429 protein-coding genes, 10 tRNA genes, 9 rRNA genes, 13 pseudogenes and 1 riboswitch (2 of these 462 running past the window's edge) are annotated in these 459,631 nt (G+C 55.4%); of the genes and pseudogenes, 219 read left to right on the top strand and 242 right to left on the bottom strand.

The features are described from left to right. A protein-coding gene (ggt, locus tag DVA43_RS19555) for a gamma-glutamyltransferase (protein WP_168194445.1) crosses the window boundary here: on the bottom strand, window positions 1-1,480 show its 5' portion. Its footprint begins 266 nt before the window's first position; only the first 1,480 of its 1,746 coding nucleotides appear in the window; it begins with the start codon at window positions 1,478-1,480; its stop codon lies beyond the left edge, outside the window. 122 nt (window positions 1,481-1,602) lie between these two features. Here ggt and DVA43_RS19550 point away from each other — a divergent pair, with 122 nt between their 5' ends. Beyond that, window positions 1,603-1,983: a DUF2756 family protein gene (locus DVA43_RS19550; RefSeq protein WP_114317172.1), complete on the top strand. Its 381-nt coding sequence runs from the start codon at window positions 1,603-1,605 to the stop codon at window positions 1,981-1,983. Here DVA43_RS19550 and ugpQ read toward each other — a convergent pair. From ugpQ to livK, 10 genes are all read right to left on the bottom strand, one after another. Continuing rightward, window positions 1,980-2,720, bottom strand: coding sequence for a glycerophosphodiester phosphodiesterase (gene ugpQ, locus DVA43_RS19545; protein WP_114316498.1), 741 nt, complete (start codon window positions 2,718-2,720; stop codon window positions 1,980-1,982). The genes DVA43_RS19550 and ugpQ overlap by 4 nt on opposite strands. Further along, on the bottom strand, window positions 2,717-3,787 hold the full coding sequence (locus DVA43_RS19540) for a sn-glycerol-3-phosphate import ATP-binding protein UgpC (protein WP_114316497.1): 1,071 nt from the start codon (window positions 3,785-3,787) through the stop codon (window positions 2,717-2,719). Before DVA43_RS19540 ends, ugpQ begins: the two co-directional genes overlap by 4 nt. Window position 3,788: 1 nt before the next feature. Next, window positions 3,789-4,634, bottom strand: coding sequence for a sn-glycerol-3-phosphate ABC transporter permease UgpE (ugpE, locus tag DVA43_RS19535; protein ID WP_114316496.1), 846 nt, complete (start codon window positions 4,632-4,634; stop codon window positions 3,789-3,791). Beyond that, window positions 4,631-5,518 (bottom strand): sn-glycerol-3-phosphate ABC transporter permease UgpA, encoded by an 888-nt coding sequence (ugpA, locus tag DVA43_RS19530; protein WP_103177350.1) that lies wholly within the window; start codon window positions 5,516-5,518, stop codon window positions 4,631-4,633. The genes ugpE and ugpA overlap by 4 nt, the downstream gene beginning before the upstream one ends. Before the next feature lie 98 nt (window positions 5,519-5,616). Then, window positions 5,617-6,933 (bottom strand): sn-glycerol-3-phosphate ABC transporter substrate-binding protein UgpB, encoded by a 1,317-nt coding sequence (ugpB, locus tag DVA43_RS19525; RefSeq protein ID WP_114316495.1) that lies wholly within the window; start codon window positions 6,931-6,933, stop codon window positions 5,617-5,619. Window positions 6,934-7,178: 245 nt separating this feature from the next. Further along, a complete protein-coding gene (livF, locus tag DVA43_RS19520; RefSeq protein ID WP_103177352.1) occupies window positions 7,179-7,892 on the bottom strand; it encodes a high-affinity branched-chain amino acid ABC transporter ATP-binding protein LivF in 714 nt (237 codons plus the stop codon). A 1-nt stretch (window position 7,893) separates the two neighbouring features. Next, window positions 7,894-8,661 carry a high-affinity branched-chain amino acid ABC transporter ATP-binding protein LivG gene (gene livG / locus DVA43_RS19515; RefSeq protein ID WP_039032512.1) on the bottom strand — a complete coding sequence of 256 codons (768 nt, stop codon included), beginning with the start codon at window positions 8,659-8,661 and terminating at the stop codon, window positions 7,894-7,896. Further along, window positions 8,658-9,935 (bottom strand): branched chain amino acid ABC transporter permease LivM, encoded by a 1,278-nt coding sequence (livM, locus tag DVA43_RS19510; protein WP_103177354.1) that lies wholly within the window; start codon window positions 9,933-9,935, stop codon window positions 8,658-8,660. The genes livG and livM overlap by 4 nt, the downstream gene beginning before the upstream one ends. Then, window positions 9,932-10,858, bottom strand: coding sequence for a high-affinity branched-chain amino acid ABC transporter permease LivH (gene livH / locus DVA43_RS19505; protein ID WP_013099131.1), 927 nt, complete (start codon window positions 10,856-10,858; stop codon window positions 9,932-9,934). The genes livM and livH overlap by 4 nt, the downstream gene beginning before the upstream one ends. Before the next feature lie 47 nt (window positions 10,859-10,905). After that, on the bottom strand, window positions 10,906-12,015 hold the full coding sequence (livK, locus tag DVA43_RS19500) for a high-affinity branched-chain amino acid ABC transporter substrate-binding protein LivK (protein WP_114316494.1): 1,110 nt from the start codon (window positions 12,013-12,015) through the stop codon (window positions 10,906-10,908). Window positions 12,016-12,438: 423 nt separating this feature from the next. Here livK and panM point away from each other — a divergent pair, with 423 nt between their 5' ends. After that, window positions 12,439-12,831 carry an aspartate 1-decarboxylase autocleavage activator PanM gene (gene panM, locus DVA43_RS19495; protein WP_103824769.1) on the top strand — a complete coding sequence of 131 codons (393 nt, stop codon included), beginning with the start codon at window positions 12,439-12,441 and terminating at the stop codon, window positions 12,829-12,831. A gap of 9 nt (window positions 12,832-12,840) precedes the next feature. On the opposite strand, the gene DVA43_RS19490 is transcribed toward panM, so the two are convergent. The 10 genes from DVA43_RS19490 to ftsY form a co-directional block, all read right to left on the bottom strand. Continuing rightward, window positions 12,841-13,551 (bottom strand): GntR family transcriptional regulator, encoded by a 711-nt coding sequence (locus tag DVA43_RS19490; protein ID WP_114316493.1) that lies wholly within the window; start codon window positions 13,549-13,551, stop codon window positions 12,841-12,843. 65 nt (window positions 13,552-13,616) lie between these two features. After that, complete coding sequence (locus tag DVA43_RS19485) at window positions 13,617-14,468, bottom strand: hypothetical protein (RefSeq protein WP_114316492.1); 852 nt, start codon at window positions 14,466-14,468, stop codon at window positions 13,617-13,619. A gap of 4 nt (window positions 14,469-14,472) precedes the next feature. Continuing rightward, the gene (locus tag DVA43_RS19480; protein WP_114316491.1) at window positions 14,473-15,507 is read right to left on the bottom strand and encodes an oxidoreductase; all 1,035 of its coding nucleotides are present in this window, start codon (window positions 15,505-15,507) and stop codon (window positions 14,473-14,475) included. Window positions 15,508-15,516: 9 nt separating this feature from the next. Continuing rightward, window positions 15,517-17,217 (bottom strand): PTS transporter subunit EIIC, encoded by a 1,701-nt coding sequence (locus DVA43_RS19475; protein WP_114316490.1) that lies wholly within the window; start codon window positions 17,215-17,217, stop codon window positions 15,517-15,519. After that, window positions 17,214-17,387, bottom strand: coding sequence for a PTS lactose/cellobiose transporter subunit IIA (locus DVA43_RS19470; protein WP_114316489.1), 174 nt, complete (start codon window positions 17,385-17,387; stop codon window positions 17,214-17,216). The genes DVA43_RS19475 and DVA43_RS19470 overlap by 4 nt, the downstream gene beginning before the upstream one ends. Window positions 17,388-17,886: 499 nt before the next feature. Continuing rightward, the gene (locus tag DVA43_RS19460) at window positions 17,887-18,984 is read right to left on the bottom strand and encodes a branched-chain amino acid ABC transporter substrate-binding protein (RefSeq protein WP_103791337.1); all 1,098 of its coding nucleotides are present in this window, start codon (window positions 18,982-18,984) and stop codon (window positions 17,887-17,889) included. Between the two features lie 297 nt (window positions 18,985-19,281). After that, window positions 19,282-20,139 (bottom strand): RNA polymerase sigma factor RpoH, encoded by an 858-nt coding sequence (rpoH, locus tag DVA43_RS19455; protein WP_032614938.1) that lies wholly within the window; start codon window positions 20,137-20,139, stop codon window positions 19,282-19,284. 253 nt (window positions 20,140-20,392) lie between these two features. After that, window positions 20,393-21,451: a permease-like cell division protein FtsX gene (ftsX, locus tag DVA43_RS19450; protein ID WP_103177362.1), complete on the bottom strand. Its 1,059-nt coding sequence runs from the start codon at window positions 21,449-21,451 to the stop codon at window positions 20,393-20,395. Beyond that, on the bottom strand, window positions 21,444-22,109 hold the full coding sequence (gene ftsE, locus DVA43_RS19445) for a cell division ATP-binding protein FtsE (RefSeq protein ID WP_103177363.1): 666 nt from the start codon (window positions 22,107-22,109) through the stop codon (window positions 21,444-21,446). The genes ftsX and ftsE overlap by 8 nt, the downstream gene beginning before the upstream one ends. A 2-nt stretch (window positions 22,110-22,111) precedes the next feature. Continuing rightward, window positions 22,112-23,608, bottom strand: a complete 1,497-nt coding sequence (gene ftsY / locus DVA43_RS19440) for a signal recognition particle-docking protein FtsY (protein ID WP_114316487.1) — start codon at window positions 23,606-23,608, stop codon at window positions 22,112-22,114. Between the two features lie 137 nt (window positions 23,609-23,745). Here ftsY and rsmD point away from each other — a divergent pair, with 137 nt between their 5' ends. Continuing rightward, entirely contained in the window at window positions 23,746-24,348 is a 603-nt protein-coding gene (gene rsmD, locus DVA43_RS19435) for a 16S rRNA (guanine(966)-N(2))-methyltransferase (RefSeq protein ID WP_114316486.1), read from the top strand. Beyond that, entirely contained in the window at window positions 24,332-24,613 is a 282-nt protein-coding gene (locus DVA43_RS19430; protein WP_103177366.1) for a DUF1145 family protein, read from the top strand. The genes rsmD and DVA43_RS19430 overlap by 17 nt, the downstream gene beginning before the upstream one ends. A gap of 63 nt (window positions 24,614-24,676) precedes the next feature. On the opposite strand, the gene DVA43_RS19425 is transcribed toward DVA43_RS19430, so the two are convergent. Then, the gene (locus tag DVA43_RS19425) at window positions 24,677-25,036 is read right to left on the bottom strand and encodes a DUF2500 domain-containing protein (protein WP_103177367.1); all 360 of its coding nucleotides are present in this window, start codon (window positions 25,034-25,036) and stop codon (window positions 24,677-24,679) included. 127 nt (window positions 25,037-25,163) lie between these two features. Here DVA43_RS19425 and DVA43_RS19420 point away from each other — a divergent pair, with 127 nt between their 5' ends. Continuing rightward, window positions 25,164-25,790, top strand: a complete 627-nt coding sequence (locus DVA43_RS19420; protein WP_114316485.1) for a lysoplasmalogenase — start codon at window positions 25,164-25,166, stop codon at window positions 25,788-25,790. Window positions 25,791-25,862: 72 nt separating this feature from the next. Further along, the gene (zntA, locus tag DVA43_RS19415) at window positions 25,863-28,049 is read left to right on the top strand and encodes a Zn(II)/Cd(II)/Pb(II) translocating P-type ATPase ZntA (protein ID WP_114316484.1); all 2,187 of its coding nucleotides are present in this window, start codon (window positions 25,863-25,865) and stop codon (window positions 28,047-28,049) included. 81 nt (window positions 28,050-28,130) lie between these two features. Here the strand turns inward: zntA and DVA43_RS19410 are convergent, their stop codons facing one another. The 4 genes from DVA43_RS19410 to tusA form a co-directional block, all read right to left on the bottom strand. Next, a complete protein-coding gene (locus DVA43_RS19410; protein WP_114316483.1) occupies window positions 28,131-29,417 on the bottom strand; it encodes a TRAP transporter large permease in 1,287 nt (428 codons plus the stop codon). A 10-nt stretch (window positions 29,418-29,427) separates the two neighbouring features. Then, window positions 29,428-29,937, bottom strand: a complete 510-nt coding sequence (locus DVA43_RS19405; RefSeq protein WP_103177371.1) for a TRAP transporter small permease — start codon at window positions 29,935-29,937, stop codon at window positions 29,428-29,430. Between the two features lie 12 nt (window positions 29,938-29,949). After that, entirely contained in the window at window positions 29,950-30,921 is a 972-nt protein-coding gene (locus DVA43_RS19400) for a TRAP transporter substrate-binding protein (RefSeq protein ID WP_114316482.1), read from the bottom strand. A 234-nt stretch (window positions 30,922-31,155) separates the two neighbouring features. Then, window positions 31,156-31,398: a sulfurtransferase TusA gene (tusA, locus tag DVA43_RS19395; RefSeq protein WP_114316481.1), complete on the bottom strand. Its 243-nt coding sequence runs from the start codon at window positions 31,396-31,398 to the stop codon at window positions 31,156-31,158. A 167-nt stretch (window positions 31,399-31,565) separates the two neighbouring features. On the opposite strand from tusA, the gene DVA43_RS19390 reads away from it, so the two are divergent. Together DVA43_RS19390 and DVA43_RS19385 are read left to right on the top strand one after the other, a co-directional pair. Further along, complete coding sequence (locus DVA43_RS19390; protein WP_103177374.1) at window positions 31,566-32,231, top strand: 7-cyano-7-deazaguanine/7-aminomethyl-7-deazaguanine transporter; 666 nt, start codon at window positions 31,566-31,568, stop codon at window positions 32,229-32,231. 72 nt (window positions 32,232-32,303) lie between these two features. Beyond that, the gene (locus tag DVA43_RS19385) at window positions 32,304-32,861 is read left to right on the top strand and encodes a DcrB family lipoprotein (protein ID WP_103824753.1); all 558 of its coding nucleotides are present in this window, start codon (window positions 32,304-32,306) and stop codon (window positions 32,859-32,861) included. 4 nt (window positions 32,862-32,865) lie between these two features. Here DVA43_RS19385 and DVA43_RS19380 read toward each other — a convergent pair. Further along, window positions 32,866-34,105 (bottom strand): annotated as a pseudogene (locus DVA43_RS19380) (MFS transporter). A gap of 108 nt (window positions 34,106-34,213) precedes the next feature. On the opposite strand from DVA43_RS19380, the gene DVA43_RS19375 reads away from it, so the two are divergent. From DVA43_RS19375 to acpT, 3 genes and pseudogenes are all read left to right on the top strand, one after another. Continuing rightward, complete coding sequence (locus tag DVA43_RS19375) at window positions 34,214-35,287, top strand: AI-2E family transporter (protein ID WP_114316479.1); 1,074 nt, start codon at window positions 34,214-34,216, stop codon at window positions 35,285-35,287. 7 nt (window positions 35,288-35,294) lie between these two features. Next, window positions 35,295-35,477, top strand: a pseudogene (locus DVA43_RS19370) (beta-ketoacyl-ACP synthase); the annotation flags it as partial. 2 nt (window positions 35,478-35,479) lie between these two features. Next, window positions 35,480-36,061: a 4'-phosphopantetheinyl transferase AcpT gene (acpT, locus tag DVA43_RS19365; protein ID WP_114316478.1), complete on the top strand. Its 582-nt coding sequence runs from the start codon at window positions 35,480-35,482 to the stop codon at window positions 36,059-36,061. A 5-nt stretch (window positions 36,062-36,066) separates the two neighbouring features. On the opposite strand, the gene DVA43_RS19360 is transcribed toward acpT, so the two are convergent. Continuing rightward, on the bottom strand, window positions 36,067-36,573 hold the full coding sequence (locus tag DVA43_RS19360; protein ID WP_103177379.1) for a phenolic acid decarboxylase: 507 nt from the start codon (window positions 36,571-36,573) through the stop codon (window positions 36,067-36,069). Window positions 36,574-36,672: 99 nt separating this feature from the next. Here DVA43_RS19360 and DVA43_RS19355 point away from each other — a divergent pair, with 99 nt between their 5' ends. The 3 genes from DVA43_RS19355 (at window position 36,673) to DVA43_RS19345 (ending at window position 39,139) form a co-directional block, all read left to right on the top strand. After that, on the top strand, window positions 36,673-37,533 hold the full coding sequence (locus tag DVA43_RS19355) for a LysR family transcriptional regulator (protein ID WP_114316477.1): 861 nt from the start codon (window positions 36,673-36,675) through the stop codon (window positions 37,531-37,533). A 54-nt stretch (window positions 37,534-37,587) separates the two neighbouring features. Further along, window positions 37,588-38,382, top strand: coding sequence for an SDR family NAD(P)-dependent oxidoreductase (locus DVA43_RS19350; RefSeq protein ID WP_114316476.1), 795 nt, complete (start codon window positions 37,588-37,590; stop codon window positions 38,380-38,382). Between the two features lie 94 nt (window positions 38,383-38,476). Next, the gene (locus DVA43_RS19345) at window positions 38,477-39,139 is read left to right on the top strand and encodes an HAD family hydrolase (RefSeq protein ID WP_103824746.1); all 663 of its coding nucleotides are present in this window, start codon (window positions 38,477-38,479) and stop codon (window positions 39,137-39,139) included. Between the two features lie 82 nt (window positions 39,140-39,221). Here DVA43_RS19345 and DVA43_RS19340 read toward each other — a convergent pair whose 3' ends face one another. From DVA43_RS19340 to DVA43_RS19330, 3 genes are all read right to left on the bottom strand, one after another. Next, window positions 39,222-40,247, bottom strand: a complete 1,026-nt coding sequence (locus DVA43_RS19340) for a TerC/Alx family metal homeostasis membrane protein (protein ID WP_103177383.1) — start codon at window positions 40,245-40,247, stop codon at window positions 39,222-39,224. A 156-nt stretch (window positions 40,248-40,403) separates the two neighbouring features. Further along, on the bottom strand, window positions 40,404-40,802 hold the full coding sequence (locus DVA43_RS19335; protein WP_114316475.1) for an ion channel: 399 nt from the start codon (window positions 40,800-40,802) through the stop codon (window positions 40,404-40,406). Between the two features lie 126 nt (window positions 40,803-40,928). Beyond that, window positions 40,929-42,122, bottom strand: coding sequence for an NAD(P)/FAD-dependent oxidoreductase (locus tag DVA43_RS19330; protein WP_114317171.1), 1,194 nt, complete (start codon window positions 42,120-42,122; stop codon window positions 40,929-40,931). Window positions 42,123-42,352: 230 nt separating this feature from the next. On the opposite strand from DVA43_RS19330, the gene pitA reads away from it, so the two are divergent. After that, entirely contained in the window at window positions 42,353-43,849 is a 1,497-nt protein-coding gene (gene pitA, locus DVA43_RS19325; protein ID WP_114316474.1) for an inorganic phosphate transporter PitA, read from the top strand. A 56-nt stretch (window positions 43,850-43,905) separates the two neighbouring features. On the opposite strand, the gene uspB is transcribed toward pitA, so the two are convergent. After that, the gene (gene uspB / locus DVA43_RS19320; RefSeq protein ID WP_032615027.1) at window positions 43,906-44,241 is read right to left on the bottom strand and encodes a universal stress protein UspB; all 336 of its coding nucleotides are present in this window, start codon (window positions 44,239-44,241) and stop codon (window positions 43,906-43,908) included. A 285-nt stretch (window positions 44,242-44,526) separates the two neighbouring features. Here uspB and uspA point away from each other — a divergent pair, with 285 nt between their 5' ends. Next, window positions 44,527-44,964, top strand: a complete 438-nt coding sequence (uspA, locus tag DVA43_RS19315; RefSeq protein ID WP_103177386.1) for a universal stress protein UspA — start codon at window positions 44,527-44,529, stop codon at window positions 44,962-44,964. Between the two features lie 54 nt (window positions 44,965-45,018). Here the strand turns inward: uspA and rsmJ are convergent, their stop codons facing one another. Both rsmJ and prlC read right to left on the bottom strand, forming a co-directional pair. Beyond that, the gene (gene rsmJ / locus DVA43_RS19310; protein ID WP_114316473.1) at window positions 45,019-45,771 is read right to left on the bottom strand and encodes a 16S rRNA (guanine(1516)-N(2))-methyltransferase RsmJ; all 753 of its coding nucleotides are present in this window, start codon (window positions 45,769-45,771) and stop codon (window positions 45,019-45,021) included. Window positions 45,772-45,778: 7 nt separating this feature from the next. Further along, window positions 45,779-47,821, bottom strand: a complete 2,043-nt coding sequence (gene prlC, locus DVA43_RS19305; RefSeq protein ID WP_114317170.1) for an oligopeptidase A — start codon at window positions 47,819-47,821, stop codon at window positions 45,779-45,781. Between the two features lie 205 nt (window positions 47,822-48,026). On the opposite strand from prlC, the gene DVA43_RS19300 reads away from it, so the two are divergent. Together DVA43_RS19300 and gorA are read left to right on the top strand one after the other, a co-directional pair. Next, window positions 48,027-48,869 (top strand): 23S rRNA (adenine(2030)-N(6))-methyltransferase RlmJ, encoded by an 843-nt coding sequence (locus DVA43_RS19300; RefSeq protein WP_103824741.1) that lies wholly within the window; start codon window positions 48,027-48,029, stop codon window positions 48,867-48,869. A 70-nt stretch (window positions 48,870-48,939) separates the two neighbouring features. After that, window positions 48,940-50,292: a glutathione-disulfide reductase gene (gorA, locus tag DVA43_RS19295; RefSeq protein ID WP_114316472.1), complete on the top strand. Its 1,353-nt coding sequence runs from the start codon at window positions 48,940-48,942 to the stop codon at window positions 50,290-50,292. A 99-nt stretch (window positions 50,293-50,391) separates the two neighbouring features. On the opposite strand, the gene DVA43_RS19290 is transcribed toward gorA, so the two are convergent. The 18 genes from DVA43_RS19290 to DVA43_RS19205 all read right to left on the bottom strand — a co-directional run bounded on the left by DVA43_RS19290 (window position 50,392) and on the right by DVA43_RS19205 (window position 70,402). After that, window positions 50,392-51,051 carry a LuxR C-terminal-related transcriptional regulator gene (locus tag DVA43_RS19290; protein ID WP_114316471.1) on the bottom strand — a complete coding sequence of 220 codons (660 nt, stop codon included), beginning with the start codon at window positions 51,049-51,051 and terminating at the stop codon, window positions 50,392-50,394. A gap of 73 nt (window positions 51,052-51,124) precedes the next feature. Next, on the bottom strand, window positions 51,125-51,832 hold the full coding sequence (locus tag DVA43_RS19285) for a response regulator transcription factor (RefSeq protein ID WP_246842247.1): 708 nt from the start codon (window positions 51,830-51,832) through the stop codon (window positions 51,125-51,127). A gap of 103 nt (window positions 51,833-51,935) precedes the next feature. Then, the gene (locus tag DVA43_RS19280; protein ID WP_114316470.1) at window positions 51,936-52,481 is read right to left on the bottom strand and encodes a fimbrial protein; all 546 of its coding nucleotides are present in this window, start codon (window positions 52,479-52,481) and stop codon (window positions 51,936-51,938) included. Between the two features lie 28 nt (window positions 52,482-52,509). After that, window positions 52,510-53,595 (bottom strand): fimbrial protein, encoded by a 1,086-nt coding sequence (locus DVA43_RS19275; RefSeq protein WP_168194670.1) that lies wholly within the window; start codon window positions 53,593-53,595, stop codon window positions 52,510-52,512. A gap of 14 nt (window positions 53,596-53,609) precedes the next feature. Beyond that, window positions 53,610-56,156, bottom strand: a complete 2,547-nt coding sequence (locus DVA43_RS19270) for a fimbria/pilus outer membrane usher protein (RefSeq protein ID WP_114316468.1) — start codon at window positions 56,154-56,156, stop codon at window positions 53,610-53,612. A gap of 103 nt (window positions 56,157-56,259) precedes the next feature. Continuing rightward, window positions 56,260-56,934, bottom strand: a complete 675-nt coding sequence (locus tag DVA43_RS19265) for a molecular chaperone (protein WP_114316467.1) — start codon at window positions 56,932-56,934, stop codon at window positions 56,260-56,262. Between the two features lie 77 nt (window positions 56,935-57,011). After that, window positions 57,012-57,533 (bottom strand): fimbrial protein, encoded by a 522-nt coding sequence (locus tag DVA43_RS19260; protein ID WP_103824734.1) that lies wholly within the window; start codon window positions 57,531-57,533, stop codon window positions 57,012-57,014. A gap of 1,066 nt (window positions 57,534-58,599) precedes the next feature. Continuing rightward, entirely contained in the window at window positions 58,600-59,334 is a 735-nt protein-coding gene (locus tag DVA43_RS19255) for an SDR family NAD(P)-dependent oxidoreductase (RefSeq protein ID WP_114316466.1), read from the bottom strand. A 2-nt stretch (window positions 59,335-59,336) separates the two neighbouring features. After that, window positions 59,337-59,585: an acyl carrier protein gene (locus DVA43_RS19250; protein WP_103824732.1), complete on the bottom strand. Its 249-nt coding sequence runs from the start codon at window positions 59,583-59,585 to the stop codon at window positions 59,337-59,339. Window positions 59,586-59,657: 72 nt separating this feature from the next. Further along, window positions 59,658-60,470 (bottom strand): MaoC/PaaZ C-terminal domain-containing protein, encoded by an 813-nt coding sequence (locus tag DVA43_RS19245; RefSeq protein ID WP_168194669.1) that lies wholly within the window; start codon window positions 60,468-60,470, stop codon window positions 59,658-59,660. Next, window positions 60,470-61,732 carry a beta-ketoacyl synthase gene (locus tag DVA43_RS19240; protein WP_168194692.1) on the bottom strand — a complete coding sequence of 421 codons (1,263 nt, stop codon included), beginning with the start codon at window positions 61,730-61,732 and terminating at the stop codon, window positions 60,470-60,472. Before DVA43_RS19240 ends, DVA43_RS19245 begins: the two co-directional genes overlap by 1 nt. 9 nt (window positions 61,733-61,741) lie before the next feature. Further along, window positions 61,742-63,133 (bottom strand): efflux transporter outer membrane subunit, encoded by a 1,392-nt coding sequence (locus tag DVA43_RS19235; protein ID WP_168194668.1) that lies wholly within the window; start codon window positions 63,131-63,133, stop codon window positions 61,742-61,744. Then, window positions 63,130-65,076 (bottom strand): MacB family efflux pump subunit, encoded by a 1,947-nt coding sequence (locus tag DVA43_RS19230; RefSeq protein ID WP_114316464.1) that lies wholly within the window; start codon window positions 65,074-65,076, stop codon window positions 63,130-63,132. The genes DVA43_RS19235 and DVA43_RS19230 overlap by 4 nt, the downstream gene beginning before the upstream one ends. Continuing rightward, window positions 65,069-66,229 (bottom strand): efflux RND transporter periplasmic adaptor subunit, encoded by a 1,161-nt coding sequence (locus DVA43_RS19225; protein WP_114316463.1) that lies wholly within the window; start codon window positions 66,227-66,229, stop codon window positions 65,069-65,071. Before DVA43_RS19225 ends, DVA43_RS19230 begins: the two co-directional genes overlap by 8 nt. A gap of 26 nt (window positions 66,230-66,255) precedes the next feature. Further along, window positions 66,256-68,394 carry a peptidase domain-containing ABC transporter gene (locus tag DVA43_RS19220; protein ID WP_114316462.1) on the bottom strand — a complete coding sequence of 713 codons (2,139 nt, stop codon included), beginning with the start codon at window positions 68,392-68,394 and terminating at the stop codon, window positions 66,256-66,258. Between the two features lie 70 nt (window positions 68,395-68,464). Next, window positions 68,465-69,412, bottom strand: coding sequence for an ABC transporter (locus DVA43_RS19215; protein WP_114316461.1), 948 nt, complete (start codon window positions 69,410-69,412; stop codon window positions 68,465-68,467). A gap of 2 nt (window positions 69,413-69,414) precedes the next feature. Next, a complete protein-coding gene (locus DVA43_RS19210) occupies window positions 69,415-70,086 on the bottom strand; it encodes a DsbA family protein (RefSeq protein ID WP_114316460.1) in 672 nt (223 codons plus the stop codon). A 121-nt stretch (window positions 70,087-70,207) separates the two neighbouring features. Next, on the bottom strand, window positions 70,208-70,402 hold the full coding sequence (locus DVA43_RS19205) for a DUF4762 family protein (protein WP_114316459.1): 195 nt from the start codon (window positions 70,400-70,402) through the stop codon (window positions 70,208-70,210). A gap of 885 nt (window positions 70,403-71,287) precedes the next feature. Between DVA43_RS19205 and DVA43_RS19200 the strand changes: the two genes are divergently transcribed. Beyond that, on the top strand, window positions 71,288-72,937 hold the full coding sequence (locus DVA43_RS19200; protein WP_114316458.1) for an alpha,alpha-trehalase: 1,650 nt from the start codon (window positions 71,288-71,290) through the stop codon (window positions 72,935-72,937). 13 nt (window positions 72,938-72,950) lie between these two features. Here the strand turns inward: DVA43_RS19200 and DVA43_RS19195 are convergent, their stop codons facing one another. Further along, a complete protein-coding gene (locus tag DVA43_RS19195) occupies window positions 72,951-74,549 on the bottom strand; it encodes an STY4199 family HEPN domain-containing protein (RefSeq protein ID WP_114316457.1) in 1,599 nt (532 codons plus the stop codon). Window positions 74,550-74,701: 152 nt separating this feature from the next. Here DVA43_RS19195 and DVA43_RS19190 point away from each other — a divergent pair, with 152 nt between their 5' ends. After that, entirely contained in the window at window positions 74,702-75,226 is a 525-nt protein-coding gene (locus DVA43_RS19190; RefSeq protein ID WP_103824722.1) for a GNAT family N-acetyltransferase, read from the top strand. Window positions 75,227-75,258: 32 nt separating this feature from the next. Here DVA43_RS19190 and DVA43_RS19185 read toward each other — a convergent pair whose 3' ends face one another. Continuing rightward, window positions 75,259-76,017, bottom strand: a complete 759-nt coding sequence (locus DVA43_RS19185) for an SDR family NAD(P)-dependent oxidoreductase (protein ID WP_114316456.1) — start codon at window positions 76,015-76,017, stop codon at window positions 75,259-75,261. Between the two features lie 119 nt (window positions 76,018-76,136). Here DVA43_RS19185 and DVA43_RS19180 point away from each other — a divergent pair, with 119 nt between their 5' ends. The 3 genes from DVA43_RS19180 to DVA43_RS19170 all read left to right on the top strand — a co-directional run bounded on the left by DVA43_RS19180 (window position 76,137) and on the right by DVA43_RS19170 (window position 79,726). After that, complete coding sequence (locus DVA43_RS19180; RefSeq protein WP_114316455.1) at window positions 76,137-77,036, top strand: LysR family transcriptional regulator; 900 nt, start codon at window positions 76,137-76,139, stop codon at window positions 77,034-77,036. A 54-nt stretch (window positions 77,037-77,090) separates the two neighbouring features. Next, window positions 77,091-78,131 (top strand): inner membrane protein YhjD, encoded by a 1,041-nt coding sequence (gene yhjD, locus DVA43_RS19175; protein WP_370463879.1) that lies wholly within the window; start codon window positions 77,091-77,093, stop codon window positions 78,129-78,131. A 272-nt stretch (window positions 78,132-78,403) separates the two neighbouring features. Continuing rightward, a complete protein-coding gene (locus DVA43_RS19170; protein ID WP_103824718.1) occupies window positions 78,404-79,726 on the top strand; it encodes an MFS transporter in 1,323 nt (440 codons plus the stop codon). Window positions 79,727-79,793: 67 nt separating this feature from the next. On the opposite strand, the gene DVA43_RS19165 is transcribed toward DVA43_RS19170, so the two are convergent. After that, a complete protein-coding gene (locus tag DVA43_RS19165) occupies window positions 79,794-81,833 on the bottom strand; it encodes an AsmA family protein (protein WP_114316454.1) in 2,040 nt (679 codons plus the stop codon). A 121-nt stretch (window positions 81,834-81,954) separates the two neighbouring features. Then, entirely contained in the window at window positions 81,955-82,725 is a 771-nt protein-coding gene (gene pdeH, locus DVA43_RS19160; protein WP_114316453.1) for a cyclic-guanylate-specific phosphodiesterase, read from the bottom strand. Between the two features lie 232 nt (window positions 82,726-82,957). Between pdeH and DVA43_RS19155 the strand changes: the two genes are divergently transcribed. Further along, window positions 82,958-83,887, top strand: a complete 930-nt coding sequence (locus DVA43_RS19155; protein WP_114316452.1) for a sugar kinase — start codon at window positions 82,958-82,960, stop codon at window positions 83,885-83,887. A 45-nt stretch (window positions 83,888-83,932) separates the two neighbouring features. Here DVA43_RS19155 and DVA43_RS19150 read toward each other — a convergent pair whose 3' ends face one another. The 13 genes from DVA43_RS19150 to pepQ all read right to left on the bottom strand — a co-directional run bounded on the left by DVA43_RS19150 (window position 83,933) and on the right by pepQ (window position 100,668). Then, a complete protein-coding gene (locus tag DVA43_RS19150) occupies window positions 83,933-85,360 on the bottom strand; it encodes a pitrilysin family protein (protein ID WP_114316451.1) in 1,428 nt (475 codons plus the stop codon). A gap of 225 nt (window positions 85,361-85,585) precedes the next feature. Then, window positions 85,586-86,872, bottom strand: coding sequence for a C4-dicarboxylate transporter DctC (gene dctA / locus DVA43_RS19145; protein WP_114316450.1), 1,287 nt, complete (start codon window positions 86,870-86,872; stop codon window positions 85,586-85,588). A 158-nt stretch (window positions 86,873-87,030) separates the two neighbouring features. Next, a complete protein-coding gene (gene hmsP, locus DVA43_RS19140) occupies window positions 87,031-89,031 on the bottom strand; it encodes a biofilm formation regulator HmsP (protein WP_210406686.1) in 2,001 nt (666 codons plus the stop codon). Window positions 89,032-89,217: 186 nt separating this feature from the next. Further along, a complete protein-coding gene (gene birA, locus DVA43_RS19135; protein ID WP_114316448.1) occupies window positions 89,218-90,180 on the bottom strand; it encodes a bifunctional biotin--[acetyl-CoA-carboxylase] ligase/biotin operon repressor BirA in 963 nt (320 codons plus the stop codon). Beyond that, the gene (gene murB, locus DVA43_RS19130) at window positions 90,177-91,205 is read right to left on the bottom strand and encodes a UDP-N-acetylmuramate dehydrogenase (protein WP_114316447.1); all 1,029 of its coding nucleotides are present in this window, start codon (window positions 91,203-91,205) and stop codon (window positions 90,177-90,179) included. Before murB ends, birA begins: the two co-directional genes overlap by 4 nt. 137 nt (window positions 91,206-91,342) lie before the next feature. Further along, window positions 91,343-91,458: ribosomal RNA gene (gene rrf, locus DVA43_RS19125) — 5S ribosomal RNA — on the bottom strand. A gap of 64 nt (window positions 91,459-91,522) precedes the next feature. Continuing rightward, window positions 91,523-94,418: ribosomal RNA gene (locus tag DVA43_RS19120) — 23S ribosomal RNA — on the bottom strand. A gap of 181 nt (window positions 94,419-94,599) precedes the next feature. After that, a tRNA-Glu gene (locus tag DVA43_RS19115) sits at window positions 94,600-94,674 on the bottom strand. 87 nt (window positions 94,675-94,761) lie between these two features. After that, window positions 94,762-96,299: ribosomal RNA gene (locus tag DVA43_RS19110) — 16S ribosomal RNA — on the bottom strand. Together the 16S, 23S and 5S rRNA genes with 1 tRNA gene alongside form the textbook arrangement of a ribosomal RNA operon. 377 nt (window positions 96,300-96,676) lie before the next feature. Beyond that, window positions 96,677-97,219 carry a menaquinone-dependent protoporphyrinogen IX dehydrogenase gene (hemG, locus tag DVA43_RS19105; protein WP_114316446.1) on the bottom strand — a complete coding sequence of 181 codons (543 nt, stop codon included), beginning with the start codon at window positions 97,217-97,219 and terminating at the stop codon, window positions 96,677-96,679. An 11-nt stretch (window positions 97,220-97,230) separates the two neighbouring features. Then, a complete protein-coding gene (gene trkH, locus DVA43_RS19100) occupies window positions 97,231-98,682 on the bottom strand; it encodes a Trk system potassium transporter TrkH (protein ID WP_114316445.1) in 1,452 nt (483 codons plus the stop codon). 40 nt (window positions 98,683-98,722) lie between these two features. Continuing rightward, window positions 98,723-99,337 (bottom strand): IMPACT family protein, encoded by a 615-nt coding sequence (locus tag DVA43_RS19095; RefSeq protein WP_114316444.1) that lies wholly within the window; start codon window positions 99,335-99,337, stop codon window positions 98,723-98,725. Beyond that, window positions 99,337-100,668: a Xaa-Pro dipeptidase gene (pepQ, locus tag DVA43_RS19090; protein ID WP_114316443.1), complete on the bottom strand. Its 1,332-nt coding sequence runs from the start codon at window positions 100,666-100,668 to the stop codon at window positions 99,337-99,339. Before pepQ ends, DVA43_RS19095 begins: the two co-directional genes overlap by 1 nt. 187 nt (window positions 100,669-100,855) lie before the next feature. Between pepQ and fadB the strand changes: the two genes are divergently transcribed. Both fadB and fadA read left to right on the top strand, forming a co-directional pair. After that, window positions 100,856-103,045 carry a fatty acid oxidation complex subunit alpha FadB gene (fadB, locus tag DVA43_RS19080; RefSeq protein WP_114316441.1) on the top strand — a complete coding sequence of 730 codons (2,190 nt, stop codon included), beginning with the start codon at window positions 100,856-100,858 and terminating at the stop codon, window positions 103,043-103,045. 9 nt (window positions 103,046-103,054) lie between these two features. Further along, window positions 103,055-104,218 carry an acetyl-CoA C-acyltransferase FadA gene (fadA, locus tag DVA43_RS19075; RefSeq protein ID WP_114316440.1) on the top strand — a complete coding sequence of 388 codons (1,164 nt, stop codon included), beginning with the start codon at window positions 103,055-103,057 and terminating at the stop codon, window positions 104,216-104,218. A 183-nt stretch (window positions 104,219-104,401) separates the two neighbouring features. Here the strand turns inward: fadA and fre are convergent, their stop codons facing one another. After that, window positions 104,402-105,103, bottom strand: a complete 702-nt coding sequence (gene fre, locus DVA43_RS19070) for an NAD(P)H-flavin reductase (RefSeq protein WP_103825360.1) — start codon at window positions 105,101-105,103, stop codon at window positions 104,402-104,404. 43 nt (window positions 105,104-105,146) lie between these two features. Further along, window positions 105,147-106,631 (bottom strand): 4-hydroxy-3-polyprenylbenzoate decarboxylase, encoded by a 1,485-nt coding sequence (ubiD, locus tag DVA43_RS19065; protein ID WP_114316439.1) that lies wholly within the window; start codon window positions 106,629-106,631, stop codon window positions 105,147-105,149. Between the two features lie 183 nt (window positions 106,632-106,814). On the opposite strand from ubiD, the gene rfaH reads away from it, so the two are divergent. Further along, window positions 106,815-107,306 carry a transcription/translation regulatory transformer protein RfaH gene (gene rfaH / locus DVA43_RS19060; RefSeq protein WP_114316438.1) on the top strand — a complete coding sequence of 164 codons (492 nt, stop codon included), beginning with the start codon at window positions 106,815-106,817 and terminating at the stop codon, window positions 107,304-107,306. On the opposite strand, the gene tatD is transcribed toward rfaH, so the two are convergent. The 9 genes from tatD to udp form a co-directional block, all read right to left on the bottom strand. Next, window positions 107,303-108,085 carry a 3'-5' ssDNA/RNA exonuclease TatD gene (gene tatD / locus DVA43_RS19055; protein WP_114316437.1) on the bottom strand — a complete coding sequence of 261 codons (783 nt, stop codon included), beginning with the start codon at window positions 108,083-108,085 and terminating at the stop codon, window positions 107,303-107,305. The two genes, rfaH and tatD, sit on opposite strands and share 4 nt — an antisense overlap. A 41-nt stretch (window positions 108,086-108,126) precedes the next feature. Beyond that, the gene (gene tatC, locus DVA43_RS19050) at window positions 108,127-108,879 is read right to left on the bottom strand and encodes a Sec-independent protein translocase subunit TatC (RefSeq protein ID WP_103825356.1); all 753 of its coding nucleotides are present in this window, start codon (window positions 108,877-108,879) and stop codon (window positions 108,127-108,129) included. A 2-nt stretch (window positions 108,880-108,881) separates the two neighbouring features. Continuing rightward, window positions 108,882-109,409: a Sec-independent protein translocase protein TatB gene (gene tatB, locus DVA43_RS19045; protein WP_103177420.1), complete on the bottom strand. Its 528-nt coding sequence runs from the start codon at window positions 109,407-109,409 to the stop codon at window positions 108,882-108,884. 3 nt (window positions 109,410-109,412) lie between these two features. Beyond that, complete coding sequence (gene tatA / locus DVA43_RS19040; RefSeq protein WP_103177421.1) at window positions 109,413-109,667, bottom strand: Sec-independent protein translocase subunit TatA; 255 nt, start codon at window positions 109,665-109,667, stop codon at window positions 109,413-109,415. Window positions 109,668-109,743: 76 nt separating this feature from the next. Continuing rightward, the gene (ubiB, locus tag DVA43_RS19035) at window positions 109,744-111,384 is read right to left on the bottom strand and encodes a ubiquinone biosynthesis regulatory protein kinase UbiB (RefSeq protein ID WP_114316436.1); all 1,641 of its coding nucleotides are present in this window, start codon (window positions 111,382-111,384) and stop codon (window positions 109,744-109,746) included. Beyond that, the gene (gene ubiJ / locus DVA43_RS19030) at window positions 111,381-111,986 is read right to left on the bottom strand and encodes a ubiquinone biosynthesis protein UbiJ (RefSeq protein ID WP_114316435.1); all 606 of its coding nucleotides are present in this window, start codon (window positions 111,984-111,986) and stop codon (window positions 111,381-111,383) included. Before ubiJ ends, ubiB begins: the two co-directional genes overlap by 4 nt. 13 nt (window positions 111,987-111,999) lie before the next feature. Then, entirely contained in the window at window positions 112,000-112,755 is a 756-nt protein-coding gene (gene ubiE / locus DVA43_RS19025; RefSeq protein ID WP_103177424.1) for a bifunctional demethylmenaquinone methyltransferase/2-methoxy-6-polyprenyl-1,4-benzoquinol methylase UbiE, read from the bottom strand. Between the two features lie 89 nt (window positions 112,756-112,844). Further along, window positions 112,845-114,269, bottom strand: coding sequence for a DNA recombination protein RmuC (gene rmuC / locus DVA43_RS19020; protein WP_114316434.1), 1,425 nt, complete (start codon window positions 114,267-114,269; stop codon window positions 112,845-112,847). A gap of 139 nt (window positions 114,270-114,408) precedes the next feature. Next, window positions 114,409-115,170, bottom strand: coding sequence for a uridine phosphorylase (gene udp, locus DVA43_RS19015; RefSeq protein ID WP_045417628.1), 762 nt, complete (start codon window positions 115,168-115,170; stop codon window positions 114,409-114,411). 251 nt (window positions 115,171-115,421) lie between these two features. On the opposite strand from udp, the gene DVA43_RS19010 reads away from it, so the two are divergent. The 4 genes from DVA43_RS19010 (at window position 115,422) to DVA43_RS18995 (ending at window position 117,772) form a co-directional block, all read left to right on the top strand. Further along, window positions 115,422-116,225, top strand: a complete 804-nt coding sequence (locus DVA43_RS19010; RefSeq protein WP_114316433.1) for a dienelactone hydrolase family protein — start codon at window positions 115,422-115,424, stop codon at window positions 116,223-116,225. Window positions 116,226-116,466: 241 nt separating this feature from the next. Beyond that, a complete protein-coding gene (locus DVA43_RS19005; RefSeq protein WP_114316432.1) occupies window positions 116,467-116,964 on the top strand; it encodes a type VI secretion system tube protein TssD in 498 nt (165 codons plus the stop codon). Then, window positions 116,961-117,329, top strand: coding sequence for a tlde1 domain-containing protein (locus DVA43_RS19000; RefSeq protein ID WP_114316431.1), 369 nt, complete (start codon window positions 116,961-116,963; stop codon window positions 117,327-117,329). The genes DVA43_RS19005 and DVA43_RS19000 overlap by 4 nt, the downstream gene beginning before the upstream one ends. A 32-nt stretch (window positions 117,330-117,361) precedes the next feature. After that, the gene (locus DVA43_RS18995) at window positions 117,362-117,772 is read left to right on the top strand and encodes a Shiga toxin A subunit (RefSeq protein WP_114317166.1); all 411 of its coding nucleotides are present in this window, start codon (window positions 117,362-117,364) and stop codon (window positions 117,770-117,772) included. Between the two features lie 63 nt (window positions 117,773-117,835). On the opposite strand, the gene metE is transcribed toward DVA43_RS18995, so the two are convergent. Further along, window positions 117,836-120,097 (bottom strand): 5-methyltetrahydropteroyltriglutamate--homocysteine S-methyltransferase, encoded by a 2,262-nt coding sequence (gene metE / locus DVA43_RS18990; RefSeq protein ID WP_114316430.1) that lies wholly within the window; start codon window positions 120,095-120,097, stop codon window positions 117,836-117,838. Window positions 120,098-120,214: 117 nt separating this feature from the next. On the opposite strand from metE, the gene metR reads away from it, so the two are divergent. Next, window positions 120,215-121,168, top strand: coding sequence for an HTH-type transcriptional regulator MetR (gene metR, locus DVA43_RS18985; RefSeq protein ID WP_114316429.1), 954 nt, complete (start codon window positions 120,215-120,217; stop codon window positions 121,166-121,168). On the opposite strand, the gene DVA43_RS18980 is transcribed toward metR, so the two are convergent. From DVA43_RS18980 to pldB, 3 genes are all read right to left on the bottom strand, one after another. Further along, window positions 121,056-121,955, bottom strand: a complete 900-nt coding sequence (locus DVA43_RS18980; protein ID WP_114316428.1) for a carboxylate/amino acid/amine transporter — start codon at window positions 121,953-121,955, stop codon at window positions 121,056-121,058. The genes metR and DVA43_RS18980 overlap by 113 nt on opposite strands. Window positions 121,956-122,037: 82 nt before the next feature. Next, window positions 122,038-122,838 carry a sugar/pyridoxal phosphate phosphatase YigL gene (gene yigL / locus DVA43_RS18975; protein ID WP_103177433.1) on the bottom strand — a complete coding sequence of 267 codons (801 nt, stop codon included), beginning with the start codon at window positions 122,836-122,838 and terminating at the stop codon, window positions 122,038-122,040. 25 nt (window positions 122,839-122,863) lie between these two features. Continuing rightward, window positions 122,864-123,856: a lysophospholipase L2 gene (pldB, locus tag DVA43_RS18970; protein WP_114316427.1), complete on the bottom strand. Its 993-nt coding sequence runs from the start codon at window positions 123,854-123,856 to the stop codon at window positions 122,864-122,866. A gap of 109 nt (window positions 123,857-123,965) precedes the next feature. Between pldB and rhtB the strand changes: the two genes are divergently transcribed. After that, entirely contained in the window at window positions 123,966-124,586 is a 621-nt protein-coding gene (rhtB, locus tag DVA43_RS18965) for a homoserine/homoserine lactone efflux protein (RefSeq protein ID WP_114316426.1), read from the top strand. Here rhtB and rhtC read toward each other — a convergent pair. From rhtC to pldA, 3 genes are all read right to left on the bottom strand, one after another. Then, the gene (rhtC, locus tag DVA43_RS18960) at window positions 124,583-125,203 is read right to left on the bottom strand and encodes a threonine export protein RhtC (RefSeq protein ID WP_114316425.1); all 621 of its coding nucleotides are present in this window, start codon (window positions 125,201-125,203) and stop codon (window positions 124,583-124,585) included. The genes rhtB and rhtC overlap by 4 nt on opposite strands. Before the next feature lie 61 nt (window positions 125,204-125,264). Next, a complete protein-coding gene (gene recQ / locus DVA43_RS18955; protein WP_103825341.1) occupies window positions 125,265-127,094 on the bottom strand; it encodes an ATP-dependent DNA helicase RecQ in 1,830 nt (609 codons plus the stop codon). 91 nt (window positions 127,095-127,185) lie between these two features. Further along, entirely contained in the window at window positions 127,186-128,046 is an 861-nt protein-coding gene (gene pldA, locus DVA43_RS18950; RefSeq protein WP_103825340.1) for a phospholipase A, read from the bottom strand. 156 nt (window positions 128,047-128,202) lie between these two features. On the opposite strand from pldA, the gene yigI reads away from it, so the two are divergent. Both yigI and rarD read left to right on the top strand, forming a co-directional pair. After that, a complete protein-coding gene (gene yigI, locus DVA43_RS18945; RefSeq protein WP_103177439.1) occupies window positions 128,203-128,670 on the top strand; it encodes an acyl-CoA thioesterase YigI in 468 nt (155 codons plus the stop codon). A gap of 51 nt (window positions 128,671-128,721) precedes the next feature. Beyond that, window positions 128,722-129,618, top strand: a complete 897-nt coding sequence (gene rarD / locus DVA43_RS18940; protein ID WP_114316424.1) for an EamA family transporter RarD — start codon at window positions 128,722-128,724, stop codon at window positions 129,616-129,618. An 89-nt stretch (window positions 129,619-129,707) separates the two neighbouring features. Here the strand turns inward: rarD and corA are convergent, their stop codons facing one another. The 8 genes from corA to DVA43_RS18905 all read right to left on the bottom strand — a co-directional run bounded on the left by corA (window position 129,708) and on the right by DVA43_RS18905 (window position 136,662). Beyond that, window positions 129,708-130,658 carry a magnesium/cobalt transporter CorA gene (corA, locus tag DVA43_RS18935; protein WP_039031208.1) on the bottom strand — a complete coding sequence of 317 codons (951 nt, stop codon included), beginning with the start codon at window positions 130,656-130,658 and terminating at the stop codon, window positions 129,708-129,710. Between the two features lie 148 nt (window positions 130,659-130,806). Then, window positions 130,807-130,863: a YsgD/CorL family protein gene (ysgD, locus tag DVA43_RS25175; RefSeq protein ID WP_212743980.1), complete on the bottom strand. Its 57-nt coding sequence runs from the start codon at window positions 130,861-130,863 to the stop codon at window positions 130,807-130,809. A 149-nt stretch (window positions 130,864-131,012) separates the two neighbouring features. Next, window positions 131,013-133,175: a DNA helicase II gene (gene uvrD / locus DVA43_RS18930; RefSeq protein WP_114316423.1), complete on the bottom strand. Its 2,163-nt coding sequence runs from the start codon at window positions 133,173-133,175 to the stop codon at window positions 131,013-131,015. A 107-nt stretch (window positions 133,176-133,282) separates the two neighbouring features. Beyond that, the gene (gene yigB / locus DVA43_RS18925) at window positions 133,283-133,999 is read right to left on the bottom strand and encodes a 5-amino-6-(5-phospho-D-ribitylamino)uracil phosphatase YigB (RefSeq protein ID WP_103177442.1); all 717 of its coding nucleotides are present in this window, start codon (window positions 133,997-133,999) and stop codon (window positions 133,283-133,285) included. Then, window positions 133,999-134,901, bottom strand: a complete 903-nt coding sequence (xerC, locus tag DVA43_RS18920) for a tyrosine recombinase XerC (RefSeq protein ID WP_114316422.1) — start codon at window positions 134,899-134,901, stop codon at window positions 133,999-134,001. The genes yigB and xerC overlap by 1 nt, the downstream gene beginning before the upstream one ends. Further along, complete coding sequence (locus DVA43_RS18915; RefSeq protein WP_114316421.1) at window positions 134,898-135,605, bottom strand: DUF484 domain-containing protein; 708 nt, start codon at window positions 135,603-135,605, stop codon at window positions 134,898-134,900. The genes xerC and DVA43_RS18915 overlap by 4 nt, the downstream gene beginning before the upstream one ends. Next, a complete protein-coding gene (gene dapF / locus DVA43_RS18910) occupies window positions 135,602-136,426 on the bottom strand; it encodes a diaminopimelate epimerase (RefSeq protein WP_114316420.1) in 825 nt (274 codons plus the stop codon). Before dapF ends, DVA43_RS18915 begins: the two co-directional genes overlap by 4 nt. A gap of 32 nt (window positions 136,427-136,458) precedes the next feature. Then, window positions 136,459-136,662, bottom strand: a complete 204-nt coding sequence (locus DVA43_RS18905) for a lipoprotein (RefSeq protein WP_103177446.1) — start codon at window positions 136,660-136,662, stop codon at window positions 136,459-136,461. 136 nt (window positions 136,663-136,798) lie between these two features. Between DVA43_RS18905 and cyaY the strand changes: the two genes are divergently transcribed. Continuing rightward, window positions 136,799-137,119, top strand: a complete 321-nt coding sequence (gene cyaY / locus DVA43_RS18900; protein WP_103177447.1) for an iron donor protein CyaY — start codon at window positions 136,799-136,801, stop codon at window positions 137,117-137,119. Between the two features lie 91 nt (window positions 137,120-137,210). Here the strand turns inward: cyaY and cyaA are convergent, their stop codons facing one another. Next, entirely contained in the window at window positions 137,211-139,757 is a 2,547-nt protein-coding gene (gene cyaA / locus DVA43_RS18895) for a class I adenylate cyclase (RefSeq protein WP_103177448.1), read from the bottom strand. A 345-nt stretch (window positions 139,758-140,102) separates the two neighbouring features. Here cyaA and hemC point away from each other — a divergent pair, with 345 nt between their 5' ends. The 5 genes from hemC (at window position 140,103) to DVA43_RS18865 (ending at window position 145,549) form a co-directional block, all read left to right on the top strand. Next, window positions 140,103-141,044: a hydroxymethylbilane synthase gene (gene hemC / locus DVA43_RS18885; RefSeq protein WP_114316419.1), complete on the top strand. Its 942-nt coding sequence runs from the start codon at window positions 140,103-140,105 to the stop codon at window positions 141,042-141,044. Continuing rightward, on the top strand, window positions 141,041-141,781 hold the full coding sequence (gene hemD / locus DVA43_RS18880; protein ID WP_114316418.1) for a uroporphyrinogen-III synthase: 741 nt from the start codon (window positions 141,041-141,043) through the stop codon (window positions 141,779-141,781). Before hemC ends, hemD begins: the two co-directional genes overlap by 4 nt. A gap of 21 nt (window positions 141,782-141,802) precedes the next feature. Further along, window positions 141,803-142,981, top strand: coding sequence for a uroporphyrinogen-III C-methyltransferase (hemX, locus tag DVA43_RS18875; RefSeq protein WP_114316417.1), 1,179 nt, complete (start codon window positions 141,803-141,805; stop codon window positions 142,979-142,981). Window positions 142,982-142,983: 2 nt separating this feature from the next. Then, entirely contained in the window at window positions 142,984-144,183 is a 1,200-nt protein-coding gene (gene hemY, locus DVA43_RS18870; protein WP_103825327.1) for a protoheme IX biogenesis protein HemY, read from the top strand. A gap of 160 nt (window positions 144,184-144,343) precedes the next feature. Next, on the top strand, window positions 144,344-145,549 hold the full coding sequence (locus tag DVA43_RS18865; protein WP_114316416.1) for an MFS transporter: 1,206 nt from the start codon (window positions 144,344-144,346) through the stop codon (window positions 145,547-145,549). A 501-nt stretch (window positions 145,550-146,050) separates the two neighbouring features. Here the strand turns inward: DVA43_RS18865 and DVA43_RS18860 are convergent. The 17 genes from DVA43_RS18860 to trxA all read right to left on the bottom strand — a co-directional run bounded on the left by DVA43_RS18860 (window position 146,051) and on the right by trxA (window position 161,276). Beyond that, window positions 146,051-146,127, bottom strand: a tRNA-Pro gene (locus DVA43_RS18860). Between the two features lie 43 nt (window positions 146,128-146,170). After that, a tRNA-Leu gene (locus DVA43_RS18855) sits at window positions 146,171-146,256 on the bottom strand. Between the two features lie 21 nt (window positions 146,257-146,277). After that, window positions 146,278-146,353, bottom strand: a tRNA-His gene (locus DVA43_RS18850). Between the two features lie 74 nt (window positions 146,354-146,427). Beyond that, a tRNA-Arg gene (locus DVA43_RS18845) sits at window positions 146,428-146,504 on the bottom strand. Window positions 146,505-146,609: 105 nt separating this feature from the next. After that, window positions 146,610-147,992, bottom strand: coding sequence for an amino acid permease (locus tag DVA43_RS18840; RefSeq protein ID WP_114316415.1), 1,383 nt, complete (start codon window positions 147,990-147,992; stop codon window positions 146,610-146,612). A gap of 268 nt (window positions 147,993-148,260) precedes the next feature. Next, window positions 148,261-149,001, bottom strand: coding sequence for a lipopolysaccharide N-acetylmannosaminouronosyltransferase (gene wecG, locus DVA43_RS18835; protein WP_114316414.1), 741 nt, complete (start codon window positions 148,999-149,001; stop codon window positions 148,261-148,263). Between the two features lie 12 nt (window positions 149,002-149,013). After that, the gene (gene wzyE, locus DVA43_RS18830; protein ID WP_114316413.1) at window positions 149,014-150,366 is read right to left on the bottom strand and encodes an ECA oligosaccharide polymerase; all 1,353 of its coding nucleotides are present in this window, start codon (window positions 150,364-150,366) and stop codon (window positions 149,014-149,016) included. Beyond that, complete coding sequence (locus DVA43_RS18825; protein ID WP_114316412.1) at window positions 150,363-151,442, bottom strand: TDP-N-acetylfucosamine:lipid II N-acetylfucosaminyltransferase; 1,080 nt, start codon at window positions 151,440-151,442, stop codon at window positions 150,363-150,365. Before DVA43_RS18825 ends, wzyE begins: the two co-directional genes overlap by 4 nt. Beyond that, window positions 151,439-152,689 carry a lipid III flippase WzxE gene (gene wzxE, locus DVA43_RS18820; protein ID WP_114316411.1) on the bottom strand — a complete coding sequence of 417 codons (1,251 nt, stop codon included), beginning with the start codon at window positions 152,687-152,689 and terminating at the stop codon, window positions 151,439-151,441. Before wzxE ends, DVA43_RS18825 begins: the two co-directional genes overlap by 4 nt. Before the next feature lies 1 nt (window position 152,690). Continuing rightward, a complete protein-coding gene (rffA, locus tag DVA43_RS18815) occupies window positions 152,691-153,821 on the bottom strand; it encodes a dTDP-4-amino-4,6-dideoxygalactose transaminase (RefSeq protein WP_114316410.1) in 1,131 nt (376 codons plus the stop codon). Between the two features lie 4 nt (window positions 153,822-153,825). Continuing rightward, window positions 153,826-154,503: a dTDP-4-amino-4,6-dideoxy-D-galactose acyltransferase gene (gene rffC, locus DVA43_RS18810; RefSeq protein ID WP_114316409.1), complete on the bottom strand. Its 678-nt coding sequence runs from the start codon at window positions 154,501-154,503 to the stop codon at window positions 153,826-153,828. Then, on the bottom strand, window positions 154,500-155,762 hold the full coding sequence (gene wecC, locus DVA43_RS18805) for a UDP-N-acetyl-D-mannosamine dehydrogenase (protein ID WP_114316408.1): 1,263 nt from the start codon (window positions 155,760-155,762) through the stop codon (window positions 154,500-154,502). The genes rffC and wecC overlap by 4 nt, the downstream gene beginning before the upstream one ends. Beyond that, window positions 155,759-156,889 carry a non-hydrolyzing UDP-N-acetylglucosamine 2-epimerase gene (wecB, locus tag DVA43_RS18800; protein WP_114316407.1) on the bottom strand — a complete coding sequence of 377 codons (1,131 nt, stop codon included), beginning with the start codon at window positions 156,887-156,889 and terminating at the stop codon, window positions 155,759-155,761. The genes wecC and wecB overlap by 4 nt, the downstream gene beginning before the upstream one ends. Before the next feature lie 57 nt (window positions 156,890-156,946). Beyond that, entirely contained in the window at window positions 156,947-157,993 is a 1,047-nt protein-coding gene (gene wzzE, locus DVA43_RS18795; RefSeq protein WP_114316406.1) for an ECA polysaccharide chain length modulation protein, read from the bottom strand. Between the two features lie 12 nt (window positions 157,994-158,005). Beyond that, window positions 158,006-159,109: a UDP-N-acetylglucosamine--undecaprenyl-phosphate N-acetylglucosaminephosphotransferase gene (gene wecA / locus DVA43_RS18790; RefSeq protein ID WP_114316405.1), complete on the bottom strand. Its 1,104-nt coding sequence runs from the start codon at window positions 159,107-159,109 to the stop codon at window positions 158,006-158,008. A 240-nt stretch (window positions 159,110-159,349) separates the two neighbouring features. Further along, on the bottom strand, window positions 159,350-160,609 hold the full coding sequence (gene rho, locus DVA43_RS18785) for a transcription termination factor Rho (protein ID WP_001054528.1): 1,260 nt from the start codon (window positions 160,607-160,609) through the stop codon (window positions 159,350-159,352). A gap of 337 nt (window positions 160,610-160,946) precedes the next feature. After that, window positions 160,947-161,276: a thioredoxin TrxA gene (gene trxA / locus DVA43_RS18780; protein WP_006179218.1), complete on the bottom strand. Its 330-nt coding sequence runs from the start codon at window positions 161,274-161,276 to the stop codon at window positions 160,947-160,949. Between the two features lie 144 nt (window positions 161,277-161,420). Here trxA and rhlB point away from each other — a divergent pair, with 144 nt between their 5' ends. Together rhlB and gppA are read left to right on the top strand one after the other, a co-directional pair. After that, window positions 161,421-162,686: an ATP-dependent RNA helicase RhlB gene (gene rhlB / locus DVA43_RS18775; RefSeq protein ID WP_103825314.1), complete on the top strand. Its 1,266-nt coding sequence runs from the start codon at window positions 161,421-161,423 to the stop codon at window positions 162,684-162,686. A 4-nt stretch (window positions 162,687-162,690) separates the two neighbouring features. Further along, window positions 162,691-164,175, top strand: coding sequence for a guanosine-5'-triphosphate,3'-diphosphate diphosphatase (gene gppA, locus DVA43_RS18770; protein WP_114316404.1), 1,485 nt, complete (start codon window positions 162,691-162,693; stop codon window positions 164,173-164,175). Window positions 164,176-164,220: 45 nt separating this feature from the next. Here gppA and rep read toward each other — a convergent pair whose 3' ends face one another. Next, complete coding sequence (gene rep, locus DVA43_RS18765; protein WP_114316403.1) at window positions 164,221-166,242, bottom strand: DNA helicase Rep; 2,022 nt, start codon at window positions 166,240-166,242, stop codon at window positions 164,221-164,223. A gap of 112 nt (window positions 166,243-166,354) precedes the next feature. Here rep and ppiC (DVA43_RS18760) point away from each other — a divergent pair, with 112 nt between their 5' ends. Both ppiC (DVA43_RS18760) and ppiC (DVA43_RS18755) read left to right on the top strand, forming a co-directional pair. Then, window positions 166,355-166,636, top strand: a complete 282-nt coding sequence (gene ppiC, locus DVA43_RS18760) for a peptidylprolyl isomerase PpiC (protein ID WP_103825311.1) — start codon at window positions 166,355-166,357, stop codon at window positions 166,634-166,636. Window positions 166,637-166,685: 49 nt separating this feature from the next. Continuing rightward, window positions 166,686-166,967, top strand: coding sequence for a peptidylprolyl isomerase PpiC (gene ppiC, locus DVA43_RS18755; RefSeq protein ID WP_001140251.1), 282 nt, complete (start codon window positions 166,686-166,688; stop codon window positions 166,965-166,967). Window positions 166,968-167,134: 167 nt separating this feature from the next. Here ppiC (DVA43_RS18755) and ilvC read toward each other — a convergent pair whose 3' ends face one another. Beyond that, on the bottom strand, window positions 167,135-168,610 hold the full coding sequence (gene ilvC / locus DVA43_RS18750) for a ketol-acid reductoisomerase (protein ID WP_114316402.1): 1,476 nt from the start codon (window positions 168,608-168,610) through the stop codon (window positions 167,135-167,137). Window positions 168,611-168,761: 151 nt separating this feature from the next. Here ilvC and ilvY point away from each other — a divergent pair, with 151 nt between their 5' ends. Further along, the gene (gene ilvY / locus DVA43_RS18745) at window positions 168,762-169,652 is read left to right on the top strand and encodes an HTH-type transcriptional activator IlvY (RefSeq protein WP_006179210.1); all 891 of its coding nucleotides are present in this window, start codon (window positions 168,762-168,764) and stop codon (window positions 169,650-169,652) included. Here the strand turns inward: ilvY and ilvA are convergent. From ilvA to ilvL, 6 genes are all read right to left on the bottom strand, one after another. After that, on the bottom strand, window positions 169,649-171,193 hold the full coding sequence (ilvA, locus tag DVA43_RS18740; RefSeq protein WP_114317165.1) for a threonine ammonia-lyase, biosynthetic: 1,545 nt from the start codon (window positions 171,191-171,193) through the stop codon (window positions 169,649-169,651). The genes ilvY and ilvA overlap by 4 nt on opposite strands. Before the next feature lie 2 nt (window positions 171,194-171,195). Further along, window positions 171,196-173,046, bottom strand: coding sequence for a dihydroxy-acid dehydratase (gene ilvD / locus DVA43_RS18735; RefSeq protein ID WP_103177471.1), 1,851 nt, complete (start codon window positions 173,044-173,046; stop codon window positions 171,196-171,198). Between the two features lie 60 nt (window positions 173,047-173,106). After that, a complete protein-coding gene (gene ilvE, locus DVA43_RS18730) occupies window positions 173,107-174,036 on the bottom strand; it encodes a branched-chain-amino-acid transaminase (protein WP_103825309.1) in 930 nt (309 codons plus the stop codon). Window positions 174,037-174,053: 17 nt separating this feature from the next. Continuing rightward, window positions 174,054-174,323, bottom strand: a complete 270-nt coding sequence (gene ilvM / locus DVA43_RS18725; RefSeq protein WP_103177473.1) for an acetolactate synthase 2 small subunit — start codon at window positions 174,321-174,323, stop codon at window positions 174,054-174,056. Further along, window positions 174,320-175,966, bottom strand: coding sequence for an acetolactate synthase 2 catalytic subunit (gene ilvG / locus DVA43_RS18720; protein WP_114316401.1), 1,647 nt, complete (start codon window positions 175,964-175,966; stop codon window positions 174,320-174,322). Before ilvG ends, ilvM begins: the two co-directional genes overlap by 4 nt. Before the next feature lie 139 nt (window positions 175,967-176,105). Then, window positions 176,106-176,204 carry an ilv operon leader peptide gene (gene ilvL, locus DVA43_RS18715; RefSeq protein ID WP_001311244.1) on the bottom strand — a complete coding sequence of 33 codons (99 nt, stop codon included), beginning with the start codon at window positions 176,202-176,204 and terminating at the stop codon, window positions 176,106-176,108. A gap of 342 nt (window positions 176,205-176,546) precedes the next feature. On the opposite strand from ilvL, the gene DVA43_RS18710 reads away from it, so the two are divergent. After that, entirely contained in the window at window positions 176,547-178,067 is a 1,521-nt protein-coding gene (locus DVA43_RS18710) for a YifB family Mg chelatase-like AAA ATPase (RefSeq protein ID WP_114316400.1), read from the top strand. Window positions 178,068-178,092: 25 nt separating this feature from the next. Here DVA43_RS18710 and DVA43_RS18705 read toward each other — a convergent pair whose 3' ends face one another. Continuing rightward, window positions 178,093-178,431, bottom strand: a complete 339-nt coding sequence (locus DVA43_RS18705; protein WP_039031246.1) for a DUF413 domain-containing protein — start codon at window positions 178,429-178,431, stop codon at window positions 178,093-178,095. Window positions 178,432-178,549: 118 nt separating this feature from the next. Between DVA43_RS18705 and hdfR the strand changes: the two genes are divergently transcribed. Then, entirely contained in the window at window positions 178,550-179,371 is an 822-nt protein-coding gene (gene hdfR / locus DVA43_RS18700; RefSeq protein ID WP_114316399.1) for an HTH-type transcriptional regulator HdfR, read from the top strand. Between the two features lie 101 nt (window positions 179,372-179,472). Here hdfR and DVA43_RS18695 read toward each other — a convergent pair. From DVA43_RS18695 to btuB, 8 genes are all read right to left on the bottom strand, one after another. Further along, window positions 179,473-179,548, bottom strand: a tRNA-Trp gene (locus DVA43_RS18695). A 50-nt stretch (window positions 179,549-179,598) separates the two neighbouring features. Further along, window positions 179,599-179,675, bottom strand: a tRNA-Asp gene (locus DVA43_RS18690). 55 nt (window positions 179,676-179,730) lie between these two features. Next, window positions 179,731-179,846, bottom strand: a 5S ribosomal RNA gene (gene rrf / locus DVA43_RS18685). Between the two features lie 64 nt (window positions 179,847-179,910). Continuing rightward, window positions 179,911-182,810, bottom strand: a 23S ribosomal RNA gene (locus DVA43_RS18680). 181 nt (window positions 182,811-182,991) lie between these two features. Further along, window positions 182,992-183,066, bottom strand: a tRNA-Glu gene (locus DVA43_RS18675). A gap of 87 nt (window positions 183,067-183,153) precedes the next feature. Beyond that, window positions 183,154-184,692, bottom strand: a 16S ribosomal RNA gene (locus tag DVA43_RS18670). 381 nt (window positions 184,693-185,073) lie between these two features. Then, window positions 185,074-185,925, bottom strand: a complete 852-nt coding sequence (gene murI, locus DVA43_RS18660) for a glutamate racemase (RefSeq protein ID WP_114316398.1) — start codon at window positions 185,923-185,925, stop codon at window positions 185,074-185,076. Then, window positions 185,870-187,723: a TonB-dependent vitamin B12 receptor BtuB gene (btuB, locus tag DVA43_RS18655; protein WP_114316397.1), complete on the bottom strand. Its 1,854-nt coding sequence runs from the start codon at window positions 187,721-187,723 to the stop codon at window positions 185,870-185,872. The genes murI and btuB overlap by 56 nt, the downstream gene beginning before the upstream one ends. 65 nt (window positions 187,724-187,788) lie before the next feature. After that, a riboswitch (cobalamin riboswitch) is annotated at window positions 187,789-187,964 on the bottom strand. Window positions 187,965-188,067: 103 nt separating this feature from the next. Between btuB and trmA the strand changes: the two genes are divergently transcribed. Next, window positions 188,068-189,174 carry a tRNA (uridine(54)-C5)-methyltransferase TrmA gene (trmA, locus tag DVA43_RS18650; protein WP_103825227.1) on the top strand — a complete coding sequence of 369 codons (1,107 nt, stop codon included), beginning with the start codon at window positions 188,068-188,070 and terminating at the stop codon, window positions 189,172-189,174. 78 nt (window positions 189,175-189,252) lie between these two features. On the opposite strand, the gene DVA43_RS18645 is transcribed toward trmA, so the two are convergent. Next, on the bottom strand, window positions 189,253-189,612 hold the full coding sequence (locus DVA43_RS18645; RefSeq protein WP_103177480.1) for a YijD family membrane protein: 360 nt from the start codon (window positions 189,610-189,612) through the stop codon (window positions 189,253-189,255). Window positions 189,613-189,622: 10 nt separating this feature from the next. Next, window positions 189,623-190,261 (bottom strand): HTH-type transcriptional repressor FabR, encoded by a 639-nt coding sequence (gene fabR / locus DVA43_RS18640; RefSeq protein ID WP_032615233.1) that lies wholly within the window; start codon window positions 190,259-190,261, stop codon window positions 189,623-189,625. A gap of 196 nt (window positions 190,262-190,457) precedes the next feature. Here fabR and sthA point away from each other — a divergent pair, with 196 nt between their 5' ends. Beyond that, entirely contained in the window at window positions 190,458-191,858 is a 1,401-nt protein-coding gene (gene sthA, locus DVA43_RS18635) for a Si-specific NAD(P)(+) transhydrogenase (RefSeq protein WP_103177481.1), read from the top strand. Here sthA and oxyR read toward each other — a convergent pair. The 4 genes from oxyR to argC form a co-directional block, all read right to left on the bottom strand. Next, window positions 191,841-192,758, bottom strand: a complete 918-nt coding sequence (gene oxyR, locus DVA43_RS18630) for a DNA-binding transcriptional regulator OxyR (protein ID WP_103825228.1) — start codon at window positions 192,756-192,758, stop codon at window positions 191,841-191,843. The genes sthA and oxyR overlap by 18 nt on opposite strands. Before the next feature lie 292 nt (window positions 192,759-193,050). Beyond that, a complete protein-coding gene (argH, locus tag DVA43_RS18620) occupies window positions 193,051-194,424 on the bottom strand; it encodes an argininosuccinate lyase (protein ID WP_114316396.1) in 1,374 nt (457 codons plus the stop codon). A gap of 74 nt (window positions 194,425-194,498) precedes the next feature. Next, window positions 194,499-195,275: an acetylglutamate kinase gene (argB, locus tag DVA43_RS18615; RefSeq protein ID WP_103177484.1), complete on the bottom strand. Its 777-nt coding sequence runs from the start codon at window positions 195,273-195,275 to the stop codon at window positions 194,499-194,501. 6 nt (window positions 195,276-195,281) lie between these two features. Continuing rightward, a complete protein-coding gene (gene argC / locus DVA43_RS18610; RefSeq protein WP_114316395.1) occupies window positions 195,282-196,286 on the bottom strand; it encodes an N-acetyl-gamma-glutamyl-phosphate reductase in 1,005 nt (334 codons plus the stop codon). 88 nt (window positions 196,287-196,374) lie between these two features. On the opposite strand from argC, the gene argE reads away from it, so the two are divergent. The 5 genes from argE (at window position 196,375) to DVA43_RS18585 (ending at window position 203,203) form a co-directional block, all read left to right on the top strand. Beyond that, the gene (gene argE / locus DVA43_RS18605; protein ID WP_114316394.1) at window positions 196,375-197,526 is read left to right on the top strand and encodes an acetylornithine deacetylase; all 1,152 of its coding nucleotides are present in this window, start codon (window positions 196,375-196,377) and stop codon (window positions 197,524-197,526) included. A gap of 247 nt (window positions 197,527-197,773) precedes the next feature. Next, window positions 197,774-200,425 carry a phosphoenolpyruvate carboxylase gene (gene ppc / locus DVA43_RS18600; RefSeq protein WP_114316393.1) on the top strand — a complete coding sequence of 884 codons (2,652 nt, stop codon included), beginning with the start codon at window positions 197,774-197,776 and terminating at the stop codon, window positions 200,423-200,425. A 100-nt stretch (window positions 200,426-200,525) separates the two neighbouring features. Then, a complete protein-coding gene (locus tag DVA43_RS18595) occupies window positions 200,526-201,296 on the top strand; it encodes an AraC family transcriptional regulator (RefSeq protein WP_114316392.1) in 771 nt (256 codons plus the stop codon). Window positions 201,297-201,424: 128 nt separating this feature from the next. Next, window positions 201,425-202,087, top strand: coding sequence for a fructose-6-phosphate aldolase (gene fsa / locus DVA43_RS18590; protein ID WP_114316391.1), 663 nt, complete (start codon window positions 201,425-201,427; stop codon window positions 202,085-202,087). Window positions 202,088-202,099: 12 nt separating this feature from the next. After that, window positions 202,100-203,203, top strand: a complete 1,104-nt coding sequence (locus DVA43_RS18585) for a glycerol dehydrogenase (RefSeq protein ID WP_114316390.1) — start codon at window positions 202,100-202,102, stop codon at window positions 203,201-203,203. Window positions 203,204-203,314: 111 nt separating this feature from the next. Here DVA43_RS18585 and katG read toward each other — a convergent pair whose 3' ends face one another. The 4 genes from katG to metB form a co-directional block, all read right to left on the bottom strand. After that, complete coding sequence (katG, locus tag DVA43_RS18580; RefSeq protein WP_114316389.1) at window positions 203,315-205,486, bottom strand: catalase/peroxidase HPI; 2,172 nt, start codon at window positions 205,484-205,486, stop codon at window positions 203,315-203,317. 144 nt (window positions 205,487-205,630) lie between these two features. After that, window positions 205,631-206,521 carry a methylenetetrahydrofolate reductase gene (gene metF / locus DVA43_RS18575; RefSeq protein ID WP_114316388.1) on the bottom strand — a complete coding sequence of 297 codons (891 nt, stop codon included), beginning with the start codon at window positions 206,519-206,521 and terminating at the stop codon, window positions 205,631-205,633. Window positions 206,522-206,728: 207 nt separating this feature from the next. After that, the gene (locus tag DVA43_RS18570) at window positions 206,729-209,161 is read right to left on the bottom strand and encodes a bifunctional aspartate kinase/homoserine dehydrogenase II (protein WP_103825238.1); all 2,433 of its coding nucleotides are present in this window, start codon (window positions 209,159-209,161) and stop codon (window positions 206,729-206,731) included. Between the two features lie 2 nt (window positions 209,162-209,163). Next, window positions 209,164-210,324: a cystathionine gamma-synthase gene (gene metB / locus DVA43_RS18565; protein WP_114316387.1), complete on the bottom strand. Its 1,161-nt coding sequence runs from the start codon at window positions 210,322-210,324 to the stop codon at window positions 209,164-209,166. 278 nt (window positions 210,325-210,602) lie between these two features. On the opposite strand from metB, the gene metJ reads away from it, so the two are divergent. Beyond that, window positions 210,603-210,920, top strand: coding sequence for a met regulon transcriptional regulator MetJ (gene metJ / locus DVA43_RS18560; protein ID WP_015966498.1), 318 nt, complete (start codon window positions 210,603-210,605; stop codon window positions 210,918-210,920). 48 nt (window positions 210,921-210,968) lie between these two features. On the opposite strand, the gene rpmE is transcribed toward metJ, so the two are convergent. Continuing rightward, window positions 210,969-211,181: a 50S ribosomal protein L31 gene (gene rpmE / locus DVA43_RS18555; protein ID WP_103177500.1), complete on the bottom strand. Its 213-nt coding sequence runs from the start codon at window positions 211,179-211,181 to the stop codon at window positions 210,969-210,971. A 201-nt stretch (window positions 211,182-211,382) separates the two neighbouring features. Between rpmE and priA the strand changes: the two genes are divergently transcribed. The 8 genes from priA to DVA43_RS18515 all read left to right on the top strand — a co-directional run bounded on the left by priA (window position 211,383) and on the right by DVA43_RS18515 (window position 220,455). After that, complete coding sequence (gene priA / locus DVA43_RS18550; protein WP_114316386.1) at window positions 211,383-213,578, top strand: primosomal protein N'; 2,196 nt, start codon at window positions 211,383-211,385, stop codon at window positions 213,576-213,578. 134 nt (window positions 213,579-213,712) lie between these two features. Then, window positions 213,713-214,738 (top strand): DNA-binding transcriptional regulator CytR, encoded by a 1,026-nt coding sequence (gene cytR / locus DVA43_RS18545; protein WP_103177502.1) that lies wholly within the window; start codon window positions 213,713-213,715, stop codon window positions 214,736-214,738. Between the two features lie 93 nt (window positions 214,739-214,831). After that, the gene (gene ftsN, locus DVA43_RS18540) at window positions 214,832-215,806 is read left to right on the top strand and encodes a cell division protein FtsN (protein WP_114316385.1); all 975 of its coding nucleotides are present in this window, start codon (window positions 214,832-214,834) and stop codon (window positions 215,804-215,806) included. Window positions 215,807-215,900: 94 nt separating this feature from the next. Next, on the top strand, window positions 215,901-216,431 hold the full coding sequence (gene hslV / locus DVA43_RS18535) for an ATP-dependent protease subunit HslV (protein ID WP_032615282.1): 531 nt from the start codon (window positions 215,901-215,903) through the stop codon (window positions 216,429-216,431). Window positions 216,432-216,440: 9 nt separating this feature from the next. Next, entirely contained in the window at window positions 216,441-217,772 is a 1,332-nt protein-coding gene (hslU, locus tag DVA43_RS18530) for an HslU--HslV peptidase ATPase subunit (protein WP_103177504.1), read from the top strand. 64 nt (window positions 217,773-217,836) lie between these two features. Continuing rightward, on the top strand, window positions 217,837-218,763 hold the full coding sequence (gene menA, locus DVA43_RS18525) for a 1,4-dihydroxy-2-naphthoate polyprenyltransferase (RefSeq protein ID WP_114316384.1): 927 nt from the start codon (window positions 217,837-217,839) through the stop codon (window positions 218,761-218,763). A gap of 91 nt (window positions 218,764-218,854) precedes the next feature. Then, window positions 218,855-219,340 carry a ribonuclease E activity regulator RraA gene (rraA, locus tag DVA43_RS18520; RefSeq protein WP_114316383.1) on the top strand — a complete coding sequence of 162 codons (486 nt, stop codon included), beginning with the start codon at window positions 218,855-218,857 and terminating at the stop codon, window positions 219,338-219,340. 92 nt (window positions 219,341-219,432) lie between these two features. Then, window positions 219,433-220,455, top strand: a complete 1,023-nt coding sequence (locus DVA43_RS18515; RefSeq protein ID WP_114316382.1) for a hypothetical protein — start codon at window positions 219,433-219,435, stop codon at window positions 220,453-220,455. A gap of 68 nt (window positions 220,456-220,523) precedes the next feature. Here the strand turns inward: DVA43_RS18515 and zapB are convergent, their stop codons facing one another. Then, window positions 220,524-220,763, bottom strand: coding sequence for a septal ring assembly protein ZapB (gene zapB, locus DVA43_RS18510; RefSeq protein ID WP_103177509.1), 240 nt, complete (start codon window positions 220,761-220,763; stop codon window positions 220,524-220,526). Between the two features lie 401 nt (window positions 220,764-221,164). Here zapB and DVA43_RS18505 point away from each other — a divergent pair, with 401 nt between their 5' ends. The 4 genes from DVA43_RS18505 (at window position 221,165) to fpr (ending at window position 225,502) form a co-directional block, all read left to right on the top strand. Further along, window positions 221,165-222,019, top strand: coding sequence for an MIP/aquaporin family protein (locus DVA43_RS18505; protein ID WP_103825246.1), 855 nt, complete (start codon window positions 221,165-221,167; stop codon window positions 222,017-222,019). Window positions 222,020-222,040: 21 nt separating this feature from the next. Continuing rightward, window positions 222,041-223,552 carry a glycerol kinase GlpK gene (gene glpK / locus DVA43_RS18500; RefSeq protein ID WP_103825247.1) on the top strand — a complete coding sequence of 504 codons (1,512 nt, stop codon included), beginning with the start codon at window positions 222,041-222,043 and terminating at the stop codon, window positions 223,550-223,552. A 96-nt stretch (window positions 223,553-223,648) separates the two neighbouring features. After that, window positions 223,649-224,659: a class II fructose-bisphosphatase gene (gene glpX, locus DVA43_RS18495; RefSeq protein WP_114316381.1), complete on the top strand. Its 1,011-nt coding sequence runs from the start codon at window positions 223,649-223,651 to the stop codon at window positions 224,657-224,659. Between the two features lie 96 nt (window positions 224,660-224,755). Continuing rightward, a complete protein-coding gene (gene fpr / locus DVA43_RS18490) occupies window positions 224,756-225,502 on the top strand; it encodes a ferredoxin--NADP(+) reductase (protein ID WP_114316380.1) in 747 nt (248 codons plus the stop codon). Here the strand turns inward: fpr and DVA43_RS18485 are convergent, their stop codons facing one another. After that, complete coding sequence (locus tag DVA43_RS18485) at window positions 225,503-225,922, bottom strand: DUF805 domain-containing protein (RefSeq protein WP_114316379.1); 420 nt, start codon at window positions 225,920-225,922, stop codon at window positions 225,503-225,505. Window positions 225,923-226,035: 113 nt separating this feature from the next. Between DVA43_RS18485 and DVA43_RS18480 the strand changes: the two genes are divergently transcribed. Together DVA43_RS18480 and tpiA are read left to right on the top strand one after the other, a co-directional pair. After that, window positions 226,036-226,632, top strand: a complete 597-nt coding sequence (locus DVA43_RS18480) for a DUF1454 family protein (RefSeq protein ID WP_103177515.1) — start codon at window positions 226,036-226,038, stop codon at window positions 226,630-226,632. A gap of 110 nt (window positions 226,633-226,742) precedes the next feature. Next, window positions 226,743-227,510 (top strand): triose-phosphate isomerase, encoded by a 768-nt coding sequence (gene tpiA / locus DVA43_RS18475; RefSeq protein WP_103825252.1) that lies wholly within the window; start codon window positions 226,743-226,745, stop codon window positions 227,508-227,510. Between the two features lie 81 nt (window positions 227,511-227,591). Here tpiA and DVA43_RS18470 read toward each other — a convergent pair whose 3' ends face one another. The 6 genes from DVA43_RS18470 to cpxP form a co-directional block, all read right to left on the bottom strand. After that, on the bottom strand, window positions 227,592-228,896 hold the full coding sequence (locus DVA43_RS18470; RefSeq protein ID WP_114316378.1) for an SLC13 family permease: 1,305 nt from the start codon (window positions 228,894-228,896) through the stop codon (window positions 227,592-227,594). Between the two features lie 58 nt (window positions 228,897-228,954). Continuing rightward, window positions 228,955-229,713 (bottom strand): CDP-diacylglycerol diphosphatase, encoded by a 759-nt coding sequence (locus DVA43_RS18465; protein ID WP_114316377.1) that lies wholly within the window; start codon window positions 229,711-229,713, stop codon window positions 228,955-228,957. A 110-nt stretch (window positions 229,714-229,823) separates the two neighbouring features. Continuing rightward, complete coding sequence (locus DVA43_RS18460; protein WP_114316376.1) at window positions 229,824-230,813, bottom strand: sulfate ABC transporter substrate-binding protein; 990 nt, start codon at window positions 230,811-230,813, stop codon at window positions 229,824-229,826. A gap of 213 nt (window positions 230,814-231,026) precedes the next feature. Then, on the bottom strand, window positions 231,027-231,989 hold the full coding sequence (gene pfkA / locus DVA43_RS18455) for a 6-phosphofructokinase (RefSeq protein WP_103825256.1): 963 nt from the start codon (window positions 231,987-231,989) through the stop codon (window positions 231,027-231,029). Between the two features lie 175 nt (window positions 231,990-232,164). Beyond that, window positions 232,165-233,070, bottom strand: a complete 906-nt coding sequence (gene fieF, locus DVA43_RS18450; protein WP_114316375.1) for a CDF family cation-efflux transporter FieF — start codon at window positions 233,068-233,070, stop codon at window positions 232,165-232,167. Window positions 233,071-233,223: 153 nt separating this feature from the next. After that, entirely contained in the window at window positions 233,224-233,724 is a 501-nt protein-coding gene (gene cpxP, locus DVA43_RS18440) for a cell-envelope stress modulator CpxP (RefSeq protein WP_114316374.1), read from the bottom strand. 150 nt (window positions 233,725-233,874) lie between these two features. On the opposite strand from cpxP, the gene cpxR reads away from it, so the two are divergent. Further along, a complete protein-coding gene (gene cpxR, locus DVA43_RS18435) occupies window positions 233,875-234,573 on the top strand; it encodes an envelope stress response regulator transcription factor CpxR (protein ID WP_039032144.1) in 699 nt (232 codons plus the stop codon). Then, window positions 234,570-235,943, top strand: a complete 1,374-nt coding sequence (gene cpxA / locus DVA43_RS18430; RefSeq protein WP_103177523.1) for an envelope stress sensor histidine kinase CpxA — start codon at window positions 234,570-234,572, stop codon at window positions 235,941-235,943. Before cpxR ends, cpxA begins: the two co-directional genes overlap by 4 nt. A gap of 26 nt (window positions 235,944-235,969) precedes the next feature. Here the strand turns inward: cpxA and yiiM are convergent, their stop codons facing one another. From yiiM to rhaS (DVA43_RS18410), 4 genes and pseudogenes are all read right to left on the bottom strand, one after another. Further along, window positions 235,970-236,653, bottom strand: a complete 684-nt coding sequence (gene yiiM / locus DVA43_RS18425; RefSeq protein ID WP_114316373.1) for a 6-hydroxyaminopurine reductase — start codon at window positions 236,651-236,653, stop codon at window positions 235,970-235,972. 66 nt (window positions 236,654-236,719) lie between these two features. Then, window positions 236,720-237,340 (bottom strand): superoxide dismutase [Mn], encoded by a 621-nt coding sequence (sodA, locus tag DVA43_RS18420; protein ID WP_103177525.1) that lies wholly within the window; start codon window positions 237,338-237,340, stop codon window positions 236,720-236,722. A 185-nt stretch (window positions 237,341-237,525) separates the two neighbouring features. Further along, window positions 237,526-238,374: an HTH-type transcriptional activator RhaR gene (rhaR, locus tag DVA43_RS18415; RefSeq protein WP_114316372.1), complete on the bottom strand. Its 849-nt coding sequence runs from the start codon at window positions 238,372-238,374 to the stop codon at window positions 237,526-237,528. A 73-nt stretch (window positions 238,375-238,447) separates the two neighbouring features. After that, window positions 238,448-239,284, bottom strand: a pseudogene (rhaS, locus tag DVA43_RS18410) (HTH-type transcriptional activator RhaS). A 300-nt stretch (window positions 239,285-239,584) separates the two neighbouring features. On the opposite strand from rhaS (DVA43_RS18410), the gene rhaB reads away from it, so the two are divergent. From rhaB to rhaM, 9 genes are all read left to right on the top strand, one after another. Then, window positions 239,585-241,054 (top strand): rhamnulokinase, encoded by a 1,470-nt coding sequence (gene rhaB, locus DVA43_RS18405; RefSeq protein WP_114316371.1) that lies wholly within the window; start codon window positions 239,585-239,587, stop codon window positions 241,052-241,054. Beyond that, on the top strand, window positions 241,051-242,310 hold the full coding sequence (gene rhaA, locus DVA43_RS18400; protein WP_114316370.1) for an L-rhamnose isomerase: 1,260 nt from the start codon (window positions 241,051-241,053) through the stop codon (window positions 242,308-242,310). Before rhaB ends, rhaA begins: the two co-directional genes overlap by 4 nt. 95 nt (window positions 242,311-242,405) lie before the next feature. Next, window positions 242,406-243,236, top strand: coding sequence for a rhamnulose-1-phosphate aldolase (gene rhaD, locus DVA43_RS18395; RefSeq protein ID WP_103177530.1), 831 nt, complete (start codon window positions 242,406-242,408; stop codon window positions 243,234-243,236). An 81-nt stretch (window positions 243,237-243,317) separates the two neighbouring features. After that, on the top strand, window positions 243,318-244,304 hold the full coding sequence (rhaS, locus tag DVA43_RS18390) for a rhamnose ABC transporter substrate-binding protein (RefSeq protein WP_114316369.1): 987 nt from the start codon (window positions 243,318-243,320) through the stop codon (window positions 244,302-244,304). Window positions 244,305-244,372: 68 nt separating this feature from the next. Continuing rightward, window positions 244,373-245,875 carry a sugar ABC transporter ATP-binding protein gene (locus DVA43_RS18385; RefSeq protein ID WP_114316368.1) on the top strand — a complete coding sequence of 501 codons (1,503 nt, stop codon included), beginning with the start codon at window positions 244,373-244,375 and terminating at the stop codon, window positions 245,873-245,875. After that, entirely contained in the window at window positions 245,876-246,880 is a 1,005-nt protein-coding gene (locus tag DVA43_RS18380) for an ABC transporter permease (protein ID WP_114316367.1), read from the top strand. After that, window positions 246,877-247,881 carry an ABC transporter permease gene (locus DVA43_RS18375; protein ID WP_114316366.1) on the top strand — a complete coding sequence of 335 codons (1,005 nt, stop codon included), beginning with the start codon at window positions 246,877-246,879 and terminating at the stop codon, window positions 247,879-247,881. Before DVA43_RS18380 ends, DVA43_RS18375 begins: the two co-directional genes overlap by 4 nt. 70 nt (window positions 247,882-247,951) lie before the next feature. Then, window positions 247,952-249,100, top strand: coding sequence for a lactaldehyde reductase (fucO, locus tag DVA43_RS18370; protein ID WP_114316365.1), 1,149 nt, complete (start codon window positions 247,952-247,954; stop codon window positions 249,098-249,100). Further along, a complete protein-coding gene (gene rhaM / locus DVA43_RS18365) occupies window positions 249,097-249,411 on the top strand; it encodes an L-rhamnose mutarotase (RefSeq protein WP_103177536.1) in 315 nt (104 codons plus the stop codon). The genes fucO and rhaM overlap by 4 nt, the downstream gene beginning before the upstream one ends. Here rhaM and DVA43_RS18360 read toward each other — a convergent pair. The 4 genes from DVA43_RS18360 to DVA43_RS18345 all read right to left on the bottom strand — a co-directional run bounded on the left by DVA43_RS18360 (window position 249,399) and on the right by DVA43_RS18345 (window position 254,509). Continuing rightward, window positions 249,399-250,673, bottom strand: a complete 1,275-nt coding sequence (locus DVA43_RS18360) for an MFS transporter (RefSeq protein WP_114316364.1) — start codon at window positions 250,671-250,673, stop codon at window positions 249,399-249,401. The two genes, rhaM and DVA43_RS18360, sit on opposite strands and share 13 nt — an antisense overlap. A 44-nt stretch (window positions 250,674-250,717) precedes the next feature. After that, window positions 250,718-252,841, bottom strand: coding sequence for an alpha-galactosidase (locus DVA43_RS18355; protein WP_114316363.1), 2,124 nt, complete (start codon window positions 252,839-252,841; stop codon window positions 250,718-250,720). 104 nt (window positions 252,842-252,945) lie between these two features. After that, window positions 252,946-253,941 carry a LacI family DNA-binding transcriptional regulator gene (locus tag DVA43_RS18350; RefSeq protein ID WP_103177539.1) on the bottom strand — a complete coding sequence of 332 codons (996 nt, stop codon included), beginning with the start codon at window positions 253,939-253,941 and terminating at the stop codon, window positions 252,946-252,948. A 19-nt stretch (window positions 253,942-253,960) separates the two neighbouring features. Next, window positions 253,961-254,509: a helix-turn-helix domain-containing protein gene (locus DVA43_RS18345; protein ID WP_114316362.1), complete on the bottom strand. Its 549-nt coding sequence runs from the start codon at window positions 254,507-254,509 to the stop codon at window positions 253,961-253,963. 103 nt (window positions 254,510-254,612) lie between these two features. On the opposite strand from DVA43_RS18345, the gene DVA43_RS18340 reads away from it, so the two are divergent. After that, window positions 254,613-255,272, top strand: coding sequence for an AzlC family ABC transporter permease (locus DVA43_RS18340; protein ID WP_114316361.1), 660 nt, complete (start codon window positions 254,613-254,615; stop codon window positions 255,270-255,272). Next, window positions 255,272-255,595: an AzlD domain-containing protein gene (locus DVA43_RS18335; RefSeq protein WP_114316360.1), complete on the top strand. Its 324-nt coding sequence runs from the start codon at window positions 255,272-255,274 to the stop codon at window positions 255,593-255,595. Before DVA43_RS18340 ends, DVA43_RS18335 begins: the two co-directional genes overlap by 1 nt. A 41-nt stretch (window positions 255,596-255,636) precedes the next feature. Here DVA43_RS18335 and DVA43_RS18330 read toward each other — a convergent pair whose 3' ends face one another. After that, window positions 255,637-255,849: a DUF1471 domain-containing protein gene (locus DVA43_RS18330; RefSeq protein ID WP_103177552.1), complete on the bottom strand. Its 213-nt coding sequence runs from the start codon at window positions 255,847-255,849 to the stop codon at window positions 255,637-255,639. 114 nt (window positions 255,850-255,963) lie between these two features. Continuing rightward, complete coding sequence (gene fdhD / locus DVA43_RS18325; protein WP_371414041.1) at window positions 255,964-256,764, bottom strand: formate dehydrogenase accessory sulfurtransferase FdhD; 801 nt, start codon at window positions 256,762-256,764, stop codon at window positions 255,964-255,966. A 438-nt stretch (window positions 256,765-257,202) separates the two neighbouring features. On the opposite strand from fdhD, the gene fdnG reads away from it, so the two are divergent. From fdnG to fdhE, 4 genes are read left to right on the top strand one after another with little or no spacing between them, the layout of a single operon-like run. Continuing rightward, on the top strand, window positions 257,203-260,253 hold the full coding sequence (gene fdnG, locus DVA43_RS18320; RefSeq protein WP_114316358.1) for a formate dehydrogenase-N subunit alpha: 3,051 nt from the start codon (window positions 257,203-257,205) through the stop codon (window positions 260,251-260,253). 12 nt (window positions 260,254-260,265) lie between these two features. Further along, on the top strand, window positions 260,266-261,168 hold the full coding sequence (gene fdxH, locus DVA43_RS18315; protein ID WP_103825279.1) for a formate dehydrogenase subunit beta: 903 nt from the start codon (window positions 260,266-260,268) through the stop codon (window positions 261,166-261,168). Then, the gene (fdoI, locus tag DVA43_RS18310) at window positions 261,165-261,800 is read left to right on the top strand and encodes a formate dehydrogenase cytochrome b556 subunit (protein ID WP_032615363.1); all 636 of its coding nucleotides are present in this window, start codon (window positions 261,165-261,167) and stop codon (window positions 261,798-261,800) included. Before fdxH ends, fdoI begins: the two co-directional genes overlap by 4 nt. Further along, on the top strand, window positions 261,797-262,726 hold the full coding sequence (gene fdhE, locus DVA43_RS18305) for a formate dehydrogenase accessory protein FdhE (protein WP_114316357.1): 930 nt from the start codon (window positions 261,797-261,799) through the stop codon (window positions 262,724-262,726). The genes fdoI and fdhE overlap by 4 nt, the downstream gene beginning before the upstream one ends. Before the next feature lie 39 nt (window positions 262,727-262,765). On the opposite strand, the gene DVA43_RS18300 is transcribed toward fdhE, so the two are convergent. The 8 genes from DVA43_RS18300 to DVA43_RS18265 form a co-directional block, all read right to left on the bottom strand. Next, a complete protein-coding gene (locus DVA43_RS18300; protein ID WP_114316356.1) occupies window positions 262,766-263,137 on the bottom strand; it encodes a type II toxin-antitoxin system VapC family toxin in 372 nt (123 codons plus the stop codon). Window positions 263,138-263,139: 2 nt separating this feature from the next. Beyond that, window positions 263,140-263,382: a ribbon-helix-helix protein, CopG family gene (locus tag DVA43_RS18295; protein WP_023618112.1), complete on the bottom strand. Its 243-nt coding sequence runs from the start codon at window positions 263,380-263,382 to the stop codon at window positions 263,140-263,142. 125 nt (window positions 263,383-263,507) lie between these two features. After that, window positions 263,508-264,446: a fatty acid biosynthesis protein FabY gene (fabY, locus tag DVA43_RS18290; protein ID WP_168194667.1), complete on the bottom strand. Its 939-nt coding sequence runs from the start codon at window positions 264,444-264,446 to the stop codon at window positions 263,508-263,510. A 44-nt stretch (window positions 264,447-264,490) separates the two neighbouring features. Further along, on the bottom strand, window positions 264,491-264,928 hold the full coding sequence (gene dtd, locus DVA43_RS18285; RefSeq protein WP_103177564.1) for a D-aminoacyl-tRNA deacylase: 438 nt from the start codon (window positions 264,926-264,928) through the stop codon (window positions 264,491-264,493). Next, window positions 264,925-265,806 carry a virulence factor BrkB family protein gene (locus DVA43_RS18280; RefSeq protein WP_114316354.1) on the bottom strand — a complete coding sequence of 294 codons (882 nt, stop codon included), beginning with the start codon at window positions 265,804-265,806 and terminating at the stop codon, window positions 264,925-264,927. Before DVA43_RS18280 ends, dtd begins: the two co-directional genes overlap by 4 nt. Beyond that, window positions 265,800-266,399, bottom strand: a complete 600-nt coding sequence (gene yihX / locus DVA43_RS18275; RefSeq protein WP_103825284.1) for a glucose-1-phosphatase — start codon at window positions 266,397-266,399, stop codon at window positions 265,800-265,802. Before yihX ends, DVA43_RS18280 begins: the two co-directional genes overlap by 7 nt. A 119-nt stretch (window positions 266,400-266,518) precedes the next feature. Continuing rightward, the gene (locus tag DVA43_RS18270) at window positions 266,519-267,319 is read right to left on the bottom strand and encodes a DeoR/GlpR family DNA-binding transcription regulator (RefSeq protein WP_103825285.1); all 801 of its coding nucleotides are present in this window, start codon (window positions 267,317-267,319) and stop codon (window positions 266,519-266,521) included. 34 nt (window positions 267,320-267,353) lie between these two features. After that, window positions 267,354-268,250: a sugar kinase gene (locus DVA43_RS18265; protein ID WP_114316353.1), complete on the bottom strand. Its 897-nt coding sequence runs from the start codon at window positions 268,248-268,250 to the stop codon at window positions 267,354-267,356. A gap of 155 nt (window positions 268,251-268,405) precedes the next feature. Between DVA43_RS18265 and yihU the strand changes: the two genes are divergently transcribed. The 7 genes from yihU to ompL all read left to right on the top strand — a co-directional run bounded on the left by yihU (window position 268,406) and on the right by ompL (window position 277,144). Continuing rightward, the gene (yihU, locus tag DVA43_RS18260) at window positions 268,406-269,296 is read left to right on the top strand and encodes a sulfolactaldehyde 3-reductase (protein WP_114316352.1); all 891 of its coding nucleotides are present in this window, start codon (window positions 268,406-268,408) and stop codon (window positions 269,294-269,296) included. 17 nt (window positions 269,297-269,313) lie between these two features. Further along, window positions 269,314-270,189, top strand: a complete 876-nt coding sequence (gene yihT, locus DVA43_RS18255) for a sulfofructosephosphate aldolase (RefSeq protein WP_114316351.1) — start codon at window positions 269,314-269,316, stop codon at window positions 270,187-270,189. 14 nt (window positions 270,190-270,203) lie between these two features. Next, entirely contained in the window at window positions 270,204-271,445 is a 1,242-nt protein-coding gene (gene yihS / locus DVA43_RS18250; RefSeq protein WP_114316350.1) for a sulfoquinovose isomerase, read from the top strand. A gap of 16 nt (window positions 271,446-271,461) precedes the next feature. Further along, window positions 271,462-273,486: an alpha-glucosidase gene (locus tag DVA43_RS18245; protein ID WP_114316349.1), complete on the top strand. Its 2,025-nt coding sequence runs from the start codon at window positions 271,462-271,464 to the stop codon at window positions 273,484-273,486. A gap of 45 nt (window positions 273,487-273,531) precedes the next feature. After that, window positions 273,532-274,914: an MFS transporter gene (locus tag DVA43_RS18240; RefSeq protein ID WP_114316348.1), complete on the top strand. Its 1,383-nt coding sequence runs from the start codon at window positions 273,532-273,534 to the stop codon at window positions 274,912-274,914. A 43-nt stretch (window positions 274,915-274,957) separates the two neighbouring features. Further along, complete coding sequence (locus tag DVA43_RS18235; protein WP_114316347.1) at window positions 274,958-276,382, top strand: MFS transporter; 1,425 nt, start codon at window positions 274,958-274,960, stop codon at window positions 276,380-276,382. Window positions 276,383-276,457: 75 nt separating this feature from the next. Next, window positions 276,458-277,144 carry a porin OmpL gene (gene ompL, locus DVA43_RS18230; protein ID WP_114316346.1) on the top strand — a complete coding sequence of 229 codons (687 nt, stop codon included), beginning with the start codon at window positions 276,458-276,460 and terminating at the stop codon, window positions 277,142-277,144. Between the two features lie 79 nt (window positions 277,145-277,223). On the opposite strand, the gene typA is transcribed toward ompL, so the two are convergent. After that, window positions 277,224-279,047 carry a ribosome-dependent GTPase TypA gene (typA, locus tag DVA43_RS18225; protein ID WP_103177576.1) on the bottom strand — a complete coding sequence of 608 codons (1,824 nt, stop codon included), beginning with the start codon at window positions 279,045-279,047 and terminating at the stop codon, window positions 277,224-277,226. Between the two features lie 388 nt (window positions 279,048-279,435). Here typA and glnA point away from each other — a divergent pair, with 388 nt between their 5' ends. From glnA to DVA43_RS24580, 4 genes are all read left to right on the top strand, one after another. Further along, window positions 279,436-280,845: a glutamate--ammonia ligase gene (glnA, locus tag DVA43_RS18215; RefSeq protein ID WP_103825293.1), complete on the top strand. Its 1,410-nt coding sequence runs from the start codon at window positions 279,436-279,438 to the stop codon at window positions 280,843-280,845. 187 nt (window positions 280,846-281,032) lie between these two features. Continuing rightward, window positions 281,033-282,082, top strand: coding sequence for a nitrogen regulation protein NR(II) (gene glnL, locus DVA43_RS18210; RefSeq protein ID WP_114316345.1), 1,050 nt, complete (start codon window positions 281,033-281,035; stop codon window positions 282,080-282,082). A gap of 11 nt (window positions 282,083-282,093) precedes the next feature. After that, on the top strand, window positions 282,094-283,506 hold the full coding sequence (gene glnG / locus DVA43_RS18205; protein WP_103177579.1) for a nitrogen regulation protein NR(I): 1,413 nt from the start codon (window positions 282,094-282,096) through the stop codon (window positions 283,504-283,506). 111 nt (window positions 283,507-283,617) lie between these two features. Then, entirely contained in the window at window positions 283,618-283,740 is a 123-nt protein-coding gene (locus tag DVA43_RS24580) for a YshB family small membrane protein (RefSeq protein ID WP_147271040.1), read from the top strand. A gap of 73 nt (window positions 283,741-283,813) precedes the next feature. Here DVA43_RS24580 and hemN read toward each other — a convergent pair whose 3' ends face one another. Beyond that, window positions 283,814-285,187, bottom strand: a complete 1,374-nt coding sequence (gene hemN / locus DVA43_RS18200) for an oxygen-independent coproporphyrinogen III oxidase (RefSeq protein ID WP_114316344.1) — start codon at window positions 285,185-285,187, stop codon at window positions 283,814-283,816. Between the two features lie 188 nt (window positions 285,188-285,375). Next, entirely contained in the window at window positions 285,376-285,888 is a 513-nt protein-coding gene (gene yihI / locus DVA43_RS18190) for a Der GTPase-activating protein YihI (protein ID WP_103177582.1), read from the bottom strand. 582 nt (window positions 285,889-286,470) lie between these two features. Between yihI and yihA the strand changes: the two genes are divergently transcribed. After that, window positions 286,471-287,097: a ribosome biogenesis GTP-binding protein YihA/YsxC gene (gene yihA / locus DVA43_RS18185; RefSeq protein ID WP_103177583.1), complete on the top strand. Its 627-nt coding sequence runs from the start codon at window positions 286,471-286,473 to the stop codon at window positions 287,095-287,097. Window positions 287,098-287,408: 311 nt separating this feature from the next. Here the strand turns inward: yihA and polA are convergent, their stop codons facing one another. Next, on the bottom strand, window positions 287,409-290,201 hold the full coding sequence (gene polA, locus DVA43_RS18180) for a DNA polymerase I (protein WP_114316343.1): 2,793 nt from the start codon (window positions 290,199-290,201) through the stop codon (window positions 287,409-287,411). Window positions 290,202-290,637: 436 nt separating this feature from the next. Between polA and DVA43_RS18175 the strand changes: the two genes are divergently transcribed. Continuing rightward, entirely contained in the window at window positions 290,638-291,546 is a 909-nt protein-coding gene (locus DVA43_RS18175; RefSeq protein WP_114316342.1) for an acyltransferase, read from the top strand. A 15-nt stretch (window positions 291,547-291,561) separates the two neighbouring features. Here the strand turns inward: DVA43_RS18175 and dsbA are convergent, their stop codons facing one another. The 3 genes from dsbA to DVA43_RS18160 all read right to left on the bottom strand — a co-directional run bounded on the left by dsbA (window position 291,562) and on the right by DVA43_RS18160 (window position 293,544). Continuing rightward, window positions 291,562-292,185 carry a thiol:disulfide interchange protein DsbA gene (dsbA, locus tag DVA43_RS18170; protein ID WP_103177586.1) on the bottom strand — a complete coding sequence of 208 codons (624 nt, stop codon included), beginning with the start codon at window positions 292,183-292,185 and terminating at the stop codon, window positions 291,562-291,564. 27 nt (window positions 292,186-292,212) lie between these two features. Continuing rightward, entirely contained in the window at window positions 292,213-293,199 is a 987-nt protein-coding gene (locus tag DVA43_RS18165) for a serine/threonine protein kinase (RefSeq protein ID WP_114316341.1), read from the bottom strand. A gap of 75 nt (window positions 293,200-293,274) precedes the next feature. Then, the gene (locus DVA43_RS18160) at window positions 293,275-293,544 is read right to left on the bottom strand and encodes a YihD family protein (RefSeq protein WP_039032193.1); all 270 of its coding nucleotides are present in this window, start codon (window positions 293,542-293,544) and stop codon (window positions 293,275-293,277) included. A gap of 68 nt (window positions 293,545-293,612) precedes the next feature. Here DVA43_RS18160 and mobA point away from each other — a divergent pair, with 68 nt between their 5' ends. Both mobA and mobB read left to right on the top strand, forming a co-directional pair. Further along, window positions 293,613-294,197: a molybdenum cofactor guanylyltransferase MobA gene (mobA, locus tag DVA43_RS18155; RefSeq protein ID WP_114316340.1), complete on the top strand. Its 585-nt coding sequence runs from the start codon at window positions 293,613-293,615 to the stop codon at window positions 294,195-294,197. Next, complete coding sequence (mobB, locus tag DVA43_RS18150; RefSeq protein ID WP_114316339.1) at window positions 294,194-294,697, top strand: molybdopterin-guanine dinucleotide biosynthesis protein MobB; 504 nt, start codon at window positions 294,194-294,196, stop codon at window positions 294,695-294,697. The genes mobA and mobB overlap by 4 nt, the downstream gene beginning before the upstream one ends. A 91-nt stretch (window positions 294,698-294,788) precedes the next feature. On the opposite strand, the gene rrf (DVA43_RS18145) is transcribed toward mobB, so the two are convergent. The 5 genes from rrf (DVA43_RS18145) to DVA43_RS18125 form a co-directional block, all read right to left on the bottom strand. Next, window positions 294,789-294,904: ribosomal RNA gene (gene rrf, locus DVA43_RS18145) — 5S ribosomal RNA — on the bottom strand. 63 nt (window positions 294,905-294,967) lie between these two features. Further along, window positions 294,968-297,867 (bottom strand): 23S ribosomal RNA (locus DVA43_RS18140). 166 nt (window positions 297,868-298,033) lie between these two features. After that, window positions 298,034-298,109, bottom strand: a tRNA-Ala gene (locus DVA43_RS18135). Between the two features lie 36 nt (window positions 298,110-298,145). Next, window positions 298,146-298,222: transfer RNA gene (locus DVA43_RS18130), tRNA-Ile, on the bottom strand. A gap of 70 nt (window positions 298,223-298,292) precedes the next feature. Beyond that, window positions 298,293-299,831, bottom strand: a 16S ribosomal RNA gene (locus DVA43_RS18125). A 479-nt stretch (window positions 299,832-300,310) separates the two neighbouring features. Here DVA43_RS18125 and DVA43_RS18115 point away from each other — a divergent pair. Both DVA43_RS18115 and mdtD read left to right on the top strand, forming a co-directional pair. Beyond that, window positions 300,311-301,003 (top strand): FadR/GntR family transcriptional regulator, encoded by a 693-nt coding sequence (locus DVA43_RS18115; protein ID WP_114316337.1) that lies wholly within the window; start codon window positions 300,311-300,313, stop codon window positions 301,001-301,003. A gap of 20 nt (window positions 301,004-301,023) precedes the next feature. Next, a complete protein-coding gene (mdtD, locus tag DVA43_RS18110) occupies window positions 301,024-302,451 on the top strand; it encodes a multidrug transporter subunit MdtD (RefSeq protein WP_114316336.1) in 1,428 nt (475 codons plus the stop codon). On the opposite strand, the gene rbsR is transcribed toward mdtD, so the two are convergent. The 7 genes from rbsR to kup form a co-directional block, all read right to left on the bottom strand. Next, the gene (gene rbsR / locus DVA43_RS18105; protein ID WP_103177593.1) at window positions 302,417-303,409 is read right to left on the bottom strand and encodes a ribose operon transcriptional repressor RbsR; all 993 of its coding nucleotides are present in this window, start codon (window positions 303,407-303,409) and stop codon (window positions 302,417-302,419) included. The genes mdtD and rbsR overlap by 35 nt on opposite strands. Window positions 303,410-303,412: 3 nt before the next feature. Beyond that, on the bottom strand, window positions 303,413-304,342 hold the full coding sequence (gene rbsK / locus DVA43_RS18100; RefSeq protein WP_114316335.1) for a ribokinase: 930 nt from the start codon (window positions 304,340-304,342) through the stop codon (window positions 303,413-303,415). Window positions 304,343-304,449: 107 nt separating this feature from the next. Further along, window positions 304,450-305,340 (bottom strand): ribose ABC transporter substrate-binding protein RbsB, encoded by an 891-nt coding sequence (gene rbsB / locus DVA43_RS18095; RefSeq protein ID WP_114316334.1) that lies wholly within the window; start codon window positions 305,338-305,340, stop codon window positions 304,450-304,452. 27 nt (window positions 305,341-305,367) lie between these two features. Next, the gene (gene rbsC / locus DVA43_RS18090; RefSeq protein WP_103177595.1) at window positions 305,368-306,333 is read right to left on the bottom strand and encodes a ribose ABC transporter permease; all 966 of its coding nucleotides are present in this window, start codon (window positions 306,331-306,333) and stop codon (window positions 305,368-305,370) included. Window positions 306,334-306,337: 4 nt separating this feature from the next. After that, window positions 306,338-307,843 (bottom strand): ribose ABC transporter ATP-binding protein RbsA, encoded by a 1,506-nt coding sequence (gene rbsA, locus DVA43_RS18085; RefSeq protein WP_114316333.1) that lies wholly within the window; start codon window positions 307,841-307,843, stop codon window positions 306,338-306,340. A 7-nt stretch (window positions 307,844-307,850) separates the two neighbouring features. Continuing rightward, window positions 307,851-308,270 (bottom strand): D-ribose pyranase, encoded by a 420-nt coding sequence (gene rbsD / locus DVA43_RS18080; protein ID WP_114316332.1) that lies wholly within the window; start codon window positions 308,268-308,270, stop codon window positions 307,851-307,853. Window positions 308,271-308,466: 196 nt separating this feature from the next. Then, on the bottom strand, window positions 308,467-310,335 hold the full coding sequence (gene kup / locus DVA43_RS18075) for a low affinity potassium transporter Kup (RefSeq protein WP_103177598.1): 1,869 nt from the start codon (window positions 310,333-310,335) through the stop codon (window positions 308,467-308,469). Between the two features lie 223 nt (window positions 310,336-310,558). Between kup and ravA the strand changes: the two genes are divergently transcribed. Continuing rightward, the gene (gene ravA, locus DVA43_RS18070) at window positions 310,559-312,055 is read left to right on the top strand and encodes an ATPase RavA (RefSeq protein WP_114316331.1); all 1,497 of its coding nucleotides are present in this window, start codon (window positions 310,559-310,561) and stop codon (window positions 312,053-312,055) included. Next, window positions 312,049-313,500, top strand: coding sequence for an ATPase RavA stimulator ViaA (viaA, locus tag DVA43_RS18065; protein ID WP_114316330.1), 1,452 nt, complete (start codon window positions 312,049-312,051; stop codon window positions 313,498-313,500). Before ravA ends, viaA begins: the two co-directional genes overlap by 7 nt. Here the strand turns inward: viaA and asnA are convergent, their stop codons facing one another. Then, the gene (asnA, locus tag DVA43_RS18060; protein ID WP_103824228.1) at window positions 313,501-314,493 is read right to left on the bottom strand and encodes an aspartate--ammonia ligase; all 993 of its coding nucleotides are present in this window, start codon (window positions 314,491-314,493) and stop codon (window positions 313,501-313,503) included. Window positions 314,494-314,643: 150 nt separating this feature from the next. Here asnA and asnC point away from each other — a divergent pair, with 150 nt between their 5' ends. The 13 genes from asnC to DVA43_RS17995 all read left to right on the top strand — a co-directional run bounded on the left by asnC (window position 314,644) and on the right by DVA43_RS17995 (window position 326,136). Continuing rightward, on the top strand, window positions 314,644-315,102 hold the full coding sequence (gene asnC, locus DVA43_RS18055) for a transcriptional regulator AsnC (protein WP_032615488.1): 459 nt from the start codon (window positions 314,644-314,646) through the stop codon (window positions 315,100-315,102). 90 nt (window positions 315,103-315,192) lie between these two features. Beyond that, window positions 315,193-315,642: an FMN-binding protein MioC gene (mioC, locus tag DVA43_RS18050; RefSeq protein ID WP_103177602.1), complete on the top strand. Its 450-nt coding sequence runs from the start codon at window positions 315,193-315,195 to the stop codon at window positions 315,640-315,642. Window positions 315,643-316,015: 373 nt separating this feature from the next. Continuing rightward, entirely contained in the window at window positions 316,016-317,905 is a 1,890-nt protein-coding gene (gene mnmG, locus DVA43_RS18045; RefSeq protein ID WP_114316329.1) for a tRNA uridine-5-carboxymethylaminomethyl(34) synthesis enzyme MnmG, read from the top strand. A gap of 105 nt (window positions 317,906-318,010) precedes the next feature. Further along, window positions 318,011-318,634, top strand: a complete 624-nt coding sequence (rsmG, locus tag DVA43_RS18040; protein WP_103824231.1) for a 16S rRNA (guanine(527)-N(7))-methyltransferase RsmG — start codon at window positions 318,011-318,013, stop codon at window positions 318,632-318,634. Window positions 318,635-319,249: 615 nt separating this feature from the next. Then, a complete protein-coding gene (gene atpI, locus DVA43_RS18035) occupies window positions 319,250-319,630 on the top strand; it encodes a F0F1 ATP synthase subunit I (protein ID WP_103824374.1) in 381 nt (126 codons plus the stop codon). Between the two features lie 8 nt (window positions 319,631-319,638). Then, the gene (gene atpB, locus DVA43_RS18030; protein WP_040077702.1) at window positions 319,639-320,454 is read left to right on the top strand and encodes a F0F1 ATP synthase subunit A; all 816 of its coding nucleotides are present in this window, start codon (window positions 319,639-319,641) and stop codon (window positions 320,452-320,454) included. 49 nt (window positions 320,455-320,503) lie between these two features. Next, entirely contained in the window at window positions 320,504-320,743 is a 240-nt protein-coding gene (gene atpE / locus DVA43_RS18025) for a F0F1 ATP synthase subunit C (protein WP_000429386.1), read from the top strand. Window positions 320,744-320,795: 52 nt separating this feature from the next. After that, window positions 320,796-321,266, top strand: a complete 471-nt coding sequence (atpF, locus tag DVA43_RS18020; RefSeq protein ID WP_032615498.1) for a F0F1 ATP synthase subunit B — start codon at window positions 320,796-320,798, stop codon at window positions 321,264-321,266. 14 nt (window positions 321,267-321,280) lie between these two features. Beyond that, window positions 321,281-321,814 (top strand): F0F1 ATP synthase subunit delta, encoded by a 534-nt coding sequence (atpH, locus tag DVA43_RS18015; RefSeq protein WP_103824232.1) that lies wholly within the window; start codon window positions 321,281-321,283, stop codon window positions 321,812-321,814. A gap of 12 nt (window positions 321,815-321,826) precedes the next feature. Next, window positions 321,827-323,368 (top strand): F0F1 ATP synthase subunit alpha, encoded by a 1,542-nt coding sequence (gene atpA / locus DVA43_RS18010; RefSeq protein WP_103177607.1) that lies wholly within the window; start codon window positions 321,827-321,829, stop codon window positions 323,366-323,368. 50 nt (window positions 323,369-323,418) lie between these two features. After that, on the top strand, window positions 323,419-324,282 hold the full coding sequence (gene atpG, locus DVA43_RS18005) for a F0F1 ATP synthase subunit gamma (RefSeq protein WP_103824234.1): 864 nt from the start codon (window positions 323,419-323,421) through the stop codon (window positions 324,280-324,282). A 31-nt stretch (window positions 324,283-324,313) separates the two neighbouring features. Beyond that, a complete protein-coding gene (atpD, locus tag DVA43_RS18000; RefSeq protein WP_103824235.1) occupies window positions 324,314-325,696 on the top strand; it encodes a F0F1 ATP synthase subunit beta in 1,383 nt (460 codons plus the stop codon). Between the two features lie 20 nt (window positions 325,697-325,716). Continuing rightward, window positions 325,717-326,136 carry a F0F1 ATP synthase subunit epsilon gene (locus tag DVA43_RS17995; protein WP_039032217.1) on the top strand — a complete coding sequence of 140 codons (420 nt, stop codon included), beginning with the start codon at window positions 325,717-325,719 and terminating at the stop codon, window positions 326,134-326,136. A 340-nt stretch (window positions 326,137-326,476) separates the two neighbouring features. Here DVA43_RS17995 and DVA43_RS17990 read toward each other — a convergent pair whose 3' ends face one another. Next, window positions 326,477-328,567: a right-handed parallel beta-helix repeat-containing protein gene (locus DVA43_RS17990; protein WP_114316328.1), complete on the bottom strand. Its 2,091-nt coding sequence runs from the start codon at window positions 328,565-328,567 to the stop codon at window positions 326,477-326,479. Between the two features lie 343 nt (window positions 328,568-328,910). Here DVA43_RS17990 and glmU point away from each other — a divergent pair, with 343 nt between their 5' ends. The 8 genes from glmU to DVA43_RS17950 all read left to right on the top strand — a co-directional run bounded on the left by glmU (window position 328,911) and on the right by DVA43_RS17950 (window position 338,497). Then, a complete protein-coding gene (gene glmU / locus DVA43_RS17985; protein WP_103824237.1) occupies window positions 328,911-330,281 on the top strand; it encodes a bifunctional UDP-N-acetylglucosamine diphosphorylase/glucosamine-1-phosphate N-acetyltransferase GlmU in 1,371 nt (456 codons plus the stop codon). Between the two features lie 179 nt (window positions 330,282-330,460). Beyond that, on the top strand, window positions 330,461-332,290 hold the full coding sequence (glmS, locus tag DVA43_RS17980) for a glutamine--fructose-6-phosphate transaminase (isomerizing) (protein ID WP_114316327.1): 1,830 nt from the start codon (window positions 330,461-330,463) through the stop codon (window positions 332,288-332,290). Between the two features lie 322 nt (window positions 332,291-332,612). Continuing rightward, entirely contained in the window at window positions 332,613-333,653 is a 1,041-nt protein-coding gene (gene pstS / locus DVA43_RS17975; RefSeq protein WP_114316326.1) for a phosphate ABC transporter substrate-binding protein PstS, read from the top strand. A 128-nt stretch (window positions 333,654-333,781) separates the two neighbouring features. Beyond that, the gene (gene pstC, locus DVA43_RS17970; RefSeq protein ID WP_114316325.1) at window positions 333,782-334,741 is read left to right on the top strand and encodes a phosphate ABC transporter permease PstC; all 960 of its coding nucleotides are present in this window, start codon (window positions 333,782-333,784) and stop codon (window positions 334,739-334,741) included. Further along, the gene (pstA, locus tag DVA43_RS17965) at window positions 334,741-335,631 is read left to right on the top strand and encodes a phosphate ABC transporter permease PstA (protein ID WP_103177615.1); all 891 of its coding nucleotides are present in this window, start codon (window positions 334,741-334,743) and stop codon (window positions 335,629-335,631) included. The genes pstC and pstA overlap by 1 nt, the downstream gene beginning before the upstream one ends. A 47-nt stretch (window positions 335,632-335,678) precedes the next feature. Then, window positions 335,679-336,452 carry a phosphate ABC transporter ATP-binding protein PstB gene (gene pstB / locus DVA43_RS17960; protein WP_103177616.1) on the top strand — a complete coding sequence of 258 codons (774 nt, stop codon included), beginning with the start codon at window positions 335,679-335,681 and terminating at the stop codon, window positions 336,450-336,452. A 14-nt stretch (window positions 336,453-336,466) separates the two neighbouring features. Further along, window positions 336,467-337,192 carry a phosphate signaling complex protein PhoU gene (gene phoU, locus DVA43_RS17955; RefSeq protein ID WP_103177617.1) on the top strand — a complete coding sequence of 242 codons (726 nt, stop codon included), beginning with the start codon at window positions 336,467-336,469 and terminating at the stop codon, window positions 337,190-337,192. A 156-nt stretch (window positions 337,193-337,348) separates the two neighbouring features. Then, window positions 337,349-338,497: an esterase gene (locus DVA43_RS17950; RefSeq protein ID WP_371414040.1), complete on the top strand. Its 1,149-nt coding sequence runs from the start codon at window positions 337,349-337,351 to the stop codon at window positions 338,495-338,497. 36 nt (window positions 338,498-338,533) lie between these two features. Here the strand turns inward: DVA43_RS17950 and yieH are convergent, their stop codons facing one another. After that, window positions 338,534-339,199: a 6-phosphogluconate phosphatase gene (gene yieH, locus DVA43_RS17945; protein ID WP_103177619.1), complete on the bottom strand. Its 666-nt coding sequence runs from the start codon at window positions 339,197-339,199 to the stop codon at window positions 338,534-338,536. A gap of 168 nt (window positions 339,200-339,367) precedes the next feature. Here yieH and adeP point away from each other — a divergent pair, with 168 nt between their 5' ends. Beyond that, on the top strand, window positions 339,368-340,702 hold the full coding sequence (gene adeP / locus DVA43_RS17940; RefSeq protein WP_139156311.1) for an adenine permease AdeP: 1,335 nt from the start codon (window positions 339,368-339,370) through the stop codon (window positions 340,700-340,702). Window positions 340,703-340,751: 49 nt separating this feature from the next. Here adeP and DVA43_RS17935 read toward each other — a convergent pair whose 3' ends face one another. The 12 genes from DVA43_RS17935 to rpmH form a co-directional block, all read right to left on the bottom strand. Continuing rightward, window positions 340,752-341,318 carry an NADPH-dependent FMN reductase gene (locus DVA43_RS17935; RefSeq protein ID WP_103824242.1) on the bottom strand — a complete coding sequence of 189 codons (567 nt, stop codon included), beginning with the start codon at window positions 341,316-341,318 and terminating at the stop codon, window positions 340,752-340,754. A gap of 38 nt (window positions 341,319-341,356) precedes the next feature. Then, complete coding sequence (locus tag DVA43_RS17930; RefSeq protein ID WP_114316323.1) at window positions 341,357-342,103, bottom strand: 4'-phosphopantetheinyl transferase superfamily protein; 747 nt, start codon at window positions 342,101-342,103, stop codon at window positions 341,357-341,359. 143 nt (window positions 342,104-342,246) lie between these two features. Next, the gene (gene yidZ / locus DVA43_RS17925) at window positions 342,247-343,209 is read right to left on the bottom strand and encodes an HTH-type transcriptional regulator YidZ (protein ID WP_114316322.1); all 963 of its coding nucleotides are present in this window, start codon (window positions 343,207-343,209) and stop codon (window positions 342,247-342,249) included. After that, the gene (locus DVA43_RS17920; RefSeq protein WP_114316321.1) at window positions 343,178-344,353 is read right to left on the bottom strand and encodes an MFS transporter; all 1,176 of its coding nucleotides are present in this window, start codon (window positions 344,351-344,353) and stop codon (window positions 343,178-343,180) included. Before DVA43_RS17920 ends, yidZ begins: the two co-directional genes overlap by 32 nt. 132 nt (window positions 344,354-344,485) lie before the next feature. Next, entirely contained in the window at window positions 344,486-345,742 is a 1,257-nt protein-coding gene (gene tnaB / locus DVA43_RS17915) for a low affinity tryptophan permease TnaB (protein ID WP_114316320.1), read from the bottom strand. Window positions 345,743-345,832: 90 nt separating this feature from the next. Next, entirely contained in the window at window positions 345,833-347,248 is a 1,416-nt protein-coding gene (gene tnaA / locus DVA43_RS17910; RefSeq protein ID WP_103177626.1) for a tryptophanase, read from the bottom strand. Between the two features lie 227 nt (window positions 347,249-347,475). After that, window positions 347,476-347,550 (bottom strand): tryptophanase leader peptide, encoded by a 75-nt coding sequence (tnaC, locus tag DVA43_RS25365; RefSeq protein WP_103181005.1) that lies wholly within the window; start codon window positions 347,548-347,550, stop codon window positions 347,476-347,478. A 197-nt stretch (window positions 347,551-347,747) separates the two neighbouring features. Next, on the bottom strand, window positions 347,748-349,112 hold the full coding sequence (mnmE, locus tag DVA43_RS17900) for a tRNA uridine-5-carboxymethylaminomethyl(34) synthesis GTPase MnmE (protein ID WP_114316319.1): 1,365 nt from the start codon (window positions 349,110-349,112) through the stop codon (window positions 347,748-347,750). Between the two features lie 74 nt (window positions 349,113-349,186). Further along, window positions 349,187-350,830: a membrane protein insertase YidC gene (yidC, locus tag DVA43_RS17895; RefSeq protein ID WP_103177628.1), complete on the bottom strand. Its 1,644-nt coding sequence runs from the start codon at window positions 350,828-350,830 to the stop codon at window positions 349,187-349,189. Between the two features lie 2 nt (window positions 350,831-350,832). Next, window positions 350,833-351,090, bottom strand: a complete 258-nt coding sequence (yidD, locus tag DVA43_RS17890; protein WP_072036746.1) for a membrane protein insertion efficiency factor YidD — start codon at window positions 351,088-351,090, stop codon at window positions 350,833-350,835. Then, on the bottom strand, window positions 351,054-351,413 hold the full coding sequence (rnpA, locus tag DVA43_RS17885) for a ribonuclease P protein component (RefSeq protein WP_014072458.1): 360 nt from the start codon (window positions 351,411-351,413) through the stop codon (window positions 351,054-351,056). The genes yidD and rnpA overlap by 37 nt, the downstream gene beginning before the upstream one ends. A gap of 16 nt (window positions 351,414-351,429) precedes the next feature. Beyond that, entirely contained in the window at window positions 351,430-351,570 is a 141-nt protein-coding gene (rpmH, locus tag DVA43_RS17880) for a 50S ribosomal protein L34 (protein ID WP_003849659.1), read from the bottom strand. Window positions 351,571-352,174: 604 nt separating this feature from the next. On the opposite strand from rpmH, the gene dnaA reads away from it, so the two are divergent. From dnaA to DVA43_RS17820, 11 genes are all read left to right on the top strand, one after another. After that, on the top strand, window positions 352,175-353,575 hold the full coding sequence (gene dnaA, locus DVA43_RS17870) for a chromosomal replication initiator protein DnaA (protein ID WP_103177629.1): 1,401 nt from the start codon (window positions 352,175-352,177) through the stop codon (window positions 353,573-353,575). 4 nt (window positions 353,576-353,579) lie between these two features. Next, on the top strand, window positions 353,580-354,683 hold the full coding sequence (dnaN, locus tag DVA43_RS17865; protein WP_103177630.1) for a DNA polymerase III subunit beta: 1,104 nt from the start codon (window positions 353,580-353,582) through the stop codon (window positions 354,681-354,683). Continuing rightward, window positions 354,683-355,756 carry a DNA replication/repair protein RecF gene (recF, locus tag DVA43_RS17860; protein WP_114316318.1) on the top strand — a complete coding sequence of 358 codons (1,074 nt, stop codon included), beginning with the start codon at window positions 354,683-354,685 and terminating at the stop codon, window positions 355,754-355,756. Before dnaN ends, recF begins: the two co-directional genes overlap by 1 nt. Window positions 355,757-355,784: 28 nt before the next feature. After that, window positions 355,785-358,196 carry a DNA topoisomerase (ATP-hydrolyzing) subunit B gene (gyrB, locus tag DVA43_RS17855; protein ID WP_103177632.1) on the top strand — a complete coding sequence of 804 codons (2,412 nt, stop codon included), beginning with the start codon at window positions 355,785-355,787 and terminating at the stop codon, window positions 358,194-358,196. Between the two features lie 193 nt (window positions 358,197-358,389). Next, on the top strand, window positions 358,390-359,202 hold the full coding sequence (gene yidA / locus DVA43_RS17850; RefSeq protein ID WP_103824251.1) for a sugar-phosphatase: 813 nt from the start codon (window positions 358,390-358,392) through the stop codon (window positions 359,200-359,202). Between the two features lie 250 nt (window positions 359,203-359,452). Then, complete coding sequence (gene dgoR / locus DVA43_RS17845; protein WP_103177634.1) at window positions 359,453-360,142, top strand: D-galactonate utilization transcriptional regulator DgoR; 690 nt, start codon at window positions 359,453-359,455, stop codon at window positions 360,140-360,142. Then, complete coding sequence (locus tag DVA43_RS17840; RefSeq protein WP_114316317.1) at window positions 360,139-361,017, top strand: 2-dehydro-3-deoxygalactonokinase; 879 nt, start codon at window positions 360,139-360,141, stop codon at window positions 361,015-361,017. Before dgoR ends, DVA43_RS17840 begins: the two co-directional genes overlap by 4 nt. Next, a complete protein-coding gene (locus tag DVA43_RS17835) occupies window positions 361,001-361,618 on the top strand; it encodes a 2-dehydro-3-deoxy-6-phosphogalactonate aldolase (RefSeq protein WP_114316316.1) in 618 nt (205 codons plus the stop codon). The genes DVA43_RS17840 and DVA43_RS17835 overlap by 17 nt, the downstream gene beginning before the upstream one ends. Further along, entirely contained in the window at window positions 361,615-362,763 is a 1,149-nt protein-coding gene (gene dgoD / locus DVA43_RS17830) for a galactonate dehydratase (RefSeq protein ID WP_103177637.1), read from the top strand. The genes DVA43_RS17835 and dgoD overlap by 4 nt, the downstream gene beginning before the upstream one ends. An 85-nt stretch (window positions 362,764-362,848) precedes the next feature. Beyond that, window positions 362,849-364,186 carry an MFS transporter gene (locus DVA43_RS17825; protein ID WP_114316315.1) on the top strand — a complete coding sequence of 446 codons (1,338 nt, stop codon included), beginning with the start codon at window positions 362,849-362,851 and terminating at the stop codon, window positions 364,184-364,186. Between the two features lie 51 nt (window positions 364,187-364,237). Further along, window positions 364,238-365,464 carry a DUF3748 domain-containing protein gene (locus DVA43_RS17820; RefSeq protein WP_210406685.1) on the top strand — a complete coding sequence of 409 codons (1,227 nt, stop codon included), beginning with the start codon at window positions 364,238-364,240 and terminating at the stop codon, window positions 365,462-365,464. On the opposite strand, the gene DVA43_RS17815 is transcribed toward DVA43_RS17820, so the two are convergent. Continuing rightward, the gene (locus tag DVA43_RS17815; RefSeq protein ID WP_114316313.1) at window positions 365,465-365,797 is read right to left on the bottom strand and encodes a YceK/YidQ family lipoprotein; all 333 of its coding nucleotides are present in this window, start codon (window positions 365,795-365,797) and stop codon (window positions 365,465-365,467) included. 311 nt (window positions 365,798-366,108) lie between these two features. Between DVA43_RS17815 and ibpA the strand changes: the two genes are divergently transcribed. The 3 genes from ibpA (at window position 366,109) to DVA43_RS17800 (ending at window position 368,935) form a co-directional block, all read left to right on the top strand. Then, window positions 366,109-366,519 (top strand): small heat shock chaperone IbpA, encoded by a 411-nt coding sequence (gene ibpA / locus DVA43_RS17810; protein ID WP_039032247.1) that lies wholly within the window; start codon window positions 366,109-366,111, stop codon window positions 366,517-366,519. A gap of 136 nt (window positions 366,520-366,655) precedes the next feature. Beyond that, entirely contained in the window at window positions 366,656-367,084 is a 429-nt protein-coding gene (gene ibpB, locus DVA43_RS17805; protein WP_114316312.1) for a small heat shock chaperone IbpB, read from the top strand. Between the two features lie 189 nt (window positions 367,085-367,273). Next, window positions 367,274-368,935, top strand: coding sequence for a putative transporter (locus DVA43_RS17800; protein ID WP_114316311.1), 1,662 nt, complete (start codon window positions 367,274-367,276; stop codon window positions 368,933-368,935). Here the strand turns inward: DVA43_RS17800 and DVA43_RS17795 are convergent. The 3 genes from DVA43_RS17795 to DVA43_RS17785 are packed head-to-tail and all read right to left on the bottom strand — an operon-like array spanning window position 368,932 to window position 372,103. Next, window positions 368,932-370,416 (bottom strand): sulfatase, encoded by a 1,485-nt coding sequence (locus DVA43_RS17795; RefSeq protein WP_114316310.1) that lies wholly within the window; start codon window positions 370,414-370,416, stop codon window positions 368,932-368,934. The genes DVA43_RS17800 and DVA43_RS17795 overlap by 4 nt on opposite strands. Window positions 370,417-370,425: 9 nt before the next feature. Further along, on the bottom strand, window positions 370,426-370,749 hold the full coding sequence (locus tag DVA43_RS17790; protein ID WP_103824257.1) for a PTS sugar transporter subunit IIB: 324 nt from the start codon (window positions 370,747-370,749) through the stop codon (window positions 370,426-370,428). A gap of 28 nt (window positions 370,750-370,777) precedes the next feature. Continuing rightward, window positions 370,778-372,103 carry a PTS sugar transporter subunit IIC gene (locus DVA43_RS17785; RefSeq protein WP_114317164.1) on the bottom strand — a complete coding sequence of 442 codons (1,326 nt, stop codon included), beginning with the start codon at window positions 372,101-372,103 and terminating at the stop codon, window positions 370,778-370,780. A 477-nt stretch (window positions 372,104-372,580) separates the two neighbouring features. Between DVA43_RS17785 and DVA43_RS17780 the strand changes: the two genes are divergently transcribed. From DVA43_RS17780 to DVA43_RS17765, 4 genes and pseudogenes are all read left to right on the top strand, one after another. Then, a complete protein-coding gene (locus DVA43_RS17780; RefSeq protein ID WP_114316309.1) occupies window positions 372,581-373,996 on the top strand; it encodes an aryl-sulfate sulfotransferase in 1,416 nt (471 codons plus the stop codon). A 181-nt stretch (window positions 373,997-374,177) separates the two neighbouring features. After that, window positions 374,178-374,525 (top strand): YidH family protein, encoded by a 348-nt coding sequence (locus DVA43_RS17775; protein ID WP_103177645.1) that lies wholly within the window; start codon window positions 374,178-374,180, stop codon window positions 374,523-374,525. Continuing rightward, on the top strand, window positions 374,515-374,877 hold the full coding sequence (locus DVA43_RS17770; RefSeq protein ID WP_114316308.1) for a DUF202 domain-containing protein: 363 nt from the start codon (window positions 374,515-374,517) through the stop codon (window positions 374,875-374,877). The genes DVA43_RS17775 and DVA43_RS17770 overlap by 11 nt, the downstream gene beginning before the upstream one ends. Further along, a pseudogene (locus tag DVA43_RS17765) lies at window positions 374,874-375,977 on the top strand (anaerobic sulfatase maturase). Before DVA43_RS17770 ends, DVA43_RS17765 begins: the two are co-directional and overlap by 4 nt. Window position 375,978: 1 nt before the next feature. Here DVA43_RS17765 and dsdA read toward each other — a convergent pair. From dsdA to tisB, 4 genes and pseudogenes are all read right to left on the bottom strand, one after another. Continuing rightward, window positions 375,979-377,276, bottom strand: a pseudogene (dsdA, locus tag DVA43_RS17760) (D-serine ammonia-lyase). 62 nt (window positions 377,277-377,338) lie between these two features. Continuing rightward, entirely contained in the window at window positions 377,339-378,523 is a 1,185-nt protein-coding gene (gene emrD, locus DVA43_RS17755) for a multidrug efflux MFS transporter EmrD (RefSeq protein WP_114317163.1), read from the bottom strand. A 186-nt stretch (window positions 378,524-378,709) separates the two neighbouring features. Beyond that, window positions 378,710-379,156: a GNAT family N-acetyltransferase gene (locus tag DVA43_RS17750; protein ID WP_114316307.1), complete on the bottom strand. Its 447-nt coding sequence runs from the start codon at window positions 379,154-379,156 to the stop codon at window positions 378,710-378,712. Between the two features lie 73 nt (window positions 379,157-379,229). Beyond that, entirely contained in the window at window positions 379,230-379,319 is a 90-nt protein-coding gene (gene tisB / locus DVA43_RS17745; protein WP_039032257.1) for a type I toxin-antitoxin system toxin TisB, read from the bottom strand. A 524-nt stretch (window positions 379,320-379,843) separates the two neighbouring features. On the opposite strand from tisB, the gene ivbL reads away from it, so the two are divergent. From ivbL to nepI, 10 genes are all read left to right on the top strand, one after another. Continuing rightward, complete coding sequence (gene ivbL, locus DVA43_RS17740) at window positions 379,844-379,942, top strand: ilvB operon leader peptide IvbL (RefSeq protein WP_103824263.1); 99 nt, start codon at window positions 379,844-379,846, stop codon at window positions 379,940-379,942. 102 nt (window positions 379,943-380,044) lie between these two features. Continuing rightward, complete coding sequence (gene ilvB, locus DVA43_RS17735) at window positions 380,045-381,733, top strand: acetolactate synthase large subunit (protein WP_114316306.1); 1,689 nt, start codon at window positions 380,045-380,047, stop codon at window positions 381,731-381,733. Window positions 381,734-381,736: 3 nt separating this feature from the next. After that, on the top strand, window positions 381,737-382,024 hold the full coding sequence (gene ilvN, locus DVA43_RS17730) for an acetolactate synthase small subunit (RefSeq protein WP_039032259.1): 288 nt from the start codon (window positions 381,737-381,739) through the stop codon (window positions 382,022-382,024). Window positions 382,025-382,101: 77 nt separating this feature from the next. Beyond that, window positions 382,102-382,692 (top strand): transcriptional regulator UhpA, encoded by a 591-nt coding sequence (gene uhpA / locus DVA43_RS17725; RefSeq protein ID WP_114316305.1) that lies wholly within the window; start codon window positions 382,102-382,104, stop codon window positions 382,690-382,692. Beyond that, a complete protein-coding gene (gene uhpB / locus DVA43_RS17720) occupies window positions 382,692-384,197 on the top strand; it encodes a signal transduction histidine-protein kinase/phosphatase UhpB (RefSeq protein ID WP_114316304.1) in 1,506 nt (501 codons plus the stop codon). The genes uhpA and uhpB overlap by 1 nt, the downstream gene beginning before the upstream one ends. Further along, window positions 384,190-385,509, top strand: a complete 1,320-nt coding sequence (locus tag DVA43_RS17715) for an MFS transporter (protein ID WP_114316303.1) — start codon at window positions 384,190-384,192, stop codon at window positions 385,507-385,509. Before uhpB ends, DVA43_RS17715 begins: the two co-directional genes overlap by 8 nt. Before the next feature lie 132 nt (window positions 385,510-385,641). Continuing rightward, the gene (gene uhpT / locus DVA43_RS17710) at window positions 385,642-387,033 is read left to right on the top strand and encodes a hexose-6-phosphate:phosphate antiporter (protein WP_103177659.1); all 1,392 of its coding nucleotides are present in this window, start codon (window positions 385,642-385,644) and stop codon (window positions 387,031-387,033) included. A gap of 162 nt (window positions 387,034-387,195) precedes the next feature. Further along, window positions 387,196-388,200: an alpha/beta fold hydrolase gene (locus DVA43_RS17705; protein WP_114316302.1), complete on the top strand. Its 1,005-nt coding sequence runs from the start codon at window positions 387,196-387,198 to the stop codon at window positions 388,198-388,200. Window positions 388,201-388,329: 129 nt separating this feature from the next. Beyond that, window positions 388,330-388,782: a DUF1198 domain-containing protein gene (locus tag DVA43_RS17700; RefSeq protein WP_114316301.1), complete on the top strand. Its 453-nt coding sequence runs from the start codon at window positions 388,330-388,332 to the stop codon at window positions 388,780-388,782. A gap of 150 nt (window positions 388,783-388,932) precedes the next feature. Next, window positions 388,933-390,123, top strand: coding sequence for a purine ribonucleoside efflux pump NepI (gene nepI, locus DVA43_RS17695; protein WP_103824271.1), 1,191 nt, complete (start codon window positions 388,933-388,935; stop codon window positions 390,121-390,123). Window positions 390,124-390,160: 37 nt separating this feature from the next. Here the strand turns inward: nepI and DVA43_RS17690 are convergent, their stop codons facing one another. The 6 genes from DVA43_RS17690 to DVA43_RS17665 form a co-directional block, all read right to left on the bottom strand. Then, entirely contained in the window at window positions 390,161-391,066 is a 906-nt protein-coding gene (locus tag DVA43_RS17690) for a DMT family transporter (RefSeq protein WP_114316300.1), read from the bottom strand. Window positions 391,067-391,198: 132 nt separating this feature from the next. Then, window positions 391,199-392,578 (bottom strand): carbohydrate porin, encoded by a 1,380-nt coding sequence (locus DVA43_RS17685; protein ID WP_114316299.1) that lies wholly within the window; start codon window positions 392,576-392,578, stop codon window positions 391,199-391,201. Window positions 392,579-392,740: 162 nt separating this feature from the next. Then, a complete protein-coding gene (locus DVA43_RS17680) occupies window positions 392,741-393,043 on the bottom strand; it encodes a PTS lactose/cellobiose transporter subunit IIA (protein WP_072250852.1) in 303 nt (100 codons plus the stop codon). A gap of 11 nt (window positions 393,044-393,054) precedes the next feature. Continuing rightward, complete coding sequence (locus DVA43_RS17675; protein WP_114316298.1) at window positions 393,055-394,440, bottom strand: glycoside hydrolase family 1 protein; 1,386 nt, start codon at window positions 394,438-394,440, stop codon at window positions 393,055-393,057. 17 nt (window positions 394,441-394,457) lie between these two features. Next, window positions 394,458-395,783 (bottom strand): PTS sugar transporter subunit IIC, encoded by a 1,326-nt coding sequence (locus tag DVA43_RS17670; RefSeq protein ID WP_103824275.1) that lies wholly within the window; start codon window positions 395,781-395,783, stop codon window positions 394,458-394,460. 12 nt (window positions 395,784-395,795) lie between these two features. Then, the gene (locus DVA43_RS17665) at window positions 395,796-396,110 is read right to left on the bottom strand and encodes a PTS sugar transporter subunit IIB (protein ID WP_103824276.1); all 315 of its coding nucleotides are present in this window, start codon (window positions 396,108-396,110) and stop codon (window positions 395,796-395,798) included. 294 nt (window positions 396,111-396,404) lie between these two features. Between DVA43_RS17665 and DVA43_RS17660 the strand changes: the two genes are divergently transcribed. After that, window positions 396,405-397,352, top strand: coding sequence for a LacI family DNA-binding transcriptional regulator (locus DVA43_RS17660; RefSeq protein ID WP_103824277.1), 948 nt, complete (start codon window positions 396,405-396,407; stop codon window positions 397,350-397,352). A gap of 36 nt (window positions 397,353-397,388) precedes the next feature. Here the strand turns inward: DVA43_RS17660 and DVA43_RS17655 are convergent, their stop codons facing one another. After that, complete coding sequence (locus DVA43_RS17655; protein WP_103177671.1) at window positions 397,389-397,685, bottom strand: YicS family protein; 297 nt, start codon at window positions 397,683-397,685, stop codon at window positions 397,389-397,391. Here DVA43_RS17655 and DVA43_RS24750 point away from each other — a divergent pair. Both DVA43_RS24750 and DVA43_RS17650 read left to right on the top strand, forming a co-directional pair. Beyond that, entirely contained in the window at window positions 397,684-397,860 is a 177-nt protein-coding gene (locus tag DVA43_RS24750; RefSeq protein ID WP_168194666.1) for a hypothetical protein, read from the top strand. The genes DVA43_RS17655 and DVA43_RS24750 overlap by 2 nt on opposite strands. Before the next feature lie 144 nt (window positions 397,861-398,004). Further along, on the top strand, window positions 398,005-398,424 hold the full coding sequence (locus tag DVA43_RS17650; protein ID WP_114316297.1) for a GNAT family N-acetyltransferase: 420 nt from the start codon (window positions 398,005-398,007) through the stop codon (window positions 398,422-398,424). On the opposite strand, the gene DVA43_RS17645 is transcribed toward DVA43_RS17650, so the two are convergent. Then, window positions 398,421-399,080 carry a TetR/AcrR family transcriptional regulator gene (locus DVA43_RS17645; protein ID WP_114316296.1) on the bottom strand — a complete coding sequence of 220 codons (660 nt, stop codon included), beginning with the start codon at window positions 399,078-399,080 and terminating at the stop codon, window positions 398,421-398,423. The genes DVA43_RS17650 and DVA43_RS17645 overlap by 4 nt on opposite strands. A 78-nt stretch (window positions 399,081-399,158) precedes the next feature. Here DVA43_RS17645 and DVA43_RS17640 point away from each other — a divergent pair, with 78 nt between their 5' ends. The 6 genes from DVA43_RS17640 (at window position 399,159) to DVA43_RS17615 (ending at window position 404,331) form a co-directional block, all read left to right on the top strand. Continuing rightward, a complete protein-coding gene (locus tag DVA43_RS17640; RefSeq protein ID WP_114316295.1) occupies window positions 399,159-400,658 on the top strand; it encodes an MDR family MFS transporter in 1,500 nt (499 codons plus the stop codon). A gap of 117 nt (window positions 400,659-400,775) precedes the next feature. Then, complete coding sequence (locus tag DVA43_RS17635; RefSeq protein WP_103824281.1) at window positions 400,776-401,042, top strand: antitoxin; 267 nt, start codon at window positions 400,776-400,778, stop codon at window positions 401,040-401,042. Then, a complete protein-coding gene (locus DVA43_RS17630; RefSeq protein WP_114316294.1) occupies window positions 401,039-401,437 on the top strand; it encodes a type II toxin-antitoxin system VapC family toxin in 399 nt (132 codons plus the stop codon). The genes DVA43_RS17635 and DVA43_RS17630 overlap by 4 nt, the downstream gene beginning before the upstream one ends. A gap of 195 nt (window positions 401,438-401,632) precedes the next feature. Then, window positions 401,633-402,436, top strand: a complete 804-nt coding sequence (nlpA, locus tag DVA43_RS17625) for a lipoprotein NlpA (RefSeq protein ID WP_114316293.1) — start codon at window positions 401,633-401,635, stop codon at window positions 402,434-402,436. A 127-nt stretch (window positions 402,437-402,563) separates the two neighbouring features. After that, entirely contained in the window at window positions 402,564-403,343 is a 780-nt protein-coding gene (locus tag DVA43_RS17620; protein WP_114316292.1) for an MBL fold metallo-hydrolase, read from the top strand. A gap of 25 nt (window positions 403,344-403,368) precedes the next feature. Next, entirely contained in the window at window positions 403,369-404,331 is a 963-nt protein-coding gene (locus DVA43_RS17615) for a GlxA family transcriptional regulator (protein ID WP_114316291.1), read from the top strand. Window positions 404,332-404,350: 19 nt separating this feature from the next. On the opposite strand, the gene DVA43_RS17610 is transcribed toward DVA43_RS17615, so the two are convergent. The 4 genes from DVA43_RS17610 to DVA43_RS17595 all read right to left on the bottom strand — a co-directional run bounded on the left by DVA43_RS17610 (window position 404,351) and on the right by DVA43_RS17595 (window position 407,879). Continuing rightward, window positions 404,351-405,439 (bottom strand): AAA family ATPase, encoded by a 1,089-nt coding sequence (locus tag DVA43_RS17610; protein WP_114316290.1) that lies wholly within the window; start codon window positions 405,437-405,439, stop codon window positions 404,351-404,353. Between the two features lie 143 nt (window positions 405,440-405,582). Beyond that, window positions 405,583-406,542 carry a DUF523 and DUF1722 domain-containing protein gene (locus DVA43_RS17605; protein ID WP_103177681.1) on the bottom strand — a complete coding sequence of 320 codons (960 nt, stop codon included), beginning with the start codon at window positions 406,540-406,542 and terminating at the stop codon, window positions 405,583-405,585. Window positions 406,543-406,634: 92 nt separating this feature from the next. After that, the gene (gene uraH, locus DVA43_RS17600) at window positions 406,635-407,054 is read right to left on the bottom strand and encodes a hydroxyisourate hydrolase (RefSeq protein ID WP_114316289.1); all 420 of its coding nucleotides are present in this window, start codon (window positions 407,052-407,054) and stop codon (window positions 406,635-406,637) included. Window positions 407,055-407,150: 96 nt separating this feature from the next. Continuing rightward, window positions 407,151-407,879, bottom strand: coding sequence for a MerR family transcriptional regulator (locus DVA43_RS17595; protein WP_114316288.1), 729 nt, complete (start codon window positions 407,877-407,879; stop codon window positions 407,151-407,153). 117 nt (window positions 407,880-407,996) lie between these two features. Between DVA43_RS17595 and DVA43_RS17590 the strand changes: the two genes are divergently transcribed. The 3 genes from DVA43_RS17590 to DVA43_RS17580 all read left to right on the top strand — a co-directional run bounded on the left by DVA43_RS17590 (window position 407,997) and on the right by DVA43_RS17580 (window position 410,282). Beyond that, complete coding sequence (locus DVA43_RS17590; protein WP_103177683.1) at window positions 407,997-408,521, top strand: lipocalin family protein; 525 nt, start codon at window positions 407,997-407,999, stop codon at window positions 408,519-408,521. A 76-nt stretch (window positions 408,522-408,597) separates the two neighbouring features. Further along, window positions 408,598-409,596, top strand: coding sequence for a cyclopropane-fatty-acyl-phospholipid synthase family protein (locus DVA43_RS17585; protein WP_114316287.1), 999 nt, complete (start codon window positions 408,598-408,600; stop codon window positions 409,594-409,596). Between the two features lie 143 nt (window positions 409,597-409,739). Next, entirely contained in the window at window positions 409,740-410,282 is a 543-nt protein-coding gene (locus DVA43_RS17580) for a hypothetical protein (protein ID WP_114316286.1), read from the top strand. 212 nt (window positions 410,283-410,494) lie between these two features. On the opposite strand, the pseudogene DVA43_RS17575 reads toward DVA43_RS17580, so the two are convergent. Beyond that, window positions 410,495-410,706, bottom strand: a pseudogene (locus tag DVA43_RS17575) (transcriptional regulator). 117 nt (window positions 410,707-410,823) lie between these two features. Here DVA43_RS17575 and DVA43_RS17570 point away from each other — a divergent pair. Beyond that, window positions 410,824-411,261 carry an acetyltransferase gene (locus tag DVA43_RS17570; RefSeq protein ID WP_114316285.1) on the top strand — a complete coding sequence of 146 codons (438 nt, stop codon included), beginning with the start codon at window positions 410,824-410,826 and terminating at the stop codon, window positions 411,259-411,261. Window positions 411,262-411,324: 63 nt separating this feature from the next. Here DVA43_RS17570 and DVA43_RS17565 read toward each other — a convergent pair whose 3' ends face one another. From DVA43_RS17565 to DVA43_RS17535, 7 genes and pseudogenes are all read right to left on the bottom strand, one after another. Next, the gene (locus DVA43_RS17565) at window positions 411,325-411,912 is read right to left on the bottom strand and encodes a hypothetical protein (RefSeq protein WP_246842245.1); all 588 of its coding nucleotides are present in this window, start codon (window positions 411,910-411,912) and stop codon (window positions 411,325-411,327) included. Further along, complete coding sequence (locus DVA43_RS17560; protein WP_114316284.1) at window positions 411,909-412,274, bottom strand: tlde1 domain-containing protein; 366 nt, start codon at window positions 412,272-412,274, stop codon at window positions 411,909-411,911. The genes DVA43_RS17565 and DVA43_RS17560 overlap by 4 nt, the downstream gene beginning before the upstream one ends. Before the next feature lie 9 nt (window positions 412,275-412,283). After that, window positions 412,284-412,769, bottom strand: coding sequence for a type VI secretion system tube protein TssD (tssD, locus tag DVA43_RS17555; protein WP_114316283.1), 486 nt, complete (start codon window positions 412,767-412,769; stop codon window positions 412,284-412,286). A 477-nt stretch (window positions 412,770-413,246) separates the two neighbouring features. After that, complete coding sequence (locus DVA43_RS17550) at window positions 413,247-413,534, bottom strand: SymE family type I addiction module toxin (RefSeq protein WP_114316282.1); 288 nt, start codon at window positions 413,532-413,534, stop codon at window positions 413,247-413,249. 418 nt (window positions 413,535-413,952) lie between these two features. Beyond that, a pseudogene (locus tag DVA43_RS17545) lies at window positions 413,953-414,962 on the bottom strand (site-specific integrase); the annotation flags it as partial. A 2-nt stretch (window positions 414,963-414,964) separates the two neighbouring features. Continuing rightward, on the bottom strand, window positions 414,965-415,348 hold the full coding sequence (locus tag DVA43_RS17540) for a hypothetical protein (RefSeq protein WP_114314187.1): 384 nt from the start codon (window positions 415,346-415,348) through the stop codon (window positions 414,965-414,967). Between the two features lie 14 nt (window positions 415,349-415,362). Next, window positions 415,363-416,229, bottom strand: a complete 867-nt coding sequence (locus DVA43_RS17535) for a phage repressor protein CI (protein WP_114314186.1) — start codon at window positions 416,227-416,229, stop codon at window positions 415,363-415,365. Between the two features lie 129 nt (window positions 416,230-416,358). Between DVA43_RS17535 and DVA43_RS17530 the strand changes: the two genes are divergently transcribed. The 14 genes and pseudogenes from DVA43_RS17530 (at window position 416,359) to DVA43_RS17470 (ending at window position 424,227) form a co-directional block, all read left to right on the top strand. Further along, window positions 416,359-416,583 (top strand): hypothetical protein, encoded by a 225-nt coding sequence (locus tag DVA43_RS17530; protein WP_114314185.1) that lies wholly within the window; start codon window positions 416,359-416,361, stop codon window positions 416,581-416,583. A 35-nt stretch (window positions 416,584-416,618) separates the two neighbouring features. Continuing rightward, complete coding sequence (locus DVA43_RS17525) at window positions 416,619-417,128, top strand: phage regulatory CII family protein (RefSeq protein WP_114314184.1); 510 nt, start codon at window positions 416,619-416,621, stop codon at window positions 417,126-417,128. A 7-nt stretch (window positions 417,129-417,135) separates the two neighbouring features. Next, complete coding sequence (locus tag DVA43_RS17520; protein ID WP_114314183.1) at window positions 417,136-417,357, top strand: phage filamentation protein Fil family protein; 222 nt, start codon at window positions 417,136-417,138, stop codon at window positions 417,355-417,357. Further along, window positions 417,344-417,544, top strand: coding sequence for a hypothetical protein (locus DVA43_RS17515; protein WP_114314182.1), 201 nt, complete (start codon window positions 417,344-417,346; stop codon window positions 417,542-417,544). Before DVA43_RS17520 ends, DVA43_RS17515 begins: the two co-directional genes overlap by 14 nt. 67 nt (window positions 417,545-417,611) lie before the next feature. Continuing rightward, entirely contained in the window at window positions 417,612-417,848 is a 237-nt protein-coding gene (locus tag DVA43_RS17510; RefSeq protein WP_114314181.1) for a DUF2732 family protein, read from the top strand. Next, window positions 417,848-418,075, top strand: a complete 228-nt coding sequence (locus tag DVA43_RS17505; protein ID WP_114314180.1) for a TraR/DksA family transcriptional regulator — start codon at window positions 417,848-417,850, stop codon at window positions 418,073-418,075. Before DVA43_RS17510 ends, DVA43_RS17505 begins: the two co-directional genes overlap by 1 nt. Beyond that, the gene (locus DVA43_RS17500) at window positions 418,072-418,926 is read left to right on the top strand and encodes a DNA adenine methylase (RefSeq protein WP_114314179.1); all 855 of its coding nucleotides are present in this window, start codon (window positions 418,072-418,074) and stop codon (window positions 418,924-418,926) included. Before DVA43_RS17505 ends, DVA43_RS17500 begins: the two co-directional genes overlap by 4 nt. Before the next feature lie 461 nt (window positions 418,927-419,387). Beyond that, window positions 419,388-421,649 (top strand): replication endonuclease, encoded by a 2,262-nt coding sequence (locus tag DVA43_RS17490; protein ID WP_114317161.1) that lies wholly within the window; start codon window positions 419,388-419,390, stop codon window positions 421,647-421,649. Between the two features lies 1 nt (window position 421,650). Continuing rightward, window positions 421,651-421,815, top strand: coding sequence for a hypothetical protein (locus DVA43_RS24745; RefSeq protein WP_168194629.1), 165 nt, complete (start codon window positions 421,651-421,653; stop codon window positions 421,813-421,815). After that, entirely contained in the window at window positions 421,812-422,108 is a 297-nt protein-coding gene (locus tag DVA43_RS17485; protein ID WP_114316281.1) for a DUF4406 domain-containing protein, read from the top strand. Before DVA43_RS24745 ends, DVA43_RS17485 begins: the two co-directional genes overlap by 4 nt. Before the next feature lie 371 nt (window positions 422,109-422,479). After that, a pseudogene (locus tag DVA43_RS25165) lies at window positions 422,480-422,782 on the top strand (DUF550 domain-containing protein); the annotation flags it as partial. Window positions 422,783-422,799: 17 nt separating this feature from the next. Beyond that, the gene (locus DVA43_RS17475) at window positions 422,800-423,138 is read left to right on the top strand and encodes a hypothetical protein (protein ID WP_114316280.1); all 339 of its coding nucleotides are present in this window, start codon (window positions 422,800-422,802) and stop codon (window positions 423,136-423,138) included. 570 nt (window positions 423,139-423,708) lie between these two features. Next, window positions 423,709-423,927: a hypothetical protein gene (locus tag DVA43_RS24575; RefSeq protein ID WP_147271002.1), complete on the top strand. Its 219-nt coding sequence runs from the start codon at window positions 423,709-423,711 to the stop codon at window positions 423,925-423,927. A gap of 42 nt (window positions 423,928-423,969) precedes the next feature. Continuing rightward, a complete protein-coding gene (locus tag DVA43_RS17470) occupies window positions 423,970-424,227 on the top strand; it encodes a hypothetical protein (protein ID WP_114316279.1) in 258 nt (85 codons plus the stop codon). A gap of 398 nt (window positions 424,228-424,625) precedes the next feature. Here the strand turns inward: DVA43_RS17470 and DVA43_RS17460 are convergent, their stop codons facing one another. Together DVA43_RS17460 and DVA43_RS17455 are read right to left on the bottom strand one after the other, a co-directional pair. After that, the gene (locus DVA43_RS17460; protein ID WP_114316277.1) at window positions 424,626-425,663 is read right to left on the bottom strand and encodes a phage portal protein; all 1,038 of its coding nucleotides are present in this window, start codon (window positions 425,661-425,663) and stop codon (window positions 424,626-424,628) included. After that, on the bottom strand, window positions 425,663-427,429 hold the full coding sequence (locus tag DVA43_RS17455; protein WP_114316276.1) for a terminase ATPase subunit family protein: 1,767 nt from the start codon (window positions 427,427-427,429) through the stop codon (window positions 425,663-425,665). Before DVA43_RS17455 ends, DVA43_RS17460 begins: the two co-directional genes overlap by 1 nt. Before the next feature lie 148 nt (window positions 427,430-427,577). On the opposite strand from DVA43_RS17455, the gene DVA43_RS17450 reads away from it, so the two are divergent. The 30 genes and pseudogenes from DVA43_RS17450 to DVA43_RS17320 all read left to right on the top strand — a co-directional run bounded on the left by DVA43_RS17450 (window position 427,578) and on the right by DVA43_RS17320 (window position 447,531). Beyond that, the gene (locus DVA43_RS17450) at window positions 427,578-428,420 is read left to right on the top strand and encodes a GPO family capsid scaffolding protein (protein ID WP_114316275.1); all 843 of its coding nucleotides are present in this window, start codon (window positions 427,578-427,580) and stop codon (window positions 428,418-428,420) included. Between the two features lie 12 nt (window positions 428,421-428,432). Beyond that, complete coding sequence (locus tag DVA43_RS17445; RefSeq protein WP_114316274.1) at window positions 428,433-429,494, top strand: phage major capsid protein, P2 family; 1,062 nt, start codon at window positions 428,433-428,435, stop codon at window positions 429,492-429,494. Beyond that, the gene (gene gpM / locus DVA43_RS17440) at window positions 429,494-430,150 is read left to right on the top strand and encodes a phage terminase small subunit (protein WP_246842244.1); all 657 of its coding nucleotides are present in this window, start codon (window positions 429,494-429,496) and stop codon (window positions 430,148-430,150) included. The genes DVA43_RS17445 and gpM overlap by 1 nt, the downstream gene beginning before the upstream one ends. Before the next feature lie 91 nt (window positions 430,151-430,241). After that, window positions 430,242-430,715, top strand: a complete 474-nt coding sequence (locus tag DVA43_RS17435) for a head completion/stabilization protein (RefSeq protein ID WP_371413992.1) — start codon at window positions 430,242-430,244, stop codon at window positions 430,713-430,715. Beyond that, window positions 430,715-430,918, top strand: a complete 204-nt coding sequence (locus DVA43_RS17430; protein ID WP_114316272.1) for a tail protein X — start codon at window positions 430,715-430,717, stop codon at window positions 430,916-430,918. The genes DVA43_RS17435 and DVA43_RS17430 overlap by 1 nt, the downstream gene beginning before the upstream one ends. 2 nt (window positions 430,919-430,920) lie before the next feature. After that, complete coding sequence (locus DVA43_RS17425; protein WP_168194665.1) at window positions 430,921-431,136, top strand: HP1 family phage holin; 216 nt, start codon at window positions 430,921-430,923, stop codon at window positions 431,134-431,136. Beyond that, complete coding sequence (locus DVA43_RS17420; protein ID WP_114316270.1) at window positions 431,117-431,632, top strand: lysozyme; 516 nt, start codon at window positions 431,117-431,119, stop codon at window positions 431,630-431,632. Before DVA43_RS17425 ends, DVA43_RS17420 begins: the two co-directional genes overlap by 20 nt. After that, window positions 431,629-432,045 (top strand): DNZ54_00345 family protein, encoded by a 417-nt coding sequence (locus tag DVA43_RS17415; protein ID WP_114316269.1) that lies wholly within the window; start codon window positions 431,629-431,631, stop codon window positions 432,043-432,045. Before DVA43_RS17420 ends, DVA43_RS17415 begins: the two co-directional genes overlap by 4 nt. Further along, a pseudogene (locus DVA43_RS17410) lies at window positions 432,024-432,368 on the top strand (LysB family phage lysis regulatory protein); the annotation flags it as partial. The gene DVA43_RS17415 and the pseudogene DVA43_RS17410, both read left to right, overlap by 22 nt. Further along, on the top strand, window positions 432,301-432,555 hold the full coding sequence (gene lysC / locus DVA43_RS25160) for an Rz1-like lysis system protein LysC (protein WP_246842243.1): 255 nt from the start codon (window positions 432,301-432,303) through the stop codon (window positions 432,553-432,555). The pseudogene DVA43_RS17410 and the gene lysC, both read left to right, overlap by 68 nt. After that, a complete protein-coding gene (locus DVA43_RS17405) occupies window positions 432,548-432,991 on the top strand; it encodes a phage tail protein (protein WP_114316267.1) in 444 nt (147 codons plus the stop codon). The genes lysC and DVA43_RS17405 overlap by 8 nt, the downstream gene beginning before the upstream one ends. Further along, window positions 432,978-433,424, top strand: coding sequence for a phage virion morphogenesis protein (locus DVA43_RS17400; protein ID WP_114316266.1), 447 nt, complete (start codon window positions 432,978-432,980; stop codon window positions 433,422-433,424). Before DVA43_RS17405 ends, DVA43_RS17400 begins: the two co-directional genes overlap by 14 nt. A 64-nt stretch (window positions 433,425-433,488) precedes the next feature. Then, the gene (locus DVA43_RS17395; protein ID WP_114316265.1) at window positions 433,489-434,052 is read left to right on the top strand and encodes a phage baseplate assembly protein V; all 564 of its coding nucleotides are present in this window, start codon (window positions 433,489-433,491) and stop codon (window positions 434,050-434,052) included. Beyond that, window positions 434,049-434,396 (top strand): GPW/gp25 family protein, encoded by a 348-nt coding sequence (locus tag DVA43_RS17390; protein ID WP_114316264.1) that lies wholly within the window; start codon window positions 434,049-434,051, stop codon window positions 434,394-434,396. Before DVA43_RS17395 ends, DVA43_RS17390 begins: the two co-directional genes overlap by 4 nt. Before the next feature lie 2 nt (window positions 434,397-434,398). After that, window positions 434,399-435,307, top strand: a complete 909-nt coding sequence (locus tag DVA43_RS17385; protein WP_114316263.1) for a baseplate assembly protein — start codon at window positions 434,399-434,401, stop codon at window positions 435,305-435,307. Then, the gene (locus tag DVA43_RS17380) at window positions 435,300-435,821 is read left to right on the top strand and encodes a phage tail protein I (RefSeq protein ID WP_114316262.1); all 522 of its coding nucleotides are present in this window, start codon (window positions 435,300-435,302) and stop codon (window positions 435,819-435,821) included. Before DVA43_RS17385 ends, DVA43_RS17380 begins: the two co-directional genes overlap by 8 nt. Window positions 435,822-435,826: 5 nt before the next feature. Then, window positions 435,827-437,443 (top strand): phage tail protein, encoded by a 1,617-nt coding sequence (locus DVA43_RS24910; RefSeq protein ID WP_210406684.1) that lies wholly within the window; start codon window positions 435,827-435,829, stop codon window positions 437,441-437,443. After that, window positions 437,428-438,633 carry a hypothetical protein gene (locus DVA43_RS24905; RefSeq protein ID WP_210406683.1) on the top strand — a complete coding sequence of 402 codons (1,206 nt, stop codon included), beginning with the start codon at window positions 437,428-437,430 and terminating at the stop codon, window positions 438,631-438,633. Before DVA43_RS24910 ends, DVA43_RS24905 begins: the two co-directional genes overlap by 16 nt. 1 nt (window position 438,634) lies before the next feature. Beyond that, complete coding sequence (locus DVA43_RS17365) at window positions 438,635-439,069, top strand: tail fiber assembly protein (protein WP_114316260.1); 435 nt, start codon at window positions 438,635-438,637, stop codon at window positions 439,067-439,069. A 117-nt stretch (window positions 439,070-439,186) separates the two neighbouring features. After that, window positions 439,187-439,540, top strand: a pseudogene (locus tag DVA43_RS25155) (phage tail protein); the annotation flags it as partial. Next, window positions 439,535-440,218 (top strand): annotated as a pseudogene (locus DVA43_RS25150) (DUF3383 family protein); the annotation flags it as partial. The pseudogenes DVA43_RS25155 and DVA43_RS25150, both read left to right, overlap by 6 nt. A gap of 75 nt (window positions 440,219-440,293) precedes the next feature. Then, window positions 440,294-441,136, top strand: a pseudogene (locus DVA43_RS25145) (phage tail sheath subtilisin-like domain-containing protein); the annotation flags it as partial. A gap of 9 nt (window positions 441,137-441,145) precedes the next feature. Next, complete coding sequence (locus DVA43_RS17355) at window positions 441,146-441,661, top strand: phage major tail tube protein (RefSeq protein WP_114316258.1); 516 nt, start codon at window positions 441,146-441,148, stop codon at window positions 441,659-441,661. Window positions 441,662-441,709: 48 nt separating this feature from the next. Next, window positions 441,710-442,036: a phage tail assembly protein gene (locus DVA43_RS17350; RefSeq protein ID WP_114316257.1), complete on the top strand. Its 327-nt coding sequence runs from the start codon at window positions 441,710-441,712 to the stop codon at window positions 442,034-442,036. A gap of 14 nt (window positions 442,037-442,050) precedes the next feature. Further along, window positions 442,051-442,173, top strand: a complete 123-nt coding sequence (locus DVA43_RS17345) for a GpE family phage tail protein (RefSeq protein WP_234600638.1) — start codon at window positions 442,051-442,053, stop codon at window positions 442,171-442,173. Next, window positions 442,166-445,257 (top strand): annotated as a pseudogene (locus DVA43_RS17340) (phage tail tape measure protein). The gene DVA43_RS17345 and the pseudogene DVA43_RS17340 overlap by 8 nt, the downstream one beginning before the upstream one ends. Further along, window positions 445,257-445,718 carry a phage tail protein gene (locus tag DVA43_RS17335; RefSeq protein WP_114316255.1) on the top strand — a complete coding sequence of 154 codons (462 nt, stop codon included), beginning with the start codon at window positions 445,257-445,259 and terminating at the stop codon, window positions 445,716-445,718. The pseudogene DVA43_RS17340 and the gene DVA43_RS17335 overlap by 1 nt, the downstream one beginning before the upstream one ends. Continuing rightward, window positions 445,718-446,818 (top strand): phage late control D family protein, encoded by a 1,101-nt coding sequence (locus DVA43_RS17330; RefSeq protein ID WP_114316254.1) that lies wholly within the window; start codon window positions 445,718-445,720, stop codon window positions 446,816-446,818. Before DVA43_RS17335 ends, DVA43_RS17330 begins: the two co-directional genes overlap by 1 nt. 59 nt (window positions 446,819-446,877) lie before the next feature. Then, window positions 446,878-447,096, top strand: a complete 219-nt coding sequence (locus DVA43_RS17325; protein WP_114316253.1) for an ogr/Delta-like zinc finger family protein — start codon at window positions 446,878-446,880, stop codon at window positions 447,094-447,096. Between the two features lie 261 nt (window positions 447,097-447,357). After that, window positions 447,358-447,531 carry a YlcI/YnfO family protein gene (locus DVA43_RS17320; RefSeq protein ID WP_114316252.1) on the top strand — a complete coding sequence of 58 codons (174 nt, stop codon included), beginning with the start codon at window positions 447,358-447,360 and terminating at the stop codon, window positions 447,529-447,531. Between the two features lie 84 nt (window positions 447,532-447,615). Here DVA43_RS17320 and DVA43_RS24570 read toward each other — a convergent pair whose 3' ends face one another. From DVA43_RS24570 to DVA43_RS17265, 10 genes are all read right to left on the bottom strand, one after another. Continuing rightward, a complete protein-coding gene (locus DVA43_RS24570; RefSeq protein ID WP_147271039.1) occupies window positions 447,616-448,590 on the bottom strand; it encodes a hypothetical protein in 975 nt (324 codons plus the stop codon). A 347-nt stretch (window positions 448,591-448,937) separates the two neighbouring features. After that, window positions 448,938-449,258, bottom strand: coding sequence for a TA system toxin CbtA family protein (locus DVA43_RS17310; RefSeq protein WP_023336519.1), 321 nt, complete (start codon window positions 449,256-449,258; stop codon window positions 448,938-448,940). 33 nt (window positions 449,259-449,291) lie between these two features. Further along, window positions 449,292-449,657 (bottom strand): type IV toxin-antitoxin system YeeU family antitoxin, encoded by a 366-nt coding sequence (locus DVA43_RS17305; RefSeq protein ID WP_023336520.1) that lies wholly within the window; start codon window positions 449,655-449,657, stop codon window positions 449,292-449,294. Window positions 449,658-449,688: 31 nt separating this feature from the next. Further along, entirely contained in the window at window positions 449,689-449,910 is a 222-nt protein-coding gene (locus DVA43_RS17300; protein ID WP_023336521.1) for a DUF987 domain-containing protein, read from the bottom strand. Between the two features lie 8 nt (window positions 449,911-449,918). Continuing rightward, window positions 449,919-450,389, bottom strand: coding sequence for a DNA repair protein RadC (gene radC / locus DVA43_RS17295; RefSeq protein ID WP_023336522.1), 471 nt, complete (start codon window positions 450,387-450,389; stop codon window positions 449,919-449,921). A 68-nt stretch (window positions 450,390-450,457) separates the two neighbouring features. Beyond that, window positions 450,458-451,279 (bottom strand): DUF932 domain-containing protein, encoded by an 822-nt coding sequence (locus tag DVA43_RS17290; RefSeq protein WP_038859440.1) that lies wholly within the window; start codon window positions 451,277-451,279, stop codon window positions 450,458-450,460. A gap of 71 nt (window positions 451,280-451,350) precedes the next feature. Continuing rightward, window positions 451,351-451,791, bottom strand: a complete 441-nt coding sequence (locus tag DVA43_RS17285) for a hypothetical protein (RefSeq protein WP_064540881.1) — start codon at window positions 451,789-451,791, stop codon at window positions 451,351-451,353. Window positions 451,792-452,035: 244 nt separating this feature from the next. Further along, window positions 452,036-452,905, bottom strand: a complete 870-nt coding sequence (locus DVA43_RS17275; protein WP_225385418.1) for a hypothetical protein — start codon at window positions 452,903-452,905, stop codon at window positions 452,036-452,038. After that, entirely contained in the window at window positions 452,859-453,293 is a 435-nt protein-coding gene (locus DVA43_RS17270; protein ID WP_023336527.1) for a hypothetical protein, read from the bottom strand. Before DVA43_RS17270 ends, DVA43_RS17275 begins: the two co-directional genes overlap by 47 nt. Before the next feature lie 308 nt (window positions 453,294-453,601). After that, on the bottom strand, window positions 453,602-454,903 hold the full coding sequence (locus DVA43_RS17265; RefSeq protein ID WP_038859443.1) for a hypothetical protein: 1,302 nt from the start codon (window positions 454,901-454,903) through the stop codon (window positions 453,602-453,604). A gap of 385 nt (window positions 454,904-455,288) precedes the next feature. Here DVA43_RS17265 and DVA43_RS17260 point away from each other — a divergent pair, with 385 nt between their 5' ends. The 6 genes from DVA43_RS17260 to DVA43_RS17235 all read left to right on the top strand — a co-directional run bounded on the left by DVA43_RS17260 (window position 455,289) and on the right by DVA43_RS17235 (window position 459,237). After that, the gene (locus tag DVA43_RS17260; RefSeq protein ID WP_023336529.1) at window positions 455,289-455,492 is read left to right on the top strand and encodes an AlpA family transcriptional regulator; all 204 of its coding nucleotides are present in this window, start codon (window positions 455,289-455,291) and stop codon (window positions 455,490-455,492) included. Window positions 455,493-455,766: 274 nt separating this feature from the next. Continuing rightward, the gene (locus DVA43_RS17255; RefSeq protein ID WP_064540887.1) at window positions 455,767-456,792 is read left to right on the top strand and encodes an inovirus-type Gp2 protein; all 1,026 of its coding nucleotides are present in this window, start codon (window positions 455,767-455,769) and stop codon (window positions 456,790-456,792) included. A gap of 83 nt (window positions 456,793-456,875) precedes the next feature. Continuing rightward, on the top strand, window positions 456,876-457,109 hold the full coding sequence (locus DVA43_RS17250) for a hypothetical protein (RefSeq protein WP_023336531.1): 234 nt from the start codon (window positions 456,876-456,878) through the stop codon (window positions 457,107-457,109). A 278-nt stretch (window positions 457,110-457,387) separates the two neighbouring features. Next, window positions 457,388-457,753 (top strand): hypothetical protein, encoded by a 366-nt coding sequence (locus tag DVA43_RS17245; RefSeq protein ID WP_074398708.1) that lies wholly within the window; start codon window positions 457,388-457,390, stop codon window positions 457,751-457,753. A gap of 43 nt (window positions 457,754-457,796) precedes the next feature. Then, window positions 457,797-458,534 (top strand): HupE/UreJ family protein, encoded by a 738-nt coding sequence (locus DVA43_RS17240; RefSeq protein WP_038859448.1) that lies wholly within the window; start codon window positions 457,797-457,799, stop codon window positions 458,532-458,534. Window positions 458,535-458,547: 13 nt separating this feature from the next. Beyond that, the gene (locus DVA43_RS17235) at window positions 458,548-459,237 is read left to right on the top strand and encodes a hypothetical protein (protein ID WP_023336533.1); all 690 of its coding nucleotides are present in this window, start codon (window positions 458,548-458,550) and stop codon (window positions 459,235-459,237) included. Between the two features lie 30 nt (window positions 459,238-459,267). On the opposite strand, the gene chrA is transcribed toward DVA43_RS17235, so the two are convergent. Then, on the bottom strand, window positions 459,268-459,631 hold the 3' portion of the coding sequence (gene chrA / locus DVA43_RS17230) for a chromate efflux transporter (protein ID WP_369798191.1). 1,013 nt of this gene lie beyond the right edge of the window; the window shows 364 of its 1,377 coding nt (coding positions 1,014-1,377); its start codon lies off the right edge, out of view; the stop codon is at window positions 459,268-459,270.

The raw sequence follows: 459,631 nt of genomic DNA, 5'->3' as shown, positions 1-459,631 counted from the left end.
GCAGTACGGTGGTGATAATCCGGCTGCCGCCCGGGCTGCCGGTCACCAGCCAGGTTTTGCCATCTTTCACCACAATCGTCGGCGACATTGACGACAGCGGACGCTTCTTCGGCCCTACGGCGTTGGCATCCCCGCCCACCAGCCCGTAGACGTTCGGCACGCCCGGTTTGGCGGAGAAGTCATCCATCTCGTTGTTGAGCAGAATGCCGCTGTTGCCCGCCACGATCCCGGTACCAAAGGTGGTGTTGAGGGTATAGGTCACCGCCACTGCGTTACCATCTTTATCCACCACCGAGAAGTGGGTGGTCTGGTTGCTTTCATACGGCGCCAGCTTACCGGGGCGGATCTCGCTCGACGGTCTGGCCTTGTTGATATCGATCTGATCGGCCAGGGATTTGGCGTAGGCTTTATTGGTCAGCGCCTGCCACGGCACCTTAACGAAATCCGGGTCGCCCAGATACTCCGAGCGGTCGGCGTAGGCATATTTTTCCGCCTCGGCCATCACCTGCAATGTGTCTGCACTGCCGAAACCAAACTTATGCAGATCGAAGTTTTCGAGGATGTTGAGGATCTGCACGATGTGGATCCCGCCGGAGGACGGAGGCGGCATGGAGTAGACCTGATACCCGCGGTAGTCGCCGCTAATCGGCGTGCGCTCCACCGCCTTGTACTCCGCGAGATCAGCTTTGGTGATCAGCCCGCCGTTCTTACTCATCTCTTCGGCAATCTGGTCGGCAATCGCCCCTTTATAGAAGGCGTCCGGGCCGTTCTCCGCGATCATCTCCAGGCTTTTGGCGAGGTTCGTCTGAACCAGCTTATCGCCCTTCTTCAGCGGCTCGCCCTCCTTCCAGAAGATCGCTTTGCTGTTCTCATGGTTGGGGATCACTTCGCTGCCGTAGGTTTTCAGGTCGTCGGCCAGCGCGTCGTTGACCTCAAAGCCGTCCCGCGCCAGTTTGATGGCGGGTTGCACCACCTTGTTCAGCGGCAGGGTGCCATATTTATCCAGCGCCAGCGAGAAGCCCGCAACGGTGCCCGGCGTACCGGTCGCCAGATGGGAGGTAAGCGATTTTTTACTGTCGGCATTGCCCTGGTCATCAAGGAACATATCCCGCGTGGCCTGGTTCGGCGCCATTTCGCGGAAGTCGATCGCCGTGGTGGTGCCATCTTTGGTACGCAGCATCATAAAGCCGCCACCGCCGAGGTTGCCCGCCTGCGGGTGGGTCACCGCCAGCGCATAGCCCACCGCCACCGCCGCATCCACCGCATTACCGCCCTGTTTGAGAATATCCACCCCCACCTGGGTCGCGAGGGCATCCACTGAGGAGACCATCCCTTTCTGCGCCCGCACGGGATGGAACACATCCTCTTCCACACCATAGGAGACCGGCGGTGCCGCCGGCGGATTCGCTGCCACGCAAAACGTACCGCCTGCCGTCAGGGCAGCAATCGCCACCCAGCGTAAAAACGTTGGTTTCATCATTCTTATTCTCCAGGTACAGGGACTCATGCTCCCGCTTAAGCCTGGTTCATAACTCTTAAAAAATCATCGTAATGGCGGATTCGAGATAAACTTACAGAAGGCTTCAGATGGAGGGAATGACCATGAAACGTCTCATTCTTGTGGCGGCGTTACTGCCGTTTACCGTATTCGCGCAGCCTATCAACACCCTGAATAACCCCAATCAGCCGGGCTATCAGAACCCCAGCCAGCAGCGAATGCAAAATCAGATGATGATGCAGCAGCAACAGCAAACAGGGATGCTAAACCAGCAACTGCAAACGCAAACCCGCGTTCAGCAGCAGCACCTGCAAACGCAGATGGATAACAACACCCAGCGGATTCAGCAGAGCCAGCCGGGGGTGCAGGTTCTGCCTAATACCAGCGGCGGGATGCTCAGCGGCGGCAGTGTCGACTCCGGCGGCGTGCAGCAGCAACATATGCTGCCGCAGCGGCAGAATGGCGACATGCTCAATAAGCCTTAGGGCTGAAAGTCCGGGCCGATAAGGGCAATCGCATCGGTACAGATACAATCCACGCCCCAGCGCAGCAGTTCCGCTGCTCGCTGGGGCTGATTGACGGTGTAAACCAGGATATGTAATCCGGCGTTTTTCAGTATGCTTACCCGCGCTTCATCCAGCAGGCGATGGTTCAGGTGGATGGATACGCACTCCAGTCGACTGGTCAGCTCGCGCCAGTCATCACGCCAGGCATCCAGCAATAACCCACGCGGCAATTCAGGCGCAGCAGCCTGCGCGGCTTCCAGCGCGTCAATCTCAAACGACGACAGCAGCGGTGGAGTCATTCCTGCCCACAACTCACGCGCCGCCAGCGCAATCACCTTGCCGGTGAGCGGCCCGGTGCCGGTGGTCGGTTTAATTTCGATATTGGCCATCATCCCGTGTTGACGGCAGCGGTCGGCCACCTCAGTCAGCAGCGGCAGCGGTTCGCCTTTAAACTCGCCGCTAAACCAGCTTCCGGCGTCCACCTTCAGCAGATCGCGCCACGGCAGATCACCCGCCACGCCCCAGCCGTTGCTGGTGCGCTCAAGGTTGTCGTCATGCAGGAGGAAAATCTCCCCGTCTTTCGACAGCTTGGCATCGAACTCAATCATGGTATGACCGTAACGCGCGCCAACGTCGATGGCCGCCAGCGTGTTTTCCGGTGCCAGTTTACCGCCGCCACGGTGGGCGACGATGCGGGGATAAGGCCAGTTACTCATATGCGTTGTCCTGTTTCGCCATCAAATAAGTGCAGATGATTTTCCGGCAGATGCAGCCATAGCGTGCTGCCCGCTTTCGGGCGCTCCTCGTGCGACATACGCACCACCAGCTTCTGCTCGCCCCAGCGTCCGTGCGCCAGGTTATCGGCCCCCAGCATCTCCAGGGTGTCCATCACCAGCGGTACGCCGCCTTCCGCCTGCGAGCTTAGCGCAATATGTTCCGGGCGGATACCCAAGGTCATCTTACGTCCGGCGTAACCGCGATAGTACCAGTTGATCGGCAGCGCCATGCCGCTCTCCAGTTCAAAATGGGTACCCGCAGTGCTGATGCGTCCTTCCAGCAGGTTCATCGCCGGGCTGCCGATAAAGCTCGCCACAAAGCGGCTGGCGGGCTTTTCATACACCTCCACCGGGGTGCCAATCTGCTCGGCCACACCTTTGTTCATCACCATCACCCGCTGGGCGAGGGTCATCGCCTCCACCTGATCGTGGGTAACGTACAGGGAGGTGGTTTTCAGGCGACGGTGCAGCTGCTGCAGCTCAAGGCGCATCTGCACGCGCAGCTTGGCATCAAGGTTGGAGAGCGGTTCATCGAACAGGAACACCGCCGGGTCACGCACGATAGCGCGACCCATCGCCACGCGCTGGCGCTGGCCGCCGGAGAGCTCGCGCGGGCGGCGCTTCAGCAGGCCGTCCAGCTCCAGAATGCGCGCCGCCTCTTTGACGCGCTCGTTGATGTGGCTTTTGCCCATCCCACGAATTTTTAGCCCCCAGGCCATGTTCTCTTCCACGCTCATGTGCGGATAGAGGGCGTAGTTCTGAAATACCATCGCGATGCCGCGATCTTTGGGCTCCATCTCGGTCACGCGCTGGCGGTCAATCCAGATATCGCCCGAGGTGACGCGCTCGAGCCCCGCCACCATGCGCAGCAGGGTGGATTTGCCGCAGCCCGACGGGCCAACCATCACGATAAATTCGCCGTCCGCCACGTCGAGGGTCAGCGGCTGAATCACCTGGGTTTTGCCGTCCCAGCTTTTGGTCACTGCCTGTAATTTTAAACCTGCCATCTTATTTCTCACTGTCCACTAAACCACGCACGAACGCGCGCTGCATGGCTAAAACGATAACGACCGGGGGGATAAGGGTAAGCAGCATCGCCGCCATCACCTGGTTCCAGAGAGTGGTGCCTTCGCCGGTGGCGATCATGCCTTTGATGCCCGCCACGGCGGTGCCGAGATTAACGTCCTGGATAATCAGCAGCGGCCACAGGTACTGGTTCCAGCCGTAGATAAAGGTGATGACAAAGAGCGCCGCGAGGTTGGTTCTCGACAGCGGCAGCACGATGTCGCGGAAAAAGCGCATCGGCGAGGCGCCGTCGATCCGCGCGGCCTCAATCAGCTCGTCCGGCAGGGTCATAAAGAACTGGCGGAACAGGAAGGTGGCGGTGGCCGAGGCCATCAGCGGCAGGGTTAAGCCCGCATAGCTGTCGAGCATCCCGAGGTTGGCGATCACCTCCACCGTCGGGAAGATACGCACCTCCACCGGCAGCATCAGGGTGATGAAGATCATCCAGAAGAAGAGGTTACGCAGCGGAAAGCGGAACCAGACGATGGCAAACGCCGAGAGCATCGACACCGTGATTTTGCCCACGGTAATGCCGAATGCCATGATGAAGCTGTTCAGCATCATCAGCCAGAACGGGGCGCTGTTGACCCCCACGCCCTGGGTCCAGATGGTCGCCATGTTCTCGAAGAGATGCGAACCTGGAACCAGGGTCATTGGGGTTTCAAATATGGCGTTTCTGTCCAGCGTGGCGGCGACAAAGGCGACATACAGCGGGAACAGGATAACGACGATCCCCAGGATCAGCATGGTATGGCTGAAAATCGTCAGCCCGCGACGGTTCTCAATCATTGGTAGCGCACCTTACTTTCAACATAGCGGAACTGCACCACCGTGAGGATGATGACGAGGAACATCAGCACCACCGACTGGGCGGCAGAGGCCGAGAGATCCAGACCGGCAAAGCCTTCGCGGTAGATTTTATAGATCAGCGTGGTGGTGGCCTGCACCGGGCCGCCTGCGGTGGCGGCGTCGATCACCGGGAAGGTGTCGAAGAAGGCGTAGACCAGGTTGACCACCAGCAGGAAAAAACTCACCGGGGCGATCAGCGGCAGCGATAGCCGGAAGAAGCGGCGGATCGGACCTGCGCCGTCAATCGCGGCGGCTTCTACCAGCGAACGCGGAATGGACTGCAGCGCGGCGAAGAAGAAGAGGAAGTTGTAGCTGATCTGCTTCCACACCGAGGCGAAGACCACCAGGAACATCGCCTGGCCGCTGTGCTGGGCGTGGTTCCAGTCATAGCCCAGCTCGGCCAGGAAGTGGGTAATCAACCCGCGACCCGGGTTAAACAGAAAGATCCACAGCACCGCGGCGACGGCGGGGGCGACGGCGTAAGGCAGCAGCATCAGCGTCTGATACAGGCGGCTGCCGCGCACCACGTAATCCACCAGTGCGGCAAAGAAGAGCGAGGCGAGAAGACCGCTCACCGTCACCAGAGTGCTAAATTTGATCGTCGTCCAGAAGGCGTCGATGTAGTAGCTGTCGTGCCACAGGGCAGCGAAGTTATCCAGGCCAACAAACTGGCTGGAGAGCCCGAACGGATCGACGCTCTGCACTGAGTACCACAGCGCTTCGCCCGCAGGCCAGATAAAGAAGATAACGGTGATGACCAGTTGCGGCGCGACCAGCAGGTACGGCAGCCAACGGGAGCGAAACACCGGACGGGATGAGGACATGAGGGTTGTATTCCTGAACAGCGCCGGGTGGCGGCTACGCCTTACCCGGCCTACGGTCTTCCAGGCCCGGATCGCTACGCGTCACCGGGCATTTCACATTACGATTTGGTCGACTGCTCAAAGCGGCGCAGCAGCTGGTTTCCGCGCTCGACTGCCGCATCCAGCGCCTGCTGAGGGGTTTTCTTGCCGGTCCAGACGCTTTCCAGCTCTTCATCCACGACGGTACGGATCTGCGGCATGTTGCCCAGACGCAGCCCTTTGGTGTACGGCAACGGTGGCTTGTTCAGCATCTGGCGCGTGGCGATGTCTGCCCCTGGGTTCTTGTCATAGAAGCCCTGCTCGCGGGTCAGGTCATAGGCGGCTTTGGTGATCGGCAGGTAGCCGGTCTTCTGGTGCCATTCGGCGGCGTTTTCCGGCTTCGCCAGGAAGTCGAGGAACTCCGCCACGCCCTTGTAGGTGTCCTTGTCTTTACCCTGCATTACCCACAGGCTGGCCCCGCCGATAATGGCGTTCTGCGGCGCGCCTTTTGAGTCGGCATCGTACGGCATCATCCCCACGCCATAGTTAAATTTGGCGTAGTGACGGATATCCGCCAGCGAGCCGGACGAGGCGGTGGTGATGGCGCAGTCGCCGCTGTAGAACTTCTCGGTTGATTCGTCTTTACGTCCGAAGTAGCTGAAATCGCCCTTCTTGTTCAGATCGGCAAGCAGGGCAATGTGCTTCACCTGCTCCGGCTTGTTGAATTCCAGGACCGCATTGGTGCCGTTGAAACCGTTGTTCTCGGTGGCTACCGGCTGGCCGTGCCAAGCGCTGAAGTTCTCGATCTGGATCCAGCCCTGCCAGCCGCTGGCGTAGCCGCACTTCATGCCGGCCGCTTTCAGTTTGGCGGTGTACTCCGCCAGATCCTGCCAGGTTTTCGGCGGCTGCTCTGGATCTAAACCGGCTTTCTTAAAGGCGTCTTTGTTGTAGTACAGCACCGGGGTAGAGCTGTTAAACGGCTGGGAGAGCAGATGGCCGGATTTAGAATCGGTGTAATAGCCCGCGACGGTTGGCACGAACTGCGATTCATCGAAGTTAATGCCCGCCTCTTTAAACACCTCATAGACCGGCTTGATGGCTTTGGAGGCCATCATGGTGGCCGTGCCCACCTCATAGACCTGCAGCAGCGCCGGGGCGTTACCGGTACGGAACGCGGCAATGCCCGCGCTCAGGCTCTGCTCGTAGTTGCCTTTGTACACCGGCACAATTTTATAATCCGGGTGGCTGTCGTTGAAACGCTGCGCCAGGGAGTCAACCTCTTTACCCAACTCCCCTTCCATGGAATGCCAGAACGGAATAGTGGTGACGGCCATTGCGTTAGTCGCAAAAGCCAGACCCATTGCCAGACCCAAAGCTGTGTGTCGTAACGATGTCATTGTCATCTCTCTTATTGTGCCGGATGCGCGATATCACGCGTTTTGTGCTCGCGAGGTAACATGACATGCTCGAATTACAGAAAAATAACCGTTTGTTTACAGCGATATGACAACAGGGCGTCAGGGGGATGATGATTGTGTGAAGGGGTATATGTAAAAAAAGCCGGGTGGCGGCTTCGCCTTACCCGGCCTACTCGATCCCGTAGGCCCGGTAAGCGTAAGCGCCACCGGGCAATACAGACGGCTCAGCCGCCTAAATACGCGCTCCGCACCGCCTCGTTCGCCAGCAGGGCATCGCCGGTATCCTCAAGCACTACCCGACCGTTCTCCAGCACGTAGCCGCGATCCGCGAGCTTCAGCGCCTGGTTGGCGTTCTGCTCCACGAGGAAGATGGTCATCCCTTCGCTGCGCAACTGCTCGATGGTGTCGAAGATCTGCTGAATGATGATTGGCGCCAGCCCGAGCGAGGGTTCGTCGAGCAGCAGCAGGCGCGGCTGGCTCATCAGCGCGCGACCAATCGCCAGCATCTGCTGTTCCCCGCCGGACATGGTGCCCGCCCGCTGAATACGGCGTTCAAACAGGCGCGGGAAGAGGTCATACACGCGCTTGATGCGGGTCTGGAACTGTTCGCGCTCGGCAAAGAAGCCACCCATCGCCAGGTTCTCTTCTACCGTCATGCGGGAGAAGACGCGCCGTCCTTCCGGAACAATCGCCACCGCTTCACGCATGATTTTTGCGGTCTGCCAGTCGGTGATGTCTTTACCGTCAAAGACGATACGCCCGCTGGTGGCGCGCGGGTCGCCGCACAGGGTGCCGAGCAGGGTGGTTTTCCCCGCGCCGTTGGCACCAATCAGGGTGACGATTTCGCCCTGATTGATGTGCAGACTGACGTCGTGCAGGGCCTGGATCTTGCCGTAGTGGGCATTAACCTTGTCAAAAGATAACATCGCTTTTTCCATCTTATGCCTCACCCAGGTAAGCGCGGATCACGTCCGGGTTGTTGCGGATCTCTTCCGGCGTGCCGTTCGCCAGCGGCGTCCCCTGGTTCACCACGTAAATACGATCCGAAATGCCCATCACCAGCTTCATATCATGCTCAATCAGCAGGATGGTGGTGTCGTGATGGTTACGCAGCTCGACAATCAACTCATCCAGCTCTTTGGTCTCTTTCGGATTAAGCCCTGCCGCCGGTTCATCGAGCATCAGGATCTCCGGCTGGGTTACCATGCAGCGGATAATCTCCAGACGACGCTGATCGCCGTAAGCGAGGTTGCTTGCCTGGCGGTTAGCATGCTGGAGCAGGCCGATACGATCGAGCCAGGTGGCGGCGCGATCTAATGCTTCGTCCTGGGCACGGCGAAACGCCGGGGTTTTCAGCAGGCCGGAGAAGAGCCCGGTTTTTAACTGCTGATGCTGGGCTACCAGCAGGTTTTCAATCACCGTCATCTCGCGGAACAGACGCACGTGCTGGAAGGTACGCACCACGCCCATGCGGGCAATCTGCTGGCCCGGCAGCCCTTCCAGGTGCTGGTCGCGCAGCATGATGGTGCCGCCCGTCGGCTTGTAGAAACCGGTCAGGCAGTTAAAGACTGTAGTCTTACCGGCACCGTTCGGGCCGATCAGCGACACAATCTCTTTTTGATGCAGATCCAAAGAGACATTGTTGACCGCCAGCAGGCCGCCAAAACGCATCATCAGGCCGTTAACGGATAATAATGGCTGACTCATGCCTGCTCTCCTTTTGTCTGCCCGTTCTTCAGCTTCAGCTGCGGACGGGTCATCGGCAGCAGACCCTGCGGACGCCAGATCATCATCAGCACCATCAAACCACCCAGCATCAGCATGCTGTATTCGTTAAAGTCGCGCATCAATTCACGGGAGACCACCAGCAGGATGGCCGCGAGAATTACCGCGAACTGCGAGCCCATCCCGCCCAGCACCACAATCGCCAGCACGAAGGCGGATTCCGCAAAGGTGAACGATTCCGGGCTGACGAAGCCCTGACGCGCGGCAAACAGCGTTCCGGCAAAACCGGCAAACGCGGCGCTGATGGTAAAGGCAGTCAGCTTGATGCGGGTCGGGTTCAGGCCCAGGGAGCGGCAGGCGATCTCATCTTCACGCAGCGCTTCCCATGCACGCCCCAGCGGCATACGCAGCAGACGGTTAATCACGAACAGGGTGAGCACCACCAGCAGCAGCGCCACCAGATAGAGCCAGATCACGCGGTCGGACGGGTCGTACTTCACGCCGAAGAAGTTGCTGAAGGTGTCCCAGCCGCCTTCACGGGCGGAACGGCTGAACTCCAGGCCGAAGAAGGTCGGTTTCGGGATCTGGCTGATGCCGTTCGGGCCGCCGGTCACTTCGGTATTGTTGAGCAGCAAGATACGGACGATTTCGCCGAAGCCCAGCGTCACAATCGCCAGATAGTCACCACGCAGGCGCAGCACCGGGAAGCCAAGCAGGAAACCGGCGGCAGCAGAGACCAGCCCCGCCAGCGGCAGACAGGTCCAGAAGCCGAGGCCGTAATAGTGGTTCAGCAGGGCGAAGGTGTAAGCGCCGATGGCGTAGAAACCACCGTAGCCCAATACCAGCAGGCCTGACAGCCCCACCACCACGTTCAGGCCGAGGCCGAGGATCACATAAATCATGGTCAGGGTGGCGATATCCACCGTCCCGCGCGAGACCACGAAGGGCCACGCCACGGCCGCCACCAGCAGCGCGACCAGGAACAGCTTCTGTTTAACGGTTGAGCCGTCGATAGCCGGCAGGACAAACTTCGGCCCGGAGACGCTTTTCAACGTCTTCTGGAAAACCGGACGCAGCAGCTGGAAGAAGAAGACCACCGCGGTGCCAACAAAGACCCACTGCCAGCGGATATCCGACGCGGAATCCACCACCAGCTTAGTGCCGCTCAGCTCCAGCTGAACGCCCATAAAGACCGCCGCCAGCACGAAGAACATCGCCGCAGAGAGCAGTGCCATAGCAAAATGCATCGGTTTCATACTTTCTCTACCTCCGGACGACCCAGAATACCGGTAGGCATGACCAGCAGAACCAGAATCAGCAGGGCAAACGACACCACATCTTTATATTCGGTACTCAGATAGGCCGAGGAGAGCGCTTCGGCCACGCCCAGAATCAGGCCGCCGATCATCGCGCCCGGAATACTGCCGATACCGCCCAGTACCGCCGCGGTGAAGGCTTTCATCCCGGCCATAAAGCCGATGTACGGGTTGATCACGCCGTAGAACTGGCCGAGCAGCACACCCGCTACCGCCGCCATCGCCGCACCAATCACGAAGGTCAGGGCAATCACGCGGTCGGTGTTGATACCGAGCAGGCTCGCCATTTTCAGGTCTTCGGCACAGGCGCGGCAGGCGCGGCCCATGCGGGAGTAACGGATAAACAGCGTCAGGGCCAGCATCGCAATAAAGGTTACAACCCAGATCACCAGCTGCATGGTGGTGATGGAGGCGGAGAAGTTCTCGCTGGCACCGACAATCCACTGACCGTTAAACAGGCTTGGCAGTGCCACGTCGCGCGACCCTTCGGTGAGGCTGACGTAGTTTTGCAGGAAGATGGACATACCAATCGCGGAGATCAGCGCAATCAGACGCTTGGAGCTACGCACCGGGCGATAGGCCACCCGTTCGATACTCCAGCCGTAGGCGCTGGCAATGACAATCGCCCCGACAAATCCGGCGGCCACCAGCAGCCAGCTGCTGTCGATGCCCATCATCATCAGCGCGGCGATAATCATAAAGGAGACATAGCTGCCGATCATATAGACCTCGCCGTGGGCGAAGTTGATCATGCCGATAATGCCGTACACCATCGTGTAGCCGATGGCGATCAGTGCATAGGTGCTTCCCAGCGTGACGCCGTTAAACATCTGCTGCAGAAAATAGAGAAACTGCTCGGACATAAGGTAACCTTTCTATTCCCGCCCGGTCCTGCCGGGCGGTGGGATAATTATTTGGCGGCCGAGGATGAACCGTCGGCGTGCCACTTAAAGACACCAAACTCAAATCCCTTCAGATCGCCTTTCTCATCCCAGTTCAGCGGCCCTATCACGGTGTTAGCCCCGTGTGCTTTTAAATCTTTAATCAGATCCTGCGGCGCTTTGCTGCCGGTACGATCCATGGCGGTAGCCAGAGACTGTACGGCGGCATAGGTGATCCAGACGTACGGACCACTCGCGTCTTTCTTCTCGGCTTTCAGCGCGTTAACGATAGCGCTGTTCGCCGGATCCTGGTCATAGCGTTTTGGCATCGTCACCAGCATGCCTTCGCCCGCATCGCCTGTAATGTTCGACAGGGAGGCGTTACCTACCCCTTCCGGCCCCATAAACTGGGTTTTCAGGCCGATTGCGCGCGCCTGGCGCAGCATCTGCCCCATTTCCGGGTAGTACCCGCCGTAGTAGACGAAATCGATGTTCTCTTTTTGCAGACGCGCCAGCAGTGCGGAGAAGTCTTTTTCGCCTGCGGTGATGCCGTCAAAGAAGACCACGTTGGCACCACCTTTTTTCAGGCCATCCTGTACAGAGCGGGCCAGCCCTTCGCCGTACTGCTGCTTATCATGGATGATGGCGATACGCTGCGGCTTCACGCTCTCAAGAATGTACTTCGCCGCGGTCGGCCCCTGTGAAGAGTCGAGCCCTGCGGTACGCATGATGTACTGATAGCCGCGCTGGGTCAGTTCAGGGTTAGTGGCGCCAGGCGTGATCATCAGAATGCCTTCATCCTCGTAGATATCGGACGCAGGCTGGGTGGAGGAGGAACAGAGATGGCCAATCACATACTGAATGCCATCGTTCACAATTTTGTTGGCAACGGCCACGGCCTGTTTCGGGTCGCAGGCATCGTCATATTCCACACCGACCAGTTTGTCGCCTTTTATGCCGCCTTTGGCGTTGATGTCTTTAATTGCCTGGCGCGCGCCGTTGAACTCCATATCACCCCACTGGGCAACCGGACCGGACAATGCACCTACCACCGCAACTTTAATATCCTCCGCCATGGCCGCCTGCGAAACTGCCAGTGCAACCATTCCCGCGATCAATGTTTTCGCGTTCCTTTTCATTGGTGAATCCCCATTCGTGACGTGATGTATATATTTTGTTTTATTATGGTTAAAAAGCATTCTGTACTTTTATTAAACAACGCAACTTTTGCTATTGCCTTTAATGGTTTAGCACAGTTTTTTCACAAAAATCAGAGTAAAATCTCTATATTTCAGGTGATTAAGCAAAGATAATATTCTGAAATCAGGCAGAGATAAACAACTAAAAGTAGAGTTTGCAGCATAAAATAACGGTACAAAGAGCGGAATAAAACGCTGCCTTTTAGGTTAATATTCTGCTTATTTTTCGATCCCTACGTTTTATGGCTGTACATTTGGCTGCCAAAAAAGTAATCACCTAAAGAATGGATTGAAAAAGGAGAAGCCGTCAGCAGGATAAATTGAGTACACTGCCTGTACTTTTTTTACGTGGATAAGCTGCTAATGAAACTGACTATCGTTCGTCTGGTGACCTTTAGCGACCAGGATCGTATCGATCTTGGCAAAATCTGGCCGGAATACTCCCCCGCCTCCCTCACCGTTGATGATACCCATCGAATTTATGCTGCGCGCTTTAACGAGCGTCTGTTAGGCGCGGTGCGCGTCACGCTGAGCGGGACGGAAGGCGCGCTGGACTCCCTGCGCGTGCGTGAAGTCACGCGTCGTCGCGGCGTAGGGCAATATCTGGTTGAAGAGGTGATGCGCGATAACCCGAGCGTGGCCTCGTGGTGGATGGCGGACGTGGGCGTCGAAGACCGCGGCGTGATGGCGGCCTTTATGCAGGCGCTGGGGTTTGTGGCGCAGCAGGACGGATGGGTCCACCACGGGCAGGAATAAGCCTGCGACTTAATTGTATTTAATAAACTCGGTGGCGAATTTAAACCGGTTATAGCGGTGAGTGGCGACCGAGTATTCAAACAGTTTGCCGTTATCTAAATAGGCGGTCTGCTCAACGTAGATAACCACCTCCGGCTCTGCCAGCTGCAATAGCTGGCTTTGCTGTTCATCTGCTATGGAGGCGGTGATCATCATGTGGCTGCTGTGGATCTGGTAGCCCAGCGCGTCGGTAATATAGCTGTATATGGAGTCCGCCACGTTGGCATAATTGAGGCCAGGAATAACGTTCACCGGCATAAAGGTTTTTTCGATAATGGCCGGCTCGTCGTTAATAACCCTGACGCGAAGGATCGAATAGACCATCTCATCGCCGCCAAGCTGGAGCTTTTCCTGCACGTCGGCCGGGGCGGGAATGGCGGAAAAAGCAATTACTCGCGTTGTTATTGTCTCGCCTGATTCATCACAGCGCGCTTTGGTGCCCTTCAGATGGCTATTAATTGACGAGGTATTAAACGGTAATTTAACAAAAGAGCCGAGACCTCTTTTTCTGACGACCAGCCCCTCTTTAACCAGAATATCCAGCGCCTTGGTAATAGTCAGTTCGCTACAATCAAAAAGCAGCGCGAATTTCTTTCCTTCCGGCAGCTGGCTATTCTGTGCGTAGTAGCCAGAAAGTATTCTTTTTTTAATCTCTTTATATATAGCAAGATACTTCGGCATTCTGACCACAATACAGACCTATAAACATAGGCCTGTTATACTATAAATACAGGCAGATAGAAATCTCAACGCATTATAGATGAGGCCATCCGAACCCAGGTGTGCCTTTTTCCGCGTACGGCAATCGACAGGCGGTAAATCGCTTCCGGGTCGGCTATTCCCGCGCAGCCAGCATCCCCAAAGCTATGGATGTCGCTGCCGCAGCGCTTGCTGGCAAGACCTATCTGGCTCACCGTTGCGCCGTCTGCCCCCTCCTGACTGGTGCTGATGGTAGTAATAGCCAGGGCACCCGCCAGGTGTACGGCATCAACGATCGCGCTCACCTCCCCTTCACGGCTCCCCTGACAGGTTCCTGGTGCGGGGATCACCACCGCGTGGGCGCCCGCCGTCGCGTACTCCGCATATTCCGCCGCCGCCATCAGCCCCCGGGCGCTGAACTTCGCCACCATGATAAAGCCGGGGAAGTGCGCCTTCGCAAGGCTTATCGCCTGAAGCATGCTGTGCCGATCCACCTCCGGTTTATTGTAGCCGGTCAGGCAGAGGAAATCCGCCCCCTGCACCTGTTCAAGCGCGTGCCGCGACAGGCTGCGCGGGTTATCGGCGTCGTTTTCGGGAGTCACCTCAAGGCTGACGCCCACCAGCCTGCCGGTAAGGGCTTTGACCTGCTCAACTCCCCCCGCCACGGGCGCTCCGGCAACCGCATGGGTGGCGGTATTGTATCCCTTGAGCAGAACCATATCGGCACCGAACGCCGCCACCAGCTCGGCATTGGTGACATCCGGGTAGAGCGGCGGGGTTTCCGCCGCCACTTCGGCGAGCACGACCCGCCCCTCAGAGGCGCGAATGGCCGCCACTAACGCCGCCGCATCAGGCTGGCGCTGAAAATCGGACGCCCGACAATTTAATATCCGTTTCATAGTATTAATCCAAATCGATCACGAAAGGCGTGGCGCGGCTAAAACCGCCCTCAAGTATTTCCAGGTTGGTCAACATATCCTGCTCGCTGACGTAATTGGCGGCCCCGTTCATTATGGTGTCGTAGAGTGCGTCATACACCCGGCCATAATCGCCGCGCACCGCAGGCACCTCGCGCTTAACCGTCTGCTGCTCCTCATTCAGATATTCAATAATGCCCGGCTGGTTATTGGCGCAAAATGTCGGGTGGTCCGGCATGATATTCTCTTTCAGGTAACTCTCCTGACGGTCGATCTGCATCTGAATAAAGGAGCCGCGGGTGCCGTGAACGATAAACCGCGGATAGGGCGTCATCACCAGGTGGCTGGTTTTAATGATCGCCTTCAGGTCGTCGTAATAGAGCTGGGCTTCAAAGGTATCGTCGGGATTTTGCTTCAGCCGCAGACTGCGGATGTCATAGGCTACCTGGCGCGGCCGGCCAAACAGCGCCAGCATCTGGTCGAGGGTGTGGATCCCAAGGCCATAAAATGCGCCGTTGAAGGGGTGGTTAACCTGCGGCTGCGCCTCAGGGCGGAAATAGTCGAAGTGGCTCTCAATTTCCACGATATCCCCGAGCAGGCCGCTCTTAATCACCTGCTGCACGGTCAGGAAACAGGAGTCGAAGCGGCGGTTCTGAAACGGCGTGACGGTGACGCCGTGCTGCTTCGCCAGCGCCAGCAGCGTCTTCGCCTCGTCCAGCGTGGTAGTAAACGGCTTCTCGACCATGACGTTTTTGCCGTGCTCGATACAGGCCTTTGCCCAGGAATAGTGGCTGTCCGGGTGGGTGCAGATAACCACCAGGCTGATGGTGTCATCCGTAAGGATCTCGTTAACGTCACGGGTAAAAGTAATTCTGCGGTATTGCGGCCGGGACTCAATCTCCGGCTTAGCGACAATATCGTAAATCGTCTTCACTCGATATTTATCGTTGCGGATCAGGACGTAGGGCAAATGGTAGCGGGTAGCACTTTTACCAAAGCCAATAAATGCGCAATTAATCATATAACTTCCTTATTTTAACAACGTGACGGCATGCTCAATGAGCGCCTGACCATTCATATTTGAAAAATGCTGCGGGTTAACCCGCGCCACGCGGCAGCGATCTCCTGCCGTTTCCCGAACGTTGCTTTCCATATAGGTAAGCTGCGGCGAGAGGAGTATCAGGTCAGCTTTTTGCACGGTTTCTTCGAGGTTGCCGATATGGGTGGCGCTAATCGACGCGGTACAGTGGATACTCTCTGCATATTGCCGCATCTTTTTTGCCACCAGCGAGGTGGACATGCCCTCGTTACACATCAGCACGATGGTTTTATCGTCCAGCGGGTGGGCCTCGCCCTCGCGCAGCGGCTGCGCGATTGCCGGTTCTGGCTCAGGAGCTGTTGGCGGCGTCGTGGCGATGGTCTCAATGACCCGCTGCGCTTTTTTCGCGCTGATTGAGCGCTCATAGGCCAGCAGGAAGGGAAGGTAAATCACGACCCCAACGCCAATCAGGATAATTTGCAGCACCACGTTGCGCAGATCGCCTCCCGATCCCAGCCAGCCGGAGAGCAAAGGCGGTACCGACCAGGGTACGTAGGCGACAATATGCGATACCCAGCCCCAGGCGGTGGCGTAATAGGCGATGATAAAATTTATCTGCGGGTAGAAAATAAACGGGATCATCATCAGCGGGTTGAGGATCACCGGCAGGCCAAAAATCACCGGCTCGTTGATATTAAACACTCCAGGAGCAATCACCGTTCTGGCGAACTTTTTATGGCTGCTCATGCGGCTGCGCAGCAGGATCGCCAGCAGCAGCGCCAGCGTTGAACCCGTTCCGCCCATGTGACCATACAGGTCGCGAAACGGCAGCACGATAATGTGCGGCGGCTGTAGGCCAGCGGCGAAGGCGGCCATGTTCTCCTGCATGGCGACCAGCAGCGGCGGCTCCAGCACCGGGTTGATAATACCCGAGGGGTGAATACCCAGCGAAAAGAGCAAGTTCGTCAGGGTGGTTAAGGTAATAAAGCCCGGCAGGCTGGTGGTCAGATGGACCAGCGGCTTTTGCACCAGGGTCTGGATCAGCGCAAACAGCTCGGTATGCGTCAGGCTGGTAATGGCAAAGGTGGCGACGGAGAAGAAAGCCACGGTGATCATGATGGCAGACAGGGCGTTAAACGACTGCTGCACCATAGGAGGCACCTCCTCCCCCAGCGAGATCCGCAGCGCCGGGGAGCTGGAGATCTTCAGAAAAATGCTGGTAGAGAGAAAGGCGCACAGAATCGCCAGAAATACCCCACCCGCGTTGGTCTGCGCGTAGGGCACCACGCCCGTCACACTCACCGTCTCGCCGGTGGCAGCGGTAACGGAGGCGGTAACCGGCATCAGCACAAAAAAGCAGGCCAGCGAAACCATCGCGGCAATGATCGGGCTTTCGAACTTACGCTTGCTGGCCAGCGAATAGGCCACCAGCACCGCCAGCATAATGGACAAAATGTTCATGGTGCCGTTGAGCGCCCGCTCGCCGATACCCCGCCACTGCACCATGGTGTCGGCAGAGAGCACGTGGCGCATAAAGCCGTTGGTATCGAGAAAGACGTAGTTGACCATAATAAAAAGCCCGGCCAACACTAAAAACGGGATAGCGATAATAAAGCTGTCGCGCAGGCTGCGCAGATGCACCTGGCCAGCCAGTTTTTGCGAAAAACCGGCAATCGTATCTAAAACCGTCATGATGTGCCTTCCGCTCTGTTCTGGTGGACCTTTTTCGCCTCGGCTAACAGACGCTGCACCTGATCATTATCCTGTCGTTTCGCCGCCTGAAGCGCAGCGAAAGCCAGGCTGTTGCAGCTGCCAGCATGGGTCATTAGCCCCGTAATCATTCCTTCGTAATTTTCTGGCATAGGTATTCTCCCTTTATGCAAAACCCCTGTTTTTGTGCAGAGCGGCAATAAGTTATTCGCGGCTAAATGCCATTTGGGCGCAGGCGAGCCAAACGCTATCGGCAAAGCGATATTGCCTATTATCCTCAGCAATTATTTATCGTCGTAATAAGCGGCAAATATAAGGCTTTAGCAGAGATAATATTTAAAGCGCAATTGCACGCCGTAGCGGTCGTCGGAATCATTGCCGTCGCGCTGCAGGTTATATACATCGCGTTCTATTAACGAGCTGTATATATCAAAATAAATTTTTAAAGTTATCCATATCTAAAACGTTATCCATCAGCCTGCAATAGCGACATATTAAAACTATATAGTTTTAAAAAATAAGGTATATGATCACATTTTATGAGATTAGAAAAAGGGAATAGCAGCGAGCGCTAAACGGCGGGGATGATGCCAGAGGAGAGAATTCGAGAAGATAAGAAAAGGGCGAGCGTTTCATCGCTCGCCCTGAGGATTATTTGGCGTCGGTCGCCGTGCCGTTGGCATGCCAGTCAAACACGCCGAATTCAAAGCCTTTCAGGTCGCCTTTCTCATCCCAGGAGAGCGGCCCCATTACGGTTTCAACGGAGTTCGCTTTCAGCCAGGTAGCGATGTCAGCCGGTTCAGCGGACTGATTCAGGCCCGCCTGCAGGGTTTGCAGCGCCGCGTAGGTGGTCCAGACGAAGGCTCCGCTTGGATCCTGTTTCTTCGCCTTGATGGCGTCTACGATCGGTTTGTTGGCAGGAACCTGGTCGTAGTTCTTCGGCTTGGTCACCAGCAGGCCTTCCGCAGATTCACCGGCGATGTTAGACAGGGAGACGTTCGCCACCCCTTCCGGACCCATGAACTGCGTTTTCAGACCGGCAGCGCGAGACTGACGCAGGATCTGGCCCATCTCCGGGTGATAACCCCCGTAGTAAACGAAATCGATGTTCTCTTTCTTCAGGCGCGCCACCAGAGTAGAGAAATCTTTCTCACCGGCAGTGATACCGTCGAAGAAGACCACGTTAGCGTTCGCTTTTTTCAGGTTGTCCTGCACGGAACGCGCCAGGCCTTCACCGTACTGCTGCTTGTCATGAACAATGGCGATACGCTTCGGCTTCACTTTCTCAACGATATATTTCGCTGCGGTTGGGCCCTGGTCAGAGTCCAGCCCGGTGGTACGCATGACCATCTTATAGCCACGGGAGGTCAGCTCTGGCGCGGTAGCCGCTGGGGTGATCATCAGAATGCCTTCGTCTTCGTAGATGTCAGACGCGGGCTGCGTGGAAGAGGAGCAGAGGTGGCCGATAACGTATTTGATGCCGTCATTCACCACTTTGTTGGCAACCGCAACCGCTTGTTTCGGGTCGCAGGCATCATCATATTTTACGATCTGCAGTTTTTCGCCTTTGATGCCGCCCTTGGCATTAATGTCGGCAACCGCCTGCTCTGCACCTGTGAACTCCTGATCGCCGTACTGGGCTACCGGACCGGACATTGCGCCGACAACGGCCACTTTGATATCAGCCTGAGCGGTGCCGAAAGCCAACGCGATACATCCTGCCAGTAAGGCTTTACCCTTCATATTCATCCTGAGAATCCCCATTGTGATGGTTATTGTGTTTGTTGTGATGTTGTTTTTTAGCGCTTTATTTCAATTATGCGTCTGCCGTGCGCGCCTTTTCAGCATACTCTGCTAAAACATACCCCATTTTTATCGAATTGGAATAGCTATTTTGTAATGTATATAAGGTAAGCGAGGCTTTAACGAGTCAGCACACGGCGTCAGGTAACTGTTTGCCAGGAGGGGAGTATTTGCCAGTACGGGCGCTAAAAAAACAAAACCCCCGAATTTGCATTCGAGGGTTATCGGGGAGCTTCGCGGGGATTACGCTTCGATAGCGGCGCGAAGTTTTTTCATGGCGTTCTTTTCCAGCTGACGCACACGTTCAGCGGAGACACCATAGCGGTCGGCCAGCTCCTGCAGGGTGGACTTGTTGTCTTCGTCCAGCCAGCGGGCACGGATGATATCCTGGCTACGCTCGTCGAGGCCTTCCATTGCATAGGTCAGCTTGTTAGCGGCCTGCTCTTCCCAGTTATCATCTTCAATGCCGTCGGCAAAGTTAGATGACTTATCCTGCAGATAGAGGACCGGGGCCATCGGCTGGCTGTCGGACGCATCGTCGTCAGAGGACATATCAAAGGTCATGTCCTGCGCGGCCATTCGCGATTCCATCTCACGCACATCTTTGCTGGACACACCCAGCTCGCGCGCAACCATTTCCACTTCGTCCTGGTTGAACCAGCCCAGACGCTGCTTGGTTTTACGCAGGTTAAAGAACAGTTTACGCTGTGCTTTGGTGGTGGCGACCTTCACGATACGCCAGTTACGCAGCACGTATTCGTGGATTTCCGCTTTGATCCAGTGCACAGCAAAGGAGACCAGACGCACACCCACTTCCGGGTTGAAGCGACGCACCGCCTTCATCAGGCCAATGTTACCTTCCTGGATCAGGTCTGCCTGCGGCAGGCCGTAGCCCGCGTAATTACGAGCAACGTGAACAACAAAGCGCAGGTGAGACAGGATCAGCGTCTTAGCTGCTTCCAGATCGCCCTGGTAATGCAGCTTTTCAGCAAGCTCCTTTTCTTCCTCGGCCGTCAACATCGGCCAGGTGTTAGCGGCCCGGATGTAAGATTCCAGGTTACCAACAGGGGCTAAAGCTAAAGTTTGCATTTCTTTGGTCATTCATTCCTCTCAATCAATTTTTCTGGCGGCGGTTTGTCCCCATCAGGCAACGAACATGCCAGAATTAATGAGCAACGAGAATATCACTCACTCTTTTATCAGACAGTGATTTTATCCACAAGTTCCGAGTGAAACTGTGAATAAATTACGCACAAAATGTGACATGAAGATGATGATGCGGGTCAGAGTCAACGAAAGGCTCTTTCCCTGCGCGGTGATTCTCAATGCAGGGAAAGATTATACCAGAGATTTTTTAGTCAGGGGTAAAGTGACGTAAATGTTGCACGGTTGCTAACCAGGCCGCTATCCAGCCGATCATCGAGCAAACCAGCAGCAATAACAGGCACTCGTCGAAGGATAAGCCACTGATATTAAACTTAGTTCCAAAAACCTGCGCTACTTCGGTTACCGCGGCGGAAAGCCGCATCACCAAAATTTCTGACAAAATCAGTGAAAGAAATGCACCGGCAAAACCGAGCAGTGCGCCGCCATACAGGAACGGACGCAGGATGAAGCCGTCGGTGGCGCCGATCAGCTTCTGCACGTTAATGGTGTCGCGACGGGCAAAGATGCTCAGGCGCACGCTGTTGCCGATAACGAGGAACACCGCCGCTACCATCAACACGCCGATCATCGCCGCAACGCGCCCGACCAGGCCAGTCAGCGCCGTCAGACGGGCGAACCAGCTGTCGTCCATCCGCACTTCATCAATGCCGTGAATGCGGGAGACGCGATCGCGCAGGGTGTTCAGCGACTCGGTGCCCTGGAAATCGAGTTTTGGGATCACCACCGCCACCGCTGGCAGAGGGTTCTCTTCCAGCATATCCAGCGCGCCGCCAAACCCGGACCAGTTACGGAATTCGCCCAACGCGTCTTCCCGCGACAGGTAGTTCACCTTCTCAACCCCCTGCTCGGCCTGCAGCTGACCCACAACCTGGGCAGCGGCGTTATCGTCGAGGGACTTATCGAGATAAACGGTGATCTGCGGAGAAGGATAGTACTGCGACGCCGCCTGATTAACGTTTTTGTAGACCATGTAGCAGACGCTGGGCAGGGTCAGGGAGATGGCGATCACCATGACTGTCAGGAAGGTGGCAAACGGTTTGCTTTTCAGATCCTGCAGCGCGCCCTGGAAGGCGTAACGCACCTGCTCGTTAAACACGTTGGTTTTGCGCGAGTTGGGTCTTGGCGCGGATTTGCTGCGCTTCGGCGCATTGCGGTTGCCCTCTCCCGGGCCGCCTGCCGATTTACGGAAACGGTCAAGTTTGCTGCCAAACTGCCGCATCTGGTTCATTGCGTCACGCTTATTCACCGAGGCCTCCGTGCAAATGACCGTCGCTGAGCGTCAGCATGCGGTACGAACGACGGGCGATCAGCCCCATGTCGTGCGTCGCCATCAGTACTGTCACCCCCACGCGGTTAAACTCCTCAAACAGACGCAGGATCCCTTCGGAAAGGGCGTCGTCCAGGTTACCGGTCGGTTCATCCGCCAGCAGCACCGCCGGTTTGTTCACCACCGCGCGGGCAATGCCCACGCGCTGCTGTTCACCGCCGGAGAGCTGGATAGGGAAGTTCTTCGCTTTGTCCAGCAGCCCGACCTTATCCAGCGCCGCCGACACGCGACGACGAATATCATCCCCGCTGGCGCCCGCGATAATCAGCGGGATCGCCACGTTGTCGAAGACCGTGCGGTCCATCAGCAGATGGTGATCCTGGAAAATCATGCCGATCTGCCGACGCAGAAACGGCACTTCGCGGTTTTTCAGGCGGCTGATGTCGTGGCCGCTGAACCAGATTTTCCCGGCGCTTGGCCGTTCGATCCCACAGATAAGCTTGAGCAGGGTACTTTTCCCCGCGCCGGAGTGGCCGGTCAGAAATGCCATCTCGCCCGGCTGCAGGTGGAATGTCACTCCCTGCAGCGCTTGTCTCCCACCGAGATAGGCCTTGCTGACGTGTTCAAAGCGAATCATTGTTAATCCTCTCGGGCAAAAAGTGCCTCAATAAAGTCGCCCGATTTAAACGGACGTAAATCTTCGATACGTTCGCCAACACCGATGTAGCGGATAGGAATACCAAATTGATCCGCTACCGAGAAGATCACCCCGCCTTTCGCGGTGCCATCCAGCTTGGTCAGCGTGATCCCGGTCAGCCCTACCGCTTCATGGAACAGCTTCGCCTGACTGATGGCGTTCTGTCCGGTGCTGGCATCAATAGTCAGCATAATTTCATGCGGTGCATCTTCGTCCAGCTTTTTCATCACGCGGACGATCTTCTTCAGCTCTTCCATCAGGTGCGATTTATTCTGCAGACGCCCTGCGGTATCGGCAATCAGGACATCGATATTGCGCGCTTTCGCCGCCTGAATCGCATCGAAAATCACCGATGCGGAGTCTGCGCCGGTGTGCTGGGCAATCACCGGAATATTGTTGCGCTGGCCCCACACCTGCAGCTGCTCAACGGCGGCAGCACGGAAGGTATCCCCCGCGGCCAGCATCACCGATTTACCCTGCTGTTCAAACTGACGCGCCAGCTTGCCGATGGTGGTGGTTTTACCCACGCCGTTTACGCCAACCATCAGAATAACAAATGGCATTTTGCCTTCAATATTAAGCGGTTCGTCAACTTTTGCGAGGATTTCACCCATCTCTTCTTTCAGCAGGCCGTAGAGCGCTTCGGCGTCGCGCAGCTGTTTACGGCTGGCGCTCTCCGTCAGGCTGCTGATGATTTTGCGGGTAGTTTCCACACCAACGTCGGCAATCAGGAGCTGTTCTTCCAGCTCTTCAAAGAGATCATCGTCGATTTTTTTACCGCGGAACAGACTGATAAATCCGGAACCGAGGTTCTCTTTGGTTTTAATCAGGCTGCGTTTCAGGCGCGCGAAGAAACCTTCTTTGGTTGGTTTTTCCTGCTCCTGAACAATCTCTTCAACTGGCTCGTTCTCGTCGGCGACCGGGACAACCATCACCGCCTCTTCTGCCGCCTCAGCCGCCAGCGCCTGCGCTTCGAGCTCTTCGTCGCTGATCGTCTCTTCTTCGGTTTCTGGCAGATACTCTTCCGGAATCGCCTCTTTACTCTCTTCAGCGATCTCTTCCGGCAGCGGTAATTCTTCATGCTCGACAGCCTGCGGCGGGAGCTCCTCCGTGACCGGCTCGACAATCTCCTCGACCGCGACAGGTTCTGGCTCAACGGCGACAGGCTCCGGTTCAACCGGCTGCGGTTTTTCGCGCTCCTGAACCTGCTCCGTGACCTCAACCACCTCTTCAGCAAAGGCTTCGGTCTCTTGCGGGCTGTGGGTGCGCGTTTCTGCTTCTACGTCAGCGACGGTTTCAACAGGGGTTTCAGGCTGCGGCTGTTCAACCGCTGCGGGCTGTTCTGCGCTCTGTTGTTCTTCGTTCTGCTGCTCGGTTTCCTGCTCTTTTTGACCAAATCCCAGCCAGGAAAAGAAGCCACGTTTTTTCTCTTTTGCCATCTGCGACTACACCCCTCGCGGTTAATTACTGGCGCTATATACATGGAAGCTAAAAAAATGATGAAATAGTTTATCACTTAACTTAACGCACATCACCGCCTGCAAACGCAGGCCGTACGAGTGACCTGAGCAACAATATGAAGAAACCCAACCGTGCTGCCGCGGGCCAAATTCGCATTATCGGCGGCCAGTGGCGTGGCCGTAAACTTCCCGTCCCGGACAGCCCCGGCCTGCGCCCGACCACCGACCGCGTCCGTGAGACGCTGTTTAACTGGCTGGCACCTTCAATGGTAGATGCCCGTTGCCTGGACTGCTTCGCCGGAAGCGGCGCGCTCGGCCTTGAAGCCCTGTCACGCTACGCCGCCAGCACCACGCTGCTGGAGATGGATCGCAGTGTCGCCCAGCAGTTGCAGCAAAACCTGGTGACGCTGAAAGCGGCGCACGCCCGCGTCGTTAACACCAACACCCTCGCGTTTCTGGCCCAGGCGGGCACCCCGCACGATGTGGTATTTGTCGATCCGCCGTTTCGCAAAGGGCTGCTGGAAGAGACGCTGTCGCTGCTGGAAAACAACGGCTGGCTGGCGGATGATGCGCTAATCTACGTCGAGAGCGAGGTAGAAAACGGTTTACCGCCGGTGCCCGCCCACTGGGATCTGCACCGGGAGAAAGTGGCCGGACAGGTCGCCTATCGTCTTTATCACCGTCAATCACAAGGAGAGACTGATGCCGGTACTGATTAATTTGGGTCGTTTGCTGATGCTGGGGGTCTGGGCATTTTTGCTGCTTAACCTCGTCCACCCGTTCCCACGCCCGATGAACATTTTTGTTAACGTGGCGCTGATTTTTACCTCGTTTATGCATGCCCTGCAGATGGTGATGCTAAAAAACGGATTACCGAAAGACGGTCCGCAGATGACCGGCTGGCAGCAGGCCCGCGTCTTTATCTTCGGCGTGTTTGAGCTGCTGGTGTGGATGAAGAAGTTTAAGGCGCAGGCGAAGAAGTAACCTGCGGCCTTCTGCCCGGTGGCGCTGCGCTTACCGGGCCTACGTTTCGTGCGGGCTGGCTGACTACGGCGCCGGATCAAACCCCTCAAACCGTGACCCCTTGTAACGCAACGTTCCTTTATCCCCCACCGTCAGCTGATGGTACTGCTTCTCGTCGAGGCGAAAGGTCATCTCCAGACCGCCGCTTTCCGGCTTAAAGCTCGCTTCATAGCGCATGCTGGTGCCGGCAGGCGTAACCTGCTGCTGACGCGAGCGCCGGTCGTTGAGGGCTTTTTCCCGTTTATTGCTCACCACCACCCGCTTTTGCAGCAGCGGCGCGGCGTCGTTATCGGCCTTTTCCCGACGCTGCTGCACAAAGCGAAATGACGCGGCAACGACGATAATTGCCAGAACGATAATAAAAAAGAGCGGCATCTTGCTCATTAGACAATCCTTAAGACCAGGCTGAAATCAGGATAGCGTGCCACGCTGTGCATTGCTATTGGCCCGTCTGCACCACTACACTGAAGTGAAACTGTTTATTCAACAATAACAGATACAGGGACTTAATATGCTTTGGTCATTTATCGCTGTCTGTTTCTCCGCATGGCTGTATGTCGATGCGTCCTACCGCGGCCCTGCCTGGCAGCGCTGGCTGTTTAAACCCGTCACCTTACTGCTGCTCCTGTTGCTGGCCTGGCAGGCGCCAATGTTTAACGCCGTCAGCTACCTGGTGCTCGCCGGGCTCTGCGCGTCGCTGGTGGGCGATGCCCTGACCCTGCTGCCGCGCCAGCGCCTGCTCTATGCCGTGGGGGCATTCTTCTTATCGCATCTGCTCTATACCATCTATTTTGCCAGCCAGATGACGCTCTCCTTCTTCTGGCCACTGCCGCTGGCGCTGCTGGTCGTTGGCGCGGTGCTGATCGCGGTGGTCTGGACGCGTCTGGAGGAGATGCGCTGGCCAATCTGTACGTTTATCGCCATGACGCTGGTGATGGTGTGGCTGGCGGGCGAGCTGTGGTTCTTCCGTCCGACGGCCCCGGCGCTGTCGGCTTTCGTGGGGGCCACGCTCCTGCTGCTGAGCAATATTGTCTGGCTGGGTAGCCATTACCGTCGCCGTTTCCGCGCCGATAATGCCATTGCCGCCGCCTGCTATTTTGCCGGGCACTTCCTGATCGTGCGTTCGCTCTATATTTAACGCTTGACTCTGGAGTCGACTCCAGAGTGTATGCTGCGGTTAATGAGAAAATTATCATTGCCGGAGAGTGCCATGTCGACTCCAGAAACACCGAAAAAAGTGCCGCAGTTCGCGGCGCTTAAACTCGCCCCCCTTCCCGCAAAAGAGACCTGCTGTAGCGCGGATCACCCCCCACCGCAGGCCGAAACCGTGCTGCCTGTCGAGGGCGAGCGTTACAGCTGGGTGGTCAACGGCATGGACTGCGCCGCCTGCGCGCGCAAAGTGGAAAACGCCGTTCGCCAGGTGGCGGGGGTGAACCATGTCCAGGTGCTGTTTGCCACGCAAAAGCTGCTGGTTGATGCCGCAAGCAACGTCAGCGGCCAGGTCGAGGCCGCGGTGGTGAAGGCGGGCTACACGCTGCGTAATGAAAACGCGCCGGTCGAAAAATCCTCCATGCTGCGCGAAAACCTCCCGCTCCTCACGCTGATAGTGTTGATGGCCCTGAGCTGGGGTCTGGCGCAGTTTAACCCTCCCCTCGGCAATATCGCCTTTATCGCCACCACGCTGGTCGGGCTCTGGCCGGTGGCCCGTCAGGCGCTGCGTCTGATGAAAAGCGGCAGCTGGTTCGCCATTGAGACGCTGATGAGCGTGGCCGCCATCGGGGCGCTGTTTATCGGTGCCACGGCGGAAGCGGCGATGGTGCTGCTGCTGTTTTTAATCGGCGAGCGGCTGGAGGGCTGGGCGGCGAGCCGGGCGCGCAAAGGGGTGAGCGCGCTGATGGCGCTGAAACCAGAAACCGCCACGCAGATAATCAACGGCGAGCGCCAAACCGTGCCCATTGCCGGGCTGCGTCCGGGGGATGTGATCGAAGTCGCCGCCGGGGGCCGGCTGCCCGCCGACGGGACGCTGCTCACCGCCGCCGCCAGCTTTGACGAAAGCGCCCTCACCGGCGAGTCCATCCCGGTCGATCGCACCGCGGGCGAAAAGGTGCCGGCGGGAGCCACCAGCGTCGATCGTCTGGTCGAGCTGACGGTGCTGTCGGAGCCGGGCGAGAGCGCCATCGACCGCATCCTGAAGCTGATCGAAGAGGCGGAAGCGCGCCGCGCCCCGGTGGAGCGCTTTATCGACCGCTTCAGCCGCCTCTATACCCCGGTGATAATGCTCATCGCCCTGCTGGTTGCCGTAGTGCCACCGCTGCTGTTCAGCGCGCCCTGGGAGGGTTGGATCTACAAGGGGCTGACCCTGCTGCTGATTGGCTGTCCGTGCGCGCTGGTGATCTCGACGCCAGCGGCGATCACCTCCGGGCTGGCAGCCGCGGCGCGACGTGGCGCGTTGATTAAGGGTGGGGCAGCGCTGGAGCAGCTGGCGCAGGTGCAGCAGGTGGCCTTCGATAAAACCGGTACCCTGACGGTCGGCAAACCTCAGGTGACGGGCATTTATCCGCTCGACAGCGGCGAAAACGATCTGCTGGCGCTGGCGGCCGCGGTGGAGCAAGGCTCCACCCATCCGCTGGCGCAGGCGATAGTACGTGAAGCGCAGACTCGCGGGCTGGCTGTTCCGGCGGCTACCGCACAGCGGGCGCTGATGGGCTCCGGAATTGAAGCCGAGGTCGCGGGCAGTAAAGTGCTGATTTGCGCCGCGGATAAATTCCCTGCCCCGCACCTGGCGGCGCAAATCACTACCCTGGAGCAGGTCGGACAGACGGTGGTGATGGTGATCCAAGACGGTGCGGCAAAGGGGCTTATTACGCTGCGCGACACCCTGCGGGATGATGCGAAAGAGGCCGTGCAGGCGCTCCATCAACTGGGGATCAAAGGTGTGATTCTCACCGGGGATAACCCGCGTGCCGCCGCGGCCATTGCTGGCGAACTGGGGCTGGATTTCCGGGCGGGGCTGCTGCCCGCCGATAAAGTGCAGGCGGTGACGGCGCTGAATGACACCGCGCCGCTGGCGATGGTAGGAGACGGGATTAACGACGCCCCGGCGATGAAGGCGGCTACGATAGGGATTGCAATGGGTAGCGGCACCGATGTGGCGCTGGAGACCGCGGATGCGGCGCTCACCCATAACCGCCTGACCGGGCTGGCGCAGATGATAAGCCTCGCGCGCGCCACCCGCGCCAATATCCGGCAGAACATTACTATCGCGCTGGGGTTGAAGGGAATTTTCCTGGTGACCACCCTGCTGGGCATGACGGGATTATGGCTGGCGGTGCTGGCGGATACCGGGGCGACGGTACTGGTGACGGCCAACGCGCTGCGGTTATTGCGTCGTCGGTAAAAAAAAGCCCGGTGGCGGCTGCGCCTTACCGGGCCTGCGATTTTCCTGGCCGGGCAAGCGCAGCGCCGCCCGGCACAACAGCTATTGCATACCCAACATGTGCGGCAACCACAGCGAAATCGCCGGAATGTAGGTCACCATTCCGAGCACCAGCAGCAGCATGGCGTAGAACGGCAGCATCTCCTTCACTACGGCTTCGATCTTCTGCTTGCTCACCGCGCTGGCGACAAACAGCACCGATCCTACCGGCGGGGTAATCAGGCCGATCCCGAGGTTAACCATCATGATCATGCCGAAGTGCACCGGATCGATGCCCAGGGCGTTAGTCACCGGCAGCAGAACCGGCGTCAGGATCAGGATGATCGGCGCCATGTCCATCAGGGTGCCAATCAGCAGCAGCATGATGTTGAGGTACATCAGAATGACGTACTTGTTATCCGAGAGCGAGGTGAAGAACTCGGTGATGCGCATCGGCAGCTGCATGTAGGTCATCACCGCACCAAAGGCCGCGGCAAAGCCAATCAGGATCATCACGATGGTAACCGTTTTGACCGTGCGGCACATCAGCTTCGGCAGCTCGTTCCACTTGTAGTCGCGATAGATAAACATGGTGACGAAGAAGGCCCACAGGCAGGCGACCGCCGCAGACTCCGTTGCGGTAAAGATACCCGACAGGATCCCGCCGAGAATAATCACCACCGTCATCAGGCCCCACAGCGCATCCAGCATGGTTTTTAACGCCTGCTTGAACGGAATGCGCTCCCCTTTCGGGTAGCCGCGCTTGCGCGCGAAGCATAAACAGAGCGCCATCAGCCCCATGCCCAGCAGCAGACCCCGCAGTACGCCCGCGATAAACAGCGTGGCGATAGAGACCGTGCCGCCTGCCGCCAGGGAGTAGATCACCGAGTTATGGCTGGGTGGGATCAGAATCGCCTGCACAGAGCCGCTGGCGGTGACCGCCGCCGCATATTCGCGTGGATAGCCCTTCTTCTCCATTTCCGGGATCATTACGGTCCCGATGGAGGCGGTATCCGCCACCGAGGAGCCGGAAATGGCGCCGAAGAAGGTGGAGGCGACGATATTCACCAGCGACAGCCCGCCGCGAATAAAGCCGACAAAGATATAGGCGAAGTTAACCAGCCGCCGGGCAATGCCCCCTTCCGCCATGATCGCCCCCGCGAGGATAAAGAACGGGATCGCCAGCAGGGTAAATTTGTTCACCCCGCTGGTGATTTGGATCATTAATGCTTCAAGCGGCAGGTCAATCCACAGCGCGCCAGCCACGGCGCTTAAGCCGACGGCAAAGGCCACCGGCATCCCCAGCGCCAGCAGAATGGCGAGGGTGAATAACAAAACAAAGGCATCCATTGTTCACCCCTTAACTGTGGTTGCCGATCAGCACGACCGGGCGACTTTCCTGAGAGCCAAACAGCAGGCGCTCAAGCACAAACAGGATCAAAATCGCCGACCCGACCGGCAGCGGCAGATAGCTTTCGCCGGAGGTCAGGATCGGAAACTCTGCGACCGGCTGGTCCCAGAGCTCAATGCACAGCAGGTAGCTGTACCAGAACATGATGCCGGAGATGACCAGCATCAGCAGATCCACCACCCGTGCGCAGACCGTTTTCAGTGAGTCTGGCAATCTGTCTGTGAGCATGTTCACCGCAATATGTGAGCCGGCGCGGTAGCTCACCGCCGCGCCGATAAAGGTGAACGTCACCATGCAGATAATGGCAATCGGCTCCGGCCACGACTCACCGCGGTTGAGTACGTAGCGCGAAAAGATGCCAATCGGGATAACGATGGTCATCACCAGCAGCGACAGCCCGGCAATGGCCATCGCCAGCAGGTAGAGACGGTCCATCCATTTCAGATAGAGTTCGGACATAAATACTCCGGCTTACTTAACGTCAGCGATGGCTTTCATCAGATCCTGATGTTTTTCACCATACTGGGCGCGCACCGGCTCGGTCGCTTTGACGAACACCGCCTTATCGATGTCGTGGAACTGCACGCCGCCCGCCTTCATCTTCGCCAGCGCTTCGTCGTTGTAGGCCTGCCACAGCTTACGCTGTTCAAACTGCGCTTCACGGGCCAGGGTCTTAATTTTTTCCTGCTCGTCGGCGCTCAGCTTGTCCCACTTCACTTTGGAGTAGAGCAGCATTTCTGGGGTGATAAAGTGGCCGCTCAGGGTGTAGTTTTTGGCCACCGGCATGTAGTTGTGGGCGATATAGGTCGGTGGGTTATTCTCTGCGCCGTCGATAACGCCGGTCTGCATGCCGCTGTAGACCTCGCTTACCCCCATCGCCACCGAGTTGGCGCCCATATCTTTCAACGTCGCCAGCGCCACCGGGCTACCCTGGACGCGGATTTTCTTACCTTTTAAATCTTCCGGTTTAACAATCGGATCTTTGGTGATCAGGTTACGGGTGCCGGAGTCCATCCAGCCGAGGAAGACCAGCTTCGATTTCGGGTTCGCCGTCAGTTTTTCGCCGATCTGCTTACCGATGTCGCCGTCGATCACTTTGTGCATGTGATCTTCATCGCGGAAGACATACGGCAGGGTAAAGACTTCGATATCCGGCAGGATGGCCGCAACCGGCGCCATGGAGACGCGGATCATATCGATGGCGCCCATCTGCGCCTGCTCAATCATCTGCTTTTCATCACCCAGTACGCCGCCCGGGAAGACTTTGATCTCCAGCTTGCCGTCGGTTTGTTGTTTAAGTTTTTCACCCATATGCTCCACCGCCACCACGTTCGGGTAGCCTTCAGGATGCACATCAGCAGCTTTAATGGTTTGAGCAGAGACAGAGGCAGCAAAAGCAGACAGACACAGAGCGGCCAGCAACGGCTTGATGGTCGTTTTCATTGAGTCAACTCCAGGGTATGAGGTAAGCGTTGGAACGGCGTTTTAGTTTTCAGCTTCAAAACTAGCCTAAGGCCTGGAAAACGAGGGTGAAGCGCCTCACAAAAAAGCGCTAAAATTTGAAACAATGGTTCAAATTGGTGATGGAGTTCAAACGAAATGGCCTTTCAGGCCCGAGCAGGGGGGCATGCCGGGTGGTGGCGTCGCCCTACCCGGCCTACAGATTCAAAGGGTTTATCAGCCTTTGCGGATCAGATAACGATACGGCAGCGAGGCGGTATCCTGTGCCAGCAGTTCGTGTTCCATAAAGGTGCAAAAGCCGGGGATATCACGGGTGGTAGCCGGATCGTCAGCAATAATTAGCAGCGTCTCGCCGGTTTGCATCGTGCGCACGGTTTTGCGCACCATCATAACGGGTTCCGGGCAGCGCAGGCCCTGGGCGTCAAGAGTATGGTCTGGGCTGGAAAACAGATCGGTCATCGTCGTCTCGTTCAGATAAAAAACGGCAGTAGTTTACGCCCCAGGCCGGGCAAAGCAAACCAGGTTAACGATTGCGTAAAAATTAGCCGTTGCAAAGCGCAGTGAAAGCAGTATGATGCGGCCGGTTTATTGGGTTCCCTCACCCCAACTTCTAAAAAGGTCACAATATGACGCAGTTCTCTCAATCGCAGCGCGTAAAAGCGTTGTTCTGGCTTTCGCTTTTCCATCTGCTGGTGATCACCTCCAGTAACTACCTGGTACAGCTGCCGATCTCCATTTTTGGTTTTCATACCACCTGGGGCGCGTTCAGTTTCCCGTTTATCTTCCTTGCGACCGATCTTACCGTCCGTATCTTTGGCGCCCCGCTCGCCCGACGCATTATTTTTGCCGTCATGCTTCCGGCGCTGTTTGTGTCATACGGAATCTCCTCGCTGTTCTATATGGGAAGCTGGCAGGGCTTTGAGGCGCTGACGCACTTTAACCTGTTTGTCGCCCGTATCGCCGCCGCCAGCTTTATGGCCTATGCGCTGGGGCAGATCCTCGACGTGCATGTCTTTAACCGCCTGCGCCAGAACCATCTCTGGTGGATGGCGCCGACCGCCTCCACGCTGTTTGGCAACGTCAGCGATACGCTGGCCTTTTTCTTTATCGCCTTCTGGCGCAGCCCGGATGCGTTTATGGCTGAACACTGGATGGAAATTGCCCTCGTGGATTACGCCTTCAAGGTACTTATCAGCCTGGTCTTCTTCCTGCCGATGTACGGCGTACTGCTAAATATGTTGCTGAAAAGATTCGAGGATAAATCTGAAATTTCAGCATTACGGGCAGGTTAAAGGTTCCCCTGAACAGTTGTGATAAGATGGATTGATGCGCCGTTATGGCCGTTTATCGAAAGGAAGAATGTAATGCGCAATCTGGTTAAATATGTCGGGATTGGCCTGCTGGTGATGGGGCTGGCCGCTTGTGATAACAGCGACACGAAAACGCCAGCTCAGGCTGCGTCTGCGGAAAGCAACGCCACGGGTCAGCCGGTCAGCCTGATGGATGGCAAACTCAGTTTCTCACTGCCAGCGGATATGACCGATCAGAGCGGCAAGCTGGGCACGCAGGCGAACAATATGCACGTCTATTCCGATGCCACCGGGCAGAAAGCGGTGATTGTGATCGTCGGCGACGACACCAATGAAGACCTGGGCGTGCTGGCGAAACGTCTGGAAGACCAACAGCGCAGCCGCGACCCGCAGCTGCAGGTGGTCACCAACAAAGCCATCGATCTGAAAGGCCACAACCTGCAACAGCTGGACAGCATTATCTCTGCCAAAGGCCAGACCGCTTACTCCTCCGTGGTGCTGGGCAAAGTGGACAACAAGCTGCTGACCCTGCAGATCACGCTGCCTGCTGACGATCAGCAGAAAGCGCAAACTGCCGCTGAGAACATCATCAACACCCTCGTGATTCAGTAAATCATCACGATGAAATGGCCTCCTCCGGAGGCCATTTTTTTAGCCGCCACGTCAGCAGTAACGCTATCGCCACCAGCCCCGCCGCCGCCAGATAGATAACCGGCACCCCGGCCCACGCCATTACCAGCCCGGCCAGCGGCCCGGTCACCCCCAGCGACATATCCATAAACACCGTGTAGGTCGCCAGCGCCGCCCCCTGATTCTGCTGCGGCACCGCTTTGACCGCCACCACCCCCAACGCCGGGAAGACCAGCGAGAAGCCCGCTCCCGCGAGGAAAACCCCGATCCGCGCCATCCAGGGCGCCTCAGCGATACCGGTCAGCAGCAGGCCAACAATCTCAACGCTAAAGCAGATCATCGCCACGTTTAGTCCGCCCAGTCGGTTAATGCCGTTCGGGAACAGCAGGCGGGTGCCGACGAAGGCGCAGCTAAAGAGCGTCAGCGCGAAGGCCGCGCCGTCCCAGCCTTTATCGGCGTAAAACAGGGTAATGAAGGTGGCGATAACCCCAAAACCCGCCGAACCGAGCGCCAGCGCCATGCCGTAGGGCCAGACGCGCCCCAGCACCGTGCGAAACGGCATCGGCTTGCCTTTGCTGGCCTTCACTTTCGGACGTGGCAGGGCGAAGAGGATCGCCAGCAGCGCCACCCCCATAATGGTCAACGCCAGCCCGCTCAGGCCGGTGTAGCGATAGCAGAGCACGCCAAGGGGCGCGCCCATCGCCATTGCGCCATAGATGACGATGCCGTTCCAGGAGATCACCCGCCCGATGTGCGAAGCTCCCACTACCCCCACGCCCCACAACGTTGAGCCCGTTCCGGCGAGACTTTGTCCGATGCCTAAGATCACCCGGCCAAAACAGAGCAGCGCAAGGCTGATCACCGGCCAGGCGCTGGTCAGCCCGGCCAGGAAATAGCTCACCCCGCTCAGGAAGCAGCCGCACAGCCCCAGCACCACAATGCTTTTTGGCCCGAACAGATCGGCATAGCGCCCGGCATAGGGGCGGCTTAACAGGGTGGCGAAGTATTGCAGGCTGATGACCAGGCCCGCCCAGAAGGCGCTAAAGCCCATGATGTCATGGACATAGCCCGGCAGGACGGCCAACGGCAGACCGATGGTCAGATAGCTGGCAAAGTTGAAAATCACGACGGAAACAATACGCAGGTTGAGGCGCAATCCACTCAGTGCCGGTTCGGCGGCAGGTTCGGGCATCAGGTTCACCAGAATTTTTACAACAGTGTTTCACTATTACCACGCCAGGGAGAGAAATGCAGCAGCGACTTTAAGATTAACGGCGTCAGCCGAAGCGCTGCGGGCGCACTACACTTAGGAGCATCATATAAGAGGAATAATCATGATAATCACGCCGCCCGATAAAACGGGTCTTCCACCCGCTGATAAAGCGGGTCTCCATATTTTAATGAAGCTGGCCTGTCTGGTGGTGATCCTGGCAGGCATTCATGCCGCAGCAGATATTCTCGTTCAGCTATTGCTGGCGCTCTTTTTCGCCATCGTCCTTAACCCACTCGTCACCTGGTTTTTGCGCCGGGGGGTGAGCCGCCCTGTTGCCATCACCATTGTGGTGGTGGTGATGCTGATTGGGCTGACGGCGCTGTTTGGGGTGCTGGCGGCCTCGCTCAATGAATTTGCCGCTATGCTGCCGAAATACAACAAAGAGCTGACGCGCAAAATTGTCGGTCTGCAGCAGATGTTCCCGTTCCTCAACCTGCACTTCTCCCCGGAGCGCATGCTGAGACGGATGGATTCAGAGAAGGTAATGACCTTTGCCACCGCGCTGATGACCCAGCTTTCCGGGGCGATGGCCAGCGTCCTGCTGCTGGTGATGACCGTGGTCTTTATGCTGTTTGAAGTGCGCCACGTGCCGTACAAGATGCGTTTTGCCCTCAATAATCCGCAGATCCACATCGCCGGTTTACACCGTGCGCTAAAAGGTGTGTCGCACTATCTGGCGCTGAAAACGCTGCTGAGTTTGTGGACCGGGGCCATCGTCTGGCTGGGGCTGACGCTGCTGGGGGTGCAATTTGCCCTGATGTGGGGCGTGCTGGCCTTCCTGCTGAACTATGTGCCTAATATCGGCGCGGTGATCTCCGCCGTACCGCCGATGATCCAGGCCTTCCTGTTCAACGGTTTTTACGAATGCATGATGGTGGGGGCGCTGTTCCTTATCGTCCACATGGTGCTGGGCAATATCGTGGAGCCGCGAATGATGGGCCACCGGCTGGGGATGTCCACTCTGGTGGTATTCCTGTCGTTATTGATCTGGGGCTGGTTGCTCGGCCCGGTGGGGATGTTACTTTCCGTGCCGCTCACCAGCGTCTGTAAGATCTGGATGGAGACCACCCGGGGAGGCAGCAAACTGGCGATCCTGCTTGGCCCAGGCAGACCAAAAAGCAGGCTGCCGGGATAAGAGATGTATGCGCTGGCGGCGTGAGGGCTGGTTCGCGCCGCCCATCAATTTAAGACAACCGGATGAGCAATGCGGCGCGTTAGATTATATTATGGGTGAAGCCCGTCACATTGACTGCGAATATCTTCAAAGCAACACCTTCGCGTTCGGCGGCATTAATACTTCCATAATCATTAAACGCTGGGCGTGACTATGTACCAGTTCTTACTGGGAAAAATTTCTACCCTCAGCGCTGACCCTCTGGCGTCAGCGCTTTCTGAGCAGGCGCCGCAGGGCGCGCGCCGACTCCCCTGGCTGGCTGGCCGGGCGCTGCTCGCCCGGGCGTTATCGCCCACCCCGGTACCGGAAATTATCTTCGGTGAACAGGGCAAACCGGCGTTCGTCGATGCCAGACCCTACTGGTTTAACCTAAGCCACAGCGGGGATAATATTGCCCTGCTGTTGAGCGATGAGGGGGAAGTGGGCTGCGACATCGAATTGATCCGCCCGCGGGATAACTGGCAGGCGCTGGCTAACGCCGTCTTTAGCCTCGCCGAACATGACGAGCTGGAGCGGGAGGCGCCTGAGGCAAAACTGTCGGCCTTCTGGCGCATCTGGACGCGTAAAGAGGCGATCGTCAAACAGCGCGGCGGCAGCGCCTGGCAGATTGTCAGTATCGACAGCACCTTAAGGTCGACGCTCTGCGTCAGCCACTTTCAGCGCGGCGAACTCAGCCTCGCGGTCTGTACGCCAACGCCCTTCCCCCTCCATAACGGTGCACTTCAGGTTCTGTAACCCGCTTATTTCAAATTATTCGGAAAGTCTGCCGGCAGCTCGCTGGCAGCACAGTCAATGACAGCATCGTTATTGGCACCGCAGTCGCGCACAAAGGTAATGGTGGCGAACTCATCAATGACCTCGGTTGGGTAGGCCGGGCCCGCCTCGCGATAAGAGACCATCAGCGGAATATGATCGTTCTGGAAGCAGACGGTTTTTTCCGGGTTATTCATCACCCAGCGCGGGAAGAAGATGGTGCCGTGGAACAGCTTGTCGCCGAGGTTCACAATCAGGCTCACATCGGTACCGGTCGGTTCAGTCCACGAGATTTTATAAATGCTCTCGCCCACGCGAACGATATAAGCCTGCTGATCTTTTACCCAACGGTTTGCCACGATCCCGCTATGAATACGGTAGTCGAGCGTCTGCTCGTTTTTGACATAAATCTCGTAGTTCCAGCCGTTATCGTAGGTGTAGACCAAATGTTTGCCGACGAAACCGCTCAAATCATGTTTATCAAACTGGCTCATATACTGTCTCCTCTGTTTCAATGAGCCCATCTTACGCCTGCAAAAATTGGATTAATAACGCTATGATTTAATCAAATTCATTCAAAAATTAGATGAGTTATGCACAAAACTACCCTTGAGCAATGGTCGTTGCTGGAACGCGTCGTTGAGTTGGGCAGCTTTGCCCGCGCCGCAGAGGAGACGCATCGCAGCCAATCTTCCGTCAGTTATAACCTGGCGTTGTTGCAGGAGCGGCTGGGCGTGGCGCTGCTGGTTCAGGCGGGACGTAAGGCGGTGCTGACCCCGGAAGGGGAGCTGCTGTTAAATCAGGTCAAACCGCTGCTAAACGCCTTTACCCTGCTGGAGACGCGCGCCACGACACTACGCAACGGGATGCGTACCCGACTGGATGTGGTGGTGGACAGCATTTTCCCTCGCCGTCATCTGTTTGCCATTCTGCGCCAGTTTCAACAGCGCTATCCGCAAACCGAGGTGCATCTGACCGAAATACTTGAGAACGCCGGCGAGGCGCTGACCCAGAGCGAAGCCGACGTGATGGTACTAACCCGCCGCCATGATGTGACCGGGCGCGGCGAGTGGCTGATGAATATCGATTTTGTCGCCGTGGCGCATCGGGAGCATCCGCTGTTTGAACTCGATACGCCGCTCACTGATGAAATGCTACGCCCCTGGCCACTCATCCAGATCGCCGGGCAGAACTACGCCGCGCCTCCTGGCGGCGAAGCCTGGACCTTCTCCACCATCGATGCCGCTATCGATGCGGTGATGTATCAGGTGGGGTATGGCTGGCTGCCGGAAGAGCGAATTCAGCAACAGCTGGAAACCGGTGTGCTGAAAACGGTGCCCCTGAACCACGGCACGCGCCGTGCTACACCGCTGCATCTGATTGTAAAACGCACGCTCGCCCCGCTCGACGAACAGGTGGAAACCTTACTGCAACTCTTCAGCCAGCCGTCGTAAAGGTGAACTGCTACGCTTAATGGTCTGAACTTCAAATATGACAAGGAGCAGGCCGTGAAAATCGATCTTACGGGAAAAGTGGCGTTAGTGACCGCCTCCACAGGCGGTATTGGTTTCGCCATTGCCAGAGGGCTGGCAGAGAGCGGCGCCGAGGTGATTGTTAACGGACGCAGCGTCGACTCGGTTAACCGGGGCATCCAGCAGCTGCAGCAGCAGATACCGGGCGTTCAGGTGCGGGCCGCCATTGCCGACCTCAGTACGCAGGAAGGGGTGGATGCTCTGCTCCGGGTCGCCTCTGACGTCGATATCCTCGTCAACAATGCCGGGATTTACGGCCCCCAGGATTTTTACGCCACCGACGACGAGACCTGGAATCACTACTGGCAAACCAACGTGATGTCCGGTGTGCGACTGTCACGTGCCCTGCTGCCCGGCATGGTGCAAAAAGGCTGGGGCCGGGTGGTGTTTATCTCCTCGGAGTCAGCCTGCAATATTCCGGCGGACATGATCCACTATGGCGTGACGAAAACCGCCCAGCTCTCTCTGGCGCGCGGTCTGGCAAAATTTGTTGCCGGGAGTGGCGTCACCGTGAACAGCGTCCTGCCTGGCCCGACGATGTCAGACGGCTTTGCTGAAATGATGAAAGACGAAATAGAGAAAACCGGCAAATCCCTGGAGACGCTGGCAAAAGAGTTCGTGATGGCAAACCGCCCAAGCTCTGTGATCCAGCGGGCCGCCACGATAGACGAGGTGGCGAACATGGTGGTTTACGTCTGTTCCCAGCAGGCATCTGCTACCTCCGGCGCGGCGCTGCGCGTGGATGGCGGCGTGGTGGACGATATTATCTAGCTCTGTCAATGGCCGCCTGTCCGCTGGCGGGTGGCATCTGACGCTAAAGCAGGTAAACTGAGGACAGAATGTGAATTTACGCTAAGACTCTGTTATGACCAATATGATTGCCGATGAGGCGATGGCAAAATCCAGCGTCCTCTCCGTGTTCGACTTTGATGGCACGCTGACCCATCACGACAGCTTTATCCCCTTCTTACGCTTTGCGTTCGGTAAGCGCTACTTTGCCGGTCGCCTGGTGCGGATGGCCTTGCCCACCCTTCACTGCGTGCGCCGCAAGCTGACCCGTGATGAACTGAAAGAGGTGCTGATCAAAACCTTCCTGACTGGCGTGGATGAGCACTGGCTGCGTGAGCAGGCGGAGCGGTTCTGCGAAAAGTACTGGGACAAACTGATGCGCCCGCAGGGGGTGCTGGCGGTGGCGGCGGAAGTCAACTCCGGCGCAGAAGTGACCATCTGCTCTGCCTCCCCGGCGCTGGTGTTGCAGCCGTGGGCCGACAAGCTCGGCATTAAGCTTATCGGCACCCAGCTGGAGGTAAAAGAGGGCAAGCTAACCGGGCGGATCACCGGCCATAACTGTCGTTGTGCGCAGAAGGTGGCCCGGCTGGAGAGCGTGTACGGCAGCCTGACCAACTACCACGTGCGCGCCTGGGGCGATACCCGTGGCGATCACGAGCTGCTGGCGGCGGCGCAGGATCCGCACTGGCGTCATTTCCATCCGCCGCGCGCGCGCCGCAACTCACCGATCAAGCTGTAAACCCTGCCGGGTGGCGGCTTCGCCTTACCCGGCCTACAGGGCTTGTAGGCCCGGCAAGCACAGCGCCGCCGGGCAAAATCCGTCAGGCTTCCCGTTTCCCCGGGAACAGCAGGCTCGCCAGAATCCCCGCCGCCAGCACGCCCAACACCACTAACAGACTCGCCGTGGCGCCGATACCGTAGCCGTGGTGCCAGAAGTGATCCGTCGCGTTCAGACCAAGCTTAAAGGCGACGAAGAAAAGCAGCGCGATCACCGCTTTCTCCAGATGCACCAGATACTGCTTTAGCGCCTCCAGCACAAAGTAAAGCGTACGCAGGCCGAGGATGGCGAACATCATGGCGCTGTAGATAATCAGCGGCTCGCGGCTGACCGCGATGATCGCCGGCACCGAGTCAAAGGCGAACATCACGTCTGACAGCTCCACCACCGCCACACAGAGCAGCAGCGGCGTGGCATAGCGCTTCGCCTTCTTCACCCGCCCGACCATCACATCCTGGTTTTCAGGCTTAGCCAGCTCGGCATCCACCTCTTTCTGGCTGAGAAGAAACGCGTTACCAGTAATTTTTGGCCAGATCGGATAGAAGCGTTTTACCGCGCGGTAAGCCAGATGCTGAGAGTAATCCTCAATCTCGTCCTGCTCTTCGCCGCGTTTAAGCATCATCACCGCCGTCCAGGCCACAATCAGGGCGAAGACCACTTCAACGTATGGCCCCAGGCTCAGCAGGCTGGTGCCGATAGCGACGAAGATCCCGCGGAAGACAATCGCGCCAATCACCCCCCAGTAGAGCACCCGGTGACGATACTGATCCGGCACGCCAAACCAGGCGAAGATCGCCATCATTACGAAGAGGTTATCAACGGAGAGCACCTCTTCCAGGGCGTAACCGGTGAGGAACAGGCTCGCCACTTCGGCACCGTGATGCACGTAGAGGAACCCGGCGAACGCCATCGCCATCATCACCCAGAAGAGGGACCAGAGTGAGGCGCTTTTCAGTGAAATTGGTTTGTCATGGCGATGCATGAAGAGGTCGATAAACATCGCCCCAACAGCCATAACCACAAAAACAACAACGGTTTCCGTCGGGAAACCGAGATGAGCAGAGGACATAGACAACCCTTTTTGAAGACAAAATACACACCATGCAGACTGGCGAAGCCAGTAAAGAAAAAGAGGGACCGTTTACCGGCTCTCCTCTTAAAACGCATAACCCTGCGTGAGGGAGTGTACTTTACCTCACAATGCGGAGGTTCTGCCATCGGCGCTTTACTGGCTCATGCCGCGCAGCCGCTGCAGGACGGCCACCAGCACCGCCACTGACCAGCCAACCATCAGCGCGCCAACCAGCCCTTCCACCCCGCCAATCAGTCGCCAGTGCTCCGGCAACGTGACATCGCCGTATCCCACTGTAGCGTAGCTGACCAGCGAGAAATAGAAGCTGGTGTTCCAGTCATTAAACGCGCCGACATAGCGATAAAAAACGGCAAACAGGCTGGCTTCAAGCAGATGAGCAAAAAGTGCAGTCACAATGATGACGATATTGCGGAACACAACGCGGATCACCGATTCCACATTCAGGTTGATGAACTTCAGGATAATAAACATCCATGTGGAATGAATGATCACCGTCAGGTTGATCAAAATAATAATGCTCACAAGCTGCATATCACACTCTCTGAAAGGTAACGCAATACGCCCTGCTCAACAGAGCAGGACGTAAAATAGCGGAACGTTTGAGATGCAGTGTAGCGGATGGGGGCGAGTCCAGGGCGCTATCGTGGCGCCGGGGCACTACCTTCCTGCCAGCGCCTCTGCGCAGGCCCAGGCGCTGGCCCACGCCCACTGGAAGTTATAGCCACCCAGCCAGCCGGTGACGTCCATGACCTCGCCGATAAAATAGAGTCCCGGCACGTTGCGGGCCTCCATGGTGCGTGAAGAGAGTTCGTTGGTGTCCACACCTCCCAACGTCACTTCCGCGGTGCGATACCCTTCGGTGCCGTTAGGCTGGACGCGCCAGGCGCTTAAGGTCTCCACCAGCGCCTGCTGGTCACGGCTGTTGAGCTGCTTCAGCGACACATCAGGAATTTGCCCCAGCAGCTGCAGGCACTCCACCAGCCGCTTCGGCAGCTGCATTGCCAGGGTATTTTTCAGGCTCTGGTTAGGGTGCGCCGCCCGCTGCTCATTGAGGAAGCTCTCCAGATCGCAATCCGGCACTAAATTGATGGTGACGAACTCGCCCGGCTGCCAGTAGCTGGAGATTTGCAGTACCGCCGGACCGGAGAGGCCGCGATGGGTGAACAGCAGATTCTCACGGAACACCGTACCGTCTTCGGCGGTAATCACCGACGGCACCGAGACGCCGGAGAGCGTTTGCAACTGCTCCAGCAGCGGCTTATGCAGGGTAAATGGCACCAGGCCGGCACGGGTGGGTAACACCTTCAGGCCAAACTGCTCGGCAATTTTATAGCCAAACGGTGTGGCACCCAGCCCCGGCATTGAGAGCCCGCCGCTGGCGATCACCAGTTTTTCTGCGCTCACGGTTTCGCCATTAAGCTGCAGCGTGTACCCTGCGTCGTCACGCGCTACATCCAGCACTTCGCTGCGAAGTCGCAGGGTAACCTGGCCTTTTTCACACTCCGCCACCAGCATATCGACGATTTGTTGCGCGGAATCGTCGCAAAATAATTGCCCCAGCGTTTTCTCATGCCAGGCGATCCCATGTTTACCGACGAGGTCGATGAAGTCCCACTGGGTGTAGCGCGCTAATGCAGATTTGCAAAAATGACGGTTCTGGCTCAGATAGGCCGCAGGTTCGATATAAAGGTTAGTAAAGTTGCAGCGACCCCCACCAGACATCAGGATTTTACGACCTGGTTTTTTGCCGTTATCGAGCAGCAGAACCCGGCGTCCTGCCTGTCCGGCCATCGCCGCACAGAATAAACCCGCCGCACCTGCGCCAATAATGATGGCATCGTACTTTTCCACGTCTCGATCCTCCTGGTTTTCAGGGCGCGAATTGTAAAGTTTCCTCAAGAAACGCACCAGCGTAAAAATCTGTAATTTCATGCATTTCGTTGAAATTTAAAAAGTAATTCTTTTGCTGCTACGCTTATGTCAGTAAGCAAATCAAAAAAAGGCTATATTTCACTTTGCCCGTTGCGCATTTGTCCTGGATAATGCGCCGCGTTCATGTCCTCAAAATGGCGTAACGTCCTATGCTACATTTGTTTGCTGGCCTGGATTTCCATACCGGGCTTTTACTTTTGCTTGCTCTGGCCTTTGTATTGTTCTACGAAGCGATTAACGGCTTCCACGATACTGCAAACGCAGTGGCAACGGTTATCTACACCCGGGCATTACGATCGCAAGTTGCGGTGGTGATGGCTGCAGTGTTTAACTTCTTTGGTGTTCTTCTGGGAGGTCTGAGCGTAGCCTACGCCATTGTGCATATGCTGCCAACGGATCTGCTGTTGAACGTCAGCTCTGGTCATGGCCTTGCTATGGTCTTCTCCCTGCTGTTTGCTGCAATTATCTGGAACCTCGGTACCTGGTATTTCGGCCTGCCAGCATCCAGTTCCCACACGCTGATCGGCGCTATCATCGGTATTGGTTTAACCAATGCGCTGATGACCGGTACGTCTGTGGTGGACGCACTGAACATCCCTAAAGTTCTGGGTATTTTCGGTTCACTGATTATTTCCCCGATTGTCGGTCTGGTTGTGGCGGGTGGTTTGATCTTCCTGCTGCGTCGTTACTGGAGCGGTACGAAAAAACGTGCCCGTATCCACCTGACGCCAGCCGAGCGTGAAAAGAAAGACGGCAAGAAGAAGCCGCCGTTCTGGACGCGTATCGCTCTGATCATCTCTGCTATCGGCGTGGCTTTCTCGCACGGCGCTAATGACGGTCAGAAAGGCATTGGTCTGGTGATGCTGGTGCTGATCGGCGTGGCTCCGGCGGGCTTCGTGGTGAATATGAATGCTTCCGGTTACGAAATTACCCGTACCCGTGACGCCATCAACAACGTTGAAACCTATTTCCAGCAGCGTCCTGACCTGCTGAAAAAAGCGACCGGCGTTGACCAGTTGATCCCTTCTCCGGAAGCGGGCGCTACCAAACCGGCGGAGTTCCATTGCCATCCGGCTAATGCGATCAGCGCCCTGGAGCGCGCAAAAGGCATGCTGACGGACGTTGAAAGCTACGACAAGCTCTCCGTAGAGCAGCGTGGCCAGATGCGCCGCATCATGCTGTGCATCTCCGACGTCACCGACAAAGTGGCTAAGTTGCCTGAAGTCTCTGCCGACGACAAACGTCTGCTGAAGAAGCTGAAAGTCGACATGCTGAACACCATTGAGTACGCACCGATCTGGATCATCATGGCGGTCGCGCTGGCTCTGGGTCTCGGTACGATGATTGGCTGGCGTCGCGTAGCAACAACCATCGGCGAGAAGATTGGTAAGAAAGGCATGACCTATGCCCAGGGGATGTCCGCTCAGATGACGGCGGCAGTCTCTATCGGTCTGGCCAGCTACACCGGTATGCCGGTATCCACTACCCACGTTCTCTCTTCGTCCGTGGCGGGTACCATGCTGGTTGATGGCGGTGGTCTGCAACGCAAAACCGTGACCAGCATTCTGATGGCCTGGGTATTTACCCTGCCGGCATCCATTCTGCTGTCTGGCGGTCTGTACTGGATCTCCCTGCAATTCCTGTAATCGCATGCAGGTTACGCGAAGAGCGGGTCAGGTAACTGGCCCGCTTTTTTTTGCGCTCAATGCCAGATGAGGAGAGCTATCATGCTCACCACCACCAGGCCGCACAGTGCGCTGGTCAGGATGAACTGACGACGCAGGCGCTCACAGCGACGGATAAACTCATCATCATGATGATCGCGATAACGCTGGGCGTAGATATACCACACCAGGCGCATCTGTTTGCTGGGCTGCCCGTGCGAGGTAAAGAATCCCCCGCCGTCCACATATTGATAAAGCAACGGATCGCAGCCACGCAGTACCACTAATAGCGCGCGCAAGGATGAGAAATAACGCGCCATATTCACAATGCAAACCACACATAACGCCCAAAACAATGCGACGGTGCTAATCATACTTCCTCCCCGGCGTCCGCCCTCGAAGCAACGCTTCGGGACTACCGCACCCCAATGCCCTGACAGACGGTTCAGTGATAGAGAGACTCAAAAGCCGATCGGCTTCACATTTTATTATCCGAACGGCTTATTCAATAGTGTAGGAGATCCGTTAATTTTTTTGCCACAAGGTTAATCGTTATCAACACCAATGCTTGAAAATTTTGTTTAACTGGGCCGTAATGAAAGCAGGTAGACGACTGCTACACGCATTGGTCATCGATAACTTAAGGAAGGAGTAACACTATGGCTTATAAACATATTCTGATCGCTGTTGACCTCTCCCCGGAGAGCAAAGTGCTGGTTGATAAAGCGGTATCCATGGCGCGTCCGTACAATGCGAAAGTTTCCTTAATTCATGTGGACGTTAACTACTCCGATCTCTATACCGGCCTGATCGATGTGAATCTGGGGGACATGCAGAAGCGTATCTCTGAAGAGACCCACCATGCGCTGACCGAACTTTCCACGAATGCGGGCTATCCGATCACCGAAACCCTGAGCGGCAGCGGCGACCTGGGCCAGGTTCTGGTCGATGCGATTAAAAAATACGATATGGATCTGGTGGTCTGCGGCCATCACCAGGATTTCTGGAGCAAGCTGATGTCGTCAGCCCGTCAGCTGATTAACACCGTACACGTGGATATGCTGATTGTGCCGCTGCGCGACGAAGACGACGAGTAAGGCGGGATTGCCTGAATGTAGGCCGGGTAAGGCGAAGCCGCCACCCGGCTTTTTTTATTCCGGGGTGCCGGAATAGATATCAAACCGATGCCCTTTGGTGGTCACCGCATTAGTCGTCGCAACTTCAGCCAGCGGCGGCGCATAGTCAGGACGTTTCACCACCACCCGCTTCGTGGCCAGCAGACGCGCAGGCGCCAGCAGGTCATCAGCATCTAAATCCGGCCCCACCAGCGACTGAAATACCCGCATCTCTTTCTTCACCAGCGCGCTTTTCTGCTTATGCGGGAACATCGGGTCGAGATAAACCACCTGCGGGCGTGGGGTGATATCGGTCAGTGCCGTCAGGCTTGAGGCGTGGATCAGCTGTAACCGCTCCTGCAACCACGAACCAATTTCCGGGTCGGCATAGCCGCGCGCCAGTCCATCGTCGAGCAATGCCGCAACCACTGGATTGCGCTCCAGCATCCGCACCCGACAGCCCACCGAGGCCAGCACAAAAGCATCGCGCCCGAGTCCCGCCGTGGCATCCACCACGTCCGGCAGGTAGCTGCCCTTAATCCCGACCGCTTTGGCCACCGCTTCGCCGCGTCCGCCGCCAAACTTGCGCCGGTGCGCCATCGCCCCTCCGACAAAATCGACGAAAATGCCGCCGAGTTTGGGCTCGTCGCGCTTGCGCAGCTCCAGATGGTCCGGGGTCATCACCAGCGCCATCAGGTTTTCTTCATCGTGTTCCAGCCCCCAGCGGGCGGCAAGAACAGATAAGGCGCCGTCTCCGGCGCCTGTTTCATCAACTAAGTGAATCTTCACGAATCAACTAACCCTTGATGCCGTAATGCTCAAGCATCGCGTCCAGCTGAGGCTCGCGGCCACGGAAGCGTTTGAACAGCTCCATTGGCTCTTCAGAGCCGCCACGGGTCAGGATGTTATCCAGGAACGACTGGCCGGTTTCGCGGTTGAAAATCCCCTCTTCCTCAAAGCGGGAGTAAGCGTCTGCCGCCAGCACGTCGGCCCACAGGTAGCTGTAGTAACCCGCCGCATAGCCGCCCGCAAAGATATGGCTGAACGCGTGTGGGAAGCGACCCCAGGCCGGACCTGGAATAAGGGCAACCTGCTTCTTGATCTCCGCCAGGGTTTCGAGCACCTTCGCCCCCTGCTCCGGGCTGAACTCCGCATGCAGACGGAAATCGAACAGGCCGAACTCCAGCTGGCGCAGGATAAACATCGCCGCCTGGTAGTTTTTCGCTTCCAGCATCTTATCCAGCAGCGCTTTTGGCAGCGGCTCGCCGGTCTCGTAGTGGCCGGAGATAAACGCCAGCGCGTCCGGCTCCCAGCACCAGTTTTCCATAAACTGGCTCGGCAGCTCCACTGCATCCCACGGTACACCGCTGATACCGGCAACGCCTGCCGCTTCAATGCGGGTCAGCATGTGGTGCAGGCCGTGGCCGAACTCGTGGAACAGGGTAATCACTTCGTCATGGGTGAACAGCGCAGGTTTGCCGTTAACCGGACGGTTGAAGTTACAGGTCAGATACGCAACCGGCTTTTGCAGCGAGCCGTCGGCTTTACGCATCTGCCCTACGCAGTCATCCATCCAGGCGCCGCCGCGTTTATTTTCGCGAGCGTAGAGGTCGAGATAAAAGCTGCCGCGCAGTTCATTCTGGTCGTCATACAGCTCGAAGAAACGCACGTCTTCGTGCCACACTTCCACATCGTTGCGCTCTTTGGCGGTGATGCCGTAAATGCGTTTCACCACTTCGAACAGGCCGTTAACGGCTTTGTTTTCCGGGAAGTACGGACGCAGCTGCTCATCGCTGATGCTGTACAGATGCTGCTTCTGTTTTTCGCTGTAATAGGCGATATCCCACGGCTGCAGCTCATCGACGCCGAACTCCGCTTTCGCAAAGGCGCGCAGCTGGGCCAGCTCTTTCTCGCCCTGAGGACGGGCGCGTTTGGCCAGATCGGTTAAGAAATCGAGTACCTGCTGCGGGTTCTCAGCCATTTTGGTGGCAAGAGATTTGTCCGCGTAGCTGTCAAAGCCCAGCAGCTGCGCCAGCTCGTGACGCAGGGCAAGAATTTCCGCCATCACCGGGGTGTTATCCCACTTACCGGCGTTTGGGCCCTGATCGGATGCGCGGGTGCTGTAGGCGCGATACATCTCTTCACGCAGGGCCTGGTTGTCGCAGTAGGTCATGACCGGCAGATAGCTCGGAATATCCAGCGTCAACAGATAACCTTCCTGCTCTTTCGCTTCGGCTTGCGCTTTTGCTGCCGCCAGCGCGCTTTCCGGCATGCCAGCCAGCTCCGCTTCGTCGGTAATCAGCTTCGTCCAGCCCATGGTGGCATCCAGCACGTTGTTGCTGTACTGGTTGCCCAGCTCAGACAGGCGCGTCGCGATTTCGCCGTAGCGCTGCTGCTTCTCTTTTGCCAGACCGATGCCCGACAGTTCAAAATCGCGCAGCGCGTTATCAACAGCCTTTTTCTGCGCGATATTCAGCGTCGCATAGTGATCGCCATCGCGCAGGTCGCGGTACGCTTTGTAGAGCCCTTCGTGCTGCCCGACCCAGGTGCTGTATTCCGACAGCAGCGGCAGAGTTTGTTCGTAGGCTTCACGCAGTTCCGGGCTGTTTTTCACCGAGTTGAGGTGGCTGACCGGGGAGAAGATGCGGCCAAGCACATCATCCACTTCCGCCAGCGGCTGACACAGGTTTTCCCAGGTGTAGGGAGCGCCGTTCGCCACCACGCTCTCCACTGCACTACGGCAATCGTCCAGCGCTTTAGTGACCGCAGGGACAACATGTTCAGGCCGAATGGAGGAGAACGGTGGCAACGAAAAAGGCGTCAGTAATGGGTTGGTCATAAGCACTGTCCTGTTAAATGAGTGAATGAAGCGCACATCCTGCGCGAGCATAATGTTTCCAGGATGGGGTTAAGTGTAGTGAATTTCAATGGCTGCGGTGACAGAAAAAGCGTGGGCCCGACGGCGCTTTCCGGGCCTGCGGGTATTCTGTGTCGTTCTGCGGTAAACTGTGGAAAATCGTTTACTCAGTGGAATTCATCTACCCATGCTCAGTTATCGCCACAGCTTTCACGCGGGCAACCACGCCGACGTCCTTAAACACACCGTTCAGAGCCTGATTATCGAAGCGCTAAAAGAGAAAGATAAGCCTTTTCTCTATCTGGACACCCATGCTGGCGCGGGCCGCTATCAGCTAAGCGGCGAACACGCCGAGCGCACCGGGGAGTACCTCGAGGGCATCGCCCGCATCTGGCAGCAGGATGACCTGCCGGCGGAGCTTGAGCCGTATATCGGCGTGATCAATCATTTTAACCGCAGCGGCCAGTTACGCTACTACCCAGGTTCTCCGCTTATTGCCCGCCAGCTGCTGCGCGAGCAGGACAGCATTCAGCTGACCGAACTGCACCCGAGCGATTACCCGCTGCTGCGCTCTGAATTCCAGAAAGACAGCCGCGCGCGCGTGGAAAAATCGGACGGCTATCAACAGCTGAAAGCGAAGTTACCGCCAGTTTCCCGTCGTGGTCTGGTGCTGATCGACCCGCCATACGAAATCAAAAGCGATTACCAGGCGGTGGTTACCGGCATCAACGAGGGCTACAAACGCTTTGCCACTGGCACCTATGCGCTGTGGTATCCGGTGGTGCTGCGTTCCCAGATCAAACGCATGATCAAGGATCTGGAAGCGACCGGCATCCGTAAGATCCTGCAAATTGAGCTGGCGGTTCTCCCGGACAGCGATCGACGCGGTATGACCGCCTCCGGCATGATTGTGATTAACCCGCCCTGGAAGCTCGAAGCGCAGATGAATAACGTCCTGCCGTGGCTACACAAAAAGCTGGTCCCGGCCGGTACTGGCCATACTACCGTTAGCTGGATCGTGCCAGAGTAATTGCAGTCATCGATGGAAACTATTGATTTCAGGTATACAATCGCGGCAATTAACGATTAAGGATAAGACCATGACTAAGCATTATGACTACATCGCTATCGGCGGCGGCAGCGGCGGTATCGCCTCGATTAACCGTGCGGCCATGTATGGCCAGAAGTGCGCGCTGATTGAAGCGAAAGACCTCGGCGGCACCTGCGTTAACGTCGGTTGTGTACCGAAAAAAGTGATGTGGCATGCAGCGCAGATCCGCGAGGCCATCCACCTGTATGGCCCGGATTACGGTTTTGATACCACCATTAACAATTTCGACTGGGATCGCCTGATCGCCAGCCGCACCGCCTACATCGACCGTATTCACACCTCCTACGATAACGTGCTGGGTAAGAACAACGTCGATGTGATCCGCGGTTTTGCCCGCTTTGTCGATGCGAAGACGATCGAAGTCAACGGTGAAACGATCACTGCCGATCATATCCTGATCGCCACCGGTGGCCGCCCGAGCCATCCGGCTATTCCGGGTGCGGAATATGGTATCGACTCCGACGGTTTCTTTGAGCTGCCTGCTCTGCCGAAACGCGTTGCCATCGTTGGCGCGGGTTACATCGCCGTGGAGCTGGCGGGCGTGATTAACGGCCTCGGCGCCGAAGCGCACCTGTTTGTGCGTAAACACGCGCCGCTGCGCAACTTTGATCCGCTGATCGTCGATACGCTGGTGGAAGTGATGAATGCCGAAGGCCCGCATCTGCATACGGAAGCCATTCCGAAAGCGGTGGTGAAAAACGCTGACGGTAGCCTGACCCTTGAGCTGGAAGATGGCCGCAGCCAGACCGTGGATTGCCTGATCTGGGCCATTGGCCGTGAACCCGCAAACGACAACTTCAACCTGGCCGTCACGGGTGTCAAAACCAATGAGAAAGGCTATATCGTTGTCGATAAGTTCCAGAACACCAGCGTACCGGGCATCTACGCCGTGGGCGATAATACCGGCGCCGTTGAACTGACCCCGGTGGCCGTCGCCGCGGGTCGTCGTCTTTCCGAGCGTCTGTTTAACAACAAACCGGACGAGCACCTGGACTACAGCAATATCCCGACCGTGGTCTTCAGCCACCCGCCAATCGGTACCGTTGGTTTAACCGAACCTCAGGCGCGCGCGCACTATGGCGACGACCAGGTGAAAGTGTATAAATCCGCCTTCACCGCCATGTATACCGCGGTAACGTCTCACCGTCAGCCGTGCCGCATGAAGTTAGTGTGCGTCGGCCCGGATGAGAAGATTGTCGGCATTCACGGTATCGGCTTTGGTATGGATGAGATCCTGCAGGGCTTTGCGGTCGCGCTGAAAATGGGTGCGACCAAGAAAGACTTCGATAATACCGTGGCTATTCACCCAACGGCGGCAGAAGAGTTCGTGACCATGCGTTAATGCATGTAAATACTCGCTTTAAACCCCTCTGAAAAACTGGCAATACAGCGCCAGTTTTTCAGCTTTTATATGACATCAGAAAGATGAATCATATGCGTACTATTTTTGATGGAAAACATCATTTAGCAGTACAAATAATTCTGCGTCAGTTTCTACGCCGAGTTTTCGCATCGCATTACATTTATGCGCGCTAACGGTTTTAATACTTAGCGTCTTCATTTTCGCAATGTGTTGTAAATCCATACCATTGAGTAAATGCTTTAATACATCCATTTCACTTCGCGTCAGACTGGATATCATTCTGTCATTTTTATCATTGATATGAGAGAGAGCAGTGTAGATTTTTGGACTTAACACACGCCTCTGAGCAAACGCTTTTTTGAAGTAATTCTCAGTGTCTGCCATCGACTCTCCACGTGCGATCAAGCTGATATTTTGCTGATTAAATAATTTCCATAATTCTTTACTGTCATGACAAAAGGTATACACAACCATATTCAGGTTGGGGAATTGCGAACCCAGGTGTAACAAAGTATCCACCCCTTCCTGCAGACTTTCCTCTACGCTTTGCAGGTCGGTAATGAGAATATCGACCGACTGATACATCAATGCTTCTGAAATTTTACTCAGACTCGTCTCTTTAATCAGAATATTACATGTTGGCGCGATGGATTGAATGAGTGTCGACAGACCAAAAAGTGCCAGAGGGTGGCTGTCCATCAATGCGGCTGTTTGAGGCCAGAGGGAGATTAAGTTCATAGCGCTGCTGTTCCATGCTGTCTGGGAATTGCGCCCCGGTACTTATCTTTATGCAATCCCCATTCTTGGTATCTTATAAACGGGCGGCAGGGCCTGTTTTTGCCATCCACGTACATTGAGCATAAAGTTCACTGTCATTGTGATAGCCCAGTTTTATCATCGCATTACGCTTATGCGTACTCACGGTACGGACGTTGCGATAGAGAGTCTTCGCTATCCGGGAAACACTCAAGCCTGAAAACAGATATGCAAGCACATCCAGCTCGCGGGCGGTCAGCGGAGTGCCAGACGGGGCACTCTTAGAGAGCAACCGTTTCGCTTTAGGGCTTACCCACTGCCGCTCCCCTGACATGACGGCGGAAACACACTGTGTTAATGCCAGCACTGGCTCGTGTTTGAGTAAGATACCGTTGGCATGCGATGACACTAGCAGCTCAAGAATACGATGATCGCTAAAATCAGTGCATATTATAACCTTCATTGACGGATGAGATTCGTGCAGATGCGCCAACAACCGCAGCCCATCAAGCATCAATTCATTTTCACCGCAAATGTCCATGATAAGCAGCGCAGGCAATGTACTGGCAATAGCAGAGGGAATAGAGGCAAGGTTTTGTACGGCACCAATGGGTTCGACGATCCCGCACGTCTCCGTTAATACGCGCTTAATGCCCAGAGCAGTAACCGGGCTGGCGTCCATAATCAACACGCCTTCGCCCACGGAGACGGCGGGAGAAGGGCTTAATGGGACATGAGGCACAGGATTATTGATTTTATTCATCTACCTTCCTTGTATTCTCAGTAACGCCCCCTGCCGGGAACGTTACTGAGTCAGACGTTTTTATTTACTCGCAGATTCTTCCTGAAGCCGCGGTTATTACTGGTTACTGATAAGTAAAGGTAAGCTGCACTACGCCAAGGATCGACCCCGGTGTTGCGTTACCCTTAGAGCTGTACGCCCGCGCCTGCATATTGAAGGTCGTGCCCTTGCTGGTAGATTCTACGTCCTGAACCAGAGTTGAGGCATTACCCAGCGCCTGACCTGAGGCTGTGTTTTGCAGTTGGATTTGCACTTGTTCTGCTGTTCCGTTGTTCTTGTACATATCAGGCTCGTCCGTATCCGCCGTGCCGCTCAGCGCCATGGTAACTTTAGACGTGGTGGAAGGGCATTCGCTCACCGCAATGGCAATAGGTTTCCATTCAGTTGCCGATTTAGCCTCAGACAGATCCCCCGCCATGATATTCTGCCCCAAATCCACATTCACCCCGCCTGCAGGCACATCGATTTTGCACGGCGAGGCCTTGATGGTACCGGTGATATTCAGTACCGTATCAGCATTTGCAGAATAGGACAGCATGCCCGCAGCCAGACACAGCAGCAACGCAGGGGCTTTTCTCTTTTGATGTATTGAAAAAATTGAATCCTTCATTATTTTCCCTTACCGGTAGCGTCCGGAATTATTGTATTTCAGCACGAATGGTGGCTGTTGCGGTAAAGTCACCCGTTTCAGGCATTTTACCGGTGGTATTAAATGGAAATAAGGTAATCGCTGATTTTGCTATCTGGCTGGTATAATCCATATTTAACGGCAATTCTCCACCATTCGGATCAAGGTTATCTCCCTTTGAATCCTTAATTCTGACACCCACATCTTTATTGGTTGTCGATAAGGCAGTCGGATCATTCATATCCGGCGTTCCAGAGAAAGAGAGGCTGACCTTCACCCCTTCGGAAATATTGGAGCATTTCACATTTAAATTGACGTTGTGCGGCGTGAAGTTTTTAGCCATTTCGCCTTTCGTCGTAATATCGCCAGCCATAATATCGCCGAAAGGCACATCGATAGTGCCCCCGCCATTAATCACGCATGATTGCGGTACTGTAACTTTTCCGCTCATCCAAACCGTTGACACCGGCTCGCTGGACTGAGTCATTTTATCAGTAGCGATATACACATCGGTAACCTTAGTTACCGGAATGATTTGCTCACCCACAAAGGGCCGCCGGAAATAGAGGGAAATATTACCTTTCGAGCCGGTACTATAGAGAAAGCTTTTGCACCGGACCTCTGGGTTTTTATTGATCTCGCCGCTAAAAGGCGTCGCGACCATCTCTCTTCTTTCTCCAGCGATCCATACCTCGCTGGCCACTGCCAGATAGTCATTGATGGCGTAAAATTTCAGCTTACCGTCGGTATGTACCAGCTCTCTTTCAGGTACTTTTGCGGTAATCCAGGCGGGTCCGTAAGGTTTGGTGCAGTCACAGCTCACGAGATAGGTGCTGCCAAGGCTCCATTGATAGGCACCGTTAATCGTCCTTCCGGCAACGTTCTCGGAAGGATCTTTTAACGTGTAATCCATCAGAAAGTCATAGCGTTGCGTCCCGCTGTCTGATCTGCATGCGGCCGCCTGTACGGAGGTGCTCAACATCCAGCCCGCCAATGCCAGGCCGAATAATGCGCTGCTTTTTTTACCGGCGATACGACGCCATGGAATGTGGCGTGAAGTCTTATCTGCGACAAATGTCATCGTGCGTTCGGTCATGTCCATATCCCGCCTTACCGGCAGTCTCCATTAATAATTTGAATCCCCGCCGTGGCCGATTGCGAAGGTAACGTATAACTCACCCGACAGGTCTGCGCCTCTGCGTTACCCCATTTCGCCACAAGCGTTCCGGCATCGGCCATACCCGACAGATAAACCTGACCGCCATCGCCGACAATGCTGCCATCGTCTTTTGCGCCATCCTCCTTGCTCACCGTTGCACCGAAAGGCACCGGTTCGCCATTGGCACGGAGCAGCGTCATTAGCACACGTTGTCCGACACTCGGGTTAAAGTCTGCGCGCACGACGGCACCGCGGGTAGGAATGACTGACGCACTGGTCAGCGTCATATCCACATCTTCAGGCAAGGTTAAGGTATCAAGATAAATCTGGTTACGTCGGTATGCCGTGGCGTAAGGCACCACCGCATAGCCGCGCCAGTCGGTTGTCACACCGGTGTTGTTCGAGATGGTTACACCGTCCGCGCCCGGCGCTTTTACCAGCACCACGGTTTCATTGAGCGGCTGTGAAAGCGTTAAGCCGTTTTCATGCAAGACAATGCCGCCTTGCAAGCCATAATCCAGACGGCGCTGGCTTTTATCGTAACCATAACCCGCGTTAATTTCCCCGTATCCACCTCTGTAATCCGCGCTGGCGTAGCCGTTCGCCCCTTCTCCCTGAGAGGTATAACCCTGGGAGAGGCTGTAACTCAGGTTGTTATCAGCAAGCGCCGTACCGTTGAGACCAACGTTATTTGAGGTAGAACCATTTTTACTGCTGTTAAGGTTGTAGGTTGCGTAGCTGTTCGGTAGCCACTGACTCAATGGAACACTGACGTTCACGGCCACGATCTGATCGGTATAGTACGTCCGCTTTTTGTGCTGATCCTGACCATTGCGGCTATAGGTGTAGTTGATCCCGTAGGAGATCCCTTTCCAGGAGTTGTTATACCCAACACCAACCGATTCGGTAGAACGGTTGTTATTCCAGTAATCTTCTCTTACCAGATTAAGAGAGAACGCACCGGCTTTGTCCCCCAGGTTTTGACTCAAAACCAGCTCGGCACGGCTTTTCTTATGATCGTTAAACTGACCATTATTTCCGGTGTAGCTATCCAGCGCCTCCTGCAGCGTGTAAAAACCCGCAGTGGAATAGCGGTAGCTGGCAAGGCTGAAGTTGGTGCCGGTTTCAGCGAAACTTTTACCGTAGCGCAGACGGTACGACTGGCCGCTGTCTTTCTCTGCGTGTTCCAGCTTGGTCCATGCCTGCATAACGTCTGCAGAAAGCGCCCCGAAGCGGCCCAGGTTTTGCCCGATCCCCACAGCCAGCGACTGATATTTGCTCGCCGCCTGCATGCCGCCATATAGCGTCGCGCCGAACGGTAATCCGTACATGGCAGTGAGCTGCGAGAATAACGTCTTATCAACGTCGTCGTTATATGAGCGGTACTGACCACTGGTGACGCTATACTTCAGGCGGCCTTCACGCTGGAGCACAGGTACGGAAGCAAAAGGTACAATCATTGTTCGCTCGGTACCGTCAGCTTCTTTAATGATCACGTTCAAATCGCCACTACCCGCCGTCGGATAGAGGTCAGTGATGGCGAACGGACCAGCTGGTACATAGCTCTGGTAAATGACGTAACCATTCTGGTATATCGTTACCTGCGCATTGCTGCTTGCAATACCGCGTACCACCGGAGAATAGCCTTTCAGGCTGTCCGGCAGCATGTCTTCATCGGAAGCCAACTGTATACCGCGAAACGGTACGGAATCGAAGATTTCACTGGGTGAGGTGCTGTCGCCCAGGGTGAGCTGACTTCTTAGAATATGAATGTCGCGTTGCAGATAAGTGCTGATAGATTCCCAGCGCTCGTTTCCATCACTGTCGCGGTTCCAGGTCGAATAGTTACGTAGACGCCAGGCCCCCAGATTCGCTCCAGAACGCAAGTTCAGGTAATAGTTATCTGAGTTTCTACTGTCGCCATTTCGCGCCTCGGTATTTGCGCCGCTGAAGCTATAATTTACGAGTAATGCCGGAATGCCCTGATCCCACTTATCCGGAGAAACGTAACCACGAGCCTCGGCATTAAGCGCTATCTGCGGCATGCTCAATTCAAGGCGTTGTTGATCGAATCGAAATTTTGCCGAAGATTGCGCTATCGCACCGGTAAAGTTGGCGCATTCATCTGTGACCTTAATACCGGGGAACATACCAATTTTCACGCCTATTTCCTGCAATAGCTCTCCACTCAAACAGGGATAAAGGCTCTGATTACCGGCAGCATCAACAACAAGGGAAAATTTAATGTCACGGGTAACTACTTCTGATTCGTTAAGATAGATATCAACACGATAGGTGCCTGGTGCCTGTAAGTCGCCATCTTCGAAAATAGATAAATCCGCTTTTCCCTGGCCTGGATTATCGATTTCGAGTAACGCAGGATTAAAATATTCCGCTGCGTGCGTAAGGGCAGCCCCGCCCATTAAAAATGTTAACAAGCAGGCAAGACGAGTACGTGAAAAATGGTTCGAAGTATGGCTCTTCGTAATTTTATTCATATTATTTTCCCATATACAAACGCAGTCATTTGATAATAAAATTGATGACTAACGTTCTTCACTTCCATGCTCAATCAACGCAGCGACACTCTGGTGATTGAGTTCAAATACCAACAGTGAGAATTTTGCTTGTGCCGCCATAATCGTTAATAAACTGCCAGTTCAGCGAATTCCCTGAAACGTTGCCCGGCAAATCGAAGCTGGCCTCTGATTGCGGCGCAACCATAGTGGCGTTTTTTACTTCAATCCCATTGATATTAACTTTGAAAAAATTAATATAATTTGGGGATGGGTTAGTGACCTTCAACTGATTACCCATTCGTTTCCAGGTCAGGCTTTTGGCGGACTCTTCAAGGGAATTATTAACACCAGCGGGACGGAAAATGAGCTTAATACGCGTTTTCACTGCAATCTGTAGCGTATTTTCTTGCGATTTATTAGCAGAAGGAATCGATTTAATATTGAGCCAGAACATCGACTCTTTATTCTGTGGCAGATTGCCGCCCGCACGCACGATACGCAAAATGTTTTGCTGATTGCTGTCCAGTCGGAATAAAGGAGGAGTAACAATAAACGGTGCTTTATCAGTTTTTCCTGCGCCATCTACCCATGATTGAATGAGATAGACATTGTTGTCAGGGTTACTGACATTAATGGAACTTTCTTTTTTTGCGCCGTCATAAATTACCCGTGTACCTCCTACCACCACGCCCGCCTGCGCCGTCGTGACTAAGGTCATTAATAATGCAGCCACCCCTGTAGCGCGCCATCTATTCATGCTATCCCTGCCTGTCTCGAATGTTCAAAAAGACCAGAGGCATACCTTGCCTCCAGTCTGATTTAGATCAGTGAAAATTACTGATATACGATAGTGAACTGAGTAACAGCGTTTGCCTCACCCACAGTGACTTTATCAGACAGGGCGATATAACCTGCGCGGAAGCTCAGGGTGTTAGGACCAGTGCTGGTCAGGCTGTAAACAGATGAGTCGGTATACAGTGGAACGACTTTATTCTGAGCGTCAGTAATCTGAATACCGACTTCTTTAGCGGTCTTTTCACCTGCGGTCAGCGCCAGAATGCCATTGTCACCAGCTGCCTGCTCACCGTCGAAACGAACAACTGCACCTTTTACAGTATCCGGGCAATCTTTCAGTACCAGTTTGAACCCTTTAGTACCAGAGATATCGCCAGCAGCTTTGAATGCATTGCGGCTAATGTTACCCAGAATCACTGACTGATTCAGAGAATCTGCATCAACAGTACAAGCTGCATCGGTAATAGTACCGGTGAAGTTAACTGCGCCATCAGCAGCGATTGCTGAAGTAGCGAAAACGGAGGTAGCCATCAGAGCAACTGCCAGAAGATTTTTTTTCATTAATTTGTCCCTATTAAATATGTTACACGACAACGCTATGTCATTTCCTTTATTTAGTTCCTGAAGTCTCCACCGCAGTAAATAAAACGTTGGATGGGTTCCCCCTAAATCCCAACGATTCATGTCGAACTAAATTGGAGCACAATTTAATGAGATGGTAATTTCATGTCAATACTGATTCCCTTACTCGGCTTCCATTTATGTTTAACTTTCTATTTCAGTACGTTACGCTCTAAACCGTTGTTTTTATCCTATTTATCTGGATCGGTTTTTTCTTGTATTCATGAAACTTCTTATAGGGGCTCTAAATAAACAACAGAAAAATGAATGACGCTAAAATTTATTGCCGCTCATTTCACGAAATTTTACGCTGCGGCATGGCGATATATTAGTTTTAAGAACCAAAAAAAGTCATCTTAGTTTAACACCATTTCTTTTAAAGATTTTTTCACACCAAATTCACATAATTTATTTAAAACTTCCAGTATTACCCGTAGGACACAACAAATCTGCATCCTGAATAGTGCGGAATCCTGACTGATTTTTGATGAATCGCGTATCGTTTCCCCGAGCAAACTTTGTTAAAGCAGCCCCGCACTTTAACACTTGAGGCGCTACATTCATTGTTATCCTGACGGCCTCAAATAAGTTTCTCTGAAGTAATTCAGTTCGCTAATCGATACGGAAAAAAATAATTTATTTAAATGGTGAGCTAATGATTTATATTCTTTATCTATAGAAAACGACATCCGATAAGATACAGCCACACTTAAATCATACTTTAAAAGAATAATTATTGTTTTCTACGGCTGGAACTATGCGCTTACAAAATGATTTTATCCTGCTGTCAGTGGTCAGCACCATAGGTTATTTCTTAGATTTTTTGCGTACTTTTTGTGATGAAAAAGACGCTATTTTTTAGAATAGTGAGAAATATCTCAAATTTATACGATTCCAGACCTAATGCTCAGTAAAATAAACCTGGCAGGAGACTGTTTTTTTGTGTGAATAAAAAGACAGGACGCCTTGCGTCCTGTTTGAAGTGAATAGAATGTTGTCATTCTGATCAGGCGGAAAGGCCACCATCCAGAATAAGAGTTTGTCCGGTCATATAAGTGCTGTCGTCGCTCACCAGCCATGCCACCGCCCCAGCGACTTCGTTTACTGTACCGAAGCGTTTCATCGGAATGGTTTTGTGCAGCGCAGTCAGTTTTTCTTTAGGGATATTGGCCAGAATATCGGTGTCGATATAGCCGGGTAGCAAGCAATTGACCCTGACGTTAAAACGCCCTAACTCCACTGATAGCGTCCGTGCAAGGCCAATCATTGCCGCTTTACTCGCTGCATAGGCACTTTGACCACTATTGCCCTTCACGCCGGTAACTGACGACATCATGACTATAGAACCGCCACCTTCTATCAACATCGGCTTAAGCAGATGCTGGTTAAAATAGAAGACAGCATTTAAGTTCGTATCCATCACCTTACGCCAGTTATCCGGGTTTTGGTGAATGTGCAATTCATCAAGCGTGATACCGGCATTGTGCACTACGCCGTGGGGCGCACCGTAACGCGTCAGTAAATCAGTGGCGACACGCGCCACAGCCTGCTCATCACTTCCGTCACATTGATAGCTTTCAACCTTACCCGGCAGCGTTGCGCAGGCCTGTTCAACCTCCCGAGCCGCGCTTTCACCCTGATTCCAGGTAAATATCACATTATATTCTTTCGCCAGACGCAGCACCGTAGCACGTCCGATCCCACGGCTTCCGCCGGTGACTAATATCCATTTCCTCTGCATAGTTAAAGACTTTTTTCGCTGAGATACTGACATAGCTCGCGAAGCGTAATGTTCACATTATTTGTGAACAGTTCAGCTTCAATGGTGACGCCAAATTCTTTCTTTGCCAGCACCATAAGTTCCACATAATCCAGGCTATCGAGCTTTAGCTGATACAAAGGCATGTCCGGATCCAGATCTTCCATTTCCATGTCTTTTGCATCGCACAACATCTCACAAACTTTGCTATAAACTTCATCAAAAGGTGTCATGATTTATTCCTTTAATTCAGACTGTTGAATGTTATTTAGGGTTAATTGCTCTTTTTTATCAGCAATCACCTGTCAGTCAGCCAGCGAGCCGGTTTTCAATGTAACCGTGACAGACATCAACGGCTCATTGACACGCCACGCCTGAATGCCCGCCACTAAAACCAGTCCAGCATGTTTATTGCCCATTACCAGCGTCGGCAGAATCGCATAATCGATAGCGTCAAAACGCTGGCCACTCTCATTTTGCCGTAACAACCGGGGTGAAAAATGCGTGTCATGGTGCGTCTGAACAACCTGCACCAGGCTGAAAACATCGCGCAGGCTATTGGCCTTATGCTCAGGGATAATGCTATGCACCGTCTCGAGCGTTGCCGGTGCATTGACTAACTGGCGGAACAATATCGCATCAAGGAAAATCCACAGCGGAGCAATATGTCCGACATGAGTCAGAAACTGGGTATACAGCACCGCCAGCTCTTCCCCTTCAAGCGTATTCACCTGAGCGGCAGGTGATAACGTCAATGAGTTAGCGCCAGTGATTTTACTACTGATACTGGTCTTCTGTGTCTGAAAATTCACCAAATTTCCGCTCACCTGCATCTGCTCACGACGCACCACTTCTTTTACAGGCAGCTCATAGGGTATTTCACACATCACCGGCTCGCGAAGGCGACTGCTGAATACCAGACCTTCCAGTGACGATGCATGTTTTTCCACGGCAGCACTGAGCGCGGATTTTACATCCAGCAGCGCGCGCATACCGTGTACGCATAATCCGTCCATCCCCAGACGCTTCGCCTCGTTAACGTCAAAATGAATGGGATTATAGTCACCCGAAAAGGCCGCCCAGCGTTCGGCATGTTCCAGGCAGTAGCTTAGCGACATCATTTCCCCCTGCCGATCACCAGCGCCGCGTTCGCGCCGCCAAACCCGAAGCTGAGGTTGAGGGTTGTGTTCAGCGCTGCCGGGCGATGGGTATTGGGTACATAATCCAGATCGCATGCCGGATCGGGCGTAGCGAGATGACAGGTCGCAGGCATCACCTGATGTTCAAGGGCCTGCAAACAAACGATCGATTCAAAGCTGCCAGCGGCAGCAATAAGATGGCCAGTATAGGATTTCGTACTTGAGCAAGGCGTGGTGTAAGCCGCCTCGCCCAGCGCAATCTTCATCGCCTCGGTTTCATTAAGGTCGTTGAGCGGCGTAGACGTGCCATGAGCGTTGATATAATCCAGATCCCGGGCGGTAACGCCAGCCTGCTTAAGGGCATGGCGGATAGTTTGCACCCGGGCAATTTTATCTTCGGCCGGCGCGGTAAAATCACTGGCATCGGAGAAATTACCGTACCCGAGAATTTCGCCAAGAATAGTCGCACCACGTGCAATAGCAGTTTCACGCTCTTCGAGACACAGCACCGCCGCCCCTTCGCTTAGCACAAAGCCATTACGATGCAGGCTGAACGGACAACAGGCGCGCGTGATCTCTTCCTGCTCGCTGGCCAGCGCGCCAAGCACGTCAATATTCCATACCGCTGAATCAGAACGCAGCGATTCTCCGGCCCCCGCCAGCATCATGTTTGCACGACCATGTCGGATAAGTTCAAACGCATCGCCAATCGCGATGGTCCCTGTCGCGCAGGCTGCTATCGGTGTATTTTGATAGCCACGGAGCCCCCACAGCAGGCTGACTGCCGCCGTGGCCGAGCTGGGCATTGAGAAAAAGCAGCCAAAAGGGGAGCCCACCCCGGTACGCATATAATCTTCGTAATAAACCTGGGTTTCGTCCTGACCTGCCCAGCCGGTGCCCATGATGGCGCCGCAATCGCGCAGATCGTAATAGTGCTCAGGCTTTTCATCGCCAAACGACATCTGCATGGCCTCTCGCGCAGCGGCCAGCGTAAGCCGTGCATAACGTGGCAGACGGCGTCGGATGGCGGCAGGCACGCCTTTGAGTGAAGGCTCCTCATCGATCAGGCCATAAAAACGGGATTTGATCCCGGCGGCAGATTTGTCGCAATAACGGTAGCCGAGTTTGTAATCCATGATGGCTGCCCAGCTTTCAGCGGCATTCATCCCCAGCGGTGTTACTGCCCCATAACCCGTAACCACTACCCGACGCGGCGCGTCCATCGTCTGTAAAGTGTCCATTGTCATGGCTTATCCTTGTTTATTCATCGTATTGTCTTCCCCGCCCCCTAGCGCCAACCAGAGTTTCATCGTGGAATACAGGTAGTTGTACTGGTTTGTTACCAGCGCGTTTTCGCTGACCAGCAGCGCATTCTGCGCATCAAGTAACGCCTGATAACTCACCGAACCGTGGTGATACTGGCTTTCCACCAGCACCAGCCGCTGTTGGCTCAGCGCCAAGTCGTTCAATAAATGCTGTTTTTCCTGCTGCCAGGTCAGGCGCTGCGACATGGCGTTATCGATATCCTGCAGCGCACTGTAGGAGGCGTGACGAAACTGAATCGCCGCACTCTGGACATCCAGACCGGACTGGTCGACGGTCAGTTGCACTTTGTTCCACTGGATGAAAGGCAGATCGATCGCTGATCCCAGCGTTCGGGCCGGGTTGCTGAACCATTGCTGAAACACAGCAGCACCGGCATTCAACGAGGCACTGAGCGACAGCGAGGGATAAAAACTCAATCGCGCAACGTCTGAACCCGCCAACGCGGCACGCAGTTTCAGTTCGGCGGACTGCACGTCCGGCCTTTTGGCGATGGTTTCCAGTGGCAGGCGCTGCGCCACCGGTACACGCTGATGGAGATCCAGCGTCTGACGTTCGGCAGGGTACTGTCCTGGCGGGCGGCTGAGTAGAATCGCCAACGCATTACGGCTTTCATCGCGCTGCTGGAGTAAATCACGCAGACTAATTTCTCGGCTCAACACCGTCTGCTGCGCCTGCAAATAATCGAGCTGGCCCAGATCACCCGCCTTCCAGCGGGAGGTCACCATGCGCAGAGTTTCTCTGGCAATCTCCAGACTCTGCCGGACATTGCCGATCTGCTGATTCAGGCTGGCAATCTGCCAGTAAAGCTGAGACGTTGTGCCAATAAGCGACAGCGCAGTAGCCTGTAAATCCTGCTCCGATGCTTTTGCCAGCCAGTCGGACTGCTCCCGGATACGCGCCAGTTTTCCCCAGAGATCCAGCTCATATGACGCTGAAAGAGCGTTGCTGTAGCTTTCCGTCGGCGTTGTGTCGTGGTGCAGAGACTTTGTATTACTGGCTCTTCCGCCTGCGGTGACGTCAGGCGTCAGATTAAGATCCGATATCCCAGCCGCCAGTCGCGCCTGGCGAAGCTTGATCCCTGCCAGCGCCAGATCGTTATTGCTCTGCAACATGGAAACGATCAGGCGTGACAGCTGCGGATCGCCAAAATTATCCCACCAGTGCGGGGAAAATTTCGCTACGCCCTCGCCAGTATCCTTCACACGCCAGGCGTCAGGTACTGACAGCATGGGTCTTTGATAGTCGCTTTTCAGCGCCTGACCACAGCCAAACAGCGTCAGCGTCATGGCGGCAATGATGAATGGGTTCAGTTTCATTCGCGGGCCAGCGCCTCCGTGGGATGCAGGCGGGCCGCATTGCGCGCCGGGAAAAAGCCAAAGCCAAGCCCGATCAGCGCGGAGAAGCCACAGGCCAAAAGGATGGGCGGCCAGGTGAAAATCATGGTGAATTCCTGCGTAACCAAAGAAAAAATCAGCCCCGCCAGACCCGAGCCGATAATGCCAATCAGGCCGCCGAGGGAACAAATCACCATCGCCTCAATCAGGAACTGACGCATGATGTCCGCAGGCCGGGCACCGACCGAGAGGCGAATGCCAATCTCATGGGTCCTTTCCGTTACCGACACCAGCATGATGTTCATCACCCCGACGCCACCTACCAGCAGAGAAATTCCGGCAATCGCGGTGATCAGCAGGGTCATCGACTCCGACGTTTTACGAATCGTCTTCGTCATCTGATCGTTGGTCATGGTGAAGAAATCCCGTCTGCCGTGCACCGAATCCAGCAGTTGCTCGACATCTCGCTGAGCAGCATCGATTGGATAATCGTCGGCGATACGCAGGGTAATCGACTGCAACGGCGTATCACCCGACATCCGCTCCAGCAGCGAGGTATAGGGGATCCATACGCCGAGTTGCTCGCCGAAATACTTCGGCCCTTTTTTCTCCGCTACGCCGATCACCCGGTAAGGCACGCCGGAAAGTTGAATAATTTCGCCCAGCGGATCCTGCCCGCCAGGGAATAGCGTGCTGCGCACGTTCGGATCGATGATGACCACCGGCTCACGTTCATCCAGATCGCGTGCCGTGAAACGGTTCCCATTAACAAAGTTCAGCCCCTGCACACGAAAGAAACCGTTACTGACGCCCGACAACGAAACAACAACTTGCTTACCGCCCCGGACCGCCATAGCGGTTTTATTCACTATCGGCGACAGGCTGTCGATGTATGGCTGTTTGCCGAGCAAATCCACATCGTCCAGCGTCAATGCCCGTTCAAAATCGGGCCGCAGTTTGTCCCAGCCGAGACCGGGACGAATTTCGACCGAGCTGCTTCCCAGCTGGCTTATCTGGCTGAGAATGCTCTGCCTTGCCCCTTCACCGACTGCCATAGAAGAGACAACAGAAGAGATGCCGATGATGATGCCCAGCATGGAAAGGAAGGCGCGGATCCGATGCCCAAGCAGGGAGCGCCACGCCATGCGCACCGCTTCCTTGATGCTCTGCCAGACAGGCGTTCGCCCGGTGGCGGCTATGGCTGGAAGGTAATGGGATGTCACCTTCGGCATAACCGGATTGACCCGGTCAGCCACAATCTGGCCGTCGTGGATTTCGACAATGCGCTGGCACTGTTCGGCGATACGCCGGTCATGGGTGACGATAATAAGCGTATGCCCGGCCTGATGAAGTCCATGCAAAATGGCCATCAGTTCCTGACCACTGGTGCTGTCGAGCGCCCCCGTGGGCTCATCCGCCAGAATCACCGGCGCGCCGTTCATCAGGGCTCGGGCGATACTGACGCGTTGCTGCTGCCCGCCGGAGAGCTGTGCAGGCCGGTAATTCATGCGCTCACCAAGACCCAGGCGAGTCAACAGATACTCAGCCCGTGTCCGACGTTCAGGGGCAGGCATATCGGTATACAGTGCCGGAATGGTGACGTTTTCGATGGCCGTCAGATAGGGCATCAGGTGATAGCGCTGAAAGATAAAGCCCAGATACTGGCTGCGCAGCTCTGCGAGTTGTTCGCTGCTGGCCACCTGCGCAGGGATATCCATAATGCGCATTTCGCCTTCCGACGGTTTATCCAGGCAGCCAATGATATTCATCAGCGTGGATTTCCCGGAACCCGATGCACCGATAATGGCGACCATCTCCCCCGCCTCAACGCGCAGGGAGATATCCTTCAGCACAGTTACCGCAGCGCTGCCCGAGCCAAAATGGCGGGAGATATGTGAAAGTTCGATAACCGGCGCGTTAGCCATGCGCAGCCCCGGTCTCATTTTGCACAATCACAACGTGCTCGCCTTCGCTCAGGCCCTCTTTCACCTCAACGAACTGACGGTCGTTGATGCCCACTCGCACCTGCCGCAGTTCGATCTTATCGCCCTTCATTACCTGCACCTGATAGCGATCTTTCCCCTGCGGCTGACCCAGCGCCATCAGCGGCAGGCGCAGCACATTTTTAACCTGATCGGTGATGATGAACACCTGTGCCGTCATGGAGGTACGTAGCAGATGGTCGGGGTTCGGTACGCTGAATACGCCATCGTAATAGACGGCGGAGGCTTGTTGCCCCTGGGGACGGGCATTGTCATCCTGTAAAGCGTCACTCGGCGCATCCTGAAGCGTGCCCATCACACTTTGGTATCGACGCTTAGGATCGGCCACAACGGAAAACCACAGCGGCTGGCCGGGACGGACTTTCAGAATGTCTGTTTCTGAAATACGCGTATGCACCGTCATGGTATCAACGTCGGCCAGCACCAGAATGGTCGGCGCGGTCTGCGAGGAGACAACAGTCTGTCCTTCCCGGGTAACGATACCCAACACCTGTCCGTCCACCGGCGCCATAATCTGCGTATAGCCCAGATTGGCTTTTGCCGTTTCCAGCGCCATCCACGCCTGTACGATCTGCGCTTCATTGACTAACAACTGCGCCTTCTGCGTATCGAACCTGGCCTGCGCCTCCTCGAGATTGCTCTTCGTGCCGGATCCGTCGCGATCCATCCGCAACTGGCGCTTAAGCTCAAGATCATACTGTTTGAGCGTGACCTGGGCGGCCTCTTTCTGGGCGATGGCAATATCCAGCGCCGCCTCAGATTTACGCAGCTCGCTTTGTTGCAACGCCGGGTCAATTTCAGCCAGCAGTTGACCTTTAGTGACGCGATCGCCAGCACGAACGTGCAGTTTTTTTAACTGACCATTGACCTGCGCACCGACATTCACCTGTACAGAAGGTTTGAGGATGCCGGTCGCCAGGACGGTCTTCTGAATATCACCGCGTTCAATTACCTGCGTAGCGATCGGCACCTCGGTCCCGGACCACATACGTGGCACAGCCAGCACACCGACAATCACCAGCGCCACGGCCAACACGCCCAGGGCATAAAAGGTCTTGCGGTTTCTGCCCGCCATAGCGAGTAGTCGTTTGATCGCAACTCTCACGCCAGTTCTCCTTCAGGGAGAATGGTGGACACAGAATTGTTTCCCACCGCTTCTATATGGCCTTTTCTCATTGCACAGAGGCGGTCGAACAGGTGTAGCGTCGTTTCACTGTGCGTCACGACGATCAGCGTTTTTTCATATTCACGGCAATGATCGATAAGGGTTTGCATCACCTGGTGAGCGGTCTGTTCGTCAAGATTGGCGGTCGGCTCATCCAGCACCATTACCGGCCGATCGCTGTACATTGCACGGGCCAGCATCAGACGCTGACGTTGCCCAAGCGACAGTGCAGGATGGCTCTCGCGAATAAGGGCGTTCTGTTTTCCCGGGAGACGATCAATCACGTCGGTCAGGTTCAGCCCGTGCAGGGATTTATTGATGCGCGCCTGTTTTTTGGCGTCGTACTCGCGATCAAACAGCGTGATGTTCTGCAATACGCTGGTGTTGAATAGGATGTCCTCCTGGCTTTGCAGGAAGAACAGTTTCTGCGCCTGACGACTGTTTACCGGCTGCCCGTCGGCGAGGATCTCCCCGGACTGAGGTTCAATAAGCCCGGTAATGACTTTGAGCAACGTACTTTTTCCCGCGCCAGACTCGCCGATAATCGCCAGTGATTCACCCCGACGCAGCACTATCGACACATTATCGAGCACCGGTTTGCCCGGATCGTACGCATACTGCAACTCACGATAGTGAAGCTGATGATTAAACACCACCGGCGGCAGTAGTGCGTCGTGACGTTCTTCTTTCACCTTCGGGAACAGATCGGCGGCACGGGTATCGATCACGTGCAGCTGGTTTTTGCGCAGAACAGAGAAGAAAATCTGGGTGATATAGGCAGTAAAAATCTGGCGCACAAAGCTATAGGCAAAAAACTCACCCAGCGAGATGCTGTTATTTTTCAGCAGCGGCAACGCCAGCAGCATAAAAAAGACCATCTCAAGACTGCCAATCAGCTGATACAGGCTGCCCTTTACCTGCTCATATATTTTCTGTTTCTGCCGACAGTCAAACAGGGAAATAACATAATTCGCGAATGCAGCCTGACGCTGGCTGGTCAAGCCAGCCGATTTCAGCGTCGCAAATCCCTGAATAGTCTCCAGCAGAAAATCGCTTTGCTCCGCGCTCTTCACCTGCATCTGTTGCGTAAAATAGCGGTCCCGGAAAATAGCCCAAACGCTGACCAGCCCCATCAGCGTTACGCCAGCGGCAGAAATGGCGGCCAACAGTGGGCTGATGTAGCACATGACCCCCAGCGCAATGACTCCCACCACCCAGTCTATTCGCAGGCCGTTATCCAGCTCGATTTTTTGGGCTGCCGCCATTTGCCAGTTGGAGAAGCGGCTGAAGATTTCCCCTGGGCTGCGTTTTTCGAAGAAGGCGAGCGAGTTCGTCAGAAGATGGGCAAAACCGCTGACGCTCTGCATCACCACAAAACGTTTGATAAAACGCTCGGTCACGCTGCGCACAAAGAAAGCCAGCAGAGTTGAGACGACAAAGGCCAGCAGGTAATAGAAATATGGAAATTCTGTTTTACCGCCCGAGGAGAAAACGTTGTTGATAGCAGAGCTGACCATTACCGGCATGATAAACAAGGTCAGTGAAATCAAAAACGCCAGCAGCATCAGCCGATAAATGCCGGGGATCGCCGCGGTCTGTTTTAAACTCATGCACTCCAGAGCGCGAAAACGTCGCGTGCGTTTGTGTTTCCCTATCGGCGGTGCGGCACTTTCCGCTTCCTGGTCAAGAACCAGGGCATAACCGCTGATTTCAGATTTCAGCGCGGCGATGGGTAAAAGCTGCTCGCCAATCGCCGGATTCATCACGCAAACATAACTTCCCTGGCGGTAGGCCAGCAGCACATAGTGGCTCGCACCGTAATGCAAAATGGCAGGTAACGGGAGTTCTGCGAGTTCATTCAAATCGAAGGCGACCGGATAAACGGGGATCGCCAGTTCGGTCAGGATATCGCACATGGTTGAGAGCGCGGTGCCGTGGGCAGACGCCGGAAAGCGCTCGCGTAACTCATCAAGAGGCGCATCGATGCCCTGTGTTTCCGCCAGCATGGAAATACAGGCCAGCGCGCATTCGTTTGTTTCTGCCTGATAAACCATTTCGGGAATGATATGTTCCATAATTGACACCTTTGAACGTCCTGTTCTCATCTGTAATATCACTAGCGCCGCGCTGTAAACTTATTCATTTTCAATCATTAATGAAGAATAAAGAGTGTGAATGCCATAGCATCCAGTCGGTGGAATACTCGCGAATACTCTGTTCAATAATTCCCGGCATTTCATCTTTCAATTTTTTTGCCGGAACCGGCTCATGAATGCGAATTTTCAGTCCGTTATCGTAATAAAGATGATAAAAAACCACCTTCGCTGACATCATTCTTGCCAGCCGGATAATGCCGCTGTGTAACGTAGCCGGGCGGCCAAACAACCGGCATTTTAATTTCCCGGCTTTGTCTTTACTGGCAAATTGCGTAAAGTCAGGCGTAATATCCGGGAATAAAATAATATTTCGCTGGTTACTCGCGGCATCCATTACCGAGGTCATCAGCGTTCCCGCAATGTTTTTATTATCCTCGTGTATAGAACAATACGTAAGATCCAGACCACCCATTTGCCGTTCGGCTGCGGAATAGACATCGGCACTGCGTGACGTAATCACCGTCGCCTTGCCAGGGTACACCGTGCCGCCGATCATGGTGCTGAGTATGTCCGAGACCATATGTAACGGGGCGAGGATCACCGACTGGCCTGCGCGCTGCAACGGTTCGACGACAGCATTGAGTTGTGCCGTACAGGCTGCAAGCTCCTGCAAGGCCCAGCGATTTTGCCCGTAAGTGACGGCCTGGACCAGTAACTCACGCCGCTGCGTCAGCCAGATATAGTCAAATGCCTTGTTATCATGAAGCAGGCACTGACGGTTAGATTGCGCGACGACGGCCCGCAATTTTACATCTCGCCGTGTCAGCCCCAGGAAGCGGCTTACATGCGAGAAAGCGAAGATGACGCGATAGTGCATGCGCCGGAATAATAAGCAATGTGCCCTGTAGCTGATCAGCCCGAGCTTATGTAATGCCAGCTGATATTTGACGGCGAGGTTTTTCCACACCAGCGCACACCACAGGGCAAAAAATTTCATTATTACTCCGCCGCGCGATTGGTTTCTAATAGCGTGATTAATTTGTCCGCGAAAGATGAGAAATCACCGTCCTGAAGCGCGACCCATTTTTTATTAACAATAAATGACGGCGTTGCATTGATATTATAATGCTGAGTAACGCGAACCATATAATCCATACGCGCTTTTACTTCAGCGGACTGGCTAACGGTATTATATTTATCCACGTTAATATTATTCTTTTCCAGCCATGCAGTGCGCTGCGCTGGATCGCCTAAATCAACCTTATCCTTGATCACCGCCTGGTAGGCGCTTTCACGGTGCGCTTCTTCGAGCCCCATCACCTGTAGGGTGGCGAACACCGGCGCAAAGCGCGCTAGCCCACCTTGCTTATCGAGATTGAAATGAAGACGTACCAGTTTCTTCCCTGCGGGCAGGCGTTTTTCCAACTCAGACACATTTTTTTCATTTACTGCACAGAAATGGCAACCGTATGAAAAAATTTCAATAATATCCTCTCCGTCAGCGATTGGGCTTTTCGCTACTTTATCAGCTGACAGTGAGACCAATGCTTGCTGTCCGCTATTATCGGCGTTATTGAATACGAAATAATGGAACCAGGCAGTCGTAATCAACGATGAAATGACGGCGATAAAAATGGTGTAAGCCAGAATAAGAAGAATTCTTTTTTTCATGGGAGGCTTTTCATCCTGAAAATAAAAGTAGGAGAAGCTCAAAGGGGGCGTCGTAAAAAATCATACAACGCCCTTCAGAATAATCAGCAATTATTCCATTTAACTAAGAGACAGATGTTTCTTAGCCGGCATCTGGACAGTTAGCCTTGTCTGAAATTTTATAAGTTCTGGTTACAGCACCGTTTTTGTCAGTGCAGGTCTTTACATCCGCACATACGCTAGAACCATTAACTGTCATTAATTCATAAGTGTTTACACAAGTTTCGCAAGTACCGCCAATAATTGCGCTTGCTTCAGTCATGTTGATCTTTTTCATTTTAATATATCCTTATTTATGAGTATTTCATTTTGAACAAAGTACGTCTGATATATTTACAGCAGAATAATACATTACAGAAGACCCATTCCTTTTTACACCGAAATAACAACGCTTAACGTAAAACGTTAAGCGTTGTTATTTCGGATTTACGCATTGTAGCGATGCTTTTTTCTTTGAGCAATATGCCCCAAACAGCCTGAAACGTACCTCATTAAAGAGGGCGTCATTTGGCTGACAGGATTTTTCCCATAAAAAATCGTGTTAATAAATGCAAAAATAAAAAAAAGCTTACCAAATACCTGTTTACCGCTTTTGGTTCGGCAGGACTTTTCTTAGAAAAACTCAAGAGTACAAGATCATTACACAATATTATTTTTTCTAAAAAAGGTTGTACCGCTCTTCCCAAGGGGATTAGCTTTCGATTACCCTCGTTAAACTTACGTTTAGGCCCTTGTACACGTTAACGCACGTAACCTTGCCGCTATGCGGGCCAATAAAATATAAATACACATAGATTGTGTTATTAATCAATAACAACAGGTCATTTTACGCAAGCAGAGAATTTCGCGTACGTCTTGCCTTCGGGGAATTTTTGCACGCGCAAAAGCGTATCGCTTTAGCGGCAAGGCGGATGCTGTCGCCTGATGCCCTCTTAACGGCATAGCGAATGATCCGAATTTTATTTGCTCTCTTTACTGTGGATTGTCCTGTTTACTGCCTGAAAAACATCGACATGGCGCCAACCGCTCACTTTTTTGCTTCGTAGCAAAGCGTGATCTACCGCACATTTCCCTCACCACAGACCGAAGCGAATGTCTAAGATTAGTAAGCAACCGGATAAAACCAGACCCGAGATAACGCTAACCGGAGGTCCTGACCACCATGTTCAACCAGAAAATACGCACTGTAGAGACCGTAGAGTTCGACATAGAACAAGAACTTCTCTACGAAATCGATCCCTGCGAGTTAAAACTGGATGAAATGCTCGAGGCGGAGCCGGAACCTGAAATGATTGAAGGGCTGCCCGCATCCGATGCGCTCACCCCTGCCGATCGCTACCTTGAGCTCTTCGAGCATGTTCAGTCGTCGCGACTGTTTGAAGACAGCAAAACCTTTCCCGACTGTGCGCCGAAAATGGATCCGCTGGATATCCTTATCCGCTATCGCAAGGTGAGACGACACCGCGACTTTGACCTGCGCCAGTTTGTGGAAAACCACTTCTGGCTGCCGGAAGTGCTATCGAGCGAATATGTCTCCGATCCCTCTTTCTCGCTCAAAGACCATATCGATAACCTGTGGCCGGTGCTGACCCGGGAGCCGCAGGATCATATTCCGTGGTCGTCATTGCTGGCGCTGCCACAGGCCTACATCGTCCCCGGCGGGCGATTCAGCGAGACCTACTACTGGGACTCCTATTTTACCATGCTGGGGCTGGCCGAAAGCGGCCGCCACGACATGCTCAAGTGCATGGCGGATAACTTTGCGTGGATGATTGAAAAATACGGCCATATTCCTAACGGCAACCGCACCTACTACCTGAGTCGCTCGCAGCCGCCGGTGTTTGCCCTGATGGTAGAGCTGTTTGAAGAGGATGGCGTGCGCGGGGCTAAGCGCTATCTGGACCATCTGAAAATGGAGTATGCCTTCTGGATGGACGGCGCAGAGTCCCTGCTGCTCAACCAGGCTTACCGCAGCGCGGTACGTATGCCGGACGGCTCTCTGCTCAACCGTTACTGGGATGACCGTGACACCCCAAGGGACGAATCCTGGATAGAGGACGTCGAGACCGCCCGCCACTCCGGGCGTCCACCTAACGAGGTCTATCGCGATCTGCGTGCCGGGGCCGCTTCCGGCTGGGACTACTCCTCCCGCTGGCTGCGGGATCCGAGTCGGCTGGCGAGTATCCGCACCACGCAGTTTATCCCTATCGATCTCAACGCTTTCCTGTTCAAGCTGGAGAGCGCCATCGCCAATATTTCAGCCTCAAAAGGGGATAAAGAGACCGCGGAGCTCTTCCGCCAGAAGGCGAACGATCGTCGCGAGGCGGTTAACCGCTATCTCTGGGATGAGGAGAATGGCTGCTATCGTGATTACGACTGGCGCCGGGAGCAACTGGCGCTCTTTTCCGCGGCCAGCATCGTGCCGCTGTATGTCGGTATGTGTACCCATGAACAGGCAGAACGGCTATCCGATGCGGTAAAAGCGCGCCTCCTGACACCGGGCGGCATCCTTGCCACCGAGTATGAAACCGGCGAACAGTGGGATAAACCTAACGGCTGGGCGCCGTTGCAGTGGATGGCGATTCAGGGATTCAAGCAATACGGCAACGACTCCCTGGGGGATGAAATCGCGTGGAGCTGGCTGCACACGGTAAACCATTTCTACAAAATGCATCACAAGCTGATTGAGAAGTACCACATCGCCAGCAGCCAGCCCCGGGAAGGGGGCGGGGGTGAGTATCCCCTGCAGGATGGGTTTGGCTGGACTAACGGCGTGGTGCGCAGACTTATTGGCCTGTACGGGGAGCCATAACTCCCCCGTATTCTCAGCGGATCACCTCATAAATGGCTGTCTGGATCGTCTGCCATTTTTTGGTACTGGCGTCCGGCTGGGCCTGGGCTCGCCGCTTCGCCTGATCCATCTCGCGTCGCTGGCGTTCGACCACCGCCGGAACGGTACAAAATGCCTGGAGATACTCTTTGCGCAGATCTGTCAGCGGTTCGCCCGCTGACATCGCGTGTGCGAGAGTGTTGATAAACTGTCTGCAGGGCTTGGCCTGCCCCATCTGCAGGCGATAGCGCATCAGGATATCCAGCACCTCCCGATGCCCCACCGACAGGGCATGCTCCGTCCAGGAGAGCTTCCACTCCATTCCCGCCTTCAGGAACAGCAGCGCCACGCGGGTATCGTTCCTGTCGATCGCCGCGCGGAAGTTATTTTCATCCCAGGTGACGCCCATGCGCGTCAGCGCTTCGCGGGAGGAAGGTAACTCACGCATCTCTTCCGCCGCGGTCTGCACAGGAGGCGAGGCGCTACTGGCCGCCTGGGTCGGCGTGCTGCTTTCCATTAACAACCAGGTGCCCGCCACCAGCATTCCCATCACCATTACCCCCACCGCGCCCCACAGCCCCACCGAGATCAGGTGATCGCGCTGCTCCGGCGTACGCGCGGGCCGACGGTTCGGTTTGTCTATGGTGTCGCGCACCTCAAAAATGTCATCGCCGGTGGCCCGGCATTTTTCTCGCGCATTTTCCCAGAAGAGCTCCAGCTCGTGGTTGTCCTCTGCCATCAACCCCGCCGGGTTCACCGCGGTACGGCCCTCGTTAAAGGCACGCTGAACGGGGCCGGCAATCTGGGCGTAATAGTTATCCAGCAGCAGGATTTGCGCAGAGGTCAGCGGCTGCTGGGCAATGATGTTGTTGCGGATCAGTCGGATATCATCAAGAAAGGAGTGGAGCGTTTTACGTGGTTCCACCATCAGCGTCAGCAGAGCGGGATCGCTGAACAGCGACGAATAAGAACGTGAGTACTCTTTCTTGTCCACCAGCATCAGTGCCAGCTCGCTAAACATCATGCCGCCGAGGGCATCGTTGCGTTCGCCCTGCTGCAGCCAGCGGCGGACCCTATCGGCGCCGAATAGCGTTTTAAGGTGATTGTTCAGGCGCGTTGGATCCGGCCAGGCCTGCATAATTAACCCTTTAAGCATCAGTTCCAGCGCACGCACCTGCTTCCGGGCATATTGCTGATGAAACTCATCGCCGGGGCTCATTTCGGTACTGTAGGTTAGCAGCGGCTGCTGCAAACGCAGGTGTTCCAGCGCCGTTACAAAGCGCGTCGCGGCAATCAACTGGTTGTCGCTCACATCCTGCCCGCTCTCATACTGCGGCACCCGCTGCTGCAAAAGCCGTAATTGCAGGGTAAATTGTGAGAGCTCCGCATCGTTGAGGTTCAGGCGTTTTGCCACGCTCGCCCAGCCCCCCAGCGCCAGCCTGGCGGAATCCAGTTGCTCAAGGAACCAACGGGGATCTTTGCCTTCGGCAACATGCACCTTTAACAGGAGCAGGATCTCCACAGAGGCCTGACGAATAATTCCCAGACAGCGTTCAAACTGCTCGCGGATCACGTGCGATTTACTGAGGGTCATCATTTTCCTTTAACTGCCGCGCAAGGATTCAGGCGCAGCGAACGGAGAGCGGTTGTTTTTTAAGTGGTTATACCAGATTAAACATACCCGATAACCGCCACTATTTCAGTGATAATGTTAATATCATTTACAAAAGCTCCCGGAGACCTAGCATGCCTGTGCTGCACACCCCGCGTTTAATCTGTTCTCCACTGCAGGAAGAGGACTGGCCCTTTTTTCTTTCTCTGCAACAACACCCCGACGTGATGCGCTACGTGGCCGAAGCCCGCCCGGAAGAGGCCATTCGCGAAACGTTTACCACTCGCCTGCCCGCGTGGTCGCCGGGCAGTGACCACTGGCTGAGCCTGGTGGTGCGCGATCACAATCAGACGCCGCTCGGGGTCACAGGCTATATTCATCGCGATGATGATTGCGCCGAAGTGGGGTTCCTGTTCGCCCCGCAGGCGCAGGGTAAAGGCTACGGCTTTGAATCTTTACAGGCGGTGTGCGATTACGCCTTTATGCAGGGAGGCATCCGCCGTTTAACCGCCACGGTGACGGCGGGCAATATCGCCTCTAAACGCCTGCTGGAAAAAGTGGGTTTTGTGCTGGAAGGTGAACTGCGCGAAAGTTACTGGCTGGCAGGTGAATGGCATAACGACTGGCTGTTTGGGCTGTTAAGAAAAGAGTACTGCTAAGCGTGCCGCGGGGTTCCCTCCCCGGCACCTGATTACAGGAACATCCCCCCGGAGACCTCAATGCGCTGCGCATTCATCCAGCCAAGTTCTTCGCTGAGCAGCGCCGCAATCGCATCGCCGATATCGTCCGGTAACCCAACGCGGCCCAGCGCCGTCTGGGAGGCGATCTGCTGATTGATCTCTTTGTTATCGCGTACACGTCCGCCGCCAAAATCAGTTTCGATCGCCCCCGGGGCGATAATGTTGGCGGTGATCCCGCGCGCGCCCAGCTCCTTAGCCTGGTAGCGGGTGAGCACTTCCATAGCACCTTTCATCGCCGCATAGGTGCTGGAGCCCGGCAGGGCAAAACGGGCCAGGCCAGATGAGACATTCAGGATCCGCCCGCCGTTTTCCATCAGCGGTAACAGCCCCTGAGTCAGAAAGAACGGGCCTTTGAAATGGATATTCATCACTTCATCAAACTGCGCTTCCGTGGTCTCCATATAGGGGGCGTATAAACCCACGCCTGCGTTGTTCAACAAATAATCGAAGGTGTTGCGCTGCCAGACCGAATGCAGTTTTTCACTCACCTCAGTGACGAACTGTTCAAAGCTGGCAATATCGCCGACGTTCAGCTGCAATGCCGCTGCTTTTACCCCTTTTTGTTCAATTTCGCGCACAACTTCGAGCGCTTCCTGCTCGCTCCGGTTGTAGGTCAGCAGGATGCCGACACCTTTTGCTGCCAGCTTCAGCGCCGCGTTTTTACCGAGCCCGCGGCTGCCGCCGGTCACTATTGCAATACGTTCAGTCATGAGAAACCTCGTTTCGGCTGTTGTGGTGATTGAGAAAGAGCTTATTAGGTGATAGAAAATCAATAAATACGCTCTGCAACGCTTCACTGTTTCAAAATCAACAACAATGAGCGCTTCCTATGGATAAAATTCACGCAATGCAGTTATTTATTCGCGTCGCTGAACTGGAGAGTTTTTCCCGCGCCGCAGACTCAATGGGCCTGCCTAAAGGTAGCGTATCGCGCCAGATTCAGGCGCTGGAGAACGGGCTTGGCACCCAGCTGCTGCACCGCACCACACGGCGGGTCAGCCTGACGCAGGACGGTATGGTCTACTACGAGCGGGCCAAAGATCTGCTGACCAATATGGAAGAACTGGATGGTCTTTTTTTGCACGACCCTGCCAGTGTCAGTGGAAGAATACGCGTTGATATGCCGGCCAACGTTGCGCGAAATTTAGTCATCCCCAAACTGCCACTCTTCCTGCAACAGTACCCCGGCATTGAACTGGAGCTGAGCAGCAGCGACCGGCTGGTGGATGTGATTCGGGAAGGATTTGATTGCGTGGTGCGCGTCGGCACCCTGAAAGATTCCGGCTTAATCGCCCGCCCGCTCGGCAAGCTGTCGGTGATCAACTGCGCCAGCCCCGATTATCTGTCGCGTTTTGGCTATCCCGACGGGCTGGATGATTTAACCTCCCATGCGATGGTGCATTACGCAACGCATCTCGGCACCCGGCCCCAGGGGTTCGAATATTACGATGGTGAGGCGATCCACTGGGTTAAGACCGGCGGTGTCCTGACGGTCAACAGCACCGAGACTTACCATGCCTCGGCCCTCGCCGGGCTGGGAATTATTCAGGTGCCGCGGGTAGGCGTGCGTGACGCGCTGCGGGCCAAAAAGCTGCAGGAGATCCTCCCGCAGTATCGCGCCCGACCGATGCCGGTATCGCTCATCTATCCCCACCGCCGCAACCTCTCCCGCCGGGTGCATCTGTTTATGGCCTGGCTCACGGACATCATGAAAACCTACGTTGACTGAGCGCAGGCTATAATTTTAAGGACCTCCCGCTAAACAATAAGGAAAGTGCGCGTGATGCCGGAAAATAGTGAGCAACGCCCCACCCATGATCTGGACTTCGAGCCGATTAAAAAACTGGAAACCCGTCCGCCTCAGGCGCCGGAAGAACCTAAAATCACCTCCATACGTAAAACGGGGAGCCTGCTGGACAAGGCGAAGGACGCCTTCCAGCTGATTCAGCAGCAGCCAATGATTGCCCACCTGCTGCGCGCCACCGAGCGATTTAACGATCGGCTGGGGAACCAGTTTGGCGCGGCGATCACCTACTTCTCATTTTTATCGATGATCCCCATCCTGATGCTCTCCTTCGCCGCGGCGGGTTTCGTCCTGATCTCGCACCCGACCCTGCTGCAGGATATCTTCGCTAAAATTCTGCAGAACGTCAGCGATCCGACGCTGGCCGCGACTCTGAAAAGCACTATCCGTACCGCCGTAGAGCAGCGTACCACCGTGGGGATTGTCGGGCTGTTAGTGGCGCTCTACTCTGGTATTAACTGGATGGGCAACCTGCGGGAGGCGATCCGCGCCCAGTCGCGTGACGTCTGGGAGCGTAAGCCGCAGGATGAGGAGAAGTTCTGGATCAAATATTTGCGCGACTTTATCTCGCTGATTGGCCTGCTGGTGGCGCTGGTTATCACCCTTTCCATCACCTCCGCGGCAGGCTCGGCGCAGCAGATGATCATCTCCGCGCTCTATCTCGACACCATTGAGTGGCTGAAGCCGGTCTGGCATCTGGTGGGGTTAGGGATCTCAATGCTGGCGAACTATTTGCTCTTCTTCTGGATCTTCTGGCGCCTGCCGCGCCACCGTCCACGGCGTAAGGCGCTGATACGCGGCACCTTCATTGCCGCTATCGGCTTTGAGGTGATCAAAATCGTGATGACCTACACCCTGCCGTCGCTGGTCACTTCCCCGTCCGGGGCGGCATTCGGCTCCGTGCTGGGGTTGCTGGCCTTCTTCTACTTTTTTGCCAGACTGACCCTCTTCTGCGCGGCCTGGATCGCCACTGCCGAGTACCCGGATGACCGGCGAATGCCCGGTAAAAGTCACCATTAACACCGCTATCGGGCTGAATAAGAATGAAATATATCAGCCCGATTCATCATTTCAGCATATAAATCCAGCCTGTAACTTTTATTTAACCGAAAACCAGTTTTATATTCTAACTTTTAATTTCTGTGAAGCATTTCATGGATGTGATTCTTCTGGTCCGAAAATTATCCGCTTTTTGCTCTCTTTTTCACCCCTCGCTGCGTTTGTTACAGATTGAAATATCGCTTTTGCTGTGCGTAATATGGCCTTTCGTTCGCCAAAAATAAGAAAAGTTTATGCAAGCCACAGCCACAACACTCAATTCAGAGCAGGAAAACGTCCCGGTTAACTCGCGCAATAAAGTCGTCGTCGCGTCGCTGATTGGCACCGCCATCGAATTCTTCGACTTCTATATTTACGCCACCGCTGCGGTTATCGTTTTCCCGCATATCTTCTTCCCGCAGGGCGACCCAACGGCGGCCACGCTGCAGTCGCTGGCAACCTTCGCCATCGCCTTTGTCGCGCGTCCTATCGGCTCGGCCCTGTTCGGTCACTTCGGCGATCGCGTCGGACGTAAGGTGACCCTGGTCGCCTCGCTGCTGACCATGGGGATCTCCACCGTCGCCATCGGCCTGCTGCCAACCTATGAAACCATCGGGATTCTGGCCCCGCTGCTGCTGGCGCTGGCCCGTTTTGGTCAGGGTCTGGGTCTGGGCGGTGAATGGGGCGGCGCAGCGCTGCTGGCCACCGAAAATGCCCCGCCACGCAAGCGTGCGCTGTATGGCTCCTTCCCACAGTTGGGCGCACCGATTGGCTTCTTCTTTGCCAACGGCACCTTCCTGCTGCTCTCATGGCTGCTGACAGACGAGCAGTTCATGACCTGGGGCTGGCGTATTCCGTTTATCTTCTCGGCGGTGCTGGTGCTGATCGGCCTCTATGTGCGCGTCTCCCTGCATGAGACGCCGGTCTTTGCCAAAGTGGCCGCCGCGAAGAAACAGGTAAAAATCCCGCTGGGCACGCTGCTGACCAAACACGTTCGCGTAACCGTGCTCGGCACCTTCATCATGCTGGCGACCTATACGCTGTTCTATATCATGACCGTCTATTCCATGACCTTCAGCACCACGCCTGCGCCGGTGGGCCTGGGCCTGCCGCGTAACGAAGTGCTGTGGATGCTGATGATGGCGGTGATTGGTTTTGGTGTGATGGTGCCGATTGCCGGCGTGCTGGCCGACCGCTTTGGCCGTCGCCCGAGCATGATTGTGATCACCTCGCTGATTATTCTGTTTGCGCTGTTCGTCTTCCCGCCGCTGCTCGGTTCTGGTAATCCGTCGCTGGTGATGGCGTATCTGCTGATTGGCCTGAGCCTGATGGGGCTGACGTTCGGTCCGATGGGCGCGCTGCTGCCAGAGCTGTTCCCGACCGAAGTACGTTATACCGGGGCCTCCTTCTCCTATAACGTCTCTTCGATTCTGGGTGCGTCTGTGGCGCCGTATATCGCCACCTGGTTACAGGCGAATTATGGTCTGCAATACGTAGGGATCTACCTGGCGGCGATGGCGGCACTGACGCTGATTGCGCTGTTGCTGACCCACGAAACCCGCCATCAGTCATTGTGATCCTGAATGCCGGGTGGCGCTGCGCTTACCCGGCCTATATTCTCCTGTAGGCCGGGCAAATCCCCCACTATTTCTTCATCTGTGACAGAATGGTCTGGCACTGATTGGCCTGCCCTTCAGACGGCGAGATGAGCGCCAGCAGCGCTGCGGCAGGGGTAACCAGGGTCGCCAGCGCAGCGGCCACCGCACCACGAGCAATTAACGGCCCCGCCTTCACCCCCGCATCCGGATCTTTAAAGCTACCGCGCACGTACAGCGGCGAGCGCAGCGTCACGATGCGAATGCCTTTACTTTCCGGGTTGATGGTGAGATCCAGCTGTTCCGAGGCCATACTGGCGGTGCCGGTGACATTGATCACCGCGTTTTCAGTATCGAAGGCGAAAATCTGCGGCCGGGCGACGCCATTGACCAGGTCGATATTGGCCGCCGCGCAGTTCACCCGCACCTCGTCGTCGCCAAAGATCTGGCCGACAATGAAGTTCCCGACGTTCAGACCCAGAATCTCCATCAGGTTACGGCTCACCAGTCCGTCGTTCATCAGCAGCTTCAGATTGCCGTTGCCGTTACCCAGCAGGGCCGCTACCGAGTTGCCGGTACCGCGAATTTTGGCATCGCCATTCATCTCACCCAGGGTTTTCTGCATCAGCTCCACGTCCGGCATCAGCTCCTTCAGCTTCAGCCGTCGCGCCTGAATATCGGCCTGGCCCCGCATCGGATTTTTATCGCCTTCAAGATGGATATTTGAGGAGATGGTCCCGCCCGCCAGACCGAACTTCAGCGGCTCCAGACGCAGGTCGGCATTTTTCAGGAGGATATGAGTAGAAAGATTACTGATAGGCAGGCTGCTGCCATGCTCGATTCGCCGCCCCTTGAAGCGCACGTCCGCATCCATTACGTCCCACTTATCAGTTTCGAAGCGGTCATTGGGCAACACTTTGCCAGAAGGAGGCGCCTGCTTGCGCACCTCCTCCGCTTTGGTGCCTTTACCGGAGTCGACGCCAATCAGCGGCCCGAGGTCCGCCAGCCGCAGCTGACGCGACTCCACATCCCCTTCCAGCTTCGGTCGCGGTTTGCCGGTGGTGTAGGTCAGCGAACCGTGGATATCGCTGTCACCGATCCGGCCATTAAAGTTGCGGTAATCGTAGACCGAGGCCTCTTCCGAATTGATTTTCGCCACCAGTCGACCGTCGGTTTCAAACGGTGGCGTATCTGGCAGCAGTACGCCGGTCAGCTCATAGAGTTCACCCAGCGAATCCCCGGCGAATTTCAGCTTCAGATCGACACCGCCCATCTTCATTGGGTCGTTCACCGTACCGACAAAAGCTACCCGGGTATTGCCGGAGCGGAAGTCAGCCTGCACCGGGAAGGGGGTGCCTTCGCTGCGCAGCGCCAGCATACCGCCGATTTTACCGGTGCCGCGCAGCGGCTGGTCGTTGTAGCGCCCTTCAGCCTTCAGGCCAAAGACGTAATCGCCGACCTTATCCTTTTTGCCTTTATCGCCGGTCACTTCGCTGAAGGGTACCGGCTTGCCCAGCGGATCGACGAAGATCTCCATCTGTGCTTTGCTGACCGCGTCGTTTACGTCGATCCGCCCGCGATCGAACAGAATATTATCGAGGCGGAAAGACCAGGACGAAGGCTGGGCATCAGGATCTTTTTCTTTATCATCACCCGCCAGATCGAAGGTCCAGTTATTGGTCTTCTCCGACAGGCGGATCAGCCGGGCATCTGGCTGTTGCAGTTTGATCCACGGCAGATAGACCGTTTTGGTGAGCAGCGCCAGCGGCGCAAGGGTGGCCTCGACGCGCGGGAGATGCACCATGGTGATTGCAGGAATGTCCGGCGGGTTGCCGAGAATAACGTCGTTAGCGTGAACGTGCGGCCAGGGTATCCAGCTGCGCCAGCCCGTTTCGCCCTTCTGCCGCTCCCATACCACGCCCAGATCGCCGCGAATAGCGAAAGGACGGTTAAGTTCGGCCGAGACTTTCTGGTTGATGGTCGGTTTGAGGCGGTTCCAGTCAAATGTCGCGATCACGACAATCAGCACCACAATCAGCAACAAGAAGACTCCCCCTGTCCAGGTGATAATCTTCGCTGTTTTTGTCATCCCATACTCCCTTTCAGTAATCACTTGCCTTTCATGAATATAGTCCAGGCAGGCGGAAAGGGGGCGGCAGCGTCCGGTAATAACGCGTTAACCACGCACTATTACGGGAAGCTGCAGGGTTTTACAGGGTGATGATTACGTTGTCGAGCGTCTCCATCGATACCGGGCGGGAGAGGAAATAGCCCTGGGCGGCGGCGGCAGGTGAGTTTTGTACATCGCGCCACTCTTCCAGCGTCTCGACGCCTTCGACGATAACGCCCTGACAGTAGCGGTTCATCAGCTGCAGCAGAAGCGTGAACAGATTGCGTCCTTCCGGGGTCTGGCGCAGCATAATGAACAGATCGCGCGCCACTTTGATGTAGTCGTAACGCACTTCGCTCAGGGCGGAGAAGTTCGCCATGCCGGTGCCAAAATCGTCCAGCCACAGGGGGCCAAACTCACACATGGTGGCAAACGAGGAGTCCTGCGGCAGACGAACGTGCTCCACCAGCTCAAAGCGCAGCCACGGCAGCTGGTGGATCAGCTTCTGCAGGCTCTCATCCTGCCGCACCGCCAGTAGCGTTGGGCCATCGACATTAACCGAAGCCAGAATATTGTTATCAGCAAAAAAGGCCTGTCTGGCCATCAGCATAGCGAGCTGCTCTTCAAGGATATCCAGACGATGGCGCACGGGCACTTCCGCGAAGTAGCGATCGGGTGCAATCCGCTGTGCCGGGTTTGAAGGATGGGTTACGACGGTCAGGATCTCAATCGCCATCAGCTTACCGTCGGTGCGGTAGATCGGCTGATAAGTATAAGCGCGCTCACATTGCAGCCAGTAGCGGTGTTCCTGTAAGTTCTCAATACTCGCCTCAGGGATGCTCAGCAGCTGGATGTCCTGCCTTAACTTCATTTCAGATGTCCTGTTGAATGGGAAAGAGCCTGTCGGGACTGGTCAAAGGATTATCGGCTCCAGGTAAGAGAACTTTATGTTCGGTTGCGGACGAAAATGAAAATCTGAGATATCAAACCCGTCAGGAACTTGTCCAGGTTCAAAAAAATAATGGAACGTCGTTTTAATACAGTTGACCGCTTCCGGCCTCCAGCGCAAACTAACCGCAGTTTAATTATCCAGGTTCACGACTATGTCCAAAAAAATTGCCGTGATCGGCGAATGTATGATCGAACTCTCCCAGAAAGGCGCGGAAGTTAGCCGCGGCTTCGGTGGCGATACCTTAAATACCTCCGTATATATTGCTCGTCAGGTCGATGCTGACGCGCTGGCGGTAAACTATGTTACTGCGCTGGGCACCGACAATTTCAGCCAGCAGATGCTGGACGCGTGGCAGAGTGAAAATGTTGACACCTCCCTGACCCAGCGGATGGAAAACCGCCTGCCGGGCCTCTACTACATCGAGACCGACAGCACCGGCGAGCGTACGTTCTATTACTGGCGTAACGAAGCCGCCGCCAAATTCTGGCTGGAGAGCGATAGCGCGGCGCAGATCTGCGAAACGCTGGCCCATTTTGACTATCTCTATCTAAGCGGCATCAGCCTTGCGATCCTCAGCCAGAGCAGCCGTGATAAACTGCTCTCCCTGCTGCGCGAATGCCGCGCCAACGGCGGAAAGGTGATTTTCGACAACAACTACCGTCCACGCCTGTGGGCCAGCCGCGAAGAGACGCAGCAGGTTTATAGCCAGATGCTGGAATGCACCGATATCGCTTTCTTAACCCTCGACGACGAAGATGCGCTGTGGGGCGAGAAGCCGGTTGATGAGGTTATTGCGCGTACGCAGGCCGCCGGTGTCAGCGAAGTGGTGATTAAGCGCGGGGCAGATTCCTGCCTGGTGGCGATCGCCGGAGAAGCGGTTATCGAAGTGCCTGCGGTGAAGCTGGCGAAAGAGAAAGTGATTGATACGACCGCGGCGGGTGACTCCTTCAGCGCTGGCTATCTGGCGGTGCGTCTGACCGGCGGTACGCCGGAAGCGGCAGCGCAGCGCGGCCACCTGACCGCCAGCACGGTGATCCAGTATCGCGGCGCCATTATTCCACGCGAAGCGATGCCTGCTTAAGGGCTGTATCCATTAAAAAAGGCAACGTACGTTGCCTTTTTCCTTTTACTGCGCGGGCGCCATAATGTCGTTCCACGTCGCCTGCAGCTCCTTCATATCATATTCAGGTTCACCTTTCGGCTGCATTAAAATTAGCGACATATCCTGGGAAAGCTGCTGACGCAGATCCTGGCTCAACATATCCGCAGTCAGGCTGTTAAGAAAGTCCTGGCGCAGCTTCTGATACTGTTCCGGCGCGATATCCACCACCTGATTTTGCAGGGAGCGAATACGCTGGCTGATCAGGATATCGGTATCGGTACGGGCATAGGTAGCGAACAGTTTTTGCAGCTCAATATTTTTCTGCGCCACCAGCGCGTTGAACTCCTCTTCACTCAGGCCGTTATCACGCACTTTCGCCAGCTCTTTTGCCACTATCGCCATATTGGCGTTCAGCTTGTCGCCCGGCGACTCAACATTAATGGCGCACTGGGCGCGCTGGAACAGCACCCGGCAATCAAAGCCCAGACCGATATCTTTAGCGTTGTTCTTACTCAGGGTTTGTTGAACATGCCAGAACAGCGCTTCACGGGCTAAATCGGCGCGCCAGTAGCGTAGCAGCGCGGCAGACTCACGAATCGGCTGCCACGGGCTGTCCCACATGATGGAGAGACGATCCTGGCGCACGGAATCGGTCATGATGCTCACCGGCTCTGCGCGCAGCGGTGAAAGCGTTGGTACCGGCGCTGGCGTGTTACGTTTGCCTTTCAGCTCACCGAAGGTTTTGCCAATCTGCTCGATCACCGCGCGGCTATCAATGTTGCCGACCACAATCAGGGTCATAGCATCCGGGGTGTACCAGGTCTGGTAGAACGACTTCACCTGTTCAATATCAACCGGTTGCTTTAACGGCTCTGCCGGATCGTGGCCCAGCAGCGCCGAACCTTTCAGACGATAGCGCCACCAGCCCTCTTTGGTATCCGCAGGCCAGGTCGCCACCATGTCGCTGTTGCTCAGGGCGTAATTCACCGTTTCAGGGGTAATGGAGACGCTACCGGCGGTATCTGACAGCCAGGTCAGCGCCTCTTTAAGCAGATCGTTGCGGTTGTTTGGCAGGCTGAGGTTAAACATGGTGTAGTCGTAGGAGACGACGGCAGGCGGCAGCGGGCGTTTCGGATCGATACCCTGTTGCCACAGAGAACGGGCCTGTACAGCCTGAAGGCTACCGCTTTGGGTCAGCGCCAGACGAGGAATAAAATGGCTGAAACCGCTCTGTTGCGTACTCTCGGTCAGGGAGCCGGTGTTGACGGAAAGGCGGATTTCAATGCGGTCGCTGGGGCGCTGTGGGGTGGCTAAAACTTGCCACTGAAAACCGTTAGACAGCGTTCCCTGTTGCCAGGCCGGGTCCGGCTGGAGCGCGTCAGCCTGCACGTAACTGGCTGCTGCCATCATGAGCAAACCGCCGGTTAAGAGTCGAATTTTTGTGCCCTGCATGTGAACCCCTGATCAACATTCCTGGTTACAAAGAGTGCCACACGCCCTGTCGCACTCTAAATATGATGTACAAAACACTCCGATTAGACCGCGCATGAAACGAAACGTCACGGCATGAAGTGAAATTTACCCGAAATAAATCTTATCGAATTATGACAAGTATGCCGGGCCATTATGCGCAGGAGCCCGCACCCCGACAAGGGAATGCGGGCCTGAGGGAAGATTTTAGGAGGACAAACCGTGTGTTTTGCCGTCTGGCGCACGATTATTCAGCGTATCGTCGAGCTTTTTGTGGTCCAGCTCTTTCACCCACTTCGCCACAACCACTGTTGCCACGCCGTTACCGACCAGGTTGGTCAGCGCACGGGCTTCAGACATAAAGCGGTCGATACCGAGGATCAGCGCCAGGCCAGCCACTGGCAGATGTCCCACCGCAGAGATGGTTGCCGCCAGGACGATAAATCCGCTGCCCGTGACCCCAGCCGCCCCTTTTGAAGAGAGCAGCAACACCACCAGCAACGTGATTTGATGGAAGATATCCATATGGCTGTTGGTGGCCTGGGCGATAAACACCGCCGCCATCGTCAGGTAGATCGACGTCCCATCCAGGTTAAAGGAGTAGCCAGTGGGGATAACCAGCCCGACGACCGATTTACGGCAGCCCAGCTTCTCCATCTTATCGAGCATGCGCGGCAGCGCCGATTCAGACGAGGAGGTGCCCAGCACAATCAGCAGCTCTTCACGGATGTAGCGAATGAACTTGAAGATGCTGAAGCCAGTCGCGCGGGCAATGCTGCCCAGCACCACCACCACGAACAGAATACAGGTGATATAGAAGCAGACGATCAGCTGGCCCAGCTGCACGAGAGTACCGACACCATATTTACCGATAGTGAAGGCCATTGCCCCGAAGGCGCCAATAGGTGCCAGACGCATAATCATGTTGATGATGCCGAAAATCACCTGCGAGAAGCTTTCAATAACGTTAAAAATCAGCTGACCTTTGCTGCCGAGGCGATGCAGGGCAAAACCAAACATTACGGCGAACAGCAGCACCTGCAGGATATTCCCGCTGGCGAAGGCGCCAATCACACTGCCGGGGATCACATCCAGCAGGAAGGCGACCACACCCTGATCTTTCGCCTGCTCGGCGTAGACCGCCACCGCTTTCGCATCCAGCGTAGAGGGGTCAACGTTCATGCCTGCGCCAGGTTGCACGACGTTAACAATCACCAGACCGATGATCAGCGCGAGGGTGCTGACGACTTCGAAATAGAGCAGTGCCACCGCCCCTGTACGGCCAACGGCTTTCATGCTTTCCATGCCTGCGATACCGGTCACGACGGTGCAGAAAATAACCGGCGCGATCACCATCTTAATCAGCTTAACGAAGGCATCACCAAGCGGTTTCATCTGGGCGCCTAATTCAGGATAGTAATGACCAAGCAGGATACCGATAGCAATGGCGGTTAAGACCTGAAAGTAAAGACTTTTGAAGAGAGAGGTTTTCATAAGATGTCCTTGGGAAGAAAAGCCACAGGCGGAGTAGGGTTACTGCTCACCTGCGGCCTTAAAATATCACCCATAAATCAGGACAGATAGAAGATCAGGCTGAATTTGAAACACAAATGTTAAGAACTTTGAGCTGACTCGCACAATTCAGCAACATTTCAGTCATCAGCATTAGCGCGTTTAAAATAACGGCTCTCAAAAATATCACCCGGAACGGCTTTGTCGAACAGATATCCCTGGCCGCATTCCACCCCGGCATCGGCCAGCCATTGGCGCTGAGCTTCGGTTTCGACACCTTCAGCGATAATTTCCAGCTTCAGGCTACGCGCCAGCTGGATAATTGCCTCGACCATGCTGCTGTCTTCCGGTAGCCCCTCCACAAAGGCCTTATCAATCTTCAGCACATCTACCGGCAGGGTTTTCATATGTTGCAATTGACGCAGGCCAGCGTATCCCATGCCAAAGTCGTCCAGCGCGATACGGACCCCGGCGTTACGCAGCGGGCGAAGTATCGCCACCGCTTCGTTAGGATCGTCAATCCGGCGGCTCTCAGTCACTTCCAGCATCAGGGTGTCCGGCTTGATCTGGTAGCGGTGAATCAACGCCAGCAGGTCCGGCACCATATTTGGATGCATTAGCTGCAAGGCCGATAAGTTAACCGATAGCGGCATCATCACCCCGCGCGACTGCCAGGCTGACAGCAAACGGCAGGACTCTTCCAGCACCCAGTGACCCACCGTCACAATCAGGCCGCAATTTTCAATACGGTCGATCAGCCCTTCCGGAAGCTCCCAGCCGCCGTCGGGCTGACGCATCCGCAACAGCGCTTCGGCGCTATGGACCTTACCGGTGCGCAGATCGACCTGCGGCTGCAGCCAGATAGCGAAATCGTTGCTGTCCAGCGCGGTCAGGATGTCGTTCTCTTCTGAGAGCCGCTGCTGCGCTTTCTCCATCTGCTCGGGTTCGAAGAACTGAATCTGATTCTTACCCTTCTGGCGGGCGGTAAACGCGGCGGAAAATGCCCGGCGATAGAGCTGTTCTGCGGTCAGGTTGCCGTAAAACATGGCGATACCGATACTGGCGCTCGGGCGCAGCTGGATCCCCTGAACCGGCAACCGCTCATTGATAACAGTAAGCATTTGCTGACCTAATGTGATGGCATGCCACGGCTCCTTGACGCCATTGGCGATAATCACGAAGTCGTAGCCGCTCACCTGCGTCAGTACCATCCGTGGTGCAAGCACGGATTTCAGCTTTTCGACCAGCGTCAGTAAGACCATCTCTCGCTGACTCTCTTTCAGCACGCCAGCGGTATCCTGTAACGTTTCACAGGCCACTACCATCAGCGCCATGGTCTGCTGCCGCTTCACGGCCTGCTCCAGCATCACCATCAGAAACGCCTTATTGGGCAGTTCCGACACCGGGAAACGGGTGGCATTGTGGTTGAGCTCATCGTGCTGGCGCATCATGCGCTGCTGGTTGAGGTTATAACTGCGGACCAGCATGCCAATTTCATCGTCGTGATGCAGACGCGGCAGAGCAAGCTGGTGCCCCACCTGTTGTTGCGGCGAGAGGGTATCCAGCTCCCGGGCAATGCGACGCAGCGGATGGACGATGAGACGGTTAATGCACCAGGTCAGCGCCACGGTAAGCATCAGCGTCAACAATAAGTAAGTGGTTACCAACGTTGAGATCCAACTGATGACAAATTTGTACATTCGCCAGGAGTCAGACTGTAGCACCAGATAGGCCAGCGGCTGTGGGTTCGCCGGGCGCTGCAACGAATAGACCGGAAGGGAGATCTGCACCGGCATTTCAAACAGGCGTTTCATCATCACCGGTACCGGATGCTCCGGGATAAAGTTCATGCGTAACGCCTGAAACTGATTCGGCAACACCACATCTGCTTGGCTGACGACGCCTGCTGGCTTAATGCTTTTAATAATGGACTCCGCCTGAGGAATATCACCCTTCAGAATGGCGGCAGAGAGGGGCTCACGGATTGAGCGGGCGATGCTCTCGAGTTGCGTAGCCGTGTTATAGCGATTCTGCTGAATGGCATGAAACAGCAAAATGACGCAAAAGACGAAAACAAACACCATGGTGACGGCAGTGACCATCGCCATTTGTTTGATAGTTAAAGAGCGGCTGACACGCAAAATGGATCTCCAGAAACGCGAAAGGCAGGTTAATCAACTGTTACCCTGCTGCTTTCAGAGTATACCTTATCGGGAACTGTTTAAGAGAGTGTAACCAAGCGTTTAGGGATTATTCTGGTTGCCGCTTCGCACGGGGGCTGGCGGCGGTATAGCTGAAGAACCGGGGAGCCCGCGGCTCCCCGCAATTTATTCGGCGCTGCGCAGTGAAATCTCACCGCCGACCCACGGTTTAATCACGCCATCCTGCTCCAGCAACAGCGCGCCCTGCTCGTTGATACCGCGCGACGTGCCGTAGATCTCTTTGTCGCCAATGATCAGCTTCACCGCACGGTGAGCAAAGTTATCCAGCTTTTCCCAACGAGGCAGGAACGGGGCTAAGCCTTCCTGTTCGAAGATTTTCAGCGAGTGGCGTAGCTCGTTAATCACCCGCACGGCAAGGACATTACGATCGATAACGATCCCTGCTTCCTGCAGGTTGATCCAGCCCTGGTTAATATCTTCGGCCTGTACATTGCGCATCACCAGGTTTATCCCGGCACCCATTACGATCTGCGCGGCATCACCGGTTTTTCCGGTCAGTTCTACCAGAATACCAGCCAGTTTGCGATCGTTCAGATAGAGATCGTTTGGCCACTTCACGCGCACTTTATCAGCGCCCAGCGACTGCAACACTTCTGCCAGCACAATGCCAATCACCAGACTGAGGCCGATGGCGGCGGCAGGACCTTGTTCCAGACGCCAGTACATGGAGAGATAAAGATTGGCGCCAAAAGGCGAGAACCATTTACGTCCCCGGCGGCCACGACCCGCCTGTTGGTATTCTGCCACGCAGCAGTCACCAGAGTGCAGCGTGTTAAGCCTGTCGAGCAGATACTGGTTGGTAGAATCAATCACCGGCAGAACGGCAACGCTGTTGTCGGTGATCTGACTGCTGATAAAGGCTTCGTCCAGGAGCTGAACCGGCTCCGGCAGGCTGTAGCCTTTGCCCGGCACGGTAAAGACATCCACTCCCCAGTCACGCAGGGTCTGAATATGTTTATTAATGGCGGCGCGGCTCATTCCCAGCTGTTCACCCAGCTGTTCACCGGAATGGAAATCACCGTCAGCCAGAACAGAGATCAGCTTCAGGGGAACGGTATGATCTTTCATGCAATGGCCTCCACCGCATTAACTTCACCGTGATGGCCGATAAAGCGCACCTCCGGCTCCAGCCAGACATCAAATTTCTCGCCCACGCGCTGGCGCACCTGATGGGCCAGCTGCACGACATCACTGCTGGTCGCATTGTTTTCGTTGATAAGCACCAGGGCCTGCTGACGATGTACCGCTGCGCCGCCACAGGTTGTACCTTTAAGCTGACACTGATCGATCAGCCAGCCCGCTGCCAGTTTAACGCTGCCATCTGCCTGCGGATAGTGCGGCGCCAGCGGCCACTCGGCGAGTAAGGTTTCGGCTTTTTCACCGGAGATAACCGGATTTTTGAAGAAACTGCCGGCATTTCCGTTTACTTTCGGATCGGGCAATTTACTCATTCGCATATGGCAAACCGCGTCGAAAATCTCTTTTGCAGTGACCGTGGCAGGATCCAGACGAGTGAGATCGCCGTAGGTGAGGACAGGCTGCCAGTTTTTGGTCAGGCGCAGTCCAACCGCAACGATGACATATTTATCCTGATACTCATGTTTGAAAATGCTGTCGCGATAGCCAAAGCGGCACTGTTCCGCACTTAAACGCAGCGGTTTGCCCGTTGCCAGCTCGATACAGTCGACATAATCACAAACATGTTTGAGTTCGATGCCATAGGCACCGATGTTCTGAATAGGGGATGAACCCGCGCAACCAGGGATGAGCGCCAGGTTTTCCAGCCCCGGCATATTATTTTCAAGGGTAAACTGCACCAGGCGATGCCAGTTCTCCCCGGCTCCCACATGCAAACGCCAGCAATCCTGCGCCTCTTCAACTTTAATCCCGCTGATGCGGTTAACGATCACCGTGCCAGAAAAGTCTTCCAGAAAGAGAACGTTACTGCCTTCGCCCAGAATAAGAACAGGGAGGTGGTGTTGCGTGGCATGATTCCATGCGGCCAGCAATTGCTGCGCATCGTCGGCCCGCACGATCTGACGGGCATTTCGGTCAATACCGAAGGTATTCCAGGGCTTAAGGGAGTGATTCATAGACGCTATCCAGATGCAAAAACCGGGATAGTTTACCGTATATGGAATCGGTTAGGGGGATAACTTTAAAGACGGGATAGAATGCGCAGAAACGCAAAAAGCCCGTCCTTGCGGACGGGCTCTCGGCTTTAATTGATGCCTGGCAGTTCCCTACTCTCGCATGGGGAGACCCCACACTACCATCGGCGCTACGGCGTTTCACTTCTGAGTTCGGCATGGGGTCAGGTGGGACCACCGCGCTACAGCCGCCAGGCAAATTCTGTAATCTGTATCAGCTGAAAATCTTCTCAAACCCACCGAAACAGCTTCGGCGTTGTAAGGTTAAGCCTCACGGTTCATTAGTACCGGTTAGCTCAACGCATCGCTGCGCTTACACACCCGGCCTATCAACGTCGTCGTCTTCAACGTTCCTTCAGGACTCTCAAGGAGTCAGGGAGAACTCATCTCGGGGCAAGTTTCGTGCTTAGATGCTTTCAGCACTTATCTCTTCCGCATTTAGCTACCGGGCAGTGCCATTGGCATGACAACCCGAACACCAGTGATGCGTCCACTCCGGTCCTCTCGTACTAGGAGCAGCCCCCTCAATTCTCCAGCGCCCACGGCAGATAGGGACCGAACTGTCTCACGACGTTCTAAACCCAGCTCGCGTACCACTTTAAATGGCGAACAGCCATACCCTTGGGACCTACTTCAGCCCCAGGATGTGATGAGCCGACATCGAGGTGCCAAACACCGCCGTCGATATGAACTCTTGGGCGGTATCAGCCTGTTATCCCCGGAGTACCTTTTATCCGTTGAGCGATGGCCCTTCCATTCAGAACCACCGGATCACTATGACCTGCTTTCGCACCTGCTCGAGCCGTCACTCTCGCAGTCAAGCCAGCTTATGCCATTGCACTAACCTCCTGATGTCCGACCAGGATTAGCTGACCTTCGTGCTCCTCCGTTACTCTTTAGGAGGAGACCGCCCCAGTCAAACTACCCACCAGACACTGTCCGCAACCCGGGTAACGGGTCCACGTTAGAACACCAGCCATTAAAGGGTGGTATTTCAAGGACGGCTCCATGCAGACTGGCGTCCACACTTCAAAGCCTCCCACCTATCCTACACATCAAGGACCAGTGTTCAGTGTCAAGCTATAGTAAAGGTTCACGGGGTCTTTCCGTCTTGCCGCGGGTACACTGCATCTTCACAGCGATTTCAATTTCACTGAGTCTCGGGTGGAGACAGCCTGGCCATCATTACGCCATTCGTGCAGGTCGGAACTTACCCGACAAGGAATTTCGCTACCTTAGGACCGTTATAGTTACGGCCGCCGTTTACCGGGGCTTCGATCAAGAGCTTCGCCTTACAGCTAACCCCATCAATTAACCTTCCGGCACCGGGCAGGCGTCACACCGTATACGTCCACTTTCGTGTTTGCACAGTGCTGTGTTTTTAATAAACAGTTGCAGCCAGCTGGTATCTTCGACTGATTTCAGCTCCACCCGCAGGGGCTTCACCTACATATCAGCGTGCCTTCTCCCGAAGTTACGGCACCATTTTGCCTAGTTCCTTCACCCGAGTTCTCTCAAGCGCCTTGGTATTCTCTACCTGACCACCTGTGTCGGTTTGGGGTACGATTTGATGTTACCTGATGCTTAGAGGCTTTTCCTGGAAGCAGGGCATTTGTTGCTTCAGCACCGTAGTGCCTCGTCATCACACCTCAGCGTTAACAAGGTACCGGATTTACCTGGAACCTCCGCCTACATGCTTAAACCGGGACAACCGTCGCCCGGCCAACATAGCCTTCTCCGTCCCCCTTCGCAGTAACACCGAGTACAGGAATATTAACCTGTTTCCCATCGACTACGCCTTTCGGCCTCGCCTTAGGGGTCGACTCACCCTGCCCCGATTAACGTTGGACAGGAACCCTTGGTCTTCCGGCGAGCGGGCTTTTCACCCGCTTTATCGTTACTTATGTCAGCATTCGCACTTCTGATACCTCCAGCATGCCTCACGGCACACCTTCGCAGGCTTACAGAACGCTCCCCTACCCAACAACACATAGTGTCGCTGCCGCAGCTTCGGTGCATGGTTTAGCCCCGTTACATCTTCCGCGCAGGCCGACTCGACCAGTGAGCTATTACGCTTTCTTTAAATGATGGCTGCTTCTAAGCCAACATCCTGGCTGTCTGTGCCTTCCCACATCGTTTCCCACTTAACCATGACTTTGGGACCTTAGCTGGCGGTCTGGGTTGTTTCCCTCTTCACGACGGACGTTAGCACCCGCCGTGTGTCTCCCGTGATAACATTCTCCGGTATTCGCAGTTTGCATCGGGTTGGTAAGCCGGGATGGCCCCTAGCCGAAACAGTGCTCTACCCCGGAGATGAATTCACGAGGCGCTACCTAAATAGCTTTCGGGAGAACCAGCTATCTCCCGGTTTGATTGGCCTTTCACCCCCAGCCACAGGTCATCCGCTAATTTTTCAACATTAGTCGGTTCGGTCCTCCAGTTAGTGTTACCCAACCTTCAACCTGCCCATGGCTAGATCACCGGGTTTCGGGTCTATACCCTGCAACTTAACGCCCAGTTAAGACTCGGTTTCCCTTCGGCTCCCCTATACGGTTAACCTTGCTACAGAATATAAGTCGCTGACCCATTATACAAAAGGTACGCAGTCACACCCCGAAGGATGCTCCCACTGCTTGTACGTACACGGTTTCAGGTTCTTTTTCACTCCCCTCGCCGGGGTTCTTTTCGCCTTTCCCTCACGGTACTGGTTCACTATCGGTCAGTCAGGAGTATTTAGCCTTGGAGGATGGTCCCCCATATTCAGACAGGATACCACGTGTCCCGCCCTACTCTTCGAGTTCACAGCATGTGTGCTTTCGTGTACGGGAGTATCACCCTGTACCCTGCGACTTTCCAGACGCTTCCACTAACACACAAGCTGATTCAGACTCCGGGCTGCTCCCGTTCGCTCGCCGCTACTGGGGAATCTCGGTTGATTTCTTTTCCTCGGGTACTTAGATGTTTCAGTTCCCCGGTTCGCCTCGTTAGCCTATGTATTCAGCTAACGATAGTGTGACGAATCACACTGGGTTTCCCCATTCGGACATCGCCGGGTCAAGGGTTCATATCACCTCGCCGGCGCTTTTCGCAGATTAGCACGTCCTTCATCGCCTCTGACTGCCAGGGCATCCACCGTGTACGCTTAGTCGCTTAACCTCACAACCCGAAGCTGTTTCACTTCGTGTTGTGAAAATTTGAGAGACTCGAACACACTTAACGTGTGTCGTTTCAATTTTCAGCTTGATCCAGATTTTTAAAGAGCAAATATCTCAAACGTAACTCACTGAGTTAGTTTTGAGATACTGATTGGTTGTGCCTTTCACTCACACCCAGCAAGTGGCGTCCCCTAGGGGATTCGAACCCCTGTTGCCGCCGTGAAAGGGCGGAGTCCTAACCGCTAGACGAAGGGGACACGAGGTGTCACGACTTCGCAGCCGTCTTGCTTTTCACTTTCTATCAGACAATCTGTGTGAGCACTGCAAAGGCAGGTTCTTTAAGGTAAGGAGGTGATCCAACCGCAGGTTCCCCTACGGTTACCTTGTTACGACTTCACCCCAGTCATGAATCACAAAGTGGTAAGCGCCCTCCCGAAGGTTAAGCTACCTACTTCTTTTGCAACCCACTCCCATGGTGTGACGGGCGGTGTGTACAAGGCCCGGGAACGTATTCACCGTAGCATTCTGATCTACGATTACTAGCGATTCCGACTTCATGGAGTCGAGTTGCAGACTCCAATCCGGACTACGACGCACTTTATGAGGTCCGCTTGCTCTCGCGAGGTCGCTTCTCTTTGTATGCGCCATTGTAGCACGTGTGTAGCCCTACTCGTAAGGGCCATGATGACTTGACGTCATCCCCACCTTCCTCCAGTTTATCACTGGCAGTCTCCTTTGAGTTCCCGGCCTAACCGCTGGCAACAAAGGATAAGGGTTGCGCTCGTTGCGGGACTTAACCCAACATTTCACAACACGAGCTGACGACAGCCATGCAGCACCTGTCTCAGAGTTCCCGAAGGCACCAAGCCATCTCTGGCAAGTTCTCTGGATGTCAAGAGTAGGTAAGGTTCTTCGCGTTGCATCGAATTAAACCACATGCTCCACCGCTTGTGCGGGCCCCGTCAATTCATTTGAGTTTTAACCTTGCGGCCGTACTCCCCAGGCGGTCGACTTAACGCGTTAGCTCCGGAAGCCACGCCTCAAGGGCACAACCTCCAAGTCGACATCGTTTACGGCGTGGACTACCAGGGTATCTAATCCTGTTTGCTCCCCACGCTTTCGCACCTGAGCGTCAGTCTTTGTCCAGGGGGCCGCCTTCGCCACCGGTATTCCTCCAGATCTCTACGCATTTCACCGCTACACCTGGAATTCTACCCCCTCTACAAGACTCAAGCCTGCCAGTTTCAAATGCAGTTCCCAGGTTGAGCCCGGGGATTTCACATCTGACTTAACAGACCGCCTGCGTGCGCTTTACGCCCAGTAATTCCGATTAACGCTTGCACCCTCCGTATTACCGCGGCTGCTGGCACGGAGTTAGCCGGTGCTTCTTCTGCGAGTAACGTCAATCACTGCGGTTATTAACCGCAATGCCTTCCTCCTCGCTGAAAGTACTTTACAACCCGAAGGCCTTCTTCATACACGCGGCATGGCTGCATCAGGCTTGCGCCCATTGTGCAATATTCCCCACTGCTGCCTCCCGTAGGAGTCTGGACCGTGTCTCAGTTCCAGTGTGGCTGGTCATCCTCTCAGACCAGCTAGGGATCGTCGCCTAGGTGAGCCATTACCCCACCTACTAGCTAATCCCATCTGGGCACATCCGATGGCAAGAGGCCCGAAGGTCCCCCTCTTTGGTCTTGCGACGTTATGCGGTATTAGCTACCGTTTCCAGTAGTTATCCCCCTCCATCAGGCAGTTTCCCAGACATTACTCACCCGTCCGCCACTCGTCACCCGAGAGCAAGCTCTCTGTGCTACCGTTCGACTTGCATGTGTTAGGCCTGCCGCCAGCGTTCAATCTGAGCCATGATCAAACTCTTCAATTTAAGTTTGATGCTCGTGAATTAAACTTCGTAATGAATTACGTGTTCACTCAGAGACTTGGTATTCATTTCTTGTCCGAGGACATTAAGAATCCATGTCACTTTGAGTGCCCACACAGATTGTCTGATAAATTGTTAAAGAGCAGTGCCGCTTCGCTTTTTCGCTGCGGCGCGGGGTGTGCATATTACGCTTCCCCGCCTCAGAGTCAAGCGATTATTTTCGCTTTTCTCCGTGAGGTTCTTACCGAACCCCGCTGACCCGGCGGCGTGTTTGCCGTTGTTCCGTGTCAGTGGTGGCGCATTATAGGGAGTTATCTGACGGTGACAAGCAGAAATATTAAAAAGTTTACCGTTCGCTTATTTTTCGACCTGTGCGGCTATTAAAGCCGCGGATTGCGGGTTAATTGCGCAATTTCCCGGGCAAAACTGGCGACCTGGGACCAGTCGGTGTAGACCACCTCTTTACGGGTATCCGTTTCGCCGCCTGTCATCTTCATAATAAGGCGGATCATAAAGCGATCGTACCAGCGGTAACGCGGATAACGCAGCGCGCCCGCAAAAACGGCACAGGCAGTTGGCTTCCAGGGTGAGTTCAGTAAAAATTTGCGCGTGTAGCTGTTGGTTTGCGGCGTACGCTTTTCCGCTTTACGCGCCACCAGATTCACAGAAAAGAAAGCGCCCGGCAGGCTATTCAGCGTTGCCGTGTGTTTTTTCACGAAGCGATCCACTGCAGGATGGAAATGGCCGTAACGAATCGAGGCGCCAATCACCACGCGGTCATACTCCTGCCATGCAATATCTTCGGTGCGGTTCAGATTGACGACATCCGCATAGATACCCTGCTCTTTTAACTCAGAAGCCAGAAAAGCGGCAATCTCCCGCGTCTGCCCGTCGCGCGTTGAAAATAGAATTAATGTTTTCACAAACGGCTCCCTTATTCGCGCCAGAATGTTGGTGTCAGGAGAACCAACAGCGTGAAGACCTCAAGACGCCCGAACAGCATGTTGGCAATCAGGATCCACTTCGCGGTTGGATTCATACTGGCAAAGTTGTCTGCGACCACGCCAAGGCCCGGCCCCAGGTTGTTCAGTGTGGCGACAACGGAAGCAAACGCCGAAAAGTCATCCACGCCCGTCGCGATGATCGCCAGCATACTGACGATAAAGACCAGCGCGTAGGCAGAGAAGAAGCCCCACACCGCCTCCAGAATACGCTCCGGCAGTGCGCGGTTGCCCAGTTTGATGCTGTAAACCGCATTCGGGTGCACCAGACGCTTAAGTTCGCGGTTCCCCTGTTTAAAGAGCAGCAGAATGCGGATCACCTTCAGGCCACCGCCCGTCGAACCGGCACAGCCGCCGATAAAGGCCGAACAGAGCAGCAGCACAGGCAGGAAGAGCGGCCAGCGCGCGATACTGTCGGTGGTGAAACCCGCAGTGGTCGCCATCGACACCACCTGGAAAAATGCCTGATTAAGGGTGGTGACCGCCGAGTCATAGACATCGTGTAGCCACAGCACCAGGGTACAGATAGCCACCAGCGTCAGCTGCACGCCAATGAACATGCGAAATTCTGGATCGCGCCAGTAGACCTTCAGACTACGGCCACTGAGTAAAGAGAAGTGCAGGCCGTAGTTACAGCCGGAGATAAGCAGGAAGATAGCAATGATGGTGTTGATTGTCGGGCTGTCAAAATAGCCGACGCTGGCATCATGGGTTGAGAACCCACCAATGGCGATGGTGGCAAAGCTATGGCCAATGGCATCAAAGGCTGGCATCCCGGCGAACCACAGCGCCAGCGCACAGGCGACCGTCAGCAGCACATAGATCAGCCATAACGTTTTGGCCGTCTCGGCAATACGCGGGCGCATTTTATTATCTTTCAGCGGCCCCGGCATTTCGGCACGGTAGAGCTGCATCCCCCCGACGCCCAGTATCGGCAGAATCGCCACGGCTAATACGATGATCCCCATACCGCCGAACCATTGCAGCATCTGCCGGTAAAAGAGGATGGCATGAGGTAGTGAGTCCAGCCCCACCAGCGTGGTGGCCCCGGTGGTGGTCAGCCCGGAAAAGGATTCAAAGAAGGCATCGGTGATGGTCAGGTTGGGCTGTTCCGAGAAGATGAAGGGTAATGCCCCCACGCTGCCCAGCACGGTCCAGAACAGCACCACGATCAGGAAGCCTTCCCGGGATTTCAGCTCCCCTTTCTGACGGCGGTTAGGCCACCACAGCAGGGAGCCAATCATCAGCGCGACGAAAAAGGTCTGCGTAAAGGCGCGGCCCGCACCATCCCGATAAATAAGCGCTACCAGTCCCGGGAGGATCATCGTCCCGGAGAAAAGTATGACCAGCAATCCAACGATTCGGGTTATGGCACGAAAATGCATCTCTGCCGCTTCCTTTGGTATTCAATAAGTAGGGTGGGGATTATTCTTCAATCGGCCGTAATTGCAACGAACCACGACTAAAATCAGCCAGTTTTGCTGAGAATGCCGGAAGCGAAGCCTGGGGTAATGCCACCCGCAAGTGCACCATCGCCTGGTAGTCACTGTGTACGATGAGGCCCTGATACTGCTTCAGCAATGCCTCGATGCCGGATAACTGGGCGTAATCGCACAATAAAGTATATTCGGTAAGTGGCGTTTTGCGGATAGTCGTCAGCTGATTAAGCGCCTGCTGGACGCCGCCGCCATAGGCCTTGACCAGCCCGCCCGTTCCCAGTAACACGCCGCCGTAGTATCGCACCACGACGGCGGTGATTTCGCCAACGCCGCTGCCCATGAGCTGCGAGAGCATGGGTTTGCCCGCCGTGCCCGCCGGTTCACCATCATCCGAGAACCCGAGCTTTTGCGAGTCGTCAGGCGGCCCGGCCACCCATGCCACGCAGTGGTGGCGGGCGTCGGGATGTTCCGCTCTTACTGCCTCTACAAACGCCTTCGCCGCCTCCACGCCGTCGGTATGCGCCAACAGCGTGATGAAACGGCTTTTCTTGATCTCTTCCGTAAAGGTGACCGGCGCTGCCGGTATGAGCCAGCTTTCCATTACGCCAGCTTCAGATCTCGCGTCATGTTTTCAGTACCGTTCTCGTGGATCACCACGTTATCTTCGATACGGATCCCACCAAACGGCTTCAGCGCTTCGATTTTCTGCCAGTTGAAGTGCTTGCTGAACTGCCCTTCACGCCACGGCGCCAGCAGCGACTCAATAAAGTAGATGCCCGGCTCGATGGTCAGCACCATGCGCGGTTGCAGAATGCGGGTGCAACGCAGGTAGGGGTATTTAGACGGCGCCGCCAGGTGCGTACCAGTGTCATCCTGCATAAAGCCAGCGGTATCATGCACCTGGAGACCCAGAGGATGACCAATCCCGTGCGGCATAAAGGGCCCGGTCAGGTCGTTTTCCACCATCGCCTCTTCGCTCATATCGCTGACGATCTGATACTTACGCAGCAGTTTCGCAATGCGCTGATGGAACTGGATGTGGTAATCCACGTAGCTCACGCCCGCCTTCATGGTGGCGATCAGGGCAAGCTGTTCATCATTCACGTCTTTGATAAGCGCAGCGAACTCGGTGTCGCTATTTCCGGCCCAGGTACGGGTCAGGTCAGCGGCATAGCCGTTATATTCCGCACCGGCATCCAGCAGGAAGCTGCGCATTTCGGACGGCGCGCGGTGATCGAGTTTGGTGTAGTGCAGCACCGCCGCGTGTTCGTTCAGCGCCACGATGTTGCTGTAAGGCACATCGGTATCACGATGGCCGGTGGCCGTCAGGTAGGCCTGGTTAATATCGAACTCGCTCATGCCGGACAGGAACGCTTCATGCGCCGCACGATGGCCGTTAACCGCGTTTTTTTGCGCTTCACGCATGCACGCCAGTTCATAGTCGGTCTTATAGGAGCGATAATAGTGCAGATAGTCGATCACCCCTTTCGGGTTCACGTTTTCCGCTGTGATCTCCATGGCGAGAGCCCGTTCAGGCACCGGGCCAATATAGGCAATGTTGCCGCGAGCTGCAGGTAACTGGCTGCTAATACCGTCCGCTTTCGGCAGGGCAATCACCTCTACCTCGTCCGTCCAGAATGAGGTCGGCAGCGGCTCCACGTTGTGCCAGTAATCCACCGGCAGGTAGAACCAGAGTTTCGGCTTGTTCACGCCATCCACCAGCAACCAGCAATTGGGAACCTGCGTTACCGGCACCCAGGCTTTAAATTGCGGATTCACCTTGAAGGGATAAGCATGATCGTCAAGGAAGACATTAAACAGTTCGCCGGAGTGGATGAGCAGCGCATCCAGCTTAAAGCGAGCCAGTACGTCGCGTGTACGTTCCTGTAACGTAACAATATGATTTTTGTAGAGCGCGGCCAGTGAGTCCATCATTATTCCTTTCGTTTTGACCTCAAGTCCCCGCATCTTAGCACACCTCAGAAAAGCTGCGTGATCTTCGCCGAGCGTGATCAGCCCTACAATTATTTAATGACTAATTTGCATTTCATTAACACAAAACCCACACTCCGTTTCATCTGGTATGACCAGATCCAATTGCTGGATTCAGGAGACTGACATGCTCTACAAAGGCGACACCCTGTACGTAGACTGGCTGGAAGGTGGCATTGCCGAACTGGTGTTCGACGCCCCCGGCTCAGTGAACAAGCTTGATACCGCAACCGTGGCCAGCCTTGGCCAGGCGCTGGACGTTCTTGAAAAACAAACCGATTTAAAAGGTCTGCTGCTGCGTTCCGAAAAAGCGGCATTTATCGTCGGCGCAGACATCACCGAATTCCTCTCGCTGTTCCTGGTACCCCAGGAGCAGTTGAGCCAGTGGCTCCATTTCGCCAACAGCGTCTTTAACCGTCTGGAAGATCTGCCGGTCCCGACCCTTTCTGCGGTCAATGGCTATGCGCTGGGCGGCGGCTGTGAATGCGTGCTGGCGACCGATTACCGTCTGGCAACGCCGGATCTGCGCATTGGTCTGCCTGAAACGAAGCTGGGCATCATGCCGGGCTTTGGCGGCTCGGTACGCCTGCCGCGCCTGCTGGGTGCCGACAGCGCCCTGGAAATTATCGCCGCAGGTAAAGATGTCAGTGCCGATCAAGCGTTAAAGCTCGGTCTGGTGGATGGCGTCGTTAAGCCGGAAAAACTGCATGAAGGGGCTCTGGCGATACTGCGCCAGGCGATTAATGGCGATCTCGACTGGAAAGCGAAACGCCAGCCGAAACTGGAGCCGCTGCACTTAAGTAAAATTGAAGCCACCATGAGTTTCACCATCGCCAAAGGCATGGTGATGCAGACGGCGGGTAAACACTATCCGGCGCCGATCACCGCGGTGAAAACCATCGAAGCCGCCGCACGTCTGGGCCGTGACGAAGCACTGAAATTAGAAAACCAAAGTTTCGTCCCACTGGCTCACACCAACGAAGCCCGTGCGCTGGTCGGTATTTTCCTTAACGATCAGTTCGTGAAGGGCAAAGCGAAGCAGCTGACTAAAAACGTTGAGACGCCAAAACAGGCTGCGGTGCTAGGTGCGGGCATTATGGGCGGCGGCATCGCCTACCAGTCAGCCTGGAAAGGCGTGCCGGTGGTGATGAAAGATATCAACGATAAATCCCTGACGCTGGGCATGACCGAAGCGGCCAAGCTGCTGAACAAACAGCTGGAGCGCGGCAAGATCGACGGTCTGAAGCTCTCCGGCGTGATCTCCACGATTCATCCAACGCTGGAATATAGCGGTTTCGATCGCGTGGATGTGGTCGTCGAAGCGGTAGTTGAAAACCCGAAAGTGAAAAAAGCGGTACTGGCGGAAACAGAAGAGAAGGTTCGCCCGGAGACTGTGCTGGCCTCCAACACCTCTACCATTCCAATCAGCGAACTGGCCAGCGTGCTGAAGCGCCCGGAAAACTTCTGCGGCATGCACTTCTTTAACCCGGTGCACCGTATGCCGCTGGTTGAAGTAATTCGCGGAGAAAAGACCTCTGATGAAACGATCGCCAAAGTGGTGGCGTGGGCCAGCAAGATGGGCAAAACCCCGATTGTGGTTAATGACTGCCCGGGCTTCTTCGTCAACCGCGTGCTGTTCCCCTACTTTGCCGGTTTCAGCCAGCTGCTGCGCGACGGGGCAGATTTCCGCAAGATCGACAAAGTGATGGAAAAACAGTTTGGTTGGCCAATGGGCCCGGCCTATCTGCTGGATGTGGTCGGTATTGATACGGCCCATCACGCCCATGCGGTGATGGCGGCTGGTTTCCCGGAGCGGATGCAGAAAGATTACCGCGATGCCATCGACGCCCTGTTCGAATCGAATCGCTACGGTCAGAAAAACGGTCTCGGCTTCTGGCGTTATAAAGAAGACAGCAAGGGCAAACCGAAGAAAGAGGAAGATGCCACCGTGGACAGCCTGCTGGCAGATGTCAGCCAGGCGAAGCGCGATTTCAGCGACGGAGAGATCATTGCCCGCATGATGATCCCGATGGTCAACGAAGTGGTGCGCTGTCTCGAAGAGGGCATTATCGCCAGCCCGGCGGAAGCGGATATGGCGCTGGTGTATGGCCTGGGCTTCCCTCCGTTCCACGGCGGCGCGTTCCGCTGGCTGGATACGCTCGGCAGCGCCCGCTATCTGGATATGACGCAACAGTACGAGCATCTCGGCCCGCTGTATCACGCCCCGGAAGGTCTGCGTGCCAAAGCGCGTAATAACGAAGCGTACTATCCCCCGGTTGAGCCTGCCCGTCCGGTTGGCGCACTGAAAACGGCTTAAGGAGTCACAATGGAACAGGTTGTCATTGTCGATGCAATTCGTACCCCGATGGGCCGTTCGAAGGGCGGCGCATTTCGTAACGTGCGCGCGGAAGATCTCTCCGCACATTTAATGCGTAGCCTGCTGGCGCGCAACCCGGCGCTGGACGCCACCGCGCTGGACGATATCTACTGGGGCTGCGTGCAGCAGACTCTGGAGCAGGGTTTTAACATTGCCCGTAACGCCGCGCTGCTGGCGGAAATCCCGCACTCGGTACCGGCTGTGACCGTCAACCGTCTGTGCGGTTCGTCGATGCAGGCCCTGCACGATGCGGCACGCATGATCATGACCGGCGATGCACAGGCATGCATGATCGGCGGCGTGGAGCACATGGGCCATGTGCCGATGAACCACGGCGTCGATTTCCATCCCGGCATGAGCCGCACCGTGGCGAAAGCCGCAGGCATGATGGGGCTGACGGCGGAGATGCTCTCCCGTCTGCACGGCATCAGCCGTGAAATGCAGGACAGCTTTGCCGCCCGCTCGCACGCCCGTGCCTGGGCCGCGACGCAGTCCGGCGCCTTCAAAAATGAGATCCTGCCGACCGGCGGCCACGATGCCGATGGCGTGCTGAAGCAGTTCTACTTCGACGAAGTGATCCGTCCGGAAACCACCGTTGAAGCGCTCTCCACGCTGAAACCGGCCTTTGATCCGGTGACCGGCACCGTGACAGCGGGCAGCTCTTCCGCCCTCTCCGATGGTGCTGCCGCCATGCTGGTCATGAGCGAAAGCCGCGCCCGCGAGCTGGGTCTGACGCCGCGCGCCCGTATCCGCTCGATGGCGGTAGTGGGCTGCGATCCGTCGATTATGGGTTATGGCCCGGTACCGGCCTCAAAGCTGGCGCTGAAAAAAGCCGGGCTTTCCACCAGCGATATCGACGTGTTCGAGATGAACGAAGCCTTCGCCGCGCAGATCCTGCCGTGCATTAAGGATCTGGGCCTGATGGATCAGATCGACGAAAAGATTAACCTCAACGGCGGTGCCATTGCGCTGGGTCACCCGCTGGGCTGTTCCGGGGCGCGTATCAGCACCACGCTGATTAACCTGATGGAACGCAAAGATGCCCAGTTTGGTCTGGCGACCATGTGTATCGGCCTGGGTCAGGGGATCGCAACGGTGTTTGAGAGGGTGTAATCGAAGAATATTCCCCTAAATCATTCGCGTTGCATCGCGGCGGCAACTGCGCGAATCCCCGGTCACATAGTTAACTATGTGACCGGGGTGAGCAAAGGCAGCCAACAAAGAGGCAGCGTGAATGATGACGGGGAAAGTTTTAGTTGCCGTTTTCCCGCCTGTCAGGGGCGGGTTTTTTTCGTCTCAAATAAAGGCAAATGCGTCGCCAAACAGACGATCTTCACGCGCGCCACGCTCATTGCAGAACAGGTCACGGGCAATTTTCGCCATTTCGAAACGACCGGCAATATAGATATCGTGATTTACCAGCGTGCCATGATCCTGCAGTACCGCCGTTAACACGGTGCCGCTGCGGCCGCGCCATCCCTCTTCCGGCTGCTCCACCACCGGCTCAACGCGCAGGTTTGGATGGGTCACGCTCAGCGCTTCCAGCTCGGACAGATCGTAAAGGTGCTTCGACTCGCGGCCACCCCAGTAGATGGTGATATCCCGGTCCGGGTTACGCGCCAGCGCCGTCAGCAGGATAGAGCGCGCGTAGGAGAAACCGGTACCGCCGGCAATCAGGATCAGCGGACGCTCTTCGTCATCACGCAGCCAGGCTTCGCCGTGAGGCATATCAACTTCAATCACGTTCTCTTTCAGAATGCGATCCATCACCGCCATCGCATACAGGTTGAGCTCTGACGCCCCAATGTGCAGCTCGATAAACTCTTGCTCATCCGGCGTGGAGGCCATTGAGAAAGGGCGCTTATCCCGCTCATCCATCACCACCATCAAATACTGGCCAGCGCGGAAGGAGAACGCCGATTCAGGTACTAAACGGACGCGATATACAGTGTCGGTGATAGCGTCTACCGAGGTCACTTTACAGCTTAAGGTTGTCATTCGCTCTCTCTGTCGGGAAGTCTATAGGGCATAACGGGCGCATTCAGGCGTCTTTACCGTTATTCATTATGGCCAGTTCATCCCAGATCGCGTCAATTCGCGCAGTCACCTCAGGATCCTTTTTGATCGGTCGACCCCATTCACGTTGGGTTTCGCCGGGCCATTTATTGGTGGCATCCAGTCCCATTTTTGAGCCAAGACCGGAAACCGGCGAGGCAAAATCCAGGTAATCAATTGGCGTGTTTTCGACTAAGACCGTATCGCGTGCCGGATCCATACGGGTGGTAATGGCCCAGATCACGTCATTCCAGTCGCGGGCGTTGACGTCATCATCGCAAACGATCACAAACTTGGTATACATAAACTGGCGCAGGAAAGACCATACGCCCATCATCACCCGTTTAGCGTGACCCGCATACTGCTTCTTAATGGTTACCACCGCCAGGCGATAGGAGCATCCTTCCGGCGGCAGATAGAAGTCAATGATCTCCGGGAACTGCTTTTGCAGGATCGGCACTAACACTTCGTTGAGCGCCACGCCCAGTACGGCAGGTTCATCTGGTGGACGGCCGGTATAGGTGGAGTGGTAAATCGCATCTTCCCGCTGGGTAATGTGGGTCACGGTAAATACCGGGAAGTTATCTATTTCATTGTAATAGCCGGTGTGGTCGCCATACGGCCCTTCCGGGGCCAACTCCCCTGGCTCGATGTAGCCTTCGAGGACAATTTCAGCGCTGGCGGGCACTTCCAGATCGTTAGAAACGCACTTCACCACTTCGGTTTTGGTGCCACGCAGTAACCCGGCAAAGGCATATTCCGACAGCGTGTCTGGCACCGGCGTCACTGCGCCGAGTATGGTGGCCGGATCGGCACCCAGCGCCACGGAGACCGGGAAGCGTTCGCCCGGATGGGCTGCGCACCACTCCTGGAAATCCAGCGCGCCGCCGCGGTGCGACAGCCAGCGCATAATGAGTTTGTTTTTACCGATGAGCTGCTGACGATAGATCCCGAGGTTCTGCCGCTCTTTGTACGGACCGCGCGTCACGGTCAGACCCCAGGTGATCAGCGGGGCGGCATCTTCTGGCCAGCACTGCATGATGGGAATACGGGTCAGATCGACCGCATCGCCTTCCACAATTTTCTGCTGGCAGGGCGCACCGCGCAGCCGTTTGGTCGGCATGTTCAACACCTGCTTAAACTGCGGCAGCTTATCAAAGAGATCGCGAAAACCTTTTGGTGGCTCAGGCTCTTTCAGAAAAGCCAGCAGCTTACCCACTTCACGCAGCGCGCTGACATCTTCCTGCCCCATCCCCATCGCCACACGCCTGGGTGTGCCAAACAGGTTACAGAGCACCGGCATGGTATAGCCTTTCGGGTTTTCAAACAGCAGCGCGGGCCCACCGGCACGCAAGGTACGGTCGGCAATCTCTGTCATCTCCAGATAAGGATCGACAGGCAGGGTAATGCGTTTGAGTTCGCCCTGCTTTTCCAGCAGTTCCAGGAAGTCGCGTAGATCGTTGTATTTCATGCAGTTAGTCAAGCTCTCTCTGTATGCGGTTCATTATACGGCGTAAGACTGCGTGATGCTGTATTTTTGTTAAATTAGCGTGAAGATTCACGGCTTCTTCTGCGTACGGCCATTATAATCAGCTTAGCGATCCCGCCAGGGTTTTGATATGCTTGCCGGCATAACAAGCGGAAAAGAGTCATTATGCGGGCCTGGTATTTACTGTATTGCAAGCGTGGGCAACTTCAGCGTGCTCAGGAACATCTGGAACGCCAGGCGGTGAACTGTCTGACGCCCGTGATCACGCTGGAAAAAATGGTTCGCGGTAAGCGCACAACCGTCAGTGAACCACTGTTCCCGAACTATCTGTTTGTTGAATTCGACCCTGAAGTGATCCACACCACCACCATCAGTGCGACGCGCGGTGTCAGTCACTTCGTGCGCTTTGGCATTCATCCGGCCACGGTGCCCTCTTCCGTCATCCACCAGCTCTCGGTTTATAAACAGCCAGAAGGCATGACCGATCCTGATACGCCCTTCTCCGGCGATGATGTGGTGATCACCGAAGGGGCGTTCGAAGGGCTGGTAGCGATTTTCGCTGAGCCGGACGGGGAAGCCCGCTCCATGCTGCTGCTGAACTTACTGAATAAAGAAGTGAAGCAGAGCGTGAAAAACACCAGTTTCCGCAAAGTTTAAAAGTCGATGCCAAACAGACGACGCACGTTGTCATCCGTCTGCGCAGCCAGCCACTGCGTCTCTTCGCCGCGCCAGTGGGCGACCCGTTCAATGATATGTCCCAGATAAGCCGGTTCATTACGCCGTGAGGCCGGTTTAGGGCTGAGATCGCGCGGCAGCAGGTAAGGCGCATCGGTCTCAATCAGCAGGCGCTCGGCAGGAATAACCGACAGCAACTCGCGTAGCGCCAGCCCACGTCGTTCATCACATACCCAGCCGGTGATCCCCAGATATAATCCACGATCCAGACAAGCTATCGCCTCTTCACGCGTACCGGTAAAACAGTGCAGCACCGCGCCGGGCAGTTTATCCAGCCAGGGTTCCAGCAGCGCCAGAAAGCGTTCGTGAGCATCACGGCAGTGCATAAATACCGGCATACCCAGCTCAGCGGCTAATGCCAGCTGGGCGCTAAAGGCATGCTCCTGCTCGGCGGGGGTAGAGAAATTGCGATTAAAGTCGAGACCACACTCTCCGATTGCCACCACCTCAGGCGAGGCGGCTAACTCCCGCAACGTGGCTGCGCTCTCTGTCGTCCATTGGCTGCTGTCGTGAGGATGAACGCCCGCCGTTGACCAGCTGCGATCGTAGCGCTGCGCCAGCTGCCGCGCCTGCTCGCTTTCATGGAGGTTGGTGCCCGTCAGCAGTAAGCCCTTTACCCCGGCGGCAAAGGCCCTGGTAACGACCTCATCGCGATCCTGGGCAAACTGCGGGCTGGTCAGGTTCAGACCGATATCAAACATACTCGCTCCCATATGACAACCGCCCTGGCGGGCGGTTGGTTTTATTCTTCTGACTCTTCCTCGTGATCTTCACGTCGCTTTCCAATATAGAAGCGCGAGAAGAAGACGCCGACCTCAAACAGGCAATACATCGGGATTGCCAGCAGAGTTTGCGAGAAGACATCCGGCGGCGTTAGCAGCATGCCAATGACAAAGGCACCCACCAGAATGTATGGCCGTTTTTTACGTAAGTCTTCCGGCGTGGTGATCCCCACCCAGCAGAGCAGCACGATGGCAACCGGTACTTCAAACGCCACGCCGAAGGCCATAAACAGCGCCATCACAAAGCTCAGATAACTGGCGATGTCCGTCGAGACTTGGACCCCTACCGGCGCGGTGTTTGCCAGGAAGCCAAAGGCCAAAGGGAAGACCACGAAGTAGGCGAAGGCCATGCCGATATAAAACAGCAGCGAGCTGGAGACCAGCAGCGGGATCACCAGACGGCGTTCATGCTTATACAGCGCAGGGGCAATAAAGGCCCAGACCTGGTAAAGGATTACTGGCGCAGAGGCAATCAGCGACACCCAGAAGGTCAGCTTAATCGGCGTGAAGAAGGGCGACGCGACATCGGTCGCAATCATGGTTGCGCCCAGCGGCATCTGTTTAATCAGCGGCGCAGAGACCACCTGATAGATGTCGTTGGCGAAATAGACCAGGCCTATAAAAATGAGGAAGACCGCAATAATGCAGTTCAGCAGGCGCTTACGCAGCTCGATCAGGTGCGTAATCAGCGGTTGAGTGTCATCTACAGCCATATTTACGCTTTATCACTCGACGAGGGGGACGCATCAGCGACGGGGGCAGGCTTCTTCTCTGCGGACGCTGGCGTCGGTTCTGAATTTTTGATCACCGGCTCTGAAGGCGTCTGTTCGGGCGCACTGGCCTGGTGTTCTGCGGTAGCAGGCGTCACGCCTTCGTGCTGCGCTTCGTTATCTTTGACCAGTGGATTGCGAATGGTGTTGGCTTCATCACTCGCTTTTTCCGGGTCGTTAACGCTGTAGGAGCGCTTCATGGATTCCGCCGCTTCGCGCAGTTCATCCATGGAGGCTTTGAGTTCCGGCGTCAGGTTATCCATGCTCGCCTTCTCCACTTTTTTCAGGCTGTCCTGAAACTCCTGCAGCTTAAGCTCCTGCGCCAGCTCGTTTTGAACCGTTGTCGCAAGCGAACGCAGCGCGCGCACCCAGCCTGCAATAGTTTTTACTGCCACCGGCAAACGCTGTGGCCCCAGTACAATGAGGCCAATCACGAATACCAGCAGCAGTTCGCTAAAACCAATATCAAACACGGATTACACCTGCTCGTTATCGTGGCGTTTAGCATTTTCCTTTTTGACGTCGTCTGGTTTATCGGCGATAGATTTAGCAGTGAAATCCGCGTCCTGGCTGGATTTGTCCTGCTTCTCGTCATCATCTTTGATCGCTTTCTTGAAGCCTTTGATGGAGGCACCAAGATCGGAACCGATAGAACCCAGTTTTTTGGTACCGAAAAGCAGCACGACGATGACGGCAATAATCACCAATTGCCAGATACTGATACCACCCATACTTCTTCCTCAGTTGTAGATGATAAATTAATCAGGCCGCATTATACGTTATGCGGCCCTGCGATAGCGATGCAATTCAGCGTGTTTTACGCCATCCAGCCAGCCAGACCACCACTCCACCGGCCATCAGCCAGGCGGGCATCAACTCCCAGTCAGGACGGTTGATTAGCAATAGCGTGCCGCTTAACAACAGCGTGGCGCCTATGCCAAACAGATACCGGGACTGGCCCTGACGCACATGGTTGGTCTGCAACTCGCGAGCGATTTTATCTACGCTATGTTGCAAGTTTTTGCTCTGACGCAAACTGTCGTACACCAGTTCCGGCAGTTCGGGCATTTTTTCGATCCAGAAAGGCGCTTTCTCTTTCAGGGAGCGGACCAGCGCGGGCAGCCCAACCTGGTCTTTGATCCATGACTCAAGGAACGGTTTTGCCGTTTTCCATAAGTCTAACTGAGGATAGAGTTGCCGCCCCACCCCTTCAACGTAAAGTAATGTTTTCTGGAGTAAAACTAACTGCGGCTGCACTTCCATATTGAAGCGTCGGGCGGTATTAAACAGGTTCAGCAGCACATGGCCAAACGAGATCTCCGCCAGCGGTTTCTCGAAAATGGGCTCACAAACTGTACGAATGGCGAACTCAAACTCTTCGACGTTTGTGTCCGGTGGAACCCAACCGGAGTCGACGTGCAGTTCAGCCACTTTACGGTAATCGCGGTTAAAGAAAGCGATAAAGTTCTCAGCCAGATAGCGCTTATCTTCTTTGTTCAGCGAGCCGACGATACCGCAGTCAATGCCGATGTACTGCGGATCTTCTGGGTGCTCGTAGCTAACGAAGATATTGCCCGGGTGCATATCGGCATGGAAGAAGCTGTCGCGGAACACCTGGGTAAAGAAGACCTGCACGCCACGTTCGGCCAGCAGCTTCATGTTGGTGCCCTGCTTTTCGAGGGTCGCGACGTCCGATACCGGGATGCCGTAGATGCGCTCCATCACCATCATGTCCTGGCTGCAATAGTCGGAATAGACCTCCGGCACATACAGCATCGGGCTGTTTTCAAAGTTGCGGCGCAGCTGAATGGCGTTCGCCGATTCACGCAGCAGATTTAGCTCATCAATCAGCGTCTTTTCATATTCACGCACCACTTCCATCGGACGCAGGCGACGGCCATCAGGCAGCAGACGCGGCACCCAGCGAGCCAGACGGTAGATGAGTCTCATGTCGGCTCGGATGATCGGCAGAATGTCCGGGCGGATCACCTTGATGACCACCTCTTTGCCGTTCTCTTTCAGCCGCGCGGTGTGAACCTGAGCGATAGAGGCTGAAGCCAGCGGCTGGATGTCGAAGTCATCGAACCAGCTTTCTACCGGGATATCACCCATCGCTTTTTCGATCTGCCGCTTTGCCAGCCGGCCATCGAACGGGGCGACTTTATCCTGCAGCAGAGCCAGCTGATCGGCAATCTGAGGGGGGAAGAGATCGCGGCGGGTCGAGAGCATCTGGCCGAACTTGATCCATACCGGACCCAGCTCCTGCAACGCCAGCCGAAGACGCTCACCGAGCAGCTTGTCTTTATGGCGATTTGGCATCCAGAATAGCGTTTGCCGCCAGAGGCGCAGCGGCAAGGTAATGCGCATTCGAGGGATCAACTCATCGAGCCCGTAGCTCAAAAAGGTGTGGATGATAAAATAGAGGCGCCGAATTTCACCTGGCGTCATTTGCCCTCCAGCTTTTCAAGCTTTTTAGTCATTGCATCAACCGAACGTTCAACAGCGGCGGTTTCTTCTGCAAACCATGCTGCTTCCAGCGGCCCGGGGGCCATGCGCCACTCTTCGGTAAGCACCTCCGCAGCATAGCGCTGCTGACGCTGAAAACCTTTTTTCAGCAATGAGGCGCCGCCGCGCAGCACTTTACTGATCCCCTCTGCGGCAATATCGCCCGTCCAGGGGGCCAGCAGTTCTGCCGGATCAAATTCCGCCAGGTCAGCCAGCGAAACGAAGTTTTGTACCACCTGGATATCGCCTTCGACTTCCAGCTCACCGCTACGGATCAGGGCGGTGAGCTGCTGGCGATCGCGCAGTTTAGGTAGCGTACTCATATGGGTGATAACAGAGCAGTCAGCCTCGCCCTCCCACTCGCCCAGCACGTCGAGCTGACGCTCGCTGAATACCAGCACCAGCGGGGTCGAAAACTCTTTTACCACCACACGCAGTACTTTACCGTTCAGTCGCTGGCGTGCCGTTTTGAGCGCGGGCGAGCGATACAGAAAGGTATTGAGTACGTTTTCAACACCGGCTGTGATCAAGGGTTTAAACGGCATCTGCCACCTCCACTCAGAACTTGTACCCGCGATGCAGAGCGACAACGCCCGCGGTCATGTTGAAGTAATCAACATTGTCAAAGCCCGCATCCTGCATCATGGCCTTTAACGTGTCCTGATTAGGGTGCATACGGATGGACTCGGCCAGATAGCGATAGCTGTCGGCGTCGTTAGCAACCACTTCACCAATGCGCGGCAGAATGTGGAAAGAGTAAGCGTCGTACGCTTTGCTCAGCGGTTCAATAATCGGTTTCGAGAACTCCAGCACCAGCAGGCGTCCACCCGGTTTCAGCACGCGGTACATGGAACGCAGCGCTTTCTCTTTATCGGTGACGTTACGCAGACCAAAGGAGATGGTGATGCAGTCAAAAGTGTTATCCGGGAAAGGCAGCGCCTCGGCGTTCGCCTGGACATATTCAACGTTGCCGACCACACCGAGATTGCGCAGTTTCTCACGCCCCATTTTCAGCATGGAGTCGTTGATATCAGCCAGCACAACGCGGCCTGTTTCCCCTACCAGACGCGAGAATTTCGCGGTAAGGTCGCCGGTCCCGCCCGCCAGATCCAGCACCGTTTGCCCACGACGTACGCCGCTACAATCAATAGTGAAGCGCTTCCACAAGCGATGAATGCCGAATGACATCAGGTCATTCATTACATCGTACTTCGCCGCCACGGAATGGAATACGTGGGCCACCATGTCAGCTTTCTGCGCTTTAGCGACAGTCTGAAAGCCAAAGTGCGTTGTGTCTTGTGAATCTTCAACCATCTCAGAGCCTGCTTATCAATCAAATGTACGAGAAGTGTAACAGATTGGGCGAATTTGCCCTACGATTCAACCACCCCAGGAATAACGCCCTACAGGTCTGCCGACGCGTGTGCTTCTGCTAACGTATTGTTTGTCTTTTGAACATCGCCCTCGCCACGCAACCGGTACTCTTCATCCTGGGCGGTGGCCTGCTCGACTAAATCCGGATTAATCTCGCGTTTTACCTCCACGCCAAGGCTGCGGAACGATTCGGCCTGAGCCAGCAGGTTGCCGCGCCCGGAGGCCAGCTTTTTCATCGCCTGGCGGTAATTATCCTGGGCGCGATCCAGGCTCTGCCCAACGGACGACATGTCATCGACGAACAGGCGCATTTTGTCGTACAACCGGCTGGCGCGATCGGCAATCTGCTGGGCATTGCGGCTCTGGTGCTCATAGCGCCACAGATTCGCAATGGTGCGCAGCGCCACCAGCAGCGTGGTCGGGCTCACCAGCATAATGTTGTTTTTCAGCGCTTCGGAGATCAGCTCCGGCTGACGGTCCAGCGCCAGTAAAAAGGCGGGTTCAACCGGGATAAACATAAGCACATAGTCAAGCGAACGCAGGCCGGGTAACTGCTGATAATCTTTACGCCCCAGCAGGCGAATGTGGTTACGCACCGAGGCGATATGCTCCTGCAACGCCGTCTCGCGGGTGTAGTCGTCCTCGGCATTGAAGTAACGCTCGTAGGCCACCAGCGTCATTTTGGCGTCGATGACCACATCCTTCTCCTGCGGCAGGCGGACAATAACATCCGGCTGCATCCGCGCGCGGGATTCTGTTTCGATACTAACCTGGGTCTGATATTCATGCCCTTCACGCAGACCGGAGGCTTCCAGTACGCGGGTCAACACCACTTCGCCCCAGTTACCCTGGGTTTTATTGTCGCCTTTCAGCGCCCGGGTCAGGTTGATCGCCTCCTGGGCCATCTGGGCATTTAGCTGCTGGAGATTGCGAATTTCATGGGCCAGCGTGTGTCGCTCCCGCGCCTCCTGACCAAAGCTGTCCTGCACCTGGCGACGAAAACCGTCCAGCTGTTCGCGCAAGGGAGTCAGCAGAACGTTCAGGCTCTGGCGGTTTTGCTCGTCAACACGGCGGTTGCTCTGTTCAAAGATGCGATTGGCCAGGTTTTCGAACTGCTCGCTCAGGCGCTGTTCGCTGTTAATCATCTGGCGGATTTTGTCTTCCGCATGCAACTGGGTGGATTCCAGGCGGGTGGTGACTTCGCGCAGGTCGGCTTCCAACGAGGTGTTGATATCCCGCAGATTACGCAGTTCGTTATTGAGTAGCTCGCACTCGTCGCGCCAATGTCCGCTTTGCGCCGCCTGTTGTTTCAGCGCGCTTAAGGCAGCCACCATCTCCTCACGTTCGGCCAGCTGATCGGCTTTTTGCTGCGCATGCTGATAGCTGGCGAACAACCAGCCCACGCCGACGCTGACCAGCGCGATAACGACATAAAAAAGGATGGAAATATCCACGACGCCCCCTGCATCAAGGTATGACCCGCACAAAATAGAATTGTGCTGTATAAACGTCCAGTTTGAAAAGGGTTTTCTGCGAGGGGCTACGCAAAGAAAAAGGCCGAACGGGTCGGCCTTTGGCAAAGAAAAGGAGTAATTACAGCAGGCGGCGGGCCGCTTCCACGACAATTTTCACCGCGTGGCTTTCGGTCTGCTTCATGGTCTCGGCGTTCGGGATCTCTTGCTGGGTACGGTTCACAATGACACCCGCGACCATACCGGCACGCAGACCCTGGCTTGCGCACATGGTCAGCAGCGTGGCGGATTCCATTTCATAGTTCATAACGCCCATGGACTGCCACTCTTCCATCGAGCCTTTGAAACGGCTGACCACGCGACCGGAGAAGGTATCGTAGCGCTCCTGGCCCGGGTAGAAGGTGTCAGACGAGGCGGTGACGCCAACGTGGGTGGTTGCGCCAACGGATTTTGCTGCTTCCACCAGCGCGGTGGTGCATTCGAAGTCGGCTACTGCCGGGAATTCCATCGGGGCAAAGTGCAGGCTCGCGCCGTCCAGACGTACAGACGCCGTGGTGACCAGCACGTCGCCAACGTTGATATGCGGCTGGATTGCACCGGTTGTACCGATACGCAGGAAAGTACGGATACCCAGCTGCGCCAGCTCTTCGACGGCAATAGAGGTAGACGGGCCACCGATACCGGTTGAGCACACGATCACCGCTTTACCATCCAGCTCTGCCCGCCAGGTCGTGAATTCGCGATGGGCTGCCAGCTTAACCGGCTTATCCATCAGCGCGGCGATCTTTTCCACACGCTCAGGATCGCCAGGGACGATAGCGAGCGTAGCCCCTTGTAAATCGTTTTTAGTGAGGCCGAGATGAAAAACATCAGACTTAGACATAGAAAACTCCTCTGTGGGTCAGTTTGTCAGCAGAAGCAAAGCGGTACTTTACCGAAGGAACTGGCTTCATTTCGTGATAGACATCACCGCTAATGAAATTGATTGCATTTAATTACCATGAAATAGTGATTAACATCACATTAACGACTTATATCGTTATCTGTTGCACAAAAGATAGCCTGTTTCGGGCACTGTGGATTGTTAACCTGCGGACTATATTTACTTTTGCGCTAATTGGTACGGAGAATGCCATGACTGGAACATCTGGATTTGCCCCTGCTGCTGATCTGCAAGCCTCAACCGTTGTCACTACCTCCGACGAGGCGATTACCGCCGGGGAGACCTCGATTCCGACCCAGGGCGATAATATGCCCGCTTACCATGCCCGGCCCAAAAATGGGCAAGGGGCATTGCCGATCGTCATCGTGGTTCAGGAAATTTTCGGCGTACATGAGCATATTCGCGATATCTGCCGTCGCCTGGCGCTGGAAGGGTATCTGGCGGTCGCGCCGGAGCTCTACTTCCGTCAGGGCGATCCGAACAAGTACAGCGACATCCCTACCCTGTTCAGCAACCTGGTCAGTAAAGTGCCGGACGCGCAGGTGCTGGCGGATCTTGACCACGTCGCCAACTGGGCAGCGCGCAACGGTGGCGATCCCCATCGTCTGCTGGCGACCGGTTTCTGCTGGGGCGGACGGATCAGCTGGCTCTATGCCGCCCATAACCCGCAGCTGAAAGCAGCCGTGGCGTGGTATGGCAAACTGGTCGGCGAGAAAACCCTGAATTCACCAAAACATCCTGTCGATATTGCTACCGATTTAAACGCCCCCGTACTGGGGCTCTATGGCGCCGAAGACACCGGCATTCCACTGGATACCGTCGAGACGATGCGTCATGCCCTGCGGGCGGCGAACGCAACGGCGGAGATTGTGGTCTATCCAGGAGCGGGACATGCGTTTAATGCCGATTACCGTCCGAGCTATCACGAAGAATCAGCGAAGGATGGCTGGCAGCGGATGCTGGCCTGGTTTGCGCAGTATGGCATCAAAAAATAATACCCTACGCCCGGCACGTCTGCCGGGCGTACAATCCATGGTTATTAATCCCAGCAATATAAACATGTATTTATATATACTACAGAGAGGATTACTATTTAAATAACAATCGCCCCCTGATTTTGTGAGCCATCATAAATTAAAAACGTTTTAGGAAATTAACCATACAGTTATGCTTTTCTCTCCTGTATGCGGGGCGTACGCTGGCATTCATATTACTTGCCAAACAGGAGGTTACAGGATGGCTATACCGGTATATCTTTGGTTAACAGACCATACAGGAAATCAGGTTAAAGGTTCAGTTGATATACAAGGAAGAGAAGGAAGCATTGAGATTATAGAGTTTATGCATTCTGTCGATCTTCCCACGGACAACCTTACAGGTAAAATTACTGGCAAACGTATCCATGGTGACTTTGCTTTAATCAAAGAGATTGATAGCTCATCGCCTTACCTTTATAAAGGCGTATCTACTGGTCAAAAATTTAAGCAAGCAGAGCTTAAGTTTTTCCGTATAAATTATAATGGTCAGGAAGAGGAATATTTCCGTATAATGATGGAAAATGTCAGGGTTAATGGAATAGAGCCGTTAATGTTCGACATTAAAAATACCACCTTTGTAAGGCACAATCACCTTGAAGCATTTTATTTAGCTTATGAAATAATCACATGGCACTATCTGGATGGAAATATTATTCATACAGACAGATGGGATGCTGAGCAGGAGGCTGTGGTATGACGTGGGTTTATAAAGTAAGTTCGCACTCATTTTATCTGGATGGCACTTATCAGTTTGATGGTCAGTATGCAGGTAGGCCTGGGTTTAAAAACGACTCAGCAAATGAATGCGTAAAAAACAAAGGCCCGCTACCAAGAGGAACGTATACAATAGGACCCGCTTTTTATCATTCTAAAACCAAAGCATGGACAATGAGATTAACTCCCTACGCCGGGAACGATATGTGTGGTCGGGATGGCTTCATGATACATGGGGAAAGTTCATTGCACCCGGGAGAGGCATCCGACGGATGTATCATCCTAAATTTATCCAGTCGTAAAATCATTGCTGCAAGCAGTGATAAAATACTCGTTGTGGAGGATTAATGCTTAATAAAAAATCTCTCTACATATTAATTATGTATCCTTTTCTTGCGCACGCGAATAATAATGGATGTGCTATTGTCGGTGCGTCAATGGAGACCGCTTTATTCAAGGCCATTTCGCGAGACTTACAAATCGATACGTCGACTATTCAGCGAAACAAAACAACCATTAAAATCATTGACCTTTCTCCTGTATCAAAACTGTACGCGCAATCATTAGCAAAAATCGATTATGAAATGGCTGTGGCACAGGGTAAAGCGACAATACCCGAGGATGCTTACCTGGACAGTTATTATGAAAATAACACTCAATCCCTGACGGTAAAATACACATACATCAACAAGGAGAAAAAGGAAGATATATTCATTGCTTCTGGCCTTATAAATGACGATGAATGCTCAGTCAGGTTTAATGGTTATATGGTAATAGCAAGAGAGTTTTAATTATTCAGGAAGGTCGTACGTAGGCCGGGCAGCCACACGCCGCCCGGCCTACGTGTGCCAGGGTTAACCCTGACGCAAATTCTGCGCCGCTTTCACCATATTCGCCAGTGCGGCGCGCGTTTCAGGCCAGCCGCGGGTTTTCAGGCCGCAGTCCGGGTTCACCCACAGGCGCTCAGCCGGAATACGCTGGGCCGCTTTTTGCAGCAGGCTTTCAATCCACTCCACGCTCGGGACGTTCGGGGAGTGAATGTCATAGACGCCCGGCCCGATCTCGTTCGGGTAGTCGAACTCTTCAAACGACTCCAGCAGCTCCATATCCGAGCGTGAGGTTTCGATGGTGATCACGTCGGCATCCAGCGCGGCGATGGCGTCCATGATGTCGTTGAACTCGCAGTAACACATGTGGGTGTGGATCTGGGTCTCATCCTTCGCCACCGCAGCGTTGATGCGGAAGGCTTCCACACCCCACTTCAGATAGGCATCCCAGTCGCTGCGACGCAGCGGCAGCCCTTCGCGCAGTGCCGGTTCGTCAATCTGAATGATGCCGATACCGGCGGCTTCCAGATCCGCCACTTCGTCACGCAGCGCCAGCGCGATCTGCTTCGCGATAGTCTCACGCGTCACATCCTCACGCGGGAAGGACCAGCAGAGAATGGTCACCGGCCCGGTCAGCATGCCTTTTACCGGTTTGTCGGTCAGAGACTGCGCGTACTTCGCCCACTCGACGGTGATCGCTTCCGGGCGGCTGACGTCCCCGATCACCACCGGCGGCTTCACGCAGCGGGAGCCGTAGCTCTGCACCCAGCCATTCTGGGTAAAGACGAAACCGTCCAGATGCTCACCAAAATACTCCACCATGTCGTTACGCTCGGCTTCGCCGTGGACCAGCACATCCAGCCCCAGGCGCTCCTGCTCCACAATCGCCTGCTTGATGTGTTCAGCGATACCGGTGCGGTAGTTGCCTGCATCCAGATTGCCCTTTTTGAAGTCCAGACGCAGGCCGCGGATCTCGGTGGTCTGCGGGAAGGAGCCGATAGTGGTGGTCGGCCAGGCCGGGAGCTTAAAGCGGGCACGCTGGGCTTCAGCACGCACCTCATAAGGACTCTGACGCTGGCTCTCCTTCGCGGTGATGGCGGCCAGACGTTTCTCAACGGCCGGGTTATGCACGCGGGTAGAGTGGCGGCGGGCCTGAATTGGCGCGCTCCATGCGGTAATCGCCGTCGTATCGCCGCTGTTCAGCGCATCGCGCAGCAGGGTCAGCTCTTCGCATTTTTGCAGGGCGAAGGCAAACCAGCTCTTCACTTCGGCATCCAGACGGGTTTCGACGCTGAGATCGATCGGGCTGTGCAGCAGGGAGCAGGATGAGGCGATCCACAGATCGCGTTTGCCGACGATGTCTTTAATCTGAGCATATTTTTCTGTCAGATCGGCGCGCCAGACGTTGCGACCGTTCACCAGCCCGGCAGAGAGCAGCCAGTCGGCCGGCAGACGGGAATGGAGTTCTGCTACGTCATCTTTACCGTGCACCAGATCCACGTGCAACCCCTGCACCGGCAGCGCAGTGAGGGTATCGAGATTTGGTGTTACCCCTTCAAAATAGGTGGTGAGCAGCAGCTTAACCTGCCCCGCGAGGGCGTCGTATGCCGGTTTGAAGGCATCCAGCCACGCCTGCGGCAGCTCCAGCACCAGCGCCGGTTCGTCGATCTGTACCCACTCAACGCCGCGTTTCGCCAGTTCGCCCAGTACCTGCTGGTACACCGGCAGGATCTCATTCAGCAGGCTCAGGCGATCAAACTGTTCGCCCTTCACTTTACCCAGCCACAGGTACGTTACCGGCCCCAGCAGAACAGGTTTCACCTGATGGCCGAGGGCCAGGGCTTCGTCCACCTCATCCAGCAACTGGGTCCAGGTCAGTCTGAACTGCTGGCCCTTCACGAACTCCGGCACCATATAGTGATAGTTGGTGTTAAACCACTTGGTCATCTCTGCCGCCGCCGCGGGTTCACCCGTTGGCGCACGGCCACGGCCAATGCGGAACAGGGTGTCGATATCTACCGATCCATCTTTGCTCTGATGACGAGCCGGCACGTTGCCAAGTAGCAGGCTGGTGGTCAGAACATGGTCGTACCAGGCGAAATCGCCCACCGGCAGCAGGTCAATGCCCGCCTGTTTCTGCTGATCCCAGTGGCGGGCACGGAGTTCACGCCCCACCGCCAGCAGTTCATCACGGGTGGCATTACCCGCCCAGTAGCTTTCGAGCGCTTTTTTCAGCTCGCGGCGCAGGCCGACGCGCGGGAAACCGAGGGTGTGGTTGCGAATTGTCATGATGTGCCCCTTATGGAATTTTCAGTATTTAGCCGTCCAGATGTTTACACTTCCATAATGTGTAGGTACTGTATATTCCTCAAGCGCAAATTGTTCATGGCGAAGTGAAGGACATTCATGATCGAGATAAAACACCTGAAAACGCTCCAGGCGTTGCGGAACTGCGGCTCTCTTGCGGCGGCGGCGGCGGCGCTGCACCAGACGCAATCCGCCCTTTCCCACCAGTTCAGCGATCTGGAACAGCGCCTTGGCTTTCGTCTGTTTGTGCGTAAGAGTCAGCCGCTACGCTTCACGCCGCAGGGTGAGATCCTGCTGCAGCTGGCGAATCAGGTGTTGCCGCAGATCGCCAGCGCGTTGCAGGCCTGCCATGAGCCCCAGCAAACCCGGCTGCGCATCGCCATTGAGTGCCACAGCTGTATCCAGTGGCTGACCCCCGCGCTTGAGAACTTCCGCCAGAGATGGCCGCAGGTGGAGATGGACTTTAAATCCGGCGTGACCTTTGACCCGCAGCCGTCGCTCCAGCAGGGCGAGCTGGATCTGGTCATGACCTCGGATATTCTGCCGCGCAGTGGCCTGCACTATTCGCCAATGTTTGATTTTGAAGTACGCCTGGTGCTGGCCCCGGATCATCCGCTGGCTGCCAGAACGCGCATTACGCCGGAAGATCTGGCGACCGAAACGCTGCTGATCTACCCGGTCCAGCGCAGTCGTCTGGATATCTGGCGTCACTTCCTGCAGCCGGCGGGTATCAGCCCGCAGCTGAAAAGCGTGGACAATACCCTGCTGTTAATTCAGATGGTGGCAGCCCGCATGGGGATCGCCGCATTACCACACTGGGTGGTGGAGAGCTTTGAACGCCAGGGCCTGGTGGTGACCAGAACCCTGGGCGAGGGATTGTGGAGCCGGTTGTACGCCGCCGTGCGCGATGGCGAGCAGCGTCAACCGGTTACCCAGGCTTTTATTCGCTCAGCGCGGAATCACGCTTGCGATCATCTGCCGTTTGTCCGGAGCGCGGAGCGACCCAACGGCGATGCACCCACAGTGAAGCCAGGATCACCGTCCCCCCAATAATGAAGCTCGGCCAGTGCGGTTGTTCCTGCCAGATGGCGAGGTTCACCAGCAGGCCTGCCGGGACATGAACGTTGTTCATGATCCCAAGCGTCCCGGCGTCCACCTGTGTGGCGCCGTAGTTCCACATGAAGTAACCCAGCCCGGATGCCACCACTCCCAGCCAGACCAGCACGCTCCACTGCACCGTCGTGGTCGGCAGTTTTTGTGGGTTCCCCAGCATAAACCACGCCGCGACCGCCACTATCGCCGCCCCCATATAAAACCAGGCAAAGGCGTTGTGCTGCGGCATCGGACGGGTTTCCATCAAACGCTTATACCCCACCATGCCGATGGCAAAGCTGATGTTGGCGAGCTGGACGAACATCAGCCCGGTCCAGAAGTGGTCGCTCACTTTGTCATAGCGAATGATCGCCGCGCCCAACACCGCCAGCGCCGCGCTCAGCAGGTAGCCCCAGCGCAAACGGCGTTTGCTCAGCAGGTCATAAATCAGCGTGATATAGAGCGGCGTGAGCACGGTAAACAGCAGGAATTCCGATACCGACAGGTAGACGTAAGCGCGGAAGCTGAACAGGTACATGATGCCGAGCTGCATCGCGCCTACCAGCATGTACAGCAAAATGGTTTTCAGCGTTTGTCCGCGCGTACGCAGGAACGGCAGGAACACCAGCGCCGCCAGCCCCACGCGCATCAGCACCGAGAAATAGCTATCGACCGAACCGGCAAGGTATTCGCCAATCAGGCTAAAGGAGAAGGCCCACAGAATAGTGGTGATAATGAGTAGCGCCACAATGCTTGTCTCTTGAAAAGATGGACAGGCATTGTAGCGAACTCTTTGGTTGACAACTGAACGTTAAACAACCAAATGAAGATTATTCAAGAAACAGCTTACGCAGATATTTTGGCACCGCGTTGTCGCCGTTGGTGCCGATCACTTCCAACTCCGGGTGCAGATCTTTCAGGCGCTGGTGGGCGTTTTCCATAATGCAGCCCTTACCCGCCATGGAGAGCATTTCGGCATCGTTCATACCGTCGCCAAAGGCGATGCAGTCCTTAAGATCAAAGCCCAGACGTTTGGCTACCGCTTCCAGGGCATGCCCCTTGGAGACGCCGCCCGCCATCACTTCCAGGCAGGTCAGCGTAGAGAAGCTGACGTTAACCCGATCGCCCCAACGGGCGTTAATCGCCTGCTCCAGCGGCAGCAGCGCTTCGTGGCTGTCGGTGGTGAAGAACACCTTGCTGATGCCTTCCGGCTCCAGCAGACCCGGCTCATACAGCGAATAGTTGAATACCGCCTCTTTAAAGAAGCGCATCTCGTCCGGGCGGTGACGGTTCATAAACCACTCGTCGTCGCGATAGACGTTGGTGATGATGTCGGGGTTGTTGTGCATGATCCCGAACAGATCGGTGGCGATGTCGCGATCGAGGTTATGGGTGAAGATCAGATTACCGTCCAGATCGTGCACGCGGGCGCCGTTGGAGGTGATCATGTAGGATTTGATCTCCAGATTATCGCGGATCTGCCCCACATCAACGTGGTGGCGGCCGGTGGCGAAGACAAAGTTCACGCCACGGGCAGTCAGGAGCTTTAAGGTCTCTTTCGCGTAGGGCGATAAAGTGTGATCGGGGGAGAGCAGCGTGCCATCTAAATCAGACGCGACAACCTGGTACATAGAAAAATTTAACCTCTGGTGAATATCAGTTATGCCTGTCGAAAAAGTCGACGATGGCGTGGAGTGCGACTGAGCGCATGGCGTCCTTTTCGAAAAGGATCTCATGGTACGCGCCGTTTATGACCAGCGGTTTACCCCCTTCGCAAGGGTGACCGGCTGCGGCTCGCAGTTCACAGAAGCGGTCGTGCATGCGGTTATCTACTACCCGCTCCTCTTCAGCCTGAAGGATGAGCGTGGGCGTATCGTCCTGACCGGCGCCAGCCAATACCTCTTCACCCGCCAGAATACCTTCGCGAACCCAGTGCCAGGTGGGGCCGCCAACGCGCAAGCGCGGTTCATCGGCATAGAAACGCAGGTTGCGGCGATAACGCTGCTGGCTGTGGGTTAAGACGTTGATGGCAAAAGGCAAAGCCCGCCAGCGTCCTGTTCCGATGGCGTAGCCTTCACGAATACGCTGATGGCCCTCAGCCCAGTCGAGAAGATGGCGCACCATCCAGTCCGGAAAACGTATCACAATGCCATACATCGGCGCGGTAAGCGCAATGGCATCGCACTGGTGATCGTAGCGCTGCAAAAAGAGCGTAGAAATGGCGCCACCCATGGAGTGCGCAAGAATATAGCGCTTGCGCCACGGGCCGGGCTGCACTTCCTGCTGCCAGAATGCGGCCAGATCGTCGACGTAATCGCTGAAGTTTTCCACGTGGCCACGATGGGTATCCGGCAACATCCGACCGGAAAGCCCCTGCCCGCGATGGTCGATAATTAACACATCAAAACCCAGATGGAACAGATCGTACGCCAGCTCGGCATATTTGATGTAGCTTTCGATACGCCCGGGGCAGACGACAATCACCCGGTCATTTTTTTCATCACGGAAACGAACGAAGCGTACCGGGATATCCCCGACGCCCGTAAACTCATCTTCCTCGCGCTGACGCCAGAAATCGGTCAACGGTCCCATGGAGAAAGCAGCAAATGCCTTTTCTCGCGTTTCCCAGTCCTTATTCAGCTGAAACATCGGGTTTACGCCCCTGTAAGCCAAGGAATATCGTTTTTTTGTGACAGGCCGTAAAATGACGCAACATTAGCGTATTGTGGCATAAAAATAGACGATTCGGGAGTTTCAAATGACCTTTGAGTGGTGGTTCGCCTACCTGCTGACATCCATTATCCTCAGCCTTTCACCGGGCTCAGGGGCGATCAATACCATGACCACCGCCATGAACCACGGCTATCGCGGCGCAGCGGCGTCGATTGCCGGCTTGCAAACCGGGCTGGCTATTCACATTGTGCTGGTCGGCGTCGGGCTCGGCACGCTCTTCTCCCGTTCGGTGCTGGCCTTCGAAGTGCTGAAATGGGCTGGGGCAGCCTATCTGATCTGGCTGGGTATTCAGCAATGGCGCGCCGCAGGGTCCCTTGACCTCAACACGCTCGCCCAGACGCAAAGCCGGGGAAAACTGTTTAAGCGTGCAGTGTTTGTGAACCTGACCAACCCGAAGAGCATCGTCTTCCTGGCCGCCCTGTTTCCGCAGTTTATCGTGCCGCATCAGCCCCAGATCATGCAGTACGTGGTGCTCGGCGTGACCACTGTTGTGGTCGATATCATTGTAATGATTGGCTATGCGACGCTGGCTACGCGGATTGCGACATGGATTAAAGGGCCTCGTCAGATGAAGGCCCTGAATAAAGTGTTCGGTTCGCTGTTTATGCTGGTGGGTGCGCTGCTGGCATCAGCAAGGCACGCTTAACGCGACAGGATCAGGTGAATGCCGAAGCCGGCGAATAACGCGCCGGCAACGCCGTCAATCCACTTCGCCAGACGTTGATAGCCGCGTCGCATGGAGGGTAACGCAAACAGGCTTGCCACCACGGTGAACCAGGCAAACGTCTCCAGGACGATCAGCAGGAAGATGCCCCAGCGCGCCCCGGCACCGACATCCTCACCCACGAACAGTGAGAATACCGAACCGAAATAGATAATGGCCTTTGGATTAGCCAGGTTCGTCAGCAGCCCTTTCACAAAGCTGCGTCCGCTGGCCGCCAGCTCCATTTTAGGCTCAGACGCGTCGTTATCCTCTTTTTTGAACGCCCCGCGCAGCATCTGATAGCCCATCCAGCACAGATAGAGGCCGCCGCCGACCATAATTATGTTATGCAGCCAGGCCATCTTAGCGAGGATCAGGTTCAGGCCCAGCAGGGCCAGGGCAGCCCAGACCATAACGCCAAGGGTAATGCCCAGCACGCCCATCATCGCCTCTTTGCGCGAACGGCTCACCGCCGTTTGGGACACGAAGAAAAAGTCGGGGCCTGGGCTCATCAGCGCCACAATATGCACCAGCGCCACGGTCAGAAACAGGGTTAACATAATTAACTCGCGGGGAAATAGTTCAGGGAGCAATCATCCTGGCACTTTTTTGCCGGGCTGACTACTCCTCATCATCACCATCGGTATGAGAACGAATAAGCGCCATAAACTCTTTGCCGAAGCGCTCCAGTTTGCGGGTGCCCACGCCATTGACGCTGAGCATTTCGCTGGCGCTGAGCGGCATCTGCTCGGCCATCTCAATCAGCGTGGCATCGTTGAACACTACATAAGGCGGGATATTCTCTTCATCCGCAATGGCTTTGCGCAGCTTACGCAGCTTGGCAAACAGTTTACGGTCATAGTTGCCGCCGTAAGATTTCTGCATCACACGCGGTTTCAGCGCCACCACGCGCGGCACGGCAAGCTGCAATTCGACCTCGCCGCGCAGCACCGGACGGGCGGCTTCGGTGAGCTGCAGCGCGGAGTGCTGGGCAATGTTCTGGGTGGCAAAGCCCAGGTGGATAAGCTGACGTATCACGCTGACCCAGTGCTCATGGCTCTGATCGCGGCCAATACCGTAGACCGGCAGCTTGTCATGGCCCATCTCGCGGATACGCTGATTGTTGGCACCGCGCAGCACTTCCACCACGTAGCCCATGCCGAAGCGCTGATTGACGCGGCCAATGGTGGAGAGCGCCTTGCGCGCGTCCATCAGCCCGTCGTACTGCTTCGGCGGGTCGAGGCAGATATCGCAGTTGCCGCACGACTCCTGACGCCCCTCGCCAAAATAGTTCAGCAGCACCAGACGGCGGCAGGTTTGCGCTTCGGCAAAGGCGCCCATCGCGTTGAGCTTGTGGCGCTCGATATCCTGCAACTGCCCCTGGGGTTTCTCTTCCAGGCAGCGACGCAGCCAGGCCATATCCGCCGGATCGTAGAAGAGCATCGCCTCGGCGGGCAAGCCATCACGCCCGGCGCGGCCCGTCTCCTGGTAGTAGGATTCGATATTGCGCGGAATGTCGAAATGCACCACAAAGCGCACGTTCGGCTTGTTGATACCCATCCCGAAGGCGACAGTCGCCACCACAATTTGCAGGTCGTCTCGCTGGAATTTCTCCTGCACGTCGGCACGGATGTGGTTTTCCAGCCCCGCATGATAGGCGGCGGCGCTGAAGCCGCGGCTTTGCAGACGGGCGGCGGTGTCTTCCACCTTCGCCCGGCTGTTGCAGTAGATAATGCCGGATTTGCCGCGCTGCTCCTGCACATAGCGCAGCAGCTGATCGAGGGGCTTAAATTTCTCCATCAGCATGTAGCGGATGTTCGGGCGGTCGAAGCTGCTGACCTGAATCAGCGGATCGTTGAGCCCCAGCAGACGCACGATGTCCTGCCGGGTGGTGTCGTCGGCGGTAGCGGTAAGGGCCATAAACGGCACCGACGGGAAGCGCTGACGCAGCTGACCGAGGGCGGCATACTCCGGGCGGAAATCATGCCCCCACTGGGAGATACAGTGCGCTTCGTCTACCGCCAGCAGTACCGGATTCCAGTGCGCCAGATGCTCAAGGAAGTTATCCAGCATCAGGCGTTCCGGAGCGATATAGAGCAGACGAACCTGCCCGGTGCGGCACCCGGCCATCACCTCCTGCTGCTGCTCGCGGGTCTGGGTAGAGTTGAGGCAGGCCGCCGCTACGCCGTTCGCCAGCAGCTGGTCGACCTGGTCTTTCATCAGCGAGATCAGCGGTGACACCACCACCGTCAGGCCATTCAGTACCAGCGCGGGAACCTGATAGCACAGCGATTTACCGCCGCCTGTCGGCATGACCACCAGACAGTCACGCCCCTCAAGGGCCGTGTTGATGATGGTTTCCTGGCCCGGGCGGAACTGGTGATAGCCAAAGGTTTCATGCAAAACCTGTTTAGCCAGCGACTCCTGATTAACGACTTCCGCCTGCACCACATCAACCCCATTTGCCCGAAATTAAAACAGGCGCTATTTTCAGCGCCTGCGAGAGAAACTTCAACGTTTAAGAGAAAAACATTCGAGGAGGCTAGAAAAGATCGTTCAGCATCACGCCCACACCCACGCGGGTCTGGTTGAAGTTGTAGTCGATGAGGGATTCGCCATAGCCGCTATAGACCTGGGTATACAGACGAACATGTTTGGTCAGCGGGTAGCTGACGCCCATCTCTGCCCCGCCATAGCCGGTGTTCCAGTTGTACTGCCCTTTCACACTCAGCACCGCTTCGCCCAGCTGATAGCCCACCCGCAGCTGGTAGTAGCCCATGTATTTGGTGATATCCGGGTTATCGTCGGTGTTGCCCACCACATACCAGGGTTTCACCTCCACCAGCCAGTTGCCGTTCTGCGCCATCAGGCGGCTATAGATGCGGTTCCAGCTGCGCGAGGTGGGGTCGGAGCGACCGTTGGATTGATGGTTGTAGCCAAACTCCACGTCCCGCAGCGTCCAGCCCGCCAACGAGTAGTCGGTAGCAAAGCCAAGGAACAGCTGCGGCTCGTAGTTGGTCTCGCGGAACGGCGAAGATTCATCGCTGTTTGACAGCTGCCACCACGACTTCTGCGTGTAAGAGCCGCCCAGAATCGAATTCGGCCCCAGAATGCCGCGCCATAACGGGAAGGCGAGGCTCAGTTGAAACTTCACCTCATCTTTTTGCGAATCGTCGGCCCAGTCATAGGTTTTGATCGCCTCTTTATTGAGGTCGCTGGTCACGGTATAGATCAGATAATTGCTGTCATAAGGATAGAGCGTAAAAGGATTATCGTGCTCCTCCAACAGGTTAGCGATGATGCTGCCCCGCACGGCAGGCACCTCCTGAGTTGTCGCGTCCTGCGCAAATGCCGAAAGAGGCAGCGCAGCCGCCGCCATGAGTACGGCCTGATATGTCCGCATCGGTGATGCTCTCCTGCAAAGCGTTTTAATGAGAAATATTTTGATCCCTTTTAGCATATTTAATGGTGAGTGGCTTCACCTGTGCTCCGAATCTGGCAATTCAATTTGATGGGGCATAAAATCAACATTCTTTTAACAATAAGGATGTGACGTGTTATGTCTGCCACGCTTACTGCCGAAGAAGCGCTGAAGCTTGTCGGCGAGATTTTCGTCTACCACATGCCGTTCAACCGTGCTCTGGGGCTGGAGCTGGAGCGCTACGAAAAAGATTTCGCCCAACTGAGCTTTAACAACCAGCCAATGATGGTCGGTAACTGGGCACAAAGCATTCTGCATGGCGGCGTTATTGCCTCCGCCCTTGACGTTGCTGCCGGTCTGGTCTGCGTTGGCAGCACCCTGACCCGCCACGACACCATCAACGAAGATGAGCTGCGTCAGCGCCTGTCGCGAATGGGAACCATCGATCTGCGCGTCGATTATCTGCGCCCGGGTCGCGGCAATCGCTTCACCGCCAGCAGCAGTCTGCTGCGTGCGGGCAATAAAGTCGCCGTCGCCCGCGTGGAGTTGCATAACGAAGAGCAGCTCTATATCGCCAGCGCAACTGCTACTTATATGGTGGGTTGAGACGGTAAAATCAGGTAAAATTGCGTGACATATTTGTAACGGATTTTCCTGATGGATGCTAAACAGACGCGGCAAGGCGTTTTACTCGCGCTTGCCGCTTATTTTATCTGGGGTATCGCGCCCGCGTACTTCAAGCTGATTCACTACGTTCCTGCCGATGAAATTCTCACTCACCGCGTAATCTGGTCGTTTTTCTTTATGGTGGCGCTGATGAGCGTAAGCCGTCAGTGGTCAGGGGTGAAAACGCTTCTGCAAACACCTAAGAAAATTTTCCTGCTGGCGCTCTCCGCCGTGTTGATTGGCGGCAACTGGTTGCTGTTCATCTGGGCGGTGAACAACCAGCATATGCTGGAGGCGAGCCTCGGCTATTTCATTAACCCGCTGGTGAATATCGTGCTGGGGATGTTGTTCCTCGGCGAGCGCTTCCGTCGGATGCAGTGGCTGGCGGTGCTTCTCGCCTTTTGTGGCGTGCTGGTTCAGCTGTGGACCTTTGGCTCGCTGCCGATCATCGCTCTGGGGCTGGCGTTCAGCTTCGCCTTTTATGGTCTGGTGCGTAAAAAAATCGCCGTCGAAGCGCAAACCGGGATGCTGTTTGAAACCCTGTGGCTGCTGCCGGTAGCCGCCATTTATCTGTTTGCTATCGCCGACAGCAGCACCAGCCATATGGGCAGCAACCCGTGGACGCTGAACGTGATGCTGATGGCCGCCGGGGTCGTTACGACCATCCCGCTGCTCTGCTTTACCGGTGCGGCAACGCGCCTGCGCCTGTCAACGCTGGGCTTCTTCCAGTATATCGGTCCGACGCTGATGTTCCTGCTGGCGGTGCTGTTCTACGGCGAAGTGCCGGGGGCAGATAAGATGGTGACTTTCGCGTTTATCTGGGTGGCGCTGGCGGTGTTTGTGGCGGATGCGATTTATACCCAGCGCAGGACGCGCAGAGGGCTGTAGTGCTTTTTTGCCGGATGGCGCTTCGCTTATCCGGCCACGGGTTCGTGCTTTTCCAGGCCCGGTAAGCGTAGCGCCACCGGGCGCAACACTCACAACCAGTTACGGCGCTTGAAGTAGAGATACGGCGCCAGCCCGGCAAGCACCATAAAGACAATCGCCCCCGGGTAGCCAAAGCTCCACTTCAGCTCCGGCATAAACTCGAAGTTCATCCCATAGCTGGACGCCACTAAGGTAGGCGGCAGGAAGACCACCGACACCACCGAGAAGATCTTGATGATGCGGTTCTGCTCGATGTTGATAAAGCCCATCGCCGCCTGCATCAGGAAGTTCACCTTCTGGAACAGGGATTCGTTGTGCGGCAGCAGGGATTCGATATCGCGGAGGATCTCACGCGCCTGCTCCAGCTGCCCACCCGGCAGACGCGCCTTGCGCACCAGGAAGTTGAGCGCGCGCTGGGTATCCATCAGACACAGCCGGACTTTCCAGCCGATATCTTCCAGCTCTGCCAGCGTTGACAGCGCTTCATCGTACTCATCGCCCTGATGCCCTTCCATGATCACCCGGCTCAGCTCTTCCAGATCGCTGTAGATGTTTTCAATCTCATCCGCCAGCTGTTCGATTTTGGTTTCAAACAGGTCGAGCAGCAGCTCGTAGGCGTTACCGTCCACCATCGCCTGGTTACGGGCGCGCATACGGTAGAGGCGGAACGCAGGCAGCTCACGCTCACGCAGGGTAAACAGGCGGCCATCGCGGATGGTGAATGCGACGGTGGAGTTACCGGCGTGATCTTCTGCATCTTCAAAGAAGAAAAAGGAGTGAATATGCAGGCCATCTTCGTCTTCAAAGAAACGGGCCGATGCTTCGATATCTTCCAGTTCCGGGCGGGTGGCCAGGCTTTGTCCGAGCTCAGATTGTACGCGCAGGCGTTCGTCGTCATCCGGTTCGACCAGATCCACCCAAACGGCATCAATGAGGGGTTGTGACTCTTCAGCTTCAAGCCGAATCAGTCGGTTTTTTTCCAGTTGAAATGCGCTCAGCATGACCGGGACTCCCAATGCAAAAAATATCGGACAGTTCGGTGGGCACACAGAAACAATTTGGGTTTCAGACCATTAAACAGCCTGACTCAGCGCGACGGGAAGAATTGTCGCTGACAACCACTAAGGCCATCAGCGTGAGGAGATAGCCTTAGGAGTTGTTCCTGGATGACAGGGAATTGAGCCAGTATCTACTGGGTGTGTCCAAGGCGAATGTCCTCTTAGCGTAATCGTGCGCGCATGTTACGCCAGCAGTAACGGCGGCGTCAACTCGCAACGGAACGCTGAAGGGTAATAAATAGCCTTATACATATAAGGCTAGCAGATAGTTACAAAATAGTGATATTTTTCTGAAAGTTACACGGTTTCCAGCTTGGCGTAAGCGGCCACCAGCCATTTGATGCCCTGCCCCTGGAACGCCACCTGCAGGCGACTGTGCTCGCCGCTACCCTCCAGATTGACGATGGTGCCTTCGCCAAATTTGGCATGGCGAACACGCTGGCCCAGCTTAAAGCCGCTGTCGCTTTCCGAGACCGGCGTCCCCAGACGCTGATGGCTCACCGGGCGGCTGATGCTGGCGCGCAGGCGTACCTCTTCCACGCACTCCTCCGGCAGCTCGCCGACAAAGCGTGACGGGCGGTGATAGACCTCTTTGCCGTACAGACGGCGGGTTTCGGCATAGGTCAGGGTCAGCTTTTGCATCGCGCGGGTCACGCCTACATAGGCCAGACGACGCTCCTCCTCCAGACGGCCGCCCTCATCCAGCGACATCTGGCTCGGGAACATCCCCTCTTCCATGCCGACGATAAACACCTGCGGGAACTCCAGACCTTTGGCCGAGTGGAGGGTCATCAGCTGCACCGCGTCCTGCCAGGTGTCGGCCTGCCCTTCGCCCGCCTCCAGCGCGGCATGGGACAGGAACGCCTGCAGCGGCATCAGGTCTTCATCTTCTTCGTTGTAGCTGAACTGACGCGTGGCGGTCACCAGCTCCTCTAAGTTCTCAATACGGGTCTGGCCCTTCTCGCCTTTCTCCTGCTCATACATCATGCGCAGGCCGGAGTCTTTGATCACCCGGTCGGTCTGAACGTGCAACGGCATGTCGGCGGTTTCTTGCGCCAGAGCTTCGATAAGCTCCAGGAAGCGCTGCAGCGCGCTGGCTGCGCGTCCGGCAAGCGCCCGCTCCTGCAGCAGCTCGCGACTCGCCTGCCACAGCGTCAGCTGGCGATCCCGGGAGGTCTGACGCACCACATCCAGGGTGCGATCGCCGATGCCGCGGGTTGGCGTGTTGACCACGCGCTCGAAGGCCGCATCGTCGTTGCGGTTGGCGATCAGACGCAGATAGGAGAGCGCGTCTTTGATCTCCTGACGTTCGAAGAAGCGCATGCCGCCGTAGATGCGGTAGGGCATGCTGGCCTGTAGCAGCGCCTCTTCCAGCACACGCGACTGGGCGTTGCTGCGATAGAGAATGGCGCACTGCTCCAGCGCCCCGCCGTTGTCCTGCCAGGTTTTGATCCGGTTGACCACAAAGCGGGCTTCATCCAGCTCGTTAAAGGCGCAGTAGAGGGAGATAGGCTCGCCGTCGATGCCCTCGGTCCAGAGCTTTTTGCCCAGGCGACCGTTGTTATTTTCAATCAGGGCATTGGCTGCGCTCAGAATGTTGTTGGTGGAGCGGTAGTTCTGTTCCAGGCGAATGGTCTCTGCGCCGGGGAAATCCTTCAGGAAGCGCTGGATGTTCTCGACCTGTGCGCCGCGCCAGCCGTAGATCGACTGATCGTCGTCACCCACGATCATCACCTTGCTGGAGTCGCCCGCCAGCAGGCGGATCCACGCGTACTGAATGTTGTTAGTATCCTGGAATTCGTCCACCAGGATGTTGGTAAAGCGTTCGCGATAGTGCTGCAGAATATGCGGTTTGTTCAGCCACAGCTCATGAGCGCGCAACAGCAGCTCGGCAAAATCCACCAGCCCGGCGCGATCGCAGGCTTCCTGATAGGCCTGGTAGACTTTCTGCCAGGTCTGCTCAATCGGATTACCAAAGCTCTGGATATGGTGCGGACGCAGCCCTTCGTCTTTCTGGCTGTTGATGTACCACATCGCCTGACGCGGCGGCCACTGCTTCTCGTCGAGGTTCATGGCCTTGATCAGGCGCTTCAGGAGACGCAGCTGATCTTCGCTGTCGAGGATCTGAAAATCCTGCGGCAGGTTAGCGTCCAGATGGTGCGCACGCAGCAGGCGGTGCGCCAGCCCGTGGAAGGTGCCCACCCACATGCCGCCCTGGCTGGTGCCCATCAGCTGGGCGATACGGTGGCGCATCTCCGCCGCCGCTTTGTTGGTGAAGGTCACCGCCATAATGGAGTATGGCGAACAGTTCTCCACGCTCTGCAGCCAGGCGATACGGTGTACCAGCACGCGTGTCTTACCACTGCCCGCCCCAGCCAGAACCAGCATGTTGGTGCGCGTCGCGGCAACCGCGTCACGCTGTTTGTCATTGAGGCTGTCGAGCAGGTAAGAAACGTCCATTGGCACCGTCACGTAGTAATCAGGAACATTGCAAAACGCCCGCTGGCGCTTCGCTTACCGGGCCTTCGACCGCAAAACCCTGGTAATTTATACAATATTACTGGTGATTATATCAGCGTGGTGAGGGATGCCAACCGTGAAATTTCCAGGTGCGGCAGCAGACGGCTGTCCAGCGTGGTCATCAGATCGGCATTTTCAGGCTTGATCCAGCAGGCCTGCATGCCGCAGCGGATCGCCCCTGCAACATCGGTGGTCAGGTCATCTCCCACGTGAAGAATATTCCCCAACGGCAGGTCGAGCTTCTCCGCCGCCAGATGGTACATATCGTTAAATGGCTTCGAGCGCCCGTGCGGGCCTGCGCGCAGCACAAACTGGAAGTAGTCGCCAAGGCCGAACAGTTCCGGCTGGGCATTGCCGTTGGTGATAGCCACCAGCGGCCACTTTTCGGCAAGCGCAGCCAGCGTGTCGTGCGTCTCCTGCGGGACGTCGATACGGCTGCGCCATGTCGCGAAGTGCGCCATCGACGCTTCTGCGCCAAGCGCGGCCTCGGCAGCGGTCAGACCCGCGTTGAGCATAGCCAGCTCAACGGCCCGACGGCGCCATTCCGTCACATCGTGATAGATTTCCGGTTCGGTCTGCCGTAACGCCTGGCGCAGACGGTGAAACTCTTTGTTTTCCAGCGCTTTTAACGCCGGATGATAGTTTTGTACAAAAGCCAGTGCTTCCTGCTCGGTTCGCAGGATCACCTGACGGTTGTCGTATAGGGTGTCATCAAGGTCAAACGTCAGGGCAGAGATTTGGCCTAATGGACGATAAAAACGCATTATTTCCCCCGTTTGGCGCGTGGATGCGCCGCGTCGTACACCGAGGCAAGGTGTTGAAAATCGAGATGGGTATAGATTTGGGTGGTGGACAAATTGGCGTGGCCCAGCAGCTCCTGGACGCCACGCAGGTCACCGCTGGACTCCAGCATGTGGGTGGCGAACGAATGGCGCAATTTATGGGGATGGACATGGCTGTTCAGCCCCTGCTTAATCCCCCACTCGGCAAACCGTTTTTGCACGTTACGCGCCGAGATGCGCTTGCCCAGCTTCGAGAGAAAGAGCGCATCGTCTTCGGTACCGAACAGGCCGCGCAGATCGAGCCAGTGCTCAATCCACACCACGGCATTGCGGCCAATGGGCAAGCGCCGCTCTTTGCTGCCTTTGCCCATCACCCACACTTCCCCGGTATCCAGATCGAGATGTTTGATATCCAGGTTAACCAGCTCGGAAAGACGCAGGCCGGCACCGTACATCACCTCCAGCATGGCGCGGTCACGCACCGCCAGCGGATCGTTGAGATCGATATCCAGCAGGCGGTTAACGTCATCCACGTCGATATTTTTGGGCAGATGGCGCGGCGCTTTCGGGGCGGCGATCCCTTTGGCCGGATTGGCGCTGAGTTCGCCCTGGCTGACCAGCCAGTCAAAGAAGCTGCGCAGTGCCGAGAGCCGAAGCGCGAGGCTGGCCGGGCCAAGCCCTTTACGGCGGCTGCGCACAGCAAACGTGCGCACCGTGGCGGCATCACATTGTTGCCAGCTCGTCAGGCCGATTTCATCGGCTAACTGCATGATGGCATCAAGCTGACGCTGATAGTTCAACAGGGTGATCGGGCTGAGCTGGCGCTCAACGCCCAGATAGCGCAGAAAACGGGTAACGGCAGGTGCCAGCTGAGCGTCCGTCATACGCGTTCAATCCAGCGCTCCAGCAGCTCGGGCAGCATCTGCGTAATCTCCTGCAGCAGTTGTGTGCCTTGTCCCTGCTGGTAATGATGCGGATCGCGGCTGGTAAACAGCATCACACCAAGCTCGCCGTCGCGCCCCATCAGGGACATGGCTACCGACCCGATGGCTTTGGCCTCTGGCAGCACCACCAGGAGTTCAGGACCATTCAGTTGTCCAAGATAGTGGTTCGCTTGCCCCATACGCTGAATGCGCAGCGGCTCAAACGCCTGACGCGACAGGGCCAGATGGGTAAAACGTGAGGGCGCGCCAATGCGCCAGCGGTCCGGGAAGAGGCGTATCGTGGCACCCGCCAGCCCCAGATCACGCGCCCAGCGATGCAAACGGAGAAGAAATTCGTCCAGGCTGCTGGCCGACGCCAGCCGGGATTGCAGGTGCAGGAGGCGATAGAACAGCCCTTCATTACTGCTCGCCTGCTCCATCAGCAGGGAGATGTTCTCTTCAAGATGATTAATATGGTTGCGCGCGCGCGCCATATGCCACTCAACCAGCGAGACCGTACCGCGAACCGGGTGCGGGACGCGCATCTCTTCAACGACACGCGCATTGCGAATAAAGAAATCAGGATGGCGCAGCAGGTAATCAACAACCGCCCGGTCGTCCATTGCCGTCAGCGTCTCCTGCAGTTCTTCTCCTGGTTGTTTCATAGATGGATAAACCCGTCATAAACTTGTGTCGCCGGGCCGGTCATATAGAGCGGCTGGCCCGGGCCTTTCCAGGCGATATCAAGACGCCCGCCTGGTAAATCCACGCGAACCTCTGGTGCCAGTAAACCCTGCGTAATCCCCACCGCGACGGCCGCACAGGCACCGCTGCCGCACGCCTGCGTCTCGCCTGCGCCACGTTCAAAAACGCGCAGACGGATGTGTTCGCGGGTGAGAACCTGCATAAATCCAATGTTGGCGCGTTCCGGAAAACGCTCATGGCTCTCCAGCACCGGCCCGAGGGTTTCGACGGGCGCCGTCGCCACGTCATCAACCTGAATCACGCAGTGCGGGTTCCCCATGGAGACCACGCCGCACAAGACTGTCTGTTCCGCCACGCGCATGATATAGGTCTTTTCCGCTTTGTTGGCGCGGAACGGCACCTGCGAGGGTTCGAAGTTTGGCTCGCCCATATTCACCCGCACCAGCTCGTCGTCGGTCACGCTCAGTACCATCCGTCCGTTGGCGGTGCTGACGCGAATATCGCGCTTGTTAGTGAGCCCCTTCAGACGGACAAAACGGGCAAAACAGCGCGCGCCGTTGCCGCACTGGGAGACTTCGCTGCCGTCGGCATTAAAGATACGGTAGTGAAAATCGAGATCCGGATCGTAGGGCGGCTCAACCACCAGCAGCTGATCAAACCCCACCCCCAGGTGCCGATCGGCCAGACGGCGGATCAGCTCCGGGGAAAAGAAGACATTCTGCGTTACCGCGTCGACGACCATAAAGTCATTGCCAAGGCCATGCATCTTAGAAAACTGCATTATTTACTCCATTGCGCGGACAGGAGCGCTTGTCAGTAATTGACCTGGCTTGGACCGTTGTTATCGCCGCGATCGTTACGATCCGGCATAGTGGTTTGCACTGGGCTTTCCACTTTTTTGGTCGGTGGCGGCGCGGTTTCATCTGCTGGCGGGAAATAGAGCGGCCCTTTCAGACCACATCCGGTCAGGCTAAACAGCGTAAGGAGAACGGCAAGCGTTCGAAAAACGTTTTTCATTATCATGTTGCCTGTAAGTTCAAATCTGTTTTCTATCATCGCAGGAGAAGGCACAAAAGCAAGAGTTTGCCGCTAACCTGCAACCGGAATTATTTAGCGTTATACTGCCGCCATCACGAAAAACAGGAACAGAACCATGAATGACAGTGAATTCCATCGCCTTGCCGATAACCTGTGGCAAACCATCGAAGAACGCCTGGATGACTGGGATGGCGACAGCGACATCGATTGTGAAATCAATGGCGGCGTGCTGACCATCAGCTTCGAAAACGGCAGCAAAATCATTATTAACCGCCAGGAGCCGCTTCACCAGGTGTGGCTGGCCACTAAACAGGGCGGCTACCACTTCGACCTGAAAGGCGACGAGTGGATTTGCGATCGCAGCGGTGAGACCTTCTGGGATCTGCTTGAGCAGGCAGCAACGCAGCAGTCAGGTGAAGAGGTGAGCTTCCGCTAAGGCTGTTTTGCCGGATGGCGCTTCGCTTATCCGGCCTACGGGTTCGTGCCTTTGTAGGCCCGGTAAGCGTAGCGCCACCGGGCAATGGCCGTCAGGAGAAATACTGCTGCAACAGCGGGGTGCTGGCATCCTGTCTGTCAGGGACGACCGGGGTAATCGCCTGGGTGCGGAACGGGATCACCTGCGCACGGCCATCCACCTTCACAATCTGATAGAACTGCGGCAGGTTGAAGTTGATAAAACTTGAGCCGTAAGTGAAGCGGTCATGGGAAGAAGAGTAGAAGCGGCTGACGTCGCGCACCAGTTCCTCTTTGCTGCCTTCACAGTGGTGATACACTTCGGCGCGGTTGGTTTCGTCGAGGATGTAGATATTGAACCCGGCATCCTCCCCCGTCTCCTCAAAGAAGAACTGAATAATCCCTTCACTGGCGAAGCCGTCCACCACCTGCGGCAGTTTGACGTGGTTGGTCTCTACCTGTACCGACAGACCGTGCAGTTTGTTGTGCGAAATAGCGCCGTAAAACTCAATGGCGTTTTCCAGCTTCTGCACCGAGACGTTCAGACGTTCAAAGAAGAGGCCCCAGGTCTGGCCGGAGACGCGCAGCGCTTTAAAGCGCCCGGTTTCCTGACGGGTACTGGAGAGGCGCAGATCGATACATTCAGAGACCAGCTGCTGTACGCGGGTACGGATCAGGCCGCGCAGATGCTGGCTATAACAGAACACCTCGACGCTGTCCGGCGGCGCGGCATCCTGGTGCATTTTGCCGAGAATCGTTTTCAGCGCTTCGATCATCGCCTGCTCGCCGTTGAAGTGCAGGGTACGCACTTCGTTCCACGAGTTGCGATAGAGCAGATCGACGCTGCCCACCAGGCAGTTTTGCTGCTCGCCAAAGCTGAACACATCCAGCTTGCGGAAATCAAAATGGACCACCTGATTGCGGAACGCCGCCGTCGGGTCATATTCCAGGTTGACGATAATCGCCAGATGGCGAATTTCGCACGGGCTGTAGAGCGCTTTCGGCGTCGGCGCAGGCAGACGCAGCGGGAAGTGGTGCGACACATCGGCGACCATTTCCTGCAGCTTGGCTAAATCGACAATCTCGTTACCTTTAATAAACAGACGCGTGCGGGAGGTCAGCAGGCCGTTAAACCAGGCCCACGCCACCAGCTTGTTCAGGTAACGGTTATATTCCAGCGGCTGATGGCTGATGATCGAATCCATGCTTGGGGCACGGTTGTAGAGATACCAGCCGGTACGGTTCGCACGACCAGGTGGAACATAGATAAAGGTCAGGTTCGGTTCAGACAGGTCCGGCGAAATCTGTGGGTTCACCAGCGTCACTTTACCCGGCAGCGCTTCAAACGCCGCGTACAGCTTACGGGTCAGAACGCCGATATCCTGCGGGCTGGCGGAAACGCTGAGGTTGTTACGACGGGCAAAGCGGATCAGGTTACGGTAGCTCTGCATCATCGCATCGAGCAGTTCGTTGTGCGCTTCACGCACCTGATCGATCTTCCAGTTGGCGCGGTTATCGAGCATCGACAGGCGCTCTTCGTCCCATCCCCACTCTTTGACTAACTGACTGACCACTTCACGACGCCAGCCAACGCAGGCGCGCTCACGGCTGAGCTTCTCACAGACTTTGAGGTAGAAACATCGACGGACCAGATCGAGGCGGGTCGGATCGTCGATGGCTTTTAGGTATTCGGTGACGCGTTCAAGCATCATGCAGTAGGCATCAAGACCGAAAGAGACGATCTCGCCATCATGCAGACGCTGTTTAATGTCTTTTGCCAGCAGGCGCGGGGTCGGGTATTCCCAGGAATAGGCTTCGAGCAGCAGCGTTTTCAGCACCGCTTTGTATGGGGAATCGATACTTTTATAGAGCTGCCACAGGCTGGCGCCGAAGTACTCTTCCGCAGACAGCGAGCTTAAGCCCCCCAGGTCCAGCCACTCGTTTGGCGTCAGGACACCCTGGGCGTAAAGCTTCATGACGTAGTCGTCGTAATGCTCTTCTTCGTCGCACGGCACCATACTCCACAGGATACGCTTCCCGGCGAGGCGCACGGCGGTACGGTAAAATTCATCCAGCAACAGGATGTGCTGGGTCGAGCCGCAGTCTTCGCCCCCCAGACTGCCGCTTTCATTATGGCGGAAACGGTTTTCATCAATCAGGAAGAAGCTGACTTCCACGCCGAGCGATGCCGCCCAGCTCTCCAGCAGGCTGCATTTACGCTGCAGCAGTTGACGTTCTTCATTATCAAGCCAGGATTGATGACAGACCCAGATATCAAGATCCGACGAGCAGCTTTGCCCCACCGAAGAGGTACTGCCCATGGTGTAGACGCCAGTGATAGGCAGTTCGCCTTTTGGCGACTCCTGCGCCGGCATACCGCGATAGAGTTCCAGCTCTTTCAGATAGTGCTGTTGGGTTTCATCAGGCGTGAAAAGGCAGATGCCTTTGGGAACGTTACCATCAAGGTAACCCGGCATCAGCGGATGGTGATAATGCAACAATGTCGGCAGTAGACTGTAAACCTGCTGGAAAGCAGGTCCCATGGCAGCAAGCGCGCGATCGACGCGCAGTTGATTGATGGCATCCAGTCGCTGTTTCAGAGTCTCAATATAGAGGTACAAGACGTATCGCCTGATGTTCAGAAAGCGCTCACCTTCAGCAAGACCGAGGATTACGCATTCACAGTATTTCGAAAGTAGCCGTCGCCCTTTTTCGCCCTTATCTTTATGGTCTCGGAGACGAAAAAATGGTCTAAAACGTGATCAATTTAACACCTTGCCGTTTGACCGTAAAGAAAGATGCGCTACATACAAGTGTAGCACCGTTCTGTACGTGTAAATTCCTGAATACGGCAGCAGGCAACCTGTATCGCAGCCCTGTCCTGAACCCCTTCTACGTCCGTAAACCTGACAGTCCTGAGACAACAATGTTAGGATGGTCAGCAGACGATTAAGACGGTAACAAGCATGTTAGACAATGTTTTAAGAATTGCCACACGCCAAAGCCCCCTTGCGCTCTGGCAGGCACATTATGTTAAGCAGCGCCTTGAGGCCTGCCATGCAGGTTTGCGTGTAGAGCTGGTACCAATGGTGACACGCGGTGATGTCATCCTTGATACACCGCTGGCGAAAGTGGGCGGGAAAGGCCTGTTCGTAAAAGAGCTTGAGCTGGCACTGCTTGAAGGTCGCGCCGATATCGCGGTTCACTCCATGAAGGACGTCCCGGTTGATTTCCCTGAGGGGCTGGGTCTGGTCACGATTTGCGAGCGGGAAGATCCACGCGATGCCTTTGTCTCAAATCACTACGACTCCCTGGATGCTCTGCCAAAAGGGAGCATCGTTGGCACGTCAAGTTTACGCCGCCAGTGCCAGCTGGCCGAGTATCGCCCGGATCTCATCATCCGCTCCCTGCGCGGTAACGTCGGCACCCGTCTCGGCAAGCTGGATAACGGTGAGTACGACGCTATCATTCTGGCGGTGGCTGGCCTGAAACGCCTGGGACTGGAGTCGCGTATCAAGGCGGCGCTCTCCCCGGAACAGTCGCTGCCGGCCGTGGGCCAGGGCGCGGTGGGCATTGAGTGCCGACTCGACGATACTCGTACCCATGCGCTGCTGGCGCCGCTCAATCACGACGAGACCGCAATCCGCGTGCAGGCGGAGCGCGCCATGAATACCCGCCTGGAAGGGGGATGTCAGGTGCCGATTGGCAGCTATGCTGAATTAACAGATGGCGAACTGTGGCTGCGCGCGCTGGTTGGCGCGCCGGACGGTTCGCAGATGGTGCGCGGCGAACGTCGCGGCAAACCGCAGGACGCCGAGAAGCTGGGTATTTCGCTGGCGGAAGAGCTACTGGACAACGGCGCCCGTGAAATTCTCGCGGATGTCTATAATGGAGAACCCCCGGCATGAGTATTCTCGTCACCCGCCCTTCTCCCGCAGGAGATCAGTTAGTGAGCCGTCTGCGCGCACTGGGGCAGGTGGCGTGGAGCTTTCCGCTGATTGAGTTCACACCAGGCCGGGAACTTCCCCTGCTCGCGGGCCATCTTGCCGCTCTGCGGGCCGATGACATGCTGTTTGCCCTGTCACAACATGCCGTGGCATTTGCCCACGCCCGGCTGCAGCAGGAGGGCCAGCGCTGGCCGGACGCGCCGTGCTATTTCGCTATCGGCAGAACCACCGCCCTGGCGCTGCACACCGAAAGTGGCAAGCATGTTCGCTACCCGTTGGATCGGGAAACCAGCGAAGTGTTGCTACAATTACCTGAATTACAAACCGTTGTGGGGAAGCGTGCCCTGATTTTACGCGGCAACGGTGGACGAGAACTGCTGGGCGACACGCTGCGTGAGCGTGGAGCAGAAGTGACATTTTGCGAATGTTATCAACGTTGTAATAAATATTATGACGGTGCAGAAGAGGCGATGCGCTGGCAGGCTCGCGGCGTTACCACTCTGGTGGTGACCAGCGGGGAGATGCTGCAACACCTCTGGTCGCTGATCCCACAATGGTATCGTGAAAACTGGTTACTCCGCTGTCGGCTTCTGGTCGTCAGTGAGCGTCTGGCGAACCTCGCCCGGGAACTGGGCTGGCAAGATATTCGGATCGCTGATAACGCCGACAACGATGCGCTGCTGCGCGCATTACAATAACTCTCATAATGGGAAGCCATAATGACGGAACAAGAAAAATCCTCCGCCGTGGTTGAAGAGACCAGGGAGACTGTGGACACCACGCCACAGCCAGAAACGACAGAGAAAAAGCATGGCAGCAATAAAACCAGTCTGGCGTTAAGCGCAATTGCCATCGCCATTGCGCTGGCCGCTGGCGTCGGTCTGTATGGGCTGGTGAAAAAACAAGCTACCAATCAGGTTGCCACGAACGACGAGCTGGTGACGCAAATCACCGCCTTGCAACAGGCGCAGCAGTCGCAAAAAGCCGAGCTGGATGGGATGATCAAACAGCAGGCCGATCAGCTGGCCGCCGCCACCCGTAAGCAGGATGAGCTGACCAAACAGCTGGATGAAATGCAGCAAAAAGTGGCGGCCATTTCCGGTACCGATGCTAAAACCTGGCTGCTGGCGCAGGCTGATTTCCTGGTCAAACTGGCCGGGCGCAAGCTGTGGAGCGATCAGGATGTCACCACCGCTGCCGCGCTGCTGAAAAGCGCCGATGCCAGCCTGGGCGATATGAACGACCCAAGCCTGATCACTGCCCGCCGGGCACTCACTGCGGATATCGCCAGCCTGTCGACCGTTTCCCAGGTGGACTACGACGGCATCATTCTGAAAGTGAATCAGCTGTCGAACCAGATCGATAACCTGCGTCTGGCAGATAATAATGACGACGACTCCCCGATGGATTCCGACAGCAGCGAACTCTCCAGCTCATTGAGCGAGTGGCGCATCAACCTGCAAAAAAGCTGGCAGAACTTTATGGACAGCTTTATCACCGTTCGCCGCCGTGATGAGACCGCCGTACCGCTGCTCGCGCCGAATCAGGACGTCTACCTGCGCGAGAACCTGCGTTCACGTCTGCTGGTGGCCGCGCAGGCTGTGCCTCGCCATCAGGAAGAGACCTACAAGCAGGCGCTGGATAATGTCTCCACCTGGGTACGCGCTTACTACGATACCGACGATGCCACCACTACCGCCTTCCTCGAAGAGGTGGACAAGCTGAGTCAACAGAACATCACCATGAACGTACCGGATAAGCTGGAGAGCCAGCCGATTCTGGAGAAGCTGATGCAGACGCGCGTGCGTAACCTGCTGGCACAGCCGGGCGAAGCGGCGGAGCAGTCTCCTGCCCCAGCGCCAGCTCCCGCCCCTGACAGCGCACCGCAAGGAGAGTAATTATGTTAAAAGTTTTATTACTCTTCGCACTGCTGCTCGCCGGGATCGTGCTGGGTCCTATGCTGGCGGGTCATCAGGGCTACGTGCTGATCCAGACCGATAACTACAATATCGAAACCAGCGTCACCGGGCTGGTGATCATTTTGATCCTGGTGATGGTGGCATTTCTGGCGATCGAGTGGATCCTGCGCCGCATCTTCCGTACCGGGGCCCATACCCGCAGCTGGTTTGTCGGCCGCAAGCGCCGCCGTGCCCGCAAGCAGACCGAACAGGCCCTGCTGAAACTGGCTGAAGGGGACTATCAGCAGGTTGAGAAGCTGATGTCGAAGAATGCCGATCATGCTGAACAGCCGGTGGTCAACTATCTGCTGGCGGCGGAAGCCGCACAGCAGCGCGGCGACGAAGCTCGCGCCAATCAGCATCTGGAGCGTGCCGCTGAGCTGGCTGAAAACGACCCGATCCCGGTGGAGATCACCCGGGTACGTCTGCAGCTGGCGCGCAACGAGAATCATGCCGCCCGTCACGGCGTCGATCGTCTGCTGGAGATTGCGCCGCGTCATCCGGAGGTGCTGCGTCTGGCTGAGCAGGCCTATATCCGCACCGGCGCCTGGGGTTCGCTGCTGGACATCATCCCGTCGATGGCAAAAGCCGACGTCGGCGACGAAGAGCAACGCGACAGCCTGCAACGTCAGGCCTGGATCGGGCTGATGGACCAGGCGCGAGCCGATCAGGGCAGCGATGGCCTGAAAGCCTGGTGGAAAAATCAGAGCCGCAAAACGCGCCAGCAGGTGCCCCTGCAGGTGGCGATGGCGGAACACCTGATTGAGTGTGACGATCACGATACCGCCCAGAGCATCATCCTTGATGGCCTGAAACGCCAGTATGACGATCGGCTGGTAATGGTGATCCCGCGCCTGAAAACCAATAATCCGGAGCAGATCGAGAAAATGCTCCGCCAGCAGATCAAAACCGTGGGTGACCGCCCTCTGCTGTGGAGCACTCTGGGACAGTCGCTGGCCAGACATGGCGAATGGAAAGAGGCCAGCCTCGCCTTCCGCGCCGCGTTAAAACAGCGCCCGGATGCGTTCGATTATGCCTGGCTGGCGGATACGCTGGATAAACTGCATCTGCCGGAAGAGGCTGCCGAAATGCGCCGCGACGGTCTGTTGCTGACGTTGCAGAATAATCCCCCGCAGCAATAATTGCACAGGAGGCCTGACGGCCTCCTTTTTTATTTGCTACATTCTTTGCATCTTCTTCAGAGACCCATCTCCGCCAATGTAACGATCTCCTTTCATTGAACATTTTTTCTGTACACGCCTTTTACGGCGTGGATTAAATCGTTTTTGAAAGGATCGTTTCATGAACACGCTTTTGTATGCGCTTTTTTGCGCGCTCCGCAGCCACCGTTGGCTGCGCCTGCTGGCCTGCGCTTTTCTGTTTACCTCTGTGGGAAATGGCTTAACCCAGGTGATGGTCTTTGGTCTGCTGCTGGAGTGGCAGGCACCCGCCTCTTTACTGACCCTGGCATATCTGTTTGCCCTGCTACCGGGATTTCTGGGCAGCCTCGTCGGGGAGAAGTTCTGTATGCGTTTTTCACCCATCGGCCTGCTGCTCCTGACCGAGTGGCTGGGCCTGCTCGCCCTGCTTTTTCCTCTGCTGGGCATTCAGTTTCACAGCATGATGGCGCTGCTGGCGGTGCAGTCCACCGAGGCCTTTCTGACGGGCATGAGCTGGCCCGCGCTGGCCCTGCTGTTCCGGCGAGGTTTGTCCGAAGCCGAGCTGCCTGCGGCGACCTGCCTGGAGACAATGATTTTTGCTTCGCAGGTGCTACTGGGCACCGGGCTGGGTATGGTGCTGTTTCATCATCTGCCCGCGCTGGCACTGCTGGGGATTGACGCGCTCACCTTTGCGGGCTCCTTGCTGATGCTGCGCCTCACCGGCAGCGCGTTACCTTCTCTGGCGCCTGAGCAGGCAGCAGAAACCGAAAGACCGGTGGCGATGCGCTGGCAGGCACTGGGAGCGCAGCAAAAACGCAGCTTGTTGCTGCTTCCTGCCCTCGCCGCCGTGGGTTCACCCGCTATGGCGCTGCTGCCTGCACTGGCGCAGCAGATTGAGCCGAATGATGCTGCCGGGCTGGCCCTGCCTCTGCTTTTTGCCCGCAGCATGGGACAGCTATGCGGCCCGCTGCTGTTGAAAAGAGAAAGCCTGCCCCGCTACGCCGGGCAAAACCGTCTCCTGCTGACCTGCCTCGGCCTCTTTTTACTTGCCTACGCGACGATCCCGCTGCTATCGGGGATGCAAGCGCTGGGAGCCGTGTTTGTCGCTCATCTCGCCTCGAACGTCGTTTTTGCGGTGGGCACTTTTAGCCTGTTAAGCAGCTTTCAGGCTGACCTGATCTCCTCGGCCAGCGGCAGGGTCTGGCGATGGCAAACCGCCAGCGCATCGCTCTTTACCGGCCTCACGGCACTGGTTGCTGACGTGCTGGGGCCGCTACAGGCACTGTATGGCGTTTCGGGCTGTGCCCTGCTGATGGTGGGGGGGATCCTGACGCGCTACTGCAGATAAGGCATAAAAAAACGCCTGCTAAAAAGCAGGCGTTAAACAGGTCTGTTCGACAACTTGTGGTGCTTCACTCAACGTTGTGTCCATGGTGTTTGATGAGGCCGAAGCGACATCTGTCAGTGGACGATAAGCACCGTAAATGGCTCTGCGTCATTCCGGAGTTTATGAGGCACTAAGGCGAACATAAGAGGTGGAATGAGCATCTACACGTATATTATTGCATGCAATGTGCCAATGTTGCATCACGAAGTTGTATGGATCTCAACTTTTTAAGATAAAAGGAAATTATCCCTTTCAGCCAGGAAACAGGCAGCAGATTGGGCCGAAAACCAGGCCAAAGTGTCTCCAGGAAGAGACAGGCTGATGAGTAAAGCAATATATTTATTTATTTCAATAGGTTATATGTCACTTATTCACGACAGGCCAGGATATCGCTGTCGGCAATAAACAACAGGGGCAGGAAAAGCAGAAAACAAAAAACCCCGCCGAAGCGGGGTTCAAAATTGGTCGGCGAGAGAGGATTCGAACCTCCGACCCACTGGTCCCAAACCAGTTGCGCTACCAAGCTGCGCTACTCGCCGTTGTACTGCTTTTTGAATTTTTAGTTCAATTCATTAAAAGTCGTGGTGCGAGGGGGGGGACTCGAACCCCCACATCCTAAGGACACTAACACCTGAAGCTAGCGCGTCTACCAATTCCGCCACCTTCGCATTTCACAACTCTTTAAATAATGGGGTGGCTAATGGGATTCGAACCCACGACAACTGGAATCACAATCCAGGGCTCTACCAACTGAGCTATAGCCACCACTACTTGATTCTTTACTCTTTCACGCGGTTCTGCCTACTTAACAGACCACCGCAGCTCCAGCACCGGGTGAATGGTGCGCCCGACAGGATTCGAACCTGAGACCTCTGCCTCCGGAGGGCAGCGCTCTATCCAGCTGAGCTACGGGCGCTTAGCGCCGTTGCGGGGCTGGATATTACGGAGGTCTCGCTCTGCTGTCTAGTGCTTTTTTAAAATAAATGCGCGTTTGATTAGACTTTGCGCACTTTGCCGCATATTACTGCGTTTTGGCCCTTTCCACGTGTCGCCCCAGGCCAAAAATCTTGTATCCCGCGCTAACGGCCGCCAGGAATATCGCCCCGACATACAGCGACATGCGGGTGTCTTCGTTGAAGTACATGCCGATCAGCACGCAGATCAGGAACGCCATCGTTAAATAGTTAGCCCACGGGAAGAGAATGGAGCGGAACGGATGGCTGGCGATCGCGTTTTTGTGCGCCTGACGAAAACGCAGCTGGCTAATCAGGATCACAAACCACGGCACCATACCCGGCAGAACGCTGGCGCTGTAGACATAAACGAAGACACGCTGTGGGTTCGGAATGATGTAGTTCAGGCATGACCCCACCAGCAGAATAATAATCGAGATGGCAACGCCCACCACCGGCACTCCGGCGCGGGAGACTTTCCCCACCGCCGCCGGCAGCTGGCGGTTGTTCGCCAGCGCGTAGAGCATACGTCCGCAGCTGTACATGCCGCTGTTACAGCCGGAGAGCGCCGCCGTCAGCACCACAAAGTTGATAATCGCCGCTGCTGCGGTAATGCCGATTTTGGCAAAGGTGAGCACGAATGGGCTGCCGTTACTGCCAATCTCATTCCACGGGAAGATAGTGACGATGACAAAAATCGCGCCGACATAGAAGATGAGGATACGCCACAGCACCTTGCCCACCGCGCTGCGCAGGGTCACCTGCGGGTTTTTCGCTTCGCCGGCGGTGATCCCGATAAGCTCAACCCCCTGATAGGACGCCACCACAATGCAGAGCGCGGTCAGGAAGCCCTTCCAGCCGCCAGCAAAGAAGCCGCCGTGCTCGGTCAGGTTGCCAAAGCCAATCGCCTGGCCGCCGTTACCCAGGCCGAAGAAGATCACCCCCACGCCGATGACAATCATCACGATAATGGTGGTTACTTTAATCATCGCAAACCAGAATTCGATCTCACCGTACAGACGCACGGCGGCGAGGTTCGCCAGCGCCACCAGCCCCACGGCGATAAGCGCAGGTATCCACTGCGCCATTTCCGGGAACCAGAACTGCACATAAACCCCAATGGCGGTGATCTCCGATATGCCCACAGCCATCCACATAAACCAGTACGACCAGGCCGTGAGATAGCCAAAAAACGGGCTCATGTAGCGATGCGCATAAACGGCGAACGAACCGGCGACCGGCTCGAGGAACAGCATCTCACCCATGGAGCGCATGATAAAGAAGACGAACAGCCCGGCGATGATATACGCCAGCAGGACCGACGGCCCGGCCCATTTCAGGGTGCTGGCGGAGCCCATAAACAGGCCCACGCCAATCGTCCCGCCAAGGGCGATGAGTTCGATATGACGAGCTTCCAGCCCACGCTGAAGCTCCGGTTTTTTCTCTGACATAAATCCTCGGTTGTGCTTGCGACTCTCCCGGCCTGCGCCGGTTATTGTTATAGGTACAGATGCGCTATCACAGGCTGTGCGTTATGGACCGTTTATGTTTACGGTTGATGCAAAAACAGCCTGGTACGGTAGTGACGGGGGGGAATGGTTTCTTAAATTTTGTGAAATGGCAAACGATGCGTTAAATAAATGAATATATTGTTGAGAAAAGCAGCAGATTTAAGGGGGGATCGCAGCGCGAGCAGTATATCGCGCTGCGTTTCAGATATTACAGGCGACCGGAGTAGTGCCAGCCGAGATAACGCAACAGACGGAGCTGGCGGGTGATCCGGCTCGGCTGGGATAACAGGCGATACAGCCACTCCAGCCCCAGGTTCTGCCACACTTTGGGCGCGCGCTTTACGTGGCCGGTAAAGACATCGTAAGTGCCGCCCACGCCCATATAGAGCGCATCCGGATAGACCTGACGGCAGTCGCGCATCAGGATCTCCTGGCGCGGTGAACCCATCGCGACGGTGATGATCTTCGCCCCGCTGTCACGAATGCGGGCAAACAGCGCCTGCTGATCGTCAGGGCTGAAATAGCCATCCTGGCTGCCGACGATATTCACCTGCCACTGGTCACGCAATTTCTGCTCGGTTTGCGCCAGCACCCCAGGTTTGCCGCCGACGAGGAAGACCGGCGTACCGTCTGCCCCCGCCCGCGCCATCAGCGCTTCCCAGAGATGGGCCCCCGCGACGCGAGAGATGTTCGCCCCCGGGTACTTCTTACGCACGGAGCGCACCACGCTTATCCCGTCCGCATATTTAAACTCGGCCGCCTCGATGAGGTCGCGCACCTGGGCGTTATCCTCAAGGGTAAGCATTTTTTCTGCATTGATGGCCACCAGCGTGCCGGTTTTGATCCCGTCCCCGGCACAGAGATAGTCCAGCGCATGCTGCATATCACGCCAGCCGATCAGCTTCAGGCCCCGCAGGTCATACTGCGGTGCTGAGGTATTATCAATCATTATTATCCTTACTCAGACTCGCGAAAGCGCCCTGCCGTTTGCCGGTTCGCGCTTATGCACTAACCCGGCGCTGTCGAACAGCCAGTACAGCAGCTTCGCCATCAGCAGACAGGCGCCAAAAACCACCATGAAAAAGACCACACGGGAGACGAACGAATCCAGCCCTTCTCGCGCCAGCACGATCATATTGAAAATGGCACCGAAACAGAAACTATGCAAAATCGCTGCCTTATAGCGGTTGGTCTCCTGATTGCCCAGCGTATAGAGCCAGTCGAACCATTTGATAATCAGCCCGACGGCAATCGCCCCCGGCAGGATAAACCAGCCGCCGCCCATCACCACCAGGGAACCGATCAGCGTCGGTGAGATGGCCAGCCCGGAGTGGTTGTTCAGCACTTCCCAGGTAAAGTAGTTGGCGGTGTTCAGCACCACGCCCGGTCTGTCCGGCCACAGCCAGGTGGGGATAAAGACATAAAAATCGCGAACAATGGGCGCCAGCCCCTGAAAATCGATTTTGTCGTAGTTTTGCAGCAGCAGGGCGAGGTTCTCCCACGGCGAGAAGGTGTCGCGGGTGAGGTACAGGAAGGTGTAAAACGCTTCGTCGCCGCTGACATCCATACCGTAGCGCTTCAGCGCCAGCCAGAACATCCCCACAATTCCCAGCACGCCTGCCGCAGCCAGCATCCACAGCGAGATCCAGCCGCGAATAATGCCGATAAACAGGAAGATCGCGAAGGCGATAATGATGTTTGCGCGCGTGCCGCCGACAATCATGTAGGTCAGCAGGCCAAACGCCACGGTACTGACCAGGAAAAAGAGCCACGCCCGGGCACTCTGATGCAGGAAATAGATCACCAGCATCGCCGGAATGAAGAAATAGAAGAAGCGCTTGAGCGCTACCCCGGAGACTTCGCTGGAGAAGATCTGGCTGTAGGAATGCAGCTTAAAGAGCAAAAAGCCATTGTGCATGAAGAAGATACCGACAGTGACAAGCGCAATGCCCATCAGCAGCATCCAGGTCAGATGCGTCTCAACCCGGTTCATGGTGAACAAAGGCCGTCGCGATGCATCACTGCTGGCCGGTTTTAGCCGCGTCTTATAGGCGACGTAATAGACCCCATAGAAGCAGGTCGCCGACAGCAGCGCCTGCATGAGTATCTCCGGCGGTACGACGGCCACATCGAAGCGGAACACCAGCACGCTGGTCAGCGGAAAGCCGAAGTAAAAGGTCAGCAGAAACAGCAGCGAGAAGAAGACGTTGAAGTTAAAACGCACCCGGCGGAATTCAAACCACGTCAGCGTGGCGATAAACAAGGCACTCAGAAGCCAGATGACCAGCAGGCCGCTAAATTGCAACTGGCTCATGTATTCTCTCCTGAGGCGATCCGCAGCGCCTGATGCCACGGCGTAAGGTAGTTCGGACTGAAGAAGTCGATGGCGTTTTTATCCACCTGCGCAAGCTGTCGCTGGGCTTCACGCACCACCTCTTCGTTCAGGTCATCGGTGGTAAACAGCACCGGAATGTGCTGCTCCGCCATGTCCTGCCAGAACGGGTTTTCGCGATTAAGCACGCAGGGAATGCCCGCCTGAATCAACAGACAGAGCGTGCCGATCCCCTGCTGGCGCGCAAAGATGAAATAGCCCAGATCGCACTTACGCAGCAATGCCAGGTAGTCATTAAAGGCCAGCTTATCGCTGAGGATCTGCAAATTGTCCGGGCTGAATAATGCCTGTCCGCTCTGACGGACTTCATCGATGTATGCCGCGTTATTAGCAGGATAGCCCATCGGCACGATCACGTTGACCGTATCGCCAAACTGCTGATGCACCGCCTTTAATGCCGCAATATGTTCGTTACTGCGATCCCCGGAGTTACCCACCAGAATCGTCAGTTTACCCTCGCGTTTCACCTCCCGGGCTAACCCGTTCAGCGACGGGTCCATGCGGGTCGGGAAATAGAGCAGCTCGCCACGCACGTTCGGATGACGGCGGGCGAAATAGTTCAGATCGCCGCGGGTGGCAAAGATGCAGCCCACCCGCCCCTGCGCCATGCGCCGCAGCGGGTAGAAGAGGCGGAATTTCCAGCCCCGGGAGACTTCATACAGGTCGGCGCCCCAGATATGCCAGTTAAACTGCGCGGGCCTGATCCCACCACTCAACAAGGCCAGCCACAGGCCGGTATTAAACTGCCCGTGAAAAAAGAACCGCTGCTGGCGGTTGGCCTTGGCTTTGGCGATCACCGCTTTCGCAAGCGTGGCTTTGTCCGGCCAGAAGGTCAGCTGCAGTGCCGGGAAGGCGGCGCTGAGGTCGGTGTCCTTACCCACCACCATAAATTCCCGCGCCAGCGCGCTGCCGGGAGCCAGTTCATCGTTAAAGAACCGCAGTACGGTCTGGTTATGGTGTGGGATATCCGATCCCAGGACGTGAATCAGTGCAGTCATGCGCGTTTATGCCAAAGTAAAAAGACGCCGCAACAGGCAGCAAAATAGACTATATAGGTGGCCATATAGGCCTGAGCCGCTCCCAGCGCGCCGTGCGCGGGGATCAGCCAGTGAGAGAATGCCGTCAGCAACGCAAACTGGCTGATTTCAGCCAGAATGTAGAGCCGCAGCGACGCTTTAGCAATCACCAGATAGCCAAAGACGTAAGCGCCTACTTTCAGTACGTCCCCCACCAGCTGCCAGGCGAACAGGTCGCGCATCGCGGTAAATTTGGCGGAAAACAGCAGCCAGATGGCGACATCGCGCAGCAGCCAGACGGTAAAGCTGGCAACAGCCACCGCCGGTAAGACGAAGCGCAGCGAACGGAGGATCTCGCGGGTGATCTCCTGCCGGGCGGTGAGCCGTGAGAGCGTGGGCAGCAGGTAGACGCTAAAGGAGGCGGTAATAAACTGCAGGTAGGCATCCGAGATACTGCTGACCCCCTGCCAGATCCCCACCTCATCCCAGCTGTAATGCGCCGCCAGCAGGTTTCGCATCATCACATAGGCCACCGGCAGGGTAACGGAGGTAATCAGCGCCATCAGGGTAAACTTTCCCAGCTGTCCTGCCAGAAGCCGATCCCATTTGGGCTTCAGATAGTGCAGCGGGATAGTGCCCCTGCGCATCAGCATAAACGCCGCCGGAACGACCACCAGCGCGGGCACCAGCGCCAGCCCCAGCAGTGCGCCTTCATAGCCGCCCAGCCGGTAACAGACGTAATAGGCAACCACCCCTATGACGCTACCGACGATCAGCGCCAGCGCATTACCGGCGGCATCGCGAAAGCCTTTCATCAGCGCCAGCAGCAGGTTCGCCCAGGCGATGCCCATCTGCACCAGCGCCACCAGCCTTACCAGACCCTGATAGCCCGTGTGACCGAACAGCCCCTGGCTGATGGGTGCAGCCGCCAGTAAAAAGATGACCGCCAGCAGGGTGGAAAAGCCCAGCACCATTGCCGACGAGGTCCCGACAACCGTGCGCAGCTGCGACGCATCATCATGATACTGCGCGACGTACTTGGTCACGCCGTTGAAGATCCCCGCCCCGGCCAGTACACCGAGGACGGTGACCAGCTGGCGGAAGTTCCCCGCCTGCCCGACACCCGCCGGGCCAAAGGAGACGGCCAGCAGTTTGACGACCAGCAATCCCGCGCCGATCTTGACGAGTGTGGACGCGGCGGTCCACACCGATGCTTTTGCCAGAGACATATCAGCCGAAATAACTCAGCAGGGTATTGATCACCGTGCGCTGGTTGACCGCAGCGAGGTTGTAGAACAGCGGTAAGCGGAGTAACCGCTCACTTTCTTTGGTGGTAAAGCGATCTTCACCCACGAACTGACCAAAGGCTTCCCCTGCCGGACTGGAGTGGAGCGGAATGTAGTGGAACACCGCCAGGATTTCGGCCTCTTTCAGATACGCGATAAGCGCGCTGCGATCGTCGTTATCCCGCAGCTTGATATAGAACATATGCGCGTTATGGACGCAATCTGCCGGAATGGTCGGCAGCTCGATACGGCCTTTACGCGCCAGCGGGGCCAGCGCATCGTAATAAGTCTGCCACAGCGCCAGACGCTGCTGGTTGATCCGGTCTGCCGCCTCCAGCTGTGCCCACAGGTATGCTGCCTGCAGATCCGCCATCAGATAGCTGGAGCCGATATCGCGCCAGGTGTACTTATCCACCTGCCCGCGGAAGAACTGGCTGCGGTTGGTCCCTTTCTCGCGGATGATCTCCGCACGCTCCACCAGGGCGCGATCGTTAATTAACGTCGCGCCGCCTTCACCGCCAGCGGTGTAGTTTTTGGTTTCGTGGAAGCTAAAGCAGCCGATGTGCCCGATGGTGCCCAAAGCACGGCCCTTGTAGGTGGACATCACCCCCTGTGCGGCATCTTCCACCACGTACAGGTTATGCTTTTTGGCAATCGCCATGATGGTGTCCATCTCGCACGCCACCCCGGCATAGTGTACCGGCACGATGGCGCGGGTCTTGTCGGTGATCGCCGCTTCAATCAGCGTCTCGTCGATGTTCATGGTATCCGGGCGGATATCGACAAAGACGATTTTCGCCCCGCGCAGCACGAAAGCGTTGGCGGTGGAGACAAAGGTGTAGCTCGGCATGATCACTTCATCGCCAGGACCAATGTCCAGCAACAGGGCGGCCATCTCCAGCGAGGCGGTGCAGGAGGGGGTCAGCAGGACCTTCGCGCTCTGAAAGCGCTGCTCCATCCACTGCTGGCAACGGCGCGTATAGCCGCCATCGCCGCAAAGTTTGCCGCTGCCCATTGCAGACTGCATGTAATCGAGTTCGGTGCCCACCACGGGAGGCGCATTAAATGGGATCATCTTGTCACCTGTATAGCCAGTAAGCGGTCGTTTCGATGTTGCCGCCGCTTGCAATATAACGTTTAAGCGCGGCGGTGTTGCCCATCTGGGTCGCCACCCGCAAAGTAGAAATCTGCTGATGCTGCGCCCAGTGCAGCGCCGCCTGCATTAACTTCTCGCCCATGCCGCGCCCGGCCAGCAGACCGATACGCGCCTCGTTGTCGCTGAGCTTGCGCAGGGAGACAAAGCCCTGGATGGCGCCATCCGGCGCACGGAACACCAGGCAGAGATGGTCGAAGGTGCCTTTTACCGCATTCTCGATCCACTGGGCATAGAAGCGACCGCTGTCGTCAGGCGCGTACCAGGGGGCGCGAAAGCGGCTCTGCGCAAAGGCCTGAGCAGCCAGCTGGCGCAGCGCCGGGATATCCTGCTCCGTCGCAGATTCCGCGCCAGGGCAAGCGTGTTGCGTTACGGTAATGGCGAGATCGACTTCGCCTTCCACCAGCCTGAAGCCCTGCGCCTGTAACGCCTCCAGCCAGTCGGCGCGGGTGGCCGGAACTTTGGCCTGCAGCCGCTGCCAGGCGTCCAGCTCAGGTGCCTCCAGCAGCGGAGCATCATCAGAGAGGCGCACAAGCGCCGTGGGAAGGGCAAAAAACTCGCTTTCCCACTCCAGCGGCTGTAACGCACCGTGGAGCTGACTCAACGCCAGACCCCTTTGGTATCGACGATAAATTCCTGACGGACGGCCTCGCCCGGGATCGCTTTGAACTCGTTATGATCCACCAGCAGCACCAGCACATCGGCGGTGGCCAGCGCATCGTCCACGCTTGTCAGGGTGCAGTGACCGGCCAGTTTTTTCGGCAGTTCATGAATATTGGGTTCAACCACCTGCGTTTCACCGCTGTGCCAGTCGGCAATCATCTCAGCAATTTCCATCGCCGGGCTTTCACGCAAATCGTCGATGTTCGGCTTAAAGGCGAGACCAAAACAGGCGATGGTTACTTCGTTCGCCCGCTTGCCGCTCTGCGTCAGGTAATCTGCCACCGTGGCTTTCACCTGGTTCAGTACCCAGTGCGGCTTGCTGTCGTTGACTTCGCGGGCGATACGGATAAGACGCGCCTGCTGCGGGTTCTGCGCCACGATAAACCACGGGTCGACCGCGATGCAGTGACCGCCTACCCCCGGCCCCGGTTGCAGGATATTGACGCGCGGATGACGGTTCGCCAGACGAATCAGTTCCCAGACATTAATCCCCTGATCGGCGCAAATCAGCGACAGTTCATTGGCAAACGCAATGTTTACATCGCGGAAGCTGTTTTCGGTGAGTTTGCACATCTCAGCGGTACGGGAGTTGGTCACCACGCATTCGCCTTCGAGGAAGATGTTATACAGCTCGCTGGCGCGGGCGGAACAGACCGGGGTCATGCCGCCAATAACCCGATCGTTTTTAATCAATTCGACCATCACCTGCCCCGGCAGCACGCGCTCCGGGCAGTAGGCGACGTTGATATCGGCCTGCTCGCCCGCCTGCTGCGGGAAAGTCAGATCCGGGCGCGCCTCAGCCAGCCACTGGGCCATTTGCTCGGTGGCACCCACCGGTGATGTGGATTCGAGGATCACCAGCGCCCCTTTTTTCAGTACCGGGGCGATAGATTTGGCTGCCGCTTCGACATAGGCCATATCCGGCTCATGCTCGCCTTTGAATGGCGTCGGCACGGCAATCAGGTAGGCATCGGCAACCACCGGTGTGGTACTGGCCCTGAGGTATCCCCCTTCAACGGCGGTTTTTACCACCTTGTCGAGATCCGGCTCAACGATATGAATTTCACCCTTGTTGATCGTCTCAACCGCATGCTGGTTGATATCAACACCCACTACCTGTTTTTGACGGGAGGCAAATGCCGCCGCCGTGGGCAGCCCAATATAGCCAAGACCAATGACAGAAATGGTAGTAAAACTCATAGCGATACCCGATTGTGTTTAAGTGCGTACAAAATTCGGTCACAGGCCTGGCCGTCACCATACGGGTTATGGGCCCGGCTCATGGCCTGATACTCTTCATTGTTATGCAGCAGGCGCGTCACCTCTTCCACGATGGTTCGTGAATCGGTCCCCACCAGCCGCACCGTTCCCGCTTTAACCGCCTCAGGACGCTCAGTGGTTTCACGCATCACCAGCACCGGTTTCCCCAGTGAAGGCGCTTCTTCCTGAATACCGCCTGAATCCGTCAGGATCAGCCAGGCATGGTTCATCAGCCAGACGAATGGCAGATAGTCCTGCGGCTCAATAAGTATGACGTTTTTGACATGCCCCAGGATGCGGTTGACCGGCTCGCTGACGTTAGGGTTCAGATGCACCGGATAAACGATCTGAACATCTTCATTACGCGCGGCGATTTCAGCCAGCGCATGGCAGATTTGCTCGAAGCCCTGGCCAAAACTTTCCCGTCGGTGTCCGGTAACCAGAATCATCTTTTTACCGTTGGCGAGGAACGGATACTGTTCAGCCAGTTGCCCACGCAGGCTCTCGTTCGCCAGCACCCGGTCGCGCACCCAGATCAGCGCGTCGATCACCGTGTTGCCGGTGACAAAGATGTGCTGGTCGTTAACGTTTTCGCGCAGCAGGTTCTGACGGGAGTTCTCGGTTGGCGCAAAGTGATACATCGCCAGATGCCCGGTCAGAGTCCGGTTCGCCTCTTCCGGCCACGGGGAGGAAAGATCGCCCGTACGTAAGCCAGCTTCAACATGCCCAACCGGAATACGTTGATAGAAGGCCGCCAGACTGGTGGCGATGGTGGTGGTGGTATCGCCGTGCACCAGCACGACATCCGGCCTGAACGACTCCAGAATAGGTTTTAAACCTTCCAGAATACGGCAGGTAATTTCGGTTAGCCCTTGTCCCGGCTTCATAATATTGAGGTCGTAGTCGGGAACAATGGAAAAAAGTTTAAGGACCTGATCCAGCATCTCCCGATGCTGCGCGGTAACGCAAACTTTCGCCTCAAAATGAGGGTCACTTGCCAGCGCATGGACCAGAGGCGCCATCTTGATGGCTTCCGGCCTTGTACCAAAGACAGTGAGTACTTTCACATCGATTCTCTTCGATTAAGCGATGAAGGCCAGGAGCCTTCATCGTAGATGGCGTTCTTAAATTTTGCGACGACGGGTTAATGCCACGCCTGCGCCAATTAAAGCACCCACAATCCCCCACATAATCATCAGGAATGCGCGACGTGGACTATCGCGTTTTACAGGTTCTTCAGGTGTTCGCAAATAACGATAGGTCTGAAAACGCGGGTCCAGTGTCGGACCTACGTTGAGGGTGTTGAGCATGGCGCGGTTCTGGTCGTAATCGAGGTCAAAATCTGGCCCTACGGCCTGCAGATTTTCCAGGCGCGCCTGGAGCATAGGACGACCCAGCAGGAACATTTCAGAATCGGGCAGTTCATCGGCAGGCACATCGGTTTCGCTGCGTGAGATATTGCTCTTTTCCGCAATCTTCAGCGCCTGATCGATGTTATGTACCCGGCGGTTAAAGATGGCTTTGGCCACCTCTTCCTGACGTTTGACCTGCGCTTTCATCTGCACGGTACGTGCCGCCCAGGCGCCTTTCAGCTCATCATTAAGATGGCTTGCCGCGCGCTGGCTGGCAAAAGCGACATACTGACGCAGCAGGTTGTTAGCATCCGGCGCTGTTTCAGCGATCAGCTTGACGCTGTCGTTGATGTTGCGCAGCGGATCGCCCGCCATAAACTGGATGTTGTTGATCAGCTCATCCAGCAGGGCAGCATCGGCTTTGCTGTTGCCGACCATTCGCTGTTTGAAATAGTCGGTCTGGTTCCAGAAATCGCGGCGCGTATCCCAGGAGGCGAGCTGCATAACAAACTCTTTGTAGGACTCGTCCATTACCGAGGACTGGTCGGCGGTCGCAGGATTCGCTTTTACATCCAGATTCCGCAAAAACTGTTGCTGAGAGTAGAAGCCTCCGAGCATGTTCACTGTAGGACGGTCGGTAATCGCCGTCGCGCTCCACTCTTGTCTGGCGAAAAAGGTATAGGCCAGGGCGATAAGTGCAAAGCCCAGCGCAATGCCTGCAATCCAAAACTTGCCCGCCCACAACACGCGGAACAAGCCACGAACATCCAGCTCATTCTCAGTTACCACTGATTTTGCTCCCGCCAACGGTTGAGTCATTACAGTCCCGATTTACTTAGTTAAAGTTGGGTTGTTGCCATTATTTTTACGCATACGGCGTTTTGCGCGTTTAATAAAGCGCGCCACTTTCCATGCGCGTTTAATACAGTAGCCGTACAGGAAAAATGCTAGCAAGAATAATACCAACATTACCCATTCAGGAATGAAATGTGCATATTCTGCGGCAACGCCAATGCCAGCTAACAGCGCAGCGGCCAGCGTAATTAAGACAAATGCCTGACGTGAGGTGAAGCCGGCGCGCATAATAAGATGGTGAATATGCTGGCGGTCCGGGGAGAAGGGACTCATGCCTTTACGCAGACGGCGGTACATAATTGCCACCATATCCATCAGCGGAATGGCGATGATCCACAGGGCTGTCACCGGACTGATTGGATGGGTATTACCCTGGGTGGTTTCCAGCAGGATCCAGATGACGGTAAAGCCAATCAGCGTACTTCCGGCATCACCCATAAAGACTTTGTAGCGACGTCCCAGTACACCGAGGTTAAGGCAGATATAAGGCAGAATGGCGGCGATCATCGCGAAGCACCACATCGACAGGCTGTATTGGCCGTCGAACCAGAGGATGATGCCGATAGCCGCGAAGGAGACGCTGGATAGCCCACCAAGCAGACCGTCAATACCATCTACCATGTTAAAGGCGTTAATCGCCGCCCACACGGCAAATAGCGTCAGGAAGTAGCCGAATGGCCCCAGTACCATCTCCCAGGTGCCAAAAATGTAGCCAAGGCTGCTGAGATACAATTTCCCCACTACCATCATGATGACGCCGATAGCCGCCTGAACCGCGGCGCGGAATTTGACGCTGATGTCGTATCGGTCGTCCAGTGCCCCAACCAGCACCAGCACACCGGCGCAGGCCAGATAGAGTGCTGCATGAGGAATGTAATAATCCGCAATGGCGAAGGTGAAGCAGATACCCGCGTAAACAGAGATCCCACCAACCAGCGGAATCAAGCCTTGATGGCGTTTACGATAATTGGGCTTATCCACCAGTCCGACTCTCTTCGCGACCTTACGGGCGAGGAATAAAAAGCAGGTGGTGAAAAGAAAAATACTGATTAGCTCAGTCACCGCAGTGAGTAGATTCACAATGGATGCTCTCAACAAATGTTAATCCCGAAAGTATAACCTTGAAGGCTCGGCTCCAGAAGGAAAAAGCAGGCCTCGCCCAAGTCCCTTTGTTTATTTTTCAGACAATTACTTTTCTACTTTGACGAAAATTCCGATTTTCGTCCCTGGCAGAATAATTTGACATCTTACAGTTACAGCGTATAAGCCATAAAAGAAAAACGCCACGTAAAAACGTGGCGTTTCGGCGCTTTATTTATATTACGAGCGTTTCATCATATCGAAGAAATCATCGTTAGTTTTCGTCATCGCCAGCTTGTTAATGAGGAATTCCATCGCGTCGATTTCACCCATTGGATGGATAATTTTGCGCAGGATCCACATTTTCTGCAGCTCTTCCTGAGTGGTGAGCAGCTCTTCTTTACGGGTACCGGAACGGTTGTAGTCGATAGCCGGGAAGACGCGTTTTTCAGCGATTTTACGCGACAGGTGCAGTTCCATGTTGCCTGTACCTTTAAACTCTTCGTAAATCACTTCATCCATCTTCGAACCGGTGTCGATCAGCGCGGTTGCGATGATGGTCAGGCTACCGCCCTCTTCCACGTTACGCGCAGCACCGAAGAAACGCTTCGGACGATGCAGGGCGTTGGCATCCACACCACCGGTCAAGACTTTACCGGACGCCGGAACCACGGTGTTATAGGCACGTGCCAGACGGGTGATGGAGTCAAGCAGGATGATAACGTCTTTTTTATGTTCAACCAGACGCTTCGCCTTCTCGATAACCATTTCCGCAACCTGAACGTGGCGAGATGCCGGTTCGTCGAAGGTAGAGGCCACAACCTCACCTTTCACCAGACGCTGCATCTCGGTCACTTCTTCCGGACGTTCGTCAATCAGCAGTACCATCAGTACGCAGTCTGGGTGGTTGTAAGCGATGCTCTGCGCGATGTTCTGCAGCAGCATGGTTTTACCCGCTTTTGGCGGAGCGACAATCAGACCACGCTGGCCACGACCAATTGGCGAAGCCAGATCCAGAACGCGAGCGGTTAAGTCTTCGGTAGAACCGTTACCACGCTCCATGCGCAGGCGAGAGTTCGCATGCAGCGGCGTTAAGTTTTCGAACAGGATCTTATTGCGCGAGTTTTCTGGTTTGTCGTAGTTAACTTCGTTAACTTTCAACAGCGCAAAGTAGCGTTCACCCTCTTTAGGAGGACGAATCTTACCTGAAATGGTGTCACCAGTGCGGAGGTTGAAACGGCGGATTTGGCTGGGAGAAACGTAGATATCATCAGGACCGGCGAGGTAGGAGCTGTCTGCAGAGCGGAGGAAACCAAATCCGTCCTGCAATATCTCCAGCACACCGTCGCCAAAGATATCTTCGCCACTCTTTGCGTGCTGCTTCAGGATGGCAAAAATGATGTCCTGCTTGCGCATACGAGCCTGGTTTTCCAGCCCCATATTTTCGCCGAGAGTGATCAGCTCAGAAACCGGCGTATTCTTTAATTCGGTAAGATTCATAATGGTGTGGGTTCTTAAACTCGGGGTAATACTCGAACTTAATTTGTGAATGGTATGGCAGGGTCATCCATGCCTGTTAACGGCTATCAACTCATGTCTGTTCGCTGTCTGCTCACAGGGAAAGCACAGAACTGAAACGACAAGACGGATTGAGTGACAAGCCCGGAATCTATCCACTTCTCGCGCTGTTTATGTCAACAACGGGAAGTATCGGGTAAAACAAGATTCAAACAACAAGGTATGTTTAAAACGAAGTCATAGCTAACTTAGCACGACTCAAGCCGGGCGTCCAGAGATCCAAACAATTTAGAAACCCTGGACGCACAGACGAGAAGCCTTACGCCAGATTGGCGTCCAGGAACTCTTTCAGCTGACCTTTGGACAGTGCGCCCACTTTAGTCGCTGCCACTTCACCGTTCTTAAACAGCAGCAGAGTCGGGATGCCGCGGATGCCATATTTTGGCGCGGTGCCCGGGTTCTGGTCGATGTTCAGTTTAGCCACGGTCAGTTTGCCCTGATATTCGTCGGCGATCTCATCCAGAATCGGGGCGATCATTTTGCAAGGACCACACCATTCAGCCCAGAAATCGACGAGGATCAGCCCGTCAGCTTTAAGTACGTCCGTGTCAAAACTGTCGTCAGTCAGGTGAATAATTTTATCGCTCATATATAACTCCACAGGAATAAGCCTGGCGCGTTGATCTCGCATCCATCAACGACCTGTTGATGTAGCATTAACCAACTAAAGGTTGACTTTATTTCACCGGATACGCTTTCGTAAAGCAATAGTAAGCTGATATTCTACCACACTATGAGCAAAACACATTTAACAGAACAGAAGTTTTCCGACTTCGCCCTGCACCCAAAGGTGATTGAAGCCCTTGAAAATAAAGGGTTTCATAACTGCACGCCCATTCAGGCTCTCGCCCTTCCGCTGACGCTGGCGGGTCGCGACGTTGCAGGGCAGGCGCAAACCGGTACCGGCAAAACGATGGCGTTTTTAACGTCAACGTTTCATTATTTACTCTCTCATCCGGCAATTGCTGACCGTAAAGTTAACCAACCGCGCGCGCTGATTATGGCACCGACGCGAGAACTGGCGGTACAGATCCACGCTGATGCAGAACCACTGGCGCAAGCTACCGGCCTGAAACTCGGCCTGGCCTACGGCGGTGACGGTTATGACAAACAGCTGAAAGTGCTGGAAAGCGGCGTCGATATTCTGATCGGCACCACCGGCCGTCTTATCGATTACGCGAAACAGAACCACATTAACCTCGGCGCTATCCAGGTTGTGGTGCTGGACGAAGCCGATCGCATGTACGATCTCGGCTTTATTAAAGATATCCGCTGGCTGTTCCGCCGCATGCCTGCCGCTAACCAGCGTCTGAATATGCTGTTCTCGGCCACGCTCTCTTATCGCGTCCGTGAACTGGCGTTCGAACAGATGAACAACGCCGAATATGTCGAAGTGGAACCGGAACAGAAAACCGGCCACCGTATTAAAGAAGAGCTCTTCTACCCTTCTAACGAAGAGAAAATGCGTCTTCTGCAGTCGCTCATTGAAGAAGAATGGCCGGATCGCGCGATCGTTTTCGCCAACACCAAACACCGCTGTGAAGATATCTGGGGCCACCTGGCTGCGGATGGACACCGTGTTGGTCTGTTGACCGGCGATGTCGCACAGAAAAAACGTCTGCGCATTCTTGAAGAGTTCACCCGTGGCGATCTGGATATTCTGGTGGCAACGGATGTCGCCGCGCGCGGTCTGCACATCCCGGCGGTTACGCACGTCTTCAACTATGACCTGCCGGACGACTGCGAAGATTACGTTCACCGTATCGGACGTACCGGTCGTGCGGGTGCCAGCGGGCACTCCATCAGCCTGGCCTGTGAAGAGTACGCGCTGAACCTGCCAGCAATTGAGACCTATATCGGCCACTCAATTCCGGTCAGCAAATACAACCCGGAAGCGCTGTTGAGCGAACTTCCACCGCCGAAACGCCTGACCCGCGCGCGTTCTGGCAATGGTCCGCGCCGTAACAGCGCACCGCGTAATCGTCGTCGTTCAGGCTAAAAATATGCTCCGGTCTACCTCGCTCTATGCAGCTATTGATTTAGGTTCGAATAGTTTTCATATGCTGGTTGTACGCGAGGTGGCGGGCAGTGTTCAAACGCTGACGCGTATTAAGCGCAAGGTCCGCCTCGCGGCGGGCCTGAGTGCTGATAATCACCTCTCTCCAGAAGCCATGGAGCGCGGCTGGCAATGTCTGCGTCTTTTTGCCGAACGCCTTCAGGATATCCCTTCTCAGCAAATCCGCGTTGTCGCTACCGCAACCCTGCGTCTGGCGGTGAATGCCGGTGAATTTATTGCCACGGCCCAGCAGCTCCTCAGCTGCCCGATACAGGTGATCAGTGGTGAAGAAGAAGCCCGCCTGATTTATCAGGGAGTAGCGCATACCACGGGCGGTGACGAGCGTCGTCTGGTGGTGGACATCGGTGGCGCAAGCACTGAGCTGGTCACCGGTAATGGCGCCCAGGCGACATCCCTGAACAGCTTATCGATGGGTTGTGTCACCTGGCTTGAACGCTACTTCACCGATCGCAATCTGGCGCAAGAAAACTTTGATGATGCAGAAAAGGCCGCGCGCGAAGTGCTGCGTCCGGTGGCGGATGAGCTGCGTTATCACGGCTGGAAAGTCTGCGTCGGTGCTTCCGGCACCGTTCAGGCGTTGCAGGAAATCATGATGGCGCAGGGGATGGATGAGCGCATCACGCTGGCGAAACTTCAGCAGTTAAAACAGCGCGCGATCCTCTGCGGCCGCCTGGAAGAGCTGGAAATTGAAGGACTCACCCTTGAGCGCGCGCTGGTCTTCCCGAGCGGGCTGGCGATCCTGATTGCCATTTTCACCGAACTGAATATTCAGTGCATGACCCTTGCGGGCGGCGCGCTGCGGGAAGGGCTGGTCTACGGCATGCTGCATCTGGCGGTCGATCAGGACATTCGCGACCACACGCTGCGCAATATTCAGCGGCGGTTCATGGTCGATATTGAACAGGCACACCGGGTAGCGAATCTGGCGACACGTTTTCTCGATCTCGTCGAAAATGAGTGGCATATTGAGCCCATCTGTCGCGAATTACTGCTTAGCGCCTGCCAGCTACATGAAATTGGCCTGAGCGTCGATTTCAAACAAGCGCCGCTACACGCGGCGTATCTGGTGCGCAATCTCGATTTGCCCGGCTTTACTCCGGCGCAAAAGAAATTGTTGGCCACGCTGCTGTTAAACCAGACCAACCCTGTCGATCTCTCTTCGCTCCACCAGCAAAACGCGGTTCCGCCGCGCGTGGCGGAACATCTGTGCCGCCTGCTGCGTCTGGCGATCCTCTTTGCCAGCCGTCGCCGGGACGATCTGTTGCCGGCCATCACGCTGAAGGCGGAAGGTGAGAAGCTGACGCTAACCTTGCCGGAAAACTGGCTGGAGACGCATCCGCTGGGTGCCGAAATGCTGGTACAGGAGTCCCAGTGGCAGAGTTACGTGCACTGGGCGCTTGAGGTTCATTAATCACGACGATATGCCCGGTAGCGCTACGCATACCGGGCCTTCAGACTAGCGATTTTTCGCTTTTTCCATCATGGCGCGAATATTGGCGATGCTGGCCTGCCCCTTGTGCATCCGCTCTTCGGCGGTAATGACCTTACGTTCCTGCTCCCAGAGTACGTCATCCTGCGGTAACTCCAACAGGAAACGGCTCGGCTCCGGACGCACCAGCTCTCCATACTGACGCCGCTCCTTACACAGCGTAAATGTCAGCTCTTTTTGCGCCCGCGTGATGCCTACATAGGCCAGACGACGCTCTTCATCGACGTTATCCTCATCAATGCTGCTCTGGTGCGGCAGTAAGCCCTCTTCCATGCCCACCAGATAGACATACGGGAACTCAAGCCCCTTCGAGGCGTGCAGGGTCATTAATTGTACCTGATCCGCCTCCTCTTCGCTTTCGCCGCGCTCCATCATATCGCGCAGGGTAAAGCGAGTGACGACCTGAGTCAGGGTCATCGGCTCGTCGATATCGGAACCTTCCAGCATCTCGGTCATCCAGGTGAAGAGCTGGTTAACGTTCTTCATCCGCATCTCGGCCGCTTTCGGGCTGGCGGAAGTTTCATACAGCCAGGATTCATAGTCGATGCCGCGGATCAGATCCCGCACCGCATTAATCGGTTCCCGCTCGCTGAGCTGCTGGATTTCACGCAACCAGTAGGTAAAGCGGGTCAGCGATTCATAGCCGCGCCCGGTTAAGGTCTGGCTCAGGCCCATATCAAAGCTGGCGTTCAGCAGGCTCTTATTGCGGGTCATCGCCCACTCGCCCAGTTTTTGCAGCGTCGCCGGGCCAATCTCGCGCTTCGGCGTATTGACGATCCGCAGGAAAGCACTGTCATCGTCCGGGTTGGTCAGCACGCGCAGATAGGCAAGCAGATCCTTGATTTCCGGGCGCGAGAAGAACGAGGTCCCGCCGGAGATTTTGTACGGGATGCGGTTCTGCATCAGCATCTTTTCAAAGACGCGCGACTGGTGATTTCCGCGATAGAGAATGGCGTAGTCTTTATAGTTGGTTTTGTTCACGAAGTGATGGGCAATCAGTTCGCCCGCCACGCGCTCGGCTTCGTGATCTTCATTGTTGGCGCTGAGCACCTTCAGCTCCGTGCCGTATCCCAGTTCGGAAAAGAGCCGTTTTTCAAACACATGTGGGTTATTGGCGATCAGGATGTTGGCCGCCTTCAGAATACGCCCGGATGAGCGGTAGTTCTGCTCCAGCTTGATCACCTGCAGCGCCGGGAAGTCCTTACTGAGCAGGATCAGGTTCTGTGGACGAGCGCCGCGCCAGGAGTAGATCGACTGGTCATCGTCGCCCACCACGGTGAAACGCGCCCGCTGACCCACCAGCAGCTTCACCAGCTCGTACTGGCTGGTGTTGGTGTCCTGATATTCATCCACCAGCAGGTAGCGGATCTTGTTCTGCCAGCGCTCACGCACCTCTTCATTGCTTTGCAGCAGCAGCGTGGGCAGCAGGATCAGGTCGTCAAAGTCGAGCACGTTGCAGGCTTTGAGATGATCGTTATACAGGCTGTAGCAGTGGGCAAAGATCCGATCCCGCTCCCCTTTGGCGCTTGCGGCGGCCTGGGCAGGGCTCATCAGATCGTTTTTCCAGTTTGAGATCGTGGAGATCAACTGCTGCAGCACCACTTTGTCATCTTCGATCAGCCCTTCGGTAAGCTCTTTCAGCAACGCCACCTGATCGGTATCGTCAAAAAGGGAGAAGTTCGACTTCATGCCCAACGCCGCGTATTCGCGCTTAATGATATCCAGACCCAGGGTATGGAAGGTGGAGATCATCAGGCCGCGGGCCTCTTTGCGCCCTAACGTCTGCCCGACACGCTCTTTCATCTCGCGCGCCGCTTTGTTGGTAAAGGTCACCGCGGCAATGTGGCGTGCCTGATAGCCGCAGCCGCGGATCAGGTGGGCGATTTTGTTGGTGATGACGCGGGTTTTACCGGAACCCGCCCCTGCCAGCACCAGGCATGGTCCAGTAACGAATTCGACCGCTTGTTGTTGTCCAGGGTTTAAACGCATGGGAATATTGCTCAATCTTCGAACGGGGTGGGGATTGTAGCAGAAAGCCGGGCGCAGATTTACCGGCTAATGATAAAGTGAACAAAACGCGATTAACCCCGAGAGCAGAACCATGAAAAAGAGCGCAGCGGCCCTGCACATTCTGGTAAAAGAAGAGAAGCTGGCGCAGGAGATCCTTGCCAAACTGGAACGCGGCATCAGCTTCGATCATCTGGCGAAGCGCTACTCTAAATGTCCCTCCGGGCGCAACGGCGGCGATTTAGGGGAATTTAAGCAGGGTGTGATGGTGGGCCCTTTCGATGAGGCAGTTTTTAGCTGCCCGCTGCTGAAACCCTACGGCCCGGTCAAAACGAAGTATGGCTACCATATCATTAAGGTGCTGTATCGCCGCTAACGCGTGGTATATTGCGCCCCGATTTAACTCAACCCTTCAAGGCACGATCATGGCAAAAACAGCAGCAGCACTGCATATTCTTGTTAAAGAAGAGAAACTGGCTCTGGATCTTCTGGAGCAGATTAAAAACGGCGCCGACTTCGGCAAGCTGGCGAAGAAGCACTCTATTTGCCCGTCAGGCAAACGCGGCGGCGATCTGGGTGAATTCCGCCAGGGTCAGATGGTCCCGGCGTTCGATAAAGTGGTCTTCTCCTGCCCGGTGCTGGAGCCAACCGGCCCGCTGCACACCCAGTTCGGTTACCACATCATTAAGGTGCTGTACCGGAATTAAAAAAACCGGTGTCTTACTGCACCGGTTTTTTATCTCAAAGCATTCCCCTAAGGATTTCAGTTTGCAGGAAGGCGGCAAGTGAGTACAGCCCCAGGAGCATAGATAACTATGTGACTGGGGTGTACGAACGTAGCCAACGCACCTGCAAGCTGAAAGACGACGGGGAATTAGCCTGCTACTGCGATACGTTTCATATCGGTCATATAGCCACGCAGCTTCTGACCCACTTTCTCGATCTCGTGGCTGCGAATCGCTTCGTTCACGTCACGCAGCTGGGCATTATCTACCGCACCTTCGGCAATCGCTTTGCCCAGATCGCCTGGCTGCAGGGTGGTCATGAACTCTTTCAGCAGCGGTACGCAGGCATAAGAGAACAGATAGTTACCGTATTCTGCGGTATCGGAGATAACCACGTTCATCTCATACAGACGCTTACGGGCGATGGTGTTCGCGATCAGCGGCAGCTCGTGCAGGGATTCATAGTACGCAGACTCTTCGATGATGCCGGAATCCACCATGGTTTCGAACGCCAGCTCAACGCCCGCTTTCACCATCGCAATCATCAGAACGCCTTTATCGAAGTACTCCTGCTCGCTGATTTTGCCTTCATACTGTGGCGCAGTTTCGAACGCGGTTTTACCGGTCTCTTCGCGCCAGGTCAGCAAGTTTTTGTCGTCGTTGGCCCAGTCGGCCATCATGCCGGAAGAGAACTCGCCAGAGATGATGTCGTCCATATGTTTCTGGAACAGCGGCGCCATGATGGTTTTCAGCTGCTCGGACAGGGCGAAGGCACGCAGTTTCGCCGGGTTAGAAAGGCGATCCATCATCAGGGTGATGCCGCCCTGCTTCAGCGCTTCGGTGATGGTTTCCCAGCCGAACTGAATCAGTTTTTCCGCATATGCCGGGTCAGTACCCTCTTCCACCAGCTTATCGAAGCAGAGCAGAGAACCGGCCTGCAGCATGCCGCACAGGATAGTCTGCTCACCCATCAGGTCAGATTTCACTTCCGCAACGAAGGAGGATTCCAGAACGCCCGCACGGTGGCCGCCGGTGGCTGCTGCCCATGCTTTCGCGATCGCCATCCCTTCGCCTTTCGGATCGTTTTCCGGGTGAACCGCGATCAGGGTCGGCACACCGAAACCACGCTTGTACTCTTCACGCACTTCGGTACCCGGGCACTTCGGCGCCACCATCACGACGGTGATGTCTTTACGGATCTGCTCGCCCACTTCAACGATGTTAAAGCCGTGGGAATAACCCAGCGCCGCGCCATCTTTCATCATAGGCTGTACGGAACGCACAACGTCAGAGTGCTGTTTGTCTGGCGTCAGGTTAACCACCAGATCCGCCTGTGGGATCAGCTCTTCGTAGGTACCCACTTTAAAGCCGTTTTCGGTCGCTTTGCGCCAGGAAGCACGCTTCTCAGCAATCGCTTCTTTACGCAGGGCGTAGGAGATATCCAGGCCGGAGTCGCGCATGTTCAGGCCCTGGTTCAGGCCCTGAGCGCCACAGCCGACGATGACCACTTTCTTACCCTGAAGGTAGCTTGCGCCATCGGCAAATTCATCGCGCGCCATAAAGCGGCATTTGCCCAGCTGCGCCAGCTGCTGGCGCAGGTTCAGTGTGTTGAAGTAGTTAGCCATGGTGATACCTCGTGATGTTGTGTGTCTTATTGTTCGGTTCGCTGTTCAGCGAGAATGTACCCACATTACAACAGGAAATTTATTGCGGAAATTGATATATTCACAACGTCATGTTGCAATATTTGCAATGTAAAAAGGGGGAGTGGCATCGATGGATTTACGCGATCTAAAAATGTTTCTACATCTGGCGGAAAGCCGCCATTTTGGCCGCAGCGCACGGGCGATGCATGTCAGCCCCTCCACGCTTTCCCGCCAAATCCAGCGTCTGGAGGAGGATCTCGGCCAGCCGCTGTTTGTGCGTGATAACCGCACGGTGACGCTCACCGAAGCGGGGGAAGAGTTACGCGTCTTTGCCCAACAGACGTTATTGCAGTATCAGCAGCTGCGCCACACCATCGACCAGCAGGGGCCCTCTCTGTCCGGCGAGCTCCACATCTTCTGCTCGGTGACCGCCGCGTACAGCCATCTTCCCCCCATTCTTGACCGCTTCCGCGCGGAGCATCCCTCGGTCGAGATTAAACTCACCACCGGCGATGCCGCCGATGCGATGGAAAAAGTGGTGACGGGTGAAGCGGATCTGGCCATAGCCGGGAAGCCGGAAACCCTGCCGGGGGCAGTGGCCTTCTCGATGCTGGAAAATCTGGCGGTAGTGCTGATCGCTCCGGCGCTGCCCTGCCCGGTGCGCAACCAGGTATCGGTGGAGAAGCCCGACTGGTCAACGGTACCCTTTATCATGGCCGATCAGGGACCGGTGCGCCGTCGCATTGAGCTGTGGTTCCGTCGTCAGAAAATCAGCAACCCTTCCATCTATGCGACAGTGGGCGGCCATGAGGCGATGGTTTCAATGGTGGCGCTCGGCTGCGGCGTGGCGCTGCTGCCGGAAGTGGTGCTGGAGAACAGCCCGGAGCCGGTACGCAATCGCGTGATGATCCTAGAGCGCAGCGACGAGAAAACGCCGTTTGAGCTTGGCGTCTGCGCACAAAAAAAGCGGCTGCATGAGCCGCTTATTGATGCGTTCTGGAAAATATTGCCCAACCACTAACCCGCCAGGAAGAAACGGAACGCCGGGTTGTGGGTTTCGTCGTGACACTCGTAGCCCAGTTCATTCAGCCGCGTTTCGAAATCCGGCTCGTGCTCGCCCAGTTCAAACGCCGCCAGCACGCGACCGTAGTCGGTGCCGTGGCTTCGGTAGTGGAACAGGGAGATGTTCCAGTGCGTGCCCAGGGTATGCAGGAACTTGAGTAGCGCACCCGGCGATTCCGGGAACTCGAAGCTGAACAGACGCTCCCGTAACGGTTTAGACGGACGCCCGCCCACCATGTAGCGCACGTGCAGCTTCGCCATCTCGTCGTCGGAGAGATCCACCACGCTGTAGCCACCTTCATGTAGCAGGCTGAGGATCTCTTTGCGCTCGTCCAGACCGCGGCTCAGACGCACGCCGACAAAAATGCAGGCATCTTTGGCATCGGCAAAACGGTAGTTAAACTCTGTTACCGAACGACCCCCCAGCAGCTGGCAGAACTTGAGGAAGCTGCCCTTCTCTTCCGGAATGGTCACCGCCAGCAGTGCTTCACGCTGCTCCCCCAGCTCGCAACGCTCGGACACGTAGCGCAGGCCGTGGAAGTTCACGTTAGCCCCCGAAAGCACATGGGCCAGGCGTTCGCCGCGAATATTGTGCTGGGCGATATATTTTTTCATCCCCGCCAGCGCCAGCGCGCCGGACGGTTCTGCCACCGCGCGCACATCCTCGAACAGATCTTTCATTGCCGCGCAGATGGCATCACTGTCGACGGTGATGATGTCGTCGAGATACTCCTGGCAGAGACGGAAGGTTTCATCCCCGATGCGTTTCACCGCCACGCCCTCGGCAAACAACCCAACGCGCGGCAGGTCTACCGGGTGTCCGGCATCCAGTGCCGCCTTCAGGCAGGCAGAGTCTTCCGCTTCCACAGCAATGACTTTGATCTGCGGCATCAGCTGCTTGATCAGCACCGCCACGCCTGCCGCCAGGCCACCGCCGCCGACCGGCACAAATACGCGGTCGAGATGGGCATCCTGCTGCAGCAGCTCCAGCGCCAGCGTCCCCTGACCAGCAATCACCATCGGGTGATCGAACGGCGGCACCCAGGTAAATCCCTGCTGCTGTGCCAGCTCGATCGCTTTGGCTTTCGCTTCGTCAAAATTGGCACCGTGAAGCAGCACTTCGCCGCCAAAACCCCGTACCGCATCCACTTTGATATCTGCCGTGGCAACCGGCATTACAATCAGCGCTTTTAACCCCAGACGCGCAGACGAGAACGCCACGCCCTGGGCATGGTTGCCCGCCGAGGCGGTGATCACACCACGCGCTTTTTGCTCGTCGGTCAGGCCGGCCATCATCGCGTAAGCGCCGCGCAGCTTAAAGCTGTGTACCGGCTGACGGTCTTCACGTTTTACCAGAATGACGTTATCGAGGCGCGCCGAGAGCTTGTCCATTTTTTGCAGCGGCGTGACCTGCACCGCTTCATAGACCGGCGCACGTAGCACCGCCCTGAGATACTCCGCCCCCTCAGGGGCGGCGGATAAGGGTTGGGATTCGGCCATCATTAGCCCCCAAGTTTAGATTTATCGCGCACTGCGCCTTTATCTGCACTGGTCGCAAGGGTCGCGTATGCGCGCAGGGCGAAAGAGACTTCACGCTGGCGATCTTTCGGCGTCCAGGCTTTATCCCCACGCGCTTCCTGTGCTTCGCGGCGGGCTGCAATTTCCTGGTCGCTCAGTTTCAGCTGAATACCGCGATTCGGAATGTCGATTTCAATCAGGTCGCCATCTTCGATGATCGCGATGTTGCCGCCGCTGGCCGCTTCCGGCGAAACGTGGCCGATAGAGAGACCGGAGGTGCCGCCGGAGAAACGACCGTCGGTGATCAGCGCACAGGCTTTCCCGAGGCCCATCGATTTCAGGAAGGTGGTCGGGTAGAGCATCTCCTGCATTCCCGGCCCGCCTTTCGGCCCTTCGTAGCGGATCACCACGACATCGCCTTCAACCACTTTGCCGCCGAGGATCGCTTCTACCGCCTCGTCCTGGCTCTCGTAGACTTTTGCCGGGCCGGTAAATTTCAGGATGCTGTCGTCCACGCCCGCGGTTTTAACGATACAGCCGTTTTCCGCGAAGTTGCCGTACAGCACCGCCAGACCACCATCTTTGCTGTAGGCATGTTCCAGCGAGCGGATACAACCTTCAGCGCGATCGTCATCCAGGCTGTCCCAGCGACAATCCTGCGAGAATGCCTGGGTGGTACGGATACCGGCCGGACCGGCGCGGAACATTTTTTTCACTGACTCATCTTTGGTCAGCATCACGTCATACTGATCCAGCGCCTGCGGCAGCGTCAGGCCCAGCACGTTTTTCACGTCGCGGTTCATCAACCCGGCGCGGTCCAGCTCACCGAGGATCCCCAGCACGCCACCGGCACGGTGAACATCTTCCATGTGGTATTTTTGCGTGCTTGGCGCAACCTTACACAGCTGCGGCACTTTGCGGGAGAGCTTGTCGATATCACTCATGGTGAAATCGATCTCCGCTTCCTGCGCGGCGGCCAGCAGGTGCAGAACGGTGTTAGTGGAACCGCCCATAGCGATATCCAGCGTCATGGCGTTTTCAAATGCCGCTTTGCTGGCGATATTGCGCGGCAGCGCGCTGGCATCGTCCTGCTCGTAGTAGCGTTTGGTCAGTTCAACGATGCGTTTACCGGCATTGATAAACAGCTCCTTACGATCGGCGTGAGTCGCCAGCAGCGAGCCGTTACCCGGCTGAGACAGGCCCAGCGCTTCGGTCAGACAGTTCATCGAGTTGGCGGTGAACATCCCGGAGCAAGAGCCGCAGGTCGGGCACGCTGAACGTTCAACCTGTTCGCTCTGCTCGTCGGAGACTTTCGGGTCCGCGCCCTGAATCATTGCGTCAACCAGGTCGAGCTTGATGATCTTATCGGAAAGCTTGGTTTTACCCGCTTCCATTGGGCCGCCGGAGACGAAGATCACCGGAATGTTCAGGCGCAGGGAGGCCATCAGCATCCCTGGGGTGATTTTGTCGCAGTTGGAGATACAGACCATGGCATCGGCACAGTGGGCGTTCACCATGTACTCCACCGAGTCGGCAATCAGCTCGCGCGACGGCAGTGAATAAAGCATGCCCCCGTGCCCCATTGCGATCCCGTCATCCACGGCGATGGTGTTGAACTCTTTCGCCACGCCGCCGGAGGCTTCAATCTGCTCGGCAACCAGCTTCCCGAGGTCGCGCAGGTGCACGTGGCCAGGCACAAACTGGGTAAAAGAGTTGACCACGGCGATAATCGGTTTCCCGAAATCGGCGTCGGTCATTCCGGTGGCGCGCCACAGCGCGCGGGCGCCCGCCATGTTGCGGCCGTGAGTGGTGGTGGCGGAACGGTACTTAGGCATGCGTTATTTACTCCCGTCTATCTGGTAAATGGGACGGTGCGTGCCGTCCCATATTTATGCTTATGGATTAACCTGATCCAACCAACCCCATTTATCTTCGGTTTCGCCGGTGAAGAGGCCGAAGAAGGCTTCCTGGATACGTTTAGTGACCGGGCCACGGCGGCCTTCGCCGACCTGGATGCCGTCAACGCTGCGTACCGGGGTGATCTCTGCTGCGGTACCGGACATGAACACTTCATCGGCCAGGTACAGCGATTCACGGGACAGCACCTGCTCGCGCACTTCAATACCCAGATCCTGCGCCAGTTTGATAATGGCGTCGCGGGTGATGCCCGGCAGAGCGGAAGAGGTGAATGGCGGAGTGAACAGAACGCCATCTTTCACTTCAAACAGGTTCTCACCCGCACCTTCAGAGATATAGCCGTTCACATCCAGGGCGATACCTTCCTGATAACCGTGGCGACGTGCTTCGCTGCCAACCAGCAGGGAGGAGAGATAGTTACCGCCCGCTTTGGCTGCGGTCGGAATGGTATTTGGCGCCACACGGTTCCAGGAGGAGACCATCGCATCGATCCCCTGCTCCAGCGCTTCTGCGCCCAGGTATGCTCCCCACGGGAACGCGGCGATGATCACATCGGTGGTGTAACCGGCTGGCGGGTTGACGCCCATACCTACATCACCCACGAAAACCAGCGGACGAATATAGGCGCTGGTCAGGTTGTTTTTACGCAGCACCGCGCGGCAAGCTTCCATCAGCTCGTCGACGCTCTGAGAAACAGGGAAGCGATAAATTTTGGCTGAATCACGCAGACGCTGCATGTGTTCACGATGACGGAACACCACCGGGCCTTTGTGTGAGTCGTAGCAACGGATACCTTCAAATACAGACGTACCGTAGTGAAGCGCGTGGGACATCACGTGGACTTTAGCGTCCTCCCAGCGAATCATCTCACCATTGGACCAAATGAAATCAGCTTTTTTCGTCGTCATTTTTCTTCCTTTTGCGCTCAGGCGCGGATTTGTTGTGTTTGTGATGAAGCGGCACGCTGCTGGATATCAACCCGGGCGACGTCGACAAGTTTGCTCAACTGGCTAAACAGTAATTCGACGGGGCGCTGACTGGCAACGGTCAATTCAATATTTATGTTCTGCGCGTCGGTGGCGGTTTCCATGTTCATCGAACAGATCTGGAACCCACGATGGCGCACCACGCGCAATACACGTTCTAACGTTTCCGGGTTGAAGCGAGCCTGAACGGCGACCTGATGTTGCATCATGATAATTTCTCCAGCATTTGTGAGTTACTGGCGCCGGGCGGCACCAACGGCCAGACATTCTCAAGCTCGTCGATTGAGACATGAAGCAGGTAGGGCCCCTTGCTTGACAACATTTCATCAAGTGCCGCTTCAACCTGGTCTTTACGGGTGATGTGCTGACCAGGGATGCCAAAGGCGCTGGCCAGAACGAGGAAATCGGGGTTATCGGTCAGGGTGGTTTCGCTGTAACGCTCCTGGAAAAAGAGCTGCTGCCACTGGCGAACCATGCCTAAACGTTGGTTATCCAGCAATACGATCTTCACCGGCAACTGCTTACGCTTGATGGTGCCCAGCTCCTGGACGTTCATCATGAAGGAGCCGTCACCGGAGATACAGATGACCGTATCGTCCGGGCGCGCCACCTGGGCACCCACCGCGGCAGGCAAGCCAAAGCCCATCGTGCCTAAGCCGCTTGAGGTGATGAAGTTTTCCGGACGCGTGTAGGTCATGTGCTGGGCTGACCACATCTGGTGCTGGCCCACGTCGGTAGTGACTACGCTGTCGGCTGGCTTACGATCCGACAGCTGTTTCAGCAGCAGCGGCGCATAGATAGCGTCACCCGGATGGTCATAGCGCCAGGCATGTTCGCGGCGCATCGCTGCCGCATGCTGACGCCAGGCGTCAATCGCTAAGGGCTGTTGTAACGCAGGCAGCAGCGCGTTGAGATCGCCCTGCAAAGCCACGTGCGCCTGACGGAGCTTATTCATCTCTGCCGGATCGATATCCATATGAATGACTTTTGCATTCGGCGCGAAGGTATTCAGCTTGCCGGTGACACGATCGTCAAAGCGCGCGCCCACAGCGATCAACAGGTCGCACTCCTGCACCGCGAGGTTGGCCGCTTTCGTGCCGTGCATCCCCAACATACCCAGATAGTACGGGTATTCGGCATCCACCGCGCCCAACCCTTTCAATGTGCAGGTCGCGGGCATTTGGGTAACCGCGATAAATTCACGCAGGGCTGGAACGGCCTGCGCCATCCCAACACCGCCGCCTACGTAGAGGATCGGCTTTTGCGCGTGGGCCAGCATCTGACTCGCTTCATCTACTTCGGTATGCGGGAAATCATCAGCATTCTCAACGGTAGAGAAGTGAGGCTCCAGTTCGCCCAGCGCAACCTGAATATCTTTAGGAATATCAACCAGAACAGGACCAGGACGGCCTGAGTTTGCCACCTCAAATGCCTCCGCCATGACGCGAGGCAGCTCTTCGAGTGACTGGACGAGGAAGCTGTGTTTCGTACACGCCAGTGACAAACCGAGGACGTCCACTTCCTGGAAAGCATCGGTGCCGATGAAGGGAGAGGCAACCTGACCGGTGATGGCCACAACGGGAACGGAATCAAGCAGTGCGTCAGCCAGACCGGTGATCAGGTTGGTCGCGCCAGGGCCAGAAGTCGCCATACAGACGCCGGTTTTCCCTGTAGCACGCGCATAACCGATGGCCGCCATTGCTGCGCCCTGCTCGTGTCGGCACAACAGATGTTCCACGCCGCCGTCATACAGAGCATCGTAAATCGGCATAATTGCACCACCCGGGTAACCGAATACTGTCTCGACTCCCTGCGCCCGCAACGCATGTACTACCCATTGTGCGCCATTCATAGTTAGTTCCCCGTCGTAAATCGGGAGAAACAGAATATTATGCTATTACTCATCATCTGCTCCTCGCTTATGTTTTAAGGTCATAAAAAAACCCCCGGACCTTTCGGTGCGGGGGTCTTAGTTCGTTAAGGCTTGATTATTAAGCCTTTCCTCGTCCAAGTGCAGCCCCGCACGGTGGGATAATAATCACCACCACGCTAATCACGACCAGGCTAATCACTCGTAGAAGGGCTGTCATTTGCTGTTCTTTTTGCATCTTGTTCGAAGGAATACCTAAAGAGTTATCACAGATATCGAATTAAACACAACATTTTTTTATAATTCATTTGATTATTCTGCTAATAGTTCAGATAAAAATCATTGTTTTTTATGACAAAAATAGAAAATGAATTATTTTCATTTTTTCCTGGGCAATCGCTTTGAGAAGACAAGCTTATTACCCTTTTGCGAGCAGGATTCCATGATGATGAAAATATTGCAATTCAGGGAAAATAATCAGGAACAGGGCGCGTAAAAACGCGAACTGACAGTAAAAATCGCGTCGGACAGATGACATAGTGGCACGACAAGGAGGCGATTTATGTCATTGTCGGTTGTCTATACCCGCGCTGCATTAGGCGTTGAAGCACCGCTTATTTGCGTCGAAGTTCATCTCAGTAATGGCCTGCCTGGCCTGACGCTGGTCGGCCTGCCCGAAACCACCGTCAAGGAGGCCAGAGACCGGGTACGCAGCGCGATCATCAATAGTGGTTATACCTTCCCGGCCAAAAAGATCACTATCAATCTGGCCCCAGCCGATCTCCCCAAGGAAGGCGGACGATACGATTTACCTATCGCCATCGCGCTTCTCGTCGCCTCTGAGCAGCTCTCCTCCACCCGGATAAGCGCATATGAGTTTGTGGGTGAGCTGGCGCTTACAGGCGCATTAAGAGGGGTTCCTGGCGCGATATCTGGCGCTCTGGCGGCTATACGCGCCGGTAGAGAGATTATCGTCGCCAGAGATAATGCTGCTGAAGTCAGCCTTGTTGAAGAAAAAGGCTGCCTGGTTGCTGAACATCTGCAGGAGGTATGCGCTTTTCTTGAGGGACGTCATGAGCTGGCCGCGCCCGTTGGGGAGCCGTTTGTTGCCGAACATAACGAGTGTGACATCAGCGATATCATCGGTCAGGAACAGGGTAAGAGGGCGCTGGAGATCACCGCAGCCGGTGCGCATAACCTGTTGCTCATTGGCCCACCCGGCACCGGCAAAACCATGCTCGCGAGCCGGCTCAACACTCTGCTGCCGCCACTCAGCAATCATGAGGCGCTGGAAAGCGCGGCTATCGTAAGTCTGGTCAGCGCCACATCAATGTATAAACAATGGCGTCAGCGCCCTTTCCGGGCCCCGCATCATAGTGCCTCGCTGGTAGCCATGGTGGGTGGAGGCGCAATCCCTGCGCCGGGAGAGATCTCACTGGCACATAATGGCATCCTGTTCCTGGACGAATTGCCTGAGTTTGAGCGTCGCGTGCTGGACGCCTTACGCGAGCCCATCGAATCCGGGCAAATTAATATCTCCCGCACGCGCGCCAAGATCAGTTATCCGGCACGCTTCCAACTTATCGCCGCCATGAACCCCAGCCCAACGGGGCACTATCAAGGCAATCATAATCGCTGCTCGCCCGAGCAGACGCTGCGCTATCTGGGTCGCTTGTCCGGGCCATTCCTTGATCGCTTCGATCTATCGCTTGAGATCCCACTCCCGCCGCCAGGCTTGCTAAGCCAGGCGCATAAAACGGGGGAATCAAGCTTCACCGTGCGAAACCGAGTGATTGCCGCGCAGGAGAGGCAGCTTGCGAGGCAGAAGAAACGTAACGCGCATCTCGATAACGCAGAGATCCGCACCTTTTGTCGGCTAGCGGCAGACGACGCGCTGTGGCTGGAGGAGACACTTATCCATTTTGGTCTGTCAGTACGTGCGTGGCAGCGGTTGTTAAAAGTTGCCCGTACTATTGCCGATCTGGAGGAGTGTGAAAATATTGAACGCAGGCATCTACAGGAAGCGCTGAGCTATCGCGCTATTGACCGCCTGCTGTTACACCTGCAAAAGATGCTGGCATAAAAAAAGGGGCCGTAGCCCCTTTTTATTAATCGTCTGAATCGGTGTAGTCTTCCGCACCTTCCATCTGTGGTTTACCACCAGACAGAGTATGGAAACGCTTTGGACGCTTGATACGCGCCATATATTTGATCCATACGCGCTCCGCTTCCGTTACTGGCTCACGCTCGCCACGGCAGACGGCAACAAATGATTTTTCGTCTTCAGTGGAGGGTTCACGTTTTCCCAAATCCAGTTCATTGAAGGCATAACCATGGCGCTCAAGCAGTTGTGCCTCTTTGATGGTGAAATCACCATGGCGAGAAAATCCGCGTGGATAATTTTTGTTGTCGAAAAAACGATTAGTCGTCGTAAAGCTTTCCGCCATCCTACACGCTCCTATATCTTTGGCCGAGCTATTTATGGCGCGGAGTATTAGTTACGCTTGACAGAGCGTCAAACAAAACATTTAAATCATAACGACAAATAATTTTGCGGAGAATCCCGTGGATACGGAATTGCTAAAAACTTTTCTCGAAGTGAGCAGAACTCGCCACTTTGGGCGCGCCGCAGAAGCGCTTTATCTGACGCAGTCGGCAGTGAGCTTTCGTATTCGACAGCTTGAAAATCAGCTCGGTGTAAACCTTTTCACCCGCCATCGCAACAACATCCGCTTAACGCCAGCGGGAGAGAAACTTCTGCCATATGCCGAAACGCTAATGAACACCTGGCAGGCGGCACGTAAAGAGGTTGCCCATACCTCAAAGCATAATGAGTTCTCTATCGGTGCCAGCGCCTCGCTATGGGAGTGCATGCTTAGCCCGTGGCTGAGTCGGCTATATCGCTCTCACGGGCATCTGCAGTTTGAGGCGCGTATTGCGCAACGGCAGTCGCTGGTTAAGCAACTGCATGAAAGACAACTGGATCTTCTGATCACTACCGAAGCACCGAAAATGGATGAATTCAGCAGCCAGGTTCTCGGGCAGTTCAGTCTGGGACTCTATGCGGCCGAACCTTCCGCTCTGAAAAGCGACCTGAATTATCTGCGCCTTGAATGGGGCCCCGATTTCCAGCCCCATGAGGCGGGGTTGATTGCAGCGGACGATGTTCCAGTCCTGACAACCAGTTCTGCTGAAATAGCCTGCCAACAACTCGCAGCGCTTAAAGGTTGTACCTGGCTGCCACAACGCTGGGCCAGTAATAAACCAGGTCTGTATGCGGTCACCGATTCAGCCCTGCTCCAGAGGCCGCTGTACGCTATCTGGCTTCAGAACAGTGACAAACAGGGGCAGATCAAAGATCTACTTAAAATCAATGTGATGGAGTAAAACTGCCTATTGCAGGGACGCAATTAAAGGCTTAAAGAGCGGGAAAGTTGAAATATTACAGGCAAAAAAAAATCCTTCGCCTAAGCAAAGGATTCTTTATATGGCAGGGGCGGAGAGACTCGAACTCGCGACACCCGGTTTTGGAGACCGGTGCTCTACCAACTGAGCTACGCCCCTAAATTTCTTACTACTAAGCCTGCTACATTAGCAGGCTTAGTTTAAATAAGTGGCGGAACGGACGGGACTCGAACCCGCGACCCCCTGCGTGACAGGCAGGTATTCTAACCGACTGAACTACCGCTCCACCGAATACTTCTGTAACTACCGGTTTATTGCCCCGGTTTACTACGTAATTTGATGCCTGGCAGTTCCCTACTCTCGCATGGGGAGACCCCACACTACCATCGGCGCTACGGCGTTTCACTTCTGAGTTCGGCATGGGGTCAGGTGGGACCACCGCGCTACAGCCGCCAGGCAAATTCTGTAATCTGTATCAGCTGAAAATCTTCTCAAACCCACCGAAACAGCTTCGGCGTTGTAAGGTTAAGCCTCACGGTTCATTAGTACCGGTTAGCTCAACGCATCGCTGCGCTTACACACCCGGCCTATCAACGTCGTCGTCTTCAACGTTCCTTCAGGACCCTCGAAGGGTCAGGGAGAACTCATCTCGGGGCAAGTTTCGTGCTTAGATGCTTTCAGCACTTATCTCTTCCGCATTTAGCTACCGGGCAGTGCCATTGGCATGACAACCCGAACACCAGTGATGCGTCCACTCCGGTCCTCTCGTACTAGGAGCAGCCCCCTCAATTCTCCAGCGCCCACGGCAGATAGGGACCGAACTGTCTCACGACGTTCTAAACCCAGCTCGCGTACCACTTTAAATGGCGAACAGCCATACCCTTGGGACCTACTTCAGCCCCAGGATGTGATGAGCCGACATCGAGGTGCCAAACACCGCCGTCGATATGAACTCTTGGGCGGTATCAGCCTGTTATCCCCGGAGTACCTTTTATCCGTTGAGCGATGGCCCTTCCATTCAGAACCACCGGATCACTATGACCTGCTTTCGCACCTGCTCGAGCCGTCACTCTCGCAGTCAAGCCAGCTTATGCCATTGCACTAACCTCCTGATGTCCGACCAGGATTAGCTGACCTTCGTGCTCCTCCGTTACTCTTTAGGAGGAGACCGCCCCAGTCAAACTACCCACCAGACACTGTCCGCAACCCGGGTAACGGGTCCACGTTAGAACACCAGCCATTAAAGGGTGGTATTTCAAGGACGGCTCCATGCAGACTGGCGTCCACACTTCAAAGCCTCCCACCTATCCTACACATCAAGGACCAGTGTTCAGTGTCAAGCTATAGTAAAGGTTCACGGGGTCTTTCCGTCTTGCCGCGGGTACACTGCATCTTCACAGCGATTTCAATTTCACTGAGTCTCGGGTGGAGACAGCCTGGCCATCATTACGCCATTCGTGCAGGTCGGAACTTACCCGACAAGGAATTTCGCTACCTTAGGACCGTTATAGTTACGGCCGCCGTTTACCGGGGCTTCGATCAAGAGCTTCGCCTTACAGCTAACCCCATCAATTAACCTTCCGGCACCGGGCAGGCGTCACACCGTATACGTCCACTTTCGTGTTTGCACAGTGCTGTGTTTTTAATAAACAGTTGCAGCCAGCTGGTATCTTCGACTGATTTCAGCTCCACCCGCAGGGGCTTCACCTACATATCAGCGTGCCTTCTCCCGAAGTTACGGCACCATTTTGCCTAGTTCCTTCACCCGAGTTCTCTCAAGCGCCTTGGTATTCTCTACCTGACCACCTGTGTCGGTTTGGGGTACGATTTGATGTTACCTGATGCTTAGAGGCTTTTCCTGGAAGCAGGGCATTTGTTGCTTCAGCACCGTAGTGCCTCGTCATCACACCTCAGCGTTAACAAGGTACCGGATTTACCTGGAACCTCCGCCTACATGCTTAAACCGGGACAACCGTCGCCCGGCCAACATAGCCTTCTCCGTCCCCCCTTCGCAGTAACACCGAGTACAGGAATATTAACCTGTTTCCCATCGACTACGCCTTTCGGCCTCGCCTTAGGGGTCGACTCACCCTGCCCCGATTAACGTTGGACAGGAACCCTTGGTCTTCCGGCGAGCGGGCTTTTCACCCGCTTTATCGTTACTTATGTCAGCATTCGCACTTCTGATACCTCCAGCATGCCTCACGGCACACCTTCGCAGGCTTACAGAACGCTCCCCTACCCAACAACACATAGTGTCGCTGCCGCAGCTTCGGTGCATGGTTTAGCCCCGTTACATCTTCCGCGCAGGCCGACTCGACCAGTGAGCTATTACGCTTTCTTTAAATGATGGCTGCTTCTAAGCCAACATCCTGGCTGTCTGTGCCTTCCCACATCGTTTCCCACTTAACCATGACTTTGGGACCTTAGCTGGCGGTCTGGGTTGTTTCCCTCTTCACGACGGACGTTAGCACCCGCCGTGTGTCTCCCGTGATAACATTCTCCGGTATTCGCAGTTTGCATCGGGTTGGTAAGCCGGGATGGCCCCTAGCCGAAACAGTGCTCTACCCCGGAGATGAATTCACGAGGCGCTACCTAAATAGCTTTCGGGAGAACCAGCTATCTCCCGGTTTGATTGGCCTTTCACCCCCAGCCACAGGTCATCCGCTAATTTTTCAACATTAGTCGGTTCGGTCCTCCAGTTAGTGTTACCCAACCTTCAACCTGCCCATGGCTAGATCACCGGGTTTCGGGTCTATACCCTGCAACTTAACGCCCAGTTAAGACTCGGTTTCCCTTCGGCTCCCCTATACGGTTAACCTTGCTACAGAATATAAGTCGCTGACCCATTATACAAAAGGTACGCAGTCACACCCCGAAGGATGCTCCCACTGCTTGTACGTACACGGTTTCAGGTTCTTTTTCACTCCCTCGCCGGGGTTCTTTTCGCCTTTCCCTCACGGTACTGGTTCACTATCGGTCAGTCAGGAGTATTTAGCCTTGGAGGATGGTCCCCCCATATTCAGACAGGATACCACGTGTCCCGCCCTACTCTTCGAGTTCACAGCATGTGTGCTTTCGTGTACGGGAGTATCACCCTGTACCCTGCGACTTTCCAGACGCTTCCACTAACACACAAGCTGATTCAGACTCCGGGCTGCTCCCCGTTCGCTCGCCGCTACTGGGGAATCTCGGTTGATTTCTTTTCCTCGGGGTACTTAGATGTTTCAGTTCCCCCGGTTCGCCTCGTTAGCCTATGTATTCAGCTAACGATAGTGTGACGAATCACACTGGGTTTCCCCATTCGGACATCGCCGGGTCAAGGGTTCATATCACCTCGCCGGCGCTTTTCGCAGATTAGCACGTCCTTCATCGCCTCTGACTGCCAGGGCATCCACCGTGTACGCTTAGTCGCTTAACCTCACAACCCGAAGCTGTTTCACTTCGTGTTGTGAAAATTTGAGAGACTCGAACACACTTAACGTGTGTCGTTTCAATTTTCAGCTTGATCCAGATTTTTAAAGAGCAAATATCTCAAACGTAACTCACTGAGTTAGTTTTGAGATACTGATTGGTTGTGCCTTTCACTCACACCCAGCAAGTGGCGTCCCCTAGGGGATTCGAACCCCTGTTGCCGCCGTGAAAGGGCGGAGTCCTAACCGCTAGACGAAGGGGACACGAGGTGTCACGACTTCGCAGCCGTCTTGCTTTTCACTTTCTATCAGACAATCTGTGTGAGCACTGCAAAGGCAGGTTCTTTAAGGTAAGGAGGTGATCCAACCGCAGGTTCCCCTACGGTTACCTTGTTACGACTTCACCCCAGTCATGAATCACAAAGTGGTAAGCGCCCTCCCGAAGGTTAAGCTACCTACTTCTTTTGCAACCCACTCCCATGGTGTGACGGGCGGTGTGTACAAGGCCCGGGAACGTATTCACCGTAGCATTCTGATCTACGATTACTAGCGATTCCGACTTCATGGAGTCGAGTTGCAGACTCCAATCCGGACTACGACGCACTTTATGAGGTCCGCTTGCTCTCGCGAGGTCGCTTCTCTTTGTATGCGCCATTGTAGCACGTGTGTAGCCCTACTCGTAAGGGCCATGATGACTTGACGTCATCCCCACCTTCCTCCAGTTTATCACTGGCAGTCTCCTTTGAGTTCCCGGCCTAACCGCTGGCAACAAAGGATAAGGGTTGCGCTCGTTGCGGGACTTAACCCAACATTTCACAACACGAGCTGACGACAGCCATGCAGCACCTGTCTCAGAGTTCCCGAAGGCACCAAGCCATCTCTGGCAAGTTCTCTGGATGTCAAGAGTAGGTAAGGTTCTTCGCGTTGCATCGAATTAAACCACATGCTCCACCGCTTGTGCGGGCCCCCGTCAATTCATTTGAGTTTTAACCTTGCGGCCGTACTCCCCAGGCGGTCGACTTAACGCGTTAGCTCCGGAAGCCACGCCTCAAGGGCACAACCTCCAAGTCGACATCGTTTACGGCGTGGACTACCAGGGTATCTAATCCTGTTTGCTCCCCACGCTTTCGCACCTGAGCGTCAGTCTTTGTCCAGGGGGCCGCCTTCGCCACCGGTATTCCTCCAGATCTCTACGCATTTCACCGCTACACCTGGAATTCTACCCCCTCTACAAGACTCAAGCCTGCCAGTTTCAAATGCAGTTCCCAGGTTGAGCCCGGGGATTTCACATCTGACTTAACAGACCGCCTGCGTGCGCTTTACGCCCAGTAATTCCGATTAACGCTTGCACCCTCCGTATTACCGCGGCTGCTGGCACGGAGTTAGCCGGTGCTTCTTCTGCGAGTAACGTCAATCACTGCGGTTATTAACCGCAATGCCTTCCTCCTCGCTGAAAGTACTTTACAACCCGAAGGCCTTCTTCATACACGCGGCATGGCTGCATCAGGCTTGCGCCCATTGTGCAATATTCCCCACTGCTGCCTCCCGTAGGAGTCTGGACCGTGTCTCAGTTCCAGTGTGGCTGGTCATCCTCTCAGACCAGCTAGGGATCGTCGCCTAGGTGAGCCATTACCCCACCTACTAGCTAATCCCATCTGGGCACATCCGATGGCAAGAGGCCCGAAGGTCCCCCTCTTTGGTCTTGCGACGTTATGCGGTATTAGCTACCGTTTCCAGTAGTTATCCCCCTCCATCAGGCAGTTTCCCAGACATTACTCACCCGTCCGCCACTCGTCACCCGAGAGCAAGCTCTCTGTGCTACCGTTCGACTTGCATGTGTTAGGCCTGCCGCCAGCGTTCAATCTGAGCCATGATCAAACTCTTCAATTTAAGTTTGATGCTCGTGAATTAAACTTCGTAATGAATTACGTGTTCACTCAGAGACTTGGTATTCATTTTTCGTCCGAGGACGTTAAGAATCCATGTCACTTTGAGTGCCCACACAGATTGTCTGATAAATTGTTAAAGAGCAGTGCAACGCGGCTTTCGCTCACCGTTGCGAGGTCCCGTATATTACGTTTTCCTCATTCAGAGTCAAGCGATTATTTTACGCTTTTCTCTGCCGGGTATTCATCGCTGAACCCCGCTGACCCGGCGGCTTGCGTGCCGTTGTTCCGTGTCAGTGGAGGCGCATTATAGGGAGTTCTCCGGCGCTGACAAGAGCTAATTTAAAAAAACTTTTCAACTGCCTTTTTTTTGCACAAAAACGTGCTACACCGCTAGTTTTTCGAGCGTTTCGAAGCCATAACGGCGTAAAACGGGTAAAAGTTGCTCAGTCTCAGCGGTCAATGCCATGCAATAAGCGATATTTGCGTCGGCAGATTTTGCATCTGGCGCTTCATGTTCAAGTAGCCACGCGGTGCGGCGGGCAATCGCTGCCCCTGAATCCACCAGTCGGGTGCCTTCCGGAAGTACGGCCAACAGCTCTTCCTGTAGCAAAGGGAAATGCGTGCAACCCAGCACCACCGTATCCGGCGGCTCCGCCATCCGCAGCCATGGACGCAGAACACGGCGCAGCTCTTCCAGCGAGACCGCTTTGCCGTGCAGTTTGGCTTCCGCCATCTCAACCAGCTCGGCAGAACCTAACATCGCAATCTGGCATTCATTGGCAAAGCGTTCGATCAGTTCGCGGGTATAAGGACGCTTAACCGTACCGCGCGTTGCCAGGAGCCCCACCACGCCATTTGCCGTCAGGCGCGCAGCAGGTTTGATCGCCGGGACCACGCCCACAACCGGGAACGGGAACTTTTCGCGTAAGGCAGGAAGGGAAACCGTACTGGCGGTATTGCAGGCAATCACCGCCAGTGCGAGGGGATACTGCTGTTGCACGGCGGTAACGATCTCAACGACGCGTTCAACAATAAACGCTTCGCTCTTTTCCCCGTAGGGGAAAGCCACGTTATCGAAGGCATAGATGTAATGAAGATCCGGCAGAAGTTGCCGAATCTCATCATAGACTGAAAGCCCACCGACACCGGAGTCAAACACCAGTACGGTGGGACGTGGGTCAGAAGGTGTAGCTGCCAGACAAGGTGTATTCCCGTCCTGCAGTTTCGTAGCCATAAACTGTCTCGTAGTCTTTATCGAACAGGTTGGCTATTTTACCACGAACTGTAAGGTGAGAGGTGACAGGATATGAAACTGCGAGATCCCACAGGCTTACCCCACCCATTTTCACTCGCTCTGAGGTGAACGTATCAGGATCGTACGCCACGTCATAACGGGTGCCCAGGTAACGGTAGGCCAGATTCCATTCGAGATCCCACACCTGCGTATCCAGCTGATACTTCACCTGCTGCTTCGAACGTCGGGCAAGCACTTCGTTCGTTTTGGCATTGCGCGGATCCACGTAGTCATAAGAAATCTGATGGCCTACCGGGCCAGTATCGAACTGCGCCGTGGCTTCAATACCTTTGATACGGGCTTTATCAACGTTGTAGTAGCGGAACGTACGCGGGTCGCTGCTGATCAGGTTGTCGATATCGTTACGATAACCCGATACGCGCCAGGTCACCGGGCCGGTCAGCCCCTCGAAACCGCCTTCCCACTGCTTGCTCTCTTCCGGTTTCAGATCCGGGTTGCCGTAGCTCGCACTGTGGATTTGGCTCATGGTCGGTGCTTTATAGGCCGTGCCGTAAGAAGCGATGATGCGGTAACCGTCGATGAACTCCCATCCGGCGCTGGTCTGCCAGGTGTTATGGTTACCAAAGTTAGAGTTGTCATCATTACGCGCGGCGGCTTCCAGAGTGACGCTATCGAACTGCTGCATGGCAGACAGGAATACCCCGGTGTTGCGCTGGTCATAGCCTTTATCCAGATAACCCGTTCCCGCCTGGGTTTTTTGCTTCTGCCAGTCCAGACCGGCGCCGATATTGCCGTGGCCCACCGTGACGGTGTTCATCCACTGGGCAGTGTATTGCTTAACGTCATCCGTGGTGGCAGAGGAAGCATAACGGCCTTTGCTCGGATCGTAGTTCTGGTCTTTACTGCGACCGTAACCGCCCACCAGCTGAGTCTGGTAAATCCCCTGGTGATAGCGCAGGCCGGTGTCCCAGTTCTGGCTGTAAAGCTGACGGGTATCAGGCAGGCCATCGACCATGAAGTTGTTGTCATAATGCTCATAGCCGTCATACGCGGTGCGGTTGTCGTAGCCGAGGCCACGCACGAAACCGCTCAGGCTGTCAGTGAATTGCTGCTCAACCGAGCCAAACAGCGACTTACTCATAAAGCCGTCACGGTCGGGCTGGCGTGGCGCATCGGCAGCATCAATATCAAAGCCGCGGGTATAGGTATAGTTACCGCCCAGGGTGATTTTGGTTTTATCCAGCACCTGCTGGAAGGAGCCATCATAGGATTGATACCCTTTCGAGCCGACGCTGGCGGTGATTTCCCCCCCTGGCGTGTCCCGACCCGTAATGATGTTAATCACGCCGCCAATCGCATCTGAACCATACAGGGCCGAACGCGGGCCACGGATGTATTCAACACGCTGAATGAGTGAAACGGGGATTTGGCTGAGATCCGGTGAGTTACTGATCCCGGCGTTATTCAGTGGAATGCCGTCAATCAGCACCAGCACATGGCGGGATTCCGTCCCGCGAATAAAGGTAGAAGAGGTAGCACCCAGGCCGCCGCTTTGGGCGATATCCACACCCGGTAAGCGCGACATCACTTCAACGACGCTTTTTACCTGCCAACGCTCGATATCTTCCCGGGTAACGACAGAACTCGGAGCCAGAACGGTATTTGCAGGTTGTGCAACACGGTTTGCCGTCACCACCAACGAGTCTGCGCCATCCTGCGCCCAGCCCGAAAATGCCGTGACGGAAAGCGCCGTCAACAGCGATACTTTTTTAATCATTGTAAAAGCATCCACAATATAAGAAGGATGCCGCAGGCCCCATCGATAGCACGCGATGATGAAACCAAATGCGACGTGATCCCGGCAGGTCTTCGGGCTAGGTGGCGTTTATTGGATGTAGACTTCCCATTTTCACAGTGTCTGTTAACTCATCCCGCCAGTCTTTACCGCTGCGCGTCAGCTCCAGATTTGCACTGGATTCCCTTTTCACTCATAAGAGACCGGAAACATAATGCTACATTTAGACACGTATAGATGTCCAGACTGCCGTTGACCATTAAGGCTGGACATCCCCTGTACAATCCCTACAATCCCCGCGTAATTCATCATCAACAGGAAGCATCATGACCCCAGAACACCTCCCGACAGAACAGTACGACGCGCAACTGGCAGAGAAAGTCGTCCGTCTGCAAAGTATGATGACGCCTTTTGCTGCGCCTGCGCCTGAGGTGTTCCGTTCCCCGGTTAGCCACTACCGTATGCGTGCCGAATTCCGCATCTGGCACGACGGCGACGACCTGTACCACATCATTTTCGATCAGCAGACCAAAAGCCGGATCCGCGTGGACAGTTTCCCGGCGGCCAGCGAGCTGATTAACCAGTTGATGACGCTGATGATGGATGGCGTGCGCAATAATCCGCTGCTGCGCCATAAGCTCTTCCAGATCGACTACCTGACCACCCAAAGCAATCAGGCCATCGTCTCGCTGCTCTACCATAAGGCGTTGAACGACGAGTGGCGCCAGGCCGCAGAAGCCCTGCGTGATGCGCTGCGCGCGCAGAACATCAATGTGCATCTGATTGGCCGCGCGACAAAAACCAAAATCGCGCTGGATCAGGACTATATAGACGAGCGCCTGCCGGTTGCCGGAAAAGAGATGATCTACCGCCAGGTGGAGAACAGCTTTACGCAGCCGAACGCGGCGATGAACGTGCAGATGCTGGAGTGGGCGCTGAATGCCACCGAGGGCTCAACCGGCGATCTGCTGGAGCTGTACTGCGGTAACGGCAACTTCTCGCTGGCGCTGGCGCGTAACTTCGACCGCGTACTGGCCACCGAAATTGCCAAGCCGTCGGTCGCCGCCGCGCAATACAACATCGCGGCGAACCATATTGATAATGTGCAGATCATTCGCATGTCGGCGGAAGAGTTTACTCAGGCGATGAACGGCGTGCGAGACTTTAACCGTCTGCAGGGGATCGATCTGAAGAGCTACCAGTGTGAGACCATTTTCGTCGACCCGCCACGTAGTGGGCTGGACAGCGAAACGGAGAAGATGGTGCAGGCGTACCCGCGTATTCTTTATATCTCCTGTAATCCGGAGACCTTGTGTCAGAACCTGGAAACATTAAGCCAGACGCACAAAGTTGAACGTCTGGCTCTGTTCGATCAGTTCCCGTACACGCACCATATGGAGTGCGGGGTGTTACTGACGGCTAAAAACGCGTAGGCCGGATAAACGAAGCGCCATCCGGCGCTTTTTGGCAGGTGGCGCTGCGCTTACCTGCCCTACAGAACGGCAAGATGATTACTCTGGCAGCTGCTGCTTACGGTTACGCATTTTAATGCCAATCCAGAACACCAGCGCCACTGACAGCACAGCCGGCAGGAAGTTAGAGCCAATGTCCGGGTACTCTGCGCGCACCACGGTGCTATACAGCAGGACGCCCAGCACAAAGAACGCCGCCGACAATGCCGGTAACCCCACCGGCATGGTGCGATTCTGATAACGCTGATGCAGACAGTACACCGTCAGCACCAGAGAGATCATCGGGAAAACCGAGAACGGTACAATAGAGCTAAAAAGCGCTGCGAACGTACCGTTAATGGATAAGCCAGCGATCAATGCCAGCAATAATGTTCCTTTATCCTGTCCTGTCTGTTTCATTACTCACCTTTCACTCATCGGATTGATGCGCCAGTTTTTCTTGTTCACGGCGATACCAGTAATAAGCCCCTTTAGAGATCATCCGCAGTTGCAATACCAGTCGCTCTTCGAGTTGCTTGCGTTGTTCAACGCTCACATCCAGTGCTTCGGCGCCCGCACTGAAGACTATTGTTACCATCGCCTCGGCCTGCGCCTCAGTGAAGGCGCGCGGCATATGGTTTTCGAGTTCAAGATAGTCGGCAAGTTCCGCAATAAAATGCTGAATCTCGCGGGCCACGGCGGCACGAAACGCGGCCGAGGTGCCTGAGCGTTCCCGTAACAATAAACGAAACGCGTTGGGATTATTGCCGATAAATTCCATAAAAGTGGAAACAGAGGTGCGGATCACGCTGCCCCCTTTGGCGATACGCTGACGCGCCTGGCGCATCAGCTGGCGCAGCATCAGCCCGCTCTCATCCACCATGGTCAGACCCAGTTCATCCACGTCACGGAAGTGACGATAGAAAGAGGTAGGCGCAATCCCGGCTTCGCGTGCGACTTCGCGCAGGCTCAGACTGGCAAAACTTCGCTCAGCACTCAGTTGACTGAATGCAGCCTCTACCAGCGAACGCCGGGTTTTCTCTTTTTGTTGTGCTCTTACGCCCATCACGATAGTTGAATCCTTCCAAAGGCCCGCAGGCACTATACCAGAGAATAAAATTAATCGGATTACCTGGCTTACAGAATGAAGGTTTACATGTTGTTTGTGCTCCACCGCGCGAAAAGAGCACAACGATAATTGGGTTATCCCGCCAATGATGTTACTATTCTGTTGCTTTTATGTATAAGAACAGGTAAGCCTTACCATGTCACATTCCTACGATTACGACGCAATTGTTATTGGTTCCGGCCCCGGCGGCGAAGGCGCTGCTATGGGACTGGTGAAACAGGGAGCCAGAGTAGCGGTTATTGAGCGCTACCATAACGTTGGCGGCGGTTGTACCCACTGGGGCACCATCCCTTCCAAAGCCCTCCGCCACGCCGTTAGCCGCATTATTGAATTTAACCAGAACCCTCTTTACAGCGATCACTCCCGTCTTCTTCGTTCCTCCTTTGCCGATATTCTGAATCACGCGGATAACGTGATTAATCAGCAGACGCGCATGCGCCAGGGTTTTTATGAGCGCAACCACTGCGAAATTCTGCAGGGCAGCGCGCATTTTGTGGATGAACATACGCTGGCGCTGGAGTGTCATGACGGTTCTGTTGAGACCATCACCGCAGAGAAATTTGTGATCGCCTGCGGCTCACGCCCGTATCGCCCGGCCGATGTCGATTTCTCCCACCCGCGCGTGTACGACAGCGACTCCATTCTGAGCCTGCACCATGAACCGCGCCACGTACTCATCTACGGCGCCGGGGTGATCGGCTGTGAATATGCCTCTATCTTCCGCGGTATGAACGTGAAGGTCGACCTGATTAACACCCGCGATCGTCTGCTGGCCTTCCTCGATCAGGAGATGTCTGACTCGCTCTCGTATCATTTCTGGAACAGCGGCGTGGTGATTCGTCACAACGAAGAGTACGAGAAGATTGAAGGCTGTGATGATGGCGTCATCATGCACCTGAAATCGGGTAAAAAGCTGAAAGCCGACTGCCTGCTGTATGCCAATGGCCGTACGGGTAACACCGATTCGCTGGCGCTGGAAAACATCGGTCTGACCACCGACAGCCGCGGGCAGATCAAGGTGAACAGCATGTACCAGACCGCCCTGCCGCATATCTATGCCGTGGGTGACGTGATTGGTTATCCAAGTCTGGCGTCAGCGGCGTATGACCAGGGGCGCATTGCCGCTCAGGCGCTGGTGAAAGGGGAAGCGACGGCGCATCTGATCGAAGATATTCCGACAGGTATTTACACCATTCCGGAGATCAGTTCTGTAGGGAAAACCGAACAGCAGCTGACGGCCATGAAGGTGCCTTACGAGGTGGGTCGTGCCCAGTTTAAACATCTGGCGCGGGCGCAAATCGTGGGAATGAGCGTCGGTACGCTGAAGATTTTGTTCCATCGTGAGACGAAAGAGATCCTCGGCATTCACTGCTTCGGTGAACGTGCGGCGGAAATCATCCATATCGGCCAGGCGATCATGGAGCAAAAAGGTGGCGGTAACACCATCGAATACTTTGTTAATACCACCTTTAACTACCCGACCATGGCGGAAGCCTATCGGGTAGCGGCGCTGAATGGCTTAAACCGCCTGTTTTAAGGTGCTGTCGAAATGGCCATCCATTGCACCACGGATGGCCTCCGCCAGCTGCTCATAGCGGCTGCGCAGCGGTGAACCCGGACGATAAACCAGGCCAATGGTACGCCGCGGCTCCGGCTTGATGCATGGCAGATAGACCACGCCATCACGCTTATGTTCGCGCGGCACGGCCAGCGCAGGCAGCAGCGTAATACCGCTTCCCGCCGCCACCATGTTACGCAGCGTTTCCAGGCTGGTTGCGCGGAAGTGGGTATCTTCATCGGCACCGGCTTCAAAACAGAAGCCCATCGCCTGATCGCGCAGGCAGTGGCCATCTTCCAGCATCAGCAGCTTTTCGCCGGCCAGATCGGCCATCGGCACGCGATCGCGGCTCGCCCACGGGTGATCCTCATAGATCGCCAGCATCATCGGCTCATCAAACAGCGGCACTTCGATAAAGGCTTCGCTCTCTTTGACCAGCGCCAGAATGGCACAGTCGAGCTTACCGCTATCTAACTGCGCCAGCAGCTGATGGGTTTGCGCTTCATGCAGGTACATTTCGAGTTTAGGGAAGGTCTGATGCAGCAAAGGAATAATATGCGGCAGCAGGTACGGGCCAACGGTTGGGATCAGGCCAATATGCAGCGGGCCGGACATTGTCTCCCCCTGCTGGCTTGCCATTTCCTTGAGCACTTTGACCTCGCGCAACACGGTGCGCGCCTGATCCACCAGCAGAAGGCCTGCCTGAGTGAACAGCACTTTACGACTGGTGCGCTCCAGCAGCATGACACCAAGCTCGTCTTCCAGCTTACGGATCTGACCGCTAAGGGTAGGCTGGCTGACGTGGCAGGAGTCTGCCGCGCGGCGAAAATGGCGGTGTTCGGCTAACGCCACCAGGTATTCAAGATCACGAATATTCATTATTCATCCTCCGTCGCCACGATAGTTCATGGCGATAGATAGCATAGCAACGAACGATTATCCCTATCAAGCATTCTGTTGAATAATGCATCACAGAGACGAGGCGGCACCGATTACCCTTGAAGTCCTGTCCCGTCTTACGAGTTTCTCTCAAAACTCGCACAACTAAAGCCAACGTGAACTTTTGCGGACCCCGTGGTCCGCTTTTTTTTTGCGTAAAAAAGCCCAACACAGGGTTGGGCTTTGGTTTGTAGGTCGGATAAGGCGAAGCCGCCATCCGACATATCAGGCATCACACCAGACGGGTTTTCGCATCCGCAATGGCCTGCGCCACCTGCTTCGGTGACACGCCGCCTTTCGCCGCACGCTTGTCCAGACAAGACTGCAACGCCAGGATCGGGTAGACATCATCACCAATCACGCTGCTGAATTTCTGCAGATCGGCAAGCGGGAGATCTTCCAGCGCTTTGCCCTGACGAATCGCTTCCACGACCGTTTCACCGACAATATGGTGCGCTTCACGGAACGGAACGCCTTTCGCCACAAGATAGTCCGCCAGCTCGGTGGAGTTGGCATAGCCCTGCTGGGCCGCTTCCTGGCAGCGCGGGCGTTTCACCTGAATGCCGTCCAGCACCAGGGTCGCCATATGCAGACAGTCCAGCCAGGTGTCCAGCGCGTCGAACAGCCCTTCTTTGTCTTCCTGCATATCTTTGTTGTAGGCCAGCGGCAGCCCTTTCAGGGTCATCATCATCCCGGTCAACGCACCCTGCACACGGCCACATTTACCGCGGATCAGCTCCAGCGCATCCGGGTTTTTCTTCTGCGGCATCAGGGAAGAGCCGGAGGTCACGCGATCAGACAGCTCAACAAATCCGGCTTCGCCAGAGTTGAAGAAGATCAGATCTTCGGCAAAGCGTGACAGGTGGACCATACCGATAGAGGCGTTGGAGAGCAGCTCCAGCACGTGGTCACGGTCGGACACGCTGTCCAGGCTGTTACGGGTCGCAGAGGCAAAGCCCAGCCAGCCCGCCAGCTGTTCACGGTCGATTTCATAGGCGGTGCCGGCCAGCGCGCCGCTGCCCAGCGGGCTCACATCCAGACGCTTTAAGGTATCCTGCAGACGGCTTTCATCGCGCGCCAGCATCTCGACATAGGCCAGCGACCAGTGAGCAAAGGTGACAGGCTGCGCACGCTGCAGGTGGGTATACCCCGGCATCACCGCATCCTGGTTATTCTGCGCGGTCTCCACCAGCGCGCTCTGCAACTGACGGTTAGCCGCCAGCAGTTCCGCCACGGTCTCTTTGCACCACAGCTTCAGATCGGTTGCCACCTGGTCGTTACGGCTCCGGCCAGTGTGCAGCTTTTTACCCAACTGGCCGACTTTGTCGATCAGTTTGCCTTCCACCCAGCTGTGAATATCTTCAGCGTCGCTTTCAAGAATTTGCTGCGGGTTAAGGCGCACCTCTTCCAGCAGATTGTTCAGCGCCTCTTCCAGCTGCAGCTGTTCGTCTGCGGTCAGCACGCCAACGGTGACCAGCGCTTTGGACCAGGCCACAGAGCCGACGATATCCTGTTCGGCCAGGCGGTAGTCGAAGCGCAAAGAGTCGTTGAACTGTTTGAACCGTTGATCCGCTGCCTGTGTAAAACGCCCACCCCAAAGTGCCATAACATCGTTCCTTTATTCGTTAGTTCCGCCGGGTGGCGCTGCGCTTACCCGGCCTACGGTCATTCATTAAAAACTTACGCTAGAATACGCGTGCCAATCGGCGTGCCGTTAAACAGCGCCGGAAGCTGCTCTGCGTGACGCCAGGAGGCGATATCCACCGGGCGACCCAGCGTGCGCGCGGCATCCAGCGCGGCGTTCACTTTGACAATCATGCCGTCGGTAATAATGCCCTGATCGATCAGCTGCTCGGCTTTTGCCGCGGTCATCTCCGCGATGCGCTGGCCTTTACCGTCCAGAATACCGCTCACGTCGGAGAGCAGAATCAGGTCTGCGCCCAGCGTTGCCGCCAGTGCCGTTGCCGCCTGGTCAGCGTTGACATTCATCAGTTGCCCCTCTTCGGTCACACCGATAGAGCTGACGACAGGCAGGAAACCGCCTTCCAGCAGCGTATTAATCAGTTTTGGCGAACCCGGCTGGGCCAGGCCAACGTGGCCAAGCTCTTCATCGAGCTGGGTCACCTTAACGCTGTCGCCATCGCCCAGGTAGAGACCCACGGAGGCGATATGGTGTTTCTTCGCCCATGCCAGCAGGGTTTTGTTTGCTGTCCCCGCCAGCGCACCGGTAATGATGTCGATCTGATCGGCAGGCGTCACGCGCAGGCCGTTCTTCTTTTTCACCGGCAGGTTCAGGCCTTTCATTAACTCATCGACCACACAGCCGCCGCCGTGAACAATCACCAGCGGGCGTTGATGTGACTCGCGATAGTTAACCAGCGCGGTAAACAGACGCTCCAGCGCTTCTTCGCTGTCCAGCAGTACACCACCAAGCTTGATAATTAATGGGTTCATCATCACACCTTAAATAAGAGACTGCGTTTCAGCATAGCCAAAACGAATATTTGCGCACTGCATTGCCTGGGCGGCAGCGCCTTTCAGTAAGTTATCTTCTGCGGCCACCACAATCAGGTGCTCGCCCTGCACGGCAAAACCGATGTCGCAGAACGGCAGGCCGACCACATTTTTCAGCGCGGGCACACCTTTGTCATAGAGACGCACCAGCGGTTTATCCGCATACGCCTGGGTAAATGCCTCGCTCACCTGCTCTTTGGTCACGCCAGACTTCAGGCGGCAGGTGATGGTTTCGAGGATCCCACGCGGGAAACTGCCCAGGTGCGGCGTGAAAATGACATCCGCGCCCAGATGGGTAGTGATTTCCGGGTGGTGGCGGTGATTGAACACGCCATACGGCTGCAGGCTCACTTCGCAGAAGCTGTTGGAGATAGCCGCTTTGCGTCCTGCCCCGCTCACACCGCTGGTGGCGTTGATCACCGGCCACTGGTTCAGATCCAGCAGACCCCCGTCGATCAACGGCTTCAGGGAGAGCTGCGCCGCAGTCGGGTAGCAACCCGGTACGGCAATCAGGTTCGCTTCTTTCAGTTTGTCTGCGCTCCACTCCGCCAGACCGTAGACTGCCTTTTCAAGCAGGTCCGGATGCTGATGGGTGAAACCGTAGTATTTTTCATAGAACGCGGCGTCGTTCACGCGGAACGCACCGGAGAGATCGAATACCACGCAACCGGCCGCCAGGAACTGCGGCGCCAGGTCGTGGCTGACTTCGTGAGCGGTGGCTAAAAAGACCACGTCCACGCCGTCGGTAAATTCGCTGATATCCGACATTGGCTGCAATGGCAGATCGACAATCCCTTTAAGCTGCGGATGTAAATCGGAAATTAACTTTCCTGCATCATTGCTTTGCGCTGAGACAGTCAAAGCGGTTATGGTCATATGAGGATGGCGATTCACGTAGCTTACAAGCTCTGCGCCCGCATAACCGCTAGCGCCTACAATCAGCGTATTCAACATCGGGTTCCTTTATGCTCAACGTTAATGTATTTTTATTCACATTTATTGCATGAATATTGATACTATCACGACCTAAGGTGTGTCAACAATGAAAATGAATTTACCGCCATTTATCGAGATCTACCGCGCCCTGATTGCCACGCCGTCCATCAGCGCAACGGAAGAAGCGCTGGATCAGAGTAATGAGACTTTAATCAATCTGCTGGCAGGCTGGTTCAGCGATCTCGGGTTTAAGGTGGAGGTTCAGCCGGTCCCGGGAACCCGTAACAAATTTAACCTGCTCGCCAGTACCGGAACCGGTGCGGGCGGCCTGCTGCTGGCAGGGCACACCGACACCGTGCCGTTTGACGATGGCCGCTGGACGCGCGACCCCTTCACCCTGACCGAGCACGACAACAAGCTCTACGGGCTGGGCACCGCCGACATGAAAGGCTTCTTCGCCTTTATCCTCGACGCGCTGCGTGACGTCGATGTGACCAAACTGAAAAAGCCGCTCTACATTCTGGCTACCGCCGATGAAGAGACCAGCATGGCCGGGGCACGCTACTTCTCGGAAAACACGGCGATTCGCCCGGATTGCGCCATCATCGGCGAGCCGACATCCCTGCAACCGATTCGCGCGCATAAAGGCCATATCTCCACGGCGGTGCGCGTGTTGGGCCAGTCCGGCCACTCCAGCGATCCGGCGCGCGGCGTTAACGCCATTGAACTGATGCACGACGCCATTGGCCGCATCATGACGCTGCGTGACGATCTGAAGGAGCGTTATCACTACGATGCCTTCACCGTTCCTTACCCGACGCTGAACCTCGGCAGCCTGCATGGCGGCGACGCCTCTAACCGTATCTGCGCCTGCTGTGAACTGCATATGGATATTCGCCCGCTGCCGGGCATGACCCTGAGCGACCTCGACGGCTTGCTGAACGAAGCGTTGGCCCCGGTGAGCGAGCGCTGGCCGGGCCGCCTGACGGTCTCTGAGCTGCATCCGCCAATCCCGGGTTACGAGTGCCCGCCGGACCATCAGCTGGTGGAAGTGGTGGAAAAACTGCTCGGCGAGAAAACCGACGTGGTGAACTACTGCACCGAAGCGCCGTTTATTCAGACCCTCTGTCCGACCCTGGTGCTTGGCCCAGGCTCCATCAACCAGGCCCACCAGCCGGATGAGTACCTGGAAACCCGCTTTATCAAGCCAACCCGCGAACTGATCGCTCAGGTTGTGCATCACTTCTGCTGGCATTAATGACTGTTCCCCTCTTTCGCGAGAGGGGAAAAATCTCATGATCTTCGTCACATTCTCATAAGCATCTCTTATCTGACGCAAAGCGAATTAAATTTCGTAAATTGCCCCTATTTATTCGTTTGCTGAACCGTTTTCGCAGCAATTGACGACGGGGGTTTTACGTGGCTTTATAAAGGGAGATGACAAAATAATGTCCGCGAGATGGCTTTACGGGCATAAACAAAAATGATGGGGTGACTGGGTTTTTATGAACGAACAATATTCCGCGTTGCGTAGTAATGTCAGTATGCTCGGCAAGGTGCTGGGAGATACCATCAAGGATGCGTTGGGCGAGAACATTCTCGATCGCGTTGAAACAATCCGTAAGCTGTCTAAATCTTCCCGCGCGGGTAACGAAGCCAATCGCCAGGAGCTGCTCACCACGCTGCAGAACCTCTCCAACGACGAACTGCTCCCTGTTGCCCGTGCCTTCAGCCAGTTCCTGAACCTGGCAAACACCGCCGAGCAGTACCACAGCATTTCGCCGAATGGCGAAGGGGCCAGCAACCCGGAAGTGATTGCCCGCACGCTCAGAAAACTCAAGGACCAACCCGATCTTAACGAAGCCACCATCAAAAAGGCCGTCGAGTCCCTGTCGCTGGAGCTGGTGCTCACCGCCCACCCGACCGAGATCACCCGTCGTACCCTGATCCACAAAATGGTGGAAGTGAACAACTGCCTGAAGCAGCTGGATAACAAAGAGATCGCTGATTACGAACGTAACCAGCTGATGCGCCGTCTGCGCCAGCTGATTGCCCAGTCCTGGCATACCGATGAAATTCGTAAGCACCGTCCAAGCCCGGTTGACGAAGCCAAATGGGGCTTTGCGGTGGTGGAAAACAGCCTGTGGGAAGGGGTGCCAAACTACCTGCGCGAGCTGAACGAGCAGCTGGAAGAGAACCTCGGCTATCGCCTGCCGGTGGATTTTGTGCCGGTGCGCTTTACCTCCTGGATGGGTGGCGACCGCGACGGCAACCCGAATGTGACTGCCGACATCACCCGCCACGTACTGCTGCTGAGCCGCTGGAAAGCCACCGACCTGTTCCTGAAAGATATTCAGGTGCTCATCTCTGAGCTGTCGATGGTTGAAGCCACGCCGGAACTGCGCGAGCTGGCCGGCGAAGAGGGTGCCAGCGAGCCGTACCGTTATCTGATGAAAAAGCTGCGCGGCCAGTTGCTGGCAACGCAGGCCTGGCTGGAAGCACGTCTGAAAGGCCAGCGTCTGCCGAAGCCAGAAGGACTGCTGAGCCAGAATGAGCAGCTCTGGGATCCGCTGTATGCCTGCTATAAATCGCTGCAGGCCTGCGGTATGGGCATCATCGCCAACGGCGAACTGCTCGACACCCTGCGCCGCGTGAAGTGTTTTGGCGTGCCGCTGGTACGTATCGACGTGCGTCAGGAGAGCACCCGTCACACCGAAGCGCTGGGCGAGCTGACCCGTTATCTCGGCATTGGCGACTATGAAAGCTGGTCAGAAGCTGACAAACAGGCCTTCCTGATCCGCGAGCTGAACTCCAAACGTCCACTGCTGCCGCGCAACTGGGAGCCAAGCAACGAAACCCGCGAAGTACTCAACACCTGCAAAGCGATCGTTGATGCGCCGAAAGGATCGGTGGCCGCCTATGTGATCTCCATGGCGAAGACCCCATCCGACGTGCTGGGTGTTCATCTGCTGCTGAAAGAAGCGGGCATCGACTATGCCCTGCCGGTGGCACCGCTGTTCGAAACCCTTGATGACCTGAACAACGCTAACGACGTGATGACCCAGCTGCTGAACATCGACTGGTATCGCGGCTTTATTCAGGGCAAACAGATGGTGATGATTGGCTATTCCGACTCCGCAAAAGACGCGGGCGTAATGGCAGCATCCTGGGCGCAGTATCAGGCGCAGGACGCACTGATCAAGACCTGCGAGAAAGCCGGTATTGAACTGACCCTGTTCCACGGTCGCGGCGGCTCTATCGGTCGTGGCGGTGCGCCAGCGCATGCGGCGCTGCTTTCACAGCCGCCGGGCAGCCTGAAAGGCGGTCTGCGTGTGACCGAACAGGGCGAGATGATCCGCTTTAAGTACGGCCTGCCGGAAGTGACCATCAGCAGCCTGTCGCTCTACACCAGCGCGATCCTCGAAGCCAACCTGTTGCCGCCGCCAGAGCCGAAAGCCGCCTGGTGCCATATTATGGACGAGCTGTCGGATATCTCCTGCGATCTGTATCGCGGCTACGTGCGTGAAAACAAAGACTTCGTGCCTTACTTCCGCTCGGCGACACCGGAGCAGGAGCTGGGTAAACTGCCGCTCGGTTCCCGTCCGGCCAAGCGTCGCCCGACCGGTGGCGTAGAGTCTCTGCGTGCCATCCCGTGGATCTTCGCGTGGACGCAAAACCGCCTGATGCTCCCGGCCTGGCTGGGTGCCGGTGCCGCGCTGCAAAAAGTGGTGGACGACGGCAAGCAGAGCGAACTGGAGACCATGTGCCGCGACTGGCCGTTCTTCTCTACCCGTCTGGGCATGCTGGAGATGGTCTTCTCCAAAGTCGACCTGTGGCTGGCGGAATACTACGACCAGCGCCTGGTAAAACCGGAGCTGTGGACGCTGGGTAAAGAGCTGCGCGAACTGCTGGAAGGCGACATCAAAGTGGTACTGGCTATCGCCAACGATTCCCACCTGATGGCCGATCTGCCGTGGATTGCGGAGTCTATCCAGCTGCGTAACATCTACACCGACCCGCTGAACGTTCTGCAGGCAGAGCTGCTGTACCGTTCGCGTAAAGCGGAAGAAGAGGGTCAGGAGCCAGATCCGCGCGTGGAACAGGCGCTGATGGTCACCATCGCGGGCGTTGCGGCGGGGATGCGTAACACCGGCTAATGGGTTCCGCCGGGTGGCGCTTGCGCTTACCCGGCCTACAAAGGCATCACGCAGGCCCGGCAAGCGCAGCACCGCCGGGCATTACCTCAGAACCTCCACTATGCACCACGATATCACCTCTATTCTGACTGACCTGATAAAGGGTACGCCGCCGCTGCGTCAGGTGCATTTTGCGCCTTTGGCCGAACGGGTTCCGCATACTTCTCCTCGTCTGGTCATTGTTCCTGAAGGCGAAACGCATGATGCGGTCTTCTCTTCCGTCGGGTTTATTGACGATCTTCCGTCCGTCACCCTACTCAGCATCAGCTTCGGTAAGCAGCAGCTGACGATTCAACTCCAGCGTGACAGCACCGTTTTATGCCAACAGCAGGTTGCCAGGCGCGGCCCGAGAACGGGTGCCTTTCTGCTGCAAACGCTCGCGGAGTTGCAGATGCAGCCGGATGAACAGGAGACGGCCAGACTGGTGGTGTTAAGCCTGCTAAGTCACTGCCGCGATCTGCTGGGTAGTGATATCCACACCGCCTCCCGCAGCCGGGCGCTGTTTGAAGCCCTTCGTCGCTATATCGAAGAACACCATGCCTCCCCACTTACCCGCGAGTCGGTGGCACAGGCGTTTTATATTTCACCGAACTACCTTTCTCATCTTTTTCAAAAGACCGGCAGCGTTGGGTTTAATGAATATCTGACCCACGTTCGTCTCGAACATGCCCGGCATTTGCTCAAAGGCTACGATCTGAAAATTAAAGATATCGCCGCGCATTGCGGCTTTGCCGACAGCAACTACTTCTGTCGACTGTTTCGCAGGCACACGGAGCGCTCGCCTTCGGAATATCGCCGCCAGTATCACAGCCAGCTCACTGCCAAAAACTAGCATTGTGATCGTCCTCTCACTTCGCTAAGGACCTTACATTTGTCCAGTATTTGGCAAATTTGACTTCTGGTTCACGCCATCTGGCCCGCCGTATCCTTAATTCATACCCGCTGACTTAAGGAAAAATAATGGAACTGTATCTGGATACCGCCAACGTGGCGGACGTTGAACGCCTTGCCCGCATCTTTCCCATTGCCGGTGTGACAACCAACCCGAGCATTATTGCCGCCAGCGGAGAGCCGCTCTGGGAAGTCCTGCCGCGCCTGCAGAACGTCATCGGCCCCCAGGGCATCCTGTTCGCCCAGACAATGAGCCGCGACGCCGAAGGGATGGTTGCCGAAGCCAGACGCCTGCGTAAAGCGATCCCCACTACTGTGGTCAAAATTCCGGTTACCGCTGAAGGGCTGGTCGCGATTAAAGCCCTTAAAAAAGAGGGCATTACTACGCTCGGCACCGCAGTTTACAGCGCCTCACAAGGTTTGCTGGCGGCGTTGGCCGGGGCGAAGTACATCGCGCCTTACGTCAATCGCGTGGATGCTCAGGGGGGCGACGGGATCCGCACGGTACAGGAGTTGCAAAGCCTGCTGGAAATGCATGCGCCAGAGAGCAGCGTGCTGGCCGCCAGCTTCAAAACGCCACGTCAGGCGCTGGACTGCCTGCTCGCCGGTTGTGAAGCGATCACCCTGCCGACTGATGTAGCGCAACAAATGCTCAATACGCCAGCGGTAGAGTCAGCCATAGACAAGTTTGAGCAGGACTGGAAAAACGCGTTTGGTAGCCTCAACCTGTAAAGGAGACATAGGATGGATCGTATTATTCAATCGCCTGGCAAATACATTCAGGGTGCAGATGTGCTTTCACGCCTCGGCGACTACCTGAAACCGCTGGCGGCGCGCTGGCTGGTGGTGGGCGATAAATTTGTGCTGGGCTTTGCGGAAGAGACGCTGCGTCAGAGTTTTAAACAGGCGGAACTGTACGTAGAAATCGCGCCATTTGGCGGCGAATGTTCGCAGAATGAGATCGACCGGCTGCGCAAGCTGGCGAAAAGTGCGGATTGCCAGGCAATCCTCGGCATCGGCGGCGGTAAAACGCTGGATACCGCCAAAGCGCTGGCGCATTTCATGGATGTCCCTGTCGCCATTGCCCCGACCATTGCCTCTACTGATGCACCCTGCAGCGCGCTTTCTGTTATCTACACCGACAGCGGGGAATTTGATCGCTATCTGATGCTGCCGCATAACCCGAACATCGTGATTGTGGATACCAAAGTGGTGGCAGGGGCGCCTGTACGTCTGCTGGCAGCTGGCATCGGCGACGCGCTGGCAACCTGGTTTGAAGCCCGGGCCTGCTCACGCAGCGGCGCCACCACCATGGCGGGAGGCAAATGCACCCAGGCCGCGCTGGCGCTGGCCGAACTGTGCTACAACACCCTGATTGAAGAGGGTGAAAAAGCGATGCTGGCGGCAGAGCAGCACGTGGTGACTCCTGCCCTTGAGCGGGTCATTGAAGCCAACACCTATCTGAGCGGCGTCGGTTTTGAAAGCGGTGGTCTGGCAGCAGCCCACGCCATTCATAACGGCCTGACCGCTATACCGGATGCCCATCATTACTATCACGGCGAGAAAGTAGCGTTTGGTACGCTGACCCAGCTGGTGCTGGAGAATGCCCCGGTTGAAGAGATTGAAACCGTCGCGGCACTCTGCCACAGCGTAGGGTTGCCCATCACGCTGGCGCAGCTGGATATTACCGAAGATATCCCCGCCAAAATGCGCCTGGTGGCGACAGCTGCCTGTGCGAAAGATGAAACCATCCATAACATGCCGGGTGGCACCACGCCGGATCAGGTGTATGCCGCCTTGCTGGTGGCTGACCAGTACGGCCAGCGTTTTATGCAGGAGTGGGAGTAGCCTTTATTGCCGGGTGGCGGCTGCGCCTTACCCGGCCTACAAAACCCGTAGGCCCGTGCAAGCGTAGCGCCGCCGGGCAAAAAAATCCCCGCCGGAGCGGGGATTTTCTGTTTACAGCAGATCGAACCGGTCGAGGTTCATCACTTTCACCCATGCCGCGACAAAGTCCTTCACGAACTTCTCGTGGGCATCGCTGCTGGCGTAAACCTCCGCCAGGGCGCGCAGCACGGAGTTAGAACCGAACACCAGGTCGGCACGGCTCGCCAGGTATTTCACTTCCCCGCTCACGCGGTCGCGACCTTCAAACAGCTCGCTGGATTCATCGGTGGCTTTCCACTGTGTGCCCATATCCAGCAGATTGACGAAGAAGTCAGTGCTGAGTACGCCCACGCGGTCGGTAAAGACGCCGCTCTTACCGCCATCAAAGTTGGCGCCCAGCACACGCAGCCCGCCCAGCAACACCGTCATCTCTGGCGCGGTCAGCGTCAGCTGCTGCGCTTTATCAATCAGCAACGATTCGGTGGTGGAGACGTCAATCGCCGCCCGGTAGTTACGGAAGCCATCGGCAACCGGCTGCAGCAGGGTAAACATGCCGATATCGGTCTGATCCTGGCGCGCATCAACGCGGCCTGGCGTAAACGGTACGGTGATGTTGAAGCCTGCCGCTTTCGCCGCCTGCTCAACGCCCACCACACCGGCCAGCACGATGATGTCCGCCAGCGACGCTTTATGCGCCGATTTATAGATCCCTTCCAGCACCGGCAGTACACGCGCGGCGACGGCGTTGACATCCCAGCTACGCTGCGGTGCCAGCGCCAGACGTGCGCCGTTGGCCCCGCCACGCTTATCGCCACCGCGGAAGGTGGAAGCCGACGCCCATGCCACCGACACCAGCTCGCTCACCGACAGGCCAGAAGCCGCAATATCCGCCTTCAGGCTTTCGATATCTTCAGCAGTCGGGTGGAAGAACGGCTGCGGCAGCGGATCCTGCCAAATCAGCTCTTCTTTCGGCACTTCTGGCCCGATATAACGGGAAATCGGCCCCATATCACGGTGGGTCAGTTTGAACCATGCGCGGGCGAAGGCTTCGTTAAAGGCCTGCGGATCGTTGAGGAAACGACGGGAAATTTTGTCGAATTCCGGATCGAAACGTAGCGTCAGGTCGGTCACCAGCATGGTCGGTTTACGTTTTTTCGACGGGTCGAAGGGATCCGGCATGATTTCCGGCGCATTCGACGCTTCGAACTGGATAGCACCAGCCGGACTGCGGGTTTGCACCCAGTCGTATTTGTAGAGGTTCTCAAAGAAGTAGTTGCTCCACTGGGTCGGCGTCTGGGACCAGATCACCTCCAGGCCGGAGGTAATGGCGTCCGCCCCGATACCGGTACCGTGGGTGCTGGCCCAGCCCAGGCCCTGAGCCTCAAGCGGACCGCCTTCCGGGTCGACACCCACATGGCTGGCTTCCCCTGCCCCGTGGGTTTTACCCAGCGTATGGCCGCCGGCGATCAGCGCGACGGTCTCTTCATCGTTCATCCCCATGTTGCCAAAGGTGGCGCGGATAGCCGCCGCCGCCGACAGCGGTTCACCGCTGGCGTTTGGCCCTTCAGGGTTAACGTAAATTAGCCCCATCTCGGTGGCGCCAATGGCGCTTTTCGCCAGGCTTTCCGGGTGACGATGCTCCAGCCAGGCTTTTTCATCGCCCCAGTTAACGTCCAGATCGGGTTCCCAGACATCTTCGCGTCCGGCACCAAAGCCGAAGGTTCTGAAGCCGGAGTTCTCCAGCGCCACGTTGCCCGCAAGGATAAACAGATCGGCCCAGGAGATTTTCTGGCCATATTTTTGTTTGATCGGCCACAGCAGACGACGCGCCTTATCGAGGCTGACGTTGTCCGGCCAGGAGTTAAGCGGAGAAAAACGCTGTTGACCGCGGCCTGCGCCGCCGCGCCCGTCTACAGAGCGATAGGTGCCCGCGCCGTGCCACGCCATGCGAATGAACAGACCGGCATAGCTGCCCCAGTCTGCAGGCCACCACGGTTGAGAATCGGTCAGGAGCGCTTTCAGATCGCCTTTCAGAGCGGAGTAATCCAGCTTGCTGAATTCTTTGCGGTAGTTGAAGTCTTTGCCTAGCGGGTTGGAACGTTCGGAATGCTGGTTGAGAAGATCAATACGAAGTTGTTTAGGCCACCAGTCCCGGCTGTTGGTGCCGGCACCTGCACTCTTGTCATAACTGCCCTGATGGAAAGGGCACTTACCTGAATTCTGGTTCTCGTCGGACGTACTCATCGCTCTGCTCCCTCTATGGTTTTATCGTTAGGATATACACCACCGGGAATAAGAGATAATTGAAACAATCCACAGATTTGATAGTTAATACCGTTGTTATCCGGCTGAAATAAAAAAGCCCTCATCTTACTGAGGGCCTGGTCTTTACAGACCCGGGCGAACCCCTAACGTGTGGCAGATCGCGTAGCTCATTTCGGCGCGGTTGAGGGTATAGAAATGGAAATCCTTCACCCCTTCGCGGCTTAAAATCTTCACCATATCCATGGCGATACTGGCACCCACCAGCTTGCGGGTTTCGGCGTCATCGTCCAGGCCTTCATACATCTTCGCCATCCAGTGCGGGATACGCACGTTGGTCATGTCGGCAAATTTCTTGGCCTGCTTAAAGTTAGAAACCGGCAGGATGCCAGGGATAATTTCCACGTCGATGCCGGCAGAGACGCAGCGGTCACGGAAACGCAGATAGCTTTCAACATCAAAGAAAAACTGGGTGATGGCGCGATTGGCACCCGCATCCACTTTGCGTTTCAGGTTGAGCAGGTCCGCCTGGGCGCTTTTCGCTTCCGGGTGCACTTCCGGGTAAGCCGCAACGGAGATGTCGAAATCGCCCACCTCTTTCAGCAGCGTTACCAGATCGGTCGCATACATGTCCGGCTTACCGCTGCCCGGCGGCAGGTCGCCACGCAGGGCCACGATGTGGCGGATACCGTTATTCCAGTAATCCTGGGCGATGGTGCGCAGCTCGTCGCGGGTGGCATCGATACAGGTCAGATGCGGGGCAGCCTCCAGACCGGTACGATCCTTAATGCCCTTGATGATACTGTGCGTGCGGTCGCGCTCGCCGGAGTTGGCGCCGTAGGTCACGGAGACAAATTTCGGCTTCAGGCTGCTCAGGCGATCGATAGAGGCCCACAGGGTCTGCTCCATTTCACTGGTGCGCGGCGGGAAAAATTCAAAAGAGACGTTAATCTGGCCGTTTACTTCTGCCAGGCTCTGATTCAGGGCTTCCCGCTGGTTGGCGTGAAAAAAGCTCATACCTTACCTCATCAATCGCGTGTCGTTGTTTGTTATGCTTCGAACTTCTATACGTTTAGACGTCCAGATGTAAAAATGACGGAAAAGCGGACTGGCGTCAACTGAAAATATCACCATTGACGGTGAGGAATGCTCAGGGAAGATGAAAAAAGTTCAGGATGGGAAAAAAGAAGGCCCGGTAAGCGTTGCGCCACCGGGCATAGGGTTTTACAGCAGTTGTGCCAGACGGTTGATATCGGACTGGATCGCCCCGGCGGTGACGTCGCGGCCCGCGCCTGGACCACGGATCACCAGCGGGTTATCGCGATACCAGCGGCTTTCGATGGCAAAGACGTTATCGCACGGCAGCAGCGCCGCCAGCGGATGTTCCGGGCGGACAGCCTCAACCCCAACGCGCGCCTTGCCGTTGGCATCGAAACGCGCCACGTAGCGCAGCACCAGACCCATTTCGCGCGCCGCTTCCAGCCGCTGTAGCATCTGCTCGTTCAGCGCTTCACCGTTCTCGAAGAAGTGATCGACAGACCCCTCTTCGCAGCCCGCTGGCACCAGCGACTCCACGCGCACCTGATTCGGCTCGATGTCGTAGCCCGCTTCACGCGCCAGGATCACCAGCTTACGCATCACGTCTTTGCCGGAGAGGTCAACGCGCGGGTCCGGCTCGGTCAGCCCCTGCTGCCACGCCTGATCCACCAGGTCGGTGAACGGCACGGTGCCATCAAACTGCAGGAACAGCCATGACAGGGTGCCGGAGAAGATACCGCTGATCGCCAGAATGCTGTCGCCGCTATCGATCAGATCGCGCACGGTGTGGTTCACCGGCAGACCGGCACCAACGGTGGCGTTGTAGAGCCAGTGACGGCCCGTTTTTTCAAAGGCGTCGTGGATCTGACGATAGTTGCGGGTATTGCTGGCCCCCGCCAGTTTGTTAGCGCTGATGACGTGGAAGCCGTGGCTGGCGAAATCAAGATACTGATCGGCCAGCTGCTCGCTGGCGGTGACATCCAGCACCACCAGATCATCATAGGGGTGGGCACGCATCCACAGGAACAGCGACTCTTCATCCTGCTCGATGGCTTCATCGTTGAAGAAGGCCAGCGCACGGCTGGCGTCCAGCCCTTCATAACTGAGCAGGCTGCGGCGGCTGTCCACCACGCCCGCCAGTACAAATTCAAAACCGGTACGCGCCGAGAGCGTGGTTTGCTCGCGGGCAAACAGCTCCAGCCAGCGGGAACCGATATTCCCTTTGCCAAACAGCATCAGACCGATGCGTTTTTCGGCGCGGAACAGCGACTGGTGCAGGCCCTGGATCAGACTCTCCGTTGGCCCGGTACGCATGACCGCCACCAGGCTGATGCCCTCCTCGGACTGCCAGGTAAATTCAACCGGCTGCCCTTTCAACTGCTGCCAGAAACGGTGGCAGTGCAGCGGGTTACGGGTGACGCCCGCGCCCACCATCGCAATCAGCGCCAGCCCCTGACGCAGACGAAGCTCGCCCGGCAGGCCCGCTTCATCGAGAATCTTCAGCGCGCTGTCGGCCACTTCGGCGGTGTAGCAGAACTGCAGCAGGTGACGATCGGTATGCACACCCACGGCCAGCGGGCGCACCTGGGCACGCTTGAGGATCAGGTCGATCTCTTTATGCGCCAGTTTGAAATCCTGACCAGCAGGAACGAGGAACTCAATCAGGCAGATATCGTCATGGCTGGTGACAATACGCGCCCCGGTGCCGGAAGCCAGCACGCGCTCAATGCGGGTGGAACCCTGATCCGGCGTATAGCTACAGCGCAGCTGCAGATCGATATCGCTGCCGGAAACCGGCTGCAGGGTACGGGCGTGGAGAACCGGGGCCGCCAGACGGGCCAGCTCGCTGGCTTCATCGAGACGCAGCAGCGGCAGCAGGCAGGCATCTTTGACCTTGCGTGGGTCGGCGCTATAGACGCCCGCCACGTCGCTCCAGATGGTGACGCGCGACACGCCCGCCAGCGCACCAATCTGTGTTGCAGAGTAGTCGGAGCCGTTACGCCCCAGCAGCACGGTTTCACCCGCGTTGCTGCGGCTGATAAAGCCGGTCACGACAATACGTTTATTCGGATGCTGTACCAGCAGCTGCTGGAGTAGCGGATAAGAGAGGCCTTCATCAACCTGCGGCTGAGCGCCACGTTCGGCACGCAGGAAGTCCCGCGCGTCCAGCCATGCGGCCTCCAGCCCCTGCTGTTGCAGAACCGCCGCCATCAGACGGGCAGACCACACTTCACCGTGGCCCACCACCTCGGCGTAAACGGCATCGGTCACGCCGCTGTCGAGTAAAGCGGCCAGCCGCTCCAGATCCTGGATAAAGTTGCTGATCAGGCCATCGGCCACGTCGGCAGGCAGTAACCCGGCGATCAATTCACTCTGATAACGGCGTAACGCTTGTTGAACCTGATGCGCAGAGAGACGATCGGTCTGGCTTAACTTCAGCCAGCTAATCAACTGGTTGGTGGTGCTGCCCGCCGCAGAGACAACCATCATGTCCCCCGGCATCGAATACTCTGCCATGATCCCCGCGACCCGCAGGTAACATTTCACATCAGCAAGACTACTACCACCAAACTTGTGCAGCTGGCGACCCTTCGCCCCTGCCTGCGCTATCACACTCATGATTACCCCTTGGCTGCGATCCGGAAGCCATTTTCCAGATCGGCAATTAAATCTTCACAATCTTCAATACCGGTTGAGATACGCAACAGCGTCTCAGAGATCCCGGCGGCGGCACGCGCTTCTGGCGCCATGCCCGCGTGCGTCATGGTGGCGGCGTGGGAGATCAAACTTTCAACCCCACCTAAAGATTCCGCCAGCGTAAACAGTGACAGCCCGCTCAGGAAGCGACGTAGCGTCTGCTCATCGCCATCCAGCTCAAAACTTAACATCGCGCCAAAACCCTTTTGTTGACGCGCCGCAATCTCGTGCCCCTGATTCTCCGGCAGCGACGGGTGATAGAGCTTTTTCACCAGCGGCTGGGTCTTCAGGAAATCGACAATCGCCTGGGCATTACGCTGCGCCACATCCATACGCGGCGACAGGGTGCGCAGCCCACGCAGCAGCAGATAGCTGTCGAACGCGCTGCCGGTGACGCCGATGTTATTCGCCCACCATGCCAGTTCGGTGACAACCTCCGGATCTTTCGCAATCACCACCCCGGCAACCACGTCCGAGTGGCCGTTCAAATATTTGGTGCATGAATGCAATACCAGGTCTGCTCCCAGTGCCAGCGGGTTCTGTAGCGCCGGACTGAGGAAGGTATTATCCACTACACTTATCGCTCCCGCATCCCTTGCAAGCTGACAAATTTTTGCAATGTCCACGACGCGCAGCAATGGATTGCTCGGACTTTCGATTAATACCAGCTTCGGTTTTTCTGCCAGCGCCTGTTTCAGCGCCTGCTCATCACTCTGATCGACAAACAGCACGCGATAGCAGCCACGCTTCGCCAGGCTGTCAAACAGGCGGTAGCTGCCGCCATAACAGTCGTGCGGGGCCACCAGCAGATCGCCCGGTTTCAGGAACACCGTGGTCACCAGGTGAATAGCCGACATGCCGGTATTGGTCATCACCGCACCTGCGCCACCTTCCAGCTCCGCCAGCGCGCGCTGGGTGACATCACGCGTAGGGTTACCACGGCGCGAGTAGTCATGGGCGCGTGGTTCATTAAATCCGGTGAAGTTATAGGTACTGGAGAGATGAATCGGCGGGACAACGCAGCCGTACTGTTCGTCATCATTCAATCCGCTACGCACTGCGATGGTGGCCTGTTTACGCGTCATGGTGAAGGCTTCCTGGCTTAATGGATGAAAAGTCAGGCACCAGAGTAAACATTGATTATATGGACGTCAATACATCTGGACATCTAAACTTCTTTGCGTATAGATTGAGCAATGCGCAAATAGCCGTTAAAATTATATGCTTTAGCGCATACCGCAGAGGCAATATCCGTGTCACAACGGCATCTCTACGGTAAACTACGCGCGATTATGGCTCGAACCCCGGCGAACCGCTGCGGTGTCAGCCTCATATTAATGACAGAGAGGATTAAAGGTATCTCATGGCTGAATGGAGCGGCGAATATATCAGCCCATACGCTGAGCACGGTAAGAAGAGTGAACAAGTAAAAAAAATTACGGTTTCCATTCCTCTGAAGGTGTTAAAGATCCTCACCGATGAACGCACGCGTCGTCAGGTGAATAACCTGCGTCACGCTACCAACAGCGAACTGCTGTGCGAAGCGTTCCTGCACGCGTTTACCGGTCAACCGTTGCCGAACGATGAAGACCTGCGCAAAGAGCGTAGCGATGAAATTCCGGAAGAGGCAAAGGTGATCATGCGTGAGCTGGGTATCGACCCGGAGACGTGGGAATACTGATTTACAGATACAAAAAAAGCGCCTTGCGGCGCTTTTTTTTCGGGAAACTTACTTGGAACCCGGGATGCTGAAACGCTTGTTGAAGCGGTCAACACGGCCACCGGTTGCAACGTCACGCTGCTTACCAGTGTAGAACGGGTGGCACTGGCCGCACACGTCCAGGTTCAGATCGTGACCCACGGTGGAGCGGATCTGGATAGAGTTACCGCAAGAGCAGTTTGCAGTAATCATTTCGTATTTAGGATGGATATCTTTTTTCATGGGAGAACCTCAGTTAAGGCCGCGTCGCTCTTCCAGCCCTAACGCCAGACACCACGCGATGTTGAATGTAAGTTCTTTGATGCAAAGTGCACCAAAGGCGGCGAATCATACAGAATTTAACCAGGGTATGCAAACTGATCCGCACGCCGCCTTTCACTAATGTGTATACTAACGCGCCACTTTTCAAGTCAGGAAGATTCGATGCCCGTTGCTCACGTTGCCCTGCCCGTTCCGCTTCCCCGCACCTTTGACTACCTGCTGCCAGACAACATGCAGGCTGAGGCGGGCTGTCGCGTGAATGTGCCGTTTGGCAAACAGCAGCGGGTGGGCATTGTTGTCTCCGTAAGCCAGCACAGCGAGTTGCCTCTCAGTGAACTCAAAAGCGTGGTCGAGGTGCTGGACAGCGAGCCGGTCTTTTCCTCCAGCGTCTGGCGACTGCTCTTGTGGGCGGCTGACTATTATCATCATCCCATTGGCGATGTGCTATTTCACGCCCTACCCATTCTGCTGCGACAGGGCAAAAGCGCCAGCCATGCGCCGATGTGGTACTGGTTTGCCACTGAACAGGGCCAGGCGGTAGATATTAATAGCCTGAAACGCTCCCCGAAACAGCAGCAGGCGCTGGCGGCGTTACGCCAGGGCAGGATCTGGCGGCATCAGGTTGAGAGCCTCGACTTTAACGACGCGGCGTTGCAGAGCTTACGTAAAAAAGGGCTGAGCGAACTGGCCTGCGAAGCGCCGGCGCTTATCGACTGGCGCGACGGCTTTAGCGTCGCGGGCGACCGGCTGCGGCTCAATACCGAACAGGCGAACGCCGTGGGGGCGATCCACAGCGCGTCCGATCGCTTTTCAGCCTGGCTGCTGGCAGGCGTGACCGGTTCCGGTAAAACCGAAGTCTATCTGAGCGTACTGGAAAATGTGCTGGCTCAGGGCAAGCAGGCCCTGGTGATGGTGCCGGAAATCGGCCTGACCCCGCAGACCATCGCCCGTTTTCGCGAGCGCTTTAACGCCCCGGTCGAGGTGCTGCACTCTGGCTTAAACGACAGCGAGCGCCTCAGCGCCTGGCTGAAAGCGAAAAATGGCGAAGCGGCAATCGTGATTGGCACCCGCTCATCCCTGTTTACACCCTTTAAAAATCTCGGGGTGATCGTCATCGATGAAGAGCACGACAGCTCTTATAAACAGCAGGAGGGCTGGCGCTATCATGCCCGCGACCTGGCGGTCTATCGCGCCCACAGCGAACAGATCCCAATCATTCTCGGCTCCGCGACCCCTGCGCTGGAGACGCTGCACAATGTGCGCCAGCGAAAATACCATTTATTACGCCTGACGCGGCGGGCGGGTAATGCCCGTCCTGCCATGCAGCATGTACTGGATCTGAAAGGTCAGCCGGTGCAGGCGGGGTTGGCTCCGGCACTGATCGCCCGCATGCGCCAGCATCTGCAGGCCGACAACCAGGTGATCCTGTTTCTCAACCGGCGCGGCTTTGCCCCGGCGCTGCTGTGCCACGACTGCGGCTGGATCGCCGAGTGCCCGCGCTGCGATCACTACTATACCCTGCATCAGGCCCAGCATCATTTGCGCTGCCACCACTGCGACAGCCAGCGACCAGTGCCGCGCCAGTGTCCCTCCTGCGGCTCGACCCATATGGTGCCGGTCGGTCTGGGCACCGAGCAGCTGGAGCAGGCGCTGGCCCCCTTCTTCCCGGGCGTGGCTATCTCACGTATCGATCGCGACACCACCAGCCGCAAAGGCGCCCTTGAGCAACAGCTGGCGGAAGTGCATCGCGGCGGAGCGCGTATTCTGATCGGTACCCAGATGCTGGCCAAAGGGCACCACTTCCCGGACGTGACCCTGGTGGCGCTGCTGGATGTCGACGGGGCGCTCTTCTCGGCTGATTTCCGCTCCGCGGAGCGCTTTGCCCAGCTCTATACCCAGGTGGCAGGCCGTGCCGGACGCGCCGGTAAACAGGGTGAGGTGGTGCTACAAACCCACCACCCCGAGCATCCGCTGCTGCAAACCCTGCTGCATAAAGGCTACGACGCCTTCGCCGAACAGGCGCTGGCGGAGCGTCAGACCTTGCAGCTCCCGCCGTGGACCAGCCATGTGATTATCCGCGCCGAGGATCACAACAACCAGCAGGCGCCGCTGTTCCTCCAGCAGCTGCGCAACCTGCTGCAGGCCAGCCCGCTGGTGGATAATCAGCTGTGGATTTTAGGTCCGGTTCCGGCCCTGGCCCCCAAACGCGGCGGACGCTATCGCTGGCAAATCCTGCTGCAACACCCTTCCCGGGTGCGGCTACAGCATATCGTCAGCGGCACGCTGGCGTTGATTAACACCCTGCCGGAAGCGCGTAAAGTGAAGTGGGTCCTGGACGTTGATCCTATCGAAAGCTAAAAAAGGGTGGGAGGCGAATCGAAAAATTAAACACGACTCACACTTTTTATGAAAATTCTGTAACCGCTTCCATTCGCAATCTGATAAAACTGACTCAGTCAGAAGTGCGGTGATACGCCTGCGAGGAGAAGAAGTTGAAGTCCAGGAAAGAGGTTGCCTCGGCGACCATGAAAGATGTTGCCCTGAAAGCAAAAGTCTCAACGGCAACGGTATCCCGAGCATTAATGAATCCCGATAAAGTCTCTCAAAGCACGCGTAACCGTGTTGAGCAGGCTGCGCTGGAGGTGGGTTATCTGCCCCAGGCTATGGGCCGTAACGTCAAACGGAACGAATCCCGCACCATTCTGGTCATTGTGCCCGACATCTGCGATCCCTTTTTCAGCGAAATCATTCGCGGTATCGAAGTGACCGCCGCCGCCCAGGGCTACCTGGTGCTGATTGGCGACTGCGCGCACCAGAATCAGCAGGAAAAGACCTTCATTGACCTGATTATCACCAAGCAGATCGACGGCATGCTGCTGCTCGGTTCCCGCCTGCCCTTTGATGCCAGCATTGAAGAGCAGCGCAATCTGCCGCCGATGGTGATGGCCAACGAATTCGCCCCTGAGCTGGAGCTGCCTACCGTTCACATCGATAACCTCACCGCGGCCTTCAACGCCGTGAATTATCTGCAGGAGCTGGGCCACAAACGTATCGGCTGTATCGCCGGACCGGAAGAGATGCCGCTGTGCCACTATCGCCTGCAGGGCTATGTTCAGGCGCTGCGCCGCACCGGGGCGACGGTGGATCCGCACTATATCGCCCGCGGCGATTTTACCTATGCCGCAGGCGGCCTGGCGCTGGAAAAACTGCTGTCGCTGCCGCAACCGCCTACCGCGGTGTTCTGTCACAGCGACGTGATGGCGCTGGGCGCGCTCTCCTATGCCAAACGGCGCGGTCTGAAAGTGCCGAAAGACCTCTCAATCATCGGCTTCGATAATATTTCTCTGTCTGAATTTTGCGATCCTCCGCTCTCGACGGTGGCACAACCCCGCTATGATATTGGCCGGGAAGCGATGCTGCTGTTACTGGATCAGCTGAACGGACAAACAGTTAGCAGCGGCTCCCGTTTACTGGACTGTGAATTGATCGTCAGAGGTTCAACCCAGGCCCTGACTTAAAGTAAACGCCTTTCAGACGTCCTCATCTGGTCAAAGGCCCGTCGCTTAAGTAACATGACGGGCTGACAAACGAAAAAATACAGCGAAACGATAGTGGCACAACGAGATTATGTACGTCGCGGCCAGCCGGCACCTTCGCGACGCAAAAAGAGTAGCTCACGGAAACCGCAACGCAGCAGCCTGCCCGCAGTCTCACCGGCTATGGTGGCGATCGCGGCGGCGGTCCTGGTGGCATTTATCGGCGGCCTCTGGTTCATTACGCACCATAAAAAAGAAGAAGCAGAAGCGCTGCAGGGCAATAAAGTGGTCGGCAATGGCTTGCCCCCTAAACCGGAAGAGCGCTGGCGCTATATTAAAGAGCTTGAGAGCCGCCAGCCGGGCGTGCGTGCGCCTACTGAACCCTCTGCCGGTGGCGAAGTGGTGGATCCTAACCAGTTAACCAACGAACAACGTCAGCTGCTGGCGCAGATGCAGGCCGATATGCGCCAGCAGCCGACCCAGCTCAACGAAGTGCCGTGGAATGAGCAGACGCCAGCACAGCGTCAGCAAACGCTGCAGCGTCAGCGCCAGGCTCAGCAGCAGCAACAGTGGGCGCAAAGCCAGACGGTACAGCAGCCGAAAACGCAGCCGCGGGTGACAGAACAGCCGTACCAGCAGCCTAAGGTGGCACAGACGCAACCGGCGCAACAGCCGAAGACGCAGCCTGCGAAGCAAAATAGTAACACGCAGCCGTATCAGGATCTGCTGCAAACCCCTGCGCATACCACCGCGCAGCAGCCGAAAGCCGCGCCGGTCACCAAAGAGACCGAAGCGCCGAAGCAGACGGCTGAGAAGAAAGACGAACGTCGCTGGATGGTGCAGTGCGGTTCCTTTAAAGGCGCAGAGCAGGCGGAAACCGTACGTGCCCAGCTGGCCTTTGAAGGCTTTGACTCACGCATTACCACCAATAACGGCTGGAATCGCGTAGTGATCGGCCCGGTTAAAGGCAAAGACAATGCCGATGGCACCATCAGCCGTCTGAAGATGGCAGGTCACACAAACTGCATTCGACTCGCTTCCGGGGGTTGAAACCCCCAAAATCCCCCCCATCTATCATTCTATTCAGCCCTGAGCACTGGCTCAGGGCCTCTATTTTCCGAATGTGTAACCAGGGGGTCTGCTCGTGACAACAATAGTAAGTGTACGCCGTAACGGCCAGGTGGTGATTGCCGGTGATGGCCAGGCCACGCTGGGTAATACCGTCATGAAAGGCAACGTGAAAAAAGTGCGTCGTCTGTATAACGACAAAGTGATCGCCGGTTTTGCGGGCGGTACTGCGGACGCCTTCACGCTGTTTGAGCTGTTTGAACGTAAACTGGAAATGCATCAGGGCCATCTGGTGAAAGCTGCCGTTGAGCTGGCGAAAGACTGGCGTACCGACCGTATGCTGCGCAAGCTGGAAGCACTGCTGGCGGTGGCCGATGAAAATGCCTCGCTGATCATCACCGGTAACGGTGACGTGGTACAGCCAGAAAATGACCTGATTGCTATCGGTTCCGGTGGCCCGTACGCCCAGGCCGCCGCCCGCGCGCTGTTGGAAAACTCCGATCTGGGCGCACGCGATATCGCTGTGAAGGCGTTGGATATTGCAGGTGATATCTGCATCTATACCAACCACTTCCACACCATCGAAGAATTGCCGTCTAAGGCGTAAGGATTTCTCATGTCTGAAATGACCCCACGCGAAATTGTCAGCGAACTGAACAAACACATCATCGGCCAGGATAACGCCAAGCGTTCTGTGGCGATTGCCCTGCGTAACCGCTGGCGTCGTATGCAGTTGGATGAAGTGCTGCGCCATGAAGTGACGCCAAAAAACATTCTGATGATCGGCCCGACCGGCGTCGGTAAAACTGAAATCGCCCGTCGTCTGGCTAAACTGGCCAACGCGCCATTCATCAAAGTCGAAGCGACCAAGTTCACCGAAGTGGGCTATGTCGGTAAAGAAGTGGACTCTATCATCCGCGATCTGACCGACTCTGCCATTAAGATGGTTCGCGTCCAGTCCATCGAGAAGAACCGCTATCGCGCTGAAGAGATGGCGGAAGAGCGTGTGCTGGATGTGCTGATCCCACCGGCGAAAAACAACTGGGGCCAGGCAGAACAGCCTGCTGAGCCTTCCGCTGCGCGCCAGGCGTTCCGCAAAAAACTGCGTGAAGGCCAGCTGGATGACAAAGAGATTGAGATCGAGCTCGCCGCCGCGCCAATGGGCGTGGAAATTATGTCTCCGCCAGGTATGGAAGAGATGACCAGCCAGCTGCAGTCCATGTTCCAGAACCTGGGCGGGCAGAAGCAAAAGCCGCGTAAGCTGAAAATCAAAGACGCGATGAAGCTGCTGATTGAAGAAGAAGCGGCGAAGCTGGTGAACCCGGAAGAGCTGAAGCAGGACGCTATCGACGCGGTTGAACAGCACGGTATCGTGTTTATTGATGAGATCGATAAAATCTGTAAGCGCGGCGAATCCTCCGGCCCGGACGTTTCCCGTGAAGGCGTACAGCGCGATCTGCTGCCGCTGGTTGAAGGCTGCACCGTCTCCACCAAGCACGGCATGGTGAAAACCGATCACATTCTGTTTATCGCCTCTGGCGCGTTCCAGGTTGCCAAACCGTCGGATCTGATCCCCGAACTGCAGGGTCGTCTGCCGATCCGCGTTGAGCTGCAGGCGCTGACCACTGAAGATTTCGAGCGCATCCTGACCGAACCAAACGCCTCCATCACCGTGCAGTACAAAGCATTGATGGCGACCGAAGGGGTGAACATTGAGTTCACCGAAGACGGGATCAAGCGTATCGCCCAGGCCGCATGGCAGGTTAACGAAACCACCGAAAACATCGGTGCGCGTCGTCTGCATACCGTGCTGGAACGCCTGATGGAAGATATCTCTTATGATGCAAGCGACCTGAATGGTCAAAGCATTAAAATTGATGCCGACTATGTGAGTAAGCACCTTGATGCTTTAGTAGCAGATGAAGATCTGAGCCGTTTTATCCTATAATCGCGGCAATTGCATTTTCATCACAAATGATGGGGCTGAAAGGCCCCATTTTTATTGGCACATAATTACTATGACTGAAATCAGCCGCACGCAGGCCTGGCTGGAAAGCCTGCGTCCTAAAACGCTCCCTCTCGCTTTCGCCGCCATCATTGTCGGCACCACTCTCGCGTGGTGGCAGGGGCATTTCGACCCGCTGGTGGCTGCCCTGGCGCTGCTGACCGCCGGGCTTCTGCAAATCCTCTCTAACCTCGCTAACGATTACGGGGATGCCGTCAAGGGCAGCGACAAGCCCGACCGCATCGGGCCATTGCGCGGAATGCAGAAAGGGGTGATCACCCAGGAGGAGATGAAACGGGCGCTGATTATCACCGTCGCGCTGATCTGTCTTTCCGGGATTGCGCTGGTGCTGGTGGCCTGTAAAACCCCGGCGGATGCGGTTGGCTTCCTCGTGCTCGGTCTGCTGGCGATTGTCGCGGCCATCACCTATACCGTCGGCACCCGCCCTTACGGTTACATCGGGCTGGGGGATATCTCCGTGTTGGTCTTCTTCGGCTGGCTGAGCGTGATGGGCAGCTGGTATCTGCAGGCGCACTCGTTAATTCCTGCTCTGTTCCTGCCAGCCACCGCCTGCGGCATGCTGGCGACGGCGGTACTGAATATCAACAATCTGCGCGATATCGACAGCGATCGTCAGAACGGTAAAAACACCCTGGCGGTGCGGTTAGGCGCGGTGAATGCGCGCCGCTACCATGCCTGCCTGCTGATGGGCGCCCTGCTCTGTCTGGCGCTGTTTAACCTGCTTTCCCTGCACAGCCTGTGGGGCTGGCTGTTTGTACTCTCCACGCCGCTGCTGGTCAAACAGGCGCGCTACGTGATGCGCGAGCAGAGCGCCTCGGCCATGCCGCCAATGCTGGAACGCACGGTAAAAGGTGCACTGCTGACTAACCTGTTGTTCGTGATAGGGATTATTCTTAGTCAGACGCTAAATTAGCTGACAAATATCAATTAACAATTGATGATTTTGCCAACAATGCAATTCGCGCGATATACTGAAAACACTCGCAGCAACTGAACTTAAGCCTATGAAATACGATACCTCCGAGCTTTGTGACATCTACCAGGAAGATGTGAACGTCGTAGAACCGCTGTTTTCCAACTTTGGAGGACGGTCGTCGTTTGGCGGACAAATCATTACGGTGAAATGTTTTGAGGACAACGGGTTGCTGTACGATCTGCTCGAACAGAACGGCCGTGGACGCATTCTGCTGGTTGATGGTGGCGGCTCCGTGCGTCGCGCATTAGTTGATGCGGAACTTGCCAGTCTCGCCACCCAGAACGAGTGGGAAGGCATTGTGGTCTATGGCGCGGTGCGTCAGGTGGATGACCTCGAAGAGCTGGACATCGGCATTCAGGCGATTGCGGCCATTCCGGTAGGCGCCGCAGGTGAAGGCATTGGCGAAAGCGACGTGCGCGTCAATTTCGGCGGCGTGACCTTCTTCTCCGGTGACCATCTCTATGCCGATAACACCGGCATTATCCTCTCTGAAGATCCGCTGGATATCGAGTAACACGCAGTAAAAAGGCGGAGATTACCGCCTTTTTACTGTGCCTGACAGCCAGGATGTCTGTCGTTAAATGATACAAGCAAAAGGAACCTTGTTTGCGCGGCATTCTCTATTTTCTCAGTTTCGTTTCTATCCTCTGGTTACTCTATCGCTCGTTTCGCCTTCTGTTTTTTGCGCCTCCGCCGTTTATGCTGGCTGTCACCTTGCGTCTGGGTCTGGCGTTACTCATCTTTCTTGGCGCGGTGAACTTGCCCCGTAATCAGGCAACGTTTGATAAGCAATTTAAAGAAACCGTGGGTTATCCCTCCTCCCTTCTTACAATGCGATTCATTCATCTTGACGATGTTAAAAAACAACGGATTATGCGGGAAGCTGAGATCTATTTTTCCGATATCCAAAACGTGATTACCGTTGAAAATATCCCGACGCGTCAGCGAACAGAGTCATACCTTGATCACCAGAGAAAAATTAAAATCCAACAAGATATCCTGCCCAATCGCTATCGCTGGCAGGGTGATCAGCTCACCATTGCCAGTGGCAGGCCATTAACTGACGAAGAAGCTGCCCGGCTGGAAGCGACCCTGACGCAGGCTTTAAACGGCATCACGTCACACTCAAGACTCGAGTCTCGTTTTGTTTTATCTCCCGCTATGCCAGGCAGCGCTAATCTGTGGCAAATCCTGCTTGCTGAAGAAACGGATACCTTAGCGTTAACCTTCTCTGCCAGTGTGCAACCGAAGGTCTTTACTGCAACGTGCCCCAAAAATATGACGCTCTTATGCAGTAAAGCGCGCTTTTTCTGCCTGCTGCCGGTCGCAACGACGTTACCAGACTCTCTCACCACGCAATGGTTGCAACTGAATCATGATGAACCCATAAAGCTTACGGGGTCGCTGGGGCAGGAAAAATATCAGCTCTGGATAACCAAAGAGCGAGAACAAATAGCGCCATTTTTGGTGTTGTCATCGGACAACATGGAGGTTGAGCGAGAGCGGTTTTGTGAGCGGGAAAAACGAAATTTTATGATGCGCCACTTTAGCCAAAGTACGGAGTTAAGCCAAATAAGTCAGTCGCTTGAGAGCTTTAAGCTGGAACGCAATGTTCGGTTTCATCCGTAAAGCGAGGGGACCGAAGTCCGTAAGAATGGTGAATGACATAAAGCGCCTTACGGCGCTTTATTCTGAAATCAGACCTCTTCCATGCGCCCGAGCAGGGCATGCAGACGATCCTGCCAGCCGTTCTGCTGTTCGCGCAGCTGGTGGTTTTCACGCTCCAGCTCTTCACGTCCGTGCTGAGCAGTCTGAATTTCCTGCGACAGCGCGTTGTTTTTTTCTTTCAGCTCTTCGATTTCCATCTGCAGCAGGGTGATGGTATCAATCGCCTGCTGTACTTTCGATTCCAGTTTCTCAAACACTTCTAACGACATAATGCTACCTCTCCTGAATTTGCAAGGCGACGCTTGACGTAAACGCGCACAACACCTAGTGTCGATTGTATGGAGCCCCGCCCTCCCTGTCCAGCGGCAGACCGCGCAGATTGCGGTTTGCAACACTTTTCAGTCTCCTCCTGGTGCGTTCGGACCATATACCCCTAAATTGTTAATACTTTAGTTAATAGAAAGCTTACTCCTCCTTTCGCTTACAGCAGTTTTTGCCCGCTTTATGGCGCGTTATCGCTCATTTTATTGACGCGGCACACACATTTTAAGTTCGATATTTCTCGTTTTTGTTCGTTAACGATAAATTAACACTATGTCTACAGGACATCGTGCCGGTCATGGCGACCGTCGCGCCAACAATAACCATTAATTATTTTCAGGATCCGATTATGAGTGAAACATCAACCTTAAAAGGCCAATGCATCGCAGAGTTCCTGGGTACTGGGTTGTTGATTTTCTTTGGCGTAGGATGTGTGGCTGCACTGAAAGTGGCGGGTGCCAGTTTCGGTCAGTGGGAAATCAGCGTGATCTGGGGTCTGGGCGTGGCCATGGCCATCTACCTGACGGCGGGTGTTTCGGGTGCGCACCTCAACCCTGCGGTCACCATCGCGCTGTGTCTGTTTGCCTGCTTCGACAAACGCAAGGTTGTGCCTTTTATTGTGGCGCAGTTTGCTGGTGCGTTTTGTGCAGCGGCGTTAGTTTACGGGCTCTATTACAATCTGTTTATCGACTTCGAGCAGACGCACCATATGGTGCGTGGCAGTACCGAAAGCCTTGAGCTGGCGGGGATCTTCTCCACCTATCCGAACCCGCACATTAACTTTGTGCAGGCCTTCGCGGTGGAGATGGTGATTACTGCCATCCTGATGGGTACCATCCTGGCGCTGACCGATGACGGCAACGGCATTCCACGCGGTCCGCTGGCGCCGCTGTTGATTGGCCTGCTGATAGCGGTGATCGGCGCATCGATGGGGCCACTGACCGGTTTCGCCATGAACCCGGCACGCGACATCGGTCCGAAAGCCTTCGCCTTTATTGCCGGATGGGGTGACGTGGCCTTCACCGGCGGCAAAGATATTCCTTATTTCCTGGTGCCGCTGTTCGGCCCTATTGTAGGTGCTGCGCTGGGTGCCTTCGGCTATCGTAAATTGATTGGCCGCCACCTGCCGTGTGACACCTGTGTCGTCGAAGAGGCCGAAGAGAAGGAAACCACCTCTGGCGCACACCAAAACGCTTCGCTGTAATCTGACTACGGGACCACAACTATGACCGACAAAAAATATATCGTTGCGCTCGACCAGGGCACGACCAGCTCCCGCGCTGTCGTTATGGATCATGACGCGAACATCGTCAGCGTGTCACAGCGCGAATTCGAGCAAATCTATCCTCGTCCAGGCTGGGTTGAACACGACCCGATGGAGATCTGGGCGTCACAAAGCTCAACGCTGGTAGAAGTACTGGCGAAAGCTGATATCAGTTCCGACGAGATTGCAGCGATTGGCATCACCAACCAGCGTGAAACGGCCATCGTCTGGGAACGCGAAACCGGTAAGCCGATTTACAACGCCATTGTCTGGCAGTGCCGTCGTACAGCGGACATCTGCGAGAAGCTCAAGCGCGACGGCATGGAAGAGTACGTGCGTAGCGCTACCGGCCTGGTGGTAGACCCTTACTTCTCCGGCACCAAGGTGAAATGGATCCTCGACCATGTCGAAGGCTCCCGCGAGCGGGCAAAGCGCGGCGAACTGCTGTTCGGTACCGTAGATACCTGGCTTATCTGGAAGATGACTCAGGGGCGCGTTCACGTCACCGATTACACCAACGCCTCGCGCACCATGCTGTTTAACATCCACGATCTGGACTGGGATGACAAAATGCTGGACGCGCTGGACATCCCGCGCGCCATGCTGCCACAGGTGCGTAAGTCGTCTGAAGTTTACGGTCAGACCAACATCGGCGGTAAAGGCGGCACCCGTATTCCTATCGCCGGGATCGCCGGTGACCAGCAGGCAGCGCTGTTTGGCCAGCTGTGCGTAAAAGAGGGGATGGCGAAGAACACCTACGGCACCGGCTGCTTTATGCTGATGAACACCGGCGAGAAGGCAGTGAAATCGGAGCATGGCCTGCTGACCACCATCGCCTGCGGCCCACGCGGCGAGGTGAATTACGCCCTGGAAGGCGCGGTGTTTATGGCAGGCGCGTCCATTCAGTGGCTGCGTGACGAAATGAAGCTCATCAGCGACGCCTTCGACTCGGAATATTTCGCCACCAAGGTGAAAGACACCAACGGCGTCTACGTCGTGCCGGCCTTTACCGGTCTGGGTGCCCCCTACTGGGACCCCTACGCCCGCGGCGCGATTTTCGGCCTGACGCGTGGGGTTAACTCAAACCACATCATCCGCGCCACGCTGGAGTCGATTGCCTTCCAGACCCGCGACGTACTGGAAGCGATGCAGGCCGACTCCGGCATTCGTCTGCACGCCCTGCGCGTGGATGGCGGCGCGGTGGCGAACAACTTCCTGATGCAGTTCCAGTCCGACATTCTGGGCACCCGCGTGGAACGCCCGGAAGTGCGTGAAGTGACGGCGCTGGGTGCGGCCTATCTTGCCGGTCTGGCGGTCGGTTTCTGGCAGAACCTGGACGAACTGCAGGAGAAAGCGGTCATCGAGCGCGAATTCCGTCCGGGCATCGAAACAACCGAGCGTAACTACCGCTACAGCGGCTGGAAGAAAGCCGTGAAACGCGCGCTGGCCTGGGAAGAGCACGACGAGTCATAACACCTCCCCCTCACCCCGTCGGGGTGAGGGGTCCAAACCGCCTCCCCCACTCTGTGATAAACTTCGTGCAATTCCTTTTGATTGCACGAGTATCTGATGAAACGTGAACTTGCTATCGAGTTTTCCCGCGTAACCGAAGCCGCCGCTCTGGCAGGCTACAAGTGGCTTGGCCGTGGTGATAAAAATACCGCTGACGGCGCAGCCGTCCATGCCATGCGCATTATGCTTAACCAGGTCAACATCGATGGCACCATCGTGATTGGTGAAGGTGAGATTGACGAAGCACCCATGCTGTTCATCGGCGAAAAGGTCGGGACCGGCAACGGCGATGCGGTGGATATCGCGGTAGACCCCATTGAAGGCACCCGCATGACCGCCATGGGTCAGGCTAACGCCCTGGCGGTATTAGCGGTAGGCGATAAAGGCACCTTCCTCAACGCGCCTGATATGTATATGGAAAAGCTGATTGTCGGCCCTGGCGCAAAAGGGGTCATCGACCTTAATCTGCCGCTGGCGGAAAACCTGCGTAATATCGCCGCCGCGCTCAATAAGCCGTTGAGCGAACTGACGGTCACCATTCTGGCGAAACCGCGTCACGATGCGGTCATCGCCCAGATGCAGCAGCTGGGCGTGCGCGTCTTTGCTATCCCCGATGGCGACGTGGCGGCCTCCATTCTCACCTGCATGCCGGACAGCGAAGTCGACGTGCTGTACGGTATCGGCGGCGCACCGGAGGGGGTGGTTTCTGCCGCGGTGATCCGCGCCCTCGACGGCGATATGCATGGCCGTCTGCTGGCCCGCCATGACGTAAAAGGCGATAGCGAAGAGAACCGCCGTATCGGTGAGCAGGAGCTGGCCCGCTGCGCAGCGATGGGGATTGCAGCCAATACCGTGCTGCGTCTGGATGATATGGCGCGCAGCGATAACGTTATCTTCTCGGCGACCGGCATCACCAAAGGCGATCTGCTGGACGGCATCACCCGCAAAGGCAATATGGCCACCACCGAAACGCTGCTGATCCGCGGTAAATCTCGCACCATCCGCCGCATCCAGTCGATTCACTATCTCGACCGTAAAGATCCGGACGTGCAGACCCACATTCTGTAAAACCGTTTGATCAATTGAGCTTTCCGGCCCGCACGGGCTGGAAATCTCCCTCTCAGGTAAGGAAGATAGAACCCGAGATCAGTACAGGAGAACATCATGGCAGACTGGGTAACAGGTAAAGTCAAAAAGGTAGAGTTCTGGACCGATGCGCTATTTAGCCTCACCGTACATGCGCCCATCCAGCCTTTCACGGCCGGGCAATTTGCCAAGCTGGGGCTGATGATCGACGGCGAACGCGTGCAGCGCGCCTACTCCTATGTCAACGCGCCGGATAATCCGGATCTCGAGTTCTACCTTGTCACCGTTCCCGATGGCAAACTCAGCCCGCGCCTGGCGGCACTTAAACCCGACGATGAGATCCAGATTGTCAGCGAAGCCGCAGGCTTCTTCGTGCTGGATGAAGTGCCAGACTGCGAGACGCTGTGGATGCTGGCGACCGGTACCGCCATCGGCCCTTACCTGTCGATCCTGCAATATGGGCGGGACCTGGATCGCTTTAAAAATATCGTTCTCGTGCATGCCGCGCGCTACGCAGCAGACCTGAGCTACCTGCCGCTGATGCAGGAACTGCAGAAGCGTTATGAAGGGAAAGTGAAAATCCAGACGGTGGTGAGTCGTGAAACGGTGCCGGGGTCACTCCACGGGCGCGTACCGGCCCTGATTGAAAATGGCGAGCTAGAAGCCGCCGTGGGTCTGAAGATGGAGGCCGACACCAGCCACGTGATGCTGTGTGGCAACCCGCAAATGGTGCGTGATACCCAACAACTCCTGAAAGAGACCCGGCAAATGACCAAGCATTTACGCCGTCGGCCGGGCCATATGACCGCAGAACACTACTGGTAATTAGCGGTACTTTACGTCGATCGTATCTTTACCGTATTTATTCTCGCCCTGGGTGCCTACAAACGCGCCCAGGTCGACAATGATCATCACAAAAATAATGGTAGGGATCAGCCTGCCCACTACCCACGGCAGCATGGAGGGTAGCATTGACCAGTTGCCTGCCAGCAGCATCCACGCCAGTATCACCAGCAGCGCCCACAATCCCGAACGCCCACGATCGTGCAGACGTTTTACTAACACCGCCGCGGTCGGCCACAGCAGCGATACCAGCGCGAAGGCCGCCGTCTGGGTGTTCAACCAGGCGTTATTGGCAAAAATAAACAGAGCCAGCATGGCGACAATCCATACGCCAATCCAGATCCAGAAATCACGGCGTCCAATACGCCCTTTGAATGAAAACAACCACTGCTGTATGGTCATGTCAGGTTCCTAAAAGTCATCGCGGCGCGTAGTTTACCCTGGAGTCGCCTCCTTTTGACAAGCCAGCCGGATCCCGTTTTAATCGTGGGCAGTAACATTCAGAGACTTTATTGATGAAGATGTGGTTTCACCTTATTTGGCTGGGTTTAACACTGTTGGGTGCAAGCGCACCTCTGCATGCTGCTGAGACTTCCGTATCGGCTACCGCACCCTATGTGATGCCGGGCGCGCCGACCTTTGATCAGTCTATCAGCCTGTTCCGTGAAGCCTTCAATCAGGACAATCCAAAGCTGCCACTCAATGAGTTTCGCTCCATTGATGGCACCCGCGACACCCCGAACCTGACCCGGGCTGCCAGCAAAATTAATGAGAATTTGTACGCCTCGACGGCGCTTGAGCGCGGAACCCTCAAAATCAAAAGTATGCAGATTACCTGGCTGCCGATTCAGGGGCCGGAGCAGAAAGCCGCCAAAGCCAAAGCGCTGGAGTATATGAGCGCCATTTTACGCGCCTTTACCCCTGCCCTGACCAAAGCCCAAAGCCAGCAAAAGCTGCAAAAGCTCCTCACAGCCGGTAAAAACAAGCGCTATTACGCCGAAACGGAAGGCGCGGTTCGCTATGTCGTGGCAGATAACGGCGAAAAGGGGCTGACCTTCGCTGTTGAACCGATTAAGCTGGCGCTATCTGAGGCACTCGGCGGGTCGAATTAATGACAAAAAGCAAAGCCTTTCGAGGGAAAATCTCTATACTGATTCACAGACCATGCTGCCCTGTCGGGCGGCCATATTCCTTAATTCGCTCTTGAGCGTGGAGAATTGAAATGCGACATCCTTTAGTGATGGGTAACTGGAAACTGAACGGCAGCCGCCACATGGTAAACGAGCTGGTAACTAACCTGCGTAAAGAGCTGGCTGGTGTGACTGGCTGTGCTGTTGCTATCGCTCCGCCGGACATGTACCTGGATATGGCTAAGAAAGCGGCTGACGGCAGCCACATCGTTCTGGGTGCCCAGAACGTTGACGTTAACCTGTCTGGCGCGTTCACCGGTGAAACCTCCGCTGAAATGCTGAAAGATATCGGCGCAAAATACATCATTATTGGCCACTCTGAGCGTCGTACCTACCACAAAGAGTCCGACGAGTTCATCGCCAAGAAATTCGCTGTGCTGAAAGAGCAGGGTCTGATCCCGGTTCTGTGCATCGGTGAAACCGAAGCAGAAAACGAAGCGGGCAAAACCGAAGAAGTCTGCGCACGTCAGATCGACGCAGTCCTGACCACTCAGGGCGCGAGCGCGTTCGAAGGTGCGGTCATTGCTTACGAGCCAGTATGGGCGATCGGTACCGGCAAATCTGCCACCCCAGCACAGGCTCAGGCCGTTCACAAATTCATCCGTGACCACATTGCGAAAGCCGACGCGAAAGTGGCTGAGCAAGTGATCATCCAGTACGGCGGTTCCGTAAACGCATCTAACGCAGCAGAGCTGTTCACCCAGCCGGACATCGACGGCGCGCTGGTTGGCGGCGCATCCCTGAAAGCAGACGCTTTCGCGGTGATCGTTAAAGCAGCAGAAGCAGCGAAACAGGCGTAAGAGCATCTGTGGCGGGTGGCGCTTCGCTGACCCGCCCTACGATACCCCAGGCCCGGTAAGCGTCAGCGCTACCGGGCTTTTTTACAGCCGTCCCAGCAGGCTAAACCACAGATAATCCAGCGGCAGCAGCACCAGATAGGTTGCCACCGCCAGCGCCAGACAGAGCAGCATCCCCGCCCGCGCAGGCACCCTTCCCAGCCCCATCGCCACCACAATCGGCGACGCCTGATACGGCAGCAGCGGCGTGGAATACCCCAGCACCTGAATCATAATCACCGACAGCAGCGGAAAGCCGGTGGCGTCCGAGAAGCTTTGCGCCAGGGTCGTATACAGCGCCGGTACGCCGTTGGCGGTCATAATGAAATTCAGGGCGGTGGTGATGCCGGTCAGGGCCAGGAAACTGGTGAACGGCGCATCGGCATCCAGCGGCATTACCCGCATCAGCGCCTCGCCCAACGCACTGCCAATACCGGTTTGCGTCACGGTGATCGCCAGCCCGAGAATACCCGCCACATAAATACAGGTGCGCATATTCACCCCCGCCGAGAATTCGTCCCCGGTGATAAAGCCAACCCGCGGCAGCATCACCACAATCGACGCCGCGAGCCCGGTCCACGCCGGTCCAATGCCGTGCCAGCTTTCAGTTACCCACATCACCAGCACCACCGCCAGCAGCCAGGCGAGGCGTTTTTCGTCGCGGCCCATCGGCTCCGGCGGAGTCAAATCCTTCGCCGGTTTTGGCGCGCCGGGGAACAGCCAGCAGATCAGGCCGATCAGGATCAGACCCTTGAGAATACCCAGCACAGGCGTGTGCAGCAGCAGGTACGGAACATAGTTAAGATGGATGCCGTACGAGCCTTCCGCCGCCCCGCTCATCACCAGATTAGGTACGTTGGCCGGAAGGATGGTGGCCGATAGCTGGAAGGTGCCAAACCCCACCGCCAGCGCCAGGCCGAACCACGCCCGCGTACCGTCCGCAATGCCCGCCCGCTTCGCCATCGCCGCCACGATGGGCATCAGCAGCGCGATGCGCCCCATGTTGGAGGGCATCACAAACGCCAGCGCATAGGTGAGCAGCACTACGCTTGCCACCATCAGCGGCCAGGAGTCGGTCAGCCTGGCCGACAGCGCCCGCGCCGCCCTGTCCGCCAGCCCGGTTTTGCGGATCGCCACCCCCAACACAAATCCGCTGAACACCAGCCAGAATGCTGACGAGGCAAAACCGCCAAAAATCACCTCCGGCGGGGCAATACGCGCGATCATCGCCGCAGTGAAGAACAGCAGCGCGGTGAGGAATTCCGGCAGCAGCGAGGTGGCCCACAGAATGATAGTGACGACGATAATCAGCGAGGGCAGAAACAGCGGGTGAGTGAACCAGAGCGACATGCCTGTCTCCTGTAGAATTTTTCAGCAAGTCTACGGCGACAGGCAGGGCGAGTAAACGCTATTTATGGTGGGGTTCATTCAGGATAGTGCATTGATGATCCTGTAATTCCTCAGCGGAAGCGAGGTTAAACGTCAGCAGGTTGCGCTCGGTTGCCAACAGGATAAACGATCCGTCCGCCTGCTGCGCCATCGCCAGCGCAAAGCGTCCCATATGGTCGCGCGCTTCCGGCAGCTCTTCTGCCAGCATCATAAACGGGCTGCGTTTCACCAGCTCCGCTTCCGTCACCCGACGCGCCAGGTATTCATTCCCCTCCAGTCCGCCGGGGAACGGCAGCCACTGGGTGCTGATTTGCCCCTGACTGGCATTGAGCTTCTCGCGCACGTCCGGGCGCAGGCAGGAGATATGGATATGAAAATGATTTTGCGTGCGACCGGTCGGGGAGTTGATGGTCAGTGAAACTGCACTGTCGGGTACATTGCTTCCCCGCTTCATGCTCATAAAGTGGCGCGACTGCCACGCCAGCCAGAAGAAATTGGGCGTCTGAGCCTCGGTCAGAAGCGGGCTTTCGGTACCCTTGATGCGGTACGTGGGCATCAGCAGATATTGCAGCGGCCCGTTGCGATCTTTAAACACCACATATCCCGCATCCGTTTTTACCAGCGCACAGGGCGCCGGGTTACGGTTCTGCATCTGACCAGGCACACACTGGTCGAGAACGATATGCCGCAATGCGTTTGGGTTACCCGCTTTCAGCCAGAACCCGACACCTGTCGCGAGCGCAATCACAACCAGTACCAGCACGATTATTTTTTTCACAGCGCATTCCCTGTATCCACCTGACGCCAAAGAGTAACGCATAAAAATGAACAAATAAAAAACCCGGTGGATTTCTCACACCGGGTCCCGTGTCGTTCTTCAAAAAATGCTTAACGCTTGCTGATCTGATCGAAGGTGCCGCCATTCGAGAAGTGATCTTTCTGCGCTTTCGTCCAGCCGCCGAAGACCTCATCGATAGTGAAGAGCTTCAGTTTCGGGAAGGCGTTCTCATACTTCTTCGCCACCGCCTCATCACGTGGACGGTAGAAATTCTTCGCGGCAATCTCCTGGCCTTCCGGGGAGTAAAGGTATTTCAGGTAGGCTTCCGCCACGGCCTGGGTGCCTTTCTTATCCACTACTTTATCGACAACGGAGACGGTTGGCTCAGCCAGAATGGATTCGCTTGGAGTGACAATTTCAAATTTGTCTTTACCCAGTTCGTTAGTCGCCAGCAGCGCTTCGTTTTCCCACGCAATCAGCACATCACCAATGCCGCGTTCAACGAAGGTGTTGGTTGCGCCACGCGCGCCGGAGTCCAGCACTTCGACGTTTTTAAACAGCGCTTTCACGAAATCCTGCGCTTTAGCCTGATCGCCATTGTTCTGGTGCAGGGCGTAACCCCAGGCTGCCAGGTAGTTCCAGCGAGCGCCGCCAGAGCTTTTTGGGTTTGGAGTGATGACCGATACGCCCGGCTTAACCAGATCGTTCCAGTCATGGATCTGTTTCGGGTTACCTTTGCGAACCAGGAAAACGATGGTGGAGGTATACGGCGCGGAGTTGTCCGGCAGGCGTTTGATCCAGTTTTTATCGATACGGCCACGTTCCGCGATAGCGTCCACGTCATACGCCAGCGCCAGGGTCACGACGTCGGCTTCAATGCCGTTAATCACCGAGGTCGCCTGCTTGCCGGAGCCACCGTGGGACTGGCGGATCACGACGTTATCGCCGGTTTCCTGTTTCCAGTGTGCGGCGAACGCTTTGTTGTACTGCTCGTACAGTTCACGCGTCGGATCGTAAGACACGTTCAGTAACTGAATATCCTTTGCCAGAACGCTGGTCGATGCCAGCAATAACGTTAAACCCACGCCCCATTTATTCATCGCCCAACTCTCTTAATGTTGTGTTTGATGAGTGCAGGGTGCCAGAAAGCGAACCAATGATTAAAGAATAAAAAAAGATTGGCTATAACACAGGGGAATAAAAAGAGGGTATGAGCGCACAAAAAAGCCGGGTGGCAGCTACGCCTTACCCGGCCTACGAACCATGCTTTTGTAGGCCCGGTCAGCACAGCGCCACCGGGCAACAGCCGCCGATCAGTACAGCTTTTTCGCGCACTCCAGCCAGTCACCTTTGAACGGACGCTTCATGTTTTCAATAGCGTCGATGATGTCATGGTGAACCAGCTTTTCGTTCTGAATGCCGACGCAACGCCCGCCAAAGCCCTGCTGCAGCAGTTCAATCGCGTAAGCGCCCATACGGGATGCCAGAATACGGTCGTAAGGACCCGGAGAGCCGCCACGCTGGATGTGGCCAAGAACGGTCGCGCGGGTTTCGCGTTTGGTTTCGGCTTCAATGTACTTCGCCAGCTCGTCAACGTCGCAGATGTGCTCGGTGATGGCAACGATGGCGTGTTTCTTACCTTTGGCGATACCGGCTTTGATTTCTGCCACCAGATCTTCACGGCTGAATTCCACTTCCGGCACCACGATGAACTCACAGCCACCCGCAATCGCCGCCGCCAGGGTCAGGTCGCCACAGTAGCGGCCCATCACTTCGACGATAGAGATACGCTGGTGAGAAGAAGAGGTGTCGCGCAGACGGTCAATCGCCTCTACCACGGTGCCCAGCGCAGTGAAGTAACCGATGGTGTAGTCGGTGCCTTTGATGTCGTTGTCGATGGTGCCTGGCAGACCGATGCACGGGAAGCCCATTTCAGTCAGGCGTTTTGCCCCCATGTAGGAACCGTCACCGCCGATAACAACCAGCGCGTCCAGGCCGCGTTTTTTCATGTTCTCGATAGCCACTTCACGGATGCGCTCATCGCGGAATTCCGGGAAACGCGCGGAGCCCAGGAAGGTACCGCCACGGTTAATCATGTCGGACACGCTGTAGCGGTCGAGCTGCACCATGCGATCTTCATACAGGCCCAGATAACCGTCATAGATACCAAAAACTTCCAGACCTTCCGTCAACGCTGCGCGCACTACACCACGAATTGCTGCGTTCATGCCGGGCGCATCACCGCCGCTTGTCAACACACCGATTTTCTTAATCATGACTACCTCTGAACTTAGGAATGCAAAAATGAAATCTGTTGCCGGAAGACGTCCTATCGACCAACGAATAGTGCAAATAGTATATCAATCACTTCCCGCTGAATTGATTCAGGTCAGACCAAATGGCGGTTATTTTTCCACAAAATGCTGCCCCGGTTCACTTTTTTACAACGAATTACGAAAGCCCAAAATGTCCAGTACCTGGCTTAGGCACGACTGAGCAGGGATCCTGGTGAATAATGACATCTGACCCCGGGAAACGCTGCAAAATCGCCTGTTCAACCTGTTCCGCCACCAGATGGGCCTGAACGAGCGGCAGGTTATCTTCCATTTCTAAATGAATCTGAATAAAGCGGGTCGGCCCTGACTGCCGCGTGCGAAGATCGTGAGCGCCGCTGACGCCGGGCCAGGAGGTCACAATTTCAAAGATTTCATGCCGTTCTGCGTCTGGCAGTGCGCGATCGAGCAGGGATTGCACTGCATCGTACCCCATACGCAACGCACTGTATAAAATATAGAATCCAATCCCTAACGCAAATAACGCATCGGCCCGGTGCCAGCCATACCAGGCCAGACCGAGCGCAATAAGAATCGCACCGTTCATCATAACATCAGACTGATAATGAAGCATATCTGCCCGTACCGCCTGACTCTGCGTTTTACGCACCACCCAGCGCTGGAACGTTACCAGAACTAATGTGCTTATAAGTGCAATAATGGTTACCACCACGCCGACGCCGGGATCTTTCATCGGCGACGGGGTATACAGATGCTGAATGCCAGTCAAAAAGAGGAACAGCGCTGAACCGGAAATAAACATGCTTTGCGCCAGTGCCGCCAGCGACTCCGCTTTGCCATGACCAAAGGTATGCTCTTCGTCCGCTGGCTGTAACGAGTAACGCACCACCCACAGGTTCGTCACCGAGGCGGCAATATCCACCAGGGAGTCCACCAGCGCCGCCAGAATACTGACCGAACCGGTATACCACCACGCGAAGATTTTAATGACTAACAGGCACGACGCCATGACCGTCGCGGCGATTGCGGCCCGGCTCACCAGCCGTCCATAGGATTGATTCATAAACACTCCTGTCACGCTATGCCGCTAGTATAACGGATGCAGAGGAGTCAATAAGATGAATAAACGGTTAACGCATTTTAATGATGGGCAAAAAAAACCCCCACATCATGTGGGGGAAGACAGGGATGGTGTCTATGGCAAGGAAAACAGGGTTTACTGGTTACTACGGGTGTTGCTACTAAAAAGCGTCGATTCAGCGTTCTTCTGCATCCGTGCAACCTCGCGCAACTGGTCCATACGTTGCTGGTGTTTCTGGTTCAAAATCGCTTGCTGCTCTGGCGTTAGCAGGTGAAACATCTGGTTGCGGACCCGGGCCATTTCGACCTGGCGGGCAACCTGTTCCTGCGCCATTTTGTTTGCCTGAGCGCGCACAGCGTTTTCGTCAAAATTTTCTGCGGTGACAAGGCGGTGCATTGTCTCCATTTCGCTAACATTAACAGGGGGCTGGTCATGACGAGCCCGCTGCATCAGATCTCGCATCTGTTGACGCTGATGTTCGGTTAAACTTATGCCGTCAAACATGTGGCCCTGGCCGTTTTGCTGCGCAATGCCCTCTGCTGAGGAACGGTTATCGCCGGTGATAGCTCCAGCAGCCTGGCTAAATGCACTAAACGCCAGCGTTGAGGCCATGACGGCAGCGGTAACTATGCGCATCACTTACTCCCAAAATCTTTCGTGTCGCGATTCAACGAGAGACAGTCTACGATTCAGGCTGCAAACATGTGTCAGGGGGTGTAAAACAACGTAAAGTCATGGATTAGATAGCCTTGATGACGTAATTTCTGCCTCGGAGGTATTTAAACAATGAATAAAATCCTGTTAGTTGATGATGACCGAGAGCTGACATCCCTTTTAAAGGAGTTGCTCGACATGGAAGGCTTTGACGTGTCGGTTGCCCATGATGGGGAGCAGGCGCTGAGCCTACTCGACGATAGCATCGACTTGCTTTTGCTCGACGTTATGATGCCGAAGAAAAACGGTATCGACACCCTTAAAGAGCTGCGCCAGACACACCAGACCCCCGTTATTATGCTGACCGCGCGCGGCAGCGAACTTGACCGCGTACTCGGCCTTGAGCTGGGCGCTGATGACTATCTGCCAAAACCGTTTAACGACCGTGAACTGGTGGCGCGTATTCGGGCGATCCTGCGCCGTTCCCACTGGAGCGAGCAGCAGCAAAACACCGACAACGGTTCCCCTACTCTGGAAGTGGACTCCCTGAGCCTCAATCCAGGCCGCCAGGAAGCGAGCTTTGACGGCCAGGCGCTGGAGCTGACCGGCACCGAATTCACCCTGCTTTACCTGCTGGCGCAGCATCTGGGCCAGGTGGTATCGCGTGAACATCTGAGCCAGGAAGTGTTGGGTAAACGCCTGACGCCGTTCGACCGCGCCATTGATATGCACATCTCGAACCTGCGCCGTAAGCTGCCGGAGCGCAAAGATGGTCACCCGTGGTTTAAAACCCTGCGTGGACGCGGCTATCTGATGGTTTCCGCTTCATGATAGGTAGCTTAACCGCCCGCATCTTCGCCATTTTCTGGCTGACGCTGGCACTGGTTTTAATGCTGGTTTTGATGTTGCCAAAACTCGACTCACGCCAGATGACGGAGCTCCTCGACAGCGAGCAACGTCAGGGTGTGATGATCGAGCAACACGTAGAAGCAGAGCTGGCCACCGATCCACCCAATGATTTGATGTGGTGGCGCAGGCTGTTTCGCGCTATCGAAAAATGGGCGCCTCCCGGACAACGCCTGCTGCTGGTGACCAGCGAAGGTCGCGTGATTGGTGCGGACCGCAATGAAATGCAGATCATCCGTAACTTCATTGGCCAGGCAGATAACGCCGATCACCCGCAAAAGAAAAAATATGGTCGGGTGGAGATGGTGGGGCCGTTCTCCGTCAATGACGGGGAGGATAATTACCAGCTCTACCTGATCCGCCCGGCGAGCAGCTCCCAGTCCGACTTTATCAACCTGCTGTTTGACCGCCCGCTGCTGCTGCTGATTGTCACCATGCTGGTGAGTTCACCGCTGTTGTTGTGGCTCGCATGGAGCCTGGCGAAGCCGGCGCGCAAACTGAAAAACGCCGCGGATGAAGTGGCGCAGGGCAACCTGCGACAGCACCCGGAACTGGAAGCCGGGCCGCAGGAGTTCCTGGCGGCAGGGGCCAGCTTCAACCAGATGGTGACGGCGCTGGAGCGGATGATGACGACCCAGCAGCGTCTGCTCTCTGATATCTCCCACGAGCTGCGCACCCCGCTGACGCGTCTGCAACTGGGCACCGCCCTGCTGCGCCGCCGCAGTGGTGAGAGCAAGGAGCTGGAGCGTATCGAAACGGAAGCCCACCGTCTGGACAGCATGATCAACGACCTGCTGGTGATGTCGCGCAATCAGCAGAAAAACGCGCTGGTCAGCGAAACGATGAAGGCTAACCACTTGTGGGGCGAAGTGCTGGATAACGCCGCCTTCGAAGCGGAGCAGATGGGTAAATCGTTCACCGTTAATTTCCCGCCGGGCCCGTGGCCGCTGTACGGTAACCCGAATGCGCTGGAAAGCGCGCTGGAGAATATCGTCCGTAACGCCCTGCGCTACTCGCATACCAAAATCGAGGTGGCGTTCTCGGTGGATAAAGACGGCATCACCATTAACGTGGATGACGATGGTCCCGGCGTCAGCCCGGAAGATCGTGAGCAGATTTTCCGTCCGTTCTACCGTACTGACGAAGCCCGCGACCGTGAATCTGGCGGCACCGGGCTGGGTCTGGCGATTGTCGAAACCGCCATTCAGCAGCATCGCGGCTGGGTGAAAGCGGACGACAGCCCGCTAGGTGGGTTGCGTTTAACCCTCTGGCTGCCGTTGTATAAACGTTCGTAGTTATTATGCCGGGTAGTGGCTTCGCCTTACCCGGCCTGGTTTCCCCACAATCTCCGCGAATTATTCTCGATCTTCCCGCTTAAACGCCGTTTCTGCATGGTTCTGGTCCAGCTTGTTGACAAGCCCGCCGCCGCCAGCAGACGCTGATACTGTTCGTCGTCAAACGGCATATGCCAGGCGATAGCGCAGGCGTCCTGTACCGATACGTCGCTCAGGCGTGACGCCAGCTCCAGGGGCGCATCCGCCGATACCTCTCCTGCCAGCACCACCCGATAGAGCCAGCCGGTTTTCGCCGCGTTCTGCATCTGCGTAGCCATATCGCTGATGCCGAAATGGAAGTTGAGTTTGAAGCACGGCGAGCGCGGCTGGGTCACCTGGATCAGGGCATCCCCCCAGCGAAAGATGTCGCCGATAAAGACGTTCTTCTCCGTCAGCCCCTCGGTTGAGAGGTTTTCGCCAAACGCCGGGGCGACAAAGAGATCGGCCTGAGCGGGAAATTCCCTTGCCCAGTGCTGATAGTGCTCTCGCGGATAGTGGCACAGCGCGCGATCGGGCCCGCCGTGGATCTTCTTTTCCGCCTGCTCGTCACCTGCCAGTCCAAGGTCGGTTAAGGTCAGCTCACCGTCGACCTGCACTTTAGCAATTGCGCTCGGGCGGCTGCCGTCGTAGTCCCTTACCTTGCCTGTAAACACATTCACCGGGTAATGCATCTCTACTCCTTCAGATACAAAAAAAGCGAGTCATCAGACTCGCTTCTCACAGAAGGCTTTGCAACCTTATTTTTTAGCAGCGAAACGTGCCGCAGCTTCGTCCCAGTTGACGACGTCCCAGAAGGCTTTGATGTAGTCCGGGCGACGGTTCTGGAATTTCAGGTAGTAAGCGTGTTCCCACACGTCCAGGCCCAGGATTGGGAAACCGGATGCGCCAGAGATTGCTTCGCCCATCAGCGGGGAGTCCTGGTTAGCCGTAGAGACTACCGCCAGTTTGTCGCCTTTCAGAACCAGCCACGCCCAGCCGGAGCCGAAACGGGTAGCAGCCGCTTTTTCAAACTCAGCTTTGAAGTTCTCAACGGAGCCGAAGTCACGCTCGATAGCGGATTTCAGGTCGCCCTGCAGGGTAGTGCCGGTTTTCAGGCCTTTCCAGAACAGGCTGTGGTTAGCATGGCCGCCCGCGTTGTTGCGCAGTACGGTTTTCTTGTCGGCTGGCAGTTGATCCAGTTTGGTGATCAGCTCTTCAACCGGCAGGCTCGCGAATTCTGGCAGGCTTTCCAGCGCCGCGTTGGCGTTGTTAACGTAAGTCTGGTGGTGTTTGGTGTGATGGATTTCCATCGTCTGCTTGTCGAAATGCGGCTCCAGGGCGTCGTAAGCGTACGGCAGGGATGGCAGGGTATAGCTCATAATCATCTCCATTATTGTCGGGCGGCAAACGTGTTAATGCCGCGTAAGCAGTTGGTTCATTATAGTTAATTAAATGATATTGAAAATGTTTATCAATGCCGTAGTTTTAATATGGTTATAACTTTTCGTTATGTCACTGATCTGGCGGGGGCTGCGGAGAAGTCAGGGGTAGAGCCGGGATTCTATTACGCGGCGTTATGGCTGCGGTGGCGCCACTGAACCGGGGTCATCCCCACTTCGCGGTTAAACACCACCGAGAAGTAGTTGCTGTCCTCAAAGCCGCACTGCATCGCCACTTCGCTGACCATCAGCTCGGTATGCTGCAGCAGATACTGGGCGTGGCAGATCCGCAGCTGACGCAGATAGTGGTTCACCGTCATGCCGGTCTGGGTGCGGAACTGCTGGCGCAGGGCTCGCTCGCTGCACTGCTCCTGCTCGCAAAACTTCTCCAGCACAAAGCTGCGGTTCAGGCTGCCGGACAGCGCGGTGATAAGCTTATCCAGCAGCGCTTCCGGCTCGCTGGCGGTCGGGTTGTCCGGGGCGTAGCGGTAACGTTTGAGCATGATCACCAGCTGGGCAAACAGCAGCTCCGCCAGGTCATAGCCGTGGGGATCGTCCTTCAGGCTCTCCTGCTCCAGCTGGGCAATGATCTGGCGCACCTGAGTCATACCGTTGCTGCCAAGCCGCCAGTGCGGTGCCCCGCGGGCGTTCATAAAGCCGGGGATGTTGGCTCCCCAGTCCACGTTGAGCTTCAGCCGGTCGGGGCAGTAGATGATGTTCTGAAGCACCAGATCGTTCACCGAGGCGTAGGAGTGTTTATCTTCCGCGCGGATGTAAAACAGGTCACCGCGGGTAATACGGTAGGGGCGATCGTTGAGGATATGCAGGCCGTTGCCGCGCCACACCAGCACCAGCTCGCAAAAGTCGTGGGTATGTTCGGCAAAGACATTCTGCGGATAGCGGTCCGCCACCGCGACGGCCTGAGCAGCGGATGCAAAAAAATCGGCTCTGCGAAGAATCAACTGTCCTGCCACGTCACAACCTCACCGGGGAATAACCTGACATTATTACCCGCTTTACGGCAATAAAACGGTGATTTTCCTCGCGTTACTGAAGTGAAGCATCCCGGCCCTGGCGAATATCGCGCGGCGACCAGCTAAATTCCCGGCGAAACAGGGTCGAAAAGTGGTTACTGTCGCCGAAACCGCAGCGATAGGCGATATCTGTGACGCTATCATCGGTATGGCGCAGCAGATGCCGCGCTTTAATCAGCCGCAGCCGGTTCAGGTAGCGCTGCGGCGTCTGCCCGGTGTGCTGTTTGAGCTGGCGATGCAAGGTGCGCAGCGAAAGAGAGAAGTTATCCGCCAGCGTCTCCCAGCAGACATCCTCCGCGTAGTGATCTTCCAGCCAGGCCATCAGCTGGTTGAGGCGGGCGTCGTTATCCGCCGCCCCTTCGACCAGGCTGCCGCGGCGCAGCAGCACCAGCAGCTGCATAAAGAGGATTTCACGGCTGGCGAGGGCGTGCGTCTCCTGCCCCTCTTCAGCCTGCTCCATCTGGCTCACCAGCTGGCGCACCTGTTGCAGCGTGGCCTGGTTCACCCGCCAGTGCGACGGATAGTGCCCGTCCTGCTCCTGGGGCAGCAGCTGATTCAATCCCGACAAAAACTAGAACGCCTCCGGGGAGCGATAGAGCACGTTGGTCAGGCACAGATTATCGGTATGTTCATACATGTGCCGGTCATGATCGCGCACAAAGCAGACCGTTCCGCCGCTGATGGTGTACGGCTGGCCGTTGAAGACATGGATACCCGTACCGTGCTCCACGATCACAATCTCATGAAAATCATGATGATGTTCCGGAAAGGCAGCCTGGGGCAGCCGCGGCTCAATCGCCACAGGCGAGTGGCCTGAAGGAAAAAAATCCACGCTGTGCAGTACGGTCATAACGGGTCACCAGATGATAAGAGTTCTCAAAATAGTAATTTAGGGCTCCCCGCCTCACCTTAAATTTTCGACAGCAAATGGCGCAAACCCTGTCGCTTTTTCAAGAAGCAGCGGGAAAGATCTGGAAATGCGGTCACCGTCACATCGCCTGCAAGAGCCGTTAAAAACAGAAAATGTGAACTCTCTCACGTTCATCTTTGCTTTCTTGCCAGCGCCAGAAATGCACTGTCAGTGGCAAGAAGGTCGCCTTTCCTTCCCTTTTTTACACTGTCCGGCAATGACTTCAGGAAGGACCGGACCATGACTTTTCGCCATTGTGTGGCTGTCGATTTAGGCGCATCCAGCGGCCGGGTGATGCTGGCAAGCTACCACCGCGAGGCGCGCACGCTTCAGCTTCGCGAAATCCACCGTTTCGTTAACTGTCTGCAAAAGCGGGACGGCTTTGACTGCTGGGATATCGACACCCTGGAAGCGGAGATCCGCACCGGGCTGAATAAGGTTTGTGAAGAAGGCATTCGCATCGACAGCATCGGGATTGATACCTGGGGCGTGGATTATGTGCTGCTGGACAGCCACGGCCAGCGCGTCGGCCTGCCGGTCTCCTACCGCGACAACCGCACCGACGGGGTAATGACGCACGCGCTGGCGCAGCTGGGCAAAGCGGAGATCTATGGCCGCAGCGGCATCCAGTTCCTGCCCTTTAATACCCTTTATCAACTGCGTGCCCTGGTTGAGCAGCAGCCGGAGCTGGTGGCGAAGGTCGCCCACGCCCTGCTGATCCCGGACTACTTCAGCTACCGCCTTACCGGCCAGATGAACTGGGAATATACCAACGCCACCACCACCCAGCTGGTGAACATCAATTCCGATACCTGGGACGAGAACCTGCTCAACTGGACCGGCGCGCCGCGCGACTGGTTTGGCACGCCGACCCATCCGGGCAATGTGATCGGTCACTGGATTTGCCCCCAGGAGAATGCCATCCCGGTGGTGGCCGTCGCCAGCCATGACACCGCCAGCGCGGTGATCGCCGCCCCGCTGGCCTCAAAGGATGCAGCGTATCTCTCCTCCGGCACCTGGTCGCTGATGGGCTTTGAGAGCAAAACCCCCTACACCAGCGATAGCGCGCTGGCGGCCAACATTACCAACGAGGGCGGCGCAGAGGGCCGCTACCGGGTACTGAAAAATATTATGGGGCTGTGGCTGCTGCAGCGGGTGCTGAAGGAAAAAGGTATCAGCGACCTGGCTGCCCTGATCGCTGAGACGGAAACCCTGCCGTCGTGCCGCTTCCTGATCAACCCCAATGACGATCGCTTTATCAATCCGGCCAATATGAGCGCCGAGATCCAGGCCGCCTGCCGCGAAAGTGCGCAGCCGGTGCCGGAGAGCGCCGCCGAGCTGGCGCGCTGCATCTTCGACAGCCTCGCCCTGCTCTATGCCGAGGTGTTGCACGAGCTGGCCACCCTGCGCGGGAAGCCGTTCAGCGAGCTGCACATTGTGGGCGGCGGCTGCCAGAACCAGCTGCTCAACCAGCTGTGCGCCAACGCCTGCGGCATCAAGGTGTTAGCCGGGCCGGTCGAGGCTTCCACCCTCGGCAATATTGGCATTCAGCTGATGACCCTCGACGAACTGAACAACGTCGACCAGTTCCGCCAGGTGGTGACCGGCAACTATGGCCTGACCACCTTTACCCCTCATCCCGATCATGAGATTGCCCGCTACCGGGCGCAGTTTCAGCAACAACGACCGACAAAGGAGCTTTGCGCATGACCACTCAACTTGAACAAGCCTGGGAACTGGCTAAACAGCGTTTCGCCGCCGTGGGCGTGGATGTCGAGGAGGCTCTGCGTCAGCTCGACCGTCTGCCGGTCTCTATGCACTGCTGGCAGGGTGATGACGTCGCCGGTTTTGAGAACCCGGGCGGCGCGCTGACCGGCGGTATTCAGGCCACCGGTAACTATCCGGGCAAGGCACGCAACGCCGCCGAACTGCGGTCCGATCTGGAGCTGGCCCTGAGCCTGATCCCGGTCCCTAAGCGCCTGAACCTGCACGCTATCTATCTGGAATCCGACGAGCCCGTCGAGCGTAACGCCATCAAACCGGAACATTTTAAAAACTGGGTCGAGTGGGCGAAAGCCAACAAGCTGGGGCTGGATTTTAACCCCTCCTGCTTCTCGCATCCGCTGAGCGCCGACGGCTTTACCCTCGCCCACGCTGATGACGAGATCCGCCAGTTCTGGATCGACCACGTGAAGGCCAGCCGCCGCGTGTCGGCATACTTTGGCGAGCAGCTTGGCACCCCGTCGGTGATGAATATCTGGATCCCGGACGGAATGAAAGACATCACCGTTGACCGCCTCGCCCCACGTCAGCGCCTGCTGGCGGCGCTGGATGAAGCCATCAGTGAAAAGCTGAACCCGGCGCACCACATCGATGCCGTGGAGAGCAAGCTGTTCGGCATTGGCGCCGAGAGCTACACCGTGGGCTCCAACGAGTTCTACATGGGTTACGCCACCAGCCGCCAGACCGCGCTGTGTCTGGACGCGGGCCATTTCCATCCGACTGAGGTCATCTCCGACAAGATCTCCGCCGCGATGCTCTATGTGCCGCACCTGCTGCTGCACGTCAGCCGTCCGGTGCGCTGGGACAGCGACCACGTGGTGCTGCTGGATGACGAAACCCAGGCCATCGCCAGCGAGATTATCCGCCATGACCTGTTCGACCGGGTACATATCGGCCTCGACTTCTTTGATGCCTCCATCAACCGCATCGCGGCGTGGGTGATCGGCACCCGCAACATGAAGAAAGCCCTGCTGCGCGCCCTGCTGGAGCCCACCGCCGAGCTGCGCGCGCTGGAAGCCGCGGGGGATTACACCGCGCGTCTGGCCCTGCTGGAAGAGCAAAAATCACTGCCGTGGCAGGCGGTATGGGAGATGTACTGCCAGCGCAACGACGCCCCGGCGGGCAGCCAGTGGCTGGATAACATCCGGGCGTATGAGCAGGACGTATTAGCCAATCGTAAGTAAAGACATTGCCCGGCGGCGCTTTGCTTGCCGGGCCTACGGGTAAAACCAGGCCGGGTAAGCGAAGCGCCGCCGGGCATTTTCAAAGGAAACACAGAATGCAGACCATCACTCAATCCTGGTTCGTCCAGGGCATGATCAAAGCCACCTCCGACGCATGGCTGAAAGGCTGGGACGAGCGCAACGGCGGCAACCTGACGCTGCGCCTGGATGACGCGGATATCGCCCCGTTTGAAGCGGATTTCCACGCCAAACCGCGCTATATCGCCCTGAGCCAGCCGATGCCGCTGCTCGCCAACACGCCGTTTATCGTCACCGGTTCCGGCAAATTCTTCCGCAACGTACAGCTCGATCCCACCGCCAATTTAGGGGTGGTAAAAGTGGACAGCGACGGCGCGGGCTACCACATTCTTTGGGGGCTGACTGACGAAGCGGTGCCAACTTCTGAACTGCCGGCCCACTTCCTCTCCCACTGCGAGCGCATCAAAGCCACGGGGGGGAAAGATCGGGTGATCATGCACTGCCACGCCACCAACCTGATCGCCCTGACCTTTGTGCTGGAGAACAACTCAGACGTCATCACCCGCCAGCTGTGGGAAGGCAGCACCGAGTGTCTGGTGGTCTTCCCGGATGGCGTGGGCATTCTGCCGTGGATGGTGCCGGGTACCGACGAAATCGGCAGCGCCACGGCGGTGGAGATGCAAAAACATTCGCTGGTGCTGTGGCCATTCCACGGCGTGTTCGGCAGCGGCCCGACGCTGGACGAAACCTTTGGCCTGATCGATACCGCCGAGAAATCTGCCGAAGTGCTGGTAAAAGTTTATTCAATGGGTGGCATGAAGCAGACCATCACCCGGGAAGAACTGATTGCGCTGGGTAAACGCTTTGGCGTTAACCCGGTGCAGTCAGCGTTAGATCTCTACAAATAAGAACATCGCGCCCCGCTCATTGAGACGGGGCGAACCTACACCTGCAAACCCTACAAAACTCAATTAAGTGGAGTAAAAGCAATGAAAATAAAGACAAGCTTGATCCTCACCGTTGCCGCCCTGGCGTTGTCCGGTTCTGCTTTAGCTGAAGTGAAAATCGCCCTGGTGGCGAAATCCTTAGGTAATGGCTTCTTTGAAGCGGCAAACGTGGGTGCCCAGGAGGCAGCTAAAGAGTTGGGGGATGTCAAAGTCATTTATACCGGCCCGACCACCACCACCGCAGAAGCCCAGATCGAAGTGCTGAACGGATTGATCGCTCAGGGTGTCGATGCGATCGCCATCTCCGCCAACGATCCTGACGCCGTGGTACCGGTGCTGAAAAAAGCGATGCAGCGCGGGATCAAAGTGGTCTCCTGGGATTCCGGCGTGGCGAAAGCCGGGCGCCAGATCCACCTTAACCCTTCTAATAACGCGCTGATTGGCGAGACCAACGTCAAGCTGGCGGCCGACGCGCTGAAAGCGCTGAATGTGGAGAAAGGCGACGTGGCGGTGCTGAGCGCTACCCCTACCTCTACCAACCAGAACACCTGGATTGCCGAGATGAAAAAGGTGCTGCCGCAGTACCCGTCCGTCAATCTGGTGACCGTGGCCTATGGCGACGATCTCTCTGACAAGAGCTACCGCGAAGCGGTTGGCCTGCTGAAAACCTACCCGGATCTGAAAGTGATCGTCTCCCCGTCGTCAGTCGGCATCGTGGCGGCGGCGCAGGCGGTAAAAGATCAGGGCAAGATCGGCAAAGTGTACGTCACCGGCTTAGGGTTGCCGTCTGAAATGGCGGGCGCGGTGAAATCTGGCGCCAGCAAGAGCTTCGCCATCTGGAACCCTATCGACCTCGGGTATGCCGCGACCTATTTAGCGGACGATCTGGTAAAAGGCACGGCGACCAAAGACGAAGCCAGCATGGGTAAACTGGGCAAAGTGAAGCTGGATGCCGACGGCAGCGGCGCGATGGCTGAGCCGTTCGTTTACGATGCCAGCAACATTGATAAGTTCTCGAAAATCTTCTGATGCGTTTTGTGGGCCGGATAAGCGTAGCGCCATCCGGCCTACAAAATCCCCTATGGTGGAGAACTATCATGACCCCATTACTGGCACTCAACGGCATCACCAAGGTTTTCCCTGGCGTGCGTGCCCTTGAGAACGTGCAGCTTGAACTCTGGCCCGGCAAAGTCACCGCGTTGATTGGTGAAAACGGCGCGGGCAAATCGACGCTGGTGAAAGTGATGACCGGCATCTACCAGCCCGACGCGGGCGAAATCCTCTATAAAGCGATCCCCATTCAGCTGCCGACCCCTGACGCGGCGCACAAGGTGGGGATTACCGCCATCCACCAGGAGACCGTGCTGTTCGATGAGCTGTCGGTCACCGAAAATATTTTTGTCGGTCAGTACCTCTATAAAGGCTTTTTCAAAAAGCTCGACTGGCCGGAGATGCACCGCCGGGCGCAGGCGATCCTCACCCGTCTGGAGGTGCAGATTGACCCGCGCGCCACGCTGAAAACCCTCAGCATCGCCCAGCGGCATATGGTGGCCATTGCCCGTGCGCTCTCTTTTGACGCCCAGGTGGTGATCCTCGATGAACCCACCGCCGCCCTGTCGCAGCATGAAATCCTCGAGTTCTATCAGATTGTCGAACGCTTAAAGCAGGAGGGAAAAGCCATCCTCTTTATCTCCCACAAGTTCGACGAGATTTTTGAGCTGGCGGATCACTACACCATCCTACGCGACGGCGTGTTTGTCGGCGCCGGGGCCATCAACGACATCACCGAAGAGCGGATGGTGGCGATGATGGTGGGTCGCGCCATTACCCAGACCTTCCCAAAAGTGGAATGTGAGAAGGGCGACATCGTCCTGGAGGTGCAGGATCTCTGCCACCCCACCGAGTTCGCCAATATTTCGTTTACCCTGCGCAAAGGCGAAATCCTCGGCTTCTATGGCCTGGTTGGCGCCGGGCGTACCGAGCTGATGCAGGCGCTCTCCGGCGTCTCGCGCCCCTCCTCCGGCAGCATTGTGCTGAACGGCAAAGCGCAGCATTTCCGCCAGCCGGCGGACGCCATCAAAGCCGGGATCGTCTGCGTGCCGGAAGAGCGCCAGAAGCAGGGGGCGATTATCGAGCTGTCGATTGCCCAGAACATCAGCCTGCCGCAGCTTAGCAAGCTCAACGCCAGCGGCGTGCTGAATGACGATCGCGAGTGGCAGCTGGCGGATGAATATGCGAAGCGGCTACAGGTGAAAGCCTTTAGCTGGAAGCAGGCGGTGGAAACCCTCTCCGGCGGCAACCAGCAGAAAGTGGTGATCGGCAAATGGCTGGCGACCCACCCGGACGTGATCATTCTGGATGAACCGACCAAAGGGATCGATATCGGCTCCAAAGCGGCGGTGCATCAGTTTATGTCCGAGCTGGTCGGTCAGGGGCTGGCGGTGATCATGGTCTCCTCCGAACTGCCGGAAGTGATGGGCATGGCCGACAGGATCATCGTCATGCATGAAGGGTTAATGGTGGCGGAGTATCAGGCGGGGGGCGCGACGGCGGAAACCATCGTCAGCGCCGCCAGCGGTGCCAGACAGGAGGCCGCATAAATGGTGCAACAACTGCTTAAACACCGCGAGGCGCTGCTGGCGGCGGTGATTGTGCTGATGGTGATTGCCATCGGCACCCGCGTCCCGTCGTTTATCGCGCCGGGCAACCTGGTGGAGATGTTTAACGACACCTCGATTCTGATCATCCTCGCCCTCGGCCAGATGATGGTGCTGCTCACCAAAGGCATCGACCTGTCGATGGCGGCGAACCTGGCGCTGACCGGGATGATTGTCGCCCTGATCAACTTTAATTACCCCGAGGTGCCGGTCTGGGTGCTGCTCATTCTGGCGACGGCCCTGGGCCTGCTGATGGGCGTTATCAACGGTCTGCTGGTGTGGAAGATGGGCATCCCGGCGATTGTGGTAACGCTTGGCACCATGAGCATCTACCGCGGGATTATCTTTCTGCTCTCCGGCGGCGGCTGGGTCAACTCCAACCAGATGGGGGCCGATTTCCTCGGCCTGCCGCGTGCGTCGGTGCTGGGTTTACCGGTGCTGAGCTGGTGCGCCATCGCCGCCCTGCTGCTGGTGGGCTATTTCCTGCGCTACAGCCGCACCGGGCGGGCGCTCTACACTGCAGGCGGTAACGCCACGGCGGCGTACTACACCGGGATCAACGCCGGCAAAATGCAGTTTGTCAGCTTCTGCCTCTCCGGGGCGCTGGCCGGATTCTGCGGCTATCTGTGGATCTCGCGCTTCGCGGTGGCCTATGTCGATGTGGCGAACGGCTTTGAGCTTCAGGTGGTGGCGGCCTGCGTCATCGGCGGCATCAGCACCATGGGCGGTACCGGCCGGGTGTTAGGGTGCCTGTGCGGGGCGCTGTTCCTCGGGGTGATTAACAATGCCCTGCCGGTGATTGGTGTGTCGCCGTTCTGGCAGATGGCGATTTACGGGACGGTGATTGTGATTGCGGTGCTGCTTAATGAACGCGGCAACAAACGCAAAGGACGGCTGATCCTGCGCGATGCGGCGCTGGCACGTCAGAAACAGGCGGTGAGATCATGAGTAAAGTGATGACCTCTGAAGAGATGAAAAATAGTCCGGCCCCGGTGGGCATTTTCCGGCGCCTGCTGTGCTGGGAAGGTTTTCTGCTGGCGGTCACCCTGGCGGTGTTCGTGGGCAATGCCCTGGCCTCCCCGTACTTCCTGAATATCTGGAACCTGTCGGATGCGACGTTCAACTTCACCGAAAAAGCGATCATCGTGCTGCCGATGGCGATGCTGATTATCGCCCGGGAGATTGACCTGTCGGTGGCCTCCACTATCGCCCTGAGCTCGACGGTGATGGGCTTCTGCGCGGCGGCGGGGCTGGATACACCGTGGCTGGTCTGCGTGGGGTTAGGGGTTGGCCTGCTGTGCGGGCTGTTCAACGGCCTGCTGGTGACCCGCTTTAACCTGTCGTCGATTGTTATCACCATCGGCACTATGAGCCTTTACCGCGGCATCACCTACATTCTGCTGGGTGACCAGGCGCTTAATACCTGGCCGGAGAGCTTCGCCTGGTTCGGCCAGGGATACGTCTGGGGTGCACTGTCGTTTGAGTTCGCGCTGTTTATGGTGCTGGCGGTGGTGTTTGCCTTCGTGCTGCACAAAACCAACTTCGGGCGTCGTACCTACGCCATCGGCAATAACCCCACCGGGGCCTGGTATTCCGGCATCAACGTCAAGCGTCACAACCTGATCCTCTTCGCCCTGGTGGGGCTGATGGCCGGGCTGGCCTCGGTGCTGCTTACCTCGCGTCTGGGCAGTACCCGCCCGACCATCGCGATGGGCTGGGAGCTGGCGGTGGTGACCATGGCGGTGCTTGGCGGGGTCAATATTCTTGGCGGGTCCGGCAGCATGGTGGGCGTGATTATCGCCGCCTTCCTGATGGGGCTGGTCACCTTCGGCCTGAGCCTGCTCAACGTGCCGGGCATCGTGATGTCGGTAATTATCGGTGCGATGCTGATTGTGGTGATCTCCCTGCCGATCATCACCCGCCGCGTGATGCAGCGAAGACGGATCTAGTGCCGGGTGGCGCTGCGTGCAAGCGCAGCGCCGCCGGGCATAAAAATCACCGTAATTAAGGAGAATTATCATGAGCTTTATGTTGGCGCTGCCGAAAATCAGCCTGCACGGCGCAGGCGCAATCGGCGATATGGTTAAGCTGGTGGCGAACAAACAGTGGGGCACCGCGCTGATTGTCACCGACGGTCAGCTGGTAAAAATGGGCCTGCTCGATAGCCTGTTTTCCGCCCTCGACGCAGAGCAGATGTCGTATCACCTGTTTGACGCGGTCTTCCCGAATCCGACGGAAGAGCTGGTGCAGCAGGGCTTTGCCGCTTTCCAGGATGCGCAGTGCGATTACATCATTGCCTTCGGGGGCGGCAGCCCGATCGACACCGCCAAAGCGATTAAAATTCTCACCGCCAATCCTGGCCCGTCTACCGCTTATTCCGGCGTCGGCAAAGTGCTCAACCCCGGCGTGCCGCTGGTGGCCATCAACACCACCGCAGGTACGGCGGCAGAGATGACCAGCAATGCGGTGATCATCGACTCGGCGCGTCAGGTCAAAGAGGTGATTATCGACCCGAACATCATCCCGGACATTGCCGTGGATGATGCCAGCGTGATGCTCGATATTCCGGCCTCCGTCACCGCCGCCACCGGAATGGACGCCCTGACCCACGCCATCGAAGCTTATGTCTCTGTCGGCGCTCACCCCCTCACCGATGCCAACGCGCTGGAGGCGATTCGCCTGATTACCCACTGGCTACCGGAGGCGGTCGACAATGGACATAACCTGGAGGCGCGCGAGCAGATGGCCTACGGCCAGTATCTGGCAGGTATGGCCTTTAACAGCGCCGGGCTGGGGCTGGTGCATGCCCTGGCCCACCAGCCGGGGGCCACGCACAACCTGCCGCACGGCGTGTGCAACGCCATCCTGCTTCCGATCATCGAAAACTTTAACCGTCCGAACGCCGTGGAACGCTTTGCCCGCGTGGCCCAGGCGATGGGTGTGGACACCCGCGAGATGAGCGCCGAAGCGGCCAGCATGGCGGCGATCAACGCCATCCGCGCCCTGAGCAGTCGCGTCGGTATTCCATCCGGCTTCAGCAAGCTGGGCGTCACCAAAGCCGATATCGAAGGCTGGCTCGACAAAGCCCTCGCCGACCCGTGCGCCCCCTGCAACCCGCGCAGCGCCAGCCGCGACGAGGTGCGCGAACTCTATCTGGAGGCATTATGATCCGCAAAGCCTTTGTGATGCAGGTGAACCCTGACGCACACGAGGAGTATGAACGTCGCCACAACCCGATCTGGCCCGAGCTGGAAGCGGTGCTGAAAGACCATGGCGCCCACCACTACGCCATTTATCTCGATAAAGAACGTCACCTGCTGTTTGCCACGGTGGAGATCGAATCGGAAGAGCGCTGGAACGCGGTGGCGAACACCGATGTCTGCCAGCGTTGGTGGAAATATATGGGGGAGGTGATGCCCGCTAACCCGGACAACAGCCCGGTGAGCACCGGGCTGAAAGAGGTGTTTTACCTGGCCTGATGTGTTAACGCTGCCGCGTTCGCGGCAGCGATCTCCCGCTTACTGCTCAACGTAAACGCCGACAACACTGTCACCGCCAGCACAAAACAGCCCAGCATCAGGTAGGTATCCTGGAAGCCGATCCGGTCATACATATTCCCGGCGAAGGCGGAGAGAAAAATCGCCGCCAGCTGTTTGGCGAAGTTGAAGCCAATCAGGTAGATGGTCGCGGAGAGTCGGGTATCGAACACCCCCGTGATGTACTTGAACGCCCCCACCAGCAGGAACGGCACTTCCAGCGCGTGGAGCATCTTCAGGGCCACCACTTCGACGGCGGTGGTGGCAAATGACGAACCGATAATACGCGTCGCCATAATCACCCCGGCAATCAGCAGCGTATTTTTCGCGCCAATGCGGTTTATGATCCACGGCGAGCAGAACATGATGATGGCGTTGCAAATCTCTCCGGCAGTGGTCGCAAAACCGAACGCCCGCGTGCCCGCCTCCGGCGTGGCGAAGAAGGTTTTAAAGAAGGTGGCGAACTGCTGATCGAAGACGTCATAGACGCAGGCCACGCCAATCACGTACAGAATAAACATCCACATTTTGCGCTGGCGGAACAGGTTGATGACGGTTTTGACGGTGATCTGCGGCTGGTTCGCGCCGAGGGCATTCATCACCTGCGCGGTCTGGTTAGGTTTTGGTTTTGCCACTACCAGCAACAGCATCAGGACCAGCGCCGCGGCGGAGCCCATCCAGAAGACATACGACGGATCGATGCCAAACAGGATGCCGCCCGTCGAGGCGCACAGCCCCCAGCCGAGGCAGCCAAACATGCGCGCCTTGCCGTACTCAAAGAAGCTGTTGCGGCTCACGCGTTCAATATAGGCCTCAATGGCGCCCGATCCCGCCGAGAAGACAAAGCCGATGTAGACCCCACCGCTCAGCGCCCCGAGCCAGATATTGGTCTTCAGCAGCGGAGCGAAGACATAGAGGAAAAAGGGCGCGAAGAGAAACAGCAGGACCGCGATGATCCACAGCAGATGTTTTTTCAGCCCCAGCTTGTCCGACACCACTCCCAGCACCGGCTGGAACGAGATGGCAAACAGCGAGATGCAGGAGAAGACGATCCCGGTATGGGTTTTATTCAGACCAATGATATCCGACAGCCAGATCGGCAGGAACGGAAAGCAGGTGGCCATGATGAAGAAGTAGAGAAAGAAGAACGACCCGAAGATCCAGAAGTTCGGGTTGTCTTTATGGGTACAGGCAGTCGTGTTCATTATTTTTATCCTCAACTCAGGGCCGGTTTCCCGGCCCGTTGGCCTTATACGCGTTCAACGCCAATCAGAATGGCGGTTTCCGGATCCAGAACCGGCAGGGCCAGCCCCGCCTGCATCAACCATTCGCCGCTCACCGTTTGCGGCGTCTCCATCCACGCTGGCAGCTTGCGCATGGTGTGCCCACCCTCGCCGGTCAGGCGGATATTGGGGTGATCGAGCAGCGTGATGCGGTACCGGGCATTGGCCGCCAGCCCCGGCATACGCAGCGGCATCATCAGGGTGTAGTCCGGCATCGCCAGTTGGCTGACAATAAACAGCCCCTGACGCTGATCCGCGCTCACAATTCCCTGCGCCAGGGTGGTGCTGTCGGGCATATCCACCCGCCACTGGGTGCCGTGGTGGATCACCTCGCGCCACTGCTTATGCAGGGCCGCGTAGTGCCGGTAGCCTTCGCGCTCCTGCTCATCCACGGCGAGGGGATCCAGCTCCAGCCCCATATGGCCGAACAGCGCCGTCAGGCCCCGGAAGGCGATGCTGTGCTGGCGGAACGTGGCGTGACATTTATGATGACCGATGTGCGCGCCCATCACCTCCGGCGGGAAGAAGTAGCTCATGCCACGCTGGATAGTATTACGTTCCAGCGCGTCGTTGTTATCCGAGGCCCAGAAGCGATGGCAGCGGGTCAACACTTCATAGTCAATACGCCCGCCGCCGGAGGAGCAGGATTCAAACTCCACGTGCGGGAAGCGCTCGCCGAGGGTATCCAGCAGGCGGTAGAACTGGCGGGTCTGGGCATCGGCTGCGGCCTTACCGTTATGGCCCGGCTGCACCAGCTCACGGTTCATATCCCACTTCACATAGTCAACCTGATGCTCTCCCAGCAGCCAGCTCATGCGCTCCAGCAGGTAGTCGAAAGCGGCAGGAATGTTGAGGTTCAGCACCCACTGGTGGCGACCGGTGGCCTGTTCATACCCCGGCAGGGCCAGCACCCAGTCCGGGTGGGCGCGACAGAGATCGGAGTTCGGGTTAATCATCTCCGGCTCAACCCAGATGCCAAACTCCATGCCGAGGCGTTTGACGTGGTTGATCACCGGCGTTAAGCCGTTGGGGTATTTCTGCTCGTCGAGATACCAGTCCCCCAGCGCGGCATGGTCGTCGTTACGGCCTTTGAACCAGCCGTCGTCAATGATAAAGCGCTCCACCCCCAGCGAGGCCGCTTCATCCGCCATCCGCATGATGTATTCCGGGTCGTGGTTAAAGTAGATCCCCTCCCAGGTGTTGAGATGCACCGGGCGCGGTTTGTTCTCCGGGAAGCGGATGATGTTGGCGCGCAGATAGCGGTGGAACTGCTGGCTCATGCCGTTCAGCCCGTGCGCGGAGTAGCTGGCGTAAAGGCGTGGGGTCCACAGGGTTTCCCCCTCCTCCACCGCCATTTCACCCGGCAGGTAGAGCGCTTCGGCCTGCAGATAACGGCGGCCATCGGTTTTGGCCTCCGCGCGCAGGCGATGGTTGCCACTCCAGCCCAGATGCACGCCCCAGACGTCGCCCTGCATTTCGCTAAAGCCCGGCGTGCCGCCGATCAGCGCCGGGAAATGCTCGTGGGAGCTGCGGCCCCGGCGGTTCTCAATCACAAAGCTGTCGTGCTCCAGCAGCAGGCGATGCGGCTGAAATTCGCGGATCCAGCGGCCATGAAAGGCCATCACTTCGCGGGCCCGTTCCGCCAGCGGCAGGGTGACGGCCAGGCGATCCACCTGCCACGGCTGGCTTTTAAGGTTGGTCAGGCCGTGGCGAACCGTCAGCACGCCGCTGTCATCAAGGGCGATCTCGCTGGTCAGACGCAGGCCAGCGATCTCATCTTCGGCGGTGAGGGTCAGACTTTGTCCCTGCTGCGCGACTGTCACGGTCCGAAACCGCGGCGAGCCATCCAGACCCTGACGGTGGCCTTCAATGCCCGGCGCGCCAAACAGGCCATGGGCCAGCTCCGCCATCAGCGTCACCGGCGAGTCTACGTCCAGTCTGCCGTTAGCAATCGGGCGGGAAAGCGTAGCCGCATCCTGCGGCGAAAAGTGGCGAAGGTGTGGCCCCCAGTAAAGAATTTCGGCGAACGGCTGGGTTTTGATTACCACATCCACCGTTTCGCTCGCGAGTCGTAAAATAGCCTCTTGCATCGGACATCTCCTGTCATCGGGATATCCTGAGTGTTGATCCGAAACGTTTCGGATACAAACCAAAACGTTTCGGATTTGTGATCGGGTTTAGAAATTCGGGAGAATTATGCCGTCTGGCCCGGAGAGAATTCCGGTTGCCATAAGACCTGAAGCTGGCTGATTTCGCTGCCATTGATCAGCTGCAACACCATATCGGCGATCTGCTTACCCACGCCCTGACGGGTGGACTGGATCACCGCCGCCACGTCGATATCGACAATGCTGTCCTGCGGCAGGCCGTCATACACCACCAGCGACACGGCATGCTCGCCGGTTAAGCGTCCCATCTGGGCCAGCGCCATCGCCGCACCGTCACCGTGGGTGTTGCAGTCGGTGACGATCGCCGTCGGGGGCGCATCCAGCGCCAGCAGTTGTTGGGTAGTGGTATAGCCTGCGCGGCGTGAAGGGGGCATGGTGCGCAGCCATTCGCTGGAGAGTCCGGCCTCTTTCAGGGCATCGAGATAGCCCTGACGGCGCTGGGTGATAAAAGCCTGATTGTGGCTTTCGCCCAGATACGCGATGCGTTGATGCCCGCGCGCAATCAGGTGCTGGGTGGCGGTATGCGTGCCCGCATAGTTATCAAAGTCGAACCAGGCATAGGGCTTTGGCAGATGGCTGCGCCCGAGCGCCAGGAAGGGGAACCCGGCGGCCTGCAACTGCTCCAGACGCGGATCGTTATCCAGCGTATGGGCCACAATCAGCGCATCCACACGACGGCTCTGCACCATACGCATATAGCTGTGTTTATCAGCCAGATCGTCATCGGCAATGAGCAATAAGTCGATTTCATGTCGCGCTAATTGGTGGCTAATTTCGCCGACCATGTCCATAAAGACGCTGTTATTGAGCGGAACGGGATGCACCGGGAAGACCAGCCCCACGGCGTCGATTTTGCCCATCTTCAGACGACGGGCGAAGGTATTCGGCCGATAGCCGCGGCGCTGCGCTTCAGCCTCCACGCGGGCCCGCGTCTCGCTGGAAACGTCATAATAGCCGTTGAGGGCGCGGCTTACCGTCGTTACCGACAGTCCCAGTTCTTTAGCAATGGCTTTAAGCGACATGATTATCCGTGTCTTTGGGTTAGTTTTGTTCCGCCACCATGAGCGCATAGGTATCGGGCTCAAGGGCTTTGAAGAGATGCGGCTGGTCGGCAGGATAGCAAATATAGTCCCCTGGCCCCAGCTCCTCGGGCGATTCGGTCAGACCAATCAGCGCCCGCCCCTTCATCACAATAATATGCTCAACCGAACCCGGCGGGTGCGGGTGGGAGATACGGTCCGCGCCGGGCTGGGCCATCAAAATATAGATATCACGTCGGGCGCCCGGCGGGCATGCCGCCAGTAAAATAGCCTCATAGTTTGCCTGTTCCGCAATCACTTTTGTGCCTTCACCCAGGCGGATCACCTGGGTGGCAGGCTGCTGCGGTTCAAGCAGGCGGGCAAACGGAATATCCAGCGCCACGCAGAGCGACCATAACGTTTCGAGGCTGGGGTTGCCGTTACCGGACTCCAGCTGGGAGAGCGTGGATTTGGCGATCCCGGCACGGCGGGCGATCTCTGCCAGTGAAAGCCCGGTCCGCGTGCGCTCTCGCACCAGACTTTTGGCGATCACGCTAATTGGCTGCGTCATAAAACGATCTCATACACTGTTAAAACGAACGATTCGTTCATCTTGATAAACGATATTATTGCGTTCATTATAATGGATACTCGTTCGATATGGCTAAATTTGTATGAAGCACACTTTCTCTGGTCTGCAAGGCGACACGGTCAAAGCCATCATCCTGGTCTGTCTGGCGGTGGGCGTCGTGGGGATGTCCTACGGCTCGCTGGCGATGGCGTACGGTTTTCCGCTGTGGGTGCCGTTTGTTCTCTCCATTTCGGTGCTGGCGGGCGCCTCGGAATTTATGTTTATCGGCATTGTCGCCAGCGGCGGTAACCCGCTTGCCGCGGCCGCCGCCGGGCTGCTGGTCAATGCCCGCCACGTGCCGTTTGGCGTAACGGTGCGTGAGCTGGTGGGCAAACGCGGCGCCAGCTTGCTGGGCTGCCACATTATGAATGACGAAAGCGTGGTCTTTGGCCTGTCGCAAAAAACGCTGGAACAACGCAAAGCAGCCTACTGGCTCTGCGGCCTGGGGGTGGCCATCATCTGGCCGCTGGGCACCCTGCTGGGGGCGATGGTCGGCAAACTGCTGCCGGAGCCGGAGACCATCGGGCTGGATGCAGTCTTCCCGGCCATTTTGCTGGCCTTAGTCGTGCCCGCCTTTAAGAACCGCACCACGCTGATTCGCGCCTGTAGCGGGGCGGCGTTGTCCCTGGCCGCGGTGCCGTTTGCGCCGGTGGGGCTGCCGGTACTGCTCTCCCTGCTTGGCCTCGCGGCGAGGAAGAAATAATGGAAAATATGACCGTTTTTATTCTCGGCATCGCCCTGCTTTCCGCAGGCACCTACCTGATGCGTCTCGGCGGAGCGAAACTGGGCAGCCGGTTAGCGCTGTCTGAACGTTCTCAGGCGCTGCTCTCGGATGCGGCAACGGTGTTGCTCTTTTCGGTGGCGCTGGCGACCACCTTCTATGAAGGAGAACATTTCGCCGGGATGGCGCGGGTGCTGGGTGTGGCCTTTGCGCTGTTCCTCGCCTGGCGCAAGGTACCGTTGATTTTCGTGATTGTCGCGGCGGCGGTGGTTACGGCGCTATTACGTCTGGCGGGCATAAACTAAAAAAGCGCCCCGGGGGCGCTCTTTCGACAGATGCTGTGTGCTTATTTGTTCAGTTCAGCGGTCATGTGTACACGGTTACCGGAGAAGGCCTGAGTAATGGTGTAAGAGGAGGCGCCTGCCTGCTCAGCCTGAGCGGCAATTTTCGCTTCTGCGCCATCAATGGTGCTGGCGGATGCGGTGACGGACTGGGCAGCGAAAGAACCGAAAGAAGTAGCCAGAGCGATAACAGCGACAAAAGTTTTGATGCTTTTCATGATAGTGACCCTTTCAATAAGTTGTTGGTGTAAGGCGCCGTGCCTTGATGTGATAAATAATAGGCCTCATCACCAACAACTGATAGCGGAAGGATTTGCTTACTTTATTCAAAATTACTGATCAACAATCAACCGCTGCGGATGGGTATAGACCGTGGCTCTTCCCGGCTTGCAGAATCCCACCAGCGTCAGGTTGCAACGCTCGGCCACCTCAACCGCCAGGGTGGTAGCGGCGGATACCGCAAAGAGGATCTCCACCCCGCACATCGCCGCTTTTTGCACCATCTCGTAGCTGGCCCGGCTGGAGACCAGCGCGGCACCCTGCTGCCATGCGGCGCTTTCTCCCGCCCTGCGGCCCAGCAGTTTATCCAGCGCCACATGGCGTCCGACATCTTCATGCCCGCCAGCAATCTCACCCGACGGCAGGACCCAGGCGGCGGCGTGCGTACATCCACTCAGACTGCCCACCGGCTGTACCGAGTTGAGATTTTGCAGCGCGATATCGAGGTTCGCCAGGGTGAAAGCCTGGCTGAAGGGCAGCGGCGTGATGGGCTTACCGATGTCGTTCAGCTGCTCTACGCCGCATACGCCGCAGCCGGTGCGCCCGGCCAGCGCGCGACGGCGCTCCTTAAGAGCCATAAAGCGTCGGCTGGAGAGTTCAATCTGCACTTCGAGACCATTGCACACAGATATCACCTCCATGCCGTAGATCTCACGCGGGTGCTCAATGATGCCTTCAGACAGCGAAAAGCCGATGGCAAACAGCGCCAGATCTTTGGGGGAGGCCATCATCACCACATGGGAGATACCATTATAAACCAGCGCGACGGGCACCTCTTCCGCCAGAAAATCGGGAGTCGGGAGGCTAATCTGTGGGGGTCTGTGTACCCGGCGTTCTGCCACACCGGCAGGCAGTGACGTAAAGCAGGTATCACCATTTTGTTTCAACACGACGAATTTCCTGAGCAACCACGTGGGGAGGCCTGCTATTGCACCATACTTTTCCGGCCTGGCGCATAGTATGGATCAATTTTTACCGCCCTGTCCGCGCAACTTTACCTGAGGGACAAACCCGACGCATAAACAGGTTTGTAACAGTTCGGGGGCATCATGTGATCAATATCACATTTTATAATCATCACCGTGATAATACGTTCACTTTGTTTTAACGCCGTTGGAACAAGCGTACCGACATTGTGGTATTCTGATATACCCCTCGTGGAAATGAGGGTTTAACGCAAATTTTCAACTTTGCGGTCAAAAAATCAGCCGTGAAGTAAAACAATAATGACCCCAAATAATTCGCGCGGGCGCGAAGAATGAAGGGTAGCAATGTCGAAACAAGGAGTGACCATGCAGGTCAGCAGAAGGCAGTTCTTTAAGATCTGCGCTGGCGGTATGGCAGGCACCACGGCAGCAGCACTGGGCTTTGCGCCCGGCGTCGCGCTGGCGGAAACGCGGCAGTATAAACTGCTGCGCACCCGCGAAACCCGTAATACCTGTACGTACTGCTCCGTCGGCTGTGGGCTGTTAATGTATAGCCTCGGCGACGGCGCGAAAAACGCCAAAGCATCTATTTTCCATATCGAAGGGGACCCGGATCATCCGGTCAACCGCGGCGCGCTCTGCCCGAAAGGGGCCGGTCTGGTGGATTTCATCCACTCAGAAAGCCGCCTGAAATTCCCGGAATATCGCGCGCCAGGTTCAGATAAATGGCAGCAAATCAGCTGGGAAGAGGCATTTGACCGCATCGCCACACTGATTAAAAAAGATCGCGATGCTAACTTTATTGCCCAGAATGCAGATGGCGTAACGGTAAACCGCTGGCTCTCCACCGGCATGCTGTGCGCCTCGGCCTCCAGCAACGAAACCGGCTATTTAACCCAGAAATTTACGCGCGCACTCGGTATGCTCGCGGTCGACAACCAGGCGCGTGTCTGACACGGACCAACGGTAGCAAGTCTTGCTCCAACATTTGGTCGCGGTGCGATGACCAACCACTGGGTCGACATCAAGAACGCCAACCTTATTGTGGTGATGGGCGGTAACGCTGCTGAAGCGCACCCTGTCGGGTTCCGCTGGGCGATGGAAGCCAAAATCCACAACGGTGCGAAACTGATTGTGATCGATCCCCGCTTTACGCGTACAGCGTCAGTGGCGGATTTCTACACCCCTATTCGTTCAGGTACTGACATCACTTTCCTGTCAGGCGTACTGCTGTACCTGATGACCAACGAAAAATATAACCGCGAGTACACCGAAGCCTACACCAACGCCAGCCTGATCGTGCGTGAGGATTACCACTTCGAAGATGGCCTGTTCAGCGGTTATGACGCCGAAAAACGCAAATACGACAAAACCAGCTGGAACTACGAGCTGGACGAGAACGGCTTTGCGAAACGCGACACCACCCTGCAACACCCGCGCTGCGTGTGGAACCTGCTGAAAGAGCACGTTTCCCGCTATACGCCGGAGGTGGTGGAAAACATCTGCGGGACGCCGAAAGCGGACTTCCTGAAGGTGTGCGAGATGATCGCTGAAACCAGCGTTCACGATAAAACCGCCTCGTTCCTGTATGCCCTCGGCTGGACGCAACACTCCATCGGCGCACAGAACATCCGTACCATGGCGATGGTTCAGCTGCTGCTCGGCAACATGGGGATGGCAGGCGGCGGCGTGAACGCCCTGCGCGGCCACTCCAACATTCAGGGTCTGACCGACCTCGGCCTGCTGTCGCAGAGCCTGACCGGTTACATGAGCCTGCCAAGCGAAAAACAGACCGATCTCCAAACCTACCTGACGGCCAGCACGCCAAAACCGCTGCTTGAAGGTCAGGTGAACTACTGGAGCAACTATCCGAAGTTCTTTGTCTCGATGATGAAAGCCTTCTTCGGTGACAAGGCGACGGCGGAAAACAGCTGGGGCTTTGACTGGCTGCCGAAGTGGGACAAAGGCTACGACGTACTCCAGTACTTCGAGATGATGAACCAGGGCCAGGTCAACGGCTATATCTGCCAGGGCTTTAACCCGGTTGCCTCGTTCCCGAACAAGAACAAGGTTGTGGCATCCCTGTCGAAACTGAAGTTCCTGGTCACCATTGACCCGCTCAATACCGAGACCTCGACCTTCTGGCAGAACCACGGCGAATCGAACGACGTCGATCCGTCGACGATTCAGACCGAAGTGTTCCGTCTGCCATCCACCTGCTTCGCGGAAGAGAACGGCTCTATCGTTAACTCCGGTCGCTGGCTGCAGTGGCAATGGAAAGGTGCGGATGCCCCGGGCATCGCCATGAACGACGGTGAGATCCTGGCCGGCATCTTCTTACGCCTGCGTAAGATGTACGCGGCTGAAGGCGGCGCGAACCCGGAACCGGTGCTGAACATGACCTGGAACTACTCGACGCCGGAGAACCCATCCCCGGAAGAGGTGGCGATGGAGAGCAACGGTAAGGCGCTGGCGGACATTATCGACCCGGCTACCGGTGCGGTGCTGGCGAAGAAAGGCGATCAGCTGAGTACCTTCGCGCACCTGCGCGACGACGGCACCACCTCCAGCGGCTGCTGGATCTTTGCCGGTAGCTGGACGCCGAAAGGCAACCAGATGGCTAACCGCGATAACGCCGACCCGTCGGGCCTCGGCAATACGCTGGGCTGGGCATGGTCGTGGCCGCTGAACCGCCGCATTCTCTATAACCGTGCCTCTGCTGACCCGCAGGGCAAGCCGTGGGATCCGAAGCGTCAACTGCTGAAGTGGGACGGCGCGAAATGGGGCGGCGTGGATATTCCGGACTACAGCACCGCGCCTCCGGGCAGCGATGTCGGGCCGTTTATCATGCAGCCTGAAGGGATGGGACGCCTGTTTGCTATCGATAAGATGGCGGAAGGGCCATTCCCGGAACACTACGAGCCGTTTGAGACGCCGCTGGGCACTAACCCGCTGCACCCGAACGTGGTCTCTAACCCGGCCGCCCGTATCTTTAAGAGCGATTTCGAGGCGTTGGGCAAAAAAGACAAGTTCCCGTATGTCGGCACCACTTACCGTCTGACCGAGCACTTCCACTACTGGACCAAGCACGCGCTGCTGAACGCCATCGCGCAGCCGGAGCAGTTTGTGGAGATCGGCGAGAAGCTGGCGAACAAGCTCGGCATCGCCCATGGCGACACCGTGAAGGTCTCCTCTAACCGCGGCTACATCAAAGCCAAGGCGGTAGTGACCAAGCGTATTCGCACGCTGAACGTTCACGGTCAGGAGGTGGATACCATCGGTATTCCGATTCACTGGGGTTATGAGGGCGTGGCGAAGAAAGGGTTTATTGCCAACACCCTGACGCCGTTCGTCGGCGATGCGAACACGCAGACGCCGGAGTTTAAGGCCTTCCTCGTGAACGTGGAAAAGGTGTAACGGAGACGACTTATGGCTTATCAATCGCAAGACATCATTCGTCGTTCCGCGACTAACGGGTTCACCCCCGCGCCCCAGGCGCGGGACCACCAGCAGGAAGTGGCGAAGCTTATCGACGTAACCACCTGTATCGGCTGTAAAGCTTGTCAGGTGGCCTGTTCAGAGTGGAACGACATCCGTGACGAAGTGGGTCACAACGTCGGGGTTTATGATAACCCCGCCGACCTGACCGCCAAGTCCTGGACGGTAATGCGCTTCTCGGAAGTGGAGCAGAATGACAAACTGGAATGGCTGATCCGCAAAGATGGCTGTATGCACTGCGCGGATCCGGGCTGCCTTAAGGCGTGTCCGTCGGAAGGGGCGATCATTCAGTATGCCAACGGCATCGTCGACTTCCAGTCTGAGCAGTGCATCGGCTGCGGCTACTGCATCGCCGGCTGCCCGTTCGACGTGCCGCGTATGAACCCGGAAGACAACCGCGTCTACAAATGCACGCTGTGCGTCGACCGCGTGAACGTCGGCCAGGAACCTGCATGCGTGAAGACCTGCCCGACCGGCGCTATCCACTTTGGCTCCAAAGAGGATATGAAAACCCTGGCGGGTGAGCGCGTAGCCGAGCTGAAAACCCGCGGTTACGACAACGCAGGTCTGTACGATCCGGCCGGTGTTGGCGGTACGCACGTGATGTACGTGCTGCACCACGCCGACAAGCCGAATCTGTACCACGGCCTGCCGGAGAACCCGGAGATCAGCGCGACCGTGAAGTTCTGGAAAGGTATCTGGAAGCCGCTGGCCGCGGTGGGCTTTGCTGCCACCTTCGCCGCGAGCATCTTCCACTACGTGGGTGTCGGTCCGAACCGTGCGGAAGAGGAAGAGGACAACCTGCATGAAGAGAAAGACGAGGTGCGCAAATGAAAAGACGTGACACCATCGTGCGCTACACGGCGCCGGAACGTATCAACCACTGGGTCACCGCCTTCTGCTTCATGCTGGCGGCGATAAGCGGGCTGGGGTTCTTCTTCCCCTCCTTCAACTGGCTGATGCAGATCCTGGGTACGCCGCAGCTGGCGCGCATCCTGCACCCGTTCGTGGGTGTGGTGATGTTTGCCTCGTTCATCATCATGTTTTTCCGTTACTGGCACCATAACCTAATCAATCGGGATGATATCTTTTGGGCGAAGAATATTCGTAAGATCGTCGTCAACGAGGAAGTAGGTGACACCGGGCGTTATAACTTCGGCCAGAAATGCGTATTCTGGGCGGCGATTATCTTCCTGGTCCTGTTGCTGGTCAGCGGCGTGATCATCTGGCGTCCGTACTTTGCGCCTGCTTTCTCAATCCCGGTGATCCGATTTGCGTTAATGCTGCATTCATTTGCCGCAGTGGCGTTAATTGTGGTTATCATGGTGCATATTTACGCCGCCCTCTGGGTGAAAGGCACCATTACCGCGATGGTGGAGGGCTGGGTTACCAAAACGTGGGCGAAGAAACATCACCCGCGCTGGTACCGCGAAGTCCGCCAGAAACAGGAAAAGTCATCTGAATGAGTATTCGCATAATCCCGCAAGATGAGCTGGGTTCGAGCGAGAAACGCACGGCGGAAGTGATTCCGCCGTTACTGTTCCCCAGACTAAAAAACCTCTACAACCGCCGCGCGGAACGCCTGCGTGAGCTGGCAGAGAACAACCCGCTTGGCGACTATCTGCGCTTTGCGGCGCTGATCGCCCACGCCCAGGAAGTGGTGCTGTACGACCATCCGCTGCAGATGGACCTGACCGCGCGCATCAAAGAGGCGAACGAGCAGGGCAAACCACCGCTGGATATCCACGTTCTGCCGCGCGATAAGCACTGGCATAAGCTGCTGCACTCCCTGATTGCCGAGCTGAAGCCTGAGATGAGCGGCCCGGCGCTGGCGGTGATCGAGAATCTTGAGAAAGCCTCCGAGCAGGAGCTGGAGCAGATGGCGAGCGCGCTGTTTGCCTCTGATTTTGCCTCGGTCAGCAGCGATAAAGCCCCGTTTATCTGGGCTGCCCTGTCGCTCTACTGGGCGCAAATGGCGAGCCTCATCCCGGGTAAAGCCCGCGCTGAATATGGTGAAGCCCGCCAGTTCTGCCCGATGTGCGGTTCAATGCCGGTCTCCAGCATGGTGCAAATCGGTACCACTCAGGGGCTGCGTTACCTGCACTGCAACCTGTGTGAAACCGAGTGGCACGTGGTGCGCGTGAAGTGCAGCAACTGTGAACAGACCCGCGATCTGCACTACTGGTCGCTGGAAAATGAACAGTCCGCGGTGAAAGCCGAGAGCTGCGGCGACTGCGGCACCTACCTGAAGATTTTGTATCAGGAAAAAGACCCGAAAGTGGAGGCCGTCGCCGACGATCTTGCCACGCTGATACTGGACGCCAAAATGGAGCAGGAGGGCTTTGCCCGCAGCTCTATTAACCCGTTCCTGTTCCCGGGTGAAGGGGAGTAATCTCCTGTGAGAGTGCCGGGCGGCGCAAGCTTGCCCGGCCTACAGTTGATAGGGCGAAATCACCCCTGCTATACCTGCAAAGTCTTTGGTATTGCGAGAAATTAACGGGCAGTTTCTGCTCTGAGCTGTGGCCAGAATAATGGCATCAGGAAGTTTCATCCCATGCTTCTCGCGGAGCAATACACTTCTTTCAGCAATCTCACGCGTAATATCGATAATCTCGAAAGCGCCCATAACTGCCGCCGTTTTCGCCTCATGACCGTGCCTACGAGCCCCAACCATGACTTCCATCCAGGTAATTAAGCTGATAGCACGATGCGCTGCGGTACGATCGATCGTATCCGCCGCTTCAACACGATTGTTAAAGAGATCGATGAGAATATTGGTATCAAACACTGCCATGTGTTCCACAATTACCACTCCTCGCGCAGCTTACGCTCATACTCCAGCCCATCCTCTTTGCGATCTCCCCACAGGCCAAGCGCATCGCGGATAATCGAAGAACTCTGTTGGTCGAGGTACAGCTCTATGGCTTCCCGCAGCAGTTCAGCACGCGGCTGATTTTTTAGCTGCTTGAGGTTATCCAACCGTTGAATCACGTCATCAGACAAATCGATAAGTATTCTGCCCATATCAAGTTCCGCCAAAACGCTCATATATCACCTTAGTATATCACCCGCGATTAATTTTCAGGCAAAGTACGCTTAGCGAATCCAGGGTTAAAGAACAATTTGAAAATGGCGAGCGCTTTTGCGAGTCGTCTTCCAGAACCCGGACATTACTACTCCTCGTTCCCCCCCTCTTCATACGCGCCATACGGCTTCGCGGGAAGAACGATATAGGTCCCTTCAAACACCGCGCCCGGGGTTTCATCGCCGAACAGTTCGACCTGCATCTGCACACGCGCCTTGCGGCCTCGCGCCAGGCGGTCGAGATCGCCACCCAGGGCACCCAGGTCGGCGACTGCGCTCGGCTTGCCGCTGATTGGCGCGCTGTAGCGGATATGGGCGTCGGCCAGAATGATGGTGCCGCCAAGATGACGCTCGCGCAGCATGAGCCAGATAAGCCCCCAGCCGGTGAGCGTCGCCAGCGAGAAGAGGCTGCCGGCAAACAGGGTGTGGTGCGGGTTCTGGTTACCGATCTCCGGCATGGTGGTGATAAATTTTTGCCCGGTGTACTGCTGAATGCGCACCCCCATCTTTTCACTCAGGGGGATGTGCTGATACCAGGCCTGCTGTAGCTGACCACACCAGTCGGCGCGGTGCAGAATATCATCCAGCGAGGCGATGGGTTTGATCATCAAAAAATGACGAATCGGGGTGGTTTGCGGGGTGGTGATTTCGCCCTGGTTTATGAAACCCAGCTTGGCAAAAAACTCTACCGCGTCTTCGCGCGCGCTACAGGTGACGCGCTTTACACCCTCCTGGCGGGCGACGGACTCCAGCGTCATCGCCATTAATGTGCCCAGACCTTTGTCCTGCACGGAAGGGTGCACCGCCATAAAGCGGATAGAGGCTTCATTATCGGCATTGATATAGAGCCGCCCAACCGCGACAAGATTGCCCTCTTCATCCATCACCATCTGGTGATGCGCCATCGCGTCCCAGGCGTCGCGTTCCGACCCTTTCGGCTGATGTAATGGCTTACGTAACATCTCCCAGCGGAACTGGTAGTAAAGCGCTAACTCTTCTTCTGTCTGCGGTACTCGAAGGTGATACATAGCTGTACTCTCTCTGGTTACCCGCGGCCATACCGTCAGCTCACTCATATCTGGAGCCAGAAAGTGACAGGGCCATCATTTACCAGCGAAACCTGCATATCCGCAGCGAATCGTCCGGTCTGTGTATGCATCTCTTGCTGGCGGCAACGCTCAACAAAGTATTCATAGAGCGCTTCTGCCCGATCCGGCGCCGCCCCTTTAGAAAAGCTGGGGCGCATGCCGCGCTCGGTATCAGCCGCCAGCGTAAATTGTGACACCACCAGCACGCTGCCACCCGCCTGCTGGACGTTAAGGTTCATCTTGCCATCCGCATCGCTGAAGATGCGGTAACCCAACACGCGCTCGCATAAGCGGTTGGCTTTTTGCTCGTCGTCATCCCTTTCGACACCTAACAGGACTAAAAGTCCCGGACCAATTTCACCCGTCACTTCCCCCTCCACGGTGACGCTGGCACGGGTTACGCGCTGAATCAATGCAATCATGGTTGGTCTGCTTCTCGTTGTTTTTCGGCTTCTGCTGCTTTTTTTAGCTCGCGGTATACCCCGAGAGTGACAGTAATTTCTGCGCCAAGCAAGACGATACACCACGTCCAGTAAACCCAGAGGAACAAAATGGGGATCACCGCCAGCACGCCATAAATCAGTTGATAGGAGGGGAACATGGTGATGTAAAGCGCGAATCCTTTCTTGCCCAGTTCAAACAGCAGAGCGGCAACCAGCGCGCCCACCATCGCATCCCGGTTAGGCACGCGCGTCGTCGGCACAATACTGTATAGCAGCCAGAAAGCGAGCCAGGAGAGGAACAGCGGAAAGATCCGCAGCACATCGTCAATCACGCTGTTGAGATCGCTGGCCCAACGCAAAGAGAGCAGATAGGAACTGATCGCCAGACTGGCCCCAGCCAGCAATGGCCCCAGGGTCAGGATCATCCAGTAGACCGCAAACGAGTAAACTTTAGGCCGTGCGCGGGTACTGCGCCAGATAGTGTTCAGGGCACTATCAATGGCATACATCAGCAACAGCGCGGTGACAATAAGGCCCACCGCCCCGACCGCCGTCATCTTGCTGGAGTTAGCAACAAACTGCTCAATGTAGTTCTGGATGACATCCCCGGTTGCCGGCATAAAGTTAGCAAAGACAAAATGCCGCAACTGCAGGCTAACATCCGAAAACATCGGAAAGGCGGCGAAAAGCGCAAAGATGACCGCCACCAGCGGCACCAGAGAGAGCAACGACACGTAGGCAAGGTTGCCTGCCAGCGTGGTCATGTTGTCCTCATCGATGCGGTGCCAGAGGAGTTTTAGCCACGCACGCAGCGGCCTGGTATGGTGGCTGGCTTTTTGATGAACGTTTTTTAGCATAACTGCTTCGCAAAGTAGTCGGGTATCGTCTCTTTTCCGGTCACCAGAATTGACGTGATACCTGCCTGGTTAGCTCCCTCTATATTATCGACGTTATCGTCAAAAAAGACGGCATCGGCGGCAGAGAATCCTTCCGCCTGCAGAACGGCCTGATAGATGCGCGCCTCCGGCTTACGCATTCCCATCTCCTGAGAGAGATAGATCTTGTCCGCAGCCGCTTTCACTTCGGGATACTCTTCCGGCCAGAAGGTGGTGTGCAGACGATTGGTGTTGGAAAGTACCACCACCCGATGCCCCTGCTCGCGCAGTTTGTGCATGATGGCAATCACTTCAGGGCGAATACCGACAAAGACCGCCTGCCATCCATGGGAAAATTGCTCGTAACTGAGGGGGAGGGCCATCTCATGGCAGAGCTTTTCGGCAAAAACTTCATCCGAAATCTCACCGCGCTCATGCTGATGAAAAGCCTCGCCCATCGTAAAACTTTGTTTAAGCGTCGCCAGCGGCACGCGACTGAAATTACTCCAGGCGCCCAGCACGCGATTGAAGTCGATATCGACAATTACGTTTCCTAAATCAAAGATATAGAGCATTTATCTCTCCTTGTTTGCCGTGAAAAGTAACTGTAGCGGGAATAGAGATGTTTGGCTATGCGCCAGCTTCAGCTTAAAGAAAGGAACGGCCCGACGATCACCGTCGGACCGGGAGAGGGTTAACCCGCCTGCTGTTCGTCGTTTGAATTGACTTCAATAACTTCAACTTTGCTCGATTTAAGGTGCGTTTGTAGCGCGGAGCCGGGTAGCTCGTCGGTAAAGAGCGCCGTCGTCTGCGCTACGTTACCAATTTCAACCGCAGCAGAGGCGTGATATTTCGTATGATCGGCCGCCAGTAAGATGTGCCGGGCGTGGGCCATCATGGTTTTTACCACGCTGGCTTCATTAACATCGAACTCCATCATCGCGCCGTCTTGCTCGATCGCGCCGACGCTGGTCACCAGATAATCTGCACGAAAGCCAGAGACGAACGCCGTGGCGGCAGGCCCGATAATGCCTCCATTGTGCGGGCGCAGCGTGCCGCCGGGGACCATCACCTCAAAGCGCGGGTTTTTATAAAGAATGTGCGCCACCCGCAGGCTGTTGGTGATGATGCGCAGATGATTATGGTTGAGCAGCGCCCGGGCAACGTGCTCTACCGTCGTGCCAATGGTAATAAAAATGGTCGAGCCATCGGGAATGTAGTCGGCAATGGCTTCGGCTATCGCCCGCTTCTCTTCGGTCATGGAGACTTCGCGCTGCTCGAAGGCGGTGTTAACCACGCTGGATGCCCTGCCCGCGCCGCCATGATGACGCGTGATCAGCCCCTGCTGACTCAGCTTGCGAATATCCCGGCGCACCGTTTGCGTGGAGACATCCAGCAGTTGCGCCAGTTCATCAATGTTCATATAGCCACGGTCGGCAATCAGCGTTAGCAGCTGATCGTGACGCGGGTTGCCGGTCAGTTCGGTAAGGCTCATGGGCTGTCCTCTGAAAACCATCACGCCCCGCATTTTATACAAAAAGTGACAAAAAAGAGCGGGTTTGATCACAGTCGGGTATACCAGCCCGCCCGCCAGGCTTCGTGCATTTCAGTGCTGCAACAGCGCTGGCGAAGCGTACCGCTTCCGACGGAGATTGCTTTTGCCCCAGGCTGACCGCCAGCGCACCGTGGAAAACATCCCCCGCCCCGGTGGTATCAACCACCTCTACCTCAAAGCCAGGCTGATGACATAGCGCGCCATTCTCCACCCAGAAGCAGCCGTCTCGCCCCTGGGTGACATACACATGTCCATTTGTGAGCGTTTGTGCTTTTTTCAGCGCCTCTTCGACTTCATCCCGCTGCGTTAAACGCCGCAGTCCCGGCGCAGAGAAGGCTGCGTGATCGCTTAAGGTAATCAACTCCGCGATATCCTGCGGGGTGACATCCGCATCAAGCAGGGTCGGCACGCCCTGCTGGCGGGCAAGGGTAAACGCCTCTCTGGCCCCCTCATGCCAGCGCACGTCTGCTAATACGACATCCCACTGAGAGAAGTCGATTTCATGCAGCCAGTCTGCCGCGGCAGGGAGATCCGGGCTGGGATAGTTGGCAATAATGCGTTCCCCGCCTGCATCCACCAGCACGGCGGACTGGGACGAGCGAGCACCTTTCACGACGCGCGTATAGCGGGTATTCACCCCCAGGGATTCCAGCTCCGTGAGCAATCTTGTCCCGGTATCGTCGTCCCCCACCCGGCCAATAAAATCCACTTCCGCGCCCAGTTTTGCCGCCGCCACCGCCGCGGTTGCTGCCGGGCCGCCGCCCACTTCCGTATAATTTTTTGCGACATATTTCCCACCTTCCTTTGGTAAATCATCGAGATACCAGATGCGATCCAGCACGGTGATGCCGACACAAACGATGCGAGTCATGGTGATTCCTTCTGCGTTTTCTGTTGCTCTCATTTTAATTTCACCAAATGTTTAAAAAGTGACCCATGTCTATTTTTTGACTATAAATTACAAATACGATCAAAAACAGACAACATAAACGCGCAGAAATTGACACGATATGACAGGAGAGAGGCATGTCAGCAATCGCATTTATCGGTTTAGGGCAGATGGGCGCGCCAATGGCGAAGAATCTGTTGAAGCAAGGCCACCAGCTTCAGGTCTTTGATGTGAACCCGCAGGCGGTTCAGACGCTGGTTGCAAGCGGTGCCCAGGCAGCAACTACGCCCGCGCAGGCTGCAACGGACGCCGAATTCGTTATCACCATGCTGCCCAACGGTGACCTGGTGCGCAGCGTACTGTTCGGCGAGCACGGCGTGTGCGAAGGGTTATCCCGCGACGCGCTGGTGATTGATATGTCCACCATTCATCCCCTGCAAACCGACGCCCTGATCCGTGACATGGCTGAACGCGGCTTCAGCCTGATGGATGTGCCCGTCGGGCGCACGTCAGACCATGCCATCGCCGGCACGCTGCTCCTGCTGGCAGGCGGTACGGCGCAGCAGGTTGAGCGCGCCACCCCCGTCTTAATGGCGATGGGCAATGAGCTGATTAACGCCGGCGGGCCGGGCATGGGCATCCGCGTGAAGCTCATCAATAACTACATGAGTATCGCCCTGAACGCCCTCTCCGCCGAGGCGGCCGTGCTGTGCGAAGCGCTCGGCCTCTCCTTTGACGTGGCGCTGAAGGTGATGAGCGGCACCCCTGCGGGCAAAGGCCACTTCACCACCTCCTGGCCGAACAAGGTGCTGAAAGGGGATCTTTCTCCCGCCTTTATGATCGACCTTGCACATAAAGATCTGGGGATCGCCCTGGACGTGGCTAACCAGCTTCACGTCCCGATGCCGCTGGGCGCGGCTTCCCGCGAAGTTTACAACCAGGCACGCGCCGCCGGGCGCGGGCGCGAAGACTGGACAGCCATTCTCGAACAGGTTCGCGCATCCGCCGGGCTGAAAAAATCACACTGATACGAAAGGACTGAGGAATGACGATGTACACCCTGAAAGATATCACCCGACCTTCCGGCGGTTTTGCCATGCTGGCCGTCGATCAGCGCGAAGCGATGCGCCTGATGTTTGCCGCGTCAGGCGCGCCGGTGCCGGTAACTGACCAGCACCTCACGGATTTTAAAGTCAACGCGGCGAAAATTCTGTCGCCATACGCCTCTGCGATCCTCGTCGACCAGCAGTTCTGCTATCGCCAGATCGTGGAGCAGCAGGCGGTTGCGAAAAGCTGCGCGATGATTGTGGCCGCCGACGAGTTTATTCCGGGGAACGGTATTCCTGTCGACAGCGTGGTGATCGACAAGAACGTCGACGCGCAGGCGGTCAAACGCGATGGCGGCAAGGCGCTGAAGCTGCTGGTGCTGTGGCGCAGCGACGAAGATCCGCAGCAGCGTCTGGAGATGGTGAAGGCGTTCAACACGCTGTGTCACGACAACGGTCTGTTGAGCATTATCGAGCCGGTGGTGCGTCCGCCGCGCCGCGGTGACGCGTTTAACCGCGAGCAGGCGATTATCGACGCGGCCAAAGAGCTGGGAGACAGCGGTGCCGATCTCTACAAAGTGGAGATGCCGCTGTTTGGCAAAGGCACGCAGCAGGCGCTGCTGGCGGCCTCGCAGAAGCTCAACGAACAGATCAACATGCCCTGGGTGATCCTCTCCTCCGGCGTGGACGACAAGCTCTTCCCGCGCGCCGTAAGCGTGGCGATGCAGGCGGGGGCATCGGGCTTTTTAGCCGGTCGCGCCGTCTGGTCATCGGTAATTGGCCTGCCGGACACCGAGCTGATGCTCCGCGATATTTCTGTACCGAAACTGCAGCGTCTGGGCGAGATCGTCGACGAAATGATGGCCCGCCGCTAAGAGAGGATTCGAATATGAAATGGTTTAACACCCTGAGCCATAACCGCTGGCTCGAACAAGAGACCGACCGCATTCTCGACTTCGGCAAAAACGCCGCCGTTCCCACCGGCTTTGGCTGGTTGGGCAATAACGGCCAGGTTCGTAGCGATATGGGCACCCATCTGTGGATCACCGCCCGTATGCTGCACGTCTACGCGGTGGCGGCCAACATGGGACGCCCGGGTGCATACGCCCTGGTTGAGCACGGCATCAATACCCTGAACGGTCCGCTGCGCGACAAACAGCACGGCGGCTGGTACGCCTGCGTTAACGATGAAGGGGTGATAGATGCCTCCAAGCAGGGCTATCAGCACTTCTTCGTGCTGCTCGGCGCAGCGAGTGCCGTTACTACCGGACACCCGCAGGCACGCAAGCTGCTGGACGACGCCATTGAGGTGATTGAGCGCTACTTCTGGAGCGAACAGGAACAGATGTGTCTGGAATCCTGGGACGAACCCTTTAGCAAAACGGAAGATTACCGTGGCGGCAACGCCAACATGCACGCAGTGGAAGCCTTCCTGATCGTCTATGACGTCACCCACGATCGCAAATGGCTCGATCGCGCCCTGCGCATCGCCTCGGTGATTATTCACGACGTGGCGCGCAAGGGTGAGTATCGCGTTAACGAGCATTTTGACACCAACTGGAACCCGATCCGCGACTACAACATCGACAATCCCGCCCACCGTTTCCGCGCCTACGGCGGTACGCCAGGGCACTGGATTGAGTGGGGCCGTCTGATGCTGCATCTGCGCGCCGCGCTGGAAGCCCGCTTTGAAACCCCGCCGGCGTGGCTGCTAGAAGATGCAAAAGGACTGTTCCACGCCACCATCCGCGATGCCTGGGCGCCGGACGGGGCCGACGGCTTCGTCTACTCCGTCGGCTGGGACGGCAAGCCTATCGTGCGCGAACGCGTGCGCTGGCCGATCGTCGAGGCGATGGGCACGGCCTATGCCCTCTATACCGTGACCGGCGAGGCACAGTACGAAGCCTGGTATCAGAAATGGTGGGATTACTGCAGCAAATACCTGATGGATTACGAGAACGGTTCCTGGTGGCAGGAGCTGGATGCCAATAACGAAGTGACCACTAAGGTCTGGGACGGCAAGCAGGATATTTACCATCTGCTGCACTGCCTGGTGATCCCGCGCTTACCGCTGGCGCCAGGGTTAGCCCCAGCCGTTGCCGCCGGCTTACTGGATAGCCAGGCCAAATAATAAAAACGGAGATCTTATGCGTACCCTACACGATATTGATTTGAAAACTCACGATCGCGGTTTCACCCTGCACTGGCAGGATCGCCTGATTTTATCCCATTCGCCCGACGCCCCCTGCCTGTGGATCGGCGCAGGCGTTGCCGATATTGAGATGTTCCGCGGCAATTTCAGCATTCAGGATAAGCTCAACGAAAAGATTGCCCTTACCGACGCGACCGTCACGCAGCAAAAGGCGGGCTGGGCGATCCGCTTCACCCGTGGCGATGCGGTAAGCGCCACGCTGCTGGTGGATCTTGATACGGAAGGCCGCCTGACGTTAAAGCTCAAAAATGATGCCACCAGCCATAATCGTATCTGGCTGCGGCTGGCGGCACAGCCTGAAGATCATATCTACGGCTGCGGGGAGCAGTTCTCCTACTTCGACCTGCGCGGCAAGCCGTTCCCGCTGTGGACCAGCGAACAGGGCGTGGGCCGCAATAAGCAGACCTATGTGACCTGGCAGGCCGACTGCAAAGAGAACGCGGGCGGGGATTACTACTGGACCTTCTTCCCGCAACCCACCTTTGTGAGCACCCAGAAGTACTACTGCCACGTGGATAACAGCTGCTACATGAACTTCGACTTCAGCGCGCCGGACTTCCACGAGCTGGCGTTCTGGGAAGATAACGCCACGCTGCGCTTCGAATGTGCAGAAACCTACATCAATCTGCTGGAAAAGCTCACCGGCCTGCTGGGGCGTCAGCCGGAGCTGCCGGACTGGGTTTACGACGGGGTGACGCTGGGTATTCAGGGCGGCACCGACGTGTGCCAGCAGAAGCTCGACCTCATGCGCGAAGGCGGCGTGAAGGTGAACGGCATCTGGGCGCAGGACTGGTCCGGCATCCGCATGACCTCCTTTGGCAAACGCGTGATGTGGAACTGGAAGTGGAACAGCGAACTCTATCCGCAGCTTGATGAGCGTATTGCGCAGTGGAAACAGGAAGGGGTGCAGTTCCTCTCCTATATCAACCCCTACGTCGCCAGCGACAAAGATCTCTGCGAAGAGGCGGCAACACGCGGCTATCTGACCAAAGACGCCGACGGCAAGGATTACCACGTCGAGTTCGGCGAGTTCTACGCGGGCGTTATCGACCTGACCAACCCGGAAGCCTACGGCTGGTACAAAGAGGTGATCAAAAAGAACCTGATCGAGCTGGGTTGCGGCGGCTGGATGGCCGATTTCGGGGAATATCTGCCAACCGATACCTTCCTGCACAACGGCGTCAGCGCGGAGATCATGCATAACGCCTGGCCTGCCCTGTGGGCGAAATGTAACTACGAAGCGCTGGAAGAGACCGGCAAGCTCGGGGAGATCCTGTTCTTTATGCGCGCAGGTTACACCGGCAGCCAGAAACACTCGGTGATGATGTGGGCGGGAGATCAGAACGTCGACTGGAGCCTGGACGACGGTCTGGCGTCCGTCGTACCTGCTGCGCTCTCGCTGGCGATGACCGGCCACGGCCTGCATCACAGCGACATCGGAGGCTATACCACCCTGTTCGAGATGAAACGCAGCAAAGAGCTGCTGCTGCGCTGGTGCGATTTCAGCGCCTTTACGCCGATGATGCGTACCCACGAAGGCAACCGCCCTGGCGATAACTGGCAGTTCGACGGCGACGCCGAAACCATCGCGCACTTCGCGCGTATGACCACCGTCTTCACCACCCTGAAACCGTACATCAAAGCTGCCGTCGCGCAGAACGCGAAAAGCGGCCTGCCGGTGATGCGCCCGCTGTTCCTGCACTATGAAGAGGACGCGCGCGCCTACACGCTGAAATACCAGTATCTGTTTGGCCGCGATCTGCTGGTGGCGCCCGTGTATGAAGAGGGCCGCCATGACTGGTCGCTCTATCTGCCGCAGGACAGCTGGGTGAATGCGTGGACGGGTGAAACCTGCCAGGGCGGTGACATAACCGTTGATGCCCCACTCGGCAAACCGCCGGTCTTCTATCGCGAGCAAAGCGAATGGGCAGATCTGTTTAGCACCTTACGTCATATCTGATAAGGCTCGCCCGCGGGGAAACCTGCGGGCAGACGGAGAACAATAATGAGTCAACATACTTCTGATCCGGCAACCCTGCGCCTGCCGTTTAAAGAAAAACTCGCCTACGGGATGGGCGATCTCGGCTCTAACATCCTGCTGGATATCGGCACGCTCTATCTGCTGAAGTTCTACACCGATGTGCTGGGCCTGCCGGGGACCTACGGCGGGATCATCTTCCTGATTGCCAAGTTCTTTACCGCCTTCACCGACATGGGGACCGGGATCATGCTCGACGCCCGGCGCAAGATCGGCCCGAAAGGAAAATTCCGCCCGTTCGTGCTGTATGCCGCCTTCCCGGTGACGCTGCTGGCGATTGCCAACTTCGTCGGCACGCCGTTTGAAATCACCGGTAAAACGGTGATGGCGACGGTGCTGTTCATGCTGTACGGCCTGTTCTTCAGCATGATGAACTGCTCTTACGGCGCGATGGTGCCCGCCATTACCAAAAACCCGGACGAGCGCGCCTCGCTGGCCGCCTGGCGTCAGGGCGGTGCCACGCTTGGCCTGCTGCTCTGTACCGTGGGCTTTGTCCCGGTAATGAACCTGATTGAGGGCAATGACCAGCTTGGCTATATCTTTGCCGCCACCCTTTTCTCGCTGTTCGGGCTGTTCTTTATGTGGTGGTGCTATAAGGGCGTGACCGAGCGTTACGTCGAAACGCAGCCTGCTAATCCGGCGCAAAAACCGGGACTGTTGCAGTCGTTTCGCGCCATCGCCGGGAACCGTCCGCTGTTTATTCTCTGCATCGCCAACCTGTGCACGCTGGGTGCCTTTAACGTCAAGCTCGCCATTCAGGTCTACTACACGCAGTACGTGCTGAACGACCCGATCCTGCTGTCGTACATGGGCTTCTTCAGCATGGGCTGTATTTTTATCGGCGTCTTTATGATGCCCGGCGCGGTGCGGCGCTTCGGCAAGAAAAAGGTCTATATCACCGGGCTGATGATTTGGGTGGCGGGCGATCTGCTCAACTACTTCTTCGGCGGCGGCTCCGTGAGCTTTGTGGCGTTCTCCTGTCTGGCCTTCTTTGGCTCCGCGTTTGTGAACAGCCTGAACTGGGCGCTGGTGTCCGATACCGTGGAATACGGCGAGTGGCGCACCGGCGTGCGCTCCGAGGGGACGGTCTACACCGGCTTTACCTTCTTCAGGAAGGTTTCCCAGGCACTGGCGGGCTTCTTCCCGGGGATCATGCTCACGCAGATCGGCTATGTGCCCAACGTGGTGCAATCCGCCGGAACCGTTGAAGGGCTGCGGCAGCTGATATTTATCTACCCCAGCCTGCTGGCGGTCATCACCATTGTGGCGATGGGCTGCTTCTACAACCTCAACGAGAAGATGTATGTGCGCATCGTGGAAGAGATCGAACTGCGCAAACGTACGGCATAACTGACTTGAGCGAGCGCCCTGCGGGGCGCTATGAGGATCGACCATGACACACACTCCTGATCCGTTAACCCTGAAGTTGAGCCTGCGCGAGAAGTGCGCCTACGGGATGGGCGATTTTGGCTCTAACTTGATGCTGTGTATCGGCACGCTCTATCTGCTGAAGTTTTACACCGACGAACTAGGCATGCCCGCGTTCTATGGCGGCATTATTTTTTTGGTGGCGAAGTTCTTTACCGCCTTTACCGACATGCTGACCGGCGTGCTGCTGGACTCCCGGCGAAATATCGGTGCGCGGGGAAAATTCCGGCCCTTTATTCTCTATGCTTCGGTACCCGTTGCGCTGGTTGCCGCGGCGCAGTTTATGGCTAACGACTTTAGCCTGACGGTGAAAACGGCTATCGCCACCGTGCTCTTTATGATGTTCGGCCTCTGCTATAGCCTGATGAACTGCGCCTACGGTGCGATGGTGCCGGCCATCACCAAAAACCCGAACGAGCGCGCGCAGCTGGCGGCCTGGCGTCAGGGCGGCGCAACGGTGGGGTTGTTGCTCTGCACCGTCGGTTTTATGCCCATTCAGGCGCTGTTCGTCAGCCAGCCCTCCCTCGGCTATCTGGTTGCCGCCCTGGTATTTGTCACCGGCGGGCTGTTCTGCATGTGGTGGTGCTACAGCGGCGTGAAAGAGCGCTACGTGGAGGTCACGCCCGATCACCATAAACCCGGCATTCTGAAATCGTTCTGCGCGATTTTCCGCAACCCACCGCTGTTGGTCTTATGCATCGCCAACCTCTGTACCCTTGCCGCCTTTAACATCAAGCTGGCGATTCAGGTCTATTACACCCAGTACGTACTGAACGATCTGCACCTGCTGTCGTGGATGGGCTTTTTCAGCATGGGCTGCATTCTGGTCGGCGTGTTTCTGGTGCCCGGCGCGGTTAAGCGTTTCGGCAAAAAACCGGTTTACCTGGGCGGGTTGACGCTATGGGCGGTGGGCGACGTGCTGAACTTCTTCTGGGGGAGCAACTCCCTGCTGTTTGTGCTCTTTTCCTGTATGGCCTTTTTCGGCACCGCTTTCGTCAACAGCCTGAACTGGGCCCTGGTGCCGGATACCGTTGATTATGGCGAGTGGAAAACCGGCATTCGTGCCGAAGGGTCGGTTTATACCGGCTATACCTTCTCACGCAAAATCTCCGCGGCCCTCGCCGGTTTCTTGCCTGGCATTATGCTGACCCAGATCGGTTACGTGCCCCATGCGGTGCAGAGCGCAAGCACGCTGCTGGGGCTGCGCCAGCTTATTTTTCTCTGGCCCTGCGGCCTGGCGATTATCGCCGCCATCACGATGGGACTCTTTTATAAACTCAACGAAGCGCGCTTCGCCTTTATTATTGAGGAGATTGCCAAACGAAAAAAACCATCAGCGAATACCCCTGAGATAACCACCAACGATAAAGCGTCAGCAGTCACTTTATAACAATAAATCTGGCCATGAATCCCTTCCCATTCCACGGGAGGGGTGGCCTTTCTTTATCTGATACATGGATAAGTTATGAAAAGAATCATTACTGTACTGATTGTGTCGTCTGTCTCCTGCCCGGTATTTGCCGGGGCGTATGTCGAAACACGAGAAGCATACAATACGGCCTCCGAGCTACATGAGGTGATCCTGCGAGCTGGCTATAACTTCGATATGGGCGCGGGGCTGATGTTCACCAACGCTTATAACGTGGGGAGATGGGATGAGCTTAAGCACAGCTATAACGAAATAGAGGGGTGGTATCCGCTCTTTAAACCAACCAACAAACTCACCTTCCAGCCGGGCGGTTTAATTAACGACAGCAGCGCAGGGTCGGGCGGCGCTGTTTATTTAGATACCAACTACAAATTTACGGATGGGTTCAACCTGACGTTCCGCTATCGCTATAACCACAACAATTACGATACGCCGGACTATAACGGGCAGATGGATAAGAACGACACGCACGAGTTTGCTAACTACTGGAATTTTAAAGTGACGGATGCGTTTTTCTACACCTTTGAGCCGCACTTTTTCCAGCGGGTCAATGATTACCACAGTAAGAATGGCAAAGATCACCACTGGGAAATAACGAACAAGTTCAGCTATAAGATCGACAGAAACTGGCTGCCGTACCTCGAACTCCAGTGGCTGGACAGATGGAATGATTACAACCGCGAGCAGTACCGAATCCGTCTGGGCGTGCGGTACGCGTTCTAATAAAAAAGCCGCTGATCGCTCAGCGGCTTTTTACCTGCCGGGTGGCGCATGCGCTTACCCGGCCTACAGACTGACTGTATTAATCTTCTTTTGAACCGCGCATTGCACGTTTACGATCGTTTTCAGTCAGGTGACGTTTACGGATACGGATAGACTGTGGTGTTACTTCTACCAGTTCGTCGTCATCGATGAATTCCAGAGCCTGCTCCAGCGTCATCTTAACCGGTGGAACCAGAACCGTTGCTTCGTCAGTACCGGACGCACGCATGTTGGTCAATTTCTTACCGGTCAGGCAGTTTACCGTCAGGTCGTTAGAACGGCTGTGAATACCGATGATCTGGCCTTCGTAAACTTCTGCACCGTGACCCAGGAACAGCTTACCGCGATCCTGCAGGCTGAACAGGGCGAACGCAACCGCTTTACCCTGACCGTTGGAGATCAGAACGCCGTTGTTACGCTGACCCACTTCACCTGGACGAACGTCGTCGTAGTGGCTGAAGGTGGAGTACAGCAGACCGGTACCGGAAGTCATGGTCATGAACTCAGAACGGAAGCCGATCAGGCCACGGCTTGGGATCACGTAGTCGAGACGTACGCGGCCTTTGCCATCTGGATTCATGTTTTTCAGGTCGCCTTTACGCTCACCCAGAGCCTGCATTACAGAACCCTGATGCTGCTCTTCAACGTCCAGCGTCACGTTCTCGAATGGCTCTTGTTTACGGCCATCGATTTCACGGAAGATAACTTTCGGACGGGAAACCGCCATTTCGAAACCTTCACGACGCATGTTTTCGATCAGAACAGACAGGTGCAGCTCACCACGACCAGAAACGCGGAATGCATCAGCATCTTCGGTTTCTTCAACGCGCAGCGCAACGTTGTGCACCAGCTCTTTGTTCAGGCGGTCAAGGATCTGACGGGAGGTAACGAACTTACCTTCTTTACCACAGAACGGAGAGGTGTTGACGTTGAAGAACATGGTTACGGTCGGCTCATCAACAGACAGCGCTGGCAGCGCTTCCACATTCTGCGGGTCGCAGATGGTGTCAGAGATGTTCAGCTCGCCCAGACCGGTGATAGCGATGATGTCGCCAGCTTCCGCAATGTCGCTCTCGATACGCTCAAGGCCCAGGTGAGTCAGCACTTTACCGACTTTACCGTTACGGGTTTTACCTTCGCTATCGATGATAGTGACCTGCTGGTTTGGCTTCACTTTACCGCGCTTGATACGACCAATGCCGATTACACCAACGTAGTTGTTGTAATCCAGCTGAGAGATCTGCATCTGCAGGGTACCGTCGAGATCGACGTTTGGTGCCGGAACATGGTCAACAATCGCCTGGTACAGCGGGGTCATGTCTTCAGCCATGTCTTCGTGGTCCAGACCAGCGATACCGTTCAGCGCAGACGCATAAACGATCGGGAAGTCCAGCTGTTCGTCGGTCGCATCCAGGTTAACGAACAGGTCGAAGACCTGATCAACAACCCAGTCAGGACGCGCGCCAGGACGGTCAACTTTGTTGATTACCACGATTGGCTTCAGGCCATGGGCGAATGCTTTTTTGGTTACGAAGCGCGTCTGCGGCATTGGGCCGTCAAATGCGTCAACCACCAGCAGCACGGAATCCACCATGGACATCACGCGCTCAACTTCACCACCGAAGTCGGCGTGCCCTGGGGTATCAACGATGTTGATACGGTAGTCATTCCATTTGATCGCGGTGTTTTTAGCGAGGATGGTAATCCCACGCTCTTTCTCCAAATCGTTGGAGTCCATCACGCGTTCTTGAGTTTCGGCACGCGCATCGAACGTACCGGATTGCTGCAGCAGCTTATCAACCAGGGTAGTTTTACCATGGTCAACGTGCGCGATGATGGCGATATTACGCAGATTTTCGATCACAACTTTGCCTCAGGCATTAGAAATAGCGCGTTATTGTACACGGATTAATCGCACTACAAAACAGGATCACAAACATCCCCCGCAAACAAGTATTGCAGAGATGCTTTGTGATCGCTTTCACGGAGCGGTAAAAGGGCACTTTAACGTAAATTGCACCAATATGGTGCTCAATGTTCACATTGAAGCACTATAATGGTGCAACAAAACCACCGTGGTGCAGCCCTTTTGCACTACGGTGCGCATGATAGCGCCTTTTTAGGGTGTTTTAAAAGTTGGCACAGATTTCGCTTTATAAAAAATACGGCAACAAAAGGCACCACCGCCTGCCTTATACAGAATTTGAAGACCTCGTTACCACGACGACAATGACCAATCTGGAGAGTTAAGTATGTCCGCTGAACACGTTTTGACGATGCTGAACGAACATGAAGTGAAGTTTGTTGATCTGCGCTTCACCGATACCAAAGGTAAAGAACAGCACGTCACTATTCCTGCTCATCAGGTGAATGCCGAATTCTTTGAAGAAGGCAAAATGTTTGACGGCTCCTCGATTGGTGGCTGGAAAGGTATCAACGAATCCGACATGGTTCTGATGCCAGACGCATCTACTGCCCTCATTGACCCGTTCTTCGAAGAGTCTACCCTGATCATCCGTTGCGATATCCTCGAGCCAGGCACCCTGCAGGGCTACGACCGCGACCCACGCTCTATCGCTAAACGCGCTGAAGAGTACCTGCGCTCCACCGGCATCGCAGACACCGTTCTGTTCGGGCCAGAGCCAGAGTTCTTCCTGTTCGACGACATCCGTTTTGGTGCGACCACTTCCGGTTCCCACGTTGCTATCGATGATATCGAAGGCGCATGGAACTCCTCCACCAAATACGAAGGCGGTAACAAAGGTCACCGTCCAGCCGTTAAAGGCGGTTACTTCCCGGTTCCACCGGTTGACTCTTCTCAGGACATCCGTTCTACCATGTGTCTGATCATGGAAGAGATGGGTCTGGTTGTTGAAGCCCATCACCATGAAGTTGCAACTGCTGGCCAGAACGAAATCGCCACCCGTTTCAACACCATGACCAAGAAAGCGGACGAAATTCAGATCTACAAATACGTTGTTCACAACGTTGCGCACCGCTTCGGTAAAACCGCGACCTTCATGCCAAAACCAATGTTTGGCGACAACGGTTCCGGTATGCACTGCCACATGTCCCTGTCCAAGAACGGAACTAACCTGTTCGCTGGCGACAAGTATGCGGGTCTGTCCGAGCAGGCACTGCACTACATCGGTGGTGTTATCAAACACGCTAAAGCGATCAACGCCCTGGCGAACCCAACCACTAACTCTTACAAGCGTCTGGTCCCAGGCTACGAAGCGCCAGTCATGCTGGCCTACTCTGCCCGTAACCGTTCTGCTTCTATCCGTATTCCGGTGGTAGCTTCTCCGAAAGCACGTCGTATCGAAGTGCGCTTCCCGGACCCAGCTGCTAACCCATACCTGTGCTTCGCAGCACTGCTGATGGCGGGTCTGGACGGTATCAAGAACAAGATCCACCCGGGCGAAGCGATGGACAAAAACCTGTACGACCTGCCGCCAGAAGAAGCGAAAGAGATCCCACAGGTTGCCGGTTCTCTGGAAGAAGCACTGAACGCACTGGACGCAGACCGCGAGTTCCTGACTGCGGGCGGCGTGTTCACTGACGAAGCGATCGATGCTTACATCGCACTGCGTATGGAAGAGAACGACCGCGTTCGCATGACTCCGCACCCGGTTGAGTTCGAACTGTACTACAGCGTCTAATCTTCAATTCCTGTCGCGCGGCCTTTTCCGCGCGAGATTGATAGCCGTTTTTTTGTTGCCGTGGAAACTTTTCAGCCCATCTTCGGATGGGCTTTTTTCACCGCCAACAAGCTGATCTGACGCGTTTTTCGCCGTAAAAACGCTATACTGCACTAAAATAGTGCAAACAACTCCAGGAGACTGCTGAATGGCAACTGGCACGCTGCACGATGCTGGGCAGATCCTCAATTCTCTTATCAACAGCATTTTACTGGTCGATGACGATCTGGCGGTGCATTACGCCAATCCCGCGGCCCAGCAGTTACTGGCGCAAAGTTCACGCAAACTGTTTGGTGCGCCGCTGCCCGAGCTGTTGAGTTATTTTTCCCTGAATATCGGCCTGATGCAGGAGAGCCTGCAGGCGGGGCAAGGCTTTACCGATAACGAAGTGACGCTGGTGATAGACGGACGTTCGCATATTCTGTCGCTGACCGCACAGCGGCTGCCTGAAGGGCTTATTCTGCTGGAGATGGCGCCGATGGATAACCAGCGTCGACTCAGTCAGGAGCAGCTCCAGCATGCTCAGCAGATTGCGGCCCGCGATCTGGTGCGCGGCCTCGCCCACGAGATCAAAAATCCGCTCGGCGGCCTGCGCGGCGCGGCGCAGCTGCTCACTAAAGCCCTGCCCGACCCGGCGCTGGCGGAATACACCAACGTCATCATTGAACAGGCCGACCGCCTGCGAAACCTGGTGGATCGCCTGCTGGGACCGCAGCAACCCGGAATGCATGTCACCGAAAGCATTCACAAAGTGGCGGAGCGCGTCGTCAAGCTGGTGTCGATGGAGCTGCCGGATAACGTCAGGCTGATTCGGGATTACGATCCCAGCCTGCCGGAACTGCCGCACGATCCCGACCAGATTGAACAGGTTTTACTGAATATCGTGCGCAACGCCCTGCAGGCATTAGGGGCGGAAGGCGGAGAGATTATTCTGCGTACCCGCACCGCCTTTCAGCTCACCCTGCATGGCACGCGCTACCGTCTGGCGGCCCGCATTGATGTGGAAGATAACGGCCCGGGCATTCCTTCCCATTTACAGGACACGCTGTTTTACCCGATGGTCAGCGGCCGTGAAGGCGGGACCGGGCTTGGCTTATCAATTGCCCGTAATTTGATAGATCAGCATTCCGGCAAAATTGAATTTACCAGTTGGCCGGGTCATACCGAGTTTTCGGTTTACCTGCCAATCAGGAAATAGAGGGTTAGGTTATGCAACGAGGGATAGTCTGGGTAGTTGATGACGATAGCTCCATCCGCTGGGTGCTTGAACGGGCGCTTACCGGAGCAGGTTTAAGCTGCACCGCTTTTGAGAGTGGTGCCGATGTGCTTGATGCACTCACCACCAAAACCCCGGATGTGCTGCTGTCCGATATCCGTATGCCGGGAATGGACGGGCTCGCGCTGTTAAAACAGATTAAGCAGCGTCATCCGATGCTTCCGGTCATCATAATGACCGCCCACTCCGATCTGGATGCCGCCGTCAGCGCCTACCAGCAGGGGGCGTTCGATTATCTGCCAAAACCGTTCGATATTGACGAAGCGGTGGCGCTGGTTGAACGCGCCATTAGCCACTACCAGGAACAGCAGCAGCCGCGCAATGCCCCGGTTTTCGGCCCTACCACCGATATCATTGGTGAAGCCCCGGCGATGCAGGATGTGTTTCGCATCATTGGTCGCCTGTCACGCTCCTCCATCAGCGTGCTGATTAACGGCGAGTCAGGCACCGGGAAAGAGCTGGTTGCGCATGCCCTGCATCGCCACAGCCCGCGCGTCAAAGCCCCGTTTATCGCCCTGAATATGGCGGCGATCCCTAAGGATTTGATTGAGTCCGAGCTGTTCGGTCATGAAAAAGGGGCCTTTACCGGCGCTAACACCATCCGTCAGGGCCGCTTTGAGCAGGCCGACGGCGGGACGCTGTTCCTGGATGAGATCGGCGATATGCCTCTCGACGTTCAGACACGTCTGCTGCGCGTGCTGGCGGACGGCCAGTTTTACCGCGTGGGCGGCTACGCCCCGGTCAAAGTGGATGTGCGTATTATCGCCGCCACTCACCAGAACCTGGAGCTGCGCGTCCAGGAGGGCAAATTCCGTGAAGACCTGTTCCACCGTCTGAACGTCATTCGCGTACACCTGCCGCCGCTGCGTGAGCGCCGGGAAGATATCCCGCGCCTGGCGCGTCATTTCCTGCAGGATGCCGCCCGCGAACTGGGCGTGGAAGCCAAGCTGCTGCACCCGGAAACCGAAGCGGCGCTGACGCGTCTGGCCTGGCCGGGTAACGTGCGTCAGCTGGAAAATACCTGCCGCTGGCTGACGGTCATGGCCGCCGGCCAGGAAGTGTTGATTCAGGATCTGCCGCCCGAGCTTTTCGAAACCCACGTTCCGGAAAGCAGCACCGGCCAGAGCCTGCCCGACAGCTGGGCGACACTGCTGGCGCAATGGGCCGATCGCGCCCTGCGCTCCGGTCATCAGGACCTGCTCTCCGAGGCGCAGCCCGAAATGGAGCGCACGCTGCTGACCACCGCGCTGCGCCATACCCAGGGCCACAAGCAGGAGGCGGCACGCCTGCTCGGCTGGGGGCGCAATACCCTGACGCGTAAGTTAAAAGAACTGGGGATGGAGTGATCGCCTCCCCCCTGTGTAAAGAGAGTTAATTAAGCGCAAAGTGGTGCTATTTTGCGCTTTACTGTACTGATGAGTTGAGTATGATCTTGCCCGGAAAAATGGGGGGTCATCATGCTGGAATCAATCGTGAATTTGTTGTCTGGCGGCCTTGAAGCCAGCGCAGCAGCGGGACATACACCACAAACGGCCATTGCAGCTGTGCTGTGTGCGGCGCTGGTGGGGTTGTCTAGCTAGCACCTCGCTTACCCGGCCTACAAAGCGCGAAATGTAGGCCGGGTAAGGCGAAGCCGCCACCCGGCAATGCGGCTTAAATCACCCGCGAGAACTGCTGCATACGGGCTTTCTGCCGCAGATAGGCATCGAAGCACATACAGATATTACGAATCAACAAACGCCCTTTCGGCGTAACCTCAATCGCACTCTCCGTCACCTCCACCAGCCCATCTTTCGCCAGCGGCGCCAACAGCTTCATGTCTTCCACAAAGTAGTCTTTAAAAATGAGATCCCACTGCGCTTCCACCGCGCTGAAGTCGAGACGGAAGTTACAGATCAGCGCCTTGATCACGTCCCGGCGAATACAGTCGTCGCGGGTTAACGCGATGCCGCGCCACAGCGCATTGCCGGTCTCATCCACCTGCTGGTAGTAGAGCTTCAGCTCTTTCTGGTTCTGCGCATAGCAGTCGCCAATCATGCTGATGGCCGACACCCCCATCCCCAGCAGATCCGTATCGCCCTGGGTGGTGTAGCCCTGGAAGTTACGATGCAGAACACCCTCGCGCTGGGCAATCGCCAGCTCGTCATCCGGGCGAGCAAAGTGATCCATGCCGATGAACTGGTAGCCGGTCTGGGTCAATGACGTGATGGTTTCCTGCAGGATATCCAGTTTTTGCTGCGCGGAAGGCAGATCGGCATCTTTGATTTTGCGTTGGGCAGCAAACAGCGTCGGCAGATGCGCATAGTTGAAGACGCTCAGGCGGTCCGGGTTGAGTTCCGCCACGCGCTGCAACGTGTAGGCGAAACTTTCTGGCGTCTGCTTCGGCAGGCCATAAATCAGATCGATGTTGGTGGAGGTGAAGCCAATCTCCCGGGCATGGTTCAACAGAGCGAAGATGAACTCTTCATCCTGCTCACGGTTGACCAGCCGCTGGACCTCTTTATTAAAGTCCTGCACGCCCATACTCAGGCGGTTAAACCCTTCGGCACGCAGATGATCGAGCACATCCAGCTCGATTTCCCGCGGGTCTACTTCGATAGAGATTTCAGCATCGCCATTGAAGCGGAAGTTGTTCCGCAGCAGGGTCATCAGACGGCTGATTTGCGCTTTATTCAGGTAGGTCGGCGTACCGCCGCCCCAGTGGAGCTGGCTGACGTGACGACCGGCAAACTGCGGCGCGCGATGCAGGATCTCCTGCTCAAGCGCATCCAGATACTGATCCGCTTTATGCTGCTGGCGGGTCACAATCTTATTGCAGCCGCAGAAGTAGCAGAGCTTGTGGCAGAACGGGATATGAACATACAGAGAGAGCGGGCGGTCAGGGTAACGCGCCACCGCCTGCTGGAATTGGCTATCACCAAAAGCGTCGGAAAATTCCAGCGCAGTGGGATACGAGGTATAACGCGGCCCGGAATAGTTATATTTCTGGATCAGGGCCAGATCCCAGTCGATGGTTGCTACAGACATGCTCACTCCTTCCGTTGGTGTCGCGTTCGTATACGGCGGCCCGTTCTGCCCCCTGTGCGGGCCATGAATCGGGTGCGCAGCCACTTCTGTCGCCGCGACAACCGCCGTAGTTTAACGAATAACCACACCAGATAACATATAACCGGAAGGGTTATTAGCAGGACGATAGAACCTGCCGGGTGCAAATGTTAGTTTCCACCTTTCAACAGGCGCATCATATCTTCCTGTTTCTCTTCTTCTTCCTCTTCGTCTTCATCGTCGTAAGAGAGGCCAAGCTTCTGCATCAGTTCATCGATGCGATCCAGTTTGGCATCTACCCATGACTGCTCTTCTGCATTCAGGGTTTCACCCTCTTCAAGACGTTCCAGCAGCGCGTCCAGGCGCTCATCATTCTCCAGCAAATCCAGCTCAGCCTGCGGTGAAAGCATAGGTTTCTCGCTCTTCGGTTTGTGCTGCCTGGTGACCGGGGCATCGGTCACGCCTAATGGAACCGGTTTTTTACTGCCGATACGCGGGTCTTTCTGCTGCTTGTTATTCGCAGACGCGCCCGAAGTACCGCCACTCGCGCGGCTACCCGCAGCATGACCACGATGTTTTTTCTCGCGTTTGCGATCGCGCGCTTCCTGATTCAGTTCTTCGCGCGTTTTGCGGCGTGCTTTAGCAGGACGTTTAGCGCCTGCAGCGGAGGTCGGTTTTTTCATGGTGTTTTGTCTTTAAGTCGTTTTCTTGAGTATAGAATTGCGGCGAAATCTAGCAGAAAGCAAGCAAAGAAAAAAGGCGACAGAGCAATCTGTCGCCTTTTTTCCTGACTCACAACCCGTTACGGGTCTGACAATCCTTGTTTGCTTACGACTAACCCTGTCTATCCCTTAGCAGGTACCGTCCGTGATAGGTTCCATTTCCCTTTTTAACGCCTCCAAGGCGTTCGTCTTCCTGACTTTCCTGTGTCTTCGCCTCCTGGCGCTCCTGACCCTTGTCCTTAAGTCCGGTTCCTGTCGGCATCCTCGCCGTTGAACGCTACTTTACCGTTTCAGGCTGAACTCACAAGCCACAAACGGCCATTTTCCGCGACTTTCAGACTAAGACTAACCGTTAATAGTTTGATTTTAATCGTTTTGATTTTTTAAAGCGCTGCGATTTTTCTTAAATATCCCATAGTTAAAATGGCAGATCTCTCACAAAGCCCAGGGTTTTTACTTACAGCCGGGTTGCCGATGGGAAAAGCCTTTTCTCTCTGTTCAGGTATAATCCCCCCAACGTTACGAATTTCTGGAGACAACCACGTGACCAACCTGAATTATCACCAGACGCATTTTCTCCTCAGTGCGCCTGATATTCGCCATTTACCTGCCGATACGGGTCTTGAAGTGGCATTTGCTGGCCGGTCCAACGCGGGGAAATCCAGCGCTCTGAATACCCTGACCAATCAGAAAAGCCTGGCGCGTACCTCTAAAACGCCTGGCCGCACCCAGCTGATTAACCTGTTCGAAGTCGCACCGGGCAAGCGCCTGGTTGACCTACCAGGCTATGGCTATGCCGAAGTTCCGGAAGAGATGAAACTCAAGTGGCAGCGCGCGCTGGGGGAATACCTGGAAAAACGCCTGTGTCTGAAGGGCCTGGTCGTCCTGATGGATATTCGCCATCCGCTTAAAGATCTCGATCAGCAGATGATCCACTGGGCTGTAGAGAGCGGGATCCAGGTATTAGTACTGCTCACCAAAGCCGACAAGCTGGCCAGCGGCGCGCGTAAAGCGCAGGTGAATATGGTGCGTGAAGCTGTGCTTGCGTTTAACGGCGACATCCAGGTAGAGGCGTTTTCTTCGCTGAAGAAGCAAGGCGTGGACAAACTGCGTGAGAAACTGGATATCTGGTACAGCGAGCTGGAACCCGCGTCAGAAGCGGATGAGTAATGATGAGCGCGGCGATGTCCGCGCTTTTTTTGCGCTGAACTTTTGTTTGCCGCAATAAAAAACGCCCCAGTCATTACTGACTGGGGCGGCTAAAATATTCAGCCAAATCCGATTACGTGAAGTAAAAGGTCTGAAAGATAGAACATCTTACCTCTGTACCCTACGCGAATAACTCTACCCTTTTTTAGACTATAGACAAAGCACTTTTTGTAGTTTTTTTTCATTCTTTACATAGGGAATTCTAATGATCATCACAAAACGTTCATGGATATGTTGCTTACTTACAGAAAGTGTTCATATCCCAGAAAGAGTTAGTGAGCCTGATCCCAGTTTTCTCCCTGACCGACTTCCACCAGCAACGGCACATCCAGTTTGACGCTGTTTTCCATCAGTTCATGGATCTTTTTCGAGACCGGTTCAAGATCGTCTTTATGCACCTCAAACACCAGTTCATCGTGCACCTGCATGATCATCCGCACCCGCGGCTGCTCTTTCTCCAGCCAGGCGTCAACGGCGATCATCGCACGTTTAATGATATCTGCCGCCGTCCCCTGCATCGGGGCGTTTATTGCCGCACGTTCGGCACCGGCACGGCGGGCCGCATTGCTGGATTTGATGTCCGGCAGATAGAGGCGACGCCCTTCCAGGGTTTCGACATAGCCTTTTTCTTTCGCCTGGGCGCGCGTGTTCTCCATATATTGCAGCACGCCCGGGTAGCGCTCGAAATAGAGATCCATATACTTCTGCGACTCTTTACGCGGAATATTGAGCTGGCGGGAGAGGCCAAAGGCGCTCATGCCGTAGATAAGGCCAAAGTTGATCGCCTTCGCGCTGCGGCGCTGTTCCCCGGTGACGCTCTCCAGCGGCATACCAAACACTTCGGCTGCCGTGGCCCGGTGAATATCCTGCCCTTCCGCAAAGGCGGTCAACAGCCCTTTATCCCGGGAGAGGTGCGCCATGATACGCAGCTCAATCTGTGAATAGTCAGCAGAGACAATGACGTAATCCTCTGGCGCAATAAACGCCTGACGGATACGGCGCCCTTCTTCATTACGCACCGGAATGTTTTGCAGGTTAGGATCGGTTGAGGAGAGTCGCCCGGTAGCCGCTACCGCCTGATGGTAAGAGGTATGTACGCGGCCCGTTTTTGGGTTAATCATCAACGGCAGCTTATCGGTGTAGGTCGATTTCAGCTTTGCCAGCCCACGGTATTGCAGGATCACTTTCGGCAGAGGATAGTCCAGCGCCAGCTCCTCAAGCACCTCTTCAGAGGTGGAAGGCGCCCCGCCCGGTGTTTTCTTCAGCGGCTTGATACCCTGCTTTTCAAACAGGATGGTCTGCAGCTGTTTAGTGGACGAGAGATTAAACGGCTCACCGGCGATCTCATGCGCTTTTTGTTCCAGCTCGTGCAGGCGCAGGGCGATCTCTTCTGAGTGCTTGTGCAACACAGCCGGATCGATTTTCACGCCGTTGCGCTCGATGCGGGACAGAACCGGCACCAGCGGCATCTCGATATTCTGGAACACGTTCAGCGGCCCGGCGTGTTTTTGCAGCTTCGGCCACATCTTTAAATGCAGTTGCAGCGTGACGTCAGCATCTTCTGCCGCATAGTGTCCCGCTTCTTCCAGGGCGATCTGGTTAAAGGTCAGCTGATTCTTGCCCTTACCGGCGATCTGCTCAAAGGTGACGGTTTTATGCTTCAGCCAGCGGTCGGAGAGCGAATCCATATCGTGACGACCGGCGACGCTGTCGAGGATATAGGACTCCAGCATGGTATCGAACGCAATGCCGCGCAGCTCAATACCATAGTTCTGCAGGATACCGCGATCGAACTTCAGGTTTTGCCCCACCTTGAGTGCTTTTTCATCTTCAAGGATCGGTTTGAGGAGCTCAAGAACGCGCTCGCGGGCGATCTGTTCAGGCGCGTCCAGATAGTCGTGGGCAACCGGCACATAGGCGGCAACGCCAGGCTCTGTGGCAAAGGAGAGACCCACCATATTGGCGGAGACATTATCGAGGCTGTCGGTTTCGGTATCGAAAGCGAATACCGGTGCCTGCTGTAGCTTTTCAATCCAGCGTTGCAGCTGCGCTTCATCGAGGATGGTTTCGTAATGCTCAGAAGAGAGCACGCTGGCTTCTTCTTCCGGCTCCTCTTCTGCATCGATCACCAGGGTCTCCTTTGGCTTAGCCGCCGGTTTAGCCCCTTTCGCCTGCAGCCATTTCCCCGCTTCGACATCGGTTATCCAGCGTTTGAACTCGTACTGCTTAAACAGGCCTAGCAGCTCTTCAACGGCAGGTTGCTGCACTTCAAGCTGTTCACAGGTTAGATCCAGCTCTACGTCTGTTTTGATGGTTGCCAGCTGATAAGAGAGGTAGGCCACCTCTTTGTTCTGCTCAAGCTTAGCGGCCATGGTTTTGGCACCGCGGAAGGTCAGTCCGGCGATTTTATCCTGCTCGCTATACAGCGTATCCAGCCCGCCCAGACCTTGCAGCAGCGCCTGGGCCGTCTTTTCGCCCACGCCCGGTACGCCAGGAATGTTATCGGAGGAGTCACCCATCAGCGCGAGGAAATCGATGATCAGTTCCGGCGGCACGCCATATTTAGCGACGACCTCTTCCGGCCCAAGAATGGTATTGGTCATGGTGTTAATCAGGGTGATCCCCGGCGTGACCAGCTGAGCCATGTCTTTATCGCCGGTGCTGATCAGGACCGGGCGGCCCATTTTCTCAGCTTCACGCGCCAGCGTACCGATAACATCGTCCGCTTCAACGCCCGAGACGGCCATCAAAGGCAGCCCCATCGCTTTTACCATCTTATGCAGAGGCTCAATTTGCGCGCGCAGATCGTCCGGCATCGGCGGACGATGAGATTTGTAATGTTCGAACAGCTCATCCCGGAAAGTTTTGCCTTTCGCATCGAAGACCACGGCGGCATGGCTTGGCTGATACTGCATGATCAAGCTACGCAGCATGTTCAGCACACCATACATTGCGCCCGTAGGCTCTCCCGCACTGTTAGTCAGCGGAGGAAAGGCGTGATATGCCCGATAGAGGTAAGACGAGCCGTCGACGAGAATAAGCGGATTTTCGGGGATCTGAACCATAATGTCCGTGCCTTTAAGTAATTTATGAATAAAGGATGCCACAGAAGGATGAAAACATCAGTTTTTCACCGCCAATACAGCCAAAGATTTTGCGATCCTGAGGATCGCTCGCAAATTAAAACTGTGGATAAGTTTGTGAATATTTTCTGTAACCTGGATTAAATGTGCTTAATGAGGATCGATGAGATAATTATTAACATTAATAATCAATGGGTTGTGATTTGATCACGATCTCATATTTTCGATTGATGACAATTTACTCCATGTGGATATAAGCCACGCAGGATCGGCATAACAGGATTTTTCTCCACAGCGCATACAAATCAGCTTTCCCGCCAAGTTAAAGCGCCATCCTTTAACCGTTTTCTGGTAAAATCAGCGCCCTGCGTCTGTTTATCAGGCGCCATTCATAGCTAACCACCTGAAAAAATTCATCATGTCTAGACTCCTGGCTGCGATCACCCTCTTCTTAAGTATCGCATTAACTATTCTGGTCACCATCGCCTGTTCTGTGCCGATCATTATCGCCGGAATAATTAAACTGCTATTACCGATCCCCGTTGTCTGGCGTGCCGTATCTGCATTCTGTAACGTTATGATGTACTGCTGGTGTGAAGGTCTGGCGGTGCTTCTGCGTCTTAATCCACATCTGAAATGGGATGTTAAGGGTCTGGAAGGGCTTAACAAGAAAAACTGGTATTTGCTTATCTGCAACCACCATAGCTGGGCCGATATCGTGGTGTTATGCGTACTGTTCCGCAAACACATTCCCATGAATAAGTACTTCCTTAAACAGCAGCTCGCCTGGGTACCCTTTATTGGGCTGGCCTGTTGGGCGCTGGATATGCCGTTTATGAAGCGCTATTCCCGTAGCTATCTGATCCGCCATCCTGAACGCCGCGGCAAAGATGTTGAAACGACACGCCGCTCCTGCGAGAAGTTTCGCGCGCATCCCACCACCATCGTCAATTTTGTGGAAGGCTCTCGCTTTACCGAAGAGAAAAAGCAGCAAACCCGCTCACCGTACAGCAACCTGCTGCCGCCAAAAGCGGCGGGAATCGCCATGGCGCTTAACGTACTGGGCCAACAGTTCGACAAATTACTGGACGTGACGCTCTGTTATCCGGAGAACGACAAGACACCGTTTTACGATATGCTCAGCGGCAAGTTAACCCGGATTGTGGTGCGAATTGATCTGGTGCCTGTGGCAGAAGAGTTACATGGGGACTATGTTAACGATAAGAACTTTAAGCGGCGTTTCCAGCTCTGGCTGAACACGCTGTGGACGGAAAAAGACGCGCTAATCGACAGGATTAAAGCCCAATACAACAACGCCGGTCATTGACCGGCGTTTTCTTTATTACTTCTTCTCAACCAGATACTTCACAGTGTCGGCATACTGCTGCACGAAGATGTCCATGCTGCTGGTATCCATCCCCTGCATATTCAGCTGGTACTTACCGTTAACATACATGGCTGGAACGCCACGCAGTTGCAGATCGGCGGCCGCTTTTTCCTGCTGTGCCACGAGAGATTTCACGACAAAGCTGTTCCAGGCTGCATCGTATTCTTCGCCCTTAACGCCTGCATCGACGAATACCTTACGGATATCAGCAGTGGTCTGTACAGACTGGGTTTTCTGCACGGCTTCAAACATCGGTGCAGTGATTTTGTCTTCCACGCCCAGGGCCATAGCGACTGCCCACGCCTGCGTTAAGTCTTTGCCCAGCGGGCCAAGGAACTCAACGTGATACTTGGTCATTTTGGTGCCTTCAGGCAGCTTCTTCTTCACGTTTTCGGAAACATGCAGAACCTGCTCGAACTCATAGCAGTGCGGGCAATAGAATGAGAAGAACTCCAGTACCTGAGGTTCTCCGGCTACAGGTTTGTCGAGGGTAATATACTGTTTACCATCGGTGAACTGTGCAGCCGAAGCGCTAAATGCCAGAATCATACCTGCCAGCGCCAGCCATATTTTTTTCATGATCAACTCTCTCCTGGATGTGTTCGATTAATACATTGGCGTTAATTGCAAAGGGGGTTCTTGCAGAACCTTTACCTGTTCAATAAATGTGGATATCTGGTTACGCCAGTAATCTTCTCCGGTAAGCCACGGGAAGTTTCTGGGGAAAGCGGGGTCGTCCCAACGCCTGATTAACCATGCAAGATAATAAACAAAACGCATGGCGCGTAAAGGTTCGATTAATGCAATTTCGTCTGAATTAAAAGGGGTGAACTCTTCATAGGCTTCGATAATCGTCTCAAGCTGCATCCGCTGCTCAGCCTTATCGCCATTCAGCAGCATCCAGAGATCCTGAATCGCTGGTCCCATTCTCGCATCGTCGAGATCGACAAATAATGGCCCGTCGCGCCAGAGGATATTTCCAGCATGGCAATCACCGTGCAGGCGCAGCGTTTTAACGTTGTTATCCCAGCGCGCTATGACAGCGTTAATTAAATTATCCGTTGCGGCCAGAAATTCAGCTTTCAGCCCTGAGGGGATGAGCGTGGATGTTTCAAATACCTGACGCGGTTCGAGCAGATATTCCGCAATGCCGATTGTGGGACGCGCAGAAAAGACGCTCTTCTTTCCCTTCTGATGAATGCGCCCTAAATAACGGGCAACCCATTCCATCTGATCGATATTATCGGCTTCAAATTGTCGGCCACCGAGGCTTGGGAAAACGGCAAAATAAAAACCCTGATGCGACAGCAGCGTCTGACCATTGAATTGCAAAGGTGCGGCAACGGGAACGTCATCGGCTACCAGGTCGAGGGCGAACTGATGCTCTTCCTCAATCTGATCGGCTGACCAGCGCTGCGGACGATAAAATTTCACGACGAAGCGCTGACGCTCCTCATCCTGAAACTGGTAGACGCGGTTTTCATAGCTGTTTAATGGGGTCAGACCTGAGTCCACCCGGATGCCCTGCTCAAACAGAGCATCCATAATGGTATCCGGGTGTAAGGTCTGGAAAGTAAAGGCCTGGTCGTTCATCCGATCATCCGGAAATTATACGAATGATTGAGGATATCATTTAACGGCGATTACGGTGGTGCCTCTTACAAGCTTTTACTCTTTAATTACGCCACGTGCACGCAGCAGAGCTGTTTTGAAATCCTCTTCGTAATCTTTCTGAATACCGGGGATGACAGCATCTTTGCCGGAATCGCGCATTTTCAGGTGATAGATCAGGATGTCATCGGAAAGGTCGGCCAGTTCACCTTCATAACCTGACTCCTGCGCCAGTTTCTGTAAGAATTGCACGAGGTTAAGCTCTGGCTCTTTCTGCCAGGCTGGCTGGAGAAGTTCAATAACTTCATTCAGACGTTTACATTTCATGGTAATACTCCTTTCATTGAGAGTGACACGTTAGCAGGGTCAAACCCACAATAAAAGAGGCGATATTGTTGAGCCAGATAAGCACGATCACGGGTGTGGTGTTAGCCGGCGGCAAGGCATCCCGCATGGGGGGAGTCGATAAGGGCCTGCAGACGTTGAACGGCACAGCGTTATGGCAGCACGTGGCACACACGCTGAGTAAACAAGTGAGTACGCTAGCCATCAGTGCTAACAAAAACCTCGCCGTTTACCGGGAAAGTGGACACCCCGTCTATCCCGACTCGTTGGCTGATTACCCGGGGCCGCTGGCGGGGATGCTTTCTGTTATGCAGCAGTGCGATGCCGAGTGGTTTCTGTTTTGCCCCTGCGATACACCGTTTATCCCCGATTGTCTGGCTGAGCGCTTTGTTAAACACAGGGATACGTCGATGGTTGTCTGGGCGCATGACGGCGAACGCGATCACCCAACCATTGCGCTAATGCACCGTCAGCTGATGCCGGCATTACAGAGCTACCTGGCTGCGGGAGAGCGTCGGGTGATGGTCTTTATGCGACAGGCTGGCGGACATTCTGTCGATTTTAGCGATATGAAACAGGCATTTATTAACATCAACACCCTCGAACAGATAGACACTATGCAGAGGCACGAATGATACCTGTTTTAGCGATCGCCGCATGGAGCGGCACGGGGAAAACCACCCTGTTAAAAGCCATTATCCCGGCACTTTGTGCGAGGGGCGTGCGCCCCGGGCTTATCAAACACACGCATCACAATATGGATGTGGATATTCCTGGCAAGGACAGCTATGAACTGCGCAAAGCTGGTGCGGCACAAACCATTGTTGCCAGCAGCCAGCGTTGGGCCTTAATGACCGAGACACCGGACGAGAAGGACCTTGATCTGCCTTACCTCATCAGTCGGATGGATCATTCGACGCTGGATCTGGTCCTGGTAGAGGGCTTTAAACATGAACCGGTGGCAAAGATCCTGCTGTTTCGCAGTGATACCGGACATGGGATTAATGAATTAACGCTTGATGAGCATGTTATCGCGGTGGCCAGTGATATTTCACTGTCGCTTCAGGTACCGGTCCTGGATATCAATAATCCGGAGGAGATCGTCGGGTTCATTCAACAATGGATGAGGTCGTAGTAGGCCGGGTAAGGTGAAGCCGCCACCCGGCTTTTTTAACGCCCAACGCAAAAAGCCCGTCCTTGCGGACGGGCTTTCGGCTTTAATTGATGCCTGGCAGTTCCCTACTCTCGCATGGGGAGACCCCACACTACCATCGGCGCTACGGCGTTTCACTTCTGAGTTCGGCATGGGGTCAGGTGGGACCACCGCGCTACAGCCGCCAGGCAAATTCTGTAATCTGTATCAGCTGAAAATCTCTCAAACCCACCGAAACAGCTTCGGCGTTGTAAGGTTAAGCCTCACGGTTCATTAGTACCGGTTAGCTCAACGCATCGCTGCGCTTACACACCCGGCCTATCAACGTCGTCGTCTTCAACGTTCCTTCAGGACCCTCAAAGGGTCAGGGAGAACTCATCTCGGGGCAAGTTTCGTGCTTAGATGCTTTCAGCACTTATCTCTTCCGCATTTAGCTACCGGGCAGTGCCATTGGCATGACAACCCGAACACCAGTGATGCGTCCACTCCGGTCCTCTCGTACTAGGAGCAGCCCCCTCAATTCTCCAGCGCCCACGGCAGATAGGGACCGAACTGTCTCACGACGTTCTAAACCCAGCTCGCGTACCACTTTAAATGGCGAACAGCCATACCCTTGGGACCTACTTCAGCCCCAGGATGTGATGAGCCGACATCGAGGTGCCAAACACCGCCGTCGATATGAACTCTTGGGCGGTATCAGCCTGTTATCCCCGGAGTACCTTTTATCCGTTGAGCGATGGCCCTTCCATACAGAACCACCGGATCACTATGACCTGCTTTCGCACCTGCTCGAGCCGTCACTCTCGCAGTCAAGCCAGCTTATGCCATTGCACTAACCTCCTGATGTCCGACCAGGATTAGCTGACCTTCGTGCTCCTCCGTTACTCTTTAGGAGGAGACCGCCCCAGTCAAACTACCCACCAGACACTGTCCGCAACCCGGATTACGGGTCCACGTTAGAACACCAGCCATTAAAGGGTGGTATTTCAAGGACGGCTCCATGCAGACTGGCGTCCACACTTCAAAGCCTCCCACCTATCCTACACATCAAGGACCAGTGTTCAGTGTCAAGCTATAGTAAAGGTTCACGGGGTCTTTCCGTCTTGCCGCGGGTACACTGCATCTTCACAGCGATTTCAATTTCACTGAGTCTCGGGTGGAGACAGCCTGGCCATCATTACGCCATTCGTGCAGGTCGGAACTTACCCGACAAGGAATTTCGCTACCTTAGGACCGTTATAGTTACGGCCGCCGTTTACCGGGGCTTCGATCAAGAGCTTCGCGTTGCCGCTAACCCCATCAATTAACCTTCCGGCACCGGGCAGGCGTCACACCGTATACGTCCACTTTCGTGTTTGCACAGTGCTGTGTTTTTAATAAACAGTTGCAGCCAGCTGGTATCTTCGACTGATTTCAGCTCCACCCGCAGGGGCTTCACCTACATATCAGCGTGCCTTCTCCCGAAGTTACGGCACCATTTTGCCTAGTTCCTTCACCCGAGTTCTCTCAAGCGCCTTGGTATTCTCTACCTGACCACCTGTGTCGGTTTGGGGTACGATTTGATGTTACCTGATGCTTAGAGGCTTTTCCTGGAAGCAGGGCATTTGTTGCTTCAGCACCGTAGTGCCTCGTCATCACACCTCAGCGTTAACAAGGTACCGGATTTACCTGGAACCTCCGCCTACATGCTTAAACCGGGACAACCGTCGCCCGGCCAACATAGCCTTCTCCGTCCCCCCTTCGCAGTAACACCGAGTACAGGAATATTAACCTGTTTCCCATCGACTACGCCTTTCGGCCTCGCCTTAGGGGTCGACTCACCCTGCCCCGATTAACGTTGGACAGGAACCCTTGGTCTTCCGGCGAGCGGGCTTTTCACCCGCTTTATCGTTACTTATGTCAGCATTCGCACTTCTGATACCTCCAGCATGCCTCACAGCACACCTTCGCAGGCTTACAGAACGCTCCCCTACCCAACAACACATAGTGTCGCTGCCGCAGCTTCGGTGCATGGTTTAGCCCCGTTACATCTTCCGCGCAGGCCGACTCGACCAGTGAGCTATTACGCTTTCTTTAAATGATGGCTGCTTCTAAGCCAACATCCTGGCTGTCTGTGCCTTCCCACATCGTTTCCCACTTAACCATGACTTTGGGACCTTAGCTGGCGGTCTGGGTTGTTTCCCTCTTCACGACGGACGTTAGCACCCGCCGTGTGTCTCCCGTGATAACATTCTCCGGTATTCGCAGTTTGCATCGGGTTGGTAAGCCGGGATGGCCCCTAGCCGAAACAGTGCTCTACCCCCGGAGATGAGTTCACGAGGCGCTACCTAAATAGCTTTCGGGGAGAACCAGCTATCTCCCGGTTTGATTGGCCTTTCACCCCCAGCCACAGGTCATCCGCTAATTTTTCAACATTAGTCGGTTCGGTCCTCCAGTTAGTGTTACCCAACCTTCAACCTGCCCATGGCTAGATCACCGGGTTTCGGGTCTATACCCTGCAACTTAACGCCCAGTTAAGACTCGGTTTCCCTTCGGCTCCCCTATACGGTTAACCTTGCTACAGAATATAAGTCGCTGACCCATTATACAAAAGGTACGCAGTCACACCCGAAGGTGCTCCCACTGCTTGTACGTACACGGTTTCAGGTTCTTTTTCACTCCCCTCGCCGGGGTTCTTTTCGCCTTTCCCTCACGGTACTGGTTCACTATCGGTCAGTCAGGAGTATTTAGCCTTGGAGGATGGTCCCCCCATATTCAGACAGGATACCACGTGTCCCGCCCTACTCTTCGAGTTCACAGCATGTGTGCTTTCGTGTACGGGAGTATCACCCTGTACCCTGCGACTTTCCAGACGCTTCCACTAACACACAAGCTGATTCAGACTCCGGGCTGCTCCCGTTCGCTCGCCGCTACTGGGGAATCTCGGTTGATTTCTTTTCCTCGGGGTACTTAGATGTTTCAGTTCCCCCGGTTCGCCTCGTTAGCCTATGTATTCAGCTAACGATAGTGTGTCGGAACACACTGGGTTTCCCCATTCGGACATCGCCGGGTCAAGGGTTCATATCACCTCGCCGGCGCTTTTCGCAGATTAGCACGTCCTTCATCGCCTCTGACTGCCAGGGCATCCACCGTGTACGCTTAGTCGCTTAACCTCACAACCCGAAGCTGTTTCACTTCGCGTTGTGAAAATTTGAGAGACTCGAACACACTTAACGTGTGTCGTTTCAATTTTCAGCTTGATCCAGATTTTTAAAGAGCAAAACTTCGCAGCGCACCTTCGCAGGTACACTCTGAAGTTTTCAGGTTGTGCAGTAAAGATGGTGGAGCTATGCGGGATCGAACCGCAGACCTCCTGCGTGCAAGGCAGGCGCTCTCCCAGCTGAGCTATAGCCCCATCGTAGTTAATCTCTTCAAATTTGCGTTGCAAATTTGGTAGGCCTGAGTGGACTTGAACCACCGACCTCACCCTTATCAGGGGTGCGCTCTAACCACCTGAGCTACAAGCCTGCAGAGATTTTTTACTGCTAATTTTCATCAGACAATCTGTGTGAGCACTGCAAAGGCAGGTTCTTTAAGGTAAGGAGGTGATCCAACCGCAGGTTCCCCTACGGTTACCTTGTTACGACTTCACCCCAGTCATGAATCACAAAGTGGTAAGCGCCCTCCCGAAGGTTAAGCTACCTACTTCTTTTGCAACCCACTCCCATGGTGTGACGGGCGGTGTGTACAAGGCCCGGGAACGTATTCACCGTAGCATTCTGATCTACGATTACTAGCGATTCCGACTTCATGGAGTCGAGTTGCAGACTCCAATCCGGACTACGACGCACTTTATGAGGTCCGCTTGCTCTCGCGAGGTCGCTTCTCTTTGTATGCGCCATTGTAGCACGTGTGTAGCCCTACTCGTAAGGGCCATGATGACTTGACGTCATCCCCACCTTCCTCCAGTTTATCACTGGCAGTCTCCTTTGAGTTCCCGGCCGGACCGCTGGCAACAAAGGATAAGGGTTGCGCTCGTTGCGGGACTTAACCCAACATTTCACAACACGAGCTGACGACAGCCATGCAGCACCTGTCTCAGAGTTCCCGAAGGCACCAAGCCATCTCTGGCAAGTTCTCTGGATGTCAAGAGTAGGTAAGGTTCTTCGCGTTGCATCGAATTAAACCACATGCTCCACCGCTTGTGCGGGCCCCCGTCAATTCATTTGAGTTTTAACCTTGCGGCCGTACTCCCCAGGCGGTCGACTTAACGCGTTAGCTCCGGAAGCCACGCCTCAAGGGCACAACCTCCAAGTCGACATCGTTTACGGCGTGGACTACCAGGGTATCTAATCCTGTTTGCTCCCCACGCTTTCGCACCTGAGCGTCAGTCTTTGTCCAGGGGGCCGCCTTCGCCACCGGTATTCCTCCAGATCTCTACGCATTTCACCGCTACACCTGGAATTCTACCCCCTCTACAAGACTCAAGCCTGCCAGTTTCAAATGCAGTTCCCAGGTTGAGCCCGGGGATTTCACATCTGACTTAACAGACCGCCTGCGTGCGCTTTACGCCCAGTAATTCCGATTAACGCTTGCACCCTCCGTATTACCGCGGCTGCTGGCACGGAGTTAGCCGGTGCTTCTTCTGCGAGTAACGTCAATCACTGTGGTTATTAACCACAATGCCTTCCTCCTCGCTGAAAGTACTTTACAACCCGAAGGCCTTCTTCATACACGCGGCATGGCTGCATCAGGCTTGCGCCCATTGTGCAATATTCCCCACTGCTGCCTCCCGTAGGAGTCTGGACCGTGTCTCAGTTCCAGTGTGGCTGGTCATCCTCTCAGACCAGCTAGGGATCGTCGCCTAGGTGAGCCATTACCCCACCTACTAGCTAATCCCATCTGGGCACATCCGATGGCAAGAGGCCCGAAGGTCCCCCTCTTTGGTCTTGCGACGTTATGCGGTATTAGCTACCGTTTCCAGTAGTTATCCCCCTCCATCAGGCAGTTTCCCAGACATTACTCACCCGTCCGCCACTCGTCACCCGAGAGCAAGCTCTCTGTGCTACCGTTCGACTTGCATGTGTTAGGCCTGCCGCCAGCGTTCAATCTGAGCCATGATCAAACTCTTCAATTTAAGTTTGATGCTCGTGAATTAAACTTCGTAATGAATTACGTGTTCACTCAGAGACTTGGTATTCATTTTTCGTCCGAGGACGTTAAGAATCCATGTCACTTTGAGTGCCCACACAGATTGTCTGATAAATTGTTAAAGAGCAGTGCAACGCGGCTTTCGCTCACCGTTGCGAGGTCCCGTATATTACGTTTTCCTCATTCAGAGTCAAGCGATTATTTCGCGCTTTTCTCTACCGGGTATTCATCGCTGAACCCCGCTGACCCGGCGGCTTGCGTGCCGTTGTTCCGTGTCAGTGGAGGCGCATTATAGGGAGTTCTTCGGCGCTGACAAGGGTAAAATTAAAAAAAACTACCAACCGTGTTTTTTTTCGCCAAAAGCCTCATCTTTTAGCCAGAAACGGCGCTAATTGCTGTTTTCGCCACCACAAGCCGCCTGCAGGTGGCATACTTACTGGCATCAAGATTTAAGGAATATGCTTTATGCCTTTAAGCGCGCAACAGCTGGCGGCACAAAAAAACCTTTCCTATGTGCTGGCAGAAAAACTGGCACAGCGGATCCTGGCAGGTGTTTACACGCCTGGCAGCATCCTGCCGGGTGAACTGGAACTGGGGGAACAGTTTGGCGTGAGCCGAACGGCCGTTCGTGAAGCCGTGAAAACGTTAACCGCGAAAGGGATGGTGCTGCCCCGTCCGCGCATCGGTACGCGCGTGATGCCCCAGAGCAACTGGAACTTCCTCGATCAGGAGCTGCTCTCCTGGTGGATGACGGAAGATAACTTCCAGCAGGTTATTGATCACTTCCTTGTCATGCGCAGTAGCCTGGAGCCGCAAGCCTGCCTGCTGGCCGCAACGATCGGAACGGCAGAGCAAAAAGCGCGGCTAAATACTCTGATGGATGAGATGGTGCATCTGAAAAAGCACTTTAACCGGGAACGCTGGATAGATGTGGATATGGCCTGGCACGAGCATATCTATGAGATGAGCGGTAATCCGTTCCTGACCTCTTTTGCCTCGCTCTTTCACTCTGTCTATCACACCTACTTTACCTCTATTACCCAGGATGAAGTGGTTAAGCTGGATTTACACCAGGCCATTGTCGATGCCATTCAGGACAGTGACGGGCCACGCGCCATGGCAGCCAGCCAGGCGCTGCTTGCCCCACCAGCACGGTAGCCATAACAACAGGAACTCGAATGACAGTAAAAAAAGCACGCAGTATGGCGGGCCTGCCGTGGATAGCGGCAATGGCCTTCTTTATGCAGGCCCTGGATGCGACCATCCTCAATACTGCCCTTCCCGCAATAGCCCAAAGCCTGAACCGTTCTCCGCTGGCCATGCAGTCGGCCATCATCAGTTATACCCTGACCGTTGCGATGCTGATCCCGGTGAGCGGCTGGCTGGCCGATCGCTTCGGCACCCGCCGTGTCTTTATGCTGGCGGTAACCTTGTTTACGCTGGGCTCGCTGGCCTGCGCACTCTCCAGTTCTCTGGGAGAGCTGGTTATTTTCCGGGTGATCCAGGGGATAGGCGGCGCGATGATGATGCCGGTTGCGCGCCTGGCACTGTTACGGGCCTATCCGCGCAGCGAACTGTTGCCGGTGCTGAACTTCGTTACCATGCCGGGCCTGGTCGGGCCGATCCTCGGACCGGTGCTGGGTGGCGTGCTGGTCACCTGGGCCAGCTGGCACTGGATATTCCTCATTAATATCCCGATTGGGATCGCTGGGCTTTTCTATGCCCGTAAATTTATGCCGAACTTCACCACCCCTCGGCGCAAATTCGATATGGGCGGGTTCTTCCTGTTTGGCCTGAGCCTGGTGCTCTTTTCCAGCGGCATGGAGCTGTTCGGTGAGAAAGTGGTAGCAACCTGGCTGGCCGTCACCATCATTCTCAGCGGCATTCTTCTTTTTCTTCTTTATATCCGTCACGCGCGTCGCCATCCTACGCCGCTTATTTCGCTGTCGCTGTTTAACACGCGCACCTTCTCGGTGGGTATTGCCGGCAACATCGCTTCACGGCTGGGCACCGGCTGCGTTCCCTTCCTGATGCCGCTGATGCTGCAGGTCGGGTTTGGTTACCCGGCACTGATTGCAGGCTGCATGATGGCGCCTACGGCGGTGGGCTCGATCCTTGCCAAATCCGGCGTGACGCAACTGCTGCGCCGGCTGGGCTACCGCAGGACGCTGGTTGGCGTGACGATATTTATCGGCGTGATGATTGCTCAGTTCTCACTGCAGTCGGCGGCGTTGCCGGTATGGATGCTGATCCTGCCGCTGTTTGTGCTGGGGATGGCGATGTCCATCCAGTTCACGTCGATGAACACCATTACCCTTGCCGATCTCAATGACGAGAATGCCAGCGGCGGTAACAGCGTGCTGGCGGTGACGCAGCAGCTGTCGATCAGTCTGGGGGTGGCGGTAAGTGCGGCAGTACTGCGTTTTTATGAAGGGTTCGACAGCACAAATACTGTCGAACAGTTTCACTCCACCTTTATCACCATGGGCGTGCTGACGGTGATCTCGGCGCTGGTCTTTATGCTGCTAAAACCGAAGGATGGTCGTAACCTTATTAAAGATCGGCACAAACCTAAACAGACCCCCGTTCCATCAGAACAGGAGTAAGCTGCAGCCGCTGTTGTTGCAGAGCGGGCTGGGCGATACGGTGGATCAAGACATCAACCGCCAGCTCGCCCAGTTCATCTTTTGGCTGATGAATGGTGGTGAGCGGCGGCGTCATATACTGCGCCAGTTCGATATCGTCATATCCCACCACGGCGATATCGTCCGGGATACGCAGTCCCGCCTGATAAAGCGCCTTGTAAGCCCCTACCGCCATCGCATCGTTACCAATAAAGACCGCCTGCGGGCGCTCCTTCTGGGCGAGTAAGGCCTGCATCGCCTCAAACCCGCCGCTAAATTCAAAGTCACCGGTGATTTGATAGCCCTCAGGCACCGGCAAACCGGCACGCGCCATCGCCACCAGGAATCCTTCCAGCCGCAGGCGGGCGGGGGTTTTATCCAGCGGACCGGTAATACAGGCGATGCGGGTGTGGCCTTTATCAATCAGATGCTGCGTCGCCATGTCCCCGCCCAGCAACGAGTTATCCTGGATGAGATCGCTGGTACCGTCGAATGGCGCCCAGTCCATCATCACCGTAGGAACGGAGGGGTAGCGCTGCATAATCTCCGGGGAGGGTTGGTGCGTTTCGGTGCACAGCAATAGCAATCCGTCGACGCGCTTTTGCATCAGCGTCTCCAGATTGCGGTTCATGCGCTGTTCATCGCCTTCGGTATTGCATAACACCAGGCTGTAGCCACGCTCAAAACAGCTGCGCTCAACGCCGCGCACCAGCTCAGAGTAAAAGGGGTTGGTACTGGCCGTAATGAGCATGCCAATGGTACGCGTCTGGTTGAGTTTCAGACTGCGTGCCAGGGCGGAAGGCGCATAATTGAGGGATTTAACGGCAGCCTCGACCTTCTCCCGAATCGCGTCGCTGACGAAGCGATCGTTATTGATGACGTGGGAGACCGTCGAAGTAGAGACGCCCGCCATGCGGGCGACATCTTTCATTGTGGCCAAGCGTTACCTCTGCTGACTTAAAAATTCATCGATCTCATTACGCCATGGTACAGAAGGCTGTGCACCTGGACGGGTCACCGCAATGGCCGCCGCCGCATGGGCAAAGCGGATTGCGTCATCCAGTGGTTCGCCTTCCAGCAGCGCCGTCACCAGCGCACCATTAAAGGTGTCGCCCGCAGCGATGGTATCGACAGCTTTCACCTTAAAGCCAGGAATGCGACGCCCCTCTCCCTCAACGCTGGCCCATACGCCGCGGCTGCCAAGAGTAATGATGACCGTGTGGATGCCTTTGTCGTGCAGGGCTTTCGCCGCGCGAGCCGCATCCTCATCGTTTTCAACGCGAACGCCCGTCAGCTTTTCAGCCTCGGTTTCATTCGGGGTAATAATGTCCACCAGCGCCAGAAGCTCGTCTGATAATACACGGGCCGGCGCGGGATTTAGTACGACAGTGGTATGATTTTCATGAGCAATTTTTGCTGCCGCCAGCACGCTTTCTACCGGGGATTCCAGCTGCATCAGCAGGGCGTCGGCATTGGCAATAAGCGCATGTTGCGCCGCCACTCGCTCAGGCATCAGCGCCGCGTTTGCACCCGCATGAATACCGATGACATTCTCACCTTCTCCGTTGACAAAAATCAGCGCCACGCCGGTTGATTCACCGTCCACTACGCTCACTGGCGCAATATCGATGTTGTCACTTTCCAGCTGCTGGCGAACGCGTTCCCCGGTATCGTCATCGCCGGTACAGGCGATAAAGGCGATGTTCGCCCCGCTACGTCCGGCAGCGACCGCCTGGTTCGCGCCCTTGCCGCCAAAGGCGACCTGGTAGCGATGACCCGTTACGGTTTCACCCGGTGTCGGGAAAGCGTCAAGGTTAAGAATGTGATCGGCATTAATACTGCCAAGGACGACGAGCTTACCTGCGGTTTTCATAGTTGAAGTGTCCATCAGAGAGTGCCACCGGGATGCCCCGGTGGCGTATGCCACTCTTTTCTTTATATGTTGTCCCTCAGGCAGCCTGCGACTGCCTGAATCGCATATTACTGCTTGATGACCAGTTTCAGGTCAACAGGGTATTTGGCCTGAACTTTCTCGCCCTTCAGCACTTTGTCAGCAGTCTGTACGCCAGTGGCGCCGATCTGCTCCGGCAGCTGAGCGATGGTCGCAGCCAGTTTGCCATCGTTTACCGCTTTTTCACCATCAGGCGTGCCGTCAAATCCAACCACCATCACATCAGATTTACCCGCAGTCTGCAGCGCACGCAGCGCGCCCAGCGCCATTTCGTCGTTCTGTGCGAATACCGCTTTAACGTCCGGATGCGCGGTCAGCAGGTTCTGCATGACGTTCAGGCCCTTAGTACGGTCGAAGTCTGCCGGCTGGCTGGCCAGTACGTTGAATTTGTGGGCAGCAACCGCCTGCTGGAAGCCTTCGCCACGCTCACGCGCTGCGGAAGTTCCGGCGATACCCTGCAGTTCGATAACTTTAGCGCCTTCGCCCGCTTTCTTGGCGATGTAGTCACCGGCGATTTTGCCGCCCAGCACGTTGTCAGAGGCAATGTGGCTCACCACGTCGCCTTTATTCGCCTGACGGTCAAGGGTGATCACCGGGATGTTAGCCTGGTTCGCCATCTTCACGGCGTTACCTACCGCATCGGAATCGGTCGGGTTGATCAGCAGAATTTTGGTGCCGCGAACGGTTAAGTCCTGCACGTTAGCCAGCTCTTTAGCCGGGTTGTTCTGGGAGTCGAGGATCACCAGGTTGTAGCCCAGTTTGTCGGCCTCTTTCTGCGCGCCATCCTTCAGGGAGACGAAGAACGGGTTGTTCAGGGTAGAAACCACCAGCGCGATGGTATCTTTCGCCATGGCGTTTGCACTCACGGTTGCGCTCAGCGCGACAGCAGAAACCAGGGTAGCCAGTTTTTTCATGTTCATATCAAAGATGTCCTGTAGTGTCGTCAGTTACTGTTTTTTGTTGTCTACCAGTACCGCCAGCAAAATCACTACCGCTTTGACGATCATCTGGTAATAGGAAGAAACACCTAACAAATTCAATCCATTATTCAGGAAGCCGAGGATCAGCGCACCGATCAGCGTACCGACGATACGGCCTTTCCCCCCGGCCAGGCTGGTGCCGCCCAGCACGACCGCGGCGATGGCATCCAGCTCATAGCCCGTACCGGCGGTCGGTTGCGCAGACGAGAGACGCGCCACTTCGATAATCCCCGCCAGCGAAGCCAGCAGGCCGCTCAGGGAGTAGACGATAACTTTGACTTTATTGACGCTGATACCGGACAGACGGGTCGCCGCTTCGTTTCCCCCCAGGGCATAGATATAGCGGCCCAGGCGGGTGTGGTGCAACATGTACCACGCCGCGAGGAAGACCAGGCCCATGATCCAGACCGGCGTCGGGATACCCAGCGGGCGGCCAATACCGAACCAGCCAAACAGATCGGCGTTATCGGTAAAGCCGGTGTTGACCGGACTGCCGTTGGTGTAAACCATGGTCACACCGCGCAGCAGCAGCATCATCACCAGGGTGGCAATAAACGCCTGAACACGACCTTTCGCCACAATAACACCGGTAACAGCTCCAATAGCCGCACCCAGTGCCAGCGCCGCTGCAACGGCCACCAGCGCGTTGACTTCAATCCCTACAATTGAAGCAGCAACCGCGCCGGTGAGCGCCAGCAGGGAACCGACGGACAGATCGATACCCGAGGTCAGGATCACCAGCGTCATGCCCACCGCCATAATGGCGTTCACGGACGTCTGCTGGAGGATGTTGAACAGGTTATTAACGGTAAAAAAGTTCGGGCTCATGGTAGAGACAATCGCGATCAGCACCAGCAGGGCAATCAGCGATTTTTGTTCCATCAACCATGCCTTAGTGAAATAACGGCGTCCAGAAACAGCCTGGGTAGTCATCTTCTTACTCCTGATCCACGCGATTAAGCTTGCCCACAGCGGCAGCCATCAGAATTTCCTGGGTGGCCTGCTCGCGACTGAATTCACCGCCGAGATGCCCTTCATGCATGACGATAATGCGATCGCTCATGCCTAATACCTCTGGCATCTCGGAAGAGACCAGAATGATGCTTAGCCCGTCAGCCTTAAACTGGTTAATGAGCTGGTAAATCTCTTTTTTGGCGCCAACATCCACGCCGCGTGTCGGTTCATCAAGGATCAGCACCTTCGGACGGGTCATCAGACCGCGGGCAATCGCCACTTTCTGCTGATTCCCGCCGGAGAGTAGCCCGATAGCCTGTTCCATCGACGGGGTTTTAACATTAAAGAGGCGGATAAAATCGCTGACCGCCTGCTGCTCGTTTTTATGCTTCAGACCACCGCCGCTGCGGCTGAAGTAGCGTAGCGCGGTTAAGGACATGTTCTCTTTCACCGACATGCCCAGCACCAGGCCATCGCGCTTACGGTCTTCGGAGATATAGACGATACCGTTCGCCAGGCCATCCTGCGGAGAACGGGTGACAACTTCATGACCATCGAGGGTGACATAGCCGCTGGTGCGCGGGTTGGCGCCATACAGCACCTTCATCAGCTCGGTACGCCCGGCGCCCATCAGCCCGGCCACGCCGAGGATCTCCCCCTGACGCAGGGTAAAGCTGACATCATGCACCCCAGGGCCACACAGATTGTCGACCTTCAGGCGGATCTCGCCCGGCGCTTTATCGATACGTGGATACTGGTCTTCCAGCTTACGTCCCACCATCATCTCAATCAGCGTATCTTCGTTAAGCGTCGCCACTTCACGCTCGGCAATAAACTGCCCGTCGCGGAAGACGGTGACGTCATCGCAAATCTCGAAGATCTCTTTCATGCGGTGGGAGATATAGACAATGCCGCGCCCCTGCGCTTTCAGCTCGCGGATCACGCGGAACAGGGAGTCGGTTTCGGTATCGGTGAGGGCGTCGGTGGGTTCATCCATCACGATAACGCGGGATTCGAAACTCAGGACCTTGGCGATTTCGACCATCTGCTGATCGCCGATGGAGAGTTCGCCCACCAGACGATCGCTCTTAAAGCGCAGATTCAGCTTCGCCAGCAGTTTGTCGGCTTCGGCATACATCTGTTTCCAGTCGATTTTGCCAAAGCGGTTAACAAACTCACGCCCCAGGAAGATGTTCTCCGCGATGGAGAGCTGCGGGATCAGGTTCAGCTCCTGGTGGATGATGCCGATCCCGGCTTCCTGAGAAGATTTCGGGCCATTAAAGGTGGTCTCTTTTCCCAGCCACAGCAGCGAACCGGCATCGCGTTGATAGATCCCGGTCAGCACTTTCATCATGGTGGATTTGCCAGCGCCGTTTTCGCCCACCAGCGCCATCACGCGCCCGGCGTAAACATTCAGCGCGGCCCCGGAGAGGGCTTTGACGCCCGGGAACGATTTATCGATCCCTTTCAGTTGCAGGAGTGCGTCCATGATGGCCTCAGAAGGTGACGCCAGCACAGAGAATGATATTCGCATACGGGGAACACTCCCCGCTGCGAATCACCGCCTGGCTGTCAGCGGTATTTTTCTTGAACTGCTCGTGCGTTATGTAGCTTATTTTTATGGTGTTTCCCTGGCATTGTTGCAGTTGCTTGATATGGTCAAGCAACGTTTCGTGGAGCTGCGGATTATGTTGTTTGATTTCCGTTGCGAGAATGGCTTCCTCAACCTGCATCTCGGTTGTCACTACATCCAGCACCTGCATAAACGTGGGTACGCCCTGCGTTAATGCCAGATCAATACGCGTTGTGCTGTGGGGAATGGGTAAACCCGCATCACAAACCACCAGCGTATCGGTATGCCCGAGACGGGAGATGACCGATGAGACTTCAGAGTTGAGTACCGTGCCTTTCTTCATTTTCTTGCTCCACTAGCGAAACGTTTCGCTGGCATCAGTTTTATCTTACCGATGCGCAGAAAACCACCATGACGTAACAGATTTGTGATCGTTGTCGAAACGTTTCGCTAAGTGAAATGGGGAGACAATTATGGCGGTCAGGGAGGAGTTTTGTAGGCCGGGTAAGCGAAGCGCCACCCGGCATTTTCAGGAGGGATTAAATCTCGACTTGCGTCCCCAGCTCAATCACGCGGTTAGGCGGGATCTCGAACTGGTCAGGCGCGCGCAGGGCGTTACGCTGGAGAATAAGATAGAGCTTGCCACGCAGGCGCAGATACCACGGGCGTTTGCCGATGATCAGCGACTCGTGGGACATAAAGAACGAGGTCTCCATCATTCGGCAGCTTAAACCCTCCAGACCGCAGCGGTGGAACACCTCTTCCACGTTCGGGGTTTCACGCCAGCCGTAGCTGGCCACCACCCGCCAGAAGGTGGGCGACAGCTGCTCTATCTGCACCCGGCGGACGTTATGTACATAGGGCGCATCCTCAGTACGCAGGGTCAACAGGATCACCCGCTCGTGCAGCACTTTGTTGTGCTTGAGGTTGTGCATCAGGGCAAACGGGATCACGTTCAACGCGCGCGACATATAGACCGCAGTGCCGGGTACGCGCACCGGCGGAGATTTCTCCAGCGAGGCAATCATCGCCTCCAGAGAGTTACCGTGTTCATGCATCCGGCGCAGCAGGCGGAAACGCTCGCTCTTCCAGGTGGTCATCACGATGAACATCACCAGACCCAGCGTCAGCGGCAGCCAGCCGCCGGAGACAATCTTGTCGAGGTTCGCGGAGAACAGCGGCACGTCAATACAGAGGAAGCCGACCAGAATCATCCCCACAAGGAATTTATTCCAGTGCCAGTTCCGGTACGCCACCGTGGTAGAGAGGATCGAGGTCAGCACCATCGTACCGGTAACGGCAATACCGTAGGCCGCCGCCAGGTTACTGGAGTGCTCGAAGCTGACGATAACAATTACCACCGCGACATAAAGCAGCCAGTTAACGAAAGGAATGTAGATCTGGCCCGACTCCATCTCGGAGGTATGGATGATACGCATTGGCGACAGATAGCCCAGACGCACCGCCTGGCGGGTCAGGGAGAAGACGCCGGAAATCACCGCCTGAGAAGCAATTACCGTCGCCAGCGTCGCGAGGATCAGCATCGGCACCAGCGCCCAGTCCGGCGCCAGCAGGAAGAACGGGTTTTTAATCGCTTCCGGGTGTTTGAGCAGCAGCGCCCCCTGCCCGAAGTAGTTCAGCACCAGCGATGGCAGTACCACTAAAAACCAGGCCACGCGAATAGGCAGCTTACCGAAGTGGCCCATATCGGCATAGAGCGCTTCAACCCCGGTAATAGAGAGCACCACCGCGCCCAGCGCGATAAACGACACGGTTTTGTATTCGAGGAAGAAATGCACTGCCCACATCGGATTCAGGGCATGCAGCACTTCCGGGTTAGCAATAATGCTGCGTAACCCCAGCGCCGCCAGGATCAGGAACCAGGAGAGCATAATCGGCGCGAAGAGTTTGCCCACCAGCCCGGTACCGTGTTTCTGAATCACAAACAGCAGGGTCAGAACAAGTATGGCCAGCGGGACAACCCACTCATCAAGATGCGGCGCGATAATCTCCAGCCCCTCTATCGCCGACAGCACCGAGATAGCGGGGGTGATCACCACTTCGCCATAGAAGAAGCTGCCTCCCACCAGGCCGATGATGACCAGGAACGAGGTCATTCTGGCGGACGTGTTGCGCCCGGCAAGCGACATCAGGGTCAGGATCCCACCTTCACCGGCGTTATCTGCACGCATAACGAAGGAGAGATATTTAACAGAAACCACCAGGATCAGCAGCCAGAAGATCAGGGACAAAAAACCAAACACAGCGTCGCGCTCAACGCCAAATCCAAACTGACCGGACAAACATTCGCGCAGCGTATAAAGCGGGCTGGTGCCGATATCACCGTAGACAACGCCGATCGCCGCGAGCGTAATTGCGGGTAATGATTGCTTATTATCAGTGCTCATAGACTAGTCTTTTCGTTTAAATAACAAATGTGTGCTTAGTCCCTTGGCCCACAAAAAGCGCACAGTATGCACGATTAATCTTAGAATCGTACCCCTAAATGCCACCTCATTAACGTAGCGCAAAGAAAATAGCACCGTGGTTCAGTCTATTACCAGCCCGGAACGAAACGTCTATACTCGCTTCAATTAGCCGGGGGTACGGCGAAAGGATGCAAAAACAATTATGGCTCACACTCATTTATTAGCAGAAAGAATTTCCCGTCTCAGCGGCGCCCTGGAGAAAGGGCTTTATGAACGTAGCCACGCCATTCGCCTCTGTTTACTGGCGGCGTTGAGCGGCGAAAGCGTATTTCTGCTGGGGCCGCCCGGCATCGCAAAAAGCCTGATTGCCCGCAGGCTGAAATTCGCTTTTCAGCACGCCAGGGCGTTTGAGTACCTGATGACCCGCTTTTCCACGCCGGAAGAGGTCTTTGGTCCGCTCTCCATTCAGGCGTTAAAAGATGAAGGGCGATACGAACGGTTAACCACCGGCTATCTGCCGGAAGCGGAAATCGTCTTTCTCGATGAGATCTGGAAAGCTGGCCCGGCGATCCTGAATACCCTGCTTACCGCCATTAACGAACGCCGGTTCCGCAACGGCGCGCATGAGGAGAAAATCCCGATGCGCCTGCTGGTGGCAGCATCCAACGAACTGCCCGAAGCCGACAGCAGCCTCGAAGCCCTGTATGACCGTATGCTGATCCGCCTGTGGCTCGATAAGGTGCAGGACAAAGCGAACTTCCGCTCGCTGCTGACCAGCCAGCAGGATGAAAACGATAACCCGGTGCCTGCCGCATTGCAGGTGACGGACGAGGAGTATCAGCAGTGGCAGCAGGACATTGGCAAAATCACCCTGCCTGATGCGGTGTTCGATTTGGTCTTTATGCTGCGCCAGCAGCTTGATGCCCTGCCGGGGGCCCCTTACGTCTCCGATCGCCGCTGGAAGAAAGCCATTCGCCTGCTGCAGGCCAGCGCGCTGTTCAGCGGTCGCGATGCGGTGGCGCCAATCGACCTGATCCTGCTGAAGGATTGCCTCTGGCACGACGCCAGCGGCATGAATCTGATGCAGCAGCAGCTGGAAATATTGATGACCGGACACGCGTGGGAGCAGCAGGAGATGTTGAACCAGCTGGGAGCCATTACCCAGCGCCGCCTTCAGCTTCAGCAACAGCAGAGCGACAAAACCGCCCTGCGCGTTATTCGTCAGAGCGGCATGTTCGCCCGTCGCCCACACTACGAATTACCGGCCGAACTGAGTGATACCACCCTGACGCTGCTCCTCCAGCAGCCGCTCAAGCTCCACGATATGCAGGTGATTCACATCACCCTTGAGCGGGAAGCGCTGGCGCAGTGGCTGACCAAAGGCGGCGAGATCCGCGGCAAACTTAACGGCATTGGTTTCGCCCAGCCGCTCAATATGGAAGTGGACGGCAGCCTGCATCTGGTGATCCGCGACGTCAGTTTGCAGGGATCGCGTCTTGCGCTGCCCGGCACCGCGTCGGAAAGCGTGCCGGAAGAGATCAAACAGCAGCTGGAAGCGCTGGATAACCAGTGGCATCTTCAGCACACCCGCTTCAGCGAGCAGCAAAAATGTCTGTTCATTCATAGCGACTGGCTGGGGCGGATTGAAGCCAGCCTGCAGGATGTAAGCGCGCAGATCAAACAGGCGCGTCAATGCTGACGCTGGATACCCTTAACGTCATGCTTGCCGTCGGTGAGGAGGGCATGATCGAAGAGATCATCCTGACCCTGCTGGCCTCGCCGCAGCTGGCGATCTTTTTCGAAAAATTCCCGCGCCTTAAAACCGCCATCACCGACGATCTTCCTCGCTGGCGGGAAAATCTCCGCAAAAGGCTGAAAGATACCCGCGTTCCGCCGGAACTCACCGAAGAGGTGATGTGCTATCAGCAGAGCCAGTTACTCTCCACGCCCCAGCTGATCGTCCAGCTGCCGCAGATTTTAACCCTGCTGGACAAGGTTCACTCCCCATTCGCTGGCCAGGCGCGGCAGCTGGCGGTGGATAACGCCACCTTTACCCCCGCCCTGCATACCCTCTTTTTACAGCGCTGGCGGCTGAGCCTGGTGGTGCAGGCCACCTCCCTGAATCAGCAGTTACTGGAAGAGGAGCGCGAACAGCTGCTCAGCGAAGTACAGGAGCGGATGACACTGGCCGGGGCGCTGGAGCCGGTACTGGTGGAGAACGAAAATTCCGCTGGTCGCCTCTGGGATATGAGCGCCGGTCAGCTCAAGCGGGGGGATCATCAGCTTATTGTTCGCTACGGCGATTTTCTGGCGCAGCAGCCGGAGCTAATGCAACTGGCGGAACAGCTGGGCCGTTCGCGGGAGGCGAAGTCGGTGCCAAAAAAGGATGCCCCGCTGGAAACCTTCCGCACCCTGGTGCGCGAACCGGCGACGGTGCCGGAGCAGGTGGACGGTCTACAGCAGAGCGATGACATTCTGCGCCTGCTGCCACCAGAGCTGGCGACCCTCGGCATCACAGAACTTGAGTACGAATTTTACCGTCGGCTGGTGGAGAAGCAGCTCCTCACTTACCGTCTGCAAGGCGATGCCTGGCGGGAGAAGGTGAGCCAGCGCCCGGCGGTGCATCAGGATTTCGACGAACAGCCCCGCGGGCCGTTTATCGTCTGCGTGGATACCTCCGGTTCGATGGGAGGATTCAACGAGCAGTGCGCCAAAGCCTTCTGTCTGGCCCTGATGCGCGTGGCACTCGCCGACAGACGACGCTGCTTTATCATGCTGTTTTCCAGCGAGGTAGTGGGCTACGAACTCTCGGGCCAGCACGGTCTGGAGCAGGCGATCCGTTTCTTAAGCCAGCGCTTTCGCGGTGGTACCGATCTCGCCAGCTGTTTTCGTGCCATTATCGAGCGGATGCAGGGCGGCGAGTGGTATGACGCCGACGCGGTGGTGATTTCAGACTTTATTGCCCAGCGGCTGCCGGAAGAGGTGGTGAGTAAGGTGAAGGTGCTGCAGCAGGTCCACCAGCATCGTTTTCATGCCGTGGCGATGTCCACACATGGAAAACCCGGCATCATGCGCATCTTCGATCATATCTGGCGCTTTGATACCGGGTTGCGTAGCCGCCTGCTGCGGCGCTGGAAACGCTAATTACAGCAGGGCGTCGACGCTGTCACGAACCTGCTGCGGCCATACGCCACACTGAACCTGGCCGATATGGGAGAGCTGCAGCAGTAACATGGTCAGACGAGACTGGCCGATACCGCCGCCGATGGTCTGCGGCATCTCGCCACGCAGCAGCGCCTGGTGCCACTCCAGCTTAAGACGATCTTCATCGCCGGTAATAGCCAGCTGACGCTTCAGCGCCTCGGCATCCACGCGGATCCCCATGGAAGAAAGTTCAAACGCATCTTCCAGCACCGGGTTCCAGACCAGAATATCGCCGTTCAGACCCGCCAGGCCGCTCTCACCCTCGCTGCTCCAGTCATCATAATCCGGCGCACGTACATCGTGACGCTGACCATGAGACAGCTTACCGCCGATCCCGATCAGGAATACGGCCCCTAACTCTTTGGCGATCGCACGCTCACGACCTTTGGCATCCAGATCCGGGAAGCGGCTCAGCAGCTCCTGGCTGTGGACAAAGTGGATCGTCTCCGGCAGGAACGGGGTCAGACCAAACTCTTTGCTGACCGCCGCTTCGGTGGCTTTGATCCCGGCATAAATGGCTTCTACCGTCGCTTTCAGCGTACCGGTATGACGTTCGCCATCACCCATGACGCGTTCCCAGTCCCACTGGTCAACGTAAACAGAGTGAATCGCGGTAAGACGGTCTTCATCGGGGCGAAGGGCTTTCATGTGCGTGTAAAGCCCTTCGCCCGCGCTGAAGTCGTGTTGTCCCAGGGTTTGACGCTTCCACTTCGCAAGGGAATGAACCACTTCGAACTGGGCGTCTGGCAGTGTTTTCACTTTCACCTGTACCGCTTTTTCGCAACCAGACAGGTTGTCCTGCGTCCCGTCGCCCACGCGGCTTAAGATCGGTGCCTGGACTTCAATAAGGCCAAGCTTCTCTTCCAGCTGGCGGGAAAAGTGGGATTTAACGAAACTGATCTGGCGTTGTTGTGCGATGTAAGCGGTTTTCATTATTTATACTCCTGCGTCCTGTTGGCATTGATTAAGCAACAAAAAAGAACCTCTTTCAATAATCCAACAATAAAACTCCCGACTCACTTTTAAATCGATAAAATTACCCGCTAAAATAGAGTGATTCATTAATCTTCATAAGAAAAAGCTATGGAAAATTATCAGATCGACAATCTGGACCGCGGCATTCTCGAGGCGCTGATGGCCAATGCACGTACTGCCTACGCAGAACTGGCAAAACAGTTTGGTGTCAGCCCGGGGACTATTCACGTGCGCGTAGAGAAGATGAAACAGGCGGGGATCATCACCGGCGCCCATATTGATGTCAGTCCGAAACAGCTGGGGTATGACGTTTGCTGCTTTATCGGCATCATCCTCAAGAGCGCCAAAGACTACCCCTCGGCGCTGGCAAAGCTGAATGCGCTGGATGAAGTGACCGAGGCCTACTACACCACAGGCCACTACAGCATCTTTATTAAGGTGATGTGCCGATCGATCGACGCCCTGCAACAGGTACTTATCAACAAGATCCAAACAATCGATGAAATTCAGTCCACCGAGACGTTGATCTCCCTGCAGAACCCGATCATGCGTACCATCCGCCCGTAACAGGGCAAAATAATTACCACATTTTCCACAGGTAGATCCCAGCTCGTTCACAGCGTACAATGTCCCCCTGTTTATCTGAGCGAGCGATCAATGGCGGACATTACTCTTATTAGCGGCAGCACTCTTGGCGGTGCTGAATATGTCGCGGAACACCTGGCCGAAAAGCTGGAAGACGCGGGCTTTTCTACTGAAACGCTGCATGGACCGTTATTAGAGGATCTCCAGCTCGATGGGATCTGGCTGTTGATCACCTCCACCCATGGTGCGGGGGATCTTCCGGATAACCTTCTTCCTTTATATGAAGAGTTAAAAGAGCAGCAGCCCGACCTGACGAACGTCCGGTTTGGTGCCATTGGTATTGGCAGCCGGGAGTACGACACCTTCTGCGGCGCCGTTGAGAAGGTCGAGACCGAACTGAAGTCCTGCGGGGCACAACAGATCGGTGAAACGCTGAAGATCAACATCCTCGATCATGATATTCCGGAAGATCCAGCCGAACTTTGGCTGGCGGAATGGAAAAATTTACTCAAAACAGATTAAAGATCGTGCGATCAGATGTGGATAACTCTGGTTAAAAGCTTGGATCAACCGGTAGTTATCCAAAGAACAACCCGTGATGACTTTTTGTGCTGTGTATAACATCGCGATCTGATCCCAGCTTATACGTCACAGGATCACCGATCATTCACAGCAAACGATCCTCTCTAAGCACATGATCTTCTTTGGGAGATCCGGCTTATCCACAGAAACCCGCGATCCTAATAAGAGATCACAATAAAACAGATCTCTAAATAAAAAGATCTTCTTTTTAATAGCCAGGATCCCAGTGCTTTCTCGAACGACTAAAGTTGAGTAGAATCCACGGCCCGGGCTTCAATCCATTTTCTTACCGCTTTACGCGAGGCAGACCACCATGTTTTATCAGGATCCTTTTGACGTCATTATCATTGGCGGGGGTCATGCAGGCACCGAGGCCGCAATGGCCGCGGCGCGAATGGGTCAGCAGACCCTGCTTTTGACACACAATATCGACACGCTAGGACAGATGTCCTGTAATCCGGCGATTGGCGGCATTGGGAAAGGACACCTGGTAAAAGAAGTGGATGCACTTGGCGGCCTGATGGCAACCGCGATCGATCATGCGGGTATCCAGTTTAGGATACTAAACGCGAGCAAAGGCCCCGCCGTTCGGGCGACCCGTGCTCAGGCGGACCGCGTGCTCTACCGCCAGGCCGTACGCACCGCGCTGGAGAATCAACCGAACCTGATGATCTTCCAGCAGGCGGTTGAGGATCTGATTGTGGAAAACGATCGTGTCGTTGGCGCCGTGACCCAGATGGGTCTGAAGTTCCGTGCCAAAGCCGTCGTGCTGACCGTCGGAACCTTCCTCGATGGCAAAATTCATATCGGACTGGATAACTACAGCGGTGGCCGTGCTGGCGATCCGCCGTCCATTCCACTGTCGCGCCGTCTGCGCGAGCTGCCTCTGCGCGTCAGCCGCCTGAAAACCGGTACGCCACCGCGTATCGACGCCCGCACCATTGATTTCAGCGTGCTGGCCCAACAGCACGGCGATAACCCGATGCCGGTCTTCTCGTTCATGGGCAGCGTGGATCAACATCCGCGCCAGGTGCCGTGCTATGTCACGCACACTAACGAGAAAACCCATGACGTGATCCGCAGTAACCTCGATCGTAGCCCGATGTATGCCGGTGTGATCGAAGGGATCGGCCCGCGCTACTGCCCGTCGATCGAAGACAAGGTGATGCGCTTCGCCGATCGTAACCAGCACCAGATCTTCCTGGAGCCGGAAGGGCTGACCTCCAACGAGATCTACCCGAACGGTATCTCCACCAGCCTGCCTTTCGACGTGCAGATGCAGATCGTCCGTTCCATGCAGGGGATGGAGAATGCGAAGATCGTCCGTCCGGGCTATGCCATTGAGTATGACTTCTTCGATCCGCGTGACCTGAAGCCAACCCTGGAGAGCAAATTTATCCAGGGTCTGTTCTTCGCAGGCCAGATCAACGGCACAACCGGTTACGAAGAGGCTGCCGCTCAGGGGCTGCTGGCTGGTCTGAACGCCGCGCGCTTCTCGGCCGAAAAAGAGGGCTGGGCGCCGGGTCGTTCTCAGGCTTACCTGGGCGTGCTGGTGGACGACCTCTGCACCCTCGGCACCAAAGAGCCGTACCGCATGTTTACCTCCCGCGCGGAATATCGTCTGATGCTGCGTGAAGACAACGCCGACCTGCGCCTGACCGAAATCGGTCGTGAGCTGGGGCTGGTGGATGACGCACGCTGGGCGCGCTTCAACGAGAAGCTGGAGAACATCGAGCGTGAACGTCAGCGCCTCAAATCGACCTGGGTCAACCCAACCGCCGAGTCTGTAGACGAAGTGAATGCTCACCTGTCGGCGCCACTCTCCCGTGAAGCCAGCGGGGAAGATCTGCTCCGTCGTCCGGAGATGAGCTACGAGCAGCTGATCCAGATGACGCCGTTTGCGCCGGGTCTGGAAGACGTGCAGGCCGCTGAGCAGGTCGAAATCCAGGTGAAATACGAAGGCTATATCGCTCGTCAGCAGGATGAGATCGAGAAACAGCAGCGTAACGAGAGTACGATCCTGCCCGCCACGCTGGATTACCGTCTGGTTAACGGCCTCTCCAATGAGGTGATCGCCAAGCTGAATGACCATAAGCCGTCGTCTATTGGCCAGGCATCGCGTATTTCAGGCGTCACGCCTGCGGCCATCTCCATTCTGCTGGTGTGGCTGAAAAAACAGGGTATGCTGCGCCGTAGCGCTTAATTGTAAGAACTGCCCGGTGGCGCTGCGCTTACCGGGCCTACAGAATTCCGTAGGGCGGGGTCGCGTAGCGCTACCCGCCAGCACCTATCTCAACAGGTATTCACCGTGCTCAACAAACTCACTCGTCTGCTGGAACAAGCCGGTATTTCGCTCACCGATCACCAGAAAAATCAGCTGGTGGGGTATGTCGATATGCTGCACAAATGGAACAAGGCCTATAACCTCACCTCGGTTCGCGATCCGAACGAGATGCTGATTCGTCACATCCTCGACAGCATCGTGGTGGCGCCGCATCTCAAAGGAGAGCGTTTTATCGACGTGGGAACGGGACCGGGTCTGCCGGGCATTCCGCTCTCTATCGTGCGTCCCGAGAGCCATTTCACGCTGCTGGACAGCCTGGGCAAGCGCGTACGCTTCCTGCGTCAGGTTCAGCATGAACTGAAGCTGGAAAATATTCATCCGGTGCAGAGTAGGGTAGAGGCGTTTCCCGCCGAACCGCCGTTTGATGGCGTGATCAGCCGGGCCTTTGCCTCCCTCAATGACATGATCGACTGGTGTAAGCACCTGCCTGCGGAAAATGGCCGCTTCTATGCCCTGAAAGGGGTGCTGCCGGAAGAGGAAATCGCGCAGATGCCTGAAGGTTTTGAGATGGAAGAGGCGATTAAATTGCACGTTCCCCAGCTGGAAGGCGAACGTCATCTGGTGATTGTTAAGCCAAAATCTTTTTAAAAATATAATAAAAAATGTGGAATTTGTGCTGTTCTTAGTATGTTAAAAATTACGCGTCAGGCTAAGAAGTAAACAGGGCTTATTTAACCGCTTTTTTACTGTGGATTTTCTTTGGGTTAACCTGGGCGTGTAGTTAACCCAAAAGATAATAAACACCGAAAATATCAGCTTGCTAAAAGTAGGGAAGAGTAATCAGATTGTAATGTTAAATATTTATTAAAAATGTCAATAAAAGGTTTTTGTTGTATACAGGGCTGTTTTGAGAATAGTTGCTGAAATTAATCTTTAATATCAAAAAGATGAAATATAACGTTTTACCGCTTTAATTTATTCGACCTTATCGTAAATGTCTATTTTGTGATCTCGTGCACGCTTTATCGTCAACGTTTCCGCGTTGTTTGCAGTTTTGACGCGCCATTCATTGTTTGGCGAAAAGTTAAGAAATAGCGCCGGGGAAAAATATTTAAACATTTATTCACCTTTTCGCTACTTATTGTTTGAAATCACGGGGACGCACCGTATAATTTGTCCGCTTTTTGCTGCTTGACTCTGAGCCTTAAAGAACGTTTTATACGACACGCGACATACCTCGAAGTGAGCAGGAGTAAAAACGTGATATCAGTGTCGCTCTTGAGTCGAAACGTTGCTCGTAAGCTTCTGTTCATTCAGTTTCTGGCGGTGATAGCAAGTGGATTGCTGTTCTGCCTCAAAGACCCCTTCTGGGGCATCTCTGCGGTAAGCGGAGGTTTGGCAGTGGTTGTGCCAAACATGTTGTTTATGATTTTTGCCTGGCGTCATCAGGCGCATACACCTGCCAAAGGCCGCATGGCCTGGTCCTTCGCCCTCGGCGAAGTGTGTAAGGTGTTGTTGACCTTTGCCCTCCTGGTGGTGGCGCTGGCGGTTTTTAAAGTGGTATTTTTGCCGCTGATAGTGACGTGGGTTTTGGTGCTGGTGGTACAAATTCTGGCGCCAGCTGTAATCAATAACAAAGGGTAAAAGGCATCATGGCTTCAGAAAATATGACGCCGCAGGATTACATAGGTCACCATCTGAACAACCTTCAGATCGACCTGCGTACATTCTCGCTGGTGGATCCGCATAACCCCCCAGCCACCTTCTGGACGATCAATATCGACTCCATGTTCTTCTCGGTGGTACTGGGTCTGTTGTTCCTGGCCATTTTCCGCGGCGTTGCGAAACGTGCGACCAGCGGCGTTCCAGGGAAATTCCAGACGTTCATCGAAATGATCATTGGCTTCGTTCACGGTAGCGTCAAAGACATGTATCACGGTAAGAGCAAGGTGATTGCACCGCTGGCGCTGACCGTCTTTGTCTGGGTCTTCCTGATGAACCTGATGGACCTGCTGCCGATCGACCTGCTGCCGTTTATCGGCGAGCATATCTTCGGTCTGCCTGCGCTGCGTGTGGTGCCGTCTGCTGACGTGAACATCACCCTGTCTATGGCGCTGGGCGTATTCATCCTGATTCTTTTCTACAGCATCAAAATGAAAGGTGTAGGCGGCTTCGTGAAAGAGCTTACCCTGCAGCCGTTCAACCACTGGGCGTTTATTCCGATCAACTTGATTCTGGAAGGCGTTAGCCTGCTGTCCAAACCGATTTCCCTCGGTCTGCGACTGTTCGGCAACATGTATGCGGGTGAGCTGATTTTCATTCTGATCGCGGGTCTTCTGCCGTGGTGGTCACAGTGGGTTCTGAATGTGCCGTGGGCCATTTTCCACATCCTGATCATTACGCTGCAAGCCTTTATCTTCATGGTTCTGACGATCGTCTATCTGTCGATGGCGTCTGAAGAGCACTGATTCTTTACCAACACTACTACGTTTTAACTGAAACAAACTGGAGACTGTCATGGAAAACCTGAATATGGATCTGCTGTACATGGCTGCCGCTGTGATGATGGGTCTGGCGGCTATCGGTGCTGCGATCGGTATCGGCATCCTCGGGGGTAAATTCCTGGAAGGCGCAGCGCGTCAGCCAGATCTGATTCCTCTGCTGCGTACTCAGTTCTTTATCGTTATGGGTCTGGTGGATGCTATCCCGATGATCGCTGTAGGTCTGGGTCTGTACGTGATGTTTGCTGTCGCGTAGTAAGTCGTTTAAACCCTAAGCCACAGTTGTAAATTTAAAGAGGTATTGTGCTGTGAACATGAACGCAACAATCCTCGGCCAGGCCATCGCGTTTGTTATCTTTGTCTGGTTCTGCATGAAGTATGTATGGCCGCCTTTAATGGCTGCCATCGAAAAACGTCAGAAAGAAATTTCTGACGGCCTGGCTTCTGCAGAACGCGCTAAGAAAGATTTGGACCTTGCACAGGCCAACGCGACCGACCAGCTGAAAAAAGCGAAAGCGGAAGCCCAGGTAATCATCGAGCAGGCGAACAAACGTCGTTCTCAGATCCTGGACGAAGCGAAAGCTGAAGCAGAACAGGAACGTACTAAAATCGTGACACAAGCGCAGGCAGAAATTGATGCCGAGCGTAAACGTGCTCGCGAAGAGCTGCGTAAGCAGGTCGCGATTCTGGCTGTTGCTGGCGCCGAGAAGATCATCGAACGTTCCGTGGATGAAGCTGCTAACAGCGACATCGTGGACAAACTTGTCGCTGAACTGTAAGGAGGGAGGGGCTGATGTCTGAATTTGTTACGGTAGCTCGCCCCTACGCCAAAGCAGCTTTTGACTTTGCTATCGAACACCAAAATGTCGATCGCTGGCAGAACATGCTGGCGTTTGCCGCTGAGGTAACGAAAAACGAACATATGGCTGAGATGCTTTCTGGCGCCCTGGCGCCTGAAACGCTCGCCGATTCGTTCATCGCCATTTGCGGTGAGCAGCTGGACGCCAACGGCCAGAACCTGATTCGGGTAATGGCAGAAAATGGTCGTCTTAAAGCGCTCCCGGATGTTCTCGAGCAGTTTGAGCACCTGCGTGCCCTCAGTGAAGCCACTGTTGAAGTTCAAGTAACTTCTGCGACTGAACTGAGTAACGAACAGCTTGCGAAAATCACCGCCGCGATGGAAAAACGTCTGTCACGCAAAGTGAAGCTGAATTGCAATATCGATAAGTCTGTAATGGCAGGCGTAATCATCCGTGCGGGTGATATGGTCATTGATGGCAGCGTACGCGGCCGTCTTGAGCGCCTTGCAGACGTCTTGCAGTCTTAAGGGGACTGGAGCATGCAACTGAATTCCACCGAAATCAGCGAACTGATCAAGCAGCGCATTGCTCAGTTCAGTGTTGTGAGTGAAGCTCACAACGAAGGTACTATTGTTTCTGTAAGCGACGGTGTTATCCGCATCCACGGCCTGGCCGATTGTATGCAGGGTGAAATGATCTCCCTGCCGGGTAACCGTTACGCTATCGCACTGAACCTGGAGCGCGACTCCGTAGGTGCAGTTGTGATGGGTCCTTACGCTGACCTCGCCGAAGGCATGAAGGTTAAGTGTACTGGCCGTATTCTTGAAGTTCCAGTTGGCCGCGGCCTGCTGGGTCGCGTGGTGAACACCCTGGGTGCGCCAATCGACGGTAAAGGTCCGGTTGAGCACGATGGCTTCTCCCCAATCGAAGTTATCGCACCAGGCGTAATCGACCGTCAGTCCGTCGACCAGCCGGTGCAGACCGGTTATAAATCCGTTGACGCCATGATCCCAATCGGCCGTGGCCAGCGTGAGCTGATCATCGGTGACCGTCAGACCGGTAAAACCGCGATGGCAATCGATGCGATCATCAACCAGCGCGATTCCGGCATCAAATGTGTGTACGTGGCTATCGGCCAGAAAGCGTCCACCATTTCTAACGTGGTTCGTAAACTGGAAGAGCACGGCGCGCTGTCCAACACCATCGTTGTTGTGGCGACCGCTTCTGAATCTGCTGCACTGCAATACCTGGCACCGTATGCCGGTTGCGCAATGGGCGAATACTTCCGTGACCGCGGTGAAGATGCACTGATCGTATACGATGACCTGTCTAAACAGGCTGTTGCTTACCGTCAGGTTTCCCTGCTGCTCCGTCGTCCACCTGGACGTGAAGCATTCCCGGGCGACGTATTCTATCTGCACTCCCGTCTGCTGGAGCGTGCATCCCGCGTTAACGCGGAATACGTTGAGAACTTCACCAAAGGTGAAGTGAAAGGCAAAACCGGTTCTCTGACCGCTCTGCCGATCATCGAAACCCAGGCGGGTGACGTTTCTGCGTTCGTTCCGACCAACGTAATCTCCATTACCGATGGTCAGATCTTCCTGGAAACCAACCTGTTTAACTCCGGTATTCGTCCGGCGGTTAACCCGGGTATCTCCGTATCCCGTGTAGGTGGTGCAGCGCAGACCAAGATCATCAAGAAACTGTCCGGTGGTATCCGTACCGCACTGGCACAGTATCGTGAACTGGCAGCGTTCTCCCAGTTTGCATCCGATCTTGACGATGCAACCCGTAAACAGCTTGACCACGGTCAGAAAGTGACCGAGCTGCTGAAACAGAAACAGTATGCCCCTATGTCAGTCGCACAGCAGGGCCTGGTACTGTTCGCAGCAGAACGTGGTTATCTGGGGGATGTAGAACTGGCGAAAATCGGTAGCTTTGAAGCCGCACTGCTGGCTTACGCTGACCGTGACCATGCTCCACTGATGCAAGAGATCAACCAGTCCGGTGGCTATAACGACGAAATCGAAGGCAAGCTGAAGAGCCTGCTCGATTCCTTCAAAGCAACCCAGTCCTGGTAACGTCTGGCGGTCTGTCTTAGGGCAGACCGCAAGGCATTGAGGAGAAGCTCATGGCCGGCGCAAAAGAGATACGTAGTAAGATCGCAAGCGTCCAGAACACGCAAAAGATCACTAAAGCGATGGAGATGGTCGCCGCTTCCAAAATGCGTAAATCGCAGGAACGTATGGCGGCCAGCCGTCCTTATGCAGATACCATGCGCAAAGTGATTGGTCACCTTGCGAGCGGTAATCTGGAATATAAGCACCCTTACCTGGAAGAACGCGACGTTAAGCGCGTGGGCTACCTGGTGGTGTCTACCGACCGTGGTTTGTGCGGCGGCTTGAACATTAACCTGTTCAAAAAGCTGCTGGCGGATATGAAAGCATGGTCCGATAAAGGCGTTCAAAGCGATATCGCGATGATCGGCTCTAAGGGCGTCTCTTTCTTCAATTCCGTAGGCGGCAATATTGTTGCCCAGGTGACCGGTATGGGTGATAACCCGTCCCTGTCCGAACTGATCGGTCCGGTTAAAGTGATGTTGCAGGCCTATGATGAAGGCCGTCTGGACAGGCTGTACGTTGTAAATAACAAATTTATTAACACCATGTCCCAGGTTCCGACCCTCACTCAGCTGCTGCCGTTACCGGCATCAGAAGATGAAGAGTTAAAACATAAAGCCTGGGATTACCTGTATGAACCGGATCCAAAACCGCTGCTGGATACCTTGCTGCGTCGTTATGTTGAATCTCAGGTTTATCAGGGCGTGGTAGAAAACCTGGCTAGCGAGCAGGCCGCACGTATGGTGGCGATGAAAGCCGCTACCGATAATGGTGGCAGCCTGATCAAAGAGCTGCAGTTGGTATACAACAAAGCTCGTCAGGCCAGCATTACTCAGGAACTCACCGAGATCGTCTCGGGGGCCGCCGCGGTTTAACCAGGTTTACGAATTACATAGAGGATTCAAGATGGCTACTGGAAAGATTGTCCAGGTAATCGGCGCCGTAGTTGACGTCGAATTCCCTCAGGATGCCGTACCGCGCGTGTACGATGCTCTTGAGGTTCAGAATGGTAACGAAAATCTGGTGCTGGAAGTTCAGCAGCAGCTCGGTGGCGGTATCGTGCGTACCATCGCCATGGGTTCTTCCGACGGTCTGCGTCGTGGTCTGGAAGTAAAAGACCTCGAGCACCCAATTGAAGTACCAGTAGGTAAAGCAACCCTGGGTCGTATCATGAACGTCCTGGGTCAGCCGATCGACATGAAAGGCGATATCGGCGAAGAAGAGCGTTGGGCTATCCACCGCGCAGCACCTTCCTATGAAGAGCTGTCCAGCTCTCAGGAACTGCTGGAAACCGGCATCAAAGTTATCGACCTGATGTGTCCGTTTGCGAAGGGCGGTAAAGTTGGTCTGTTCGGTGGTGCGGGTGTAGGTAAAACCGTAAACATGATGGAGCTGATCCGTAACATCGCGATCGAGCACTCCGGTTACTCCGTGTTTGCGGGCGTAGGTGAGCGTACTCGTGAGGGTAACGACTTCTACCACGAAATGACCGACTCCAACGTTCTGGATAAAGTATCCCTGGTTTACGGCCAGATGAACGAGCCACCTGGAAACCGTCTGCGCGTTGCGCTGACCGGTCTGACCATGGCTGAGAAATTCCGTGACGAAGGTCGTGACGTACTGCTGTTCGTCGACAACATCTACCGTTACACCCTGGCCGGTACGGAAGTATCCGCACTGCTGGGTCGTATGCCATCAGCGGTAGGCTACCAGCCGACCCTGGCGGAAGAGATGGGTGTTCTGCAGGAACGTATCACCTCTACCAAAACCGGTTCTATTACCTCCGTTCAGGCGGTATACGTACCTGCGGATGACTTGACTGACCCATCCCCAGCAACCACCTTTGCGCACTTAGACGCAACCGTGGTACTGAGCCGTCAGATCGCATCTCTGGGTATCTACCCGGCCGTTGACCCGCTGGACTCCACCAGCCGTCAGCTGGATCCACTGGTAGTGGGTCAGGAACACTACGACACCGCGCGTGGCGTACAGTCCCTGCTGCAGCGTTATCAGGAACTGAAAGACATCATCGCCATCCTGGGTATGGATGAACTGTCTGAAGAAGACAAACTGGTGGTAGCACGTGCGCGTAAGATCCAGCGCTTCCTGTCCCAGCCGTTCTTCGTAGCAGAAGTATTTACCGGTTCTCCGGGCAAATACGTTGCGCTGAAAGACACCATCCGTGGCTTTAAAGGCATCATGGAAGGCGAATACGATCACCTGCCGGAGCAGGCGTTCTATATGGTGGGTTCCATCGACGAAGCCGTGGAAAAAGCCAAAAAACTTTAACGCCTTAATCGGAGGGTGATATGGCAATGACTTACCACCTGGACGTCGTCAGCGCAGAGCAACAAATGTTCTCTGGTCTGGTCGAGAAAATCCAGGTAACGGGTAGCGAAGGTGAACTGGGTATTTTCCCGGGTCACGCCCCGCTGCTCACCGCCATTAAGCCTGGTATGATCCGCATCGTTAAACAGTTCGGTCATGAAGAGTTTATCTATCTGTCTGGCGGCATTATTGAAGTGCAGCCTGGTAGCGTGACCGTACTGGCTGATACCGCAATTCGTGGCCAGGATCTCGACGAAGCGCGAGCTCTGGAATCGAAGCGTAAAGCAGAAGAGCACATTAAGAGCTCTCATGGCGACGTGGATTACGCTCAGGCGTCTGCAGAGCTGGCCAAAGCGATCGCGAAACTGCGCGTTATCGAGTTGACCAAAAAAGCGATGTAACACCGGCTTGAAAGCACGAAAGCCAGTCTGGTCTCCAGACTGGCTTTTTTTATGGATCCGTTTCAGAAAATCTGAAACTAAAACGATGTTTTATTATTTTGTGATTTAGATCACAAAAAGATTGATCGGCAGAATAGTCAGGAGTAGACTTCGTTTTGTGATGAATATCACATAACTGAACTCCAAAAATATCAGGATGCCATCATGAAAACGATCAACAAAATCATCGCCCTTTTCAGCAACATGAACGTCTCTTTCGGTACGTTCAACCACTAAGTGCTGATATGCCGGGTGGCGCCACGCTTACCGTAGTGTGATAAGCGAAGCGCCTCCCTGGTACCTACATTTTTACCTGCGTTTTATCCAGTTCCTTCCCTTCACTGTTCACGCTTTTACCCTTCTTGATAAAGTAGTTCGTGTTATCAATGTTTCCTGTTACCGCATCGTCGTACTCGCCTGGCTTATTACGGATCGATACGTTGCCGGTAAAGGTTCCCTGAGTGGTCACATCGCCGTACGGGCTTGGACGGAAGATATAGTTAAAGCGCTGGTTATCCACCGCGATATTGTTCTCCACCACCAGCCTGCCGGGGTTAAAGTTATCGGTGAAGCCGTCCAGGTGATTGCCCGTGGCTTTGCTATTGCGGATCTGATGCGCAACAGGCTGCCCTTCTCCGCCGAGCTTAAAGCCGTTACTGGTATTGTTGCTGGCAACCGAGTTCTCGATCACGACCACGCCGTTTGCGCCATCTTCAATCTTGTTGAACAGGTCAAAACCGTCGTCGATATTGTCGTGGGAATAGCAACGCTCCAGCCGGTTACCTTCCCCCACCCGCATTTTCACCGCGAAGCCATCGGCATTAATCTTGCCGGGATCTTCATTGGCGTAAGATTCAGAATCCACAACCCGGTTATAGCTTGCCCATAATGGCCGGCCAATTTTTTCCGGGGAGGAGATCTGGATCCCGGTATCATCGTTGCGGTAGGCCGTGACGCGCTCGATCAGGTTATGGCTACCCTGGACGCGCAAACTTTTGCCGGTCACGTCGATACCGTTGATATGCCAGTAGCTGGCATCAAGCAGCAGGCCGTGGATCACCACTTTACCGTCTGCCTGCAGGGTTTTGAGTTTATCGCTGCTGCCGCTGGCAGCGACGGGGATCTCACTCTGCGGGTAATCGCCGCTTTTCAGCACCAGTTTGCCACCGGGCGCCAGCAGGGCGATGGCGGTGGCGAGATCCAGTGGCGCATCGGCGGTGCCTTGTGCATCCGCTTTTCCGTCCGGAGCGGCATACAGGTGCGTCGTATCTCTGTCCGCAATGCGTTCGACGGTGAGCTGCTGATTCACTGGCGTGCCATGAGCAGGCGTAAAGGTCACCGTGAAGGTGCTGGTCTGCTCCAGGCGGGCTGGCAGGGTGTACATCTCGCCTGCTTTCACCGCTTTCTCATTACCGATCACCACTTCGTTTTGTCTTACGCTAAATACCCCGTCCTCATTAGCGCGCGCCTGCAGCAGGTAATCTGGCGAAGCGCTGACCGTACCGGACGCCAGCTGCACCACGACCGGCAGTGGCTCTGCCTGCCAGGGCTCCGAAGGCACGGTATGGGCGCTGGTGGTGGTGAGCGAGGCGTTAGTGACCGTTATTTTGGCATTGCGGGAGGCAAAAAAGCCGACGTAATAGTGATCCTTGTTCTGTACCGAAATCAGGTCAGCGCGCGGCACGCGCTTGCTCACCCAGGTGTCGCTGTCCAGCGGGGCCCAGGCGGTAATAAAGCCGTCGTCGGTGCGCTGGAGTTTCAGGCGAAATTCCGGCGTCTGGCTCAGATCCACCTCTTCCTTATAACTCTGCTTCTTAATGGCGGCTCCGGCATCACCCCAGGGATGGCTGATCCCCTCCCGGGTGATAGCCTGCATTTTTACTCGCTGATGGTCTTTTTTATCCTGGGTCATGATGGCGTTCATCACCTGATTCGATGCCGCCGGAAACTCTTCATAACCCGTTTTTAGCGGTTGCTGGCGCGGGTTGCCGAGGACATCGCGCACCAGCAGTCCGGCGCCCTCCTGCGCGGCAGGTTTCGCGCCATTCTCCGGCCCAAACTGGTCGACCCGGACAGTGGCCTGCAAAACGAAATTTTCTGCCGTCGGCAGCTCGGTATAGAAAAACGTTAAGCCGTCGTGGGAGTTGGCGATTTTGCCGCCCCGGCTTTCCAGGGTGATGGCTTTCGCCAGGTCAGCGCTCTCCTGGGGTGAGAGCTTTTTCCCGTCGATGGTCACATCATTGACGCCGATTTTTTCGGGCAGCACGTTGGAGGAAAAATTCAGATCCGTTGATTGCCCAAAGGCGATGGCTTTCCAGACATGAGGTTGTTCTGTTGCCATAGCGGAAAAGGCGCTACACATCATCAGGGCCAGAGGTATTTTAGACTTCATCTTATTCTCCTGAGTAATAATTGAGCGCTATTATCATCAGAATAAAACAGTGTTTCTTTTTTGTGTGTCACACATTCAGATAATTAAAACAGTGTTTTGCTTATAACAGGCTTTATTAATAGAGCGAAAAAATAGCTAAGATGTTGGGAGGGCTGGAGAGTTCGCTAAAGGGCGCTATATTTCACAGGCAAAGCCCTTTAATCTGCGGTAAAAAGGACCGTTAATTTGCCCGAAACAGGCAACGTTGTGCGTTTTACCGTCACTCCATTTTTTGGCGCAAAATATGTAGAATTTTCAACGCCAAAGGGTTTTACTTTTCACTCAAATTACAGTCAGGACGTGTATGTTGAACACTGCAATGAGCGTGGTCATCCTTGCCGCAGGCAAAGGCACCCGCATGTATTCCGATCTTCCTAAAGTGCTGCACACCCTTGCAGGGAAAGCGATGGTGCAGCATGTCATTGATGCCGCTAACGATCTTGGCGCCAGCCAGGTGCATCTGGTCTACGGTCACGGCGGCGATCTGCTGAAGCAGACGCTGCGTGATGACAAACTCAACTGGGTTCTGCAGGCAGAACAGTTGGGCACCGGCCACGCCATGCAGCAGGCCTCCCCGTTCTTCTCTGACGACGAAGACATCCTGATGCTCTACGGAGATGTGCCGTTGATCTCCGTTGAGACGCTGACCCGTCTGCGTGCTGCAAAACCGCAGGGCGGGATCGGTCTGCTGACCGTTAAGCTGGATGATCCAACCGGTTATGGCCGTATCACCCGTGATAACGGCAAGGTGACGGGCATCGTTGAGCACAAAGATGCCACCGAGGCACAGCGTGAAATTCAGGAAATTAACACCGGCATTCTGATCGCCAACGGCGCGGACATGAAGCGCTGGCTGTCACAGCTGAACAACAATAACGCCCAGGGCGAATTCTACATCACCGATATCATCGCGATGGCGTATCAGGAAGGCCGCGAGATCGCTGCCGTTCATCCGGATCGCTTAAGCGAAGTGGAAGGGGTGAACAACCGTCTTCAGCTGTCCCGTCTGGAGCGCGTATATCAGTCCGAGCAGGCTGAAAAGCTGCTGCTGGCGGGCGTGATGCTGCGCGATCCGGCGCGTTTCGATCTGCGTGGGGTGCTGAGCCACGGGCGCGACGTCGAAATCGATACTAACGTTATTCTGGAAGGCAACGTAACGCTGGGTAACCGCGTCAAAATTGGCACCGGTTGTGTGATCAAAAACAGCGTCATTGGTGACGACTGCGAAATCAGCCCTTATAGCGTGGTTGAAGATGCTCATCTCTCCGCCGCCTGCACTATCGGGCCGTTCGCCCGTTTGCGTCCGGGCGCTGAGCTGCTGGAAGGCGCACACGTCGGCAACTTCGTCGAAATGAAAAAAGCGCGTCTGGGCAAAGGCTCGAAAGCTGGCCATCTGACCTATCTGGGCGACGCAGAGATTGGCGATAACGTGAATATCGGCGCCGGGACTATCACCTGTAACTACGATGGCGCGAACAAGTTTAAAACCATTATTGGTGACGACGTGTTTGTGGGATCGGATTCGCAGCTGGTGGCACCCGTGACGATTGGTAAAGGCGTAACCATTGCGGCGGGCACGACCGTTACCCGCAATGTGGCGGAGAACGAGCTGGTGTTAAGCCGTGTGCCGCAGGTGCATAAGCAGGGCTGGAAACGCCCGGTGAAAAAGAAGTAAGCGGATTATTTCCTCTCCCCCTCCGGGAGAGGATTCGGGATGAGGGGATAACATAATCCCCCGCCCATCAGCAGTACCCATAAATATAACCCCATTCTCTACAAGGCTCGGGGCGCCCGGAAAGGGCATAACAGGTCAGCGACAACGCAGGCGAAAGCCTCTATTCGGAATCTAAAACTATGTGTGGAATTGTTGGCGCAGTCGCGCAGCGTGATATTGCTGAAATCCTTCTCGAAGGTTTACGTCGTCTGGAATACCGTGGTTATGACTCTGCCGGTCTGGCAGTGGTTGATGCTGAAGGGAATATGACCCGTCTGCGTCGCCTCGGTAAAGTAAACATGCTGTCACAGGCCGCGGAAGAGAACCCGCTGCACGGTGGCACAGGTATTGCCCATACCCGTTGGGCGACCCACGGTGAACCTTCGGAAGGCAACGCGCACCCGCACGTCTCTGAACACATTGTGGTGGTGCATAACGGCATCATCGAAAACCATGAACCGCTGCGTGAAGAACTTATCGCGCGTGGTTACACCTTCGTCTCTGAAACCGATACCGAAGTGATTGCCCACCTGGTTCACTGGGAGCTGAAGCAGGGCGGTACGCTGCGTGAGGCCGTACTGCGTGCGATCCCACAGCTGCGCGGCGCCTACGGCACCGTGATCATGGACAGCCGCGACCCGTCTACCCTGCTGGCAGCCCGCTCTGGCAGCCCGATGGTGATTGGTCTGGGGATGGGTGAGAACTTTATCGCCTCCGATCAGCTCGCGCTGCTGCCGGTGACCCGTCGCTTTATCTTCATGGAAGAGGGCGATATTGCAGAAGTGACCCGCCGTGACGTCAAAATCTTTGATAAATCTGGCGAGCCGGTAAAACGTCAGGATATCGAATCCAACCTGCAGTACGACGCGGGTGATAAAGGCGCTTACCGTCACTACATGCAGAAAGAGATCTACGAGCAGCCGAATGCCATCAAAAACACCCTGACCGGGCGTATCAGCCACGGCGAAGTGGATTTGAGCGAGCTGGGTGCTAACGCCAACGAAATGCTGGCAAAAGTTGAGCACATTCAGATCGTGGCCTGCGGCACCTCCTACAACTCCGGTATGGTTTCCCGCTACTGGTTTGAAGCGCTGGCAGGCGTGCCGTGCGATGTGGAGATCGCCTCCGAGTTCCGCTATCGCAAATCCGCCGTGCGTCGTAACAGCCTGATGATCACCCTGTCCCAGTCCGGTGAAACCGCTGATACCCTGGCGGCGCTGCGTCTCTCCAAAGAGCTGGGCTATCTGGGCTCGCTGGCGATCTGTAACGTACCGGGCTCCTCGCTGGTGCGTGAATCCGATCTGGCGCTGATGACCAAAGCCGGTACCGAAATCGGCGTAGCCTCTACCAAAGCGTTCACCACCCAGCTGACAGTTCTGCTGATGCTGGTGGCGAAACTGGCCCGTCTGAAAGGTCAGGATGCGGCGATTGAGCACGATATCGTGCACGGTCTGCAGGCGCTGCCGAGCCGTATTGAGCAGATGCTCTCCCAGGACAAGCGCATTGAAGCGCTGGCGGAAGATTTCTCCGACAAGCATCATTCCCTGTTCCTGGGTCGTGGCGATCAGTATCCGATTGCTCTGGAAGGCGCGCTGAAGCTCAAAGAGATCTCCTATATCCACGCTGAAGCCTACGCGGCAGGTGAGCTGAAACACGGTCCACTGGCGCTGATCGACGCGGATATGCCGGTTATCGTGGTGGCACCGAACAACGAACTGTTGGAAAAACTGAAGTCCAACATCGAAGAAGTCCGCGCCCGTGGCGGCGTGCTCTATGTCTTCGCGGATCAGGATGCCGGCTTTACCAGCAGCGACAACATGCACATCATCGAGATGCCGCATGTGGAAGAGGTGATTGCCCCGATCTTCTATACCGTTCCGCTGCAGCTGCTGGCTTACCACGTTGCGCTGATCAAAGGCACTGACGTCGACCAGCCGCGTAACCTGGCGAAGTCCGTTACCGTAGAGTAATCCTCTCAGGCTCCACCTTCGGGTGGAGCTTTTTTTATCCTTTCTGCGCGTTTTTTCGCCTGCTTTTTTACCTTGCGTTCTATGACAAACTGTCATCTTCGGCTATTTTTTTCAGTGTCACAGAAAGAAAATTTACCTGAAATCAATCTGTCATATTTCAATATAAATACCTGATAATAATAGATTATTTTGCTGGTTTTTCTGCGCGATTTTCTTTGTCATAAAACTGTCATAATTCGTACATTTATCTGTCACCTCTTTGTCCTATTTTGCTCATCGTAGCCACTAAACAACGATTTACGAAAATCTTGCAGGAGACATTATGAAAGTTATGCGTACCACTGTCGCAACTGTTGTCGCCGCGACCTTATCGATGAGCGCGTTCTCTGTTTTTGCAGAGGCAAGCCTGACTGGCGCTGGTGCAACCTTCCCTGCGCCGGTGTATGCCAAATGGGCTGATACCTACCAGAAAGAGACTGGTAACAAGGTGAACTACCAGGGTATCGGCTCCTCCGGTGGCGTTAAACAAATTACCGCAAATACCGTTGATTTCGGCGCATCTGATGCTCCGCTGTCGGATGAGAAACTGAATCAGGAAGGCCTGTTCCAGTTCCCGACCGTTATCGGTGGTGTTGTGCTGGCGGTGAATATCCCTGGCCTGAAGTCCGGCGAACTGGTGCTGGATGGCAAAACCCTGGGTGATATCTACCTCGGCAAAATCAAAAAATGGGATGACGAAGCCATCACCAAACTGAACCCGGGCGTTAAGCTGCCTTCGCAGAACATCGCTGTGGTTCGTCGTGCTGACGGTTCCGGTACCTCCTTCGTCTTCACCAGCTACCTGGCGAAAGTGAACGAAGAGTGGAAATCCAAAGTCGGTTCCGGCTCTACCGTTAACTGGCCGACCGGTCTGGGCGGTAAAGGTAACGACGGTATCGCCGCGTTCGTACAGCGTCTGCCTGGCTCCATCGGCTACGTAGAATACGCTTACGCCAAGCAGAACAACCTGGCGTACACCAAACTGGTTTCTGCCGACGGCAAACCGGTCAGCCCGACCGAAGAGAACTTTGCTAACGCAGCCAAAGGCGCTGACTGGAGCAAATCTTTCGCTCAGGATCTGACCAACCAGAAAGGCGAAAATGCATGGCCAATCACCTCTACCACCTTCATCCTGGTCCACAAGGATCAGAAGAAGCCAGAGCAGGGTGCTGAAGTGCTGAAGTTCTTCGACTGGGCATACAAAAATGGCGGCAAACAGGCTAACGACCTGGATTACGCCAGCCTGCCGGACAGCGTGGTTGAGCAGATTCGTGCTGCATGGAAAACCAACGTGAAAGACAGCAGCGGTAAAGCGCTGTACTAACAGGATATTTTTGACGAAGATGGCGGGTAGCGCTGGCGCTAACCCGCCCTACGGTTCCGACTGTAGGCCCGGCAAGCGTAAGCGTCACCGGGCATATTCGTAAGACGTCTCAAACAGAAGAGTAATTTATGGCTGCAACCAAGCCTGCATTTAACCCTCCGGGTAAAAAAGGTGACATGATTTTCAGCGCGCTGGTAAAACTGGCTGCGCTGATTGTGCTATTGCTGCTGGGCGGCATTATCGTGTCCCTGATTTTCTCCTCCTGGCCGAGCATCCAGAAATTTGGTTTCTCCTTCCTGTGGACCAAAGAGTGGGATGCACCGAACGATATCTACGGTGCGCTGGTGCCTATCTACGGCACGCTGGTGACCTCGTTTATCGCGCTGCTGATTGCGGTGCCGGTGAGCTTCGGTATCGCCCTGTTCCTGACCGAACTGGCGCCAAACTGGCTGAAACGCCCGCTGGGTATTGCCATTGAACTGCTGGCGGCCATTCCAAGTATCGTTTACGGCATGTGGGGTCTGTTTATCTTCGCTCCGCTGTTCGCGACCTACTTTCAGGAGCCGGTAGGTAACGTCCTTTCCGCCATCCCGTTTGTGGGCGCGCTATTCTCCGGTCCGGCTTTCGGTATCGGCATCCTGGCGGCTGGCGTGATCCTCGCCATCATGATTATTCCGTACATTGCGGCTGTCATGCGCGATGTCTTCGAACAGACCCCGGTGATGATGAAAGAGTCGGCCTACGGTATCGGCTGCACCACCTGGGAAGTTATCTGGCGTATCGTCCTGCCGTTCACCAAAAATGGGGTAATCGGCGGCATTATGCTGGGTCTGGGTCGTGCGCTGGGTGAAACCATGGCAGTGACCTTTATCATCGGTAATACCTACCAGCTCGACAGCGCCTCGCTCTATATGCCGGGCAACAGCATCACCTCGGCGCTGGCGAACGAATTCGCTGAAGCGGAGTCGGGCCTGCACGTAGCCGCGCTGATGGAACTGGGCTTAATTCTGTTTGTTATCACCTTCATTGTTCTGGCGATCTCCAAACTGATGATCATGCGCCTGGCGAAAAATGAGGGGGCACGCTAATGGCTACGCTCGAAATGCAAAATACCGCGGAGCTGGCGGAATCCCGCCGCAAAATGCAGGCGAAGCGCCGCATGAAAAACCGCCTCGCCCTGACGCTCTCCATGGCGACCATGGCGTTTGGTCTGTTCTGGCTGATCTGGATCCTGTTCTCCACGGTGGCGCGCGGCATCGACGGCATGTCGTGGGCGTTGTTTACCGAAATGACACCGCCGCCAAATACGGCAGGTGGTGGTCTGGCAAACGCCCTGGCGGGCAGCGGCCTGCTGATCCTCTGGGCGACCGTCTTCGGCACGCCACTTGGCATCATGGCGGGCATTTACCTGGCGGAGTATGGCCGTAAATCCTGGATTGCAGAAGTGATTCGCTTCATCAACGACATCCTGCTCTCTGCCCCATCGATTGTGGTCGGCCTGTTCGTCTACACCATCGTGGTGGCGCAGATGGAACACTTCTCCGGCTGGGCGGGTGTGATTGCGCTGGCGCTGTTGCAGGTGCCTATCGTTATTCGTACCACCGAGAACATGCTGAAACTGGTGCCGGACAGCCTGCGTGAAGCGGCCTACGCACTGGGTACGCCAAAGTGGAAGATGATTTCTGCCATCACCCTGAAAGCCTCCATCTCGGGGATCCTGACAGGTGTGCTGCTGGCCGTTGCCCGTATCGCCGGTGAAACGGCACCGCTGCTCTTTACCGCGCTCTCAAACCAGTTCTGGAGCACGGACATGATGCAGCCGATCGCCAACCTGCCGGTGACGATCTTTAAATTTGCGATGAGCCCGTTTGCCGAATGGCAGTCACTGGCCTGGGCCGGGGTACTGATTATTACCCTGTGCGTACTGTTACTGAACATTCTGGCGCGCGTTATTTTCGCGAAGAAGAAACACGGTTAATTATTGACGGCGTGGCACACTGCGGCGCCGGATGAGGAAATGAGTCAATGAGTATGGTGAATACTGCTCCGGGTAAGCTTTCGGTTCGTGACCTGAACTTCTACTACGGTAAGTTCCATGCCCTGAAGAACATCAACCTGGATATTGCTAAAAACCAGGTTACCGCGTTCATCGGTCCGTCTGGCTGCGGTAAGTCCACGCTGCTGCGTACCTTTAACAAAATGTATTCGCTTTATCCGGAGCAGCGCGCCGAAGGCGAGATCCTGCTGGATGGCGACAACATTCTGACCAATACCCAGGATATCGCTCTGCTGCGCGCGAAAGTGGGTATGGTGTTCCAGAAGCCTACGCCGTTCCCGATGTCGATTTATGACAACATTGCCTTCGGTGTGCGCCTGTTCGAGAAGCTCTCCCGCGCCGATATGGATGAACGCGTGCAGTGGGCTTTGACCAAGGCCGCATTGTGGAACGAAACCAAAGATAAACTTCACCAGAGCGGGTACTCTCTCTCCGGTGGTCAGCAGCAGCGTCTGTGCATCGCGCGCGGTATCGCCATTCGCCCGGAAGTGTTGCTGCTGGATGAGCCGTGCTCAGCGCTGGACCCGATCTCCACCGGGCGTATTGAAGAGCTGATCACCGAGCTGAAAGCGGATTACACCGTGGTGATCGTGACCCACAACATGCAGCAGGCTGCCCGTTGTTCCGACCACACAGCATTTATGTACCTGGGCGAGTTGATTGAGTTCAGTAAAACGGACGACCTGTTCACCAAGCCTGCGAAGAAACAAACAGAAGACTACATCACCGGACGCTACGGCTGATTCAGGAGTGCGCAATGGATAATCTCAATCTTAATAAACACATTTCCGGCCAGTTCAACGCAGAGCTGGAAAGTATCCGCACCCAGGTGATGACCATGGGCGGAATGGTCGAGCAGCAGCTTTCTGACGCGATCACCGCAATGCATAACCAGGACAGCGAGCTGGCGAAGCGCGTGGTGGAAGGCGATAAACATGTCAACATGATGGAAGTGGCGATCGACGAGGCCTGCGTGCGCATTATCGCCAAGCGTCAGCCGACAGCGAGCGACCTGCGTCTGGTCATGGCGATCATCAAAACTATCGCCGAGCTGGAACGTATTGGCGACGTGGCGGACAAAATCTGCCGCACCGCGCTGGAGAAATTCTCCCAGCAACACCAGCCGCTGCTGGTGAGCCTGGAGTCGCTGGGGCGTCACACCGTGCAGATGCTGCATGATGTGCTGGATGCCTTTGCGCGTATGGATCTGGATGAAGCGGTGCGTATTTATCGGGAAGACAAGAAAGTTGACCAGGAGTACGAAGGCATCGTGCGCCAGCTGATGACCTACATGATGGAAGACACACGCACCATTCCAAGCGTCCTGACCGCGCTGTTCTGCGCCCGTTCTATCGAGCGTATCGGTGACCGTTGCCAGAACATTTGCGAATACATCTTCTACTTCGTGAAGGGTCAGGATTTCCGCCATGTGGGTGGCGACGAGCTGGACAAGATGCTGGCGGGTAAAGATCCGAAAGAGTAATATCATCCTCTCATCACGCCAGTACTTACTGGCGTGATTATTTCTGGTGCAATCACATTATTTACCTTCATCCGTTGCCTGACGACCGAAACGCGCTAACGTGGGACGAAAAACAGCAAAGGATGGAACATGAAAAAATCATTAGCATGCCTGGCTATGGCAATCAGTATTGGAATAAGTACTGGAATGCCGGTTAACGCCGCCCCCTTTCCTGCCACACCCGATCCGGCGATGCCGGTTAGCCACTATGTCACGCAGGTTAATACGGATAAAAGTATTACCTTTCGCCTGTTTGCGCCTGCTGCGAAGCGGGTCTCCGTGGTGACGGGATCGATGCCGGAAACCTGGGTTTCCCATGATATGACGAAAGATAAAAACGGCGTCTGGTCATGGAAAAGCGAGCCTATGGCTCCGAACCTGTATGAATATTTCTACGATATTGACGGTTTTCGCTCCAGCGACACGGGCAGCCGCTATCCAAAACCCCAGCGCCAGGTCAATACCAGCCTGATTCTGGTCCCCGGCAGCATTCTGGACGATCGTCCGGTTCCCCATGGCGATCTGACCACCCTGACCTGGCATTCGCAGGCGCTCAACGCTGAACGCCGCGTCTATGTCTGGACCCCGCCGGGGTATAACGGTAAAGGCGAACCGTTACCGGTTCTCTATTTCTATCATGGTTTTGGGGACACCGGCCTTTCGGCCATCGATCAGGGCCGCCTGCCGCAAATCATGGATAACCTGATGGCCGAGGGGAAAATCAAACCTATGCTGGTGGTCGTACCCGACACGGAGACCGACACTCCCGAAGCGATTCCTGAGAACTTCCCGCCTGCCGAAAGACGCAAAACTTTTTATCACCTCAACGCTAAAGCCGCAGATCGTGAGCTGATGAGCGAGATCGTTCCGCTGATTGATACCCGCTTCAACGTGCGTAAAGAGGCGGAGGGCCGCGCGCTGGCGGGTCTGTCGCAGGGGGGATACCAGGCGCTGGTTTCCGGAATGAATCACCTGGACAGCTTTGGCTGGCTGGGAACCTTCAGCGGCGTTACCACAACTACCGTACCGGACGAGGGCGTAGCCGCAAGATTTAAGCAGCCCGATGTTATCAACGGACAGCTGCATAATTTTACGGTAGTGGTAGGGGAGCATGATTCGGTAACCGGAAAAGATATCGCCGGGCTGAAAGCGGAGCTGGAAAAGCAGGGCATTAAATTTGACTACAAGCTGTATCCCGGACTGAATCATGAAATGGACGTCTGGCGTCCGGCCTATGCGGAATTTGTACAAAAACTCTTTAAGTAAAAATATCAGCCCTCCCCATACGGGGAGGGCATTTGCTTAGCGGGTAATATTCCAGCCGCGCGCTTTCCACAATGCCGGCAGCTGCGCCAGATCGGTAAAGGTTGTCACCTTCGGATGGTCGAGCGGCGGGTTGTGCGGATCGGCGCAGAAGTAGAACACCTCCATGCCCGCGGCGATCCCCGCCTGTGCGCCTGCGCTAGAGTCATCCACCAGGATGCAGTTCTCGACGTTGACGTTCATCGCTTTCGCCGCATGGAACATCATGGCCGGATCGGGCTTCCAGCGCTGAATATCGTAGCCGCTGAACAGTTTTTCCGGGAAATGGTGCAGCATCTGTAACTTGCCAAGGGAGTGCTGCATTTTGCTCACCGGGCCGTTAGAGACCACGCACATCGGCACCGCCATGGCATCCAGCAGGGCGCTGGCCCCGGCGATCGCTTCCAGTTCCGAGTCGAAAAGGCGTGCGACCTCGGCGCGGTAAACAGGCTCCAGATCCGCTTTCGCGAGGCTGACGCCGTGTTCGGCATTAATGATGTCGATGATCTCGTAGAGCTTCACGCCCTTAAAGCGTTTGAAGGTCTCTTCGAGATCGAGCGTGATACCAAATTCCTGGAACATGGTGACATACGCCCGGGAACAGATGACCTCACTGTCGACCAGCGTACCGTCGCAGTCGAAAAATACCGCATCAATCTGAGACATGCCTTTCCCTTTCTTAACAAGTTTAACGTTTACGTTATGCATAACGGTGTGACGCAATCGTTGCCGTATAAGCAGATGCAATGAAAAAAAGTACCTCACAACCGCCCCTATTGTCGCATTTTGGTATAGGATAGCGACGGATTTTCCCTCCCTGTTCGGAAATAGATAATGAGTCAACAACACACTACCCAGTCTTCTGGCGCGGGTTTGCTTGAGCGCGTGTTTAAACTGCGCGAGCACGGCACGACGGCACGCACCGAAGTGATCGCCGGTTTCACCACCTTCCTGACGATGGTCTATATCGTTTTTGTGAACCCACAAATTCTGGGCGTTGCTGGCATGGACACCAGCGCCGTCTTCGTTACGACCTGTCTTATCGCCGCCTTCGGTAGCATCCTGATGGGGCTGTTCGCTAACCTGCCGGTTGCTCTGGCACCGGCGATGGGCCTCAACGCCTTCTTCGCCTTCGTCGTGGTTCAGGCGATGGGCCTGCCGTGGCAGGTGGGCATGGGCGCTATCTTCTGGGGCGCGGTCGGTCTGCTGCTGCTGACCATTTTCCGCGTGCGTTACTGGATGATTGCTAATATCCCGGTCAGCCTGCGCGTAGGCATCACCAGCGGTATCGGTCTGTTCATCGGTATGATGGGGCTGAAAAATGCCGGGGTGATCGTGGCGAACCCGGAAACCCTGGTCAGCATCGGTAAACTGACCTCCCACAGCGTACTGTTGGGTGTGCTGGGCTTCTTCATTATCGCGATTCTGGCCTCACGCAATATCCACGCGGCGGTGCTGGTCTCCATTATTGTCACCACCCTGCTGGGCTGGATGCTGGGCGATGTGCACTACAACGGCATCGTTTCCGCGCCGCCGAGCGTCTCCACGGTGATTGGCCATGTCGATCTGGCGGGCTCGCTGAACCTGGGCCTGGCCGGGGTGATCTTCTCCTTCATGCTGGTGAACCTGTTTGACTCCTCCGGGACGCTGATTGGCGTAACCGATAAAGCCGGACTGGCGGATGAGAAGGGCAAATTCCCGCGCATGAAGCAGGCGCTGTTCGTGGACAGTATCTCTTCCGTGACCGGCTCCTTTATCGGCACCTCCTCCGTGACCGCCTATATCGAATCCTCTTCCGGGGTCTCCGTGGGTGGCCGTACTGGTCTGACTGCTGTCGTCGTTGGCCTGCTGTTCCTGCTGGTGATCTTCCTCTCTCCGCTGGCCGGTATGGTGCCGCCCTACGCTGCCGCAGGCGCGCTGATCTATGTCGGCGTACTGATGACCTCCAGCCTGGCGCGCGTGAAATGGGATGACCTGACCGAAGCGGTGCCGGCGTTTATCACTGCGGTGATGATGCCGTTCAGTTTCTCCATCACCGAAGGCATTGCGCTGGGCTTTATCTCTTACTGTGTCATGAAGGCGGGGACCGGGCGCTGGCGTGAAATCAGCCCGTGCGTGATGGTCGTTGCGCTACTGTTCATTCTGAAGATTGCGTTTATCGACGCGTAATAAAAAAAGCCCTTTTCTGAGAAAAGGGCTTTAATTTTTGTTTCTTCTTTTACGCTTTAACCCGCTGAATATACTTCCCGAACGCGCTCAGCTGTCCGCTCAGGTGATCCAGCGTGCTCTGGTCAATCACTTCACCCGTCTGCGGGTCGACCTTGTTCTGAATCACGCCACCCATAAATTCCGGCTTGTTCATTACCATCGCGTCGAGGAAGACCAGGATCTGGCGCAGATGATACTGGCAGCGCGCACCGCCAATCGCCCCCATTGAGCTGGTCTGGATCAGCACTGGCTTACCTGCCAGCGGCTGCTCCGGCAGACGAGAAAGCCAGTCGATGGCATTCTTTAAGCCACCCGGCACGGAGTAGTTATATTCCGGAGTCACAATCACCACGCCGTCAGCCTGGCGGATCTGTTCTGCCAGCGCTTCTACGGCAGCAGGGAATCCTTCTTCCTGCTGCACATCCGCGTCGTACAGCGGGATATCGCCGATCGACGGCAGGGCGCTAATTGCCATCCCTTCAGGCGCCAGCTTCGGCAGAGTGCGGGCAACCATGCCGTTAAATGAACCTTTGCGCAGGCTTCCCAGTAACGTAACAACATTCAACGTATCAGACATCACTACTCCTTCTTCATCATGATGGCCCTGCTGAAGGGTCAGGTAAGGGTAATCGCTTTCTCCGCCGGTAAACTGGTGAGCCGCATCAGACGGGCTGCCGGTTCATTGGCACGGGCAGGAACATCCGGCAGACCGTTCCATCCGAGGCGGCTGTCGAATGACCAGATTTTTAGCCGTTCAATAACCGGGGTGACGGCAATCGACCAGATCAATACATCTTCGGCATCGCTTAAGGCTTCCACCTGCGCGGCTCTGGACGCCCGCAGACGACCGGAACCCGGTAACAGTTGCAGCAGGCTGGCGCAGTCATTGGCGTCGCCTGACAGTTTACGAATGCTCTGGCGCAGGGTAATGAGCTGTGCTCTGGCTTCGTTGGGGTCGTGCTGGTTACGCACCCATAAGTTCTCGTTGCTGGATAACGGGTAGGTGTCATGAGCGTGGGTACCATCCATGCTGCGAATGGTCCGCTGCAGCTCCATATCCAGACCGCAGTCGCCTTCCGTGGTCAGCGCCAGACCCACAATATTGCCGGCATAGGCAATGGAAAAACGGGGGAGTTCAGGATCGGCAAAAACCGGGCGACCCTCAGGTTCGGTAATTACGTCCGGCAGCTCGCTGGTGCCGTAAAGCATAAACATCAGTTCAGCGAGCAGCGATCGGGAAGCCAAAAATCGTGCTCGACGATGTTCCGGAAGCTTCCGCGCTTCGATATGACAGGCTGGAGAGAGTCTGGTCGAAACCAGCCGCCCCTCGGTCAGCGTCCCTCTTGCAAAATGCGTTGCCATTTTTCGCTCCATGATAATGGTCAGTAGACGGGTTAAACGTTTACATCATTATCGCTTAACTTATCTACTGTTTTAATGGCTAAATGGGGGTAAGGGAAGTTTTGCAGCGGAACTTTACATTTGCTTAGCCAAAAACCGGGCAATTAACGCAATGGCGAACCATACAGCGCTTTAATGGTTTCTCTCAGCCAGAGGATTTTGGGGTTGTGGCTGTTACGCTTATGCCAGATCAGGGTGAAGGGGACAGTGAGCTTTTGCGCCTGCGCTTCATCGATGGGGATCGGCAGGGCAACCAGCTTCCGCTGGTGGAGCTGATTATAGTGATGGCAATAGTGCGGCGCGGTAGCAATGTAGTTATGGCCCGGCTGCGCCGCCATAAACATCGACTGCTCGAATCCGGGCAGGCTCATGGCGATATTACGCGTACGCCCCATCTCTCTCAGCACTTCATCCAGCGCCCAGGTGTCGCTCCGCTCCCAGAAGATGCTGATATGCGGATAGCGCAGGAAGGTCTCCAGATCCCACGTCTCCTGGAGAGCGGGATGGTCCTCGCGCAGATAGACGCAAGGGCGGTCGCTGAAGAGAATTTCGTAGTCGATAAACCACGGCATCAGCTTCAGTAACTCCCGGGAGCGCGGGTGCGTTTCGCGCCCGGTAAAACCGAGATCGACCTCCCCGCGGGTAATGGCGTCCAGCGAATCGTAATCCCAGTGGCGCATCTTCACGGTCGCCTGTGGGTAACGCTGGTTCACCTGTTCCAGCAGAGCGTTAAAGCGGATCAGCATCAGCGGCGTTTCCGCCGCCAGCTCAAAGGTCAGGCCGCCGGGAGAGTCATGGTGGAATTTATCGAGGATCTGGTTGCCAATCTGCATCCAGTCGGCCAGATCCTGTTCCAGACTCACCGTCAGCGGGGTGGGCAGCAGCCCCAAAGGGGTCTTCACAAACAGGGGATCGTCAAACCAGTCGCGCAGCTTCGCCAGCGATTTACTCACCGCGGACGGGGTAACGTTCATCCGTTTCGCGGCTTTGGTGACGCTGCGTTCCTGCAGCAAAAGCTGCAGGCACAACAACAGGTTAAGATCGAGACTGCTGAGGGGCTTCTTCATGATGTGCTGCGGGCCGGATGACCATAAGTAGGGTGATGCCGAGCATGCTACAGCCAATCAGAACCCCGATCAGCATATTCAGTGCATTCAGCCCGATTATCGCCGCCAGCCAAATCCACAGCGACGAGCCGCAGACCTGAGTAATACCCAGCACCGAGCTTGCCACTCCCGCTCGCAGCGCAAACGGGCCTAATGCCTGGCTCATCGCCACACCAAACCCCATTGAGAACCCGGCGCAAACCAGAGTGATACCCGCCAGCATCAAGGTTGGAGAACTGGCTGTCGCCAGCACCACGCCCGCCGCCAGGAATAGCACCTGGGAGGACAGCATCAGCGTGCGCTGACTGAAGATATTCAGCGCAAACGGCGCCGAGAAGGAGACGGCCATGCTGACCAGCGCGGTTAACGCCATCACCGTGGAATACTCGCCGCGATCGAAACCCATGATTTCCATTAATAATACCGGGGAAGCGTTTACATAGGTCAGGATCACCGCCACGCTCAGGGTAGTGATCAGCAGCCGGCTGATGAAGAAGCGGTTAAGCAGCGTCTCCTCCGGCGGAACCGACGCGGTGTGAGTATGGTTATGCGCCCCTGGATGGGTCTCTTTCAGCACTGCGATAGAGAGGATAAAAACCAGCATTCCCATCGCCGCCATGGCCCAGAAGAGGCTCTGCCATGGAAATTGCAGCATGATCAGGTAGCCCACCACCGGTGCCAGCACCGGAATAATACAGGTAATACCGTTTATCATGGAGAGTACTTTGGCGCGTCGCTGGGTGCTTAAGGTGTCACGCAAAATCGCAAACGCCACCACGTAGCAGCCGCCCGCGCCGATGCCCTGGATAAAGCGCCCGGCCAGAAACAGCGTGCTCTCCTGCGCCAGAGAACAGAGCACCGATGCCAGGGCAAATATCACAGCCCCGGTAATGGCGACGGGCTGACGCCCGGCTTTATCGGCAATCTTCCCGGCAAATACCATCGATGACGCCATCCCCGCGAGGTAGGCTGAAAACGCGATATGCAGCTGCGCTTCGCTGGCGCCCAGATCGCGGGCGATATGCGGCAGCCCCACCAGATACATATCAATGCCCGATGGATAAAGCAGCACCAGCGCAAAACTACAAAACAGAAAACGAGCCATAAACCCCCCATAAATGCAGGCATGAAGCATAGGGGGAGAAGAGAGGTTTAGCGAGTTGCCATTTGGACAAAGGTGATTTCCTGGCAGGAAAGCCACCTCAGCGTGAGGTGGCTTACAGGAACGCAGGCAGGATCAACCGAAGCGCGGCAGGAAATTAAAGGTATTACCGAACCAGCAAAAAATGACCACGACACCGAAGAGGATCACCAGGGAAGGGATTACCATCCCTCCCCAGACGGTGAACATCTTATCCGGGAATTTCTGTCTCGCTTTCAACGCGAGCAGGGCCGGGACAATGACCGCCCATAGGGTTGCACACAACCCGGCACCGCCAATTCCGTAGATAAAGCCGTTCGGGAAGATAAGGTAAAGCAAAGTGGGCGGCAGGAAGGTCAGCATGATCGTCTTCAGACGACCGGAGGGGGAATTATCCAGTTTAAAGAGGTCGGCAAGATAATCGAACAAGCCTAGCGTGACGCCAAAGAAGGAGCTGGCGACGGCTAAATTGGAGAAAACCAGTAAACAAAATTCGATGACCCCATGCTGCCGGGTGCCAAGGAAAGACTTCACCAGCGAATCGACGTTGCCCCCTGATGAGATGATCTCGTTGAAGCTGTCGCGGGTGATATTCCCCATCGTGCAATACAACCAGAACAGATAGATAAAAAGCGCCAGCAGCGAGCCAAACACAAGGCTTTTGATCAGCTTATCTTTCCGCTTTCCATAGCAGATGATCAGGCTGGGAATGTTGCCATGAAAACCAAACGACGCCAGGCAGACGGGCAGGGCCATAAAGATATAGGGGAAGTAGGTGGTATTGCTGGCCGAGGTAACGTTGCTGTCTCTTAATATCGAGTAATCAACCTGAAAGAAAAACGACCCAAAAACAACGATAAAGGCGATGATCTTAATGCCTAAAAACAGCGAGGTAATTCTGCTGGCGGCTAATGAGCTGAACCACAACACCGCCGCGACAAAGAGCGCCGTACTGACACCCACAATGCGCGGGTTCATATGCGTGCCCTGATTCATGGCGATGGTTTCACTTATGATTGCGCCATTGGCCGAGATATAGGCATAGGTCAGGATATAAAGCACAAAGGCGACCGTGAAACCACTTACGATATTCCATTTATTGCCAAGCAGATCTTTGGTGACCGTATTAAAACTTGAACCGACAGGATAGTTTAAATTTGCTTCCAGCAATAATAACCCGGAGTGAAGCATTGAAAACCAGGCGATAATTAAAATAAACGCACCCCAAAAAAACCATGCCCCTGCCAGATCCACGGGTAAAGCAAACATCCCCCCGCCAATAACGGTACCTGCTATAACCATGACACCCCAAACCGAAGAGTGTTTAGTCTCTAATTCTAAAGCATTATCCATGGTGCCCCCATCAATTATGGTAAGCCTGATGTTATTGATATATTTACTTTGCGGGTGGCTAACATTATTTAGCCACCCGGGGACAGAAGGTTAAACTTCTTTGAGTTTTGCAGTGAAGTGGCGTAATACTTTAGGTTCGTAGGTGAAGGTTAACCCTTTTATATTCTTCGCATTTTCTTTAACGTGTTTAAAGGCTTCGACGATGAAATCCATATGCGATTGCGTGTAGGTTGCGCGTGGAATTGTTAAACGCAGCAGCTCTGCCGGGCAAGGTAATTGTTTACCGGTTTTCGGATCGCGGCCTAATAAAAATGAACCGATTTCCACTGCACGAATACCCGCCACTTTATAGAGCTCACAGGCCAGCGCCTGCGCCGGGAACTGTTCTGCTGGAATGTGCGGCAATAACTTACCCGCATCCACAAAGGCAGCATGGCCCCCTGCCTGCTGGCAAACCACCCCGATGGCTTCCAGGCCGTCAACCAGGTACTGCACCTGATTAATCCGGTACGCCAGCCAGTCCTGGCCCATGCCGTCATGCAGGCCGACAGCCAGACGCTCCATTGCGCCACCTTCAAGGCCACCGTAAGTCGGGAACCCTTCCTGGACAACGCACAACGTTCTGCACTCGGTGTAGACGTCGAAGTAGTCATCGTTTTTGATGCACAGCAACCCGCCCATTGGCACCATGGCATCTTTCTTAGCGGACATCGCCAGCATATCCGCGTACTTGTAGGTTTCCCGGGTTATTTCCGCGATAGTCCAGTCTTTATATTCCGCTTCACGTTTTTGAATAAACCAGGCGTTTTCTGCGAAGCGCGCGGAATCCATCACTACCGGGATATCGTATTTTCTGGCAATCGCATACATCGCCTTCAGGTTCGCCAGCGACACCGGCTGTCCACCGGCGGAGTTGCTGGTGATGGTTGCGACAATATAAGGCACGTTACTCGGACCCACTTCTTCGATGCCGTTTTCCAGGCCCTGCAGGTCAAAGTTGCCTTTAAAATCGTAACGGACGCCGGTATCGAATGCTTCCTTAATATAGACGTTGCGCACGGTGCAGCCATTTATCTGGCTATGGCCCTGCGTGGTATCAAAGAAGTAGTTCGAGAAGGCGACCATTTTCGAGCGATCTAATCCCTTCTCCTGCTCGCGTTTTTTGATTAACACAGGAATATAGATCTGCTCCGCGCCGCGCCCCTGATGGGTCGGGATAGTATATTGATAGCCGAAAATCTCTTTCACCGCGTCAGACAGCGCATAGTAACTCCGGCTTCCACTGTAGGCTTCGTCACCGCGCAACATGGCGGCCTGCATATTTTGTGTGACCGCGCCGGTGCCGCTGTCGGTCAGTAAATCAATAAATACGTCTTCGCTATCCAGCAGGAAAGGGTTCATCCCCGATTTAATAATAGCGTTTTCGCGATGCTCCCTTGTGGTGCGTTTAACCGGCTCAATGACTCTGATGCGAAATGGTTCTGGTAAATGTTTGAAGTTTTCCATTATATCATTCCTGTTTTTATCGCAGCGGTGCTGGTGGCTATTTTAATAACCATTAATACAGGCATGCCCGGGCCTGCCATACCGCTACGCAACCGGGAGAATATATTCCACCGACAGAGACGTGCAGAGGCACAATTGCAGCCTTACGGGCGCAATGATTTCAGGCATACCGGATAAATAGAGTGTTAATCTATTCAGGTTGCATAGAGAATGAGAGCGAAGGGAGATTAAGGATGGTGATTGACAATTTTATTGTCAATATTGAACCACTTAGAGGTGATATATGTATTTAAGATAATCATCATTGATTTATCCTCATTAGACACGCTACTACACTATTCGAATGAAAATATTTGTCTATGCGCGATGATATTAATTGTGATTGTAATCACAGAGAATATAACAGGCGTATTTGGTATTTATTCAGGTAATATGGGAAAAGAAAAGCCGCAATAACAGCGATGCTATTGCGGCTTTTTTGCAGTTAACTGCAACGGATTTATTTCCCGATGCAGAAGCTGGAGAAGATGCGACCCAGCAGATCATCCGAGGTAAACTCCCCGGTGATCTCGCTTAACGCCTGCTGCGCCAGACGCAGCTCTTCCGCCAGTAACTCTCCGGCCCAGGCGCCGAGCAGCTGGGCTTTACCCTGATCCAGATGCTGTGCCGCTTCTTCCAGCGCCTGCAGATGGCGACGACGGGCGAGGAAGCCGCCCTCCATGCTGGTATCAAAGCCCATGCTCTGCTTCAGATGGTTGCGCAGCTCATCCACGCCCTCGCCGGTACGTGCCGACAGACGGATAAGTGAGTGACCATTCACATCGCTGATACCCAGCGTTTCGCCGGTAACGTCCGCTTTGTTACGCACCACGGTGATCGGCAGTTTTGCCGGCAGGCGGGCGATAAAGTCCGGCCAGATCTCGGCCGGGTCAACGGCGGCGGTGGTAGTCCCGTCTACCATAAACAGCACCCGGTCGGCCTGCTCGATCTCCTGCCAGGCGCGCTCGATACCGATACGCTCCACTTCGTCACTGGCATCGCGTAAGCCCGCGGTGTCGATGATATGCAGCGGCATACCGTCGATATGAATGTGTTCCCGCAGCACGTCGCGGGTGGTACCGGCTATGTCGGTGACAATCGCCGCTTCACGCCCCGCCAGGGCATTCAGCAGGCTCGATTTCCCGGCGTTCGGACGCCCGGCAATGACCACCTTCATCCCTTCGCGCAGCAGGCTGCCCTGACGCGCCTCGGCGCGTACCGCGTCGAGATCGTTCATCACTTCGTTAAGCTGGGCTTCGATTTTGCCATCGGAGAGGAAGTCGATCTCCTCATCCGGGAAATCAATGGCTGCTTCCACGTAGATGCGCAGGTGAGTAAGTGCTTCCACCAGATGGTTAACGCGCGCGGAAAAGGCGCCCTGCAGCGAGTTCAGCGCCGAACGCGCGGCCTGTTCGGAGCTGGCGTCGATCAGGTCGGCAATCGCTTCTGCCTGGGCCAGATCCAGCTTGTCGTTCAGAAACGCCCGCTCGGAGAACTCGCCCGGTTTGGCGATACGTACGCCCGGCAGAGTCAGAATGCGTTTTAGCAGCAGGTCGAGGATCACCGGCCCGCCGTGGCCCTGCAGTTCGAGCACATCTTCGCCGGTAAAGGAGTTCGGGCCCGGGAACCAGAGTGCGATGCCCTGATCCAGCGCCGTTCCGTCGCTATCTTTAAAGGGCAGATAATCGGCATAGCGTGGCTTTGGCAGTTTACCCAGCACCGCTTCTGCTACCTCGCGCGCCTTCAGGCCGGAGATACGCAGAATGCCCACACCACCGCGTCCCGGTGGGGTTGCCTGGGCGACGATAGTGTCGTTATGGCTCATGGTTTGTCTCTTCTTAACGCAATAAAAAAGGCGGTCTGATGACCGCCTTTATTTTAGCTACAGCCTACTTGGGATCAGGAGCTTTTCTTTTCGCGGCTATGCAGGCCACGTTTTTCCAGACCACGGTAGATCAGCTGTTGCTGAAGGATGGTTACCAGGTTGCTGACGATATAGTACAGCACCAGACCTGACGGGAACCACAGGAAGAACACGGTGAAGATGACCGGCATAAAGGTCATGATTTTCTGCTGCATCGGGTCGGTCACGGTGGTCGGCGACATCTTCTGGATGAAGAACATCGTCACGCCCATCAGGATCGGCAGGATGTAGTACGGGTCCTGTGCGGACAGGTCATGGATCCACAGCGCGAACGGCGCGTGGCGCAGCTCAACGGAGCCCATCAGCATGTAGTAGAGCGCAAGGAAGATAGGCATCTGGATCAGCAGCGGGAAGCAGCCACCCAGCGGGTTCACTTTCTCGGCTTTGTACAGGGCCATCATCTCCTGGCTCTGACGCTGTTTATCATCGCCCAGACGCTCACGCATCGCCTGAATCTTCGGCTGCAGCATACGCATCTTCGCCATGGAGGTGTACTGCGCTTTGGTCAGCGGGTACATGATGCCACGAACGATAAAGGTGATAACGATGATGGAGAAGCCCCAGTTACCCAGGAAGCTGTGGATCCACTTCAGCAGCTTGAACAGCGGCTGAGAGATGAACCACAACCAACCGTAGTCTACGGTCAGGTCCAGGTGCGGCGCCACGGCAGCCATTTTGTCCTGGATTTCCGGGCCGACCCACAGGGTGCTGGCCAGCGTACCGGTTTGACCCGGCTGAACCAGAACCGGCTGAGACTTATAGCCGATAGCGGCAACACCGTTACCCAGGTTCGCGGTATAGAAGTTGTTGGTACCGTCGTTATTCGGGATCCATGCGGTAGCGAAATACTGCTGCAGCATCGCAACCCAGCCGCCTTTGGAGCTGACGTTCAGGTTTTCGTTATCGGCGATGGTGTCGAACTTGTATTTCTCGTATTTCGCATCCGGCGTAGAGTACGCTGCGCCGCGGAAGGTGTGCAGCGCGAAGTTGCTGCTACCGGTGTCGCGGTGCGACGGCAGATTGATGGACTGCTTCAGCTGACCAAAGGTCGACACTTCCAGCGGCTTCGCACCGGCGTTCTGTACGTTATAGCCCACGTTTACCGCAAACTCACCGCGTTTCAGGGTGAAGGTTTTGGTGAAGGTGTTACCCGCGGCGTCGGTGTAGGTCAGCGGAATGGTGATTTCGTTCTGACCATCGGCCAGCACAAAGGTATCGCTATCTACGTTATAGAGCGGACGCGCACCGTTAGCCGGGTTATCCGGGCCATCACGACCGGTCAGGCCGCTCTGTGCCTGATAGATAAACTCAGGCGTGGTTTCCAGCAGCTGGAAAGGTTCGGAAGACTTCAGCTCTTTCGGGTAGGTCAACAGCAGCGCTTGCTCAATATCACCACCACGGGTGTTGATAGTCAGCTCAAGCACATCGGTCTTAACCGTAATCTGTTTCCCCTGGCCACTGGCCGGTACGCCCTGGTCGGCGGCGCTACCCGCTGCGGTGGTCGTTGTCTGCGTGACCTGCTGCTGAGGTTGAGGATTTTTGTCCTGCTCCCAAGCCTGGAAGATCATGAAAGACACGAACAACAAAGCGATGATAAGAAGATTGCGTTGCGAATCCATCGTTAGTGTTCTCTGGTATCAAAAGGTCCTGGAGGGACGGGGTCGTCTCCACCTGGGTGTAAAGGGTGGCATTTTAATACGCGTTTCACCGTCAACCAACTGCCTTTTATCACTCCAAACCTGCGCAATGCCTCAATTCCGTATTGCGAACAGGTCGGTCTGAAACGACAGTGTGGCCCGAGTAGCGGACTAATCAGGCGTTGATAGACCCGGATAAGGCCGATCAGGACCCGTGAGCCAGGCGACAGTGGCGGCGCCATAATTTTTCCAACGCTTCCGAGAGAGCACGGTTATCGAGGTCGGCAACCCCTTTTTTAGCCACCACCACGAAATCCATAGAAGGCAGTTCATGTTGACGTAAACGGAAGCTTTCACGCGTCAGACGTTTAATCCGATTGCGTTCATGCGCACGCTTAACGTTTTTCTTGGCGACAGTGAGACCGATACGGGGATGCCCCAGCGAATTTTGGCGGCCGAGAATGGTGATTTGCGGCGTGCCAGCCCGTTGTGGCTGCTGGAAGACGAAAGTGAAATGAGTGGGAGTTAACAAACGTAACTCCCTGGGAAATGCTAGCTTAACCACTCAGGGGTTAGCTTAATTACTTGGAAACGGTCAGACGTGAACGGCCTTTAGCACGACGACGTGCCAGAACCTGACGACCATTTTTAGTAGCCATACGAGCACGGAAGCCGTGAGAACGGTTGCGCTTCAGTACAGACGGTTGAAAAGTGCGTTTCATGGCGATTTCTACCTAAACTTGAATAAATTCAATGACTTTTTGTGGAGTCCGAACGAATAACGAACGATGGACGCCGAAGCCATGGGTGATTAAAGAGGCCGGATTGTAATAATTGTACACTCCGGAGTCAATTCTCTTTCCTTATTTCCCGCGTCTTTCCGCACGTTTTTAGCGTGCAAATTGAGCAGCGTCAGACGCAGGAAATCGAGTCCCACGCGCCGGGTGGGGAATTATACGGGCTCCAGGGCAAATCGCAAGGATCGTCCAGGATCTTCGTTAGATCATTTAAGCAAAAAATTGTCGTTACTCATTAATTTTTCCAATATGCGGCCTAAATCGCGGGGTCGCTTCGCCAGGATCGTTTACACTTACCCCGTTTCGTTCCTCCTGTGGATAAATCGGGAAGAAACTGTGAGAAACAGAAGATCTCTGGCTCAGTTTAGGCTATGATCCGCGGTCCTGATCGCGATCCCAGGATCCAGAGCAGGTAAAAAAAACCGCAGATAGCGGTTCGCACGTCCCCCTAAACGCCGGGTTCTTTCGACGTGTGTCAACAATCACGACTATTCAATAGCTTTCTTTTTATGTTCGAGTGGAGTCCGCCGTGTCACTTTCGCTTTGGCAGCAGTGTCTTGCCCGATTGCAGGATGAGTTACCAGCCACAGAATTCAGTATGTGGATCCGCCCGTTGCAGGCGGAACTGAGCGATAACACGCTGGCTTTGTATGCGCCAAACCGTTTTGTGCTCGATTGGGTCAGGGACAAATACCTCAATAACATCAACGGACTGCTAAACGAATTTTGCGGTGCCGATGCCCCACAGCTGCGTTTTGAAGTGGGCACTAAACCGGTCACCCAAACCCTTAAAGAGACCGTCAACGTCGCCGCTGCGCCCGCGCAGACCGCGCAGGTTCAGATGCCGCGCGTCGCCCCTGCGCCGCGTGCGGGCTGGGATAACGTCCCGGCACCGGCAGAGCCGACCTATCGCTCTAACGTTAACGTCAAACACACCTTTGATAACTTCGTCGAAGGTAAATCGAACCAGCTGGCCCGCGCGGCGGCACGCCAGGTGGCGGATAACCCGGGCGGCGCCTATAACCCGCTGTTCCTTTATGGCGGTACCGGTCTGGGTAAAACGCACCTGCTGCATGCGGTAGGCAATGGCATCATGGCGCGTAAGCCCAATGCCAAAGTGGTGTATATGCACTCCGAGCGCTTCGTTCAGGACATGGTAAAAGCCCTGCAAAACAACGCGATCGAAGAGTTTAAACGCTACTACCGTTCCGTTGATGCGCTGCTGATCGATGACATCCAGTTCTTTGCCAATAAAGAACGATCCCAGGAAGAGTTTTTCCACACCTTCAATGCGCTGCTGGAAGGCAATCAGCAGATCATTTTGACCTCGGATCGCTATCCAAAAGAGATCAACGGGGTTGAAGATCGTCTGAAATCGCGCTTCGGCTGGGGCCTGACCGTGGCGATCGAGCCACCGGAGCTGGAAACCCGCGTGGCGATCCTGATGAAAAAGGCCGACGAGAACGACATTCGTCTGCCGGGCGAGGTGGCGTTCTTTATCGCCAAGCGTCTGCGTTCCAACGTTCGTGAGCTGGAAGGCGCACTGAACCGCGTGATCGCTAACGCCAACTTTACCGGACGGGCGATCACCATCGATTTCGTGCGTGAGGCGCTGCGCGATCTGCTGGCGCTGCAGGAAAAACTGGTCACCATCGACAATATTCAGAAGACGGTGGCGGAGTACTACAAAATTAAAGTGGCAGATTTGCTGTCTAAACGTCGTTCCCGCTCGGTGGCGAGACCGCGTCAGATGGCGATGGCGCTGGCAAAGGAATTAACCAACCACAGTCTGCCGGAGATCGGCGATGCGTTTGGTGGCCGTGACCATACCACCGTGCTGCACGCCTGCCGTAAGATCGAGCAGCTGCGTGAAGAAAGCCACGACATCAAAGAAGACTTCTCCAATTTAATCAGAACATTATCATCGTGATGCTATGAAATTTACCGTTGAACGTGAACATTTATTAAAACCGCTGCAACAGGTGAGTGGCCCCTTAGGCGGCCGCCCGACGCTGCCTATTCTTGGTAACCTGCTGCTGCAGGTGGCAGACGGCACGCTGTCGCTGACCGGGACCGATCTCGAGATGGAAATGGTCGCACGTGTGACGCTTTCTCAGCCTCACGAAGCGGGCGCAACCACCGTTCCGGCGCGTAAGTTCTTTGATATCTGCCGCGGACTGCCTGAAGGGGCAGAGATTGCTGTGCAGCTGGAAGGCGACCGTATGCTGGTGCGCTCTGGCCGCAGCCGTTTCTCGCTCTCTACGCTGCCTGCTGCTGACTTCCCGAATCTGGACGACTGGCAGAGTGAAGTCGAATTCACCCTGCCACAGGCCACCATGAAGCGCCTGATTGAAGCCACCCAGTTCTCTATGGCGCATCAGGACGTTCGCTACTACTTAAACGGCATGCTGTTCGAAACCGAAGGGGAAGAGCTGCGTACCGTTGCCACCGACGGCCACCGCCTGGCGGTCTGCTCCATGCCGGTTGGCGTGACGCTGCCGAACCATTCGGTGATCGTACCGCGTAAAGGCGTGATTGAGCTGATGCGTATGCTCGACGGCGGCGAAACTCCGCTGCGCGTGCAGATTGGCAGCAACAACATCCGCGCCCACGTGGGCGACTTTATCTTCACTTCCAAGCTGGTGGATGGTCGTTTCCCGGACTATCGCCGCGTATTGCCGAAGAACCCGGACAAAACGCTGGAAGCGGGCTGCGATATCCTCAAGCAAGCCTTTGCCCGCGCGGCAATCCTCTCCAACGAGAAATTCCGCGGCGTGCGTCTGTACGTGAGCGAAAACCAGCTGAAGATCACGGCCAACAACCCGGAACAGGAAGAGGCCGAAGAGATTCTGGATGTCACCTATGCTGCAGGCACCGAGATGGAAATCGGCTTTAACGTCAGTTACGTGCTGGATGTGCTGAACGCGCTGAAGTGCGAGAACGTGCGTATTCTGCTGACCGACTCCGTGTCGAGCGTACAAATTGAAGATGCCGCATCACAGTCGGCTGCTTATGTTGTCATGCCAATGAGACTGTAATGTCGCTCACCCGCCTGTTGATCCGCGACTTTCGCAATATCGAAAGCGCGGATCTTGCTTTATCCCCCGGCTTTAACTTCCTGGTTGGCGCCAACGGCAGCGGCAAAACCAGCGTGCTGGAAGCCATCTATACGCTCGGCCATGGCCGGGCGTTTCGCAGTTTGCAGATTGGCCGCGTCATTCGCCACGAGCAGGAAGCGTTTGTGCTTCATGGCCGTTTACGGGGCGAAGAACACGAGACCGCCATCGGCCTGACCAAAGACAAGCACGGTGACAGCAAGGTACGCATCGACGGCACCGACGGGCACAAAGTGGCCGAGCTGGCGCTGCTGATGCCCATGCAGCTAATCACCCCCGAGGGGTTTACTTTACTCAACGGCGGCCCCAAATACAGAAGAGCCTTCCTCGACTGGGGATGCTTCCATAACGAAGCGGGCTTCTTTACCGCCTGGAGCAACCTCAAGCGGCTGCTGAAACAGCGCAATGCCGCGCTGCGCCAGGTGACCCGCTACGCCCAACTGCGGGCGTGGGACAAAGAGCTGATCCCGCTGGCGGAGCAGATTAGCCGCTGGCGTGCGGAGTACAGCGCCGGGATCGCGGAAGACATGGCGGACACCTGCCAGCAGTTTTTACCCGAGTTCTCCCTGAGCTTCTCCTTCCAGCGCGGCTGGGAGAAAGAGACAGATTATGCCGAGGTGCTGGAGCGAAGCTTCGAGCGCGATCGCATGCTGACCTACACCGCGCATGGCCCGCACAAGGCGGATTTCCGCATTCGTGCCGATGGCGCGCCGGTGGAAGACACCTTATCACGCGGGCAGCTTAAACTTCTGATGTGCGCCCTGCGCCTGGCGCAGGGCGAGTACTTAACCCGTGAGAGCGGGCGACGCTGTCTGTATCTGATTGATGATTTTGCCTCGGAACTTGACGACGCGCGGCGCGGGCTGCTTGCCAGCCGCTTAAAAGCCACACAGTCGCAGGTTTTCGTCAGTGCGATTAGCGCTGAACACGTAATAGACATGTCGGACGAAAATTCGAAGATGTTTAACGTGGAAAAGGGTAAAATAACGGATTAACCCAAGAATAAATGAGCGAGAAACGTTGATGTCGAATTCTTATGACTCCTCCAGTATCAAAGTCCTGAAAGGGCTGGATGCGGTGCGTAAGCGCCCGGGTATGTATATCGGCGATACGGATGACGGCACCGGTCTGCACCACATGGTATTCGAGGTGGTAGATAACGCTATCGACGAAGCGCTCGCGGGTCACTGTAAAGACATTATTGTCACCATCCACGCCGATAACTCTGTTTCCGTACAGGATGACGGACGCGGCATCCCAACCGGCATCCACCCGGAAGAGGGCGTCTCTGCGGCGGAAGTGATCATGACCGTTCTGCACGCGGGCGGTAAGTTCGATGATAACTCCTATAAAGTGTCCGGTGGTCTGCACGGCGTGGGCGTCTCTGTAGTTAACGCCCTGTCGCAGAAGCTGGAGCTGGTGATCAACCGCGAAGGTAAAATTCACCGTCAGGTCTATACCCACGGCGTGCCGCAGGCACCGCTGGCGGTAACGGGCGAGACGGAGAAAACCGGTACCACGGTCCGTTTCTGGCCGAGCCTCGAAACTTTCTCCAACGTGACCGAGTTCGAATATGACATCCTGGCGAAGCGTCTGCGCGAGCTGTCATTCCTGAACTCCGGCGTCTCGATTCGCCTGCGCGACAAGCGCGACGGCAAAGAAGACCACTTCCATTACGAAGGCGGTATCAAGGCGTTCGTTGAGTATCTGAACAAGAACAAAACGCCAATTCACCCGAATATCTTCTATTTCTCCACCGAAAAAGATGGTATCGGCGTGGAAGTAGCGCTGCAGTGGAACGACGGTTTCCAGGAAAACATCTACTGCTTCACCAATAACATTCCGCAGCGCGACGGTGGTACGCACCTGGTCGGCTTCCGTACGGCGATGACCCGTACCCTGAACGCCTACATGGACAAAGAAGGCTACAGCAAAAAAGCGAAAGTCAGCGCCACCGGTGACGATGCCCGTGAAGGCCTGATCGCCGTTGTCTCCGTAAAAGTGCCGGATCCGAAGTTCTCCTCCCAGACCAAAGACAAGCTGGTCTCCTCTGAGGTGAAATCGGCGGTTGAACAGCAGATGAACGAGCTGCTGAGCGACTACCTGCAGGAAAACCCGTCCGACGCTAAAATCGTCGTCGGTAAAATTATTGATGCGGCGCGTGCCCGTGAAGCGGCGCGTAAAGCCCGTGAAATGACCCGTCGTAAAGGCGCGCTGGATTTAGCAGGCCTGCCAGGCAAACTGGCGGACTGCCAGGAACGCGACCCGGCGCTATCCGAACTGTACCTCGTGGAAGGGGACTCCGCGGGCGGTTCTGCGAAGCAGGGCCGTAACCGTAAGAACCAGGCGATCCTGCCGCTGAAGGGTAAAATCCTCAACGTTGAGAAGGCGCGCTTCGACAAGATGCTCTCCTCTCAGGAAGTGGCAACCCTGATCACCGCGCTGGGCTGCGGCATTGGCCGCGACGAGTACAACCCGGACAAGCTGCGCTATCACAGCATCATCATCATGACCGATGCGGACGTCGACGGCTCGCACATTCGTACCCTGCTGCTGACCTTCTTCTACCGTCAGATGCCGGAGATCGTTGAGCGTGGCCACGTCTACATTGCCCAGCCGCCGCTCTACAAGGTGAAAAAAGGCAAGCAGGAGCAGTACATCAAAGATGACGAGGCGATGGATCAGTACCAGATCGCTATCGCTCTTGATGGCGCCACCCTGCACGCCAACTCAAGCGCCCCGGCGCTGGCGGGCGAGCCGCTGGAGCGTCTGGTCTCCGAGTACAACGCCACCCAGAAGATGATTGGCCGCATGGAGCGCCGTTATCCAAAAGCGCTGCTGAAGGCGCTGGTTTACCAGCCGACTCTGAACGAAGCCGATCTCGATAACGAGCAGGCGGTGACCCGCTGGGTAAATACCCTGGTCAGCGAGTTGAACGAGAACGAGCAGCACGGTAGCCAGTGGAAGTTCGATATTCAGCAGAACGCCGCTCAGCAGTTCGAGCCGGTGATCCGTGTGCGTACCCACGGCGTGGATACCGACTATCCGCTGGAGCACGAGTTCGTGACCGGCGCGGAATACCGTCGTATCTGTACCCTCGGCGAGAAGCTGCGTGGCCTGATCGAAGACGACGCCTTCATCGAGCGTGGCGAACGCCGTCAGCCGGTTGCCAGCTTCGAGCAGGCGCTGGAGTGGCTGGTGAAAGAGTCCCGTCGTGGCCTCTCCATTCAGCGCTATAAAGGTCTGGGCGAAATGAACCCGGATCAGCTGTGGGAAACGACCATGGATCCGGAAAGCCGCCGCATGCTGCGCGTTACCGTTAAGGACGCGATTGCTGCCGACCAGCTGTTCACTACCCTGATGGGCGATGCGGTTGAACCCCGTCGCGCCTTCATCGAAGAGAACGCCTTGAAAGCGGCGAATATCGACATCTAAGCCGTTTGTTCCCCGGTGGCGCTGCGCTTACCGGGGCTACAGGTTTCGTAGGCCCGGTACGCGTCAGCGCCACCGGGCTTTTCTTTAGATGCAAAAGAGGAATTTCCTCTCCAGACCCCATCCCCTTTCTTACCGTGTTTTTTGAGCGGAATCGCGTTAGCATGAAGCCAGACTCATTCCAACCGGGGATCCCATGGCTATCAAACTCATTGCAATCGATATGGACGGCACGCTGCTGCTGCCAGATCACACCATCTCTCCTGCCGTTAAAAATGCGATTGCCGCAGCCCGTGAGAAGGGCGTGAACGTGGTGCTGTGCACCGGTCGCCCGTATGCGGGGGTACATAACTACCTGAAAGAGCTGCACATGAATGAGCCGGGAGATTACTGCATTACCTACAACGGTGCGCTGGTGCAGAAAGCGGCCGATGGCAGCACGGTGGCGCAGACGGCGCTGAGCTATGACGATTATCGCTATCTGGAACAACTCTCCCGCGAGGTAGGCTCGCACTTCCATGCCCTCGACCGCACCACGCTGTACACCGCGAACCGCGATATCAGCTACTACACCGTGCATGAATCCTACGTCGCCACCATCCCCCTGGTGTTCTGCGAAGCGGAAAAAATGGATCCCGAAACCCAGTTCCTGAAGGTTATGATGATCGATGAACCCGCCATTCTCGACCAGGCCATCGCCCGCATTCCGGATGAAGTAAAAGAGAAGTACACCGTGCTGAAAAGTGCGCCGTACTTCCTCGAAATCCTCGATAAACGCGTCAATAAAGGCACCGGCGTGAAATCGCTGGCCGAAACGCTGGGGATCAAGCCGGAAGAGATCATGACGCTCGGCGATCAGGAAAACGACATTGCGATGCTGGAATATGCTGGCTTAGGCGTGGCGATGGAGAACGCGATCCCGTCGGTGAAAGAGGTGGCTAACTTCGTCACTAAATCTAACCTCGAAGACGGCGTGGCCTACGCGATTGAGAAGTTTGTGCTGAATTAAAGCCTGGCAAAACACGCGCTCCCGAACCCGCACTCGTTGCGGGTTTTTTTATCCCCTCAAGAACCTTTCTTTAACATTCCTTTCACTGATTGCTCTTTTTGTGATCTGGATTGTAGTACAACACAATATGATTGTACTACATTACGACCACGGCAATGACGAATGGCATCACGTTTGTACTGCAAAATTGAGGCGAAATTCAGCGGTCGCGGTAAAGTAGGGGCGGACCTACAGAGCACAAGGACTCTCCATGACTCTCAATAAAACCGATCGCATCGTCATCACGCTGGGCACCCAAATCGTGGGTGGCAAGTACGTTCCTGGGTCACCGCTGCCCGCCGAGGCAGAGCTGTGTGAGGAGTTTGAAACCTCACGCAACATCATCCGGGAAGTGTTCCGTTCGCTGATGGCGAAGCGGCTGATTGAAATGAAGCGTTATCGCGGCGCCTTTGTTGCCCCGCGTAACCAGTGGAACTACCTCGATACCGAGGTCTTGCAGTGGGTGCTGGAAAACGATTACGACCCACGGCTGATTGGCGCGATGAGCGAGGTGCGAAACCTGGTGGAGCCGGCAATCGCCCGCTGGGCGGCTGAACGCGCAACCTCTGGCGACCTCGCGCAAATTGAGGCGGCCCTGAACGATATGATCGCCAATAACCAGGATCGGGATGCTTTTAACGAGGCGGATATTCGCTACCACGAGGCGGTGTTGCAATCGGTACATAACCCGGTGCTACAGCAGCTTAGCGTGGCGATCAGCTCGCTACAGCGAGCAGTATTTGAACGAACCTGGATGGGTGATGAGGCCAACATGCCGAAGACGCTCCAGGAACATAAAGCGCTGTTCGATGCGATACGCCATCAGGACAGCGATGCGGCAGAGCAGGCGGCGCTCACCATGATCGCCAGCTCGACACGAAGGTTGAAGGAAATCACATGACATCACGCTACATCGCAATTGACTGGGGATCGACCAATCTGCGCGCCTGGCTGTATCAGGGTGAGCAGTGCCTGGAGAGCAGGCAATCAGAAGCAGGCGTCACGCGCCTGAACGGTAAATCCCCGGAAGCGGTGTTAGCAGAGGTGACACAAAACTGGCGCGACGGCGCCACGCCGGTGGTAATGGCAGGCATGGTTGGCAGTAACGTGGGCTGGAAGGTTGCCCCTTACCTGCCGGTTCCTGCCTGTTTCTCCGCTATTGGCGAACAGTTAACGTCCGTAGGCGACAATATCTGGATCATTCCAGGGCTGTGCGTCTCCCGCGACGATAATCACAACGTGATGCGCGGTGAGGAAACCCAACTCCTCGGCGCGCGCACGCTCTCTCCTTCTTCTGTCTATGTCATGCCTGGTACGCACTGCAAATGGGTGCAGGCTGATGCGGAGCAAATCGCTGATTTTCGCACCGTGATGACCGGCGAATTACACCATTTGCTGCTGAAGCATTCGCTGGTGGGGGCGGGTCTGCCGGAGCAGACAGCCTCGCCGGAAGCATTTGCCGCCGGGCTTGAGCGCGGGATCGCTTCCCCCGCCGTTTTGCCGCAGCTTTTTGAGGTTCGCGCCTCGCACGTGCTGGGAACCCTTCCCCGCGAGCAGGTGAGCGAATTTTTATCGGGCCTGCTGATTGGCGCAGAAGTTGCCACCCTGAGCGAACAGTTCGCCGGGCAGCAGTCCATCACCCTCGTCGCGGGTTCATCGCTGACCGCACGTTACCGCCAGGCGTTCCACGCCATTGGACGTGACGTGGCGGCGGTGGAGGGCGACACGGCATTTCAGGCTGGAATAAGGAGCATCGCTCATGCAGTGGCAAACTAATCTTCCCCTTATCGCGATTCTGCGCGGCATCACCCCTGACGAGGCCATTGCCCACGTTGGCGCGGTGATCGACGCCGGATTCGACGCGGTGGAAATCCCGCTCAACTCCCCGGAGTGGGAAAAAAGCATTCCGGCGGTCGTGGATGCGTTTGGCGACAAAGCGCTGATCGGCGCGGGGACCGTGTTACAGCCGGAGCAGGTGGACAGCCTGGCGAAGATGGGCTGCAAGCTCATTGTGACGCCCAATATCAACCCTGAGGTGATCCGCCGCGCGGTGGGCTACGGCATGACGGTTTGTCCCGGATGCGCCACGGCGACAGAAGCCTTTACCGCTCTCGATGCGGGCGCACAGTCACTCAAAATTTTCCCGTCGTCGGCCTTTGGCCCGGATTACATAAAAGCGCTGAAAGCGGTGTTGCCCGCCAGTGTACCGGTCTTTGCCGTGGGCGGCGTCACGCCAGAAAACCTGGCCCAGTGGATGAACGCGGGCTGTGTAGGGGCGGGTCTGGGTAGCGAGCTCTATCGCGCCGGGCAGTCCGTTGAGGGTACCGCGCAGCAGGCGGCAGCATTTGTAAAAGCGTATCGAGAGGCAATGCAATGAAAATAACCAAACTCACCACCTACCGTTTACCGCCGCGTTGGATGTTCCTGAAAATCGAAACCGACGAAGGGGTGGTTGGCTGGGGCGAGCCGGTGATTGAAGGCCGTGCGCGCACCGTTGAAGCGGCGGTGCATGAGCTGGGCGAATATCTGATTGGTCAGGATCCGGCGCGTATTAACGACCTGTGGCAGGTGATGTACCGTGCGGGCTTCTACCGTGGCGGCCCAATCCTGATGAGCGCCATCGCCGGTATCGACCAGGCACTGTGGGATATCAAAGGCAAAGTGCTGAACGCCCCGGTCTGGCAGCTGATGGGTGGCCTGGTACGCGACAAAATCAAAGCTTACAGCTGGGTGGGCGGTGACCGTCCGGCGGAAGTGATCGACGGCATTAGCAAGCTGCGCAGCATCGGTTTCGACACCTTCAAACTTAACGGCTGCGAAGAGATGGGCGTTATTGATAACTCGCGGGCGGTGGATCGCGCAGTAAATACCGTGGCGCAAATCCGCGAAGCCTTCGGCAACGAGATTGAGTTTGGTCTCGATTTCCACGGCCGCGTCAGCGCGCCGATGGCGAAACTGCTGATCAAAGAGCTGGAGCCGTACCGTCCGCTGTTTATCGAGGAGCCGGTGCTGGCCGAGCAGGCCGAGTACTACCCGAAACTGGCGGAGCAGACGCACATTCCGATCGCGGCGGGCGAACGCATGTTCTCGCGCTTCGAGTTTAAACGCGTGCTGGAAGCGGGCGGGATTGCGATCCTGCAACCGGACCTCTCCCACGCGGGCGGCATCACCGAATGCTACAAAATTGCCGGGATGGCAGAAGCCTATGACGTGGCCCTGGCGCCGCACTGCCCACTGGGCCCGATTGCGCTGGCAGCCTGTCTGCACGTGGACTTTGTTTCGCGCAACGCGGTATTCCAGGAGCAGAGCATGGGCATTCACTATAACAAGGGCGCGGAACTGCTCGACTTTGTGAAGAATAAAGAAGACTTCAGCATGGAAGGCGGTTTCTTTAAACCGTTAACGAAACCGGGCCTTGGCGTGGAGATCGACGAAGCCAAAGTCATTGAGCTGAGTAAAAATGCGCCGGACTGGCGTAATCCGTTATGGCGTCATGAAGACGGCAGCGTAGCGGAATGGTGATCACCACGCCGTAGGCCCGGTAAGCGCAGCGCCACCGGGCAACAATCTCACAGACAAAAATATAACCCTCTGTAAATTACAGGGCATGGTGAGCGGCCTCGCTATGCCCAAAATCTGGAGACAGATTGCGATGGATATTCCAGTTACTGCTACCAAAACCGGGCGTCGCCGCTACCTGACGCTGATGATGATCTTTATTACCGTGGTCATCTGTTATGTCGACCGCGCCAACCTTGCTGTGGCTTCGGCCCATATTCAGGAGGAGTTCGGCATTACCAAAGCGGAGATGGGCTACGTCTTCTCGGCGTTCGCCTGGCTCTATACGCTATGCCAGATCCCGGGCGGCTGGTTCCTCGACCGCGTCGGCTCGCGCCTGACCTACTTTATCGCTATTTTCGGCTGGTCCGTGGCGACCCTGTTCCAGGGTTTTGCTACCGGCTTAATGTCGCTGATTGGCCTGCGCGCCATCACCGGTATTTTCGAAGCGCCAGCGTTCCCGACCAATAACCGCATGGTCACCAGCTGGTTCCCGGAACATGAGCGCGCCTCTGCCGTCGGGTTCTATACTTCCGGGCAGTTTGTTGGTCTGGCATTCCTGACGCCGCTGCTGATCTGGATCCAGGAGCTGCTGAGCTGGCACTGGGTGTTCATCGTCACCGGCGGGCTCGGCATCATCTGGTCGTTTATCTGGATTAAGGTCTATCAGCCGCCGCGCCTGACCAAAAGCATCAGCAAAGCCGAGCTGGATTACATCCGCGACGGCGGCGGCCTGGTGGATGGCGATGCGCCAGTGAAAAAAGAGGCGCGCCAGCCGCTGACCAAAGCTGACTGGAAGCTGGTCTTCCACCGTAAGCTGGTGGGCGTGTACCTTGGCCAGTTTGCGGTGACCTCCACGCTGTGGTTCTTCCTGACCTGGTTCCCGAACTACCTGACCCAGGAGAAAGGCATCACCGCGCTGAAGGCGGGCTTTATGACCACCGTGCCGTTCCTGGCGGCCTTCTTTGGCGTGCTGCTCTCCGGCTGGCTGGCGGATAAGCTGGTGAAAAAAGGGTTCTCCCTCGGCGTGGCGCGTAAAACGCCGATCATCTGCGGGCTGCTGATCTCCACCTGCATCATGGGCGCCAACTACACCAACGATCCGGTATGGATTATGACCCTGATGGCGGTGGCGTTCTTTGGGAATGGCTTTGCCTCCATCACCTGGTCGCTGGTGTCGTCGCTGGCCCCGATGCGTCTGATTGGTCTGACCGGCGGGGTGTTTAACTTCGTTGGCGGCCTGGGCGGGATCACCGTTCCACTGGTGATTGGCTACCTGGCGCAGGACTACGGTTTTGGCCCGGCGCTGGTCTATATCTCCGCGGTGGCCCTGATTGGCGCGCTCTCCTACATCCTGCTGGTGGGCGACGTTAAACGGGTAGGCTAATCTCCTGCAATGCTATACCCTGATGCGACATCCGCGCATCAGGGTATCCTCATGAAACAAATCACTTTCGCTCCCCGCAACCATCAGCTCACCAACACCCGTACATGGACCGCAGACAGCCAGTGGCTGGTCTTTGACGTCCGGCCTTCCGGGGCGTCGTTTACCGGCGAAACCATTGAAAGAGTGAATGTTAAAACCGGCGACGTCGAAGTGATCTATCGCGCCAGTAACGGCGCGCATGTGGGTGTTGTCACCGTCCATCCGACGGCTGATAAATACATCTTTATCCACGGCCCGCAACATCCCGACGCCCACTGGCAGTACGACTTCCATCACCGTCAGGGGGTGGTTGCAGAGCGTGGGCAGGTGAGCAATCTTGATGCGATGGATATCACCCCGCCTTTCACTCCCGGCGCGCTGCGCGGCGGCAGTCATGTGCATGTTTGGAGCCCGGACGGGCAGTACGTCAGCTTTACCTATAACGACCATGTGTTGCACACGCTCGATCCGACGCTGGATTTACGCAACGTGGGCGTGGCCGCGCCTTATGGCCCGGTGACGCCTGCGGGCCACCATCCGCGGGAGTATGCCGGTACGCACTGGAGCGTGCTGGTCAGCCGTACCACTTCCTCGCCGCAGCCGGGCAGCGATGAGATCAACCGCGCCTATGAAGAGGGCTGGGTCAGTAATCACCAACTGGCTTTTATCGGCGATACCCTTTCCGCCAGCGGCGAGAAGGTGCCGGAGCTGTTTATCGTTGACCTGCCAAAAGACGAACAGGGCTGGAAACAGGCGGGCGATCTACCGCTTCAGGGCACGGCAGATCGCATGCCCGCCCCGCCTGCCGGGGTCATGCAGCGCCGGTTAACCTTTACCCACGGCAACCGCTATCCGGGGCTGGTGAACGTGCCGCGCCACTGGGTGCGCAGCAACCCCCAGGCGACACAAATCGCGTTCCTGATGCGGGATGATAACGGCGTGGTGCAGCTGTGGCTGATCGCCCCGGAAGGGGGAGAACCCCGTCAGCTCACCCATAATCAAAGCGATATTCAGTCGGCCTTTAACTGGCATCCGGCGGGCCATTCACTGGGATTTGTGCTGGAGGATCGCATTGCGACCTGTGATGCGGTGTCTGGTGCTGTGACGTTTTTGACGTCCGATCACGGCAATCCGCCGTCGGGCGATGCGGTGATTTACTCCCCGGATGGGCACACCATTGCCTGGATGGAGGAGGTCGGTGGCTTCCGTCAGATCTGGGTAGCAGAAACCGGGCGCTGATCAGCGAGAGGGCATCTGAGCGGGCGGGATGACGGCGTTAGTCGCCAGCGTCTTCTCCTCGCTTTGCTCCACGCGGGAGCGAACGGATTTATCGGTGCGGAAGAGATCCCACGGCAGCAGCAGCGTATCAACAACAGCAGTAAACGGCATATCCAGCACCACCAGGGATTTGGTGCCCCAGTTAGTGTCGTCATCCGCCAGCATATTCGCGCTGGCGCGTGTTCCGGGATAGGTTCCTTCTTTACCGCCGGTGTGAGACATCACGCTCGAACACCCGCAAAGCACAACCACTGCGCTGAATATCGTCAGCTTTATCAGAACATTTTTCATTATCAGTCAGTCATCATCAATGGCACGGTGCAGACCCGTAACCGGGTTTATAACGGGCCATTCTTAAAATGAATAGTTGAAAAGTACCGCTCTGTGGCACCTATCGCATTTTAACCTTACGTGCTGTAGTCCCAGTCTATGCCAGTACCCGCAAAGTGCAAAAAATTCTCGCTGCGCTGCTCTTGAAAAGATCGCAAACGGACCCATTTTAAGGATGTATCGATGAACAAACGTGCCTGAGGGGCGTTTGGGATACCCCAGCCTGTCCACGGTGGAAGGCGACAATTCTTGCTGATTTCAGGAGTTTTAACTGTATGCGTAACTTTGATCTTTCTCCGCTTTATCGTTCAGCCATTGGCTTCGATCGTCTGTTCAGCCATTTAGAAAACAACCAAAGCCAGAGCAATGGCTACCCTCCATACAATGTTGAACTGGTTGACGAAAACCACTATCGCATTGCGATTGCCGTGGCCGGTTTCGCTGAAAGCGAACTGGAGATCACCGCTCAGGATAACTTGCTGGTGGTGAAAGGCGCTCATGCAGGCGAGCAGAAAGAACGTACCTACCTCTATCAGGGCATCGCGGAACGTAACTTTGAACGTAAGTTCCAGTTAGCTGAGAACATCCACGTTCACGGCGCGAACCTGGTTAACGGCCTGCTCTATATCGATCTGGAACGTGTTATTCCGGAAGCGAAAAAACCGCGCCGTATCGAAATTAATTAATTGTCCGGGTCGCTTGCGCGGCCCAAATATGATGCTTGCCGATATCGGGAGCATATGTGAATCCATAAGGATTTACAGGAATAACTGCGCACAAAATTCACCTGTGCCGAACTCGCTTCTCAGAAGGAGATTTACTATGCGTAATTACGATTTATCCCCGCTGCTGCGTCAGTGGATCGGTTTTGACAAACTGGCCTCCGCGCTGCAAAGCACCACCGAAAGCCAGACCTTCCCGCCGTATAACATTGAAAAGAGCGACGATAACCACTATCGCATTACGCTCGCGGTGGCCGGCTTCAGCCAGCAGAACCTCGATATTCAGCTGGAAGGCACGCGCCTGACGGTAAAAGGCACCCCGGAAAAACCGGAGACCGAAACCAAATGGCTGCACCAGGGGCTGGTGACCCAGCCGTTTAGCCTGAGCTTTACCCTGGCTGAACATATGGAAGTAACGGGCGCCACCTTTACCAACGGGCTGCTGCATATCGACATCACCCGCAACGTGCCGGAGGCGATTGCCCCGCAGCGGATCGCCATCAGCGAACGCCCGGCGTTGAACAGTTAATCCAGCTGTGTCGGGTGGCGCTACGCTTACCCGACCTACAAGACCCGCAGGCCCGCGCAAGCGAAGCGCCGCCGGGCAAAATCAAAGCCCCGCCCCGGCGGGGCTTTTTTGTGCGCCATCGCCCATACAACCCGCCCGCGCTCTGCGAAAATCCCTGTTAATAATAATGTTATTCACAGGGATGCCGTCATGAGTGATATAGCGTTAACGGTCAGTATTCTGGCATTGGTTGCGGTGGTCGGGCTATGGATAGGCAATGTCAAAATCCGCGGCGTCGGGTTCGGCATTGGCGGCGTGCTCTTTGGCGGGATTTTTGTCGGCCATTTTGCCGACCAGCTGGGCATTACGCTCAGCGCGGAAATGCTGCACTTCATTCAGGAATTTGGCCTGATCCTCTTCGTTTACACTATCGGCATCCAGGTTGGACCCGGCTTTTTCGCCTCGCTGCGCGTCTCTGGCCTGCGCCTTAATCTTTTTGCGATGGGGATTGTGGTGATGGGGGGGCTGGTCACCGCCCTGCTGCATAAACTCTTCGCCATTCCGCTGCCGGTGGTGTTGGGCATTTTCTCTGGGGCGGTAACCAATACTCCCGCGCTGGGTGCCGGGCAGCAAATCCTGCGCGATCTGGGCATCTCGCCCGACATCGTCGATCAGATGGGGATGAGCTACGCCATGGCCTACCCGTTCGGCATCTGCGGCATCCTGCTCACCATGTGGCTGATGCGTATCCTGTTTCGCGTTAACGTTGAACAGGAAGCCCGGGAGCATGAATCCACGCTCACCCAGGGACAGGCGCTGATTAAAACCATCAACATCCGCGTCGACAACCCCAATCTGAACAATCTGCCAATTCAGGACGTGCCGATCCTTAACAGCGCCAATATTATCTGTTCCCGTCTGAAGCGCGAGCAGACCCTGATGGTGCCGCTGCCCGGTACGGTGATCCAGATAGGCGACCTGCTGCATCTGGTGGGACAACCGGCGGACCTGCATAACGCCCAACTGGTGATCGGTCAGGAGGTAGATACCTCCCTTTCCACCCGCGGCACCGATATGCGCGTCGAGCGCGTGGTGGTGACCAACGAGAAGGTATTAGGCAAGAAAATCCGCGAACTGCAGGTAAAAGAGCGCTACGACGTAGTGATCTCCCGCCTGAACCGTGCCGGGATCGAGCTGGTGGCCAGCCCGGACGCCAGCCTGCAATTTGGCGACATCCTCAACCTCGTCGGGCGCCCGGCCTCCATTGACGCCGTCGCCAATATGGTGGGCAACGCACAACAAAAACTTCAGCAGGTGCAGATGCTGCCGGTGTTTATCGGTATCGGACTCGGCGTCCTGCTCGGCTCTATCCCCCTCTATGTACCGGGGTTCCCGGTGGCGCTCAAGCTGGGGCTGGCAGGCGGGCCGTTGATTATGGCGCTGATCCTCGGTCGTATCGGCTGTGTCGGTAAGCTCTACTGGTTTATGCCCCCGAGCGTCAACCTTGCCCTGCGTGAGCTGGGGATCGTGCTGTTTCTGGCGGTGGTGGGGCTGAAATCTGGCGGGGACTTCGTCGAGACGCTCGCCCGCGGCGACGGCGTGAGCTGGATTGGTTACGGCATCCTGATTACTGCCGTCCCGCTGATCACTATGGGCATTCTGGCGCGGCTTCTGGCGAAGATGAACTACCTGACCCTCTGCGGCATGCTGGCCGGTTCGATGACCGATCCTCCGGCGCTGGCCTTCGCCAACAACCTGCACCCCACCAGCGGGGCGGCGGCGCTCTCCTACGCCACGGTTTATCCGCTGGTGATGTTTATGCGCATTATCACACCGCAGCTGCTGGCGGTGCTGTTCTGGGGGATAGGTTAAACCTCTAACCCTAACCTGGCGAACTGCTCTGCCGGGGCGTCGCTCTCATGCAGAAGACGCACCAGCAGGGCAATCATCCGCGCTTCGATGGCTTTATCTTCAATCGGGCACTGCTGGTGCGGGTCGGTGTGTAAATCGAACAGCAGATGCCCGACGCGATTCACTCCCGGGTATTTTTCCTGAGCCGGAATACGCAGCGTTTTAACCCCTTTGGTAAAGCGGAAGGGGGGCGCCAGCGCAATCGCCTCCAGCTCATCCGGGGTAAAGCGGGTATTCATCTTGATCGGCATCAGGGTGTAGTTAGCGATGTCATTCTCACGGCCAGGCAGTGCGGCGCGCATATAGACATAGCGCCCGTCCGTGACGTTGACGTGGCCGCTGAAGACCCCAAATAGCGCAGCGTCACGCACCGGGGTATCATCTTCAAGAATGCGGGCTAACGGACGGCCCTGAACGTCAGGCGGGATGGGCTGGTTGAAGAACTCCAGCAGCGTCGGCGCCCAGTCAATCATCTGCACCAGCGCATCTCGCTGCACCCCCTGATGACCGCTGCGCGGATCCCAGATAAATAGCGGGTTATTCGCCACTTCGTTGTAATAGGGCATCTGGTTTTTCGCCCACCAGCCATGCTCCCCGAGCAAAAAGCCGTGATCGGTGCCGACGATGAGCATCGTATCGCGCCACAGATCGTGGCGGTCCATCAGGTCCAGAATGCGCCCCAGGTTGCGATCGCACATGGAGACCAGGGCGCGATAGCGGCAGCGAATATGCTCTACCGCCTCCGGGCTCTCTTCCACTTTGCCGCGCGGCCAGTCGTAGTGCGGGCCGTCCCAGGGATCCTGGTATAACGAGAGATACGCCTCGGTAGTATAAAACGGCTCGTGGGGGTCGAAAGTTTCCACTTGTAACAGCCAGCTATCCTGCTGATGGTTCTTGTCGATAAACTCGCACCCGGCGTTAAAGACCTGGGTTTGCGGGAAGTCCGCCTCTTGCTGAATGTAGTCGCGGTTGACCCAGTCGTGTCGCCAGAGCCCGGAGACGCCACCGCCGGTTTGCTTCTGGGGCACCCGCAGCACCTCCGGGATGGCCGGGTCGGCGACGCTGGCCTTCCAGTGATCCCCCTCCTGTCCACGGATAATTTCCCATGAGCTGTAGCGATTATGGTAGTTGCCGCCGCCATCCTCCCAGTAGTGCAGGTGGTCACTGATCAGGTGGGTATAGACGCCTGCTTTTTTCAGTAGCTCCGGCATGGAGTCGTCGAACGGCTCCAGCGGCCCCCACTCCCGGTGCAAAAAATTATACCGGCCAGTATGTAACTCGCGACGTGCAGGCATGCAGGGCATACTGCCAACATAGCTGTTGTTGAATGTGGCGCAGCGGGCCGCCAGACGCTGGAAATTTGGCGCCTGGGTGATCATATCCCCATAAGGCGGCAGATAGTGCTTATTCAGACTGTCGAAGAGCAGAATGATCGCTTTCATCGTCGCTCCTTAACGGGCCTTTACCAGATGCGGGAAATGCTCTTCAACCACGGCGTAGATCTGCTTCCCGATGGTCTCTCCGTCCATAATATTTTCGATGGGGATCAGATACTGCCCGTGCCGCGGATCGAGGCTCACCACATCAATCAGCTTTTTCGAAATGGCATAAATATCGGCCCATTCGGTAAATCCGCCGACTTCGCCGGCGGCGGTGTGCTCCATGGCGAAATTAATGTCATATTTGGCTAACGCTTTTTTTACCACCGTCTGCAACATCACGCTGCTGCCGACACCGTAGCCGCAAACAAACAGAATATTAATTTTGTCTTTCATAACGATATCCTTTTCATAATGAGATGAGTTAGCCCGCATAAGGCCCGAGGTGGAACGTTGAGGCAATAAACTTAAGTACTTCGCAAATCGCTGGCCATAAGGTTGCCCAGTCGAAAATACCGGTCCAGCCCACCCCTTCGGCGGCGAGGCCGGTTAAGGGAATGGCCCATACGGTGCCGAAGGTTTGAATAATCCCCAGCAGGAAAGTACAAATAATAACGGCGCGGTAACCGCCCAGTCGGTTGGCTAATACGCCGATCGGGCCGCCTGCGAAAAATAGCGGCACAAAACCAGGCAATACCATAATCGGACTCTGGGTCAGCAGCAGGATCCCCATCGAGAAAATCGTGCCGAAGGTACAGAAAATAAAACCAAGGGTGGCGGCATTTGGGGAGAAGGGAAGTAATGCTGCAACATCGACAGCGGGAATCGCGTCGGGAATTAAACGATCCTGCCAGCCTTTAAACGAGGCGTTAATTTCCCCGACCATCATACGAACGCCCTGGAGAAGGATCACCATATACATGGAGAATTGCAGGCCGAGATTAATAATGTAGATATACCAGGGCTTACCTTTTGCCATGACCTGTACGTTATCAATGCCGGTGGTCAACAGGAACCCGCCAACGAACACGGTCATGACAATAGCGATGGAGGTGACGTTATGGTTAAAAATCGCCAGCCAGCCGGGTAGCTTCATATTTTCGGCATCCTGCTTCTCGGCGTCGCCAAAGAGGTGGGCGAATTTCGAGAAAAACCAGATCCCCAGCATCTGGTTATGGGCAATGGTAAAGCCAGCATTATTGGTGATTTTCGCCACCGGTTTGGCAATCAGGGTGGTGGCAAACGCCCAGAATACACCGGTTAAAATCCCGGCGATAATAATCGACGGTACCCAGCCAAAGCCCAGCCAGAAGACGATCAACCACAGCACTGCCTGAGAGTAAGATACCCCGGTATTGCCGGTAAGAAAAATGCCTTTCACCTTTGTGTAGCGGCCAAGTAAGACCAGCACCAGGTTGGTAAAAAAGGCCAGCACAAACACATACCCGACAAAACCGAAATTATCGCCAAGTGCAATCTGGGTTGCTGCTTTCATGGCATAGGAATCCATTAAATAACCATGAATGCCATAAGATTTACTGACCGCATCGGCAACGGGTTTAAATGTGGCTGAGAACTGAAATCCGCCAAAGAGCACCATCATTAATCCCACCATGGCGCTAACCATACCGGTAATAATTTTGATCGGCGATTTCTTATCGAGGGCATAACCCAGCCCTACCAGCAACCCGATTAAAATAGCGGGTTCGGTTAAAAAAGATTGTATTATTGAAATGAAGTCTGAAAACATAATGCAGTCAACCTCCGTGATATTCGCTTCCAGATTAATAAAATCCACATTTTTGTTGCTTCTTATTTAATAACGGAACGACTAGTAGTGATTAAGGCAAACATGTTTGGCAGCAAATGCACTGTAATAATCATATTTAGTCATTAGAAGATTAATTTTGATTTTTTGTGATTCTATTTGCAAAATTACTGATGTATTACTTTCAATTATTCAAATGCTTATTTGATAAGGCTTTTATATATAAAATCGCTTTGTGAATGATCGTGGATACGATTATTGGATGATTCAATATATAAATGGTCAATATTTTAATCTTAATTATTGAGGTGGGAACTGTTTTGAAAATATATTTAGTAAAATAACGGCGATGGTTTTATTTTGCGGGATCAGCCACAAAATTATATTAAACCGAAGTATAAGTTAGCTTTCGCACGGCTGAGTAATTTTCCAATCATTATTAAACAAAGGAATGAAAAAATGAACGCAACTTATACTGTTAAGCTGAATCCCTACGATAAAAACAAACTGTGCGCATTAATTTCTATTCATAGTACCGAGGCGGTACGCTTTGACTACACCGTCAAGGGTAAAACGGCGAACACCAGTTTTCATTACGGCACCGATCAATACAGCGTTAATCCAGAGATTGTCGTGGTGGGGTTGTATGCCAATTATTTAAATACCGTTACGTTGAATCTTTACACCGCTGACAATGCCGCAGAAACTCTCCTTATATCGATATCAACAGAGGGACAGGACTATGGCGAAGTGCCCCTGTCGCTGGCAATCAATGTTGCTGACGGCACGATGGCAGAGAATACCTTAGGGCAGGGTTGGTTTGTCACCAGTGCGTGGAATGGCTATGACATCAATGGCGATTTGCGTATTACCGGCCTGTTCCCCTGGATGTACGGCAACTTAAAAATTATTGAAAACTCGCTCTGGTCAGCCGAAGCCAGTGAAACCTGGGATCCCGACAAGCATGCTTTTGCGCCGACACTGTACCGCTTTAACCTTGCCGGTAAGGTCACGCAAACCTACTCTGCTCCAGCGGGTTACGGTTTTCATCACGACATCACTACTGACGGGCAAGGCAATCTCTGGGTGTTAGGCTCGCTGCTGGAGGGGTGGAGTGACGAGCAAAAACTGGAGTGCATCCTCTATAAATACGACATCAACAGCGGGGCGTTGCTCTGGCAGCGTGATTATTCCCGGGAATTCATGGGTGCCACGGTGCTGGATAATACCGACACCAACGATGTGCATTTCAATAGTCTGGAATATGTCGCAGAGACCGGGCAGCTGATGATCAATTCCCGCTCCAGCTGTACTGTGCTGGGCCTTAATAGTGCCTCCGGGGATCCGGAATGGATTATTGATAATCCAGCTTTCCCCGTGCTGAATAGCGCCCTGAATTTGCAGGTGGTGGACGCGCATAACTTCAACTATCCCAACGGCGAGCATGCCGTCTTTGTCACACACAACAGCCGGTACCAGGCGTGGCGGGGTGAAAATAAATTTGTTGTTTCCCTGTTCAATAACAACTCCTGCGCAGATGAACAGGGCAATGAACTGGTCCGGACAATTGAATCGGACCCGGTTACTTATACCGCTGCCGCACTGGATTCCTTACCTACCATTCTTGCCATTGATTTAACCGCCTCGACGGTTCAGCGCCTGGATCAGTTTCATTTCCCAGGCCAGCGCAGCGAACTCACGTCATCGGTATTTGATGTCGGGAACGAATATTACAATGTTTATTTTGGTGCCGAACAATCTTTCTTCGTTTTTGATACCGATAATAATATTGGTGTGTCGGTTTATAATATTGATACCGGCTTAGGCTATCGCGGCAGAATATTTACTTACGATGAGCTGCGTTCATTAATCTAAAATTAACCTCAGCGGCAAGATAAGGCCTCGTGTTACTTGCCGCTTTTACACCACCTGTAACCCGTTCCCCTGGTTGTGGTTATACGGCTGTCACCACCGGATCCTGCGGGTGGGAATGACTTCTCTGTATACGTTACTATTGCCTGAGTTTTATTCGATGAGCAGCCAGACAGGAGTAGTTATGAAAATTTCCCGCCTCGGCGAAGCGCCGGATTATCGCTTCTCGCTGGCAAACGAGCGCACCTTTCTGGCCTGGATCCGCACCGCGCTGGGCTTTCTGGCGGCCGGTGTCGGCCTCGACCAGCTGGCACCCGACTTTGCCACGCCGGTGATCCGCCAGCTGCTGGCGCTGCTGCTGTGCCTCTTTTCCGGCGGGCTGGCGATCTACGGTTACCTGCGCTGGCTGCGTAATGAAAAGGCGATGCGCCTGAAAGAAGACCTGCCCTATACCCACAGCCTGCTGATTATCAGCCTGATCCTGATGGTGGTGGCGGTAATTGTGATGGGACTGGTGCTCTATGGCGGATAACCGCAAAGCCCGCCGCCTGGCCGATCCGGGACTGCAGCCGGAGCGGACCTCGCTCGCCTGGCTGCGCACCCTGCTGGGCTACGGCGCATTGATGGCGCTGGCGGTTAAACACAACTGGCAGCAGGCAGGGCCGCTGTTTTGGGTGGCGCTGGGCGTACTGGCAATCGCGGCGCTGATCCTCTGGTATTACACCCGCAGCCGGGCGCAAATGGATGTTTCTCTGTATGATTTTTCATCATCCCGACCGGTGCGTATTAAATTTTTGATCGCCCTCGCAGTGTTATCCCTCGCATTACTGTTTGCTGCTAGTCATGTCCACCATCTCATTACTTTCATCAGGGGTATTACATGACAGGATGTCAGGTTATGGCCAAGCCAGCCAGCTCACGATGCAACCTGAATTGCCGCTACTGTTTTTATATCGATAAGCCTCAACAGGCGATCATGGATGACGCCACCCTGGAAACCTTTATTCAACAGCATATCGCCGCCCAGCCCGGGCCAGAGGTGCAGTTCGCCTGGCAGGGCGGGGAACCGACCCTGTGCGGGCTGGATTTCTTTCGTCGCGTCGTGGAACTGCAACAGCGGCATGGCGCAGGAAAACGTATCCACAACGCTTTTCAGACCAACGGCATCCTGCTCAATGACGCCTGGTGTATCTTTTTTCGCGAACAGGGCTGGCTGGTGGGTATCTCTCTCGATGGGCCTGCGGCGCTGCATGATGCTTACCGCGTCAGCCGCAGCGGCAACCCTACTCATCATAAGGTGCTGGCGGCGATAGAGAAGCTGCGAGCGCATCAGGTGTCGTTTAATCTTCTGACGGTCATCAACCGGCAGAACAGCGGCCAGCCGGAGCGCTTGTATCGCTATTTGCGCGCGCTGGGTACGCCGTATCTGCAGTTTCTTCCCCTGCAGGAGCACTACAACCCGGAATCGGTCAGCGATGCGCAGTGGGGAGCGTTCCTGTCGTCGGTGTTTGATATCTGGGTGCGGGAGGATATTGGTCGCATCTTTGTGCAGCTTTTCGACTCGACATTAGGGGTCTGGTGCGGCTATCCGTCGCAGATCTGTTCCCTCGCCGTCACCTGCGGCCACGCCTTCGCGCTGGAGGCGCAGGGCGATCTCTATCAATGCGATCACTATGTCTACCCCTAGTACCGGCTGGGTAACATTCACCAGACGCCGCTGGCAGAGCTTAATAACAGTGAGGCAGCCATCGCCTTTGGCCTGCGTAAAAAAAACACTTTATCCGGTGAGTGCCAGGTCTGCCCGGCGCTTCACCTGTGCAATGGCGATTGCCCAAAACACCGGGTGGAGGGCAAAAGCGCGCTGTGCGCGGGGTATCTGGCGTTCTTCCGCCATTGTGCCCCGCATATGCGGGTGATGCGCGATCTTATCCGCCATCACCGTTCGCCCATTGAGTTAATGGCCTTGTTACGCCAGAGCCAGTAAGTTATCGCCCTTTCGCCAGATACTTCGCCATCTCCTCGTCCGGCACCATGCCGCCGCCGGTGGCCCACACCAGGTGGGTGGCGTTGTCCAGCGCATAGTGCCCGGCAGTGGCGAGACGTACCGGCCCGGCCATGCCCGCCAGCGCGGAAGGCTCAAGAAGAATCTGCTCCTCCTGCGCCAGCCAGCCAAGCATGTCATACATGCTCTGATCGGAGAGGGTATAGAACCCGTCGAGCAGGCGCTCCATGGCGCGGCCAACAAAACCGGACGCGCGGCCTACCGCCAGGCCATCAGCTGCAGTGAGGTTATCGATCCCCAGATCCTGCACGGCAATCTGGTCATGCAGCCCGGTATAAACCCCCAGCAGCATACACGGCGAATGAGTAGGTTCGGCAAAGAAGCAGTGCACATGGTCGCCAAAGGCCAGCTTCAGCCCAAACGCCACGCCGCCAGGGCCGCCGCCGACGCCGCATGGCAGGTAGACAAACAGGGGATGATCCCTGTCCACCACCCGGCCCTGGTCAGCAAACTGCGCTTTCAGTCGTGCGCCTGCCACGGCATAGCCTAAGAAGAGGGTGCGGGAGTTTTCATCGTCGATAAAGAAGCAGTTCGGATCGCTTTCGGCCGCTTTGCGCCCTTGCTCCACCGCCACGCCGTAGTCCTGCTCATATTCCACCACCGTCACGCCGTGGCTGCGCAGTTTCGCTTTTTTCCACTCACGGGCGTCGGCGGACATATGGACCGTCACCTTAAAACCAATGCGGGCGCTCATGATGCCGATGGACATCCCAGGTTGCCGGTCGAACCCACGGCGATGCTGTACTGGCTGAAGAAATCTTTAAAGCGCGGCTCCAGCAGGATGCTGTAATCCTCCTCCGGCGTTAACAGACCCGCGGCGAGGGCCAGTTTTTCCGCGTGGGTCAGCACTTCATAGATGCCGCCGCGGGCTTTGATAGAGCCGGAGATCGGCAGATGACTGTCTTTTTTCAACAGCAACGTGCCGGGAAGGGTGATATCGAACGCCGTCTCCAGCCGCTTATGCATCGCCGGTATGGCGACCAGCTCCGATTCGATAATCCCGTTTGTGGCCGCCGTCTCCGGGAACGCTTTTGCCAGGTACGGCGCAAAGCGCGCCAGGCGCGCGTGGGCATCATCCACGTCGGCCTGGGTCAGGCCGACCCAGGGCAGCCCGTCGGCCAGCGTGGTGGCTTTGGGGTTAAGCCAGGTGGTCTCTTTCAGGGCGATCAGCGCATTGAGCAGGGGATATTGCGCGATTAATGTCTGGGTCTGTGGCGTCATAGGTTCCTCGCAGGCGTTATCCCCTTAAGAAAACAGGAAACGGACGCGAGGGCAAGTGAGCGCTACACCGCCTGCTGGTGATGCGAGGCGCGGGAGGCCAGCGGCAGCCAGCACAGCACAATCAGCAGCCCCATTAAGGTCATCAGCAGACCGAGGCTGGCCTGTCCGTTTTGCGGCATCATCGCCGAGAGCCAGGCCAGCGCGCCGGAGCCGATATTCTGCAACCCTCCTACCAGCGCCCCGGCGGTGCCCGCGAGGAACGGGAAGGGCTCCATCGCGCCGCTGGTCGCCAGCGGGAAGAGCATCCCCGCGCCAAAGAAGAAGAGCGCAGCCGGGATCAGCAGAGTCCAGACATTCATCACCCCGAACAGCCCCGGGATCCACATCATCAGCCCCGCCAGCAGGCAGCTTGCAACCGACTGCCACATCAGGGTGGTAAAGCGTTTATTCGCGCGTCCGGCAAACCATGCGCCGAAGAACGCCGCCGGGATCGGCAGAATAAACAGAATACTCACCACCATACTGCTGAGGCCCAGCCCGGCGCCCAACAGCACGCCCGAACTGGCTTCGAATACGGCAATCCCCGCCAGGCCGCCAATCAGCATCAGCACGTAGCAGTTAAACGCCCCATTGCCGAAAAGGATTTTGTAGCTGGTGAGCAGTCTGGTGCGAGGCGCCTCAGTAGGCCGTGTTTCCGGCATCCAGCGCGCCATGCTGAAGGTGACGATGGCGCACAGCACCAGCAGGAAGCCATAGCAGGCCCGCCATGACCAGACGGTATCCAGCAGGCCGCCAATCAGCGGCGCCAGCAGCGGGCTCACCAGGATGCCCATGTTCAGCAGGCTGTTGGCGTGGCGCAGCTGGGTGCCCTGATACATATCCCGCGGCAGCGTGCGCGCCATCACCCCGCCGACGCCGGTGCCGACGCCCTGCAACGCGCTGGCGGCAATCAGCACGCTCAGGCTGTGGGTGGACATGGCGATGACCGTCGCGATCATAAAAATCGTCATGCCGACCAGGATCACCGGACGGCGACCCACGCGGTCCGAGAGTGGGCCGTAGAATAACTGCGATACGCCATAGGTCAGCAGATAGGCTCCCATCACGCTCTGGATTGCCCCTTCGCGTACCTGGAGTTCCTTCGCCATGTCCGCAATGGCCGGGATATAGATGGTTTGCGCCATCTGTCCGACGGCGACCAGCAATACCAACATCAAGAGTAAATTAACGTTCCGCTGTCTTTTCATGTCGCTGAATACTTTTGCCAAAAGTGAGAAATAAAGAATAAGTAACTACGCATTCCCATAAATGCGCGAGGAATCTACCACAGGAAAATGACAAGTTAAGTACCCGGCTGAAGAACAGGAAGGGGCAAGAAGGCAGGATTTTTAAACGACAGCGGCAACGAATGTTGCCAGCGTTAATTCATTTGCTTAAACCGTGCAAAAAAGCCGGTGCGTGACGCGCGGTTCGTCGGCGACCAGCGTAAAGCCTGACCGCTGGTAAAAGGCCCAGGCGGTCTGGGGCGCATGGGTATTGAGAAAATCAAACCAGATGCTGGCATCGGCCATCACCACACCGAGCAATTGCCTGCCGATACCCTGCCCGCGACACTTTTCGCTGATATAAAGATGGCGAATGCGCCCGGCCCGCGGCTGCTGGCTGAACGGATCGCGGTTTAGTCCGCAAATGCCTACCAGCTTGCCATTGAGAAACGCACCCAGCAGCTTTTCGCCGGGGGCATTGAAGCGGTTTTCACCGCGCTGCCAGTTCTCTTCCAGCCTGCGCAGCATGTTGAAATTAAGCGCGACGCTCTCGGCCTTAAGCGCGATATACCCCGGTTCGTCCGGCGTAACGGGTTCAATTAGCAAACGCGACATAGCATTCCCTCGTTATTATCGTTGTTAAAGAGGGGCGGTTTCCCGCCCCTCTTCGGTGCGACTTGAACCTGAATTACTTCACATACTTCAGGACAGCATCAAGCAGTTGCAGTGCTGCAACAATGAGTTTGAGGATAAGTACAACCATATCCACTACGCTCATACGCGTCTCCTCTGGTTAAGGAGCACGATGCTGGCGTACCTTTCCGCCGCCTGTGACCAGCACCTTTGTTGACGTAACACAGTGTGCTCAGTTGGGGAGTGGAGGCGCTGACGGCACCACCCGTTTCAGCCAGGACTTCGTTGCGCCGGTGTACTACGAGCGGCTCCCCTCACACCCTGTGAACACAACCAGTATAGATAAATACTGTATATATGAACAGTAATTTATGGACAAAACGTGAAGGGCGATCCATACTCAAATGCGTCAAAATCCGTGCCCAAAATTGCGCGTTCCTGTGCGATCGCGTATACTTCGGGCGTTGACGTAACACAGTGTGCTCTGCGGTCACCAGCCGCAAACGCTGTAAAAAAAACCTCGCTCCGGCGGGGTTTTTTGTTTTCATCACTCGACAAACGAAACGTGATCGTTGACGCATTTTTATGCAGATGAAAATAATTCCGTTGTCACGCCTCTAAACCTGTGCTTGTATAAATCCACTTAATGATTCCAGAGACAGGTCCCCCATGACTGCATCCATGAACACCGCGACCCTACTAAAAACTGCGCACCCAGCCGCAGTGGTCGTCGTGCGTGTGGTGGTCGTCGTCGGCAATGCGCCGTAGGGACTGGATCAACACACGATTCCAAACCCCGCCGGCGCAAACCGGCGGGGTTTTTCGTTTAAAGCCCCCCGGAAAGTCGGCTCAGAATAAAAGGACTGGAGCATGGCAAGTTCGGGCACAACATCACACAAGACGCGTTTCACTGGCGCGCAGTTAATCGTTCATCTGCTGGAACGTCAGGGCATTACCACGGTTGCAGGTATCCCTGGCGGGACGGTACTCCCGCTGTATGACGCCTTAAGTCAGAGCACGCAGATCCGCCACGTGCTGGCGCGTCACGAGCAGGGCGCAGGCTTTATCGCCCAGGGCATGGCGCGTACTCAAGGCAAACCGGCGGTCTGTATGGCCTGTAGCGGGCCGGGGGCCACTAACCTGGTGACCGCCATCGCCGACGCGCGTCTCGATTCTATCCCGTTAGTCTGCATTACCGGCCAGGTGCCTGCCTCAATGATCGGCACCGATGCGTTTCAGGAAGTGGATACCTACGGCATCTCTATCCCCCTCACCAAGCACAACTACTTAGTGCGTGATATCAGCGAATTACCGCAGGTTATCAGCGATGCGTTCCGTATCGCCCAGTCCGGTCGTCCGGGTCCGGTGTGGATAGACATTCCTAAGGATGTGCAGACCGCTGAAATTGAGATCGAGGTACTGCCAGAGCCACGCACCCGCGCGCCATCGCCGGAATTTAGCGTCGAGAGCGTACGCGAGGCGGCGGCGATGATTAATGCCGCCCAGCGCCCGGTGCTCTATCTGGGCGGTGGGGTGATTGATGCGCCTGATGCGGTGCGTGCACTGGCAGAAAAGGCCAACCTGCCGACCACCATGACCCTGATGGCGCTGGGCATGCTGCCTAAAGCGCACCCGCTGTCGCTGGGCATGCTCGGGATGCATGGCGCGCGCAGCACCAACTTTATTCTGCAGGAAGCTGACCTGCTGATCGTTCTCGGGGCGCGTTTTGATGACCGGGCGATCGGCAAAACCGAGCAGTTCTGCCCGAACGCCAAAATCATTCACGTGGATATCGACCGCGCCGAGCTGGGCAAAATCAAGCAGCCGCACGTGGCGATTCAGGGCGACGTTAACGAAGTGCTGGCGCAGCTGCTGCCGCACATTGAGGCCACTCCACGCACCGCGTGGCGTGAGCAGGTTACCGGTCTGCAACAGGAGTTCCCGGGCGCTATCCCGACCGGTGGCGATCCGCTGAGCCACTACGGGCTGATTAACGCCGTGGCCGCCTGCGTGGACGACAGCGCCATTATCACCACCGACGTGGGACAGCATCAGATGTGGACCGCCCAGGCCTATCCACTGAACCGTCCGCGTCAGTGGCTGACCTCCGGCGGGCTGGGGACCATGGGCTTTGGCCTGCCTGCGGCAGTGGGCGCGGCGCTGGCGAATCCGGATCGCAAGGTGATCTGCTTCTCCGGCGACGGCAGCCTGATGATGAACATTCAGGAGATGGCCACCGCGGCGGAAAACCAGCTGGATGTGAAAATCATCCTGATGAACAACGAAGCGCTGGGCCTGGTGCATCAGCAGCAGAGCCTGTTCTACAAGCAGGGCGTCTTCGCCGCCACCTATCCGGGGATGATTAACTTTATGCAGATTGCCGCCGGATTTGGCCTGCACACCTGCGATCTGAATGCCGAAGAGGATGCGCAGGCCGCACTTCAGGCGGCGATTTCGCGCCCGGGCCCGGCACTGATCCACGTGCGTATCGATCCACAACAAAAAGTTTATCCGATGGTACCGCCGGGTGCGGCCAATACAGAAATGGTGGGGGAATAAGCCATGCAGAAGCAAAATGATAACGTCATTCTGGAACTCACCGTCCGCAACCACCCTGGCGTCATGACCCACGTCTGCGGGCTGTTTGCCCGCCGGGCGTTCAACGTGGAAGGCATCCTCTGTTTGCCAATCCAGGGCAGCGAGCACAGCCGTATCTGGCTACTGGTGAATGACGATCAGCGTCTGGAGCAGATGATGGCCCAGATCGACAAGCTGGAAGATGTGGTGAAAGTGGTGCGTAACCAGTCCGATCCGACCATGTTTAACAAAATTGCGGTGTTCTTCGAATAAATCGCTCATTGCTTGAACACCCGCGCGCTTATCGTTAAGGTAAGCGCGTTTTTTTATCCGCCCGCCAGGAACGCACCATGACCACCATCGCCCTTATCGACGATCACCTTATCGTCCGCTCCGGATTTGCCCAGCTGCTGAGCCTGGAGCCCGATTTTCAGGTGGTGGCCGAGTTCGGCTCCGGCCGCGAGGCGCTGGCCGGCCTGCCGGGACGCGGGGTGCAGGTCTGTATCTGCGATATCTCAATGCCGGACCTCTCCGGGCTGGAGCTGCTGAGCCAGCTGCCGAAGGGAATAACGACCATCATGCTCTCGGTTCACGACAGTCCGGCGCTGGTGGAGCAGGCGCTAAACGCGGGCGCGCGCGGGTTTCTCTCCAAACGCTGCAGCCCGGACGAGCTGATTGCCGCCGTGCGCACCGTTGCCACCGGGGGTTGTTACCTGACGCCAGATATCGCCCTCAAGCTGGCGGCCGGACGCCAGGACCCGCTCACCCGACGCGAACGCCAGGTGGCGGAAAAGCTGGCTCAGGGAATGGCGGTGAAAGAGATCGCCCTTGAGCTGGGCCTGTCGCCAAAAACCGTACACGTTCACCGCGCCAACCTGATGGAAAAACTGGGCGTCAGCAATGACGTTGAGCTGGCGCGCCGCATGTTTGACGGCTGGTAATGCACGCCTTTTTCTCCCGGCTGGTGGCGGTGGTCGCCAGCTTCTTTATCTTCTCCGCCGCCTGGTTCTGTCTGTGGAGCATCAGCCTGCATCTGGTAGAACGCCCGGAGCTGGCGGTGCTGCTGTTTCCCTTTGGCCTGCGTCTGGGGCTGATGCTGCAATGCCCGCGCGGCTACTGGCCGGTGCTGCTGGGCGCCGAGTGGCTGATGCTGATCTGGTTGTCGCAGGAAGTCGCCCTCGCGTATCTGCCCTTATTGATGACCGGAAGCCTGCTCACGCTCCTCCCGGTTGCGCTTATTTCTCGCTATCGTCACCAGCGCGACTGGCGCACGCTGCTGCGCCAGGGGGCGGCGCTGATTGCCGCCGCGCTGTTGCAGTCCCTGCCGTGGGTGGGCGAAAAGGAGATGCTTAACGCCCTGCTGCTGACTCTGACCGGCGGCCTGACCCTGGCCCCGACCTGCCTCGTCATCTGGCATTACCTCACCAGTACCGTCTGGCAGCCTCTTGGCCCGGCGCTGGTTTCGCAACCGGTGAACTGGCGTGCCCGGCATCTCATCTGGTATCTGCTGCTGTTTGTGGTGAGCCTGTGGTTGCAGCTTGGTCTGCCCGCGGAGCTGTCGCGCTTCACGCCGTTTTGTCTGGCGCTGCCGATCATCGCGCTCGCCTGGCATTACGGCTGGCAGGGGGGGCTGATCGCCACGCTGATGAATGCCATCGCGCTGATTGCCAGCCAGACCTGGCACGATCACCCCGTCGATCTGCTGCTCTCTCTGCTGGCCCAGAGCCTGACCGGGCTGCTGCTCGGCGCGGGCATTCAGCGTCTGCGTGAGCTGAACCAGTCCCTGCAAACCGAGCTGTCGCGCAATCGCCGCCTGGCAGAACGCCTGCTGGAGACCGAAGAGAGCGTGCGGCAGGAGGTGGCGCGCGAACTGCACGACGACATCGGCCAGACCATTACCGCCATTCGTACCCAGGCGGGTATCGTCCAGCGTCTGGCGGCGGACAACGCCGGGGTGAAGCAGGGCGGGGCGCATATTGAACAGCTCTCGCTGGGCGTATATGACTCGGTGCGCCGTCTGCTGGGCAGGCTGCGTCCGCGTCAGCTCGACGACCTGACCCTGGAACAGGCGGTACGCTCCCTGATGCGTGAGATGGAGCTGGAGAGCCGCGGGATTGTCAGCCATCTCGACTGGGGCATCGACGAGACAACGCTGAGCGAAGGTCAGCGCGTCACCCTGTTTCGCGTCTGTCAGGAGGGGCTGAATAATATCGTCAAACATGCCAGCGCCAGCGCGGTCACGATACAAGGCTGGCAGCAGGACGAGCGCCTGATGCTGGTGATTGAAGACGACGGCTGCGGCCTGCCGCCGGGCTCCGGGCAACAGGGCTTTGGCCTGGTGGGCATGCGCGAGCGCGTGAAGGCGCTGGGCGGCACGCTGAGCCTCTCTTGCACCCACGGGACGCGCGTCAGCGTCAGTTTACCGCTTCGGAGCCACCATGTTTAAACCCCCTGTCGATGCTGCACCGATAAGCGATAAGGCGGAAATCGACGCCCGCTACCGCTACTGGCGACGCCATATTCTGCTTACCCTCTGGCTGGGGTACGCGCTGTTCTACTTCACCCGCAAAAGCTTCAACGCCGCCGCGCCGGAGATCCTCGCCAGCGGGGTGATGACCCGCACCGATATCGGCCTGCTGGCGACGCTGTTTTACATCACCTATGGCCTGTCGAAGTTCTTCTCCGGCATCGTCAGCGACCGTTCCAACGCGCGGTACTTTATGGGCTTTGGCCTGATCGCCACCGGGGTGGTGAACATCCTGTTCGGCTTCTCCACCTCGCTCTGGGCCTTCGCCCTGCTGTGGGCGCTGAACGCCTTTTTCCAAGGCTGGGGCGCGCCGGTCTGTGCCCGCCTGCTCACCGCCTGGTATTCGCGCAACGAGCGCGGCGGCTGGTGGGCGATCTGGAACACCGCCCATAACGTCGGCGGGGCGCTGATCCCGATGGTGGTCGGTGCCGCAGCGCTGCACTACGGCTGGCGCGCGGGGATGATGATTGCCGGTTGTCTCGCAATCTTTGCCGGGCTGTTTCTCTGCTGGCGTCTGCGCGATCGGCCGCAAACCGTGGGTCTGCCCGCGGTGGGCGACTGGCGGCACGACGCGCTGGAGATTGCCCAGCAGCAGGAGGGGGCCGGGCTTTCCCGCAAAGCGATCCTCACCCGATATGTGCTGAAAAACCCCTATATCTGGCTGCTGTCGCTCTGCTACGTGCTGGTCTATGTGGTGCGCGCGGCGATCAATGACTGGGGCAATCTGTACATGTCCGAGACGCTGGGTGTGGATCTGGTCACCGCCAACTCGGCGGTGACGATGTTCGAGCTGGGCGGGTTTATCGGCGCGCTGGTGGCGGGCTGGGGCTCGGATAAGCTCTTCAACGGCAACCGTGGCCCAATGAACCTCATTTTCGCCGCCGGGATTTTGCTCTCGGTCGGCTCGCTGTGGCTGATGCCCTTTGCCAGCTACGTGATGCAGGCGGCGTGCTTCTTTACCATCGGCTTCTTCGTGTTTGGCCCGCAGATGCTGATCGGCATGGCAGCGGCGGAGTGCTCCCACAAGGACGCGGCAGGGGCGGCGACCGGTTTTGTCGGGCTGTTCGCCTATCTCGGGGCATCGCTCTCCGGCTGGCCGCTGGCCCGGGTGATCGACATCTGGCACTGGAGCGGGTTCTTCGCGGTGATCGCCATCGCGGCGGGGATTTCGGCCCTGCTGCTGCTGCCTTTCCTTAACGCCCAGGCCCCGCGTGAAGCCAGTGTGATGTGATGCGCCTCACCTTTTCACCGCGAGTGGGGCAAAACTAAGAAATTTTCCCGGTTCCGCCTGGACGCTGTCTCAAGCGTCACGCCCGGCTGATTTTTACAATGCGGCAAAAATCAGCTCGGGAGACATTGATACATGCTGGCCTTCTTAAATCAGGTGCGCAAGCCGACCCTGGATCTGCCGCTCGATGTGCGGCGCAAAATGTGGTTCAAACCCTTCATGCAGTCCTATCTGGTGGTCTTTATCGGCTACCTGACGATGTATCTGATCCGCAAAAACTTTAACATCGCCCAGAACGACATGATCTCGACCTACGGGCTGAGCATGACCCAGCTGGGGATGATTGGCCTCGGCTTCTCCATCACCTACGGGGTGGGGAAAACCGTTGTCTCTTACTATGCGGACGGCAAAAACACCAAGCAGTTCCTGCCGTTTATGCTGATCCTCTCGGCCATCTGTATGCTCGGCTTCAGCGCCAGCATGGGCGCGGGCTCCGTCAGCCTGTTCCTGATGATCGCCTTCTACGCCCTGAGCGGCTTCTTCCAGAGTACCGGCGGGTCGTGCAGCTACTCCACCATCACCAAATGGACACCGCGCCGCAAGCGTGGTTCGTACCTCGGCATGTGGAACATCTCCCACAACCTCGGCGGTGCCGGTGCGGCAGGGGTGGCGCTGTTCGGCGCGAACTACCTCTTCGACGGCCACGTGATCGGCATGTTTATCTTCCCGTCGATTATCGCCCTGATCGTCGGCTTTATCGGCCTGCGCTTCGGCAGCGACTCCCCGGAATCATACGGTCTGGGTAAAGCCGAAGAGCTGTTTAACGAAGAGATCAGCGAAGAGGACAAAGAGACCGAAGAGAACGAGATGACCAAATGGCAGATCTTTGTTGAGTACGTGCTGAAAAACAAAGTCATCTGGCTGCTCTGCTTCTCCAATATCTTCCTGTACGTGGTGCGCATCGGTATCGACCAGTGGTCAACCGTGTATGCCTTCCAGGAGCTAAAGCTCTCCAAAGAGGTGGCGATCCAGGGCTTCACCCTGTTTGAAGTGGGCGCGCTGGTTGGCACCCTGCTGTGGGGCTGGCTCTCGGATCTCGCCAATGGTCGTCGTGCGCTGGTGGCCTGCGTCGCGCTGGCGCTGATTATCGCCACGCTGGGTATTTATCAGCATGCCAGCAACCAGTACGTCTATCTCGCCTCCCTGTTCGCGCTCGGCTTCCTGGTGTTTGGTCCGCAGCTGTTGATCGGCGTGGCGGCAGTCGGCTTCGTGCCGAAAAAAGCGATCGGCGCCGCCGATGGGATTAAAGGCACCTTCGCTTACCTGATCGGCGACAGCTTCGCTAAGCTCGGTCTGGGGATGATTGCCGACGGCACGCCGATCTTCGGCCTTACCGGCTGGGCAGGCACCTTTGCCGCGCTGGATGCGGCAGCCATCGGCTGTATCGTCCTGATGGCGATGGTTGCGGTGCTGGAAGAGCGCAAGATCCGCCGCGAAAAACGTGTGCAACGTTTGAAAGCAGCCTGAGTGTGCAGGTAACTTCTTGCCCGGCGTGATGCCGGGCTTTTTTACATTCTCACCCCGATTACCTTACCCCGCTTTACACATCCGCTCCGTCCTATGCTCTACAGTTTTAGTTTGCTGCCGCCTTTCGCGCAGCCTTAGCCCCTTTGCTAACGGAGAGCTTGCATGTTGACCCGACGATTATCCTCCCTTGCGCTGCTGGTGGCGCTGGCCTCACCCGCGATGGCGGCCGATACCCCCACCTACGGCGAGAAACTGGAAGGTTTTGACTACGCCTGGCCGGTAAAACACTTCACCTTCACCTCGCAAAATCAGTCGCTGGATATGGCCTATCTGGACGTGAAGCCGGAAAAAGCCAACGGCCGCACCGTAGTGCTGATGCACGGTAAAAACTTCTGCGCGGGCACCTGGGACGGAACGATCCGCGCCCTCACCGCCAGCGGCTACCGCGTGGTGGCTCCCGACCAGGTCGGTTTCTGCAAATCCACCAAGCCGGAGCGCTATCAATACACCTTCCAGCAGCTGGCGGATAACACCCATGCCCTGCTGAAAGAACTGGGGATCGATCGCGTTACCGTTATTGGACACTCCACTGGCGGCATGCTGGCGACCCGCTACGCGCTGATGTGGCCCCAGGAGGTGGAACAGCTGGTGATGGTCAACCCGATTGGCCTTGAGGACTGGAAAGCGCGCGGCGTGCCGCACATTACGGTCGATCAGTGGTATCAGCGCGAGCTAAAAACCAGCGCCGACGGCATCCGCCAGTACGAAAAAAACACCTATTACGCCGGAGAGTGGAAGCCGGAATATGAGCGCTGGGTCACGATGCTCGCCGGGCTGAACAACGGGCCGGGTAAAGAGCGGGTGGCCTGGAACTCGGCCCTGCTCTACGACATGATCTACACCCAGCCGGTGATGTATGAATTCAGCGAGCTGAAGATGCCGGTATTATTGATGATCGGTACGAAGGACAATACCGCCATTGGCAAAGATCTCGCCCCGCCGGAAATACGTAAGACGCTGGGCAACTACGCGGTGCTGGGTAAGGAGACGGCGAAGCGTATCCCTCACGCCACGCTTGTGGAGTTTGACGATATGGGTCATGCCCCGCAGATGCAGGATCCCGAACGTTTCCATGAGGCGCTGTTGAAGGGGTTACAGGCGCAGTAACGCTTCATGCGGCAGGTAGCGGTTTTCCCCGGCCCGATCCACTGTTTGTTGCTTTATTAATACGACGTTACCTGCTGTTGACGCGCCACGTTTCCCGATATCATGCATGGCTAACCGTAAGGAGAGTGCATGGTCTGGATAATGCTGGCTACGCTGGCCGTGGTATTTGTGGTGGGCTTTCGCGTCATGACGTCGGGTTCCCGGCGCGCCATTCGTCGCCTCAGCGAACGGCTGGGGATCACCCCTGTGCCGCTGGAGTCGATGATCGACCAGTTTGGCAAAAGCGCCGGCAACGAGTTTATCCGCTACCTTGAACGTCCCGACGAGGCGCATCTGCTCAATGCCGCGCAGGTGCTGCTGATCTGGCAGGTGTGCATCGTCGACAGCAGTGAAAACAACCTGCAGAACTGGTATCGCCTGCTGCGCAAGGCGCGCCTCGCCGCGCCGATCACCGATGCACAGGTTCGCCTGGCGCTCGGTTTTATGCGCGACATGGAGCCCGATCCCTACGAGCTTAACGCCTTCCAGCTGCGCTATAACCAACTCTTCCTGCCTGAAGAGGGGGTTTTCTTCCTGCACTGATTAAACATCGCCCGGTGGCGCTACGCTTACCGGGCCTACCGATCCTGCCGCCCGGCAAAAAGTGCCAAAAGTTGTCAAAACGTTAAATGGATCACATTTAAACTGTTAAACTGCGCGGCTTTCCCGCTCGTTTTCTCCTCAGGTGATGCCATGACAGAACAGATCCAATCCGCCCCTTCGCCCCATGCCGACGCGGTTTCTCGCCCGAACTGGTCGGCGGTTTTTTCCGTGGCGTTTTGCGTCGCCTGCTTGATTACCGTGGAGTTTTTGCCGGTCAGCCTGCTGACGCCGATGGCGCAGGATCTGGGCATCTCTGAAGGGCTGGCGGGCCAGTCGGTTACCGTCACCGCGTTTGTGGCGATGTTCGCCAGCCTGTTTATTACCCAGGCGATCGGCACCATTGACCGTCGCAAGGTGGTGATCCTGTTCAGCGTGCTGCTGACCCTCTCCTGCCTGCTGGTCTCCTTCGCTGAAAGTTTCACCCTGCTGCTGTTAGGGCGCGCCTGCCTCGGGCTGGGGCTCGGCGGGTTCTGGGCGATGTCCGCTTCGCTCACCATGCGGCTGGTGCCGGCGCGTACCGTGCCGAAAGCGCTCTCGGTGATCTTCGGGGCGGTCTCCATCGCGCTGGTGATTGCCGCGCCGCTGGGCAGCTTCCTCGGCGGGATTATCGGCTGGCGCAACGTCTTTAACGGTGCCGCGGTGATGGGCGTGCTCTGTATTCTGTGGGTCTGGAAGGCGCTGCCGTCGCTGCCGGGCGAAGCCGCGCACCACAAGCAGAACATGTTCAGCCTGCTGAAACGCCCGGGCGTGCTGGCGGGGATGACCGCCATCTTTATGGCCTTCGCCGGACAGTTTGCCTTCTTTACCTATATCCGTCCGGTGTTTATGACCATGGCCGGGTTTGACGTCGATGGCCTGACGCTGGTGCTGTTAAGCTTCGGTATCGCCAGCTTTGTCGGTACCTCGCTGTCGGCGCAGTTCCTGAAACGCTCCCTGAAGGTGGCCCTGGCGGGGGCGCCGCTGGTGCTGGCGGTCAGCGCGCTTGTACTGATTCTGTGGGGCAGCGACAAGTGGGTCGCCTCGGCGATTGCGATTATCTGGGGCTTTGCCTTTGCGCTGATCCCGGTGGGCTGGTCGACCTGGATCACCCGCTCGCTGGCCGATCAGGCGGAAAAAGCCGGGTCCATTCAGGTGGCGGTGATCCAGCTGGCGAATACCTGCGGTGCGGCCTTGGGCGGCCTGGCGCTGGATAATTTAGGGCTGACCTCACCGGTGGTGATTTCCGGCACCCTGATGCTGCTGACGGCGCTGCTGGTGGCGGGGAAAGTGAAGGCGCAGTAAGTTTTTGGCCCTCTCCCCGCCGGGAGAGGGCATCAGGCTACGACGATGTCTGAGCCCTTCTTCTCGAATCCATCGAAATTAGCACCACCGACGATACAATCAGCAGCGTGCCCAGCCAGTCCGGCAGGGTAAACGCCACTCCCAGTAAAATCACCGACAGCAGGGCGCTGCTCAGCGGCTCGGCGCAGCTCAGAATGCTCGCCTTTGGCCCGCCAATCATCTGCGCGCCTTTCAGATACAGACTGAAGGTCACCGACGTACCAATCACCACCAGATAGAAGAAGGCCAGCAGCAGGCTGCCGTCGATAACGAAGGTGGTGCCACGCCCGGCATAGAACGGCGTCAGCATTAACCCGGCCAGCAGCATACTCCAGCCGACGATCGGCAGGGTGCCGTAGCGGGCAATCAGGGCGGAGGGGTAGGTGGTATAGAACGCCGCGGCGAAAGCGGAGGCGATGCCCCAGCAGAGCGCAGCAGGGGAGATGGTCAGCGAAGTCGGATCCCCGTGAGTGACCAGCAAAAAGGTGCCGATGAGCGAGGTCATGATCGCCGCCAGCACGAAAATCCCCGGGCGCTTTTTACGTGCCAGCGCGAACCACGCCACGATAATGGTCGGGGAGAGGAACTGCAGCACGGTGGCGGTGGCGGCATTGGATTTTTCAATCGTCACCAGGAAGGTGAGCTGGACAATCAGCGCCCCGAACAGAGAGAAAATCAGCAGGCTAAGGGCATCTTTGCGATTTTTGATGACCGAGAAAATCTTGTCGCCGTGAATGAATGAGAGTGTCAGCAGGATTACGCCGGCAAACAGCAGGCGAACCATGGTGAGGTAAGGCGAGGAAATATGACTTTTCTCCATGATGTACTGCGCGCAAACCCCTGAGCTGCCCCATAAAATGGCGGCGATCAGGACGTTCAGCATCCCTTTACGTGTGGAACCCATGTTCTCCCCTGCGATATTGGCTTTTCAAAGGCCAGCAGCATAACACGGGGCCTGCCGGGTGGCGCTACGCTTACCCGGCCTACAAAACTTTGTAGGCCCGTGCAAGCGCAGCGCCGCCGGGCGCAGCAGGGGTTAGAACCAGGCTTCCCACATCGCGCCGACGTTGAAGTCGTCGAGCGTTTCGTCTTTGGTGTTGTTCACGCGGGCGGTGCGTTCGTTATCCACCTTGCCGCCGGTGACGTAGAAGCGCAGCATCGGACGGAATTCCGGGCCCATAGCGATAGACATGTTCTGCGACAGGGTCAGCTTCCAGCCTTTGTTATCGCCGCCGTTGTCGTAATCAACGTGCTGCCAGCCCGCTTCCAGCCAGGTGGAGTGAACGTCGTTCCACCAGTGCATTGGACGCACGATGGCGTTGTAGTTCTTACGGTTGTCGGTGTTGTCACGGCTGTTGTCATAGTCGTGGAAGGCCAGAATGTACTCCACCTGGGTCGCCGGGGTGAACTTGTGCAGCCCTTCGAAGCTGGCGTACACCGTGGTCAGATCCTCGGTTTTGTTGAACACGCTGTTGTCAGAGTTATCAGAGTAACGGGCGATCACTTTGTTCACGCCGCTGTCGTTGGTGTGGCTCAGCACCACGCCACCCTGCCAGGCGTTGGTGCGCTCTTCGGTGTCGATGGCTTTGGAGTCAAAGCCGTAGTTGGCGTACAGCTCCAGATCGATCGGGCCGAGCTTCATGCCATGAATTTTGGAGGTGGCCGCGTAGTTGCCCTTGTCGCCGGTGCCGGAGCCGCCGGTACAGGTGATGCGCGACGGGTTGGCTTCATCGTCCATCACTTCCGGGCTACAGGATTCCACTGCCGCCACGGTAGCTATGTCAAACTGCACGCCGCCGATGTCGAAGTTCTTCACCCCGGCACCCTGGCCGTCGTGGTTCATCCAGAAGTAGTCGTTGATGCCCTGTTGCGGACGCTGGTGGAAGTCACGACCCGCCCAGATATAGGCGTTCGGGTTGGATGCCAGAATATTGGTCACCCCGGCGTAGGCTTTTTTCAGGTTAACTTCGTCGCCCCAGTGGTCAATCATCACGTTGACGTCCCAGATGGCGCCGTTCTCGCCCTTGAAGGCTTTGGAAAGCTGGAACTCGCCGCCGTTGCTTTCGTTACCCAGACGACCAATCGCCGAGGCGCCGTTATAGGAGCCATCTACGGCAACGTATTTCTGATCGGCGGCCTGGAAGTGGGCGCCGTAGCGGGCATAACCGGTAAATTTAATGCCGAACGGGATCGCCATATCCGGAGACTGCGCGGCGCTTTGCGGTTCGTTGATGACATCGGCTTTTTTCGCTACCGCGGCATCCATTTTTGCCTGGCGTTCTGCCAGGGCTTTATCCACCGCTTTGGCCACAATGGCGTCGATTTGCTCCTGCGTAAATTCTTGTGCGAGTACAGAAATTGGGCAAAGCGCGGCGATAACCGCCATTGTTAATGGAAGTTTTTTAATCATATTCATGGTTATCTCAATATATATTTAAATTTTATTCAGACAATAACCATCCCGTTCCGCATTGACAAAATATGTCGCTATCATCAGAACAAGTTGATTTTTATTTTTTAGGGTACAGAGGTTTTACACTATTATCGTAAAGCTATCTCCATCACTGATATTTAAATATTAGCGCTGGTATAAATGAATAATCTCTTCGGATAATTCACGGGCCAGCAGCGAGTTCATTAAATGATCCTGAGCATGCACCATAATTAAGGTCATCGGCTGACGGGCTTCGCCTGCGTCCTGTTCGATGAGTTTGGTCTGCATATGGTGCGCCTGGCGCGCGTAGCCATCGGCTTCGCGCAGCAGGCTTTTCGCTTCGTCAAAGTTGCCCTGCCGCGCAGCATGCAGTGCTTCAAAGCACAGGCTGCGCGACTGACCAGCATTGACGATGATTTCCATTACTGCTTCTTCTAAGGCAATCATCATCTTCCACTCTATTTATCGAAACTATTATTCAGAGAGGTTTCGGCAAACCATTCTCCGCTCTTTTTAATGGTGCGTTGCTGCGTTTCTAAATCGAGCTGGACAAAGCCATATCGGTTTTTATACGCATTGCACCACGACCAGTTATCAATAAATGTCCACATATGGTAGCCAAGACAATTACAGCCTTCGCTAATGCCTTTATGCAGCCATTTAAGATGTTCAGAAATAAACTCGATACGATATTGGTCGTTAATCTGACCGTTCTCAATAAAACGCTGCTCGTTTTCAACGCCCATACCATTTTCAGAAATAAAACAGCGTGGGTTGCCGTAATTATCGCGCAGGTTAATAAGAATATCGTAAATACCTGGCTCGTAGATTTCCCAGCCGCGATGCGGGTTCATTTTGCGGCCCGGCATCTCGTAGCTGTCGAAGAACCACTCCGGCATAAACGGCGCATTGGGATTAATGGCCGTATCACGGCACTTCACCCGACGCGGCTGGTAGTAGTTAATGCCCAGCAGGTCGATTTTACCGTCGGCAATCAGCGCGCTGTCCTCTGGCAGACAGGCTGGCAGCTGATCGTGCGCTTTCAGCATCGCCACCAGATCTGCCGGGTATTCACCACACAGCACCGGGTCGAGGAAGCTGCGGTTAAACAGCAGATCGCAATGGTGCGCGGCTTTCACGTCCGCCGGGTTCTGCGAACGCGGATAGGACGGCGTCAGGTTCAGTACGATACCAATCTCACCGGCATAATGCCCGGCGCGGAAGGCGCGCACCGCCTGCGCATGAGCCAGCACGGTGTGATAAGCCACGGTGGCGGCGCGACGGAAATCGACCACGTTCGGGTAGTGGAAGTCATACAGATACCCGCCCTCTACCGGCACAATCGGCTCGTTAAAGGTAAACCAGTGCATTACCCGATCACCAAAAAGCTCAAAGCAGGTTTCTGCGTAGCGGGCATAAGCCGCGACCACATCGCGGTTTTCCCAGCCGCCAATCTCCTGCATCGCCATCGGCATGTCGAAGTGGAACAGGGTGATGAATGGCGTAATGCCCTGGGCGATCAGTTCGTCGATCACCTGGTTGTAAAACGCCACTGCTTCCTGGTTCACTTCACCGATACCTTCCGGGATCAGGCGCGCCCAGCTTATCGAAGTGCGAAAGCTATTGTGGTTCAGCTGCTTTAACAGCTGAATGTCAGCTTTCCAGTTCTGATAAAACGTGGAGGTATTCTGCGGCCCCACCCCGTTGTGAAAGCGATTTGGCTGTGTGGCGAACCAGTGATCCCAGGTGGTTAATCCCTTGCCGCCGCCCTGGCTTTCCCCTTCGGTTTGCAGTGCAGAACAGGCGCTACCCCACCAGAAGTTTTCGGGAAATGCATATTTCATAAAACGTCCTCTTTGACTTAATTGCCGACGGTCTCTGCTGCACCTACAGACGCCTGCGCTTTCTGCTCTTCGGTTTTCACCAGGGAGCGCTCATAAGCACGCAGGAACGGTAAATACATCAGCGCCGACATCACCATACAAATGACGCACATCACCACCGGACTCAGGGCCCAGTTTGCCGCCCAGGAGGCGCCAATCGGAGCCGGCGTCGTCCACGGCGTCAGCGACACAACCTGTGCCAGCCAGCCGAGTTTGGTGGCGGTATACGCCAGACAAGCGTTGATCATCGGAACGAACACGAACGGAATAAACAGCATCGGGTTCATGATGATCGGCGCGCCGAACAGAATCGGTTCGTTGATATTAAAGAAGCTTGGCACGATACCCATTTTGCCGATAGTGCGCAGGTGCGTTGCACGGCTACGCAGCAGCAGGAAGGCCAGCGGCAGGGTAGAGCCCACGCCGCCAATCAGCAGGTAGTGATCCCAGAAGCCCTGCAGATAGACGTGCGGCAGCGCAGCGCCAGCAGCCAGTGCGGCCTGGTTGGCAGAAAGGTTAGCCATCCAGAACGGGTTCATGATGCCGGTGACAATCAGCGCGCCGTGGATACCGGCAAACCAGAAGATCTGGCACAGCAGCACGGAGAGCAGAATGGCAGGCAGGGAGTCAGAGGCGGAAACCAGCGGCTCCAGCAGGTGCATAATCGCCTGCGGGATAATCATCCCGGTTTGCGCTTCGATAAACAGGTTCAGCGGGTGCAGCGTACCGATTATCACCACCACCGGGATCAGGATCTCAAACGAGCGCGCCACGCCGGTCGGCACTTCCTTCGGCAGGCGGATCGTGACGTTATGATCTTTCAGCCAGGCGTAAACGCGGGTGGCATAGATAGAGGTGATCAGCGCGGTGAAGATCCCCTGGCCCGACAGATACTGGGTGGAGATTTTACCGTCGGCATAGGGCGCGGCGACCAGCAGAAATGCCATAAAGGCCAGCAGGCCGGACATTACCGGATCGAGATTAAACTGGCGACCCAGACTGGCACCAATCCCTACCGCGATAAAGAAGGTCATCACCCCCATGCTGAGGTTAAACGGCAACATCAGCTGGTCGCGGTAGGTTTCAGAGAAATCGAGCCAGCCGCGGGCAAAGCTGTTGGTGGTGTCCGCAGAGAATGGCGGGAAGATGAACACCAGCATAAACGAGCCGATGATCATAAACGGCAGCGCGGCGGTAAAGCCGTCGCGGATGGCAATCACGTACTTCTGCTGGCCCAGCTTGCCTGCCAGCGGCGCGATGGACTGCTCAATGACGGCAACCATAGATTGATATAACGAACTCATGAGAACACCTTCTTAGTGTGCCGCTTCGATGAGCGACAGAGCATAGTCCAGCACTTTATCGCCACGTTGCATACCGTAATCCATTGTATCGATGGACTGAACGGGTATGCCCTGAGTGGCAGCCTTGTCTGAGAGCGTTTTTAGCATGTATTTGACTTGCGGTCCGAGAAGCACGACCTGATATTGCGGAAACTGTGTATCAAATTCTGAAACACCGTACGCATCGATTTTGACGGGGATTCCGCGTTCTTCCGCGGCTTCGACCATTTTCCGTACCAGCAGACTGGTAGACATCCCGGCAGAACAGCACAGCATAATCTTGAACATCGACAACCATCCTCAAAATGTAAATAGTTATTGCGGAGATGATTGGATAACATATGGAAACCGGTTTCCATGCATATAAGACAGAAGTGTGACAGCCATCAAGATCCATTACTTATAGGGGCTGTTTATCGGATTTGGGTCACATATTTTGGCTGCTTTTGCATCACTTAGAGTGGAAACGGAAAATCGGTTTCCATAGAAAACGGAAACAGATATACTCCTGAGTGGCTATAATATGAGCCGAAGTGGAATCAGGAATTACAGGGGCCTGGAGAGACCTGTCAGGGGATAAAGATGTCTACAATCAACGATGTATCACGTCTGGCCGGGGTGTCCAAAGCCACGGTATCACGGGTGTTGAGCGGGTCGCGCGGCGTGAAGGAAGCCAGCCGTCAGGCCGTACTGAAAGCAGTTGAAGAGCTGAACTACCGGCCAAACGTGATTGCCCAATCGCTGCTGAGCCAGACAACCGGTTGTATCGGCGTCATTTGTGCGCAGGACAACATTAACCAGACTACGGGTTACCTTTACGCGCTGGAAAAACACCTCAGCCAGCACCAGAAGCACCTGCTGCTTCGCTTCGCCAATACCAAAGCCGAAGTCATGAGCGCGCTGGATGAACTCTCCTGCGGGCTATGCGATGACATTCTGATTATTGGCGCCCGTTTCCCGTTGCAGATCGATCAGGAGAACGTCATCCTGGTGGATTGCATGGAAACCAATAACGTCAACAGTATCCAGTATGACCACGCTTTTGCCGCGGAAACCGCCTGTAATTTCCTCGCCAGCCAGGGGCGACGCCAGATTGCGCTGATCCACCCGTACGGCAGTGGTTTTGCCGATCAGGTGCTGCTGGGCTACAAGCATGGGCTGGAAAAGAACTTCCTGCCGTTTAATCGCAACCTGGTCTTTATGGAAGCCACCTCATCCTCCGTGGCCCTGCAGGAGCTGCTCAACAACGCCTCCACGCTCAATTTCAACGCCTTGCTGGTGGCCGACGAGCAGGAAGCGCAGCGGGTGATCCCCCAGCTCCAGGCGTTCAACCGATCGGTGCCGGGCGACATCATGGTCTTCAGTCTGGCGGGTTCACTGCATCTGCCGGGCATTCCAACCATTCCGGCGATTGAGTACTCAATGGATGCCATGGCAGCACGGATCGTGAGCTGGCTGAATGAGAAGACCCAGATGCTGGGTTCGTATGTGCTGCGCGGGGATTTAATTATTCCGGATGTGCGTCGCTAAAATATTAAGGGGGCTGCAGGGCCCCTTTATGCGTAATCAGTAATCCTCCATGCAGTCCACCTGACTGACAGCATCCCAGTAACCCTCCTGGTTGTTCCGCTCCATCGCCACCACCGCGTTTTTGACCAGCATCTGATTCGCCTCAGACGCCATGATCATCGCCTGCCACTCTTTATCGGTTTGCTTGCGTTGTGGGGCACAGGCTTTCTTCACATCCTTTAAAACCGCCTGTTTCATCTGCTCTAACTTTGCCGGATCGTTCATTTCCTGAGCATGAACGAAGGCGGCGAAAAGCAGGCAGACGATGAGGCAAAACAGGTGCGCTGACTTCATGGAAACCTCCGAAAAAACACACACGTTTATGAAATATATCGTTACATCCGCCTTTGCGACCCAAGCCGAAAGTATTAATTTTGCCAATAGTTGCGCAGGGGTACGACTAAGCGTAGCCGCAGAATTTGCCGGAGAGGAAAGCGCAAAAAAAAAATGTGTGACGGCTGGCGGGTGACAGGTAATAAAGGGTGATGCGACTCGCGAAGACACTTTTCCGTTGATTGCACTTACATTTTTAACCCGCACGGAGCCAGAATTTGGCGTTTGTATCCCGGGCGGAGTATGCGATAGTCGATCTGCAACGTAACGGGGGATTGATATGCAACTGAGTATTACCGACACCATTACTGAACACGAACAGGAAGAGTTACTCCAGCTACTGCGGATCTATAACAGCCAGTTTATTGATTTTTCCCGCGTGGGGAGCGATCTCGCCGACTATGCCCGCGATGACAGCGGTAACATGCGCGGCGGACTTATCGGCAACCGCCAGGGCGAGTGGCTGAACATCAAATACCTGTGGGTATCCGATGAATTGCGCGGTAGCGGGCTTGGCAGCCAGCTGATGCAAGCCGCCGAAGCCGAGGCCCGGAAGCAGGGGTGCCGGCATGCACTGGTGGACACTTTCAGTTTCCAGGCGCGTCCGTTTTATGAAAAGCAGGGCTATAAGCTGGAAATGACGCTCAACGATTTCCCCTATCCGGGAATACAACGACACTACCTGTCGAAGGCGCTTTAAGCGCCAATACCGCCGCCCATCACCGCCAGAGCATGGCGCACAATACGTTCCGGCGAGAGGGCGCTTAACCTCTCGTCATTGCGCATGCGCGAAAAGGGCACCAGCACCAGACTCAACAGGGTGGTGAATAAAAGCTCCGGCGCCAGATCGCGGTTCAGTTTACCCTCCTGCTGCCAGCGGGCGACGGTATCCAGCGTCCCCTGATATTTCTCATCGCCAAAGCGGGCCTGCAGATGCGCACGCAGCACCGGCATTTCACCGATCACCTCCTGCATCCACAGCGGCGCGAACCAGTGATGCTCTCCGGCCAGTTCGGCCAGCTTTTCCACCATCAACGTCAGGGCGGTGACCGGATCGTCAGGGTGAGCGCTGAAAAGCGTCGCGATGGCGCTGCGAAGCGGTAGAAAACGCTCCTCGATCATCGCGTCAAGCAGCCGCTCCCGGGAGTTGAAGTAGTAGTGCAGCATCGCCGGCGTCACGCCCGCTTCTTTGGCAATGGCGTTAAGGGAGGTGCGGGCAATCCCCTGGCGCGCAAAGAGATCGAGGGCGATATCCAGCAGCTGCTCCCGGCTGGTGGCGGTGGGTTTGCTTCCGCGTGGGCGTCCGGGGCGGCGAGCCTGTGGCGTAGGGTCGGAATTATCTTTATGTGCTGACATGCGCGGGGGATCCCTTGACCTGATTCATAACTTAGATAAATATTAATTATACGATTAATTAATTTCAAGCGGTGTTTTATGGTCTCCGATTCAACAACGCAAACCAAAAACGCGCCCCCGGTGCGGCTGCTCTTCAGCGCGCTCCTGCTGGTGATGCTGCTCTCGGCTCTCGATCAGACCATTGTCTCCACGGCGCTGCCCACCATTGTGGGCGAGCTGGGCGGCCTGGATAAACTCTCCTGGGTCGTGACGGCCTATATCCTGAGCTCCACGATTGTGGTGCCGCTGTACGGTAAGTTTGGCGATCTCTTTGGCCGCAAAATCGTCCTGCAAATTGCGATTGTCCTGTTTCTGGTGGGCTCCGCCCTGTGCGGGCTGGCGCAAAACATGACCCAGCTGGTGCTGATGCGCGCCCTGCAGGGGCTGGGCGGCGGGGGGCTGATGGTGATCAGCATGGCGGCGGTGGCGGACGTTATTCCCCCCGCGGAGCGTGGCCGCTATCAGGGCTTATTCGGCGGGGTCTTTGGACTCGCGACGGTGATTGGTCCGCTGGTCGGTGGTTTTCTGGTGCAGCACGCCTCCTGGCGCTGGATTTTCTACATCAACCTGCCGCTGGGGCTGTTTGCCCTGCTGGTGATTGGCGCGGTCTTCCGCGGCAGCGCGAAGCGCAACAAACATGAGATCGACTATCTGGGGGCGATTTACCTCAGCATGGCCCTGCTGTGCATCATCCTGTTTACCAGCGAAGGAGGCACGGTACGCGAGTGGAGCGACCCGCAGCTGTGGTGCATTCTGGCCTTTGGCCTGACGGGTATCGCCGGGTTTATCTACGAGGAGCGTCTGGCGTGGGAGCCGATTATTCCCCTGTCGCTCTTCCGGGATCGCAGCTTTCTGCTGTGTAGTCTGATTGGCTTTATTATCGGCATGTCGCTGTTTGGCTCGGTCACCTTCCTGCCGCTCTATCTGCAGATTGTCAAAGAGGCGACCCCGACCCAGGCCGGGTTGCAGCTGATCCCGCTGATGGGCGGACTGCTGCTAACCTCGATTATTAGCGGTCGCATTATCAGCCGCACCGGGAAATATCGCCTGTTTCCGATCCTCGGCACCCTGCTGGGTGTGGTCGGCATGGCCCTGCTCACGCGGATCACCATCGAATCACCGGTCTGGCAGCTTTACCTGTTTACCGGCGTACTGGGGGCGGGGCTGGGTCTGGTGATGCAGGTGCTGGTGCTGGCAGTACAGAACAGCGTCTCATCCAGCCAGTACGGTGTGGCCACTTCGGGCGTGACCCTGTTCCGCTCCATCGGCGGGGCCATTGGCGTGGCGCTGTTTGGCGCGGTCTTCACCCACGTATTGCAGTCGGGCCTGATGGCGCGGATCCCCGAGGGGACCGAACTGCCGCGGGAGATGAACCCCACCGCCATTCATCATCTGCCGGATGCCCTGCGCCTGGACTACCTGGACGCCTTTGGCTCCGCCATTCATGCGGTGTTTTTGATGGCTGCCGGGATCATGGTGCTGGCCTTTGTGCTGTCGTGGTTTTTGCGCGAGGCGCCGCTGCGCAAGCGGGAGGCTTAAGGTTAGTGGATCTGCTATTTGTTGCGAGTCGCTTTCCGAATTTTGATGCTCTGACTTGTCATTCCCGACGGTGCTGGCGCATGCTTTGGCCTGGTCAATAAACCAGCAGAGGTTGCGATGGAACGTAAAGCAAAACTGTTCAAAAAAGGGCAAAACCAGGCGGTTTTACTGCCTGCTGAGTTCGCGTTTGATGCGGAGAGTGTCTGGATCCGGCGGGATGAAGAGGGGAATGTGGTTCTGGCTGCAAAACCTGCCAAGGAAAAAAGCTGGGATGAATTTTTCAGGATGTTGGAAAACACCACCGTACCTGATTCATTTTTAAGTCCGGAGGAAAGAAATCAGAGTATTACAAAGAGGGATCCCCTGGATGGAGTTCAGGTATGAAACATATGCTGGATACAAATATTGTGAGCCATTTATTTAAAAGGCATCCCGGTGTTGTAAATAGAATGACTAACCTGAAGCCAGCGGACGTATGTATCTCAAGTATCACAGAAGCGGAGCTGCTTTATGGGGCGGATAAAAAACAAAGCACCAGGTTAAAAGAGACCATAAAGACGTTTCTGAGCACTATCACTATCTATGACTGGGACAGTGACGCCGCAGCCGCTTACGGCAAACTCCGTGCTGAGATGGAAACTCGAGGTAAAGTGATGGCAGATCTTGATCAGTTGATCGCAGCCCATGCCATTAGCCGGGGCACAACGATTGTGACTAACGATCGTGCTTTCGGAATGGTACAGGAGTTGACTATCGAGGACTGGACTACAGCGGCGTGAGCCCCAACGCCCGGCGGCGCGACGCTTACCGGGCCTACGACAGGTCTCTGTCTCTTCACGTAGGCCGGGCAAGCGCAGCGCCGCCCGGCAAAACCTGCATATAACTTATCCTTCTTATTGATGCCTTTTCGTTTTTTAACCTGCCGCTGGGTTGCCGATATAGTCGATAAAACATTTCTCAAAAGGATATGACCGGTGAAACTTCGATTGGGTACGCTTCTTCTTGCTGGCCTGCTGCTGGCGGGCTGTGACCAAAGCGGCAGCGATGCTAAACACATTAAAGTCGGCGTGATCAACGGCGCCGAGCAGGACGTGGCGGAAGTCGCCAAAAAAGTGGCGAAAGAGAAGTTCGGCCTCGACGTTGAGCTGGTGGGCTTTAGCGGCTCGCTGCTGCCAAACGATGCCACTGACCACGGGGAGCTGGACGCCAACGTCTTCCAGCATCGCCCATTCCTGGCGGAAGACAACAAAGCGCACGGCTACAAGCTGGTGGCGGTGGGCAACACCTTTGTCTTCCCGATGGCGGGTTATTCCCGCAAGATCAAATCGGTCTCTGAACTCAAAGATGGCGCAACCATCGCCATCCCGAACGACCCCACCAACCTGGGCCGTGCCCTGTTGCTGCTGCAAAACGAAAAGCTGATCGCCCTGAAACCGGACGTCGGTTTGCTGCCGACGGCGCTGGATATCACCGCCAACCCAAAAAACCTGAAAATCATGGAGCTGGAGGGGGCGCAACTGCCGCGCGTGTTGGACGATCCGAAAGTGGATGTGGCGATTATCAGCACCACCTATCTCCAGCAAACCGGGCTGTCGCCGGTGCATGACAGCGTCTTTATCGAAGATAAAAACTCGCCTTACGTGAACATTGTGGTGACGCGGGAAGATAATAAAGATGCGCAGAAGGTGAAGGAGTTTATCCAGGCCTACCAGTCACCAGAGGTCGCGAAAGCAGCAGAGACCATCTTTAACGGCGGGGCAGTGCCGGGCTGGGAATAAAACTTCATGCCGCTCACTGCGGCATGAAAATAAGTTGGCCCAATCCCATCGTTGAATGCCCTTTAGCCCACATTCTGCCGTTCCTCCTCCGGCTATCCTTTCTGCAATACAGACCGGAGGAGAGCTCATGAACATCACCCACATTCGTAACGCGACACAGCTTATCACCTATGCCGGAAAGCGCTTTCTGGTTGACCCGATGCTGGCACCTAAAGGGACTTACCCCGGCTTTCCGGGCACCGCCCGGGAGGCGATCCGCAACCCGATGGTGGAACTGCCCTGTGCGATTGAAACCCTGCTGGATGTCGATGCCGTTATCGTAACCCATACCCACCCGGATCACTGGGATCAGTACGCCATCGAGCGGATCGCCAAAGACAAACCGATCTTCGTTCAGAACGAAGATGACGCGCAGCTTCTGCGCAGCCAGGGCTTCACCCATCTTAACGTGCTGACGGACAACAGCACGTTTGGCGATATCCGGCTAAGTAAAACCGACGGCGGCCAGCACGGTACCGATCGTGCCTATGCGGTGCCGGAGCTGGCGGAGCGGCTGGGCGAAGCCTGCGGCGTGGTGTTTCGTCATCCTGACGAAAAGACGCTCTGCATTGTTGGGGATACGATCTGGCGCGAGGCGGTAGCAACCGACCTGCAAAAACATCAGCCGGATGTGGTGGTTATCAACGCCGGTTATGCCCACGTGATCGGGTTTGGGCCGATCATCATGGGCCAGGAGGATGTGCTGAATATTCACTTCCTGCTACCGCAGGCGAAAATTGTGGCGGTCCATATGGAGGCCATCAACCACTGCCTGCTGACCCGCAGCGCGTTGCGCCAGTATGCAGAGGATAATCAGGTCAGCGACGTGCTGAGCATTCCTCAGGATGGTGAATCCTTTATATTCTGAGGCAATCAGGGGAAAGGAGAGATCAATGCCGCTTACTCACGTTGCCATTGTCGCCGTGGACGGGTTTAGCCCGTTCCACTACTCCGTCCCCTGCATTCTGTTTGGCGATACCGTTTCCGGTAAAAAGCGTTTTAATGTAACGATCTGCGCCGAAAAGCCCGGACTCCTGACCTCCCCCGACGGCTTCGCGCTTAACGCAACGCAGGATTATTCTGCTATCGGGCAGGCCGATATCGTGGTGGTACCTTACTGGCAACATGTTCTGGCGCGTCCCCCGCAGGCGCTGCTCGACAGCCTGGTGCAGGCCAAAGACCGCGGGGCGGAGATCGTCGGGTTGTGTCTGGGGTCGTTTGTTCTCGGATATGCTGGCATTCTCGACGGCAAACGGGCAGCAACGCACTGGGAGTTCGAACGCCAGTTTCAGACGCTTTTCCCGAACGTGCAGCTCGATATCAACGCGCTGTACGTTGATGACGACCGCATCATCACCTCTGCCGGTACCGCCGCCGCGCTGGACTGCTGCCTGTACATTATCCGTCAGCGCTTTGGCAGCGAGGTCGCCAACCAGATTGCCCGACGGATGATCGTGCCGCCGCACCGCGAGGGCGGGCAGGCGCAGTTTATCGCCCAGCCGGTGCCGGAAACCACCCGCGATGCGCGAATCAATAATCTGATCGATTATCTCCAGCGTAATATCAGCCAGCCGCTCAACCTGGATGCGCTGGCAGAGAGCGTGGCGATGAGTCGCCGCACCCTGACCCGCCATTTTATGAAAGCCACCGGAATGAGTGTGGTCTCGTGGATCACCGCCGAACGCCTGCGGCGTAGCCAGCTGTTGCTGGAAAGCAGCAATCTGCCGATAGAGGCGGTGGCAGAGCAGGTGGGCTATCTCTCAGCTGTGACCTGGCGTCAGCAGTTTAAGGCCCGTTTTGGTGTCAGCCCGGCGGAGTGGCGCAAAACCTTCCGCACGCAGGCCCAGGCCGGATAAGCGTAGCACCTTCCGGCATTTACCCCAGCCGCGCCATTCTCGTCTCGCCTTCCACCATCGACAGCTGATACAGCGAAAACGATCGATGCTTCTCAATCAGGTTCGCCAGCTCCGGCGAGTGGCTGGTGAGCCAGATCTGCGAATAGCGGCTGGCCTCAGCGATCAGGCTCGCCAGAGCAGGCAGCATCTGCGGATGCAGGCTGTTTTCTGGTTCGTTGAGGGCGATAAAAGCGGGCGGGCGCGGGCTGAGCAGGGCCACCGCCAGACAGAGAAAACGCAGCGTGCCGTCGGAAAACTCTGCGGGCTCCAGCGGTCGGCTTAAGCCTTCGCGCTGCATCATCATCCGGAAACGTCCGCCCGTATTGTCGCTGTAAAAGACGCAGCCGGGGAAAGCCTGGTCGAGAATACGCATCAGCAGCATCTCGTCGCCAATCTCGACGATGGTCTGAAACGCGGCCGCCAGGTTTGCGCCGTCGCTGGCCAGCACTGGCGAACGGAACCCCACCTGCGGAGCGCGCATCGCCGAACCGGATGAGACAGAAAACTCATGATAAAAACGCCAGTTACGCAGGGACTCGCGCATCTGCGACACCTCGGGGTAGAGGTGCGGCTCGCCGAGCTGGCCGAAGACCGATTCGTTCTCATACAGGGTGCCGCTGTGGGTCACCTTTTCGTGGTGAACGTTATTCAGAAACACGGTCTGGTTTTTGCGCTGCATCAGGCGTGCGGAAGGGCGCCGCTGGTGGCCGCTCAGCCAGATGGACTCTTCTTTGATGACCGGATCGAGCTGAAACTGCGAAGGATAAGGCAGCTTTTCAACAAAGCCCACCTGCAGTTCATACTCGTAGGTTTCGGTTTCCACCGCCAGATTCATCCGCCGCAGCTGGTCGCTGCGGGTTTTGCCTGCCCAGAACACCTTCAGAATGCCGCCTTCATTTGCCAGCGCCTGGGAAAACTGCCCCTGCGCCGCGCTGTGCATCAGGTGGATGGCTTTATAGATATTCGATTTTCCGCTGCCGTTCGGGCCGAAAACGATATTGAGCTGCTCCAGATCCAGCGACATGTCGCGAATCGAACGGTAGTTTTGAATGTGCAGGGAGTTGATCATGGGCGGACCCTTTTGCGGCTTAAGCCTGTATAAAGCTACAGTATTTTAAGCAAACTGCAAAAAAAGACGACAGTGAGGGTGTCGTCTAAACGGGGTACTGCTTTGGGCCTCTGTGGGTCAATGGGGCCTTCGCATTGTGAATTTCAGGCTACAGCGAGACGCAGACCTAAATCATCCGGGTAGGGATCAAAGTAGTTTTGCGTCATCAGATACTGGTCAGGATATTCCGCCAGATAGTGCTTCAGCAGCGTGAGCGGGGCGAGAATAGGCAGTAACCCGTCACGGTAATGCAGGATCACGTCACGCAGTTCGCCGCGCTGGCGGCTGTTAAGCTGGTTACGGAAATAGCCCTGAATATGCATCAGGACGTTGGTGTGGTTTTTGCGCGAGGCGGGTTGCTTCAGGATCGCCATCAGCTTTTCGCGGTACGCCTCGAAGAAAGCGTTCAGATCTTCCCACTCGTGCAGCGAAGCGACGAACGGGCCAATCTCCCGGTAGCCTGCCTGGTGATGGGCCAGCAGCTGGAGTTTGTAGCGGCTGTGAAAGTCCAGCAGCGCGCGGCGCGTCAGGCCATTGGCGCGCAGGGTGTTCAGTTCGTGAAGAGCAAAGACGCGCTCAACAAAATTCTCCCGCAGTACCGGATCGTGCAGGCGTCCATCCTCCTCCACCGGTAGCCACGGCCAGGTTTCAAGGAGCGCAGCGGTGAACAGCCCGACACCCTCCTTGCGGCCCCGGTTGCCGTTTTCATCATAAAGCCGTACGCGTTCCATGCCGCAGCTGGGGGATTTTGCACAGACGATAAAGCCAGCAAGATCGCCGATTTTTGGCAGATAACCCGCCGCAAAATCGGCCATCTTCTGCGTAACGTCTTCGTGAGGCGCTTTGCTGAACCGCATCTGCGTCTCACCGCTGTCGGTCAGGACCAGGCGCAGCGCCGGACGAGGCGTCGGCAGACCAATAGCCATTTCCGGACAGACGGGCCTGAAGTTGACCCACTGGGCCAGCTCATCCATGACAAAGCCCATACGCTTATGCCCGCCGTCGAAGCGAACGGCGGAACCGGTTAAACATCCGCTAATACCCAGCACAGGTTTTGTTGTCATGGTGTGTACCTCCAGAGCCTATATCTAAAAGTTACACAACTTAACTATTTTGTCCAAGTATTGGCGAAACTATTTTTTAATGTGTATAAATATCAATAGCTTTTGCTGCCCTTATAGGTCGAGTAACCGTACTGGCTGAGCAGCAACGGAATGTGCAGTTTTTCGTTGGTGCGGGTCACGGTAAACAGCACCGGGATCTCCGGGAAGAACGACTGCAGCTTATTCGCCTGGAAGTACTCGGCGGTTTTAAACGTCACTTTATAGACGCCAGGTTGCATATCCTGATCGTCTGGATAGAGCGACTTGATGCGGCCATCCTGGTCCGTTTTGCCGCTGGCAACAGGGGTCCATTTGTCCTGCTGCTGTTTTTCCAGCGTAACGCTGACGCCCGGCGGTGGCGTACCGGTTTGCTGGTCAAGGATATGCACGCTCAGCGTACCGACAGGGGCGCTAAAGGCGACAGGAGCAAAGGCCATAGAGGCCAGGATCAGCAGAGGGGCACTTTTTTTCATTGGGTTTTCCTGTGGAGTAGTAAGTCACAGGAAAACGTTAGCATTTGCTGCGCGGGAAAATATTCAACTTTTCGTGACAATTCCCGCAGGAGAAAATCATCGGAGGATAATCAACTCAAGGGAAACCTGCTGCTGCCACTGCTCAACCTGCCTTTTGCGCGCGGCATTGAGCTTACCACTGGTGACCAACAGCCACTTGCGGTCCGGGAAGATCTCCGGCGCCAGAGCGGCAGGCGGAATGGGCAGGATGGTGATCCGATGGCCCTGGCCGGTGCGCGCCAGAGCTTCAAGCCAGATTTCACAGGGGTCGTTCAGGTGCCAGCCGCTGAGCAGAAGGTTGTCGCCCGGCGCTTTCTTGTCGCCCTCAAGGCAAAACGAGGTATAGGCGATGATAATGCCATCGAGGATCTCGCGCAGGGTCATGGCGGCGGGAACGTTCGCCGAGACCTGGCTGCGCAGGGGGCGTAACACCTTCGCGACCAGCTCTGGCCGAGGATACTCGCGGCCGGCATCGTAAATCATCTGGCGCAGGGATTCGATTTTGCCCGCCTGCAGACGGTCCAGCATGTTCTGTTGCAGCGTTTGCCAATTGTTGGTACGGCTCGCTGCAGGGCGCGCCAGGAGCGGCTTCACCTGGCCAATCGGAACGCCTTTTTTTACCCAGTCGAGGATTTTCAGCGCCTGTTGGACATCCTCTTCGCTGTACAGGCGATGGCCACCCTCCGTGCGCTGCGGCTTGAGTAAACCGTAGCGGCGCTGCCACGCCCGCAGGGTGGTGGCGGTGATCCCGCTGAGTCTGGCGAATTCGCCGATGGAGTAAGCCATGTCTGCGTCCGAAGGAAAGGATTAATCTCAATATACTACGAATATTTGCCTGCGGGATGAAGCACCAGAGCGGTGCACTACACTTTACATCCAGACGCGCAAATGAAAGGAGTTCTCATGAAACTATGGCCTGTTGTGACCGGTGTCGCCATTGCGCTGACCCTGGTTGCCTGTAAATCCCCTACGCCGCCGAAAGGTGTGCAGCCCATCACCAACTTTGACGCCAGCCGCTATCTCGGCAAGTGGTACGAAGTCGCCCGCCTGGAAAACCGCTTCGAACGCGGTCTGGAGCAGGTTACCGCCACCTACGGCAAGCGCAGCGACGGGCAGATCAGCGTTATCAACCGCGGATACGATCCGGTAAAACGCAAGTGGAACGAGAGCGAGGGCAGAGCCTCTTTCACCGGCGCGCCGACCACCGCCGCGCTGAAGGTCTCGTTCTTCGGCCCGTTCTACGGCGGGTATAACGTCATCAAGCTGGACGATAACTACCAGTACGCGCTGGTCAGCGGCCCGAACCGCGACTACCTGTGGCTCCTGTCGCGCACCCCGACCATTCCGGATGCGGTGAAAGAGGATTACCTCAATACCGCGCGCAGCCTGGGCTTCCGGGTCGATCAGCTGGTATGGGTGAAACAGTAAATATCGTGCTTTCTTCCTGGGGCGACGTGCGGGCAGACGAATAGACTTCCGTCATGGGCTCACAGGAGATGAACATATGCACTGGCAACCCTTTCGCGGCGCCGCGCCGTCCACCATGACCATTCACAGCGCGTCGTTTCCTGATGTCAGTGATAACTGGCCGATGAAAGACGAAGTGACGCGCGAACTGAACGCGGTCGATCGGGCGTTAAAAGCGGACCCGCAGCTGATGCCGCCCATCGTTGAAAAGGATGCCAGCGGGGAGAAGAGCCTTAAATGCCAGCACCCCTGGTCGGAAAAGGCCTTCGCTAACCGCCCCGCGGTCGTCGCCTGGCGTACCCGGCTGGTGCCCACGGCGCTGGCCCTGTACGCCATCCAGAATCCGCTGGACGAACATCTCCCCGACGGCACCCGGATGGACAGCAACAGCCGCCAGTGGTTTATCCATGCCAACGACGCCATCGGCATCCGCTCCCGGGCGAAGGTGATGGCGGTGCTGGCGGAACAGTACCTGCGTAACGACATCGACAATGTCTGGGTCAGCCTCGCCAGCGGCGCGGCCGTGCCGGTGCTGGAGGCGCTGCGCGGCGCGCACCTCGACGGGCAAAAAGTGCATTTAACGCTGGTGGATGTCGATCCCGTCTCCCTGAAATGGGCAGAGAAAATGACCGCAGCCGAAGGGCTGAGAGTCGGGGAGCAGGTGACGATATTGCAGCGCGATCTGAAAGCGTGCCTGATCCATAGCGACAAACTGGTGCAGGAGCTGGGAGAAGGCCGCGTCGAGCTGGTGGATGCGCTGGGGATCTTTGAATATTTCAACGACGCTGAAGCGGTGACCTTCCTGCAACACATCCTGCGGCTGGTGAAACCGGGCGGGGCGATCATCGTCTCGAACATGCTGACCAGCAGCCCGCAGATCGATTTCGCCCTGCGCTGTATCGGCTGGACGCCGATATTTCCCCGCACCCTGCAACAGCTTCAGGATATTCACCTGGCGGCGGGTATTCCGGCGGAAAACGTAACGGTCATTGTGCCGAAAGATGGGGTGTATGCGGTGATGGAAATCAGGAAGTAAGATTGCCATATTTATCGGGATACGACAGAGGGATGAAATTGCAGTTTTTATATCCACTTGATATTGTTTACGGCGCAGCGGGATATATCTGGATCAGAAAATTAATTTTTAATTTATCTAGTGAATAATATAAGGAAATATTAATGGACGATTTGAAGGACCTGATACACGCTCTGAAAAACAGTATCCCGGAATTAGATCCCGATCCACTTTATGCCTCAGTTCCCACCACCCTTGAGCCTGAAACTGTTCTGGATTGGTTATATGACAACCTCAGCGCGCAACATCTGATGGTATATGAAGAATGGACGGAATATACCGGTTATCTTCCGGCGTTAAAACCACTGGGTAGTGTTTCTCTTCCCGTTGATCCCTCTGAGTATCTTTTTACGCTCATTGAGGAAATTAACTGGTCAGAGGCGGAAATTGAGCCCTGGGATCTTCCCTATATGATGCCTTGGCTCGAACATATCAACCACTACCTGAGCCCACAAGGTATAAGGCTTGTTGATATTTTACCTTTTGAAAATGCCTATATTATCTGTTTGAAGAATGATGACGCATTAATCCAAAATCTCCACGCATGTTTGCAAAAGCTGGGAATGGGCATCAATATGCGATCGCCAACGAATCAACAACAGGTTGTCACGTACATTGAATCCACTCTTTCAGGAAACGTTCAATAATATAGCGAATTGATTGTCATATATCTTTCCGGGGCAGGCTGCGATGGATACATGTATAAGGAAAATTACAGCGTCTGCAAAAGTATTTAATGGCAGCAAAAAATAATGTCATATGGTCGTGCAGAAAGACGGGGTGGATACGGTGATGGGAGTATCTGTTTAAGCGCGGTCGATTCCCTCTCCTGTTAGGAGAGGGACAAAACTGGAATTTCCTAAATATGAAACGCCACGCGCTTCCCGGTCGGGAGTTCAACATCCAGGCTCAGTTTACCGCCCATTGCCTCAGCGACATGCTTTTGGGCAGCTTCAGCTCTTCTCGCATCATTTGCATACCCGTTTCCAGGATCATTTCGTCGGCCATTTCTTTGATGCGTTTTTGGCTTTCAGGGGAACGCGAAGCGATCGCTTCATTCAGGGTTCTCAATCTTTCGTCTCCATCACATGATGTCATCCTTGATAAGTTATTAATCGTATAAGCTACAGCTTATAAATACACCTGCTCAGGCTTGATGTAGATTCGTTTCCCGGCCATGATCGCGTTATGAAAATTGAACCCGCAGTTCCCTCAAAATTTGAACGACTTGTCGCGATCTGGGAGTCGTCCGTTCGCGCTACGCACCACTTTTTGCAGGAGAGCGATATTGCGGCATTGCGTCCGCTGTTGCTCAACGCCTATTTACCGAACTTAAAGGTTGTGATCGCCCGGGATGAAAGCGGCGTTATTCATGGCTTTTTGGGCGCGGATGAGAACCGCATTGAAATGCTGTTTGTGGATGATGCGAGCCGGGGGAAGGGCGTCGGCACGCTGCTGCTGAGACACGCTATTGACCATTTTGGTGCTAACGAGGTGGACGTCAACGAGCAAAACCCGCAGGGGGTTGGGTTTTATCAGCATATGGGGTTTGTGCAGGTTGGGCGATCGGAGCGGGACGGGCAGGGTAATCCGTTTCCGTTGTTGCATATGCGGTACAAGGGTTAATTGCCGCACATATTGGCCCCCAGGCCCTTGGGGGAGAGGGAGAAACAACCCTCCCTCTTCCCATTAGTTACTCGTAATCTGCCCGATAATTACGCCTCGTACTTTATCGCTATTGAAGTAATAAGAGAGGGTATTGCTTTGAGTGAATTCGCCCTGAGCGGGTGTCTCGTAATACAAAAGGAAGGCCTCCTTTTGTATTAACTCATGAGAACCGAGCGACTGAGCGATATCCTGACGAGTAGTATCAAGCAATGATATTTTTGCTATGGAAACGCGAATTGATTCTGGCGATGCCACGCACTCTTTATGATTGCCATCTTTAGCCATCGCGATAGCAGTGAGTAATCCCCTCCCCATTTCATTGCCGGAAATAAACCAATAATTTATGCCTTCTTGTGAATGCAGGCAGATCCAGCTAGCGGAGTCGTCTTTGTGAACAGCGGTATTTGCAATATCCGTCAGGTAAGACGTTTCCATAGAGATTGCTTTGTTGCCGATAGTGACAACAGGGAAAAGCGGAAGCGCTGATTCAACTTGCGGTAAGGAGGTATCCTCTTGATAATACTGCGTTGCAAAGCCAGTCATTTGCTCTGCGTAAACGTAGTGGCTGGTCGAAAGCATGGCAAGGAATAGAGTCGATAAGCGTTTCATTTGACTATTAGCTCCCTATCGTCGCTTTTCCAGATGCTCCTTCTGGCACTTAAGGGTGCAATAATACATCCTTCAGATGAGTCTTCCGGATGCTGACTACTTTTCCCATGAATTTTAAACGCATCTCTGCCACACATATCATTTGTTGAGTAAGGCGTCAGACTGAGCGTGTATTTTCCTGTATGGGCGGAATTATAAGGGGCACCAATAGTGTACTTCCCTCGTGGCAGAGGTCCGCTGTTCTTAACGCACTCCTGGGTTGGATCGTTCTTATAGCCACTTGCCCCTGCGTAATCAGCATCAAACTGGTAAACTCCATCGAGATAGAACTTGTGTTCTTTCACATCATACTCCCACGACATATCTCCTCCTTAGCCTCTTTCTTTCCATGTGTCCGAGTGAATGATGTTTCCATCAAGGTAATGCCACGTAATTTTTTCATATGTCAGGTCGATATATTCCTGGTGTGTATTAAGCGCATTTTGAGGATGTTTGATATCAAACATAATAGGCTCGATTTGAACGACCTTCGCGTTCTCTAAAGTTGTTTTGAAGTACGCTTCCTCAAGCCCGTTATAATTTATTCTGTAAAATATAAATTCTGCTTTTTTTAACGTTTGACCCGTGCTGAGAGCCTTGTATAACCAAGGGGATGATGAATCAATCTCTTTCATGAATGCATAAGAACTATATATGCGCTTGGATGTTATTTTTCCAGAAAATTTATCTATGGGTTGTTCGACTGAATGCATTAATTCAATAACTTCAATTGAACCCTCGCGATTTTTTATGTCAACTGAGCCTTTAATAGATCGGCCAGAATCATCTTCAAGCCACAAGTAAACGGGTATGGCCATTTTCACCTCCTTATGTAGATTCAAAATAAAATACATCTAGTTAAACGATTAGAATGTGATATGTACCTGAAAAGGGACGTTTAAATATTTTGATTTATAGAGGTGATAAAGAAATTTTATTATTTATATTTATGGGGATTATCTTTCGGATGTCAGGCAGGATTATTAAATAACGCCGGCTGGAGGCTTCGCCTTACCCGGCCTACAAAACCAAAACGGTAGGCCCGGTAAGCGTAGCGCTACCGGGCATCAGGCCGCTCCGCGTATTCATTCTGATTTCTGTCGTCCTGAGTATACCGGGGCGCTAAAGGGCGGCTTGCCAGCCTTTGTTTAGAGAGCTCCCATTTTTTGCTCGGGGTGGAGTTTTGAGGGATTTACAGGAGTAGGCAGTTGCTCGGTTTTATCGAACAACTGAATATCTGCCGAACCTGTAAGCCATGCTTACAGGTTGCGGAATAACTACTTGAAACTAACTGCTTAGGATACAGCTAGCGCGCTTTCAATGCCTTTCAGCTTATGCTGCGCCTGCTTTAATTCGTCCAGCAGCTTTTTCTCATGCGGGTTGTGCGCCATCACCACGATGCAGCCATCCATGACTTTCACTGTGACTTTATCCCCGGTATCAAACCCCGCCGCACGCAGCCATTTGCCAGAAAGGATGAGATTTGGCGTACTGCGATCAAGACCTTGCGGGCGATATCCCACAATTAATGTACGCTCAGTTCCGGTTGCGGCGGTGTCTGAGGTAGAATGCGAATCAGCCATAATCAACTCCTTGATAGTTGGTGAGGTTAGACGCTTTTATTTAACCCCATTGATTAACCTACAAATTATATATTTAACAGCAAGTTAAGTGTATTCCTAGTATAACGAAGTATATCCACGGATATACTGGATGGACAATCCGTGGACATTTTTGTCCATGCTAACCATGGATTTCTATGCGTTTGACACCCATAAGTTTCTCGGAAAGCTTGTCGGCGCTGAAAAAAGAATCATCAACCTGCTTAGTTTTGTCGTTGAGCAGAACCGCGCTGATCTTTTTGCCGCGCCTGATGTGTGCAACAAAAACGCCAGACAAAGCATTAAGCACACTCGGCACAGAAGGTAACTGGACCTCCAGGTATTCCACTTTGTCGTTAGAAAAGTCCACAGCCTGATCCATATTGCTGGCTTCATGGTAAGCCAGAGGATTGAGAGTTACAGCATCTTCTAAATGATCAGGGGCAAAGTGGGCATACCGCATCGTTTCGCGGATATTGGCGTGCCCAAGGATTCGCTGCAGTACAAGGATGTTTCCACCGTTCATCATAAAATGGCTGGCGAATGTGTGCCGGAGGACGTGAGTCTTTTGCCCTCCGCCAGTTCTATGCTGGTCAATGCCAGCATCTTTTTAAACTCCTGATAACAGGGATGGAAGAGTTTACCCTGTAGTGGCGAAAGTTCGTCGTACAGCCATCTCGGGATCGGAACCGTGCGGTTCTTTTTCCCTTTGGTTTTGGTGAAGGTGATTTTGTAAGGCGAAAGCTGCGAACGGGTTAGACGCTCAGCTTCACTCCAGCGCGCGCCAGTAGCCAGGCAAACTTTAACGATTTGCGTCAGATCACTTTTGCCATATGAATCGCAAGCGCGGAGCAGTTCCTGTATCTGAGGCTCCGTCAGCCAGGACATTTCTTTCTCTGCTTCCTTAAACGCCCGGATGCTTTCAAGCGGGTTCGGCAGTGTCCATTCACCAAGGCGCTTCAACTCATTGAAGACGGCTTCGAGATAATGCTGCTCACGATTAACTGTTATCGGCTTAGCAATCCACTTTTTGGGGTCGGCATGGTAGCCATTATCGATCTCCCCTTTCAGGCGCTGGTCACGATAGTGGGCAAAATCTTTGGCCGTCAGCTGCGAAGCAATCGGATCTCCGAGCCCTCGGCAAATAATATGGAGTTTCGCCAGGCGTGATTTACTGGCTTCAAGTGATTGGCCATGCAGGTTATGCCATAGCGTAATGAGTTCGCTTAAGCGCCTGCGATCCTCTTTCTCCCCAAGCCAGGGTTTGCTTTGAGCCTCATCTCTATAATGCTGCTCGTAAGCAGTAGCCTCTCCTTTTGTGGCAAATTTCTTACGGATGCGGCGACTTTCCGCACCATCAATACGGAAATCACAAAGCCATTCACCGGAGGGTAGTTTTTTAATTGCCATAATTATAAAGGCTTCATTATTTTGCGCATTTCAATATCATATTCATCCCCTGCTAGCTTACCTAATTCCTCGCATTTATTAGCATTAAGATTGAATTGATACCCTTGCATTTCCCAGTGATTATAAACTTTGATGTTCTCGAATAAATTGTTGTTGAACGATTTCTTATCGGTGTACCACGCTGAACAAACAGATTGAGCAATGCTTAACGCCATTAAATCGCCCACCTTTTCATCCTTGTAAACAACTTTCAGCGTCTTATTACTAATGGTTGCTTTCTCAACTCGTAGTGATTCAAACTGCTTCGATATGCTTGCTGGGACTTGGCTAGCAAGGGCAGAGAAGCTAAAGGCGATCAGTAAAGGTACTAAAGCTACTAATCTCATAATATCCCCATAAATTAAATATTATTTTGGATTGTATAAATAACCTGACCAATGCAATCTACATCAGAGGAATTACAAATAAAATTTGAATCTGAGTCATAGAGGTTCACGGCTAGTTTATTGTTAGGTATTCTAGCTGTGTCATATATGTCGTGATAACCATCTATTATTAAAAGCCACCGCCCATTACCTACATCCTTCCTTGATATATCAACTATCCATGATGATTTTTGCCCTTGTATATAGCAGGGTTTATGAGCATCTTTTGGAATGAAGGTATGGTCAATGTTCCATTCGCCATTTTCTTTTAGTTTACCCGCCGATAGCAAATATGAAGCAATGGAAGAAGATTTCGCGATGGAATTTTTATCGCCTGGATGTTCATACTTTTGACCGACTCCAGTAGCAAGCCATTTCAAAGAGACGCCTGTTGTAAGTGCGCATGCCACCACAACATCGCCGGGGAAATAATCGCGTCTTACCCATGTGCTGATCGTTCCGGAGGATAATCCGAGCATATCCCCTAATTCTTTTTGCATACTGAAACCATAAGCATCAAGTAAGCGTTGGAGCACAGCTTTGCCACCTGAGCTCAACACCTTGTCAAAGACAGCCTTACCATCCGAACTTAAGGTTTCGCCACTCACACGGGTAGAACTTAAATTTGCAAGTTCACCAGCTAAAAGCCATTCAAGTTCCCTTCCTGTTTCTTGAGAGCAGCTCATTACGTAACGTAATGGAACATTGCCTCGAGATATCCAGTTACTGATAGTGGGCTGTGGAATGTTCAGTAACTCAGAGAACTCAACGTTCGTTTTCACGCCATACGCCTCTCTCATTCTGGAGAGAACGGCCTGCGCCCTTTCTTTTGAATCACCCATAACGGAAAGATTTCCTTTCAATGAGTTTGACAATTCATATTTATGGAATTAATCTCACCCATAAGTTAACAAATGCACGCCAATGCACTCTAATGCACTAAATCAACCGATAACCGGAGATAATCCATCATGACATCCCAAATTGCAATCCCGTCAGGCCCCGACGTAATGAGCTATGAAGAGTTTGCTGCTCAGTACGGATACAGCGTTAGTTGCGTGAAATCCATGGTCAAAGACGGTGATTTGCTTCTCGTTCCCCGCAGAAAACAAGGCGGAGCGGCCCGTATCAACATGGTCGCTTTTCGCGCCCGTCTGCTCCAGCAAGGCATTAACTGCAAGTACGTTGCTGCATAACCAACTTAATTATGTAAGTTAACAGGGAGCAGACAATGTTTGATTATCAAGTTTCCAAACATCCGCACTTCGAAGAGGCCTGCCGCGCGTTCGCCGGAAAACACAACATGTCGCAGCTGGCAGCTCAGATGGATATGAATGTGCAGATGCTGCGTAACAAGCTGAACCCGGCCCAGCCTCATCAGCTGACCTGGCTGGATATCCTGACACTGACCGACATCAGCGAAGACCCGACTTTGGTCGATGGTTTTCTGGCGCAGCTCCAATGCCTGCCATGTGTGCCGGTGAACGAAGTAGCCAAAGAGAAAATGCCACACTACGTCATGAATGCGACGGCGGAACTGGGGAGTGTCGCCAGGGCAGCCATCAGCGGGGAAACCGGAACCGCATCAGGCCGCCGCCAGGCTGTAGAGAGCATCAACTCAGCCACCCGCTTTCTCGCACTGACCGCCGTTTCTCTGCATGCGCGTTTACACGCGCACCCGGCCATGACAAGCGCGGTCGATACCGTGACTGGCCTCGGCGCATCGTTTGGCTTGATTTGAGGTGAGCATGGATAACGCACCTTCTTTCGCATCGCTGCTGGTAAAAGAAAGCCCACGCATGCACTACGGCCACGGCTGGATTAGCACCGCAGATAAGCGCTGGCACCCAAGCCGCGATCAGTCCGAATTATTAAATGGGCTGACCAGCAAAAAGGCCAAGCAGCCAGCTTGTTTAATCATTCGTATTGCTCGTTTTATTTTGAAAGGAGTGAAACATGTCGCGCGATGATCTGAGAATTATCATCGGGGTCGTTATTCCGAATATGGAAGATGGCTTCGAAATCAAAACCCACGGCGGTGAGATTTTCCGCGTGGATCCTAACTGGGAGTGCTGTGTTGAGTTTCGCCAGCGCTTACAGGCTGAAATGATTGAACAGCTGAAAAACAAACCACCCCGCGTTCTCGGCTACAGCTAATTAACCAAACCCATTAAATGGCGTAAACCCGCCGGGCTTCGTTTTGCCCGAATTCAGGAGAAGTGAAATGCGAAATATTGAAACCCACACCACCAAAACAGGCCCGGATGATGCCGGCCTCTCGTTGCTGTTTACAGAGACACGTCTGGATGAGCGCAAGAACTGCGCCATTTCGGTATCTGTCCGTATGGAAGCGCTGGCCATGCACATCACGCAGAACGATATGACCGGGGCTGAGGCCGCCGAACTTCTTCGCCGTGAGGCTGACCGTTATGAAGCTGAATCACGCGGAGACTGGCACTAATGGCCGATTCAATGGATCTCGTGCAGCAGCGCGTTGAGGAAACTCTGCAGCGCAATATCAACAACGCCCGCAGCCGTAGCGCTGCGGTTTCTTCATTCCGCTGTGAAAGCTGCGGCGTAGCCATCCCGGAAGCGCGCCGCATTGCCGTTCCCGGCTGCGATCTGTGCGTCACCTGTAAAGAAATCGACGAGCTGAAAGGCAGACATTACAACGGAGGTGCAGTGTGAGCACAATGCTGAAATGGGCAGGCAACAAAACAGCCATTATGCCCGAACTGATTAAGCGCCTCCCTGCTGGCCCGCGTCTGGTTGAACCGTTCGCGGGTTCCTGCGCGGTGATGATGTCCACCGATTACCCGGCCTATCTGGTCGCAGATATCAATCCGGATCTGATTAATCTCTACCGCGTCATAGCCGAAGACTGCGAGAACTTTATCGCCCTTGCCCGTGCTGTTTTCGAGAGCATGAGCCTGGCTGAAAGTTACTACCGCGTCCGTGAAGTCTTCAACCATGACCAGGAGCTCAACCGGCTGCGCCGCGCCGTTTATTTCCTGTATCTGAACCGCCACTGCTACCGTGGCCTGTGCCGCTACAACCTGCAGGGCATTTTCAATGTGCCTTTCGGTAACTACAAAGAGCCGTACTTCCCGGAAAGCGAGATCCGCGCCTTTGCAGATAAAGCGAAACGCGCAACGTTCATCTGCGCCAGCTTTGAGGAAACGCTGGAAATGGTTCAGACCGGTGACGTGATTTATTGCGATCCGCCTTATGACGGCACCTTTGCCAAATACCACACCGCCGGGTTTACCGAGGATGAGCAGTATCTTCTGGCCAGCCTACTGGAGCGCATGGCTGCTCAGGGTCATACAGTCGTCGTTTCCAACAGCGATACAGCTCTGACCCGTTCCCTCTATCGCGATTTCAAAATCCATACCCTCACTGCCAAACGCAGCATTGGTGTTGCTTCTGGTGAAGGAAAAGCGGCAGTGGAAATTATCGCTGTAGCTTCGCCGGCGAGCTTTGAGCGCCCTGTTCGTTCAGTAATTTCCTACCCATCTACCGCAATGAGGCAGATCTGATGACTACGAAGCAGCAATTGCCCATTTCGTTCAACGGCCAGACATCGCCTTGTTTATATACGCCTGGCTCAGAAACACCGAGTCATAGTCCTTCAAACCCATTTCATATTCCGATGCATCTATTAGATCCAGAGACCGGAGAAATTCACACGCTCGAGCGTATTCCCCGAGACCGTAGCAAGTGATCGCCCTGTAAAAAACATTTTCGTTACAGATAAGAATTTTATACGGCACAGAGGGAGGAAATTGAGGTTGAGATTCGAGCCAAGCAGTGATTGCTGCATCGTATGACGGGAGGGCTAAGCCTTCCTTTGACTTGAAATATTTATGTTCCATTTCGATACCGCCACGGTGTCTATTCAGTTTAGAAAGGGATGTTATAAATGCCTGAGCGTCTGAAAGAAACTGTTTCCGCCACATCGCTCGTACATTGTGCAGATAGTGCTCAGCATGATGAAGATATGTGGGAGCATGAATGGAACAAACCCCGCGCCGCTGTAGGAGCTTATCAGGCTGACGACACTGTGCGCGGGATCATGTACCTCACCCCAGAAGGCAATCGCAAACTCCTGACGATTGCTGAACTGGCAGAAACAGAAGAGAAACCAGACCGTAGCCGGGCGGTCCGCCGCCGCCTGGCGTCCCTCCCCCACTTCGTTCGTCGTAACTTCACCCAAAAGCTAGAGCGCATAGACCGCAAAGGTAAAAAAGCAGCTGATGCCTGGTTGCTCAATACCTTTGAACGCTTCGTTCTGAGCCGTATCGACCAGGTGAATGAGCAATATTTGCCGCAGGGCTCATTACCCGCAGCTCTGCTCCCATTGCATAGTGATTTCTACCGCCTGATCGGGGCTGGAAAAAAAGAGATGAAACGACTGGCGCATAACCTTGCTGACATCCTGGGCAGCGAGTTTAACCGCGAGTTTGAGTTTCAGTTGGCCCGTACTGCTGATCCCTATTTTTCCACGCTGTCTGGTTATGGGCGTATGGGATTCCTCGTCTCACATTTGAATGTGCCGGTTCCATGCTGGACGGCTTATTGCAAAGAAGAACTGGAGGGTGAAGAGGCTTTATGTGCCGTTGCCCGCATGCAGTCCCCTCAGTGGTGGCTCAACCGGCTGCGGCGTATAAACGCGCGCTGGCGCGAGCACCTGATGATTGCGGCAGGCTACGTCCATAAAAAGACATCTGCATACTGCAGCGATCCATGCCTGCAAGAGTGGACCGCGCAGAAAAAAGCAAACCGCGAGTTTCTGAAAGCCATGGAGCTGGAAGATGAAGATACCGGTGAGCGCGTTTCACTGATCGACAAAGTAGCCGCCAGCGTTGCTAACCCGGCGAACCGCCGCCGCGAACTAATGGCCAGAATGCGCGGCTTTGAAGATATCGCCAATGAGCGTGGCCTCGCAGGTGCCTTTTTCACTCTGACCGCACCATCTAAATATCACTCAATGCAATATGACGGGCGCCGCAACAACAAGTACAACGGGGCATCGCCACGCGAAACCCAAAAATACCTGTGCAAAGTCTGGTCGCGAACTCGCGCTGCATGGCTACGTAAAGGGATCCGCGTCTTTGGCTTCCGCGTTGCCGAGCCTCATCACGATGAAACCCCGCACTGGCACCTGCTGCTGTTCATGCTGCCTGAGAACATCCAGCAGGCTACTGAGATTTTCCGCAGTTACGCAATGCAGGAGGATGGCCATGAACCGGGGGCGGCTGAAAACCGCTTCGAAATGAAGCCTATCGACAAAGAAAAAGGCAGCGCCACTGGCTATATCGCCAAATACATCTCGAAAAATATCGACGGTTATCAGCTCGATGATGAACTGGATGACGAAACAGGCAAGCCACTGAAAGAGATGGCCCGCCGCGTCAGCGCCTGGTCGTCTCGTTGGGCTATCCGTCAGTTCCAGCAGATTGGCGGCGCGCCGGTTACGGTTTGGCGTGAACTCCGTCGCCTGGGTGATCGTGAGTTGGTATTGCATCCAGAAATAGAACCGGTGCGGCAGGCAGCCGACGGCAGCGCCTGGGATCAGTACGTTAACGCCCAGGGCGGCCCGCTGGTTTCCCGCGATGATCTCCGCGTGCGCCTGTGCTACGAGGTCACGGAAAACGGCAACATCTACGGTGATGACGTTTCGAAAATCTCCGGTCTTTACTCTCCTGTTGTGGGCACTGATTCGCAGATCCACACCCGCACGACGAAATACAAAATCGTCCCGAAACGCCAGAGCGATGACGCATCTGGTTTTGAAGTTGATTTTTCAGGCGGCGCAGCCGCCCCTCGGAGTTCTGTCAATAACTGTACGCGGGAGCCGCGGGCGGTGGAAAAAACGACAGAACTCAGTCTTGAAGGGCGTGATCTCAGCTCTCTGAGCCGTAAAGAGAAGAAAGAGATCGCGCGCCGTTTATCTGAGGAAGCGGCTGATGCCAAACGGAAGAAGCGCAACAGCGCCACCAGGCAAGAACGCCGCTTCGTGGCAGGCGAGCCAGCAGAAAAAATCCGCGATTTCGCACAGTCGATAGGCTGGGATATCGGTGAAACCGAGATCGGCCTGCTTCTCTCCGGCCAAAAAATCGCGCTGGATGGCGTGCTCTACGAATCCACCCGGGACGGCACTCTCTATCGAATCCGGGGCAAGGCCCCTCAGTCCAACATGACAACCATCAACACCTGGCTGGAACGGCTGGGCGTCTCATATCGGTATAAGGAGAAATAAAGTGGAAGCAGAAAAAATAACAGATGCGGAGCTGGAAACGCTGCGCCAGTCCGCAGAAAAAATGTTGTCCCGCTACAGCCCAGCAGTTGATGAGGTGTGGTGGAGAAATCTTCATGCTGCGGTAGTCGAACTGCAAGAACGGCGCGTACAGGAGGCTGGCCAATGAAGGTTTACGTAGCTGGACCTATGACGGGGTATACGGATTTTAACCGGCTGGCGTTCCACGAGGCGGCGTATCACTTAGGTGTTTCAGGCCATACCGTGCTGAATCCGGCGGTGCTTCCTGATGGGCTTGAGCAACGTGAATACATGGATATTTGCTGCGCCATGATCCGCTGCTCAGATGCCATTTACATGTTACCGGGTTGGGAAAAATCAGAGGGAGCGGTAGCAGAGCATGCTCTTGCCAAAAAAATAGGTCTGAAAATTATTTTAGAATTACAGGAGAGTGCGGCATGACTACCAATTTCAACAAAAAATGGCTGGAAGAAATCGCATTTCGCGGTGCCAGATGTAACGACGTCGAAGCACGGGGAATGGCTCGCCACCTGCTAACTGGCCTTGAACAGGAGCCGGTTGCTGATGTTGTCGCCTGGTCATCACCAACAGAAGAAAGAACCTGCGATATCCGCTGGCGCCGCCATGACGTCGAGCCAGGCCCGCTTTACGCAGAACCACAGTTACCGCCGTCTGCTCCAGTAGCAATGAAAGACCATCAAATTCGTAACCTGGTAAACGAGTTGCGCGATGTCGCCGTCGAGTATCATGGCTCTCAGCAGCTGCGTGAGCGTATTGCTCGCACCGTTCGCGCCGCCATACTTCCGGATAAAGCTGAACAGCGTGAGGATGTGCGCCGAAAGCATGCTGAGTGGTCACAATCCACATTTGGAAACGTTGGCCCTGTTGGTCCTCTTAAGCATCTGTCGAAAGAGGCTCTGGAGGCCGCGGCAGAACCCGGGGATCTCAGTGAGTGGGCTGACATGCAATTTCTGTTATGGGATGCTCAGCGCCGCGCAGGTATCACTGATGAGCAGATTACCTTGGCGATGATTGAAAAGCTGGAGATAAACAAGGCTCGTCAGTGGCCGGAGCCGAAAGACGGGGAGCCAAGATTGCATATCGCAGCAGCACCGCAGCAGGATGTGAAGTGATGGCTAAGTCAGCAGCAGAACGCAAAGCAGCACAGCGTGCACGCCAGGCAGCCGGCGGTGTTAGGAAAATGGAATTGCAGCTCGACGCGCAGGAAATGGAAATGCTGGAGCAGAACTGCACCGCCCGGCGTCCGGGTCGCGCTCCATACGAAATGGGCGAGTACATTGCCATGCTGATCCGCCAGGACACCGCCCGACTGAAAGGACGCATCAAGTCTATCAGCACTAGGCAATGTGGAAAGTGCGGTGAAAAACTGCCAGTGCAGTCCTGTCCATGCTCAGGTGATTCTCGGTGCTGGAACACCCTCGGGTGGCATGAGCTAAAGCTAACGATGTGACATGTCACGGCGTAAAAGATTAACCAAGCCTCTCCGGAGGCTTTTTTATTTCACGCATGATCGTTTTTAACGATCAATTTCATATATTCGATCTATGAAAGTGATTAATTCATGAGCACAGATACACAACATTATTCCAACTTGCAACCCTGTATTGCGCCGCTTGAAAGCATATTGCACTGACAAAATGCGTCATTAACTGCGATATTCCTGAAAGGATGAAAGTTTAATCAAGAGGTTAACATCAGCTTTTAAAAAACCGTTTCAATGTTAAAAATAACAGTCAATTTTTGCGCATAAGTGACATTAAAATTTATTTAAATCAGTAAGATGAATGACCTTGCGCTTACCCGTCTTTTTTGTGCATACTTGTTTCGAACGAATAATACTGTTTATTTATACAGTATAATGCAGTATGGTTTCAGAAATGCCTGTATAATGTTCTGACTTTCTTCCGGCAAACCTATTAGCTTTTACGAGCGCTTTGATAAATTAGCTCCAAATAGGGTCATTCATCTGCCGGTTGACTGAATTTGTTGATAGCAAAGCAAGGTAAAGAAAGGGGGTTACGTGTCTGAAGGTGATCATGCGCAACGGTATCTGGAACGCATCATGTTTGTCGTGGATAGTGCATTGCTGATAAACAGCAAGCCAGGAGAGCAGGAACTGGCCATGGAGATAATCAGCGGTCTCACCATCGATTATTTCCAGCAGGCTACTTTGTCAGGAAATGAGCGTAACCACACCGACCTTCCGCCACCGGGTTCTGACAGCGGCCTTAATCACTAACCGCCAGGTGTTTAAACAACGACAGAAGCGAGGACTTTAACCGTGGGTGGAAAAGACAGTAACTATCAGATCGTTTACCGGGATGAGCATCTGCAGAATTACGTTCCTGGCGGCTGGGTCCTGTTTCAACGGCTGAAGGAGTACGGCGGCGGCTTCTGGCTGGGCAAAACATTTGATGGCCTGTTTATGTTGGAACTGGACCACCCTGTTTCGCTTCATGATGGGATTGTTTACATCGTTCGCTATGGAAAGGTAGCGGAAAATTTCATGGATTTTGACGATGATTTTGAGCTGACATGACGCTGTGAGGGTAGTGCATGTCTATGCTGCATGAGATCGCATGATCGCAAAAGGATCGTTTGGCCTCGGGCCCGCCAGAAATGGCGGGCTTTTTCGTATTTGTTGCAGTGCATGAAAACTATTACACGAAGCGGGCAGGCGTGGCGGGGCTACGAGCGCGCGCTTTGGGGTGAAATGGTGCCGATCGCGCAATTTTTGAGGGGGCGGCAGGTTCGGGATGGGGGCAAATCGCGCCGCTCTGGGGCGCTGTCAGCGCGCAAGGATCGATGGCAAAGCGTAGCGGGTCAAAACAGAACGGCGTGGCAGAGAGCTTTACAGGGGCTTTGGTGGATGGTCAGCACTACAGGGGCGAAAAAAAACCGCCGGGATCGGCGGTTGGAGATGGTAGTTGGTGGGGCTTAAGCCTCTGGCTCGCCCAGTTCGTAGTCCTTAAAGGCGATCACCTCTTCACCCAGCCAGTCGTTTACTTCCCGCACCCGGCCCTGCAGCGGTTGTAGCTCGTTCCGGACGAACACCCTGGCCGCTTTTTCAACATCACCGAACCCGCCAACGTTGCTGGGAATGATGCCCATCATCTGCGGCGGAACGCGGTGGGCTGCCAGCATGTCATCGCGGCTCACGTTCTTGATGTTCAGGAACTCATCTTTAGCTGCCACCTCAGAGAGCGGGAATATCTGAATGCCATCCTTCTTGCCGTTCGGGCTGTACATAAACAGGTTACGGAAGTTGCCCGGCCCTTTCGACTCGCGCAACGCTTTACGAAGGTTATCGACATCACTCTGGTTCTGCGCCGGGTCGCTCATGTACATGATGAAGCCGGCATGACTGCCGTTCAGATAATATTTCCGGCGGAACAGCGTCGCAGATTCGTTAAGCAGGGCAGACGGTATCGCGGAAATGTACTCCGGCATGCCGTAGATTTCCTGGTTCAAATCAGGCTCAAGCAGATGGAAAAGATGCCCTGGCGTGAACTCGTAAGGCTGGCTGGTCATTCCATACTGTACGAACCAGTAAGTGTCCGGGTCCACGCCACGGCGGGTATACTTGGCCAGAGACGGGCGAAGTTCAAGCACCTGGCCGAGCCTGTTAATACGCTTCTCAAGGTAGGCGTTGCCAAAGATAAGGAAGTCCTGGGCGAAACGGGAAAACGCCTGCTGGCTGAGCAGGCGATGGGGAATGAAGGTGCTGGCCAGAATGTTTCGTTTTACATAAATCGCGCTGCTGTGATGCACGGCGGCCCGGAACGTACGCGCCAGCCCGTCAAAGCTGATCGGCGGCTCGTACCAGTTCTCCATGCGTACGCATTCCAGATAGTCCAACAATTCGCGGCGGTCCAGCACCGGAACCGGGTCGCCAAAGGAAAACGCTTCTGCTCTTGGCGCGTTGTACTCGCTGGTCATGGTTTGCGAGGGCTGGCGATTCTTGCGTTTCCCCATCAGTAAATCTCCACAATATTGGTGTTGCCGGTCGTAATACCTTCCAGCGGTTCGTTGAATAAGGCGTGCATGGTTGCCCAGGCGAGATCCGCATGGCTGGCTTCTTCGCTGCGGCTGGCTTCATAAGTTGGACGGTTGCCGCTGGCAGTGGTTGAACGCCGAATGGCCATAAAGCTTTGGGCAATGTCGGTGTGGCCAGCGTCGAATTCCAGCCGGTGATGGCTGATGATGTCGTAGGCTTTCAGCACCAGGGCGTTTTTCACGTTCGGGTTGTAGACGAACTCCCGGACCGCCGGGAAAAACGCTTTCACACCCTCGTAAACGCCGTGGCCAACACCAGTTGAATCGATACCGATATAGGTCACGTTGTATTGTCTTGTCAGGTTCTCAATGGCCGCCGCCTGCGCGCGGAAATCCATGCCGCGCCACTGATGTTTCTCAAGGATGCGGAACTTGCCGCCCGGAACGTCCGGCGGTGAGATCACCACGCACCCGGCGCTGTCCCCGTTCTGCGTTCCCTTCGCCGGGTCATAACCGATCCATACTGGACGCCAGCCGAATGGCCGTTGCATCAGCGGTTCGAAATCGTTCCAGACTTCCCAGCTATCAACCATGCAGCCCTGCAGCATGGATAGAGGGAATACGCTGGCCAGGTCGTCCACAAACTCGCACATCAGCAGGTTCTGGTATTCGTCCTGGCTGTACTCCAGGCGCAGCTGGTCCAGGTCGAACAGGTTACAGCCACCCTTTACCGCATCCTCTACGGTAATGATCTGCCGGTACTGTCCGTCCGGGCAGAGAATGCCGGGTGCAAGATGCTTATGAGTCAGGTCCAGGTCTATGCGGTCAGCCTTGGCGCGGCCTTTGTTATAGAGCGCACCTGACCAGAACGGATAGGCGCTGTGGGTCAGGCTGGACGGTGTAGAGAAATAGGTCTGCCGCCATTTCTTGTGCAGCGCCATACCGGATGCAACTTTACGCAGCTCCTGGAACTTGGGGATCCAGAAGTATTCGTCGAGATACAGATTGCCGTGATAGCTCTGCGCGGTCCGGGCGTTGGTGCCAAGGAAGTACAGACATGCCCCGTTGCCGAGCGTCATTGGGTCGCCTTTCAGTTCGACATCAACCTCTTTGGCAAAATCGACGATGTACTGCTTGAAAACGTGGGCCTGCGCTTTTGAAGCAGAGAGGAAAATTTGGTTGCGGCCGGTGGTGATGGCATCAATCAGCGCTTCCCGGGCAAAGTAGAACGTTGCCCCGATCTGGCGAGATTTCAGAATATTGCGGATACGGTGTTTGTTGCCCGCTTCCCACCAGTTCCGCTGATAGCCAAACATGCTTTCGCGGAAAATATCTTCCAGCTTTTCGATCTGCTCGTCGGTAAAGACATTCTTTTCTGGCTGGCGACGCGGGCCTTTATTCCGGTTGGCCACATTCGGATTGAGATCAGCCTCATTGCCGCCACCGTTATATTTTCCGATTCGTGCATGACGTTCGGACTGACGCGCCAGCAGGTCGATCTCTTTAAAATCAATCGCCTCCTTCCGGGGCTTCATTATCAGCTGGCAGTAGCGCGCCGCGGTGGTGAGCTGCATCTGATCCAGCGGCCCGTATTTACTCCACTCGTCGCGTTTCTTCCAGCTGTGAACGGTTGCAGGTTTCTCTCCCAGCATTTCAGCAATGCGGGCGATTCGTAACCCCTGAAAGTACAGGAACATTGCCTGCCTGCGGGGATCCAGGTCTGGGTTTAGCGGTGTCGTGTTCATGGCACAACGGTAAGCGGTTGGAACCAGCCTTTCCGCTGCGGCTCGTTGTACTGTAGGCAGGACAATTGCCCTTCGTTGTTTCAGTCGGTTACAACCAGCAAACATAAAGGCTCTGAGATGTATTGAACAAACTACCGGAGCCTGGCAGATGGCAAAAAAATCGAAGCGTTTCCGTATCGGGGTGGAAGGTGCCACCACTGACGGGCGCACTATTGAGCGTTCGTGGCTGGAGGAAATGGCCGCCAGTTACGATCCGGCGGTGTACACCGCGCTGATTAACATGGAGCACATCAAGGGCTTCACACCTGACAGTATGTTCCGCCGTTTCGGTACCGTGGACCGCCTGGAAACCGAAGTGCTCACGGCACCGGAAGCGCTGGCCGGGAAAATGGCGCTGTACGCCTGGATGACCCCAACTGACGATCTGGTCAACTACACCGCTAGCCTGCAAAAGCTGTTCACCTCCATGGAAGTGAATACCAAGTTCTCCGACACCGGCAAAGCCTACCTGGTTGGCCTGGCGGTAACGGATGACCCAGCGAGCCTCGGTACTGAAATGCTGCAGTTCAGCGCGAATGCTTCCGCTAACCCGCTGGCCCGCCGCAAGCAGGACAAAGACAACCTCTTCACTGCTGCAGAAGAAACCGTCATCGAATTTGAAGATGTGTCGGAAAAACCAAGCCTGTTCAGTCGCGTTAAGGAGCTGCTGTCACGCAAGCAAACCAGCGACGATGCCCGTTTCTCTGATGTTCACAGTGCTGTTGAAGCTGTGGCAGAAGAGCACCACACCCTTTCCGGCCGCGTTGATGACCATGAAAACCAGATGGCCACCTATGCAGCCAGCCTCAAAGCACTCGAAGAGCAGTTCACTGCAACGCAGGAAGAGCTTTCCGGGTTGCAGGAAAAATTATCCCGTGAAGATGGCCGCCAGGACCGTCGCCCGTTATCTACGGGTGGCAGCCAGACCTCCGGCGAACTGACCAACTGCTGATGGAGCAAACCAGTGAAAAAAGAAACTCGCCTTAAATACAATGCCTACCTGACGCGTCTGGCAGAACTGAATGATGTCTCTGTGGACGACATCGGTAAAAAATTCTCTGTTACCCCGTCAGTAGCGCAGAGCCTGGAAACGTTGATTCAGCAATCTGCAACTTTCCTGACTCTGGTCAACGTGGTGCCTGTGTCTGAGCAAACTGGCCAGCCCCTGGGTCTTGGTGTGGGTACCACTATCGCCGGTACCACTGACACTACCAGCAAAGACCGCGAGCCAACCGACCCGACCGATCTGAGCGGTGTTCCATACAAGTGCACCCAGACCAACTTCGACACTGCGCTGACTTACGCAAAAATCGACATGTGGGCGAAATTCCAGGACTTCCAGACCCGCATCCGCGATGCCATCGTGAAGCGCCAGGCGCTGGACCGCATCATGATCGGCTTTAACGGTACCAGCCGTGCGGCGTCATCAAACCGCAGCTCCAATCCGAAGCTCCAGGACGTGAACACCGGATGGCTGGAAAACATCCGTACCAATGCCGTGGCGCACGTTATGGACAGCATCACTCCGTCCGGCGGCACCAAGCGCAACGAGATCCACGTCGGTAAGAAAGGTGATTACGAGAACCTGGACGCCCTGGTGATGGATGCCGTTAACAACCTGGTTGATGAGGTCTACCAGGACGATGACGGTCTGGTGGTGATTTGTGGCCGTGACATGCTGGCTGACAAATACTTCCCTATCGTCAACAAGCAGCAGGAAAACACCGAAGCGCTGGCTGCTGACCTGATTATCAGCCAGAAACGCATGGGTGGTTTGCCGGTGATCCGCGCGCCGTTCTTCCCGACCGAAACGCTACTGATCACCCGTCTGGATAACCTGTCCATTTACTGGCAGGAAGACACCCGCCGCCGTGCTGTGATCGACAACCCGAAACGTGACCGCATCGAGAACTTCGAATCTGTCAATGAAGCCTACGTCATTGAGGATTATCGCGGTCTTGCGCTGGTTGAAAACATCAAGGTTAAAGCTGACTGGACCCCAGCCGGTACAGGGAGTAATCCATAATGACCTCTCCCGCACGCGCACACCGCCTGCGGGCTGAAGCCGAACTGACCGCCCGCGAGGGCGGTCCTCGGCAGGCTCTCAGCGGTTACAACCATATGCTGCTTTATCTCTCCGAAGATATGGCGCGCCTGAAAGGTACACAGTCCACTGAAAAGAAAGCCGCGCTGAAACGCGACATGCTGCCGAAGTATGAGCCATGGGTTGCCGGGATCCTCGCCGGTGATGGTTCACGACAGGATGACGTTGTCATGAACGTGATGATCTGGCGTATCGATGCCGGTGATTACCACGGTGCCCTGACGATTGGCCATCATGCGCTGAAACATGGCTGGGTACTGCCGACACGCTACAACCGCACCACGGCAACGGCGATTGCAGAAGAGTTTGCTGACGCGGCGATGCGAGCATACACCGCAAAACAGACTTTTAGCGCGGCACTGCTGACGCAGGCGCTGGAACTGGTTGACCCGCATGACATGCCCGATCAGTCCCGGGCCCGGCTGCATAAAGCGCTGGGTTATGCCCTTCGTGATAACGATCAGGCGATTGCAGCGCTGAACCACCTGAACCGTGCCCTGCAGCTCGATAACCGCTGTGGCGTTAAGAAAGATATTGAGCAGCTGAACCGACAGCTGCGACAGGCCGCCGAAGCCTGACCGAACGTGACCCGCGCACGGGGAGGCACGGGGTGGCGACAGGCTTTTAGCCTCATCAAAACCCCGTCCACCTCCCACCCAAGGAGAATGCATGAGTTTGACATTCGTTTCACCTGAACCGCCGCAGGACACCCACCAGGACACCATCAGCAACACCTTCTTTTTTCCTGATCTCAGCCTGCAGGAGTACAGGGAAGACATGCGGGTGGACGGAACGGTGACGCCAGAGCGTCTGCGCAAAGCACTTCGTACCGCAATTGCGGAGGTTAACGCCGAGCTTTTTGTTTATCGCGAATACCAGCAGCGAGCCGGGTTTGCATCCCTGGCTGATGTGCCCGCAGAAGCGATCGATGGCATCTCGCACCGGGTAACGTTTTACAAACAGGCTGTCTTCAGCTGGGCACGCGCCACGCTGATGGAGAAGTATCGGGATTATGACGCAACAGCTGAGGGTGTGAAGAAATCTGATGCTCTTGATGAAGCGATTAATGAGGTCTGGCGCAATGCTCACTGGGCAATAAATGGCGTACAGGACCGGGCGCATATGACCGTGGAGCTGATCTGATGAAAGTCCGGGCGCAGCAGTATGACACCGTTGACGCCATTTGCTGGCGGCACTACGGCAGAACCCAGGGCATGACAGAGCTTGTGCTGAACGCAAACCCTGGGCTGGCAGACCTTGGGCCTTTTCTGCCGCATGGCCATGAAATTGAGTTGCCTGACCAGACGCCAGCTGCTGTTGCCCGGACGATTCAGCTATGGGAGTGAGCATGACTATTGAGAGAGTGATCGCCGCTATCACATACGGTATCGCATTGTTTCTGGCCTGGCTGGGCGATTTCTCCGTCAGGGATATGGCCTCCGTCTTTTCGATGATTCTGGGTGCCGGAACCTTTGCCGTTTACTGGTACTACAGCCGCAAAAAATACCTGCTGCTGAAAAACGGGGAAGTAAGTCAGGAGGCATATGAACGCGCAAATCGTTAAACGCTGCCTGATCGGTATGGTGCTGGCCATCGCCGCCACGCTGCCCCAGTTTCAGATGCTGAAAACCTCTCCGGAGGGGCTGCGCCTTATTGCTGATTATGAAGGATGCCAGCTTACGCCGTACAAATGCAGTGCTGGAGTATGGACCAGCGGGATCGGTCATACGGCTGGCGTGGTGCCTGGCAAGGAAATCACTGAGCGCCAGGCCGCAGACAACCTTCTGAGCGATGTGCTGCTGACAGAAAAAAGGCTGGATGCCTGCCTGACAACCAGGCCGCCGCAGCATGTTTACGATGCTCTGGTGAGTATCGGGTTTAACGTCGGAACGGGCGCGATCTGCCGTTCGACCATGGTCTCTTTTATCAATCGCCAGCAGTGGTGGCAGGCATGTAATCAGTTGCCGCGCTGGGTTTACGTCAATGGTGTGAAAAGCAAAGGGCTGGAGAACCGCCGCGCGCGGGAGCTGGCATGGTGCATTAAAGGGGTTAACGAGTGAAAAAATATAGTCGCTGGATCTTCGATATTACGTTACTGGTCATGATTGGCCTTAGCTTTGTCTGGCCACAAAGTCTGGCAATGACCTTCGTCTTTGCCTGGGCATGGCTTGGCGTTACGGTTTCCCTGTTGCTGATCGCGTCAGGTGTGTTTTCACAGGCGCTATGGCTGAAAGATGGGCGGGCAGGATTGGCAGATATTACGATCCGCGCGCTGGGATTAAACCGAACGCTGACGCTGGGGAAACATTTACGTTTCATTATGGTGATAGTGCTCATCACCGCCTGTCTGCTTAATGCTGGCAGTATCACTACGGCCATTTGCTATCTGGCCGCCTTGCTGGGATTCAGGTTTATCCGCTCAACCCTGCTCATGCTCTCCGGCATAAAACCATGTCCAGAGCCCTCGCTGTAATCGCAGCTGTACTGTTGTTGCTGTCAGCCTTGCTGGGCTGGCAGCTCAGCAGGACCCTGAAACAAGTCGGGGAACAAAAAAAGACCGTGGCGGAACTGGGCGAAAAGCTCAGTGAAAAAAACAGTCAGCTGATCGCGGTGAATCTGGTCGCCCGGGCAAATGACAATCTGCAGCAGCAGCTCCAGCAAACCAATGACGATCTGCGGGTGGCGGCTGCCGGTCGCCAGAAGCAAATTCAGGAGGTGATCCGTGAAGATGAAAAAACCGCTGGCTGGGCTGCTGAGCCTTTGCCTGACAGTATTATCCGGCTGCAGCGGCGACCGTCGATTACCGGGTCCGCAGGTTATCAGTCTTTCCTGTCCAAAGGTGACGCGCTGCACCCTGACGGAAAGCAGCCCGGTCAGTAACGGCGATCTGCTGGCCGCAAAAGAACAGGCAGAGGGAGACTGGGCAGTATGCGCAGCGAAAGTGGACATGATTGTGGACTGCCAGGAGCAACAGCATGAATAAGCCCCGCTCGTTACGCGCAGCTCTCGGCGCTGGCGTCCCGTACCTGAAAGCGAACCCCGAAGCGCTGCACGTTTACATTGATAAAGGCCAGGTGGTTTCCACCGGCTTTCCTGCGCAGGGATGGGAATACCGCTACACGTTGAATCTGGTGATCACCGACTACAGCGGCGATCAGAACATCCTAATGGCCGCCATCCTGAACTGGTTGATGGTCAACCAGCCGGACTCGCTGGCCAACGATGAACTGAGGGAAAGGCTTTTCAGTTTTGAGGCCGACATTCTCAGGAATGACCTGGCGGATATCGCTATCTTCCTGCAGCTGACCGAGCGTGTTCTGGTTTCCGTCAATGGTGGGATGGCAACGGTGACAGCGATCCCTGAGCCGGGCAACCCGGAAGAGCAGGACAACTACTGGTTGAGCCATGGAAAACCTTAAGAACATTGAGTTCTGGCTGGACGACCTGTTGAAGCAGCTTTCCCCGCCAGAACGCCGCAAACTGATGCGCGACGTGGCGACTGAACTGCGTAAGCAGCAGCAGAACAATATCGCCATGCAAAAAAATCCGGATGGCACTGCATTCGAGCCGCGCAAATCTTCTGGCCGGGCGAAGCAGGGGCGGGTTCGCCGTAAGATGTTCAGCAAGCTACGAACCAATCGCTATATGAAAGCCAGCGCCACCGCTGACAGTGCGGAGGTTAAGTTTGATCCGCGTGCTGTGCGTATTGCCCGTGTCCACCATTACGGGCTACGGGATCGGGTCAGCAAATATGGTCCGGAAGTCACCTATGCCCGCCGTGAGTTAATGGGCATCACCGACGTTTCAGAAGAGATGGTCCGCGACATAATTCTCACTCACCTGTCCCGCTGATTGTTCTGTTAACCAGACAACACCCCTTCATCGACTGCCATTTTGCCTGTGGCAGTCTGCATCTATGAGCGCAAAAAAAGATATCAACGAACTCCTGCGCCTGCTGCTGAACGTGGTCCGTACGGGAACTGTCACCGAAGTGGATACGCAAAACTGGCTTTGCCGGGTTCAGACAGGCGAACTGGAAACCAACTGGATCCCCTGGCTGACTACACGTGCCGGGGGCGCTGTTACATGGTGGGCACCGTCTGTAGATGAACAGGTCTTGCTGCTGTCCGTGGGGGGTGATCTCTCTGCGGCTTTTGTGCTGCCTGCGATTTACTCCAATGACCGCCCGCCGCAATCCACTGACGAAAAAGCCATGGTGACGGACTTCCCGGACGGCGCGCGATTCGAATACAGCCCGGCAACCGGGACGCTTCATATCTCAGGGGTTAAGAAGACCATTTATGACTCTGAGAGCATCGAGATGAACACCGATGAATTTACCCTTAACGCAGGCAAAACAGTGATTAAAGGGCCGGTTGAACAGAGCGGTGGCGCTATGTCCTCCAACGGGGTTGTCGTGGATGGCCATAGCCACGGCGGTATTCAGAAAGGCAGCGACTGGACTAAGGGGACCCAATGAGTTCGCGATACATCGGCATGAACCAACAAAACGGTAGCCGCATTACCGATCTGGACCACGTGCGGCAATCGGTGCGGGACATTCTCATTACGCCGGTCGGTAGCCGGGTTGCCCGTCGTGAATATGGCTCATTGATACCGGAGCTGATTGATCAGCCGCAGAACGGCGTCACCCGGCTGCGTGTGATGGCTGCGATTTATGGGGCGCTGTCGCGCTGGGAGCCGCGCATTCGGCTGAACACCATCAACATTACGGGCGCAATAAACGGCTCGATGGTGGTGGAGCTTACCGGGTACCGCGCAGACGGCGGACCTGTTGATTTGTCCGTAGAACTGGGAGCCTGAGAATGCCGATAGTCGATTTATCGCAACTGCCACCGCCGGAAATCGTGGATGTTCCGGATTTTGAAAGCCTCTATGCGCAGCGTAAGGCGAATTTTATTGCGCTCTACCCTGCGGACGAACAGGCGGCAATTACCCGCACGCTGGAGCTGGAATCAGATCCGATAGTGAAGCTCCTGCAGGAGAGTACCTATCGTGAAATTCTGTTCAGGCAGCGCATCAACGAGGCAGCGCAGGCCGTAATGGTTGCCTATGCCCTCGGCAGTGATCTTGACCAGTTGGCAGCTATCAATAACGTACAGCGACTTACGATCACCCCTGAGGACCTGACGGTAGTGCCGCCGGTTGAGGCGGTGAAGGAGTCAGATGCTGACTTACGCCAGCGCATCCCGGCGGCGATGGAGGGGCTGAGCGTTGCAGGACCGTCGGCGGCCTATGAATTTCACGCGCGCAGTGCTGATGGACGGGTGGCTGATGCTTCGGCTGTCAGCCCATCACCGGCAAATGTCACCGTCACAGTGCTTTCCCGAGAAGCAGATGGAACGGCGGCAGCGGACCTGCTCGCCGTGGTGACTGCCGCGCTCAACGATGAAAGCGTGCGCCCGGTGGCTGACCGCGTAACGGTGCAGTCCGCAACCATCGTGAATTACACCATTGATGCAAAGCTCTATCTCTACCCGGGTCCGGAAGCGGAGCCCATCAAAGCGGCGGCCATTGAGCGGCTGAAATCCTACATTAAAGCCCAGGCGCGTCTGGGTCGTGATATCCGCAAATCCGCCATTTACGGTGCGCTCCATGTGGAGGGGGTTCAGCGCGTCGAGCTGACGGCGCCTGCTGCTGATGTTGTTCTGGATAAATCCAAAGCGGCTTACTGCACAGCCTCAACCGTAACCATCGGGGGAACGGATGAATAGCCTGCTCCCACCGGGATCGTCTGCCCTTGAGCGCCGCCTGGCGCAGGCCTGCAGTGATATCAGCAATCTTGATGTGCCGCTGCGTGACCTGTGGAACCCGTGGAAATGCCCTGCGAAGTTTCTGCCTTATCTGGCCTGGGCGTTTTCGGTTGATCGCTGGGATGAAGCCTGGGCAGAGAACGTCAAGCGCAAGGCCGTCAGTGACGCCTTTTTCATTCACCGCCGTAAAGGAACGCTTGCCGCTATTCGCAGCGCGGTTGGCCCGCTCGGACGAATCATCGGTATTACAGAATGGTGGGAAAACAACGCCACGCCCGGCACGTTCGAGCTGGACATTGGGGTGCCGGAAAGTGGCATGACACCCAACATGAACACCGAAATGGACAGACTCATCAGTGACGCCAGGCCCGTCAGTCGTCACTGCTCAATCAACATCGTGCAGGAAGTACCGGGTTATCTGTACACCGGCGGGATCATTTATGACGGCGACATTATTACGGTTTATCCAGGGTAACTATCATGGCGAAATTTAAAACTATTATCACCACAGCAGGTGCCGCAAAAATCGCGGCGGTTCTGGCTGGCACCGCCAGCATTGTTCTGGACAATACTGCGAAAATGGCCGTGGGTGATGGCGGCGGCACGCTACCTACACCGAACCCTGCTCAGACAAAGCTGGTCAGTGAGGTTCATCGCGCGCCGATTAACCGGGCGAGCATTGATGCCAGCGATCCAAAAAATATCGTTGCCGAGCTGGTTATCCCTCCGGATGCAGGCGGTTTCTGGGTGCGAGAAATGGCACTCTATGATGCGGCCGGCACACTTCTTGCCGTCGGTAACATGGCTGAAACCTATAAGCCGTCATTAAGCGAAGGTGCCGGGCGAAAGATGGTAATTCGCATGGTGATTGCGGTCAGTGAAGTTAACGCGATCACCATCACCATGGATACGTCCACTGTGATGGCCACCCAGGATTACGTTGATAGTGAAATCGACAAGCACGCAAAATCCCGCAACCATCCGGACGCCACGCTGACCGCGAAAGGTTTTACGCAGCTCAGCAGTTCCACAACCAGCACCTCTGAAACGCTTGCCGCCACTCCAAAAGCGGTGAAAACCGTCATGGATGCAACCAATCTTAAAGCGCCTCTTGCAAGCCCGGCGCTGACCGGAAAACCGACTGCACCAACAGCCGCGCAGACAGCAAGTGATACACAAATTGCCACCACTGCTTTTGTAAAAGCGGCAATTGACGCGCTGATTAACTCCTCGCCTGGCGCACTGGATACGCTGGGCGAACTGGCGGCCGCCCTCGGAAATGATCCGAATTTTGCGACTACCATGGTCAACGCTCTGGCTGCCAAAGCGCCGCTTGCCAGTCCGACGCTCACCGGCACGCCAACGGCACCGACAGCAGCTCAGACGGTAAGCAATACGCAAATTGCCACCACTGCTTTCGTAAAAGCGGCTATCGCCGCGCTGGTTAACTCCTCCCCTGGCGCTCTCGATACGCTGAGCGAACTGGCTGCAGCCCTCGGAAACGATCCGAACTTTGCGACTACCATGGTCAATGCCCTGGCAGCCAAAGCGCCGCTTGCCAGCCCCGCTCTGACCGGAAAGCCGACTGCACCAACGGCAGTGCAAACGTCAAACGATACGCAGCTCGCAACTACGGAGTTTGTCACCCGCGCGGTAGCACCTGCGTTAATGATGCGGGGAGCCCTGCCCGCAAGCGCCAATCTCAACAATTACGGTCCGGTGCCGGATTTCATCGGTATCTGGTCGCGCTCAACCAATACCAACACAACAGCTGCGTATAACTTCCCAGAGGATAACGGTCAGGGCATTCTTGAAGTTATCCCAGGCGGGCTGCAGGGATGTGCGCAGAGATATACTACCGGAAACGGAAACATTTATATCCGACCACTTACTGCAGCATGGAACGGGACAGATGGCCCCTGGTCTGGCTGGCAACCAGCAGGCAAAAAACCACTGAATGATTTGGGGCTGGGGCTTGTTATTCCAGGCAGCTCAGCACAATTCGACTGGCAGCAGTATGATTTTGTAACCGGTCAGGTTATTGCTGCATCAGCAACCAACTGGATAAATTTCCCCCGGAGTTGGCTGATGTTGTAGCAGATAATATTGGTAATTATCTGAATGTCCTGGCTGTGAGTGGAACAACGGTAATTCTGGAAATTCAGGCATCCACGGCGTCAGTAGCAAAGCAAAAAGCCTACTGGGTTCGGATGACTGGCAATAAAGGCTCCAGAACCTTCAATGTGAGATCTTATTTCACAACCTCAACAATTGTCCCGCTTGCCAACGGCGGTACGGGCGCAACCACTCCAGAAGGTGGGCGCAAGTCATTAGGCTTTGAGGCGATGGGTCTTGGGCTTAACGCCATTCAGACGCTTTCGGCGTTTGACTGGCAGCAGGCAGATTTACTGTCAGGCGCTATTTATTTAGTTAGTTCAACGAACGTTACAAATATGCCTGTAGGCTTATCTTTTGCCGCTAATACAGGTTTATACATTCGCATTGTCGGAGCCTCGTCAAACGGCACCAGAAACAGCGTTGAAGTCATCCCCGACACTACATCTAACGGTAATTATAAGGCATATGAGGTTCTGTCGGTCGGGGCTAAAGGTTCGCGAGTATTTTACTCTAAGCAACGCTTTACCAACACTGACACCATCCCGTTCGCCAATGGAGGAACGGGCGGAAAGACACTGGATGAGGCCCGTGGAAACCTGGGCGTCAACCGTCTCGTTCAGGGGGCCGTTGATACCTACATTACTTCCCAGAGCGATAATTACCGGCTATTCGTTAACGACCAGGGCGGATGGGGGGTGTTGAATAATATTGGCACCCCACAACCGTTGGCATTAAATCAGGGTGGTACAGGGGCAACTGATGCGCCAAAAGCCAGGGTTAGTCTGGGGCTGGGTGATTCCGCTACGCGCAACGTTGGCAGCGCTGCAAACACCGTCGCTGCGGGTAATGACAGCCGGATCGTGAATGCTGTCCAGAAAGCTGAGTTCACCTCTGGCCCTGGCTGGATGAAGTTCCCTGATGGAACGATTATCCAGACAGGGGTATCACAGGCCGGATATCTCGGATATCCCTCTGATATTACCTACCCCATTCCCTTTACTGTCGGAGGGCCGGCAATCGTTGCCAATTTTGACAGTGCGGTAGCAAATGCAAATGACTGCCCGGCGTTTGCCACTACTCCACTGACAAATTCTTCGTTCCGATTGATGAGTTCCCGCGGCAATACCGGAACGCTCCCATATGCCCGATGGATAGCCATAGGTAAGTAAAATGACATATTTATACGATGCTTTGACCAACGCATTTTATCCTTTCGCATTGCAGGAGGACTATGAGGCAGTCGGAATGTGGCCCGAAACAGGCATAGAGATTGACGAAGAAACCTTCGCATCCTTCCAGAACCCGGCACCCGGAAAAATGAGGGCTGCAGGTGAAGATGGTCATCCGGTGTGGGTGGATATTCCACCCCTGACCCATGAACAACAGGTTCATATTGCTGAGACTGATAAGCAAAGCAGAATCACGCAGGCCAATAGTTTTATTAATAGCAAACAGTGGCCGGGAAAAGCAGCGCTGGGGCGGCTTAAAGGTGATGACCTGACACAGTACAATCTCTGGCTGGATTACCTTGATGAGCTGGAAGCGGTGGACCCATCCACCTATCCAGAAATTAACTGGCCTGAACAGCCCGCAGCTTTGCGTTAAATGACAAGGCCGCTTATGCGGCCTTGATTGTATGATAACCAGGACAATGGCAGGCAAGTGAAGATGCCAGAAAATGCCAGCACCATGTAGCGGAAACCTCATGAGGAGAACCGCTACATGGCTCAGGACTATCACCACGGTGTCCGCGTCACCGAGATTAACGAAGGTACGCGCACGATCCGCACTATCTCAACCGGCATTATCGGCATGGTCTGCACTGGCGATGATGCTGATTCCGAGATTTTCCCGTTAAATAAACCCGCACTGATCACCAACATCAATTCGGCAATCGCGAAAGCGGGCAATTCAGGAACGCTGAAAAAAGCGCTTACCGCAATTGCTGACCAGACCAGCCCGGTTGTCGTCGTCGTTCGTGTGGAAGAAGGCGATGACGCCGCTACAACTACCAGCAATGTGATCGGCTCAGCCGTTTCTGGTTCTGCCACCCCCGCAACACCCGCCACGCTGACGGGTGCCGCGCTGACTGCCGCTGAGCTGGCGTTTGATAAGTTCAAGGCAGTGAAAAGCGGTATTCTGAAAATTAACGTAGATGGAACAGTCCAGGCCTTTGTTGATGTGGATCTTTCAGCCATTCCTGCAGGTACCGACGCCGCAAATATGGCCGCAGTCGCCGCCGCGATTTCAGCAAAACTGACAGGCGTTACCCTGGCATGGAACGGCAGTAACTTCGTGCTGACATCATCTTCAACGGGCATTGCGTCAATGCTCGGTGTGGCTATGAAAGTAGATGTCGTGACTGACACCGGCCCACTGCTTGGATTGGATGCAGCGCACTCCCCTGTCGCAGTTGCCGGGGTTGCCGTTAACGGTTCTAACCCTGCCACTTCTGGTACCTTAACCAGCCCGGCTCTGACCTCCGCTGAAAAGAATATCGACAAGTTTAATGCTGTCACCAATGGCACGTTGAAAATCACGGTGGATGGCGCCCTGAAAACTATCACCGGGCTAGATTTCTCCGCTGCCGCTGATTTATCAGCAGTCGCCGCAGCAGTTACCGCCAAACTGACCGGAGCAACAGTGGCCTGGAGTCAGTCCACCGGGAAATTCACCGTTACGTCTGTCAGTACCGGGGTGAACTCCGCGATCGGTGCGGCGCAGGCTGTAGTGAGCCAGACCGATCTCGGGCCGCTTCTGGGGATGGATACGGCGCACAAACCTGCGTTGCAGAACGGAACAGCGGCAACAGCTGCAGTCACCTCGCCTACTGGCTTTAAAGCTCTGCTCACTGCTGCGCAAAAACTCGGTGTTAAACCGCGCATTCTCGGCGCACCGGGTCTGGACACTCAGGCTGTGGCCGCAGAGGTGATCGCCACCGCGAAAAAGCTGAGCGGCTTCGCGTATATCAGCGCCTGGAACTGCGCCAACATCGTTGAGGCGATGAACTATCGCGATAACTTCGGCGACCGCGAAGCCATGCTGATCTGGCCTGACTTCATCAGCTGGGATACCAACCTGAACGCAGACGCGATCACCTGGGCAACCGCCCGCGCACTGGGCCTGCGTGCCCTGGTTGATGACCAGGTGGGCTGGCACGAATGCCTGTCTAACAAAACTGTGCAGGGCGTCACCGGCATTTCAAAGGACGTGTTCTGGGATCTGCAGGACCCGAACACTGACGCCGGGCTGTTAAACGGTAAGGACATCACCACGCTGATCCGCCGTGACGGGTTCCGCTTCTGGGGCGTGCGCACGCTCAGTGCTGACCCGCTTTTCCAGTTCGAGTGTTACACCCGAACCGCGCAGGTGCTGATGGACACCATGGCGGAAGCTCACTTCTGGGCGATGGATAAGGCGCTGACTCCTTCCCTGGCACGCGACATCGTGGAAGGCATCCGCGCGAAACTCCGCGAAATGACCAGTCAGGGTTACTTGCTGGGTGGTGATGCGTGGATCAGTGATGACCTGAACAGCAAGGACACGCTGAAAGCCGGGAAACTGTATATCGATTACGACTATACGCCGGTACCGCCACTGGAGAACCTGATGCTGCGCCAGCGTATCACCGACTCCTATCTGATGGACTTTACCAGCCAGGCTAACGGCTAAGGGGACTAAATGGCACTGCCACGCAAGGTTAAATACCTGAACATGTTCAACGACGGGGACAACTACGTGGGGATCGTTGAATCCCTTACGTTCCCGAAGTTGACGGAGAAGTTTGAAAAATATCGCGGCGGCGGCATGCCGGGTGCCGTGGATATCAGCCTGGGCCTGGACGATGGCGCACTGGATACCGAATTCACGCTCGGCGGTACCGAAGCGCAGCTGTTTAAGCAGATGGGTACCCCAAATGTTGACGGCATCATGCTGCGCTTTGCGGAGTCTATCCAGCGTGATGACACCGGCGAAGTGCAGGCCGTAGAACTGGTGGTTCGTGGGCGTCACAAGGAAATTGACTCCGGTGAGCATAAGCAGGGCGACAGCTCCACCACGAAGGTGTCCAGCACCAACAGCTATGCAAAGCTGACCATCAACGGCGAGGTACTCTATGAGGTTGACCTCGTGCATATGGTCTGGATTGTCGATGGCAAGGATTTGCTGGAAGAACACCGCCGCGCTATCGGCCTCTGATTTAATGGCGCGGGGATCCGCGCCGATTTTATAGATTAAGGAACAGCAATGAAAGACGAACAACTGAACGAAAACGAAGCCCCACGCACCGAAGCAACGATCACCCTGGATGCTCCCGTACTGCGTGGCGCCACAAAGATTGAAACCGTCGTGGTGCGTAAGCCGAACTCCGGCGCACTGCGCGGTACCCGCCTGCAGGCGCTGATGGATATGGATGTCGAATCCATGATGACCGTGCTGCCGCGTGTGACCACTCCGGCCCTTACCCGTGCAGAGGTCATGCTGATGGAGCCGGGCGATCTACTGCAGCTGTCGATTGAGGTCGTGGGTTTTTTGCTGCCGAAGTCGGCTATGTCGGGTTTCCAGCAGAGCTGACCGTTGATGACCTGGTGGCGGATATCGCCACCGTATTTCACTGGACGCCAGCCGCCACCGCTGACATGTCGCTGACAGAGCTGCTGGAATGGCGGCATAAAGCGATAATGCGCAGCGGAGCTACCAACGATGAATGACCGTAACCTGCGCCTGCAGGTGATAATGAGCGCAGTTGATAAGCTCACCCGCCCGTTTAAACAAGCGCGAGCCAGCACCCAGGAGCTGGCCAGCGCTGTCAAAAAATCCCGAGACGCCCTCAAACAAATCGACCAGACCAGCGGCAAGCTGGACGGATTCCGTAAACTCCAGGCAGAAAACCAGAAGCTGGGCGACCGGCTGAACTACTCGCGTCAGCGTATGGCCTTGCTCAGTGCAGAACTGGGACAGATGGGGCCGCCTACCCAGCGACAGATCGTCGCACTCGAAAAACAGCGCCTGGCTGTTCAGCGCCTGGAAGAACGGCAGGGCCGCCTGCAATCCCAGACCGCCCGCGTCCGGGCTGAGCTCTACCGCGCCGGTATATCCGCAACGGATGGGGCCAGCGCCACCGCGCGCATTACCCGCGAGACCGAAAAGTACAACCGTCAACTTGTAGAGCAGGAAGCCAGGCTGAAACGAGCTGCTGAGCAGCAGCGCAGAATGAGCGCCGCCAAAGAGCAGTATGGAAAGACGCTGGAGATCCGTGATCGGGTAGCGGGTGCTGGCGCGGCGATGACTGCCGCCGGGGTGGGTGCCGGTGCGCCGGTCGTCTCTGCCGTGAAAGATTACGCTGGCTTTGAAGATGCCATGAAAGGTGTCGCCAAGCAGGTAAACGGCCTGCGGGATGATAACGGCAACCGTACCGCCCGATTCTATGAGATGCAGCAGGCCATCAAGAATGCTTCCGAGCAACTGCCTATGCAGAACGGCGCGGTGGATTACGCCGCCCTGGTTGAAGGTGGCGCGCGAATGGGGATCGGTGCCGATGCGAAGTCATGGGACGAGCAGAAACAGCAGTTGCTGAACTTCGCTTCTGTTTCTGCAAAGGCGGCCACCGCATTTGAACTTCCGGCAGACGAACTGGCGGAAAACCTCGGCAAAATTGCTCAGCTGTATAAAGTGCCGATTAACAACATCGAACAGCTCGGTGATGTCATCAACTACCTGGACGATAACGCCATGTCCAAGGGGGCTGACATTATCAACGTCCTGCAACGCATGGGCGATACCGCCGATAAGCTGGACTACAAAAAAGCCGCGGCGCTGGGTTCGACATTCCTGACGCTCGGCTCTGCTCCAGATGTTGCAGCAACTGCCGCAAAAGCCATGGTACGAGAACTCTCTGTTGCATCGATACAGAGTAATCGCTTTATGGATGGCTTGGACAGGCTGAAGCTAAATCCAATGAAACTTCAGAAAGCGATGGTGACTGATTCAATGGGCACCATCATGAAAGTCTTGGAGCAAGCAAACAAATTGCCGAAATACGAACAAACATCACTATTAACACAGTTATTTGGTGATGAGTTCGGTGATGATGCCGCTAAATTAGCAAATAACCTGCCGGAGCTGCGGCGCCAGCTTGAGCTTACTCAAGGAGTCGCAGCCAAGGGGTCGATGCAAAAAGAGTCAGACATTAATAAAGACTCCCTGTCAGCACAATGGATGCTGCTTAAAGCTGGAACGCAGAACGTCATGAGCGGGCTGGGCGAAACTCTTCGCGCGCCGCTACTGGATATCATGTACCGGATTCAGGATGTCATGGGGCTATCCGTCGCTGGGTTGAACGAAATCCGGTGCTGACAGGCACGATCATGAAATTGGTTGCGGGTATGGCGGCGCTGTCGGTCATGCTGGGGACGTTGTTGATCGGCTTCGCTGCGGTCATTGGGCCAATAGCTGCCGTTCGATTTGGTCTGACCATGCTGGGTGTAAAAACCCTTCCCTCTGTGGCTGCTTCGGTATCACGCACAGGCAGCGCGCTGTCATGGCTGGCCACTGCGCCACTCTCGTTATTACGCCGTGGTCTGGCGTCATCAGGCAGTGGTGCCGCATTGCTGACTTCTCCGCTTAATTCCCTGCGTCGTTCAGCTGGGCTGGCAGGCAATGCGTTTAGATCCATAGCAGGCGTGCCGCTGGCCATGTTCCGCTCAGGCATATCTGGCATGCGCAACATTATCGGGGCGGTGATGAATCCGATGGCGCTGCTGCGGGGCGGGTTATCCGCTGCCGGAAGCGTAATGCGATTTCTGGTATCAGGGCCGCTCGCATTACTCCGCACGGCGCTCTACGGGGTTTCCGTTCTGCTTGGTGCGCTTCTCAGTCCTGTTGGTTTGGTTGTAACGGCGCTGGCCTCAGTCGCCCTGGTGTTCTGGAAATACTGGCAGCCGATCACTGCGTTTCTGGGTGGCGTCGTTGCCGGGTTCCAGGCGGCGGCCGCGCCGATAGCATCGGCATTTGAACCGTTGCGCCCGGTGTTCGACTGGATCAGTAATACGATTAAATCGCTGTTCGGCTGGTTCTCCGATTTACTAACTCCGGTGAAATCGACAAAAGAAGAGCTGGCCAGCGCCGCCGAAATGGGTAAACGCTTCGGGCAGGCTCTGGCTGACGGGCTTGCGATGGTGATGAGCCCACTGGATACGCTGAAATCTGGCGTGTCCTGGTTACTGGAAAAGCTGGGATTAGTCAGTGAGAAAGCGGCCGCCGCAAAACTACCCGAAGAAGTTGCCAAAAACGCACCAACCGTGACGAAACAGGGGGTGCAGTTAACGCCGGGTGGGTTCCCGATGATGTATGGTGGTTACGCAGGTTATCCGGGGTTTGCAGGGTTCCATGACAATGGCGGGTATATCCCTCGCGGTCAGTTTGGGGTCGTTGGAGAAAATGGCCCAGAAATTGTTAACGGCCCGGCGAATATCACCAGCCGCCGACAAACCGCTGCATTGGCAGCTGCGACAGGAATGCTTCTGGGGTCGCTGGCAACTCCAGTAACCGCCAGACCGATGCACCCGCTGAGCCTTCCGGCTGATTCTTATCAGAGAGCAGACGCCTCACCAGTTACGACGGTTTCCCGCACATTCGCACCATCATCGGCCCACTACGAAATTCACGTTCATCAGGCACCAGGGCAAAGCGCGCAGGATACGGTTGCCGAAGTGATACGACAACTTGATGCGCGAGAACGCCAGGCTTCGTCGCGCCAGCGCAGCAGTTTTTACGATCAGGGGGGTATCGACTAATGATGATGACGTTAGGGATGTTTGTTTTCACGCTGAAAACAGTCCCATACCAGGAGCTTCAATATCAAAAAGCATGGCGTCATGCTTCGAACAACCGGGTGGGCAAGCGCCCCACCCTCCAGTTCGTTGGGCCTGACACGGACACCTTAACGTTGTCGGGTGTTCTGATGCCAGCCATTACCGGGGGAAATCTTTCCCTGCTGGCGTTGGAAACAATGGCCGAAACCGGGAAAGGATGGCCGCTTATAGAGGGCAGCGGAACCATCTACGGGATGTTTGTCATCAGTGAACTTAACAGAACGAAAAGCGAGTTCTTCAGCGATGGAGCGCCGAGAAAAATTGAGTTCACTATCACCCTGAAACGTGTGGATGAGTCTCTTTCTGAAATGCTGGGCGACCTGTCGGGACAACTGGTACAGCTGAAAGACACGGCCATCAAAGCTGCCGGAGGGATCCTGTAGTGATAGATACCGGATTTGTCACAGGTAAAGCGGTCATCCCGGCATTTAGGGTGACTATCGAGGGAAAGGATGTCACTGCGACACTGGCAGAACGCCTGATCTCACTGACCCACACGGACAATCGCGGGTTTGAGGCCGACCAGGTGGATCTGGAACTGGATGATGCCGACGGTATGCTGCAACTGCCTCGCCGCGGCGCGGTGATTTCGCTGGCTATTGGCTGGAAAGACCAGCCGCTGGTTGTGAAAGGCAAATTCACCGTTGATGAAATTGAGCATGCCGGCACGCCGGACAGACTGACAATTCGTGCGCGTAGCGCCGATTTCAGGGAGACGCTGAATATCAAACGCGAACGGTCCTGGCATGACACGACGGTTGGGGCCGTGGTTCAGGAAATTGCCGCCAGGCATAAACTTGAACACGCTATTGGTCAGGATATGCTTTCGCAAAAAATCGGGCATGAAGACCAAACCAACGAATCTGACGGCTCCTTCCTGATGCGGCTGGCGAAGCAGTTCGGGGCAATAGCGTCTGTCAAAAATGGCTTGCTGCTGTTTATAAGGCAGGGTCAGGGAAAAACCGCCAGTGGGAAAGCGCTGCCAGCCATGACAATTACCCGCGCAACGGGCGATCAGCACCGGTTCAGCCTGGCTGATCGTGGTGCTTATACAGGCGTATCGGCAAGCTGGTTAAATCTGCGGGAGCCCAAGAAAAAAGAAGTGGTTAAGGTTCGCCGCCGACACAAAAAGACCACGGCTAAACCAACAAAAGCCCCGGATCCAAAGCAGGGAGAATACCTGGTTGGGTCTGATGAAAACGTCTTGGTGCTGAGCCGGACCTATGCGAACAAGGCAAACGCTGAGCGTGCGGCGAAATCCCACTGGGAGAGGATACAACGCGGCGCGGCCACCTTTTCAATTCAGCTGGCAATGGGACGGGAGGAGTTATTCCCGGAACTGCCGGTTAAGGTGAGTGGGTTTAAACAGCAGATTGATGATGCGGATTGGATCATCACCACCGTGACCAATACCATCAACGATAGCGGCTTCACCACCGCGCTGGAACTTGAGGTGAAAATTGACGACTTTGAGGCTGAATAGTTTAAAATTTTCGCATTCGAGGTTATCATAACTTGAAAAATTAAGATGGAGAGCCTGTTATGATGAATTGCCCGCTGTGTGGACATGCAGCCCACACCCGCAGTAGCTTTCAGGTTTCAGAGAAGACGAAGGAACGCTACAACCAGTGCCAGAATCTTGAGTGCGGGCACACGTTCGTAACGCACGAGTCATTTGTCCGATCCATTACCATTCCGCAACGGCAATGCGCAGCTCCACCCCACCCCACCGGCGGCGGGCAAACCCATATGAGTTTCTGAAAAGCACCCGCCAATGCGGGTGCTTTTTTATGCCTGGTGGTCACTGTCCATATTTATCGTGGGCAATTCATGGACACTGGCAATAAAAAAGGGGTTAGCATTACGCTAACCCCTTGTTTTCTAACACGCTTTGGATGCCGCGTTATTGCGAATCTTAGTTCAGACGCCCTTTAGTGCTCGAACACTACCGGGCGTTGCTTGAAACCTGAATCCATGTGGTAGGTACCATGTGGTGATAAACTAACCGAAATGGTACCTACCATGCAAGAGAAAAAGAAGCCAAATTTTGACCGCAAGAAAAGCACGATGAAGAACATCCGGTTCGAGGACGAGCTTTTGGAACAGATTGAGAAAGCTGCGGGGAAAGGGAATTTTAGTACTTGGGTGAAAGAGGCGTGTAGAATAAGATTAAATAGCAACTATAAGAATGGCTAAGTTATTTAATAAATAAAATCTAAAAAAAATTATACTTTTATAAAAATTAGGCTGATCAGAGACTTTATCAGCCTAATAAGAATATTAATTAAGCCACCCGTCCTTTATTTTATCAATAAAGGCTATTATAGTAGTAAGCGCTGTTGCTATTTTAGCTGTATTTTCAACAGTGGTTGTACCTGATTCAATTGCCGATTGTGTTTTCTTCAAGAAACCATCAGTTTGGGTAACCGCTCTTTTAGCATCAAGTGTTGTATTAGCTTGCATTGCATCTTCAATTGACTTTACAAGTTCACTTATTTCTGCAGACTTATCATCAAGTAATAAAGAAAGTTCATTAAGTTGTTTCTTGATCTGTTCAAGGTCTTTTTCTGTTGCCATTGACTCAGATCTTGCAGAGTAAGAATCACATTCACAGACATTTTTCTTACAGACAGGGCACCCATCTAGGTAATAGTCTTTAAACGCATCACCTAAACTTCTTTTTTGACATTTAATTCCCCAAGCGGAGAAAAACCAAGCTGCAACATCTGCGATTTCTTCGGCCAAATTAGATACGTTCCCACTATTTTTTATAACTGCTGAGTATGCCTCTTGCGTTTCTCCCAACTCTTCAAAAATTCTTGAGAAATGGTAAAAGCTGCCAAATATTTTCCAGACTGCTCCATTTGAAGGATATATGTCATTAATATTTATGACTGCTTTATCTATAGCTCTTCTGCTTAATGTATTGTTATTTTGAAGAGAAAGGAATTTCTCATTTAACTCATGCCTTGCTGCGTATGCTGCTAAATTACCAGCTGGTTGTTTATGTGTTTGAACACATTCGCATGGGGATTTAAGGCAGTAAGGACAGGAGTCAGGAAATTTTTTGTAAAAAGCTTCATTTAAGTTTATGTCAAATTTTGAAGCTAATGTGAATAACCATGATAAACTTTGGATGAAACTTTTTTCATACTCTCCTTCTCTAAGGATGGCTCGAGAAAGGAAAGAAACTTTTCTTACAAGAAACGAGTAAATATAATCTGGGTTTTTATTTATATTAGATTCACCATACATTTCTTCTAAAAAATCTGATAATCGTTTATTGTGTGCAGCTTAGTAATTTCCATTTATTTTGCTCTTTAATAGAAAAAAGAAAGAATTTTTATACTACACATACTATTCTAATATTGCCTATAAAATTTATGTTTTTATGAACATGATCTTGTTTACACAAGATAATTTTGAAAATTTTAAAAGATAAAGGCTAAAATAATGAAAGAAAAACAAATTTTGGCGGAGATCACAGGAATCGCATTTGATAGATAATTATATTGAATTTATTGATTATTTTTCTATTCGATTTTCTGACATGCCCCCAATTATGCCCCCACATGTTTTTCCTTAATGATCAGCTGGCTGATTTATGAGCGTTTCAAGCCAAGGGTGAACTGTGCCCGATGAACATCCAAAGGTGTTAGCCAGGGTTCTTGATCCTGCCAGGAGAAACCCTTCTGGTCAATGCGCACAAGCTCGAATCGTTCTACAAGGAAATTAACAGCATCAGTAAGATTCACTCCCGCCTCTATATGTTCCAGAATCGCCGTATCGTTACTGAACGGTGTGTCGTTGATCGTGAGGCCGTAATGATGCTCTAAAAGATACGTTAATAGTTTTTGCCAAATCTGGACAGGAGATAGGCGTGACGAAACCGTCACCGTTGCCGGTACAGTTGGAATATGCATGAGTTGAGTCCCTGATAAAAGAAGAGGAAGGTATTACCTGGTTAGAGCTGACCAGGGATATATGGCGATGTAAACGTAGCCATGAGAGCCGAGAGTGTCAGCTTCACAAGTAAGTCCGTTGTGATGCCGTGTGACGCAGTGCTGGCTGCTGGGATCAAGCTCGCCAGTGGTCAGCATCTGCTCAAGCTGTTTCATCATCAGTGGAAATGCCTGGTCCAGACGCAAAGCTTCTTCGTCACTGAATGAGCCATTAAATCCTGCCCGGTCAGCCAGAAAGTATAAGCGGTTGCCTTCCTGTACCAGGCGAGCGCCGAAGCATGGCGTGATATTACGTTTTAATCCCCACTGAAAGCAGGATGCGTTCTCCGCCGATGTGCCGGATAAGGTGGTCGACTGCATTAATATATTCCTTAATGACTGAGTGGGTTGATTAGTTCACTGTCACGCTGCGAAGAATGGCGTACGGGCCTGCCCGGTCCTGACGACGTTCAATAAAAACAGCGAGTACGCCGCTGATATCCTGAACTTCACGTCCGTAGTAATGGCAGACACTGCCATGCCACTGGTAGTGACCTGTACAGAAGGCAGATAGCCTGGATTCGGGATGCTGACGATAAATATGCATCGCCTGACGCTTACTGATGATTTTCATTCTGCACCTCATAACAAGCCACATTCAGCAAAAGACACCACTTCGTTCCCGACCACAAGATGATCCAACACACGCACTTCCACCAGAGCCAAGGCTTTAGCAATTCGCAGAGTGACATGTTTATCCTGCTGGCTGATTTCTGTCGTGCCGGACGGGTGGTTATGCGCCAAAATGACCGCAGCGGCGTTATGTTTCAGGGCTGATTTAACCACTTCGCGGGGATGCACTTCGGTATGGCTGAGCGTGCCGGTAAACAGTGTTTCTCGCTCCAGCAGGCAATGTTGATTGTCGAGATACATTACGATGAAAACTTCCCGCTCCAGGTGAGCCATTTGCAGTTGCAGCCAGGTTTTTGTGAGGCTGGTTGAGGTAAATGACTCACTCGGTTGACGCTGGTATTTCTCCAGCAGACGTAATGCTCGCTGGATGACTCGCTGCTCGTTTGCAGGAAATATCGGGGACAAATTGATCGTAGGCATGACAACTCCTCAGAAGAAAAAGCCCTTCCGAATCTTCGGAAAGGCGTTAAGGGAAAATGGTGGAATGGTCATGAAGCAAGCTGCAGCATATTCTCAGCCATCACCCAGAGGGCACGGTTGAGCTTCACATCACCGTCAATACCTTTCACTGCTCGGGTATGGGCGCGCTTTCCTTTGGTTGTTCTCCCCGATAGCCCGCCTTTAATCAGATTTTCCTGAATGCGCTGATAAGTGGTCCACAGGTCGTTACTCTCATCCTGCCAGCGGCGTGGGGAAAGTATCTGCGACTCTGTCACCGGTTGGTGCTCCTCACCGAAGCGATATGTCAGCGCCGCTTTCGCCATCACCTGCTGAGCGGGCGGCGGTAACAAAAGCGACTGCATGGCATCGCGTTTCTCTTCTACGCGGTCAAATATTCCCAATACTTCGTAGGCCCCTTCGATGACTTTCTCTACTACATTGCCTTTATGCGGCACGCGCACTTCGCCAAAACTCTCACCGCAAATCAGCCCATTTTGGCAAACTGCTCTGAATAACCCCGGTAGCATCTGATATGAGCTGGAGCCGTCGTGGCTATTCAGTAGAATAATTTCGGGAACCTGTTTGCCAGTAATCTGGCCTTCACGACGCAGGCGCAGCATGTGCTTCGTATGCTCTCGTTTGCTCTGGTCGCGGACTCTGGTCTGGCAGGCGAAGAATGGCTGGAAGCCTTCGCGTTGCAAGTTATCGAGAAGGGTAATTGTCGGGATGTAGGTATAGCGATCACTCCGGGATTCATGCTTTTCTTCGCTGAAGACACTGGGCACATAATGGGCCAGTTCGTCGCGAGTTAACGGGCGGTCACGACGAACAAGGTTGACTGCACCAAAGCGGCTGGCTAAACGGGTCATGGCTGGCTCCTTTAAAATGGGTATAAAAAAGGCCATCCCTGAGGATGGCCTGGATTGAAAGTGGGGATTATTTAAGGTGAAATCTGCGATGCAGCCTTTTCTGAATCTGACTGGGGCAACGCAGATAGTTCGGCAGGACTGAGCTTATCTGCACGGTAAAGTTGTAATTTCTTCAGAATTGGAGCTTTTTGTGACTGCAGGTAGCTCAAACACCATTCCCGCTTCAGTACAATCCTGACTGGGGCAGGCAAAAGCTCATATGCTTTGCTGAAAACAACTTCAACAAAAGCATCATCATTAAGCTTATCTTCAGCGATATTTAACAAACCATTAATTACAATATTCTCCAGTAATAGCCTGTATTTATCAGATCCATTTATCGAAGATTTGACCGTGTTTTCCGGTAGGAGCTCACTTAATGATGCATCCAGATTTTCTGCAGGTGTTTTCTCGCGTGAAAAACTCAGCCTTTCTTTAAGGCTACGGAGTTTCCCTGTTCCATTTTCGACCATAGTCTTTTTATCCTTTGAACTTCCGCCTCCTGCCATCAGGCAAGTGCAGCGAGTTTTTTTATTGCCTTTATCAGGCTAAAGGTGGTCAAACCTGCACCCAGAGCTTTTACCGTGATCGAATGGCTTCGCATCAACGTTATCCCTGTTACGCACAGGACAAGTTGCCACGTACAGTCGGGCCATGGGGATTCATGATCTGGCTGGTTTGTAATCAATTCGCTTTGGCTGTGCATGGAAAATACCTCTACTTATAGCCATTAGGGAGCCATTGGCCCTGTTTGCGGATATCAGTAATAATGCCCCCCTGCTTGACAGAAATGGTGCGCCAGCCCGGTTCTTTACTGGATGCATTCCCATAGGTGTACCCGATAGTCATTGTCATCTTTTCGCCTGAAGTAGTGATGAGATCAGCTTCATATGTGGCTTCGGTATTTTGTTTACGAATAAAACGTACGGCGTTAATTGCAGAACAACGAATACTGCTTTTTGCATATTCAAAGGAATTGTTAGCCATCTGACATCCGTCGTTTTTAATTTCATCCGTCAGGTTTGTTGAAGCATTGAAGTTCTTAGGCGCAGGTGTAAATTTAGCCATATCGTTCCGCATAGTCGGTGGGTCTGTCTGAAAGACGAGGTAAACTGGACAATCTGATTTACCTACTTCACACGCCTTTGCCACGTAATCACGTACCGGCCACCCGGCATTGCCAAAATATTCTGCACCACTTTCATCTTTGCATTGTGACCAAGTAGCTTTTTTACCCATCATAACGCCATCTACCAACACACAGGTGACGGCCTTTACAGGCTTACCATCCCAGCGGACTGCCTCAAAGGGCTGAATGCCCGTATGGTTCACATCAAGCGTGTAGGCCTGTGGATTCTTGGCTAGTCGCTCATTCGCCTGTTTTAATTGGTTGCTTCCTTCTTGGGTCAGGAAAAAGGTATAGCGTTCGGGATGTATATCTCCGTGAACTGTCAATGCAGAAGAGATAGATGGGATAAGCAGAACTGCTGAGCTGAACGATAAAGCTATTAATTTATGCATCATATTTCCTTTTTGATTATTAGTGATGAATACAGTCCTGCCAGGTAAAATCACCCAGCGCTTCATTCAGCCCTTTAGTACTGAATTTTTTAGAAATTGCTGTATTCGAAGAGGTGATTTTTATTACACCGTTATTTCCTGCAGATTTGAGTGCTGTAAAAGCCGTTTCATCTAGAGAATAGTTTGTACCGTTAATACTGATACCAGGCTCAGCAAGGCCTGTGAGGGAAGAAACGCGGTAGTCCTCTGCAGGTACGCTATAAGCTAGAGCTAACGTTCCGCCTGTACAGGTCAAAGTGAGCACTTCGCCTGCAGAATTCTGAGAGTTAATTTCAAACTCCATAACACTGATATTGCCAAACCAGTGGTGCCATTGCTGTTCCTGAATGACTGCATGTGCAGAGGTTGAGAACAATGCTGCACTGAAAAGCAAGGCTGAGGGAGACTTCAGCATAGTTGCTCCTTACTGTGTGTTTTATAAATGAAAAATGGCCTTTTGCTGTACAAAAGGCCATCTGATCGTATGCATTTGAGAGGGGATGTGATAATCGTTAATACAGATCGGTTTTAAGAAATTGATCGTTATTTTCTATGATTAAAACGATCGATATATGCTTATCAATAGTTTTAGCCTATCGTTAATTTTATATCGATCGGCACTACAGATCAGTGTGTTGAGTCACATCAGCATACTTAGCTGCTGTGCCTCATTAAGGTTATATAGGTTTGAAAAATAATAGAATGCTGACAAATAAAATATTCTTACTTGATGTTTTTCTTCTCTTTTATTTTACTCGCTGTTTTAGCAATTGCATCAAGTCCGTCACTCGCCATGCTTATAAGCTGGTACGGTAAAGTACTTTTCAGGGATGAGGATTGCAAATATTTAATTACTGTCCCAGGGGGATTTATACCTTTTTGGTTGCTTCCTGAATGAGTTGGCTTCATAACTTCAATATTCTCATCTTTATTATTTTGATATGCTTCTCTTGGTTCCAAAACGACCTCTGTATTATGCGCAATGTGCAGAGGCTGCGATAAACCAGTATTGAATTCACGAGTACTTCTCTCAGACGAGAAATCCTTATAACTTTCCGGCTTTGAGACCGTAGGCATAGGTGTTGCTACAACTTCTTTGTTGTCAGTTCCACAGCGTCTTGATGATTTATTCTTTTTAGAAGCAGCTGAAAGCCTATACTTATGCAGTTCCCATGCTTTTTTGAACCGCTGAATAAATAAATCATCTTTTACAAATTTAAAAATATATGAAAATTTTACAGCCATGTATTTCTCATAAGCACCTGAGGGTCTTAATGCAGAAAGTATGATACTGTCAGTTGCAGATGGAGCATTTAAGTAATCCGAATACGTGCCATCCGGATTTTTTCTTTTACCACGCATTTTGCTCCTGTCTTTTTGTATGTATTCCCAAGCCCACTCACATTTCTTCTTCTCTTTTGGAGAGAGTGGAAAATTAGCACTTAAATAATAAAGATCGTTCCATTGTTTTCGAATACGATGCATCAGGTTGAGTTTATGTCTCAGAGTTGTGGGGGCACGGTCAAAAAAATCCTCAATTGCAACTATTCTTTCTTTATTATCCACAGGATAGGGATTTATCAGTAACCTTTTATACAAAAAGTCATGCCCGACATAAATGTAATCGGCATTTCTTATCTTTCCTACAATCTCAGGAATAAGTTGTAACTCACCGTTTAAATCATGAACCATAGTTTTTATATACAGCCATGAGAAATAGCAGGCATCAGGAGATTTCTTTATCCACGAAAACTCAGAAGAGGGTAACTGAAGCGATTTAAAGAAGTTAAATGATGCGGAGTAAATCCCCTTAACAGCTTTGTCCTTTATCAGTAACAGGGCTTGATTAATAGCACCTGATGCGATTTCAACATTATTTCCAAATATATCATCTTCACTATAAGTACTCTTTACTGATGCCAGCGTGTTAATAAGAATTGCAATATCCCTAGCTGAGAGATACCAAAGAAAAAGCCTGAGATCTCTTTTGTTCTTTATATTGACATAGTGTAGTGAGTTTCCCACAAATACATTCCTGTAAAAATACTAAATTTTAGATTCCGGCTATTGTACGAGCAGTGTTGAATGTAGTCAAAAAAGTAGAAAAATAATAGATAAAAATGTAGTGTTGAAACAACGCAAAACCAGTGCTGCAGCTGGCGTTAACCAGGTATTTCACTGCTGAAAACCACCATCAAATCACACCAGTATGCACTATCAAAGTGGAACTCAATGGATAGTGTACAGAATGTTGGTTTGACTGCAGGTTATAGACCAGATGCATCAATTAAAAATATTGTCGTATATGCAGAGAAAAATACGGACAGGAAAATGTAAAACCATACATATGCGGACTATCACATGAAAGGATGCCGCCCGGTGTCCTCCTGTTACATCTCCGGAGACTTTCATGAGCATGATTGATATTCACAGCGATAAATTCGTAAATATGCGTTTTATTACGGAACTGACCGGTCAGTCTGACAAGTGGTTTTACAAAATGGCACAGGAGGGGAAGTTTCCGAAACCTGTTAAATTTGGCCGTAGTTCTCGCTGGATTGAACGTGAGGTTAAAGCATGGCTGGAAGAGCGAATTAAAGAATCCAGAGCGTAAAAATCGATGGTAGCCATTATAAAAAATGGTCACTAACTTTACACCATACTTTTATACGTTAATTACAGGCAGCTTAAGGCGTTAATGCTTATTTCATCGCCGCTTCTTATTTTATTGTATCTTGAACTTATTAATTTTATTTTATTGTTATTAAATTAATTATTCCCTAGCTAACACTCTAAAAGATACAAATGCAATTAATGGTCGATGATAAGAGACTAGCTGCAAACTGCCTTATACCCATACAAGCTGATATAACCGAGAATATACAAGCATGAACTTACCAGAAGAGTATTTATTATCGCATGTGGAATATCATGACGATGGTGTGCAATCGTATTCAATCATTTCTGATGACAATATGCTCAGAGATAAAGCAGAACAGTTAGATAAACATCTTAAAGTTTTGGGTAAAGGGAAGTCATTACCCTTTACTGTTTCGTATGACCGTAAAGGTTACAAACCTCATACAAGCGCTTCATTACTCCGCGATGCTATTTGCTGTCTGGAAAGGTTACAGAAAGACTATCTACGGACTAGGTTAGTCAATCCGCGTATAGCAGCTTTCCAGCGTTTATTAAATAATGCTGATTTGTGCGCACGGATACATGAAGGGAAAATAGTCGGAGTAGATCAAATAACGACTGCGGAAAGCCTGAATAAACTTATTCTGGATTATCGCACAGCTATCAGTCAGGCCGGATTTAAGAAGGAATATCTTAAATATAAACGGGCATCGATAAAAAACTTGAAAGGGGTGTTGAATTATCTTCGTCATATGCAGTCTCGTTATTCCCGGTTGTTAATATTGAGAGTAGATTTATCCTGGAATGATGAACATAAGTCTGACGTTACTGCGGACATAGCCCGCCAGTGCCGCCAGCATTTATTCCGCAATATGAAAAAGAACCCACTGTTCCGTAATGTACTAGGAACCGTTTGGAAACTAGAGTACGCACCTGCCCGTAAGTTTCATTACCACATGCTGTTTTTAGTTAATGGTCACAAGGCACGTCAGGATGTCAACCTAGCCCGGGCATTCGGTGAGTACTGGAAAAAACACATCACCGAAAGTAAAGGGCATTACTACAACTGTAACGCCCACAAAGACGATTATGAAGACTGTGGTTTAGGTAAGCTTGAACGAGGGAACTCATCAATGGAAAAAGGTCTGCTTAAAGCGGTGAGCTATATGACCAAGATTGATGCCTGTGCCCGTCTGGTCTTACCGGGAAATGCCCGAACATTTGGTCGAGGTGAAATCAAGGCACTGAAAACGAAAAATAAACGGCGTAGGTAGTAACGCCCATCTTTTCCTTACTTCTCTTCAACCCTATAAAGCCAGTATTTCACGCTGGCTTTTCTAATCTCAAGGAGCCCATTATGCACAACGTTATTTTTGTCCCTAATGCTGTCACAGGTCACGGTGAGTGGGTAACCCCGCTAACCATTGAACAGGCAGATTACGATTCGCTGTTCTGCCTTAGTTGTAAGTTAAAGCTAGGCGTTCATATTGACCCTTTGACCGGGGTTAGGAGTTTTATTCACTTGCCAGGCAGTATTCATAATGTGATGAAAATGAAAACCTGTGAGCACAGGAGTAAATCAGAAATTTAGAAAACATCGGAGCTCCATCTTGCTTCTCTCCTTAGCTTTATCATCCCTTTGTAGTACAAACTGGCGGTGTTCACTATTGGGGTGGCTCAAAAGAATGCCCTTATGCTCCGATGTCTCTTATTGCACCTCGCAGTTTTTTGCTAGGTGCCAGGATGGGCATTACAAAACTGGTAGTACTTTCAGTCCAGACCAAATCCGAAAGAAGCTATTGAAATCAGGCCCACAGTGCGGATACATTACGCACGTTGTTACTTTGTATCATCAGGATGCCGTTGACTGTGTTTATTCGCCGTGAAGTCATTTCCAGAATCGTGCTTATCATCATGGCTGTTGCCGTGCTGAGCAGTTCGTTTATGGCAAAACCACAGGCTGCATACAGCGTTCAGGAAACAACGTCCATCAGTGACCATCAACACGACAGCGATGAACCACTGAATGAGCACGATCCATTGTTGTTTCACTCCCACGGTAGCGTGCATCACCTCAATGCCGATCATTCCCACGATCTGAATAAACTCTTTACTCTGCCTACTCTGCACGCCTGGAATCCGGGCATGCGGGTGATATATGCGTTGAGTTCAGAACAAATACTGCAAATGCCGCAGTCCACCCCCGAACGCCCTCCGAGAATCCTGTCTGCGTAATAACTTCTGTTAATTCGTTATTATTCAACATGTAAGGATTTTTATGTATACCAGCCTTGATACACAGGGCCGGTTGAGCGCTCGCCTGCTTTCAGCTCAGGCGCGTTCGGCTTGTCTGTTTTTCCTGTTGTTACTGCTTTTCTACAGCCAGGGCGCATATGCCCACGGCGTGGCGGAAGGCGATAAAGGGTACATCCAGGAGATCACTGGGATTAACATCATCCCGTTTATCTACCTTGGCGCGAAGCACATGGTGACCGGTTACGATCACCTGCTGTTTCTGTTCGGGGTGATTTTCTTCCTCTACAAAATGCGCGATATCGGGCTGTACGTCAGCCTGTTCGCTATCGGGCACTCGACGACGCTGCTCATCGGCACCTTCTTTGATATCAGCGTCAGTGCTTACCTCATCGACGCCATTATCGGGCTGTCCGTGGTCTATAAGGCGCTTGATAACCTTGGGGCATTCCAGCGCTGGTTTGGCGTTCAGCCCAACACGAAGCTTGCGACGCTCATCTTTGGATTCTTCCACGGTTTTGGTCTGGCAACCAAAATCCAGGAATTCGAAATCTCTCCCGATGGCCTGTTCGTCAACCTGATTGCCTTCAACATTGGCGTTGAAATCGGCCAGTTGCTCGCGCTGAGCGCCATCCTGATCGTCATGAGTTACTGGCGGCAAACGGCGAGCTTTTTCCGACACGCTTATACCGCCAATGTGGTGATGATGAGCGCGGGATTTCTGTTAATGAGTTACCAGCTTTGTGGCTACATTTTAGCCTGAGGGAGACAAAACAATGTACAACACTGATTTACCAACACGCGCAGAATTACCTTCTGCCATCAAACTGATGCAGTCCACTATCCTCGCCGCCATCGTGGCGCTGACGCTGCTGATCACCGTCGTCATGCCTTCGGAATACGGCATTGATCCTACTGGCGTGGGTCGTTTACTGGGGCTTAAGCAGATGGGAGAAATCAAAACGCAGCTTGCCGAAGAGGCTGATGCCGATAATCAGGCCAGCGCTGTTCAGCAAGGACAGCTGGCTGCGCCGGTTAATGAGCGACCGATCCCGGATAATCCTCCGGCAATAACGCAGAACACCTACCCGGAGCTGAGCGTTCCGGCGACCACGCGCGCGCCGGAAGTACCAGCGGCTGGCTCGCAACGTCATCAGATGCTCATCACCCTGAAGCCCAACGAAGCTGCTGAAGTTAAACTGGAAATGCGTAAAGATGCCCGCGTGACCTATCAGTGGACCAGTTCCGGGCCGGTAAACGTGGATGCACACGGCGATCCGGTCAACGCCCCGAAAGGCTTCTACCATGGCTATGGTAAAGCCCGGCAGATCACATCCGGAGACGGCGTTTTACAGGCCGCGTTCGAGGGTAAACATGGCTGGTTCTGGCGAAATCGTGGGTCTGAGACCATCACGATACAGCTTGATACAACCGGCGACTACCTGAACATCAAACGGGTTATCTGATAAATCAGGGGCAGGTTATCCTGCCCCTTTTCACGCTGCCGTCAGCCCGGTCAGGCGGAGTATCAGCCCGGCAAGAGCCGCCAGGGCAATAACGTGCGTAACCTTCCATTTTAATCGGAAAAGCGCAAACGCAGCGGCGACGGCAATCAGGGCTGCAGGGATATCGATCCCTCCCTTTGCGCCTTCCGGCCATACGGTATGCCAGATAAAAAACAGCCCCAGATTAACAATGACGCCCACTACGGCCGCAGTGATGGCGGTTAACGGTGCCGTGAAACCGGCCTTGTTGTGGGTCGTTTCGATAAACGGCCCGCCTGCCAGCACGAAAATGAAGGACGGGAGAAAGGTAAACCACGTCACCATGCAGGCGGCAACGGCTCCGCCGACAAACAGC

Source organism: Leclercia sp. W6, assembly GCF_003336345.1.
GTDB lineage: Bacteria > Pseudomonadota > Gammaproteobacteria > Enterobacterales > Enterobacteriaceae > Enterobacter.
Note: the sequence above shows the minus strand (reverse complement) of the source record. Positions and strands in the feature narration are given on the sequence as shown.

What these genes read in the sequence shown, in the direction of transcription:
- DVA43_RS19550 (WP_114317172.1), top strand. Translation starts at nt 1,603, where the DNA reads ATGAAACGTCTCATTCTTGTGGCGGCGTTACTGCCGTTTACCGTATTC.
- ugpQ (WP_114316498.1), bottom strand. Translation starts at nt 2,720, where the DNA reads ATGAGTAACTGGCCTTATCCCCGCATCGTCGCCCACCGTGGCGGCGGT.
- DVA43_RS19540 (WP_114316497.1), bottom strand. Translation starts at nt 3,787, where the DNA reads ATGGCAGGTTTAAAATTACAGGCAGTGACCAAAAGCTGGGACGGCAAA.
- ugpE (WP_114316496.1), bottom strand. Translation starts at nt 4,634, where the DNA reads ATGATTGAGAACCGTCGCGGGCTGACGATTTTCAGCCATACCATGCTG.
- ugpA (WP_103177350.1), bottom strand. Translation starts at nt 5,518, where the DNA reads ATGTCCTCATCCCGTCCGGTGTTTCGCTCCCGTTGGCTGCCGTACCTG.
- ugpB (WP_114316495.1), bottom strand. Translation starts at nt 6,933, where the DNA reads ATGACATCGTTACGACACACAGCTTTGGGTCTGGCAATGGGTCTGGCT.
- livF (WP_103177352.1), bottom strand. Translation starts at nt 7,892, where the DNA reads ATGGAAAAAGCGATGTTATCTTTTGACAAGGTTAATGCCCACTACGGC.
- livG (WP_039032512.1), bottom strand. Translation starts at nt 8,661, where the DNA reads ATGAGTCAGCCATTATTATCCGTTAACGGCCTGATGATGCGTTTTGGC.
- livM (WP_103177354.1), bottom strand. Translation starts at nt 9,935, where the DNA reads ATGAAACCGATGCATTTTGCTATGGCACTGCTCTCTGCGGCGATGTTC.
- livH (WP_013099131.1), bottom strand. Translation starts at nt 10,858, where the DNA reads ATGTCCGAGCAGTTTCTCTATTTTCTGCAGCAGATGTTTAACGGCGTC.
- livK (WP_114316494.1), bottom strand. Translation starts at nt 12,015, where the DNA reads ATGAAAAGGAACGCGAAAACATTGATCGCGGGAATGGTTGCACTGGCA.
- panM (WP_103824769.1), top strand. Translation starts at nt 12,439, where the DNA reads ATGAAACTGACTATCGTTCGTCTGGTGACCTTTAGCGACCAGGATCGT.
- DVA43_RS19490 (WP_114316493.1), bottom strand. Translation starts at nt 13,551, where the DNA reads ATGCCGAAGTATCTTGCTATATATAAAGAGATTAAAAAAAGAATACTT.
- DVA43_RS19485 (WP_114316492.1), bottom strand. Translation starts at nt 14,468, where the DNA reads ATGAAACGGATATTAAATTGTCGGGCGTCCGATTTTCAGCGCCAGCCT.
- DVA43_RS19480 (WP_114316491.1), bottom strand. Translation starts at nt 15,507, where the DNA reads ATGATTAATTGCGCATTTATTGGCTTTGGTAAAAGTGCTACCCGCTAC.
- DVA43_RS19475 (WP_114316490.1), bottom strand. Translation starts at nt 17,217, where the DNA reads ATGACGGTTTTAGATACGATTGCCGGTTTTTCGCAAAAACTGGCTGGC.
- DVA43_RS19470 (WP_114316489.1), bottom strand. Translation starts at nt 17,387, where the DNA reads ATGCCAGAAAATTACGAAGGAATGATTACGGGGCTAATGACCCATGCT.
- DVA43_RS19460 (WP_103791337.1), bottom strand. Translation starts at nt 18,984, where the DNA reads ATGAATATGAAGGGTAAAGCCTTACTGGCAGGATGTATCGCGTTGGCT.
- rpoH (WP_032614938.1), bottom strand. Translation starts at nt 20,139, where the DNA reads ATGACCAAAGAAATGCAAACTTTAGCTTTAGCCCCTGTTGGTAACCTG.
- ftsE (WP_103177363.1), bottom strand. Translation starts at nt 22,109, where the DNA reads ATGATTCGCTTTGAACACGTCAGCAAGGCCTATCTCGGTGGGAGACAA.
- ftsY (WP_114316487.1), bottom strand. Translation starts at nt 23,608, where the DNA reads ATGGCAAAAGAGAAAAAACGTGGCTTCTTTTCCTGGCTGGGATTTGGT.
- rsmD (WP_114316486.1), top strand. Translation starts at nt 23,746, where the DNA reads ATGAAGAAACCCAACCGTGCTGCCGCGGGCCAAATTCGCATTATCGGC.
- DVA43_RS19430 (WP_103177366.1), top strand. Translation starts at nt 24,332, where the DNA reads ATGCCGGTACTGATTAATTTGGGTCGTTTGCTGATGCTGGGGGTCTGG.
- DVA43_RS19425 (WP_103177367.1), bottom strand. Translation starts at nt 25,036, where the DNA reads ATGAGCAAGATGCCGCTCTTTTTTATTATCGTTCTGGCAATTATCGTC.
- DVA43_RS19420 (WP_114316485.1), top strand. Translation starts at nt 25,164, where the DNA reads ATGCTTTGGTCATTTATCGCTGTCTGTTTCTCCGCATGGCTGTATGTC.
- zntA (WP_114316484.1), top strand. Translation starts at nt 25,863, where the DNA reads ATGTCGACTCCAGAAACACCGAAAAAAGTGCCGCAGTTCGCGGCGCTT.
- DVA43_RS19410 (WP_114316483.1), bottom strand. Translation starts at nt 29,417, where the DNA reads ATGGATGCCTTTGTTTTGTTATTCACCCTCGCCATTCTGCTGGCGCTG.
- DVA43_RS19405 (WP_103177371.1), bottom strand. Translation starts at nt 29,937, where the DNA reads ATGTCCGAACTCTATCTGAAATGGATGGACCGTCTCTACCTGCTGGCG.
- DVA43_RS19400 (WP_114316482.1), bottom strand. Translation starts at nt 30,921, where the DNA reads ATGAAAACGACCATCAAGCCGTTGCTGGCCGCTCTGTGTCTGTCTGCT.
- tusA (WP_114316481.1), bottom strand. Translation starts at nt 31,398, where the DNA reads ATGACCGATCTGTTTTCCAGCCCAGACCATACTCTTGACGCCCAGGGC.
- DVA43_RS19390 (WP_103177374.1), top strand. Translation starts at nt 31,566, where the DNA reads ATGACGCAGTTCTCTCAATCGCAGCGCGTAAAAGCGTTGTTCTGGCTT.
- DVA43_RS19385 (WP_103824753.1), top strand. Translation starts at nt 32,304, where the DNA reads ATGCGCAATCTGGTTAAATATGTCGGGATTGGCCTGCTGGTGATGGGG.
- DVA43_RS19375 (WP_114316479.1), top strand. Translation starts at nt 34,214, where the DNA reads ATGATAATCACGCCGCCCGATAAAACGGGTCTTCCACCCGCTGATAAA.
- acpT (WP_114316478.1), top strand. Translation starts at nt 35,480, where the DNA reads ATGTACCAGTTCTTACTGGGAAAAATTTCTACCCTCAGCGCTGACCCT.
- DVA43_RS19360 (WP_103177379.1), bottom strand. Translation starts at nt 36,573, where the DNA reads ATGAGCCAGTTTGATAAACATGATTTGAGCGGTTTCGTCGGCAAACAT.
- DVA43_RS19355 (WP_114316477.1), top strand. Translation starts at nt 36,673, where the DNA reads ATGCACAAAACTACCCTTGAGCAATGGTCGTTGCTGGAACGCGTCGTT.
- DVA43_RS19345 (WP_103824746.1), top strand. Translation starts at nt 38,477, where the DNA reads ATGACCAATATGATTGCCGATGAGGCGATGGCAAAATCCAGCGTCCTC.
- DVA43_RS19340 (WP_103177383.1), bottom strand. Translation starts at nt 40,247, where the DNA reads ATGTCCTCTGCTCATCTCGGTTTCCCGACGGAAACCGTTGTTGTTTTT.
- DVA43_RS19335 (WP_114316475.1), bottom strand. Translation starts at nt 40,802, where the DNA reads ATGCAGCTTGTGAGCATTATTATTTTGATCAACCTGACGGTGATCATT.
- pitA (WP_114316474.1), top strand. Translation starts at nt 42,353, where the DNA reads ATGCTACATTTGTTTGCTGGCCTGGATTTCCATACCGGGCTTTTACTT.
- uspB (WP_032615027.1), bottom strand. Translation starts at nt 44,241, where the DNA reads ATGATTAGCACCGTCGCATTGTTTTGGGCGTTATGTGTGGTTTGCATT.
- uspA (WP_103177386.1), top strand. Translation starts at nt 44,527, where the DNA reads ATGGCTTATAAACATATTCTGATCGCTGTTGACCTCTCCCCGGAGAGC.
- prlC (WP_114317170.1), bottom strand. Translation starts at nt 47,821, where the DNA reads ATGACCAACCCATTACTGACGCCTTTTTCGTTGCCACCGTTCTCCTCC.
- DVA43_RS19300 (WP_103824741.1), top strand. Translation starts at nt 48,027, where the DNA reads ATGCTCAGTTATCGCCACAGCTTTCACGCGGGCAACCACGCCGACGTC.
- gorA (WP_114316472.1), top strand. Translation starts at nt 48,940, where the DNA reads ATGACTAAGCATTATGACTACATCGCTATCGGCGGCGGCAGCGGCGGT.
- DVA43_RS19290 (WP_114316471.1), bottom strand. Translation starts at nt 51,051, where the DNA reads ATGAACTTAATCTCCCTCTGGCCTCAAACAGCCGCATTGATGGACAGC.
- DVA43_RS19285 (WP_246842247.1), bottom strand. Translation starts at nt 51,832, where the DNA reads ATGAATAAAATCAATAATCCTGTGCCTCATGTCCCATTAAGCCCTTCT.
- DVA43_RS19280 (WP_114316470.1), bottom strand. Translation starts at nt 52,481, where the DNA reads ATGAAGGATTCAATTTTTTCAATACATCAAAAGAGAAAAGCCCCTGCG.
- DVA43_RS19275 (WP_168194670.1), bottom strand. Translation starts at nt 53,595, where the DNA reads ATGACCGAACGCACGATGACATTTGTCGCAGATAAGACTTCACGCCAC.
- DVA43_RS19270 (WP_114316468.1), bottom strand. Translation starts at nt 56,156, where the DNA reads ATGAATAAAATTACGAAGAGCCATACTTCGAACCATTTTTCACGTACT.
- DVA43_RS19265 (WP_114316467.1), bottom strand. Translation starts at nt 56,934, where the DNA reads ATGAATAGATGGCGCGCTACAGGGGTGGCTGCATTATTAATGACCTTA.
- DVA43_RS19260 (WP_103824734.1), bottom strand. Translation starts at nt 57,533, where the DNA reads ATGAAAAAAAATCTTCTGGCAGTTGCTCTGATGGCTACCTCCGTTTTC.
- DVA43_RS19255 (WP_114316466.1), bottom strand. Translation starts at nt 59,334, where the DNA reads ATGCAGAGGAAATGGATATTAGTCACCGGCGGAAGCCGTGGGATCGGA.
- DVA43_RS19250 (WP_103824732.1), bottom strand. Translation starts at nt 59,585, where the DNA reads ATGACACCTTTTGATGAAGTTTATAGCAAAGTTTGTGAGATGTTGTGC.
- DVA43_RS19245 (WP_168194669.1), bottom strand. Translation starts at nt 60,470, where the DNA reads ATGTCGCTAAGCTACTGCCTGGAACATGCCGAACGCTGGGCGGCCTTT.
- DVA43_RS19240 (WP_168194692.1), bottom strand. Translation starts at nt 61,732, where the DNA reads ATGGACACTTTACAGACGATGGACGCGCCGCGTCGGGTAGTGGTTACG.
- DVA43_RS19235 (WP_168194668.1), bottom strand. Translation starts at nt 63,133, where the DNA reads ATGAAACTGAACCCATTCATCATTGCCGCCATGACGCTGACGCTGTTT.
- DVA43_RS19230 (WP_114316464.1), bottom strand. Translation starts at nt 65,076, where the DNA reads ATGGCTAACGCGCCGGTTATCGAACTTTCACATATCTCCCGCCATTTT.
- DVA43_RS19225 (WP_114316463.1), bottom strand. Translation starts at nt 66,229, where the DNA reads ATGGCGGGCAGAAACCGCAAGACCTTTTATGCCCTGGGCGTGTTGGCC.
- DVA43_RS19220 (WP_114316462.1), bottom strand. Translation starts at nt 68,394, where the DNA reads ATGGAACATATCATTCCCGAAATGGTTTATCAGGCAGAAACAAACGAA.
- DVA43_RS19215 (WP_114316461.1), bottom strand. Translation starts at nt 69,412, where the DNA reads ATGAAATTTTTTGCCCTGTGGTGTGCGCTGGTGTGGAAAAACCTCGCC.
- DVA43_RS19210 (WP_114316460.1), bottom strand. Translation starts at nt 70,086, where the DNA reads ATGAAAAAAAGAATTCTTCTTATTCTGGCTTACACCATTTTTATCGCC.
- DVA43_RS19205 (WP_114316459.1), bottom strand. Translation starts at nt 70,402, where the DNA reads ATGAAAAAGATCAACATGACTGAAGCAAGCGCAATTATTGGCGGTACT.
- DVA43_RS19200 (WP_114316458.1), top strand. Translation starts at nt 71,288, where the DNA reads ATGTTCAACCAGAAAATACGCACTGTAGAGACCGTAGAGTTCGACATA.
- DVA43_RS19195 (WP_114316457.1), bottom strand. Translation starts at nt 74,549, where the DNA reads ATGACCCTCAGTAAATCGCACGTGATCCGCGAGCAGTTTGAACGCTGT.
- DVA43_RS19190 (WP_103824722.1), top strand. Translation starts at nt 74,702, where the DNA reads ATGCCTGTGCTGCACACCCCGCGTTTAATCTGTTCTCCACTGCAGGAA.
- DVA43_RS19185 (WP_114316456.1), bottom strand. Translation starts at nt 76,017, where the DNA reads ATGACTGAACGTATTGCAATAGTGACCGGCGGCAGCCGCGGGCTCGGT.
- DVA43_RS19180 (WP_114316455.1), top strand. Translation starts at nt 76,137, where the DNA reads ATGGATAAAATTCACGCAATGCAGTTATTTATTCGCGTCGCTGAACTG.
- yhjD (WP_370463879.1), top strand. Translation starts at nt 77,091, where the DNA reads ATGCCGGAAAATAGTGAGCAACGCCCCACCCATGATCTGGACTTCGAG.
- DVA43_RS19170 (WP_103824718.1), top strand. Translation starts at nt 78,404, where the DNA reads ATGCAAGCCACAGCCACAACACTCAATTCAGAGCAGGAAAACGTCCCG.
- DVA43_RS19165 (WP_114316454.1), bottom strand. Translation starts at nt 81,833, where the DNA reads ATGACAAAAACAGCGAAGATTATCACCTGGACAGGGGGAGTCTTCTTG.
- pdeH (WP_114316453.1), bottom strand. Translation starts at nt 82,725, where the DNA reads ATGAAGTTAAGGCAGGACATCCAGCTGCTGAGCATCCCTGAGGCGAGT.
- DVA43_RS19155 (WP_114316452.1), top strand. Translation starts at nt 82,958, where the DNA reads ATGTCCAAAAAAATTGCCGTGATCGGCGAATGTATGATCGAACTCTCC.
- DVA43_RS19150 (WP_114316451.1), bottom strand. Translation starts at nt 85,360, where the DNA reads ATGCAGGGCACAAAAATTCGACTCTTAACCGGCGGTTTGCTCATGATG.
- dctA (WP_114316450.1), bottom strand. Translation starts at nt 86,872, where the DNA reads ATGAAAACCTCTCTCTTCAAAAGTCTTTACTTTCAGGTCTTAACCGCC.
- birA (WP_114316448.1), bottom strand. Translation starts at nt 90,180, where the DNA reads ATGAAAGATCATACCGTTCCCCTGAAGCTGATCTCTGTTCTGGCTGAC.
- murB (WP_114316447.1), bottom strand. Translation starts at nt 91,205, where the DNA reads ATGAATCACTCCCTTAAGCCCTGGAATACCTTCGGTATTGACCGAAAT.
- trkH (WP_114316445.1), bottom strand. Translation starts at nt 98,682, where the DNA reads ATGCATTTTCGTGCCATAACCCGAATCGTTGGATTGCTGGTCATACTT.
- DVA43_RS19095 (WP_114316444.1), bottom strand. Translation starts at nt 99,337, where the DNA reads ATGGAAAGCTGGCTCATACCGGCAGCGCCGGTCACCTTTACGGAAGAG.
- pepQ (WP_114316443.1), bottom strand. Translation starts at nt 100,668, where the DNA reads ATGGACTCACTGGCCGCGCTCTACAAAAATCATATTGTTACGTTACAG.
- fadB (WP_114316441.1), top strand. Translation starts at nt 100,856, where the DNA reads ATGCTCTACAAAGGCGACACCCTGTACGTAGACTGGCTGGAAGGTGGC.
- fadA (WP_114316440.1), top strand. Translation starts at nt 103,055, where the DNA reads ATGGAACAGGTTGTCATTGTCGATGCAATTCGTACCCCGATGGGCCGT.
- fre (WP_103825360.1), bottom strand. Translation starts at nt 105,103, where the DNA reads ATGACAACCTTAAGCTGTAAAGTGACCTCGGTAGACGCTATCACCGAC.
- ubiD (WP_114316439.1), bottom strand. Translation starts at nt 106,631, where the DNA reads ATGAAATACAACGATCTACGCGACTTCCTGGAACTGCTGGAAAAGCAG.
- rfaH (WP_114316438.1), top strand. Translation starts at nt 106,815, where the DNA reads ATGCGGGCCTGGTATTTACTGTATTGCAAGCGTGGGCAACTTCAGCGT.
- tatD (WP_114316437.1), bottom strand. Translation starts at nt 108,085, where the DNA reads ATGTTTGATATCGGTCTGAACCTGACCAGCCCGCAGTTTGCCCAGGAT.
- tatC (WP_103825356.1), bottom strand. Translation starts at nt 108,879, where the DNA reads ATGGCTGTAGATGACACTCAACCGCTGATTACGCACCTGATCGAGCTG.
- tatA (WP_103177421.1), bottom strand. Translation starts at nt 109,667, where the DNA reads ATGGGTGGTATCAGTATCTGGCAATTGGTGATTATTGCCGTCATCGTC.
- ubiB (WP_114316436.1), bottom strand. Translation starts at nt 111,384, where the DNA reads ATGACGCCAGGTGAAATTCGGCGCCTCTATTTTATCATCCACACCTTT.
- ubiJ (WP_114316435.1), bottom strand. Translation starts at nt 111,986, where the DNA reads ATGCCGTTTAAACCCTTGATCACAGCCGGTGTTGAAAACGTACTCAAT.
- ubiE (WP_103177424.1), bottom strand. Translation starts at nt 112,755, where the DNA reads ATGGTTGAAGATTCACAAGACACAACGCACTTTGGCTTTCAGACTGTC.
- udp (WP_045417628.1), bottom strand. Translation starts at nt 115,170, where the DNA reads ATGTCTAAGTCTGATGTTTTTCATCTCGGCCTCACTAAAAACGATTTA.
- DVA43_RS19010 (WP_114316433.1), top strand. Translation starts at nt 115,422, where the DNA reads ATGACTGGAACATCTGGATTTGCCCCTGCTGCTGATCTGCAAGCCTCA.
- DVA43_RS19005 (WP_114316432.1), top strand. Translation starts at nt 116,467, where the DNA reads ATGGCTATACCGGTATATCTTTGGTTAACAGACCATACAGGAAATCAG.
- DVA43_RS19000 (WP_114316431.1), top strand. Translation starts at nt 116,961, where the DNA reads ATGACGTGGGTTTATAAAGTAAGTTCGCACTCATTTTATCTGGATGGC.
- DVA43_RS18995 (WP_114317166.1), top strand. Translation starts at nt 117,362, where the DNA reads ATGTATCCTTTTCTTGCGCACGCGAATAATAATGGATGTGCTATTGTC.
- metE (WP_114316430.1), bottom strand. Translation starts at nt 120,097, where the DNA reads ATGACAATTCGCAACCACACCCTCGGTTTCCCGCGCGTCGGCCTGCGC.
- metR (WP_114316429.1), top strand. Translation starts at nt 120,215, where the DNA reads ATGATCGAGATAAAACACCTGAAAACGCTCCAGGCGTTGCGGAACTGC.
- yigL (WP_103177433.1), bottom strand. Translation starts at nt 122,838, where the DNA reads ATGTACCAGGTTGTCGCGTCTGATTTAGATGGCACGCTGCTCTCCCCC.
- pldB (WP_114316427.1), bottom strand. Translation starts at nt 123,856, where the DNA reads ATGTTTCAGCTGAATAAGGACTGGGAAACGCGAGAAAAGGCATTTGCT.
- rhtB (WP_114316426.1), top strand. Translation starts at nt 123,966, where the DNA reads ATGACCTTTGAGTGGTGGTTCGCCTACCTGCTGACATCCATTATCCTC.
- rhtC (WP_114316425.1), bottom strand. Translation starts at nt 125,203, where the DNA reads ATGTTAACCCTGTTTCTGACCGTGGCGCTGGTGCATATTGTGGCGCTG.
- pldA (WP_103825340.1), bottom strand. Translation starts at nt 128,046, where the DNA reads ATGCGGACATATCAGGCCGTACTCATGGCGGCGGCTGCGCTGCCTCTT.
- yigI (WP_103177439.1), top strand. Translation starts at nt 128,203, where the DNA reads ATGTCTGCCACGCTTACTGCCGAAGAAGCGCTGAAGCTTGTCGGCGAG.
- rarD (WP_114316424.1), top strand. Translation starts at nt 128,722, where the DNA reads ATGGATGCTAAACAGACGCGGCAAGGCGTTTTACTCGCGCTTGCCGCT.
- corA (WP_039031208.1), bottom strand. Translation starts at nt 130,658, where the DNA reads ATGCTGAGCGCATTTCAACTGGAAAAAAACCGACTGATTCGGCTTGAA.
- uvrD (WP_114316423.1), bottom strand. Translation starts at nt 133,175, where the DNA reads ATGGACGTTTCTTACCTGCTCGACAGCCTCAATGACAAACAGCGTGAC.
- yigB (WP_103177442.1), bottom strand. Translation starts at nt 133,999, where the DNA reads ATGCGTTTTTATCGTCCATTAGGCCAAATCTCTGCCCTGACGTTTGAC.
- xerC (WP_114316422.1), bottom strand. Translation starts at nt 134,901, where the DNA reads ATGACGGACGCTCAGCTGGCACCTGCCGTTACCCGTTTTCTGCGCTAT.
- DVA43_RS18915 (WP_114316421.1), bottom strand. Translation starts at nt 135,605, where the DNA reads ATGAAACAACCAGGAGAAGAACTGCAGGAGACGCTGACGGCAATGGAC.
- dapF (WP_114316420.1), bottom strand. Translation starts at nt 136,426, where the DNA reads ATGCAGTTTTCTAAGATGCATGGCCTTGGCAATGACTTTATGGTCGTC.
- DVA43_RS18905 (WP_103177446.1), bottom strand. Translation starts at nt 136,662, where the DNA reads ATGAAAAACGTTTTTCGAACGCTTGCCGTTCTCCTTACGCTGTTTAGC.
- cyaY (WP_103177447.1), top strand. Translation starts at nt 136,799, where the DNA reads ATGAATGACAGTGAATTCCATCGCCTTGCCGATAACCTGTGGCAAACC.
- hemC (WP_114316419.1), top strand. Translation starts at nt 140,103, where the DNA reads ATGTTAGACAATGTTTTAAGAATTGCCACACGCCAAAGCCCCCTTGCG.
- hemD (WP_114316418.1), top strand. Translation starts at nt 141,041, where the DNA reads ATGAGTATTCTCGTCACCCGCCCTTCTCCCGCAGGAGATCAGTTAGTG.
- hemX (WP_114316417.1), top strand. Translation starts at nt 141,803, where the DNA reads ATGACGGAACAAGAAAAATCCTCCGCCGTGGTTGAAGAGACCAGGGAG.
- hemY (WP_103825327.1), top strand. Translation starts at nt 142,984, where the DNA reads ATGTTAAAAGTTTTATTACTCTTCGCACTGCTGCTCGCCGGGATCGTG.
- DVA43_RS18865 (WP_114316416.1), top strand. Translation starts at nt 144,344, where the DNA reads ATGAACACGCTTTTGTATGCGCTTTTTTGCGCGCTCCGCAGCCACCGT.
- DVA43_RS18840 (WP_114316415.1), bottom strand. Translation starts at nt 147,992, where the DNA reads ATGTCAGAGAAAAAACCGGAGCTTCAGCGTGGGCTGGAAGCTCGTCAT.
- wecG (WP_114316414.1), bottom strand. Translation starts at nt 149,001, where the DNA reads ATGATTGATAATACCTCAGCACCGCAGTATGACCTGCGGGGCCTGAAG.
- wzyE (WP_114316413.1), bottom strand. Translation starts at nt 150,366, where the DNA reads ATGAGCCAGTTGCAATTTAGCGGCCTGCTGGTCATCTGGCTTCTGAGT.
- DVA43_RS18825 (WP_114316412.1), bottom strand. Translation starts at nt 151,442, where the DNA reads ATGACTGCACTGATTCACGTCCTGGGATCGGATATCCCACACCATAAC.
- wzxE (WP_114316411.1), bottom strand. Translation starts at nt 152,689, where the DNA reads ATGTCTCTGGCAAAAGCATCGGTGTGGACCGCCGCGTCCACACTCGTC.
- rffA (WP_114316410.1), bottom strand. Translation starts at nt 153,821, where the DNA reads ATGATCCCATTTAATGCGCCTCCCGTGGTGGGCACCGAACTCGATTAC.
- wecC (WP_114316408.1), bottom strand. Translation starts at nt 155,762, where the DNA reads ATGAGTTTTACTACCATTTCTGTCATTGGTCTTGGCTATATTGGGCTG.
- wzzE (WP_114316406.1), bottom strand. Translation starts at nt 157,993, where the DNA reads ATGACTCAACCGTTGGCGGGAGCAAAATCAGTGGTAACTGAGAATGAG.
- rho (WP_001054528.1), bottom strand. Translation starts at nt 160,609, where the DNA reads ATGAATCTTACCGAATTAAAGAATACGCCGGTTTCTGAGCTGATCACT.
- trxA (WP_006179218.1), bottom strand. Translation starts at nt 161,276, where the DNA reads ATGAGCGATAAAATTATTCACCTGACTGACGACAGTTTTGACACGGAC.
- rhlB (WP_103825314.1), top strand. Translation starts at nt 161,421, where the DNA reads ATGAGCAAAACACATTTAACAGAACAGAAGTTTTCCGACTTCGCCCTG.
- gppA (WP_114316404.1), top strand. Translation starts at nt 162,691, where the DNA reads ATGCTCCGGTCTACCTCGCTCTATGCAGCTATTGATTTAGGTTCGAAT.
- rep (WP_114316403.1), bottom strand. Translation starts at nt 166,242, where the DNA reads ATGCGTTTAAACCCTGGACAACAACAAGCGGTCGAATTCGTTACTGGA.
- ppiC (WP_103825311.1), top strand. Translation starts at nt 166,355, where the DNA reads ATGAAAAAGAGCGCAGCGGCCCTGCACATTCTGGTAAAAGAAGAGAAG.
- ppiC (WP_001140251.1), top strand. Translation starts at nt 166,686, where the DNA reads ATGGCAAAAACAGCAGCAGCACTGCATATTCTTGTTAAAGAAGAGAAA.
- ilvC (WP_114316402.1), bottom strand. Translation starts at nt 168,610, where the DNA reads ATGGCTAACTACTTCAACACACTGAACCTGCGCCAGCAGCTGGCGCAG.
- ilvY (WP_006179210.1), top strand. Translation starts at nt 168,762, where the DNA reads ATGGATTTACGCGATCTAAAAATGTTTCTACATCTGGCGGAAAGCCGC.
- ilvA (WP_114317165.1), bottom strand. Translation starts at nt 171,193, where the DNA reads ATGGCCGAATCCCAACCCTTATCCGCCGCCCCTGAGGGGGCGGAGTAT.
- ilvD (WP_103177471.1), bottom strand. Translation starts at nt 173,046, where the DNA reads ATGCCTAAGTACCGTTCCGCCACCACCACTCACGGCCGCAACATGGCG.
- ilvE (WP_103825309.1), bottom strand. Translation starts at nt 174,036, where the DNA reads ATGACGACGAAAAAAGCTGATTTCATTTGGTCCAATGGTGAGATGATT.
- ilvM (WP_103177473.1), bottom strand. Translation starts at nt 174,323, where the DNA reads ATGATGCAACATCAGGTCGCCGTTCAGGCTCGCTTCAACCCGGAAACG.
- ilvG (WP_114316401.1), bottom strand. Translation starts at nt 175,966, where the DNA reads ATGAATGGCGCACAATGGGTAGTACATGCGTTGCGGGCGCAGGGAGTC.
- ilvL (WP_001311244.1), bottom strand. Translation starts at nt 176,204, where the DNA reads ATGACAGCCCTTCTACGAGTGATTAGCCTGGTCGTGATTAGCGTGGTG.
- DVA43_RS18710 (WP_114316400.1), top strand. Translation starts at nt 176,547, where the DNA reads ATGTCATTGTCGGTTGTCTATACCCGCGCTGCATTAGGCGTTGAAGCA.
- DVA43_RS18705 (WP_039031246.1), bottom strand. Translation starts at nt 178,431, where the DNA reads ATGGCGGAAAGCTTTACGACGACTAATCGTTTTTTCGACAACAAAAAT.
- murI (WP_114316398.1), bottom strand. Translation starts at nt 185,925, where the DNA reads ATGGCTACGAAACTGCAGGACGGGAATACACCTTGTCTGGCAGCTACA.
- btuB (WP_114316397.1), bottom strand. Translation starts at nt 187,723, where the DNA reads ATGATTAAAAAAGTATCGCTGTTGACGGCGCTTTCCGTCACGGCATTT.
- trmA (WP_103825227.1), top strand. Translation starts at nt 188,068, where the DNA reads ATGACCCCAGAACACCTCCCGACAGAACAGTACGACGCGCAACTGGCA.
- DVA43_RS18645 (WP_103177480.1), bottom strand. Translation starts at nt 189,612, where the DNA reads ATGAAACAGACAGGACAGGATAAAGGAACATTATTGCTGGCATTGATC.
- sthA (WP_103177481.1), top strand. Translation starts at nt 190,458, where the DNA reads ATGTCACATTCCTACGATTACGACGCAATTGTTATTGGTTCCGGCCCC.
- oxyR (WP_103825228.1), bottom strand. Translation starts at nt 192,758, where the DNA reads ATGAATATTCGTGATCTTGAATACCTGGTGGCGTTAGCCGAACACCGC.
- argH (WP_114316396.1), bottom strand. Translation starts at nt 194,424, where the DNA reads ATGGCACTTTGGGGTGGGCGTTTTACACAGGCAGCGGATCAACGGTTC.
- argB (WP_103177484.1), bottom strand. Translation starts at nt 195,275, where the DNA reads ATGATGAACCCATTAATTATCAAGCTTGGTGGTGTACTGCTGGACAGC.
- argC (WP_114316395.1), bottom strand. Translation starts at nt 196,286, where the DNA reads ATGTTGAATACGCTGATTGTAGGCGCTAGCGGTTATGCGGGCGCAGAG.
- argE (WP_114316394.1), top strand. Translation starts at nt 196,375, where the DNA reads ATGAAAATGAATTTACCGCCATTTATCGAGATCTACCGCGCCCTGATT.
- ppc (WP_114316393.1), top strand. Translation starts at nt 197,774, where the DNA reads ATGAACGAACAATATTCCGCGTTGCGTAGTAATGTCAGTATGCTCGGC.
- DVA43_RS18595 (WP_114316392.1), top strand. Translation starts at nt 200,526, where the DNA reads ATGCACCACGATATCACCTCTATTCTGACTGACCTGATAAAGGGTACG.
- fsa (WP_114316391.1), top strand. Translation starts at nt 201,425, where the DNA reads ATGGAACTGTATCTGGATACCGCCAACGTGGCGGACGTTGAACGCCTT.
- DVA43_RS18585 (WP_114316390.1), top strand. Translation starts at nt 202,100, where the DNA reads ATGGATCGTATTATTCAATCGCCTGGCAAATACATTCAGGGTGCAGAT.
- katG (WP_114316389.1), bottom strand. Translation starts at nt 205,486, where the DNA reads ATGAGTACGTCCGACGAGAACCAGAATTCAGGTAAGTGCCCTTTCCAT.
- metF (WP_114316388.1), bottom strand. Translation starts at nt 206,521, where the DNA reads ATGAGCTTTTTTCACGCCAACCAGCGGGAAGCCCTGAATCAGAGCCTG.
- DVA43_RS18570 (WP_103825238.1), bottom strand. Translation starts at nt 209,161, where the DNA reads ATGAGTGTGATAGCGCAGGCAGGGGCGAAGGGTCGCCAGCTGCACAAG.
- metB (WP_114316387.1), bottom strand. Translation starts at nt 210,324, where the DNA reads ATGACGCGTAAACAGGCCACCATCGCAGTGCGTAGCGGATTGAATGAT.
- metJ (WP_015966498.1), top strand. Translation starts at nt 210,603, where the DNA reads ATGGCTGAATGGAGCGGCGAATATATCAGCCCATACGCTGAGCACGGT.
- rpmE (WP_103177500.1), bottom strand. Translation starts at nt 211,181, where the DNA reads ATGAAAAAAGATATCCATCCTAAATACGAAATGATTACTGCAAACTGC.
- priA (WP_114316386.1), top strand. Translation starts at nt 211,383, where the DNA reads ATGCCCGTTGCTCACGTTGCCCTGCCCGTTCCGCTTCCCCGCACCTTT.
- hslU (WP_103177504.1), top strand. Translation starts at nt 216,441, where the DNA reads ATGTCTGAAATGACCCCACGCGAAATTGTCAGCGAACTGAACAAACAC.
- rraA (WP_114316383.1), top strand. Translation starts at nt 218,855, where the DNA reads ATGAAATACGATACCTCCGAGCTTTGTGACATCTACCAGGAAGATGTG.
- zapB (WP_103177509.1), bottom strand. Translation starts at nt 220,763, where the DNA reads ATGTCGTTAGAAGTGTTTGAGAAACTGGAATCGAAAGTACAGCAGGCG.
- DVA43_RS18505 (WP_103825246.1), top strand. Translation starts at nt 221,165, where the DNA reads ATGAGTGAAACATCAACCTTAAAAGGCCAATGCATCGCAGAGTTCCTG.
- glpK (WP_103825247.1), top strand. Translation starts at nt 222,041, where the DNA reads ATGACCGACAAAAAATATATCGTTGCGCTCGACCAGGGCACGACCAGC.
- glpX (WP_114316381.1), top strand. Translation starts at nt 223,649, where the DNA reads ATGAAACGTGAACTTGCTATCGAGTTTTCCCGCGTAACCGAAGCCGCC.
- fpr (WP_114316380.1), top strand. Translation starts at nt 224,756, where the DNA reads ATGGCAGACTGGGTAACAGGTAAAGTCAAAAAGGTAGAGTTCTGGACC.
- DVA43_RS18485 (WP_114316379.1), bottom strand. Translation starts at nt 225,922, where the DNA reads ATGACCATACAGCAGTGGTTGTTTTCATTCAAAGGGCGTATTGGACGC.
- DVA43_RS18480 (WP_103177515.1), top strand. Translation starts at nt 226,036, where the DNA reads ATGAAGATGTGGTTTCACCTTATTTGGCTGGGTTTAACACTGTTGGGT.
- tpiA (WP_103825252.1), top strand. Translation starts at nt 226,743, where the DNA reads ATGCGACATCCTTTAGTGATGGGTAACTGGAAACTGAACGGCAGCCGC.
- DVA43_RS18470 (WP_114316378.1), bottom strand. Translation starts at nt 228,896, where the DNA reads ATGTCGCTCTGGTTCACTCACCCGCTGTTTCTGCCCTCGCTGATTATC.
- DVA43_RS18460 (WP_114316376.1), bottom strand. Translation starts at nt 230,813, where the DNA reads ATGAATAAATGGGGCGTGGGTTTAACGTTATTGCTGGCATCGACCAGC.
- pfkA (WP_103825256.1), bottom strand. Translation starts at nt 231,989, where the DNA reads ATGATTAAGAAAATCGGTGTGTTGACAAGCGGCGGTGATGCGCCCGGC.
- fieF (WP_114316375.1), bottom strand. Translation starts at nt 233,070, where the DNA reads ATGAATCAATCCTATGGACGGCTGGTGAGCCGGGCCGCAATCGCCGCG.
- cpxP (WP_114316374.1), bottom strand. Translation starts at nt 233,724, where the DNA reads ATGCGCATAGTTACCGCTGCCGTCATGGCCTCAACGCTGGCGTTTAGT.
- cpxR (WP_039032144.1), top strand. Translation starts at nt 233,875, where the DNA reads ATGAATAAAATCCTGTTAGTTGATGATGACCGAGAGCTGACATCCCTT.
- cpxA (WP_103177523.1), top strand. Translation starts at nt 234,570, where the DNA reads ATGATAGGTAGCTTAACCGCCCGCATCTTCGCCATTTTCTGGCTGACG.
- yiiM (WP_114316373.1), bottom strand. Translation starts at nt 236,653, where the DNA reads ATGCATTACCCGGTGAATGTGTTTACAGGCAAGGTAAGGGACTACGAC.
- sodA (WP_103177525.1), bottom strand. Translation starts at nt 237,340, where the DNA reads ATGAGCTATACCCTGCCATCCCTGCCGTACGCTTACGACGCCCTGGAG.
- rhaB (WP_114316371.1), top strand. Translation starts at nt 239,585, where the DNA reads ATGACTTTTCGCCATTGTGTGGCTGTCGATTTAGGCGCATCCAGCGGC.
- rhaA (WP_114316370.1), top strand. Translation starts at nt 241,051, where the DNA reads ATGACCACTCAACTTGAACAAGCCTGGGAACTGGCTAAACAGCGTTTC.
- rhaD (WP_103177530.1), top strand. Translation starts at nt 242,406, where the DNA reads ATGCAGACCATCACTCAATCCTGGTTCGTCCAGGGCATGATCAAAGCC.
- rhaS (WP_114316369.1), top strand. Translation starts at nt 243,318, where the DNA reads ATGAAAATAAAGACAAGCTTGATCCTCACCGTTGCCGCCCTGGCGTTG.
- DVA43_RS18385 (WP_114316368.1), top strand. Translation starts at nt 244,373, where the DNA reads ATGACCCCATTACTGGCACTCAACGGCATCACCAAGGTTTTCCCTGGC.
- DVA43_RS18380 (WP_114316367.1), top strand. Translation starts at nt 245,876, where the DNA reads ATGGTGCAACAACTGCTTAAACACCGCGAGGCGCTGCTGGCGGCGGTG.
- DVA43_RS18375 (WP_114316366.1), top strand. Translation starts at nt 246,877, where the DNA reads ATGAGTAAAGTGATGACCTCTGAAGAGATGAAAAATAGTCCGGCCCCG.
- fucO (WP_114316365.1), top strand. Translation starts at nt 247,952, where the DNA reads ATGAGCTTTATGTTGGCGCTGCCGAAAATCAGCCTGCACGGCGCAGGC.
- rhaM (WP_103177536.1), top strand. Translation starts at nt 249,097, where the DNA reads ATGATCCGCAAAGCCTTTGTGATGCAGGTGAACCCTGACGCACACGAG.
- DVA43_RS18360 (WP_114316364.1), bottom strand. Translation starts at nt 250,673, where the DNA reads ATGAACACGACTGCCTGTACCCATAAAGACAACCCGAACTTCTGGATC.
- DVA43_RS18355 (WP_114316363.1), bottom strand. Translation starts at nt 252,841, where the DNA reads ATGCAAGAGGCTATTTTACGACTCGCGAGCGAAACGGTGGATGTGGTA.
- DVA43_RS18350 (WP_103177539.1), bottom strand. Translation starts at nt 253,941, where the DNA reads ATGTCGCTTAAAGCCATTGCTAAAGAACTGGGACTGTCGGTAACGACG.
- DVA43_RS18345 (WP_114316362.1), bottom strand. Translation starts at nt 254,509, where the DNA reads ATGACGCAGCCAATTAGCGTGATCGCCAAAAGTCTGGTGCGAGAGCGC.
- DVA43_RS18340 (WP_114316361.1), top strand. Translation starts at nt 254,613, where the DNA reads ATGAAGCACACTTTCTCTGGTCTGCAAGGCGACACGGTCAAAGCCATC.
- DVA43_RS18335 (WP_114316360.1), top strand. Translation starts at nt 255,272, where the DNA reads ATGGAAAATATGACCGTTTTTATTCTCGGCATCGCCCTGCTTTCCGCA.
- DVA43_RS18330 (WP_103177552.1), bottom strand. Translation starts at nt 255,849, where the DNA reads ATGAAAAGCATCAAAACTTTTGTCGCTGTTATCGCTCTGGCTACTTCT.
- fdxH (WP_103825279.1), top strand. Translation starts at nt 260,266, where the DNA reads ATGGCTTATCAATCGCAAGACATCATTCGTCGTTCCGCGACTAACGGG.
- fdoI (WP_032615363.1), top strand. Translation starts at nt 261,165, where the DNA reads ATGAAAAGACGTGACACCATCGTGCGCTACACGGCGCCGGAACGTATC.
- fdhE (WP_114316357.1), top strand. Translation starts at nt 261,797, where the DNA reads ATGAGTATTCGCATAATCCCGCAAGATGAGCTGGGTTCGAGCGAGAAA.
- DVA43_RS18295 (WP_023618112.1), bottom strand. Translation starts at nt 263,382, where the DNA reads ATGAGCGTTTTGGCGGAACTTGATATGGGCAGAATACTTATCGATTTG.
- fabY (WP_168194667.1), bottom strand. Translation starts at nt 264,446, where the DNA reads ATGTATCACCTTCGAGTACCGCAGACAGAAGAAGAGTTAGCGCTTTAC.
- dtd (WP_103177564.1), bottom strand. Translation starts at nt 264,928, where the DNA reads ATGATTGCATTGATTCAGCGCGTAACCCGTGCCAGCGTCACCGTGGAG.
- DVA43_RS18280 (WP_114316354.1), bottom strand. Translation starts at nt 265,806, where the DNA reads ATGCTAAAAAACGTTCATCAAAAAGCCAGCCACCATACCAGGCCGCTG.
- yihX (WP_103825284.1), bottom strand. Translation starts at nt 266,399, where the DNA reads ATGCTCTATATCTTTGATTTAGGAAACGTAATTGTCGATATCGACTTC.
- DVA43_RS18270 (WP_103825285.1), bottom strand. Translation starts at nt 267,319, where the DNA reads ATGAGCCTTACCGAACTGACCGGCAACCCGCGTCACGATCAGCTGCTA.
- DVA43_RS18265 (WP_114316353.1), bottom strand. Translation starts at nt 268,250, where the DNA reads ATGACTCGCATCGTTTGTGTCGGCATCACCGTGCTGGATCGCATCTGG.
- yihU (WP_114316352.1), top strand. Translation starts at nt 268,406, where the DNA reads ATGTCAGCAATCGCATTTATCGGTTTAGGGCAGATGGGCGCGCCAATG.
- yihT (WP_114316351.1), top strand. Translation starts at nt 269,314, where the DNA reads ATGACGATGTACACCCTGAAAGATATCACCCGACCTTCCGGCGGTTTT.
- yihS (WP_114316350.1), top strand. Translation starts at nt 270,204, where the DNA reads ATGAAATGGTTTAACACCCTGAGCCATAACCGCTGGCTCGAACAAGAG.
- DVA43_RS18245 (WP_114316349.1), top strand. Translation starts at nt 271,462, where the DNA reads ATGCGTACCCTACACGATATTGATTTGAAAACTCACGATCGCGGTTTC.
- DVA43_RS18240 (WP_114316348.1), top strand. Translation starts at nt 273,532, where the DNA reads ATGAGTCAACATACTTCTGATCCGGCAACCCTGCGCCTGCCGTTTAAA.
- DVA43_RS18235 (WP_114316347.1), top strand. Translation starts at nt 274,958, where the DNA reads ATGACACACACTCCTGATCCGTTAACCCTGAAGTTGAGCCTGCGCGAG.
- ompL (WP_114316346.1), top strand. Translation starts at nt 276,458, where the DNA reads ATGAAAAGAATCATTACTGTACTGATTGTGTCGTCTGTCTCCTGCCCG.
- glnA (WP_103825293.1), top strand. Translation starts at nt 279,436, where the DNA reads ATGTCCGCTGAACACGTTTTGACGATGCTGAACGAACATGAAGTGAAG.
- glnL (WP_114316345.1), top strand. Translation starts at nt 281,033, where the DNA reads ATGGCAACTGGCACGCTGCACGATGCTGGGCAGATCCTCAATTCTCTT.
- glnG (WP_103177579.1), top strand. Translation starts at nt 282,094, where the DNA reads ATGCAACGAGGGATAGTCTGGGTAGTTGATGACGATAGCTCCATCCGC.
- DVA43_RS24580 (WP_147271040.1), top strand. Translation starts at nt 283,618, where the DNA reads ATGCTGGAATCAATCGTGAATTTGTTGTCTGGCGGCCTTGAAGCCAGC.
- hemN (WP_114316344.1), bottom strand. Translation starts at nt 285,187, where the DNA reads ATGTCTGTAGCAACCATCGACTGGGATCTGGCCCTGATCCAGAAATAT.
- yihI (WP_103177582.1), bottom strand. Translation starts at nt 285,888, where the DNA reads ATGAAAAAACCGACCTCCGCTGCAGGCGCTAAACGTCCTGCTAAAGCA.
- polA (WP_114316343.1), bottom strand. Translation starts at nt 290,201, where the DNA reads ATGGTTCAGATCCCCGAAAATCCGCTTATTCTCGTCGACGGCTCGTCT.
- DVA43_RS18175 (WP_114316342.1), top strand. Translation starts at nt 290,638, where the DNA reads ATGTCTAGACTCCTGGCTGCGATCACCCTCTTCTTAAGTATCGCATTA.
- dsbA (WP_103177586.1), bottom strand. Translation starts at nt 292,185, where the DNA reads ATGAAAAAAATATGGCTGGCGCTGGCAGGTATGATTCTGGCATTTAGC.
- DVA43_RS18165 (WP_114316341.1), bottom strand. Translation starts at nt 293,199, where the DNA reads ATGAACGACCAGGCCTTTACTTTCCAGACCTTACACCCGGATACCATT.
- DVA43_RS18160 (WP_039032193.1), bottom strand. Translation starts at nt 293,544, where the DNA reads ATGAAATGTAAACGTCTGAATGAAGTTATTGAACTTCTCCAGCCAGCC.
- mobB (WP_114316339.1), top strand. Translation starts at nt 294,194, where the DNA reads ATGATACCTGTTTTAGCGATCGCCGCATGGAGCGGCACGGGGAAAACC.
- DVA43_RS18115 (WP_114316337.1), top strand. Translation starts at nt 300,311, where the DNA reads ATGCCTTTAAGCGCGCAACAGCTGGCGGCACAAAAAAACCTTTCCTAT.
- mdtD (WP_114316336.1), top strand. Translation starts at nt 301,024, where the DNA reads ATGACAGTAAAAAAAGCACGCAGTATGGCGGGCCTGCCGTGGATAGCG.
- rbsK (WP_114316335.1), bottom strand. Translation starts at nt 304,342, where the DNA reads ATGAAAACCGCAGGTAAGCTCGTCGTCCTTGGCAGTATTAATGCCGAT.
- rbsB (WP_114316334.1), bottom strand. Translation starts at nt 305,340, where the DNA reads ATGAACATGAAAAAACTGGCTACCCTGGTTTCTGCTGTCGCGCTGAGC.
- rbsC (WP_103177595.1), bottom strand. Translation starts at nt 306,333, where the DNA reads ATGACTACCCAGGCTGTTTCTGGACGCCGTTATTTCACTAAGGCATGG.
- rbsA (WP_114316333.1), bottom strand. Translation starts at nt 307,843, where the DNA reads ATGGACGCACTCCTGCAACTGAAAGGGATCGATAAATCGTTCCCGGGC.
- rbsD (WP_114316332.1), bottom strand. Translation starts at nt 308,270, where the DNA reads ATGAAGAAAGGCACGGTACTCAACTCTGAAGTCTCATCGGTCATCTCC.
- kup (WP_103177598.1), bottom strand. Translation starts at nt 310,335, where the DNA reads ATGAGCACTGATAATAAGCAATCATTACCCGCAATTACGCTCGCGGCG.
- ravA (WP_114316331.1), top strand. Translation starts at nt 310,559, where the DNA reads ATGGCTCACACTCATTTATTAGCAGAAAGAATTTCCCGTCTCAGCGGC.
- viaA (WP_114316330.1), top strand. Translation starts at nt 312,049, where the DNA reads ATGCTGACGCTGGATACCCTTAACGTCATGCTTGCCGTCGGTGAGGAG.
- asnA (WP_103824228.1), bottom strand. Translation starts at nt 314,493, where the DNA reads ATGAAAACCGCTTACATCGCACAACAACGCCAGATCAGTTTCGTTAAA.
- asnC (WP_032615488.1), top strand. Translation starts at nt 314,644, where the DNA reads ATGGAAAATTATCAGATCGACAATCTGGACCGCGGCATTCTCGAGGCG.
- mioC (WP_103177602.1), top strand. Translation starts at nt 315,193, where the DNA reads ATGGCGGACATTACTCTTATTAGCGGCAGCACTCTTGGCGGTGCTGAA.
- mnmG (WP_114316329.1), top strand. Translation starts at nt 316,016, where the DNA reads ATGTTTTATCAGGATCCTTTTGACGTCATTATCATTGGCGGGGGTCAT.
- atpB (WP_040077702.1), top strand. Translation starts at nt 319,639, where the DNA reads ATGGCTTCAGAAAATATGACGCCGCAGGATTACATAGGTCACCATCTG.
- atpE (WP_000429386.1), top strand. Translation starts at nt 320,504, where the DNA reads ATGGAAAACCTGAATATGGATCTGCTGTACATGGCTGCCGCTGTGATG.
- atpH (WP_103824232.1), top strand. Translation starts at nt 321,281, where the DNA reads ATGTCTGAATTTGTTACGGTAGCTCGCCCCTACGCCAAAGCAGCTTTT.
- atpA (WP_103177607.1), top strand. Translation starts at nt 321,827, where the DNA reads ATGCAACTGAATTCCACCGAAATCAGCGAACTGATCAAGCAGCGCATT.
- atpG (WP_103824234.1), top strand. Translation starts at nt 323,419, where the DNA reads ATGGCCGGCGCAAAAGAGATACGTAGTAAGATCGCAAGCGTCCAGAAC.
- atpD (WP_103824235.1), top strand. Translation starts at nt 324,314, where the DNA reads ATGGCTACTGGAAAGATTGTCCAGGTAATCGGCGCCGTAGTTGACGTC.
- DVA43_RS17995 (WP_039032217.1), top strand. Translation starts at nt 325,717, where the DNA reads ATGGCAATGACTTACCACCTGGACGTCGTCAGCGCAGAGCAACAAATG.
- DVA43_RS17990 (WP_114316328.1), bottom strand. Translation starts at nt 328,567, where the DNA reads ATGAAGTCTAAAATACCTCTGGCCCTGATGATGTGTAGCGCCTTTTCC.
- glmU (WP_103824237.1), top strand. Translation starts at nt 328,911, where the DNA reads ATGTTGAACACTGCAATGAGCGTGGTCATCCTTGCCGCAGGCAAAGGC.
- glmS (WP_114316327.1), top strand. Translation starts at nt 330,461, where the DNA reads ATGTGTGGAATTGTTGGCGCAGTCGCGCAGCGTGATATTGCTGAAATC.
- pstS (WP_114316326.1), top strand. Translation starts at nt 332,613, where the DNA reads ATGAAAGTTATGCGTACCACTGTCGCAACTGTTGTCGCCGCGACCTTA.
- pstC (WP_114316325.1), top strand. Translation starts at nt 333,782, where the DNA reads ATGGCTGCAACCAAGCCTGCATTTAACCCTCCGGGTAAAAAAGGTGAC.
- pstA (WP_103177615.1), top strand. Translation starts at nt 334,741, where the DNA reads ATGGCTACGCTCGAAATGCAAAATACCGCGGAGCTGGCGGAATCCCGC.
- pstB (WP_103177616.1), top strand. Translation starts at nt 335,679, where the DNA reads ATGAGTATGGTGAATACTGCTCCGGGTAAGCTTTCGGTTCGTGACCTG.
- phoU (WP_103177617.1), top strand. Translation starts at nt 336,467, where the DNA reads ATGGATAATCTCAATCTTAATAAACACATTTCCGGCCAGTTCAACGCA.
- DVA43_RS17950 (WP_371414040.1), top strand. Translation starts at nt 337,349, where the DNA reads ATGGCAATCAGTATTGGAATAAGTACTGGAATGCCGGTTAACGCCGCC.
- yieH (WP_103177619.1), bottom strand. Translation starts at nt 339,199, where the DNA reads ATGTCTCAGATTGATGCGGTATTTTTCGACTGCGACGGTACGCTGGTC.
- adeP (WP_139156311.1), top strand. Translation starts at nt 339,368, where the DNA reads ATGAGTCAACAACACACTACCCAGTCTTCTGGCGCGGGTTTGCTTGAG.
- DVA43_RS17935 (WP_103824242.1), bottom strand. Translation starts at nt 341,318, where the DNA reads ATGTCTGATACGTTGAATGTTGTTACGTTACTGGGAAGCCTGCGCAAA.
- DVA43_RS17930 (WP_114316323.1), bottom strand. Translation starts at nt 342,103, where the DNA reads ATGGCAACGCATTTTGCAAGAGGGACGCTGACCGAGGGGCGGCTGGTT.
- yidZ (WP_114316322.1), bottom strand. Translation starts at nt 343,209, where the DNA reads ATGAAGAAGCCCCTCAGCAGTCTCGATCTTAACCTGTTGTTGTGCCTG.
- DVA43_RS17920 (WP_114316321.1), bottom strand. Translation starts at nt 344,353, where the DNA reads ATGGCTCGTTTTCTGTTTTGTAGTTTTGCGCTGGTGCTGCTTTATCCA.
- tnaB (WP_114316320.1), bottom strand. Translation starts at nt 345,742, where the DNA reads ATGGATAATGCTTTAGAATTAGAGACTAAACACTCTTCGGTTTGGGGT.
- tnaA (WP_103177626.1), bottom strand. Translation starts at nt 347,248, where the DNA reads ATGGAAAACTTCAAACATTTACCAGAACCATTTCGCATCAGAGTCATT.
- mnmE (WP_114316319.1), bottom strand. Translation starts at nt 349,112, where the DNA reads ATGAGCCATAACGACACTATCGTCGCCCAGGCAACCCCACCGGGACGC.
- yidC (WP_103177628.1), bottom strand. Translation starts at nt 350,830, where the DNA reads ATGGATTCGCAACGCAATCTTCTTATCATCGCTTTGTTGTTCGTGTCT.
- yidD (WP_072036746.1), bottom strand. Translation starts at nt 351,090, where the DNA reads ATGGCGCCGCCACTGTCGCCTGGCTCACGGGTCCTGATCGGCCTTATC.
- rpmH (WP_003849659.1), bottom strand. Translation starts at nt 351,570, where the DNA reads ATGAAACGCACTTTTCAACCGTCTGTACTGAAGCGCAACCGTTCTCAC.
- dnaN (WP_103177630.1), top strand. Translation starts at nt 353,580, where the DNA reads ATGAAATTTACCGTTGAACGTGAACATTTATTAAAACCGCTGCAACAG.
- recF (WP_114316318.1), top strand. Translation starts at nt 354,683, where the DNA reads ATGTCGCTCACCCGCCTGTTGATCCGCGACTTTCGCAATATCGAAAGC.
- gyrB (WP_103177632.1), top strand. Translation starts at nt 355,785, where the DNA reads ATGTCGAATTCTTATGACTCCTCCAGTATCAAAGTCCTGAAAGGGCTG.
- yidA (WP_103824251.1), top strand. Translation starts at nt 358,390, where the DNA reads ATGGCTATCAAACTCATTGCAATCGATATGGACGGCACGCTGCTGCTG.
- dgoR (WP_103177634.1), top strand. Translation starts at nt 359,453, where the DNA reads ATGACTCTCAATAAAACCGATCGCATCGTCATCACGCTGGGCACCCAA.
- DVA43_RS17840 (WP_114316317.1), top strand. Translation starts at nt 360,139, where the DNA reads ATGACATCACGCTACATCGCAATTGACTGGGGATCGACCAATCTGCGC.
- DVA43_RS17835 (WP_114316316.1), top strand. Translation starts at nt 361,001, where the DNA reads ATGCAGTGGCAAACTAATCTTCCCCTTATCGCGATTCTGCGCGGCATC.
- dgoD (WP_103177637.1), top strand. Translation starts at nt 361,615, where the DNA reads ATGAAAATAACCAAACTCACCACCTACCGTTTACCGCCGCGTTGGATG.
- DVA43_RS17825 (WP_114316315.1), top strand. Translation starts at nt 362,849, where the DNA reads ATGGTGAGCGGCCTCGCTATGCCCAAAATCTGGAGACAGATTGCGATG.
- DVA43_RS17820 (WP_210406685.1), top strand. Translation starts at nt 364,238, where the DNA reads ATGAAACAAATCACTTTCGCTCCCCGCAACCATCAGCTCACCAACACC.
- ibpA (WP_039032247.1), top strand. Translation starts at nt 366,109, where the DNA reads ATGCGTAACTTTGATCTTTCTCCGCTTTATCGTTCAGCCATTGGCTTC.
- ibpB (WP_114316312.1), top strand. Translation starts at nt 366,656, where the DNA reads ATGCGTAATTACGATTTATCCCCGCTGCTGCGTCAGTGGATCGGTTTT.
- DVA43_RS17800 (WP_114316311.1), top strand. Translation starts at nt 367,274, where the DNA reads ATGAGTGATATAGCGTTAACGGTCAGTATTCTGGCATTGGTTGCGGTG.
- DVA43_RS17795 (WP_114316310.1), bottom strand. Translation starts at nt 370,416, where the DNA reads ATGAAAGCGATCATTCTGCTCTTCGACAGTCTGAATAAGCACTATCTG.
- DVA43_RS17790 (WP_103824257.1), bottom strand. Translation starts at nt 370,749, where the DNA reads ATGAAAGACAAAATTAATATTCTGTTTGTTTGCGGCTACGGTGTCGGC.
- DVA43_RS17785 (WP_114317164.1), bottom strand. Translation starts at nt 372,103, where the DNA reads ATGTTTTCAGACTTCATTTCAATAATACAATCTTTTTTAACCGAACCC.
- DVA43_RS17780 (WP_114316309.1), top strand. Translation starts at nt 372,581, where the DNA reads ATGAACGCAACTTATACTGTTAAGCTGAATCCCTACGATAAAAACAAA.
- DVA43_RS17775 (WP_103177645.1), top strand. Translation starts at nt 374,178, where the DNA reads ATGAAAATTTCCCGCCTCGGCGAAGCGCCGGATTATCGCTTCTCGCTG.
- DVA43_RS17770 (WP_114316308.1), top strand. Translation starts at nt 374,515, where the DNA reads ATGGCGGATAACCGCAAAGCCCGCCGCCTGGCCGATCCGGGACTGCAG.
- emrD (WP_114317163.1), bottom strand. Translation starts at nt 378,523, where the DNA reads ATGAAAAGACAGCGGAACGTTAATTTACTCTTGATGTTGGTATTGCTG.
- DVA43_RS17750 (WP_114316307.1), bottom strand. Translation starts at nt 379,156, where the DNA reads ATGTCGCGTTTGCTAATTGAACCCGTTACGCCGGACGAACCGGGGTAT.
- tisB (WP_039032257.1), bottom strand. Translation starts at nt 379,319, where the DNA reads ATGAGCGTAGTGGATATGGTTGTACTTATCCTCAAACTCATTGTTGCA.
- ivbL (WP_103824263.1), top strand. Translation starts at nt 379,844, where the DNA reads ATGACTGCATCCATGAACACCGCGACCCTACTAAAAACTGCGCACCCA.
- ilvB (WP_114316306.1), top strand. Translation starts at nt 380,045, where the DNA reads ATGGCAAGTTCGGGCACAACATCACACAAGACGCGTTTCACTGGCGCG.
- ilvN (WP_039032259.1), top strand. Translation starts at nt 381,737, where the DNA reads ATGCAGAAGCAAAATGATAACGTCATTCTGGAACTCACCGTCCGCAAC.
- uhpA (WP_114316305.1), top strand. Translation starts at nt 382,102, where the DNA reads ATGACCACCATCGCCCTTATCGACGATCACCTTATCGTCCGCTCCGGA.
- uhpB (WP_114316304.1), top strand. Translation starts at nt 382,692, where the DNA reads ATGCACGCCTTTTTCTCCCGGCTGGTGGCGGTGGTCGCCAGCTTCTTT.
- DVA43_RS17715 (WP_114316303.1), top strand. Translation starts at nt 384,190, where the DNA reads ATGTTTAAACCCCCTGTCGATGCTGCACCGATAAGCGATAAGGCGGAA.
- uhpT (WP_103177659.1), top strand. Translation starts at nt 385,642, where the DNA reads ATGCTGGCCTTCTTAAATCAGGTGCGCAAGCCGACCCTGGATCTGCCG.
- DVA43_RS17705 (WP_114316302.1), top strand. Translation starts at nt 387,196, where the DNA reads ATGTTGACCCGACGATTATCCTCCCTTGCGCTGCTGGTGGCGCTGGCC.
- DVA43_RS17700 (WP_114316301.1), top strand. Translation starts at nt 388,330, where the DNA reads ATGGTCTGGATAATGCTGGCTACGCTGGCCGTGGTATTTGTGGTGGGC.
- nepI (WP_103824271.1), top strand. Translation starts at nt 388,933, where the DNA reads ATGACAGAACAGATCCAATCCGCCCCTTCGCCCCATGCCGACGCGGTT.
- DVA43_RS17690 (WP_114316300.1), bottom strand. Translation starts at nt 391,066, where the DNA reads ATGGGTTCCACACGTAAAGGGATGCTGAACGTCCTGATCGCCGCCATT.
- DVA43_RS17685 (WP_114316299.1), bottom strand. Translation starts at nt 392,578, where the DNA reads ATGAATATGATTAAAAAACTTCCATTAACAATGGCGGTTATCGCCGCG.
- DVA43_RS17680 (WP_072250852.1), bottom strand. Translation starts at nt 393,043, where the DNA reads ATGATTGCCTTAGAAGAAGCAGTAATGGAAATCATCGTCAATGCTGGT.
- DVA43_RS17675 (WP_114316298.1), bottom strand. Translation starts at nt 394,440, where the DNA reads ATGAAATATGCATTTCCCGAAAACTTCTGGTGGGGTAGCGCCTGTTCT.
- DVA43_RS17670 (WP_103824275.1), bottom strand. Translation starts at nt 395,783, where the DNA reads ATGAGTTCGTTATATCAATCTATGGTTGCCGTCATTGAGCAGTCCATC.
- DVA43_RS17665 (WP_103824276.1), bottom strand. Translation starts at nt 396,110, where the DNA reads ATGTTCAAGATTATGCTGTGCTGTTCTGCCGGGATGTCTACCAGTCTG.
- DVA43_RS17660 (WP_103824277.1), top strand. Translation starts at nt 396,405, where the DNA reads ATGTCTACAATCAACGATGTATCACGTCTGGCCGGGGTGTCCAAAGCC.
- DVA43_RS24750 (WP_168194666.1), top strand. Translation starts at nt 397,684, where the DNA reads ATGGAAACCTCCGAAAAAACACACACGTTTATGAAATATATCGTTACA.
- DVA43_RS17655 (WP_103177671.1), bottom strand. Translation starts at nt 397,685, where the DNA reads ATGAAGTCAGCGCACCTGTTTTGCCTCATCGTCTGCCTGCTTTTCGCC.
- DVA43_RS17650 (WP_114316297.1), top strand. Translation starts at nt 398,005, where the DNA reads ATGCAACTGAGTATTACCGACACCATTACTGAACACGAACAGGAAGAG.
- DVA43_RS17645 (WP_114316296.1), bottom strand. Translation starts at nt 399,080, where the DNA reads ATGTCAGCACATAAAGATAATTCCGACCCTACGCCACAGGCTCGCCGC.
- DVA43_RS17640 (WP_114316295.1), top strand. Translation starts at nt 399,159, where the DNA reads ATGGTCTCCGATTCAACAACGCAAACCAAAAACGCGCCCCCGGTGCGG.
- DVA43_RS17635 (WP_103824281.1), top strand. Translation starts at nt 400,776, where the DNA reads ATGGAACGTAAAGCAAAACTGTTCAAAAAAGGGCAAAACCAGGCGGTT.
- DVA43_RS17630 (WP_114316294.1), top strand. Translation starts at nt 401,039, where the DNA reads ATGAAACATATGCTGGATACAAATATTGTGAGCCATTTATTTAAAAGG.
- DVA43_RS17620 (WP_114316292.1), top strand. Translation starts at nt 402,564, where the DNA reads ATGAACATCACCCACATTCGTAACGCGACACAGCTTATCACCTATGCC.
- DVA43_RS17615 (WP_114316291.1), top strand. Translation starts at nt 403,369, where the DNA reads ATGCCGCTTACTCACGTTGCCATTGTCGCCGTGGACGGGTTTAGCCCG.
- DVA43_RS17610 (WP_114316290.1), bottom strand. Translation starts at nt 405,439, where the DNA reads ATGATCAACTCCCTGCACATTCAAAACTACCGTTCGATTCGCGACATG.
- DVA43_RS17605 (WP_103177681.1), bottom strand. Translation starts at nt 406,542, where the DNA reads ATGACAACAAAACCTGTGCTGGGTATTAGCGGATGTTTAACCGGTTCC.
- uraH (WP_114316289.1), bottom strand. Translation starts at nt 407,054, where the DNA reads ATGAAAAAAAGTGCCCCTCTGCTGATCCTGGCCTCTATGGCCTTTGCT.
- DVA43_RS17595 (WP_114316288.1), bottom strand. Translation starts at nt 407,879, where the DNA reads ATGGCTTACTCCATCGGCGAATTCGCCAGACTCAGCGGGATCACCGCC.
- DVA43_RS17590 (WP_103177683.1), top strand. Translation starts at nt 407,997, where the DNA reads ATGAAACTATGGCCTGTTGTGACCGGTGTCGCCATTGCGCTGACCCTG.
- DVA43_RS17585 (WP_114316287.1), top strand. Translation starts at nt 408,598, where the DNA reads ATGCACTGGCAACCCTTTCGCGGCGCCGCGCCGTCCACCATGACCATT.
- DVA43_RS17580 (WP_114316286.1), top strand. Translation starts at nt 409,740, where the DNA reads ATGGACGATTTGAAGGACCTGATACACGCTCTGAAAAACAGTATCCCG.
- DVA43_RS17570 (WP_114316285.1), top strand. Translation starts at nt 410,824, where the DNA reads ATGAAAATTGAACCCGCAGTTCCCTCAAAATTTGAACGACTTGTCGCG.
- DVA43_RS17565 (WP_246842245.1), bottom strand. Translation starts at nt 411,912, where the DNA reads ATGAAACGCTTATCGACTCTATTCCTTGCCATGCTTTCGACCAGCCAC.
- DVA43_RS17560 (WP_114316284.1), bottom strand. Translation starts at nt 412,274, where the DNA reads ATGTCGTGGGAGTATGATGTGAAAGAACACAAGTTCTATCTCGATGGA.
- tssD (WP_114316283.1), bottom strand. Translation starts at nt 412,769, where the DNA reads ATGGCCATACCCGTTTACTTGTGGCTTGAAGATGATTCTGGCCGATCT.
- DVA43_RS17550 (WP_114316282.1), bottom strand. Translation starts at nt 413,534, where the DNA reads ATGGCTGATTCGCATTCTACCTCAGACACCGCCGCAACCGGAACTGAG.
- DVA43_RS17540 (WP_114314187.1), bottom strand. Translation starts at nt 415,348, where the DNA reads ATGAGATTAGTAGCTTTAGTACCTTTACTGATCGCCTTTAGCTTCTCT.
- DVA43_RS17535 (WP_114314186.1), bottom strand. Translation starts at nt 416,229, where the DNA reads ATGGGTGATTCAAAAGAAAGGGCGCAGGCCGTTCTCTCCAGAATGAGA.
- DVA43_RS17530 (WP_114314185.1), top strand. Translation starts at nt 416,359, where the DNA reads ATGACATCCCAAATTGCAATCCCGTCAGGCCCCGACGTAATGAGCTAT.
- DVA43_RS17525 (WP_114314184.1), top strand. Translation starts at nt 416,619, where the DNA reads ATGTTTGATTATCAAGTTTCCAAACATCCGCACTTCGAAGAGGCCTGC.
- DVA43_RS17520 (WP_114314183.1), top strand. Translation starts at nt 417,136, where the DNA reads ATGGATAACGCACCTTCTTTCGCATCGCTGCTGGTAAAAGAAAGCCCA.
- DVA43_RS17515 (WP_114314182.1), top strand. Translation starts at nt 417,344, where the DNA reads ATGTCGCGCGATGATCTGAGAATTATCATCGGGGTCGTTATTCCGAAT.
- DVA43_RS17510 (WP_114314181.1), top strand. Translation starts at nt 417,612, where the DNA reads ATGCGAAATATTGAAACCCACACCACCAAAACAGGCCCGGATGATGCC.
- DVA43_RS17505 (WP_114314180.1), top strand. Translation starts at nt 417,848, where the DNA reads ATGGCCGATTCAATGGATCTCGTGCAGCAGCGCGTTGAGGAAACTCTG.
- DVA43_RS17490 (WP_114317161.1), top strand. Translation starts at nt 419,388, where the DNA reads ATGTGGGAGCATGAATGGAACAAACCCCGCGCCGCTGTAGGAGCTTAT.
- DVA43_RS17485 (WP_114316281.1), top strand. Translation starts at nt 421,812, where the DNA reads ATGAAGGTTTACGTAGCTGGACCTATGACGGGGTATACGGATTTTAAC.
- DVA43_RS17475 (WP_114316280.1), top strand. Translation starts at nt 422,800, where the DNA reads ATGGCTAAGTCAGCAGCAGAACGCAAAGCAGCACAGCGTGCACGCCAG.
- DVA43_RS17460 (WP_114316277.1), bottom strand. Translation starts at nt 425,663, where the DNA reads ATGGGGAAACGCAAGAATCGCCAGCCCTCGCAAACCATGACCAGCGAG.
- DVA43_RS17455 (WP_114316276.1), bottom strand. Translation starts at nt 427,429, where the DNA reads ATGAACACGACACCGCTAAACCCAGACCTGGATCCCCGCAGGCAGGCA.
- DVA43_RS17450 (WP_114316275.1), top strand. Translation starts at nt 427,578, where the DNA reads ATGGCAAAAAAATCGAAGCGTTTCCGTATCGGGGTGGAAGGTGCCACC.
- gpM (WP_246842244.1), top strand. Translation starts at nt 429,494, where the DNA reads ATGACCTCTCCCGCACGCGCACACCGCCTGCGGGCTGAAGCCGAACTG.
- DVA43_RS17435 (WP_371413992.1), top strand. Translation starts at nt 430,242, where the DNA reads ATGAGTTTGACATTCGTTTCACCTGAACCGCCGCAGGACACCCACCAG.
- DVA43_RS17430 (WP_114316272.1), top strand. Translation starts at nt 430,715, where the DNA reads ATGAAAGTCCGGGCGCAGCAGTATGACACCGTTGACGCCATTTGCTGG.
- DVA43_RS17425 (WP_168194665.1), top strand. Translation starts at nt 430,921, where the DNA reads ATGACTATTGAGAGAGTGATCGCCGCTATCACATACGGTATCGCATTG.
- DVA43_RS17420 (WP_114316270.1), top strand. Translation starts at nt 431,117, where the DNA reads ATGAACGCGCAAATCGTTAAACGCTGCCTGATCGGTATGGTGCTGGCC.
- lysC (WP_246842243.1), top strand. Translation starts at nt 432,301, where the DNA reads ATGAAAAAACCGCTGGCTGGGCTGCTGAGCCTTTGCCTGACAGTATTA.
- DVA43_RS17405 (WP_114316267.1), top strand. Translation starts at nt 432,548, where the DNA reads ATGAATAAGCCCCGCTCGTTACGCGCAGCTCTCGGCGCTGGCGTCCCG.
- DVA43_RS17400 (WP_114316266.1), top strand. Translation starts at nt 432,978, where the DNA reads ATGGAAAACCTTAAGAACATTGAGTTCTGGCTGGACGACCTGTTGAAG.
- DVA43_RS17395 (WP_114316265.1), top strand. Translation starts at nt 433,489, where the DNA reads ATGAGCGCAAAAAAAGATATCAACGAACTCCTGCGCCTGCTGCTGAAC.
- DVA43_RS17390 (WP_114316264.1), top strand. Translation starts at nt 434,049, where the DNA reads ATGAGTTCGCGATACATCGGCATGAACCAACAAAACGGTAGCCGCATT.
- DVA43_RS17385 (WP_114316263.1), top strand. Translation starts at nt 434,399, where the DNA reads ATGCCGATAGTCGATTTATCGCAACTGCCACCGCCGGAAATCGTGGAT.
- DVA43_RS17380 (WP_114316262.1), top strand. Translation starts at nt 435,300, where the DNA reads ATGAATAGCCTGCTCCCACCGGGATCGTCTGCCCTTGAGCGCCGCCTG.
- DVA43_RS24910 (WP_210406684.1), top strand. Translation starts at nt 435,827, where the DNA reads ATGGCGAAATTTAAAACTATTATCACCACAGCAGGTGCCGCAAAAATC.
- DVA43_RS17365 (WP_114316260.1), top strand. Translation starts at nt 438,635, where the DNA reads ATGACATATTTATACGATGCTTTGACCAACGCATTTTATCCTTTCGCA.
- DVA43_RS17355 (WP_114316258.1), top strand. Translation starts at nt 441,146, where the DNA reads ATGGCACTGCCACGCAAGGTTAAATACCTGAACATGTTCAACGACGGG.
- DVA43_RS17350 (WP_114316257.1), top strand. Translation starts at nt 441,710, where the DNA reads ATGAAAGACGAACAACTGAACGAAAACGAAGCCCCACGCACCGAAGCA.
- DVA43_RS17335 (WP_114316255.1), top strand. Translation starts at nt 445,257, where the DNA reads ATGATGATGACGTTAGGGATGTTTGTTTTCACGCTGAAAACAGTCCCA.
- DVA43_RS17325 (WP_114316253.1), top strand. Translation starts at nt 446,878, where the DNA reads ATGATGAATTGCCCGCTGTGTGGACATGCAGCCCACACCCGCAGTAGC.
- DVA43_RS17320 (WP_114316252.1), top strand. Translation starts at nt 447,358, where the DNA reads ATGCAAGAGAAAAAGAAGCCAAATTTTGACCGCAAGAAAAGCACGATG.
- DVA43_RS24570 (WP_147271039.1), bottom strand. Translation starts at nt 448,590, where the DNA reads ATGTATGGTGAATCTAATATAAATAAAAACCCAGATTATATTTACTCG.
- DVA43_RS17310 (WP_023336519.1), bottom strand. Translation starts at nt 449,258, where the DNA reads ATGCATATTCCAACTGTACCGGCAACGGTGACGGTTTCGTCACGCCTA.
- DVA43_RS17305 (WP_023336520.1), bottom strand. Translation starts at nt 449,657, where the DNA reads ATGCAGTCGACCACCTTATCCGGCACATCGGCGGAGAACGCATCCTGC.
- DVA43_RS17300 (WP_023336521.1), bottom strand. Translation starts at nt 449,910, where the DNA reads ATGAAAATCATCAGTAAGCGTCAGGCGATGCATATTTATCGTCAGCAT.
- radC (WP_023336522.1), bottom strand. Translation starts at nt 450,389, where the DNA reads ATGCCTACGATCAATTTGTCCCCGATATTTCCTGCAAACGAGCAGCGA.
- DVA43_RS17290 (WP_038859440.1), bottom strand. Translation starts at nt 451,279, where the DNA reads ATGACCCGTTTAGCCAGCCGCTTTGGTGCAGTCAACCTTGTTCGTCGT.
- DVA43_RS17285 (WP_064540881.1), bottom strand. Translation starts at nt 451,791, where the DNA reads ATGGTCGAAAATGGAACAGGGAAACTCCGTAGCCTTAAAGAAAGGCTG.
- DVA43_RS17275 (WP_225385418.1), bottom strand. Translation starts at nt 452,905, where the DNA reads ATGAAGCGCTGGGTGATTTTACCTGGCAGGACTGTATTCATCACTAAT.
- DVA43_RS17270 (WP_023336527.1), bottom strand. Translation starts at nt 453,293, where the DNA reads ATGCTGAAGTCTCCCTCAGCCTTGCTTTTCAGTGCAGCATTGTTCTCA.
- DVA43_RS17260 (WP_023336529.1), top strand. Translation starts at nt 455,289, where the DNA reads ATGAGCATGATTGATATTCACAGCGATAAATTCGTAAATATGCGTTTT.
- DVA43_RS17255 (WP_064540887.1), top strand. Translation starts at nt 455,767, where the DNA reads ATGAACTTACCAGAAGAGTATTTATTATCGCATGTGGAATATCATGAC.
- DVA43_RS17250 (WP_023336531.1), top strand. Translation starts at nt 456,876, where the DNA reads ATGCACAACGTTATTTTTGTCCCTAATGCTGTCACAGGTCACGGTGAG.
- DVA43_RS17240 (WP_038859448.1), top strand. Translation starts at nt 457,797, where the DNA reads ATGTATACCAGCCTTGATACACAGGGCCGGTTGAGCGCTCGCCTGCTT.
- DVA43_RS17235 (WP_023336533.1), top strand. Translation starts at nt 458,548, where the DNA reads ATGTACAACACTGATTTACCAACACGCGCAGAATTACCTTCTGCCATC.